This window comes from Microbacterium ginsengiterrae, assembly GCF_014205075.1.
Taxonomy (GTDB): Bacteria; Actinomycetota; Actinomycetes; order Actinomycetales; family Microbacteriaceae; genus Microbacterium; species Microbacterium ginsengiterrae.
This window is the reverse complement of sequence record NZ_JACHMU010000001.1, coordinates 1065788-1519652: the sequence shown is the minus strand read 5'-3', so window position 1 is coordinate 1519652 and position 453865 is coordinate 1065788. Positions and strand designations below refer to the sequence as shown.

Annotated in this window: 454 protein-coding genes, 3 tRNA genes, 2 pseudogenes and 1 riboswitch (2 of these 460 cut by a window edge); of the genes and pseudogenes, 249 read left to right on the top strand and 210 right to left on the bottom strand. The window is 68.5% G+C overall.

Annotated features, from left to right (window positions below):
• The 4 genes in view from HD600_RS07585 to purD are tightly spaced (at most 31 nt apart) and all read left to right on the top strand, a layout consistent with a single transcriptional unit that may run on beyond the window.
• Positions 1-508, top strand: the 3' portion of a protein-coding gene (locus tag HD600_RS07585; RefSeq protein ID WP_184282699.1) for a carbohydrate ABC transporter permease. 449 nt of this gene lie to the left of the window's left edge; 508 of the gene's 957 nt are visible here — the last part of the coding sequence; the start codon falls outside the window, past its left edge; it ends in the stop codon at positions 506-508.
• A 31-nt stretch (positions 509-539) separates the two neighbouring features.
• The gene (locus HD600_RS07580) at positions 540-1421 is read left to right on the top strand and encodes a carbohydrate ABC transporter permease (protein WP_338402180.1); all 882 of its coding nucleotides are present in this window, start codon (positions 540-542) and stop codon (positions 1419-1421) included.
• Between the two features lie 21 nt (positions 1422-1442).
• A complete protein-coding gene (locus tag HD600_RS07575; RefSeq protein WP_184284778.1) occupies positions 1443-2120 on the top strand; it encodes an NUDIX hydrolase in 678 nt (225 codons plus the stop codon).
• Positions 2121-2141: 21 nt separating this feature from the next.
• Positions 2142-3419, top strand: coding sequence for a phosphoribosylamine--glycine ligase (purD, locus tag HD600_RS07570; RefSeq protein ID WP_184282697.1), 1278 nt, complete (start codon positions 2142-2144; stop codon positions 3417-3419).
• A gap of 34 nt (positions 3420-3453) precedes the next feature.
• Here purD and HD600_RS07565 read toward each other — a convergent pair whose 3' ends face one another.
• The 3 genes from HD600_RS07565 to HD600_RS07555 all read right to left on the bottom strand — a co-directional run bounded on the left by HD600_RS07565 (position 3454) and on the right by HD600_RS07555 (position 7292).
• Positions 3454-4632: an ROK family transcriptional regulator gene (locus HD600_RS07565; protein WP_184282695.1), complete on the bottom strand. Its 1179-nt coding sequence runs from the start codon at positions 4630-4632 to the stop codon at positions 3454-3456.
• A 75-nt stretch (positions 4633-4707) separates the two neighbouring features.
• A complete protein-coding gene (locus HD600_RS07560) occupies positions 4708-5811 on the bottom strand; it encodes an ABC transporter permease (protein ID WP_338402179.1) in 1104 nt (367 codons plus the stop codon).
• Positions 5808-7292 (bottom strand): sugar ABC transporter ATP-binding protein, encoded by a 1485-nt coding sequence (locus HD600_RS07555; RefSeq protein WP_184284777.1) that lies wholly within the window; start codon positions 7290-7292, stop codon positions 5808-5810. Before HD600_RS07555 ends, HD600_RS07560 begins: the two co-directional genes overlap by 4 nt.
• Before the next feature lie 294 nt (positions 7293-7586).
• On the opposite strand from HD600_RS07555, the gene HD600_RS07550 reads away from it, so the two are divergent.
• The 3 genes from HD600_RS07550 to HD600_RS07540 all read left to right on the top strand — a co-directional run bounded on the left by HD600_RS07550 (position 7587) and on the right by HD600_RS07540 (position 10892).
• Positions 7587-8627 (top strand): substrate-binding domain-containing protein, encoded by a 1041-nt coding sequence (locus HD600_RS07550; RefSeq protein ID WP_184282693.1) that lies wholly within the window; start codon positions 7587-7589, stop codon positions 8625-8627.
• A 61-nt stretch (positions 8628-8688) separates the two neighbouring features.
• Complete coding sequence (locus HD600_RS07545) at positions 8689-9852, top strand: Gfo/Idh/MocA family protein (RefSeq protein WP_241731644.1); 1164 nt, start codon at positions 8689-8691, stop codon at positions 9850-9852.
• A 35-nt stretch (positions 9853-9887) separates the two neighbouring features.
• Positions 9888-10892 (top strand): sugar phosphate isomerase/epimerase family protein, encoded by a 1005-nt coding sequence (locus HD600_RS07540; protein ID WP_184282691.1) that lies wholly within the window; start codon positions 9888-9890, stop codon positions 10890-10892.
• 109 nt (positions 10893-11001) lie between these two features.
• Here HD600_RS07540 and HD600_RS07535 read toward each other — a convergent pair whose 3' ends face one another.
• From HD600_RS07535 to HD600_RS07520, 4 genes are read right to left on the bottom strand one after another with little or no spacing between them, the layout of a single operon-like run.
• The gene (locus tag HD600_RS07535) at positions 11002-12642 is read right to left on the bottom strand and encodes an ATP-binding cassette domain-containing protein (RefSeq protein WP_184282689.1); all 1641 of its coding nucleotides are present in this window, start codon (positions 12640-12642) and stop codon (positions 11002-11004) included.
• Positions 12639-13511 (bottom strand): ABC transporter permease, encoded by an 873-nt coding sequence (locus HD600_RS07530; RefSeq protein ID WP_184282687.1) that lies wholly within the window; start codon positions 13509-13511, stop codon positions 12639-12641. Before HD600_RS07530 ends, HD600_RS07535 begins: the two co-directional genes overlap by 4 nt.
• The gene (locus HD600_RS07525) at positions 13508-14488 is read right to left on the bottom strand and encodes an ABC transporter permease (RefSeq protein ID WP_184282685.1); all 981 of its coding nucleotides are present in this window, start codon (positions 14486-14488) and stop codon (positions 13508-13510) included. Before HD600_RS07525 ends, HD600_RS07530 begins: the two co-directional genes overlap by 4 nt.
• Before the next feature lie 6 nt (positions 14489-14494).
• Positions 14495-16183, bottom strand: coding sequence for an ABC transporter substrate-binding protein (locus tag HD600_RS07520; protein WP_144794454.1), 1689 nt, complete (start codon positions 16181-16183; stop codon positions 14495-14497).
• A 206-nt stretch (positions 16184-16389) separates the two neighbouring features.
• On the opposite strand from HD600_RS07520, the gene HD600_RS07515 reads away from it, so the two are divergent.
• Together HD600_RS07515 and HD600_RS07510 are read left to right on the top strand one after the other, a co-directional pair.
• Positions 16390-17670, top strand: coding sequence for an acyl-CoA dehydrogenase family protein (locus tag HD600_RS07515; RefSeq protein ID WP_184282683.1), 1281 nt, complete (start codon positions 16390-16392; stop codon positions 17668-17670).
• A 2-nt stretch (positions 17671-17672) separates the two neighbouring features.
• The gene (locus HD600_RS07510) at positions 17673-19085 is read left to right on the top strand and encodes an LLM class flavin-dependent oxidoreductase (protein ID WP_184282681.1); all 1413 of its coding nucleotides are present in this window, start codon (positions 17673-17675) and stop codon (positions 19083-19085) included.
• Between the two features lie 36 nt (positions 19086-19121).
• Here HD600_RS07510 and HD600_RS07505 read toward each other — a convergent pair whose 3' ends face one another.
• A complete protein-coding gene (locus HD600_RS07505) occupies positions 19122-20615 on the bottom strand; it encodes a DHA2 family efflux MFS transporter permease subunit (RefSeq protein ID WP_184282679.1) in 1494 nt (497 codons plus the stop codon).
• Between the two features lie 55 nt (positions 20616-20670).
• On the opposite strand from HD600_RS07505, the gene HD600_RS07500 reads away from it, so the two are divergent.
• The 3 genes from HD600_RS07500 (at position 20671) to HD600_RS07490 (ending at position 24227) form a co-directional block, all read left to right on the top strand.
• Complete coding sequence (locus tag HD600_RS07500) at positions 20671-21534, top strand: phosphoribosylaminoimidazolesuccinocarboxamide synthase (RefSeq protein WP_184282677.1); 864 nt, start codon at positions 20671-20673, stop codon at positions 21532-21534.
• A gap of 109 nt (positions 21535-21643) precedes the next feature.
• Positions 21644-22984 carry a uracil-xanthine permease family protein gene (locus HD600_RS07495; RefSeq protein WP_184282675.1) on the top strand — a complete coding sequence of 447 codons (1341 nt, stop codon included), beginning with the start codon at positions 21644-21646 and terminating at the stop codon, positions 22982-22984.
• Positions 22985-23177: 193 nt separating this feature from the next.
• The gene (locus tag HD600_RS07490) at positions 23178-24227 is read left to right on the top strand and encodes a LacI family DNA-binding transcriptional regulator (protein WP_184282673.1); all 1050 of its coding nucleotides are present in this window, start codon (positions 23178-23180) and stop codon (positions 24225-24227) included.
• Positions 24228-24246: 19 nt separating this feature from the next.
• Here the strand turns inward: HD600_RS07490 and HD600_RS07485 are convergent, their stop codons facing one another.
• From HD600_RS07485 to HD600_RS07455, 7 genes are read right to left on the bottom strand one after another with little or no spacing between them, the layout of a single operon-like run.
• Entirely contained in the window at positions 24247-26352 is a 2106-nt protein-coding gene (locus HD600_RS07485; protein WP_184282671.1) for an alpha-amylase family protein, read from the bottom strand.
• Entirely contained in the window at positions 26349-27275 is a 927-nt protein-coding gene (locus HD600_RS07480; RefSeq protein WP_206705706.1) for a carbohydrate ABC transporter permease, read from the bottom strand. Before HD600_RS07480 ends, HD600_RS07485 begins: the two co-directional genes overlap by 4 nt.
• Positions 27272-28210: a carbohydrate ABC transporter permease gene (locus tag HD600_RS07475; protein ID WP_338402178.1), complete on the bottom strand. Its 939-nt coding sequence runs from the start codon at positions 28208-28210 to the stop codon at positions 27272-27274. Before HD600_RS07475 ends, HD600_RS07480 begins: the two co-directional genes overlap by 4 nt.
• Before the next feature lies 1 nt (position 28211).
• Positions 28212-29519, bottom strand: coding sequence for an ABC transporter substrate-binding protein (locus HD600_RS07470; protein WP_241731643.1), 1308 nt, complete (start codon positions 29517-29519; stop codon positions 28212-28214).
• Between the two features lie 53 nt (positions 29520-29572).
• Positions 29573-30511 (bottom strand): D-2-hydroxyacid dehydrogenase, encoded by a 939-nt coding sequence (locus HD600_RS07465; protein ID WP_184282669.1) that lies wholly within the window; start codon positions 30509-30511, stop codon positions 29573-29575.
• A complete protein-coding gene (locus tag HD600_RS07460; RefSeq protein ID WP_184282666.1) occupies positions 30501-32537 on the bottom strand; it encodes an alpha-amylase family protein in 2037 nt (678 codons plus the stop codon). Before HD600_RS07460 ends, HD600_RS07465 begins: the two co-directional genes overlap by 11 nt.
• Complete coding sequence (locus HD600_RS07455; RefSeq protein WP_277816226.1) at positions 32534-33478, bottom strand: NAD(P)-dependent oxidoreductase; 945 nt, start codon at positions 33476-33478, stop codon at positions 32534-32536. The genes HD600_RS07460 and HD600_RS07455 overlap by 4 nt, the downstream gene beginning before the upstream one ends.
• 49 nt (positions 33479-33527) lie before the next feature.
• Between HD600_RS07455 and HD600_RS07450 the strand changes: the two genes are divergently transcribed.
• The gene (locus tag HD600_RS07450) at positions 33528-34301 is read left to right on the top strand and encodes a TIM barrel protein (RefSeq protein WP_184282662.1); all 774 of its coding nucleotides are present in this window, start codon (positions 33528-33530) and stop codon (positions 34299-34301) included.
• Between the two features lie 143 nt (positions 34302-34444).
• On the opposite strand, the gene HD600_RS07445 is transcribed toward HD600_RS07450, so the two are convergent.
• Genes HD600_RS07445 through HD600_RS07425 form a run of 5 tightly spaced genes read right to left on the bottom strand, consistent with a single transcriptional unit; the run spans position 34445 to position 40625 of the window.
• The gene (locus HD600_RS07445; protein WP_184282660.1) at positions 34445-36166 is read right to left on the bottom strand and encodes an ATP-binding protein; all 1722 of its coding nucleotides are present in this window, start codon (positions 36164-36166) and stop codon (positions 34445-34447) included.
• On the bottom strand, positions 36163-37797 hold the full coding sequence (locus tag HD600_RS07440) for a 5-oxoprolinase subunit B/C family protein (protein ID WP_184282658.1): 1635 nt from the start codon (positions 37795-37797) through the stop codon (positions 36163-36165). Before HD600_RS07440 ends, HD600_RS07445 begins: the two co-directional genes overlap by 4 nt.
• The gene (locus tag HD600_RS07435) at positions 37797-38597 is read right to left on the bottom strand and encodes a putative hydro-lyase (RefSeq protein ID WP_144794439.1); all 801 of its coding nucleotides are present in this window, start codon (positions 38595-38597) and stop codon (positions 37797-37799) included. Before HD600_RS07435 ends, HD600_RS07440 begins: the two co-directional genes overlap by 1 nt.
• Position 38598: 1 nt before the next feature.
• Entirely contained in the window at positions 38599-39363 is a 765-nt protein-coding gene (locus HD600_RS07430; RefSeq protein WP_184282656.1) for a LamB/YcsF family protein, read from the bottom strand.
• A gap of 2 nt (positions 39364-39365) precedes the next feature.
• Positions 39366-40625, bottom strand: coding sequence for an NRAMP family divalent metal transporter (locus tag HD600_RS07425; RefSeq protein WP_184282654.1), 1260 nt, complete (start codon positions 40623-40625; stop codon positions 39366-39368).
• A 129-nt stretch (positions 40626-40754) separates the two neighbouring features.
• Between HD600_RS07425 and HD600_RS07420 the strand changes: the two genes are divergently transcribed.
• Together HD600_RS07420 and HD600_RS07415 are read left to right on the top strand one after the other, a co-directional pair.
• A complete protein-coding gene (locus HD600_RS07420) occupies positions 40755-41393 on the top strand; it encodes an FCD domain-containing protein (RefSeq protein ID WP_184282651.1) in 639 nt (212 codons plus the stop codon).
• Between the two features lie 35 nt (positions 41394-41428).
• Positions 41429-42280: a VOC family protein gene (locus tag HD600_RS07415; protein ID WP_184282649.1), complete on the top strand. Its 852-nt coding sequence runs from the start codon at positions 41429-41431 to the stop codon at positions 42278-42280.
• A 7-nt stretch (positions 42281-42287) separates the two neighbouring features.
• Here the strand turns inward: HD600_RS07415 and HD600_RS07410 are convergent, their stop codons facing one another.
• The 5 genes from HD600_RS07410 to HD600_RS07390 form a co-directional block, all read right to left on the bottom strand.
• Complete coding sequence (locus tag HD600_RS07410; RefSeq protein WP_144794432.1) at positions 42288-43283, bottom strand: LacI family DNA-binding transcriptional regulator; 996 nt, start codon at positions 43281-43283, stop codon at positions 42288-42290.
• Between the two features lie 31 nt (positions 43284-43314).
• The gene (locus HD600_RS07405; protein WP_184282647.1) at positions 43315-44739 is read right to left on the bottom strand and encodes a GH1 family beta-glucosidase; all 1425 of its coding nucleotides are present in this window, start codon (positions 44737-44739) and stop codon (positions 43315-43317) included.
• A 5-nt stretch (positions 44740-44744) separates the two neighbouring features.
• Positions 44745-45635, bottom strand: a complete 891-nt coding sequence (locus HD600_RS07400) for a carbohydrate ABC transporter permease (protein WP_144794428.1) — start codon at positions 45633-45635, stop codon at positions 44745-44747.
• Entirely contained in the window at positions 45632-46672 is a 1041-nt protein-coding gene (locus HD600_RS07395; protein ID WP_144794426.1) for a carbohydrate ABC transporter permease, read from the bottom strand. The genes HD600_RS07400 and HD600_RS07395 overlap by 4 nt, the downstream gene beginning before the upstream one ends.
• 86 nt (positions 46673-46758) lie before the next feature.
• On the bottom strand, positions 46759-48069 hold the full coding sequence (locus HD600_RS07390; RefSeq protein WP_338402177.1) for an ABC transporter substrate-binding protein: 1311 nt from the start codon (positions 48067-48069) through the stop codon (positions 46759-46761).
• Between the two features lie 244 nt (positions 48070-48313).
• Here HD600_RS07390 and HD600_RS07385 point away from each other — a divergent pair, with 244 nt between their 5' ends.
• Positions 48314-48844 (top strand): adenine phosphoribosyltransferase, encoded by a 531-nt coding sequence (locus HD600_RS07385; RefSeq protein WP_184282645.1) that lies wholly within the window; start codon positions 48314-48316, stop codon positions 48842-48844.
• Positions 48845-48850: 6 nt separating this feature from the next.
• Here the strand turns inward: HD600_RS07385 and HD600_RS07380 are convergent, their stop codons facing one another.
• Positions 48851-49849, bottom strand: a complete 999-nt coding sequence (locus tag HD600_RS07380) for a cation diffusion facilitator family transporter (protein WP_144794420.1) — start codon at positions 49847-49849, stop codon at positions 48851-48853.
• Positions 49846-50322: a transporter substrate-binding domain-containing protein gene (locus HD600_RS07375; RefSeq protein WP_144794418.1), complete on the bottom strand. Its 477-nt coding sequence runs from the start codon at positions 50320-50322 to the stop codon at positions 49846-49848. The genes HD600_RS07380 and HD600_RS07375 overlap by 4 nt, the downstream gene beginning before the upstream one ends.
• A 168-nt stretch (positions 50323-50490) precedes the next feature.
• Here HD600_RS07375 and purS point away from each other — a divergent pair, with 168 nt between their 5' ends.
• Positions 50491-50739: a phosphoribosylformylglycinamidine synthase subunit PurS gene (purS, locus tag HD600_RS07370; protein ID WP_144794416.1), complete on the top strand. Its 249-nt coding sequence runs from the start codon at positions 50491-50493 to the stop codon at positions 50737-50739.
• On the top strand, positions 50736-51443 hold the full coding sequence (purQ, locus tag HD600_RS07365; RefSeq protein ID WP_184282643.1) for a phosphoribosylformylglycinamidine synthase subunit PurQ: 708 nt from the start codon (positions 50736-50738) through the stop codon (positions 51441-51443). Before purS ends, purQ begins: the two co-directional genes overlap by 4 nt.
• A 260-nt stretch (positions 51444-51703) precedes the next feature.
• Here the strand turns inward: purQ and HD600_RS07360 are convergent, their stop codons facing one another.
• Positions 51704-52144, bottom strand: coding sequence for a DUF1761 domain-containing protein (locus HD600_RS07360; protein ID WP_184282641.1), 441 nt, complete (start codon positions 52142-52144; stop codon positions 51704-51706).
• A gap of 75 nt (positions 52145-52219) precedes the next feature.
• On the opposite strand from HD600_RS07360, the gene HD600_RS07355 reads away from it, so the two are divergent.
• The 4 genes from HD600_RS07355 (at position 52220) to nhaA (ending at position 57376) form a co-directional block, all read left to right on the top strand.
• A complete protein-coding gene (locus tag HD600_RS07355) occupies positions 52220-53146 on the top strand; it encodes a 2-hydroxyacid dehydrogenase (RefSeq protein ID WP_338402176.1) in 927 nt (308 codons plus the stop codon).
• Positions 53147-53318: 172 nt separating this feature from the next.
• Positions 53319-54980 carry a glycoside hydrolase family 13 protein gene (locus tag HD600_RS07350; protein ID WP_184282639.1) on the top strand — a complete coding sequence of 554 codons (1662 nt, stop codon included), beginning with the start codon at positions 53319-53321 and terminating at the stop codon, positions 54978-54980.
• A gap of 9 nt (positions 54981-54989) precedes the next feature.
• Entirely contained in the window at positions 54990-56009 is a 1020-nt protein-coding gene (locus HD600_RS07345) for a LacI family DNA-binding transcriptional regulator (protein WP_184282637.1), read from the top strand.
• Between the two features lie 92 nt (positions 56010-56101).
• Positions 56102-57376 (top strand): Na+/H+ antiporter NhaA, encoded by a 1275-nt coding sequence (gene nhaA / locus HD600_RS07340; protein WP_184282635.1) that lies wholly within the window; start codon positions 56102-56104, stop codon positions 57374-57376.
• Between the two features lie 6 nt (positions 57377-57382).
• On the opposite strand, the gene HD600_RS07335 is transcribed toward nhaA, so the two are convergent.
• The 7 genes from HD600_RS07335 to HD600_RS07305 all read right to left on the bottom strand — a co-directional run bounded on the left by HD600_RS07335 (position 57383) and on the right by HD600_RS07305 (position 66996).
• Positions 57383-58879, bottom strand: a complete 1497-nt coding sequence (locus HD600_RS07335) for a SulP family inorganic anion transporter (RefSeq protein ID WP_184282633.1) — start codon at positions 58877-58879, stop codon at positions 57383-57385.
• 219 nt (positions 58880-59098) lie between these two features.
• The gene (locus HD600_RS07330; RefSeq protein WP_184282631.1) at positions 59099-61342 is read right to left on the bottom strand and encodes an exo-beta-d-1,3/1,6-glucosidase; all 2244 of its coding nucleotides are present in this window, start codon (positions 61340-61342) and stop codon (positions 59099-59101) included.
• Positions 61335-62396 carry an ABC transporter permease gene (locus tag HD600_RS07325; RefSeq protein WP_184282629.1) on the bottom strand — a complete coding sequence of 354 codons (1062 nt, stop codon included), beginning with the start codon at positions 62394-62396 and terminating at the stop codon, positions 61335-61337. Before HD600_RS07325 ends, HD600_RS07330 begins: the two co-directional genes overlap by 8 nt.
• A 2-nt stretch (positions 62397-62398) precedes the next feature.
• Positions 62399-63481 (bottom strand): ABC transporter permease, encoded by a 1083-nt coding sequence (locus HD600_RS07320; protein ID WP_184282627.1) that lies wholly within the window; start codon positions 63479-63481, stop codon positions 62399-62401.
• Positions 63478-64284 (bottom strand): ABC transporter ATP-binding protein, encoded by an 807-nt coding sequence (locus tag HD600_RS07315; protein ID WP_184282625.1) that lies wholly within the window; start codon positions 64282-64284, stop codon positions 63478-63480. Before HD600_RS07315 ends, HD600_RS07320 begins: the two co-directional genes overlap by 4 nt.
• Positions 64281-65105 carry an ABC transporter ATP-binding protein gene (locus HD600_RS07310; RefSeq protein WP_184282623.1) on the bottom strand — a complete coding sequence of 275 codons (825 nt, stop codon included), beginning with the start codon at positions 65103-65105 and terminating at the stop codon, positions 64281-64283. The genes HD600_RS07315 and HD600_RS07310 overlap by 4 nt, the downstream gene beginning before the upstream one ends.
• A 223-nt stretch (positions 65106-65328) precedes the next feature.
• On the bottom strand, positions 65329-66996 hold the full coding sequence (locus HD600_RS07305) for an ABC transporter substrate-binding protein (protein ID WP_184282621.1): 1668 nt from the start codon (positions 66994-66996) through the stop codon (positions 65329-65331).
• A 161-nt stretch (positions 66997-67157) separates the two neighbouring features.
• On the opposite strand from HD600_RS07305, the gene HD600_RS07300 reads away from it, so the two are divergent.
• Entirely contained in the window at positions 67158-67814 is a 657-nt protein-coding gene (locus HD600_RS07300; RefSeq protein ID WP_338402175.1) for a TetR/AcrR family transcriptional regulator, read from the top strand.
• Positions 67815-67850: 36 nt separating this feature from the next.
• Positions 67851-69065, top strand: coding sequence for an amidohydrolase (locus HD600_RS07295; RefSeq protein WP_184282619.1), 1215 nt, complete (start codon positions 67851-67853; stop codon positions 69063-69065).
• Positions 69066-69237: 172 nt separating this feature from the next.
• Here the strand turns inward: HD600_RS07295 and HD600_RS07290 are convergent, their stop codons facing one another.
• Positions 69238-69930 carry a GTP pyrophosphokinase gene (locus HD600_RS07290; protein WP_184282616.1) on the bottom strand — a complete coding sequence of 231 codons (693 nt, stop codon included), beginning with the start codon at positions 69928-69930 and terminating at the stop codon, positions 69238-69240.
• 86 nt (positions 69931-70016) lie between these two features.
• On the opposite strand from HD600_RS07290, the gene HD600_RS07285 reads away from it, so the two are divergent.
• Positions 70017-70592 (top strand): GNAT family N-acetyltransferase, encoded by a 576-nt coding sequence (locus HD600_RS07285; RefSeq protein ID WP_184282614.1) that lies wholly within the window; start codon positions 70017-70019, stop codon positions 70590-70592.
• On the opposite strand, the gene HD600_RS07280 is transcribed toward HD600_RS07285, so the two are convergent.
• The 8 genes from HD600_RS07280 to HD600_RS07245 form a co-directional block, all read right to left on the bottom strand.
• Positions 70559-73570 (bottom strand): AAA family ATPase, encoded by a 3012-nt coding sequence (locus HD600_RS07280; RefSeq protein WP_184282613.1) that lies wholly within the window; start codon positions 73568-73570, stop codon positions 70559-70561. The two genes, HD600_RS07285 and HD600_RS07280, sit on opposite strands and share 34 nt — an antisense overlap.
• Positions 73567-73818 carry a hypothetical protein gene (locus HD600_RS07275; protein ID WP_184282611.1) on the bottom strand — a complete coding sequence of 84 codons (252 nt, stop codon included), beginning with the start codon at positions 73816-73818 and terminating at the stop codon, positions 73567-73569. The genes HD600_RS07280 and HD600_RS07275 overlap by 4 nt, the downstream gene beginning before the upstream one ends.
• A gap of 114 nt (positions 73819-73932) precedes the next feature.
• On the bottom strand, positions 73933-74679 hold the full coding sequence (locus tag HD600_RS07270; protein ID WP_184282609.1) for an anti-sigma factor: 747 nt from the start codon (positions 74677-74679) through the stop codon (positions 73933-73935).
• A complete protein-coding gene (locus tag HD600_RS07265; RefSeq protein ID WP_241731642.1) occupies positions 74666-75262 on the bottom strand; it encodes an RNA polymerase sigma factor in 597 nt (198 codons plus the stop codon). The genes HD600_RS07270 and HD600_RS07265 overlap by 14 nt, the downstream gene beginning before the upstream one ends.
• Complete coding sequence (locus HD600_RS07260) at positions 75259-75927, bottom strand: class F sortase (protein ID WP_241731641.1); 669 nt, start codon at positions 75925-75927, stop codon at positions 75259-75261. Before HD600_RS07260 ends, HD600_RS07265 begins: the two co-directional genes overlap by 4 nt.
• Positions 75927-76754 (bottom strand): DUF4397 domain-containing protein, encoded by an 828-nt coding sequence (locus HD600_RS07255; protein WP_144794362.1) that lies wholly within the window; start codon positions 76752-76754, stop codon positions 75927-75929. Before HD600_RS07255 ends, HD600_RS07260 begins: the two co-directional genes overlap by 1 nt.
• Before the next feature lie 107 nt (positions 76755-76861).
• Positions 76862-77674, bottom strand: coding sequence for a tryptophan-rich sensory protein (locus tag HD600_RS07250; RefSeq protein ID WP_184282607.1), 813 nt, complete (start codon positions 77672-77674; stop codon positions 76862-76864).
• An 87-nt stretch (positions 77675-77761) separates the two neighbouring features.
• Positions 77762-78349, bottom strand: coding sequence for a TetR/AcrR family transcriptional regulator (locus tag HD600_RS07245; protein WP_184282605.1), 588 nt, complete (start codon positions 78347-78349; stop codon positions 77762-77764).
• Positions 78350-78464: 115 nt separating this feature from the next.
• On the opposite strand from HD600_RS07245, the gene HD600_RS07240 reads away from it, so the two are divergent.
• A complete protein-coding gene (locus tag HD600_RS07240; protein ID WP_144794353.1) occupies positions 78465-79307 on the top strand; it encodes an alpha/beta fold hydrolase in 843 nt (280 codons plus the stop codon).
• Between the two features lie 49 nt (positions 79308-79356).
• On the opposite strand, the gene putP is transcribed toward HD600_RS07240, so the two are convergent.
• From putP to HD600_RS07205, 7 genes are all read right to left on the bottom strand, one after another.
• The gene (gene putP / locus HD600_RS07235; RefSeq protein ID WP_144794352.1) at positions 79357-80889 is read right to left on the bottom strand and encodes a sodium/proline symporter PutP; all 1533 of its coding nucleotides are present in this window, start codon (positions 80887-80889) and stop codon (positions 79357-79359) included.
• 84 nt (positions 80890-80973) lie between these two features.
• Positions 80974-82026 (bottom strand): DUF998 domain-containing protein, encoded by a 1053-nt coding sequence (locus tag HD600_RS07230; protein ID WP_241731640.1) that lies wholly within the window; start codon positions 82024-82026, stop codon positions 80974-80976.
• Between the two features lie 55 nt (positions 82027-82081).
• A complete protein-coding gene (locus HD600_RS07225) occupies positions 82082-83023 on the bottom strand; it encodes a siderophore-interacting protein (RefSeq protein ID WP_184282603.1) in 942 nt (313 codons plus the stop codon).
• Entirely contained in the window at positions 83013-83813 is an 801-nt protein-coding gene (locus HD600_RS07220) for an ABC transporter ATP-binding protein (RefSeq protein ID WP_144794346.1), read from the bottom strand. Before HD600_RS07220 ends, HD600_RS07225 begins: the two co-directional genes overlap by 11 nt.
• Complete coding sequence (locus HD600_RS07215; RefSeq protein ID WP_144794343.1) at positions 83810-84856, bottom strand: FecCD family ABC transporter permease; 1047 nt, start codon at positions 84854-84856, stop codon at positions 83810-83812. Before HD600_RS07215 ends, HD600_RS07220 begins: the two co-directional genes overlap by 4 nt.
• The gene (locus tag HD600_RS07210) at positions 84853-85899 is read right to left on the bottom strand and encodes an iron chelate uptake ABC transporter family permease subunit (protein WP_184282601.1); all 1047 of its coding nucleotides are present in this window, start codon (positions 85897-85899) and stop codon (positions 84853-84855) included. The genes HD600_RS07215 and HD600_RS07210 overlap by 4 nt, the downstream gene beginning before the upstream one ends.
• Entirely contained in the window at positions 85896-86924 is a 1029-nt protein-coding gene (locus HD600_RS07205) for an ABC transporter substrate-binding protein (protein ID WP_184282600.1), read from the bottom strand. The genes HD600_RS07210 and HD600_RS07205 overlap by 4 nt, the downstream gene beginning before the upstream one ends.
• 150 nt (positions 86925-87074) lie before the next feature.
• On the opposite strand from HD600_RS07205, the gene HD600_RS07200 reads away from it, so the two are divergent.
• From HD600_RS07200 to HD600_RS07190, 3 genes are read left to right on the top strand one after another with little or no spacing between them, the layout of a single operon-like run.
• Positions 87075-88103 carry an FUSC family protein gene (locus HD600_RS07200; RefSeq protein ID WP_184282598.1) on the top strand — a complete coding sequence of 343 codons (1029 nt, stop codon included), beginning with the start codon at positions 87075-87077 and terminating at the stop codon, positions 88101-88103.
• A 31-nt stretch (positions 88104-88134) separates the two neighbouring features.
• Positions 88135-88806 carry a DNA alkylation repair protein gene (locus HD600_RS07195; RefSeq protein WP_184282596.1) on the top strand — a complete coding sequence of 224 codons (672 nt, stop codon included), beginning with the start codon at positions 88135-88137 and terminating at the stop codon, positions 88804-88806.
• Between the two features lie 53 nt (positions 88807-88859).
• Positions 88860-91388: a DEAD/DEAH box helicase gene (locus tag HD600_RS07190; RefSeq protein ID WP_184282593.1), complete on the top strand. Its 2529-nt coding sequence runs from the start codon at positions 88860-88862 to the stop codon at positions 91386-91388.
• An 11-nt stretch (positions 91389-91399) separates the two neighbouring features.
• On the opposite strand, the gene HD600_RS07185 is transcribed toward HD600_RS07190, so the two are convergent.
• The 3 genes from HD600_RS07185 to HD600_RS07175 all read right to left on the bottom strand — a co-directional run bounded on the left by HD600_RS07185 (position 91400) and on the right by HD600_RS07175 (position 93488).
• The gene (locus tag HD600_RS07185) at positions 91400-91792 is read right to left on the bottom strand and encodes a VOC family protein (RefSeq protein ID WP_184282591.1); all 393 of its coding nucleotides are present in this window, start codon (positions 91790-91792) and stop codon (positions 91400-91402) included.
• 198 nt (positions 91793-91990) lie between these two features.
• Complete coding sequence (locus tag HD600_RS07180) at positions 91991-92752, bottom strand: SDR family oxidoreductase (protein ID WP_184282589.1); 762 nt, start codon at positions 92750-92752, stop codon at positions 91991-91993.
• Between the two features lie 79 nt (positions 92753-92831).
• On the bottom strand, positions 92832-93488 hold the full coding sequence (locus HD600_RS07175; protein ID WP_184282587.1) for an FMN-dependent NADH-azoreductase: 657 nt from the start codon (positions 93486-93488) through the stop codon (positions 92832-92834).
• A 76-nt stretch (positions 93489-93564) separates the two neighbouring features.
• Here HD600_RS07175 and HD600_RS07170 point away from each other — a divergent pair, with 76 nt between their 5' ends.
• On the top strand, positions 93565-93903 hold the full coding sequence (locus HD600_RS07170; RefSeq protein WP_184282585.1) for a winged helix-turn-helix transcriptional regulator: 339 nt from the start codon (positions 93565-93567) through the stop codon (positions 93901-93903).
• Positions 93904-93915: 12 nt separating this feature from the next.
• Here HD600_RS07170 and HD600_RS07165 read toward each other — a convergent pair whose 3' ends face one another.
• Genes HD600_RS07165 through HD600_RS07140 form a run of 6 tightly spaced genes read right to left on the bottom strand, consistent with a single transcriptional unit; the run spans position 93916 to position 97973 of the window.
• Complete coding sequence (locus tag HD600_RS07165; RefSeq protein ID WP_184282583.1) at positions 93916-95433, bottom strand: SDR family NAD(P)-dependent oxidoreductase; 1518 nt, start codon at positions 95431-95433, stop codon at positions 93916-93918.
• Positions 95434-95443: 10 nt separating this feature from the next.
• Positions 95444-95821 carry a hypothetical protein gene (locus HD600_RS07160; RefSeq protein WP_184282580.1) on the bottom strand — a complete coding sequence of 126 codons (378 nt, stop codon included), beginning with the start codon at positions 95819-95821 and terminating at the stop codon, positions 95444-95446.
• On the bottom strand, positions 95821-96414 hold the full coding sequence (locus HD600_RS07155) for an Asp23/Gls24 family envelope stress response protein (RefSeq protein ID WP_241731639.1): 594 nt from the start codon (positions 96412-96414) through the stop codon (positions 95821-95823). Before HD600_RS07155 ends, HD600_RS07160 begins: the two co-directional genes overlap by 1 nt.
• Complete coding sequence (locus HD600_RS07150) at positions 96411-96995, bottom strand: RNA polymerase sigma factor (RefSeq protein WP_184282577.1); 585 nt, start codon at positions 96993-96995, stop codon at positions 96411-96413. Before HD600_RS07150 ends, HD600_RS07155 begins: the two co-directional genes overlap by 4 nt.
• Positions 96996-97029: 34 nt before the next feature.
• Complete coding sequence (locus tag HD600_RS07145) at positions 97030-97533, bottom strand: hypothetical protein (protein ID WP_184282575.1); 504 nt, start codon at positions 97531-97533, stop codon at positions 97030-97032.
• Positions 97530-97973 (bottom strand): Asp23/Gls24 family envelope stress response protein, encoded by a 444-nt coding sequence (locus HD600_RS07140; protein WP_184282573.1) that lies wholly within the window; start codon positions 97971-97973, stop codon positions 97530-97532. Before HD600_RS07140 ends, HD600_RS07145 begins: the two co-directional genes overlap by 4 nt.
• Positions 97974-98137: 164 nt before the next feature.
• Here HD600_RS07140 and HD600_RS07135 point away from each other — a divergent pair, with 164 nt between their 5' ends.
• Both HD600_RS07135 and HD600_RS07130 read left to right on the top strand, forming a co-directional pair.
• Positions 98138-99199, top strand: a complete 1062-nt coding sequence (locus HD600_RS07135; RefSeq protein WP_184282571.1) for a M4 family metallopeptidase — start codon at positions 98138-98140, stop codon at positions 99197-99199.
• Entirely contained in the window at positions 99171-99539 is a 369-nt protein-coding gene (locus HD600_RS07130) for a protealysin inhibitor emfourin (protein WP_144794310.1), read from the top strand. Before HD600_RS07135 ends, HD600_RS07130 begins: the two co-directional genes overlap by 29 nt.
• Here HD600_RS07130 and HD600_RS07125 read toward each other — a convergent pair.
• A complete protein-coding gene (locus HD600_RS07125; RefSeq protein WP_184282569.1) occupies positions 99508-100569 on the bottom strand; it encodes a mechanosensitive ion channel family protein in 1062 nt (353 codons plus the stop codon). The genes HD600_RS07130 and HD600_RS07125 overlap by 32 nt on opposite strands.
• A 134-nt stretch (positions 100570-100703) precedes the next feature.
• On the opposite strand from HD600_RS07125, the gene HD600_RS07120 reads away from it, so the two are divergent.
• The 4 genes from HD600_RS07120 (at position 100704) to HD600_RS07105 (ending at position 103531) form a co-directional block, all read left to right on the top strand.
• Complete coding sequence (locus HD600_RS07120; RefSeq protein ID WP_184282567.1) at positions 100704-101606, top strand: VOC family protein; 903 nt, start codon at positions 100704-100706, stop codon at positions 101604-101606.
• Between the two features lie 22 nt (positions 101607-101628).
• Positions 101629-102321 (top strand): hypothetical protein, encoded by a 693-nt coding sequence (locus tag HD600_RS07115; RefSeq protein ID WP_241731638.1) that lies wholly within the window; start codon positions 101629-101631, stop codon positions 102319-102321.
• 75 nt (positions 102322-102396) lie between these two features.
• Positions 102397-103125: a ribonuclease H family protein gene (locus HD600_RS07110; protein ID WP_184282565.1), complete on the top strand. Its 729-nt coding sequence runs from the start codon at positions 102397-102399 to the stop codon at positions 103123-103125.
• Positions 103126-103150: 25 nt separating this feature from the next.
• Complete coding sequence (locus HD600_RS07105) at positions 103151-103531, top strand: DoxX family protein (RefSeq protein ID WP_184282563.1); 381 nt, start codon at positions 103151-103153, stop codon at positions 103529-103531.
• Positions 103532-103663: 132 nt separating this feature from the next.
• On the opposite strand, the gene HD600_RS07100 is transcribed toward HD600_RS07105, so the two are convergent.
• Positions 103664-104854: a serine hydrolase domain-containing protein gene (locus HD600_RS07100; RefSeq protein WP_184282561.1), complete on the bottom strand. Its 1191-nt coding sequence runs from the start codon at positions 104852-104854 to the stop codon at positions 103664-103666.
• Between the two features lie 137 nt (positions 104855-104991).
• Here HD600_RS07100 and HD600_RS07095 point away from each other — a divergent pair, with 137 nt between their 5' ends.
• Together HD600_RS07095 and HD600_RS07090 are read left to right on the top strand one after the other, a co-directional pair.
• Positions 104992-106554 (top strand): FAD-binding oxidoreductase, encoded by a 1563-nt coding sequence (locus tag HD600_RS07095; RefSeq protein ID WP_184282559.1) that lies wholly within the window; start codon positions 104992-104994, stop codon positions 106552-106554.
• Positions 106555-106579: 25 nt separating this feature from the next.
• Positions 106580-107392 carry an SDR family NAD(P)-dependent oxidoreductase gene (locus HD600_RS07090; RefSeq protein ID WP_184282557.1) on the top strand — a complete coding sequence of 271 codons (813 nt, stop codon included), beginning with the start codon at positions 106580-106582 and terminating at the stop codon, positions 107390-107392.
• Between the two features lie 80 nt (positions 107393-107472).
• Here HD600_RS07090 and HD600_RS07085 read toward each other — a convergent pair whose 3' ends face one another.
• The 12 genes from HD600_RS07085 to HD600_RS07030 all read right to left on the bottom strand — a co-directional run bounded on the left by HD600_RS07085 (position 107473) and on the right by HD600_RS07030 (position 117164).
• Positions 107473-108261 carry an SDR family oxidoreductase gene (locus HD600_RS07085; protein WP_206705703.1) on the bottom strand — a complete coding sequence of 263 codons (789 nt, stop codon included), beginning with the start codon at positions 108259-108261 and terminating at the stop codon, positions 107473-107475.
• Positions 108258-109106, bottom strand: a complete 849-nt coding sequence (locus tag HD600_RS07080) for an ABC transporter ATP-binding protein (RefSeq protein ID WP_184282555.1) — start codon at positions 109104-109106, stop codon at positions 108258-108260. The genes HD600_RS07085 and HD600_RS07080 overlap by 4 nt, the downstream gene beginning before the upstream one ends.
• Positions 109103-109894 carry an ABC transporter permease gene (locus tag HD600_RS07075; RefSeq protein WP_184282553.1) on the bottom strand — a complete coding sequence of 264 codons (792 nt, stop codon included), beginning with the start codon at positions 109892-109894 and terminating at the stop codon, positions 109103-109105. The genes HD600_RS07080 and HD600_RS07075 overlap by 4 nt, the downstream gene beginning before the upstream one ends.
• Entirely contained in the window at positions 109894-110712 is an 819-nt protein-coding gene (locus tag HD600_RS07070; protein ID WP_184282551.1) for an ABC transporter permease, read from the bottom strand. Before HD600_RS07070 ends, HD600_RS07075 begins: the two co-directional genes overlap by 1 nt.
• 46 nt (positions 110713-110758) lie before the next feature.
• A complete protein-coding gene (locus tag HD600_RS07065; RefSeq protein WP_184282549.1) occupies positions 110759-111754 on the bottom strand; it encodes an ABC transporter substrate-binding protein in 996 nt (331 codons plus the stop codon).
• Between the two features lie 154 nt (positions 111755-111908).
• Positions 111909-112640 (bottom strand): carboxymuconolactone decarboxylase family protein, encoded by a 732-nt coding sequence (locus tag HD600_RS07060; protein WP_184282547.1) that lies wholly within the window; start codon positions 112638-112640, stop codon positions 111909-111911.
• Positions 112637-113533, bottom strand: coding sequence for an NAD(P)-binding domain-containing protein (locus HD600_RS07055; protein ID WP_206705702.1), 897 nt, complete (start codon positions 113531-113533; stop codon positions 112637-112639). The genes HD600_RS07060 and HD600_RS07055 overlap by 4 nt, the downstream gene beginning before the upstream one ends.
• Positions 113526-113960: a 4-carboxymuconolactone decarboxylase gene (gene pcaC / locus HD600_RS07050; RefSeq protein ID WP_338402172.1), complete on the bottom strand. Its 435-nt coding sequence runs from the start codon at positions 113958-113960 to the stop codon at positions 113526-113528. The genes HD600_RS07055 and pcaC overlap by 8 nt, the downstream gene beginning before the upstream one ends.
• A complete protein-coding gene (locus HD600_RS07045; RefSeq protein WP_184282543.1) occupies positions 113957-114766 on the bottom strand; it encodes an MBL fold metallo-hydrolase in 810 nt (269 codons plus the stop codon). Before HD600_RS07045 ends, pcaC begins: the two co-directional genes overlap by 4 nt.
• Before the next feature lie 118 nt (positions 114767-114884).
• The gene (locus HD600_RS07040; protein ID WP_184282541.1) at positions 114885-115583 is read right to left on the bottom strand and encodes a GntR family transcriptional regulator; all 699 of its coding nucleotides are present in this window, start codon (positions 115581-115583) and stop codon (positions 114885-114887) included.
• Positions 115584-115815: 232 nt separating this feature from the next.
• The gene (locus HD600_RS07035; protein ID WP_184282539.1) at positions 115816-116802 is read right to left on the bottom strand and encodes an SRPBCC family protein; all 987 of its coding nucleotides are present in this window, start codon (positions 116800-116802) and stop codon (positions 115816-115818) included.
• A 2-nt stretch (positions 116803-116804) separates the two neighbouring features.
• Positions 116805-117164, bottom strand: coding sequence for an ArsR/SmtB family transcription factor (locus HD600_RS07030; protein ID WP_184282537.1), 360 nt, complete (start codon positions 117162-117164; stop codon positions 116805-116807).
• Positions 117165-117308: 144 nt separating this feature from the next.
• Here HD600_RS07030 and HD600_RS07025 point away from each other — a divergent pair, with 144 nt between their 5' ends.
• Entirely contained in the window at positions 117309-118043 is a 735-nt protein-coding gene (locus tag HD600_RS07025; RefSeq protein ID WP_184282535.1) for a MerR family transcriptional regulator, read from the top strand.
• Between the two features lie 99 nt (positions 118044-118142).
• Positions 118143-118709 carry a cysteine hydrolase family protein gene (locus tag HD600_RS07020; RefSeq protein ID WP_184282532.1) on the top strand — a complete coding sequence of 189 codons (567 nt, stop codon included), beginning with the start codon at positions 118143-118145 and terminating at the stop codon, positions 118707-118709.
• Between the two features lie 12 nt (positions 118710-118721).
• On the opposite strand, the gene HD600_RS07015 is transcribed toward HD600_RS07020, so the two are convergent.
• From HD600_RS07015 to HD600_RS07000, 4 genes are all read right to left on the bottom strand, one after another.
• Positions 118722-120407, bottom strand: a complete 1686-nt coding sequence (locus tag HD600_RS07015) for an ABC1 kinase family protein (RefSeq protein WP_184282530.1) — start codon at positions 120405-120407, stop codon at positions 118722-118724.
• A 13-nt stretch (positions 120408-120420) separates the two neighbouring features.
• Positions 120421-120996, bottom strand: a complete 576-nt coding sequence (locus HD600_RS07010; protein WP_144794283.1) for a PadR family transcriptional regulator — start codon at positions 120994-120996, stop codon at positions 120421-120423.
• A 169-nt stretch (positions 120997-121165) separates the two neighbouring features.
• Positions 121166-122509: an HNH endonuclease signature motif containing protein gene (locus HD600_RS07005; RefSeq protein WP_241731636.1), complete on the bottom strand. Its 1344-nt coding sequence runs from the start codon at positions 122507-122509 to the stop codon at positions 121166-121168.
• A gap of 113 nt (positions 122510-122622) precedes the next feature.
• Positions 122623-123075, bottom strand: a complete 453-nt coding sequence (locus tag HD600_RS07000) for a MarR family winged helix-turn-helix transcriptional regulator (RefSeq protein ID WP_184282528.1) — start codon at positions 123073-123075, stop codon at positions 122623-122625.
• 61 nt (positions 123076-123136) lie between these two features.
• On the opposite strand from HD600_RS07000, the gene HD600_RS06995 reads away from it, so the two are divergent.
• Complete coding sequence (locus HD600_RS06995; protein WP_184282526.1) at positions 123137-123502, top strand: VOC family protein; 366 nt, start codon at positions 123137-123139, stop codon at positions 123500-123502.
• 103 nt (positions 123503-123605) lie between these two features.
• Positions 123606-124358 (top strand): SDR family NAD(P)-dependent oxidoreductase, encoded by a 753-nt coding sequence (locus HD600_RS06990; protein ID WP_184282524.1) that lies wholly within the window; start codon positions 123606-123608, stop codon positions 124356-124358.
• Here the strand turns inward: HD600_RS06990 and HD600_RS06985 are convergent.
• Entirely contained in the window at positions 124343-124687 is a 345-nt protein-coding gene (locus HD600_RS06985; RefSeq protein ID WP_241731635.1) for an ArsR/SmtB family transcription factor, read from the bottom strand. The genes HD600_RS06990 and HD600_RS06985 overlap by 16 nt on opposite strands.
• Before the next feature lie 91 nt (positions 124688-124778).
• On the opposite strand from HD600_RS06985, the gene HD600_RS06980 reads away from it, so the two are divergent.
• On the top strand, positions 124779-125465 hold the full coding sequence (locus HD600_RS06980) for an MFS transporter (protein ID WP_184282522.1): 687 nt from the start codon (positions 124779-124781) through the stop codon (positions 125463-125465).
• 25 nt (positions 125466-125490) lie between these two features.
• Here the strand turns inward: HD600_RS06980 and HD600_RS06975 are convergent, their stop codons facing one another.
• The gene (locus tag HD600_RS06975; RefSeq protein ID WP_206705701.1) at positions 125491-126501 is read right to left on the bottom strand and encodes a LacI family DNA-binding transcriptional regulator; all 1011 of its coding nucleotides are present in this window, start codon (positions 126499-126501) and stop codon (positions 125491-125493) included.
• 31 nt (positions 126502-126532) lie between these two features.
• On the opposite strand from HD600_RS06975, the gene HD600_RS06970 reads away from it, so the two are divergent.
• Positions 126533-127702 carry an MFS transporter gene (locus HD600_RS06970; protein ID WP_184282520.1) on the top strand — a complete coding sequence of 390 codons (1170 nt, stop codon included), beginning with the start codon at positions 126533-126535 and terminating at the stop codon, positions 127700-127702.
• Here HD600_RS06970 and HD600_RS06965 read toward each other — a convergent pair.
• The 6 genes from HD600_RS06965 to HD600_RS14880 all read right to left on the bottom strand — a co-directional run bounded on the left by HD600_RS06965 (position 127668) and on the right by HD600_RS14880 (position 133137).
• Complete coding sequence (locus HD600_RS06965; RefSeq protein WP_144794263.1) at positions 127668-128333, bottom strand: SDR family oxidoreductase; 666 nt, start codon at positions 128331-128333, stop codon at positions 127668-127670. The two genes, HD600_RS06970 and HD600_RS06965, sit on opposite strands and share 35 nt — an antisense overlap.
• 112 nt (positions 128334-128445) lie before the next feature.
• Complete coding sequence (locus HD600_RS06960) at positions 128446-129360, bottom strand: ROK family protein (protein ID WP_184282518.1); 915 nt, start codon at positions 129358-129360, stop codon at positions 128446-128448.
• Positions 129357-130043: an N-acetylmannosamine-6-phosphate 2-epimerase gene (locus HD600_RS06955; protein WP_184282516.1), complete on the bottom strand. Its 687-nt coding sequence runs from the start codon at positions 130041-130043 to the stop codon at positions 129357-129359. Before HD600_RS06955 ends, HD600_RS06960 begins: the two co-directional genes overlap by 4 nt.
• Positions 130040-130894: a carbohydrate ABC transporter permease gene (locus HD600_RS06950; protein ID WP_184282514.1), complete on the bottom strand. Its 855-nt coding sequence runs from the start codon at positions 130892-130894 to the stop codon at positions 130040-130042. Before HD600_RS06950 ends, HD600_RS06955 begins: the two co-directional genes overlap by 4 nt.
• The gene (locus HD600_RS14885; RefSeq protein ID WP_260980407.1) at positions 130881-131846 is read right to left on the bottom strand and encodes a carbohydrate ABC transporter permease; all 966 of its coding nucleotides are present in this window, start codon (positions 131844-131846) and stop codon (positions 130881-130883) included. The genes HD600_RS06950 and HD600_RS14885 overlap by 14 nt, the downstream gene beginning before the upstream one ends.
• A gap of 4 nt (positions 131847-131850) precedes the next feature.
• Positions 131851-133137: an ABC transporter substrate-binding protein gene (locus HD600_RS14880; protein WP_241731634.1), complete on the bottom strand. Its 1287-nt coding sequence runs from the start codon at positions 133135-133137 to the stop codon at positions 131851-131853.
• A gap of 124 nt (positions 133138-133261) precedes the next feature.
• On the opposite strand from HD600_RS14880, the gene HD600_RS15185 reads away from it, so the two are divergent.
• Both HD600_RS15185 and HD600_RS06935 read left to right on the top strand, forming a co-directional pair.
• Positions 133262-133978, top strand: a complete 717-nt coding sequence (locus tag HD600_RS15185; protein ID WP_144794246.1) for a GntR family transcriptional regulator — start codon at positions 133262-133264, stop codon at positions 133976-133978.
• Between the two features lie 16 nt (positions 133979-133994).
• On the top strand, positions 133995-135497 hold the full coding sequence (locus HD600_RS06935) for a DUF4127 family protein (RefSeq protein ID WP_184282512.1): 1503 nt from the start codon (positions 133995-133997) through the stop codon (positions 135495-135497).
• 26 nt (positions 135498-135523) lie between these two features.
• Here the strand turns inward: HD600_RS06935 and HD600_RS06930 are convergent, their stop codons facing one another.
• The 3 genes from HD600_RS06930 to HD600_RS06920 are packed head-to-tail and all read right to left on the bottom strand — an operon-like array spanning position 135524 to position 138514.
• A complete protein-coding gene (locus tag HD600_RS06930; protein WP_184282510.1) occupies positions 135524-136519 on the bottom strand; it encodes a PfkB family carbohydrate kinase in 996 nt (331 codons plus the stop codon).
• 48 nt (positions 136520-136567) lie between these two features.
• On the bottom strand, positions 136568-137407 hold the full coding sequence (locus tag HD600_RS06925) for a hypothetical protein (RefSeq protein ID WP_184282508.1): 840 nt from the start codon (positions 137405-137407) through the stop codon (positions 136568-136570).
• A gap of 21 nt (positions 137408-137428) precedes the next feature.
• Positions 137429-138514, bottom strand: coding sequence for a type I restriction endonuclease (locus HD600_RS06920; RefSeq protein WP_184282506.1), 1086 nt, complete (start codon positions 138512-138514; stop codon positions 137429-137431).
• A 156-nt stretch (positions 138515-138670) separates the two neighbouring features.
• Here HD600_RS06920 and HD600_RS06915 point away from each other — a divergent pair, with 156 nt between their 5' ends.
• Both HD600_RS06915 and HD600_RS06910 read left to right on the top strand, forming a co-directional pair.
• Positions 138671-139006 carry a nucleotide pyrophosphohydrolase gene (locus HD600_RS06915; protein WP_184282504.1) on the top strand — a complete coding sequence of 112 codons (336 nt, stop codon included), beginning with the start codon at positions 138671-138673 and terminating at the stop codon, positions 139004-139006.
• Positions 139003-140739: a DUF2075 domain-containing protein gene (locus HD600_RS06910; protein WP_184282502.1), complete on the top strand. Its 1737-nt coding sequence runs from the start codon at positions 139003-139005 to the stop codon at positions 140737-140739. Before HD600_RS06915 ends, HD600_RS06910 begins: the two co-directional genes overlap by 4 nt.
• Here the strand turns inward: HD600_RS06910 and HD600_RS06905 are convergent, their stop codons facing one another.
• Positions 140740-141312: a TetR/AcrR family transcriptional regulator gene (locus HD600_RS06905; RefSeq protein ID WP_338402171.1), complete on the bottom strand. Its 573-nt coding sequence runs from the start codon at positions 141310-141312 to the stop codon at positions 140740-140742.
• A gap of 68 nt (positions 141313-141380) precedes the next feature.
• Here HD600_RS06905 and HD600_RS06900 point away from each other — a divergent pair, with 68 nt between their 5' ends.
• Complete coding sequence (locus HD600_RS06900) at positions 141381-142382, top strand: SDR family NAD(P)-dependent oxidoreductase (protein ID WP_184282500.1); 1002 nt, start codon at positions 141381-141383, stop codon at positions 142380-142382.
• A gap of 247 nt (positions 142383-142629) precedes the next feature.
• Complete coding sequence (locus tag HD600_RS06895; RefSeq protein ID WP_184282498.1) at positions 142630-143574, top strand: zinc-binding dehydrogenase; 945 nt, start codon at positions 142630-142632, stop codon at positions 143572-143574.
• A 77-nt stretch (positions 143575-143651) separates the two neighbouring features.
• Here the strand turns inward: HD600_RS06895 and HD600_RS06890 are convergent, their stop codons facing one another.
• Positions 143652-144383, bottom strand: coding sequence for a 3-keto-5-aminohexanoate cleavage protein (locus tag HD600_RS06890; protein ID WP_184282496.1), 732 nt, complete (start codon positions 144381-144383; stop codon positions 143652-143654).
• A gap of 214 nt (positions 144384-144597) precedes the next feature.
• Here HD600_RS06890 and HD600_RS06885 point away from each other — a divergent pair, with 214 nt between their 5' ends.
• Positions 144598-146121, top strand: a complete 1524-nt coding sequence (locus tag HD600_RS06885; RefSeq protein ID WP_184282494.1) for an ATP-dependent DNA ligase — start codon at positions 144598-144600, stop codon at positions 146119-146121.
• A 63-nt stretch (positions 146122-146184) separates the two neighbouring features.
• Here the strand turns inward: HD600_RS06885 and HD600_RS06880 are convergent, their stop codons facing one another.
• Both HD600_RS06880 and HD600_RS06875 read right to left on the bottom strand, forming a co-directional pair.
• Positions 146185-146412: a DUF2188 domain-containing protein gene (locus tag HD600_RS06880; RefSeq protein WP_184282492.1), complete on the bottom strand. Its 228-nt coding sequence runs from the start codon at positions 146410-146412 to the stop codon at positions 146185-146187.
• A 199-nt stretch (positions 146413-146611) separates the two neighbouring features.
• Positions 146612-147127: a nucleoside deaminase gene (locus tag HD600_RS06875; protein WP_184282490.1), complete on the bottom strand. Its 516-nt coding sequence runs from the start codon at positions 147125-147127 to the stop codon at positions 146612-146614.
• A gap of 128 nt (positions 147128-147255) precedes the next feature.
• Between HD600_RS06875 and HD600_RS06870 the strand changes: the two genes are divergently transcribed.
• From HD600_RS06870 to HD600_RS06830, 9 genes are all read left to right on the top strand, one after another.
• On the top strand, positions 147256-148281 hold the full coding sequence (locus HD600_RS06870; RefSeq protein WP_184282488.1) for a LacI family DNA-binding transcriptional regulator: 1026 nt from the start codon (positions 147256-147258) through the stop codon (positions 148279-148281).
• Positions 148282-148387: 106 nt separating this feature from the next.
• Complete coding sequence (locus HD600_RS06865) at positions 148388-149314, top strand: ROK family protein (RefSeq protein WP_184282486.1); 927 nt, start codon at positions 148388-148390, stop codon at positions 149312-149314.
• Positions 149311-151119: a class I mannose-6-phosphate isomerase gene (locus tag HD600_RS06860; protein ID WP_184282484.1), complete on the top strand. Its 1809-nt coding sequence runs from the start codon at positions 149311-149313 to the stop codon at positions 151117-151119. Before HD600_RS06865 ends, HD600_RS06860 begins: the two co-directional genes overlap by 4 nt.
• A gap of 47 nt (positions 151120-151166) precedes the next feature.
• Positions 151167-152438, top strand: a complete 1272-nt coding sequence (locus HD600_RS06855) for an ABC transporter substrate-binding protein (protein WP_184282482.1) — start codon at positions 151167-151169, stop codon at positions 152436-152438.
• Between the two features lie 7 nt (positions 152439-152445).
• Positions 152446-153321 carry a carbohydrate ABC transporter permease gene (locus tag HD600_RS06850; protein WP_184282480.1) on the top strand — a complete coding sequence of 292 codons (876 nt, stop codon included), beginning with the start codon at positions 152446-152448 and terminating at the stop codon, positions 153319-153321.
• 1 nt (position 153322) lies between these two features.
• Positions 153323-154132 carry a carbohydrate ABC transporter permease gene (locus HD600_RS06845; protein WP_184282478.1) on the top strand — a complete coding sequence of 270 codons (810 nt, stop codon included), beginning with the start codon at positions 153323-153325 and terminating at the stop codon, positions 154130-154132.
• A gap of 8 nt (positions 154133-154140) precedes the next feature.
• Positions 154141-156264 carry a glucosidase family protein gene (locus HD600_RS06840; RefSeq protein WP_206705699.1) on the top strand — a complete coding sequence of 708 codons (2124 nt, stop codon included), beginning with the start codon at positions 154141-154143 and terminating at the stop codon, positions 156262-156264.
• Positions 156265-156355: 91 nt separating this feature from the next.
• Positions 156356-157513, top strand: coding sequence for a glycoside hydrolase family 183 protein (locus HD600_RS06835; RefSeq protein WP_206705698.1), 1158 nt, complete (start codon positions 156356-156358; stop codon positions 157511-157513).
• Positions 157510-158235: an SGNH/GDSL hydrolase family protein gene (locus tag HD600_RS06830; protein ID WP_338402170.1), complete on the top strand. Its 726-nt coding sequence runs from the start codon at positions 157510-157512 to the stop codon at positions 158233-158235. Before HD600_RS06835 ends, HD600_RS06830 begins: the two co-directional genes overlap by 4 nt.
• Before the next feature lie 12 nt (positions 158236-158247).
• On the opposite strand, the gene HD600_RS06825 is transcribed toward HD600_RS06830, so the two are convergent.
• Together HD600_RS06825 and HD600_RS06820 are read right to left on the bottom strand one after the other, a co-directional pair.
• The gene (locus HD600_RS06825) at positions 158248-159111 is read right to left on the bottom strand and encodes a CPBP family intramembrane glutamic endopeptidase (RefSeq protein WP_184282475.1); all 864 of its coding nucleotides are present in this window, start codon (positions 159109-159111) and stop codon (positions 158248-158250) included.
• 161 nt (positions 159112-159272) lie between these two features.
• Entirely contained in the window at positions 159273-160946 is a 1674-nt protein-coding gene (locus HD600_RS06820) for a hypothetical protein (protein WP_184282473.1), read from the bottom strand.
• 95 nt (positions 160947-161041) lie between these two features.
• Between HD600_RS06820 and HD600_RS06815 the strand changes: the two genes are divergently transcribed.
• The 10 genes from HD600_RS06815 to HD600_RS06770 all read left to right on the top strand — a co-directional run bounded on the left by HD600_RS06815 (position 161042) and on the right by HD600_RS06770 (position 169720).
• Positions 161042-161611, top strand: coding sequence for a helix-turn-helix domain-containing protein (locus HD600_RS06815; RefSeq protein ID WP_184282471.1), 570 nt, complete (start codon positions 161042-161044; stop codon positions 161609-161611).
• A gap of 132 nt (positions 161612-161743) precedes the next feature.
• A complete protein-coding gene (locus tag HD600_RS06810; RefSeq protein ID WP_144794162.1) occupies positions 161744-162538 on the top strand; it encodes an ATP-binding cassette domain-containing protein in 795 nt (264 codons plus the stop codon).
• A complete protein-coding gene (locus tag HD600_RS06805; protein WP_184282469.1) occupies positions 162538-163614 on the top strand; it encodes an ABC transporter permease in 1077 nt (358 codons plus the stop codon). Before HD600_RS06810 ends, HD600_RS06805 begins: the two co-directional genes overlap by 1 nt.
• Positions 163615-163681: 67 nt before the next feature.
• Entirely contained in the window at positions 163682-164692 is a 1011-nt protein-coding gene (locus HD600_RS06800) for a substrate-binding domain-containing protein (protein WP_184282467.1), read from the top strand.
• Between the two features lie 30 nt (positions 164693-164722).
• The gene (locus HD600_RS06795; RefSeq protein WP_184282465.1) at positions 164723-165727 is read left to right on the top strand and encodes a Gfo/Idh/MocA family protein; all 1005 of its coding nucleotides are present in this window, start codon (positions 164723-164725) and stop codon (positions 165725-165727) included.
• Positions 165715-166521, top strand: a complete 807-nt coding sequence (locus HD600_RS06790) for an amidohydrolase family protein (protein ID WP_184282463.1) — start codon at positions 165715-165717, stop codon at positions 166519-166521. Before HD600_RS06795 ends, HD600_RS06790 begins: the two co-directional genes overlap by 13 nt.
• Before the next feature lies 1 nt (position 166522).
• Positions 166523-166837: an L-rhamnose mutarotase gene (locus HD600_RS06785; protein ID WP_184282461.1), complete on the top strand. Its 315-nt coding sequence runs from the start codon at positions 166523-166525 to the stop codon at positions 166835-166837.
• A gap of 59 nt (positions 166838-166896) precedes the next feature.
• Complete coding sequence (locus HD600_RS06780; protein ID WP_184282459.1) at positions 166897-168063, top strand: aminotransferase class V-fold PLP-dependent enzyme; 1167 nt, start codon at positions 166897-166899, stop codon at positions 168061-168063.
• Positions 168060-169331, top strand: coding sequence for a M20 family metallopeptidase (locus HD600_RS06775; RefSeq protein ID WP_184282458.1), 1272 nt, complete (start codon positions 168060-168062; stop codon positions 169329-169331). The genes HD600_RS06780 and HD600_RS06775 overlap by 4 nt, the downstream gene beginning before the upstream one ends.
• 11 nt (positions 169332-169342) lie before the next feature.
• A complete protein-coding gene (locus tag HD600_RS06770; RefSeq protein ID WP_184282456.1) occupies positions 169343-169720 on the top strand; it encodes a RidA family protein in 378 nt (125 codons plus the stop codon).
• Between the two features lie 14 nt (positions 169721-169734).
• Here the strand turns inward: HD600_RS06770 and HD600_RS06765 are convergent, their stop codons facing one another.
• Complete coding sequence (locus HD600_RS06765; RefSeq protein ID WP_184282453.1) at positions 169735-170340, bottom strand: TetR family transcriptional regulator; 606 nt, start codon at positions 170338-170340, stop codon at positions 169735-169737.
• 58 nt (positions 170341-170398) lie between these two features.
• Between HD600_RS06765 and HD600_RS06760 the strand changes: the two genes are divergently transcribed.
• Positions 170399-170989 (top strand): biotin transporter BioY, encoded by a 591-nt coding sequence (locus tag HD600_RS06760; RefSeq protein ID WP_184282451.1) that lies wholly within the window; start codon positions 170399-170401, stop codon positions 170987-170989.
• A 41-nt stretch (positions 170990-171030) separates the two neighbouring features.
• Here HD600_RS06760 and HD600_RS06755 read toward each other — a convergent pair whose 3' ends face one another.
• Positions 171031-171645: a MerR family transcriptional regulator gene (locus HD600_RS06755; protein ID WP_184282449.1), complete on the bottom strand. Its 615-nt coding sequence runs from the start codon at positions 171643-171645 to the stop codon at positions 171031-171033.
• 69 nt (positions 171646-171714) lie between these two features.
• On the opposite strand from HD600_RS06755, the gene HD600_RS06750 reads away from it, so the two are divergent.
• Positions 171715-172203 carry a DUF4188 domain-containing protein gene (locus tag HD600_RS06750; protein ID WP_184282447.1) on the top strand — a complete coding sequence of 163 codons (489 nt, stop codon included), beginning with the start codon at positions 171715-171717 and terminating at the stop codon, positions 172201-172203.
• Between the two features lie 10 nt (positions 172204-172213).
• On the opposite strand, the gene HD600_RS06745 is transcribed toward HD600_RS06750, so the two are convergent.
• The gene (locus HD600_RS06745; protein ID WP_184282446.1) at positions 172214-172426 is read right to left on the bottom strand and encodes a hypothetical protein; all 213 of its coding nucleotides are present in this window, start codon (positions 172424-172426) and stop codon (positions 172214-172216) included.
• A gap of 243 nt (positions 172427-172669) precedes the next feature.
• Here HD600_RS06745 and HD600_RS06740 point away from each other — a divergent pair, with 243 nt between their 5' ends.
• Positions 172670-175087 (top strand): M1 family metallopeptidase, encoded by a 2418-nt coding sequence (locus HD600_RS06740; protein WP_184282444.1) that lies wholly within the window; start codon positions 172670-172672, stop codon positions 175085-175087.
• A gap of 73 nt (positions 175088-175160) precedes the next feature.
• On the opposite strand, the gene HD600_RS06735 is transcribed toward HD600_RS06740, so the two are convergent.
• On the bottom strand, positions 175161-176387 hold the full coding sequence (locus tag HD600_RS06735) for a cobalamin-independent methionine synthase II family protein (protein ID WP_184282443.1): 1227 nt from the start codon (positions 176385-176387) through the stop codon (positions 175161-175163).
• Between the two features lie 193 nt (positions 176388-176580).
• On the opposite strand from HD600_RS06735, the gene purL reads away from it, so the two are divergent.
• From purL to HD600_RS06705, 6 genes are all read left to right on the top strand, one after another.
• Positions 176581-178902, top strand: a complete 2322-nt coding sequence (gene purL / locus HD600_RS06730) for a phosphoribosylformylglycinamidine synthase subunit PurL (RefSeq protein ID WP_184282441.1) — start codon at positions 176581-176583, stop codon at positions 178900-178902.
• Positions 178899-179039, top strand: coding sequence for a hypothetical protein (locus HD600_RS06725; protein ID WP_184282439.1), 141 nt, complete (start codon positions 178899-178901; stop codon positions 179037-179039). The genes purL and HD600_RS06725 overlap by 4 nt, the downstream gene beginning before the upstream one ends.
• A 91-nt stretch (positions 179040-179130) precedes the next feature.
• Positions 179131-179499, top strand: coding sequence for an ArsR/SmtB family transcription factor (locus HD600_RS06720; RefSeq protein ID WP_144794111.1), 369 nt, complete (start codon positions 179131-179133; stop codon positions 179497-179499).
• Positions 179500-179525: 26 nt separating this feature from the next.
• Positions 179526-181163 (top strand): SulP family inorganic anion transporter, encoded by a 1638-nt coding sequence (locus HD600_RS06715; RefSeq protein ID WP_184284757.1) that lies wholly within the window; start codon positions 179526-179528, stop codon positions 181161-181163.
• 44 nt (positions 181164-181207) lie between these two features.
• Complete coding sequence (locus HD600_RS06710) at positions 181208-181561, top strand: TraR/DksA family transcriptional regulator (RefSeq protein WP_147039147.1); 354 nt, start codon at positions 181208-181210, stop codon at positions 181559-181561.
• 254 nt (positions 181562-181815) lie between these two features.
• Positions 181816-181986, top strand: coding sequence for a hypothetical protein (locus HD600_RS06705; protein WP_184282437.1), 171 nt, complete (start codon positions 181816-181818; stop codon positions 181984-181986).
• Between the two features lie 14 nt (positions 181987-182000).
• Here HD600_RS06705 and gnd read toward each other — a convergent pair whose 3' ends face one another.
• A complete protein-coding gene (gnd, locus tag HD600_RS06700; protein ID WP_184282434.1) occupies positions 182001-183056 on the bottom strand; it encodes a phosphogluconate dehydrogenase (NAD(+)-dependent, decarboxylating) in 1056 nt (351 codons plus the stop codon).
• 131 nt (positions 183057-183187) lie between these two features.
• Between gnd and HD600_RS06695 the strand changes: the two genes are divergently transcribed.
• On the top strand, positions 183188-184024 hold the full coding sequence (locus HD600_RS06695; RefSeq protein WP_184282432.1) for a hypothetical protein: 837 nt from the start codon (positions 183188-183190) through the stop codon (positions 184022-184024).
• A gap of 39 nt (positions 184025-184063) precedes the next feature.
• Here HD600_RS06695 and HD600_RS06690 read toward each other — a convergent pair whose 3' ends face one another.
• The 8 genes from HD600_RS06690 to HD600_RS06655 form a co-directional block, all read right to left on the bottom strand.
• Positions 184064-185512 (bottom strand): lipase maturation factor family protein, encoded by a 1449-nt coding sequence (locus tag HD600_RS06690; RefSeq protein WP_184282430.1) that lies wholly within the window; start codon positions 185510-185512, stop codon positions 184064-184066.
• A 98-nt stretch (positions 185513-185610) separates the two neighbouring features.
• The gene (locus HD600_RS06685; protein ID WP_184282428.1) at positions 185611-186528 is read right to left on the bottom strand and encodes a glycine betaine ABC transporter substrate-binding protein; all 918 of its coding nucleotides are present in this window, start codon (positions 186526-186528) and stop codon (positions 185611-185613) included.
• 47 nt (positions 186529-186575) lie between these two features.
• Positions 186576-187541, bottom strand: coding sequence for an ABC transporter permease (locus HD600_RS06680; protein WP_184282426.1), 966 nt, complete (start codon positions 187539-187541; stop codon positions 186576-186578).
• Complete coding sequence (locus HD600_RS06675; RefSeq protein ID WP_184282424.1) at positions 187541-188866, bottom strand: betaine/proline/choline family ABC transporter ATP-binding protein; 1326 nt, start codon at positions 188864-188866, stop codon at positions 187541-187543. Before HD600_RS06675 ends, HD600_RS06680 begins: the two co-directional genes overlap by 1 nt.
• 279 nt (positions 188867-189145) lie before the next feature.
• Positions 189146-190420 carry a class I SAM-dependent methyltransferase gene (locus HD600_RS06670; protein ID WP_338402169.1) on the bottom strand — a complete coding sequence of 425 codons (1275 nt, stop codon included), beginning with the start codon at positions 190418-190420 and terminating at the stop codon, positions 189146-189148.
• Positions 190421-190430: 10 nt separating this feature from the next.
• The gene (locus tag HD600_RS06665) at positions 190431-191261 is read right to left on the bottom strand and encodes an endonuclease/exonuclease/phosphatase family protein (RefSeq protein ID WP_206705697.1); all 831 of its coding nucleotides are present in this window, start codon (positions 191259-191261) and stop codon (positions 190431-190433) included.
• A 30-nt stretch (positions 191262-191291) separates the two neighbouring features.
• Entirely contained in the window at positions 191292-191474 is a 183-nt protein-coding gene (locus HD600_RS14875; protein ID WP_338402168.1) for a CDGSH iron-sulfur domain-containing protein, read from the bottom strand.
• A gap of 11 nt (positions 191475-191485) precedes the next feature.
• Positions 191486-192580, bottom strand: coding sequence for an iron-containing redox enzyme family protein (locus HD600_RS06655; RefSeq protein WP_184282421.1), 1095 nt, complete (start codon positions 192578-192580; stop codon positions 191486-191488).
• Between the two features lie 281 nt (positions 192581-192861).
• Between HD600_RS06655 and HD600_RS06650 the strand changes: the two genes are divergently transcribed.
• From HD600_RS06650 to HD600_RS06640, 3 genes are read left to right on the top strand one after another with little or no spacing between them, the layout of a single operon-like run.
• Positions 192862-193251, top strand: coding sequence for a GntR family transcriptional regulator (locus HD600_RS06650; protein WP_184282419.1), 390 nt, complete (start codon positions 192862-192864; stop codon positions 193249-193251).
• Positions 193248-194153, top strand: coding sequence for an ABC transporter ATP-binding protein (locus tag HD600_RS06645; protein ID WP_184282417.1), 906 nt, complete (start codon positions 193248-193250; stop codon positions 194151-194153). The genes HD600_RS06650 and HD600_RS06645 overlap by 4 nt, the downstream gene beginning before the upstream one ends.
• Positions 194153-194839, top strand: coding sequence for a hypothetical protein (locus HD600_RS06640; protein WP_184282415.1), 687 nt, complete (start codon positions 194153-194155; stop codon positions 194837-194839). Before HD600_RS06645 ends, HD600_RS06640 begins: the two co-directional genes overlap by 1 nt.
• Positions 194840-194939: 100 nt before the next feature.
• Here HD600_RS06640 and HD600_RS06635 read toward each other — a convergent pair whose 3' ends face one another.
• Complete coding sequence (locus tag HD600_RS06635) at positions 194940-195527, bottom strand: ArsR/SmtB family transcription factor (protein ID WP_144794082.1); 588 nt, start codon at positions 195525-195527, stop codon at positions 194940-194942.
• A gap of 89 nt (positions 195528-195616) precedes the next feature.
• On the opposite strand from HD600_RS06635, the gene HD600_RS06630 reads away from it, so the two are divergent.
• A complete protein-coding gene (locus HD600_RS06630) occupies positions 195617-196942 on the top strand; it encodes an MFS transporter (protein ID WP_184282413.1) in 1326 nt (441 codons plus the stop codon).
• A 51-nt stretch (positions 196943-196993) separates the two neighbouring features.
• On the top strand, positions 196994-197587 hold the full coding sequence (locus tag HD600_RS06625) for a short chain dehydrogenase (RefSeq protein ID WP_184282411.1): 594 nt from the start codon (positions 196994-196996) through the stop codon (positions 197585-197587).
• Between the two features lie 6 nt (positions 197588-197593).
• Here HD600_RS06625 and HD600_RS06620 read toward each other — a convergent pair whose 3' ends face one another.
• Complete coding sequence (locus HD600_RS06620) at positions 197594-198580, bottom strand: N-acetylglucosamine kinase (protein ID WP_184282409.1); 987 nt, start codon at positions 198578-198580, stop codon at positions 197594-197596.
• An 86-nt stretch (positions 198581-198666) separates the two neighbouring features.
• Between HD600_RS06620 and HD600_RS06615 the strand changes: the two genes are divergently transcribed.
• The 5 genes from HD600_RS06615 (at position 198667) to HD600_RS06595 (ending at position 203744) form a co-directional block, all read left to right on the top strand.
• Positions 198667-199602, top strand: a complete 936-nt coding sequence (locus HD600_RS06615; RefSeq protein WP_184282406.1) for a MurR/RpiR family transcriptional regulator — start codon at positions 198667-198669, stop codon at positions 199600-199602.
• A complete protein-coding gene (locus HD600_RS06610; RefSeq protein WP_206705696.1) occupies positions 199599-200351 on the top strand; it encodes a sugar isomerase domain-containing protein in 753 nt (250 codons plus the stop codon). Before HD600_RS06615 ends, HD600_RS06610 begins: the two co-directional genes overlap by 4 nt.
• A 53-nt stretch (positions 200352-200404) precedes the next feature.
• A complete protein-coding gene (ngcE, locus tag HD600_RS06605; RefSeq protein ID WP_144794067.1) occupies positions 200405-201823 on the top strand; it encodes an N-acetylglucosamine/diacetylchitobiose ABC transporter substrate-binding protein in 1419 nt (472 codons plus the stop codon).
• Positions 201820-202833 (top strand): carbohydrate ABC transporter permease, encoded by a 1014-nt coding sequence (locus HD600_RS06600; protein ID WP_338402167.1) that lies wholly within the window; start codon positions 201820-201822, stop codon positions 202831-202833. The genes ngcE and HD600_RS06600 overlap by 4 nt, the downstream gene beginning before the upstream one ends.
• Positions 202834-202895: 62 nt before the next feature.
• Positions 202896-203744 (top strand): carbohydrate ABC transporter permease, encoded by an 849-nt coding sequence (locus tag HD600_RS06595; RefSeq protein ID WP_206705835.1) that lies wholly within the window; start codon positions 202896-202898, stop codon positions 203742-203744.
• A 7-nt stretch (positions 203745-203751) separates the two neighbouring features.
• Here the strand turns inward: HD600_RS06595 and HD600_RS06590 are convergent, their stop codons facing one another.
• Together HD600_RS06590 and HD600_RS06585 are read right to left on the bottom strand one after the other, a co-directional pair.
• Positions 203752-204813 (bottom strand): Gfo/Idh/MocA family protein, encoded by a 1062-nt coding sequence (locus tag HD600_RS06590; RefSeq protein WP_184282404.1) that lies wholly within the window; start codon positions 204811-204813, stop codon positions 203752-203754.
• A gap of 4 nt (positions 204814-204817) precedes the next feature.
• Positions 204818-205117, bottom strand: a complete 300-nt coding sequence (locus HD600_RS06585) for a chorismate mutase (RefSeq protein WP_184282402.1) — start codon at positions 205115-205117, stop codon at positions 204818-204820.
• A gap of 61 nt (positions 205118-205178) precedes the next feature.
• Here HD600_RS06585 and HD600_RS06580 point away from each other — a divergent pair, with 61 nt between their 5' ends.
• Positions 205179-206453, top strand: a complete 1275-nt coding sequence (locus HD600_RS06580; protein WP_241731633.1) for an AI-2E family transporter — start codon at positions 205179-205181, stop codon at positions 206451-206453.
• A 66-nt stretch (positions 206454-206519) separates the two neighbouring features.
• Here the strand turns inward: HD600_RS06580 and HD600_RS06575 are convergent, their stop codons facing one another.
• The 8 genes from HD600_RS06575 to HD600_RS06540 form a co-directional block, all read right to left on the bottom strand.
• Positions 206520-207440: an ABC transporter substrate-binding protein gene (locus HD600_RS06575; RefSeq protein WP_184282400.1), complete on the bottom strand. Its 921-nt coding sequence runs from the start codon at positions 207438-207440 to the stop codon at positions 206520-206522.
• 22 nt (positions 207441-207462) lie between these two features.
• Positions 207463-208203: an ABC transporter permease gene (locus tag HD600_RS06570; protein WP_184282398.1), complete on the bottom strand. Its 741-nt coding sequence runs from the start codon at positions 208201-208203 to the stop codon at positions 207463-207465.
• Entirely contained in the window at positions 208200-208883 is a 684-nt protein-coding gene (locus tag HD600_RS06565) for an ABC transporter permease subunit (RefSeq protein ID WP_184282397.1), read from the bottom strand. The genes HD600_RS06570 and HD600_RS06565 overlap by 4 nt, the downstream gene beginning before the upstream one ends.
• Position 208884: 1 nt before the next feature.
• Positions 208885-209727: an ABC transporter ATP-binding protein gene (locus tag HD600_RS06560; protein ID WP_184282395.1), complete on the bottom strand. Its 843-nt coding sequence runs from the start codon at positions 209725-209727 to the stop codon at positions 208885-208887.
• A 25-nt stretch (positions 209728-209752) separates the two neighbouring features.
• Positions 209753-210055 (bottom strand): DUF427 domain-containing protein, encoded by a 303-nt coding sequence (locus tag HD600_RS06555; RefSeq protein ID WP_184282393.1) that lies wholly within the window; start codon positions 210053-210055, stop codon positions 209753-209755.
• 96 nt (positions 210056-210151) lie between these two features.
• Positions 210152-211576, bottom strand: a complete 1425-nt coding sequence (locus HD600_RS06550; RefSeq protein WP_184282391.1) for a dihydrolipoyl dehydrogenase family protein — start codon at positions 211574-211576, stop codon at positions 210152-210154.
• Positions 211577-211855: 279 nt separating this feature from the next.
• Positions 211856-213091, bottom strand: a complete 1236-nt coding sequence (locus tag HD600_RS06545; RefSeq protein WP_184282389.1) for a lactonase family protein — start codon at positions 213089-213091, stop codon at positions 211856-211858.
• A 102-nt stretch (positions 213092-213193) separates the two neighbouring features.
• Positions 213194-214477, bottom strand: coding sequence for an adenylosuccinate synthase (locus tag HD600_RS06540; protein ID WP_184282387.1), 1284 nt, complete (start codon positions 214475-214477; stop codon positions 213194-213196).
• Between the two features lie 210 nt (positions 214478-214687).
• Between HD600_RS06540 and HD600_RS06535 the strand changes: the two genes are divergently transcribed.
• The 8 genes from HD600_RS06535 (at position 214688) to HD600_RS06500 (ending at position 221800) form a co-directional block, all read left to right on the top strand.
• Complete coding sequence (locus tag HD600_RS06535; RefSeq protein WP_184282385.1) at positions 214688-215389, top strand: Pr6Pr family membrane protein; 702 nt, start codon at positions 214688-214690, stop codon at positions 215387-215389.
• A gap of 265 nt (positions 215390-215654) precedes the next feature.
• Positions 215655-216620: an AAA family ATPase gene (locus HD600_RS06530; protein ID WP_241731632.1), complete on the top strand. Its 966-nt coding sequence runs from the start codon at positions 215655-215657 to the stop codon at positions 216618-216620.
• Positions 216621-216622: 2 nt separating this feature from the next.
• Positions 216623-217510, top strand: a complete 888-nt coding sequence (locus HD600_RS06525) for a DUF58 domain-containing protein (protein WP_184282381.1) — start codon at positions 216623-216625, stop codon at positions 217508-217510.
• On the top strand, positions 217497-217988 hold the full coding sequence (locus tag HD600_RS06520) for a hypothetical protein (RefSeq protein WP_184282379.1): 492 nt from the start codon (positions 217497-217499) through the stop codon (positions 217986-217988). The genes HD600_RS06525 and HD600_RS06520 overlap by 14 nt, the downstream gene beginning before the upstream one ends.
• Positions 217979-218965 carry a vWA domain-containing protein gene (locus HD600_RS06515; RefSeq protein WP_260980396.1) on the top strand — a complete coding sequence of 329 codons (987 nt, stop codon included), beginning with the start codon at positions 217979-217981 and terminating at the stop codon, positions 218963-218965. The genes HD600_RS06520 and HD600_RS06515 overlap by 10 nt, the downstream gene beginning before the upstream one ends.
• Positions 218962-219951: a VWA domain-containing protein gene (locus HD600_RS06510; protein WP_184282377.1), complete on the top strand. Its 990-nt coding sequence runs from the start codon at positions 218962-218964 to the stop codon at positions 219949-219951. Before HD600_RS06515 ends, HD600_RS06510 begins: the two co-directional genes overlap by 4 nt.
• A complete protein-coding gene (locus tag HD600_RS06505; RefSeq protein ID WP_184282375.1) occupies positions 219948-220712 on the top strand; it encodes a hypothetical protein in 765 nt (254 codons plus the stop codon). The genes HD600_RS06510 and HD600_RS06505 overlap by 4 nt, the downstream gene beginning before the upstream one ends.
• A complete protein-coding gene (locus HD600_RS06500) occupies positions 220706-221800 on the top strand; it encodes a hypothetical protein (protein WP_184282373.1) in 1095 nt (364 codons plus the stop codon). The genes HD600_RS06505 and HD600_RS06500 overlap by 7 nt, the downstream gene beginning before the upstream one ends.
• 31 nt (positions 221801-221831) lie before the next feature.
• On the opposite strand, the gene HD600_RS06495 is transcribed toward HD600_RS06500, so the two are convergent.
• Genes HD600_RS06495 through idi form a run of 9 tightly spaced genes read right to left on the bottom strand, consistent with a single transcriptional unit; the run spans position 221832 to position 230153 of the window.
• Positions 221832-223043: a ferrochelatase gene (locus HD600_RS06495; protein ID WP_184282371.1), complete on the bottom strand. Its 1212-nt coding sequence runs from the start codon at positions 223041-223043 to the stop codon at positions 221832-221834.
• A complete protein-coding gene (locus tag HD600_RS06490) occupies positions 223040-224539 on the bottom strand; it encodes an SDR family oxidoreductase (protein ID WP_184282369.1) in 1500 nt (499 codons plus the stop codon). Before HD600_RS06490 ends, HD600_RS06495 begins: the two co-directional genes overlap by 4 nt.
• Positions 224536-225432, bottom strand: coding sequence for a prenyltransferase (locus tag HD600_RS06485; protein ID WP_184282367.1), 897 nt, complete (start codon positions 225430-225432; stop codon positions 224536-224538). Before HD600_RS06485 ends, HD600_RS06490 begins: the two co-directional genes overlap by 4 nt.
• Positions 225429-225791, bottom strand: a complete 363-nt coding sequence (locus tag HD600_RS06480; RefSeq protein WP_184282365.1) for a lycopene cyclase domain-containing protein — start codon at positions 225789-225791, stop codon at positions 225429-225431. The genes HD600_RS06485 and HD600_RS06480 overlap by 4 nt, the downstream gene beginning before the upstream one ends.
• Positions 225788-226111 (bottom strand): lycopene cyclase domain-containing protein, encoded by a 324-nt coding sequence (locus HD600_RS06475; protein WP_144794010.1) that lies wholly within the window; start codon positions 226109-226111, stop codon positions 225788-225790. Before HD600_RS06475 ends, HD600_RS06480 begins: the two co-directional genes overlap by 4 nt.
• The gene (gene crtI, locus HD600_RS14870) at positions 226108-227664 is read right to left on the bottom strand and encodes a phytoene desaturase family protein (RefSeq protein WP_184282364.1); all 1557 of its coding nucleotides are present in this window, start codon (positions 227662-227664) and stop codon (positions 226108-226110) included. Before crtI ends, HD600_RS06475 begins: the two co-directional genes overlap by 4 nt.
• Complete coding sequence (locus tag HD600_RS14865; RefSeq protein WP_184282362.1) at positions 227661-228527, bottom strand: phytoene/squalene synthase family protein; 867 nt, start codon at positions 228525-228527, stop codon at positions 227661-227663. Before HD600_RS14865 ends, crtI begins: the two co-directional genes overlap by 4 nt.
• Positions 228524-229591: a polyprenyl synthetase family protein gene (locus HD600_RS06460; RefSeq protein WP_184282359.1), complete on the bottom strand. Its 1068-nt coding sequence runs from the start codon at positions 229589-229591 to the stop codon at positions 228524-228526. Before HD600_RS06460 ends, HD600_RS14865 begins: the two co-directional genes overlap by 4 nt.
• Positions 229584-230153, bottom strand: coding sequence for an isopentenyl-diphosphate Delta-isomerase (gene idi, locus HD600_RS06455; protein WP_241731631.1), 570 nt, complete (start codon positions 230151-230153; stop codon positions 229584-229586). Before idi ends, HD600_RS06460 begins: the two co-directional genes overlap by 8 nt.
• Before the next feature lie 127 nt (positions 230154-230280).
• Between idi and HD600_RS06450 the strand changes: the two genes are divergently transcribed.
• The 3 genes from HD600_RS06450 (at position 230281) to HD600_RS06440 (ending at position 235076) form a co-directional block, all read left to right on the top strand.
• Entirely contained in the window at positions 230281-230838 is a 558-nt protein-coding gene (locus tag HD600_RS06450) for a MarR family transcriptional regulator (RefSeq protein ID WP_184282357.1), read from the top strand.
• Between the two features lie 9 nt (positions 230839-230847).
• Positions 230848-232293 carry an argininosuccinate synthase gene (gene argG / locus HD600_RS06445; protein WP_184282355.1) on the top strand — a complete coding sequence of 482 codons (1446 nt, stop codon included), beginning with the start codon at positions 230848-230850 and terminating at the stop codon, positions 232291-232293.
• Positions 232294-232430: 137 nt separating this feature from the next.
• Positions 232431-235076: a penicillin acylase family protein gene (locus tag HD600_RS06440; protein WP_241731630.1), complete on the top strand. Its 2646-nt coding sequence runs from the start codon at positions 232431-232433 to the stop codon at positions 235074-235076.
• A 3-nt stretch (positions 235077-235079) separates the two neighbouring features.
• On the opposite strand, the gene HD600_RS06435 is transcribed toward HD600_RS06440, so the two are convergent.
• Positions 235080-235841 carry a GntR family transcriptional regulator gene (locus HD600_RS06435; protein WP_184282353.1) on the bottom strand — a complete coding sequence of 254 codons (762 nt, stop codon included), beginning with the start codon at positions 235839-235841 and terminating at the stop codon, positions 235080-235082.
• Between the two features lie 235 nt (positions 235842-236076).
• On the opposite strand from HD600_RS06435, the gene ehuB reads away from it, so the two are divergent.
• The 5 genes from ehuB (at position 236077) to HD600_RS06410 (ending at position 240003) form a co-directional block, all read left to right on the top strand.
• Entirely contained in the window at positions 236077-236967 is an 891-nt protein-coding gene (gene ehuB, locus HD600_RS06430) for an ectoine/hydroxyectoine ABC transporter substrate-binding protein EhuB (RefSeq protein WP_184282351.1), read from the top strand.
• A 19-nt stretch (positions 236968-236986) separates the two neighbouring features.
• Entirely contained in the window at positions 236987-237721 is a 735-nt protein-coding gene (gene ehuC, locus HD600_RS06425) for an ectoine/hydroxyectoine ABC transporter permease subunit EhuC (protein ID WP_184282349.1), read from the top strand.
• Positions 237718-238374, top strand: a complete 657-nt coding sequence (gene ehuD, locus HD600_RS06420) for an ectoine/hydroxyectoine ABC transporter permease subunit EhuD (protein ID WP_144793984.1) — start codon at positions 237718-237720, stop codon at positions 238372-238374. Before ehuC ends, ehuD begins: the two co-directional genes overlap by 4 nt.
• Positions 238375-238396: 22 nt before the next feature.
• Positions 238397-239173: an ectoine/hydroxyectoine ABC transporter ATP-binding protein EhuA gene (gene ehuA, locus HD600_RS06415; protein ID WP_206705828.1), complete on the top strand. Its 777-nt coding sequence runs from the start codon at positions 238397-238399 to the stop codon at positions 239171-239173.
• A 65-nt stretch (positions 239174-239238) separates the two neighbouring features.
• The gene (locus tag HD600_RS06410) at positions 239239-240003 is read left to right on the top strand and encodes an alpha/beta fold hydrolase (RefSeq protein WP_184282347.1); all 765 of its coding nucleotides are present in this window, start codon (positions 239239-239241) and stop codon (positions 240001-240003) included.
• Between the two features lie 105 nt (positions 240004-240108).
• On the opposite strand, the gene HD600_RS06405 is transcribed toward HD600_RS06410, so the two are convergent.
• From HD600_RS06405 to HD600_RS06375, 7 genes are all read right to left on the bottom strand, one after another.
• Positions 240109-240984 (bottom strand): DUF559 domain-containing protein, encoded by an 876-nt coding sequence (locus tag HD600_RS06405; RefSeq protein ID WP_184282345.1) that lies wholly within the window; start codon positions 240982-240984, stop codon positions 240109-240111.
• Positions 240985-241223: 239 nt separating this feature from the next.
• Complete coding sequence (gene mnhG / locus HD600_RS06400; protein WP_144793977.1) at positions 241224-241613, bottom strand: monovalent cation/H(+) antiporter subunit G; 390 nt, start codon at positions 241611-241613, stop codon at positions 241224-241226.
• Positions 241610-241879, bottom strand: coding sequence for an MrpF/PhaF family protein (locus tag HD600_RS06395; protein WP_184282343.1), 270 nt, complete (start codon positions 241877-241879; stop codon positions 241610-241612). Before HD600_RS06395 ends, mnhG begins: the two co-directional genes overlap by 4 nt.
• The gene (locus HD600_RS06390) at positions 241876-242448 is read right to left on the bottom strand and encodes a Na+/H+ antiporter subunit E (protein ID WP_184282341.1); all 573 of its coding nucleotides are present in this window, start codon (positions 242446-242448) and stop codon (positions 241876-241878) included. Before HD600_RS06390 ends, HD600_RS06395 begins: the two co-directional genes overlap by 4 nt.
• Entirely contained in the window at positions 242445-243998 is a 1554-nt protein-coding gene (locus tag HD600_RS06385) for a Na+/H+ antiporter subunit D (RefSeq protein ID WP_144793968.1), read from the bottom strand. Before HD600_RS06385 ends, HD600_RS06390 begins: the two co-directional genes overlap by 4 nt.
• Entirely contained in the window at positions 243995-244582 is a 588-nt protein-coding gene (locus HD600_RS06380; protein WP_184282339.1) for a Na(+)/H(+) antiporter subunit C, read from the bottom strand. The genes HD600_RS06385 and HD600_RS06380 overlap by 4 nt, the downstream gene beginning before the upstream one ends.
• On the bottom strand, positions 244582-247527 hold the full coding sequence (locus tag HD600_RS06375; RefSeq protein WP_184282337.1) for a Na+/H+ antiporter subunit A: 2946 nt from the start codon (positions 247525-247527) through the stop codon (positions 244582-244584). The genes HD600_RS06380 and HD600_RS06375 overlap by 1 nt, the downstream gene beginning before the upstream one ends.
• A gap of 130 nt (positions 247528-247657) precedes the next feature.
• Here HD600_RS06375 and HD600_RS06370 point away from each other — a divergent pair, with 130 nt between their 5' ends.
• Complete coding sequence (locus tag HD600_RS06370) at positions 247658-249163, top strand: hypothetical protein (RefSeq protein ID WP_184282335.1); 1506 nt, start codon at positions 247658-247660, stop codon at positions 249161-249163.
• Between the two features lie 23 nt (positions 249164-249186).
• Here HD600_RS06370 and HD600_RS06365 read toward each other — a convergent pair whose 3' ends face one another.
• Positions 249187-250248, bottom strand: coding sequence for a LacI family DNA-binding transcriptional regulator (locus HD600_RS06365; protein ID WP_184282333.1), 1062 nt, complete (start codon positions 250246-250248; stop codon positions 249187-249189).
• 59 nt (positions 250249-250307) lie between these two features.
• Here HD600_RS06365 and HD600_RS06360 point away from each other — a divergent pair, with 59 nt between their 5' ends.
• Genes HD600_RS06360 through HD600_RS06350 form a run of 3 tightly spaced genes read left to right on the top strand, consistent with a single transcriptional unit; the run spans position 250308 to position 252969 of the window.
• Positions 250308-251537: an MFS transporter gene (locus tag HD600_RS06360; protein ID WP_184282331.1), complete on the top strand. Its 1230-nt coding sequence runs from the start codon at positions 250308-250310 to the stop codon at positions 251535-251537.
• Between the two features lie 9 nt (positions 251538-251546).
• Positions 251547-252242 (top strand): endonuclease NucS, encoded by a 696-nt coding sequence (gene nucS, locus HD600_RS06355; protein WP_184282329.1) that lies wholly within the window; start codon positions 251547-251549, stop codon positions 252240-252242.
• Between the two features lie 46 nt (positions 252243-252288).
• Complete coding sequence (locus tag HD600_RS06350; RefSeq protein WP_184282327.1) at positions 252289-252969, top strand: HAD hydrolase-like protein; 681 nt, start codon at positions 252289-252291, stop codon at positions 252967-252969.
• A gap of 82 nt (positions 252970-253051) precedes the next feature.
• On the opposite strand, the gene HD600_RS06345 is transcribed toward HD600_RS06350, so the two are convergent.
• Positions 253052-253258, bottom strand: a complete 207-nt coding sequence (locus HD600_RS06345) for a cold-shock protein (RefSeq protein WP_144793946.1) — start codon at positions 253256-253258, stop codon at positions 253052-253054.
• 366 nt (positions 253259-253624) lie between these two features.
• Between HD600_RS06345 and HD600_RS06340 the strand changes: the two genes are divergently transcribed.
• Positions 253625-253798: a CsbD family protein gene (locus HD600_RS06340; RefSeq protein WP_184282325.1), complete on the top strand. Its 174-nt coding sequence runs from the start codon at positions 253625-253627 to the stop codon at positions 253796-253798.
• A gap of 33 nt (positions 253799-253831) precedes the next feature.
• Positions 253832-254917, top strand: coding sequence for a YbdK family carboxylate-amine ligase (locus tag HD600_RS06335; RefSeq protein ID WP_184282323.1), 1086 nt, complete (start codon positions 253832-253834; stop codon positions 254915-254917).
• Here the strand turns inward: HD600_RS06335 and HD600_RS06330 are convergent.
• The gene (locus HD600_RS06330; protein WP_184284748.1) at positions 254879-255433 is read right to left on the bottom strand and encodes a small multidrug efflux protein; all 555 of its coding nucleotides are present in this window, start codon (positions 255431-255433) and stop codon (positions 254879-254881) included. The genes HD600_RS06335 and HD600_RS06330 overlap by 39 nt on opposite strands.
• A 111-nt stretch (positions 255434-255544) precedes the next feature.
• Between HD600_RS06330 and HD600_RS06325 the strand changes: the two genes are divergently transcribed.
• Both HD600_RS06325 and HD600_RS06320 read left to right on the top strand, forming a co-directional pair.
• A complete protein-coding gene (locus HD600_RS06325) occupies positions 255545-256747 on the top strand; it encodes a sensor histidine kinase (protein ID WP_184282322.1) in 1203 nt (400 codons plus the stop codon).
• Positions 256744-257346 carry a response regulator transcription factor gene (locus tag HD600_RS06320; RefSeq protein ID WP_184282320.1) on the top strand — a complete coding sequence of 201 codons (603 nt, stop codon included), beginning with the start codon at positions 256744-256746 and terminating at the stop codon, positions 257344-257346. Before HD600_RS06325 ends, HD600_RS06320 begins: the two co-directional genes overlap by 4 nt.
• 3 nt (positions 257347-257349) lie before the next feature.
• Here HD600_RS06320 and HD600_RS06315 read toward each other — a convergent pair whose 3' ends face one another.
• A complete protein-coding gene (locus HD600_RS06315) occupies positions 257350-258246 on the bottom strand; it encodes an EamA family transporter (protein WP_184282318.1) in 897 nt (298 codons plus the stop codon).
• An 84-nt stretch (positions 258247-258330) separates the two neighbouring features.
• Here HD600_RS06315 and HD600_RS06310 point away from each other — a divergent pair, with 84 nt between their 5' ends.
• From HD600_RS06310 to HD600_RS06295, 4 genes are all read left to right on the top strand, one after another.
• Entirely contained in the window at positions 258331-260088 is a 1758-nt protein-coding gene (locus HD600_RS06310; protein WP_184282316.1) for an alkaline phosphatase family protein, read from the top strand.
• 78 nt (positions 260089-260166) lie between these two features.
• The gene (locus HD600_RS06305; RefSeq protein ID WP_184282314.1) at positions 260167-261033 is read left to right on the top strand and encodes a GyrI-like domain-containing protein; all 867 of its coding nucleotides are present in this window, start codon (positions 260167-260169) and stop codon (positions 261031-261033) included.
• A gap of 134 nt (positions 261034-261167) precedes the next feature.
• Positions 261168-262406: an MFS transporter gene (locus HD600_RS06300; RefSeq protein WP_184282312.1), complete on the top strand. Its 1239-nt coding sequence runs from the start codon at positions 261168-261170 to the stop codon at positions 262404-262406.
• Complete coding sequence (locus tag HD600_RS06295) at positions 262403-263404, top strand: DUF2804 domain-containing protein (protein WP_184282309.1); 1002 nt, start codon at positions 262403-262405, stop codon at positions 263402-263404. Before HD600_RS06300 ends, HD600_RS06295 begins: the two co-directional genes overlap by 4 nt.
• 89 nt (positions 263405-263493) lie before the next feature.
• On the opposite strand, the gene HD600_RS06290 is transcribed toward HD600_RS06295, so the two are convergent.
• Positions 263494-263576: transfer RNA gene (locus HD600_RS06290), tRNA-Leu, on the bottom strand.
• A gap of 144 nt (positions 263577-263720) precedes the next feature.
• Here HD600_RS06290 and HD600_RS06285 point away from each other — a divergent pair.
• From HD600_RS06285 to pknB, 7 genes are read left to right on the top strand one after another with little or no spacing between them, the layout of a single operon-like run.
• Positions 263721-264413, top strand: a complete 693-nt coding sequence (locus tag HD600_RS06285; protein WP_184282307.1) for an FhaA domain-containing protein — start codon at positions 263721-263723, stop codon at positions 264411-264413.
• Complete coding sequence (locus tag HD600_RS06280) at positions 264410-264922, top strand: FHA domain-containing protein FhaB/FipA (protein WP_184282305.1); 513 nt, start codon at positions 264410-264412, stop codon at positions 264920-264922. Before HD600_RS06285 ends, HD600_RS06280 begins: the two co-directional genes overlap by 4 nt.
• 7 nt (positions 264923-264929) lie before the next feature.
• Positions 264930-266261 (top strand): PP2C family protein-serine/threonine phosphatase, encoded by a 1332-nt coding sequence (locus HD600_RS06275; RefSeq protein WP_184282303.1) that lies wholly within the window; start codon positions 264930-264932, stop codon positions 266259-266261.
• Entirely contained in the window at positions 266258-267643 is a 1386-nt protein-coding gene (locus tag HD600_RS06270) for an FtsW/RodA/SpoVE family cell cycle protein (protein WP_144793912.1), read from the top strand. The genes HD600_RS06275 and HD600_RS06270 overlap by 4 nt, the downstream gene beginning before the upstream one ends.
• Positions 267643-269097, top strand: coding sequence for a peptidoglycan D,D-transpeptidase FtsI family protein (locus tag HD600_RS06265; RefSeq protein ID WP_184282301.1), 1455 nt, complete (start codon positions 267643-267645; stop codon positions 269095-269097). The genes HD600_RS06270 and HD600_RS06265 overlap by 1 nt, the downstream gene beginning before the upstream one ends.
• The gene (locus HD600_RS06260) at positions 269094-270827 is read left to right on the top strand and encodes a protein kinase domain-containing protein (RefSeq protein WP_184282299.1); all 1734 of its coding nucleotides are present in this window, start codon (positions 269094-269096) and stop codon (positions 270825-270827) included. The genes HD600_RS06265 and HD600_RS06260 overlap by 4 nt, the downstream gene beginning before the upstream one ends.
• A gap of 49 nt (positions 270828-270876) precedes the next feature.
• Positions 270877-272574 carry a Stk1 family PASTA domain-containing Ser/Thr kinase gene (gene pknB, locus HD600_RS06255; RefSeq protein ID WP_184282297.1) on the top strand — a complete coding sequence of 566 codons (1698 nt, stop codon included), beginning with the start codon at positions 270877-270879 and terminating at the stop codon, positions 272572-272574.
• On the opposite strand, the gene HD600_RS06250 is transcribed toward pknB, so the two are convergent.
• The 3 genes from HD600_RS06250 to HD600_RS06240 are packed head-to-tail and all read right to left on the bottom strand — an operon-like array spanning position 272556 to position 274173.
• On the bottom strand, positions 272556-273221 hold the full coding sequence (locus HD600_RS06250) for an anthranilate synthase component II (RefSeq protein ID WP_338402164.1): 666 nt from the start codon (positions 273219-273221) through the stop codon (positions 272556-272558). The two genes, pknB and HD600_RS06250, sit on opposite strands and share 19 nt — an antisense overlap.
• Positions 273218-273373, bottom strand: coding sequence for a hypothetical protein (locus HD600_RS06245; RefSeq protein WP_184282295.1), 156 nt, complete (start codon positions 273371-273373; stop codon positions 273218-273220). Before HD600_RS06245 ends, HD600_RS06250 begins: the two co-directional genes overlap by 4 nt.
• Positions 273374-273381: 8 nt before the next feature.
• Positions 273382-274173, bottom strand: a complete 792-nt coding sequence (locus HD600_RS06240) for a class E sortase (protein WP_184282293.1) — start codon at positions 274171-274173, stop codon at positions 273382-273384.
• A 78-nt stretch (positions 274174-274251) separates the two neighbouring features.
• Between HD600_RS06240 and HD600_RS06235 the strand changes: the two genes are divergently transcribed.
• Complete coding sequence (locus HD600_RS06235; RefSeq protein WP_144793897.1) at positions 274252-274491, top strand: cell division protein CrgA; 240 nt, start codon at positions 274252-274254, stop codon at positions 274489-274491.
• Positions 274492-274636: 145 nt separating this feature from the next.
• Here HD600_RS06235 and HD600_RS06230 read toward each other — a convergent pair whose 3' ends face one another.
• Positions 274637-275527: a rhomboid family intramembrane serine protease gene (locus HD600_RS06230; RefSeq protein WP_144793894.1), complete on the bottom strand. Its 891-nt coding sequence runs from the start codon at positions 275525-275527 to the stop codon at positions 274637-274639.
• Positions 275528-275545: 18 nt separating this feature from the next.
• Entirely contained in the window at positions 275546-276103 is a 558-nt protein-coding gene (locus HD600_RS06225; protein ID WP_144793892.1) for a peptidylprolyl isomerase, read from the bottom strand.
• A gap of 160 nt (positions 276104-276263) precedes the next feature.
• Here HD600_RS06225 and HD600_RS06220 point away from each other — a divergent pair, with 160 nt between their 5' ends.
• Together HD600_RS06220 and HD600_RS06215 are read left to right on the top strand one after the other, a co-directional pair.
• Positions 276264-276761 (top strand): DNA helicase, encoded by a 498-nt coding sequence (locus tag HD600_RS06220; protein ID WP_144793889.1) that lies wholly within the window; start codon positions 276264-276266, stop codon positions 276759-276761.
• Positions 276758-277231 (top strand): YbaK/EbsC family protein, encoded by a 474-nt coding sequence (locus HD600_RS06215; RefSeq protein ID WP_184282291.1) that lies wholly within the window; start codon positions 276758-276760, stop codon positions 277229-277231. The genes HD600_RS06220 and HD600_RS06215 overlap by 4 nt, the downstream gene beginning before the upstream one ends.
• Positions 277232-277250: 19 nt before the next feature.
• Here HD600_RS06215 and HD600_RS06210 read toward each other — a convergent pair whose 3' ends face one another.
• Positions 277251-277673, bottom strand: coding sequence for an NUDIX hydrolase (locus tag HD600_RS06210; protein WP_184282289.1), 423 nt, complete (start codon positions 277671-277673; stop codon positions 277251-277253).
• Between the two features lie 114 nt (positions 277674-277787).
• Here HD600_RS06210 and HD600_RS06205 point away from each other — a divergent pair, with 114 nt between their 5' ends.
• The 4 genes from HD600_RS06205 (at position 277788) to HD600_RS06190 (ending at position 280932) form a co-directional block, all read left to right on the top strand.
• On the top strand, positions 277788-278231 hold the full coding sequence (locus HD600_RS06205) for a hypothetical protein (RefSeq protein ID WP_184282287.1): 444 nt from the start codon (positions 277788-277790) through the stop codon (positions 278229-278231).
• Positions 278232-278432: 201 nt separating this feature from the next.
• Complete coding sequence (locus HD600_RS06200) at positions 278433-279509, top strand: 3-deoxy-7-phosphoheptulonate synthase (protein ID WP_184282285.1); 1077 nt, start codon at positions 278433-278435, stop codon at positions 279507-279509.
• A gap of 56 nt (positions 279510-279565) precedes the next feature.
• Complete coding sequence (locus HD600_RS06195) at positions 279566-280465, top strand: alpha/beta fold hydrolase (RefSeq protein ID WP_184282283.1); 900 nt, start codon at positions 279566-279568, stop codon at positions 280463-280465.
• Positions 280462-280932 carry a GbsR/MarR family transcriptional regulator gene (locus HD600_RS06190; protein ID WP_184282280.1) on the top strand — a complete coding sequence of 157 codons (471 nt, stop codon included), beginning with the start codon at positions 280462-280464 and terminating at the stop codon, positions 280930-280932. Before HD600_RS06195 ends, HD600_RS06190 begins: the two co-directional genes overlap by 4 nt.
• 29 nt (positions 280933-280961) lie before the next feature.
• Here HD600_RS06190 and HD600_RS06185 read toward each other — a convergent pair whose 3' ends face one another.
• Complete coding sequence (locus tag HD600_RS06185) at positions 280962-281912, bottom strand: sugar phosphate isomerase/epimerase family protein (RefSeq protein WP_241731629.1); 951 nt, start codon at positions 281910-281912, stop codon at positions 280962-280964.
• Positions 281913-282035: 123 nt separating this feature from the next.
• Here HD600_RS06185 and HD600_RS06180 point away from each other — a divergent pair, with 123 nt between their 5' ends.
• Positions 282036-282740, top strand: a complete 705-nt coding sequence (locus HD600_RS06180) for a GntR family transcriptional regulator (RefSeq protein ID WP_338402163.1) — start codon at positions 282036-282038, stop codon at positions 282738-282740.
• A gap of 70 nt (positions 282741-282810) precedes the next feature.
• On the opposite strand, the gene HD600_RS06175 is transcribed toward HD600_RS06180, so the two are convergent.
• The 12 genes from HD600_RS06175 to dnaA form a co-directional block, all read right to left on the bottom strand.
• A tRNA-Ala gene (locus tag HD600_RS06175) sits at positions 282811-282883 on the bottom strand.
• Positions 282884-282912: 29 nt separating this feature from the next.
• A tRNA-Ile gene (locus HD600_RS06170) sits at positions 282913-282986 on the bottom strand.
• A gap of 53 nt (positions 282987-283039) precedes the next feature.
• Complete coding sequence (locus HD600_RS06165; protein ID WP_184282278.1) at positions 283040-283987, bottom strand: DUF4097 family beta strand repeat-containing protein; 948 nt, start codon at positions 283985-283987, stop codon at positions 283040-283042.
• A gap of 29 nt (positions 283988-284016) precedes the next feature.
• Positions 284017-284694, bottom strand: a complete 678-nt coding sequence (locus HD600_RS06160) for a response regulator (RefSeq protein WP_184282276.1) — start codon at positions 284692-284694, stop codon at positions 284017-284019.
• The gene (locus HD600_RS06155) at positions 284682-285950 is read right to left on the bottom strand and encodes a sensor histidine kinase (protein ID WP_184282274.1); all 1269 of its coding nucleotides are present in this window, start codon (positions 285948-285950) and stop codon (positions 284682-284684) included. Before HD600_RS06155 ends, HD600_RS06160 begins: the two co-directional genes overlap by 13 nt.
• Before the next feature lie 141 nt (positions 285951-286091).
• Positions 286092-286496 carry a DUF3566 domain-containing protein gene (locus HD600_RS06150; RefSeq protein ID WP_144793865.1) on the bottom strand — a complete coding sequence of 135 codons (405 nt, stop codon included), beginning with the start codon at positions 286494-286496 and terminating at the stop codon, positions 286092-286094.
• The gene (gene gyrA, locus HD600_RS06145) at positions 286493-289066 is read right to left on the bottom strand and encodes a DNA gyrase subunit A (RefSeq protein WP_184282272.1); all 2574 of its coding nucleotides are present in this window, start codon (positions 289064-289066) and stop codon (positions 286493-286495) included. The genes HD600_RS06150 and gyrA overlap by 4 nt, the downstream gene beginning before the upstream one ends.
• Positions 289067-289092: 26 nt before the next feature.
• A complete protein-coding gene (gene gyrB / locus HD600_RS06140; RefSeq protein WP_184282270.1) occupies positions 289093-291138 on the bottom strand; it encodes a DNA topoisomerase (ATP-hydrolyzing) subunit B in 2046 nt (681 codons plus the stop codon).
• A gap of 119 nt (positions 291139-291257) precedes the next feature.
• A complete protein-coding gene (locus HD600_RS06135; protein WP_184282268.1) occupies positions 291258-291743 on the bottom strand; it encodes a DciA family protein in 486 nt (161 codons plus the stop codon).
• On the bottom strand, positions 291740-292975 hold the full coding sequence (recF, locus tag HD600_RS06130) for a DNA replication/repair protein RecF (RefSeq protein WP_184282266.1): 1236 nt from the start codon (positions 292973-292975) through the stop codon (positions 291740-291742). Before recF ends, HD600_RS06135 begins: the two co-directional genes overlap by 4 nt.
• Before the next feature lie 60 nt (positions 292976-293035).
• Positions 293036-294178, bottom strand: a complete 1143-nt coding sequence (gene dnaN / locus HD600_RS06125) for a DNA polymerase III subunit beta (protein WP_184282264.1) — start codon at positions 294176-294178, stop codon at positions 293036-293038.
• Between the two features lie 421 nt (positions 294179-294599).
• Positions 294600-295985: a chromosomal replication initiator protein DnaA gene (dnaA, locus tag HD600_RS06120; RefSeq protein ID WP_144793847.1), complete on the bottom strand. Its 1386-nt coding sequence runs from the start codon at positions 295983-295985 to the stop codon at positions 294600-294602.
• Between the two features lie 321 nt (positions 295986-296306).
• On the opposite strand from dnaA, the gene rpmH reads away from it, so the two are divergent.
• The 10 genes from rpmH (at position 296307) to HD600_RS06070 (ending at position 304553) form a co-directional block, all read left to right on the top strand.
• On the top strand, positions 296307-296444 hold the full coding sequence (gene rpmH / locus HD600_RS06115) for a 50S ribosomal protein L34 (protein WP_055952712.1): 138 nt from the start codon (positions 296307-296309) through the stop codon (positions 296442-296444).
• 5 nt (positions 296445-296449) lie between these two features.
• Positions 296450-296800, top strand: coding sequence for a ribonuclease P protein component (rnpA, locus tag HD600_RS06110; RefSeq protein WP_184282262.1), 351 nt, complete (start codon positions 296450-296452; stop codon positions 296798-296800).
• Complete coding sequence (gene yidD, locus HD600_RS06105) at positions 296797-297147, top strand: membrane protein insertion efficiency factor YidD (protein WP_144793840.1); 351 nt, start codon at positions 296797-296799, stop codon at positions 297145-297147. The genes rnpA and yidD overlap by 4 nt, the downstream gene beginning before the upstream one ends.
• Before the next feature lie 3 nt (positions 297148-297150).
• On the top strand, positions 297151-298218 hold the full coding sequence (yidC, locus tag HD600_RS06100; protein WP_184282260.1) for a membrane protein insertase YidC: 1068 nt from the start codon (positions 297151-297153) through the stop codon (positions 298216-298218).
• Positions 298218-298712 (top strand): Jag family protein, encoded by a 495-nt coding sequence (locus HD600_RS06095; RefSeq protein WP_184282258.1) that lies wholly within the window; start codon positions 298218-298220, stop codon positions 298710-298712. The genes yidC and HD600_RS06095 overlap by 1 nt, the downstream gene beginning before the upstream one ends.
• Positions 298713-298737: 25 nt before the next feature.
• Positions 298738-299358 (top strand): 16S rRNA (guanine(527)-N(7))-methyltransferase RsmG, encoded by a 621-nt coding sequence (gene rsmG / locus HD600_RS06090; protein WP_338402162.1) that lies wholly within the window; start codon positions 298738-298740, stop codon positions 299356-299358.
• Between the two features lie 1442 nt (positions 299359-300800).
• Positions 300801-301724 carry a ParA family protein gene (locus HD600_RS06085; RefSeq protein ID WP_184282256.1) on the top strand — a complete coding sequence of 308 codons (924 nt, stop codon included), beginning with the start codon at positions 300801-300803 and terminating at the stop codon, positions 301722-301724.
• Positions 301724-302695, top strand: coding sequence for a ParB/RepB/Spo0J family partition protein (locus HD600_RS06080; protein ID WP_184282254.1), 972 nt, complete (start codon positions 301724-301726; stop codon positions 302693-302695). The genes HD600_RS06085 and HD600_RS06080 overlap by 1 nt, the downstream gene beginning before the upstream one ends.
• Positions 302696-302762: 67 nt before the next feature.
• A complete protein-coding gene (locus tag HD600_RS06075) occupies positions 302763-304205 on the top strand; it encodes a sugar porter family MFS transporter (RefSeq protein WP_144793825.1) in 1443 nt (480 codons plus the stop codon).
• 9 nt (positions 304206-304214) lie between these two features.
• On the top strand, positions 304215-304553 hold the full coding sequence (locus tag HD600_RS06070; protein ID WP_144793823.1) for a tryptophan synthase subunit alpha: 339 nt from the start codon (positions 304215-304217) through the stop codon (positions 304551-304553).
• Between the two features lie 97 nt (positions 304554-304650).
• On the opposite strand, the gene trxA is transcribed toward HD600_RS06070, so the two are convergent.
• From trxA to HD600_RS06055, 3 genes are all read right to left on the bottom strand, one after another.
• Entirely contained in the window at positions 304651-304974 is a 324-nt protein-coding gene (trxA, locus tag HD600_RS06065) for a thioredoxin (RefSeq protein ID WP_144793820.1), read from the bottom strand.
• 59 nt (positions 304975-305033) lie between these two features.
• The gene (gene trxB / locus HD600_RS06060) at positions 305034-306005 is read right to left on the bottom strand and encodes a thioredoxin-disulfide reductase (RefSeq protein ID WP_184282252.1); all 972 of its coding nucleotides are present in this window, start codon (positions 306003-306005) and stop codon (positions 305034-305036) included.
• Between the two features lie 89 nt (positions 306006-306094).
• Complete coding sequence (locus HD600_RS06055) at positions 306095-308179, bottom strand: DUF6049 family protein (protein ID WP_184282250.1); 2085 nt, start codon at positions 308177-308179, stop codon at positions 306095-306097.
• 94 nt (positions 308180-308273) lie between these two features.
• Here HD600_RS06055 and HD600_RS06050 point away from each other — a divergent pair, with 94 nt between their 5' ends.
• The 3 genes from HD600_RS06050 to HD600_RS06040 all read left to right on the top strand — a co-directional run bounded on the left by HD600_RS06050 (position 308274) and on the right by HD600_RS06040 (position 311234).
• Positions 308274-309800, top strand: a complete 1527-nt coding sequence (locus tag HD600_RS06050; RefSeq protein ID WP_338402161.1) for a DUF7059 domain-containing protein — start codon at positions 308274-308276, stop codon at positions 309798-309800.
• A 29-nt stretch (positions 309801-309829) separates the two neighbouring features.
• On the top strand, positions 309830-310882 hold the full coding sequence (locus HD600_RS06045) for an LLM class flavin-dependent oxidoreductase (protein ID WP_184282246.1): 1053 nt from the start codon (positions 309830-309832) through the stop codon (positions 310880-310882).
• A 67-nt stretch (positions 310883-310949) separates the two neighbouring features.
• Positions 310950-311234, top strand: coding sequence for a hypothetical protein (locus HD600_RS06040; protein ID WP_184282244.1), 285 nt, complete (start codon positions 310950-310952; stop codon positions 311232-311234).
• A gap of 70 nt (positions 311235-311304) precedes the next feature.
• Here HD600_RS06040 and HD600_RS06035 read toward each other — a convergent pair whose 3' ends face one another.
• Positions 311305-313869: a purple acid phosphatase family protein gene (locus HD600_RS06035; protein WP_184282242.1), complete on the bottom strand. Its 2565-nt coding sequence runs from the start codon at positions 313867-313869 to the stop codon at positions 311305-311307.
• Positions 313870-314063: 194 nt separating this feature from the next.
• Here HD600_RS06035 and HD600_RS06030 point away from each other — a divergent pair, with 194 nt between their 5' ends.
• The gene (locus HD600_RS06030) at positions 314064-315491 is read left to right on the top strand and encodes a CCA tRNA nucleotidyltransferase (RefSeq protein WP_184282240.1); all 1428 of its coding nucleotides are present in this window, start codon (positions 314064-314066) and stop codon (positions 315489-315491) included.
• A gap of 18 nt (positions 315492-315509) precedes the next feature.
• Here the strand turns inward: HD600_RS06030 and HD600_RS06025 are convergent, their stop codons facing one another.
• Complete coding sequence (locus HD600_RS06025; protein ID WP_184282238.1) at positions 315510-316148, bottom strand: TetR/AcrR family transcriptional regulator; 639 nt, start codon at positions 316146-316148, stop codon at positions 315510-315512.
• A gap of 64 nt (positions 316149-316212) precedes the next feature.
• On the opposite strand from HD600_RS06025, the gene HD600_RS06020 reads away from it, so the two are divergent.
• The gene (locus HD600_RS06020; RefSeq protein WP_184282236.1) at positions 316213-317511 is read left to right on the top strand and encodes a glycosyltransferase; all 1299 of its coding nucleotides are present in this window, start codon (positions 316213-316215) and stop codon (positions 317509-317511) included.
• A gap of 19 nt (positions 317512-317530) precedes the next feature.
• On the opposite strand, the gene HD600_RS06015 is transcribed toward HD600_RS06020, so the two are convergent.
• Positions 317531-318646 carry a hypothetical protein gene (locus HD600_RS06015; protein ID WP_338402160.1) on the bottom strand — a complete coding sequence of 372 codons (1116 nt, stop codon included), beginning with the start codon at positions 318644-318646 and terminating at the stop codon, positions 317531-317533.
• Between the two features lie 26 nt (positions 318647-318672).
• Between HD600_RS06015 and HD600_RS06010 the strand changes: the two genes are divergently transcribed.
• On the top strand, positions 318673-319026 hold the full coding sequence (locus HD600_RS06010; protein WP_338402159.1) for an avidin-fold protein: 354 nt from the start codon (positions 318673-318675) through the stop codon (positions 319024-319026).
• Positions 319027-319050: 24 nt separating this feature from the next.
• On the opposite strand, the gene HD600_RS06005 is transcribed toward HD600_RS06010, so the two are convergent.
• Positions 319051-319650 (bottom strand): Lrp/AsnC family transcriptional regulator, encoded by a 600-nt coding sequence (locus HD600_RS06005; RefSeq protein WP_144793790.1) that lies wholly within the window; start codon positions 319648-319650, stop codon positions 319051-319053.
• 135 nt (positions 319651-319785) lie between these two features.
• Here HD600_RS06005 and HD600_RS06000 point away from each other — a divergent pair, with 135 nt between their 5' ends.
• The 10 genes from HD600_RS06000 to dnaB all read left to right on the top strand — a co-directional run bounded on the left by HD600_RS06000 (position 319786) and on the right by dnaB (position 328719).
• A complete protein-coding gene (locus HD600_RS06000; protein WP_144793787.1) occupies positions 319786-321369 on the top strand; it encodes an ABC transporter substrate-binding protein in 1584 nt (527 codons plus the stop codon).
• An 8-nt stretch (positions 321370-321377) separates the two neighbouring features.
• Positions 321378-322436 carry an ABC transporter permease gene (locus HD600_RS05995; protein ID WP_144793784.1) on the top strand — a complete coding sequence of 353 codons (1059 nt, stop codon included), beginning with the start codon at positions 321378-321380 and terminating at the stop codon, positions 322434-322436.
• Positions 322433-323353: an ABC transporter permease gene (locus HD600_RS05990; protein ID WP_184282235.1), complete on the top strand. Its 921-nt coding sequence runs from the start codon at positions 322433-322435 to the stop codon at positions 323351-323353. The genes HD600_RS05995 and HD600_RS05990 overlap by 4 nt, the downstream gene beginning before the upstream one ends.
• Positions 323350-324177: an ABC transporter ATP-binding protein gene (locus tag HD600_RS05985; protein ID WP_144793779.1), complete on the top strand. Its 828-nt coding sequence runs from the start codon at positions 323350-323352 to the stop codon at positions 324175-324177. Before HD600_RS05990 ends, HD600_RS05985 begins: the two co-directional genes overlap by 4 nt.
• Positions 324170-325003 carry an ABC transporter ATP-binding protein gene (locus HD600_RS05980; protein ID WP_184282233.1) on the top strand — a complete coding sequence of 278 codons (834 nt, stop codon included), beginning with the start codon at positions 324170-324172 and terminating at the stop codon, positions 325001-325003. The genes HD600_RS05985 and HD600_RS05980 overlap by 8 nt, the downstream gene beginning before the upstream one ends.
• Before the next feature lie 165 nt (positions 325004-325168).
• Complete coding sequence (gene rpsF, locus HD600_RS05975; protein WP_144793773.1) at positions 325169-325537, top strand: 30S ribosomal protein S6; 369 nt, start codon at positions 325169-325171, stop codon at positions 325535-325537.
• A 5-nt stretch (positions 325538-325542) separates the two neighbouring features.
• On the top strand, positions 325543-326049 hold the full coding sequence (locus tag HD600_RS05970; RefSeq protein WP_144793770.1) for a single-stranded DNA-binding protein: 507 nt from the start codon (positions 325543-325545) through the stop codon (positions 326047-326049).
• A gap of 67 nt (positions 326050-326116) precedes the next feature.
• Positions 326117-326371 (top strand): 30S ribosomal protein S18, encoded by a 255-nt coding sequence (rpsR, locus tag HD600_RS05965; RefSeq protein WP_071641238.1) that lies wholly within the window; start codon positions 326117-326119, stop codon positions 326369-326371.
• Between the two features lie 12 nt (positions 326372-326383).
• A complete protein-coding gene (rplI, locus tag HD600_RS05960) occupies positions 326384-326836 on the top strand; it encodes a 50S ribosomal protein L9 (RefSeq protein ID WP_144793767.1) in 453 nt (150 codons plus the stop codon).
• A 506-nt stretch (positions 326837-327342) separates the two neighbouring features.
• Positions 327343-328719, top strand: coding sequence for a replicative DNA helicase (gene dnaB, locus HD600_RS05955; RefSeq protein WP_144793764.1), 1377 nt, complete (start codon positions 327343-327345; stop codon positions 328717-328719).
• A gap of 34 nt (positions 328720-328753) precedes the next feature.
• Here dnaB and HD600_RS05950 read toward each other — a convergent pair whose 3' ends face one another.
• Positions 328754-329236 carry a MarR family winged helix-turn-helix transcriptional regulator gene (locus tag HD600_RS05950; protein WP_184282231.1) on the bottom strand — a complete coding sequence of 161 codons (483 nt, stop codon included), beginning with the start codon at positions 329234-329236 and terminating at the stop codon, positions 328754-328756.
• A gap of 95 nt (positions 329237-329331) precedes the next feature.
• Between HD600_RS05950 and HD600_RS05945 the strand changes: the two genes are divergently transcribed.
• The 3 genes from HD600_RS05945 to HD600_RS05935 are packed head-to-tail and all read left to right on the top strand — an operon-like array spanning position 329332 to position 332225.
• Positions 329332-330453, top strand: coding sequence for an LLM class flavin-dependent oxidoreductase (locus tag HD600_RS05945; RefSeq protein WP_338402158.1), 1122 nt, complete (start codon positions 329332-329334; stop codon positions 330451-330453).
• A gap of 45 nt (positions 330454-330498) precedes the next feature.
• Positions 330499-331569 (top strand): LLM class flavin-dependent oxidoreductase, encoded by a 1071-nt coding sequence (locus tag HD600_RS05940; protein ID WP_184282229.1) that lies wholly within the window; start codon positions 330499-330501, stop codon positions 331567-331569.
• Complete coding sequence (locus HD600_RS05935; protein ID WP_184282227.1) at positions 331566-332225, top strand: NADPH-dependent F420 reductase; 660 nt, start codon at positions 331566-331568, stop codon at positions 332223-332225. Before HD600_RS05940 ends, HD600_RS05935 begins: the two co-directional genes overlap by 4 nt.
• 15 nt (positions 332226-332240) lie before the next feature.
• On the opposite strand, the gene HD600_RS05930 is transcribed toward HD600_RS05935, so the two are convergent.
• The gene (locus HD600_RS05930; protein WP_241731628.1) at positions 332241-332951 is read right to left on the bottom strand and encodes a histidine phosphatase family protein; all 711 of its coding nucleotides are present in this window, start codon (positions 332949-332951) and stop codon (positions 332241-332243) included.
• Between HD600_RS05930 and HD600_RS05925 the strand changes: the two genes are divergently transcribed.
• Positions 332944-333534 carry a protein-L-isoaspartate O-methyltransferase family protein gene (locus HD600_RS05925; RefSeq protein ID WP_260980386.1) on the top strand — a complete coding sequence of 197 codons (591 nt, stop codon included), beginning with the start codon at positions 332944-332946 and terminating at the stop codon, positions 333532-333534. The two genes, HD600_RS05930 and HD600_RS05925, sit on opposite strands and share 8 nt — an antisense overlap.
• Positions 333535-333543: 9 nt before the next feature.
• Here HD600_RS05925 and HD600_RS05920 read toward each other — a convergent pair whose 3' ends face one another.
• Positions 333544-333771: an RNA-binding S4 domain-containing protein gene (locus HD600_RS05920; RefSeq protein ID WP_184282225.1), complete on the bottom strand. Its 228-nt coding sequence runs from the start codon at positions 333769-333771 to the stop codon at positions 333544-333546.
• Between the two features lie 116 nt (positions 333772-333887).
• On the opposite strand from HD600_RS05920, the gene HD600_RS05915 reads away from it, so the two are divergent.
• Positions 333888-334067 carry a hypothetical protein gene (locus tag HD600_RS05915; RefSeq protein WP_184282223.1) on the top strand — a complete coding sequence of 60 codons (180 nt, stop codon included), beginning with the start codon at positions 333888-333890 and terminating at the stop codon, positions 334065-334067.
• A 59-nt stretch (positions 334068-334126) separates the two neighbouring features.
• On the opposite strand, the gene HD600_RS05910 is transcribed toward HD600_RS05915, so the two are convergent.
• The 6 genes from HD600_RS05910 to HD600_RS05885 form a co-directional block, all read right to left on the bottom strand.
• Positions 334127-335062 (bottom strand): J domain-containing protein, encoded by a 936-nt coding sequence (locus tag HD600_RS05910; RefSeq protein WP_184284732.1) that lies wholly within the window; start codon positions 335060-335062, stop codon positions 334127-334129.
• The gene (gene pnuC, locus HD600_RS05905) at positions 335062-335778 is read right to left on the bottom strand and encodes a nicotinamide riboside transporter PnuC (RefSeq protein WP_144793729.1); all 717 of its coding nucleotides are present in this window, start codon (positions 335776-335778) and stop codon (positions 335062-335064) included. The genes HD600_RS05910 and pnuC overlap by 1 nt, the downstream gene beginning before the upstream one ends.
• A gap of 9 nt (positions 335779-335787) precedes the next feature.
• Positions 335788-335918: riboswitch (FMN riboswitch) on the bottom strand.
• 15 nt (positions 335919-335933) lie between these two features.
• On the bottom strand, positions 335934-337508 hold the full coding sequence (locus HD600_RS05900) for an HNH endonuclease signature motif containing protein (RefSeq protein WP_184282221.1): 1575 nt from the start codon (positions 337506-337508) through the stop codon (positions 335934-335936).
• Positions 337509-337626: 118 nt separating this feature from the next.
• Complete coding sequence (locus tag HD600_RS05895; protein WP_184282219.1) at positions 337627-338544, bottom strand: DUF808 family protein; 918 nt, start codon at positions 338542-338544, stop codon at positions 337627-337629.
• Between the two features lie 102 nt (positions 338545-338646).
• A complete protein-coding gene (locus tag HD600_RS05890) occupies positions 338647-339477 on the bottom strand; it encodes an SDR family NAD(P)-dependent oxidoreductase (protein ID WP_144793721.1) in 831 nt (276 codons plus the stop codon).
• Between the two features lie 103 nt (positions 339478-339580).
• Positions 339581-339955, bottom strand: a complete 375-nt coding sequence (locus tag HD600_RS05885; protein WP_206705692.1) for a cupin domain-containing protein — start codon at positions 339953-339955, stop codon at positions 339581-339583.
• 143 nt (positions 339956-340098) lie between these two features.
• On the opposite strand from HD600_RS05885, the gene msrB reads away from it, so the two are divergent.
• Positions 340099-340566: a peptide-methionine (R)-S-oxide reductase MsrB gene (gene msrB / locus HD600_RS05880; protein WP_144793718.1), complete on the top strand. Its 468-nt coding sequence runs from the start codon at positions 340099-340101 to the stop codon at positions 340564-340566.
• Positions 340563-341105: a peptide-methionine (S)-S-oxide reductase MsrA gene (gene msrA, locus HD600_RS05875; protein ID WP_144793715.1), complete on the top strand. Its 543-nt coding sequence runs from the start codon at positions 340563-340565 to the stop codon at positions 341103-341105. Before msrB ends, msrA begins: the two co-directional genes overlap by 4 nt.
• A gap of 104 nt (positions 341106-341209) precedes the next feature.
• Here the strand turns inward: msrA and HD600_RS05870 are convergent, their stop codons facing one another.
• Positions 341210-342256, bottom strand: coding sequence for an NAD(P)-dependent alcohol dehydrogenase (locus tag HD600_RS05870; RefSeq protein WP_144793712.1), 1047 nt, complete (start codon positions 342254-342256; stop codon positions 341210-341212).
• Between the two features lie 43 nt (positions 342257-342299).
• On the bottom strand, positions 342300-343103 hold the full coding sequence (locus tag HD600_RS05865) for an alpha/beta fold hydrolase (protein ID WP_184282217.1): 804 nt from the start codon (positions 343101-343103) through the stop codon (positions 342300-342302).
• Positions 343104-343270: 167 nt separating this feature from the next.
• Here HD600_RS05865 and HD600_RS05860 point away from each other — a divergent pair, with 167 nt between their 5' ends.
• Positions 343271-343699: a hypothetical protein gene (locus tag HD600_RS05860; protein WP_144793709.1), complete on the top strand. Its 429-nt coding sequence runs from the start codon at positions 343271-343273 to the stop codon at positions 343697-343699.
• A gap of 63 nt (positions 343700-343762) precedes the next feature.
• Entirely contained in the window at positions 343763-345235 is a 1473-nt protein-coding gene (locus tag HD600_RS05855) for an MATE family efflux transporter (protein WP_144793706.1), read from the top strand.
• Positions 345236-345301: 66 nt separating this feature from the next.
• Here HD600_RS05855 and HD600_RS05850 read toward each other — a convergent pair whose 3' ends face one another.
• The gene (locus tag HD600_RS05850; protein ID WP_144795031.1) at positions 345302-345766 is read right to left on the bottom strand and encodes an Lrp/AsnC family transcriptional regulator; all 465 of its coding nucleotides are present in this window, start codon (positions 345764-345766) and stop codon (positions 345302-345304) included.
• Between the two features lie 112 nt (positions 345767-345878).
• Here HD600_RS05850 and HD600_RS05845 point away from each other — a divergent pair, with 112 nt between their 5' ends.
• Complete coding sequence (locus tag HD600_RS05845; RefSeq protein ID WP_184282215.1) at positions 345879-347108, top strand: trans-sulfuration enzyme family protein; 1230 nt, start codon at positions 345879-345881, stop codon at positions 347106-347108.
• On the opposite strand, the gene HD600_RS05840 is transcribed toward HD600_RS05845, so the two are convergent.
• From HD600_RS05840 to HD600_RS05830, 3 genes are read right to left on the bottom strand one after another with little or no spacing between them, the layout of a single operon-like run.
• Complete coding sequence (locus HD600_RS05840) at positions 347099-347914, bottom strand: metal ABC transporter permease (RefSeq protein WP_144795029.1); 816 nt, start codon at positions 347912-347914, stop codon at positions 347099-347101. The two genes, HD600_RS05845 and HD600_RS05840, sit on opposite strands and share 10 nt — an antisense overlap.
• Positions 347915-347952: 38 nt before the next feature.
• Positions 347953-348672, bottom strand: coding sequence for an ATP-binding cassette domain-containing protein (locus HD600_RS05835; protein WP_184282213.1), 720 nt, complete (start codon positions 348670-348672; stop codon positions 347953-347955).
• Positions 348669-349559, bottom strand: coding sequence for a metal ABC transporter substrate-binding protein (locus tag HD600_RS05830; protein WP_206705807.1), 891 nt, complete (start codon positions 349557-349559; stop codon positions 348669-348671). The genes HD600_RS05835 and HD600_RS05830 overlap by 4 nt, the downstream gene beginning before the upstream one ends.
• Before the next feature lie 227 nt (positions 349560-349786).
• Between HD600_RS05830 and HD600_RS05825 the strand changes: the two genes are divergently transcribed.
• The gene (locus HD600_RS05825) at positions 349787-351304 is read left to right on the top strand and encodes a TrbL/VirB6 family protein (RefSeq protein WP_184282209.1); all 1518 of its coding nucleotides are present in this window, start codon (positions 349787-349789) and stop codon (positions 351302-351304) included.
• Positions 351305-351405: 101 nt separating this feature from the next.
• Here the strand turns inward: HD600_RS05825 and HD600_RS05820 are convergent, their stop codons facing one another.
• Positions 351406-352377 carry an acetylxylan esterase gene (locus HD600_RS05820; protein ID WP_184282207.1) on the bottom strand — a complete coding sequence of 324 codons (972 nt, stop codon included), beginning with the start codon at positions 352375-352377 and terminating at the stop codon, positions 351406-351408.
• A 128-nt stretch (positions 352378-352505) separates the two neighbouring features.
• Here HD600_RS05820 and HD600_RS05815 point away from each other — a divergent pair, with 128 nt between their 5' ends.
• From HD600_RS05815 to HD600_RS05795, 5 genes are all read left to right on the top strand, one after another.
• A complete protein-coding gene (locus HD600_RS05815) occupies positions 352506-353981 on the top strand; it encodes a coiled-coil domain-containing protein (RefSeq protein WP_338402156.1) in 1476 nt (491 codons plus the stop codon).
• 41 nt (positions 353982-354022) lie between these two features.
• Positions 354023-354865 carry a sulfurtransferase gene (locus tag HD600_RS05810; protein ID WP_144793686.1) on the top strand — a complete coding sequence of 281 codons (843 nt, stop codon included), beginning with the start codon at positions 354023-354025 and terminating at the stop codon, positions 354863-354865.
• A gap of 107 nt (positions 354866-354972) precedes the next feature.
• A complete protein-coding gene (locus tag HD600_RS05805) occupies positions 354973-355815 on the top strand; it encodes a universal stress protein (RefSeq protein ID WP_184282205.1) in 843 nt (280 codons plus the stop codon).
• 64 nt (positions 355816-355879) lie between these two features.
• A complete protein-coding gene (locus HD600_RS05800; protein WP_184282203.1) occupies positions 355880-356533 on the top strand; it encodes an acyl-CoA synthetase in 654 nt (217 codons plus the stop codon).
• Positions 356530-356919 (top strand): hypothetical protein, encoded by a 390-nt coding sequence (locus HD600_RS05795; protein WP_184282201.1) that lies wholly within the window; start codon positions 356530-356532, stop codon positions 356917-356919. The genes HD600_RS05800 and HD600_RS05795 overlap by 4 nt, the downstream gene beginning before the upstream one ends.
• Positions 356920-357035: 116 nt before the next feature.
• On the opposite strand, the gene purB is transcribed toward HD600_RS05795, so the two are convergent.
• Entirely contained in the window at positions 357036-358418 is a 1383-nt protein-coding gene (gene purB, locus HD600_RS05790) for an adenylosuccinate lyase (RefSeq protein WP_184284728.1), read from the bottom strand.
• A gap of 24 nt (positions 358419-358442) precedes the next feature.
• Positions 358443-358904: a low molecular weight protein-tyrosine-phosphatase gene (locus tag HD600_RS05785; RefSeq protein WP_241731736.1), complete on the bottom strand. Its 462-nt coding sequence runs from the start codon at positions 358902-358904 to the stop codon at positions 358443-358445.
• A gap of 212 nt (positions 358905-359116) precedes the next feature.
• Between HD600_RS05785 and HD600_RS05780 the strand changes: the two genes are divergently transcribed.
• Positions 359117-359380 carry a hypothetical protein gene (locus HD600_RS05780; RefSeq protein WP_184282199.1) on the top strand — a complete coding sequence of 88 codons (264 nt, stop codon included), beginning with the start codon at positions 359117-359119 and terminating at the stop codon, positions 359378-359380.
• Positions 359377-360681: a hypothetical protein gene (locus tag HD600_RS05775; protein WP_184282197.1), complete on the top strand. Its 1305-nt coding sequence runs from the start codon at positions 359377-359379 to the stop codon at positions 360679-360681. The genes HD600_RS05780 and HD600_RS05775 overlap by 4 nt, the downstream gene beginning before the upstream one ends.
• Before the next feature lie 5 nt (positions 360682-360686).
• On the opposite strand, the gene HD600_RS05770 is transcribed toward HD600_RS05775, so the two are convergent.
• Complete coding sequence (locus HD600_RS05770) at positions 360687-361085, bottom strand: phage holin family protein (RefSeq protein WP_144793669.1); 399 nt, start codon at positions 361083-361085, stop codon at positions 360687-360689.
• Positions 361086-361154: 69 nt separating this feature from the next.
• On the opposite strand from HD600_RS05770, the gene HD600_RS05765 reads away from it, so the two are divergent.
• From HD600_RS05765 to HD600_RS05750, 4 genes are all read left to right on the top strand, one after another.
• Positions 361155-362273, top strand: coding sequence for a histidinol-phosphate transaminase (locus HD600_RS05765; RefSeq protein ID WP_184282195.1), 1119 nt, complete (start codon positions 361155-361157; stop codon positions 362271-362273).
• Positions 362274-362282: 9 nt separating this feature from the next.
• Complete coding sequence (locus HD600_RS05760) at positions 362283-363410, top strand: thiamine pyrophosphate-dependent enzyme (RefSeq protein ID WP_184282193.1); 1128 nt, start codon at positions 362283-362285, stop codon at positions 363408-363410.
• Positions 363411-363421: 11 nt separating this feature from the next.
• Positions 363422-364387, top strand: coding sequence for an alpha-ketoacid dehydrogenase subunit beta (locus tag HD600_RS05755; protein WP_184284726.1), 966 nt, complete (start codon positions 363422-363424; stop codon positions 364385-364387).
• Between the two features lie 127 nt (positions 364388-364514).
• Positions 364515-365858: a dihydrolipoamide acetyltransferase family protein gene (locus HD600_RS05750; RefSeq protein ID WP_184282191.1), complete on the top strand. Its 1344-nt coding sequence runs from the start codon at positions 364515-364517 to the stop codon at positions 365856-365858.
• 105 nt (positions 365859-365963) lie between these two features.
• On the opposite strand, the gene HD600_RS05745 is transcribed toward HD600_RS05750, so the two are convergent.
• On the bottom strand, positions 365964-367133 hold the full coding sequence (locus HD600_RS05745; RefSeq protein ID WP_184282189.1) for an ROK family protein: 1170 nt from the start codon (positions 367131-367133) through the stop codon (positions 365964-365966).
• Between the two features lie 11 nt (positions 367134-367144).
• On the opposite strand from HD600_RS05745, the pseudogene HD600_RS05740 reads away from it, so the two are divergent.
• Positions 367145-368488, top strand: a pseudogene (locus HD600_RS05740) (alpha-amylase family glycosyl hydrolase); the annotation flags it as partial.
• A 98-nt stretch (positions 368489-368586) separates the two neighbouring features.
• On the opposite strand, the gene HD600_RS05735 reads toward HD600_RS05740, so the two are convergent.
• Positions 368587-369198, bottom strand: coding sequence for a hypothetical protein (locus tag HD600_RS05735; protein WP_184282187.1), 612 nt, complete (start codon positions 369196-369198; stop codon positions 368587-368589).
• Positions 369199-369269: 71 nt separating this feature from the next.
• Here HD600_RS05735 and HD600_RS05730 point away from each other — a divergent pair, with 71 nt between their 5' ends.
• From HD600_RS05730 to HD600_RS05670, 13 genes are all read left to right on the top strand, one after another.
• Positions 369270-370259, top strand: coding sequence for a metal ABC transporter solute-binding protein, Zn/Mn family (locus HD600_RS05730; RefSeq protein ID WP_184282185.1), 990 nt, complete (start codon positions 369270-369272; stop codon positions 370257-370259).
• On the top strand, positions 370256-371107 hold the full coding sequence (locus tag HD600_RS05725) for an ATP-binding cassette domain-containing protein (protein WP_184282183.1): 852 nt from the start codon (positions 370256-370258) through the stop codon (positions 371105-371107). The genes HD600_RS05730 and HD600_RS05725 overlap by 4 nt, the downstream gene beginning before the upstream one ends.
• A gap of 11 nt (positions 371108-371118) precedes the next feature.
• Complete coding sequence (locus HD600_RS05720) at positions 371119-371994, top strand: metal ABC transporter permease (RefSeq protein WP_422120170.1); 876 nt, start codon at positions 371119-371121, stop codon at positions 371992-371994.
• A gap of 9 nt (positions 371995-372003) precedes the next feature.
• Complete coding sequence (locus HD600_RS05715; RefSeq protein ID WP_144793652.1) at positions 372004-372414, top strand: Fur family transcriptional regulator; 411 nt, start codon at positions 372004-372006, stop codon at positions 372412-372414.
• A complete protein-coding gene (locus HD600_RS05710) occupies positions 372411-373448 on the top strand; it encodes a permease (RefSeq protein WP_184282181.1) in 1038 nt (345 codons plus the stop codon). The genes HD600_RS05715 and HD600_RS05710 overlap by 4 nt, the downstream gene beginning before the upstream one ends.
• Positions 373441-374244 carry a TIGR03943 family putative permease subunit gene (locus tag HD600_RS05705; protein WP_184282179.1) on the top strand — a complete coding sequence of 268 codons (804 nt, stop codon included), beginning with the start codon at positions 373441-373443 and terminating at the stop codon, positions 374242-374244. The genes HD600_RS05710 and HD600_RS05705 overlap by 8 nt, the downstream gene beginning before the upstream one ends.
• Positions 374234-375802 carry an Ig-like domain-containing domain gene (locus tag HD600_RS05700; RefSeq protein WP_184282177.1) on the top strand — a complete coding sequence of 523 codons (1569 nt, stop codon included), beginning with the start codon at positions 374234-374236 and terminating at the stop codon, positions 375800-375802. The genes HD600_RS05705 and HD600_RS05700 overlap by 11 nt, the downstream gene beginning before the upstream one ends.
• A gap of 1 nt (position 375803) precedes the next feature.
• Entirely contained in the window at positions 375804-376460 is a 657-nt protein-coding gene (locus HD600_RS05695; protein ID WP_184282175.1) for a DNA-3-methyladenine glycosylase, read from the top strand.
• Between the two features lie 125 nt (positions 376461-376585).
• Entirely contained in the window at positions 376586-376822 is a 237-nt protein-coding gene (gene rpmB / locus HD600_RS05690; protein WP_144793641.1) for a 50S ribosomal protein L28, read from the top strand.
• Positions 376822-376992, top strand: a complete 171-nt coding sequence (rpmG, locus tag HD600_RS05685) for a 50S ribosomal protein L33 (RefSeq protein WP_046014935.1) — start codon at positions 376822-376824, stop codon at positions 376990-376992. The genes rpmB and rpmG overlap by 1 nt, the downstream gene beginning before the upstream one ends.
• A gap of 3 nt (positions 376993-376995) precedes the next feature.
• Positions 376996-377301 (top strand): 30S ribosomal protein S14, encoded by a 306-nt coding sequence (gene rpsN, locus HD600_RS05680; protein WP_144793638.1) that lies wholly within the window; start codon positions 376996-376998, stop codon positions 377299-377301.
• Positions 377302-377577: 276 nt separating this feature from the next.
• Complete coding sequence (locus HD600_RS05675) at positions 377578-377865, top strand: HU family DNA-binding protein (protein WP_017203554.1); 288 nt, start codon at positions 377578-377580, stop codon at positions 377863-377865.
• A gap of 132 nt (positions 377866-377997) precedes the next feature.
• Positions 377998-379980 carry a bifunctional copper resistance protein CopD/cytochrome c oxidase assembly protein gene (locus HD600_RS05670; RefSeq protein WP_206705690.1) on the top strand — a complete coding sequence of 661 codons (1983 nt, stop codon included), beginning with the start codon at positions 377998-378000 and terminating at the stop codon, positions 379978-379980.
• Between the two features lies 1 nt (position 379981).
• On the opposite strand, the gene HD600_RS05665 is transcribed toward HD600_RS05670, so the two are convergent.
• On the bottom strand, positions 379982-381037 hold the full coding sequence (locus HD600_RS05665) for a hypothetical protein (RefSeq protein WP_184282173.1): 1056 nt from the start codon (positions 381035-381037) through the stop codon (positions 379982-379984).
• Positions 381038-381113: 76 nt separating this feature from the next.
• Between HD600_RS05665 and HD600_RS05660 the strand changes: the two genes are divergently transcribed.
• Complete coding sequence (locus HD600_RS05660) at positions 381114-382514, top strand: ATP-dependent DNA helicase (RefSeq protein WP_206705689.1); 1401 nt, start codon at positions 381114-381116, stop codon at positions 382512-382514.
• Between the two features lie 12 nt (positions 382515-382526).
• Here HD600_RS05660 and HD600_RS05655 read toward each other — a convergent pair whose 3' ends face one another.
• Complete coding sequence (locus HD600_RS05655) at positions 382527-383174, bottom strand: biliverdin-producing heme oxygenase (RefSeq protein ID WP_144793629.1); 648 nt, start codon at positions 383172-383174, stop codon at positions 382527-382529.
• 58 nt (positions 383175-383232) lie between these two features.
• Entirely contained in the window at positions 383233-383547 is a 315-nt protein-coding gene (locus tag HD600_RS05650) for a DUF2470 domain-containing protein (protein WP_144793626.1), read from the bottom strand.
• 98 nt (positions 383548-383645) lie between these two features.
• On the opposite strand from HD600_RS05650, the gene HD600_RS05645 reads away from it, so the two are divergent.
• The 6 genes and pseudogenes from HD600_RS05645 (at position 383646) to HD600_RS15175 (ending at position 388084) form a co-directional block, all read left to right on the top strand.
• Complete coding sequence (locus tag HD600_RS05645) at positions 383646-384926, top strand: serine hydrolase domain-containing protein (protein ID WP_144793624.1); 1281 nt, start codon at positions 383646-383648, stop codon at positions 384924-384926.
• A 102-nt stretch (positions 384927-385028) separates the two neighbouring features.
• A complete protein-coding gene (locus tag HD600_RS05640; RefSeq protein ID WP_144793621.1) occupies positions 385029-385880 on the top strand; it encodes a tryptophan-rich sensory protein in 852 nt (283 codons plus the stop codon).
• Positions 385880-386431, top strand: a complete 552-nt coding sequence (locus HD600_RS05635) for a Dps family protein (protein ID WP_144793618.1) — start codon at positions 385880-385882, stop codon at positions 386429-386431. Before HD600_RS05640 ends, HD600_RS05635 begins: the two co-directional genes overlap by 1 nt.
• A 2-nt stretch (positions 386432-386433) precedes the next feature.
• Complete coding sequence (locus HD600_RS05630) at positions 386434-387237, top strand: SDR family oxidoreductase (protein ID WP_338402154.1); 804 nt, start codon at positions 386434-386436, stop codon at positions 387235-387237.
• Between the two features lie 110 nt (positions 387238-387347).
• A pseudogene (locus HD600_RS15180) lies at positions 387348-387695 on the top strand (DUF72 domain-containing protein); the annotation flags it as partial.
• Positions 387696-387799: 104 nt separating this feature from the next.
• A complete protein-coding gene (locus HD600_RS15175; RefSeq protein WP_338402153.1) occupies positions 387800-388084 on the top strand; it encodes a DUF72 domain-containing protein in 285 nt (94 codons plus the stop codon).
• Here HD600_RS15175 and HD600_RS05620 read toward each other — a convergent pair.
• Together HD600_RS05620 and HD600_RS05615 are read right to left on the bottom strand one after the other, a co-directional pair.
• Complete coding sequence (locus tag HD600_RS05620) at positions 388060-389244, bottom strand: 4-hydroxybenzoate 3-monooxygenase (RefSeq protein WP_338402152.1); 1185 nt, start codon at positions 389242-389244, stop codon at positions 388060-388062. The two genes, HD600_RS15175 and HD600_RS05620, sit on opposite strands and share 25 nt — an antisense overlap.
• A 91-nt stretch (positions 389245-389335) precedes the next feature.
• Positions 389336-390085: an IclR family transcriptional regulator gene (locus HD600_RS05615; RefSeq protein ID WP_184282168.1), complete on the bottom strand. Its 750-nt coding sequence runs from the start codon at positions 390083-390085 to the stop codon at positions 389336-389338.
• 57 nt (positions 390086-390142) lie between these two features.
• On the opposite strand from HD600_RS05615, the gene HD600_RS05610 reads away from it, so the two are divergent.
• The 3 genes from HD600_RS05610 (at position 390143) to HD600_RS05600 (ending at position 393357) form a co-directional block, all read left to right on the top strand.
• Positions 390143-392068, top strand: coding sequence for an FAD-dependent monooxygenase (locus tag HD600_RS05610; RefSeq protein WP_338402151.1), 1926 nt, complete (start codon positions 390143-390145; stop codon positions 392066-392068).
• Between the two features lie 47 nt (positions 392069-392115).
• Complete coding sequence (locus HD600_RS05605; protein WP_184282166.1) at positions 392116-392601, top strand: MarR family winged helix-turn-helix transcriptional regulator; 486 nt, start codon at positions 392116-392118, stop codon at positions 392599-392601.
• Positions 392602-392703: 102 nt separating this feature from the next.
• Positions 392704-393357, top strand: coding sequence for a nucleotidyltransferase domain-containing protein (locus tag HD600_RS05600; RefSeq protein WP_184282165.1), 654 nt, complete (start codon positions 392704-392706; stop codon positions 393355-393357).
• On the opposite strand, the gene HD600_RS05595 is transcribed toward HD600_RS05600, so the two are convergent.
• Complete coding sequence (locus HD600_RS05595) at positions 393354-394268, bottom strand: LysR family transcriptional regulator (RefSeq protein ID WP_184282163.1); 915 nt, start codon at positions 394266-394268, stop codon at positions 393354-393356. The genes HD600_RS05600 and HD600_RS05595 overlap by 4 nt on opposite strands.
• A gap of 105 nt (positions 394269-394373) precedes the next feature.
• Between HD600_RS05595 and HD600_RS05590 the strand changes: the two genes are divergently transcribed.
• From HD600_RS05590 to HD600_RS05495, 20 genes are all read left to right on the top strand, one after another.
• Complete coding sequence (locus tag HD600_RS05590) at positions 394374-395405, top strand: amidohydrolase family protein (RefSeq protein ID WP_184282161.1); 1032 nt, start codon at positions 394374-394376, stop codon at positions 395403-395405.
• Positions 395406-395415: 10 nt separating this feature from the next.
• The gene (gene ligK, locus HD600_RS05585; protein WP_194398761.1) at positions 395416-396108 is read left to right on the top strand and encodes a 4-carboxy-4-hydroxy-2-oxoadipate aldolase/oxaloacetate decarboxylase; all 693 of its coding nucleotides are present in this window, start codon (positions 395416-395418) and stop codon (positions 396106-396108) included.
• 3 nt (positions 396109-396111) lie between these two features.
• Positions 396112-397041, top strand: coding sequence for an amidohydrolase family protein (locus HD600_RS05580; RefSeq protein ID WP_184282159.1), 930 nt, complete (start codon positions 396112-396114; stop codon positions 397039-397041).
• Positions 397042-397059: 18 nt separating this feature from the next.
• Positions 397060-398433, top strand: coding sequence for a protocatechuate 4,5-dioxygenase subunit alpha/beta (locus tag HD600_RS05575; protein WP_184282157.1), 1374 nt, complete (start codon positions 397060-397062; stop codon positions 398431-398433).
• Positions 398434-398458: 25 nt separating this feature from the next.
• Positions 398459-399412 (top strand): Gfo/Idh/MocA family oxidoreductase, encoded by a 954-nt coding sequence (locus tag HD600_RS05570; RefSeq protein ID WP_184282155.1) that lies wholly within the window; start codon positions 398459-398461, stop codon positions 399410-399412.
• On the top strand, positions 399409-400383 hold the full coding sequence (locus tag HD600_RS05565) for an aldo/keto reductase (protein ID WP_184282152.1): 975 nt from the start codon (positions 399409-399411) through the stop codon (positions 400381-400383). The genes HD600_RS05570 and HD600_RS05565 overlap by 4 nt, the downstream gene beginning before the upstream one ends.
• Positions 400380-401081, top strand: coding sequence for a substrate-binding domain-containing protein (locus HD600_RS05560; RefSeq protein ID WP_184282150.1), 702 nt, complete (start codon positions 400380-400382; stop codon positions 401079-401081). Before HD600_RS05565 ends, HD600_RS05560 begins: the two co-directional genes overlap by 4 nt.
• A 67-nt stretch (positions 401082-401148) precedes the next feature.
• On the top strand, positions 401149-401973 hold the full coding sequence (locus tag HD600_RS05555; protein WP_184282147.1) for an IclR family transcriptional regulator: 825 nt from the start codon (positions 401149-401151) through the stop codon (positions 401971-401973).
• Between the two features lie 72 nt (positions 401974-402045).
• Positions 402046-403350 carry a cytochrome P450 gene (locus HD600_RS05550; protein ID WP_184282145.1) on the top strand — a complete coding sequence of 435 codons (1305 nt, stop codon included), beginning with the start codon at positions 402046-402048 and terminating at the stop codon, positions 403348-403350.
• A gap of 1 nt (position 403351) precedes the next feature.
• Entirely contained in the window at positions 403352-404425 is a 1074-nt protein-coding gene (locus tag HD600_RS05545) for a PEP/pyruvate-binding domain-containing protein (protein ID WP_184282143.1), read from the top strand.
• Positions 404426-404458: 33 nt separating this feature from the next.
• Positions 404459-406309, top strand: coding sequence for a PEP-utilizing enzyme (locus tag HD600_RS05540; RefSeq protein WP_184282141.1), 1851 nt, complete (start codon positions 404459-404461; stop codon positions 406307-406309).
• 16 nt (positions 406310-406325) lie between these two features.
• The gene (locus tag HD600_RS05535; RefSeq protein ID WP_184282139.1) at positions 406326-407063 is read left to right on the top strand and encodes an SDR family NAD(P)-dependent oxidoreductase; all 738 of its coding nucleotides are present in this window, start codon (positions 406326-406328) and stop codon (positions 407061-407063) included.
• 13 nt (positions 407064-407076) lie between these two features.
• Positions 407077-407397, top strand: coding sequence for a 2Fe-2S iron-sulfur cluster-binding protein (locus tag HD600_RS05530; RefSeq protein WP_184282137.1), 321 nt, complete (start codon positions 407077-407079; stop codon positions 407395-407397).
• A gap of 13 nt (positions 407398-407410) precedes the next feature.
• Complete coding sequence (locus tag HD600_RS05525; protein ID WP_184282135.1) at positions 407411-408694, top strand: NAD(P)/FAD-dependent oxidoreductase; 1284 nt, start codon at positions 407411-407413, stop codon at positions 408692-408694.
• Between the two features lie 13 nt (positions 408695-408707).
• Positions 408708-409352, top strand: a complete 645-nt coding sequence (locus HD600_RS05520; protein ID WP_241731627.1) for an HD domain-containing protein — start codon at positions 408708-408710, stop codon at positions 409350-409352.
• A gap of 2 nt (positions 409353-409354) precedes the next feature.
• Positions 409355-410857 carry an aldehyde dehydrogenase family protein gene (locus HD600_RS05515; RefSeq protein ID WP_241731732.1) on the top strand — a complete coding sequence of 501 codons (1503 nt, stop codon included), beginning with the start codon at positions 409355-409357 and terminating at the stop codon, positions 410855-410857.
• Positions 410858-410933: 76 nt separating this feature from the next.
• Positions 410934-413762 carry an Ig-like domain repeat protein gene (locus HD600_RS15170; protein ID WP_184282132.1) on the top strand — a complete coding sequence of 943 codons (2829 nt, stop codon included), beginning with the start codon at positions 410934-410936 and terminating at the stop codon, positions 413760-413762.
• Positions 413763-413853: 91 nt separating this feature from the next.
• A complete protein-coding gene (locus HD600_RS05505; protein ID WP_184282130.1) occupies positions 413854-414567 on the top strand; it encodes a TetR family transcriptional regulator in 714 nt (237 codons plus the stop codon).
• Between the two features lie 16 nt (positions 414568-414583).
• Positions 414584-415753, top strand: a complete 1170-nt coding sequence (locus HD600_RS05500; RefSeq protein ID WP_184282127.1) for a thiolase family protein — start codon at positions 414584-414586, stop codon at positions 415751-415753.
• Between the two features lie 18 nt (positions 415754-415771).
• Positions 415772-417484, top strand: a complete 1713-nt coding sequence (locus tag HD600_RS05495) for a long-chain-fatty-acid--CoA ligase (protein ID WP_184282126.1) — start codon at positions 415772-415774, stop codon at positions 417482-417484.
• A 16-nt stretch (positions 417485-417500) separates the two neighbouring features.
• Here HD600_RS05495 and HD600_RS05490 read toward each other — a convergent pair whose 3' ends face one another.
• The 4 genes from HD600_RS05490 to HD600_RS05475 form a co-directional block, all read right to left on the bottom strand.
• Positions 417501-418697 (bottom strand): acyl-CoA dehydrogenase family protein, encoded by a 1197-nt coding sequence (locus HD600_RS05490; protein WP_184282124.1) that lies wholly within the window; start codon positions 418695-418697, stop codon positions 417501-417503.
• Complete coding sequence (locus HD600_RS05485; protein WP_184282122.1) at positions 418694-419848, bottom strand: CaiB/BaiF CoA transferase family protein; 1155 nt, start codon at positions 419846-419848, stop codon at positions 418694-418696. Before HD600_RS05485 ends, HD600_RS05490 begins: the two co-directional genes overlap by 4 nt.
• An 89-nt stretch (positions 419849-419937) precedes the next feature.
• Complete coding sequence (locus HD600_RS05480) at positions 419938-420840, bottom strand: LysR substrate-binding domain-containing protein (protein WP_184282120.1); 903 nt, start codon at positions 420838-420840, stop codon at positions 419938-419940.
• 30 nt (positions 420841-420870) lie between these two features.
• Entirely contained in the window at positions 420871-421695 is an 825-nt protein-coding gene (locus HD600_RS05475) for an IclR family transcriptional regulator (RefSeq protein ID WP_184282118.1), read from the bottom strand.
• A gap of 131 nt (positions 421696-421826) precedes the next feature.
• Here HD600_RS05475 and HD600_RS15165 point away from each other — a divergent pair, with 131 nt between their 5' ends.
• The 10 genes from HD600_RS15165 to HD600_RS05425 all read left to right on the top strand — a co-directional run bounded on the left by HD600_RS15165 (position 421827) and on the right by HD600_RS05425 (position 431071).
• Positions 421827-422621, top strand: coding sequence for a carboxymuconolactone decarboxylase family protein (locus HD600_RS15165; RefSeq protein WP_184282116.1), 795 nt, complete (start codon positions 421827-421829; stop codon positions 422619-422621).
• 105 nt (positions 422622-422726) lie between these two features.
• Positions 422727-423728, top strand: a complete 1002-nt coding sequence (locus tag HD600_RS05465; protein ID WP_184282114.1) for an ABC transporter substrate-binding protein — start codon at positions 422727-422729, stop codon at positions 423726-423728.
• 18 nt (positions 423729-423746) lie between these two features.
• Positions 423747-424649, top strand: coding sequence for an ABC transporter permease (locus HD600_RS05460; RefSeq protein ID WP_184282112.1), 903 nt, complete (start codon positions 423747-423749; stop codon positions 424647-424649).
• Positions 424646-425428, top strand: a complete 783-nt coding sequence (locus HD600_RS05455; RefSeq protein ID WP_184282110.1) for an ABC transporter permease — start codon at positions 424646-424648, stop codon at positions 425426-425428. Before HD600_RS05460 ends, HD600_RS05455 begins: the two co-directional genes overlap by 4 nt.
• A complete protein-coding gene (locus HD600_RS05450; RefSeq protein ID WP_184282108.1) occupies positions 425418-426191 on the top strand; it encodes an ABC transporter ATP-binding protein in 774 nt (257 codons plus the stop codon). The genes HD600_RS05455 and HD600_RS05450 overlap by 11 nt, the downstream gene beginning before the upstream one ends.
• Entirely contained in the window at positions 426191-426943 is a 753-nt protein-coding gene (locus HD600_RS05445; protein ID WP_184282106.1) for a class I SAM-dependent methyltransferase, read from the top strand. The genes HD600_RS05450 and HD600_RS05445 overlap by 1 nt, the downstream gene beginning before the upstream one ends.
• Positions 426944-426988: 45 nt before the next feature.
• Positions 426989-428695: a flavin-containing monooxygenase gene (locus HD600_RS05440; protein WP_184282104.1), complete on the top strand. Its 1707-nt coding sequence runs from the start codon at positions 426989-426991 to the stop codon at positions 428693-428695.
• Between the two features lie 47 nt (positions 428696-428742).
• Positions 428743-429222 (top strand): cupin domain-containing protein, encoded by a 480-nt coding sequence (locus HD600_RS05435; RefSeq protein WP_184282102.1) that lies wholly within the window; start codon positions 428743-428745, stop codon positions 429220-429222.
• 25 nt (positions 429223-429247) lie between these two features.
• Positions 429248-430057, top strand: coding sequence for an SDR family NAD(P)-dependent oxidoreductase (locus tag HD600_RS05430; RefSeq protein WP_184282100.1), 810 nt, complete (start codon positions 429248-429250; stop codon positions 430055-430057).
• A gap of 21 nt (positions 430058-430078) precedes the next feature.
• The gene (locus HD600_RS05425) at positions 430079-431071 is read left to right on the top strand and encodes a VOC family protein (RefSeq protein WP_184282098.1); all 993 of its coding nucleotides are present in this window, start codon (positions 430079-430081) and stop codon (positions 431069-431071) included.
• A 66-nt stretch (positions 431072-431137) separates the two neighbouring features.
• Here the strand turns inward: HD600_RS05425 and HD600_RS05420 are convergent, their stop codons facing one another.
• A complete protein-coding gene (locus tag HD600_RS05420) occupies positions 431138-431305 on the bottom strand; it encodes a hypothetical protein (protein WP_184282096.1) in 168 nt (55 codons plus the stop codon).
• A gap of 225 nt (positions 431306-431530) precedes the next feature.
• On the opposite strand from HD600_RS05420, the gene HD600_RS05415 reads away from it, so the two are divergent.
• Complete coding sequence (locus tag HD600_RS05415) at positions 431531-433033, top strand: MFS transporter (protein WP_184282094.1); 1503 nt, start codon at positions 431531-431533, stop codon at positions 433031-433033.
• A 24-nt stretch (positions 433034-433057) separates the two neighbouring features.
• On the opposite strand, the gene HD600_RS05410 is transcribed toward HD600_RS05415, so the two are convergent.
• Positions 433058-434389 carry an MFS transporter gene (locus HD600_RS05410; RefSeq protein WP_184282092.1) on the bottom strand — a complete coding sequence of 444 codons (1332 nt, stop codon included), beginning with the start codon at positions 434387-434389 and terminating at the stop codon, positions 433058-433060.
• Positions 434390-434598: 209 nt separating this feature from the next.
• On the opposite strand from HD600_RS05410, the gene HD600_RS05405 reads away from it, so the two are divergent.
• Positions 434599-435762 carry a MalY/PatB family protein gene (locus HD600_RS05405; protein WP_184282090.1) on the top strand — a complete coding sequence of 388 codons (1164 nt, stop codon included), beginning with the start codon at positions 434599-434601 and terminating at the stop codon, positions 435760-435762.
• 118 nt (positions 435763-435880) lie between these two features.
• Complete coding sequence (locus tag HD600_RS05400; protein WP_184282088.1) at positions 435881-436033, top strand: hypothetical protein; 153 nt, start codon at positions 435881-435883, stop codon at positions 436031-436033.
• A 19-nt stretch (positions 436034-436052) separates the two neighbouring features.
• Here the strand turns inward: HD600_RS05400 and HD600_RS05395 are convergent, their stop codons facing one another.
• The 4 genes from HD600_RS05395 to HD600_RS05380 form a co-directional block, all read right to left on the bottom strand.
• Entirely contained in the window at positions 436053-437693 is a 1641-nt protein-coding gene (locus tag HD600_RS05395; RefSeq protein ID WP_184282086.1) for a thiamine pyrophosphate-binding protein, read from the bottom strand.
• Positions 437690-438937, bottom strand: a complete 1248-nt coding sequence (locus HD600_RS05390; protein ID WP_184282084.1) for a M20 family metallo-hydrolase — start codon at positions 438935-438937, stop codon at positions 437690-437692. Before HD600_RS05390 ends, HD600_RS05395 begins: the two co-directional genes overlap by 4 nt.
• Before the next feature lie 2 nt (positions 438938-438939).
• A complete protein-coding gene (locus tag HD600_RS05385) occupies positions 438940-439938 on the bottom strand; it encodes a dimethylarginine dimethylaminohydrolase family protein (RefSeq protein ID WP_184282082.1) in 999 nt (332 codons plus the stop codon).
• Between the two features lie 96 nt (positions 439939-440034).
• Entirely contained in the window at positions 440035-440637 is a 603-nt protein-coding gene (locus tag HD600_RS05380; protein ID WP_184282080.1) for a helix-turn-helix domain-containing protein, read from the bottom strand.
• Between the two features lie 166 nt (positions 440638-440803).
• Here HD600_RS05380 and HD600_RS05375 point away from each other — a divergent pair, with 166 nt between their 5' ends.
• The 9 genes from HD600_RS05375 (at position 440804) to menC (ending at position 449791) form a co-directional block, all read left to right on the top strand.
• Positions 440804-441700 carry an amino acid ABC transporter permease gene (locus tag HD600_RS05375; protein WP_184282078.1) on the top strand — a complete coding sequence of 299 codons (897 nt, stop codon included), beginning with the start codon at positions 440804-440806 and terminating at the stop codon, positions 441698-441700.
• Positions 441697-442488 carry an amino acid ABC transporter ATP-binding protein gene (locus HD600_RS05370; RefSeq protein ID WP_241731626.1) on the top strand — a complete coding sequence of 264 codons (792 nt, stop codon included), beginning with the start codon at positions 441697-441699 and terminating at the stop codon, positions 442486-442488. The genes HD600_RS05375 and HD600_RS05370 overlap by 4 nt, the downstream gene beginning before the upstream one ends.
• A gap of 76 nt (positions 442489-442564) precedes the next feature.
• Positions 442565-443467 carry a transporter substrate-binding domain-containing protein gene (locus HD600_RS05365; RefSeq protein ID WP_184282076.1) on the top strand — a complete coding sequence of 301 codons (903 nt, stop codon included), beginning with the start codon at positions 442565-442567 and terminating at the stop codon, positions 443465-443467.
• A 14-nt stretch (positions 443468-443481) separates the two neighbouring features.
• Positions 443482-444276, top strand: coding sequence for an SDR family NAD(P)-dependent oxidoreductase (locus HD600_RS05360; RefSeq protein WP_184282074.1), 795 nt, complete (start codon positions 443482-443484; stop codon positions 444274-444276).
• On the top strand, positions 444273-445121 hold the full coding sequence (locus HD600_RS05355; RefSeq protein ID WP_184282072.1) for a polysaccharide deacetylase family protein: 849 nt from the start codon (positions 444273-444275) through the stop codon (positions 445119-445121). Before HD600_RS05360 ends, HD600_RS05355 begins: the two co-directional genes overlap by 4 nt.
• Positions 445118-445573 (top strand): GlcG/HbpS family heme-binding protein, encoded by a 456-nt coding sequence (locus HD600_RS05350; RefSeq protein WP_184282070.1) that lies wholly within the window; start codon positions 445118-445120, stop codon positions 445571-445573. Before HD600_RS05355 ends, HD600_RS05350 begins: the two co-directional genes overlap by 4 nt.
• Positions 445570-447732, top strand: a complete 2163-nt coding sequence (locus HD600_RS05345; protein WP_184282068.1) for a malate synthase G — start codon at positions 445570-445572, stop codon at positions 447730-447732. The genes HD600_RS05350 and HD600_RS05345 overlap by 4 nt, the downstream gene beginning before the upstream one ends.
• Positions 447733-447896: 164 nt before the next feature.
• On the top strand, positions 447897-448682 hold the full coding sequence (locus HD600_RS05340; protein WP_184282066.1) for a GNAT family N-acetyltransferase: 786 nt from the start codon (positions 447897-447899) through the stop codon (positions 448680-448682).
• The gene (gene menC, locus HD600_RS05335) at positions 448679-449791 is read left to right on the top strand and encodes an o-succinylbenzoate synthase (RefSeq protein WP_184282064.1); all 1113 of its coding nucleotides are present in this window, start codon (positions 448679-448681) and stop codon (positions 449789-449791) included. The genes HD600_RS05340 and menC overlap by 4 nt, the downstream gene beginning before the upstream one ends.
• Positions 449792-449843: 52 nt before the next feature.
• Here the strand turns inward: menC and HD600_RS05330 are convergent, their stop codons facing one another.
• A complete protein-coding gene (locus HD600_RS05330) occupies positions 449844-450554 on the bottom strand; it encodes an alpha/beta fold hydrolase (protein WP_184282062.1) in 711 nt (236 codons plus the stop codon).
• Between the two features lie 149 nt (positions 450555-450703).
• Here HD600_RS05330 and HD600_RS05325 point away from each other — a divergent pair, with 149 nt between their 5' ends.
• Complete coding sequence (locus HD600_RS05325) at positions 450704-451363, top strand: GntR family transcriptional regulator (protein WP_184282060.1); 660 nt, start codon at positions 450704-450706, stop codon at positions 451361-451363.
• On the opposite strand, the gene HD600_RS05320 is transcribed toward HD600_RS05325, so the two are convergent.
• The 4 genes in view from HD600_RS05320 to HD600_RS05305 are tightly spaced (at most 58 nt apart) and all read right to left on the bottom strand, a layout consistent with a single transcriptional unit that may run on beyond the window.
• On the bottom strand, positions 451352-451807 hold the full coding sequence (locus HD600_RS05320; protein WP_184282058.1) for a GNAT family N-acetyltransferase: 456 nt from the start codon (positions 451805-451807) through the stop codon (positions 451352-451354). The genes HD600_RS05325 and HD600_RS05320 overlap by 12 nt on opposite strands.
• A gap of 21 nt (positions 451808-451828) precedes the next feature.
• Complete coding sequence (locus tag HD600_RS05315; protein ID WP_184282056.1) at positions 451829-452335, bottom strand: DUF3253 domain-containing protein; 507 nt, start codon at positions 452333-452335, stop codon at positions 451829-451831.
• 53 nt (positions 452336-452388) lie between these two features.
• The gene (locus tag HD600_RS05310; protein WP_184282054.1) at positions 452389-452763 is read right to left on the bottom strand and encodes a hypothetical protein; all 375 of its coding nucleotides are present in this window, start codon (positions 452761-452763) and stop codon (positions 452389-452391) included.
• Between the two features lie 58 nt (positions 452764-452821).
• Positions 452822-453865 carry the 3' end of a glycoside hydrolase family 65 protein gene (locus HD600_RS05305; RefSeq protein ID WP_184282052.1) on the bottom strand. The gene runs 1311 nt beyond the window's last position, so 1044 of the gene's 2355 nt are visible here — the last part of the coding sequence; the start codon falls outside the window, past its right edge — the gene reads right to left on this strand; the stop codon is at positions 452822-452824.

Below are 453865 nucleotides of genomic sequence, written 5' to 3'. Positions count from 1 at the left end.
CGGCGACTTCGGCCTGGTGAACTACGTGCTCGGATTCTTCGGCATCGAGGGGCCGTATTGGGTCAGCACGCCCGGTTTCGCCATTCTCGCCGTCGCGATCGTCGGGCTGTGGTCCTCGCTGGGCTTCTCGATGATCATCCTCGCGGCCGGGCTCAAGACGATCCCGCCCGAGCTGTACGAGGCGGCATCGCTGGATGGCGCGAGCCGTTGGCGTCAGTTCCGCTCGATCACGGTGCCCCTGCTCACTCCGAGCATCTTCTTCGTGACGATCATCACCGTGATCGCGGGCTTCCAGCTCTTCGACCTGCTCTACGCGATCCTCGGTACGACCGCGACCAACGCCTCGCTGCCCAAGAGCATGTCGCTCGTCTACTACTTCTACCAAGCCGGATTCGTGACCAACGAGAAGGGCTTCGCGGCCGCTGTGGCGATGATCATCTTCGTCATCATCGGCTTCGTCACCTTCCTCCAGTTCCGCTTCCAGCGCAGATGGGTGCACAGTGACTGACTCTCTCCGAATCGATGGTCGCGTCCACAGCGTGACGACCGAAGCCGTCGTGACCGGTCGCGGCGGGAGCGTTCGCGCCCCACGGCGTCGTACCGGCGGCGAACGCAGATCCTACGTCGCCGCGCACATCGTGCTCGGCGTGGGCGCGCTGATCATGGCGTTCCCATTCCTCTGGCAGATCATCATGTCGCTGTCGACCAATGCACAGGTGCAGAGCGTCACACCCGTGTTCTGGCCAGGTGAGCTCCAGTGGGACAACTACGCCGAGGTCTTCCAGCGGCTGCCGTTTCTGCAGCAGTTCGGCAACTCGGTACTGATCACCGTCATCCGCACCGTCGCCCAGCTGATCCTGTGCACCATGGCCGGCTACGCCTTCGCGCGTCTTCGGTTCCGCGGCCGCGGCATCCTTCTGGCCGTGGTGCTGTCGATCCTGATGGTTCCCTCGCAGGTCTACCTGCTGTCGCAGTACCAGATCATCCAGAACATCGGACTCCTCAACAGCATCGGCGGGCTCGTGCTCCCCGGGCTCTTCAGCGCCTTCGGCACGTTCCTCATGCGCACGGCATTCCTGGCCATGCCGGCCGAGCTCGAAGAGGCCGCGCGTCTGGACGGCGCCAACACGTTCCAGATCTTCTGGCGGATCATGCTTCCGCTTGCCACCCCGACCATGAGTGTGCTCGCCATCACGACGGTGCTGTGGTCGTGGAACGAACTGCTCTGGCCGCTGGTGGTCTCCAGCTACAGCACGCAGATGCCGCTGTCGGCGGGTCTTGCGACACTGCTGAGCGACCGCACGACCGACTATCCGGTTGCGATGGCGGCCAGCATCCTGGCGATGGCTCCCGTGCTGATCATGTTCATCATCCTGCAGCGGCGGGTGATCGACGGGCTGGCATCCTCGGGTCTGAAGTAGGCATACGCTCGAAGGGTGAGCATGTCGCAGCATCCGGAGGGCGCCCGAGCGCAATTGCTTGCAGCAGCGCAGACCGGGGACTGGAATCCGGGTGTGCTGCCGCAGCTGCCGGAGGGCGTCGAGGCACGACGGTCGGCCGTTCTCATCCTGTTCGGGGTGCTCGACAGCATCCCCGCCCCCACGCCCGATGCCGCAGTAGCGAAGGATCTCGATGTCCTGCTGCAGCGGCGCGCGCCGACGCTGTCGTCGCATCCCGGCCAGGTCTCGTTCCCTGGTGGGGGACGCGAACCCGCCGACCGCGATGACGTCGACACCGCGCTGCGCGAAGCCGAGGAGGAGACGGGGCTGGACCCGACCGGTGTGGAGATTCTCGCGGCGCTGCCGGCCCTCCCGCTTGCGGTGAGCAATCACCACGTCACACCCGTGCTCGGCTGGTGGACCAAGCCGTCGAAGGTCGCCGCCGTCGATCACGCGGAGACCGTCGAGGTGTTCCGGGCTCCGGTGGCGCAGCTGCTGGATCCGGCGACGCGGTACACGTCGACGATCACCCGCGGGGGCGTGACGTACAAGGGCCCGGCGTTCGACGTGGACGGCACGATCGTCTGGGGGTTCACCGCCATGGTCCTCGACCGCCTGTTCGACGAATGCGGCTGGACCATCCCGTGGGATCGGACGGACGAACGGCCTGTCACCGTCTGAACGGCTCGGTAGTCTGGACGGGTGAAGATCCTCGTCCTCGGTTCCGGTGCACGTGAGCACGCGATCATCCTCGCGCTGAAGGCGGAGGGACGCGGTCATGAGTTGTACGCATCCCCCGGCAACGCGGGGATCGCCGACGACGCCACGCTCGTGACGGTGGACCAGCTCGACGGCGGCGCGGTCGCGGCGTTCGCCAACGAGCACGCGATCGACCTCGTCGTCATCGGCCCGGAAGCCCCGCTCGTCGCCGGCGTCGCCGACGCGCTGCGCGAGCGCGGCATCCCCGTGTTCGGACCCGGCAGAGCCGCCGCGCAGCTCGAGGGCTCCAAGGCGTTCGCGAAGCGGGTGATGGATGCCGCGGGCGTGCCGACCGGACGAGCGGTGCGCGCCGCCTCCGCCGCTGAGGTCGAGAGCGCCTTCGACGACCTCGGCGCCCCGTACGTCGTCAAGGCCGACGGCCTCGCCGCAGGCAAGGGCGTCATCGTCACCTCCGACCGCGACGAGGCACTCGCCCACGCCGCGCAGTACCTGCCGTCGGGGCCCGTGCTCGTCGAGGAGTTCCTCTCCGGCCCCGAGGTCTCACTGTTCTTCCTCTCCGACGGCGACACGGTCAGGGCCCTCAGCCCGGCACAGGACTTCAAGCGCGCCTTCGACGGCGACGCCGGCCCGAACACCGGTGGGATGGGCGCGTACTCGCCGCTGCCGTGGCTCGACGAGCAGTTCGGCAGCGAGGACGACTTCGTCTCGCTCGTCACGGAGCAGGTCGCCATGCCGGTCATCCGCCAGCTGGATGCCGAGGGGACACCGTTCATCGGTCTCCTCTACGCCGGCCTCATCCTCACCCCCGCCGGGGTGAAGGTCATCGAGTTCAACGCCCGCTTCGGCGACCCGGAGACCCAGGTCGTGCTGCCCCGCCTGCAGACGCCGCTGTCCGAGCTGCTCCTGGCCGCGGCATCCGGGAATCTCGAGGCCCAGCCGGCGCCCGCCTTCTCGGACGACGTCGCGATCACCGTCGTGCTCGCGAGCGAGGGGTACCCCGAGGCACCGCAGACCGGGCGCCAGATCTCCGGCCTCGCGGATGCCGCCTCCGTCGACGGTGTGCGCATCGTGCACGCCGCGACCGCCGGACCCGACGCGCCGGGAGGAGACCTCGTCGCCACCGGAGGACGCGTGCTCAACGTCGTCGCCGTCGGCCCGGACTTCGCCGCCGCGCGACAGAAGGCGTACGAGGCGATCGGGCGCATCGCGCTCGACGGCGCGCACTACCGCCGCGACATCGCCGCCGCCGTCGCGGGCTGAAGCCTGCTGCGGGCCGTGTCGGCGAAGCGCCGGATCAGCGGGTGAATCCGAAGCTCTGCGGCAGGATCTCCGGCGACAGGGCGTGCTCGATCGCGAGCATGCTCGCCCCGCGCACCGCCGCCTCCCCCGCGGCGCCCGACTGGACGATCACGAGATGCTCGGTCGCCAGCGGCATCGAGCGGGTGTAGACCACCTCGCGGACGCCGGCGATGAGGTGCTCCCCGACCCTGGCCATCGACCCGCCGATCGCGATGACGGACGGGTTGAGCAGACTCACGGATGCCATGAGCACCTCGCCGAGGTCCCTTCCGGCCTGCCGCACGGCCTGGATGGCCTCCAGGCTGCCGCCCGTGACGAGGTCGACGACATCGTCACCGCCCGCCGCCTCGATCCCCTGCGCGGTGAGCGACCGTGCGATCGCAGGTCCCGAGGCGATCGCCTCGAGGCAGCCGGTGTTGCCGCAGTGGCACGGGACATCGGCTCCACGGGGCACACGGACGTGGCCGAGGTCCCCGGCGATGCCCTGCGCGCCGCGCAGGAGTCTGCCGTCGGAGATGATCCCCGCGCCGATGCCGGTCGCGACCTTCACGAAGATGAAGTGATCGGTGTGCGCCCACACGGCCGCCCGCTCGCCCAGCGCGGAGATGTTGACGTCGTTGTCGACGAGTACCGGCACCTCGAGATGCTGCTGCACCCAGCCGGGAACATCGAAGTCGTCCCAGCCCGGCATGATCGGCGGCTTGGCGGGCCGCCCGGTCGAATGGGCCACGGGTCCCGGCACCCCCACGCCGACCGCCGCGACCTGGTCGCGGGTCAGCCCCGCCTCGGCGATGAGCTCGGTGGCGACGTCGACCATCCAGCTCAGCACCGGCTCCGGGCCGAGGGCGACCGCGATCCGCTCGGCACGCTGCGCGAGGATCGTCCCCGCGAGGTCGGTGATGGCGACCGTGGTGTGCGAGGCGCCGATGTCGGCGGCCACGACGACCTTCGCCGCGGGGTTCAGGGCGAACTGGGACGGCGGACGGCCTCCGGTCGACGTGGCGTCGGCCACCGGGGTGATCAGGCCGAGCCGCATGAGTTCGTCGACCCTCGTGGCGACGGTCGAACGCGCGAGCCCGGAGGACTTGGCAAGTTCCGCCCGCGTCCGAGGGACTCCGTCACGGAGCATCTGGAAGATCTGACCGACGCCGCCGGCGTTGAGATTGCTTGGCATTCTTCCCCTGTGTCCTCGACGTCACATCAGGCCTGCGACACGAGCCGCTCTGTTCTCTTCTCGTCGGCGTCGAGTCTACGCGCCCGTCGCCGCTTGGCCCTCGGGCGCCGGTCCGCCGGCCTCGCCGCCGGTCACCGAGCCGCGGGGCCCCGTCCGCACCTTGCCCGCTCGGCCGACGGCGAACTGCTGCTGCAGCAGGACGGCGACGACGATGATGACGCCCTTGGCGATGGCCTGCACCGAGGAGGACATGTTGTTCTGCACGAACACGTTGTTCAGGGTCGCGAAGATCAGCACCCCGAACACGGTGCCCGTGATCGTGCCCCGCCCTCCGATGAGCAGCGTGCCGCCGACCACGACCGCGGCGATCGCATCCAGTTCGTAGAGGTTGCCGTGCGTCGAGGTCCCCGCCGTCGTGCGGGCGAGGATCATGATCGCCGCGATCCCGGCGGTCAGACCCGACAACGCGTACAGCCACATGATGTGCTGCTTCACCTTGATACCGGCCAGCCGTGCGGCCTCACGGTTGCCGCCGATCGCCACCGTGCGCCGACCGAACGTCGTGCGGTTGAGCAGAAGCCAGCCGCCGACGGCGACGACGACGAAGATCCAGATGAGGATGTCGACGCCGAGGATGTCCACGTTCATCGCCTTGAGGAAGTCACGGTCGGACACCACCAGCGTGCGGTTGTTGGCCAGCACCTCGGCGAGACCTCGCGCACCGACGAGCATGGCGAGAGTCGCCATGAACGCCGCGACCTTGCCGTACGCGATGACGACGCCGTTGATGAGCCCGGCCCCGACGCCGACCGCCAATGCGACGACGACCGTGACGATCCAGTGCGAGGACTTCGCGATGTCCTGGATGGCCGCAAGGGACCCGACGACGGATGCCAGCGCGAGCACCGCACCGACGGAGAGGTCGATGCCGCCGGAGATGATGACGAAGGTCATCCCGACGCTGATCACGCCGATGATCGACGCCTGACGCAGGATGACCAGCGCGTTGCCGAAGTTCGTGAAGCTGTCGAACGCCGTGATCATGCCGACGGCGACGATCGCCAGCAGCGCGAGCACGAGTCCGAGGTTGCGCCCGGCCGAACCGGAGAACAAGGACCTGCGAGGTGTCGACGGTGCCGCCTGCGGCGGGGCTGCGGAAGTCTGAGTCTGCTCGCTCACGCGGCCGCTCCTTTCATGACGAGATCGAGCACGCCGTGCTCGTCGATCTCGGAGGCGGGGAGTGTGGTCAGCACGCGCCCGTCCCCCACGACGAGCACGGTGTCGGCGAGACCGAGCACTTCCTCGATCTCACTGGAGACGATGACGATCGCATGCCCGTCGGCCGCCAGTCCCCTGATGAGCGCGTAGATCTCCGCGCGGGCGCCGACGTCGACGCCGCGGGTGGGTTCGTCGAGGAGCAGGATCCTGCTGCCGTGCACCAGCCATCGCGAGAGCAGGATCTTCTGCTGGTTCCCACCGGACAGCGTGCCAGCGGGGGCATCGGGGTCGGACGGACGCAGCTCCATCGCGGAGATCTGGTCACGGGCGATCCGACGCTCGGCCCGCTCGTCGAGCCACCCCGCCTTCGCCTCGCGGCTGAACGAGGAGAGCGTGATGTTGCGGAAGACGGGTTCGCCGAGCACGAGTCCCTGCGACTTCCGCTCCTCCGGGCTGAGGCCGAGTCCCGAACGGACGGCCGCCGACACCGCCCCTCGAGGCAGCACCCGACCTTCGACGCGCACGGTTCCGGCAGTCGATGAGCGCGCGCCGTAGACGGTTTCGAGGATCTCGCTCCGTCCCGAGCCGACGAGGCCGGCGAGCCCCACGATCTCGCCGGCCCGTACGGAGAACGACACGTCCTCGAAGACGCCGTCCAGACTGAGTCCCTCGACCTCCAGCAGCACGGGCGCCGAGGTGGCGACGGGTGCGGCGGCGGGGAAGACGTTCTCCACGACCCGCCCCGTCATGTGCTTGATGAGCGTCGGTGTCGGGGTCTCCGCGACCGGGAGGTTGCTCGCCGTGCTGGCGCCGTCCTTGAGCACGGTGATCCGATCGCCGATGGTCCGGATCTCCTCCAGCCGATGCGTGATGTAGATCACCGCGATGCCCTGCGCGGTGAGCTCGGTGACGATGTGGAAGAGGTTGCGCACCTCTTCCGAGTCGAGCACGGCGGACGGTTCGTCCATCACGATCAGCCGGATGTCGTGCGAGAGCGCTCTGGCCATGCTCACGATCTGCTTCTCGGCTGCGCTGAGAGTCCCCACTTCAGCGTGCGGCGACAGCTGCTCGTGACCGAGGCGCCTCAGCAACGCGCGCGCCTTCGCCGTCGTCTCCTTGCGCCTGGTGAACCCCGCCATGGCGATCTCGTGGCCGAGGAAGATGTTCTCCGCCACCGTGAGATCGTCGACGACATCGAGCTCCTGGTACATCGTGGCGATGCCGAGATCGATCGCCGCCTGCGGGGTGTCGATCGTCACGGGCTCGCCGTTCCACCGCATCTCCCCCGCATCGGGCTGGTACACGCCGGCGAGGATCTTGATCAGGGTGGATTTGCCCGCACCGTTCTGACCGAGGAGGCAGTGCACCTCGCCGGCCCTGATCTCCAGATCCACCCCGCGCAGCGCCCTGACAGCCCCGAAGGATTTCTCCACCGCATGCATCTCCAGTAATGCATCGGCATGGTCATCTTTGATCACAGCAGGAACATAACATGACGGCATCTGGAAAACGAGAGCGTCATGAACCCACCCGAGCACGTCACGGGGTATTTGGTATACCGCGCCATCACTGCGATCTCACCCGATCTGCGACTTTTGTCGATGAACCGACAAAACCTGGTCATCGTCCGCACACTCTGATAGCTTGACGATCACCGGTGACCCCGCGAATCCGTTCCGCCGCGTCGACACCGTACGCATCTGCATCACATTTCAAGGAGGAAAGAAATGCACCGTATGCGCTCACGGGGACTTCGCCCGCTCATGGCAGGCGCCGCCGCCATCTTCGCCATCGGCTTGCTGGCCGGCTGCACGAGTTCCGGAGACGAAGGGGAACCGGACACCAATCAGGGCACCACCAGCGACGAGAACGCGGCCAGCGGTGACACCGTCACCATCGGCTGGTCCGGTCCGGAGGCCGACCACGGCTGGCTCGGCGCCATCAACACGGGAGCCATCAACGCCGCCGAGAGCTTCGACGACGTCGAGCTGCTCCAGGCGGAGGGCACCAACGACGCCAACCAACAGATCGCCGCTGTCGAGAAGTTCATCAACGACGGTGTCGACGCGATCGTCCTGCTCCCCACCGACGGGGCCGCCCTCACGCAGGTCGCGCAGAAGGCCATGGATGCCGGGATCCCCGTCATCAACGTCGACCGGGAGTTCTCGAGCACGTTCGCATCGCGCGCGACGATCCTCGGGGACAACTACGGCATGGGAGTCAGCGCCGGCACCTACATCTGCGAGGAGCTCGGAGGGCAGAGCGACGCCGTCGTCGCCGAGATCGCCGGTATCGATTCCCTGCCGCTGACGCAGGACCGCTCGCAGGGCTTCGCGGACGCGCTGGAAGGCTGCGGACTCGAGGTCGGCCCCCGTGTCGCCGCGGACTTCACGGTCGCCGGCGGAGAGAGCGCCGCATCGCAGCTGCTCTCGGCCAACCCGCAGATCGACGCCATCTGGAACCATGACGACGACCAGGGCGTCGGCGTCATGGCGGCGATCGACGCCGCCGGTCGCGACGAGTTCTTCATGGTCGGAGGCGCCGGCAGCGTCAACATGATGGACCGCATCGCCGCCGACGACAGCGTCATGAAGGCGACGGTCATCTACCCCTCGACGCAGGCCGCCGACGGCATCGCCCTCGCGCGACTGATCGCCCAGGACAAGACGATGAGCGACCTCATCACGCCGAGCGTGCCGTTCCGCATCGTGCTGGACGCACCGGTGGTGACCAAGGACAACGTCGACGAGTTCATCGATCTCGCCTTCGAGTCCTGACAAATCGACCGCGGGGCGGGCGCACGCGCGCCCGCCCCGCACCGTTCCCGGGAGGAATGAGATGACAACCCCACTGCGAGTGGCCATGATCGGCCACGGTTTCATGGGAGCGGCCCACTCGGTCGGCTGGCGCCAGGCACCGGCCGCCTTCGACCTTCCGCTCTCCCCGCAGATGGCCGTCCTGGTCGGGCGCGACGCCGCCAAGACCTCCGCCGCCGCGGAGCGGTGGGGCTGGACCGAGACGTCGACCGACTGGCGGAGCGTCGTCGCGCGCGACGACATCGATCTCGTCGACATCGTCACACCGGGCGACTCCCATGCTGAGATCGCCCTCGCGGCCCTCGCCGCCGGCAAGCACGTGCTCTGCGAGAAACCGCTCGCGAACTCGGTGGCGGAGGCCGAGGAGATGGAGCGCGCCGCACGGGATGCCGCAGCGCACGGCGTCCGCGCGATGGTGGGCTTCACCTACCGGCGGGTCCCCGCTGTGACGCTCATGCGCGACATGGTCGCCGCAGGACGCGTCGGCACGATCCGACAGGTGCGTGCCTCCTACCGACAGGACTGGCTCGCCGACCCCGAGTCGCCGATGACCTGGCGGCTCGACAAGGATCGCGCGGGCTCCGGCGCCCTCGGCGACATCGGCGCCCACATCGTCGACATGGCGCAGTTCGTCACAAGGCAGGACATCTCGGCCGTCTCCGGCGTGCTGGAGACACTCGTCTCCGAGCGGCCCGTCCTGGCCGAGTCCGTCGGCCTCAGCGGTACGGCCGGCACCGAACGCGGCACGGTGACCGTCGACGACGTCGCGGTGTTCACCGGGCGGCTGACGTCGGGGGCACTGGCGAGCTTCGAGGCGACGCGCTTCGCGACCGGACGCAAGAACGCGCTCGACATCGAGATCTCGGGTGACGCCGGCTCGCTGCACTGGAACCTCGAGGACATGAACGTGCTCGACTTCTACGACGCCACGCGACCCGCGGCGGAGCAGGGTTTCGCGCGGATCCTCGTCACCGAACCGGAGCATCCGTACCTCTCCGGCTGGTGGCCGGCCGGGCATATGCTCGGCTACGAACACGGCTTCTCCCACCAGGTGAAGGACCTCATCGAGGCCCTCGCCGCCGGAGCGCAGCCGTCGCCCTCCTTCGAGGACGGCCTGCGCGTCCAGCGCGTCCTCGATGCCGTCGAGCGCAGCTCGCGAGACGGCTCCGCCTGGACGAACATCTGAACCCGACCACTGACACCAACGAGAGAAGGACGACGATGTCACGACCTGTCACCCTGTTCACCGGCCAGTGGGCCGATCTGCCGTTCGAGGAGGTGTGCCGCCTCGCCGGGGAATGGGGCTACGACGGCCTCGAGATCGCGTGCTGGGGCGACCACCTCGACCCGTGGCGATGGGACGACGACGCGTACATCGAGGACCGTCTGGCGATCCTCGAGCGCAACGGCCTGAAGGTCTGGACCATCTCCAATCATCTCAAGGGCCAGGCGGTCTGCGACGATCCGATCGACGAGCGGCACCGCAACATCCTCTCCGACCACGTGTGGGGCGACGGTGACCCGGAGGGCGTCCGTCAGCGCGCCGCCGAGGAGATGAAGAACACCGCACGACTGGCCGCGAAGCTCGGCGTGAGGACCGTCACGGGATTCACCGGGTCGTCCATCTGGAAGTACGTCGCGATGTTCCCGCCGGCCACCGACGAGATGGTCGAGGCGGGCTATCAGGACTTCGCCGACCGGTGGAACCCGATCCTCGACGTGTTCGACGAGGTCGGCGTGCGCTTCGCCCACGAGGTGCACCCGTCCGAGATCGCCTACGACTACTGGACGACCACGCGCACGCTCGAGGCGATCGGGCACCGCGAGGCGTTCGGCCTGAACTGGGATCCCTCGCACATGGTGTGGCAGGACCTCGACCCCGTCGCTTTCCTGTGGGACTTCCAGGATCGGATCTACCACGTGCACTGCAAGGACACGAAGAAGCGGCTGGGCAACGGGCGCAACGGACGCCTTTCGTCGCACCTGCCGTGGGCTGATCCGCGTCGCGGGTGGGACTTCATCTCGACCGGCCACGGCGATGTGCCGTGGGAGGACGCCTTCCGGATGCTCAACGCGATCGGATACGACGGCCCGCTGTCGGTCGAGTGGGAGGATGCCGGAATGGACCGACTCGTCGGGGCCCCGGAGGCGCTGGAGTTCGTGCGGCGCCTGTCGTCGTACCGCCCGTCGGACGCCGCCTTCGACTCGGCCTTCTCGACCCGCTGAGCGGGTCGGGATGGGGCGTTCGCGACCGGGGGGCGCGGACGATGCATGCGGTCCGGGGGCGGTCCGGGGGGCGCCCCCGGACCGCGATGCCCTGGCGCAGCGGGGCCGCTCACCCGACGGCGAGGATCTCCTCGCGTCGCCCGGGGATCGATTCGATGAGGCGGATCGTGTATTCCTCCTGCGGCGCGTCGAGCACATCCGACGCCGTCCCCGTCTCGACCAGCCGCCCGCGCTCGAGGACGGTGATCTCATCGGCGATCTGGCGGACGAGGCTCAGGTCGTGCGAGATGAACAGGTACGTCAGGCCGTACCGCTCCCGCAGATCGAGGAGCAGATCGACGATCTGCGACTGCACCGTGACGTCGAGCGCGGAGGTCGGCTCGTCCAGGAGCAGCACCCGCGGCTGGAGCAGCAGTGCCCTCGCGATCGACGCGCGCTGCCGCTGCCCACCGGACAGTTCGGCCGCGCGCCGCGCGCCTGCGGCGTGCGGAAGTCCGACGGCGGTGAGCGCGTCTGCGACGAGCTCCCTCCGCTCGCCCCGGCCGAGGTCCGCCCGGTTGATCCTCAGCGGTTCCTCGAGGGCCTGTGCGATGGTCCACCGCGGATCGAGCACCGCCAGGGCGTTCTGATAGACCAACTGCAGCCCGCTCGGATCCTGGTTGGTCCTGTCCGGGCGCTGCGGCAGCGTACGACCCGCGACCTCCACGTGTCCGCTGTCGAATCCCGTCAGCCCGGCGATCACCCGTGCGGCCGTCGTCTTGCCCGACCCCGATTCGCCCACCAGCGCATGCACAGCCCCCTCCGAGACCCGGAAGCCGACGGCATCCAGGGCCCGCACGTCGGCTCCGCCGGAGAGCGATGAGAAGGTCTTCGTCAGGTGCTCGACGGAGACGATGGGCTCCGCCCGATCGATCGTGGCGCGGCGGTGGGCGTATTTGTCCGGCGAGAGGGCCGGCGCATCGGCGAACAGCCGTGCGGTGTAGCCGTCGACGGGGTTCGCGATGACCTCGTGCGTGCGACCGGCCTCCCGGATGCGGCCGCCGTTGAGCACGACGAGGCTGTCGCTCCTCTCCTCCGCGATGGACAGGTCGTGGGTGATGAGGACCACGGACAGGCCGAGGTCGCGCGTGAGCTCGTCGAGGAGATCGAGGATGGTCCGCTGCACGGTGACATCGAGACCCGAAGTGGGCTCGTCCGCGATGAGGATGCGGGGCTCACCGGAGATGGCGATCGCGATGAGGACGCGCTGCAGCTGCCCACCCGACAGCTGATGCGGATAGGCCATCGCGCGCTCGGCAGGCCGGTGGATGCCGACCCGCGCGAGGAGGTCGATCGCCGCCTGCCGCGCCTCCGCCGTGGAGACGGCGCGGTACTGCCGGATCGCATCGGCGACCTGCTCCCCGACGCGCTGGAGCGGATCGAGGGAACTCAGCGGATCCTGCGGCACGTAGCCGATCGTCCTGCCCCGCAGCGGACGCCAGCGTCGCGCATCGAAGCCCACGACATCTTCACCGAAGATCTCGATCGTGCCTGCGTCGACCAGGCCGTTCTCCGGGAGGAGCCCGGCGATCGCCGCGGCGACCGTGCTCTTGCCCGAGCCCGACTCCCCGACGATCGCGACGGTCTCCCCCGCGGCGAGCGCGAGCGAGAAGTCCTCCACGACGCGCGTCGCCCACCGCCCGCGCACATACGAGATGTCGAGCCCCGTGACGACGACCGGCGCCCACCGGTCCGATCCGATGCTGCTCATGAGCGACCCTCCCTGGCGCGCTGCGCCAATGTGCTCAGCCGGGCGACCGACAGCACGGTCGCGGCGATGACGAGACCGGGGATGAGCGACATCCACGGCGATGAGGTGATGTACTGCCGGCCTTCCGAGACGAGCAGGCCCCACTCCGGCTGCGGGGGGACCGCGCCGAACCCGAGGAAGCTCAGGGCCGAGATCGACAGGATCGCCCCGCCGAACTCCAGCGGGACGAGCGCGAGGACCGAGCCGTAGGAGTTCGGGAGGATGTGCCGCAGGAGCGTGTACCTGCGGGTTCCCCCCAGGTGCGCACTGGCCTCGACGAAGGGATGCTCCTTCACGGTGAGCACCTCGGAGCGCACGAGGCGGGTAAAGCCGGCGACCGACGACAGTCCGACCGCGATCGCCGCGTTGACGGCGCCGAACCCGAGCGAGACGACGATGACCATGGCCAGCAGGAGACCGGGGATGGCCAGGAGCACATCGACGACGCGGCTGAGGAGGCTGTCGACCCAGCCGCCGAGGTAGCCGGCGAGCGATCCCAGAGTGAGACCGATCGCGAGCCCGATCAGCACCGCGATCCCGGAGGTGGAAAGGGTCAGGGCCGTGCCATGGACGACCCGCGTGTAGAGATCCCTGCCGAGGTAGTCGGTGCCGAAGATGTGCGCGAGGCTCGGCGCGGACAGCGTGTCGCCGGGGCTGACCTCGAGCGGGTCGTACGGGGTGAGCACGGACGGGAAGGCGACGGCGATGAGGAGGAACGCGACGAAGGCGATCGCCGCGAGGTCGGGAACGTTGAGCCATGCCGGACGGCCGGCCGGTGTCGGCGGCGCCGCGAAGGCGGGCGGTGTCTCGAGCGCGGGTGCGACGGTCATGCGGGGGTCTCCTCGAGCTCTGTCGCCTTCGAAGGGCGGGTGTCATGGATGCGGATGCGCGGGTCGATGAGCGGGTAGACCAGGTCGGTGAGGAGGTTGAAGGCCGTGACGATCACGGCGACGAGCAGGACGACGCCGAGGACCACCGGTCCGTCCTGAGCACGGACGGCCTGCTCGGTGACGAATCCGAGGCCGGCGCGGGAGAAGACGGTCTCGGTGATGACGGATCCGGCCAGCAGCGCCCCTGCGGTGAGGCCGAACAGGGTCACCGCGGGGATCGATCCGTTCTTCAGCACGTGGCGGAAGATGATCGCGCTCTCCGACATCCCCTTCGCTCTGAGCACGCCGACGAACGGCTCTGCTCTGGCGGCGCTCAACCCCTGGATCAGCACACGGGTGATGGGCGGGCTGGCCACGATGCCGAGCGTGAGAGCCGGCAGCAGGAGGGACTTGACCCCCTCGTCCCTGATCGACGAGAACCAGCCGAGCTGATAGGCGAACACCTGCAGGAGCAGGAGTCCGACGAGGAACGTGGGCGCCGAGAGAGACAGCAGCGGCAGCGCCTGCGCCGCGCGCCGCACCGCCTCCGACCGGGGGAAGACGGCGAGGAGCGCCACGACCAGCGAGATCACCAGGGTCAGCAGTAACCCGAGCACGGCGAGCAGCGCGGTCGACGAGAGCCCCTGCGCGATGAGCTCGACCACAGGGCGACCCGTCGCCAACGAGTATCCGAGGTCGCCCCTCAGCAGGCGCCCGACCGCGAGGGCGAACTGCTCGAGTGGCGATCGGTCGAGTTCGTAGTAGCCGATGATCCGCGCTGCGACGTCCGGGGGCACGGGGTTCTGCGGGTTGTCGAGCCGGTTCTTCACCGGGTCGCCGGGGAGGGCGAACAGGATGATCCAGACGAACACGTAGGCGAGGATCACCACGGCGACAGCGTGGGCCACGCGTCGGAGGACGTACCGTGCCGAGACCATGTCGACTCAGTCCTCCGCGATCCAGGTGTTGTGGAACACGGGCCGAGCCTCCGGCGTCCACTCGAATCCGCGCACGTGCGGCTGGAGCGCGAACACCTGCGTGTCGGTGAGGATGGGGAAGGCGTACGCGTTGTCGATCAGGTAGTCCTGCAGTTCGGCGAGGATCTCCGCCCGCTCGTCCCCGTCGACCGTCGTCTGTCGGTTGAGCAGGTCGTTGAGCACCTCATCGGTCTCGGGCAGCGCCAGGGTGTTGGTCTTCTCGGTGTCGAAGGCGTTGCGAATGGTGACCCACGGGTCGGCCTGCGGCCACCCGGTGCGGAGCACCCCGACCTCGGGGTCGGCGTATGCGGTGGAGACGTTGGCGTAGTCGACCTCTGTGAGCTCGAGTTCGATCCCGACCTGCTGCAGCTGCCAGGCGATGAGCTGGAAGAGCGGGGCCGATGTGGCATCGAACACATCGATCACGGTCTTGATGTGCAGGCGCTCGCCGTCCTTGACGCGGTAGCCCTCGGCATCCCGTTCGGTCCACCCGGCCTCGTCGAGCAATGCGTCGGCACGGTCCCGATCGAACTCGAGCTTGTCCGACTGATCCGTGAAGCCGAAGGCGTCCTCGGTGACGAGACTCGATGCCGTCGTCCAGTTGTCGGTGTAGAGGTCGTCGATGATCTGGTCGCGGTCGATGGCGGCCGAGATCGCCTGCCGTACACGGACGTCGCGGAGGGCGGGGATCTGCTGCTTGAGGATCCACGTGTTCGTCTGACCAGTGCCCTGCAGTCCGAGCACCTGGAACCCGTCGGCGGCGAGCGCGTCCTCCTCGCTGGGCTGCACGTAGCGGATCAGGTCGCCCTCGCCGGCACGGAGACTGCCGAGTCGTGTGCTGTCCTCGAGCACAGGGATCCAGATGATCTTCTCGAGGTAGGCCGCCCCCTGGTTCTCCGATCCGGCCGGCGCCCACGCGTAGTCGTCCCGCCGCACGAGCACGATCTCCTCGCCGTACACCTCGGACTCCACGACGAACGGCCCCGTGCCGATGACGTTGGTCGCCTGCTGCAGCTCCTCTGCGCTCAACGCGAGGGTCTCATCCGCCACGAGCGAGCTGGCCCAGTTCGAGAGGATCTTGATGTACGGGCTGAACGGCTCGACGAGCCGGACGGTGACAGTGCGCTCCGTCTCATCGCTGGTGACGGTGTCCACGATGGGATAGGTGGTGTTGGGCACGACGCCGAGGTCGGGGTTACCGAACGCCTGGAACTCGATGTTGCGCTGGACCGCACCGGCATCCAGTTCCTGCCCGTTGCTGAAGGTCACGCCGTCCCGGATGCGGAAGACGTATTCGAGCCCGTCCTCGCTGATGTCCCAGCTCTCGGCCAGCCACGGTTCGAGCTCGCCCGTGTCAGGATTCGCGAAGACCAGTCGGTCGGTGATGTTGTGCGTGAGGGCCGTCGACTGCCAGGTGCCGTTCTGGATGCTGGCCGACGCGATCACCTCGGCGTCGAGGTAGGTGAGGGTGCCGCCGGACTGCGGGGTCTGACCGGCGCTGTCGACGGATGCCGCGGAGGCACCTGCGGGGCCTCCGCCGAGCAGCCGCGGCAGGAACACGATGCCGAGGATCACGGCGGCGACCGCGGCGATTCCGACGACGACCCAGACGGGTCTGCGGTTCTTGCGGACGATGCGGACGTGCGGCTGCGACATGATCTCTCCGGGATGGTGGTGGGGCGTCGGACGGTGAAGGCAACGTTGGCGGCCGCTCCGGCGCTCTGGCAAGCGCGATCCGCCTGTGTGTCGAAGAGTTTCGGGACGTGAACGTATGTTGCACGCCGCCCCCGCCGGCCCGACCGACGTGCCATCGTGACGGACGAACCGCACGAGGAATCCATGCACGAAGGAACTGGAGCACCATGTCTGCCGTCACTGCCGCCGAGACCGTCGCACCGACATTCGAGCACCTGCGCGCCCGTTTCGCGCCGATCTTCGAGGAGATCGGCGCCGGCGTGCTCGAGCGCGAAGCCGATCGGCGCCTGCCGTACGAGCAGATCGACCGTCTGCGGCGCGAGGGGTTCGGCGCGCTGCGCGTGCCGGTGGAGTACGGCGGGTTCGGCCTCACGCTCGTCGAGCAGTTCCGCCTGCTCATCGACCTGGCGGTGCACGACTCCAACAGCGCGCACGTGTGGCGAGGGCACATCGCCTTCGTCGAGGAGATCCTCATCGAGAAGGACGCGCAGCGCCGCGATCGCTGGCTGACGCGGATCGGGCGGGACAGGGACCTCATCGGCAACGCCTGGAGCGAGGTCGGCAACCGTTCCTGGGAGGACAGCTCGACCGTGCTCTCCTCGGACGGCGATGGTGGGTACACGCTCGACGGGGAGAAGTACTACACGACGGGGACGATCTTCGCGCAGTGGACGAGCGTCGCCGCCCAGCTCGACGGCGAACGCGTCTTCGTCGCGGCCCGTCTCGACGACCCGGGGGTGACGATCGTGGACGACTGGAACGGATTCGGGCAGCGTCTCACCGGCACCGGCACGACGCGCTTCGTCAAGGTTCCCGTTGCCGCCGATGAGATCCGCCGTTCGGCGGAGCACGACACGTGGCGCTCCTCTCTCGTGCCGCTGTTCCAACTCGTCCTGCTCGCCGCGCTCGCCGGCATCGCCCGCGCGGCGGTCGATGACATCGTCCGCTACGTGCTCGGGCGCAACCGGAGGGCGCTCGACGGCGACGAGGACTCCAGCCCGCGTGACGACGTCCTCGTCCAGCGCGCGGTGGGAGAGGTGAGTGCAGCCGCCGAGGCGGCGGAGGCGATCGTGCTCTCCGCTGCTCGCGCCCTGGATGACGCGCACGACGTGCACGATGCCGAGGAGGCCGATGCGCGCCCGGTGTTCGACCGCGCCCGCCTGGCGGCGTTCCGCGGCCAGACGGCTCTCATCCCCCTCGTCCTGTCCGCCACCGAGCGGATCTTCGAGGTGGGTGGCTCGTCCGCGGTCGCGGCCCCCCGCGCGCTCGACCGGCACTGGCGCAACGCCAGGACGGTCGCCTCGCACAACCCCGTGGACCACCGTGCCAGGGCGATCGGGTACTACGAGCTGTTCGGCGAGTTCCCCGAGCGCCGCAGGGCGGGCACGACCGCACCGACATCCGCCGCCGCGTCCTCGGACGCGGCGTCCGCGAAGAAGGAGAGCTGATCATGACCGACCGCAAGCAGCTGATCCTCAACCTGTTCGAGATGAACTGCGTGAGCCACATCACGCACGGGCTCTGGCGGCTCCCCGGCAACAACCGGACGCGTTTCAACGAGATCGGATATTGGCAGGAGCTCGCCGAGCGCGCCGAGGACGGCGGGTTCGACGCGATCTTCCTCGCCGACGTGGTCGGTGCGTACGACACCTACCGCGACGGGTTGGAGACGTCGCTGGCCGAGGCCGTGCAGATCCCGAGCAACGACCCCCTGCTGGTCGTCCCCGTCATGGCCGCAGCCAGTCGCCGGCTCGGATTCGGGGTGACGTTCTCGACGACGTACGAGCCGCCGTTCTCGTTCGCCCGACGAATGGGCACGCTCGATCACCTCACTGCGGGACGGGTCGGCTGGAACATCGTCACCTCTTACCTTCCGAACGCCGCACGCAACTTCGGTCTGGCCGATCAGATCGAGCACGACCAGCGCTATCGCATCGCGGACGAGTACCTCGACGTCCTGTACAAGCTGTGGGAGGGCTCCTGGGACGACGGTGCGGTCGTGGCCGACCGCGAGCGCGGCGTCTATGCGCGTCCAGAGGGCGTGCGCTACATCGACCACAGGGGCGAGCACTTCCAGGTCGCCGGCCCGCACCTCGTCGAGCCGTCACGACAGCGCACGCCGGTGCTCTTCCAGGCCACGGGGTCCCCGGCGGGAACGGCCTTCGCCGGTCGCCATGCCGAGGCCGTCTTCACCGGTGGACGCGACGTGGCGGAGTTCCGGCGCAACAAGCGGAACATCCAGGACGCCCTCGTCCGCAACGGACGACTGCCGAACGACGCGAAGTTCCTCGTCCAGGCGGGCGTGGTCGTCGGGCGGACGGACGAGGAGGCGGCCGAGAAACTGGAGCTCTATCGGCGCTACAGCAGCGTCGAGGGCATCCTCGCGCACTCCTCACTGCCGTTCGATCCGCTCGCGCACGCGCCGGAGACCCCGCTGTCGGAGGTACTGACCCGCGCGGGCCTCGACCCGACGTCTGGTCCATGGGCGGCCGGTGCCGACGGCACGGTCGGTCAGTTCCTGGATCGGATCACGGCCGGACGGGAGGGTCGCTTCTTCGTCGCCGGTTCGCCGACCACGGTGGCCGACGAGATCGAGCGCTGGCTCGACGAGGACGGCATCGACGGGATCAACCTCCGGCAGTACCACACGTTCGGGACGCTGACAGATTTCGCCGAGCTCGTCGTGCCCGAGCTGCGCCGCCGCGGCCGGCTGCCCTCGGCGGACGAGGTCCGCGACGATCGTCGGACGCTCCGCGAGCGGCTGCTGGGCGAGGGCCCGCGGCTCCCCGACCGGCATCCCGGTGCGCAGTACCGCGGAGGCAGGAATCTCGTTTCGGAGACGGTCGGCGTCGCGTCGGCGTGAGGGTCGGCGCGCACCTGCGGGCGTACCGGCCGACGGTCAGCGCGCCCGCAGGTGCGCCGGACGACGGAGGAACAGCACGGCGGCGACACCGAGCAGGATCACGGCGGCCGGCAGGAGCATGGTCTGCGACATGGCGGCGGCGAACGGCGCGGCGACGGCCGCGGGCATGGCCCCCTCGCCGAATCCGCCAGCGTCCTCCGCACCGGGGACGTTCGCGACGAGCCTGCTCTGCATGAACACCGCGATCGCCGCGGAGCCGAGCACGGACCCGATCGTGCGCATCGTGTTGTAGATGCCGGAGCCCGCGCCCGCCTGGTGCATCGGCAGATCGCGGGTGGCGGTGGTCGCCAGCGGCCCCCACATGCCGGCGTTTCCGAGACCGAGGATCGCGGAGGGCACGAGCAACCACCCGATCGCGATGTCGGTGTTCATCATGGCGGCGAACAGGAACAGCGAGATCGACACGCACAGCAGGCCCGGCACGAGCATGACGCGGGGATCGATCCGGTCGAGCACCCGCCCCGCGAAGGGCGAGATGATCCCTGCGGCGAGCGCCATCGGGATCAGCAGGAGAGCCGATTCGGTCGGCGTGAGGCCGCGGGCGAGCTGGAGGAAGAACATCAGCGGCAGTCCCTGGGCCGTCACCGTGAAGCCGACGATGACGATCGTGATGTTCGACCACGTGAAGTTCCGGTTGCGGAACAGCTCCATCGGCACCAGCGGTTCGCTCTTCGTCCTCGCCTGCTGCCAGAGGAACAGCGCGAGCACGAACAGACCGACGACGATGAGACCCCACACCGAGATCGGCCCCCAGATCACTCCCCAGTCGTAGGCCTCCGCCTCCTGAAGCCCGAAGACGATGAGGAACATGGCGACCGCGCTGAGGAAGACGCCGAGGATGTCGAACCGATGCCGGTGGGTCTCGAGCTTCGGCACGAGGATGAGGGCGGCGACGAAACCGACGACTCCGACGGGCAGGTTGATGAAGAAGATCCACTCCCAGCCGAGACCGTCCACGAGGAACCCTCCGGCGAGCGGTCCGACGAGCATCGCGACGCCGGATGTCGCACCCCACAGCCCCATCGCCGCGCCTCGACGCTCCGGCGGGAATGTGCGCGTGATCACCGCCATCGTCTGCGGCGTGAGCAGTGCGGCACCGAGCCCCTGCGCCGCCCTCGCCCAGATGAGTCCGTCGAGGGTGGTGGACAGCCCGCACCACAGCGAGGAGAGCGTGAAGACGGCGAGGCCGATGAGATAGACGTTCTTCGGACCGAACCGGTCGCCGAGCCGTCCCGTGATGAGCAGAGGCACCGCGTACGCGAGCAGGTAGGCACTGGTGACCCACACGACCCGGTCGAGGTTGCTCGAGGCGGGGTCGAGGGCCTCCTTGATCGCGGGGTTGGCGACACTGACGATCGTCGTGTCGACGAGGATCATGAAGAAGCCGATGACGAGGGCCCACAGCGCCGGCCACGGCCCGCGATCGGACGTACGCGCGGCGGTCGTGCGGGTGGGGGAGGCGTCGGTCACCCGGCAACGCTACACCCGGGCGCCGACGAGCAGCGCGGACCGGGATAATGGGCGGATGAGCACTCCCCCGAGCATCCCCGGCTGGCGTCATCTCTACTCCGGCAAGGTCCGCGATCTCTACGCCTCCGAGGATCCTGCGGACACCCGCATCCTCGTCGTCGCGTCGGACCGCGTCAGCGCGTTCGATCACGTCCTCTCCCCCGGCATCACGGACAAGGGTGCGCTTCTGACCGAGCTCAGCCGCTGGTGGTTCGCACAGCTCGACGACGTGCCCAACCACCTCGTCGACGGCGATCTGCCGGAGGAGGTCGCCGACCGCGCGATGCTGGCGCAGTCGCTGGAGATGCTGCCGATCGAGTGCGTCGTCCGCGGGTACATCACCGGATCCGGCTGGGCCGAGTACCAGCAGAGCGGGACGATCTGCGGCATCCCGCTGCCGGCGGGCCTGGAGAACGGCGACCGTCTGCCGGAGCCGCTGTTCACCCCGGCCTACAAGGCCCCGATGGGCGAGCACGACGAGAACATCACGTTCGACAAGACCGTGGAGCTGGTGGGCGCCGAGCGCGCGACCGAGCTCCGCGACGCCTCCCTGGCGATCTACCGTCGCGCGGCGGCCATCGCCGAGGAGCATGGTCTCATCCTCGCCGACTCGAAGTTCGAGTTCGGGACGGATGCCGACGGCGTCCTGCGACTGGCGGATGAGGTCCTCACGAGCGACTCGTCTCGGTACTGGGATGCCGAGGCGTGGCAGTCCGGGACCACGCCGGCAGAGCGGATGGCGAGCTTCGACAAGCAGATCGTCCGCGACTGGCTCGCCGCCAACTGGGACAAGCAGGGCGAACCGCCCGTGCTCCCTGACGAGATCGTCACCCGCACGGCGGATCGCTACCGTGAGCTCATCACGCGGCTGACGGCATAGTCTCGGCGGCCGACAGCGGCGGCGCGGGGCGCGGGAGCGCACAGGCAATACTCAGGAATCGATAGTGTTGCTCCAGCACTCCCACCCCCGAAAACCGAGGAGCATCCGCATGCCCGTGTGGAAGATTCATGGCGATGGCCGCAACGTCGCCCCCAACCAGGTCGTCAAGCCCGAAGAACGACTGAACTGGCCCGCGACGTTCGCGATCGGCGCGCAGCACGTCGTCGCCATGTTCGGCGCCACCTTCCTCGTCCCGATCATCACCGGGTTCCCGGTGTCGACCACGCTGCTGTTCTCCGGCGTCGGCACCCTGCTGTTCCTCCTGCTGACCCGCAACCGTCTGCCCAGTTACCTCGGCTCGTCCTTCGCGTTCCTCGCGCCGATCACCGCGATCAACGCCGGCCAGTCGCTCGAGACGGCGCAGCAGATCACGCAGGCCCTCGTCGGCATCGTCGTGGTCGGTCTGCTCCTCGCCGGGATCGGCTTCCTCGTGCAGGCCGTCGGCATCGGCTGGATCGACCGCTTCATGCCGCCGGTGGTCGCCGGATCCATCGTCGCCCTCATCGGCTTCAACCTCGCCCCCGCCGCATGGAACAACTTCACCCTGCAGCCGGAACTCGCCACCGTCACCCTGGTCGCCGTGGTGCTCTTCAGCGTGCTGTTCCGCGGATTCCTCGGGCGCATCTCGATCTTCCTCGGCGTCATCGTCGGCTACATCGTGGCGATCTTCACCGGACAGGTGGCCTTCGACGGCGTCGCCGAGGCCGCGTGGATCGGCCTGCCCGACTTCCACCTCGCGGCGGTCACCGACCCGATGGCATGGGCGTACGTGCCGATGTTCCTGCCCGTCGTGCTCGTGCTGATCGCGGAGAACGTGGGGCACGTGCGCGGTGTCGCGACCATGACGAACGACCCGTCGATCAACAAGCACACCGGCCGCGCGCTCGTCGCCGACGGCCTCGCCACCACGCTCGCCGGCGGCTTCGGCGGCTCGGCGACCACCACCTACGGCGAGAACATCGGCGTCATGGCCGCCACCCGCGTGTACTCCACCGCCGCATATTGGGTCGCCGGTGTCGCCGCCATCCTGCTGGCGTTCTCGCCGAAGATCGGCGTCATCTTCAACACCATCCCGCCCGGGGTCCTCGGCGGCGTGACGACGGCGCTGTACGGCCTCATCGGTGTCATCGGCATCAAGATCTGGGTCGACAACCGCGTGGACTTCTCACGTCCGGTGAACCAGTACACCGTCGCGGTGTCGTTCGTCATCGCCGTCGGCGGCTTCGCGATGTCGTGGGGCGAGTTCCAGCTCGGTGCGATCGTCCTCGGCACGGTCGCGGCCATCGCCATCTATCACCTCGGCAACGCCATCGCCCGTGCGCGCAAGACCGGCGCGGACGACGGAGGGCCCATCCCCGCGGTCGGTCCGCTCGGCGGCGACCCGGAGTAACCCGCGGCCGCGCGGTCGGGCCGCGAGCGCCGCGCGGTCGGGCGGAGTTCGCTGCGTCGGGCGGAGAGATTCAGCCGGATCCTCCTCCCACGCGCGGGTTCTCCGCCCGTCCTTGCGCCGCGCGAGCGGCCGGAACCGCCTCCGGGCAGCGCGTCCGCCCCTGTTCACCGTGCGGATGCGGGAAACTGCTGAGATGACGACTCGGGGGCGCAGGGACGGGCGGGTGACCATCGCCGAGGTCGCCGCACTCGCCGGCGTCTCCCCCGGCGCGGTGTCGATGGTCTTCAACGGCACCGGCCGCATCTCCGAGGCCACCAAGGCCCGTGTGCGCGAAGCCGCCCGCACGCTCAACTGGCGGCCCAACGCCGCAGCCACGGCGCTGCGCACGTCGCGCACGAGGACGATCGGGCTGGTCCTGTCGAGCTCGGGACCGCTCCCGGAGATCGGCGCGGGCAACGTCGAGTTCATCTCGGGGATCGAGTCCATCCTCAGCCCCCGCCGCTACGGTCTGCTGCTGAACTTCCAACTCGCGCATCAGGACGAGACGGAGTTCTACCGGACGCTCACCGAGCAGCAGCGCATGGACGGGGTCATCCTCACCAACTCCGTCATCGAGGACACCCGTTTCGCGCTGCTGCGGGAGCTTGGCCTGCCCGCCGTCCTCGTCGGCACACCGTGGCGCGAAGGCGAAGTGGACTTCATCGACGCGGATCCGCCGGGCGCCGGCATCCCGGAGGCGGTCGAGCACCTCGTCGCGCTCGGGCACCGCCGCATCGCCTATCTCAGCGGCCCCGAACGGTTCGTCCTGCCCCGCATCCGCCGGCAGGCGTTCACGGAGACCCTGACGGCCCACGGAATCGAGCCCCGCGCGATCCTCGAGTTGCCGTACTCGCCGCAGGCCGCGGCAGAGGCGACCAGGGCGCTGGTGAAGGAGGACGACCGTCCCACCGCCTTCATCTACGGCACCGACCACATGGCCATCGCCGGCATCCGCACCCTGCAATCCATGGGAATGTCCGTGCCGCGCGACGCCTCGGTGATCGGCCACGAGGGACTGAGTATCGGCGAGTGGATCGACCCGCAGCTGACCACCGTGCAGCGGTACGGTTGGCAGCGCGGTCGCGCCGCCGCGGCCAAGCTTCTCGAGGTTCTCGGCGAGGAGATCGGGGAGGACGTCCCGCTCGAGCGTCCGGCGCTCCTCATCCGCGCCTCGACCGGACCCGCTCCGGCGGAGGACGCCTGAGCATCCCCCGCCGACGGACTCACCACTCCAGGCGCAGCAGCCCGAGCTCCTTGACCGCCGGAAGATCGACGACGAGCGAGCCGGCGTCCGTGACCGCGTCGAGGGTGACCACGCGGTCGTCGCGCAGACCGAGAACACGGAGCAGGCCCGCCTGAGCTGCGGCGACGGCATCCGCACCGACGCGCTCGAGGTCGACCATCGCGCGCAGGTCCGTCAGAGGGGTGACCTCCCGCTGCTGCCCCTTCATCGCCATGACGCTGGTGAGGTTCGCGAAAGCGAACGTGTACCCCTCGGGGTGTCGCCACGCAGCCGCATCCACGAGCCCGGCGCCCTGCAGCACCACCGCCGCCGGCGGCCGGCCGTTCTCAGCCAGGAGGTCCGCGAACAGCGCGAGGTGGTCGTCCATCAACACCTCGTCGTACAGCTCTGCGAGGTTGAACGCGACGATGCGGACGAGTCCTCGACCCACCGGCACCTCGGCGACGGCGGGGTCGTGCGCCGCGGAGCGCGGGTACACCTCCTCCATCGGGAGGTCGGGGTGGTCCGGGGTGAAGCGCCAGGTCACGCGCGCACCGTCCGGCACCGTGATCGTCGCGAGACGCGTGCCTCCCACGATCCGCGTGGTCTCGTCGAGCGGTCCACCCGTGACCACCTGGCGCTCGATGTAGTTGTTCCGCACGATCCCGTCACGCCACTGCGCGACCTCGATCCCGGCGAGCTCGGTCACCAGCCGGGTGCCGCCGTCGATCGTCGGTCCTGCACCTGTGACCGCGAGGATGCCGCCGCCCTCGACGAATGCGCGCAGTCGGGCCGCGGCATCCGCCGTGATCCGACTCGTCTCCGGCAGCAGGACGACCGCGGCGTCCTCCTCGCCGACCGGCCCGGTGCCGCGATCACCGACGAACTCGAAGGGGACACGGAGCTCGACCAGCGCCTGCGCCGCACCATCGGCGGCATGCCGCTCCCGTCCCGGCGCGAGCCCGGCCGTCTCCCACACGAGTGTGCGTGCAGCCGGTCGTGCGCCGGACAGGAACGGTGCGGCCGTGCGGTGCAACCCGAAGGCACGCTCCACGGCCGGCACCCACCGGGGGTCGTGGATGCGCCCGGCGAACTTCGTGAACCACGGGAACGCCCCCTGCACGAAGCCGTCCACGATCCAGGAGACGGTCTCCGCCGAGGCGTTCACGGAGTCCTTCCAGCGATAGCCGTGCTGCTCCGGACCGACCGAGGTGATCAGGCCGGTGCGCTTGTGCGGGTACAGCGCGCGGGTGCGTTTGGCGTCCCGCCCTGCCGCCCACTGCTTCTCGTCCTCGTTGCGTGCCTGATGGTCGACGAGGAAGAACGGCACGTGCCGACGGACGACCTCCGCATCGAGCTCCGACGCCGCGAACGACCCGAGGTTGGGGACGAAGCGCACATTCGGGTCCACCGCGCGCACGGCGTCGTCCCAGTGCGAGACGAGCGCGCTCAAGCGATTGCGGCGCCAGGATGTGTACGCGCGCCACGCCTCACCGTCGGCCGGATCCGCGCTCGTGGGAAGAGCGCGTCCGGTTGCCGCGCGGAACAGCGCCTGCGCCTCATCCGTGTAGCCGGGCCCGTGCCCCTGCCAGCGGTTGGCGAAGATCGCATCGACGTCGTACTCCGAGACGATCTCGCGGGCGACGTCGGTCATGAACTCCCAGTTGTACGCACCGTACGCGCACGTGACCCACGCTTCGGGGAACGCCCAATGCCGACGGAGCGAGCCGTCCTCGTTGCGCGCGATCCACTCCGGATGCGCCTCACGGACGTCTTCGTGCACGGCATGCGGGTCGATACGCGCCATCACCGCGAGTCCGCGCTGCTTCGCCGCCGCGACGACCTCGCCGAACAGGTCGCGCTCACCGAGGTGCCTGCTGGCGTAGTGCAGCGGGATGCGCGTGGGGTAGAACGCCATGTATCCGCCGGCGCTCAGGCAGATCGCGGTCGAATCGGTGCGCTCGAGCACATCGATCCAGGCATCCAGATCGAAGTGCAGCGGGTCGTCCTCGACGAACGTCAGCTGAGTCCATCGCTGCTCGTCCTCGTTCCACAGGCGCGCCGCCGCGGGGTCCAGGGCGGTCAAGGTGTCGGCGTCGTGTGTCATTTGATCCCTGTCGTCGAAATGCCTTTGATGATGTGCTTCTGCGCGAAGATGAAGAACAGCAGGATCGGGATCAGCGAGATCAGTGACATCGCGAACATGATTCCCATCCCGCTCTGCGTCTCGGTGTCCACGAGCGACTTCAGCGCGACCGGTGTGGTGTACAACGGCGTCTTCGTGAGATACAGCAATGGACCGAAGTAGTCGTTCCACGTCCAGATGAACGTGAAGATCGTCGTGGTGATCAGTGCCGGCTGCATGAGGGGGAGGATGACCGCCCAGAAGATGCGGAAGGGTCCTGCGCCGTCGATCATCGCCGCCTGATCCAGCTCGCGCGGGATCGACCGGATGAACTGCACCATGAGGAAGATGAACACCGCGTCAGTGGCGAGGAACTTCGGCACCAGCAGGGGCGCGTAGGTGTTGATCCAGCCGAACTCCGCGAACATGATGTACTGCGGGATGATCAGCACGTGGAACGGCAGCATGATCGTCATCAGCGCCAGCCCGAAGTACAGCTTGTTGCCCCGGAAGTTCAGCCTCGCCAGCGCGTATGCCGTCAGGGAGCAGGAGAACAGGTTTCCGATGATCGACCCGACCGCGATGATCCCCGAGTTGACGAGGAACACCGTGAACGGGACCCCGAGGGCCGTCCACCCGTCGGTGTAGTTGTCCACCGTCACCTCGGTCGGGATGAGTCCGACCTGGGACAGGATGAGGTTGCTCGGCTTGAACGAGCTCACGATCATCCACAGCAGCGGGTAGAGCATGAGCAGCGCGAACAGGGTGAGCAGGATGTGGCGGAGCGCGATGCGTCCGCGTCCCCTTCCCCGCCTGCGTCGGGGTGGGCGCTTCGCGGGCGCGGGCGGCTTCGGCGGCATGGCGTCGTCCGACGCGGTCCGCGGGGCTCTGGTGGTGATGGTCATGATCCGTCTCCGTAATGCACCCAGCGCTTGGCGCCGATGAAGTTCAGGGCGGTGGCCAGCGCGATGACGCCCAGGAGCACCCAAGCCATGGCGGCGGCGTAGCCCATGTCGAAACGCACGAATCCCTGCTGATAGATGTACAGCGTGTAGAAGAGCGTCGAATCCAGGGGGCCACCTGTGCCGCCGCTGACGACGTGCGCCTGCGTGAAGGCCTGGAAGGCGCCGATCATCTGCAGGATGAGGTTGAGGAAGATGATCGGGGTCAGCAACGGGATCGTCACCGACCAGAAGCGCCGGAACCTCCCCGCGCCGTCGACGGATGCCGCCTCCAGCAGCTCCTGCGGAACCTGGCGGAGACCGGCGAGGAAGATCACCATCGGAGACCCGAAGGTCCAGATGTTGAGGATGATCAGGGTCGACAGTGCTGTGTCGGGGTTCTGCAGCCAGCTGTCCGCCTCGATCCCGAAGAAGCCCAGCACGAGGTTGACGAGGCCGCGGTCGCCGAAGATCTGCTTCCAGAGCACCGCGATGGCGACGCTGCCGCCCAGGAGCGACGGGAGGTAGAAGGCGCCGCGGTAGATCGGCAGTCCGCGGAGTCCCTTGTCGAGGATCACCGCGAGGAAGAGGGCGAACGCGAGTTGCAGGGGCACCGAGATCACGACGTACATCAGAGTGACCCTGACGGATGCCCAGAACCGCTCATCCCCCGCCATGCGGACGAAGTTGTCGAACCCGATGAACTCGGGGGCTGTGAGCAGATCGTAATCCGTGAACGCGAGGACGGCGGAGGCGATCAGGGGTCCCGCCGTCACCGCGAGCATGCCGATGATCCACGGCAGCAGGAAGACGTGCGCGACCCATCCCTGCCGTTCGGAGGGAGGGCGTCGCCGCCGCGCCGGAGGCGAGGCGGCGGGCGCAGGGAGGGTGGAGGTCACGTCACTTTCCGATCTCGACGGAGACGGCGTCCACGAAGTTCTGCGCGGCGTCCGAGACCGATGTGTCGCCGATCGTGACCTTCTCGAGTTCGCGCACCATGATGTTGCGCCAGTCGCCGGACCCTGCCGGCGCCTCGAAGCGGTCCCGCTTCTTCTTGCCGTCGATCTCCCTCGTGATGGCGATCACCTTCTGCTCGTCTGGCGTCGCATCCGGCTCGTACTCATCCAGCAGCGCGAGGTTCGGCGGCGCACCGGCGGAGAGACCGACCTCTCGGAGCAGATCCAGGCTGGTGAGGTTGAACTGCATCAGCCTCCCTGCAGCCTCGACGGCGTCATCGTCCACGCCGGAGTACATCGCGAACCGGCTGTAGTAGACGAAGTGATATCCGTCCGCTGCCCCGTCGAGCATCGGCATGTCGCGCTGGTCGAAGGTGTAATCCGGGTACGACATCGCCTCGTCGACGATGTGGTTGGAGTTGGCGAACGTGGCGAGCACCTTGTCGCCGACCATCGACCACGAGGGCGAGACTCCGTCCTGCTCGCTGATGGTCGTGGTGGCGCCGGCGAGGCGAAGGTCCTCCCACCATCCGATCCACTCCGCGACGGCGTCCGCGCTGGCGCCCAGGCGTCCGTCCTCGGTCCACAGGTCCTCTCCCCGCTGACGGAGGAACAGTTCGAACGGCATGTCATGGTAGGCGCCGTACGTCGTGCCCTTGCGCCCTTCGGGATTGTCCGCCGCGTAGTCCTTGAGGAACTGCGCCAACTGCTCCCACGTCGGCGACTCCGGCATCGTCGCACCGGCCTCGTCGAGGAACGTCTGGTTGAAGCGCGTGACAGGGCTGAAGAGGGACTTGGGCAGGGTGTCCAGATCGCCGCCGAGGCGGAAGAGGTCGAGGTCCTCCTTGCTGAAGATGCTGAGATCGAGACCGGGAGCATCCTCGAGCGACCGGTAGATCCCGGCGTCCTTGTACGTGAGCACGGCCGCGGACGGGATCCAGAAGACGTGCGGCACGTCACGTGCCGCCATCTGAGTCGTCATCCGCTCCTGGAACGCGTCGTAATCGCCGAACTCCGGCTCCACCTCGATGCCCGTCTCGGCGCTGAACGCCTCCAGGCCCGACAGGTAGGCGCGCTGGCGTTCGGCACCGCCCCACCAGGCGAAGCGGACGGGGCCGGTCGAGCCTCCGCCCCCTCCGCCTCCGCTGCTGCCGGTGCTCGCGAACGGCGAGCACGCGGCGAGCATCACCGTGCCGGCACCGAGGGTGCCGAGTCCGGCGAGGGTGAGGAATGATCGGCGGTCCATGTTCATCGTTTTTCTCCTTGCGTACGTCGTTGTCGCTGAAGTCGGGTGCATGCGCCCTGTCAGCCGAGAGCGGTCACATCGACGAGGTTCACCATCGGCTTACCGGATGTTCTGCGCCGAAGGTTCTCGACGAAGATCTCACGTCCGCGGCGTGCGGTCGCGAGTGTCGTCGCGCCGTTGTGCGGCGTGACGATGACAGACGGCTCGCCCCAGTACGGCGAGTCGGCGGGAAGGGGTTCGTGTGCGTGGGCGTCCAGGCCTGCTCTGATGCGACCCGCCCGCAGTGCGCGCAGGAGGGCGTCGTCGTCGACGATGCCTCCGCGCGAGACGACGATGACGGATGCCCCGGCCGGAAGCGCCGAGATCTCGCGCTCTCCGATCGCCCCGCGTGTGCCGGCGGTCAGCGGCGCTGCCACGACGAGCACGTCGCACCGGGCGGCGAAATCGAGGATCTCCTCCGGCTGATAGAACCGTGCGACGTGCGGGTCGTCGGTGCCGGTGCGACGACGCAGGGCGATCACGCGCATGCCGAATGCGGCGGCCCGCACCGCGAGCTCGCGTCCGACGTTGCCGTAGCCGTAGATCCCCAGCGTCCGTCCGAGGAGTTCACCGTGGGTACGGCGCTCCCAGCGCCGTGCGCGTTGCGCCTGCGCCCATCGCGGTGCGTCGCGGTCGAGCATGAGAGCGAGCATCATGGCGTGCTCGGCGAGCGGAACCGCACCGTTGCCGGCGGACGACGTCACCACGGTGTGTCCATCGCGCACCTGCGCGCGCATCCGAGGTCCGAGGTCACCCTCGACGCCGGCCGCCCAGGAGTGCACCCACGACAGCCCCGTCAGGTCGTCGAGCTCGGCGTCGTGCACGCGCCCCGCGACAACGGTCACGTCCGCACCGACGTCGTCATCGGTCACGAACCGGACGTCGGGGAAGTCCGCTGTCCACCGCCGCGCGTCCGCAGCGGCATCATCGGAGCGCACGAGGACGGTCTCAACCGGCATCCGGACCTCCGATGACGATGGCTTCGACCTCGCCGACCCCGGCGAGGATGACGAGCAGGTCATCGCCGTGCGTCTCGGCGTGCGCGGCCTCCGGCTGGACGATCGCGCGGACGTGATGTCGGGCATGGCCTGCGATCCGCAGGCGGACCTCGCCCGTGCGGATGACGGGACCGAACGAGTTGCGGCGCTGTCCCGATCCGTTGAGGAGGTGGATCACCAGGCCGGCGTCGGACCGCCCGATCACCACCTCGACGACCTCCGGGCCGCTGAACTCGACGAGCTGCGGTCCGCTCACCGTACGCACGGTCTCGGCGATGACGTCGCGGATCGCGGTGAGCCCGAGCTCGACATACGATCGCCCCGGCGTCCACGACAGCGCCATCACCTCACCGGAGCCGCGTCGCCACCGGCCCCGCGCGCGCCCGGGGCCCTGGCGGTGGCCGTATGCCCTCTCGGGGGGTCCGTACGCGGCCTGCGCGATCAGCGGCAGATCCTGCGCCGCCTGATCACGCCACTCGAGCTCGTACGCCGTGCCGTGCAGCGGGAGGACGTCAGTGCCCTCGACAGGCGCGGACGGCCCTCGCTGCACGTAAGACGACTTCAGCGCATTCGGGTCGGACACCGCGTCCACGACCCGACGGGCGGGATGCCATGTGGCCGTCGAACCATCCTCCGCGATGCCGCTGGCGCCCGTCGCGACGATCCGGCCACCAGCCTCGACGTGCCGTTCGAGCCACGCGTCGTCCACTCCGGTGAGATCCGGAAGCACGACGGTCGTGAAGCGCGCCGGGTCGATCGCGGCCAGGCGATCCTGAGCGACCGACTCGAAGGGGACATGCGCCTCTCTCAGCGCAACGCACACGCCCTGGTACTCCCGACGCGCCTGGGCTGCGCGCTCCGCGGACGCGCTGAGCGGATCGGGGATCACGACGGCCACGTCTGCGGCCGGCCGGAGCCCTGCGTACACGTCACGGTGGTCGCGGTGCAGCCGCGTCACCTCGGCGGCGGCGTCGACACTGGGATAGCGGATGCCGCGGGTCGGCCCCATGATGTACGTCGACGGGTTCGCGCCTCTGGAGATCGCCTGCAGCAGATACTGCGCCATCATCTCGGGCTGTTCACCCGCCAGACGGTACGGCATGTCGACGAACGCGACGGCGTTGACCATCACTGGTTTGTCCGGTTGCGAGACGCGCAGCGCGCTGACGGCGTCCGCGGTCGTCCACGGCCACAGTACGCGGCCGACGGCGTTGTTGGCCTCATGGAACAGCACATCGGCCGCGCGTCCGAGGATGAGCGCGGCGTCCGGTCGGCGGGCACCGATGTGAGCGGAGATCCGCGAGGTGAGATCGTCGATCGCGGCCGATGCCAGACGCTTCCAGTCCGCGTAGCCGTCATCTCCGACGCGGGCGGGCAGCGGCCGATCGCCCTGAGCATCCACCCACGCGCGGCGGCATGCGTCGCAGTGGCAGACGCCGTGGACCACGCCTGCGTAGTCGACCTCGTTGAACCCGAACCAGTTGAAGAAGAACCCGTCGACGGCGTAGCGATCGAGCACTTCGTCGACGATGTCGAGCAGCCGGTGCTGGTAGTACTCACCCCGGGGACACACGCTGACGAGGCCTTCGTAGACCTGAAGTTCCCCCGACGGCGAACGGTACGCCCACTCCGGATGCTCGGCGATGATCCGCGGGTGCACCTTCGAGAAATCCATCCGACCGAGCAGTCGCATCCCCCGGCGGCGGGTGGCGGCGAGGGCGTCGGCGATGAGGTCGCCGCCGGGTCGCTCCCGCAGATGCGGGTTGCGCGTCTGGAACCGCAGGTCGGTGGGGTAGTGCGCGAGAATGCCTCCGACGTTGAGCAGCCAGACGTCCGCTCCGTGTGCCTGGATGTCGTCGAGGGTCGCCTCGACGTCCAGCGTCACATCGATCTCGCGGAGGTTCGTCTGGAACACCGCGAACGGGGCATCCCACCAACCGGTGCGCGCGGCGGCATCCGACCGCTCGGTCTGCACCGCCGTGCTCATCGGCCCTCGCCGTTCAGGGTGCGAGCAAGACCGACGAGCGCCGAATGGTCGAGTCCTCCGTCGCCCCGTGCGACGAGAGCGCGCATCAGTTGCGCGACCGTGGCGGTGAGGGGCAGCGAGAGCCGCTGTTCCCGCGCGGATTCGGCGACGATGGCGAGGTCCTTGTCGTGGAGTTCGATGCGGAAGCCGGGGTCGAAGGATCCGGCGACGGCGGAGGCGGACTTCCGGTCGATGACCGTGCTTCCGCCCAGGCCACCGGCGATGGCCGTCAGCCCTGTCGTCGCATCGATGCCGTGTCCCTCGAGGAACACGATCACCTCGGCGAGCGCCTGCAGATGCGCGGCGACCGCGATCTGGTTGGCGGCTTTCACCACCTGACCTGCACCGGCCTCTCCCATGTGCACGATCGTCCGCCCCATGGCCTCCAGCAGCGGCCGTTGGGCTTCGAGCACCGCGGCCGAGCCACCGACCATGATGGACAGCGTGCCCTCCTCCGCTCCGCTCTGCCCTCCGGAGACCGGCGCGTCGAGGACGTCGACGCCCCGCTCGCCGAACACCGCGGAGATCTCACGTGACACCGACGGCGCGATCGTGCTCATGTCGATGAAGGTGGCATCGGGTCCGATGTGGGAGAGCACTCCCCCGTCGCCGAGCGCCACCTCGCGCACATCCGGGGAGTCCGGGAGCATTGTGATGACCGTGTCCGCCCCGCGCACCGCTTCCGCGACGGACTCGGCCTCGACGACACCGCGGTCTGCGGCGCGCCGACGCGTCTGCGGTGTGCGGCTGTACCCGCGCACCTCGTGGCCTGCCGCGGCGAGATGCTCCGCCATGGGCAGGCCCATCACGCCGAGACCGATGAATCCGACGGTCGCCATCAAGAACTCCCTTGTCCTGAACCTGAGTTGGTATAACGATATATCTATCGGACTCCGACGCAAGAGGCAAGACCTTCCCGCTTCTTCTCAATGACGAAAGACAGGCCCTGACATGCGCTTCTCCGCCAACATCTCGCTGATGTACGCCGACATTCCCTTCGCCGATCGGGCGGCCCGCGCCCGCGACGACGGCTTCACTGCGGTGGAGTGCTGGTGGCCGTTCCCGGATGCCGCCCCCGCCGCGAACGAGATCTCCGCGTTCCTCACGAGCCTCGACCGGCTCGGTCTCGGGCTCACCGCGATGAACCTCTACGCCGGCGACATGCCGGCCGGCGATCGCGGCATCCTCTCGCATCCCGATGCGTCAGCGGACTTCTCCACGAGCCTCGCCACCCTCGTCGACATCACCCGGGACTCCGGGTGCCGCACCGTCAACGCGCTGTACGGTCAGCGCCTCGAGGGCGTCGACCCGAGCGTGCAGGACGGCGTGGCGCTCGACCGGCTGCGCCGGGCGGCGGACGACCTGGGTCCGGTGGGTGCCCAGGTCGTCGTCGAAGCCCTCACGCGAGGGCAGAACGGCGCCTACCCCCTCAGCACCCTGCAGGAGACCCTTCAGGTCACCGAGGCCACCGGTCGAGCGAACGTCCGACCGCTCTTCGACGCGTTCCACCTCCACAACAACGGCGCCGACGTCGTCGCGGAGTACGCGGCGCACGCCACCGCCATCGGGCACATCCAGGTCGCCGACTCCCCCGGGCGCGGGCGCCCCGGCACCGGCGGCATCGACTTCGCCGGACTCTTCGCGACGATCGAGGCCGCGGACTACGACGGCTGGATCGGATGCGAGTACCGCGAGACCGAGCTGCACGGCGTGCCGAGCGTATAGCCCACCCGCGAAGGGCGGAGTTCGCCGCGTCGGGCGGAGAGATTCAGGCGGATCCTCCGCCCATGCGCGAGTTCTCCGCCTGTCCCGGCGAGGCCGGGCCGGCGAGGCCGAGCCGGCAGGTCATGGGCGCGGCCGGCTGTCGGTCAGCCGATCCGGCCGATCACGGCGTTCGCGGCGATCATGTCGCCGACTGCGGCCGCCTGCGAGATCGTGCCGGCGCGATGCGCGGTGATCTGCGTCTCCATCTTCATCGCGTCGAGCACGGCGACGGCATCCCCCGCCGCGACCTGTGCGCCATCGTCGACGAGCCAGCGCACGAGAGTCCCCGGCGCGGGGGCGGTGAGGTCGGCGGGATCGGATGCCGCAGCGTCCGTCTGCCCGGATGATGACCCGGACGACGCCGCGAATCCGCGCAGCAGCGCGGCGGGGACGCCGAGCACGACCCGACGCCCGTCGATCTCGACGCCGAAGCGCTGCAGGCCGGTGTCTTCGAGCGGGTCGGGGCGCAGCTGCGGCTCGAGGCGCGGCAGCAGCGTGCTCTCGATCCACTGCGTGTGGACGGCGAACGTGTCCGTGGCGAAGTCCGGCGCATCCACCGCGAGACGGTCGAACCCGACCACCGTCGCCGGACCGTCGATCGACAGCTCCCGCAGGGCGCGGCGCGCGCGCACGAGCGCGGCATCCCTGGTCTCCGCGTGGACGATGAGCTTCGCGATCATGGAGTCGAACGCGGGCTGGACGGCATCCCCTGCCTCGATCCCGCTGTCCCAGCGGACGCCCGGCCCGCCGGGGATCCTCAGCGCGTCGACGCGCCCAGGGCTCGGCAGGAATCCTCGGCCGGGGTCCTCCGCGTTGATGCGGAACTCGAACGCATGCCCCTGCGGCTCGGGGGTCGCATCGAACGAGACGCCCTCCCCCGATGCGATGCGGAACTGCTCGCGCACGAGGTCGACACCGGTGACCTCTTCGGTGACCGGGTGCTCGACCTGCAGCCGCGTGTTCACCTCCAGGAACGAGATCGTGCCGTCGGCGGCGAGGAGGAACTCGACGGTGCCCGCCCCGCGGTAGGAGACCTCGGCGCAGATCCGGCGGGCGGCCTCGTGGATCTCGGAGCGCTGCTGCACGGTCAGCCCGGGCGCCGGCGCCTCCTCGATGAGCTTCTGGTTGCGGCGCTGCATGGAGCAGTCGCGATCGCCGACGACGACCACTGCACCTTCGCCGTCACCGAGCACCTGCACCTCGATGTGGCGCGGGCTCTCCAGGAAGCGCTCGACGAAGCACTCACCGCGTCCGAACGCGACGATCGCCTCGCGGGTCGCGGCGTCGAACGCCTCGGCCACCTCGGACAGTTCCCTGACGACCTTAAGACCGCGTCCACCGCCGCCGAACGCGGCCTTGATCGCGATCGGCAGGCCGTGCTCCTCGGCGAAGGCGACCGCCTCAGCCGGTCCGGACAGCGGCTCGTCGGTGCCGGCGGCGAGCGGTGCGCCGACCTTCTGCGCGATCCGGCGCGCGGTCATCTTGTCGCCGAGCGCGTCGATGCTGTCGGGCGACGGGCCGATCCAGGTGAGGCCGGCCCCTTCCACCGCGCGCGCGAACGCCGCGCTCTCGGAGAGGAACCCGTATCCGGGGTGCACGGCATCCGCACCCGAGCGCTCTGCGGCGGCGAGCAGCGCGTCGACCGACAGGTAGGTGTCCGCGGCGGTCGCACCGCCGAGGCCGACGGCCTCATCCGCGAGACGCACGTGCAGCGCCTCGGCATCCTGGTCCGCGTACACGGCGACAGAGGCGATGCCCGCCTCCGCGCACGCCCTGATGACCCGCACCGCGATCTCGCCGCGGTTGGCGATGAGTACCTTCTTCATGATTGTCCTTCGTCGATGCGGAAGCGGATGCGGGTGCCGGGCGGCAGCTGGGCGGCGAGGTCCAGGCAGCGGTCGGTGAGCGCACCGATGATCGGGTAGCCGCCCGTGAGGGGGTGGTCGGGGAGGAACAGCACCGGCTGCCCGTCGGCGGGCACCTGGATCGCTCCGGTGACCGCGCCCTCACTGGGGAGTTCCCCGGCGGTGGCGCGCTCGAGCGGCGTCTCGCCGTGCAGGCGGATGCCGACCCGGTCGGAGCGAGGGGTGACCTCCCACTCCTGCGTCGTCAGCGTCTCGATGGCGGATGCCGTGAACCAGTCGTCGCGCGGACCGAGCGTGATCTCCAGCTCCACGAGGTCGCCGGGCGCGGGGAGGTCGCGGGGCTGCGGCACGGGGTCGACGGCGCGGTCGGCCAGATCCCCGATTCGCATGACGTCGCCCGCGACGAGTGGATCGGGCCCGAGACCGGCGAGGGTGTCGCCGGCGCGACTGCCGAGAGCGGATGCCGCGTCCACACCGCCGCGCACACCGATGATGTAGCGCAGGCCGCGGGCGGGGTGCGCGACGGAGAGCTCGTCGCCGTCCGCGGTGGCGAACGGGGCGCCGTGCAGGATGCCGCGGGTGCGGCCTTCCGCGTCGGTCAGCGAGATGTCACCGATCGCTCCGGTGACGACCGCGACACCGTCGCCATGGAAGCGCAGCGTCACGGCGCCGACGCTCTCGAGGACCGCTGCGTCGCGCGCGTTGCCGACGGCCTGATTGGCGGCGCGCATCGCGGTGCGGTCGGCCGCCCCGGACTCGGAGACGCCGAGGGCCGCGTGGCCGGGGCGTCCGGCATCCTGGACGAGGAGCTGGAGGGAAGGAGTGAGGACCTCGATGGCGGGCGGTTTCGACTCGTCGCTCCGCTCCTCGCTCAACCCGTTTCGTCTCGCCTTCGGCTCGCTCAACGACCCGCGGGGGGCGTTCGGGTCGCCCGACGACCCGCGGGTGGGGCTCGGGTCGGCGTGCGTGGGGAGGAGGAGCCGCTCGGTGTCGGCGCGCTCGAACCGCACGGACGTGCCAGGGGAAAGCAGCGCCGGCGGGTCGCGGTCGATGTCCCACATCACGGCATCCGTGCGTCCGATGAGCTGCCATCCGCCGGGGCTCTCCCGCGGATACACACCGGTGAACGCGCCGGCGAGCGCGACCGATCCCGCCGGCACGCGCGTGCGCGGTGACGAACGGCGCGGCACGTCGAACAGCGGATCACCGCTGACCATGTACCCGAACCCCGGGGCGAATCCGGAGAACGCGACCCGCCAGTCCGCGGCCAAGTGGCGGTTCACGAGCTCATCGGCGGAGATCTCCAGCAGGGCGGCGGCCTCGTCGAGATCTTCACCGTCGTACCGCACCGGGATGGTCACATCCCGCAGGTGCGGCACGTGGTCGGCGTCCACGGTCGTCTGCGCGAGCCGTTCGCGGAGGGCGGCGGCCGTCGTCCGTGCCGGGTCGAAGCGCACGAGCACGGTGCGGGCCCCTGGGATGCGCTCGACGATGCCGGGCACGTCGCCCCACGCGAGGTTGAGGCGCATGGCCTCGTCGAGATCGGCCGTCTCGACGAGGAGTGATCGGTCGGATGCCGTGAGGATGCGCATCAGACGATGTACTCCGCATCCGGAACGTCGGTGATGAACATGTAGCCGGGGGCGTGCGTCACCGCGAACGGCGGCCTCGACGCCATGATGGCCGCCTGCGGCGTGACACCGCAGGCCCAGAACACCGGGATCTCGCCGTCGCGGACGTCGGGGGCATCGCCGAAGTCCGGGCGCCCGAGGTCCGCGATGCCGAGCGATGCGGGGTCGCCGATGTGCACGGGTGCGCCGTGGACGGCGGGCGTACGGCCGGAGATCTGCACGGCATCCGCCACGCGCCCCGCGGGGATCGGGCGCATCGACACGACCATCTCGCCGCGCAGGCGTCCCGCCGGAGTGCAGTCGATGTTCGTCCGGTACATCGGCACGTTGCGACCGATCTCCTGGTGTCGGATCGGGATGCCGGCCTGGGCCAGTCCCGTCTCGAATGTGAAGCTGCAGCCGATGAGGAACGCCACCAGATCAGGGTGCTCGTCCCACGCCGCCGTCGCGTCGGGGACCTCCTCGGTCAGCTCGCCGTCGCGCCAGATCCGATACCGGCCGATGTCGGTGCGGATGTCGCTGCCGGGGGCGAGGGCGGACTCGACCGCCCCCGCCTCGATGACCTCGAGCACCGGGCAGGGCTTCGGGTTGCGCTGCGTGTACAGCAGGGTCTCGAAGGCCCAGTCCGCCGGTACGGCGATGAGGTTCGCCTGCGTGAGTCCCGCCGCCACGCCACTGGTGGGCTCGGCGGATCCGCTGCGGTAGCGCGATCGCGCCGTGCGGGCGGCGACGAGCTGGTCGGCACTGGCGAGGACGGTCATCTCAGGCCGCCGCGAACGGGGCGATGGTGATGCCGGCGTCCTGCAGCATCCGCTTGGTCTCCGCGGCCATCGCCACGGAGCCGGGGCTGTCGCCGTGCACGCAGATCGACTGTGCCTCGACGCGCACATCAGTGCCGTCGATCGCACGGATGACCCCCTCACCCGCGAGCCGCACCATTCGTTCAGCGACCGCTGCGGGGTCGTGCAGCACGGCGCCCTCCTCGGCACGAGAGACGAGCTGTCCGTCCGGCTGGTACGCGCGGTCCGCGAACGCCTCGGCTGCCACGGTGAGACCGGCGTCCTTCGCGATCTCCAGGACGGTGCCGCCGGCGAGGCCGAGGAGCACGAGGTTCGGGTCGATCGCCTTGATGGCCGCGACGACGGCCTTCGACTGCCGCTCGTCCCTGGCGATCGTGTTGTACAGCGCGCCGTGCGGCTTGACGTAGGCGACCTTCCCTCCGACGGCCGAGGCCAGCCCCATGAGCGCGCCGAGCTGGTACTCGACATGCGCCTGCAACGTGGCCGAATCGATGTCCACCTTGGTGCGACCGAAGTTCTCGTAGTCGCGGTAGCCGGGGTGGGCGCCGATGACGACACCGCCGCGGACGGCATCCGCCAGCGTCTGCCGGATGCCCTCGGGGCTGCCGGCGTGGAAGCCGCTCGACACGTTCGCGCTGGAGACGATCTCGAGCATCGCTGCGTCGTCGCTCACCACCCGGTCGGCGACGTTCTCACCGAGGTCGGAGTTCAGGTCGATCGTCGGCATTGTCAGGCTCCGATTCCGAGGAAGGCGAAGATGGGTCCGACCGAGACGATACCCATGTACCAGGTCAGCAGCGTGACGAGCGTCCCGGCGATGAGCAGCCACATCGGGTACTTGCGCGTGCCGAGCAGGTCGCGGCGGAACCAACCGATGTACATGAAGACGGTCAGTCCGATCGGGAGGATCAGGCCGTTGAATCCGCCGACGAAGACGAGGATCGCCGCGGGGGCCGTGCCGATGGACAGGTACACGAGCAGCGAGACGACGATGAACGCCACGGTGCCCAGCTGCAGCGGCCAACCGCCGCGCATCTTCTTGCTGAACGTGGAGAGGAACGTCGCCGACGTGTACGCGGCGCCGATCACGGAGCTGAGAGCGGCCGCCCAGAAGATCGCACCGAAGATGCGAAGACCGGCGTCACCGAGGATGACTCCGAACGCCTGGCCGGCGGGGTTCGCCGCCTGGCTCGAGAGGTCGAGGGCCACACCGGATGCGACGACGCCGAGGATGGCGAGGAACAGCACGTAGCGCATGATGCCGGTGATGACGATGCCGTTGGCCGCCGCGCGCATGACCGGGCCCGCGTGCTTCGGGCCGACGTGCCCGGAATCGAGGTAGCGGTGCGCGCCGGAGTAGGTGATGTACCCGCCGACGGTGCCGCCGACGATCGTCGTGATCGTGGCGAAGTTCAGCTCGTCCGGGACGAACGTCTGGCGGAGGGCGTCGCCGATGGGAGGCTGCGACACGACCGCGACGATGACCGTCATCACGATCATCGCGACGCCGAGGACGATGAGGACGATGTCCATCACCTTCCCGGCCTTCTTGATGAGGAAGATGATGATCGCCAGCGCTGCGGTGAGGAGCCCGCCGATCTTCGGGTCGATGCCGAGCAGGGCGTTCAGACCGAGGCCGCCACCGGCGATGTTGCCGATGTTGAAGGCGAGGCCGCCGATGACGACGAGGATCGCGATGACGTGGCCGGAGAAGGGAATGGCGGCGTTGGCGAGCTCGCCGGCGCGCTTGCCGGACGAGGTGATCATGCGCCAGATGTTCAATTGGACGGCGATGTCGATGAGCACGGAGACGAGGATGGCGAACGCGAAGGCCGCACCCATCTGTGCGGTGAACGTCGCGGTCTGCGTGATGAAGCCGGGGCCGATGGCGCTGGTGGCCATCAGGAAGATCGCGCCGATGACGGCACTGCGGCCGGCGCGCTTCTTCACCGCCGCGAGTTTCGCATCAGTCTGAGTCTGCTCTGACATTGGAGGAGGGTCCCATCGTCGTTGTTGGGTGTCGGGTGACACCGAGTGTAGAACACTTACGGGTCAGATTGTTCTACACAATTGTTTCCAGGATGCTACGAAGCCGACATGCACCCCTAACATGAAGGCGTGATCCAACAGGGTGTACTGGCAGACGCATTGCGGCAGAGCATCATCGACGGAGAGTTCGCGCCGGGCTCGAAACTCTCGGAGGCGATGCTCTCCGAGAGATTCGCCGTCTCGCGCAACACCGTCCGGGAGGCCTACCGCGTCCTCGCGGAGCAGGGGCTCGTCGAGCACACCCCTCATCGCGGGGTCTCCGTGGCCGCACCCGCCATCGCGGACGTGATCGACATCTACCGCGCTCGGCGCACCATCGAATGCACGATCCTCCGAGAGTGCGAGCCGCAGCATCCTGCCGTCCGCCGGATGGAGGACGCACTGGAGGAGGCCGAGCGGCTCCTCCCCCAGCAGGCCTGGCGCGAGGTGGGCAGCGCGAACATGGCCTTCCACGTGGCGATCATCGATCTCGCGGACAGCCCGCGCCTCGCCCGCACCTATCGCAACCTCGCCGCCGAGCTGCGACTGGTGTTCCTCGAGATCGACGATCCGCGCGCCCTGCACGAGCCGTTCGTCCGCAAGAACCGCGCGGTGCTCGATGCGCTGCGCCACGACGGTCCGGACGCTGCCGCCACGGTGCTCGAGACCTACCTGCTGCAGTCCGAACGCCTCGTCCTCGGCGCGTTCGCACGCATGGGCCGGAGCTAGGGAATAGATCGAAGCGGAAGGCGTTGTCACCTGACATGAACGAAAAACTTGCCGCGGCAACAACAATGGGGGCCGTCACCCTGTTCGTCGCCGACCGGGATGCCATGACGGCCTTCTACCGCGACGTCATCACACTCCGGGTGCTCAGTGCGGAGGGCGATGCCGTCGTCCTCGGTCGCGGCTCCACGCCCATCGTGATCCTGCAGCACTCGCCGTCGCTGCGGCACGCCGCCCATGGCTCTGCCGGTCTGTTCCACACGGCGATCCTGTTCGAGTCGCAGGCGGCGCTGGCATCCGCCCTCGCCTCGGTCGCGCAGCGCGCTCCGCACACCTTCACCGGCAGCGCCGACCACCTCGTCAGTCAGGCGTTCTATCTGACGGACCCGGAGGGCAACGGCGTCGAGCTCTACTGGGACCGCGACCGCTCGGAGTGGTCGTGGACCCACGGACAGGTCGAGATGGCCACGCTCTACCTCGACCCGAACCTCTTCCTCCGAGAGCACCTCGTCGAGGAACCGACGGACACCGCGCTCGCGCAGGTCGGGCACGTGCACCTCTCCGTCGGAGACGTCGAGACCGCGCGGGACTTCTACGTCCGCCGCCTCGGGTTCGACGCGACGCTGTCGATGGGGGATCAGGCACTGTTCGTCAGCGCAGGCGGATACCACCACCACATGGCGATGAACGTGTGGAACTCGCGGGGCGCGGGTCCGCGGATGCCCGCCCTCGGCCTCGGCCAGGTCGACCTCGCCCTACCGGACGCGGACGCCCTCGGCGAGCTGAACGAGCGTCTCACCCACTTCGGCACCCAGGTCGCCGACGACGGTCGGACGATCACGTTCGCCGACCCGTGGAACAACACCCTCAAGGCGCAGGTCGCGGCCTAGTCCCGATCTACGCCGAGGCGCGCACGACCAGTTCGGTCGGGAGCATCGTCACCTTCGGGGGCTCCTCCCCCGCGAGCCGCGACAGCAGGACGCCCGCCATCGTCTCACCCATGGCGTACATCGGCTGACGCACCGTGGTCAGCGGCGGGTCCGCGGTGAGGGCGACCGGCGAATCGTCGAAGCCGACGACCGCGACGTCCTCCGGGACACGAAGGCCCGCTGAACGCAGAGCGGTGATGGCGCCGCGCGCCATGAGGTCGCTCGCCACGAAGATCGCATCGGGCCGCCCCTCGGCGAGCAGCAACCGCGTGGCCTCCGCTCCGCTGGACTCGCTGTAGTCGCCCTCGAGCTCGGCGAAGGGCGCGAGCCCTGCGTCCGCCAACGCGGCACGGAACCCCTGCAACCGGTCGACAGACGCGAGCATCGTGACCGGCCCGGTGATCGTCGCGATACGGCGGCGACCGAGATCGACGAGATGCTGTGCCGCCGTGCGGGCGGCGGCGATGTTGTCGACGTCGACGACGTACTCGCTCGAGCGCTGATGCAGCGGACGACCACCCCAGACGACGGGCACGGCATCCGCGATGCGCTCGACGAACGCGTCGCTGGTGTGATGCGACACGATCAGTGCCCCGTCGACACCGCCGTTGCGCACGAAGCTCGTCATCTTCTCACCGGGGTCGTCGCTGGCGATCAGCAGGTTGAGGAGGTAGTCGGACCCGCCGAGGGCGCCGGTGATCCCCGCGACGATGGAGGCGAAGAACGGGTCGCCGAAGAACCGCGTCGTGTCCTCGGGGACGATGAGGGCGATCGCGTTCGTCTGCCGGGATGCCAGGGAACGCGCAGCCCGGTTGGGCACGTAGTTCAGCTGTGCGATCGCGGACTGGACGGCGGTGAGCGCCTCAGGGCTCACCGCCGTCGAACCGTTGACCACCCGGGACACCGTCGAGCGGGAGACGCCTGCGGCTGCTGCCACCTCTTCAATGGTCGCGCGCGTCGACACGGTGCTCCCTTCTGCCGACCCGGCGAGGCGATCAGAGGGCGCGGGCGGCGATGATCCGAGCGTACTCGCGGCCACTGTCCTTCACCGTGCGCTTCTGGGTGTCGTAGTCCACCCGCACGATGCCGAACCGCTTGTCGTAGCCCCAGGCCCACTCGAAGTTGTCCATGAGCGACCAGTAGAAGAAGCCCCGCACGTCGACACCGGCATCCACGGCATCCAGAACCGCCCCGAGGTGCGCGCGCACGTACGCGACGCGGTCCGCGTCGTGCACCTGGCCGTCGGCGTCGACGACGTCATCGAAGGCCGCCCCGTTCTCCGTGACGTAGAGCGTGACACCGCGCTCGGCGGTGTACTCGTCCGACAGGCGGCGCAGCAGTCGGGTGAGGCCCTCCGGCTGGATCTCCCAGTTCTGCGCCGTGCGCTCGAGGCCGCGCTCGACCGCGTGGATGCCGGCATCCGACGGATACGGGCTGCGTCCCTTGCGCTCGGTCCTCGGACCACCGGAGACCGGCGGGTTCTCCGGCGCCTCGCCGGCGAGGAAGTCGCCGTGGTAGTAGTTCACGCCCTGCGTGTCGATGGGCTGCGAGATCGTCTCGAGGTCGCCGTCGCGGACGGCGGCCTCGAACCGGGCCACGGCCTCCGCGTCGACCGCACGGAAGTCCTCGACGATGTCCGCCGGGTACTGGCCGCGGTAGATGGGGTCGAGGAACCAGCGGTTGAACTGCCCGTCGACGCGACGCGCGGCATCGACGTCGGCGGGGTTGCTCGGGTCCGCGGCATCCGCGACCGTGTGGTTCAGTGTGATCCCGAGGTTCAGATCGGCGTCGCGACCTCGGAGCTCGCGGATGACCTCACCGTGCGCGAGCAGCTGGTGGTGCGCCGCGAGAAGACCCTCGGCGATGCTCGTGTGGCCGGGCGCGTGCTCGCCACCGGTGTACGACAGGAACGACGAGCACCACGGCTCGTTCAGGGTGGTCCACACGTTGACGCGGTCACCCAGCGCGTCGTGCATCGTGCCCGCGTACTCGACGAAGCGCTCGACGACGTCACGGTTCGTCCAGCCGCCGTTCTCCTGCAGCGCCTGCGGCATGTCCCAGTGGTACAGCGTCAGCCAGGGCAGGATGTCGGCGCCGAGCAGTTCGTCGACGAGCCTGCTGTAGAAGTCGACACCCTTCGGGTTCACCGCACCGCCGTCCGGCCGCACGCGCGACCAGGAGGTGGAGAACCGATAGGTCTGCAGCCCGAGATCGCGCATCATGGCGACGTCATCGCGGTAGCGGTGGTAGTGATCACACGCCACATCGCCGTTGTCGCCCTCGATGACCGCGCCGGGGACACGGGTGAAGGCATCCCAGATCGAGGCTGTGCGCCCGTCTTCGAGAGCCGCGCCCTCGATCTGGTACGCGGCGGTCGCCGCACCGAAGAGGAACTGGTCCGGGAACCGCCTGGTCGTCATATGGGTCATCCTTTCACCGCGCCCGCCATGATGCCACTGACCAGCTGCTTGCCCGCCACCACGAACAGGACGAGCAGGGGCAGGGTCGCCAGCACGGCACCGGTGAGCACGATCGAGTAGTCGATGTAATACCCGGACTGCAGCTGGCTCAGCGCCGTCTGCAGGGTCGGGTTCTGGGGGGAGAGAACGATGAGGGGCCACAGGTAGTCGGTCCACGCCGTCATGAACGTGAACAGACCGAGGATGGCCATCGCCGGGCGTGCGGCGGGGACGCCGACGGTGAGGAAGGTGCGGAACTGGTTCGCCCCGTCCATCCTCGCGGCCTCGATGAGCTCGTCGGGGATGACGTCGACGAGGTACTGGCGCATGAAGAACACCCCGAACGCGGTGACGAGCGTGGGGACGATGACCGCGCCGATCGACCCCGTCCAGCCGAGCTCGCGCATGACCATGAACAACGGGATGATGCCCAGCTGCGTGGGAATCGCCATGGTCGCGATGACGAAGATCATCATCCCGTCGCGGCCCTTGAACCGCAGCTTCGCGAAGGCGTACCCGGCGAGGGTGGAGAAGCTGACGACGGAGATCGTGATGATCGACGACACGAGCAGCGAGTTGCCCAGGGCCAGCCAGAACGGGATCGCATCGAACACCTTCGCGGCGTTCGCGAAGAAGTTGCCGCCGGGGATCAGCGGCAGGGTCTCGCCGCGGGTGGCGTTCGTGCCGCTGGCGACGACGACCGACCACCACAGCGGGTACACGCTGCCGATGATGAACGCGGCCAGCAGTCCGTAGGTGAGGAAGCCCGGGCGGCTGCCGATGCCCGCGGTGCCCGTCGATGCGCCGCGGCGGCGACGGATGCGCTCCGGGACACTCAATGCCTGCGTGGCGGTCATCGCGCCACCTCCTGATTCTTGCGTGCGCGACGGCGTGCAGCGCGGTTCGGCGTCGGCCCCGCCCCCGTGGCGATGCGCCGGGAGAGCAGGAAGTTGATCACGCCGATCGCCACGATGAGCAGGAACAGCAGGATCGCGACGGCGGATGCCTCTCCGAGGTTCCGCCGGAAGAACGCCATCTCCCACAGGAACAGCACGGTCGTCTGGAACTGGCGGTCGCTGCCGCCGATGCCGCCGGCCGTGGAGACGTCGAACAGTCGCGGCTCGGCGAAGATCTGCAGACCGCCGATCGTCGCGGTGATGATGACGAAGATGAGCGTCGGCCGGATCGTGGGGATCGTGATCGAGAAGAACCGGCGAGCGGGGCCGGCGCCGTCGATCGCGGCGGACTCGTACAGGTCCCGCGGCACGGCCTGCATCGCGGCGAGCAGGATCAGGGCGTTGTAGCCCGTCCAGCGGAAGTTCACCATCGTCGCGATGGCGATGTGGGAGAGGAACGTGTTGTGCTTCCACTCCTGGTCGACGATGCCGATGAGGTTGAGCAGGTTGTTGGCGAGGCCGTCGGCCTCATTGAAGATGCTCGAGAAGATGATGGCGACGGCGACCGGCGTGACGACGAACGGGATGAGGACGCTCATGCGCCAGAACGTCGGAGCGCGAAGGCCCCTGTCGAGGAGATAGGCGATGAGGAGGGCGACGGACAGCTGCGGGATCGCCGAGAGCAGGAAGATGCTCAGCGTGTTGAAGATCGAGTTCCAGAACATCCCGTCGCCGAGGATCTCGACGAAGTTGCCCAGTCCGACGAACTCCCCCTGGCCCTTGAGGAGGTCCCACTCGAACACCGCGACGTAGATCGTGTACAGCAGCGGGAACAGTCCGACCAGTCCGAACAGCAGGAAGAACGGCGACACGTAGAAGTACGGGGAGGCGTTCTGGTCGAACCGCGACAGGCGGTGGCGCAGGGAGCGCTTCGCGGCGGGCGTCGCCGCAGAGGCTGTGCCCTCTGTGCGCTGCTCCGGTGGGGCGGTGAGAGTCATGAGGAGTCCTTGACGTCGTCGGGATGCATCGACGGGCCCGGCAGCCGCGGCGCGAACGCCGGGCCCGTCGATGCGAGTGCGTCGGGTCAGCCGACCAGCTCGTTGAGGAGCTTGACGGCCTGGTCCCAGGCGCCCTGCGTGTCGGTCTCGCCGCGGTCGAGCGCGCTCAGCGCCGGCCCGAAGACGTTCTCCTGGATGATCGAGTCGTCGGCACCCTTGAACTGCGCCACGACGCCCTTCGCGCGCTCAGCGAGGATCGATCCGGTCGGTGCGTCATTGAAGAACGCGTTCGGCGCGGCATCCGCGGCGAGGGTCTCCTGCGCCTCGGTGGTCGAGGGGAAGTTGCCGGCTGCGGTGGACTGCTTCACCTGCTGCTCGGGCTGGGTCAGCCAGTCGGCGAGCTCAGCGGCCGCCTCCTTGTGCGCGGACGACTCCGGGATCGACAGCCAGGCGCCACCCCAGTTGGCCGCACCACCGGGGAAGACATCGGCGAAGTCCCAGCCGGTCTCGGCGTCGCCGCCACCGGCTTCGACCTGCCCCTGCACGACACCGAGCATCCAGCCGGGGCAGACGAACGTGGCGAAGGTGCCGTCGACGAACGACTTGCCGCCGTTCCAGTCCCATGCCGCCTGCGCGGCGGACTGGCCGCCCTCGGTGGCGGCGCCGAGCAGCTCGAAGCGCTCCTGCAGTTCGGCGTTGCCCTCGACGTTCAGCTCGCCGTCCGAGGTGTAGTAGCCCTCGTCGAGCTGGTTGACCATGGCGTTCCAGACGAAGCCGGAGTGGTCGTACCAGGCCTTGCCGGTCTTGGCCGTGTAGTCGGCGCCGACCTCGAAGTACGTCTCCCAGCCTCCGTCGAGCAGCTCGGCGACGGACTCGCGGTCGCTCGGCAGGCCGGCGGCCTCGAATGCGGCGCCGTTGTAGCAGATGCCGCTGGGGCCGATGTCGGTGCCGTAGCCGATGACGCGGCCCTCGGCGTCGGCGCCCTGCTCGTACTTCCAGTCGACCCAGTCGCCCTTGCGGTCCTCGATGCCGTAGTCGCGGAGGTCGACGAAGGTGTCGGAGACGTCCATGATGGCGCCGAGCCAGCCCTCCTCGATCGCGACGATGTCGCTGAGGCCGGAGCCGGCGGCGATCTTCGTGAAGGCGTCGGTGCGGGCGTTGCCACCGGTGTCGATGTTCGTGGCCTCGATGGTCACGTTCGGGTGCAGTTCCTCGTACTCCTCGTAGAGGTCGTCGTAGCCGAACGTGCCGAAGGTGGTGATCGTCAGGGTGACGTTCTCGTCGCCACTGGACTCGGATCCGCTGCCGCCGTCGGCGGCACAGCCGGCGAGGGCGAGGGCGGAGACGGATGCGACGGCTGCTGTGGTCAGCATCCGTCGGCGCGTGGATGTGTTCACGGTTCACTCCTTTGTGTGCGGTGGTGTTGCAGAGGTGGTTCGGGGCTTGCCAGCGTATGGGAGCGCTCCCACAAGCTGTCGGATCACTGTATGGGAGCGCTCCCATGGTTGTCAAGCATCCGCGTGCCTCCTCGCCGCACGGGCACAACTCCGGAACTTTTCGCGGATTCAGGTGCCGACGGCAGCCGCTCAGCCCGATCCGGCCGAATTCTCCGGAGTTGTGCACCGCGAGTACCCTTGCCAGGTGCCCACCACCGAACAAACCCCCGCCCTCGCCCGCGCCGAGGCGCTGATCCGGAGCATCCCGGACTACCCGGAACCGGGCATCCTGTTCCGCGACATCACCCCGCTGCTCGCCGATGCCGAGGCGCTGCGTGCGACCACGGATGCGATCATCGAGCCGTTCGCCGGCCAGTTCGACGTCATCGCGGGCATCGAAGCGCGGGGATTCCTCATCGCCGGCGCAGCGGCGATCGCCGCAGGAACCGGGCTCATCCCCATCCGCAAGGCCGGCAAGCTCCCCCGGCCCGCCGCGTCAGTGGACTACGCGCTCGAGTACGGCACAGCGACGATCGAGATGCACGACGACCTGCCTGCCGGGTCGCGAGTGCTGCTCATCGATGACGTCCTCGCGACGGGCGGCACGCTCGCCGCCGGTCGCCAGCTGATCGAGCGTCTCGGATCCCACGTCGTCGGGATCTCGGTGCTCTTCGAGATCGACGGCCTCGGCGGCCGCGACCTCATCGGCGACCTGCACACGGTGTTCCACTCCTGAGGCCGATCACCGGTTGCGCTCGGACTGACGGTCGCCGCTGTCGCCACCCACTTCCTCCGGCAGCTCGTCGATGGGGATGAGGACGATGTCCTCGATCTTCCAGTCCAGGGCGATGCAGTCATCGCGCGCCTTCGTGAGGCGCCGCAGCGACGGCATCCTGCCCTTCCGCGGAACGATGAACGACTCCACATGGAGAACGTGTCCCTGATCGCGGACGCGTGATCCGGCCTCCTCCACCCAGTGCAGTCCGCGCAGGTGATCGTCGATCTTCGCCCTCAGCGGGTGCGGCTCGCTGTCGTCGAAGGTCGTCGCCGCCGTGTCCATGAGATCCGTGATGGCGCCGCGCAGGTTCTTCACGCCGTCCCAGAGGATGCTCGCGGCGATGAGGAGAGCCGCAGCGGAGTCCGCCCACCACAGGCCGAAGCCGATGCCGGTCACACCGGCGATCGTCCCCACCGCCGTCATCCAGTCGGCCTTGTTCATGTCGGCATCCGCGTACAGGACCTTGTCGTGCAGCTCCTTCGCCAGCCGCATCTTCACCCGGCCGAAGTAGATCGGCAGCGGGATCGTCAGCGCCATCACACCGATCATCAGCCACCCGAGCCAGATGGACTGCCCGAACAGCACGATCGTCCCGATCGGCGGATGCTCCGCGCTGATGAGCCCCGTGACGGAATCGATGATGAGGAAGGCCCCCATCGCGAACAGCGCGACCCCGGCGACGAGGTGCGCGACACCGGCGGAGCGGTGGAAGCCGTACGGGTACTTGCGCGTCGGCGGCCGGTTCACGATGCGCATCGCGACGAGGAACGCGATGGGCGGAGCGAGCGAGAGCAGGTCCTCGATCCAGGCCGCCTTCATGGCCTGCGAACTGCCCATGACCACGAAGACCGCGGTGATCGTGACGGCGAGATACCCGATGGTGAGCCACTCGATCCGCACGGCAGCGTGGGCGAGGCCCTCCTGGCGTTCGGGCAGCTCCGTCCGGCCGAACCGGCGGGTCATGATCCCACCTCCTCGAGCAGGTACGACTCGAGGGTGGACAACAGGCGGTTCTCGCCCATGCGCACGATCATCACGTGCTTCTCCGGACCGTCCTCCCCGCTGACCTCGGTGTAGACGCGGGTCATGCCGCCCCGGTCGGACCATGGGGTGTCGTCGAGGAAGCCGCCGACGACCATGTCGATCCTGCCGCGCTCCAGGTCCTGGAGAAGCCGCGCTTCACTGCCCTCCGTCCACTCGACCTCGGCGTCCAGCCGGCCGGCGAAGCCCGAGACGAGGTCGACCTCGGTGCCCGCCGGGTCTCCCGGGCCGTCGAGGACGACCCAGGGCGGATTGTCCGTCACGCCGACCCGCAGCACGCCGCCCTCGACCCGCTCGGTGGTCCCGTGCGGATCCGCCGGGACCTGGATGCCGCAGCCCGTCAGCGCGAGGACGAGGACGACCGCCGCGCCGAGCACACCTCGAAATCTCCTCATGAGCGCGACCATAGTCACCCCGGCTCGCGTCCGCCGGGGGCCTTGACTTCCCGCGACGAGCGAGGGCGGGTCCGGTCCCGTCGAGGGCGCCCCCGAAGGCGCCGCGCAGCGCATCAGGTGGCCAGTAGACTGAACCTGCCCGCCTTCCCGCGACTTCCGGAGCCGTTCATGCCCACCATCGTCGTCGACGTCATGCCCAAGTCCGAACTGCTCGACCCGCAGGGGAAGGCCGTCTCCGGCGCGTTCGAGCGCCTCGGCGTCACCGGTTTCGGCGACGTGCGCATCGGAAAGCGCTTCGAGCTCACCGTCGACGGCGAGGTCACCGATGAGGTGCTCGCCCAGGCGAAGAAGCTCGCGGAGGACGTGCTGTCCAACTCGGTCATCGAGGATGTCGTCGGCATCGAGGTCGTCGAGTGAGCGTCCGCATCGGCGTCATCACCTGGCCGGGGTCTCTCGACGATCGCGACGCGCAGCGCGCCGTCCGCCTGGCCGGCGGCGAGGCCGTCGCGCTGTGGCACGGCTCCCACGATCTCGAGGGCGTCGACGCACTCGTCCTCCCCGGCGGCTTCAGCTACGGCGACTATCTGCGCTCCGGTGCGATCGCCGCGCTGTCGCCGATCATGGCCGAGGTGAAGGATGCCGCGGCGAAGGGCATGCCCGTCCTCGGCATCTGCAACGGATTCCAGATGCTCGTCGAAGCCCACCTGCTGCCCGGTGGACTGATCCGCAACGACCACCAGCACTTCGTCCGGCGCGACCAGAAGCTGGTCGTCGAGAACTCCGACACCGCGTGGACGAACACATTCCGCCGCGGCCAGGAGATCGTCATCCCATTGAAGAACGGTGAGGGCGGATACATCGCCGATGACGAGACACTCGACCGTCTCGAGGGTGAGGGCCAGGTGGCGTTCCGCTACACCGGCGTGAACCCGAACGGGTCGCTGCGCGACATCGCCGGCGTCACGAACGAGGCGGGGAACGTCGTCGGCCTCATGCCGCACCCGGAGCACGCCACCGAGCCGGGCTTCGGACCGGACACCTCGGCCGCCATGCGCTCCGGCGTCGACGGGCTGGGGTTCTTCGCCAGCGCGATCGCCGCCGTCACGCGCGTCGCCGCCTGAGTCGGGACGCCTTCCCCGCTCCTCATTCCCGCACGCCTGCAGGATCACGGGTCCCGCACGCCTTCACCGGCCTCCTCGCGCGCACGCTTGCAGGGCCGAGACACGAATGCAGGAGCATCCTGCGGCGTGTCGCCCTGCGTGCGTGCTCTCACCCTGCATCCGTGGGGTGAAGCAGGCGGGCGGCGGATGCCTGCGGGGCAGGCGGGCGCACGGGCGGACACCGACGGACGGATGCTGCGGACGAGGGAACGCCGGGCCGGTCAGACCGTTCCGGCGGGCGGCCACAGTCCGATCACGGCGCCCATGACGAGGAACGTCACGAGTTCGTGCGCGATGTTGAGGACCGTGAGTGTGGTCGGGCGCCGCTCGAAGCCGTCGTGCGTGATGAACCGCGCGGCGGTGAAGCCGGCCCACAGCAGGATCGCGGTCACGATCGCCGCGCCGAAGAACGACCCGTCGTAGAAGTGCCACGAGATGGCGGATGCTCCGGCGAGCACCCATGCCGACGCGAACCCCATGACGGCACCGATGACGAGCGGCATCCAGGCCTGGGCCGCCGTCATGTTCGGGTCGTTCAGGTCGACGCGGGCGAGCTTGGCCCACCGTCTGCCGAACACCTTGGGCGTGTACCAGATGGAGCCGACGATCATGCTCCCCACTGTGGCGATCAGCACGGCCCAGTAATTGATCTCGGGAATCATGCGTCCTCCTCCTCGAGGTGCCCGTTGCAGGCCGAGCGTACTCCGCGGCCGGCGACCGGTCGATAGGCTCGTCGTGTGAGCCTCTTCGTCACCGTTCCCACACCGCAACTCGCCGACCGCCTCGGCTCGCTCCCTGAGGGGGTCGAGCTCGCCGTCTGGGACATGCAGTCCCCCGCGCCGCGCGAGCGGATCGACCTCGCCGTCCAGCCCTACATGGGAGGAACGCAGGCGCTCCGCAATCTGGAGGGCCTCGACATCGGCCTCGTCCAGAGCCAGTCGATCGGATACGACGGCGTCTCGGAGCTGCTTCCGGACGGCATCCCGTTCGCGAACGCCGCGAGCGTGCACGAGACCTCCACCGCCGAGATCACCCTCGCGCTGACGCTCGCCGCGCAGCGTCAGCTGCCCCGATTCGTCCTCGCGCAGCAGCACGGCGAGTGGTCGCCGGTGTTCGCCGAGAGCCTCGCCGACCGCCGGGTGCTGCTGGTCGGCTTCGGCGGCGTGGGCGAGGCGATCGCGATGCGCCTCGAGCCGTTCGAGATCGACCTGACAGTGGTGGCGCGCACCGCCCGCCCGGTCTGGCATGAGCGGCTCGGACGCGTGCAGGTGCACGCGATCGACGAGCTGCCCTCCCTCGTCCCCGACGCCGAGATCATCATCCTCGCCCTCCCCGGCGGCGACGAGACCCACCACCTCTTCGACGACGAGCTCCTCGGCGCGATGGCCGACGGCGCCCTGCTCGTCAACGTCGGGCGAGGCACGCTCATCGACACCGACGCGCTCGTACGCCAGGAGGGTCGCATCCGTGCGGCCCTCGATGTGCTCGATCCCGAGCCGCTTCCCGCGGAGCATCCGCTCTGGAAGACCGACGGCGTCCTCATCTCGCCGCACGTCGGCGGCGCGTCGACGGCCATGAATCCGCGCATCACGAAGCTCATCCGCGGCCAGATCGAGCGGATGCTGCGCGGCGAGACCCCGACGAACATCGTCCTCGGCGACTGATCTCCACACGGTGCCCGCTGATCCCCGCACGGATGCAGGGCGCTCGCACGCCTGCAGGGTCATCCGGCGGCGTGTCGCCCTGCATCCGTGCCCGGCCCCTGCATCCGTGCGAACGACTCCCCGCCGAGCGGCACCCTAGAGGCCCTGTAAGCGTTTGCAGTATGCTCGACGCATGACAGAGATCGAACAGTTCGCAGCGCCCGGTTCCGAGTGGTGGCGGAGCGCCGTGATCTACCAGATCTACCCGCGCTCCTTCGCCGACGCCTCCGGTGACGGCATCGGTGACCTCCCCGGCATCACCAGCCGCCTCGACTCGCTGCAGGAGCTCGGCGTCGACGCGATCTGGCTGAGCCCGTTCATGACGAGCCCGCAGAAGGATGCCGGTTATGACGTCGCCGACTACCGCGACGTCGACCCGATCTTCGGCACCCTCGCCGACTTCGACGAGATGCTCGAGGCGGCGCACTCCCGCGGCATCCGCGTCATCGTCGACCTCGTCCCCAACCACTCCTCCGACCAGCACGTCTGGTTCCAGCAGGCGCTGAAGGCGGCGCCGGGCAGCCCCGAGCGCGCCCGCTACGTGTTCCGCGACGGACGCGGTGAGAACGGCGAACTGCCCCCAAACAACTGGGAGAGCGTCTTCGGCGGCGGGATGTGGGAGCGCATCACTGAGCCCGACGGCACGCCGGGCCAGTGGTACCTGCACATCTTCGACGCCACCCAGCCCGACTTCGACTGGACCAACGAAGAGGTCCGCGAGGAGTTCCGTTCGATCCTGCGCTTCTGGCTCGACCGCGGTGTCGACGGCTTCCGCGTCGATGTCGCCCACGGCATGGTCAAGGAGGCCGGCCTGCCCGACTACGCTCCGGTCGAGGATGCCGACTCGATGGGCGGCGGCGAGGAGAACGTCCCGTACTGGGGCCAGGACGCCGTGCACGACATCTACCGCGACTGGCACAAGGTGCTCGCCGAGTACGACGGCGACCGCGCCCTGTGCGGTGAGGCCTGGCTGCCGACGCTGAAGAAGACGGCACTGTGGGTGCGTCCGGATGAGATGCACCAGACCTTCAACTTCCCGTATCTCATGACGCCGTGGGATGCCACGCAGCTGCGTGACATCATCCGTGAGTCGCTGAACGAGTTCGGGGCCGTCGGCGCCCCCAGCACCTGGGTGCTGTCGAACCACGACGTCGTCCGTCACGCGTCGCGCCTGGCGCTGACCGCGGAGAACCCGCAGGGCGAGGGCATCGGTCCGAAGTCGGAGGGCAAGCCCGACCCCGAGATCGGTCTCGCCCGCGGACGCGCAGCCACCACGCTCATGCTCGCCCTCCCCGGGTCGTCGTACCTGTACCAGGGCGAGGAGCTCGGGCTGCCGGAGGCGATGGAGATCCCCGACGAGTTCCGTCAGGACCCGACCTGGTTCCGCACCGAGGGCGAGCGCTACGGTCGCGACGGATGCCGCGTCCCGATCCCGTGGGAGGCGCAGGCTCCGGCCTTCGGATTCAACGACACCGGCGACTCCTGGCTGCCGCAGCCGGCCGAGTGGGCGTCGTTCGCCCGCGACGTTGAGCAGGCGGATGCCGATTCCACGCTGAACCTCTACAAGACCCTGCTGCAGGAGCGGCGCGAGCGCGAGCTCGGCGTCGGTTCTCTCGTGTGGGAGGACCTCGGTGACGCGGCAGTGGCGTTCCGCCGCGGCGACCTGCATGTCGTGGCGAACATGGGCGACGAGCCGCTGGAGCTCGGCGATGGCGTCACGTTCGTCGTCCGCAGCCGCCCGTTCGACGGCACGGCCGTCCCTGCCGACACCGCCGCCTGGTACATCAGGAGCTGATCGGGCCGCATGGTCAGCATCGATGAGGTCGCGCGACTGGCCGGGGTGTCGACAGCCACGGTCTCGCGCGCCCTCAGCGGCCGCGGATACGTCTCCGAGGCATCGCGCGAGCGCGTGCGGACGGCCGCGCAGCAGCTCGGCTACGTCGTCTCGTCGCGCGCGTCGAGCCTGGCGTCGGGCCGCACGAAGAACATCGGCGTCATCGTCCCGTTCCTCGACCGGTGGTTCTTCAGCACGGTGCTCTCCGGGGTCTCCAGCGCACTGATGCGCCGCGGCTACGACATCACGCTCTACAACATCACCGCGGACGAGGATGTGCGACGGAGCGTGTTCGAGACGGCGCTGCGCCGCCAGAGGGTGGATGCCGTGATCGCCGTCGCGATCGAGCTCGACGCCCACGAGACCGACCTGCTGGTCGCGCTCGGTCTCCCCGTCATCGCGATCGGCGGCCCCAACCCCGGACTCGACACCCTCACGGTGGACGACTTCGCCGTGGCACGACTCGCCACCGAGCACCTCTTGGGGCTCGGCCACACCGCGATCGCGCACATCGGGGCGAACCCGGAGTTCGACATGGACTTCCACATCCCCACGAACCGTCGTCTGGGATTCGAGAGCGCACTGGCCGATGCCGGTGTCATTCCCGATCCCGCCTATCTCGAGCCGGCGGACTTCACGGTCGACGGCGGCTACCGCGCGGCGAAACAGTTGCTCGGGCGGCCTGGACCCCGTCCGACGGCGGTGTTCGCGGCATCCGACGAGATGGCCATCGGCGCCGTCCTCGCCGCCCGCGACCTGGGCTTCCGCGTTCCGGAGGATCTGTCGGTCATCGGCATCGACGGCCATGAGCTCGGCGAGTTCTTCCGGCTCACCACCGTCGATCAGTTCCCGCTGGCGCAGGGCGAACGGGCCGCGGATGCCGTGCTCGCCAAGCTCGAGACGAACGCGGAGCCCCACTCCGAGGAGCAGGCCGCCCTTCCGTTCGAACTCATCGTGCGCGGGACGACGGCGCGGCTGAGGGACTCCTGAGCGCGCGCACGGAGGGCGGCGCCCGCTAGGCTGTCTCGAGGAGTGTCGGGAAGCCTGGTCGACGTCATCTGTCGTCGACCCGAAAGACGCCCATGCCGTCCGAAGCACCCCGCACACGCTCCCTCTTCCCCTCCTCCTCCGCCACCGAATCCCTGCGCATCGGTGAGATCCTCCGCAAGGAGACGGTCGGGGGCATGCTCCTCGTCGTCCTCGCCGTCGTGGCGATCCTGTGGGCCAACTCCCCCTGGGCGGAGACGTACTTCGCGATTCGGGACTTCGAGATCGGATACGAGCCCTGGCACCTGCGGCTGTCCGTCGGGGAGTGGGCGGCCGACGGGCTCCTCGCGATCTTCTTCTTCCTCGTCGGCCTCGAGCTCAAGCGCGAGTTCGTCAGCGGCGACCTCCGGCGCTTCAGCACGGCGATCGTGCCGATCGTCGCGGCGGTCGGCGGAGTCGCCGTCCCCGCGCTGATCTACGTCACCGTCGTCGCCGGTTCTGCGGAGGCATCCCGGGGGTGGGCGATCCCCACCGCCACCGACATCGCGTTCGCCGTCGCGGTGCTCGCCGTGATCGGATCGCACCTTCCTGCCGCGCTGCGGATCTTCCTGCTCACACTGGCCGTCGTCGACGACCTCATCGCGATCGGCATCATCGCGGTGTTCTACACCGAGACGGTCGAGGTCATCCCGCTACTGCTCGCCCTCGCCGTGATCGCGGTCTACGGGGCCATCGCGCAGGTGTACCGCCGCTTCTTCCGCATGCGCCCGAGCGCCGCGTGGCTGATCCTGCTGCCGATCGGCGTCGTCGCATGGGCGCTGCTGCACGCCTCCGGCATCCACGCCACGATCGCCGGCGTCCTGCTCGGGTTCACGGTTCCCGTGCTGCACCGCAGGGCGGAGCGCGCGGACGAGACCGGCCTCGGTCTCGCCGAGGAGTTCGAACACCGCTTCCGTCCGCTGTCGGCGGGGTTCGCGGTTCCGGTCTTCGCCTTCTTCTCGGCAGGTGTCGCGATCGGCGGAGCCGAGGGCATCGCATCGGCGGTCTCCGATCCGATCGTCATCGGGATCGTCCTCGCCCTCGTCCTCGGCAAGCCGCTCGGGATCACGGCCGCGACGTGGATCATCACCCGGGTGCGGCGGATCGACCTCGACCCTGACCTGCGCTGGACGGACATCGCCGGGGTGGGCATGCTCGCCGGAATCGGGTTCACCGTGTCGCTGCTCGTGGCCGAACTCAGCTTCGCTCCGGGGACGGCGGCGCACGACCATGCGAAGGTGGCGATCCTCGCCGCATCCGTCCTGGCCGCGGCGGCGGCATCCGTGCTTCTCACCATCCGGAATCGGCGCTACCGCCGCGAGGCGGACTGACCGCGCTCAGGCGGGCGGGAACCCGCCGGTCAACCGGTCACGGAAGGTGCCGCTCGCCTCGTTGAGCCCTCGAAGCTCGACGGTCTTGCCGTGCTGGGCGTACTTCGTCTCGATCGCGTCGAGGGCGGCGACCGTCGACGCATCCCAGATGTGCGAACGCGACATGTCGATGACGACGAGCTCGGGGTCGTCCGCGTACTCGAACTGGGTCGTGAGGTCGTTGCTCGACGCGAAGAACAACTCCCCATCGACGACGTAGTGCGCCACCCCGTCGGTCAGCGTGCGCGTCACCGTCGCGAAGTGCGCGACACGCCTGACGAACAGGACGGATGCCGCGATCACCCCGACGATGACGCCGACGGCGAGGTTGTGCGTGATGACGACCGCGAGCACGGTGAGGAGCATCACTGCGGTCTCGCTCTTCGGCATCCGCCGCAGCGTCGACGGACGGATGCTGTGCCAGTCGAAGGCGCCGATCGCGACGATGATCATCACGGCCACCAGCGCCGCCATCGGGATGGTGGCGACGAAGTCTCCGAAGACGACGACGAGCAGGAACAGGAACACACCGGCGAAGAACGTCGAGATGCGGGTGCGCGCACCGGACCCCTTGACGTTGATCATCGTCTGGCCGATGACCGCGCAGCCGCCCATCCCGCCGAAGATCCCCGACAGCATGTTGGCGACGCCCTGCCCCCAGGCCTCACGGGTCTTGCGCGAGCGGGTGTCGGTGATCTCGTCGACGAGCTTCGCCGTCAGGAGCGTCTCCATGAGACCGACGACCGCGACACCGAGCGCGAAGGGCGCGATGATCGTGAAGGTCTCCCACGTGAGGGGCACGTTCGGGATGAACAGTTCGGGCAGGCTCCGCGGCAGCTCGCCCTGGTCGCCGACGGTCGGCACCCGGATCGCGAACACGATGACCACCGCTGTGACGATGACGACGGAGATCAGCGGCGCGGGGATCACCTTCGTGATGCGGGGCATGAAGACCATCACGACGATGCCGAGGGCGACCAGCGGGTACACCAGCCACGGGACGTTCAACAGATGAGGCACCTGCGAGCTGAACACGAAGATCGCGAGCGCGTTGACGAATCCCGTCATCACACTGCGCGGGATGAAGCGCATGAGCTTGGCGACGCCGAGCACGGCGAGGAGCACCTGGAAGGCGCCGGCGAGCAGCACCGTGGCGATGAAGTAGTCCATGCCGTAGAGCGGAGCGACCGGGGCGATGACGAGGGCCACGGCCCCCGTCGCCGCTGTGACCATCGCCGGGCGGCCACCGAGGAACGCGATGGAGACGGCCATGATGAACGACGAGAACAGCCCGACCTTCGGGTCGACGCCGGCGATGACGGAGAACGCGATCGCCTCGGGGATCAGCGCGAGGCCGACCACGAGGCCCGCGAGGACCTCACGGGTGAGGATCCTCGGCGACCTCAGGGCGGTGAGGACGGAAGGCTGGGGCCGGTAACGCGCGCGGTCGTCGACGGATGACATGCGGAACTCCAGGGGTGAACGCCCCGAGCGGGGCAGATCAACTGTAGCCCCGGCCCGCGGCGCCGGTCGCCCGGCGGCGGAGCCCGGCCGCGGAGGCGGGCACAACTCCGGAGAATCCGCACGCTTCGCGCCCGCACGAGCCGCGAACACAGGGATCTGCGAAGAATCTCCGGAGTTGTGCCCCGTACAGGCGGCGGGCGGCCGGGCCGGACGAGCGGCTCAGCTCACCCTGAACGGCGCGGACAGCAGCACGTCGTCGCGTGACGACGGCCCGACGAGCAGCGCGAACTCCCCCGGCTCCACGACGCGCGCGCCGGCGGCATCGACGATGGTGCACTCCGCGACGGGGAAGTCGATACGAACCCGCTCGGTCTGCCCGGGGGCGAGCGCCACCTGCCGGAAGGTCTTCAGCTCCTTCTCGGCCCAGCTCACGCTGGTGACCTCGTCGCGCACGTACACCTGCACGGTCTCGACGGTCGGCCGGGAACCCGTGTTCGTCACGGTCACGTGCGCCGTGATCGTGGCGGATGCCGTGAGCTCCGGCTCCTCGATCATGAGGTCGGTGTAGCTCACGGTCGTGTACGAACGTCCTTCCCCGAACGCCCACGCCGGCGCCTGGGTGAGGTCGGCGTAGCGGTCGCCGTGCTGCCCGCGGATCTGGTTGTAGTACGTCGGCTGCTGCCCGGCGTGCCGGGCGAACGAGATCGGCAGGCGACCGGTCGGCTCGATCGCCCCAGTGAGCAGTTCGGCGATCGCCCGCCCGCCCTGCATGCCGGGGTTGGCGACCCACAGCACGGCTGCTGCGCGCTGCACGGACGGCGGCAGCACGAGCGGCTTCGACGCCATGAGCACGACGATCACCGGGGTACCCGACTCGACGAGCGCGTCGAGCAGGGCGGCCTGCCCGCCGAGGAGCTCGAGCGTGGCCGTCGAGCGGCCCTCGCCGTAGAGACCCCGGGCGTCGCCGACGACGGTGATGACGGCATCCGCGGACGACGCGGCGTCGACGGCTTCGGCGATCTGCGCGGCGTCCGCCGGCACCGACCGCACCACCGGCGGCCGCGGCTGCCCGTCGGGCCAGGTGGCCCCTGCGGGGTCGGGCTCCAGAGTGAGGATGTCCGCCCCGCGGGCATGCACGACCTCCCATGGCGCGATCTCACGCAGCCCGTCCAGCACCGTCGTGATCATCTCCCGCGGCTGCCCGTCCAGCCAGCCGGCCTGCCCTGAGCCGCCGGCCCAGTCGCCGAGCTGCTCCTGCGCGTCGTTGGCCAGCGGTCCGACCACCGCGATGCGCCGCGTGGCGGACGGCGCGAGCGGAAGCGTTCCGTCGTTCTCGAGCAGCACGAGCGAACGCCGTGTGACGTCGAGGTTGAGTCCGGCGTGCGCTGGCGTGCCGACGACGGCATCGAGGTCGGCACGCGGCGTCCGCGGATCCTCGAAGAGCCCGAGTTCGAACTTCAGGGTGAGGATGCGGGCGACCGCAGCATCGAAGGCGTCCTCGGCGAGCAGACCACGCGCGACGGCATCCAGCGCTCCCTCGAAGAACGTCGGCGTCGTCATGATCATGTCGTTGCCCGCGCGGACCGCGGCCGCCGCGGCGCGCGTGATGTCCGGCTGCACGCGCTGCTCCCACACCATGCGTCCGACGTTGTCCCAGTCCGTGATGAGCGTGCCGGTGTACCCCCACTCGCCGCGCAGCACGTCGCTGAGCAGCCAGTCGTTCAGCGTGATCGGCACACCGTCGGTGGTCTGGTAGCCGAGCATGAAGGTGCGGCATCCCTCCCGCGCGACGCGTTCGAACGGCGGGAGGAACCAGGAGCGGAGCTTGCGCCGCGAGATGTCGGCCTCCGAGGCGTCCCGGCCGCCCTGCGTCTCGGAGTAGCCGGCGAAGTGCTTGGCCGTGGCGAGGATTGCTGTCGGATCGTCGAGCCCGTCGCCCTGATACCCGCGCACCATGGCGCTCGCGAGTTCGCCGATGAGGTGCGGGTCCTCACCGAAGGTCTCGTTCACCCGCCCCCAGCGCAGGTCCCTGGCGATGCAGAGCACGGGCGAGAAGGTCCAGTGGATGCCGGTCGCGGCCACCTCCACGGCTGTCGCGCGTGCGACCTTCTCGACGAGGGAGGGATCCCAGGATGCCGCCATGCCGAGCTGTGTCGGATAGATCGTCGCCCCCGGCCAGAACGAGTGACCGTGGATGCAGTCCTCCCCGACGATGAGCGGGATCTGCAGACGCGTGCGAAGAGTCAGTTCGCGGGCGGCGACGATGCGCTCCGGCGACGTGTGCAGGATGGAACCCGCTCCACGGCGGAGCACATGGTCCTCGAGGTCGTCCCTGGCGTCGAGCTGCAGCATCTGCCCGACCTTCTCCTCCAGGGTCATGCGTCCGAGCAGGTCGGCGACTCGCTCCTCGACGGGCAGGGCGGCGTTGCGGTACGGGTGGAGGTCGAGCAGCGTCTCAGTCATTTCCTGTGTTCTCTTGCGTGCGACCCGCCTCGCGGACGGGTTCCGAGCGGACGGTGGTCACGGCGTCGTTGACGTCGAGACCCTTCTTCTTCATGGCGCGAGCACGCTCTCCGGCCGAGCGCAGTCGCGGGTTGACGTACTCGTCGATCCCGAAGTTGATCAGCGACAGCGCGACCCCGATCGCGGCGATGCAGAGCCCAGGGGGCAGGTACCACCGCCACTGGTTCTGACCGAAAGCGCCCTGCGCCGAGGCCCAGTTGAGGATCGTGCCCCAGTTGTAGGTCGTCACCGGGATGACGCCGATGTAGGACAGCGTGGTGAGACCGAGGATCGCGGCGGTGACCGTTCCGACGAAGCTCGCGGCGATGAGCGCCATGAGGTTCGGGAGCATCTCGACCGTGATGATCCGGGCCAGCGGCTCCCCGTTGGCCCGCGCAGCCTGGATGAAGTCCCTGTTGCGCAGCGACATCGTCTGCGCGCGCAGCACACGCGCGCCCCACGCCCAACCGGTGAGGCCGAGCACGGCGGCGATGAGGACGAGCGGAGGCTCCTCGAACATCGCCGAGACGATGATGATCAGCGGCAGTCCGGGGATCACGAGGAACACGTTGGTCAGTGCGGAGAGCGATTCGCTCTTCCACCCCGAGACGTATCCGGCGATGACGCCGACGGTGATGGCGATGACCGTCGCGATCACCGCGGCGAGGAAGCCGACGACGATGACGCCTCTCGTGCCGTGGATCACCTGGCTGAGGACGTCCTCGCCGATATGGGTCGTCCCCAGCCAGTGCGCGGCGGACGGCGGCTGCAGGCGTGCGGAGTTGTCGACCTTGGTCGGCGAATACGGAGCGAGCACGTCGGCGAAGATCGCGATCAGCACGAAGAACCCCAGGATCGCCAGGCCGGTGAGCGACTTGCCGTTGCGGAACATCGCGAACGCGCCGGCCAACCGGGCCCGCAGGTTCTGCTCAGGACGCCTGCCGTCGCCGGTCGTCGTGCGGATGAGGAAGGTGTCGGGGGTGCCCGCCCTGCGGGCGGCGTCTGTGGTGGTCATGTTCAGCTCTCCGTCTGACGCGTGCGCGGGTCGAGGAACGCGTAGGCGACGTCGGCGAGGATGTTCGCGACGAGCACCGACAGCGTGATGACGAGGAACACGCCCTGCATCAGCGCATAGTCCTTCGCGTTGGTGGCATCCAGCAGCAACTTGCCGACGCCCGGATAGCTGAAGACCATCTCCATGACGATCGTGCCGCCGACGATGAACCCGATCGACAGCGCGAAGCTCTGGATCTGCGGGAGCACGGCGTTGCGTGCCGCGTATCCCCACAGCACCCGGCGATTGGGCATGCCCTTGGCCTGGGCGACGGTGATGTAGTCCTCGTCGAGGACCGTCAGCATCATGTTGCGCATGCCGAGCATCCATCCGCCCAGCGACGCGATGACGATGGTCAGCAGCGGCAGCGTGCCGTGGTGGATGACCTGCCCGACGAACTCGAGGTTCCAACCGGGCACCGTCCCGACGCCGTAGGCCTTGCCGATCGGGAACCAGCCGAGGTTCACCGAGAACACCGCGATCGCGAGGAGACCGAGCCAGAAGTACGGGATCGTGCTGAGGAATGTCGTGATCGGGATGAAGACATCGAGGCGGCTGCCCCTGCGCCAGCCGATGAACGCACCGCCGATCGTGCCGACGGCGAAGGACACGATCGTGGCGAGTCCGACGAGTCCGATCGTCCACGGGAGCGCCTGTCCGATGACCTCGGTGACGGGGCGCAGTCCGTGCAGGAGCGAGACGCCGAGGTCGCCCTGCAGCAGCAGCCCCCAGTAGTCGAGGTACTGCTGCCAGAGGCTCTTGTCGGTGTCGAGTCCGAGCAGCGCGCGCAGGGCGTCGGCCGCCTCCGGCGAGACGTTGCGATTGCGCGCGAGGTACTGGCTGACCGCGTCGCCCTTCATCATGCGCGGCAGGAAGAAGTTGATCGTCAGGGCCGCCCACAGGGTGAACAGGTAGAAGGCGGCGCGACCGCCGAGGAAGCGCCACGGGATCCGGGAGCGGCCGGCCACGGCACGCGTCGCCGTCGTGCCGACCTCGACCGCGTCGACGTGCTCATCGACGGGCAGCTGGGGTTCCACCGCGGTCATCGCGCACCTCCACGCTCACCGGCGGCGGCGAAATGTCGTTCCGGGTCGGGAGAGGCCGCGCGCAGCTCCTGTGTGTACGGGTTCTGTGGGCGCAGGATGACGTCGTCCGCCGTGCCGTGCTCGACGATGCGGCCCTGGTTGAGGACGATGATCTCATCGCTGAAATGACGAGCGGTGGCCAGGTCATGGGTGATGTACAGCACACCGAGTCCTTCCTCGCGCTGCAGGTCGGCGAGCAGGTTCAGCACGCCGAGACGGATGGAGACGTCGAGCATCGAGACGGGCTCGTCGGCCACGAGGATCGCGGGTCGGGATGCGAGCGCGCGGGCGATCGCGACGCGCTGGCGCTGCCCGCCGGAGAGCTCATGCGGACGGCGGTCGATCACGGCATCCGGGTCCAGACGCACCCGCTCGAGGAGGCGTCGCACCTCGGCCTCCGTCTCGTCCTTCGGCACGACGTCGTCCAGGCGCAGAGGGCGCTCCAGGTGGTATCGGATCGAGTGGTACGGGTTGAGGGAGGCGAACGGATCCTGGAACACCATCCGCAGCTGCTGCCGGTACGTCCGAAGACCGCGACCTCGACGCGGGATCGGGCGGCCGTCGAGCAGCACCTCGCCGGTGGTGGGGCGCTCGAGCTGGGTGAGGATCTTCGCGATCGTCGACTTTCCGCTGCCGGACTGACCGACCAGGCCGATCGTCCGCCCGGATTCGAGCGTGAAGCTCACGTCGTCGAGCGCTGTGAGCTGGCCCGCACCTCGCACGCTGTAGACCTTGGTGATGCGACGCAGTTCGAGGGTGCTCATCTGGTCACCACCCCTCGCTCGCCGGTGAGCCGCGGGAACGATGACAGCAGGGTCTTCGTGTAGTCGTCCTGCGGGTCCCGCCAGATGCGCTCCGCCGTGTCGAGCTCGACGATCTCGCCCTCGCGCATGATCGCGATGCGGTCGCTGATCTCCAGCAGCAGCGGCAGGTCGTGGGTGATGAAGATCACCGAGAAGCCGAACTCCGCGCGCAGCTGCGAGATCTGACGGAGGATCTCGCGCTGCACGAGGACGTCCAGTGCGGTGGTCGGTTCGTCCATGACCATCAGTTGCGGGCGCAGGGCCAGCGCCATGGCGATCATCACGCGCTGGCGCATGCCGCCGGAGAGCTCGTGCGGGAAGGACCGGGCCCGCTGGGATCCGACCTTGACGATCTCGAGGAGCTCGGCGACGGCCTCCCTTCGCTCCTTCCGGCGCATCCCTGGGCGGTGGACCTCGAAGACGTCCTCCAGTTGCGAGCCGACCGTGGCGACGGGGTTGAGCGCGTTCATCGCGCCCTGGAACACCATCGACACCCTGTCCCAGCGGAATCGGCGCATCTGCTCCGTGTCGAGCGCGTTCACATCGACGTCGATGCCGTTCGCGTCGTGGAACACGACGGTCCCGTCGGTGATGACGGCCGGCGCCTTGAGGAGCCGCTGGATGCCGTAGGCGAGCGTGGTCTTGCCGCATCCGGATTCACCGGCGAGTCCGAGGATCTCGCCGCGCTCCAGCTCGAGGGTCACATTCCTCACCGCCCGGACGGGCGGATCGACGTCGTACACGACCGAGAAGTCGCGCACGGAAAGCAGGGGATCGGGCATGGGGTTCCTTTTCTGGGCAGGCGGCGGTTTCGACTCGCTGCGCGCTCAACCCGTTTCGTCTGCGGCCTTCGGCCTCCGCTCAACGACCCGCGGAGACCTCCGTAAGGGGCGTCGAGCGACCGGCGGCCTCCCGCGCGGGTCGTTGAGCGAGCGCAGCGAGACGAAACGCGTCGAGCGAGGAGCGGAGCGACGAGTCGAGACGTCGCCCCGCTCGGCATCCGCCCTACTTGGCCTCGAGGTTCGTCAGGATCTGGACGATCGCCGGCTGCGTCGGGTCGGCGGAGGCGTACTGGTCGTCCTCGGTGGGCCAGCCGACGTAGTTGCGGGTGTTGTACTCCCCGAGGAGCGGGTGCGCGCCCAGCGGGATGGCCGGGACGTTCTCGGCGAACGCCGTCTGCAGCACGGCGGATGCCTCGGCGCGCTCCTCGTCGGACGAGGCGTTGGCGTACGTGTTCAGTGCCTCGGTGACGGCCGGGTCATCGAAGCGGCCGAAGTTGAACTGGGCCTTGTCGTCGACGATCCACTTCGGGTCCATCGTCGAGGTGTACAGGCCGTACACGTTCCCGGTGTCCTCGAGCCAGTGGATGATCGCCTGGAAGGTGCCCTCCTGGCGCGCGGCATCCCAGCCGCCCCAGTCGGGCTGGTCGACCTTGACCTCGATGCCGAGGGCCTCGTCGAGCTCCTCGGCGATGAGGGCCTGCTCGGTGTTCCAGTCGCTCCACCCGGAGGGGACGGAGATGGAGAAGGAGACCGCTTCGCCGTCGGGGTCGATGAGAGCGTCGCCCTTCCACGTGTAGCCCGCGTCTGTGAGGATCTGCCTGGCGCGATCGACGTCGACGGAGTACTCGGCATCCTGATACTCGGGGACGATCTCGTCCGCGAGCACCGATCCGAGTCCCGTGACGTTCCACACCGCCTCGCTCGCGCCTTCCCTCGCGATGTCGACGTACGCGTCGCGGTCGATCGTCCACGCGAGCGCCTCGCGCAGCGCCGGGTCGTCGAAGGGCTTGGTCTGCAGGTTGAAGAACAGGGTTCCGGCGCCCGCCGTCGGCGAGACGAGGAACTGGTTGTCCGGATCGACGGACAGATAGCTGTCCTCGATCTGCGGCAGGAACGCCTGCGCCCAGTCGGCCTCGCCGGAGGCCAGTGCGGTGGTGAGGGCGGCGTTGTCGCCGTACGAGACGTAGTGCAGCTCGGGGACGGCGAGCTCCCCGCCCCAGTAGTCCTCGTTCGCGGCGAGGGTGACCGACTCGGTGGTCCAGCTGGAGAGCACGTAGGGCCCCGTGCCGACGGCGAGGCCGTCCGCGGTGAGCGGGTCGGTGTTGGGGTCCTCGATGTCCTCCCAGATGTGCTGGGGGACGATCGGGGTGTGCAGCACGCGGGACTGCGCAGTGAACTTCGAATCGCCGAACGTGAGCGTGATGCGGTCGCCGTCGACCGTCGCGCCCTGGTAGTTCAGACCAGAGGAGTCGGCGAGTCTTCCGTCGAGGTACTGGTCGAACGTGAAGACGATGTCGTCGCCGGTGAACGGTTCGCCGTCGCTCCAGTTCACTCCGCTGCGGGGAACCACGGTGAGCTCTGTGTAGTCGTCGTTCCATTCGACGGATTCGGCGAGCCAGGGTGTCGTGCCGAGGTCGCCCGTGGGGTTGACGAGGGCGAGCGGCTCGAAGATCACCTTCGCGTAGCCGTACTTCGATGCGGAGGAGTCGCCGAGGAAGGGGTTGTGGGACTCGGTGGTGATCGCGCCGTCCGGCTTGGCGATCGTGAGTGCGGCGCCGGATGAGCCGGAGCCGCCGTCGGCGGAGGACTCCGACGACGAGCACCCGGCGAGCGCGCCGACACCGAGGGCGGTGATCGCGCTGATCGCGATCAGAGATCTGCTGAGCTTCATTGCTTCTTCTCCTTGGACACGGTCTTTGTGCGGGGCGGGAGTGCCCTGTCGTACATCGCTTACTCGTGAGAAAGTAAACTGAGGGTGAGGTTACCGACAAGTAAGTAAGCGTGCAAGCACCAGAGATCGGACCGTTACACTCACGAGTGAAAGGGGATGCTGTGGCCACTGAAGCGAACGGTTCCACGCGCATTGCGACGCGACCGGCCACCCGGCAGAAGCGCGCCGACATCGTCAAGGCCGCCGTCGAGATCTTCGGCAACAAGGGATCGACCAACGGCACGCTCGCGGATGTCGCCGAGCGCGTCGGCATGACGCACGCCGGCGTGCTGCATCATTTCGGGTCGAAGCAGAACCTGCTGCTCGCGGTGCTCGCGTACCGGGACCAGGCCGACGTCGCAGAACTCGACGACAAGCACATCCCCGGCGGCGCCGACCTGTTCCTGCACCTCGTCCGCACTGCGTTCGTGAACGCACAGCGCCCGGGGATCGTGCAGTCGTACACGGTGCTGTCTGCGGAGTCGATCACCGACGGTCACCCTGCACGCGGATTCTTCGAGGAGCGCTACACGACGCTTCGGCGGGAGATCACGGATGCCTTCGGCCGGCTCTGCGCCGACGAGGGGGTGACCGATCCGGAGAGGGTGGCCGCCGCATCCGCCGCGATCCTCGCCGTCATGGACGGCCTGCAACTGCAGTGGCTGCTGCATCCGGACGTCGTCGAGCTCGGCCCGACGACCGAATTCGCCATCCGCGCGATCGTGAACGGTGTGCTGCATCCGGGTCCTGAGCTCTCCTCCTACGCCGGACACGACTGAGTCGGCTCCCGACGCCCCGCGGCTAGGCTCGAGGCCATGACGATCGACCTCGAAGCGCTGTACATCGACCTGCACCGGCATCCGGAACTGTCGTTCCAGGAGACCAGGACGGCCGGCATCGCGGCGCAGCACCTGCGCGATCTCGGCCTCGAGGTCGAAGAGGAAGTCGGGGTCACGGGCGTCGTCGGCGTGCTCCGCAATGGCGAAGGGCCGGTGGTCTGGGCTCGCGCCGACATGGACGCGCTGCCCGTCGAGGAGCTCAGCGGGCTCCCCTACGCGAGCACGGCGACGGGTGTCGATCCGGCCGGCAACACGGTGCCCATCATGCACGCCTGCGGTCACGACATGCACGTGACCGCGATGATCGGCGCGGTCGAGCGGCTCGTCGCCGAGCGCGCCGAATGGTCGGGGACGCTCGTGGTCCTCATCCAGCCGGCGGAGGAGTACGGCGCCGGCTCCAGGGCGATGCTGGATGCCGGCCTCCTCGATCGCTACCCGAAGCCCGACGTGGTCCTCGGTCAGCACGTCACCCCACTGCCGGCCGGAGTGATCGGCGTTCGTCCAGGCCCGCAGATGGCCGCGGCCGACGGCATCACCGTCACCATGCACGGCCGCGGAGGGCACGGCTCCCGCCCGCACACCACCATCGACCCCGTCGTGATGGCGGCCGCGACCGTGATGCGACTGCAGACCATCGCCTCCCGCGAGCTCGACCCCCGGGAGGTCGGAGTGGTCACGGTCGGCTCGATCCATGCGGGGACCAAAAGCAACATCATCCCTGCCGTCGCGAAGCTCGAGCTGAGCCTGCGCTACCCGGATGACGCCGCACGCGCGAAGGTGCTGGCGAGCGTGGAGCGGATCGTGCGCGCCGAGGCAGTTGCGTCGGGGGCGGAGCGCGAGCCCGAGTTCCACACCGAGCACACCCTCCCCCCGACCATCAACGACGCGGCGGCCACCGCCCGCGTCGTCGCGGCACTGCGCCGCACGCTCGGGGAGGGAGCCGTCGTCGACCCCGGCATGTTCACCGGCAGCGAGGACGTGTCCTGGTTCGCCAGGGACTCCGGCGCGCCGCTGGTGTTCTGGTTCTTCGGTGGGGTCGATCCTGCCGTCTACGCCGCGGCCGAGGCCGCTGGAACGGTCGCGAGCACCATTCCCACCAACCACTCCGCCTACTTCGCGCCGGTCCCCCACCCGACCATCGAGGTCGGCGTGACCGCGATGGCGACCGCCGTGCGGGAGTTCCTCGGCTGAGCCGGGCAGTTCCGGCCCCAGCCGCGAGTAGCCGCGCCGCAGCCGCGGCGTCGCCGGCCGGGCACAACTCCGGACAATCCGGCCTCAGCGGCCGCCGCTCCGCCGAGACGACAGCGTTCTGCGAAAGATCTCCGGAGTTATGAACGGCGACGGCCGGCGACGGTCGCCCGGATCACACTTCGACGACGCGCGGCGGGGTGGGCAACTCGCCGTTCGGGGTGCCGTGCGCCTCGCGGTGCAGGCGTTCCATGCGCTCGTCCAGCTCGGATGCCGCGGCGGCGGCCTCGGTGAGGCTCTCCACGAGGTGAGAGGGCACCTGGTGGGAGAACTTGTAGTAGATCTTGTGCTCGAGGCTCGCCCAGAAGTCCATCGCGATCGTGCGGAACTGCACCTCCACGGGCACGGCGATCGGCCCCGTCGACAGGAACACCGGCACCTCGATGATCACGTGCAGACTCTTGTACCCGTTCGCCTTGGGCTCTGCGATGTAATCCTTGACGATGCGGACCGTGACGTCATCCTGCTGCGTGAGCAGGTCGAACAGCCGGTAGACGTCGGTCACGAAGCTGCAGGTCACCCTGACACCGGCGATGTCGGTGATCTCCTCGCGGATGCGGGCGAAGTCCGGCTCCTCGATCCCCCGCCGCGCGATCTTCTCGACGATGCTGTCCGGAGTCTTCAACCGGCTCTTGACGTGCTCGATCGGGTTGTAGGCGTGATCATGGAGGAACTCGTCCCGAAGGATCGAGATCTTCGTCTCGACCTCTCGCATGCCGAACTCGTACTCCCGGAGGAAACGCTGGAACTCGTCGCGGAGTTCACGGGTCTGACGGATGGCCTCTTCGCTGACCTCGATGGTCGTCATGCTCTCGACGTTACGGGTTCGTGATCGGAACGGGCTGTGCGTTCGTCACGAGCGGAAGTCGCCGTACGCGCTCCTACAATCGAACGATGAGCGACGCGCACCGCAGCGACCCGTGGCCGATCCGGACGGAGCGACTGGAGATCCGCAAGTGCACCCCCGATGATCTCGGGGCACTGTGGGACTACCGGCGACTGCGCGAGGTGTATGAGTGGCTGGGCGCCGTGCCGACCACGCGGGAGGCGTTCGACGAGCTCTACCTCCGGCCCGACCGCCTGGCGACGACGTTCATCATCATCCGGCTCTCGGACGGACAGATCATCGGCGACCTCATGGTGAAGGTGGGCGACGGCTGGGCGCAGAGCGCGATGGTCGAGCAGGCCAAAGGCGTCGAGGCGGAACTGGGGTGGGTGCTCGCCCCGGAGTACACCGGTCAGGGCTATGCGATCGAGGCCGTGCGCGCCGCCATCGAAGTCTGCTTCGGGTCCCTGGGCCTTCGCCGTGTCAACGCGGGATGCTTCGCGGCGAACGAGCCGTCGTGGCGGCTGATGGAGAAGCTCGGGATGCGGCGTGAGGAGTTCAGCCGCAAGACCGGGCTGCACATCTCGGGCGAGTGGATGGACGGGATGAACTACGGCCTGCTCGCCGAGGAATGGCCCCGCTGAAGCGATCGATCGTCGCTGCCGACGGCGCGAGCGGCGACCAGAGCCGCCTCGGTGCGGGAGGAGACGCCGAGCTTGCGGAGGATGGCCGAGACGTGGACGCTCGCCGTCTTCGCGCTGATGAAGAGCCGCTCGCCGATCTGCCGATTGCTCAGCCCCTCGGCGATGAGCTCGACCACCTGGCGCTCACGAGCGGTGAGCTCGAGCTCGTCGTGCGAGGCGCCTGCTGACAGCACGCCGCTGGCCGAGCCGACGTCGGCGATCCGCCGCTGCAGTGGCACGTGCCCGATCTCCTGCGCGACCGTCGCGGCCTCTGTCAGCGCCGTCCGTGCCTCATTCCTCGCGCCGTCGGCGAGAAGCGCGCGCGCGAGTTCGAGACGGACGACAGCGCGCATGACCGCCGGCACATCCGGGCGCTCGGTGAGAGCGACGGCCGAACGCAACCGCCCGGTCGACGGTTCGAGGAGCGCATCGAGGATGCCTGCCCAGTCGTCGGAGCGCACGGACTCGGGGATCTCGAGCCACAGCCGACGGATCGCGGCCACGGCCTGCACCACAGAAGCGCCTGACGCGCGGACCTCGGCGACGACCCACCCGGCCTCGAGCAGCATCCGATACGCATGCAGCAGCACGAATCCGGGGTCCTCGGTCATCGCGACCACGGCCTGCAACGCGGCCGTCCAGTCGCCTCGGGCGGCGGCGAGCGCGATCTCGTTCTCGACGAGCCGGTACCAGGCCTGCCGTTCGAGCCGTCCCGTGCGCTGGAGCGTCGGCATCCACTCGTCCTGCAGGCGATCCGCCTCGTCGACATCGCCCTGCCAGGCGAGAGCCCGGATGCGGGTGATGGTGACGTACTGATCGCTGACGACCTGCGGGCGTCCGGCGGGCACGGCGGACAACCACCTCGTGGCCGCCTCGAGGTCGCCGAGCGTGAGCAGCGGCTCGACGAGGTTCTGCACCATCAGCACCCCGGCGGTGCGCTCGACGCCGAGCTCTCGCGCACGTGCGATGCCGGCCTCCGCCACCTCGACGGCTTCGCGATTCCTGCCGATGAGGCCGAGCAGATCGGAGTAGTTGACGTGATAGCGCAGCTCGGCGCCGCCGTTGCTGCCCGGCGCGAACCGGGCCGCCTCGCCGAAGTCGGCGAACGCCTCCTCCAATTGACCGACGTACATGCGGCACGTGCCGCGCAGATTGTGGGCGACCGAGATCTCCCGCGCCGTGCCGGCGCGGGTCGCGATCTCCAGCGCCTGCGTCGCGGTGATGATCGCCTCCCTCGGCTTCGACCCGAGCATGTACCGCCCGGCGAGCGCATTGAGCAGCGTCGCGTGCAGCACGTCGTCGTCGACGGAGCGGTCGACGATCTCCAGGGCGGCGAGGAACAGCTCGGCGGCCCCCTCGCGCCCGAGGTTCGCCAGGTAGAAGCCTCTGTCGCGCAGCAACCGCGCGTGGTCGCTCGGGTCCGTGCACTCATCCACCTCGGCGAGTGCGCGTTCGGCGACCGCAAGGGCTCGTTCGGCCTCACCCGCGTTGCGCAGGATCGACCCCAGCTGACGCATCAGGCGGATGTGCGGCATGCCCGCCACCGACTCGGCGTCGGGCACCTGCTCCCAGAGTTCGAGCGCGAGCTCACCGAATCGGGCGGCCGTCGCGAACGCGAAGCGGTTCTTGGCCTCCTGCATCGCCTGCACAGCGGCGACGAGCGCGCGATCGGGCACCTGGGCGAGGCTCCAATGGTGGGCGAGCGACGAGCCGTCGCAACGATCGGCTCCGGGGGCGCGGCGCTCGAGCGCCTCGGCGTACGCGCGGTGCAGCCTCGCGCGCTCTCCCGGCAGCAGGTCGTCGTGGACGGCCTCGCGCAGCAGAGCGTGTCGGAACCCGTACTGGCCGTCGTCCACGGAGAGGATGCCACCGGCTGCGGCGGCCCGGATCGCCTCATCGAGACGGTCGTCCGGCAGGTCGGCGAGCTCCGCGAGCAGGGAGTGCGACAGCATCCCCTCGGCACCGGAGGCGAGGCGCACGACGCGGCGGGCGTCGTCGTCGAGCTGGTCGAAGCGGACCAGGAGCATCTCGCGAAGGGTGTCCGGCAGTCTTCCCGCCGCGCAGCAGGCGACCTCTTCGATGAAGAACGGCACACCCTCGGCGCGCTCCATGAGCCGTGCGAGCACGGCGTCGCTCACGGGACGGCCGGAGAGCTGCTCGACGAGATCACGGGTGGCCGACTCGTCCAGCCGCTCCAGGCGGAGCCGCTCCATCACCCGCGCGCGCGTGTTCTCGGCGATGAACCGGCTTGCCGCGTCTCCGCGGCGCACATCGTCGCTGCGGCATGTCATGAGCAGGAGGACGCGCCCTTCCTGAAGGGTGCGCATGAGGAAGGAGAGCATGACGAGTGTCGAATCGTCGGCCCAGTGCAGGTCTTCGATCACGAGGACCTGCGGCGAGCGCTCCGCGGCGTGCTCGATCAGTGCGGCCACCGCGTTCCGCAACGCATCGGGACTCGTGCTCTCGCGGGCGACCACCCCCTCGCCGAGTTCGGGGACGAGCATGCGCAACGCCTCCGCACCGACGCCGACAGCGGCCCGCGCCTCGTCGATCCCCAGCGCCCGGACGACCGAACGAAGGATCGGTATGAGCGGACCGTACGCCGATCGCGCGGTGCCGAGGTCGAGACAGCGGCCGATGTGCACGTCGGCGCGCGCGCTGAGCTCAGCGCAGGCCTCTCGCAGCAACCGGGTCTTGCCGATCCCCGCCTCCCCCTCGATGAGGACGGCGCCCGGCCTGCCGGCGAGGGCCCGGTCGAACGCACCGCGCAGCTCGGCGAGATCCGCATCTCGCCCGACCATCGTGGAGTTGTCCGTGGGAACGGTCACCTCACCATGGTGCCACTCGGCACCGACATCGGGGTCGGCGCCGCGGTCGGCTCCGCGGTCGGCTCCGCGGTCGGCGCCGCGGTCGGCACCGAGGGCCGCGAGGACGTTCACCGCGCAGGGGCGGGACGCGCAGCGACCTCGCCGTCCACGCCGCAGGCCTCGCACACCGCGGCCGCTGAGGCCGCGGCATCCCGTCTCGCCGCACGGAACCAGCCGCGCAGCGTTCCGGCGATCCGGCTCGGACGCGGGACCACGCGCTCCGGATGCTCGATGATCGAGCGGTGCAGCTCGTTGGCGCGGTCGAGCCGCTCCTGGTCCGCCTTGATGGTGTCGAAGATGTAGGACGGGTGATCGTACATGTCTGGACTCCTCTGATGTTCTGAGTCCACACTCCGCTCTAAGGCACCCCCACGACATCGGGCAGATGCCTTATCTTCGGCGTCTGCTTCTGACGGCGGCGTCTGAGGCGGCACCTATGCGAAATCGAGCGCCCCTCGCACGATCGAATCCCCCGAGTGCGCGGGGTCGCCGTCGATCGGCTCGAACGAGATGTCCACCAGGTCGTAGTCGTTCAGGTCGACGCCGTCGGGGATCCGGAACGTGCCGGAGGTGCCGCTGAGGACGCCGAGGCTGATGAGCGCCTGTCCGTCGTTGCGGATGAGCCAGACCTCGCGATACGTGTCGGCGGTCTCCTCCACGTTCACCGTCACGGTCAGTTCGCGGGTTCCGTCGGGTTGCTCGTCGACCTCGGCTTCGCCGGCGGCCTCGGGGTAGGACGGGAAGGCGTCCAGGGTCGCGCTGGCCACGGACACCGGAGCCAGGCTCGCCGTCGTCCCCGCCCACATCGCTCCGCCGATCCCGGCCAGGACGGCGACGGATGCCGCGAGCGTCCACAGGGCGCGACTTCTTCCCCCGCCGCGGCGCGGGCTCGACGCGGGCTCCGACGCGACGGCCTCCTGCGGCGCGGATGCCGCGAGCGGATCGGTTCGCAGACCCTCGCCGAGGCCGAGCTGCGCGTGGATCCCGGTCCACACACGCGCCGGCGGAGCCTCGATCTCGTGATCGGTCATGCTTGCTCGTCCGACGATGACCGCATGGGTCATCTCTGCCAGTTCGTGCGTGCACTGCGGGCACTGCTGCAGGTGCTTCTCCGCCGCTGCGGAGCCGACCGGTTCGCCGAGAGCGACCAGTGCCAGCTCTTCCTGGTCAATGTGCGACATCGACGACCTCCAATCGGGCGCGCATACGGGAAAGACTTCGTCGGATGTGACTCTTCACTGTTCCCAGCGGCATGTCCAACCGACGTGCGATCTCATCGTGGGTGAGATCGTCGTAGAACGCCAGCCGCATGATCTCCCTGGCCTTCGGGGCCAGCTGCTGCATCTCGTTGGCCACCAGCAGCGTCTCGGAGAGATCGACGCCGGGTGCGATCGCCGCACTCGGGTCGGTCATGCGCTCCATCTGCTCCTGGAGTTCGCGCACCTTCCTTCGGGCCTCGTGCGTGTCGGCGATGCGGCGGCGGGCGATCGTGATGAGCCACGTCGACAGCCGCGCCTTCGCCGGGTCGTACCCGGTCCGCGACGACCAGACCGAGACGAACGTGCGCTGGGTCACATCCTCCGCGTCTCCCCGGTCACCCAGTGAACGAAGCGCGAGGGTGAAGACGACGGGTGACCACCGTCGGTAGATCTCCGCGAGTGCGGTCTCGTCTCCGGCGATGAAGCGCTCGTTGAGACGCGCCTCGGCCTCCGCCTCATCGGTGTCGTCCACCATGTCGCCCCTTGCCTCGTCCATCTCGGTCATTGCGGCCGTGCCACGGCCACCACGTTGTCGCGGTAGTGCCCGGTCGAGCTGTCGAACGGCCCGCCGCAGGTGATCACGATCAGTGCCGGGTCGCCGCTCCTTCGGAAGATCTCGTCCGTGGGGAGCGCCGTCTTCTCGTAGAAGGTGACGGACTCGATGACGTATCCCCGGTCCGTGCCGTCGGCCCCGGTCACCGTGACGGTCTCGCCGGCCGCGGCATCGCGCAGGTCGGCGAGCGGGCCGATCGGGTAGTCCACTGAATCGACGTGGGCGGCGATGACGATGTTCCCCTCACCGCTCGCGGCATCCGGTCCGAAGCGGTACCAGCCGGCGATCGCCGGGTCCTCGGGGAGCTCCATCTGCCCCTCGTCCGCGATGCCGACGGGGGTGACGGCCATGTCGACGCCGAGCGAGGGGATGCTCAGCGCCTGCGGGGGGACGGTCTCGGCCGGTGCGCCGATGGCGCTGGAGCGGATCTCCGGCCGCAGATCGGAAGTGGGAGCGGGAGACGGCGTCGACGCGGGTGAGGGGCTGCTCTCCGCGGACTGCCGGTCCCCCGCTCCCACAGGGGAGCAGGCGATGAGGCATGCCGCGACGCCGATGGAGGCGAGCGCTGCGCCCACCGCTCGCACCCCCATCCGGTGTCGCGACATGCCCTCGTCCATCAGCGCTGCTGCTTTGCGCGACGCAGGGCGAAGACGCTGCCGCCGGCGACGGCTGCGACGGCTGCGACAGCTGCACCGAGGTACAGCATGTTTCCTGCGGCATCCCGCTGCGCGAGGTAGCCGGCGTTACCGGAGGGAACGCCCTCGGGGTTCGAGTGCAGACCCTCGATCGTCTGGACGGCGAGGTCGAGCGTGCCGTCCTCCGCGCTGCCCCACGCGTACGCGATGGTCAGCGTGCCCTCTGCGAGGTCGACATCCACCGGTCCGAGCACGGGGTCGGTCGTGCCGGCGAGTGCGACGGCGGCCGAGACGGTGCCGGCCGGGAGGTCCAGCGTCGCCTCGTCCGGGTTCGCGAGGCCTTCGACGACGGGCGAGCCGCCGGCGAGGATGTCGACGGCCGGGGCCGCGGCGACGTGGCGGACGGTCAGGCGGGCCTCACCGGCTGCTGTGGCGGACGTGTCGTTGGTGAAGACGTTGAGACCCGGTTCGCCGGCCTCGGTGAGGTGCGCGACGGCGGTGTAGTTCGCGCCGGCTTCGAGGCTGACCGTCGCCGGGCCGAGGATCGGGTCGCTGGCGTCAGCGGCGTCGGGTGCGGTGAGTGCCACCTCGTAGTCGCCGGCGGGGAGGTCGAGCGGTCCGGCGAGGTCGCCGGGCTGGAAGTCATCGAGCGTGAGCTCGCCGTCGACGTACACGTCGACCGGGGTGTCAGGGATTCCGTGCAGGACGGAGAGTTGGGCGTCGTCCGACGTGGCGGCGGATGCCGGCAGGACCAGACCGAGGGCTGAGATCATTCCGACGGCGATGCCGGCGGCGAGTTGCTTGCGCACTGTATTCCTCCTAGAACGGGGGCTGCCTTTCGCTGCCCTGTGAATGTGTATTCCGAGGAACACCGGCATTTGGATGCAGACGAATATAAATTTTTTGAAATCGATCGTCAGCGGCGCTTCTGCACGGCCGGGTGAGAGCGCCCGCGAAGCCGCCGGACGGACGAGATGACGGCGGCGATCAGCAGGATCACGGCGACGATGATGGCCGCCACGGCGATCGGCGTGCTTCGGGGCTCGTCGGTCAGACGGCCGATCGCGACCCAGGCGAGTCCCCACGCCGACGCGAGAGCCGGCGCGATGCGTCCCGTCGCCCACGCACTGCTCACCGCGATGACGAGCACCGCGGCGAGGACGAGGATCCCCCAGAGATCAGCCTGCTGCCCCCACGCCTCCGGCGCGACGTCGGTGAGCAGCGCCGTGATGTTCACCACGGTGGCGATGGTGACCCACCCGAAGTGCAGGCCGTTGGCGCCGTCGACGACGGTGCGTTCGACCCATCCACGCGCCGATGACCGGCCGAGGAGCACGATCACCCTCGCGAGCACGATGAGCAGCAGCACGATCACGAGCACCGTGGACCACAGCGGGCCGAAGCTCGCCGCGACGAGCCACAGTCCGTTGAGCACCATCGACAGGGCCACCCACCACCCGGTCGCACGCTGACGGTCGTCGTGGCGCTGCGCGGGGAGCGCCTGCCAGATCGTGTAGGCGATGAGCCCGAGGTAGATGACGGACCAGATCGCGAACGCCGGCCCTGATGGGGCGAGGTACGTCGACTGATCCGTCAGCGCTCCGTCCTGCTGATCGGCGACGCCTTCGCCGCCGAACGCTCCCCCGACCGCGACGGACGAGATGAGCATGAAGGACGCCGCGGCGATGACGGAGACCTGCCGGGCGATGCCGTTGTCCTGCTTTTCCATGCCCCGACCATACGTGCGGCACCCCGCGGAACAGGTCGTCTTGACAAGGCACGACACCCGCTCTATGCGGGGTCGCCCGAAGCCACCTCAGGCGGGCGCCGGACTCGCCACGAGGTTGCCGGTCGCCGCATCGATGAGGACCTCGGCCGCAGCGCGGGCCTGTGCGGCTGCTGCGGGGTCGGCGGAGATCGCGGCCGTGCTCTGCGCCCCCTCGGCGAGGATCGACAGCTGCGCCGCCAGCGACGCCGGGGCGCCGGCCTCGGTCACCAGACGCGCCATGTACTCCTGGAACGAGGCCTTGTGCTCCCGCACGATCCGGGCGATCTCGGGAGAGGTGCCCCCCAGTTCGCCGAACGCGTTCATGAAGGCGCAGCCGCGGAAGTCGTCGGCACCGAACCACCGCTCGAGGACGCGGTAGACCGCCAGCAGGCGTGCACGCACATCCTCGCCGGCGTCGGCGACGCCGCCGGCGACCATGCGCTCCCACTCTTCGTGCTTGCGCTCGAGCACGGCGCGGATGATGTCGTCCTTGGACGGGAAGAGCGTGTACAGCCGCTTCAGCGAGACCCCGGCCGCTGAGCGCAGCTCGTCCATCCCGACCGCCGCGTATCCCTTGGCGTAGTACAGCTCCTCCGCGGCATCGAGGACCGCCTGCCGTGCCTCTTCCGAATTCATGTCTCCATAGTACTTGACACGAGAACGAACGTTCTCTACATTGGAATCATTCACGGAGAACGAGCGTTCTCCCCTTTCAACCGCACAACGGACATCACGATCACAAGGAGTCATCATGGGTTACATCACCGTCGCAGAAGAGAACACCACCCCCGTCGAGCTCTACTACGAGGACCAGGGTGCCGGGCAGCCGGTCGTGCTCATCCACGGCTATCCGCTCAACGGCCACAGCTGGGAGCGCCAGACCAGGGAGCTGCTCGCGAACGGCTACCGCGTCATCACGTACGACCGTCGCGGGTTCGGTCAGTCGTCGAAGGTCGGCGCCGGATACGACTACGACACGTTCGCGGCCGATCTGAACACCGTGCTCGAGACGCTCGACCTGCGCGACGTCATCCTCGTCGGATTCTCGATGGGCACCGGTGAGCTCGCCCGCTACGTGTCGCGCTACGGTCACGAGCGTGTCGCGAAGCTCGCCTTCCTCGCCTCGCTCGAGCCGTTCCTCGTGGCACGCGACGACAACCCCGGCGGCGTCCCGCAGGACGTCTTCGACGGCATCGCCGCCGCGGCGAAGGGCGACCGCTACGCCTGGTACACGCAGTTCTACAAGGACTTCTACAACCTCGACGAGACCCTGGGCTCCCGCATCAGCCAGGAGGCCGTCACGGCGAGCTGGAACGTCGCGATCTCCAGCGCCCCCGTCGCCGCCTACGCGGTCGTCCCGGCATGGATCGAGGACTTCCGTGAAGATGTGAAGGCCGTCCGCGCCAGCGGCAAGCCGAGCCTCATCCTGCACGGCACCGCGGACAACATCCTGCCGATCGACGCCACGGCGCGCCGCTTCCACGAGGTCTTCCCGGAGGCGGACTACGTCGAGATCGACGGCGCTCCGCACGGGCTGCTGTGGACCCACGCCGACGAGGTCAACGCCGCGCTGGCGGAGTTCCTCGGAAAGTGAACATCGGGAAGGGGCGGATGCTTCGGCATCCGCCCCTTCCGTGTGTCCGCTACGGGGTCATCCGGTCGGTGCGCGCGCCGCGCCCGATGCCGTTGACCGTGAGGAGTGTGCCGGTGTCGCTGAACTCCTGCAGGATCTCGTTCTGCCGCTCAGATCCTTCGCGGTGCGTGATGAGGCTGACGACGACGGCGACGATCATGGCCGTGACGAATCCGGGCAGCAGCTCGTACATCTCCGGCCAGACGGCCTTCCAGACGAACACTCCGGCTGCACCGACGAACATGCCGGCCAGCGCGCCCCAGCTGGTGAGCTTCCGCCAGAACAGGCTCAGCAGGATGATGGGGCCGAACGCGGCGCCGAACCCCGCCCACGCGAACGAGACGAGACCGAGGATCGTGTCGTTCGGGATGATCGCGAGGAGTGCCGCGATGATGCCGACGACGAGCACCGTCAGACGCCCGAGGAGGACGAGCAGCTTCGGCGACGGCTCCTTCTTCACAACCTTGAACAGGTCCTCGACGAGGGCCGACGATGCGACGATGAGCTGACTGGAGATCGTGCTCATGATCGCCGCGAGCACGGCGGCGAGGACGAGACCGGCCACGAACGGGTGCAGCAGCGTCTGCGACATCACGAGCACCACGGTCTCGGGGTTGCTCAGGTCGATGCCCCTCGACGCCATGTACGCGATGCCGATGATGCCGGAGAACACCGCTCCCACGAGGGAGATGATCATCCAGCTCATGCCGATGCGACGCGCGGTCTTCGCCTCACGAGGACTGCGCAGCGCCATGAACCGCACGATGATGTGCGGCTGCCCGAAGTACCCGAGGCCCCACGCGAGCGCGGATACGATCGCCAGCACCGTGCCGCCGGTGAGCGCAGCTCCGCCGGTGAGCGACAGGTGGTTCGGCGCCAGCTCGTCGACGTAGGCGCCCACCTCGCCGAATCCGCCGACCGCGATCACGGCGGCCACCGGCACGACGATGAGCGCGATCACCATCATCAGCCCCTGCACGACATCCGTGAAGGACGCGCCGAGGAACCCGCCGAACAGCGTGTACAGCAGCGTGACGCCGGCCACGAGGGCCATGCCGAGCAGGTAGTCGGAGTTGAACGAGCTCTCGAAGAACACGCCTCCGGCGACCATGCCGCTGGAGATGTAGAGCGTGAAGAACACGAGGATCACGACACCGGCGAGGATCCGGAGGAGGCGGGAGGAGTCCCGCAGGCGGTTCTCGAAGAAGCTCGGGACGGTGATCGAGTTGCGCGAGACCTGCGTGTATGCGCGCAGGCGCGGCGCCACGAGCAACCAGTTGAGGTACGCGCCGATCGTCAGCCCGACGGCGATCCACGCCTCGATGAGACCGGAGAGGTAGATCGCACCGGGCAGACCCATGACGAGCCAGCCGGACATGTCGGATGCGCCGGCGCTGAGCGCCGCCACCCAGGAGGGCAGATTGCGCCCGCCGAGCATGTAGTCCTCGTGGTCGGTCGTCCGGCGGAAGGCCAGATACCCGATGAGCAGCATGGCGGCGAAGTACAGCGCCAATGCGATGAAGATGAACACCTGATCGGACATCGTCGTCCCTTCCTGCGAAGATCGTGTCCTTCGATCCTGTCAGGGGCGGATGCCGGAGGCCAGTGCGTCTGCGTCCCGCGCGCGTCAGCGCGGCAGCAGCGTCGCGCGCCGCGAGGGCCTGGTCACCGTCGGCGCCAGCACGGCGAGGACGCGGACGAGCGTCGTCATCCACAGTAGGGCGAGACCGATGACGATCGCCTCGAGCACCGTCACGGAGTACGCACCGAGGATGCTCGCCACCACGGCGATGACGAGGACCGCGGCGATGAGGACGGTGGCGATCACGAGGGGACGGGGCGGGCCAGGCATGACGGCGGTCGTGACGGCAGCCGCCGCGACGAAGAGGACGAGGGCGGCGAAGGCGATGATGTTGTGCGGGATGACCGCGTCTTCGAGCGACACCACGCCGATGCCGGCGAGTGCGATCCCCGCGGAAGCCCAGAGCGCCACGACCCGGGCGATCCGGGTGAGTTCCCGATCGCCGAGGGCGCGGTGCAGGTCGCGGCCGATGTACGACCCGACCGTGGCGACGAGGATTCCGGAGACGACCAGGGTGCCGTTGAAGGCCCATGCCCCGGCACCGATGCCGAGCTGCGAGAAGTTCGTCTCCCACCACCGCGGGTCCGCGGCCGTGAGCATGGCGAACAGCGTGCCGATGAGCAGGTAACTGAACAGGAGCGTCGCGAGGTCGGACGTGCGCAGGTCGATGCCGGCGCTGAAGGTGAGGCGACCGGCGACGGCGCTCGCGACTCCGGTGACGATGCCGCCACCCAGCGGTGGGATCTCCGCTCCCTGCAGGCCGGCGCCGAACACCTCGCCGGCGAGCAGCACGCCGAGAGCGGTCACGCCGGCGAACGCGACGGTGAGGGCGATCGCGGACAGCGTCGAGACGCGGACCTGCCATCGGGGCATCTCGGCGTGATCGTCCCGTCGGTGCCCCCTGCTGCTCACGACGAAGGATGCCGCGGCGATCACCCCGGCGATAATGCCGGCCGGAAGCCCGACCGAGCCGCCACCGGCGACGGGGCGGGGATTCCCCCAGAGCGCGAGGGTCCCCGCTGCGGAGCCGAGGAGGAAGCAGACCACCGTGGCCCAGACGGCTCTGGTCTCGCGCGTCATCCGCTCCTCGATGCCCATGCCCCCATGCAACCACGCCGCCCGGACGTCGCCGGCGCGGACCGCGCTGATCGGGTCAGCCGCGCATCGAGACGCCGCGGCGCCAGTACCCCATGAACGCGACCTGCGATCGGTCGATGCCGAGGTCCTTCACGAGGTGGCGGCGCAGCGTCGTGACGACCCCGCTCTCCCCCGCGATCCAGAAGTAACGGTCGGCGTGAGCGGCCGACGGCGCGATCTTCTCGCCGCTGCCCGAGTACACCGGGGTCTCCCAGACGAGGTCCTCGCCCTCGGCATCCTGCACCGTGATCTCGGAGTGACCGGTGTCGCCGAGGTAGTCGAGCACGGTGGGGAGCAGCCGGAGGCCGTGCGCTGCCCCTCCGCGCGGCAGCCAGTGCACCTCGACACCCGCCGGCGCGTCGATCGGCAGGACGTCCTCGGCGACGGGGACCTCGATGAAGGCCACCCCGCCCAGGTCGCGCGGCGCGTCCTCGAGGATGCGGGCGATCGCCGGAGCCGCGGTCTCATCACCGACGAGGCACACGCGGGACGCGGCGCCCGGCGCGTACTCGATGCCGCTGCGGTCCTCGCGTCCGCGCCGCGGGCCGACGATCCACAGCTCATCCCCGACGGACGCCGTGCTCGCCCACAGGGATGCCGGACCGGTGAGCCCTGGAGCCAGGTGCAGCACGAAGTCCACGACGACCTCTGTGCCGGCATCCGTCACCCGCAGGTCGCGGACGGAGTAGGTCCGCATGGAGCCGCGCTCGGCCTCCGGGACGGCGAGGTAGGCGCCCCACCAGTCGTCGGTGTCCCGGTCGATGTCGGGGAGGATGCCCGTCGCCGGAGGGAAGGCGAGTTTGATGCGCGCGTCCTGGGTGTCCCCCGGCGTGCCGAAGTCGTCCAGCTCGACGCCGCCGAAGGTGATGCGGACGAAGTTCGGCGACACCCGGTCGACCGCACGCACCTCGGCGCGCGCGAGGATGTACGGGGAGCGGGTGCGGGTGTCAGCGGACATGATGCCTTCCGATCGGAGTCACCATCGGCTTCCCGGAGACCGGGTCGGTGGTGATCTGGTTCGCCATGCCGAAGACCTCTTCGACGAGCGTGTGCGTGAGGACCTCTTCGGGTGCGCCGATGGCGTGCACCTTCCCGTGGCGCATGGCCACGAGCTCGTCGCTGTACCTGGCGGCGAGATTGAGGTCGTGCAGCACCATCACGATGGTGGTGCCGCGGGCGTGCGAGAGGTCGGTGAGCAGATCGAGGACCTCGACCTGATGGGCGACGTCGAGGAACGTGGTCGGCTCGTCGAGCAGAAGGATGTCGGTCTCCTGCGCGAGCGCCATCGCGATCCAGACGCGCTGCCGCTGCCCGCCGGAGAGTTCGTCGACGCTCCGGTCGGCGAGGTCGCTGATCCCGGTCGCCTCGAGGGCGTCGGCGACGACCTCGTAGTCGTGCGCCGTCCAGCGCGCGAGCACCTTCTGATGCGGATGCCGCCCCCGGCCGACGAGGTCGGCCACGGCGATCCCCTCCGGGGCGATCGGCGCCTGCGGGAGAAGGCCCAGCACGCGGGCGACCTCCTTCGTCGGGCGGGAGTGCACCGACGCGCCGTCCAGGAGCACCTCACCGGACACCGGCGTCAGCAGCCGGGCCAGCGCACGCAGCAGCGTCGACTTGCCGCATCCGTTCGCTCCGACGATCGAGGTGATCCTGCCGGGGGCGATGGAGAGGTCGAGTCCTTCGACGACGATGCGGTCGCCGTACCCGAGGGTGACGCCATCGGCCACCAGTGTGTGCGCGTCGGTCACAGCGACCCCCCAGAACGGTTCGTGCGGATGAGCAGGTAGATGAGGTACGGGGCACCGAGCACGCCGGAGATCACGCCGACCGGGTAGCGCGCCTCGAACAGGAACTGTCCGACGAGGTCGCTGCCGAGGACGAGCAGCGCGCCGACGAGCGCCGAGGGCAGCAGCAGGCTCGCGCCGCGGCCCGTGATGCGGGCGGCGATGGGACCCGACATGAAGGCGACGAACGCGATGGGCCCCGTCGCCGAGGTGGCGACGGCGAGCAGGGCGACGGCGCCGATGATGAACATCACCCTGGTCCTCGTCACGCGGACGCCGAGGCCGGTGGCCGAGTCGTCGCCGAGCTGCAGCATCCCGAGGCCCTTCACCTGGGCGAACAGGAACGGCAGGATGACGAGGCTCGTCAGCGCGAGCGGGGCGATGTCGGCCCACGACGCGTTGTTGAGGCTGCCGGCGATCCAGCGCATGGCGGTCTGGATGTCCCACTGCGCCGCCCTGGACAGCACGTACGCCACGACGCTCTGCAGCATCGCGCCGACGCCGATGCCAATGAGGATCAGACGGATGCCGGCGAAGCCGCCCTTGTTCGACAGCAGATAGATCGCCATCGCGGTGATGAGTGCGCCGCACACCGCGAACAGCGACACGGCGGGCCCGCTGAGCCCGAGCACGATGATGGCGACGACCGCCGCCGCGCTGGCCCCCTGCGTGATGCCGATGATGTCGGGAGAGGCGAGCGGGTTGCGCAGCAGCGTCTGGAAGGAGATGCCGGCGATGCCGAAGGCGAAGCCGGCGAGGATCGCGAGCACCGTCCGCGGCAGGCGCAGCTCGCCGACGGTGAACGACGCTCCTGGCACGGTCTCGCCGAGGATCACGCGGAGGACCTCGCCCGGCGTGTAGAACGTGTTGCCGACCATGAGGGCGACCGCGGCGAGGGCGACGAGCACGACGCCGAGCACGATCGTCGCCACGGCGTGGCGGCGGTGGCGCGCCCTGCGCCCTGCGGCGACGGTGTCGGCCGTCGTACGGTTGGTCGTGATCGTCACAGCTCGCGCACCTTCTGCCTGCGGACGATCCAGATGAAGAACGGCGCCCCGATGAGCGCGGTGATGATGCCGACCTGGATCTCCTCCTGCGCGGGCGAGATGACGCGGCCGACGATGTCCGCGGCCAGCAGGAGGGCGGCCCCCGTCACGGCGGAGAACGGCAGCAGCCACCGGTGATCCGTGCCGATCAGCAGGCGGCAGACGTGGGGGACGATGAGGCCGACGAACCCGATGGGCCCGGCGATCGCGGTCGCCGCCCCCGCGAGGATGACCGATCCGACGCCGGAGATGAGCCGGGTGCGGAAGACGTTCTCGCCGAGACCCGCCGCCATGTCGTCGCCGAGCGCGAGGGAGTTCATGCCGCGCGAGCATGCGACGCAGATGAGTGCGCCCACCGCGAGTGCCGGTGCGGTGATCGCGATGCGCGGCCACTCGGCACCACCGACCCCGCCGATCTGCCACGCCTGGAACGTCTGCAGCAGGTCGACCCGCGGCAGCATGATGGCGCTGATGAGCGAGGCGAGTGCGGCCGTGGTGGCGGCTCCCGCGAGCGCGAGCTTCAGCGGCGTCGCCCCACCGCGGCCGAGCGAGCCGACGGCGTAGACGAAGACGGCGGCTGCGGCGGCGCCGCAGATCGCGAACAGCATCTGGCCGTAGGCGTCGGAGAGGCCGAAGAAGGCGATGCCGATGACGACGGCGAGCGATGCGCCGTTGGAGATGCCGAGGATCCCCGGCTCCGCGATCGGGTTGCGGGTGATCGCCTGCATGGTCGCACCGGAGAGGGCGAGGGCGGCGCCGACGAGGATCGCGAGGACGGTACGGGGGATGCGCTTGATGATGGCGGCCTGGGCGATGGTCTCGTCCTGACCGCCGAGGGCGGCGACGATGTCGGCGATCGAGACCGCCCTGACGCCGAACGACACCGACAGCACGCACAGGACGAGGATGACCCCGACCCCGATGAGCAGCCACGACGTGCGCGCCGACGCCGGGCGCCGCAGATGCGCGGCGCCCGGCGTGACGGTCGTGGCTGCGGTGGTCACTTCTCGAGCAGCGGAGCCTCGAGCAGTGCGAAGTAGTCGCCGATGCCCCAGCCGATCGACAGCGGAGAGGGGTTGGCGGATGCCGCGAGCGGCGTCGCGTCGGGGAGGATCGCGATGCGCCCGTCGGCGATGGCGGGGATCTTCGAAAGCAGCGGGTCGGCCTGCAGCGTCTCGATGAGGGAGGCGTCGCCGTACGTGATGAAGAGGTCGACATCCTCGAACACGTCGGCCTGCTCCGCGCTCACGGTCAGGTAGAAGTCGGTGCTCTCGGTGTCGGCGAGCACCTGGGGTTCCGGCAGACCCAGCGAGGTGAGGAATCCGGGACGGGTGTCCACGGGGGTGTAGTACATGATCTGGCTGAGGTCGCTCGGGTCGAGGTAGGCGAAGAGCACCTTCGCGTCCTTGAGGGCGGCGTGCTCGTCGAGCGCGGCCTCGGTGTCGGCGTGCAGCTGGTCGATCAGCTCCTGCCCCTCGTCGGCGAGGCCGAGGGCTGCGGAGTTCATCTCGATCATCGTCTCGACGGGGGTGCCCCAGGCGACCTCGGGGTAGGCCACGACGGGAGCGATCTTGGAGAGCGTGTCGTACTCCTCCTGCGTGATGCCGGAGTAGGAGGCGAGGATGACGTCGGGGTCCGTGTCGGCGACGGCCTCGAAGTCGATGCCGTCGGTCTCGTCGAACAGCACCGGCGTCTCGGCGCCCAGCTCGTCGAGCTGGTCCTCGACCCACGGCAGCACGCCGTTGTCGTCGTCGTCGCCCCAGGTCGCCTTGCTCATGCCGACCGGCACGACGCCGAGGGCGAGGGGGACCTCGTGATTGGCCCACGCCACCGTCGCCACGCGCTCGGGCTTCTCGGTGATGGTGGTCTCGCCGTAGACGTGCTCGATCGTGACGGGGAACGCGCCGTCGGATGCCGGGGCGCCGCCGGCCGTGCTGTCATCGGTGCTGGACGGCGCGGAGGAGCAGGCGGCGAGGCCGACGGTGAGGACGGCTGCAGCGCCGAGCGCGAGGAGTCGGGAGGTACGCACGGGCGTTCCCTTCGGGATGGGGTGATCGGGATGGGGTCGGGATGACCGAAAGGCTTTGGTAAGCCTGCCCTAATGTAACACGAGGTTAGGGTGACCTCAGTACGGGGTCGACCGCCCGGGCTCCGCCTCTGGCGGGTCTAACGTGGTCCCATGAGAGTGACGGCGGCTGTGCGCAGCGCGAAGCGCATCCCGCTGCTGCAGGTCGTGAAATCCGCCGTCGCGACGATCGCCGCCTGGCTCATCGCCGGCTGGCTCATCCCCGGACCGTTGCCGGTGTTCGCCGCGATCGCGGCTCTGCTCGTCGTGCAGCCGAGCGTGAACCAGACCTTCTCGAAGGCGCTCGAGCGCAGCACCGGCGTCATCGTCGGCGTCGTGATCGCCGTCGGCCTGAGCCTGCTGCTCGGCCCGTACAGCTGGGTCGCTCTCGTCGCCGTCGCGATCGCCCTGCTGGTGGCATGGGCCTTCCGCGCGTCGCCGGGGACGACCAATCAGGTCGCGATCTCCGCACTGCTCGTGCTCGCCCTCGGCCCTTCGAGCCCGACGTACGGGCTCGACCGGATCCTCGAGACGCTCATCGGCGCCGCCATCGGCATCGTCGTCAACGCGCTCGTCGTCCCGCCGGTGCTCACGGCCCCCGCTCGGCGAGACCTCGGGATGCTCGGCGCCGAGCTCGCCGCGACGCTGGACCGCCTCGCCGACGCGCTCCCGGCCACGCAGGAGCCGTCGCAGCTGCAGGGCCTCATGGTCGAGGCCCGCCTGCTGCGTCCGATGCAGGCGGCCGCCGAGGCATCCGTCAGTGCCGGCGAGGACTCGCTGACGCTCAACCCGCGCCGTGCCGCGCGCGGTGAGATCGCCGAGATGCGCGCCCTCCTCACGATGCTGTCTCCGATCGTCACCCAGGTGATCGGCATGACGCGGGCGTACTTCGACCACTACGACGACACACTGTGCGACGAGCCGACCGTCCACGCGATCGCCGATCAGTTGCGCAGAGCAGGGCACGACGTGCGGCTGGCGGTGGAGATCGCCGACGTCGCCCCTGAGCCGGTGCTCACCTCGGCCATCCCCGCGCTGACGGCTCCGCTGCAGGTGCGGCCACCGGCATCCGGCCACTGGATCCTCATCGGATCCCTCATGGAGGACCTGCGGCGCATCCACGCCGCGCTCGTGGAGGAGTGACCGGACACCGCGACGTGCGTACGCTGAACGGATGACGTCGACGACCACCCTGGCTGATGCGCTCGCGCAGCTCGCAGCGCTGGAGGACCCGAAGATGCGCGCCGCCAACGAGAAGCGCGGTGATGACCACGGCATCAATCTGTCGAAGATGCGCGCACTGGCGAAGCGGATCAAGACCGATCACACCCTGGCGCAACAGCTGTGGGAGACCGGCGAGACCGCACCGCGTCTTCTCGCGCTGCTGATCTGCAGACCGCAGGAGTTCACCGCCGACGAGCTCGATGCCATGCTGCGCGAGACGCAGCCGCCCAAGGTCAACGACTGGTTCGTCAACTACATCGCCAAGAAGTCGCCGCGGGCCGAGGAGATGCGCGTGCGGTGGTTCGACGACGCCGATCCGACCGTGAACGCGGCGGCATGGTCACTGACGTCGCAGCGGGTGGTGAAGAACCCGGACGGCCTCGACCTCTCGCACCTCCTCGATCTCATCGAGCGGGACATGAAGGATGCCCCGGCGCGGCCGCAGTGGGCCATGAACGAGACGCTGGCGAACATCGGCATCCACCACCCCGAGCTCCGTGCGCGGGCGCTGGCGATCGGCAACGACCTGCAGGTGCTGGCCGACTATCCGACCGCGCCGGGGTGCACATCCCCGTTCGCGCCGATCTGGATCGAGGAGATCGTCCGGCGCCGCGAGGGGTAGCGCAATGCCGCGGATGCGACGACCGCGCGCACATGAGGGATGATCGAAGGATCATGTCTGCGCTTCTCGATCCCGGCACTCTTCCCGAGGGGTCCGACGCGGACGCCGTCTACCTCGCCTTCGTCGAGTGGGCGGAGGCGACCGGCATCCAGCTGTACCCGGCGCAGGACGAGGCGATCATCGAGATCGTGTCGGGACAGAACCTCATCCTGTCCACCCCGACCGGGACGGGCAAGTCCCTCGTCGCGGTTGGTGCCCACTTCGCCGCACTGGCGGACGGACGGCGCAGCTACTACACCGCCCCCATCAAAGCGCTGGTCAGCGAGAAGTTCTTCGCGCTCGTCGACATCTTCGGTCCTGAGCGGGTCGGCATGGTCACGGGGGACTCCTCCGTCAACGCCGACGCCCCCATCATCTGCTGCACCGCCGAGATCCTCGCGAACATCGCGCTGCGACAGGGTACGACGGCGGACGTCGGTCAGGTCGTGATGGACGAGTTCCACTTCTACGCGGACCCCGACCGCGGGTGGGCATGGCAGGTGCCGCTGCTGACGCTCCCGCAGGCGCAGTTCGTGCTCATGTCCGCCACCCTGGGGGATGTCACCGAGCTCGCCGCGGATCTCACCCGGCGCACGGGCCGCGAGACATCCACCGTCACCGGTGTCGAGCGCCCCGTCCCGCTGCATCACTACTACGAGCTCACGCCCATCCACGAGACGATCGAGCAGCTCCTCGCCACGGGGCAGGCGCCGATCTACGTCGTGCACTTCTCGCAGGCGGCCGCGATGGAGCGCGCGCAGGCGCTGTCGAGCACGAAGATCGCCACCCGCGAGCAGCGCGACGAGATCGCCGAGCTGATCTCGCAGTTCCGGTTCACGACGGCGTTCGGCAAGACGCTGTCGCGGTTCCTTCGGGCCGGCATCGGCGTGCATCACGCGGGGATGCTGCCGAAGTACCGGAGGCTGGTCGAGCAGCTCGCCCAGCGGGGGCTCCTCCGCGTCATCTGCGGCACGGACACCCTCGGCGTCGGGATCAACGTGCCGATCCGCACGGTGCTGCTCACGGCGCTGACGAAGTTCGACGGCACGCGCATGCGCCAGCTGAACGCGCGCGAGTTCCACCAGGTCGCCGGCCGCGCAGGCCGCGCCGGATTCGACACCGCCGGGACCGTCGTCGTGCAGGCGCCGGAGCACGAGTCCGAGAACGCCGCGGCGATCCGCAAGGCCGGCGACGATCCGAAGAAGAAGCGCAAGCTGATCCGCAAGAAGGCGCCGGACGGATTCGTGTCGTGGGGCGAGCCGTCGTTCCGCAAGCTCGTGGCCGCGGAGCCGGAGACGCTGACCTCGCACATGCAGATCACCAGCGCGATGATGCTCGGCGTGATCGCCCGCGGCGGGGACGTGTTCGGGAATATGCGCGCGCTCGTATATGACAACCACGAGCCGCGGGCGCGGCAGCGCATGCTCGCTCTGCGCGCTCTGGGGATCTATCGGACCCTGCGCGAATCAGGAGTCGTGGAGCAGCGCTTCGACGAGGTGAGCGGGCGCACAGAGATCCGTCTCACCGTCGACCTGCAGCCGAACTTCGCGCTGAACCAGCCGCTGTCTCCGTTCGCCCTCGCGGCGTTCGAACTGCTGGATCCGGATGCCCCCACCTACGCCCTGGACATGATCTCCATCGTGGAGGCGACACTCGACGACCCGCGTGCGGTGCTCAGTCAGCAGGAGTTCCTCGCGCGAGGGGATGCCGTCGCGCAGATGAAGCGGGACGGCATCGAATACGACGAGCGGATGGAGCTGCTGGAGCAGATCACCTACCCGAAGCCGCTCGAGGAGTTGCTGGCGCAGGCGTTCGAGACGTACAGCGCAGCGCAGCCGTGGATCAAGGACTTCGAGTTGCATCCGAAGTCGGTCGTCCGCGACATGTACGAGCGGGCCATGTCCTTCGGGGAATATGTCGCGTTCTACAAGATCGCCCGCTCCGAGGGCGTCGTGCTCCGGTACCTCTCCGACGCGTATCGTGCGGCCTCGCAGACGACGCCGGAGGAGATGCGCAACGACGACCTGCGCGACCTCATCGAGTGGCTCGGCGAGCTCGTGCGACAGGTCGACTCGAGCCTGCTGGACGAGTGGGAGGAGCTGCGGGCGGGCACCGACAACGGCATCGTCGACATGCACCGCCCGGACGACGAACCCATCGTGCCGCCGGCGCCCAAGCGGCTCACCTCGAACGTCCGCGCATTCCGGGTCCTCGTGCGCAACGAGCTCTTCCGGCGCGTGCAGCTCGCGGCACTCGAGGACGTCGACACGCTCGCGGAACTGGACCAGGAGTTCGGTGCCGACGGGTGGAACAGCGCGCTGGATGCCTATTTCGACGAGCACGACGAGATCCTCACCGGACCGGATGCCCGCAGCTCGGCGTTGCTCATCCTCACCGAGGGGGCGACGCAGTGGACCGCGCGGCAGATCTTCGACGACCCCGCCGGTGACCACGACTGGGGGATCACCGCCACCGTCGATCTCGCGGCATCCGATGAGGCCGGCGAAGCCGTCGTCACGGTGACGGGCGTCGACCGGCTCTAGCGGCCCTGTTCTCAGCCCGTCTGCATGACGGCGAGCACGTTGCCGGCCGGGTCGCGGAACCACGCGATGTCCGGGCCCTCGCCGCCGCCACGGACGATGCCGCGATGATCGGAGGGGAACTCCTCGTCGCTGTAGATCTTCGTCTCCACGCCGCGGGCGATGAGCTCGTCGACAGCGGATTCGATGTCCGCCACGTCGAAGTTCAGGATCGTGAACGTCGCCGGCTCATGGTTCGGCTTGCTGTAGATGAGCACCGATCCGCCGCCGGGGAGCCGGAGGTCGAGGAACCCCATCGGGTTGGGTTGGACATCGAGCCCCAAGGTCGTGCCGTAGAACTCCCGGGCCGCGTCGATGTCGTCGACGCTGAAGCCGCTGAACGCGTGATCCACTGTGAAATCCGCCATGAGGCCATGATCCGCCCGTGTCGTGCGGTTGTCGAGGGCTTCTCGGCGCGCGGCTCGCGACCGCGGGGCGTCCTGTCGGGCGACACCTGCACGACTCGGCGACGCCTGCACGCCGGTCTCGCCGGATTCGGCGTGCAGGTGTCCGAAGCTCGTGCACCCGTCGCCCCTCCGACCAGGCGCGGCTCGCGGCCGCGGGACTCAGGGACGAAGGTGCGACGCGCCGTTGAAGTCGATGACGGCGCCGGATGACCACGTCGCGGCGGGCGAGCTGAGGAAGAGGACGGCCTCGGCGACCTCTTCCGGCGTGCCGACCCGGCCGAACGGGCTCTGGGCCCGCAGTGCGTCCCCCGCGGCGCCTTCGAGCTTGGGCGCCTGGCGGTCGGAGCTGATGAACCCGGGGGCGATCGACGTCACGACGATCCCGTGCGGGGCGAGCGCCACGGCCATCGACTGGCCGAAGGCGTGCAGTCCGGCCTTCGCCGCGCCGTATGCCGGGTAGTCCGGCTCCCCCTTGAACGCGCCGCGTGAGCCGACGTTGACGACGAAGCCGGGCGCCTTCCGATCGATCAGGCGCCGCGCGAAGAGGTAGGTCAGTTCGGCGGCGGCGATGAGATTGACGTCGACCATCTGCCGCCACGCGGACTGCCAGGCGTCGAGGTCCGTCTCGTCCGGACGGTGCCGATTGCTCTCGAGGGGCGCGATCCCGGCGTTGTTGACGAGGATGTCGAGGCCTCCCATCGCGGCATCCGCCCGCTCGATGATGCGGGATGGGGCGTCCGAGTCTCGCAGATCGCCGCCGATGACGACGTGGCCGTCGCCGGCGAGCGAGCGCAGGGTCTCCTCCGCCGCGTCCCGGTCGGATGCGTAGTGGACGGCGACGCGATCACCGCGCGCAGCGAGCGCCTGTGCGACGGCACGGCCGATGCCGCGCGATCCTCCGGTCACCAGCGCAGTGGACACATCGACTCCGTTCGTCTGCGGACACCGGACAGGCTACCTGCCGGGGAACCGGCGCCCGACGCGCCGGCTCCCCTCCCGCTCAGGCGGCGTTGCCGTTGCGGGACGCGGCGAGCTCCTGCCCATAGGTGCGCGCCGACGCCTCCGCCTTGTCCTTCAGCTCCTGGGCGACCTCGGTGAAGGCATCCATCGCCGGGTTCACGCCGACGAGCGTGAACGGACGCTGCACGACACGGAGGTCGAGGCCCCAGACGTCCTCGAGCACGCGGCGGAGCCAGCCGGTCGAGTGGTCCCACCCCGCTTTGGGGGACCCTTCCGAGTAGTTGCCGCCGAGCACCGTGACGAGTGTGGCGGGCTTGCCGTTCAGCGCGGTACCCGTCGGGTCGATGCGCGGGTCGGTGTAGGCGAGGTCGAACCAGGTCTTGAAGTGCTGGGAGGGACCGTAGTTGTACAGCGGCACCGCGAACAGCAGCGCGTCCGCGCCGATGAGCTCGTCGGCGAAGGTGGTCGCGAGAGCTCGCGCCTCGTTCTGGCGCTCGGTGCGCTCCTCCGCGGCGACGAAGCTGCCGGTCACAGCGTCGGCCCACGCCGTCGCGGGCACCGGGTCGGCGGCGAGATCACGGCGGGTCACGACGGAGTCGGGGTGGGAGCTCGTCCACTCGGCTTCGACCAGGTCCGCGAGCGAGCGGCTGGCGGACGTGGCGGGCAGGATGCTGGCATCCAGGCGGAACAGGGACATGGCTGACCTTTCGTTTTCGGAGTCACTCTGTTTTTATTAGTGACTCGCGTTAACGTAGCACAGGTATGATGGGGGCATGGCGGGCACCGACACAGAGGTTCACATGTGTGACGCCGCCGTCACACTGGCGTTCAGCGTGCTCGGGAAGCGCTGGAACGGCATGATCGTCGCCACGCTCGGCAGCGGTCCTGCCCCCTTCGTCGCCCTGCGCAGAGCCGTCACCGGCATCAGCGACACCGTGCTCTCTGACCGCCTCGCCGAACTCGGTCAGGCAGGGCTCGTCGCGCGGACGGTCGACGCAGGACCACCGATCACCGTGACGTACTCGCTCACCGAGAGCGGCGAGGGGCTGGTGCCCATCCTCAGCCGGCTCGGCGAGTGGGCATCGGCGAACCTGCAGGTGCCGGCGCACTGAGGATTCTTCGGCTCACCAGGGGCTGGGCTTGTAGTCCTTGAGGAACACGCCGTGCACATCGACCCCTGCCTCGCCCTGCACGATCGGGTCGTACACGCGGGCCGCGCCGTCGACGAGATCGAGCGGGGCATGGAACCCCTCCTCGGCGAGGCGCACCTTGGTGTGGTGCGGACGCTCGTCGGTGATCCACCCGGTGTCCACGGCCGTCATGAGGATGCCGTCCGTAGCGAGCATCTCGCCGGCACTCGTGCGGGTGAGCATGTTCAGCGCCGCCTTCGCCATGTTGGTGTGCGGATGCCCCGGGCCCTTGTACCGGCGGGAGAACTGCCCCTCCATCGCCGAGACGTTCACGACGTACTTGCGGTGCGCCGATGACGCCGCCATCGAGGCGCGGAGACGGCTGATCAGCAGGAACGGCGCCGTCGTGTTCGCCAGCTGCACCTCGAGCATCTCGAGCGGGTCGACCTGCTCGATCGACTGCACCCAGCTGTTGACGTGGTCGATGTCCGGCACGAGCCCGCCCGCGTCGATGGCGGAGCCGTCGGCATGCTTCGCGAGGGACGACGACCCAGGGGCCATCGCGAGCCGCGCGAGGTCCTCTGCCGTGAGTGCCTGCCCGCCCTGCTCGGCGACCGTGCCGCCGAGGGCCGCGACCGACAGCAGCGGGTTCGCATCCACCGAGGCCTGCAGCGCCTGAGGGTGCGGGTCGACCGTGTGCCCGAACGTCTCCATCTCGGGGAGAGGTCCGTCCGGAAGCGGCTGCATCTCGGCATCCGCCAGGAGCGAGTACGCACCCGGCGAGCGCCGGACGGTCTGCGCGGCGTTGTTGATGAGGATGTCCAGGGGTCCCTGCGCGGCGACCGAGTCGGCGAGCGAGATGACCTGGGCGGGGTCACGGAGGTCGATTCCGACGATCCGCAGCCGGTGCAGCCAGTCCGACGCGTCGGGGAGCGACGAGAACCGGCGGACGGCATCCCGCGGGAACCGCGTCGTGATCGTCAGATGCGCACCGTCGCGCAGCAGTCGGAGGGCGATGTGCATGCCGATCTTCGCGCGTCCGCCGGTGAGGAGCGCCCGGCGTCCGGTGAGATCCGTCCGCGCGTTGCGCTTGCCGTGGCTGAAGCGGGCACAGTCGGGGCACAGCTGGTGGTAGAACGCGTCGACGAGCGTGTAGGGCTGCTTGCAGATGTAGCAGTTGCGGGGTTTGAGCAGCTCGCCGGCGCTCGGCGCATCGACGCTGGTGGCGAGGTCGATACCGCGGGTCTCGTCGTCGATGCGGTCCGGTGCTCCCGTTGCGGTCTTGGCGACCACGGCCTTGTCGGCCTCCGCGATCGCATCGCGGATCTCCTTGCGGCGAGCGCGCTTGACCGCCTTGAACATCGTCGCCGTCGCGCGACGCACCGCGATGTAGTCCGGATGCTGCTCGCTCATCGAATCCAGCGATGCGAGCACGCGGAGGGTGGTGGCGAGATCGTCGGGGTCGATGCCGTCGCCGAGGTCTGCGGGGCGGTCGGCGGGCGCGTCGGTCATTAGGCCGATTTTACGCGAGCGACCTGGGAGCCTCCGCCGTCGCCGGTGCACCGTCCGCGATGCGCACGACGGTGATCCGCAGCCGCGCGGTGTGCTCGCCCCGCGCCGCCAACAGCCCGGTGACGGCATCGCGCACCGTCTGCGTCGTCGCCACGGCTCCGGCATCCGCTGCGATCCCGATCGCGATGTCGACGGTGAGGTCGTCGCCGTCGCGGCCGACGACGATGCGGCGAGGGGTCTCGGCCGCACCCGTCCTGTCCACCGCGCCGGCGAGGGCCTCGACGGCGGCGCCGACCGCGTTGCGCACCACGGACCCGGTGCGGTAGAGACCGAGCACGCCGGGGGTGGCGAGGACGACGTCCTCGATCTGTGGGATGAGATCCGTCATCATTCGACCTTCCCGCTCGAGATGTCCTGCACCGTGATGTCGATCGCGGTGACCCGCAACGCCGTGTGCGCGTCGATGCGCGCCGCGATCTCTGCGCGGAGCTCGTCGGCGAACTGCCGGATGCGCGTGCCGAACGGCACGCTCACCTCCACCGCGAGTGCCACCTCCGCATCGTGCACCGTCAGGTCGCCGTCGATGCGGCAGCGGCCGATGAGGATGCCGGGGAACGCGTTCTCCGCCGCGCGGACGATGCCCCGCAGCGCGCCCTCCGTGAGGGCGAGATCCGCATGCTCGTCCGGTGGCGTGAGCGGGATGCGGCGCCCCGCACGCGCGTCCATCGCGATGCCGTCCAGGATCGACTGCACCCAGCTCGCGTCCGGTTCGGGCTCCTCCTCCGTGTCACGGGCGATGAGATCCGGGGTGAGGGACCGGAGCCGCTCGAGCGCGTCGAGGGCGAGAGCGCAGCCCGGCGAGCCGTCGATCGAGGGGTCGGCGGGGACGCGGCCGGCGTCGAGGTAGTCCGTGAGCTCCTCGATCGTGTGCCCGTCCAGGTCCTCGGGGTCGAGCCCGAGTGGCGTTCCGCCGTCGGTCATCGCCATTCCTCCATCCGCACAATGATGTGCTTTCTGGCCCGGGCGAGCAACCCGCGCACTGTGGTGACCGGGACCCCCAGCTCCGCGGCCACCTCCTCATAGCTGAGACCACCCATCTCCCTGAGCACCCAGCTCTGTCGCTGGGCGTCGGGGAGCTCCCCCAGTGCGGCGCTGAGCGCCTCGACACCGGCGCGCGCCTCGACGGTGCGCGCGGGCGAGGCGTCCGTCGAGACGGGGTGGTCGATGTCGTCGATGGGCACCTGCGGGCGACGCGCGCGCACCCGATCCATCGCCTTGCGTCCGACGATCCTCATCAACCAGCTCTTGACCGCGGACAGGTCCTCGAGGTCGGACAGTCGCTGCCACGCCGTGACGAAGGCCTCCTGGACCACGTCGTCGACATCCGCGCCGCTGACGAGCACCCGGCGCGCGTACGCCCGCATCATGGGCGTGTATCGGCGCACGAGCACCTCGAACGCGGCGATGTCGCCGTCGGCCGCCCGTCCGGCCACGAGCCGGTCGCCGGCAGCATCCAATCGCGGGTTCTCGGGCGCCCCGTCGGCCGTCGCGTCCGGTGTCATGACGAACGCCCACACATGCGGTGCGGAACCGTGGTCACGCGCTCACCCCGCTTCGGACGACCTCGACCTGGATCTCGCGGTGGACGCCCGCAGCATCGAGGACGAGCGCGGCAGCGCCGGCCACCCGATCCCGATCGACGACGCCCTCGCCGACCGGCCCGACCCGGACGGTCAATGCGCGCCTGCCCGCGGTGACGGAGACGAGGTCGCGCTCCAGTCCGCACCGGGCGGCGACGGCATCCGTGGTCGCGTCGGCGAGCACCTGGTCGTCCACGACGAGAGTGACATGGCGAAGCGCCCGGCGCCGGTCGGCGGCCGCGCGCACGACCAACCAACCGGCGACGACCATGACCAGGGTCGCTCCGACGAAGACGAGCATGCGGATGCCACGAGCGCCCGGCTCGTCGATGAAGAGGCCCTGTGACGCGCTCGCACCGGAGCCTGCGGTCACCCAGCCGGCGATGCCGACGGCGAGGAGCACCGACGCGGTGACCGCGACGGCGAGCACGCCTCTCGTCCCTGACACTGCGGTGCTCACTGGACCCTGGCGTCCTGCTGCTCCGCGTCGTCCTCGGTGGGGATGTGGACGTCGTTGATCGTCACGTTCACCTCCACGACCTCCATGCCGACGAGGTCGCTCATGGCGCGGTGCACCGCGGAGCGCACGTCGGCGGCGACCTTCTGCAACGAGACGGGGTACTCGGCGACGACGGTGACGTCGACCGCCACCTGCGTCTCGCCGACCTCGACACTGATCCCCTGCGCGAGATCGGTGGTGTTCAGGGCATCGCGGATCGCGCCCATCATCCTGGCGGCTCCGCCGCCCAGCGCGTGCACACCCTCCACCTCGCGGGCGGCGATGCCCGCGATCTTCGCGACGACGCCGTCCTCGATCGTGGTCCTGCCAGACGCCAGAGCGTCTTCCCCCGCCACGACAGCCTGCACCTGAGGCTGAGAGCCACCCGTCACGTTCGCCATATCCCGGTCCTTCTCTCGGTGCGGCACCCGGGTGCGGATGCCGGGACGCGGTGGTCGCGTCACTGATGAGACGCACCGACACCCCGATTCGTCACGGAGAACCGTGAAAAAGTTTCGAACGTGGTCGCCATGACAGTGTCGGCAGGCGCGCGTAAGGTCGCAGCATGGATCACAGCGCACACGGTTTCGTCCCCGCATACCTGCTCGCGCGCCTCGCGCAGTCGGGCCGATTCACCAAGGCGGCGGATGCGGCGCGACAGACGCTGCTCGCCGGGCGCCCGCAGTTCCGCGCCCGCATCAACCTCTCGATCGACGAGAACGGTGACCTCGTCGCCGAGCTCGGCGACGCACCGAACCGGACGATCAGCGATGCGAACAATTCCGAGACGCTTCCCGGGATCGTCGTCCGCAGCGAGGACGACCCGCCCGTCGACGACGCCACCGTGAACGAGGCGTTCGACGGCCTCGGGGCGACGTTCGAGATGCTGCTCTCGGGGTTCCGACGCAACTCCCTCGACGGCCTGGGCGGCGGTCTCGACGCCACCGTGCACTACGGCGTCGACTACGACAACGCCTTCTGGGACGGCGAGCGCATGGTCTTCGGCGACGGAGACGGCGAGGTGTTCCGCGGTTTCACCGGCTCGCTCACCGTCATCGGGCACGAACTCGCCCATGGCGTGATTCAGCACACGGCCAACCTCGAGTACCAGGGGCAGCCAGGCGCACTGAACGAGTCGATCGCCGACGTGCTCGGTGCGCTGACCGAGCAGTACACCCTCGGTCAGACGGCCGACGACGCCTCCTGGCTCATCGGCGCGGAGATCTTCACCGACGAGGTCGAGGGCGTCGCGCTGCGGTCCATGCTGGAGCCCGGGACGGCGTACGACGACGACGAGCTCGGGAAGGATCCGCAGCCGGCGCACATGAGCGACTTCGTCCGCACGACCGAGGACAACGGCGGCGTGCACATCAACTCCGGCATCCCCAACCGCGCCTTCGCGCTGACGGCCCGCGCGATCGGCGGCAACGCGTGGGAGCGCGCCGGCACCGTCTGGTATCGCGCGCTCACCGGCGGGCTGTCGTCGACGGCGAGCTTCCAGGATTTCGCCGATGCCACCGTCGCAGCCGCCGAAGCCGAGTACGGTGGGGAGGTGACCGCCGCAGTGCGCGACGCGTGGCAGACCGTGGGAGTGCTGGATGCAGAGCGAGCCCGACGCTCAGGGTGACGATGACGACCGTCTGACCGTCGCCGTCGTCCGCTCGGGCGGTGTCGCCGGCCTCCGACGCCGGTGGCGCGTCGAGCCCCCGCGCCCGGAGAAGACGGTGTGGATCGCCCTCATCGAGCGCTGCCCGTGGGACGCGCCGCGCGAGACGGATGCCGGCGCGGACCGCTTCGTCTGGAGCATCCAGGTGCGCACGGCCGGCGAGGAGCGCGAACGCGAACTCGCCGACTCTGAACTGCGCGGAGCGTGGCGCGAACTCGTCGACGCCGTGCGCGAGGCGGATGCCGGTCGCCGCGGCGGCGGCCCGGACGCTACTGCGGACGATCCAGAACGACGCGGCTGACCGGCAGCGCCTCGGGGTGCTCCTGTTGCAACCAGGTCACGATCTGCTCGCGGACCAGGCAGCGCAGGTCCCACTGGTCGTCGGAGTTCTTCGACGACATGAGGAACCGCAGCGTGACATGGCCGCCCTCCGACCCGGTGACCAGGACGCTCGCCGCGCGCCGGTCCCAGGTGTCGGCGCCTTCGATGATCGACATGAACTTCTCGCGCACGGCATCCACGGGCACCCGCCAGTCGAGGTCCATGTAGACGGTGCCGAGGATCTTGTCCGACCTGCGCGTCCAGCTCTCCACCGGCTGGGAGGTGAAGTACGTGCACGGCAGGATGAGGCGCCGCTCGTCCCAGATGTAGACGACGACATACGACAGGTTGATCTCGCCGATGCGCCCCCACTCATCCTCGATGACGACCACGTCGCCGACGCGGATGGCATCCGTGAAGGCGATCTGCACCCCGGCGATGAGGTTCCCGAGGGTCGACTGCGCCGCGAGTCCGGCGATGATGCTGACCACACCGGCCGACGCGAGGATGCTGGTGCCCACCGCGCGGACCTCGGGGAAGGAGAACAGCACGACGCCGACGGCGATCACCCCGAGAAGGACGACGGCGAGTCGGTTGAGCACCGTGAGCTGCGTCTGCCTGCGGCGCGCCTCAGGGCTCGTGGCATCCTTCCGGAGGTCGTGCTGCATGAGCCGTTCCATGCCGAACGTCACGAGCGTCGACAGCAACCATGCGCCGACGACGACCGTCACGATGAGCAGCGCGCGCTCGAGCACCGGCCACCAGGACAGGGTGCTCGGGGTGTACGCGGCGCACACGACCCAGGCGGCGATCACGAAGGCGAGGGCCATGCCGGGGAGGCGGATGCGGCGCTCGAGGTCGGCGATCCAGGCCGACCTGCCCCTCGCCTGGCCGGCGACGAACCGCACCGCGATCACGATGGCCGCGACGATGATCGCGGCGACGACGGCGGCGATGAGGGTCTCGACCCAGGAGACCACTTCGGCCTCGAGCTCCACAAGCGATGACATCACCCCAGACTAGGCATGCATCTTGGGGGTCACCCCCCTTGCCTCCGCGCGCCTCCTCGGAGCAATCTGTACTCACGCGCATGCGCGGACCCCAGCGCGCACGTGCACAGCCGCAGATCGACGAAGGAGTCGAGATGTCTCAGAAGATCGTGCCGAACATCTGGTTCGACAAGAACGCCGACGAGGCCGGCGATTTCTACGCGGGCCTCCTGCCGCACACCACGGCCGCGGTCGCCGCGACCTACCCCGAGCTGGTCGCCGACTGGCAGGCCGAGTTCGCCGGGAAGACGCTCACGGTGGATCTCGACGTGGACGGTTACCGGCTCACGCTCATCAATGCCGGTCCAGAGTTCCGTCCCAACCCGTCGGTGTCGTTCATGCTCGATTTCGACCCGACCCGCTTCGGCGACGATCGCGACGCGGCACGCGAGAGCCTGGATGCCGTGTGGGCCGGCCTCTCGGAAGGCGGGCGCGTGCGCATGGAGCTCGACGAGTACTCGTTCAGCCCCCGGTACGGGTGGGTGGAGGACCGCTACGGCGTGAACTGGCAGTTGGTGCTGGCGAACCCGGAGGGCGACACGCGGCCCTTCCTCATCCCTCACCTGAGCTTCACCAGGGACGTCGACGGGAAGGCGCGTGAGGCGGCGGACTTCTACACGTCGCTGTTCCCCGATTCCGAGGTCGGGTACATCGCGCTGCATTCGTCGCAGGCCGTGCACGCACGGCCGGGGACGGTCATGTTCGGGGAGCTCCGCCTGGCCGATCAGTGGTTCTCGATGATGGATGCCGGACCCGATCACGATTTCGCGTTCGACAGCGGCGTCTCGCTCGAGGTGCGCGTCGCCGACCAGGAGGAGCTCGACCGCTACTGGGATGCGTTGACGACCGACCCGGAGGCGGAGGTGTGCGGATGGCTCGTGGATCGGTACGGTCTCAGCTGGCAGATCGTTCCGGAGAACATGGGCGAGCTCATGGCGCGTCCGGGGGCGTACGAGAAGATGATGAAGATGAAGAAGCTCATCATCGACGATTTCTGAGGGACGGAGCGCCGAGGCACGCATGGGACTTTTCTCGCAGCGCAAGGAAGAGGAGAACACCTGGGCGGCGCTGCCCGGTGAACCGCGCGGCGCGCAGGATGCCGCCGAGGTGCTCGACGCGTCGACGGCGGTGGACCCGCTCGAGATCGGGTTGGGTGCGAAGTACACCTCGATCGTCTTCCCGGTCGCCCCGCCGGCGCCGGAGGCCGCCGACGCCTCGGATGCCGCGCCCAAGGATCCCGACGCGCACGTGCTGGGCCCCGGTCTCCTCCCGACCCCGTTCACCGCCGATGAGATCAGGGACGCCGCCCGCGGCGGGAAGACGATCCGGATGCTCGACGAGGAAGCCGACGGGACGCGGACTCTGCGCGTCAACCGGTTCCGTGAGGTCGACGACGACGGTGCGCTGCTCGAACGCTGGACGTCCGGCCCCACCGGCATCGTGGACGGCGAGATCGAGCGTTCCCGAGTGACCTGGCGGGAGCTTCAGGCGCATGCGGCGTTCCCGGAGGACCGGACGACGCTGTCATCGGAGACTCTGGAGCTGCCGATCGGACGGGTGGAGTGCCTGCGCTACGAGGTGCGAGGACCGGCGGATGCCGCATCCGAGACGTTCTGGTTCGCCACCGCGCACCCCGGGATGCAGGTGCGCGTCGAGACGATCTCGGACGAGGGCGTCACTCGCACGACGGTCATCGCGATCGAGCGTCCATAGCGGCGGCGCTCACGCACGGTCGCGGACGTGGTCGGCCCGGCGTGAGGGGTCGCCGACCCCCGTTACGGTGGAAGGATGACGATCACCGCCGCGGCAGACGGCTCCGCCCTCGGCAATCCCGGTCCGAACGGGTGGGCCTGGTACATCGATGACGACAACTGGGCGGCGGGCGGATCCCCGCACGGCACGAACAACCAGGGCGAGCTGCAGGCCGTCCTCGAGCTGCTGCGCGCCACGGCAGGGGCGGACGACTCTCTGCTGATCATGTGCGACAGCAAGTACGTCATCGACTCGATCACGAAGTGGATGCCGGGGTGGAAGCGCCGCGGATGGCGCAAGGCCGACGGCGCACCGGTGCTCAACCGTGACCTCATGGAGTCGCTGGACGAGGCGATGCAGGGTCGGGATGTGAAGTTCGCCTGGGTGAAGGGGCACGCCGGCCACGACCTCAACGAGGCGGCGGACGAGCGTGCGAACGCGGCAGCGAAGGCGTATCAGGCGGGGCGCGAGCCGCAGCGCGGTCCCGGCTTCACGATGGGTGAGGTCATGCCCGAGCACGCGATGACCGTCGCGACGCCGGCGCCGGTCGCGCCGGCGTCTGCCGGTACTGGGCGGCCTGTCGCCGAGCCCGCATCGCAACCGCTGTGGGCCGAGGCATCCGATCTCCTCGACGGATTGGCGCAGGAGCCGGCCACGGCGATCGAGCTGCACCTCACCCTCACGCCGGAGGAGCACGCGCGGCTGAAGGACAGGGCCGACGCGCAGGGTGTCTCCCTCGAGCAGGCGCTGCGCCGCCTGATCTGACCGCCGCGGGGCGTACGCTCCTGTCATGGCCTCACGCGCACGCACCGTCACTCGTATCTTCCTCGGAGCATCGCTGGTGTTCGCCGGGGTGTCGCATCTCACGTTCGCGCGTGACGAGTTCCAGGCCCAGGTACCAGAGTCGTTGCCGCTCGACCCCGACACGACCGTGCTCGCATCGGGCGCGGTGGAGATCGGTCTGGGGTCCGCCCTGCTGTTCGCGCGGAAGCGCCGCCGCACCGTGGGAACCCTCGCCGCGCTGTTCTTCGTCGCCGTCTTCCCGGGCAACGTCGCGCAGTGGATGCATCAGCGCGACGGCTTCGGGCTCGACACCGACATGAAGCGCTTCGTGCGGCTGTTCTTCCAGCCCGTGCTCGTCTGGGCCGCGGCCTGGTCGACGCGCCGCTGAGTCGAGCGGCGAAGCCGCGGTACGGGACGAGCCCGGGGCACAACTCCGGAGCTTTTCGGCGGATCCGCATGTTTCGGGCGGCGTGCCCGGCGGAATCGGCGGTTTCTCCGGAGTTATGCCCCGGCAGCCGTGTCAGAGGCAGGCGTAGACGGCGTCAATGAGTCGACGTGCGCGCGGCCCGTTCGTGCCGACGTCGTGCATCTGGTTGACCGAGTATGAGAATCCGATCCGCGCATCGCGGTCGGCGAACCCGATGGAACCGCCGATTCCGTGGTGGCCGAATGCCGCGGGGTTCGGGCCCATGTACACGGCATCGGGCGAATTCAGCAACACCCCGAGCCCCTGGCGGTAGTGGCGATCCTGGAGCAACTCGATCTGGTCGTGCTGCATCGTCGTCATGGTGTCGAGCGCGTCCTCGCTGAGCAAGCGGATGCCGTCGACCGCGCCGGCGGCGAGCGCGCCGTAGATGCGCGCGACGGAGCGGGCGTTTCCGTGCCCGCTGCCGCTGGGCATCTCCATCTCCCGCCACTCCGGCGAATTCACCATCTCACCCCAGGTGCCAGGCGGGTTCTGGGCGAACGCGCGGCGCCGCAGCGAGTCCTCCGGCTCGACCTCCTGAGCGGCGAGGATCTTCGCCCCCATGCTCGGCACGAGCGGGCTCACACGGGCGTGCTCGGATGCCGGCAGCCCGAGCCAGTAGTCGGCCCCCAGGGGACCGGCGATCTCATTGCGCACGAACTCACCGACGAGCTTGCCGGTGGTCCTCCTCATGATCTCGCCGAGCAGATACCCCTGTGTGTGCACGTGGTACGCAGCGACGGTGCCCGGTTCCCACAGCGGCGCCTGTCGCGCGAGTGCCGCCACCATGGCCTCACGGTCGTACATCGCGCCGCGCCACAGCGGCTCCTCGAGGGCGGGCAGTCCTGCCCGGTGGTCGAGCAGGTAGCGCACGGGGAGCTCGGCTTTGCCGTTGGCGGCGAACTCCGGCCAGTACGTGGCGACAGGCTCGTCGAGGTCGACGATGCCCCGGTCGATGAGCATGTTGAACGCGATCGCCGTGATGCCCTTGGCCACGGACATCATGCAGACGAGAGTGTCCTGCTCCCACTCGCGCTCGCGTCCGACATCGAACCACCCGCCCCAGACGTCCACGACCTTCTTGCCGTCGACGACGAGGCTCACAGCAGATCCGAGCTCGTTCTCCTGCCGGTAATTGTCGATGAACGCCTCGACGACGGGGGCGAATCGCTTCTCGTGGTGGCCGGCCACGGGGAGGTGTCGCCCGTCGATCTCTGCGCTGGTGTCGACGGAAATGGTGGTCATCTTTGCTCCACTCATCGGTATGGGTCCTGAGCATGCAATGCAGCGTGCCAGATAACTACTATAGTGTCGTCTGACAAATGACAAATAGCCAGGTGGATGCTCCACTGCGCTGATGACCCGACTGAGTAGGACTCTCAATGGTGAATGCCGCTCCCTATCAGCTTGACCCTCAGATCGCCGATCTGCTTGTCGCCGTCGTGGGCGACGAGCACGCTCTCCGTTCGCAGGAAGAGCGTGACAACTATCGCGACCCGTTCTGGAACATCGAGGACCGCACATACGACTCCTCGCTCGTGTTGTTCCCGCACTCGACGGAGCAGATCCAGGCCATCGTCCGCATCGCCAACGAGCACGGCGTGCCGCTGTGGACCTCATCGCAGGGCCGCAACAACGGATACGGCGGCCCCTCGCCCCGTGTCCGCGGCTCAGTCCTCATCAGCCTTCGCGAGATGAACCGCGTTCTCGAGATCAACGAGGAGCTCGCCTACGCGGTCGTCGAGCCCGGTGTCTCATGGTTCGAACTGCGCGAGGCACTCGATCGCGCCGGTCACGAGGATCTCTGGTTCTCGATCCCGGACCTCGGTTGGGGCAGCGTGATCGGCAACTCGCTCGACAACGGCATGACGTATGCCCCTTACGGGTCCGACTTCCAGAAGATCTGCGGCCTCGAGGTCGTGCTCGCAGACGGTGAGATCCTCCGCACCGGGCTCGGCGCCCAGCCGGGCAACGACTCCTGGCACCTGTACACCCGCGGATACGGTCCGGTCCTCGATCAGCTGTTCTTCCAGTCGAACTACGGCATCGTCACGCGCGCAGGCATCTGGCTCATGCGCCGCCCCGAGGCGTTCGCTCCATTGTTCCTCACCATCCCGCGCCACGAGCAGCTCGCCCAGGCGATCGACATCTTCCGAGAGCTCCGCCTCGACGGCGTTGTCCGCGGCGTTCCCAGCATCCAGAACCTCGTCACGATGTCCGCACAGTTCGACGAGACGCGTGACATGTACCTTCGCGCTGATGCTGCGATGAGTGACGAGAAACTCAACGAGCTCGGGGACAGCACCGGGCTCGGACGCTGGGGCGCGCGCACGGCGCTCTGGGGAGACCGCGTCGTCGTCGACCACCACCTCGAGCGGATCCGGACCGCGTGGGAGGCGATCGAGGGTGGTCGTGTCATCTCCGATCGGATCTTCGCGCGCGACGAGTGGGGCGAGATCACGAAGTTCGTCGACAAGGTCCAGGCCGGAATCCCGAACATGGACATCATCCAGGCCACGCCCGCCAACGTCGGCCACATCGCCTTCGCCCCCGTGCTCCCGCTGAAGGGCGACACCGTCGTCGAGAGCATCGACATGATCCGCGACGTCATCGTCGACGCGGTCGGTCTGAACCACGTATGCGCACTGTACTTCCCGAACGACCGCACCTGCGTCGCCGTGAACAGCATCACGTTCGACGTGACGGATGAGGAGCTCTTCCGCAACTCGTACACCACGATGAAGAAACTCGTCGTCGAGGCGGGCAAGCGCGGCTTCACCGAGTACCGGGCACACGTGGACCTCATGGACCTCGTGTCCGACCAGCTCTCCTTCAACGACCACGCGTACCGCCGATTCGTCGAGAAGATCAAGGATGCCGTCGACCCGAAGGGCATCCTCGCCGCCGGACGTCACGGCGTGTGGCCGGGAAGCTACCGCGCGTGATGACCCGAGTCTCCGGAGGCGTCGCGTGACCCGCGTGCATGGCGCCTCCGCGGTGGTCACGGGCGGTGCATCCGGCATCGGTCGTGGCATCGCGGAGGCGCTCATCACCGAAGGTGCGCACGTGATGATCTCAGACGTCGACGCAGCGGCCGCTGAACAGACCGCCGCCGAGATCGGTGCGCTCTGGGTCGCCACCGACGTCAGCCGTCTGGAGAGCGTGGAAGAGCTCGCAGCCACCGCGGTCGCCGAGTTCGGCAGCATCGAGATCGTCGTCAACAACGCCGGCGTCGGGCCGTTCGCCCCGATCGCCGAGCTGACGATGGCCGACTGGCGCTGGATGCTCGACGTGAACCTCTACGGCGTGATCCATGGAGTGCACACCTTCCTGCCGATCCTCGAAGCCAACCCGCACGGCGGCCACATCGTCAACACGACGTCGATGTCGACCCTGACGCCGTTCGCCCGGCTGGGCGCCTATGCGGTGTCGAAGTTCGGCGTCGCGGCGCTCACCGAGGTTCTGCAACTCGAACTCGAGGAAGCCGGCAGCCGCGTGCACGTCACGCAGCTGGTGCCCGGATCGGTGCGCACGAACATCGCGCAGAGCACTCGTCACCGCCCGGACGGCGATAAGGGCGCGCTGCAGGATGCCGCGATCGACCTGTCGTTCTCGTCGAGCACGCATTGGCTCGAGCCGTCGGAAGTAGGGCGCATCACGGTGCGCGCGATCGAGAACGACGACCCGTATGCGATCACCCATCCCGACCGGTGGTCCGCCGTCGCGAAGAGGTTCAGTCGGATCGAGCAGGCCTTCCACCAGTACCAGGACGACGTGGACTGAGCGACAGACGGAAGGGGAGGAGCGGACAACGAATCCGCTCCTCCCCTTCCTAATTCTTCGCGCCCGGAGAGAGGGCCTCTTCAGAACGCGAAGCGTCGCTTCCCGCCGTCGACACTGATGATCTCGCCGGTGATGTACTCGGCGAGATCCGACGCCAGGAAGGCGATGGTGTGCGCGAGTTCGATCGGGGCTCCGAATCGGCCGGCGGGGATGCCCATCTCCTCGACGTGCCGGCGGCGGTCCTCCTCAGTGGGGAAGATGCGCGCCAGTTGTTCGGTGAGGATCGTGCCAGGTGCCACGCAATTGACGGTGATGCCGTCGACCCCGAGCTCACGAGACAGGCCCTTGCTCCATGCGTGCGCCGCAGCCTTCGCCGAGTTCGACGCATTCAGTGCCGAGGCGCGCGACGCGTCCGCGAAGACGGGGTTGGTGGCAGGTTCGGACGAGCCGGTGACCGTGATGATGCGGCCGTGTTCACTGCACCGAAGGAACGGTATCAGCGCCTGGGAGAGACGCCGACCTCCACTGAAATTGAGCTCCATCGCCTCGTCCCAGGCCGAGTCCGGTGCGTCGACGGCGACCGTGCGAGACCCGCCCGCGGCGTTGACCAGGATGTCGAGACGGCCTCCGGCCGCCTCGACGGCGTCGACCACCCATGCCGCAGCATCCGGTTCGGTGATGTCGAGCGGCAGCGGAATCACGGCACCGGAAGGCAGCGTTTCAGCGAGTTCGCGGAGGTTCTCCTCCCGGCGGGCGACCGCGAGCACGGTGGCACCCGCCTCGACGAGCACCCCGACCGTGGCCCGACCGATTCCCGCGCTCGCTCCGGTGACGACCGCCACGCGGTCGCGGAGATCCAGCGCGATCACGGCACGTCCACCACGCGCGCCGTACCCGTCGACGGCGAGACCGCGGCAGCGGCGCGCACAAGGTTGTGCACGTGGGCACGGGTCGTGGCGAAGGCCGGGTCGCTCTTGGTCCCGATCTGATCGCGTTCCGCACCCAGGGGCACGTCGACGATCTCGGCGACATGAGCGGGCGACCCCGCGAGCACCACGATGCGGTCGGAGAGGTACACCGACTCATCGATGTCGTGGGTGACGAGGATGACGGTGAGCCCGAGCCGTCGCTGCAGACGCAGCACGAGGTCCTCGAGGTCTGAGCGGGTCTGCGCGTCCACCGACGCGAACGGCTCGTCCATGAGGAGGACCGTCGGGTCGTAGGCGAGAGCACGCGCGATCGCCACGCGCTGCTGCATCCCGCCGGAGAGCTGCCAGGGGTACTGGTCCCCCACCGCGGCGGCGAGGCCGACCTGCTCGAGGGCCTCATAGGCACGGGCGTTCGCGTCCTTCTTGGATACCCGGTTGGCGCGCAGCGGCAGTGTCACGTTCTCCAGCACCGACGCCCACGGCATGAGCGAGCGGCTGTAGTCCTGGAACACGAGGGCGACACCGGGCTGGGGCTCCTTGACCACGGAGCCGAGCACGTGCAGCTCACCCGCGGTCGACACCTGCAACCCGGACAGGCATCGCAGGAGGGTGGTCTTGCCGACGCCGGACGGTCCGACGATGCACACGAACTCGCCCTGCTCGACCGAGAAGTCGATGCCTCCGAGGATCTGGCGCGGACCGTAGGAGTGGCCGAGCCCTCGCGCCTCGAGCGCGGCGACGGTGGTGGATGCTGCGCCCTGCGCGGGCGTGGAGTTCGAGGTCATGACGTCCTCTCCAATCGGGCTTGCTGAAGTCGGTGCCAGCGCAGGACGTAGCGCTCTGCGATGCGGAAGATGATGTTGAGGATGTAGCCGAGGATGCCGAGGGCGACCATGGCGCTCCACATCGCGGAGATGCGGAACTCGCTCTTGGCCGTCATCAGGAAGTAGCCGACGCCGCCGTCGGCACCCACGGTCTCGGCGACCACCATGATGATCAGGGTCACCGCGAGCGAGATCCGCGCGCCGGCGAAGATCTGAGGGCCGGCAGATTTCAGGATGACCTGGAAAAGGCGGCGCACGCGCCCGACGCGGTACGAGCGGGTCATGTCGAGCAGAGTCGGCTCGACGCCTCGCACACCGTCGAGGGTGTTGAGCAGCACCGGCCACATCGCGCCGAACGCGACGAGCAGGATCCGCATCGGCTGATCGATGCCGAACAGCACGATGAACAGGGGTAGGAGAGCGACGCCGGGCACGGCGCGCATGGCCTCGACGATCGGGCGGACCGCGCGCTCAAGGGGGCGCACCAGGCCCAGCGTGGTGCCGAAGACGATACCGGCGACCACCGCCAGCGAGTACGCCACGATGATCAGCTGAAGGCTGGGCACCAGGTTCGACAGCGCCTTGTCCGGCACGAGCCAGTTCTCGGCGAACGCCTCCATGATCACCCGCAGCGGCGGGAAGTACAGCGAGTTCACGTACTCGCTCACGGTCCACCACAGGACCACGAGCAGCAGCGGCAGCCAGATCTCGATCGCGAGGAGCGAGACCCCGTTACGGAACGCCTTCATCAGCGGGACTCCCCTCGGACGGACGGATGCCAGCGCAGCAGGCGGCGTTGCGCCGCCCATACGCCCGCGTTCACGATGAGGCCGAGTATCGCGGCCACCAGGACATAGGCGTACATGCGCGGGGTGTCGTACCAGGCTTGGGCTGCGGCGATCTCGTGGCCGAGACCGGGGGCCGCTCCGAGGAGCTGCCCGGAGATCGTCAGCAGCAGACAGATCGTCGTGCCCAGTCGAACTCCGGTCATCACGAACGGGAGTGCGCCGGGGACGAAGATGTGCCGGATGAACCACCCGCGCGGGATGCGATACGCAGCGGACATGTCGACCAGGAGCGCCTCCCCTTGCCGGGCGGCGTAGATCGACTGGATGAGGATCGGCCAGATGGCCCCGAGGACCGCGAGGCCGAAGACCATCTCGAAGTCGGCTCCGAGTACCAGCAGCAGCAGCGGCAGCAATGCGATCGGCGGGATGGTGCGGAGGAAATCGAAGAGCAACCGGGTGCTCTGGGTCCAGAACGTGCTGGCGCCGATCACGAGGCCGAGCGGGACGGCCACGACGATGCTGACGGTCAGAGCAAGCGCGAAGGTACCGACGGTGATACCGATCGCGGACCAGAACTCTCCGGTCAGCACCAGCTGCCCCAGCCGGCCCAGCACCTCCGGCGGGGTGGGGATCGCCCCGGCGGGGAAGAATCCGGAGGCGAGCCACCAGATTCCCCCCGCCAGGACGACCGCACCGGTCTGGATGAGGAGCCAGCCGAATGTGCTCGGCCCGCGTCGGTCAGCGCGCGGCGCGCGCGTGACCTCAGTTGACGCGTTCATCAGCGATCTCCTGCTCTCGTTGATCTTGACTCCTCATCACTGTCGGTCAGCCGTTCCAGATCATCTGGTCGGCGATCGAGGCGTCGCTCTCGTCGAGCTGACCGGCGTTGACCAGGACATCGATGAACTTCTGGAGGTCCTCCGTCGTCAGCGGCTTGGAGCCCCACATCGGAAGGCCGGTGACCTTGTCGAGGACGGCCGGGTCCACCGTGGTGGACTTCTTCGCGGTTTCGATGGCGAGCTCGTGATCTCCGTTGGCGATCTCACCGGACGCGTTCAGCGACTCCTGGAACGCGGCGACCACCTCGGGGTTCTTCTCGGCGTACTCTCGCGTCGTCACGTACAGGAACGTGGGGACACCACCGACCGTGAGCTGCTCGGGGTTGCCGACCTGTTCGAAGCCCGCCTCCTCGGCAGCCGTCAGCAGAGGCTGAGCGAGGTTGGCCGCGTCGAGCTGCCCGGCCTGCAGTGCAGGGATGGTCTCCGGCTGTGCGATCTGCACCCACTGCACCGTGCTGGGGTCGGCGCCGACGGCTTCCATGGATGCGCTGATGAGGGCGACCGGAGTGCTGCCGAGCGCATTCACACCGACCTTCTTGCCCTCGAGGTCGGCCCAGTCCTCGATGCCCTTGTCCGGGGCGGCGACGACGCCGACGTATCCGCGGTCGACGTCGACGCCGACCATCATCGCGCCGACGGCCACGAGGCCGACGTCTTCCTTGGTGGCGTTGATGAGGGTGGGGACGTCGATCGAGGTGAAGGTGAGGTCACCGCTGAGCAGGGTCGGGACGGAGTCCGGACCCGAGGTGATCGTCTCGAGAGTGACGTCCAGCCCGTTGTCGGCGAAGATGCCCTCCTCGACCCCGATGTAGACGGCGGCGTTGGACATCACCGGGTAGGTGGCGACGGTGATCGCCGTGGGGCCCTCGCTGGGCTCCGAGGCGTCGCCGCCGGCGTCACTGGAGCCGGAGCACGCCACGAGCGACGTGGCGAGAGCCGCGGCGGCGCTGACGGCGAGGATGCGGCGGAAGCGGGAGTTCATTCAAAACCCTCCTTTGGGTTCATGCAGCTGTGTGGGTCTTTCTCGACAGAGGCGATGCGGGTGTCCCTCGTCGACCTGAGCGCCGGTTGGGCGCACAAGATTATGGAAAACTTATCTAGACATTGCAGACGAGTCAATATCAGCTAACACATTGTCAGTCAGATACAAACTCTTCAGAGAGAATGGGCATCGCGAGGTCGAGCGACTGGAGCCCCATACCCGCTGCGATGGTCATCACCTCGACGATCTCCTCCGGCGTCGCACCGTGGTCCAGCGCGTTGTGCATGTGGATACGCAGACCGGTCATGTGCAGGTGCGTGGCCGAGGTGTCGAACGCCAGGTAGAGGAACTCCCGCACCTTCGGTTCGAGGACGCCGTGCTCCCAAGGGGCACCGGAGAAGGCGAGATAGGCGTCGAGGAAGTCGGGCGCGAGTTCGAGGGTGAGATCGAGGAAGTCGCGCCAGTATCCACGCGTCGCGGCGAAATCGGCCCTGATCCGCTCCTGGGCCTCGGAGAGCGGCGCAGGACCGGTGCGCTCACCCCGCTCTTCGAGCACCTCTGCGAGGACATCCGCGTTCATCGCGTGCACGGAGATCGTGCACGCGACGAAGAGCACCTCGACGATCTCCTCATGGGTCGCGCCGGCGGCGACGGCATCCCGGATCGCGCACCGCGTGGCGTGCGGGGCGAGATGGGTCATCGTCGCGTTCAATGCGATCCGGACGAAGGCGCGGGTCTTCGGGTCGAGATGCCCGCTTCGCTCTGCGGCGCTGTCCAGCCCGAGTGCTGCGGAGACGTACTCCGGGCGTCGGGTCAGCGTCTGGTCCCACGCGGCGTTCCAGGCGAACCGCGCAGTAGCGGCCGCGCGCAGATCGAAGTCGGTCACCGGCGCTCCCCCTCGGCATCAAGGCGTCCGCGGATCCACTGCGCGATGGCCGTGTGGTCCGCGCTCGGCTCCATCTCCGCGACAGCCTCGCGCCAGAGTTCTGCCACCTGCACACCCATGAGAGGAGGAAGGCCCAGTTCGGCGGCGAGCCCGGTGGCCACGCTCGCATCCTTGCTCAGCAGCCGGGCGAAGAAACCGGAGTCGTAGGCTTCGTTGAGGATGAACTTGGGCCACTTCACCTCGCTGGACACGCTGCGACCGGTCGAGGCGTTCAGAACTTCGACCATGGTGGACGGTTCGATGCCGAATCGCTCGGCGACGAGCACCGCTTCCGACGTCATCCACAGGTGACTGGCCGACACGAGGTTGTTCAAGGCCTTCGCCGCGTGCCCCGCCCCCACCGGACCCACGTGCGTCACGGATCCCAGGTGCTCAAGGATCGGCTTGGCGCGTCCGACGAGCCTGTCGTCGCCTCCGGCCATGATCGCGAGCGTCCCGGCGACGACTCCGCGCACGCCGCCCGACACGGGGGCGTCGATGAAGTCGACTCCGACGTCGGCCAGTCGGTCGGCATTGACCCGGGAGCTCATCGGCTCCGACGAACTCATGTCGATGACGAGAGCGCCGGGGGCCAGCGCATCCTGTGCGAGCAGGTCGGCGAGGACGGCGTCGACGATCCTGCTGTCAGGGAGCATGAGGACGCACACGGTGGAGGCACGCGCGGCGTCCGCGGCAGTCGGGTACGCCGTTCCACCGGTCTGCTCGAGGGCGGCACGCGCCCCCTCCGACACGTCGAATCCATGCACGGCAACGCCGCCGTCCACCCAACGCGCGGCCATCGCCGCTCCCATGTTTCCGAGGCCGACCAGGCTGAGCGCCGGAGCCTCAGTCACGCGCATCCTCCTCGGTGAACACGGCCTGAGCGACCTTGAACGACTCGATGGCCGCGGGGATGCCGGCGTAGATCGCGGTCTGGAGGAAGACCTCGCGGATCTCCTCGCGCGAGAGACCGTTGTTCAGGGCGCCGCGCACGTGCAGGGCGAGCTCGTGCGGGCGGTTCAGGGCCGTCATCATGGCGAGGTTGAGCAGGCTCCGGTCCCGCCGCTCCAGGCCGTCCCGGGTCCAGACCGCACCCCAGCAGTATTCCGTGACGAGGTCCTGCAGCGCCGAGTTGAAGTCCGTCGCGTTCGACAGTGATGCGTCGACGTACTCGCTGCCGAGGACCGCGCGGCGCACCGCGAGGCCTGCGTCGTAGGTGGCCTCGTGCGAGGGCTCTTTCGTGAAGGTCACGTTCAGTTCTCCGATTCCGATGGGTGTCACGCCGCGCTGCTGCCCAGCACGATGGTGTGCTCGGGCAAGGCGGGATGGGTGGGGAACCGCTCCATGAGAGACGGTTCATGACCGGCGATCACATGCGTGACGGCGCCGGAAGTTCTCAGGTGGTCGACGATCTCGTAGCTGTCGGCGGCCGCGACGATGTCGCACATGTGCCGGAAGGGCATGCGCCGGTCCAGTTCTTCATCGACGTGGATCGCGTCGGCGGCGAGCAGGACGCCTCCCTCCGCGGTCTGCACGTGAAGCATGAGCTGGCCGGGGGTGTGTCCCGGCGCAAGGAGCAGGTCGATTCCCGGCACGAGCTCCTGCGAGTCCTCGATCAACGTGAGGCGGCCGGAGGCGCGCAGCTCGGCGAGGACGGCGAGTTCGTCCTCTTCGATCACCTGACGGGTGATCCGCTGTTGCCGCGGACGGGAGATCCAGAAGTCGTACTCGGCGGCGGCCATGACGAAGCGCGCCCGCTTCAGGCGGCGCACATTGCCGATGTGGTCGTAGTGTGCGTGGGTCAGGACGACCGTGGTGTCCTCCTCATCGGGCACGCCGAGTGCCGTCCACGCATCGAACGGGTCGATGAGGGTGGTACGGCCGCGCCGAGCCCCTACCGCGGGGTCGAAGCCGGTGTCGACGAGGACGACGCGATCGCCGTTGCGCACGACCCAGAAGTAGTACGACAGCCCCGTCGGCTCATCCGATTCCCGGTAGTCGGCGTAGTTGAGGAACACGTCGGAGCGCATGGTCGCGAGAGCCCCGTACTTTACGGCGGCGATGTCGTAGGTGGAGTGGGCGAGCACGAGCTTCCAATCTGTCTGACAAATGTATATCGGACATTTGCGCAGCAGGCAAGTTGGTCGTGGAGACGACGAAGGCGGACGACTCCCGTCGCCCGCCTTGTCTCGTGTGCGTCCGGAATCAGGTACCGCGCACGAACGACAGCGCCGTTCGTGCGGCCATCTCCACGTGGGTCGTCGCCGCGCGGCGAGCCGCGCCGGCATCCTTCCGCTCGACCGCTTCCACGATCGTGCGGATCTCCTCGAGGCTCGCCTGGAGTCTGCCGGGATTGGTCATCGTCAGCGCGCGCAGCTGCGTGACGCGGCGTTGCAATCCGCCCACCATCTCACTGAGGATCTCGTTGCCGGCCCCCTCGATGAAGATGCCGTAGATCCGGTCCTTCGCGGCGAGCATCTCTGCCGCCACACCCGCCTCCACATCGCCGTACGGCCGCGATTTCACGGCGCGTTCGAGAGCGTCGAAGGCTTCCCGCAATTGCGCGCGCTGCGCATCATCTGCCCGAGTGGTGAACAACTCGACAGCCATACCCTCGAGTTCGGCGCGCACTTGGTACAACTGCTCGGCCTGATCTCGAGACGGTGCGGCGACGACGGTTCCCCGGCCGGTCCTCGACTCGACGAGCCCTTCCGACTCGAGCTGCCGCAGCGCCTCGCGCACCGACGGCCGACTTGCCGAGGTCATCTCGCACAGTTCCCGCTCGATGAGGACCTGCCCGGGACGAAGCTCCATCTGGACGATCGCGTCCCGCAGGATGGCGGCGACCTGTTCTCGGATCGGAGCATGACGCTGAACGCGCCGATCTCCCAAGGTGTTCGTCATTGACGCCCTTCCTTCTAGGCTGTGAAGTCTAGCTGACATTAGACAAATCCTGCCCGACAACTGCCTTTCGACAATCAGCCCACTGACTGTGCGCCTCACACATGAACGCCGCACAACTCCGGAGAATTTCCGCGGATCCGCGACGTTCGGGCGGCGTGCCCGGCGGAAGCAGCGGTTTCTCCGGAGTTATGCGGCGACGGTAGCAGTAGCGGCGGCGCAGGGCCACCCCCTGTCAGGGACGGGCGGCGGTGAGCACCTCGCGCTCCAGGCGCTGGAACGACGACTCCATGCCGTCGGCCATGCCGGTGGCGAGGATCATGTCGCGCGTCTCCTTGTCGGGGTACTCGATGAGCACCGTGACGAGGGTGGCGCCGTCCTCCTCATAAAGGTTGAGGTCGTTGAGGGTCTCGGTGGGCATGCCCTGCATCCGCTCGGTGGTGACCGCGCGGCGCGGGGCATCGACGAGCAGCACCTCGCCCTCGAAGCCGAACGGCTCCCCCTCGGCGTCGCCGACCGGAGCCCACGAGTTGCGGTAGCTCTCGCCGACGGTCGTGGTCGCGACGCACTCGGTCATCTCCCATCCGTCCGGTCCGAGCATCCACTGCCGGATCAGATCCGGTTCGTGGTGCGCGCGCCACACGAGCTCGCGCGGACCGTTGACGAGCCGCGTGATGCGCACGTGCGTGTCGTCGAGCAGCTCGACGCGCGTCCCCTTGCCCTCCGCGTATTCGCGGAGGTCCTGCAGGACGGCATCCAGCTGGGCCATCGCCATCCGCGAACCCTCGATCGCACCCATCGCGACCACCTGCTCGAGCGCATCGGCGTTGTCGAAGTACGTCGTGTTCACGAGTCGCGCCCCCTCAGGGGTCTCGTGGAACTCGAACGTCATGCGCATCGCCGGGAACCCGTCGAGGGGCTCGCCGTCGTCCGTGACGAACGAATCGATGACCTCGAACGACCGCGGCTCGTCGATGGAGAGGAACTCCCACGACCCGCTGGAGCGCTCGCCCCTCGGGCTCGTCATGCGGTACTGGACGCGCGCGCCGACGGTGAGGTCGATGTCGCCGAACGTCGCCGGCCATCCTGGCGGGCCCCAGAACCGCTCGAGCTGGCTGGGGTCGGTGAACGCCTTCCAGACCCGTTCGACGGGCGCGGGGAACTCGGCGGTCAGCGTCATCGTGAGACTCTGCGGATCGGTGGTGATGTCGGTGACAGGCATGGTCAAACTCCTTCGTTCGCGTGCTGTGCATCCGTGGTGAGCAGGTCGTCCAGGCGGGAGATGCGAGCCCGCCACAGCTCTTCGTATCGGGCGAGCAGCGCCCGTGCGCGCGCGATCATCTCGGGATTCGCACGGACGAGCCGCTCGCGTCCCTCGGCGCGCTTGATGATGAGGCCCGCGACCTCGAGTACGGCGACATGCTTCTGCACCGCCGCGAAGGACATGTCGTAGTCGCCCGCGAGGGTCGACACGGACTGCTCTTCGGTGATCGTCCGGCGCAGGATGTCACGCCGTGTCGCCGTCGCCAATGCGTGGAAGACACGGTCGATCTCCGTTTCGCTCAGTTCCGTTTGTGCAACCATTTGGTTGTACGTTACGACCGAGAGGATGCCGTGTCAAGAGGTTCTTCCCGCGCTCCATGTCGACGACTCCGCGGAGCCCGCGGCATAAACACGAGGTTGCCGGTGTTGAACGTCTCAACTCGATCGCGGTGGGAAGGAAGACTCATGCCGTGGAGTACGAACGAACTCGCGGAGCTCGCGGGGACGACCCTCAACACCGTCCGGCACTACCACCGGGTGGGGCTGCTGGATGAGCCCGACCGCCGATACAACGGGTACAAGCAGTACGACATCTCGCACCTGGTGCGGCTGCTGCGCATCCGGCGACTCGTCGCACTCGGCATCCCGCTGGGAGAGATTCCGGGCATCCTCTCCTCCGACCAGCTGCCGGCCGAGGTTCTTGAGACGGTCGACGACACCCTCAGGACGAAGATCGAGCATCTGACCCAGGCGAGGGAGGAGATCGCGTCGATCCTCCGCAATCAGGCGCCGGCGGATGCGCCGGCCGGGTTCGCCCCGGTCGCCTCGCGTCTCTCCGACGCCGACCGGTCGATGGTTCATCTCTATTCGCAGGTGTACGACGAGGCCACCCTGACCGACATCCGGGACATGACAGAGGCGGATGACCTCGACCTCGCGGCGGAGATCGACAACCTGCCGGCGGATGCCGATGAGGAGACCAGGCAGCGCCTCATCGACGGCCTCGCTCCTGTGCTCGCGCAGAACCTCGCTGCCTACCCGTGGCTCCGCGATCCCGGCTCGCGACTTCCGCAGGGCCGTGAGTCCGGCTCGGCCGAGGTCTTCGTCGAGGCGCTGGTCGAGCTCTACAACCCGGCTCAGCTGGACGTGTTCGTCCGGGCGAGCGCGCTTGCGCAGGAGCGCGTGCTCACGCTCCAGTGATCAGGGGCGATGCCCCGACGCCGGGCATCGGCACGAATCCGACGATCGTTGTCGGGAAGGCTTCTTGTCGCGCCGCGGCGCCTGACGCAGGATGAGCAGATGACGCATGCAGGCACCACAGCTCTTCTCGTGATCGACGCGCAGGAGTCGTTCCGTCAGCGCACGCAGGAATGGGCGCAGACGGCGAACCCCCGCGTGCTCGAGAACATCGCCCGCCTCGTCGACCGCGCGCGGGTGCTCGGCGAGACGGTGGCGTGGGTGACCCATTCGGAACCGGGGTCGGGTGGGGTGTTCGATCCCGCGCAGGGGTTCGTGAGAGTGGTGTCCGATCTCGATCCGCTCCCCACTGAAATGGCCGTGACCAAGACGTCCGTCAACGCGTTCACCTCGACCGACCTCGAGGAACGGCTGCGGGATGCCGGCGTGACGCGCGTCGTGATCTGCGGCATCCGCACGGATCAGTGCTGCGAGACGACCGCACGCGTCGCCGCCGACCTGGGGTTCGATGTCGTCTTCGTCACCGACGCGACGACGACCTCGCCGATCGAGGCCGACGGAGGGCTCGCCGCGGTGTCGGGCGAGGACATCATGCGCCGGACCGAGGCCATTCTCGCCGCACGCGGGTTCGCGACGATCTCGTCCACCGAACGCCTCGTCGAGTCGTGAGCGACGCCGGTCTCAGCGCTTGCCGACCCCGGAGAACACGGCATAGAGCAGCGGCAGCGCGGAGACCGCGATCAGCGTCGTGCCGAGTCCGGGGTTCGGATCGAGTAGGAGCGCGCCACCGACCACGAGTCCCGCGAACAGGACCGCGGCGACCGCCCGGCGGCCGATGCGGATGAGCGAGTCGAGACGTCGTTCGAGGCGTGACGTGTCGATGGAGACCGTGCCGTCGTCGATCCGCGTGATCACGTCGTCGATGCGCTGCGGGAGTCCCATGGTGGTGTTCGCGGTCGCCATCGCCTGACGCGCGAAGTCCTGCATGAGGTTGCCGCTCTCGTCACGCAGCAGTCGCCCGGTGTACGGCTCTGCGGCATCCCAGACGTTGAAGGAGGGGTCCAGGGCGCTGCACATTCCGCTCGTCAGTGACACCGCCCGGATGAGCAGCAGCATGTTCTCGGGGAGCTGCAGGGGCAGCGCGCGGACCATGTCGCCGAACTCGTCCGCGAAGTCCTTGAAGTCGCGGGGGTCGACCTTGGCGAGTTCGGCGAAGCCCATGCCACCGAATCGCGCGAACAGGGCGCTGAGGGCACGCTCGAGTTCGACGGTGTCCGCCGTCGGCAGCAGCACTCCGATCTCCTGGGCGGCGGCGACGAGGCCTTTGCTGTCGCGGGCGGTGACGGCGATGAGCAGGGTGCGCAGTCCGCCGCGCAGCGACGCGGGCACCTCGGCCATCATGCCGAAGTCGACGAAGGTGAACTTCCACCCGCGGTCCGTTCCCGGTGTCGGGGTGACGAAGATGTTGCCGGGGTGCGGGTCGGCGTGCACGAATCCATGCGTGAAGACCTGGTCGAACATCACCTCGGCGAAGGCGTCGGCGACCTCGGACGGATCGATGCCTGCGCGGCGGAGGGCGGCGGTGTCGTTGATCTTGATCGCCGTGACGTCAGACAGGGTGAGCACGCGTCGGGTGGTGCGCTCCCAGACGATCTCCGGTGTGTCGACGCGGGGATTGTCGGCGAAGGCATCCCGGAACCGTTCGCCGTTCGCCGCCTCGTGCAGGTAGTCGATCTCCTCGAGGCTCGTCTGCGCGAACTCCTCGACGAGTGCCGGTGCGTCGACGCGGTCCGACACGATGCGGACGCGGCGCAGCCACCCGCCGACGCGGCGGAGCGCGGCGAGGTCGACGGCGACGATCTCGTCGATGCCGGGGCGCTGCACCTTGACGACGACGTCGAGGAGCCCGGTGTCGGCGGCGTCGAGTTCGGAGAGGCGCGCACGGTGGACCTGGCCGAGGGATGCCGCGGCGAGCGCGTTCTCGTCGACCCAGGCGAACGCGCGATCGAGCGGCACCCCGAGTTCAGCCTCGGCGAGCTTCTTGATGGCTGAATACGGCACGGCGGGCACTTCGTCCTGCAGCCCGGCGAGCTCGTCGGTGATCTCAGGCGGGAGCACATCGAGGCGCGACGACATGAACTGGCCGACCTTGATCATGAGCCCGCCGAGTTCGACCGCGAGGGTGTGGAACCGGCGGGCGAACCGCAGCATGCGCGGTCCTCGGGTGCGTTCGGAGATCGACGACAGCCAGAACTTCGGCAGGACGAGCTCGAACCACCAGATCTTGATGAACTCGCGGGCGGCGAACGCGACGATGCGGCGATACCGGGCTCGGTGGGCGGTGCGTCCGACGTCCGCAGAGTCCATGGCGCCCCTCGGGTCAGCTTTCGGCAAGGATCGCGTACAGCCTACGTCGCGCCTCCTCGAGCACGGTGACCGCTTCCTGTACCTGGGCGGGCGTTCCGGTGCGCGCGACCTGAGCGGCGGCACCGGCGAGGTCCATCCCGGCCTTCGGCAGCGCGGTGAGGTGGCTGCCCTCGCGGGAGGAGAACGCCTCCCACGGTGCCGGCTTCTCCGCGGCGATCTCCGCCTCTTCGCGGCCGGCGCCGGTGAGCGAGTACGTCTTGCGGCCGTTCTGCTCCTCGGCCGTGATGAGCCCCTCGTCCGCCAGGAGCTGCAGGGTCGGGTAGACGGAACCGGCGCTGGGCTTCCAGGAGCCGCCCGACCGCTCGGCGATCTCGTTGATGATCTGGTAGCCGTGCATGGGCTGCTCGGCGAGGAGCGTGATCACCGCAGCGCGGACGTCGCCGCGCGCCATGCGCGAAGGGCCGCCGGTGCGCTGCTCGAACGACTTGCGGAACTGGTCCATGGCATCGAAGATCGCGGCGCCGGGGCCGCCTGGACCTCCGAAGAGCGACTCGATGTTGAAGCCGCCGGTGGGGAACGAGCTGTTCATGATGTCCTCCTCGATCGTGGGTCATTCAGGAGCGTTAACGATATATCGTTCAGTGTCGTTATGGAAGGCGGTTCCGAGCACGGCGAACCTCGCCATGGCGCACGCTCGCGGTGACGCACGCTCGCGGTGACGCACGCTCGCGGTGACGCGCGCACACCTCCGCAACGCCTCATGCCGCGATGTCGAAGCGTGCCCTGCCGCCCAGCCTCGGAGTGCGGTCTCGGTCAACGTACGGCGGTGGGATGAACCAGACCCTCGCTCCCACTCCTGCGCCGTCGATCCGGATATCCCATCCGTTGTCGTGAATGCGATGGTGACACGTCTCGCACAGCAGCACTCCGTTGGAGAGGTCGGTCTTGCCGCGATGTCGCTGCCACCAACGGATGTGATGAGCCCTGGTCATCTCGGGTGGGAGTCCGCACATCGCGCACCCTCCGTCGCGTTCGACCAGAGCCAGGCGCTGCGCCCGCGTGAACAGCCGCTTCTCGCGACCCCAGTCGAGGATCTCGCTGCCCCCGCCGAGGACGCAGGGGATCACTCCGCCTCCGGCGGCCATCCGCCGGACGACACCGGCCCCGACCGGTTGGTCGACGCCGTCGATGAGGGCGGAACCCGTACCGGCCTGCAAGTCTTCGAGGTTCATGCGGACGACGACGGTCGCACCGGCGAGCGGCAGACCCTTCGCCGTGCAGCCAAGCGCGTGCGCGCAGAACATGCTCAGCGCATCCGCCTGGATCATGGGGACCGTGCGGCGGTCGGCATCCGGAGCATCGGGATCGACCGCATCCTTGCGCGCCGCGAACGCTGCCGTCACGTAGCCGCGCAAAGCGGCGACCACCGGCGCACCCGATTCGGCGTCGAGCTTCGCGTTGAGATGGATCATGCCGCCGCGCTCGAAGATCGTCACGGTTCGCTGGGACCGCAGCTCCTCATCACGCGGTTCGACGCCGTCGGGGTCGAGCCACGCCTCCGCCCGCGTGATGAGCTTGCGCACCTCGTCGAGCCCGAGCCCGACGGCGGAGTCGGCCAGCACACGCTCACCCTCGGCGATCCGCTCCGCACCCGCCGCGATGCGGCACCGGTCGAGGAGGGCGATGATCATCGCCGCTGCCTGCGCACTGAGCCTCCCCGCCTCGAGCGAGCTACGGATGACGGGATACTTCGCCGGCAGCCGCGCCCCGATGAGGTCGCGGCGCGGCTCGACGCCCTCGCCGACCGCGATGAGGCGGCGCGCATCCCCCGTCGAGACCCCCATCGTCGCGGCCAGCATCGTGGCGGGGTTCCGGAAGCCGTGCTGCTTCGCGAGGCTCTCAGCTCCGAGCTCCGGCCGGGACTCCCTGGCCACGCCCGCGGCCACCTCGACGTGCACGGCATCCAGCCGTCTCTGTACGAGCGCGATGCGCTCACTGACTGCGACGAGTTGCTCCCGCGAAAGATCGTTCGGGTCGTCGACTCCCGCCCACGCCTCATCGAGGCGGGTCATCGCCTCGTGCAACGCGGTCAACTTCGACATGCTCACAGACTACCGAGGGCCTCCGACATTCTTCGAAGAAAAATACGAACAGACGCGAGATCGCCGATATGAAACGAGGCGAGCGGATCGTGTGGACCTCACCAAATTCGAAGCTATATACGAGGCGCGGCCTCACGCAGCGCCGCCACACAACTTCGCAGATGCTCCCGCAACTCCCCCCGCGCCTCACTCGAGAGCCCGCTGAGCATCGCGTCCTCCACGCTCCGCACCGCCGCACTCGCCTCCGCCAGTTGCCTCCTGCCCCGGTCGGTGAGCTTCGTCGGGAGCGCGCGACCCGACGGCGCAGCATCCGGGCGCGTGACGACGCCCTCCCGCTCGAGCCGCTGCAGCAGCACGTTCATCGACTGACGCGTGACGAACGTCCCGCGCGCGAGCTCCGAGTTCGACAATCCGGGGCGCTGCGCGAGGAGTTCCAGGCATGAGTAATGAGTGATCGTCATCCCCAGCGGTCGCAGGACCGCCTCCATCGCCTCGCGAAGCGCACTGGACGTCTCCTTGATGAGATATCCCAACGAGGTCTCGAGTTCGATGCCACTGGCGCTCATGTCAGTAGTCTGACATAGTCTTTACGTGTCAGGAATCTGACACTCAGATCAAGGAGGAATCATGACCGTCACCGGACCCGACTTCATCTCGCTGCAGGTGAGCGATCTCGCCCGCTCCGCGGAGTTCTATGAGACCCGTCTCGGGCTGACCAGACAGGCCGGTCCGCCGAGCGCCGTGGTGTTCGCGACGACGCCGATCGCGTTCGCCGTGCGCGCGGCATCTCCCGAGTTCGACGTGGCCGCCACCGATCACCCCGGCGCCGGCGTCGCCCTGTGGCTCCACGCAACCGACAGCCAAGCCCTGCATGACGAGCTCGTGGCATCCGGCGTGCCGATCGCCACCGCACCGGTCGACGGACCCTTCGGCCGCACGTTCACGTTCATCGACCCCGACGGGTACCGCGTGACGGTCCACGACAAGGCCTGAGGCTGTCAACCCCCGCCGCCACAGCCCGCAGGCGCCGTACGGTCGAAGAGGACGGACCGACCGGGAAGCGCTCCCGGCGCCGGGACGCCCGGATTGGAAGCTCATGGCTCAGTACGATGTCTCAGACCGTTCGGCGATCGTCACCGGAGCAGGCAGCGGGATCGGCAAGGCCGTCGCGCTGCTCCTCGCGAAGAACGGCGCCTCCGTCGTCGTGAACGACCTCGACCCCGACGCCGCGCAGGCGGTGACCGACGAGATCCGCTCCGCGGGCGGCGTCGCCGAGGCCTCCCCGGGCGATGCGACGGATGCCGCGTGGATCGCGTCTTCGGTCGAACTGGCGGGCACCCTCGCTCCGCTGCGAATCGGCGTGAACAACGCCGGTATCGGAGGGGCGACCGCACCGACCGCCGAGTACGACGACGCGGACTGGGACAAGGTCATCGCCCTCAACCTCAACGCGGTGTTCCGCAACATGAAGGCGCAGATCCCCGCGATCCTCGCCGCAGGCGGCGGCTCGGTGGTCAACATCGCGTCGATTCTCGGCAGTGTCGGGTTCGCCGGCTCCCCCGCCTACGTCACCGCCAAGCACGGCGTGGTCGGCATGACGAAGTCGGCGGCGCTGGAGTATTCCGCGCAGGGCGTGCGCGTGAACTCCGTCGGGCCCGGGTTCATCGACACGCCCCTGCTCGCGCAGATGGATGCCGAGGCGAAGGAGTTCCTCGTCTCGAAGCATCCGATCGGCCGCCTCGGCAAAGCCGACGAGGTCGCGAACCTCGTGGCCTTCCTCGCCAGTGACGCCGCGAGCTTCATCACGGGCAGCTACCACCTGGTCGACGGCGGCTACACCGCTCCCTGATCGCCGAGCACGGCATCCACCAACCCGGGAAACCGGGCCTCGAGGTCGTCTTCGCGAAGGCTGAGGGTGCGGCGACGGCCGTTCGGGTCGTTGCGGATCACCCCGGCCTCGCGGAGCACCTTCATCAGATGCGAGCGCGTCGACTTGGGAAGGTCGGGGTCGGTCGTGTGGCAGACGGCCATGTCGAGTGGTCCACCGCGCAACTGTCGCGCGATCGTCAGGCGATCGGGGTCACTGAGGGCGAAGAGGACCTCGGTGAGTTGAATGTCCTCCCGATCCGGGTGCGGGAGCTCTCCTGGCATGGTTCGATAGACCGGACGCCCCGGCATCGCCGGACTCTGGAACGCCCTGAGCCCCGGCATCGGCCTGGCCGCCGGCGCCCTCGCCTCCGGACTCATCCTGGATGCGACCGGCGAACCGATGCTCGATGTGTTCGCCCCACTGGCGACCGTCTACATCGTGCTCGCCGTCCTCTTCTTCTTCGCCCCCGAGACTGCGCCGCTGCGCAGCGGCGCATGGCAGTCGCTGCGGTTCCGCCTGGCCATCCCTGCGCCGATCCGCGGAGACCTGTGGCGTTCGGCGCCCGCGATCCTCGCCGGGTGGGCCACCGGTGGCCTCTTCCTGTCGCTCGGCTCGACGATCGTCCGCACCGAGCTCGGCGGCGTCGCACACCTCTGGCAGGGGCTGGCGGTCACGCTGCTCGCCGGCTCCGGCGCGCTGGCCGCGTTCACGCTGCGCCGACTGAAGCCGCGGGCGACCGTGCTGTTCGGCACCGCGGCCCTGGCCACGGGAACGGCGCTCTCCCTCATCGCCCTCGGCGTGACGTCGCTGCCGTTCTACCTCGTCGCGGCGGCCGTGACGGGGACCGGCTTCGGCACCACCTTCTCCGGTGTCATCGCGTCGCTCGCACCCCGCATCCCCGCCGCCGAGCGCGCGGACACCTTCGCGGTCATCTACGTGCTGGCGTACCTCGCGTTCGGCATCCCGGCTGTGGCCGCCGGGCTACTCGTCGGACTCGTCGGGCTCACGGCAGTGACCGTCGGATACGGGATCGCCGTGATCGTGTTCGCCCTCGTCGCCCTGGGGCTGCGCCTCCGACGGGCATGAAACAGGATGCCGGCAGCAGCGCCGCCTATCCGCGTTGCACGAGCGACCAGGCGGGCACCCCGACCGTCGTCATCAGGCCCGCGGCGATGGACGCGCACGCCACGCCCTGGTCGTAGAGCGACTGGCGGATGCTGGAGAACCCGAGCGCCTGCGCGGTCTCGCTGTCATCCCACCCGCTGATCCGCACGCCCGCGCCCTGCGCATCCCGTGCTCCCGCGGCGAGCTGATCGCTCATCGCGATGACGACATCCGGTTGCTCGTCGGCGTCGAAGCCCGAGAGCGCCGCCTCGGTCGTGCGCCTGCCGTCCTCGCGGGTGTTGCGGGCGGCGACGGCCACGGGGGTCTCCGCCCAGTCGCCGCCGGTCTGCTCGACGGCATCCCGGAATCCCGCGAGGCGCTCCCGAGTGACGGGGAAGGCCACGTCCGTGCTCGGGCCGCGGGTGAGCCCGGTCCATCGCTCGCGATCGAACGGATGCGACAGGATCAGCGGTGACACGGCGCCGGCGAGCATGTGCCCGGCGACGGCCCGTGCCGCCTCGCGGTCATCCGCGGCGACGACCTGGATGCCGTCGACATCGGGCCCGCCCTGGATCGCGGCCGGTCGGCCGGTGGCGACCACGGCGTCGAGGACCGGGTCCGCTGCGTCCGTCGTCCAGAGCACGAACCCGTCGACCGCCGCCTCGCGCACGCGTTCGGCATCGTCGGCGTCGCCGGTGCTGGGGATGAGCACGAGACCGAGGCGGTTGTCGACGCAGACCTGCGAGACGCCGGCGAGGAAGCGCGCGGCCTGCGGGTCCTCGAAGGCGTAGTTCAGCCGCTCTCCGAGGATCACGCCGAGGTTACGCGTCGCCCCGTTGCGCAACGATCTCGCCACGGGATCGGGCCCCGCGTATCCGAGGCGGGCGGCCGCGGCGAGGACCCGATCGCGGGTGGCCGCGGCGACACGGGTGGGGCGGGTGTACGTGTAGCTGACGGTCATCGGGGCGACGCCGGCCTCCGCCGCGACGTCACGCATCGTCACCCGCTTACTGTTCACATCGCCAGTCTAGATGTGTATCGTTACACAGATGCGTTTCCGACTCGGACCACATGTCGCATTCGCCGCCTTCGGGATCTTCTGGGGCGCGTGGGGAGCGTCACTCCCCGCCCTCCGCGACGCAGCAGGTCTGACCGAGGCGCAGCTCGGCACCGCGCTCCTCTGTGTCGGGGCCGGCGCCCTCCCCGCCATGCTCTTCACCGGCAGGGCCGTCGACCGCTTTGGCGTGCGGGTGGCCGGCCTGTTCCTCCTCGCGCTCGGGGCCGCCGGCATCCTGCTCTCCTGGTGGGCGAGGGATCCGGTCTCGATCTCGGTCGGGATGCTGCTGGTCGGGGCGGCCTCGGGCGCCTCCGATGTCTCGGCCAACGCGCTCGCGGCGCTCGGCGAGGCGAGAAGCGGTCGACGGGTCATCACCGTGAGCCACGGCGTCTTCTCGTCGTTCGTCGTCGTCGGCAGCCTCGGCGCCGGTGCGCTGCGCGCGAGCGGGCAGGAAGCGGTCGCCGTCTTCGCGGCCGCCGGTGCGCTCATCGGTGTCGCAGGCGCGACGGTGTTGATCCGCAGCAACGGGCGGCCGGTCACCGCCCCCGCCGCGGTCACCGCGCCTTCCGCACGAACGCTCGCACGGTTCTGGCCGTTCGTCGTCGTCGGGCTCATCGGTGCGCTCGGGTTCGCGGCGGAGAACGGTCATCAGAGTTGGGGGGCGATCCTCCTCGAGGACGAGCTGCAGGCAGGCGTCGGCGTCGCCTCCCTCGCGCCGGCGACCTTCGCCGCTGCCGCGGCTGTGACGCGCTTCGCGGTCGGAGCATCCACCCGCATCCCCGAGTCTGTGCTGCTCATCGTCGGTGGGGTGGTCGCGTCCGCCGGTGCCGTCGTCGTCGCAGTGGCTCCCGGCATCCTCGTCGCTCTGTGCGGGGTGACGCTCGCAGCGATCGGCACGTCGGTGCTGTTCCCCACGCTGCTCAGCACGGCGCTCCGAGGAGTCGCGGACGACCGACGCGGCCGGGCGACCTCGGCGGTCGGCACGACGGCGTACCTCGGCTTCGTCGTCGGGCCGGTCTACGTCGGACTGCTCGCCGGACTCGTCGGGCTTCGCGGTGCGATGCTCGGGATCGCAGCGCTCACGGTCGTGTTCGCCGTGGCGGCGCCGGCGGGGCGACGACTGGTCGCTAGAACCGCGCCGAGAACCCTCCGTCGACGTTGAGCAGCTGCCCCGACACCCAGCGCCCCTCGTCGGAGATGAGGAACGAGACGACGGCGGCGATGTCGGCAGGGGTGCCGAGTCGGCCGAGCGGATGCGCCGGCACGAGCGCGGCGGGCAGGTCGTCGCCCATCCATCCGGTGTCGATGGGGCCGGGGTTGACGACGTTCGCCGAGATGCCGATCGGTCCGAGCTCGCGCGCCGCGGAGATCACGATGCGATCGAGCGCGCCCTTGGATGCCCCGTAGGGCAGGTTCCCCGTCGTGTGATCGCTCGTGAGGGCGACGATCGCGCCGCCGGTCGGCGGGATCTGTCGCGCGAACGCCGCGATGAGCAGCAGGCTCGCTCGTGCGTTGACGGCGACGTGCGCATCGAAGCTCGCCGCTGTCGTCGTGAGGATGCCGGACTCGACGTCGTGCGCGTGACTGAGCACGAGCGCGCTCACCGGCCCGTGGTCCGCCGTGACGGCATCCATGAGATCGTCCGGAGCGGTCGGGGAGGACAGGTCGCAGGGGTAGTCGACATCCGCGAGGTCGCTGGTGACGACATCCCAGCCGTCCACGATGAGGCGCGGCACGATCTCCGCCGCGATGCTGTTGGCGCGGGCGGCGCCGGTGACGAGAGCGAGAGCCATGCCTCCACCATGCCGGAGCGGCGCGGCGGGAGACAAGGAGTGGGCGGGGCAGAGTCCGGTGACCTGCTGCGGTGGAAGCCCGAGGAGTAGTGGCGGGAGCAGTAGCGGGGTGTCAGCGCTGGGCCGCGGTGATCGCCGCGCCCGTCAGTGTGGCATTCACACCCAGTGCCGCGGCCACGATCCGCGCACGGGCCGGCCCTGGCATCGCGGCATCCCGATAACTCTCCGCGACCGCGCCGAGGTAACGCTCGCCGATCTCGGCGACCCCGCCGCCGATCACGATCGTCCCGACGTCGAGCAGGGCGTTGGCCGACGCCAGCGCCCTGCCGAGCAGGCGAGCGCCTTCCTCGATCACCTCGACGGCGACCGCGTCACCGTGCGCGGCTGCCTCGGCGATGTCACGCAGGCCGCGTCGCGCGCCCGTCCGCTCGAGATACGTCTGCTCCATCGCCGGGCCGGATGCCACCGCCTCCACATGTCCGCGACCGCCGCACGGGCATCGACGGTCTGCCAGGGCATCCCGCATCGACACCTCGACATGGCCGAGAGAGCCGGCGGTGCCCGTCTCGCCCCGGCGCAGGATCTCGTCGAATACGACCGCGCCCCCGATCCCGGTTCCGACCGTCACCATCAGCACGTCGCGGGACCCGGCACCCGCTCCCTGAGCGGCTTCGGCGACAGCCGCGGCATGCACGTCGTTGAGCACCGAGACCTCGATGCCGACGGCATCCTCAAGGGCCGCGCGCAGCGGCAGCCCGGCCCAACCGGTGATCGCATCCGTCGACGATGCGATCGCGCCGTCGGAACCGACGACTCCGGCCGTCCCCACGCCGACAGCCGTGACGGCATCCGCATCACCGAAGCCCGAGACGAGCTCGGCCACCGCACGGACGACGGCGGCGCCACCGGCCGTCGCCGGAGTGGGCACGACACGGGTCGGCGAGGCCATGCGCAGTCGACCGCCGTCGCCCTGGGCGAACACCGCGGCGGCGATCTTCGTGCCGCCGATGTCGACTCCGACGATCATTCGCGTGCGCCGGGGGTGACGTCGACGAATCGTCGGGTGATCGCGATCGGGTCCGTGATGGCGCCGCCCACCACGACCGCGAACGCACCCGCATCGAACGCCGCCGCGACCTGCTCCGGCGTCCGGTAGCGGCCTTCGGCGATGGTGGGGATGCCTGCGCCGACGAGTTCGGCGATGAGCTGCACATCGGGCTCCTCACCGCGGCGGGACTCGGGGGTGTAGCCCGACAGGGTCGTTCCGACGATGGATGCGCCGTTGTCCCGCGCCCGCAGGCCGTCGTCGAGGGTCGAGACGTCTGCCATCACCGGTCGGCCTGTGGCGGCGACGATCTCCCCCAGCAGCCCGAAGTCCGTCCCGAGATGTTCAGCCGTGGCATCCACCGCGATGATGTCCGCACCGGCTTCCGCGAGGCTGACGGCCAGGCCGACCTCGGGAGTGATGATGTTGCGGGTGCCGTTGTGCACCTTGTGCAGGCCGATGATCGGAACGTCGGTGACCGCCCGAACGCGGCGCACGTCCTCCGGCCCGTTCAGTCGTAGCGCGCGTGCACCACCGAGCAGAGCCGACTCGGCGAGCGCGGCGATGACCGCGACGTCGCGCACCGGCGTTCCGTCGTTCGCCTGCACGGAGACGACGAGGCCGCCGGCGAGCGATGCGAGGACGGCGGGAAGAGGATGTGTCATTTGAGAGCTCCTGCGGCTGCGCCGCCGATGAAGAATTTCTGACCGATGAGGAAGATGACCACGGCCGGCAGGGTGAACAAGACGCATGCGGCCATGAGCGGGCCCCAGGCGACGTCATTCTCCCCGAAGAAGGCGTACAGCCCGAGGGACAGCGTGTAGGTCGACTCGTCGTTCAGATAGATGAGGGGATTGAGGAAATCGGTCCATGCCCACACGAACTGGAAGATCGCTGCAGTGACGATGGCGGGGCGCGCGAGCGGCAGGACGATGGTGGCGTAGGTGCGGAACTCGGATGCTCCGTCCAGTCGCGCCGCCTCGATGAGCTCGTCGGGGACGGCGAGTAGGAACTGCCGGATCATGAAGATGAAGAACGGCGTCCCGAGAAAGGCGGGCACGATGAGCGGCAGGTAGGTGTTCGTCGCGCCGAGTCCGTTCCAGACGAGGAACAGAGGAATCAGCGTGACCTGCGGCGGCAGCATCATCGTCGCGAGGACGAGGATGAGCAGCGGGCGCGCTCCGCGCCAGCGCACCTTGGCCAGTGAGTACGCGACCAGGGGGCAGGCGATGATCGTGCCGAGGATGCTCATCCCCGAGACGAACAGCGTGTTGGCGAGGTACCGCCAGATCGGTATCTGCGCGAACGCCTCGGCGAAGTTGTCCAGCGTCCATTCCGTCGGCAGGAGCGTCGGCGGCGAGGAGAAGACGTCGTTCGGCGTCTTGAACGCCGTCGAGACCATCACCAGGAGCGGGAACAGGAACACCAGCGCGAGCAGCGCGACGGAGATCTGCTGACGGATGCTGCGGGTCAGCCGGCGGCGCGGGGAGCGCACCGGGCGTTCAGTTGTTGCCATCGTGCACCCACTTCTTCGACGTGGCCAGGACGATGAGGCTCACGACCAGCGTGACGATGAACAGCGTCCACGCCATCGCCGAGGCGTAGCCCATCTTCAGGAACACGAACGCGTTCTGGTACAGGTACATCGCATACGAGAGCATCGACTGACCCGGCCCCGCGCTGGCCTGATTCAGCCGCTCCTGGGCCATGATGTACGGCTGGGCGAAGATCTGCAGGAATCCGATGATGCTCACGATCACCTGGAAGAGCGTGACCGGCGAGACCGTGGGCCACGTGACATTGGCGAACCTGCGCCATACCCCCGCACCGTCGAGCTCGGCGGCTTCGTAGAGCTCCTTGGGGACCTCCTGCAGTGCCGCGAGGTAGATGATCATGGTGCCGCCGACCGTCCACAGCGACAGGAAGATGATCGACGGTTTGGTGAAGTCCGGATTCTGCAGCCAGGCCGGCCCCTCGATGCCGAACCAGGAGAGGAAGTAGTTGATGAAGCCGTACTCGGCGTTGAGCATCCACCGCCAGAGGTAACCGCCGACGACGACAGGCACGATCGAAGGCAGATAGATGAGCGCACGGTACAGGGGCTGCCCGCGCACCGGAGAGTTCAACAGGTGGGCGCCGGCCAGGGCGATGCCGATCGCAAGAGGAACGCCGAAGACGGTGAGGATCGCGGTGTTGGCGAGCGACTTCCAGAACACCCCGTCGTTGAACATCTGGACGTAGTTGGCCACGCCCACCCATTCGGGCGACTGGAACAGGTTGAAGTCCGTGAAGCTGTAGTACGCCGAGGCCGCGATCGGATAGGCGAACAGGAACAGGAACCCGACGATGAACGGCGCGGCGAAGGCGAGGCCGATGAGCGTCGAGCGCCGTCGCCGAGGACGGCGGCCGCCGGGGGCAGCAGAACGCGCGGTCTGCTGCCCCCGGCTCGGAGCGGTCGTCGTTGTCACGTGATCACTTGCTGGAGTAGCTCGACATGCGCGACTCGACCGTGGCGATCGCCTCCTCCGGAGTGGAGGTGAGGCGGACGATCTCGTCGAAGGCCGCCTTGAGGTCGGCGGCGTACTCGGCGCTGTACGGCGCGCTGGCCAGCGACTTCGCGTTCGGGGAGGTCGCGGCATCCGCCCACACCTCGAAGTTCTCCAGTTCGGAGAACACCTCACTGCCGGCGAGGGACGTGCGGCCGGGCAGGTTGCCCAGAGCGAGGCTGAACTTCTCCATCGGCTCGTCGCTGACGAGGTACGCGAGGAAGGTCGCCGCCTCTTCCTTGTGCGTGGAGTTCGCCGGGATGAACAGCGTGCTCGCCGTCACCTGCGTGCTGTTCTCGAGCTCGGGCGATGCGGCGGGGATCGCCGTCACACCCCAGTCGAGCTCGGGGGCCACGTTGGCGGCGCTGGCCGAACGCCATTCGCCGTCGATGATCATGGCGACCTTGCCGCTGAAGAACGGATCCTGCGCCGAGAGGTACTCGCCCTGCCCGGAGACGAACGCGGCCATCTTCTCCGCGCCGACCGGCTCGATGATGTTCTCCTGGTACCACTCGAGGGCCTCGAGATTGCCGGCATCCGCCGGCGTGGGGCCGTCGGCGTCGTCCCAGCTGCCACCGAACGCGAACCCGAGGGTCGTCAGCGTCGTGCTGTCGTTGGCCGATCCGAGACCGAGCCGGGTGATCTTGCCATCCTCCTCGACGGTGAGCGCCTGGGCCGCGGCCGCGAGTTCGTCCATCGTGGTCGGCGGGGTGATGCCCGCCTCATCGAGCAGAGTCTTGTTGTAGAGCAGCTGGAAGCTGTGGATCGCGATGGGCAGCGCGTACGTCGTCCCGTCGTAGATCATCTGCTCCATCGCGCTGGGGATGAAGTCGTCGATGTCGATCCCCTCCGCCGCGATCGCCTCGTCGAGCGGGGCGAGCACGCCCTTCGACGCCCACGCGCCGACGTTGTTGCCGAAGTTGTCGGAGATGTCGAAGGACCCGTTCGACGACGACATCGAGGTGAGCTGCTTCTGCTGGTCGGGGCTCGAGACGCCCTTGACGACGATCTCGTCCTGGCTGTCGTTGAAGTCCGCGATGATCTCCTCGAGGGCCTCCGCTTCAGCGCCGCCCCACAGGTAGGAGAACGTGATCTCGGTCTTGCCGTCCGCGTCCGCGCCGCCGGACGCGCATCCCGCGAGCCCGGCGACGGTCACGGCCGCCATTGCTGCGGCGCCGACAACCCGCCATGTCTTCTGGTGCTGCAACTGCATCGAAGTTCTCCACTCATCTGTGAGGTCTCGCGATTGGTGTAGTCCAATTACGAAGGGTTGGTCAGACATTGACACACAACTGCGGAAGTCGTCAAGATTGGGTTAGTCCAAAAAGGAGGCGACGGTGACTTCACCCGAAGGCGGGACCAAGCGCGATCTCGTTCGGCGGCACGTCGAAGACATGATCGGCGCCGGCCTGTCCCCCCATGAGCGTCTCCCCACCGAACGAGAACTCGCCGAGACCCTCGAGGTCAACCGCCAGACCGTTCGCGGCGCCCTCGACGAGCTCGAGCGCGAGGGCGTCGTCTACCGCCTGCAGGGCGCCGGCACCTTCGTCAGCGAGGCGAGGATCAGCAAGAGTTTCGAACTGACGTCGTTCTCCGAGGACATGCGGGCGCGAAACATGCGGCCGGGTTCGCAGTCGATCGACCTGCAGGTCGGCGCAGCCGGCCAGACCGTCGGATACGCTCTGGGGCTCTCCCCGCGCGAGGACGTCGTTCGGGTGCGCCGAGTGCGGACGGCGGACGACATCCCCATCTGCCTGGAGGAGTCGACGTTCGCCGCGGCATCCGTCCCCGGTCTCGAAGGAGGGATCGAGGGCGATTCGCTCTACGACGACATCCGCCAGCGCTTCGGGCTCGTGGCCGTGCGCGCCGACCAGGAGATCCACGCTGTGGTCCTCGACGAGGAGCAGGCGGCTGCGCTGCAGACGCCACCGTTCTCCCCGGCGTTCCTCGTCCGCCGCACCACCTACGACGCGCGCAGCCGTCCCATCGAGTACGCGGAGTCCGTCTACCGCGGCGACCGCTACTCGTACCAGCTCTCCATCACCCGCCCCTGATGAAAGGCACCACCCCGTGACCTCCTCCCCCGCGCGCCGGCGCATCGCCCTGCTCCCCCTGGACGACCGGCCGGTGAACGTCCTGCTGCCCGGCGACGTCGCTGCGGTCGCTGGTGTGACCCTGGATGTGCCGCCGCAGGAGATCCTTCCCGACTATCGGACGGCCGGCGACGCCGATGCGCTCGGCGCCTGGCTGCTGGAGCGGGCCGCCGATCCGGAAACCGTGCACATCGTCGTCTCGGTGGACATGCTGCTGTACGGCGGCCTCATCGCCAGCCGCACGAGCGACGACGACACCCGCGCCGTGCTCGCCCGTCTCGACACGCTCCGTGAGGTGCATCGCCGCCGACCGGAGCTGCCGATCTCGGCCGTGTCACTGGTGATGCGGGCGAGCAACTCGTACTCGGCGGCGGAGGAACCGCTGTACTGGACCGAGCACGGCAAGGAGTTGCACGCGCTCGGAGGCGACGCCCACCGGTTGCTCGGCGAGACGGAGATCATCGAGCTGGGCGACCTGACCGCCGTCCCGGCCGAGGTCGTGTCGGACTATTCGACCAGGCGTCTGCGGAACCACATCGCGAACCTGTCGACGATCGGGCTCGTCGAGGACGGCACGCTCGACTTCCTCGCCATCACGGCCGACGACACGGCGCCGTTCGCGGCCGGCAGCGCCGAGCAGGTCTGGATGCGGCACTGGATGCGGATGCTCCCCCGCGGCCGGGAGGTGCTGATGTACCCCGGAGCCGATGAGGTCGGCGCAGTGCTCGTCGCTCGCGCGCTGGCCGCCGATGCCGGGGTGCGCCCGTCGTTCTCGGTCGCCTGTGCGACGGAGGAGGGCATGACGCGTATCCCGCCCTACGAGAACATGCCGCTGACGGCGTCGGTGAGCCGACAGATCCGTGCGGCCGGGGCGACCGAGGTGCCGGAGGGCGGCGACGTGACGCTCGTGATGCACGCGCCCGACCCCGACCGTCACGACATGTTCCGCGGGCGGCCTGATGCCGTCGACGAGGATGCCGTGGCCGAGACGACCGCGCTCGTGCGTGCACGGTTGGATGCCGGGGAGCGGGTGGCTCTGGCGGATGTGCGCTACCCGAACGGCGCGGACGAGGCGCTCGTGCGGGCGCTCGCCGATGAGGGTCTGCTCGGGCGGCTCGAGGCGTTCGGCGGATGGAACACCGCGGGCAACACGATCGGCAGTGTCGTCGCGATCTCGGCCGCCGGCGTCGTGGGACGCGCCGGGGGAACGTTCGACGAGCGCGCAGCGCGGATCGCACTGCTCACGCGGTTGCTCGATGACTTCGCGTACCAGTCCGTCGTGCGCACGGACAGCGGCCCCTCACTGTTCCCCGATCGCTTCCCGATGAACGACCGCGCGCGCGTCGACGAGGCCCGCCGGGTGATCCGCGAGGAGCTCGGCGCCCTTCTCGAGTCGATGCTCCCCGCCGACGGCATCGAGATCGAGGATCTGACGCTGCCCTGGCGACGCTCGTTCGAGATCGGGCTCACGCTGCGCTGAGCGGGAGACGGGGGCTCCCCCGCTCCTCACCTCGCGCGGAGGAACGCCTCGACTTCGTCCTCGGTCGGAGCCGTCGTCGGCCCGCGCCGGGTGACCTTGATCGCGGCTGCGGCGTTGGCGCGTCGGCACGCATCGACCCAGGTGGCGCCGTCGGCGATGCCGGCCAGGAGCGCGCCGGTGTGCGTGTCGCCTGCGCCGTTGGTGTCGACGGGCGTCTGCGGGAAGCCGGGCACGTAGGTGCTCTCTCCGTGCGCGTGCGCCGCGCAGCCTTCTGCGCCGTCGCGAACGATGGTGATCGCGCCGGACCGCATGAAGGGGGCCAGCGCGCGGGCCTGGGCGACGATCTCACGCTCGGAGGCGTCGACCGAGGCGGACAGCGCGTCCAGCAGGTCCGTCGCCTCTTCGGCGTTGCCGGTCCACACGTCGGTGCGCGCGAGCATCATGTCGCGGATGTCGGCGGGCAGCGCGGCGAAGGCCGCCCCTGGGTCGAGAACCACAACCGCTTCGTCAGGAAGGGATGCCAGCCAGGTGAGGAGCGGGTCGCTGGTCTTCGCGACGGCGAGGGAGTATCCGGTGATGCAGACAAGGTCGCCTGGTTGCACGTGGGCGGTCGAGAGGGACTCGACCGTGATCTCGCGCTCGGCGCCGAGCGTCGTGACGAAGGTGCGCTCCGCGGTCGGTTCGACGAGGACGACGCACACGCCGGTGTCCTGAGTGGTCACCGGCGGCGCGGATGCGGCGATGCCCTCGGCTTCCAGCGCATGGCGGATGAGATCGCCGTGCGGGCCCGTGCCGATCGCGCCGGCATGCAAGCAGTGTGCGCCGAGGCGAGCCGCGGCGAGCAGGACCGTGACGGCGCCGCCCGCGTACTGGGCGACGGAGTCGGCCATGAGGTTCTGCCCCCGCGCGGGGAGGTCGGCGACCTCGATGACCAGGTCGACGAGCGCCTGACCGGTGTGGATCACGCGTGGTCGGTGCGCATCCTGTGCGGCTCGGGCGTCGACGTCGGCACTGGTGCGCATTCGGAAAGACTATCGATCGGCGTCGGCGGAGATCGGCAGCGCGTCGAGTCAGCCGTCGAAGAGCGGGCGCACCTCGGCGATGGGCCGCCCGAACACCAGCCTCGCGACGTCGGCGGCGAAGTCGGATTCGACCTGGACGACGGTCGCCCCGTGCGACATCCATCGATTGCCGCGGCGCTCGAGTTCGAGGCCGGGGTGAAAGTCGGCGTCGGGCAGATCAGGACGGCCTTCGGCGACACGAGCGGATGCCGCGAGCATGCCGACAACCCACGCCTCGCCGAGGCCGTGCGGACGGATCGATGCGTGCGTGGCCCCGTCGCGGGTGAACATCTGGAGCATGGTGTCCGCACGCCGCACCGTCCACTGCTCGCCCGCGTAGGTGAAGCGGCAGGCGATGTCGGCGTGCAGGGTGATCTTGGCGCCGTAGTGCGCGATGGCGTCGATGCATTCGGCGCCGAGCAGCTTTGCTTTTATCGTGCGCTCACGGCGCCGCAGCTCGGCTTCTCGCTTCTCGCGCGCGATCGCCGCGTATTCCGCCTCGAGGTCGAGCAGGCGCGCGGGCGCACCCGCCGCGAGGCGGTCGAACAGCCAAGCCGGGTCGATCTGGAGGAAGTACCGGAAGAGGATGTCGACCGGCCCGCCGGTCAGCCTGCGGTTCTCGACGAGCAAGCGGATGCCGTGATCCACCGACCACACGGCGGAGACCTCGCCGTCGACGACAGCGACCCACGACCAGCCCTTGGCTCTGATATCGGGAAGGCTGCTCTGCAACGCGGTCTTCAGTCTGGTTCCTTCGCGGACGGTCACCACTTTCGCGTGCGAGACCATGTCGTCGCCCATCGCGACGCTGTCGCGGTCGACGTGGAGCTCGATGCGCGACTGGGGCATGTTGTCGACGCTATCGGCTACCTACCCTCGGTAGCGCCGCACTGCGTCACGAATCGAGTCAGCATGGTCGTAGATCTCGTCCAGGTCATTGATGGGATGCCGTGTTTCGGTTTTGTCCTCGTCCAACAGCCCGAGGTACTTCTGCCTTCCGTTGAAGTGCAAACGGGCAACAGGCTTGCGATTGTTATCGTCGATGAGGACGGCGAAGTAGCTCTTTGCGTCACGGTGTGTGACTCGCTGTGGTTTTACTTCGCCACATGCGATCGCTTTGACGATCTGATACCCCTCTAGTTCTTCAAGAGTCGTCTCGATTTCGGTGTCGCGATCAAGATCCGCCTCGGCCACTTCGGCGCTCGGCATCGCGGTCGGTTCCACTACCTGCGTGATTCCACTCACCCCCAAAGCCGTCTTGAGCCTGTCGTTCACGCGCTCTGTGAGGAACTGCAGGGCCGCTTTTCGCACCAAGCCGGTGAACTGCTGGCGAACTTTCTGCGTAAAGGCACCTTCATAGACGCGCGAGGTGAAGAACTTGATCCAGTCGTCCGTAGGCTCCCGGAACTGACCTGCGATCTCACGCTTCAAGGCGCCGATGTACTTCAGTTCCTCAGCTGCACTGATGATCGAATCCAGGTCGAAACTCTCTTTGCTGAGCTTCTGGATCTCGGGAATCAGCGTCTCGTCGATGTCAAGGAGGTCCAGCACGAGGAAGGGCTTCGCGTCCATGCGGTTCGGCGCATCAAGATCAGTGTAGAAGTGCCAGGCGACACCGTTAGTGAGTACAGCTATACGCGCGTTCGTAACCGAAAAATATCGGAAGAGCTGGGAAGCGTGCTCTATCTTCAGAGGCCCCATGGATGGCTTGCATTCGATCAAGATCTGGACCTCGCCGTCACGCATGATGGCGTAGTCGATCTTCTCGCCCTTCTTCGTCCCCACATCGGCCGTGAATTCCGGAACTACTTCCAGCGGGTCAAACACGTCATAGCCAAGAATCGTAGAGATGAAAGGCATGACGAATGCGTTCTTGGTCGCTTCCTCGGTGCCGATGGCAGTGGCCTGGTTCTTGACTTTGGTCGCCAGGGCGTCAAGCCGCTCTGAGAATTCCATTTACGCTTCCGCTCCTCTTTGAACTGATGGGTAGCCCCGACAGTAGCGGAGGGCGAGTTCGATGCTGGCGATCCGCGGCAGTGTCGCGGCACCCGCCGCTCCGTGTCGACGTTGAACCCATCAGTGACCCCAGACCAAGCTGATAGCGTCACGGTCATGCCGTCCGCAGCCACCCTCGCAGCCCTCCGCGCCTTCGTTGCAGAGCGCGATTGGGACCAGTTTCACTCCCCGGAGAACCTCGCAAAAAGCATCTCTATTGAGGCCTCAGAGCTTCTCGAGTGCTTCCAGTGGTCGTCAGATTTCGACCAAACACGTGTCGAGGAGGAACTCGCCGACGTAGTCACATACTGCGTTCATCTCGCGAACAAGCTCGGGGTCGACCTCGATGACATCGTGATACGCAAACTCCAGTCCACCGCTGCGAAATATCCGGTCCACCTCGCTAAAGGACGGATGACGAAGTACACGAAGCTCGCCGAGGAAGAAGAATGACGGGCTTCACTATTCAGCGACTTCCCTTCGAGCGATCAGCGGTCGACGCATGGGCACAAGACGACGCGCGCCACACGAACTGGCCCGTCGTCTACGTCATCGATGGCGCCGAGAGGCGAAAAGTGCCTGCTCTATACGTGGGCGAGACCGTGAGGACCGCGACGCGCATGCGCCAGCATCTCGCGGGTTCCAAAAGGCATGAGGGTCTCGAGTCAATCCGAGTGGTCGTAGACGAGCGATTCAACAAGTCCGTGTGCCTCGACCTCGAGTCACACCTCATTCGGTGGTTTCACGGCGATGGCCAGTACGAGCTTCTTAACGGCAACGACGGACTCACCGATGCACGATACTTCGATCGCGACATGTATCGGGAGTCCTTCCGCGATGTCTTCGAGGCATTGCGCGCTGAAGGGCTGTTTTCGCGCAGCATCCCTCAGATCGAGAACTCCGACCTGTTCAAACTGTCGCCATTCAAGGCCCTCAACGACGATCAGGCCGTTGCTGTCACCGACATCGTCGAGGGGTTACTTGAAGACTTGCAGCATCCAGACAGGCAATCGACGCTCGTCGTGCAGGGTAGCCCGGGGACGGGCAAGACCATCATTGCGATTTTCCTTCTGAAACTCCTTGCCGATATTCGCGACTATCAGGATCATGACGATATCCAGCCGGACTCGATGTTCGCGGAGTTTTTCGTGTCCGAGAATCGTGATCTCCTGGCCGATATTCGTATGGCGCTCGTTGTTCCTCAGCAGTCACTGCGCGAATCGGTCAAGAAGGTCTTCAAGAAGACGCCGCGACTCGATCCGACTATGGTTCTGACACCGTTTCAGGTCGGGGAGTCTGAGCGCGCTTTTGATCTCATCCTCGTCGATGAGACGCACAGGCTGGGCCAGCGAGCGAACCAGGCGTCGGGGGTACAGAACAAGAAGTTCCGTGACATCAACGTCGCGTTGTTTGGCAAGGACGACACTCGATACACGCAGCTTGATTGGATCAAGGCGCGAAGTAGACATCAGCTCCTTCTGGTTGACAGCGAACAAAGCGTCCGGCCGCATGACCTCTCACCGACCGTGCTTTCGGCGGAGGTTCGCTCTGCGCGGGATCTCCATCGCCACTATCGACTGACCACTCAAATGCGCGTCCAGGCCGGTGCGGACTACGTCGAGTTCGTTCGCGCCGTCTTGCGCAACGAGTTTCCACCTCGACCGGACCTGGGGTCTTATGACCTCAGACTCTTTGACGATCTTGGCGATATGGTCACCGCGATCCGCGCGCGCGATGAGGAAGTCGGCCTTTCACGCCTCGTCGCTGGCTATGCGTGGGATTGGGTATCTCGCCGTGACCCGCAAGCCTTCGACATCCATCTCGACGGAATCTCCCTGCGGTGGAACAGTGCAGATAAGGACTGGATCAATTCTCCAGGCTCACTCGACGAGGTGGGATCTATTCACACAGTCCAGGGCTACGACCTCAACTATGCAGGAGTAATCATCGGGCCCGACCTGTCCGTCTCCTCGGATACGGGGGCGATTGTGGCCAACTGGGACGCGTATCGCGACAAGAAGGGCAAGGAACGCACGGGCCACCTCGCCGCCTCCTTCGACGACGAAGACCTCCTAATATTCATCCGCAACATCTACGGCGTTCTGCTCACCCGCGGAATGCTCGGAACCTACGTATATGTGTGCGACCCGGAACTGCGGGAGCGGTTGAGAAGTTTGCTCGCCTGATCAGGCGCAGGAGTTCCCAATCCCCCGCATCAACACATCCACCACGGCATCCACGCGCTCCTCATCCAACCCGCGCCCCAGCAGCGCCGAGTACGACGACACCGCGATGAACTGATCCGCCACGGCCGCGGCATCCACGTCCTCGCGAACATCGCCGGCCTCCTGAGCAACCGCAAGGCGTGCGACGATCTGTTCCGCGATCGGACCGGCGAGCCGCGCATTCAACGCAGCGCCGAGCTCGGGATCCGTCGCGGTCACGGCGATCAGCGCACGCGCGACCTCGACGCTCGCCGCGTGCCCGGCCTCGGCGGACATCGTTGAGAACCACGACCGAAGATCGGCGGCCAGGTCGTCCGTCACGGGCAGCGCAGGCGTCGGCAGCGAGCCCTCCAGCAGCGCCTCGCCGAGGATCGCCGCCTTCGACGGCCACCACCGGTAGATCGTCTGCTTCGAGACCTCCGCCTCCGCGGCGAGCCCCTCGATTGTCACGGTCTCGTACCCGCCGGATGCGAGGGCAGCGCGCATCGACTCGAGCACGGCCCTGCGGGCTTTTTCACTGCGAGGACGAGGCACCCTTCGAGGGTATCGAGGCGTAGACTGAAACATAACGAGACGCACCGTTGCGAAATGAGGAGATCGATATGGCACTGACCGCACACTCCACCATCGGCGAATGGCTTGACGACCCGACGGGCGGCGAACTCGTCCGCGGCCTGCTCGCCCAGTCCGGCGCCGACCCCGCATCCCTCACCCCCGTCCTCGGCCTCCCGCTGCAGCAGCTCGTCACCCTCAGCCAGGGGCAGATGCCGCAGTCCGTCGTCGACGACCTCGTCCGCGCCGCGAACGGCGGAGAGATCCCCGCCGACGAGACCCCGGCCGGCTGGGCCGAGCAGACCACCCCCGGCCGCTTCGCCGGCAAGACCGTGATCGTCACGGGTGCGGCATCCGGGATCGGCAAGGCCACGGCATCCCGCATCGCCCGCGAAGGCGGACGCGTCATCGCCTGCGACATCGCCGCCGAGAAGCTCGAGGCCTTCAGGGCTGAGCTCCCGGATGCCGACATCATCACCGTCGCCGGCGACCTCACCCAGCAGGACGCCATCGATGCTGTGATCGCCGCCGCCGGCGAGCGCATCGACGGCCTCGCCAACATCGCCGGGATCAACGACGACTTCTCGCCCGCAGGCGAGACGACGGATGCCGTCTGGGACCGCGTCATCGCGATCAACCTCACCGCGCCCTTCAAGCTCATGCGCGCCGTCCTCCCCGTCATGGAGAAGGCCGGTCGCGGCGCGATCCTCAACGTCGCCAGCGAAGCCGGCCTCCGCGGCAACGCCTCGGGCAACGCCTACACCGCGAGCAAGCACGGCAGCATCGGCGTGACCAAGTCCGCAGCGTTCATGTACGGGCCCAAGGGCATCCGCGTGAACTCCGTCGCACCGGGCGGTGTCGCCACCGGCATCCCGATGCCCCCGCACATGTCCGAAGCCGGCTCCGCGCGCCTCGCACCGTTCCAGCAGGCGATCCCCTCGCTCGCCACGGCCGAGCACCTCGCCGCCTCGATCACGTTCCTCCTCTCGGATGACGGCGTGAACATCAACGGCGCGATCCTCGCCTCCGACGGCGGATGGTCCGTGCAGTAACCACACCATCGCGCTGAGAAACCACGCGAGGCCTGAGACACCTCGCCGTGCGTGGTTTCTCACGCCAAGAGTGCTGCCTCACCCGAGAACGGCGACCACCCCGCCCAGTAGCACTCGAATTTGTATTCAGACGAATATTCCGCTCGGGGCGAAAGTCCCACCGGATCCGAGTGCGACGTGCCTACCCTGAGAAGACAGGGGAGCCCCGAACCCCCGGCTCCCGAACCGCAGTACGAAGGAGATCCCCATGCGCGCATGGCATTTCGTCGGCACACACAAGCCGTTCGAACGAGTCGACATCGAGGAACCCACCGCCGGCCCCGGCAACGTCGTCATCGACGTCAAGGCTGCGGGGCTCTGCCACTCCGACGTCGGCATCCTCGAAGACGAGAAGTGGCTCGCCAACATGAAGGAGCTCCCCGTCGTCCCCGGTCACGAGACCGCCGGCGTGATCAGCGAGGTCGGCGAGGGCGTCACCGACTGGAAGGTCGGCGACCGCGTCGCCGTCTGGCCCATGCTCGGCCAGGGCTACTCCGTCAACGGCGCCTGGGAAGACCGCTCCGAGGTCAGCACCGAGACCCTCGTCGCCATCCCTGACGACGTCTCCTTCGCACAGGCCGCCGCCGCGACCGACGCCGGAATGACCTCCGTCGGCGCCCTGACGACCGCCGGCGTCGAGAAGGGCATGAAGGTCGGCATCATCGGCTTCGGCGGCCTCGGCCAGATCGGCGCACGCGTCGCCCACCTGCGCGGCGCCGAGGTCTACGTCGCCGAGATCAACGAGTCGGCCTGGGACCGCGCCCGTGAAGCCGGCGCCGTGAAGGTCGCGAAGTCGATCACCGAGTTCGCCGACGTCGAACTCGACGTCATCATCGACTACGCGGGCTTCGGCGTCACCACCTCGGACGCCCTCGACACCGTGAAGTCCTCGGGCGGCGGCCGCGTCGTCCAGGTCGGCATGGGCAAGCTCGAGACGACCATCGACACCTACGGCCTCATCCTCGGCCGCAAGCAGCTGCACGGCTCGGCGGGCGGCAGCAAGGAGGACATCGAGGAGACCATGCGCTACATGGCATCCGGTGACCTCACGCCCGTCCTCTCGGAGATCGACTTCGAACAGATCCCCGACGGCATCCAGCAGCTCATCGACGGCACCGCCGTCGGCCGCCTTGTCGCGAAGGTCACTGACTGACCGACCACCCCGCTGAGAAACCACGCACGGCCTGAGACATCTCGCCGCGCGTGGTTTCTCACGTCAGGAGTGGTGTCTCACCCGAGATGTGAAGGTGGGAGACGCTCCATCGCGGCACGCACGAGGGCGGCGTTGTCGCGCGCGGGAGAGCCGTCGGGCAGCGTGAGGCAGTCCTCCAGGCCGATGCGGGTCGCCAGGCCGCGCGCCACCGCGAGGTCCAGCACCGCCCACGTCGACTGCCCCTCCCCGTGCAGCAGGATCCGGGCTTCCGGCGCCATCGCCTCGACCCGCGCGACGAGATCCTCCGCCAGGACGCGCGCCTCCGCCTCCGCCACATCGGGCACCTCGACGAGCACCCGCACGCACTCATCACGTACGGGCGAGCGCGACCAAGCCGTCGCTCCCTCGTCGTTCCAGATCCCCGCCTCCACCGCGACGCCGCGGTTCACGAGAGCGGATGCCACGACATCCGCGCCATCCTCATGCCAGTTCACGGACGCGAAGTCGGGCAGCTCCACCCACCCGGCGACCGCGTCGAGGCGGTCCTCGACCCCGCTCGCCGCCCACGCACCCGTCGTCACGCCGACCGGCACCCCCGGGCACGCCACGCGCACCGCTCGCACCCACCGCGCGACATCCTCGGCCGCGAGGCTGTCGAGCCCCGCCGCATCCTTCGGGTGCACGTGGATCGCCTCGGCACCGGCCGCGACCGCCCCCGCCGCCTCGGCCGCGACCTGATGCTCGTCGGCGCTGAGCCGCGGATGCTCCGCCACCTCACGCGCGCCGTTCACGCACACCTGGATCAGCATGCGCGCACTCCCCGGCCCCGCCCGCAGCGGGAGACCTCAGAACCTCGGACCATGTCGCTCTCCCGTCTCGTGATCCATTTCTACGGGAAAGCTCCCGCCGACGCAGACCCTTGCTCACCAGGGATTCTCGGAGTAGCACCACAGGCCGCTACCACACGGCCCGCGCCCGCGGAAGGCAGGACAGAAGGTCGGATGCCGGTGCGATGATCTCCTCATGAAGCTCTCGGAGCTCGTGGACACCACGCAGCAGGTCGCCGCCACCTCGTCACGCCTTGCGAAGATCGACGCGCTCGCGACCCTGCTCGCACGCGCCGAGCCCGACGAGACCCCTGCGCTCATCGGGCTCCTCCTCGCCGCACCGCGACAGGGGCGCCTCGGCGTCGGGTGGCGCAGCCTCCGCAGCCTCCCCGTCGAGCGCGCCGAGGAGACCGGGCTGTCCATCACCGACGTCGACGACGCCCTCGACGAGCTCGCCGGTGCGTCGGGCGCCGGCTCCGCTGCCCGCCGCACCGCGATCCTCACCGACCTCGCCTCGCGGAGCACCGCCGACGAATGGGACTTCCTCACCCGCGCGATGCTCGGCGAGCTGCGCACGGGCGCGCTCGGCGGCGTTCTGCTCGACGCCATCGCCCGCGCCGCCGACCGCCCCGCAGCCGCCGTGCGGCGCGCGGCCATGCTCTCGGGAGACCTCGGCGAGACCGCGGTGCTCGCCCTCACCGGCACGGCAGAAGACCTCGAAGCGGTCGGGCTGCAGGTCGGCCGTCCCGTCCTCCCGATGCTCGCCGCCACCGCCACGACCCCGACGGCAGCGCTCGAGATCACCGGCAAGGCGTCGGTCGAGTACAAGCTCGACGGCGCCCGCATCCAGATCCACCGCCACGGCGACGAGGTCGGCGTCTACACGCGCAGTCTCGCCGACATCACCCACCGGGTGCCCGAGATCGTCGAGATCGTCCGCGCCCTCCCCGCGCAGGACCTCATCCTCGACGGCGAGACCCTCGCACTCGACGAGGACGGCGGGCCGCGCCCGTTCCAGGAGACGATGTCGCGCTTCGGTGCGGATGTCGCCCGCGACATCGCCCTTCGACCCTGGTTCTTCGACCTGCTGCACGTCGATGGGCGCGACCTACTCGACGACCCCCTCGAGACGCGCATCGCCGAGCTCGACCGTGTGGCCGGCGAATGGCGGATGCCGGGCATCATCACCGACGACCCCGAAGCCGCCGAGCAGCTGTCCCGCGAGGCTCTCGCCGCCGGCCACGAGGGCGTGCTGGTGAAGGGAATCGACTCCGCCTACTCGGCGGGCCGGCGCGGCAAGTCATGGGTGAAGGTCAAGCCCGTGCTCACGTACGACCTCGTCGTGCTCGGCGCGGAGTGGGGCTCAGGGCGCCGGACGGGCAAGCTCTCGAACCTGCACCTCGGCGCCCGCGACCCCGAGGGCGAGTTCGGCGAGCCAGGCGACTTCGTCATGGTCGGCAAGACCTTCAAGGGCCTCACGGATGCGCTGCTGACGTGGCAGACCGAGACCTTCCCGGAGTACGAGACGCATCGCGACGGATACGCGGTGTTCCTGCGCCCCGAGCTCGTCGTCGAGGTCGCGATCGACGGGGTGCAGCGGTCACCCCGCTATCCCGGTGGGCTCGCGCTGCGCTTCGCTCGGGTCAAGGGATATCGGCCCGACAAGACCGCGGCCGAGGCCGACACGATCCAGTCGCTGCGAGGACTGCTGCGGGAGTGATTCCGTCGCCGGCGAGTGGGGCGCCCCGCCGGCGACGGAAGCGTCGACGGGTGTGAGGGCGGTTCAGCCGATCAGGTCGCGAGGGTGGGTGCCGAAGAGGTTGCGGTCATCGGACGGACCCTCTTCGGTCCGGACGCTGTGCTCGACCTGCCGTGCGGTCGCCGCCGAGCGGCCGGCGGCGATGGCATCCTCACGATCGTTGAACCCGGGGCCCAGTGTGCTCGCCTCGCCCTGGATGCGGTTGAACCACGTTCCGTTGCGGTGAAAAGTCTCGATGTCTCCTGCGGCCACGGCGCACCTCCCTGTCGTCGACTTCCTTTCTACGTCGGAAGTCGTGCGAGCAGCACGCCCTTGCAACGGCATCCCGATGCGTGTAACGGAGCGCGCTTCCGTTGCGCGCAGCGGGTATGGATCGTGCCGGTTCTGAGCGCCGATAACCGGCGAGATCCATACCCGCTCGAGGCCGCCGCGAGGGGTCGCGAGCGCGCGCTCAGTACTCGGTGCGTCCCGCGGCGCTCATCCAGTGCTCGAACGGCGCGGCGGCATCGTTGATGCGGAGCGATTCCACCGGCACCGACCATTCGGATCGGTCCGTCTCGAAGAGGCGATAGAACTCGAGGTCGTCGAAGCCGCCCTCTGCCGCATCGTGACGGTCCGCCGCATAGACGACGCGGTCCACGCGCGCCCACAGCGAGGCGGCCATGCACATCGGGCACGGCTCGCACGAGGAGTACAGCGTCGTGCCCTCCAGCGAGAAGTCGCCGATGTTCCGGCCCGCCGCGCGGATCGCGACCACTTCGGCGTGCGCGCTGGGGTCGTGGTCGCGGGTCACCCTGTTCTGTCCGACGCTGACGATCTCGCCATCGCGGACCACCACGGCGCCGAAGGGGCCGCCGCCGTCCGCGACGTTGTCGACGGCGAGCTTGACCGCCTCGGCGAGGAACTCTCTGTCCGTCCGGTCGAGCGACTCTCGGTCACGGTCGCCCGTCGGGGAGTCGATATTCATGCTGACAGGCTAACCCGGCATCCGGGCAGGGGCTCGGGGCGATGACCGCCCACGTCTCCGGGCGTCACGCCACTCTGCGCGACGATCACCCCTGGTAACGTTCCCTACGTGGCAGACGGAGGCTCGAGATGACCGCACGCTCCCATCGCCCGACCATCAAAGAGGTCGCGCTGCGCGCGGGCGTGAGCCCCATGACCGTCTCGCGCACGCTGTCCGGAGGACTCAACGTCAAGCCCGACGTGCAGGAGCGCGTCCTCGCCGCCGTCGCAGAACTCGGCTATCACCGCAATGAGAATGCGCGCAGCATCCGACCAGGCCACTCCAGCGGACTCATCGGCGTCGCCATCACGAACATCGCCAACCCGTACTACAGCACCTTCGCGCTGGGCGTCGAGGAGGAGGCGGCACTCACCGGGCGCCGCATCCTGCTCGGCAACACATCGGAGGACGCCGCCCGCGAGAACGCTCTCGTCAGCGACTTCCTCGGTCGACGAGTCGAGGGCCTCATCGTCGTCCCGGCGAGCGCCGAGCCCGATCATCTCGCCGCCTCACAGAAACAGGGCGTGCCCGTCGTCCTCGCCTCCCGCCGCGTCGAAGGATTGGATGCCGACAGCGTCGTCCTCGCAGACGACGAGGGCGCGCACCGTGGGACGATCGCCCTCATCGACGGCGGCCACACCCGGATCGGCTACCTCGGCAACACACTCGCGATCTTCACCGGTCGGCGCCGGCATGCCGGATTCGTCCGCGCACTCGAGGAACGCGGACTCCGCCTCGACGCATCACTCGTCGCGGCCGGCCCCCAGACCGTCGAGCAGGCGCGTGAAGCCACCCGAGCCCTGCTGCGGATGAAGAATCCGCCCACCGCGATCTTCTGCGCCAACAACCGCAACGCGATCGGCGCCATCAAAGAGATCAGCACGCAGATCGGCGCAGGCCTCAAGCCCGCCACGGCGTATCCCGAGATCATGAGCTTCGACGACTTCGAGCTCGCTGAGCTCTCGCCCGTGCCGATCAGCGTGATCGACCATGACCCTCGGGAGCTCGGACGCACTGCTGCACGCCTGCTGCTGGACCGGTTGGATGCCGACGGCGACGGCGGTCCGATGCGCGAGATCGAATTGCCCGTCGAACTGCGGACACACCTGCGCTGACCGAGCACGGAAGCCGTCCCCTCCCCTGCAGCATCGGGTCTCGAGTGAGTGTTGACACCTTCGATCTGGATTGGTAACGTTACCAATTAATCAGGGAGGACACGCGATGGAGCTGTGCATCGACTTCGGCGGAACCGAGATCAAGCTCGCTGCCATCGACGGCGTGCGCGTCCTCGCCACCGACCGCCTCCCCGTCACCGGCGATGCCCGCGACCTGAACGCTGCGGTCACGGCGTCTCGTGCTCTGCTCTCGAGCTGCGGCGCGATGCCGACCGCGGTCGGCATCGCGGTGCCCGGCGTCGTGGACCCGGCATCCGCTCGGATGCTGCACGCCAACGACAAGTACGCCTTCCTCAACGAGTTCGACCTCAGTGCCTGGGCTTACGACCAGCTCGGTGTTCCCGCCGTCGTCGAGAACGACGCCCGTGCCGCCCTCATCGGCGAGACGTCCACCGGTTCGGCTGCCGGAACGCGCGACGCCGTGCTCGTCACCCTCGGCACCGGAATCGGAACGGCGGCCATGATCGACGGCGTACCGCTGCGCGGCGTCAGCGGTCACGCCGGCATCCTCGGCGGCCACGTCACGACCGACATCTACGGCCCACTGTGCCCGTGCGGGAACGTGGGGTGCGCAGAGGCCCTGGCGAGCACCTGGGCGTTGCGGAATGGGGGCTCGGAGGCCGCGTCTTCTTCGCTCGACGACCCGCAGGAAGCGGCGACCATGCGCGAGGTGTTCGCGGGGGAAGCCCACGCTGACGTCCGCGCGGGCTTCCTGCACGTCTGGGGCGCCACGGTCGTCACTCTCATCCACATGTACGACCCGCGGGCGGTGATCCTCTCCGGCGGCATTCTCCGCGCCGGAGCCGCGGTCAGCGGGCCGATCGAGACCCACGTCCGCGAACATCTCTGGCCGTCGATGACTGCCCCGCGCTTCATTATTCCGCCGGAGCCCGAGTACTCCGTCGCGCGCGGGCTGAGCACGCTCGCCCGCCGCACGCAGACCCCCACCGAGAAAGACCAGGAGAATCAGTGACCACGCCGATCAGCGACATGCACGAGGGACACACCGAACGCGGCCGCTACGACACCCAGCCCACGGTGCCGCTCCCCAGCGGCGAGCGCATCCTCCGCGGAGCGGCCGCCTGGCAAGCCGCCGCCGAAACCGCGACGACTCTGCTGGTCGACACGTACCCGGGCGTCGACATCCCCGCGCTCACCGCGCAGATCCGCGCCGCTCTGCCGGAGTGGACGATCGTGGACGTCGAGGAGGCAGCGCGGCCCGTCGCCGAGGTCGAGCAGCTCATCGCGCCGAACCTCACCGACGACCGAGTCTTCGGCATCATGAGCCACTTCACCCTCGCCGACTTCTACGACCAGGAGCGCCTCGCCGAGACGGCCGACCGGATCGGGGAGCACACCGTCGTGGTCGGCTGGGGCGCCGCCCTCCTCGCCGATCACCTCGCCGACACCGCCACCATTCTCGTCGACATGGCCCGCTGGGAGATCCAGCTGCGCCTTCGGGCCGGGGCGACGAACTGGCGCGCCGACAACGCCGGGGAGGACATCCTCCGCAAGTACAAGCGGGGCTTCTTCGTCGAATGGCGCGTCGCCGACCGCCACAAGCGCGCTCTCTTCGACACCGTCGACTTCGTCGTCGACGGCAACGCGATCGCCCCCGCCGAGCCGCACGCCGAATCCCCCGAGGCCGGGATGATCTCCGGCGATGCGTTCCGTTCCGCGCTCCGAGGTGCCGCCACCCGACCCTTCCGCGTCGTGCCGTTCTTCGACCCCGGAGTCTGGGGCGGCCAGTGGATGAAGAACCGCATCGGCCTCGACCCGTCCAAGGACAACTACGCGTGGTGCTTCGACTGCGTGCCGGAGGAGAACTCGCTCCTGCTGGAGGGCGACGGCGGCGTCATCGAGATCCCCTCCCTCGACCTCGTCTTCTCGCAGCCCGTCGAGCTGCTCGGCGCGAAGACGTTCGCCCGCTTCGGGGCCGAGTTCCCGATCCGATTCGACTTCCTCGACACCATGGACGGCGGCAACCTCAGCCTGCAGGTACACCCGCTCACCGATTACATCCGCGACACGTTCGGGATGCCCTACACGCAGGACGAGAGCTATTACCTGCTGGATGCCGGTGACGACGCGGTCGTCTACCTCGGCACCAAGAACGGCACCGACCGTGACGCGATGCTCGCCGATCTCACCACCGCACAGCAGGGCGAGGTGCCCTTCCCTGCCGAGAAGTACGTCAACGCATACCCCGCCCGCGCACACGACCATTTTGCGATCCCTGCGGGTACGGTGCACGCGTCCGGCGCGAACTCGATGGTGCTCGAGATCTCGGCCACCCCGTTCATCTTCACGTTCAAGCTGTGGGACTGGGGTCGCGTCGGGCTCGACGGCATCCCGCGTCCCGTCCACCTCGCCCACGGCTCCCGCAACATCCAGTGGGATCGCGACACCGACTGGGTCGAGGAGAACCTCATCGATCAGGTCGAGACCCTCCACGTCGACGATGTGACCGGTGTCACCGAGGAACGCACCGGGCTGCATGCGCTCGAGTTCATCGAGACCCGTCGGCACTGGTTCACCCAGGGCGCCGATCACGACACCGACGGCACCGTCAACGTGCTCAACCTCGTGGAGGGGGATGAAGCACGGGTGGTGAGCCCGACCGGAGCGTTCGAGCCGTACGTCGTCCACTATGCCGAGACGTTCATCGTCCCCGCCGCCGTCGGCGCCTACCGCATCGAGCGCACGGAGAACACCCGCAGTCCTCGCCTCGCCACCATCAAGGCGTACGTCCGCGGCTCCCGCGCATCCGACAACTGAACACACAGCACACCCCGACACCGCACCACCTGAACGAAGGAGTTCTCATGATCTCGCGCCGCAAGATCGCCATCGCCGTCACCGGCCTCGTCGTGGCCGGAGCAGCCCTGGCCGGCTGCTCCGGCGGATCCGGATCAGGAGGAGGCGGCGGCGAAACCACCGGCACGTTGAACTTCTACACGGACAAGGCCGCATGGAAACCCGACTTCGAATCGCTCAACGACACCAGCGGTGCGGACGTCGACATCACCCTGAAGACGACCGGATATTCGGACGCGAACCAATACGACGCGTTCATCAAGCAGTCTTTCCGCACGAACAAGTCCCCCGGTCTGTTCACCTGGCACACAGGCGAATCGCTCAAGGAACTCGTCGACGAGGGGCTCATCGCCGAGACGAGCGACATCTGGGCGAACGCGATCGATGAGGGCTGGGTGAGCGAGGACCTCGCCGAGGGCTATACGTTCGACGGCAAGCAGTACTGCGTGCCGATGAACATCGCCTACTGGGTCATGTTCTACAACAAGGCCGCCTTCGCCGACAACGGCATCGAAGTGCCGACCACGTGGGACGAGCTCGACGACGCGGCCGCCACCCTCAAGGCCGCCGGCGTCACCCCGTACCAGCAGAGCAGCGTGCTGTTCACGTTCCAGTGGTTCCAGCATCTCGTCGCGTCCAGCGACCCGGATCTGTACGCCGGGCTCACCACGGGTGACGTCAAGTACACCGACCCCGAGATCGTCGACATCATGAACCTCTGGCTCGAGGAGCACGAGAACGGCTGGTTCAGCGACGCCGGCAGCAGCACTGACCCCGCCGTCGGCCTCAAGCAGGGCGACTTCGCCATGATCAACTTCGGCACCTTCTTCGCCGGCAACCTCGCCGGGGCCGGCATGACGGAGGACGACTACGGCATGTTCGCCATCCCCGCCGTCAACGACGACCTGGACAAGACCCCCGTCGCCGTCGAGTCGGGTCCCATCTGCGTCGCGGAGAACTCCTCGCAGCGCGACCTCGGGCTCGCCTACTCCGAGTGGTGGATGTCGGAGAGCGCGCAGACCGCATGGAACGCCGCCCACGGTGACGTCGCATTCAACCCGAAGACGACCGTCGCCGACCCGGTGCTCGCGGAGATCGGCTCGCAGATCGCCGGCGACGACTACCAGCTCTACGACCGCTTCTTCGAGGCGATGCCCACCGCGATCGTGACCACCGCGATCGAGCAGTTCGGCGCGTTCAACGCCAACCCTGGCGACCCCGTGCCGTTCCTGGAGAAGATCCAGGCCACGGCCGACAAGTACTGGGCAGAGCAGGAGTAAGGCCCGGATGGCGCATCAGAAGACGCCGTATCAGTGGTCCGCCCGGGGCTTCATCGCCCCGGGCGTGCTGCTCATCGCGGTGCTGCTCTACCTGCCGCTGCTGTGGACGATCTACCTCAGCTTCACCGACTACAACGGTCTCGGCAGCCCCGACTGGATCGGGATCGACAATTACGTCGAGATGTTCACCGACGCGGACTTCGTCACCTCGTCGCTGAACACCCTGCTCTGGGTGGTCGGGACCCTGATCATCCCCGTGGGCATCGGCCTGGGCGTGGCTCTGCTCACCTGGAACCTCGGTGGCGGCATCTGGCTGCGTCTTCCCTTCCTCATCCCGTACGCGCTCTCCGGCATCGGTGTCGGCGTGGTGTGGTCGTTCATACTCTCCTCCGGCGGGGCGCTCGACCAGGCTCTCGCTGCGTTCGGCATCCTGGATCCGCCGCGATGGCTGCTGGATGCTCCGCTCAACACCGTCGTCATGATCTTCGCCGCTGCCTGGCAGGGCGTCGGCGTGAACGCGCTGCTGTTCACGATCGGTTTGCAGGCGATCCCCAAGGAACCACTCGAAGCGGCTCGCATCGACGGGGCCAACGGCGTGCGTCTGTTCGCCAGCATCCTCTGGCCGATGCTGCGTCCGCTCACGGCCGTGGTCGTCGGCCTCTCGATCGTCGCGAGCCTGAAGACGTTCGACATCGTCTGGGGCATGACCAAGGGCGGGCCGGGGACCGTCTCGGAGACGCTCGCGCTGACGATGTACAAGGAGACCTTCGTCAACAGCGATTACGGGCTGGGTTCTGCGATCGCCGTGTTCCTCACCGTCATCACCCTGGTCGCCTCCGTGACCTACCTGCGCCAGCAGCTCTCTCCCAAGAAGGAGATCTGACATGAAGTCACTCCGCTACGGCATCCTCATCGTCCTCGGTCTGGTCTGGCTCATGCCCGCGTATCTGCTGATCGTCAATGCCGCCAAGGATCCGCTCACCTTCACCTCGAAGGAGTCCTGGATCCCCACCGACTTCCACCTGCTCGAGAACTTCGCCGCCGCCTTTGAACTGTCCGGACTCGGCGACAGCATCGTCAGCACACTGATTTACTCCATCGTGTCGCCGACGATCGCCGTGCTTGTCGGTGCGGCGGCGGGCTTCGCCATCGTCGCGCTTCGGCTCAGGCACGGATTCACGTGGTTCGTCGTCATCTTCGGCGGGTCCGTGTTCCCGCTGCAGATGATCCTGCTGCCTCTGTTCGATGCGTACTCCCGTACCGGGATGTTCGACACCCGGTTCGGCATGGTGATCATCTACACCGTCATCTCGATCCCGTTCTCGGCGTTCGTCATGCGCAACTTCTTCACCGGGGTCGCGCACTCGACGTTCGAGGCCGCGGTGCTCGACGGCGCGACGACCTGGAAGATCTTCACGCGCATGTACCTGCCGATGGCATCCAGTGCGCTCGTGGCGATCTTCATCCTGCAGGCGACCTTCGTCTGGAACGACCTGCTGCTGGGTCTGACCCTCAGCCAGTCCGACGACGTACGCCCCATCATCACGACGCTCTCCGGCATGCAGAGCACGTACGGCGGCGCACAGATGTCGACGGTGCTCGCGGCAGCAGTGATCGTCTCCCTGCCGACCGTCGTGCTGTTCCTGTGCACGCAGAGATTCTTCAACAAGGGCTTGGCCCTCGGCCAGTACTGAAAGGCATCATGACCTCGCTGATCCCCACCGTCGACGACCTCGCCGCCGACCCTGTCACCCATCTGTACGACGACATGATCGCCCCGGCCGGGTTGACGAACATGCTCGGCACGGTGCGCGTCGACCACGATCTCACCGCGCTTTCGGCGGTGCAGTTCCCGCCGGTGTCGCAGGGCCTCACCCAGACCGCGGCGCTCTTCGTCGACGGGCGCCTGTTCGCCTCATACGGCGTGCCCGTCACGCACGAATGGCGACCGGATCGGGTCGTGCGTCGTGCGGTGCTCGGCGACCTGACGATCGAGACGACAACGGTCTGCGTCCCCGGCCGCACGGCCGTGGCGATCGACATCGCCGTCTCGAACGCGGGACCCGCGCGCTCGGTGGCCATCGGCCTGTCCGCCGCGGCCCGCGTGACGAGGTCGGCGGACGCCTGGCTGGACGCCGAGTCGCCCTCCCAGACGGATGCCGCGACCGTCGCCGACGGCACGATCGAGTTCTCCTCCCCCGACTCCGCGGCCTGGAGCATCCAGGGGATCGTAGGCGGCGAGGCGGCTCTCAGCGGCGTGGCTGCATTGCCTGCGGAATTGGAGGTCGGCATCGGCGGAAACGGCCGCGGCGGCGATCTCACCGTCGTGCTCGACCTGCCCGCAGGCGGCACGACGCGGACCGGGTACGTGCAGGCAATCGGTACGGCAGAGGACGCCGCGCGCCGCACCTTCACAGAGCTCGCCGCCGACGTACCGGGCACAGTCGTCGCTGCCGAGGAATTCTGGAACAGGCAACTCGAGGCCGCCTTCACCCCGGGCAGTGGCGAGTTCTCCGGCGCGCTGCCCGTGCTGGAGACGGCATCGGAACCGCTGCGGAAGATCTACTGGTGGGCGGCACTCGGCGTCATCTGGTTCCGCCGCGACTGGGAGGGCAACATCCTCGGCCGCTCCTACGACACACTCATGCCCAACTACTGGGGCACGACGACGTTCATCTGGGACTACAGCCTGAGCTCCCTCAGCCACGCTCTGCTCGACCCCGCCGAGATGCGCCGCCAACTCCTGCACTGGATCTCGCTCGATATCCACTCGCACTTCGGCACCTCGTCGGTCACCGGCGGACCGGTCGGCCGGTGGTACTCCGTCAACGATTACGCGATGATCCGACTCGTCCACGACTACGTGCGTCTCACCGGCGACATCGCGTTCCTCTCCGAACGGGTCGCCGACACGACGGTGGGCGCGTCGGTGCGCGAGTGGGCGACCGCCTGGAAGGCGCTGAGGAACGACACGGAGCTGGCGGACTACGGCGAGATCGACAACCTGCTGGAATGCGTCAGCTCGTACACGCACGAGGTGGCCGGCCTCAACGCCGCGAACGTGTGGAACATGCGCACCGCTGCCTCGATCGTCGAGCTCGAGGGCGACGAGTCCACGGCAGCGGAGCTTCGGCGGTCGGCGGAGGAACTCCTCCCATCGGTGATCGCGCGCTACCTGCCCGGCGAGGGCATCTTCGCCGCCGGCCAGCCGGACGGCACCCTCCTTCCGGTGCGGCACTGCTACGACTTCAGCGTCGTCGGCACGACGATCGCCGACGACCTCGCCCCCGAGGTCCGCGCCGAGATGGTCGATTTCTTCCAGCGCGAGCTGCAGACCGAGAACTGGCTGCGCGCACTGTCGCCGTGGGACCCGGACGCCAGTTACAGCGTGCGCCCCGACCACCAGTGGAACGGCGCGTACCCCGCATGGCCGGCGGATGCCGGTCGCGCCCTCGCCGCACTCGGCGCACCAGAGGTGCTCACGGACTGGATCGAAGGGCTTGCGAAGACAGCGAACCAGGGCCCGATGGGCCAGGCGCACTTCGTGGAGGAAGCGGTACCCGGCATCAACGGCGGCGCACGGAAGGCCCCACCGCAACTGCCCTACATCATCGATTGGGCCTGCTCGTCCGCCGGGGCGTGGACCGAGCTCGTCATCGAGGCGCTGTTCGGCGTCTCGGTCGCACTCGACGGCACCGTGACCGCCGCAGGATCCGTCGCCGCGCTCGATCCGACCGCCGTGTTGCGCGGCCTCCGGGTGGGCGACGCGTCCTACGACATCCACGCCGACGGACGAGTCGCCCCGGCCGCGACGCAGCCGGTATGAGTTCCGTCGGTTGTCGTCACGCATGACCGACGAGATCCATACCGCACAGCATCCGAGACCGAGATCCGACACCGAACACGAGGGAGTGCTCATGAGGAACAGAAAACACATCGCGGCGATCGCGACGGCGGCATCCGTCCTGGCGGGAGGCCTGCTGGCCGCACCGGCGAGCGCGGTCGCACCGGCGGGACACGGCGACGGCCAGTGCTCGCTGGCAGGCGCCACGCTCACGGCGACGGCATCGGTCAACGGACCGCTGACGGAGCAGTTCACGACGTACGCCGAGACCGGCGGCGCGTGGACCGGAGGCGACAGCACCTACACGCTGCCGCTGAAGGGCGGCAGGACAGGGTGGTTCTTCTCCGACTCGTTCCTCGGCACTGTGAACCCGGACGGCTCGCGCCCGGCTGGCTCGCCGTTCGTCAACAACTCGGTCGTCGTGCAGACGAGCAAGGGGCTGAGCACCGTCACGGGCGGCACCCCCGATGCCCCGGTGGGCATCATTCCGCCGGAGCCGGACGGCCGCTGGTACTGGATCGGCGACCCCGCCGACGGTCCGCGCGGCACGGTACAGGTGCCGTTGCTGCAGTTCGAGAGGACAGGGACGGGGAGCTTCGACTTCCAGTGGACCGCCAACCGTCTCGCCACTCTCGACGGCGATTCGCTCCAACTGGAGTCGATCGTCGATCTGCCGTCGGCGACCGGCATCAACTGGGGCTCGTGGACTCTCGAGGAGGGGAACCACACGTACATCTACGGGATCGCCGATCCGGAGGGCGTGCGGTCGTCGTACGTCGCGCGGACGACGGGCATGGATCGCCTCGCCGGCGAATGGACGTTCTGGAACGGCGCGGACTGGGTGGCGGACGAGACGGATGCCGTGCCGGTCGTCCCCTACGTCGCCAATGAGTTCAGCGTGGCGAAGTACCGAGATGGTTATCTGCTCATCACGCAGGACACCTCCGAGCTGTTCAGCACGCGGATCGTCGCACGCACCGGGTGCTCGCCGACGGGCCCGTTCTCCGAGCCGGTCGAGCTGTACCGCACGCCGGAGACGGGGCTTGCGGGGAGCTACGGCGACGCCGATGTGTTCACGTACAACGCCCACGAGCATCCGAATCTGCGGACGGGTAACCGCCTCCTCGTCACCTACAACGTCAACACCTTCGACAACGTCGGCGACGTCTACGACGACGCATCGATCTACCGGCCGCGGTTCATCGATGTGGAGCTGCAGGTGCGGCGGTGACCGATGCCGAACGGCTGCGGGATGCGCTGGGCTCTGGCCGACCGCTGATGTGGGTGATGACGGGCGATTCGATCACGCACGGCCTCATCCACACCCGCGGAGCTCGAAACTACGTCGACCACCTGCATGAGCTGATCCGTGGAGATCTCGGGCGGGTGCAGGATGTCGTCGTCAACACCGCCATCACCGGCTGGCGCATCCCGTTGATCCTCGAGGACTTCGAGCGGCGCGTGGCCCGGTGGCGTCCGGACGTCGTCACGCTCATGATCGGAACCAACGACTGCTCGACCGAGTGGGTCTCGCCCGTCGTGGAGCCGGCGGAGTTCGACGGGGACATCGCGCGCTTCGTGGCGCGGGTGCGTGAGCTCGGTGCGATCCCGGTGCTGCAGACGCCACCGGCGGCCGACCTCGCCCACGCGCCCGATCGGGCACGGCTGGGCGAGTTCGCCTCGGCGATGCGGGACGTCGCAGTGCGCGAACAGGTGCTGCTGGTGGACCAGTTCGCCGTGTTCGCGGAGTTCTCCGCAGGTACCGGCCCCGGAAACGAGGGGATGCCGTGGGGTCTGCTCGACGACGCGTTCCACCCGAGCGCGGCCGGCCACGCCGTGCTCGCGCTGGAACTCGCTCGCGCTCTGGGGCTGGATGCGCCGGGGTCACGCGTGATGGCCGACCTCACCGCGCGCGCTGCTGTCGCCCGGCATCCGCACTGGCCTCCGGCCTGAGCGCACCGCCCTCTATCGCGCCGTCGTCGCGGCCGTTCTGGCACGCGCCCGGACAGCCGCGACGATCATCAGGGTCGAGATCACGATGCTCAGGCCGACGGAGATGACGGATGCCTCGACACCGAAGTCGCCACCGGTGAGCCAGGCGTCACCGTGCACCGTCGTCACGAAAAGTCCGGGGCTGCGCTCACCCGACACCGGGATGCCGAACAGACCCTGGATCGCGTTCCACGCGAAGTGGAGTCCGATCGCGAACCACAGATTGCGGCGCCACACGAAAGCCGCGCCGAGCAGCACGCCGGCCTCGATCGCGATGGCGATGCTGCTCCACAGCGTGGCGCCGGGGTTCATGATGTGCATGCCGCCGAACAGCAATGCGGTGATCGCGATCGCCACCCATGGCCCGAAGAGCGCCTCCATCGCCTGCAGCGCGAGACCGCGGAACACCAGCTCCTCCGCGACGGCAGCACCCAGGCTCACGACGATCCCGAGCACCACGGTGTTGACGACATCGACCGGTTCCCACGTCACCGTGTAGCCGCCGAGCGCTGCCACGATCATCACCGACGCCAGGATGAAGCCGGCGCCGACCGCGCCGCCGAGCAGGAACTCTCGTCCGCCCACCCACCGCAGCTCCGGCGTGCGGCGACGTGCGAGCTTTCGCATCGTCAACACGTACAACCCGATGACCGCCGCGATGCCCGCGAACGTCACGATGACACGGACCGGCGTGATCAGGTCGTGCGCGAGACCGTTGAGCAGCCCGAAGAAGAGGAAGATCACCGGCCCGCCGATGAGAAGCCAGACCAGCGGGAACGCGAAGAAGCGCCGGGCGAGACCGGGCTTCTCGGGTGTGGACGTGGTGGTCGAGGTCATTCAGGAACTCCGCTCTGGAACGCGTTTTCGGCCGACTCCGACACTAGAGGCTCCACCGAGCGACGATTTCCAGATGTCGCCGCGTCAATCGAGCACGGCGTCCGCCTCGATCCTGACCGCGGGTCGGGCCTTCTCGCCCGAAGACCCGACCCGCGTCGGCGTCAGTAACCCATGTAGACGCGCTGGTTGGCGCGGTCCGCGAGCCAAAGCCAGCGGCGCACGCCGTCGCCGGTCTGGCTTTGCGCACCGTCCAGCGCCTCATCGCGGATCGCGCGCAGACGAGCGTCGTCCAGCTCGGGACTGCTGTCGAGCTCCTGCATGAGTGCGACGAAGCTCTCGGCGGCTGCGGCACCGCCGACCCGCGCACCGATGTCCTGGGAAACGAACTCCTCCCACGTCAGCGATGGGTCGTAGCCGAAGCGTCCGAAGGCCATGTAGCTGAACTCCGCCGACGCGTGGAAGGGCGACGGCTCACCCCACACCGTCACCCCCTGCATCCCCACCTCGTCGGCCTTCTTCGACAACTCGGCGAAATCCAGAGCATTGAAGGCGTACCGCTCAGTGCGGTCATCGCCGTTCCATTGACACGCATACTGCGCGCGGATCACGTTGCTTGACGTGGGCAGCGCGTCGACGTGCGCCGGAGTGAGCTCCGTGCGTGCCCGATTCCAATAGGAGCGGTTGAACGTGTGCTGATAGATCGCGCCGTCCGGGAGCGTGCTGAGCGGGTCATGCGCCGACGGGTCGAGCAGGTTGTCCCACTGCAACTCGCAATAGATCCACCGGTCGTCGCGACCGGCTCGGGCCGCCTCGTACAGGCCGGGGAAGTTGTCGGCCATGTCGGCATGCGACCAGAACTCGGCATCGTGATCGCGACGGCTTGCGGCCTCGCGCTCCCCTCTGCGCGCGACGCATCGTTCACAACCACACACGCCGTAATCGCCGCCCTCGATGTTCACGCCTCCGACGTCGACCGTCTCCACCAGCCACGACAACGCGTCCTTCATCCACGCGATGTTGTCGGGTTCCGAGGGGCAGGCCACGCGCGTGTAGTCGCTGCGGGGGAAGCTGAGCGGGAACGACAGGTCGGCGAGCTGAAAGCCGACTCCGCGCTCCATCGCTGCCTCGTAACCCGGATTCGCATCGAGCCAGGTGGCGAGGTTGTATTTGTGATCGCCCTCCCAGTAGACGCCTCCGTAGGCGCCGATCGCGACACCGGGAAGGATGCGCACCCCACGCTCGTTCGCGTACCGGCACAGCTCCTGCGCCGCAGGCACCCCGCCGTGGCTGTCACGGAAGAACCCGTAGATCACGATCGCGGCGATCTGGTTCATGCTGCAGAAATCGACCATGCGCTTGTAGTCGCGCAGGAAGCCCTGCGGCGGCTTTCCGTAGGAGTTGAACACCCCGATCTCCTGGTGCCCCACCTGGTTGAGTTCCCAGTTGCTGGAGTGATCCCACGTCCAGAACGTGCGGTACGCCATTTTCGGCGCCCGACGGACGCTGTCGGCGGCCACCGCAACGGCAGATCCCGCGGACTCGGAACGCCGCTGGATCAGCTCCTCGACTCCGTAAATCACTCCCGAGAAGGGACCGCCGGTGATCGTGACTGTTGGCACATCGGCCGTCTCCACATCGATGTGGAACGCGCCCTCCGCCAGCAGCGAGGACTCTCGCAGGCGCACCGCCGGCATCGACGCCGGCAACCCTTCGCCCTCCTCGGCGGTCAACCACTCCAGCGCGGACCACGCCTTACGAAGGCGGGCCGCGGCATGCGGATGCTTCGCGGCGCCGGCGAGTGCGATGCGGCCGGTGATCCGGGTCTGAGAACCCATATTCATCAATCGTCTCCCTAGTGATGCCGCTGAGCGGCCGGTACGGAACGATCGGTAGAGCGAACGATGGGTTGGTATGTAACATAGCCCACACCATGAACCAGAGCCAGCCCCTCCCCCCGCTCGCACATAACCTTCGGATGTGGCGGGAGCGTCGCGGGCTGAGCGCATCCGCCCTGGCCCGCGAAGCGGGAATCTCGAAATCCACGGTGTCCGAGTTGGAGCGCGGCAACGGTAATCCGTCACTCGACACCCTGTGGGCATTGGCGAAGACCCTCACCATTCCGCTCGGCTCGCTGTTCACCGCGTCGACAACCCACGCCGACACCGAGATCCGGCGGCTCATCGACGCCCCAGTCATCGCGCGCGACGGCTCGAAGGTGATCGCGCAACTGCTCGCCGGCTGGCGCACGTCCGGCGAAGTCGAGGTCGCTGTCGTCACGCTGGCGCCGAACGCCACCCGCAGCTCGCGCGGCAACGCCGTGGGGGTCGTCGAACGCGCGATCTGCATGAGCGGCCTGATCGAAGTAGGACCCGAGGGCTCCAGCAGCCTGCTGGAGCCAGGTGACATGCTCACCTTCCGCGCCGACCAGCCGCACATCTATCGTGCGCGCGCCGACGGTGGTCGGCTGCTCGTCGTGCAGCAGTACCCCTCCGCCGTCTGACTTTTCACACGGTTGAAACATTTCACTCCCAAATGTCTTGATTCCGTAACATCCTTCTGATTGACTGACGCCGTTCGGTAGAGCGAACGACGGATTACACATCGAACGTTTCGATGAGTCAATGGAGGACAGATGGAAACCGACATCGGAGTGGAGCGCGGCGCGCCGGCGACGGAGCCGGTCATCGAGACACGCTCGATCACCAAGAGCTTCGGTCACGTGCAAGCACTGCGCGGAGCTTCGTTCCGGGCGTACCCGGGCGAGGTTCTCGCACTGATCGGCGACAACGGCGCCGGCAAGTCGACCATCGCGAACGTGATCGCCGGAGTCCACCCCGCCGACGGCGGCGAGCTGCTGCTGCGCGGCAACAAGGTCGAGGTCGGCTCCGTCCGGCAGGCGCGCGAGTTGGGCATCGAGATCGTGTACCAGGATCTCGCTCAAGCGCCCGATCTCACCGTCGCGCAGAACTTCTTCTTCGGTCGCGAGTTGCTCGTGAAGGGCCCTGGTCGGTTCATCGGCCGGGTCGACGAGCCTGCCATGCGCCAGCGCACGAAGGAGGCCATGACCCTGCTCGGTGCGCAGGTGCCGTCCCTCACGGTTCCCGTCAGCGCCCTCTCCGGCGGCCAACGGCAGGCGATTGCCGTCGCGCGAGCCGTGATGTGGGCCAAAGCCGCCATCATCATGGACGAGCCGACCGCCGCCCTCGGCGCAAAGCAGACCGCGATGGTCTACGACGCCGTCCGCGCCGCCGCGGACCGCGGGCTCGCCGTCATCCTCGTGAGCCACGACATCCCGAAGATGATCGAATTCGCCGACCGCATGGCGATCATGCGCCACGGTTCGGTCGTCGCGCAGATGCCCACCGAAGGACTCGAGCTCATGGACGTGCTCACCACCATGCTGACCGCGCCGAAAGAGGCTGCCTGATGATCAACAAGCTCTCAACGAAGCCCGCCGCCGCCACCCCCGCGGAGCCCGCCACCTTCTCGAGCACCGAGCCCTCGTTCTTCCGCACGGTCTTCACGTCCACGGCATTCATGATCATGCTCGTCGTGGTGGCGCTGATCCTCCTGTTCGGCGTGCTCTCCCCGAACGGCGTCTTCCTCGGTGCGGCGAACTTCCGGAACCTCGCCCTGGATTCAGCTCAGCTCATCCTCCTCGCGGTGGGCATGACCTTCCTTGTCGGTGCCGGCGAGCTCGACCTGTCCATCGGCGCGAACGTCATCCTCTCCTCCGTCGTCGCGGCGAAGGTCATCACGATGCTGGGTGGGACTCCGGAAGAGGTCCTTGCCGGCAACTACCAGAACGTCGGTGTCGCGATCGTCATGGGACTGCTCGCCGCGCTCGTGACCGGAACCCTGTTCGGGGTGGTCAATGCGCTGCTCGTGAACATCCTCCGGGTGAACTCCTTCATCGTCACGCTCGCGATGATGAGCGTCGGCAGCGGGATCGCCTACATCGTCACCGGCGGCGTGAACGTCAGTGCCCTGCCGCGTGACCTGCAGCGCAACTTCGGGTCCGCCGACCTGCTGGGCGTCGTCCCCGTCCCCGCCGTGATCGCGATCGTCGTCGGGATCGTGGGCTGGTACATGATGACCAAGCTCCGCTTCGGTACCCACACGCTCGGCATGGGCTCATCGATCCGGGCCGCCCAGCGTGCAGGCATCAACGTCAAATTGCAGCGCATCCGTCTCTTCGCCCTAATGGGACTCATCGCCGGCATGGTCGGGTTCATCGACATCTCTCGGTTCCTCACCACGAACATCCAGGGGCACCAGGGCGATGCCCTCGCCGCGATCGCCGCGGTCGTCATCGGCGGCACGAGCCTGTTCGGTGGCCGCGCCTCGGTCCTCGGCTCGATGATCGCGGCGATCATCCCCGCGATCCTCATCAACGGCCTCGTCATCATGCGCGTCGGCTCGTTCTATCAGCTCGTCGTCACCGGCCTGATCCTGCTGATCGCCGTCGGTATCGACCAGCGCCGACGCGCGCACTCGTCCTGACCCCAGACGCAACACCCGAAACACCCACCACCTCATACATCCGAAGCACGAACATGGAGGAATCCTCGTGACCACACGATCCACCCCGTGGCGCCACGTACGCGTCATCGGCGGCGTCGCCGCCATCGCCCTCGCACTCAGCGGCTGCACCACCGCCGCTGACGCGGAGACGGACGAGCCCGCCGCCAACGACAGCCGCACCGTCTCGTTCGTCGCCGCGCAGATGACGGCGACGTACTTCCAGGTCATGCAGTGCGGCGCCGAGGCCGCAGCCGAGAAGTACGATGTCGATCTCGACTGGCAGGGCGACGCCAACTGGGACCTCGCGACCCAGACGCCGCTCATCAACGCCGCCGTCCAGTCCAAGCCCGGCGGACTCGTCCTCGTACCGACCGACCCGGTGGGCCTCATCGAGACGGTCGACAACATCGTCGCCGACGGCATCCCCGTCATCACCGTCGACGGAAGCCTCGACGAGCCGGTCGAGGCGCAGAACATCCGCACCGACAACATCAGCGCCGGCGCCCTCGCGGCCGACGCGCTGGCGAAGTCCATCGATGAGGAGGGCACCGTACTGGTCATCGCCTCATTCCCCGGCGTCGCCGCCAACGCGGAGCGCGTAGACGGGTTCGCCGAGCGCATGGCGGAGGCGTACCCGAACATCACGGTGCTGCCGACCGAGTACTCCGAGGCGGACCAGGCCACCGCGGCGCAGATTGCCGCCGCGGCGATCACCGACCCGAACCTCAAGGGCATCTACACGACGCTCGCACCGGCATCCGCCGGCGCCGCCTCCGCCATCCAGGCCGCTGGCCGCACCGGTGAGGTCAAGCTCGTCGCGTACGACTCCGACCCCTCGCAGGTGGAGGACCTCAAGGCCGGCGTGTATGAGGCTCTCGTCGCGCAGGACCCGTACGGGCTCGGGTACGACTCCGTCGAGCGCATCGCGAAGATGATCGACGGCGACATCACCGCGGATGACCTGGAGTACCAGGAGTACGTCACCGCGTACATCATCGACAAGGACAACGCGGACAGCGAAGAGACGCAGCGCTACATCTACAACCCGACCTGCTGACACCGCTGAATCACGATCGAAGGAACCGATATGACCACGCACGGCCACTCGTCCGCCACCGCTCTCGAGCGACCGGTGCGAGTGGCCGTCGTGGGCGCCGGAGCCTTCGGCACTCTGCATGCCCGTGCCTTTGCAGCGAATCGGGACTGCACCCTCGTCTCGATCGTCGATCACGACGAGAAGCGCGCGGCGGCGCTGGCCGAATCGGTCGGCGCCACCGCGTCCCACCAGAGCATCGACGACGCGCTGTCGTCGGGCGGCATCGACGCCGTCTCCGTCGTCACCGCCGGCGCCTTCCACCTCGCACCCACCCTGGCGGCATTGGACGCCGGCGCCAGTGTGCTCATCGAGAAGCCGGTCGTGCTCACGTCGAGCGACGGCCGGATCCTCCGTGAAGCCGACGCGCGCGCCGAAGGATTCGTCATGCCGGCGCACATCCTGCGCTTCGCCGGCGCCTACCAGGAGCTGCGTCACCGCGTGCGGCACGGCGCGGTCGGCGCGCCGCGCGCCCTGTCCTTCCGCCGCCACCGCACCGCGGATCACGACACGCTCTTCCCCGACATCCACCCCGTCCTCATGACGATGATCCACGACATCGATCTCGCCCTCTGGCTGACCGGCGCGACGGCGCGCACAGTCTCCGCTCGACAGGTGGAGGCGCCCGGTCGCAACCAGCCGCTCGCCGTCTGGGCCGAGGTGGAGACGACCGACGGCGCCTCGCTGTCCTTCCAGGTCTCGTGGTCTCTCCCCAGCGGCTCGTTGCCCGACGCGCTGGAGGTGATCGGCGACGCCGGCGCCCTGTCGCTCAGCCTGTCCCCTCGGTTGCACGACTTCGATGCCGCCACGCCCGCCATCGACGACACCCTCACTCCTGACGCCGCCCACGGAGCTCTTCGCGAGGAGATCCGCACGTTCGTCGACGCCGTTCGCTTCCACACCCCGCCCGCAGCGGTCACGTTGGACGACGCGCTGAACGGGCTCACCCTGGCCGAACAGATCATCCGCAGCGCCGAGCAGAACCGGTGCGTTTCGTGATGCGGTTCGACGCCCACATCCACCTGTTCGAGCACGGCTTCTCCGGCGAGCGCGAGAGCGGCGCGGAACTGGCCGATTATCTGCGCCTGCGCGCCAGGCACAGCGTCGGACGCGCCATCGTCGTCGGATACGAGGGAGACGAGCAGTTCGCGGGAAACAACGACTACATCCTTTCGCTCGCCGCTGAGCACGAGTGGATCGTGCCCTTCTGGTTCATCGACCCCTCACATGTCACCGTCGCCGAGGTGCAGGACGCCGCGGACCGCGGGGCGCGCGGATTCTCGCTCTACCTCGGCGCGGATGCCACGATTGCCGGGCGGGTGCCGACGGCGGTCTGGGCCGCACTCGCATCCCGCCGCGCGCCGCTCAGCGTCAACGCGACTCCCGACGCCCTGGACTCTCTCGGACACGTAGCCGAGGCGCTCGGTGACGCGCCGCTGCTCATCAGCCACCTCGGGCTACCAGGCCGCGTGGACACCGATGTTCCCCGGGAGGTACGCACCGCCGCTCTCGCCCGTCTGGCCGCTCACCCCCACGTGCTCGTGAAGCTCTCGGCTCTCTACGCCATCGACCCCGCGTATCCGCACCTCACAGCGATGGACGATGTTCGCGCCGCGGTCGACGCCTTCGGCCCGGACCGGATCATCTGGGGATCCGACTTCTCACCGGGACTCGACGTCGTCGACGAGGACGAGTTGTTCGCCCTGCCGCCTTGGGTCGAGGCGCTGTTCCCCGCACCGCACAGGGAACGCCTGCTGCGCACCACCCTGCTCCGCGCAATCGAGGAGGACTGAGATGCCGAGGTTCTGTTACACATTCGTGCTGCTCCCCGGAACGATCAAGCAGTACGAGCAGGAGCACGCCGAGATCTGGCCCGGCGTCGTTGCCGCCATGAGGCGCGTAGGCGTCACCGAGTTCTCACTCTTTCGCCGAGACCACACCGTCACCGCGTACGGCGAGTGCACTGAGCCGATCGACGCGACCTTCGCCGCACTCGATGCGGATCCGGAGAACGTTCGCTGGAGTGGGCACATCCGCTCGCTGATGCACGACCCGCTCGATGAGAACGGTGAGTTGCTCTTCGCACAGGAAATCTGGCGCATGCCGTGATCAGCTCCAACACCCTCCATCGTCCCCACACCCGACCGCACCACAACCAGGGATCACATATGTCGCTTATCGGGGCCGCTCCCCTGCTCGACGCGAGCAACTTTCTCAACCTCGGCGACGAGGCCTATCTGTACTGGGGCGCGCACTCGCCCGCCGTGAAGCGTGTCGAGGACGCCATCGTCCAGTCGTACCGCGCGAAGAGCCTGGGCGAGGGCGGTCGGGACTTCCTTTACGCCGCAGAAAGCCACACCCGTGCCGGCATCGCGCGCCTCACCGGCCGAGACGCGGCCGAGGTCGGCCTGCTCGGCGACGCGTCCACTGCCTGGAGTGCGATCGCCAACGGCTGGTCGTGGAAGCCCGGCGACAACATCGTGATCAATGAATACGAGCACCCCGCTGTCTTCGCGCCGTTCCTACGACTGCGCAGATACGGACTCGAGGTGCGCGTCGTGCCGCGCCAGGAGGACTGGGAGATGCCGGCTTCCTCCATCATCGAGGCCTGCGATGAGCGCACGGTCGCCATCGCCGTCAGCCACGTCGGCTACGTCAGCGGCCTCCGCCACGATCTCAATGAGCTCGGCGCCTTCGCCGAGCAGCAGGGTATCCCGTTCCTCGTCGACGTGTCCCACTCGCTCGGGGTCATCGACGTCGACGTCGAGTACGCGGCACTGACGGTGACCGCTTCCTACAAGTGGACACTCGGCCCCTACGGCGTCGGGGCGGTCGTCTGGAATCGCGATCGCCTGCCGGACTTCGAGCCGGGTTCGGTCGGATGGCGATCGCTGGAGAACATGTTCACCGACCGTCGATTCGACGAGATCAATTGGAACGCGGACGGAACGCGCTTCCAGATGGGCGCCCCCGCTCTCGCCGACATCGCTGGACTGGGCGCGGGCATCGACACGATTCTCGACCTCGGGATCGACCGGGTTGAGGCCCACTCCAGCGTCCTCGCCGGCGCGGCGATCGACGGGCTGGAGAGGCGGGGGCTCGAGGTCATCACCCCCCGCGACCCTGACCGACGTGCGGGCAACGTCGCGTTCCTGCATCCCGCCGGCGAACGCTTCGCCCGTGCGTTGGCGGACGAGGGCGTGCTCGTATGGGGCGGCGATGGGCGCGTGCGCGCCTCGTTCCACGTGCTCAACACTCACTCCGACGTCGAGCGATTGCTCGCAGGCGTCGACGCCGTACTCGAGACCTTCCCCCTGGAGAGGATCAGCGCATGACCACGCACACCACACCCGTCGATGTCCGCAGCATCGATGAGTTCCTCGACGCCCACGCCGACGAGCTGATCGATCTCGTACACGATCTCATCGCCATCAACAGCCAGATCCCGCCGTATGGCGACGAGCGCGAGATCGTTGCGTTTCTGCGTTCGACGCTCACCCGGATGGGCCTCGACGAGGACATCACAATCATCGGACCGACCGAGGACCGCCCGAGCATGATCGCCCGGATGCGTGGCACCGGCGGCGGTGCGAACCTCATGCTGAACGGTCACGTCGACACCAAGCCCATCGGAGAGGCCCGCGAACTGTGGCGCAAGCCGCCGCTTGAGGCGATTGTCGAGGACGGCATCCTGTATGGACTCGGGGCCACCGACATGAAAGGCGCCGTCGCCGCCATGATCTTCGCCGCCTACGCGCTGCGGGCGTCCGGAGCAGCGCTCGCCGGCGACCTCGTGCTCGGACTGATCGCCGATGAGGAGGCCGGTGCGCAACTCGGCGCCAAGTTCGTCGCCCCGCACGTCTCCGACGTCGACGCGATTCTCATCGGTGAGCCGAGCGGCTGGGAACACGACTGGCAGGGGATCCACCTCGTCTCCCGCGGCGTCTGCGGCTTCCGCGTGATCGTGCAGGGTACCCAGATGCACTCGAGCCTCTCGGATCGCATGCCGTCTGTGAATGCCTCCCTGAAACTCGCTGACCTCATGCTCCGCATCGGGGCGGAACTCGATCTGCCGTTCACGCCGCACCCGCTCGGTCAGGTGGGCCCGACGCTGAACACCGGTGTCATGATCGACGGCGGCACCTTCTTCGGCGTGGTCCCCGGTCGCGCCGAGTTCGCGTGCGACCTGCGCACGGTCCCCGGTCAGACGCGCGAGGAGGTCGCCGAGGCACTGGATCGCTGGCTGGACGCGTGCCGCACCGCGGACCCCGAACTCCAGGTCGAGTACCACTTCGAAGAGGGACTCGACTGGATCCCGTGGAGCGAGCTCGACGCGGAGCATCCACTCGTGGCCGCGACGCAGCGCGCAGCGGCCGACGTGCTCGGCGAAGCCCCACCGCTGTCGGTGTTTCCCGGGGGCACCGACGCGCCCTGGTACTCACAGCTGGGCATCCCGACGCTTCCTTCCTTCGGCCCCGGCGTTCTCACCTGCGCGCACGGCCCCAACGAGTACGTGAGCGTGGACAGCATTCACCAGGCGGCAAAGATGTATGCCCGCATCGCGCTCGACTTCTGCTCCAGCCCCATCGACACCGACAACTGAGAGGACCTCCCATGCAACTTCTTCACACCTCCGACGCCCCGGCCCCCGGCGGGCACTACTCCCAGGCCGTTCGGACCGGCGACTACATCCACACTGCGGGACAGGTCGGACTGAACGCCGCCACCGGAGTGACACCAAGCGACTTCCGCGAACAGACGCGGCAGGCTCTCGCCAATCTCAGGGCAGTCCTCGCCGAGGGTGGCGCCGAGATCACTGATGTCGTCCGCACCATGTGCCTGCTCACCGACATCGACAACTTCGCCATCTTCAACGAGGAATACGCGGCGTTCTTCGGCGATCACCGCCCCGCACGCAGCACCTTCGGCATCGCACTCGCGGGCGGATTCACCGTCGAGGTCGAGGCGATCGCGTACGTCGGCGACCGCTGACAAGAACCTCGGGCTCAGCTGACCCCGGCGGTGGCGCGGATGCCGGCGACGATCATCCGGAGGCCGGCATCGAACGATCCGCCGCGCTCATCGACCTGCCCCGGCGCGAGGTCGACCGAGGCATCAGCGGCGCCCACGACGGCCGCGTACAGCCGTTGCTGCTCGTGGAAGGTGTACCCGATCACGTAGTGCACCACGGTGTCGGCGGCGGTCTCGGCCGCCGCATCGTCCAGCCCGAGCTCGCGGCCCGCGCGCGCGAGGTCCACATGCGCCGGCAGCGAGAGAAGCCCGAGCGCGAGCGAGCTCGACACGATCTCCGCGCCGTCCCGGTGGGCGAGCAGCCGGTCGCGCAGCCGCGCGGCGACGACCTCGGCGTCGGCGGCCGCGATCCCCTCGGAACCCGAGGTCGCGTCCGCATCCCCGACGATCCGGTCGCTCACGGCGGCGAGAAGGGCCTGCTTGTTCGGGAAGTGCCAGTACAACGCGCTGACCTGCACATCGAGCTCATCGGCGATCCTGCGCATCGACAGGCCGGGCAAGCCGTTCTCGCTCAGCACGCGCATGGCGGCATCGACGACGGCGCTCTTGTCATTGCGGGCAGGTGCGGGCGCGGCGTTCATCCTGCTATCGTACAGAACGCTGTTCAGGTGAACAGTGTTCAGGATGCCAGGAGGAACCATGTCCGCCATCGCCACCCACCCCGACCGCTCACCGGTGCTCGCCGATCTCATCCCCGGCGCCGCGGCGCGCGACGTGCTCCTCACGTTGGCGGGCACGGCTTTCATCGCCGTCGCGGGATTCATCGTCATCCCCTTGCCCTTCACGCCGGTGCCGCTGTCGCTTGCGACCTTCGCCGTCCTGCTCACCGGCGCGACCCTCGGTCCGCTCCGCGGCACCGCGAGCGCCGGCCTCTACCTGGCACTCGGGGCGATCGGGGTCCCCCTGTTCGCCGGCGGCTCGTTCGGCTGGGCCTTCTCGTCGTTCGGCTACATCGTCGGATACGTCGCGGCCGCCGCCCTGGTCGGCACCCTCGCCCGTCGCCGCTCCGACCGCAACGCCTGGTCGACCATCGGCCTCGCCACGCTCGGTTCACTCACGATCTACGCATGCGGAGTGCCGTGGCTCGCCGGGTTCCTCGGCGTCGACCTCGCGACGGCACTCACCCTCGGCGTCCTGCCGTTCCTCATCGGCGACGCCCTCAAGATCCTCGCCATGTCCGCCCTTCTGCCGACGACGTGGCGGATCATCGACCGCGCCGGGCGGCGCTGACCCGCCCGTCGGTTCGGGGGCGCTGACCCGAGCCCGTCGGTTCAGAGCCCCTCGGCGCCGAACCGCTCGGCGGAGGCGACCTGCTGCGCCACCCGCCGCAGAGCCAGCAGCAACGGCTCCACGAGCGCCGAACCGAGAACGACGTACTGCACCGCCACCTCGGGCGATGAGCTCGGAACGCCGGCGATCTCCGCGTCCGCGATCGCGCGGACGCTCGCCAGGTACGTCGCCATGACGTCGCGCGGCACCTCGAACCCGGCCGACGACAGACCGTTCAATGCCCGTGCGACGGCACGCAGCACGGCCGGGTCGGTCATCCCCGGCTTCCATCCGAGTCCCGCCACCAGCTCCTCGGCTGCGGTGAGGTCGGGAGTGTCGTCCTCGGTCGGGGTGATCGCCGCGTGCGCGGCCCCGAGCAGTTCATGGGCGCTCTCGGGCGGACTGTCGAGCGTCGCCACGACGCGCCTGATCTCGGCGATACTGACGCCCGCCGCGATGAGCGCACGGATCACACCGAGGCGCTGCACGTGGGCGTCGTCATACGAGGCCTGCGTCGGTGCGCTGCGCTCACCCTCGGGCAGCAACCGCTCGCGCAGGTAGTACTTGATCGTCGGCACGGCGACGCCGCTCCTCGCCGACAGTTCTGAGATCTTCATGGCCACCTCTTGACTTCGATAGTACCGCTATCCATTATGGATAGTCCCACTATCCGATCGGAAGATACCATGACGAAGATCAACGCGGGCCGCATGACCCATCACCACGAAGGCGAGCTCGTCGTCTTCCACATCGGGATGCAGATCAACCGCTGGTGGCGCCCCGACCTGTGGCTCCCGGCGTTCTTCGCCATGCCCCGGATGCTGCGAGAGCTGTCCCGCGACGAGGATTCCGGCTTCCTCGGCTACGAGCTGCTGTTCGGCCGCGGCGGACCGTATGTCGTGCAGTACTGGTCGTCGGTCCCGAAGCTCTACGCCTACGCCTCCGCGCCGGCTCAGGAGCATCGGCCGGCGTGGACGGCGTTCAACAAGGCCGCCCGCAAGGCGCCGGGCGCCGTCGGCGTCTGGCACGAGACGTTCCTCGTCGAACGCGCCGAGAGCATCTACGTCGCCACGCGGGAGATGGGGCTCGCGAAGGCCACCGCGCTCGCGGACGCCGGCCGTCGCGGCGATCGGGCACAGGCCCGGTTCGAGCAGGGCCGAACGATCGCCGGGTGACGCCACCGTCTCATCGCGTCAGGTCACCCGCGCACGGACCGTCGCTCGCCATCGCCGCGTACAGCGCGTCAGCGTCGAACAGCTCGCCGACGCCGACCGATGCCGACGCGAGTGCGCTGCGCAGAGTCGCCTGCTCCGCGTCGGAGTACTCGGTGGTGAACACGTCGAACGGCGGCAGACGCACCTCGGCCTGGCCGTCGGCCGCATCGGTCTCGCGCGGCATCGCCTCGCGCAGTGCGACGGGATCGGCGAGTCGTCATCCGGTCCTCCTCGACTGTCGTGCGCCGAGTCTAGGCCAGGGCCCCGAGGCGCGATGCGGCGCGATGCCGCCGCCGCGATATATGCCGGAAACACAGCACCCCTATGGTGAGCGTGCGCACCACCCGCGCGGGTCACGAGCCCGTGCGCCGCGCCATGCCGACGTGACCCTGTCGCCTTCGCCCCCACGGACTACCCGAAAGCATTCATGACACGCCTACCCTCCTCCCCGCGCCGACGGCTGCTCGCGACCTCCCTGGTCTCGACGCTGGTCGCCGGCGCCCTCCTCGCCACCGCCGCCCCCGCCGTCGCGCACGGTGACCCGATCGACGGACCGCAAACGGCCGGCGACGCGGTGTTCCCGAACGTCGGCAACGGCGGATACGACGCACTCGACTACGACATCGACATCGCCTGGAGCCCGACGGGCGTCGCCGGCGGTGTCATCACCGGAGAGTTCGACGCGGCATCCATGACGATGACCGCTCGCGCCCTCACGCCTCTTCGTTCTTTCTCGCTCGACTTCGAGGGCCTGAACATCGACAGCGTCTTCGTCGACGGGCAGCCGGCGACGTGGACCCGCATCGTCGAGCCTACGGCGATCAAGTACAAGCTTGTCATCACCCCGGCGACGCCCGTGGAGGACGAGTTCACCGTCACGGTCAACTACAGCGGTGTCCCGCAGCACCACATCGACGCGGACGGCAGCCAGGAAGGCTGGAGCGGCACGAACGACGGCGCGATGCTGCTCGGGCAGCCGATCGGCATGATGACCGCCTTCCCCCACAACAACACCCCCGGCGACAAGGCCACCTACACGATCACCGTCGATGCGCCCAGCGTCCTCGCCGACGTGAACGGCGTCGAGGGGCCCGGAGCCGTAGCCAGCAACGGTGAGCTGGTCATGAAGGAGTCTTCCGCCGGCACGGGGCGCACCACGTGGACCTGGCGCCAGGACGAGCAGATGGCCTCGGAGCTCGTCGTCATCGGCATCGGCCGCTACGAAGTCGTCGAGGGATCCATCACCCTCACCGACGGCCGCGTCATCCCGTCGTGGTCGTTCATCGACTCCGGCCTGACCACCTCCGACAAGAACAGGGTCCGCGACCGCATCGCCCTGCTGGAGCCCATGACGCAGAACCTGGAGTCGATCTACGGTCCGTACCCTGGCAACAGCACCGGCGTGATCGTCAAGACCGTCCCCCGGGCCATCAACTACGCGCTCGAGACGCAGGACCGCTCGTTCTTCCCGAGCGTCAACTCCGTCGCCGGCAACACGCTCATCCACGAGCTCGCGCACCAGTGGTACGGCAACAACGTCGCCCCTTCCACCTGGACCGACATCTGGATGGGCGAGGGAATGGCGAGCTGGGCGCCGACCTACTACAACTCCGCTGAGGGCTTCGGCACCAGCGCCACCACGGTCGAGGAGTCGTACTTCAGCACGTGGAACCGCACCGCCGCGACCAGCGGCAACTGGGCGATCGCACCGGGCGCGCAGACCGACTCCGCCGACCTCTACGGCTACCAGACCTACACGCGCAGCGGCATGTTCTGGTCGGTTCTCCGCGTCGCCATGGGTGACGAGGCGTTCTTCGCCCTGATCGAGCAGTGGCAGATCGACAACGCCGGCCAGAGCCGTTCCGGTTCCGACCTGCTCGCCCTCGCCACGGAGATCTCCGGCCGCGACCTCGACGCACTGTGGACCGACTGGATCCTCGAGCCGGGCAAGCCCGCCTGGCCCGACAAGTCCCTCTTCGCCCTGACGTCGGATGCCTCTGCTCCCCTGAACGTGGGCGAGAGCGTGCAGTTCGATCTGACCGCGGAGAACACCGGCCGCGTGGCGCTCGCCTCGACGTCGGTCTCGGTCGATGTCGCACAGCTGCTCGAGAGCGCCGTGCTCGACGTCCCCGCCGAGGCGACGCTCGACGGCACGACCCTCACCTGGGTCGTGCCGCAGACCGCGGTCGGCGCGACTGCCACTCTGTCGTTCACCGCGACGATCACCGAGTCCGCCCCGGGCGGTACCGTCGCGGCGACCGCGTCGTCCACGAGCCCCGGAGCGAGCTGCGCTGACTGCGTCGCCGAACTGGATGTCGTGGAGAAGGTGCTCCCGTCGCAGGCGCCCGCCATCTCCGGTGACGCCGTCGTCGGCGAAACCCTCACCGTCTCCTCCGAGGGGTGGCCGGAGGGAACCAGCCTGTCCTACGAGTGGGCACTCGACGGCGTCGTCGTCGACCCCGCGGATGGGAACTCCGTGCAGCGCGCCGCCCGACCGGCAGGCTCCGACACCTTCGTCATCCCCGCGGATGCCGTCGGTGCACGCGTGAGCGTCACGGTCACCGGCTCGCTCGACGGCTACCGCGACGGCTCGGTCACGAGCGAGAGCACGGTCGCCGTCCGCGAGGCATCCGACAGCACCCCCGGCGGCGGCACGGGCGGCACGCCCGCTGACGGCGCCGGCTCCGGCAGCGACAGCGGCAGTGGCACGTCGACGCCCGACGAGCTGAGTCAGACCGGTGCGGAGCTGCCCACTGCGGCCGCTCTGCTCGGGTTCATGATGCTCGTCGCCGGTGGTCTCTTCGCCGCCGCGCGCCGTCGCCGCCGCATCGACGCCGAGGTCTGAGCGATCCTCTGACCACGAGCGAGAACGCCCGTCCCCTCACCACGGGGACGGGCGTTCTTCGCGTGCGTCGAACTCAGCCGATGACTGCGTCCGGGCGAGCCGCCCGCCGGGCACCCTCGCCGAGCGCCTCGAGCTTGGCCCAGGCGATGTCGGGGTGCACGCGGCCTCCGAGGCCGCAGTCGGTCGACGCGATCACGCGGTCCGCGCCGACGATGTCGGTGTAGCGGGCGATCCGCTGCGCGACGAGATCGGGGTGCTCGATGAGGTTCGTGGAGTGCCCGACGACGCCGGGGACGAGCACGAGGTCGTCGGGGATGAGGCCCTGAGCCGCGGCATCCGCCCAGTGCGCCCATTCGTGCTCGTGACGGGCGTTCGCCGCCTCGAAGGAGATCGAGCCGACCTTCGCCTGCAGGACGACGGGCAGGATGTGGCGCACCTCGATGTCGGTGGAGTGCGGTCCGTGCCACGATCCCCAACAGAGGTGGAGGCGGATCTGCTCCTTGGGCAGCCCCTCTATCGCCCGGTTGATGGCCTCGACGCGGATGCGGGTGAAGTCCTGATACTCCGCCACGGTCGGCTCGGGGTTGATCTGATCCCAGTTCTCGGCGAGGGACGGATCATCGAGCTGGAGCGTGAGCCCCGCGTCGACGATCGCGCGGTACTCCTCGCGCAGGGCATCCGCCCATGCGTCGATGTGCGCCTCATCGGACGGGTAGTACTCGTTGCGCACGCGGGCGGCGGACCCCGGCGCGATCGCCGTGAGGAACCCCTCCTCGCCCTCGCGCAGCGCGCCGCGCAGGTGCGCGATGTCGGCGGCGACGGCATCCTGACCCCGGTACGAGATCGGCGCCGTCGTCGTGGGGAACGCCGTCGCCGTCCGGCCGGTGCCGATACCGGCCTCGCGGTCGGCGTACGCGTCGGCGAACTCCTGCCGGTCGCGGCGGTCGAGGAAGCTCGTCAGGACGACCTTGCCGGGAGCGGACCGGCGCGGCGGTTCGTTGAACGCGTTGACCTCGGTGAGGGACAGTCCGTTCACGCGCTGAAACGAGTACCCCCACCACGCGCCGTAGTCCACGGGGCTCGACGAGGCCTTGCCGAACTCGCCGTCTCCCGGCTGCGTGATCCCGGCCCGGCGCTGACGCTCGACGACATCGGCGACCGCGGCACCGATGAGCTCCTCGTACTCCGGCGTGGACTGCAGCGTGAAGCCGTCATCGGCGAACGGGCGGGCCGCGTTCGCCTCCAGCAGGGCCTGCGTGCGGGGAAGGCTGCCGGCGGTGGTCGTCCGGATCTCGGTCATGGCGTACTCCTTACGGCGGAAGACCTCAATGTACGACTGCCCGCGCCCCGTCCGCACGTCATGTTTCCGCCGGTGACGACAGCGCGGATGCCGCGGCGCTCCCCCGCCACCGGGGTGCCGCGATGGGCGAAGATTCCACGGCGCCCCGCCGATAGACTGGGAGCGCCCGCCTCCCCCGTCTTCAGGAGTCTGCGTGACCACCCCCACAGCATCCGTTCATGTCCCCGACTCCGTCGCCAATGCCGCGGCGACCCCCGAGAAGGAGCAGCCGTACGGCGCCCTCGGGCTGAAGGACGACGAGTACGCGCGCATCCGCGAGATCCTCGGCCGTCGCCCCACTTCGGGTGAGCTGGCGATGTACTCCGTGATGTGGTCGGAGCACTGCTCCTACAAGTCGTCGAAGAACTACCTGCGCCGCTTCGGCCAGAAGGTCTCCGACGAGATGAAGAAGCGCCTCATGGTCGGCATGGGCCAGAACGCCGGCGTCATCGACGTCGGCGAGGGCTGGGCGGTCACCTTCAAGGCCGAGAGCCACAACCACCCGAGCTTCATCGAGCCGTTCCAGGGCGCGGCCACCGGCGTCGGCGGGATCGTCCGCGACATCATCTCGATGGGTGCGCGCCCGGTCGCCGTCATGGATGCCCTCCGCTTCGGCGCGATCGACCACCCGGACACCGCTCGCGTCGTGCACGGCGTCACGGCCGGCATCTCGTTCTACGGCAACTGCCTCGGTCTGCCGAACATCGGCGGCGAGACGGTGTTCGACTCCGTCTACCAGGCCAACCCGCTCGTCAACGCACTCGCGGTCGGCGTGCTCCGCCACGAGGACCTCAAGCTCGCCAACGCCACCGGCGTCGGCAACAAGGTCGTCCTGTTCGGTGCCCGCACGGGTGGCGACGGCATCGGCGGGGCGAGCATCCTCGCCTCGGACTCGTTCGACTCCACCGGTCCGACCAAGCGCCCGGCCGTCCAGGTCGGCGACCCGTTCGCCGAGAAGGTGCTCATCGAGTGCTGCCTCGAGCTGTACCGCGACGAGCTCGTCGAGGCGATCCAGGACCTCGGCGCCGCCGGCATCTCCTGCGCGACCAGCGAGCTCGCCGCCAACGGCAACTCCGGCATGCACGTCTCGCTCGACAACGTCCTGCTGCGCGACCCCACCCTGACCGCTGAGGAGATCCTCATGTCGGAGTCGCAGGAGCGCATGATGGCGATCGTCGCCCCCGAGAAGCTCGACGCGTTCCTCGCCGTCGTGAACAAGTGGGACGTGGAGACGAGCGTGCTCGGCGAGGTCACCGGCGACGGCCGCCTCGTCATCGACTGGCAGGGCGAGCGCATCGTCGACGTCGACCCGTCGACCGTCGCCGTCGACGGCCCGGTCTACGACCGTCCGGTCGCGTATCCGACGTGGATCGACGCGCTGCAGGCGGATGCCGCGGAGCTCCTGCCCCGCTCGAACGACCCCGAGGTGCTGCGCGAGCAGTTCCTCCGCCTCGTCGGCTCGCCGAACCTCGCCGACACCCGCTGGATCACCAACCAGTACGACTACTACGTGCTCGGCAACACCGCCCTGGCCTTCCCCGACGACGCCGGGATGATCCGCGTCGACGAGGAGTCCGGCCTCGGCTTCGCGATCTCCACGGACGCGAACGGCCGCTACTGCCAGCTCGACCCGTACGCGGGTGCGCAGCTCGCCCTGGCCGAGGCGTACCGCAACGTCGCCGTCACCGGCGCGGAGCCCACCGCCATCACCGACTGCCTGAACTTCGGCTCCCCCGAGAACCCCGAGGTCATGTGGCAGTTCGGCCAGACCGTCGACGGCCTCGCAGACGGATGCTTCGAGCTGGGCACCCCCGTCACCGGCGGCAACGTCTCGTTCTACAACCAGACCGGTGACACCCCGATCCACCCGACCCCGCTGGTCGGCGTCCTCGGGATCATCGACGACGTCTCGCGTCGTATCCCTTCGGGGTGGCAGGACGAGGGACAGAACATCTACCTGCTCGGCACCACCTCGACCGAGCTGTCGGGCTCGGCGTGGGCCGACGTCGTGCACGATCACCTCGGCGGCCTGCCGCCGAAGGTCGACCTCGCCGGCGAGAAGACCCTGGCCGGTCTCATCGCCGCCGCCCGCGACGAGTGGCTGATCTCGTCCGCCCACGACGTGTCCGAGGGCGGCCTGGCCCAGGCCCTCGCCGAGGGCGTCATGCGCTTCGGCGTCGGCGCCCGCGTCTGGCTGACCGAACTCATGGACCGCGACGGTGTGGATGCGGCATCCGCCCTGTTCTCGGAGTCGACCGGCCGCGTCATCGTCACCGTTCCCCGTGAGGACGACGTGAAGTTCCGCGGACTGTGCGAGGGGCGCGACTACCCGGTGCTGCGCATCGGCGTGACCGACACGGTCCCCGACCTCGAGGTGACCGGACTGTTCACCGTGTCGGCAGCCGAGCTGCGCGAGACGTCGCAGGCGACCCTGCCTGCGGCCTTCGGCCCGACGGTCGCCGAGCCCACCGCATGAGCGACGAGCTCAGCGAGGACTACGGCGACCTCGGCGAACGGCGCAACCGGCGCATCCGCGTGATCGCGTGGGTGACGATCGTCGCAATGATCCTCGTCGGTGGCGGCTCGACCGTGCTGAGCCTGCTGTTCGGCTGAGCCGCCTGGCGCGCTCGGCGCGACACCTGTCAGTCGATCTGCACGCCCGTCGGCCGAAGCACCCCCGTTTCCGCGATATGATCATTTCATCATGTCACTAAGTGAGGCCCATCGTCCGCTCTACGAGGTGAAGGCCAACCTCTTCAAGGGGCTCGCGCACCCTTTCCGCATCCGCATTCTCGAGCTCCTCTCGGACGCCGACGAGGTGAGCGTCGCCCGACTGGGCGAGGAGACCGGGCTGGAGGCATCACACCTCTCGCAGCACCTCTCCGTGCTGCGCCGGCATCGCCTGGTGACATCCGAACGCCGCGCCAGCCACGTCTACTACCGCCTGGCCGACCGGCGCACCGCAGAGATGCTCGCGGTCGCCCGCGCACTGCTGCTCGAGATCGTCCGAACCGACGGCGAGCGCATCGAACACGCCAACGCGCTGCCCGCGCTCACACAGGGCCCGCTGTGAGCACCTCAGCTCGCGTACGCGGCCTGATGCCGTCGCTCGACGATTACCGTGATCTCCGGCGCACCTGGAAGCGCGATGTAGTGGCGGGGCTGACCGTCGGAATCGTCGCGCTTCCCCTCGCGCTCGGGTTCGGAGTCAGCTCGGGCGTGAGCGCCGAGGCCGGACTCATCACCGCGATCATCGCGGGCGTCCTGGCCGCGATCTTCGGCGGTTCGAACGTGCAGATCTCCGGCCCGACCGGGGCGATGGTCGTCGTGCTGCTGCCGATCGTCGCCGAGCACGGAGTCGGCGCTGTCGCCCTCGTCAGCATCATGGCCGGCGTCATCGTGCTCGCCGCCGGTGCACTACGGCTGGGCAAGGCGGTGGGCGTGATCCCGTGGCCGGTGATCGAGGGGTTCACGCTCGGCATCGCCGCGATCATCTTCTTGCAGCAGGTGCCGTCGCTCACGGTCGGCGGGGAGGCGGATGCCGCGAGCCACAGCTCCAACGCACTCATCGCAGCTGTGCAGGCGATCTCCGAGGCCGACTGGACCTACGTCCCCTGGGCAGTGGGCGCCGCCCTCATCGTGATCGGATTCATGCTGCTCGCGCAGCGCCTGCACCCCGGCATCCCGGGCTCCCTCATCGGGATCGCGGTCGTGACGCTCCTCTGCCTGATGATCGACAGTCCGCTCGCCGTCATCGGTGCACTGCCCGCCGGCCTCCCGATGCCCGCCCTCCCGACCATCACCCTCAGCGGGACGGCCGCCCTGCTGGCCCCGGCGTTCACGATCGCCGCGCTGGCCGCCATCGAGTCGCTGCTCTCTGCGCGCGTGGCCGCCTCCCTCGGCGACACGGGTTCGTACGACCCGGACCGCGAGCTGGTCGGCCAGGGGATCGCGTCCATCGGCTCCGGCCTGTTCGGCGGGATGCCGGCGACCGGAGCGATCGCACGCACCGCCGTCAACGTGCGCTCGGGCGGTCGCACTCGCCTCGCGTCGATCGTGCACGCCGTCGTACTGCTGCTGTTCGTGCTCGTGCTGTCGGGGCCGGTCGGGATGATCCCGCTCGCGGGTCTCGCCGGCGTGCTCATGCTCACCGCCGTCCGCATGGTTCGCGCAGCGACGATGCGCTCGATCCTGAAGTCGGCGCGGTCGGATGCCGCGGCGTTCATCGTGACCGCGATCATCACCGTCTCGTTCGACCTCATCGTCGCCGTCGTCATCGGCATCGTGTTCGCCGGCGTCTTCGCGATCCGCAACCTCTCGCGCAGCACGGGCGTGCAGCGCGAGGAGATCGCCGGGCCGCCCCAGCCCGGCGATGAGCGCATCGCGGTCGTGCGGATCGACGGGCCGCTGATCTTCGCCTCGGCAGAGCGGGTGTTCGAGGAGATCACGCGGATGCAGGGTGCGACCGTCGTCGTCCTGCGCATGTCGAAGCTCGAGCACGTCGACGCGAGCGGGGCGCACGCTCTGCAGGACATCGTGCAGTCCCTCGAGCGGCGCGGCGTGACCGTGCTCATCAAGGGGGTGCAGCCGGTGCACGAGGACCTCTTCCGCACCGTCGGCGTGCTGAACTCCCTCCGCCACCACCGTCACCTCTTCACGTCCCTCGACGACGCCGTCAGCCATGCACGCAGCCATATCGCACGTGGATCCGGCCGACCGGCATCCGCTCTCGCCTGATCTTGCAGACACCGGACGGACGCCGTCGGGCCTAAGGTGTGGGCATGAGCGACAACGAGCTGCGTCCTCTTCTCGACGCCCTGCGGCGCGAGGCGAACGATCGCACCGAGGCACTGACGGCAACACTGAACCAGCTCACTCACGACCGCAGCAGCCAGAGCGACGATGACGAGCACGACCCGGAGGGCGTTCCCCTGTCGGCCGAGTGGTCGCGGCTCAGCGGGCTGCTCGAGGGCGCCCGCGAGGAACTGCGGCAGGTCGACGAGGCGCTGGCGCGCATGGATGTCGGCACCTACGGGGTCTGCGCGAACTGCGGTCGCGGCATCCCGGTCGCCCGCCTGCGCGTGCGTCCGTTCGCCGAACTGTGCGTGCCGTGTGCGGAGAAGCTCGGGCGCTGAGAACCTGGGAAGCTGGGACGCTGGGCGCACGGATTGTCAAGCCTCTGGCATCCGGTTCGGCGAACCATGATTCTTGACGGACCATGGCACTTCCATCGTTCGCGGCGTCGGACACGCATGAGTCGCCGCTCATGCCGGTTGCCGAAGCGCGTCTCCTCGAATGCGAGACGCTCGAAGATGCCGAACGGTACCACCGTGTTTTCGACGCCGGCTTCGGGCCGGAAGACTGATCCACCTAACAGAAGGAGCATGCCATGAGCGATCCGCGCACCGACGACCCGACCGAGTCCGGACTCGACAAGGGCACAGGCGACCCGAACGACGACCGCGCGTTCCTCGACGACTTGCCGCCGGCGCAGGTCGAGGATGATCTGGGCGAAGGCGCCGAAGACATCGATTCCGACGAGGCGGATGCCGACGCCTGAGCCCGGCGCCCCGCTCAAGCCGAGTCGGACTTGCGGCCCCCCGCCTCGAGCACGTCGCCGGCCGGAAGCTCCTTGTGCCCGCCGAACTGCAGTCGCATCGCCGAGAGCACCTGGTTGGCGAACTGGTCCTCGTCACGGGACGCGAACCGCTCGAACAGGGATGCCGCGAGCACGGGCACCGGCACCCCGACGTCGACCGCGGCCTTGACCGTCCAGCGACCCTCGCCGGAGTCCGAGACTCGGCCGGCGAGGCCGTCGAGCCTGGGGTTCTCGTGCAGCGCGGCCGCAGTGAGGTCGAGCAGCCACGACGAGATCACCGATCCGCGACGCCAGAGCTCTGAGACTGCAGCCGTGTCGATCGGGAACTGGTAGAACTCCGGCTCCTCCAGCGGGGCGATCTCGGCGGAGTGCTCTGCCTCGCGCACTCCGGCATCCGCGTTGTGCAACAGGTTGAGGCCCTCGGCGAGCGCGGCCATGATGCCGTACTCGATGCCGTTGTGCACCATCTTGACGAAGTGTCCTGCGCCCGACGGTCCGCAGTGCAGGAAACCCTGCTCCTCGGGAGTCAGGTCGCCGCTGCGACCCGGCGTGCGCTCCACCTCGCCGACACCGGGCGCAACCGTGCGGAGGATCGGCTCGATGTGCGCGAACGCGGAATCCGACCCGCCGACCATGAGGCAGTAGCCCCGCTCGAGTCCGAAGACTCCGCCGCTCGTGCCGATGTCGACGTACTCGATGCCGCGCTCGCGCAGCGTCTTCGCGCGTCGCACGTCGTCGCGGTAGTTCGAGTTGCCGCCGTCGATGAGGATGTCGCCCTCGTCGAGGACGGCGGCGACCTCCTCCGCCACGGAGCCGGTGAGCGATGCCGGCACCATCATCCACACGACCCTTGTGGGGGTGAGCTTCGCGGCGAGGTCGGCCATGCTCTCGGCGCCGGTGGCGCCCTCCGCGACGAGGGAGGCCACGGCATCCTGATTCACGTCGTAGACGACGCAGTCGTGGCCGTCGCGCATGAGGCGGCGCACGATGTTCGCGCCCATCCTGCCGAGTCCGATCATCGCCAGTTGCATGTCCGCTCCTCACATCGTCGCTCGTCGAGCCGAGTCGTGGTCATCCTGACACGGCAGCGGTCACGGCGCCACCCGGCCCACTGCACGAGACTGACCGTCGCGGACCGCCCCGCACTAGGCTGAACCGCATCATGGAACAGTTCATCCAGGGGTTCTGGGAGTTCGCCGGCCACTACTGGTGGCTCGTCTTCCCCATCATGGGGATGGCGGGCGGAGCCGCCAAGGCGTGGGAGCGTTCGTCCAAGCGTCGGCATGAGCGCCGCCTGGAGACGATCCGCGTGAAGGGCGAGATCAAGGCCGCCCAGCTCGCCGCGCGCGGGAGGGTGACGGCATCCACACCGAAGGATGCCCCCTCCGATGCTTCGCTCCCCTCGAACGAGCTGCTCGCCCGGCTGTTCGCCGAGCACGACGAGATCACCGCCCGCTGGCTGGACTACGAACTCGACGTGGCGAAGCTCATCGCGTACCCCGCCATGAGCGACGGCCGCCAACCCCTCACCGCCGCGTTCCTCCGCGCGAAGAAGACCGCGGACACCCTGCGCCCCTCGTCCCAGAACGCGAAGGTGTCGGAGCAGCAGGTCAGCGAGTACCTGGATGCCGTCGGCAACATGGCCGTCGCGTTCGAGATCGCCGAGAAGGAGGCCAGGCGGCTTCGGACGTCGACCTTCAGCGAGGCGGAGCGGAAGAAGCTCGACCGTGCGCAGCAGCTGCTCCGCGTCGCGGTGGACGAATCCGCCACCCAGGCCGAGCGCAACGTCGCGTACAAGCGCGTGCGTGAAGAGCTCGACGGGCTCATCGTGCTGAGCGATCAGGCCGTCCACAACCTCGAGAAACAGGTCGCCGGCGAGATCACGGCGAGCGCACGGCCCGAGTCCGCCCCGGAACCGCGGCCGGAATCACAGCGGATGCCGCAGCCGATGCCGGAGCCGATGCCCCGTCGCACGGATCGCCCCGTCACCGACGCCTGAGCCCGGCCGCCCGCCGTCTCGCGCGCCGTTCGCGGCGAGTCACCGCAGACCGACGGGACCCAGCACGATCCGCCGCCGCTCACGCACCCACACGTCCCCGGTGGCGCGCTTCTCCGCGCGGGTCGAGAAGCGGTAGCGGTACGACACGGCGCGCACCCAGCGCGGCCGCGCGCCGTCGAAGGGGTCCCGATGCAGCAGCGCGAGCGTCGGCGGGTCCGCCTCCAGCAGCCGGACGACGAACGCCGTGAACCAGTCGTCCAGCGAGCGGCCGAGCGGCAGGAACCACATCAGCCAGTCCAGCCGCAGGTGGTACGGCGCGAACTGCCGCGGCACGCGGCGTACGTCTCCGGGCTTTCCTTTGAAGGCGTACTCCCGCCAGTCCGCCGCATCCGGGTCCTCCTCCGTCGTCCCCTCCACGACGATCTCGATCCGCTCCTTGGTGACGGTGCCGAACGCGCCGTAGGCGTTCGCGAGCTGCCATCGGTTGAAGCTCGCGTTCATCAGCTGTCGGTGCGCGAACAGATTGCGCAGCGCCGGCCAGCTCAGAGCGACGTACAGGATGCCGACGAACGAGGTGATCACGACCCAGGGGATCGGCAGCTCGACGGGAACGGCGGATGCCGCCGGCACCCCGATCCCCGAGAAGGCGATGACGATCGTGGCCCAGTTCAGCCATGCGAAGTTTCCGGTCAGGACGAGCCACAGCTGCGTGGCGATGACGATCGCCGCCGCCACCGCGCCGACGACGGCGGGCACCGGCCCCGGCAGGAACAGCCCGAGGATCGGTGCGAACAGGAAGAACGGGACCACCAGCTGCGCGAAGTGGTTCCCCAGGACCTCGCCCTTGTGGAACCAGCGCGGCAAGAGGTGGGCCTGTCTGCTGAGCGGCCCCGGCATCGGCTGCGTCTCGTGATGATAAGTGAGGGCGGTGAGGTCTCGCCACTCCCGTCCACCGCGGATCTTGATCATCCCCGCGCCGAACTCCAGGCGGAACAGCAGCCACCAGAACAGCACGATGACCACGGTGGGCGGCGGCTGATCGTTCGAGCCGAGGAACGCCGCGAGGAACCCGGCCTCGAGCAGGAGCATCTCCCACCCGAAACCGTAGAAGGTCTGGCCGATGCTCGAGATCGACATGTAGCCCAGCCACAGCAACAGGAAGCAGGCCATCGGCACCCACGGTGGGGCGAGCTGCGGGATGCCGGCGATGAGTGCCGCGGAGACGATGATGCCCGCCCAGCAGAGGGCGACGAGGCGCCGGTCGGTGTAGCGGATCCGCGTGAACACGGTGGGGCGCAGCATCCGCCCCCGCGATGAGGAGGACGCAGCCCACTCGAGCAGCTCGAGTGCGGGGAGCAGGCCTCGCTCCCCCAGCAGCGGCCGGAACTGATTCAGGCTCGACACGAACGCGACGAGGAACAGCGCCGCGATGCCCCGCTGGAGCACCTCGCGCGCGAAGCCGAAGTCGACAGCTGCGAACCCGTCCATGGCATCCATGATCCCCCCGCGTCCGCGCGCACGCGACACCCGCAGGACGACGAAGGGGGCGCCGCGAGCCGCGACACCCCCTCATCAGCTGAGTGAGATCAGTCGGTGACGACCCAGTCGAACTGGTCGGCGTTGTCCTCGAGCCACTTGTCGATGGCCTCGGACTCCTGGCCCTCGCCGAACTCGTTCACGACGAGGTCTTCGAGCGAACCGTACTGGTCGTCGTCGAGCTTGATCTGCTTGACAAGCTCGGCCGCCTCGGGGAACTGCTCGGCGAAGCCCTTGTGACCGATGAAGTTCAGCGTCTCCGCGTCGCCCATGGCACCCTTCGGGTCCTCGAGGTCCTTCACGTCGTACGTGCTGTTGGCCCAGAACGGACGCCACAGCGTGACGACGACGTCCTCCTCCTTGTCGATGGCCTCACCGAGCACGGTGAGCATCGCGGCGGTCGACGAGGTCTCCAGCGTGTACTCGCCTTCGAGGTCGTACTCGGGGAGCATCGACTCCTGCGTCTGGCGGGTGAGACCGGCACCGGGCTCGATGCCGATGATCTTGCCGTCGAAGCGGTCTGCCGAGCCCTTGAGGTCCTCGATCGAGTCGATGTCCATGTAGCTGGGCACCGCGATGGTGAGCTTGGCGTTCTCGTAGTAGGCGCCGAGGTCCTCGAGGTCGTCGCCGTACTCCTCCATGTACTGCACGTGCGTGACCTCGGGCCATGCGGAGGGGTACATGTCGACGTCGCCCTGTGCGAGACCCGTGTACAGCGGGCCCGCCTCGGTGAGGGTCTGCATCTCGACCGTGTAGCCGAGCTTCTCGAACTGGTCCTGGAGCAGGTACGCCATGCTCAGGCCGTCGGTCCAGGAGGGGAGGAAGCCGAGGGTGATGGTGCCCTTGTCTCCGTCGCCGGCCTCGCTGTCGCCGCCTGCGGTGTCGTTGCCGGTCGCGCACCCCGCGAGGGCGAGGGATGCGGTGAGACCGAGGGCTGTGATGGCTGTGATGTGCCGGAACTTCTTCATGGTGCTTCCTTTCGTATGTTCTGCTGCGTTTCGTATGGGTTCGGGGATCAGTGCGCGGTCATTCGACGCGGAGTGGATGCCGTCTCGAGCTCGGCCTGCAGCTTCGCGTCCGCCGCGGCATCCGCCTTCTCGTCCCGCTGCGCCGCGCGCCGACGGGACAGCATCCCGAGCAGCGACGACGGGTACTCGCCCGGCGCGCCGAGCGCCGCGGTGACACGGTCGAGGAAGACCGCGAGCAGGACGACACCGAGGCCGGCCTCGACGCCCTTGCCGATGTTCACGGTCGAGATCGCCTCGACGACGAGCTTCCCGAGTCCGTCCGCACCGGCCATACCGGCGATGACGGCCATCGAGAGCGCGAGCATGATGACCTGGTTGACGCCGGCCATGATGGTCGGCATCGCGAGGGGGAGCTGGATGCCGCGCAGGATCTGCGACGGCGTCGCACCGAACGCCTGCCCCGCCTCGACCGTCTCCGAGTCGACACCGCGGATGCCGAGCTCGGTCATGCGGACGCCCGGGGGAAGGGCGAAGATGACCGTCGCGACGAGACCCGGCACGACGCCGATGCTGAAGAACACGATCGCGGGGATGAGGTACACGAACGCCGGCATCGTCTGCATGAAGTCGAGCACCGGCTTGAGGATCGCCCGGACGGTGTCACTGCGCGCGGACCAGATACCCAGCGGAATCGCGATGACGATGGCGACGAGCGCCGCGACGATCACGAGCGACAGCGTCTGCATAGCCGCGACCCACAGGCCCATGCTGAGGATCAGCACGAACGACACGACGGTGCCGATCGCCATCCAGATCGAGCGAACGGCCCACGCGATGAGCGCCGCGATGATGATCACGACGACGAGCGGCGTGCCGGTGAGGATGTCGGTCAGTCCGCCCACAAGGAAGCGGACGACGAAGGCGATGACGTCCAGCAGACCCTCGAGGTTGTCCTTGATCCAGTCGACGCCGGCCCCTACCCATTCGCCGAGGGGAAGTCGGAATCCGTCCATCAGCGCACCTCCCCTTCCGTCGTTCCTGCTGCCGTCGGCGCATCACCGGCAGCGGCGGTGGTGGCGGCATCCGCCTCGCTGAGCACCGCGTCGATCTCGGCCTGCGGCACCGGCTGGTGCGGCAGGGTGATCTCCTCGGTGGCGTTCGGGCCCGGGCCCAGCGCCGCGAGCAGGGTGACGCGCGGGATGACACCGGTGAGGCGTCCTTCCGCGTCGATGACGGCGAGGGGCAGCGGCGACTCGACGGCCGGGACGAACAGGTTCATCAGGACGTCGTCCTCGGAGACCGCCTGCGGCACCGGCCGGAGGATCGAACTCAGCGACGCCTCGCCCTTGCGGATGAGCTTCACGGCATCCCGATCCGTGACCATGCCGAGGAGCTTGCGATCGCGACCGGTGACGTACGCGGCGGACATGTACGCATCGCGCATCTGGCGCAGCGCCGTGCGCGGACCCGCCGTGTCGGCGACGACGGGTCGAGGGCGCTCCATGACATTGGATGCCGTGAGCACGCGGGCGCGGTCGACATCCTGCACGAACTGCGCGACGTAGTCGTTGGCGGGGTCGGTGAGGATGTCCTCCGGCGTGCCGATCTGCACGATCCGCCCGTCGCGCATGACCGCGATCCGGTCACCGAGGAACATCGCCTCGTTGAGGTCGTGGGTGATGAAGACGATGGTCTTCTGCAGCTTCTCCTGCAGCTCGACCAGCTGCTCCTGCATCTCGCGGCGGATGAGAGGGTCGAGCGCACTGAACGCCTCGTCCATGAGCAGGATCTCGGTGTCGGCGGCGAGCGCGCGGGCGATGCCGACGCGCTGCTGCATCCCGCCGGACAACTCGCTGGGCAGCTTGTCACCCCAGCCCTCGAGGCCCACCATGGCGAGGACCTCCTCGGCCTTCGCGAGGCGCTCGGCGCGGCCGACGCCCTTCAGCTCGAGCGGGTAGGCGACGTTCGCGGCCACCGTGCGGTGCGGCAGCAGTGCGAAGTGCTGGAACACCATCGACACGTTCTCGCGGCGGATCTCGCGCAGGCGCGCCGCCGGGATGCCGGTGATCTGGTCCCCGCCGATCACGACGGTGCCGTCGGTGATGTCGTGCAGGCCGTTCAGCATGCGGATGATCGTGGACTTGCCCGATCCGGACAGGCCCATGATGACGAAGATCTCGCCTTTGTTGACGGTGAAGCTCGCGTCGATGACGGCGGCGGTCCCGGCATCCTGCACCTCGGCGCGGGACGCGCCGGACTTCAGTCGCTGGACTGCCTGCTTCGGATTCCGTCCGAACACCTTGAAAAGATTGCGCGCTTCAAGAGCGGTTTCGGTCACGTTTCCCCCAGCACTCACCGTGATTCGGGCTCGGTGAGCCTGCTTCGGTTACGCCCGGGTGATGTTCGCAAGGCCGTATCGACACGCTGCTCAGCGGCACAGACGGCGGGTTTCGGACCCGCCGCAAGAACACCGACCATACGTCCACGCCTCTTCGCAGCCTGGTGCGTCGAATGAAGGACGTGGCCGCGGACTGGTCTCAGACCAAAGGTCTACATTTCAACGTAACAAAAGTCTGCGTACCTGTCGAATGTCGACAATGTGCGGATCGTCCTGCATTCAGCGCCGCACGCTGCGCGTCACCGTGAATTTCGGCGTGCGCAGCACCTGCTCGGTGGCGCCGATCGTCGCGCTCAGCTCGCGGCGGTAGCCGAGGGACGAGTTGAAGACCGTGAGCAGCTCCCCGCCCGGCCTCAGCATTCGTGCGGCGGCCGCGAACAGGCGGGAGGCCGCGCCGGTGTGGACGCTCGCGCCGAGGTGGAACGGCGGGTTTAGGAGGACGAGGTCGGCTGCGGCATCCGGGATCTCGGAGCCCGCGTCATCGTGAGTGACGGTGACGCGGTCGTCGACGCCGTTCGCCCGCATCGTCGCGCGGGCGGACGCGACGGCCGCGGCGGACCGATCCGTCGCGATGATGCGGGCGTCGGGGTGCGTCAGGGCGTAGGTCGCCGCAAGCACACCGGTGCCGCATCCGAGGTCGACCACGGTTCCCGGCGTCGTCGAGGCGGCGGTCGGTGAGGTCGAGGTGTGGCGCGGTGCGGTCGAGGCGCCGGGCACAACTCCGGAGGAATTGTGCGGATCGGCGTCGTTCCGGCGGGGCGAGGGCGGAATCTGCCCGTTTCTCCGGAGTTGCGACCCGAGGCCCGAGGTCCGTTCGGCCGCGAGAGCCTCGAGCAGGACACGGGTGCCGATGTCGAGCCGGGCTCCGGCGAAGGCGCCGCCGTGCGCGACGACGGTCAGCGGCTGCGAAAGCCCTGGCACCTCGACCTCCGCCGCCACGGGGAACGGCGGCTGTGCGGGAGCGTCACGGCGACCGGTCGCGACGATGAGCCGGGACTTCCGCTCCGCGCGCTGCGGCTGCACGACCTCGAAGGAGCGGCCGATCACCTCGTTCTGCGTCAGAGTCATGTGCTTGACGCGTCCACCGGCGATCAGCGTCACATCCGGCGCCGCCCACCGCGCCACCGCATCAACGATCTCCTCGAGTTCGGCGAGTGCCTTGGGCAGCTGCAGCAGGACGAGCCGGGCCCCGCCGAGCAGCGACGCATCGAGCTCGTGCGACGAGAACCCGCCCAGGCTGAGCGCGGCGGCATTGTGCGCGAGGGCCCGCCGTCCGGTCGCGAGATCCTGATGGACGCGGATGCCGCGGAGCCCGGCATCCGTCAGCGCCAGCGTGATGGCGCCGTACTCGTCCCCGATGACAGCGATCTCGTCGCCGCTGACGCCTGCCGCGAGCGCACGCTGCACGAGGAGCTCATCCGTGGCATCCCAGGCCTGCAGATTCGGCGCCTCCACATCGGGAAAGCGCCGCAGCGCCGAGAAGGAGAAGTCCACGCTCGCCAGGCTACTCACCCACGAGGATCTCCGCCTGCACGGGGAGGTGATCGGAGCCCCAGCCGCCGCCGTACCGGCGATCGTTGACGGCGGCCCTGGTGACCTGCACCCCGTCGGAGACGAGGATCCAGTCGATGCGGCGTCCGCCCTCGCGGGGCGGGCGGTAGTTCGACCACGTGCCCCACTGTGGTCCGCGTCGCGTGCGGGGATCGGCCGACGCATCGACGAGCAGGTCATCACGGAGCAGCGCGGCGACCGCCGCTCCGCTCACACCCTCATTGAGATCGCCCATCACGACCGCGGGGAGAGCGCGGGCGATGACCGCGCGGCGGATCGCCTCAGCGGAGCGCAGTCGGGACCGGCGGGAGAGGTGATCGAGATGGGTGTTGATGACGCAGAAGCGCCGGCTCGTCATCCGGTCCTGGAAGACCGCGACCACCATGATCCGGGGCAGAAGATTCCCCCAGGACCGGGACCCTGGAGCATCCGGCCGGTCGGACAGCGCCTCCTGCTGCGCCTCGACGAGGTCCAGCCGCTCCGCATCGTAGAAGATCGGGCATCCCTCGTCGCTCCCGTCGCGCGCTCGCCCTCGGCCGACGTGGCGATACCCACCGCCGAGTGCGTCTTCGATGACCTGCACCTGCGAGGGCAGGGCTTCCTGCACGCCGAGCGCGGTCGGGCGCTCGGCACGCAGCAGCGCGGCGAGGCGTGGCGCACGTCGCGTCCACCGGTCGGCGGCACGCAGCGTGAAGGGGAGCGGGCGCCGCACGTTCCACGTCATCAGATGCACACCCGGTGGAGCGGCGGGTCCGATGAGGGGGCCCTGGCCCGCCCCGTTCACCGTGTCTGCTTCCGCATACGGGAATCCTCCCTACTCCGTGCGGAAGTCGATCGCCTTGTGCGTCCCGTCGCAGTACGGCTTGATGGTGGAGACGCCGCAGCGGCACAACGCCACCGTCCTCCGCGTCCGAGGCACCGGGTTGCCGTCCTCGTCGAGGATCTCCATGTCGCCGCGCACGAGCAACGGCCCGTTCGCGCACGGGGTGATGGTCACCGGCGCGCCGCTCACAGGGCACCTCCGCCGGTGATGTCGCGCGCGATCCGCGACTCCCGAAGGGCGGAATCGCCCGCCTCCCACCGCTCGAGGGTCAGGTCGCTCGCCCATCCCTCCACCGCGAGGCACGCAGCGGCGCCGAAGACGATGTCATCCACGAGCGCGGGATCGTCTTCGGCGAGCGAACCGGCAAGGTCCCGTCCGGCGATCTGTTCGTGCACAGCGTCGGCCTCGACGTGCTCGTCGTAGTACGCCGCGACATCGTCATCGAACCTGAGGCGGCGCAGGCCCTCGGCGACGAGGCGGCAAGGGATCGATGAGGTCATCTCGAATGCGGCGAGGTGTCCCACCGATGCACCGCGCAGTCGTCGGTTCATCCCGAACATCGTCATGAGGTTGAACCCCGCGAGCGTGATCGCCGGCGCGGCATCCACGTAGCGCCCATAGGTGTCGTCGAGCCCTGCGGAGCGGAGCGTGCGCGCATACATCACCTGATGCACCCCGTGGTGCTCACCGCCGCCGTACTCGTCAGCCTGGATCTCGACGAGAGCGGCCTTCGCGCGCCCCGTCAGCCGAGGGATCGTCCATGAGTGCGCATCCGCCTCGCGCAGCGTGTAGATGCTGTGCAGCGCGAGATACTCGCGCGCCTGTGACTCATCGGCGCGCCGGGCGACGTAGCGCGACAGGCTCGGTCCCGGCGTCGGCTTGGTCATCTCGAACAGCGCTTCCGCAACGGCAGGGCCACGCGGGGCCGGCGACTCGATCGGTCCCACCTGACGGCGCACCTCCGCCTCGAACATCCGCTCCAGCGCCACCCGCGCCTCGATCAGCCGCGTGTCCCACTCCCACTGCGCCCCGATCTGGTCGAGTGAACCGTAGCTGACGGCGTAGATGAGGAACAGCGACAGCTGCACGTCATCGTCGCGGATCGCATCCTCGACGGCATCCATACTGCCGACGGTGGGGACGAGATCGTCGATGCGACGCTCGTCGCCGGACAGAAGGCCGAGGATCGCGTCGCTCAGCGGTCCGCGCGCCTCGATCGTCACATCTCCGATCTCGTATCCGACGGTGGGTGCCTGCGACATCACGTTCGTCACGGTCATCTCCTTCTCCGGGCGCGCCCCGCGGCGCCCCCGTCCGATCACGCTATGGGGCGGCGACGTATTGCGGAGGGGTCTTGACGCCGATCCCGCGGCATGCGTAGACGGATGCCCGGACGACACCTGCACGACGCGGCGACAGCTGCACGCTCGAATGCGCAGGAGCGTCGTGCATCCGTCGCTTGCCCGTGCAGGTGCCGCGCGCGGACGAGGGTTGACACCTGCCGAGTTCGGTGGTTAGTTAGTCAAGTAAGTAACCAACTGACCGACAACCCGGAGGCATCGTGATCGAAGAAGGCAAGGCGCTCTTCCTCCAGATCGCCGAGCAGATCGAGGACCAGATCCTCGACGGCTCACTGGAAGAGGAGTCCAAGGCGCCCTCGACGAACGAGCTCGCCGCCTTCTACCGGATCAACCCCGCCACCGCAGCCAAGGGAGTCGCCATGCTCACCGACAAGGGTGTGCTGTACAAGCAGCGCGGCATCGGAATGTTCGTCGCCGCAGGCGCCCGCGCCGCACTGCTCACGGAGCGGCGCTCCGCATTCGCCGACCGCTACATCGATCCGCTCCTCGCCGAGGCCCGCACACTCGGGCTCGGAGCCGAGGACCTCGCCGCCCTCCTGCGCGAACGCGCCGCCGCGGCATCCACCACCACGGAAGGGAACTCCGCATGACCGCCGTCATCGAGGTGCGCAACCTCACCAAGCACTACAAGGACAAGAACGCCCTGGACGACGTCTCGCTCACGATCGACGGAGGCGCGATCTACGGACTCCTCGGGCGCAACGGCGCAGGCAAGACCACGCTGATGTCGATCCTCACCGCACAGAACTTCGCCTCCTCCGGCGACGTGCGGGTCTTCGGAGAGCATCCATACGAGAACTCCAGGGTCCTGAGCCGGGTGTGCTTCGTCCGGGAGAGCCAGAAGTATCCGGATGACGCCACACCTCGCCACGCGCTCAAGGCGGCGAGCCTGTTCTTCGAGAACTGGGACCAGCCGCTCGCGGACCGTCTCATCGAGGACTTCCAACTCCCGATGAAGACGACGATCAAGAAGCTGTCCCGTGGACAGCTGTCGGCGGTCGGCGTCATCATCGGACTCGCCTCCCGCGCCGAGCTCACCTTCTTCGACGAGCCGTACCTCGGCCTCGACGCCGTGGCGCGGCAGATCTTCTACGACCGCCTCATCGAGGACTACGCGGAGCACCCGAGGACGATCATCCTGTCGTCGCACCTCATCGACGAGGTGTCGAACCTCATCGAGCGCGTCATCGTCATCGACAACGGCCGGATCCTCCTCGACGAGGACACGGATGCCGTGCGCGATCGCGCCGTCACCGTCGTCGGCGATGCGGCGAAGGTCGACGCCTGGGCCCAGGGGCGCGAGGTGCTGCACCGCGAATCCCTCGGTCGGGTGGCCTCGGTGACGGTGCTCGGAGCCCTGTCCCCCGACGAGCGCGCAGAGGTCGCCGCATCCGGCATGGACCTCGCCCCCGTATCCCTGCAGCAGCTCATCGTCCGCCTCACCCAGAAGGCCGGCGCCGTCGCCGGCGCGGAAAGCCAGGAGGTCCACTGATGTCCCGCACTCTCAACGTCATCCGTCTGCAACTGATCAACAAGCAGACCTTCATCTGGGTGCCGCTGATCGTCCTCGCCTCGGCCACGGTCGTGTCGATCCTCATCTACGCGATGATCCCGGGCGGAGGTCCGAACTACGGCGGCGGAGGACAGGCACCGCTGTGGGTGTTCTTCGCGGTCGGCCTGTCGGCCATGACCATGACATTCCCGTTCTCGCAGGCCATGAGCATCACCCGCCGCGAGTTCTTCACCGGAACACTCATCACCGCAGCCCTCGCCAGCGCGTTCATGGGTGTGCTGTTCCTCATCGGCGGTGGACTCGAGCTGCTCACGAACGGCTGGGGCGTGAACGGCTACGTCTTCCACCTGCCGTGGCTGTGGGAGTCGGGCCCCGGCGGCGCCTTCGTCGTCTACTTCACCCTCGCGCTGTTCTTCTTCGTCGTCGGCTTCACCGGCGCGACGATCTACAAGAGCTGGGGACCGGTGGTCATCACGCTCGTCAGCATCGCCCTCGCACTCGTCCTCGTCGGGCTGGCGTTCCTCGTCACCCGGCTGGAGCTGTGGGGGAACGTCGGCGCGACCATCATGGATCTCGGCGCCCTCGGCCTGGCTCTGTGGGGCCTGGTCGTGGTGGCGCTGCTCGCGCTGGTGTCGTTCCTCGCCTTCCGGAGAGCGAAGCCGTAGTCCGCACGCATCGCAGAGGCCTGCTCGCGCCTGCCGCACCGGCGGCGCGGGCAGGCCTCCGTCGTGCCGGGACGTCAGGCGTCCCGGATGGGCGGGCGATTCAGATCCGGTCGTCGGCGGCGACGATCTCGAAGGACCACGCACGGATGTCCGGGTCGTCGGGGTCCTGCGCGTCCTCGACCTCCTTGAGGACCTCCTGGATGCGCCGCTCGAGTTCGCGGAAGTTCGCCTCGGACAGCCGCAGGATCGCCTGACTGAAGGTCCCGTGCACCTCAGTGGTCCGCCCGGCGACGTACTCGGGCGCCCAGGTCATGACGCGACGCACGACCTCGATGTGGTCGTCGGCGAGGGCGGCCATGACGGCGTTGCCGAGCACCTCGTCGGCGATCGGATGCTCAGGAGAGCCGATGTTCCACGCGGCGGGAGAGGCCTTCCACACCCGGTCACGACGATCCCTCGCGTGCTCGGGCGCCTCCTCGATGAGGCCCGCGTCGGCAAGGACACGCAGGTGGAAGCTCACGCTGTTCGCCGGCACACCAAGATCGGCGGCGACGTCGGCGGCGCGAGCGAATCCCCGCGCGACCAGGACCTTCGCGATGCGGCGGCGCAACGGATGCGCGTACGCCTTGAGCATCTCGGTCGTCGCCGGCCGCGCGTCGTCGTGCACAGGTCGCCGTTCGTCCGCCATGCGCCGAGTCTAACCGCACGCATCCTTGCGCACGATTCATTGCGCAAGAACACTTGCGCAACTGTCCTTGCGTATTTATGCTCAGTGGCATGACCTCGACGACGACCCCCGCGCACAGCCTGGCCCACAACGGTCGCTACATCACCTGGCTGGTGAGCGACACGGCCAAAGGTCTCGCCAGCGCGCTGTTCTCGTTCGCGATCCCGCTCATCGCCCTGTTCGCCACCGACGACCCCGCGCAGGCAGGAGTGATCAGCGCGGTCGGCATGACGATCCGCACCCTGACGACGCTCTACGGCGGGGTCCTCGCCGATCGCCATGCGCGCATCCGCATGATGGTGACCGGATCGGTCGTCGGCGTCGCACTCTCCGTCGCCTTCACCGCGCTCGCACTCACCGACGCACTGACCTTCGTCGCCCTGCTCGTCATCGAGATCCTCCTCGCTGCGAGAACAGGGCTCTTCGACGTCGCCGGTGAGAGCGCCCTGAAGGAGATCGTCCCGGGAGACGCGATGGGCAGGGCGCAGGGCGCCAACCAGGGCCGTGACGCCGTGCTGCAGCTCGCCGGCGGACCGCTCGGCGGCGCGCTGCTCGCCGCCGGCGCGTGGGCGATCGGCGCCGCCATGGCCGTGTGCCACGTGGTGGCGGCCGCCACGGCGTGGATGCTGCAGCGCTCCGCCCCGCACGAGGCTGCCCCGTCGGCGGAGACGGAACCGGATGCCGCGATCCCCGAGACGGGTGTCGCCGCCGCGGCGACCACCGCCGCCACGCCGAACGCGCGCCGCGAGATCGCGGAGGGTTTCCGATGGCTGTTCTCGAGGGCCGATCTGCGCGGTGTGCTCTTCGTCGCGACCATCATCAACCTCGGCTTCAGCGCGGCCCTCACCACCGTCATGTACGCCCTGCAGCAGCAGGGCCACTCCCCCCTGACGATCGGGCTGCTCGGGACCGGCGCGGGCGTCGCCATGCTTCTCGGGGCTCTCGTCGCACCGCTACTCGTCTCCCGGATCAGGGCAGGGGCCGTCATCATCGGCGGACTCGCGGTCTCCACCATCGCGATCTTCGGCCTCATCCCCTTCCGCTCGCCCCTGCTGCTCGGGCTCATCCTCGCTGCCGCCGTGGTCTTCATCCCCGCCGTCAACGCCGCTCTCATGGGGTACTTCATGGTCGCGACACCCACCGAGATGCTCGGCAGGGCCAACAGCGCCGCCGCCGTGCTCGGCATGGGGGCGATGCCGTTGGCACCCCTCGTCGCCGGGATCGGCCTGTCGTTCATCGGCCGGGAGACCACCCTCGTGGTCGGTGCCGCCCTCTGCGCCATCGCCGTTCTGCTCGCCGTGTCGAACGCGGGCCTGCGCGCACTGCCGGCGGAGTCGGCCTGGGCCGCGCACGCCGCACAGTTCGCGCGTCGCTGAGCCGCCCCCGCACAGGCGACCGCCGGGACCGGCCCGCATAGGATCGAGGGCATGAGGATCCTCGTCATCGGAGCGACCGGAAAGATCGGCGGCATCGTCGCCTCGACCTTCGAATCCCGAGGTCACGAGGTGCTGCGCGCCTCACGGAGCAGCGAATGGTCCGTCGACCTCACCGACCCGGCATCCGTGCTCGCCCTGTTCGAACGCGTCGGCCAGGTGGATGCCGTGGTCATGGCGGCCGGCTCCGTGCCGTTCGCGCACCTCACCGAGCTCACGAGAGACGACTATCTCGCCGCATTCACGTCCAAGGCGCTCCCGCAGATGGACACCGCGCGCGTCGCACTCGACCATGTCACCGATGGCGGGTCGATCACCCTCACCACCGGCGTCCTCGCCCGGGAACCGATCGCCACCGGGGCGGCGGCCGCCGCCGCGAACGGCGCGGTGGAGTCGTTCGTGATCACCGCGGCGGCGGAGGCACCGCGCGGCATCCGCATCAATGCCGTCTCACCGAACGTGCTGCAGAACTCGCCGACGCATCACGCGCTGTTCGCCGGCCAGCGTCCGGTCCAGGACGAGGAGATCGGCCGCGTCTACACGCTCGCCGTCGAGGGTCTCGTGCGCGGTCGGATCCTCACGGCCTGAGCGGACTCACCGCATCCCTGCCAGTGACCCGCTGAGCCGCGCGAGCGTCTCCGGCGACACCGCGACCCCGGCGGCCCGCAGGGCGAGGAGACCGGCGCCGACTGCACCGTCGACGACCGGACGCATGTCGAGGCCGTCCGCTGCCGCACCGAGGCGCCGGACGAACGCGTCGCGGACCGGGCTGTCGCGGCAGAGCACGCTGCCACCGAGCACGACGGGACCGGGGCCGTCCAGCACCGCGGCGAGGGTGTCGGCGAGGTGCGCACCCGCACGGTGCAGGATCCGCTCCGCGACGGCATCCGCTGCCGTGAACGCGAGCGGCGCGAGCGCGGCGAGTTCGATCGGGCGCAGGGCGTACAGCGCCTCGACGACCTGATCCAGGACCTGAAGACGTCCCTCCCTCCGCGCGGTCTCCGCGGTGATCCCGAGGTGTGCGAGCAGGGCGGGCGTCAGCGCCGTCCGCGGCCCGGCGTGATCGAGCTCTCGTACGACGGCCCTGGCGACACGGTGCCCGATCCAGTAACCGCTGCCCCGGTCGCCCAGCAACCACCCCAGCCCATCGGCGGTAGCGGCGATGCTCCCGTCCTCGATGCGCACCGCACAGGCGCCAGTCCCGGCGACGATCGCGTATCCGAACGGCTCGGCCGAGCCGGTGAAGTAGGTCGCCGCCAGGTCGGACTCGAAAACGAGTCGCCCGGCGAACCCCTCGGCCGACAGTCGGGCCATCAGCCACGCGCCCTCCTCGTCCCCGATCCGCTGACCGGCCATGGCGGTGGCGATGACCGACACGTCGGCCAGCGTCGCGGACGATGCGGCGAGCGCGGCCGCGATCGACGCCATCACCCCGTCGCCGGCGATCTCGACCCCGGAGGAGGTGGGGTTGCCGCGCCCGCCGACACCGAAGCCGACGCACTCCCCTGTCCCGGTCGTCAGCACGGCGCGCGTCGAGGTGCCACCGGCATCCAGACCGATCGTCAGCGTGTCGTAACCCATTTGTAACTCGTCCTTACTTGACCTTCTCGGGCCGTGAGAATAGTTTTCACCGCAACGGAGAATTCCCGAGTCGAGTTCTGGGGGCAATGGTGCCACGCAGTCCGAAGACCGGCAATGGCGCCATCGTCAGCCGGATCGCCGAACATCGCGACGCGATGCCGGTCGCGCTGTCGCGGATCGCCGACCACGTCATCTCGCACCCCGACACGCCGGTGGCATCGACCATCACCGAGCTCGCCGAACAGGCGGGCAGTTCTCCCGCCAGCGTGACCCGGTTCTGCCGCTGGCTCGGCTTCGCCGGATACACGCAGTTCCGCGTCGCGATCGCCACCGAGCTCGGCCACCTCGAAGCCGACCGCGCGTGGCGGATGGACATCGGCGCGGAGTTCGAGCCGAGCGATACGCCCGAGAAGGTCCTGCGGACGCTGCTGAACGTCCACGTGCGCGGGCTCGAGTCGACGAGGGAGGGCATCGACCTGGATGCCGTCGTCGAGGTCGCCCACGCGATCGCCACGAGCCACCACGTGGACATCTACGGCCTCGGCGGCAGCGGGGGCATCGCACAGGAGCTGCAGCGGCGCCTCCACCGCATCGGGATCAGCGCGCACGCATGGTCGGACGTGCACGACGGCCTCGCCAGTGCGGTCCTCCAGGACGAGCACTCCGTGGCCATCGGCGTCTCCAGCACCGGTCAGACCAACGAGACGGTGCAGATGCTCACGCAGGCGGCCGAGGTCGGCGCGCACACGGTCGCGATCACCCACGACGACGAGAGCTGGATCGCCACCGTCGCCGACGTGTCGATCACCACCGCAGCCCCGATCGGGTACCTGCGCCCCGACGACATGTCGGTCAAGCACTCGCAGCTGCTCGTGGTCGATCTGCTCTACCTGCTCGTGGCGCAGCAGATCTTCGACTCCGCCACGAAGCGCCTGGCCGCCACGGCGACAGCGGTGTCGAGCCATCGCCGACCACGGACGCCGCACGCGCGCCCGCAGCACACACAGGAGGCCCGCCGTTGACCGCAACACCATCGGATCTGTTCCGCGAAGCCAGCGAGCGTCTGGCCCGCCTCACCGCCGATGCGGAGGCGGGAGCGCTCGATGAGGCGATCGCGATGATCGTCGCGGCGCTGGATGCCGGCGGGGTGATCCATGCGTTCGGCACCGGCCATTCCGAGGCGTTCGCGATGGAGATCTCCGGCCGGGCCGGCGGTCTCATCCCCACAAACAAGTTCGCCCTGCGCGACCTCGTCCTCTACGGCGACCGTGAGGTGGACGTGCTCACCAGCGCCCTGGAGCGCGAGCCATGGCTCGTGGACGAACTGATGGCGACCGTCCCCGTCGGCGACGACGACATCTTCATGATCGCGTCGAACTCCGGCGTGAACGGCTCCATCGTCGGTGCGGCGCTGTGGGCGAAGGAGCGCGGCCACCGGGTGATCGCCGTGACGAGTCTCGAGCACACGATGCGCGTCGAGCCGAAGCATCCGTCCGGCAAGCGCCTCTCCGAGGTGGCCGACGTGACGATCGACAACCTCGCCCCGTACGGCGACACGACCCTCGAGATCGGGGACGGGATCGGGGCAGGGGCGATCTCGTCCATCACCGGCGCCTTCATCGCCCAACTCCTCACCCTCGGCGTCGCGCGCCGCATCGCCGAGCGCGGAGACACTCCGCCGATGTACATCTCCGCCAACATCCCCGGCGGCGACGAGCACAACTCCGCCCTCGAGGCCCGCTACCTCGGCCGCATGAGACGCGGAGACTGACCGGCTCTCCTCCCGCACGTACCCCGACACAGATCACAACGAAAGGTATGAAGATGGAACTCAAAGAAACCTCCATCACCCGCCGCAACCTGCTGCGAGGCGCGACAGCGACGGCGCTGCTGCTGCCGTTCGGCATGTCGCTGGCGTCCTGCGCCGCCCCGAGCGGCGGAGGAGGGGACGCCGGCCCGCAGGGCGAGGTCACCTCCGACAACCCCTTCGGTGTCGCCGCGAACGCGACCGTCGACGCGGTCATCTTCAACGGCGGTTACGGCGTCGACTACGTCGAGAACGCCGGGAAGATCATGGAGAAGAATCCCGGTCTCGAGGGCGTGACCGTCACGGTGTCCCCATCGACGAAGATCGCCACCGAGCTGCAGCCGCGGTTCGTCGGCGGTAACCCGCCGGACCTCGTCGACAACTCCGGAGCCAACTCGATCGGCTGGAACACGATCATCGACCAGCTCGAGGACCTGACCGAGGTCATCGACGCCGACAACCTCGAAGGCGTGAAGATCCGCGACACGCTCTTCGCCGGTGTCGAGGCCCCCGGAACGTTCGACGGCAAGTTCATCGCGCTGAACTACGTCATGACCGTCTACGGCATCTGGTACTCCTCGAGCCTGTTCGAGGAGAACGGCTGGGAGGTCCCCACCTCGTGGCAGGACCTCAAGGCGCTCGGCGAGGCCGCGAAGGCGCAGGGCAAGTACCTGTTCCTGTGGGGCAAGGAGGCGGCGACGTACTACCAGACGATGGTCGTCGACTCCGCTGTGATCCAGGGAGGCGACGAGGTGCGTCTGCCACTGGAGAACCTCGAGGAGGGCTGCTGGTCGAACCCCATCATCCAGGACATCCTCACGATCCTCCATGACCTCATCGCCTCCGGCTACGTCAAGCCGGGCGGCTCCGGCACGCAGTTCACGGAGGCGCAGGCGCAGTGGAGCAGCAAGCAGGAGGCGCTGCTCTACCCGTCGGGTTCCTGGATCGAGAACGAGATGAAGTCGCAGACCGCCGAGGGCTTCGACATGATGGGCATCGCCGAACTGCCGCTGAACGACGACCAGTCGACACCTGCGGGGTACATGCGGGCGGAAGCCGGTGAGCCGTTCATCGTGCCGAGTAAGGCGAAGAACCCTGCCGGTGGCAAGGAGCTCCTGCGCACCATGCTCTCGAAGGAGTCGGCTGTCGAGTTCGCCAAGACGAAGCTCGCCCCCACGATCGTCAAGGACACCGTCCCCGAGGACGGGTTCGGATCGACGGCGCTGCAGTCGCAGGGGAAGCTGCTCGCCGCGGCCGGCGACAACGTCTTCACGATCAAGTCGTTCAACCTGTACGGGATGAACAGCGACCAGTTGCCGATCTGGAACTCGTTCCTCGACGGCAAGATGAGCGTCGCCGACATCACCAAGCAGTTGCAGGATCTCACGGACAAGATCCGCAACGACGACTCCATCACCAAGATCGAGATCAAGTGACCACTGTCCGTTCCCGCGGCGAGGTGGACACCGCCACCGTCGCTCCCGGGGCGGGGCGGCGCCGGCCGCCTCGTCTCGGGAAGCGCCCGCTCACCTTCGACTACATCTCGTTCCTGCTGGTCTTCCTCGTCCTGCCCGTCGCGATCTTCCTGATCTTCGTGATCTCGCCGTTCGTGCAGGCGGTGTACTACTCGATGACCAACTGGACCGGGTTCTCGCCGGAGATGGACTTCGTCGGGCTGACGAACTTCGTCCGCCTGTTCACGGACGCGACCTTCCTCCAGGCGATGGGCAACAACATCGTCCTGGCGATCTTCGTGCCGCTCATCACCCTCACCATCGCACTCGTGTTCGCCAGCATGATCACCGTCGGCGGGCCGAGCACCGGACAGGTCAGGGGCCTGACCGGCTCGAGCTTCTACCGGGTGGTGTCGTTCTTCCCGTACGTGATCCCCGCGATCGTCATCGGCATCCTCTGGGCGTTGATCTACTCCCCGGAGGGTCTGCTCAACGGCATGCTCGACGCGGTCGGACTCGACGTGAACGGGTTCGCCTGGCTCGGTGACGAGCGCACGGCGATGGGCGCATCGATCTTCGTGATCGTCTGGGGCATGGTCGGGTTCTACATGGTGCTGTTCATCGCCGCCATCAAAGGTGTGCCGGCCGAGGTCTACGAGGCCGCCCGCATCGACGGCGCCGGTCGCTTCCGCACCACCGTCTCGATCACGCTGCCGCTGATCCGCGACAATGTGCAGACCGCCGTCATCTACATCGGCATCCTCGCCCTCGACGCGTTCGTGTACATGGCCGCGTTGAACGCGACGGGCGGGCCGGGGAACACCACCCTCGTGATGTCGCAGTACCTGTACCGCACCGCGTTCGAGAAGAGCCAGTTCGGTCTCGCGAGCGCGATGGGCGTCGTGCTCGCCGTGGTGACGCTGGTGTTCGCCGCGATCGTGTTCCTCGTGAACAGGTTCACCGGCGGCAAGGAAGACGGAGGCCGACTGTGAGCGACAAGACCGCGAACCTCATCACGATCGACCGCAGACGCGCGCGCAAGGATGCCGCTCGGCTGCGTCCGCGGCGCGGCACCACGAGCGATCGGGTGATCGGCACCACCTCGCACATCATCCTCGCGATCTGGTCGATCGTCGTGATCCTCCCGCTGCTGTGGACCCTGTTCAGCTCGTTCAAGACCACCGGCGAGATCTTCGATTCCCCGTTCACGCTGCCGGCCTCGTGGGCTCCGACGAACTACGTCAACGCCTGGACGAAGTACAACTTCGGGCAGATGTTCCTCAACACCGTCATCGTCGTCGGTGTCGCGCTGGTGCTGGTGATGCTGCTGGGCGCGATGTGCGCCTATGTGCTCGCGCGCTTCTCCGTCCCGGGGAGCAGGGTCATCTACTACCTCATGCTCGCGGGCCTCACCTTCCCGGTGTTCCTCGCGATCGTGCCGCTGTTCTTCATCCTGCAGGGCATCGGACTCCTCGGCACCCTGCCCGGCCTCATCATCACCTACGTGGCGTTCGCGCTGCCGTTCACGGTGTTCTTCCTGTACTCGTTCTTCAAATCCCTGCCCTACGAGATCCAGGAAGCGGCCTACGTGGACGGTGCGAGCGAATGGCGCACGTTCTTCCAGGTGATGCTCCCGATGGCCAAGCCGGGTCTCGCCGCGGTCGGGATCCTCAACTTCCTCGGCCTGTGGAACCAGTTCCTGCTGCCGGTGGCGTTGAACCCGAACGCCTCGCAGTACGTGCTCTCCCAGGGGATGGCGGCGTTCGCATCGGCGGCCGGATACGAAGTCGATCAGGGCGCGCTGTTCGCGGCGGTGATCATCACGATCGTCCCGGTGCTCATCGTGTACATCTTCTTCCAGCGGCAGCTGCAGGGGTCGGTGTCGCAGGGGACGTCGAGGTAGGGCGCACTCAGGACACGACGGAGGCGGCGCCCGCCTCGAGCGACCGGGCGATGGCCTCGATCACGAGCTGGGCGCGCAGGCCGTCCTCGATCGTGGGCGACTCCGCCGGGGGCGCTCCCCTGGCGGAGTCGACGAAGTCCCTGATCTCGTCGCCCGCCCCGTCGAGGATCGACGTCACCGGCACCGGTCGACGCCGCGTGCCGGAGGCGTCGCCGATGAGCACGTCCTCGTCGACGGAACTCGCCCTGATCCACCCCGTCTCCCCGTGCACCTCGACCGTGATGGACCCGGGTGCCCCGGTGTCGGGGGCGACGCGGCTGAGGGTGAGCGAGGCCGTCACCCCGCTCGCGGCCGTCACCTGCACGTCCGCGTCGTCGATGTTCGTCACCGCGCGGGCGGCCCCGCCTTCGGCATCCGCCCTGAACGGTATCGTCGTCCGCGCGAAGGCCGTGACCTCGCGGACGTCGCCCACGATCCAGCGCACGAGGTCGATCGCATGCGGGCCGAGATCCGAGACGACGCCGAGCGGCTCGGTCGCGGCGTCGAAGTGCCATCCCCAGGGCCGCGCTGTCGTGGCTCCACTGGACTGCAGGTACCGGATGCGCACGTGTCGCACCCTCCCCACCTCCCCGCCGCGGACGGCCCGGACGAGGGTGCGGAAGAGCGGATGCCACCGGAGCGTGAACCCCGTCATGCCGGGGCGATCCGAGAGAAGGTCGCGGATGCGCCGTGCGCCGTCGCCGTCCAGCGCGAGGGGCTTCTCGCACAGCACGGCGACGCGGTGTCGGGCGACCGCGCGAACGGCCGCCTCGTGTTCGTGCGGAGGCGAGGCGATGATCACCCCGTCGAGGCGCTCTGCCTCGAGCATCCGCTCGATCGACCCGTAGGCGCTCGGGATGCCGTGCTCCTGCGCGAACACCGACGCCCGCCCTGCGTCACGGCCGCACACGGCCACGACGTCGACGTCGCTCACCCACCGGGAACCGGGCAGGAAGTACGTCGACGCCCACCGGCCGTGACCGACGAGACCGAGCCGGAACCGGTCGTGAGCACCGCCGGCAGTGGTCATCTCCTCAGCGACCCTCTGCGGTCTCGGTGTGGTGGCGGATGACCTCGGCGACGACGAAGTTGAACCATTTCTCGGCGAACTCGGGGTCGAGGTGCGCCTCCTCGGCGAGCGCCCGCAGCCGCGCCACCTGCTGCTCCTCGCGTGCGGGGTCCGACGGGGGCATGGCGTGGTCGGCCTTGAGGACTCCGACCTGCTGCGTCGCCCGGAATCGCTCGGCGAGCATGAAGATCAGAGCGGCGTCGATGTTGTCGATCGTGCCGCGCAGGCGCTGCAGTTCAGCGCGGGCGTCCTCGGCGTCTGTCATGGCTCTCCTTGTTCGTGGGCGCTTAAGACGATATCGCGCGCGCGCACTCTAGAGTTGGCCCATGAGCATGGATCAGCCCGAGGCATCCGAGAATCCCCGCACCCCGAGCGATCAACGAGTGGACGCCGACGACTCCACCCCGACGCGCGCCTCTCGTGCGAAGTCCGAGACGACGGTGACGCACAAGACGAAGACGAAGCGGATCTCGAAGGCGAACACCGTCGAGCCTCCCCTCGAAGCGGTGACCCCGAAGCCGGTGATCGAACCCGAGCCCTCGTCGCGCTCCATCTGGACGCGCATCGAGCGCCCGTTCGTGTTCGGCTTCCTCGTCACCCTCGGGGCGCTGTCCGCGATCCTGCTCGGACTCGCCCTGTCGAACCTGTCGACGGTGATCATCTACATCGCGCTGGCACTGTTCGCGGCGCTCGGTCTCGACCCCGCGGTGCGGTTCCTCGGTCGACGGGGGATCGGACGGGGCTGGAGCGTGCTCATCGTCCTGTTCGGCCTCATCGCCGTGCTCGCCCTCGTGCTGTGGACCATCATCCCCGTCGTGGTCGAGCAGATCACGATGTTCGTCAAGAGCGTGCCGGATCTCATCCGCGACTTCATGTCGAGCGACATCTACAAGACGCTCGAGGCGCAGTTCGGCGACCAGTTCCAGGACCTCGTCGACGACGTGCAGAAATTCCTCACCGACCCGGGCAACATCGCCACGATCGGCGGCGGCGCCCTCCAGGTCGGTGCGGGCATCGCCAGCGCCATCTCCGGAATCGTCATCGTGCTCGTCCTCGTCATCTACTTCGTCGCGACGCTGCCCACGATCAAGAAGTCGCTGCTGCGCCTCGTCCCGGCGCGCGACCGCGCGAACACCGCGATCATCACGGAGCAGATCACCGACTCGGTCGGCGGCTACGTCATGGGCATGGTGACGCTCGCATTCATCAACGCGCTCGTCGTGCTGACCCTCTACACGGTGATGGGCCTGCCGTTCCCGCTGCTGCTCGCGGTCGTGGCCTTCCTCATCACGCTGATCCCGCTCGTCGGATCCCTCATCTTCTGGGTGATCGGAACCGGGATCGCGCTGTTCGTCGACCCGCTGTTCGCGCTGATCTTCGCCGTGGTCTACCTGGTGTACATGCAGATCGAGTCGTACTTCCTCACGCCCCGCGTGATGAACAAGGCGATCTCGATCCCCGGCTCCCTCGTCGTCATCGGCGCCCTCGTCGGCGGCACGCTGCTCGGGCTGCTCGGCGCCCTCGTCGCCGTCCCCGTCACGGCGTCCATCCTCATCATCATCAACCAGGTGTGGGTGCCCCGCCAGGACTCGCGGATCTAGCACCGGTGTACACATTGAGGAAGGCCCCCTCGACGCATCGAGGGGGCCTTCTTCATCGGGCTGGGATCAGATCAGGCCCTTGTCCTTGAGCCACTGCGCGGCGATGTCCTTCGACGACATCTGGTCCTCCGTGCTCTGGACGCCCAGGGCGACGAGGTCGTCGACGCCGAGCTCTGCACTGACGGCGTTGATCACGTCGGCGATTTCGTCCGCGACGTCACTGGAGGCGATCGGCACGACGTTCGAGGCGAGGATGAGACTCTCGGGGTCCTCGAGCGCGACGATGTCCTCGGTCTGGAAGCGCGGGTCGGCCGAGTAGATGTCGGCGATCTGGATCTCGCCGGCGAGCAGCGACTCGAAGGTGGTGTCGCCCGTGGCCGAGAATGCCAGGTCGAGCCCGTAGACCTCCTTCGCTCCGTTCGGGCCGTACGGGCGCTGCTCGAGCTCCGGCGCCCCGCCGAGGGTGACCGTGCCGTCGACGTTCGCGAGGTCGGCGATCGTGGTGAGGTCGTTCGCGTCGGCGAACTCCTGGGTCACCGTGTAGGTGTCCTGATCGCTGGCCTCCGCGTAGTCGAGCGCAGTGAGCCCGTCGGGGAGGGCGTCCTGCAGCGCGGAGTACACGTCTTCGGGGCTCGTCACGTCGGCCGTGTCGTCGAAGTACTGCAGCAGGTTGCCGGTGTACTCCGGGAAGAGGCTGATCGCACCGGACTCGACATCGGGCATGTACGCGTCGCGCTGACCGATGTTGAACTCGCGCTCGACGGTGAACCCGGCGTCCTCCAGCGCCTGTGCGTAGATCTCGGCGATGATCTCGTTCGAGTAGTAGGCCTGCGAGCCGATGACGATCGTGTCGGAACCGACGTCGCCGGAGGAGTCGTCGGTCGGCGCGTCCAGCGGGTTGCTGCTGGCGCAACCGGCGAGGACGACCGCTGCCGTCAGCGCGACACCGGCGGCGACGGCAAGACGTGATCTGCGTGGGGTGAACATGATGTTCCTCTCTGGTGGGGAGTCAGGCGGATGCTGTGGTCGTGGTGGCGGCGACCGCACGGCGCGCCGCTCTAGGCGAGACGGCGCCCGGCTGGGAGACGCGGATGCCGGCGGGCACTGCGGCGCGCTGGGCGAGGGCGAGCAGCAGATCGGCGACGAGTGCGAGGACGGCGACGAGGATCGCCCCGCCGAGCACCTGGTCGAAGCGGCGCAGCGGGATTCCCTGGATGATCGGCCAACCGAGCCCCCCGAGGTTGACGTAGGCGGCGATCGTGACCGTCGCGATCACCTGCAGCGTCGCCGAGCGAAGGCCGCCGATGAGGAGCGGAAGACCGAGGGGTACCTCGACCTTCCAGAACACCTGCCACTGCGTCATGCCCGTCGCGCGGGCCGCGTCGATGATGCGCCGGTCGATCGCCTCGAGCCCGGTGTAAGCGCCGGCCAGCAGTGACGGGATGGCGAGGAGGACGAACGTGAAGGTCGCCGCCTCGGGGATGTGCAGCACCCCCATCAGCAGCACGAGCAGCACGAGGAGTCCGAACGACGGCACCGCGCGGGCGGCACCGGAGACGGCGACGGCGATCTCGCGTCCGCGGCCGGTGTGCCCGATCAGCCACCCGATGGGCACGGCGATGACGGCGGCGATGAGGACGGAGATCACGGTGAAGAACAGGTGCTGACCGAGCAGCACAGGCAGCGCGTACTGACCCTCCAGCCGTTCCGGCGAGAACAACCAGGCGAGCGCCTCGGCGAACAGGTTCATGCGGCGGCCCTCACGGGGAGGGCGACGCGCCGGCTGCTGCCCACCGTCGCCGTCCGCGTCCACGGCATGACGAGGCGGCCGACCAGGACGAGCATCAGGTCGATGAGGAGGGCGATGACCACAACGGCCAGCACCCCGGCGAAGACCTCTTCGACGATCCGCCGCTGCAGTCCGTTGGTGAACAGGTAGCCGAGGTTCTGCACACCGACGAGGATGCCTACCGTCGCGAGGGAGATCGTGCTGACGGCGGCGACGCGGAGCCCCGCGAGGATGACGGGACCGGCCAGGGGCAGATCGACCGTCCAGAAGCGGCGGGCACCGCCGTACCCGACCGCGACGGCAGCCTGACGGATGTCCTGATCCACGGAGTCGAGTCCGTCGGCGACCGAGCGGACGAGGATCGCCACGGCGTAGATCGTCAGCCCGACGATGAGGTTCTCCTGGCTGCGGGCGGAGTAGCCGAGGACGGACGGCAGGAGGATCAGCAGGGCGAGTGAGGGGATCGTGTACAGCAATCCCGTGAGCACGATGATCGGCCCGCGGACCAGCCGGTACCGCCAGGCGAGCCAGCCCAGCGGGACGGAGAACACGAATCCGAGCACGATGGCGATCGCGCTCTGCCGCAGGTGCGTGAGCGTCAATTCGACGATGAGGCCGATGTTGTCGACGACCCAGGTCACGTCATCCGCCGTCCGGTCCGGTGCCGACCGATTCGCCGACGAGGGCACCCTGCGTCCGTCCTTCCGAGTCGACCACGACGGGCCCGCGCGGCGTCTGCTTGATCCGCAGGGCACGGCGCCCCCGCTCGGCGCCGATGAAGGCGGAGACGAAGTCGTTGGCCGGGTTCTCGATGATCTCGCTCGGACTGCCGACCTGGACGATGCGCGCGCCCCTGTCGAGGATCACGACCTGATCGCCGAGCAGGAACGCCTCATCGATGTCGTGCGTGACGAAGACCACCGTCTTGTCGAGATCGCGCTGCAGTCGGATGAGCTCCTGCTGCAGATCCGCCCTGACGATCGGGTCGACCGCGCCGAAGGGCTCGTCCATGAGAAGGATGTTGGGGTCGGCGGCCAGTCCTCGCGCGACGCCGACACGCTGCTGCTGCCCGCCCGAGAGCTGGCTGGGGTAGCGGTCGGCGAGCGCGCGGTCGAGTCCGACCGTGTCGAGCAGCACTCTCGCGCGCTCATGCGCCTGCTTCTTGGCCATGCCGTCGAGCCGGAGGACCGTGGAGACGTTGTCGATGACGGAGAAGTGCGGCATGAGCCCGGAGTTCTGCATGACGTACCCGATGCTGCGGCGCAGGGCCACCGGATTCTTCGACAGCACGCTCTCGCCGTCGATCTCGACGTCCCCACCGGTCGGTTCGACCATGCGATTGATCATGCGCAGCAGGGTGGTCTTGCCGCATCCGGACGATCCGACGAACACCGTCGTCTTCCTGGAGGGCAGCACGAGATTGAAGTCCTCGACCGCGAGCGTGCCGTCGGGGAAGACCTTCGACACCGATGTGAATTCGATCATGCGCGAGCGCTCCCTCGCCTCCGGCCTACGGCCCGACCTCGACGCTCGGCGCGAATGCGATGTGACCCGAGATGTCCTTGCCGACGCGCTCCTGCGCGCTCGGGTACGGGCGCGGGTAGCCCCACGCGGCGTCCTTGTACTGCTCACCGTCGACGACGGCGGAGTAGTACTGCGCCTCGCCCTTCCAGGGGCAGGTGTACGGAGTGGGGCTCTCGACCAGCACGCCGGGGGCGACAGAGGTCAACGGGAAGTACCAGTTGCCCTCGATGGAGATGAGATCGGCGTCGTCGGCTTCTGCGATGACGGTTCCTGCGAGTACAGCCTTCATTCGGCTCCTCCTCGTGTCGTTTTCGAGCGTATGGGATGGCACCGACATGCGGCGCGGATTCCCGGGGTGTTCGGAGCGACCCCGGGAACGGATGGGTCAGGCGGATTCGCGCCCGTAGGTCTCCAGCAGGCGGAGCCAGATCTCGCTCACCGTGGGGTAGGAGGGCACGGCGTGCCAGAGTCTGCTGATCGGCACCTCGCCGACGATCGCCACGGTCGCGGCGTGGAGCAGGTCGGCGAGGTCGGGGCCGACGAAGGTGACGCCGAGGATGACGTCGCGGTCCGTGTCTACGACCATGCGCGCCTGTCCGCTGTAGCCGTCCTCGCGGAGGCTCGCTCCCGCGACTCCGCCGAGGTCGTAGTCGACCACGCGGATCGAGTGTCCGGCATCCTCCGCCGCCTTCGCGGTGAGGCCGACAGAGGCGACCTCCGGCTCGCCGAACACGACCTGCGGGACGGCGGCGTGGTCCGCTGTCGCGACATGACGGCCCCACGCGGCGTCGTCGACGTCCTCACCGTTCGCGCGGGCGGCGATGACGTCCCCCGCGGCGCGGGCCTGGTACTTGCCCTCATGCGTCAGCAGCACGCGGCCGTTGATGTCGCCGACCGCGTACAACCAGTCGCTGCCGGGCACCCGCAACGTGTCATCGGTCGCGATGTAGCGACCGGGTTCGAGGCCGACCGTCTCCAGACCGATGTCGGCGCTGCGCGGGGTGCGGCCGGTCGCCGCCAGCACCTCGGCCGCGTGGATCTCCTCCCCGTCGCCGACGACGATCGTCACGCCGTCAGCGCCGCGGCTCACCTTCGTGGTGCTCACGCCGGTGCGCACGTCGACGCCCAGGTCGCGAAGCCCTGCCGCGACGCGTTCCCCGGCGAACGGCTCCATGCCGGTGAGCAGTTCGCCGCGGGCGATGAGCGTCACCGCCGCGCCGAGGCCGGCATAGGCCGTCGCCATCTCGACACCGACGACGCCCCCGCCGATGATCGCGAGGGACTCGGGGATCTCCTGCGCGCTCGTCGCGTCACGGCTCGTCCACGGCCGCGCGTCGGCGAGCCCGGGGATCGGCGCGATCGCGGCATCCGTACCCGTGCTGACCGCGACCGCGTGGCGGGCCGTGAGCACTCGCGTCGTGCCGTCGGCATCCGTCACGGTGACCTCGCGTTCTCCGCTGAGACGGCCGTGGCCGCGCACGAGGTCGATGCCGGCGGACTGCAGCCAGGCGACCTGGCCGTCGTCGGACCAGTCGCTGGTGAAGGAGTTGCGGCGGGCGAGCACGGCACGCACGTCCAGTGGTCCGGAGACCGCCTCGGCCGCACCGCCGACGTGCTGGGCTGCGCGCAGCGCCTGGGCGGACCGGAGCAGCGCCTTGGACGGCATGCACGCCCAGTACGAGCACTCACCGCCGACGAGTTCGCTCTCGACGATGATCGCGGACAGCCCGCCCTGCACGGCGCGGTCGGCGACGTTCTCGCCCACCGGTCCTCCGCCCAGCACGATGAGGTCGTATTCATCCTGCGTCATGGCCCTGCCTTCCCTGCGTCCGCGGTCGTCTCGCGGCTCCGCTCAGTCTCGTGCATGCGCAAACCGTTGTCACGGCCGTGTTGTTCCCGCCGGTTTCTGCTATAGGTCCCCGATCCGTTGCGTACCGCTCGGATGCCGGGGACGCATCACCGCACGGATGCAGGGGCCGCGCACGCCTGCAGGGCCGTTTCGGCTGATTCGTCCTGCATCCGTGCCTCGGCCCTGCATCCTTGCGGGTGGGTGGCGGGACAGGCGGGGCCGGCAGTCGGGCGACCCGGGTCAGCGGGCGAGGAGGATGCGGGTGGGTGCGGGTGCCGACGTGCGGTGGCGGATGCCGCGGGGCGCGCCCGTGCGCTCGTCGAGGTCGAGCACGCTGATCTCATCCGACCGCTGGCCGGCCACGAGCAGCGCCCCGTCGTGCACGAGGTGGTGCCGCGGCCATTCGACGCCCGACTCGGCGAGCGCGAACGACTCGACCTGCGAACCGTCCCCTCGGACGCGCAGGGCGGCGATCGTGTCGCTGCCGCGGACGCCGGCGTACAGCGTCTGCCCGTCCCGCGAGCGCGACAGCTCGGACGGGAAGTCCTCCCCGACCCGCACGGCCGGGCTCACGGTCGTCGCCGCAGCGAGCGTCCACCGTCCATCCGGGCCTGCGGCGAGCGTGAAGACCTCGCACGAGTACTCGGTGACCACATGCAGGTGGCCGCTCGGATGCACGACCATGTGCCGGGGCCCCACCCCTTGCGGCAGGACGACGCGGTGATCCTCGACGAGGCCGGTGCGCCCTGCGCGCCAGATCCGCACGAGGTCGAACCCGAGATCGGTGGTGGCGATGCGGCCATCAGGCAGGAATGCCGCCGCATGCGCGTGCGACGCGCGGGATGCCGAATCCTCCTCGACGGCGGGATCGGGAGCCTGCTCCGGAGCCGCGTTCAGCCCGAGCATCTCGTCGAACAGCAGCAGACCGGACCGCGGCGGCTCGGCGACCGGCTCGTCGAGCTTCTCCTCGTCGACGACCATGGAGCCGCGGCGCAGCATGGCGGCGGCGATCTCCTGCGCCGACGGACGCGCGGAGTCCTCGGCATCCTGTGCGTCGCGGTCATAGGGGTCGCTCGCCGAAGCGGCGACCGTGGCGGACGTCGGGGAGCCGTCGGCGGCGAGGTCGATCCGCACGACCCGGCCGTCCCCGTAACAGCTCGCGACGAGGTGCCCTCCGCTCGGGGCGACGGCGACGTGGCACACACCGGAACCCGCCTCGACAGGGCCACCCAGAGCGGTGAGCGACACCTCGCCGGTACGGCGGAAGGCCTGCACGGTCCCCTCGCCCTCCAGCGCGGCGTACACGACGTCGAGCGTCGGATGCGCGGCGAGCCAGGAGGGCGACGCGGCCGACGCGGCGCCGCCGCGGTACGCGAGGGTCGTCGGTTCGCGCCCCTCGTCTCCGGCGAGCACACCGATGCCCACGGCATCCCCGCCCATGTCGGCGCCGTAACCGCCGAGCCAGAACTGCGTCATCGGTTCCCCTCACCGCCCATCTGTCTGCGGCTCATGCTCGCTTCTCGGGCCTGAAAGTGCGCGTCCGGCAGAAACAGACGGGCAGAACAGACGGGACGGAGATCACACGAGGTCGTGACGGACGATGACCTGATCGCGCTCCGGACCGACGCCGATGACCGAGATGCGGGTCTTGCTCATCTTCTCCAGCGCGAGCACGTAGTCCTGTGCCGTCTGCGGCAGGTCCTCGAAGGTGCGGGCCGAGGAGATGTCCTCGCTCCACCCCGGGTAGTAGTCGTAGATCGGCTTCGCGTGGTGGAAGTCCGTCTGGTTGACCGGCACGTCGTCGAACCGGACCCCGTCGACGTCGTAGGCGACGCACACCGGGATCTGCTCGAGCCCGGTGAGGATGTCGAGCTTGGTGAGGACGAGGTCGGTGATGCCGTTGATGCGGGTCGCGTACCGGGTGATCGGTGCGTCGTACCAGCCGACGCGACGCGGACGCCCCGTCGTCGTGCCGAACTCGAAGCCGGCCGACCGCAGCCAGTCGCCCTTCTCGTCGAACAGTTCGGTGGGGAAGGGTCCGGAGCCCACGCGCGTGGTGTACGCCTTCACGATGCCGACGATGCGGTCGAGGCGCCCCGGCCCCACGCCGGAACCGGATGCCGCGCCGGCAGCGGTCGCGGTCGACGAGGTGACGAACGGGTAGGTGCCGTGGTCGATGTCGAGCATCGTCGCCTGGCCGCCCTCGAACACGACGACCTCGCCACGATCGAGCGCCTCGTCGAGCAGGTGCCCGGTGTCGGCGACCATCGGACGCAGCCGCTCCGCGTACGACAGCAGGTCCTCGACGACCTCGTCGACGGTCACGGCGCGGCGGTTGAACACCTTCACGAGCAGGTGGTTCTTCTGGTCGAGCGCACCCTCGACCTTCTGACGGAGGATGTTCTCGTCGAAGAGGTCCTGCACACGGATGCCGACGCGGTTGATCTTGTCCGCATACGCCGGACCGATGCCGCGGCCGGTGGTTCCGATGTTGCGCTTGCCGAGGAAGCGCTCGGTGACCTTGTCGAGCGTGCGGTGGTACTGCGTGATGATGTGCGCGTTGGCGCTCACGCGGAGCTTGGAGACGTCGATCCCGCGCGCCGAGAGCGCAGTCAGCTCGTCGAAGAGGACCTCGAGGTCGACGACGACGCCGTTGCCGATCACCGGCATGACACCGGGCGACAGGATGCCGGATGGCAGCAGGTGCAGTGCGTACTTCTCGTTGCCCACCACGACCGTGTGCCCGGCGTTGTTGCCGCCGTTGAACTTCACCACCCAGTCGGTGCGGTCCCCGAGCAGGTCGGTGGCCTTGCCCTTGCCCTCGTCGCCCCACTGGACGCCGACGATCACGATTCCTGGCATGGGTCTTCCCCCTGGATAGTGCTTCTCGCCGGGCTTGCACCGGCAGATGAGCTGGCCCGAACGGGCCCTTCCATCCTATCGAACGGCGTCCGCGCGCCCCCGGCAGGCGCTAATCTCGTGGAAACCGGGCGCCTGGACCGCCCGCGACACCGCAGAGACGGCCACGATGGAGCGACCGCGCAGAGCCGTCGCCGTGACCACGGAGGAACGATGAAGACCTGGTGGCCCTACCTCCGTCTGGCCGCTGCCGCCCTCGGCGCCGCGGCGATCGTCCGACAGCTCGCGCTCGCGATCACCAACGCGATGGCTGCGGAGACGCCGTGGGGATCCCATCTGCCCACCGTCATCGCGAACTTCTTCAGCTACTTCACGATCCTCTCGAACCTCCTCGCGGTCATCGCCCTCGTCATCGGCGGGGTGTGGATGCTGCGCACCCGCCGCTCGGCGACGGCGGAACCCGCGTGGATGGGAACGCTGCTCGCGTGCGCGTCGACGTACATGATCGTCACCGGCATCGTCTACAACCTGTTGCTGCGCGGCATCTCGATCGCGGGGATCTCGGATGTGTGGACGAACGAGACGCTGCACGTGGTGATCCCGCTCGTCATGCTGGCCGACGTCCTCCTCGCCCCGCGGCGGAGGGCGCTTCCGTGGGGTGCCCTGCTCGTCGCCGTCACCTTCCCGATCGTCTGGGCGGTCTACACGCTCCTGCGGGCGAACCTCATCACCGGGCCGGCGACGGGGAACCCGTGGTGGTATCCGTACCCGTTCCTCGATCCGCACCTGCAGGGCGGCTACCTCGGTGTCATCGGCTACATCGTCGGCATCGCCGCCGCGATCGTCGCGGTGGCCGCCGGCGTCGTGTGGGTGGGGCGCCGCCGCGGAGCCAGGGTGTACCGCAACACGGTCTGACCCGATGGGCAGTTCTTCCCACAGATCCCGACCGAGCGGACGGAGCACGACGATTACGCTGTGACGGGGGAATGCGCACCGCTGCCCCTGCGCACGCGAGGAGTCAGAGATGAACGAGTCGAACGCCGCACCCGCGGGGATGTTTGCCCCCCCGCCGCCACCGCGCCCGCCGGCTCCCCGCGCGCCGGCCGCACCGGCAGCCCCCGCATCCCGGCCGGCCGCCGCGACGACGGCGGGAAGCTCCGGTGCTCCGACGGATGCCGAGATGTCACACGCCTCGAACATCCTCACGGTCATCTCCGACGCCTATTCGGCCAAGATGGTCGGCCAGGAGCGCCTGCGCACGAGCCTGCTGGTGTCGCTGATCGCGGGCGGTCACATTCTGCTGGAATCCGTCCCCGGACTCGCGAAGACCACCGCGGCCTCCACACTCGCCGACACGGTCAAGGCGAGCTTCAAGCGCATCCAGTGCACGCCGGACCTGCTCCCCAGCGACATCACCGGCAACCAGATCTACGACGCCACCACCGGCTCGTTCCGCACCGTGCTTGGCCCCGTGCATGCGAACTTCGTCCTGCTCGACGAGATCAACCGCTCCAGCGCCAAGGCCCAGTCGGCGATGCTCGAGGCGATGCAGGAACATCAGACCACGATCGGCGGCGAGGTGCACCACCTCCCCCACCCGTTCCTCGTGATCGCGACCCAGAACCCCATCGAGCAGGAGGGCACGTACGAGCTCCCCGAGGCGCAGATGGACCGCTTCCTCCTCAAGGAGATCGTCGAGTATCCGAGCCCGGCCGACGAGTTCGAGATCCTGTCCCGCATCGACTCGGGCGTGCTCGACCCCGAACGGCACGTCGCCAGCGCCGTGACCCTCGACGACATCAGGGCCCTGCAGCAGACCGCATCCAAGATCTACGTGGACGCGACGATCCGCAACTACATCGTCTCGATCGCGTACGTCACGAGGAACCCCGGCCCGTACATCGGCGATGACCGTGCGCGGTACATCAAGTACGGGGCGAGCCCGCGGGCGAGCATCGCCTTCCTGCAGGCCTCGCGCGCGCTCGCGCTGCTCAACGGACGCAATCACGTGCTGCCGGAGGACATCCGCACGCTCCGTCACCTCGTGCTGCGTCACCGCGTGCTGCTCACCTTCGAGGCCGACGCCGAGGGGATCCGCAGCGAGGAGATCATCGACCAGATCTTCGCCTCGGTCCCGACCCCCTGACCGTGTCCAGCCTGATCACCCAGGTGAAGAGCAAGCTCTTCATCCACTCGTCGCAGAAGTCGATGCACGCGCTCGACGGCGCCTACGCGTCGCTGCTGCACGGGCGCAGCCTCGACTTCGAGGATCTGCGCAAGTACGAGTACGGCGATCAGGTGCGCGACATCGACTGGCGGGCGACGGCCCGCATGGGGACGCCACTGGTCAAGCGGCACAGGGCCAACCGCATGCACACCGTGCTGTTCGTCGTCGACACGGGGCTGTCGATGACCGCGCTCGCGCACGACGAGCGCCCGAAGAAGGACCTCGCGGTCCTCGCCACAGGGGCGCTGGGTGTCCTCGCCCTCCGGCACGGCGATGACTTCAGCGTGGTGCACGGAGACGCCGGCGGCATCCGTCGTCGCGCGCCAGGACGCAGCGAGGGAGCTCTCGAGCACGCGCTGCGGACGATCGACGGCGCCATCGCGACGGCCGGCGCTCCGAGCGACCGTGACGCACTGCTCGCCTATGTCGCTCGGACGATCGCCCGCCGCTGCATCGTGGTCATCATCACCGACGAGGCCCCGGTCACCGAACACACGGAACGGATGCTGCGGCGCCTGCGCGTGCAGCACGACGTCCTGTGGATCACGATCCGCGACGCCGACCCCGTGCTCGCATACGCGTCCCACGCCCAGCGGGCCGATGTGAGCACCCGATGGGCGATCCCGGACTTCGTGCACGGCGACGCCGAGGTGGTCCTCGAGGCAACAGCCCAGGCACAGGCCGACGCCGTCCGCCGTGACGACCTGCTCGACCGGCTGGAGATCAGCCGGGCCGCCCTCGAGACGCAGGATGCCGCAGTGGGAGAGCTGCTGCGCATGCTGAACCGGAGGGCGAATGTCCGGAACTGATGAACTTTATCCGCCGGCCCAGTACGGCTGGGGCTGGCTCGTCCTGGCGTTGGGAATCCTCGCCGCTCTCGCCCTCGCCGGCTGGCTGGTGGTCTTCCTCACCCGTCCGCGCCGCCGCATGACGGTCCAGGGCCAGGATTCGCAGAGCCCGAGCGGCACAAGCGACGTCCTGTCCATGCTTCGAACGGAATACTACGTCGCGATCGATCGGATCGAGTCCGAGCTGCGCGATGGCACGATCGATGCGCGCACGGCGAACGTCCGGCTCAGTCGCACGGTGCGCAGCTTCGTCAACGAGTACAGCGGACTCGAGGCGCCCGTCCTCGCCCTCGACGATCTCATCCGACTCGGCGTGCACCCGACCCTCATCGAGGCCGTGCACCGCCACTACTATCCGGGCATCTTCCGTCGGGACGCCGCCGCGAACCCCGACGACGGCATCGAGGCCGCCCGCAAGGTGGTGGCGATGTGGCACTAGAGAACGGGTGGATCGTCATCGCCGCCGTCGCGGTCGTCCTCGCGGCGATCGCGGTCGGGATCACGATCGGGCTGCGGCGCAGCGCGCGAGAGAGGGCGGCGGCCAGCGCGCCCATCGCGCGGGCCGAGCGTCTTCGTGCGCTGCCGTCCTTCCGCCGTGCGGTGAACCGACGGACGACCGCGCTCGCCGGCATCCTCGCGCTCGGACTCGCTGCGGCGGTCGTGAGCGGCATCGTCGCGGCCCGCCCCATGTCGTCCCAGACGATCCAGCCCGTCACCACGAGCCGGGACATCATGCTGTGCCTCGACGTCTCCGGTTCCATGAGCGACGTCGATGTCGAAGTCCTCACCGTGTTCGAGGAGCTCCTCGACGGCTTCAAGGGCGAGCGCATCGGGCTCACCATCTTCAACAGCTCCCCCGTGCAGGTCTTCCCCCTCACCGACGACTACGAGTTCATCCGCACGCACCTGGAGAGCATCCGCTCGAGCTTCGACTACCTCGACGACATCCCAGAGCACTGGGTGGGAACGCTCAACGGACCTGGGGCGTCCCTCATCGGCGACGGGCTCGCCTCGTGCGCCATGCGCTTCGACCACGTGGACGACGAACGCAGCCGCTCGATCATCCTCGCCACGGACAACGAGCTCGCCGGCGCATCGATCGTGACCCTCGAGGAGGCCGCCGCGTTCGCCGCTTCGGCGGGCATCCGCGTGTTCGCCCTCAACCCCGTGCAGGGCGTCGACACCGCGATCAGCGAAGAGCTCATCGCGGCGGCGCGGTCGACCGGCGGCGAGGCGTACGGACTGCGCGACACGACGACCGTCGGCGACATCATCGCCGACGTGCAGAAGCAGGACGCCACCGAGCTCCGCGGGCAGGCGCAGGTGGTGCGCACCGACGCACCGAACGTGTGGATCGCCGTGCTCCTCGTGCTCATCCTCGGGTTCGTCGCCCTGATGTGGAGGGTGCGACTGTGATCTTCCAACCCGTGCTGAACGTCTTCCTGCTCCTCCTGCTCTTCGCACCCTTCGCCGCCCTCGCGGTGTGGATGCTCGTCCGCGGCCGGGGCGCCCTGTGGGCGCTCCGGCTCGGCATGCTCCTGGCGTGCTTCCTCATGCTCCTGCGCCCCGGCATCCCCGGCGGCGCCACCCAGACGCTCGCGACGGACACCGACATCGTCATCCTGCTCGACACGACGGCGAGCATCGTGGCGGAGGACTGGAACGGCGATCAGCCGCGGCTCGACGGCGCGCGGTCGGACGTCGCGGCGATCGTCGACGAGTACCCCGGGGCACGCTTCGCGCTCATCACCTTCGACGCCTCCGCCGAGCAGCGGCTGCCACTGACCACGGATACGACCGCGTTGATGTCGTCGCTCGAGATCCTCAGGCCGGAGGTCACGTCCCAGTCGCGGGGCAGTTCCATCGGCATCGCCGCGACCATGCTGCGCGAGACGCTGGCCTCCGCGGCGGAGGCCTCCCCCGACCGCTCACGGATGGTGTTCTACCTCGGCGACGGGGAGCAGACCGCGTCGAGCGCCCCGGAGTCGTTCGCCGACAGCGCGGGATACGTCGACGGCGGTGCGGTGCTCGGCTACGGAACGACCGACGGCGGGCCGATGCGGATCACCTCCGGTGCGCTCGGCGGCGACGCCGCATCCGGCGAGTACATCGAGTATCAGGGGGAACCCGCTCTGTCCGTGATCGACGACACCAACCTGCAGGCGATCGCTGAAGAGCTCGGCGTCCCGTTCCAGCTGCGGGACGCCGAGCTGCCCGTCGATCTGCCCGAGGCGCCCATCACCACGACGAACTACGCCGAATCCGGCTCCGTCGGAAACGTCATCGAACTGTACTGGGTGTTCGCACTCGTGATCGTGCTCCTGCTCGCGGTCGAACTCGCCAGGGCCGCGATGCTCACCTCGCAGCTGCGCGGTCTGGCCCTGCGAGGAGGTGGATCATGACGCCGGAGAATGACGACGCGGATGCCGCGACCGCCCTGCTCGCCGCGAATCGCCGGCGCCGACGCGTCCGCCGTTGGATCACGATCGGTACATTGCCCCTCACGCTGGCGGCCCTGGTGCTCGCCGGGAAACTGTTGAGCATGTACGGCTTCGCCCACCAGGCGATCTCGACGTACGTCGTCGGGGACTACGCCGGGTCGACATCTGCGGCCTCGTGGCAGGAACCGCTGAACTGGTTCGAGCCGTTCCTCGCACCGTACAACGTCGGAACGGCTCTCGCGGGCGCCGAAGAGCTCGACGAGGCCCGTGCCGAACTCGAACAGGCCCTCCCGCTCGCCATCGGCCTCGAGGTCTGCGCCGTGCACGTCAATCTCGCGATCGTCATCGAACGCCAGGGCGACGCCGCCAGGACCGAGGGGGACGGCGAGACCGCGGCACAGCTCTACGGCGAGGCGCTGCTGGTCACCGCTCAGACGCCGGAGGAGTGCCGCAGCGATGAGGCCGATCAGCAGTCCCCTGACCCCGACCGCAGCATGAGCGACACGCTCGAGGATCTGGAGGATCGTCTGCAGGAGAAGCAGCAGCAGAGCGAGCCTCAGGAACCGGATGACTCCGAGACCGAGCAGGAGCCGCAGCAGCCGCAGCCGGATCAGGACAAGCTCGACCGGCTGCAGGAGAAGCTCGAGAAGGGTGCGGAGGAGCGGCAGCAGCAACAGGGCGAAGAGGACGGACCAGGCGGGGGAACGGACAGGCCATGGTAGATCCGCAGCGTGCCCGATACATCGCCGGCAGCGAAGGGGCGCCGCCGATCCCGCCACCGGGCGGGTACCACGGAGCGCGCAGGAGCCAGCAGGGGCCGGCCTCGCCGGCGACGCCGATCGTCAGCGCCGCCGAGCTCCCCGTCGAGAAGCAGCCGGCCGGTGTCCTCGGCTGGATCGCGCTCGTGACGGCCATCCTCTTCGCGCTGGTGCTGCTGGGCGCGCTGCTCGCCGGAGCCACCGATCTCCTGTACGGCGTGACCATGCTGACCCTGCAGCTCCTCGTGGTCGGCGTGGTCGTCGCCTCGCTGTTCTCGGCGCGAGGGCGAGCGCTCGGAGCGTCCGCCCTCATCATCACGCTGATGCTGAACGTCGCCACCGTCGGCGCGGCGAGCGCGCTGCAGACCTCGGCATCCGGCACCTATGACGGCCAGAAGAGCGACGAACAGAAGCACGCGGAGGCCTACCCCGGCATCAAGGGCGTCTCCCCGGCGGACATCCTCGCCCAGCCGTCGCTGGAGGAGATCCGCGCGCAGAGCGAGGCCGCGCTGGCCGAGATCCGACGGCGCCTCAGCGACCGGTACGGGTACACCTGGACGGAGGTCGGTCAGGAGAACCTGCGCCCTGAGCGCAACGGCTACGGCGGCGAGTCGATGCTCGTGCAGTACGTGTCCGTGCCGTGGATGACCAACGAGCCGATCCAGGACTACGACCGCAAACTCGCGGTGATGGGCGTCATCGAGGATGTGCTCGTCGAACGCGGGATGTACGGCATGTACGCGTTCAACGATCCGGCATCGACACTCGACGACACGATCCTGCAGAAGTTCTACGGCACGACCGATCCCCGCACGCAGCACACATGGGAGTGGTACACCGACGACTACCCCGACCCGCTGCGGTTCTACGCCGTGATGTTCGACCTGTCCAACGACCCGGCGGGGGAGCTGCGCACGGAACGAGAGGCGGAGGCGGCGAGCACCGGGGCACCGCTGGAGGGCCTGCAGATCTACTTCCTCGCCCCCGAGGTGCTCAGCGAGGCCGACGCCGAGGAGTTCGCACAGCGCATGCAGGAGTATCCCGGCTTCTGAGCGCGAACCCTCGGCGTGACCTCGCCGCCGTTCAGGGCTGCAGACCCGCGATGGCCGGCTTGAATCCGAGGCGCGGGTTCTCGCAGCATCCGCCGCGGCACACGTCGAACCAGGGCCCGATCTCCGTGGCGTTGAGGCGCTGCTCGACGGGGAGACCGGCGATCCGCTCCTTGACGAGGTCGACCAGCGCGCTGACGAACGCCGGGTGCGTGCCGGGGGTCGCGGTCCTGGTGAACCACATCCCGCGCTCCTGCGCGGTCTCGCGCGCCTCGGTGTCGAGGTCCCACATGACCTCCATGTGGTCGCTCACGAACCCGAGCGGGACGACGATGACCGCGGTGCGCTCCTCGAGCGCCTCGATCGCGTCGTTGATGTCGGGCTCGAGCCACGGCTGGGAGGCGGGGCCGGAACGCGACTGGAACACCAGCTGCCACGAGATCCCCGGGGCGGTCTTGGCGATGACCTCACGGGCGACGGCGAGGTGCTCTGCGACATACCCGCCGCCCTCGACGCCGTCGAAGGTCTTCCCGCCGGATCGTGCGGCATCCGCCGTCGGGATGCTGTGCGTGGAGAACAGCACCTCGATCTGCGCATCCCGGTGGCCGGCCTGACGGGCGGCGTCGAGCCCGTCGCGCAGTCCGTCGACGAACGGGCGGATGAACCCGGGGTGCGAGAAGTACTGCCGGACCTTGTCCACCTGCAGCGTCTTCTGCAGGTCCGCCGCCTCGAGCGCATCGGCCCAGTCCTCGCGGTACTGACGGCACGACGAGTACGAGGAGTAGGCGCTCGTCGGGATCGCGATCATCGTGCGCACGCCGTCCTGTGCGGCCTGCGCCATGGCCTCGTCGAGGTACGGCGCCCAGTTGCGGTTGCCCCAGTAGACGGGCAGGTCGAGACCCGCCTCTCCCAGAGCCCTGCGCAGCGCGGCGAGCAGTTCGCGGTTCTGATCGTTGATGGGGCTCACCCCGTCGAAGTGCCGGTAGTGGTGCGCCACCTCCTCCAGCCGCTCATCGGGGATGCCGCGGCCGCGGGTGACGTTCCGGAGGAACGGCAGCACGTCGTCCTGACCCTCGGGGCCGCCGAAGCCGGACAGGAGGATCGCGTCGTACGCCATCGGCTGCGTGGCGTGCTCGGCCCCGTCGCGCGTGGCCTCGGTCGCCGATGGGACGGCGGCGCCGTCCTCCAGGTACACGCCGGTGGCCGCCGGCGGCTTGGTCTGCCGCTGTGGGGTGTCCGTGCTCATCGTGATCGCTCCTCTTTCTCGCTGTGGTTCGCGCCGCGCTCGTTCTGCTCCGCCTCGCGCAGGATGCTGGCGGCCATGCCGTTGAAAATGATGCCGTGGAAGGGCAGCAGCACGAGCCAGTACATCCTGCCACTGAGACCTTTGGGGAAGTAGACAGCCCGTTGGCGGTACCTGCTTCCATCATCTGCCGGTTCCACACCGAGTTCCAGCCAGCCGCGCCCCGGCATCCGCATCTCGGCACGCAGGCGCAGCATCCGCCCCCGGTCGATCGACTCCACGCGCCAGACGTCGATGACGTCGCCGCTGTTCACGCGAGACGGGTGACGGCGGCCGCGGCGCATGCCGACCCCGCCGACGAGCCGGTCGATCCATCCCCGCGCGGCCCACGCGAGGGGGAAGGAGTGCCACCCCTTCTCGCCGCCGATCGCCTCGATCACTTCCCACACCGACCGGGGGCTCGCGGTGCTGCGGCGTTCCCGGACATCGGTGAAGACCGTGTGGCCCGCCCACTCGGGGTCGCTCGGCAGGGGGTCGCTCGGCGCCCCTGGGACGGTCGCGCTCTGCCAGCTGGTCTCGACCTCGCCGTCCGCCTCCCGGCGCAGGGCGAGGCGCACCGCGGTGCGGTAGGGCACCAGGCCCTCCGCGGGTGCGGGGATGTACCGGTCGATGTCGCTCTCCCTGACGACGCAGTCGTTCTGGAGAGAGGCGATGATCGGCACGGCGATCTGGCGGGGGATGGGACTGACCAGACTCACCCATTGCGATGCCAGCCACGGCGTGAGCACGGGCAGCGCGGCGATGCGGCGCTGGGGCAGCCCTGCCTCCACGGCGTAGCCGTTCATCATCTGGCCATAGCGGAGGACGTCGGGCCCTCCGATGTCGAACGCCCGGTTGAGGTCCTCCTCGACGTCGACCGACGTCACGAGGTAGTGCAGGACGTCGCGAACGGCGATGGGCTGCACGTGGTTGCGCACCCACCGCGGCGCCGGCATGTACGGCAGCACCTCGGTGAGGTGCCGGATCATCTCGAAGGACGCGGAACCCGAGCCGATGACGATTCCGGCCTGGAACACGATGCTCGGGACGGGACAGTCGAGGAACACCTGCCCGACCGCCGCCCGCGAGGCGAGATGCTCGGACAGGTTCCCGGTGTCGGGGTGCAACCCGCCGAGGTAGACGATGCGCCGCACGCCCGTCGCGGTCGCGGCAGCGGCGAAGGTCTCCGCTGTGGCCGCCTCCGCCGTTCGGAAGTCCCCGCCGGCGCTCATGGAGTGGACGAGGTAGAACGCCGTGTCCACGCCGTTCATCGCCCTGCGGGTCGCGACGGGGTCGGACAGATCCCCGGAGAACACCTTCACCCGGCTCCGCCACGGCACGTCGCGCAGCTTCCACGCGGAGCGCACATAGACGCTGACCTCATGACCCGCATCCAGCAGTTGCGGGACGAGCCGTCCGCCGATGTACCCGGTGGCCCCGGTCACCAGCACCCGCGTCATGAGAACAGCCCCATGGCGGCGCAGAGGATGAGCAGCATCGTCACGGCGAACCCGACGACGTAGTTGATCGCGAGGAACCGGCGCCACGCGCGGTTGGCATCCGCCGAGTGCGCGTCGTCGACGTTGAGATACGGCGCGACACTGACGATGTAGGGGAGCGCGGCCAGTGCGGCGAGGTTCGCCGGCCACGGCGCGAACAGCATGAGCACGCCGGCGAGCGCCCAGAGACCCGCCGCGAGGCGCACCGTTGCGGCAGCCCCGAACACCGTGGCGATCGACCCGATGCCCGCCTCCCGGTCCGGCACGATGTCCTGCACGGCGCCGAAGGCGTGGCTGGCCATCCCCCAGCAGAAGAAGGCGATCATCGTCAGGGTGATCGCGGGGGTCACGGTGGTGCCTGCGAGGGCGATCGCGTACAGCGCCGGACTGACGAAATGGAAGCTCGAGGTGATCGAGTCGAGGATCGGGATCTCTTTGAACCTCAGCCCCTTGGCCGAGTAGGCGAGGACCGCGAACAGGCTGGCGGCGAGGACGAGCCACGACGACGGGCGATCCGCTCCGAGGACCACCAGCGCGATCACGAAGGGCGCGGAGAGGGCGGCGGCGACGACGAGGGTCGTCCGGTGCAGCGCGGGCGGCAGCTTCGCGCCCTCTGCTCCGCCCTTGCGCGGATTGGCGAGGTCGGACTCGTAGTCGTAGACGTCGTTGACGCCGTACATCGCGAGGTTGTACGGCACGAGGAAGAACAGCGTGCCGACGACGAGCGCGACATCGATCGTCCCGACCGTGAGGAAGTAGACCGCCGCGAACGGGAAGGCGGTGTTGATCCAGCTCAGCGGCCGAGAAGCGAGCAGGAGGGTGCGGATCGTCGAGCGGTTCTCCGTCATCGTCATTCGCCGCCCTCTCTCGTCGCGCCACTGCTGCCGATCCGCTCGGCACGCACCGGCTCACCGCCGAGCAGTTGCCACAGGCCCGCCAGCAGAAGACCGCCGGCGAGCGGGTAGAGCAGGTCCTCGATCGGGATGAGACCGAGCCGGACGCCGGAGATCTGCTCCGTGCCGTAGTCGAAGAACTCCGCCGCCATCATCACATTGTCGAACACGACCGTCAGCACGAGCAGCGCGACCGTGGCCGCAGCCCAGGCGGTCAGGTAGCCGCGCAGATCGCTCTGCCGACGGGCGCGCAACGCACCGACGCCGAACACCACGAGGCCGACGACGAGGAAGGGCAGGGAGAACACCAGATAGGTCATCGCGGACTCCTGACCTCTCTCCACCGCCGCCACCCGCTGAGCAGGATGAGCGTGAGATAGCAGAGGAAGGCGAGGAACAGCAGCTCCTCGATGGGGAACTCCGGCGCGAGCAGGATCCCGCTGGCCCATCGCGAGTCGACGTGGCGGAACACCCCGAGGGCGATCCCTGCCGCATCCCACACGATGAAGAACGCGAGACCGATCACGAGCGCGATCGCCGCGACGAGGGGCCGACGGCGGAACACGAGGCGGAACCGCACGTCGAGGAGGACCAGGCAGCCGGTGCTGACGAGGAGGGCTGCGGCGTAGACACCGCTCACGAGATCTCCGACGGGCCGGGCGAGTGGTCGCCCCGTACGTGCTTGAGCACGAGTTCCGCGCTGATCAGGCACATCGGCAGGCCGACGCCCGGGACGGTCGTCGCGCCGGCGTAGAACAGTCCCTTCACGCGGCGGGAGCGGGTCACGCCGCGCATGAACGCACTCTGGCGGAGCGTGTGGGCGGGCCCGAGCACGCTCCCCCGGAAGGTGTGGAAGTCGGTCTCGAAGTCCTCGGGGCCCACGGTGCGGCGGACGACGATGCGGTCCGTGAGATCGGGGATGCCCGCCCAGTCCGCGATCTGCGCGATGGCGCGATCGGCGATGGCCTCCACCTGCGGCGAACCGGCGGAATCCACCCCGCCGTGTCCGACCGAGACGTCGGAGGGGATGGGGATGAGGACGAAGAGGTTCTCCCGTCCGGCCGGCGCCACGTCGTCGTCCGTCGCGCTCGGCTTGCAGATGTACAGCGACGGGGCATCCGGGATCCGCGTCGGGGTGCCGAAGATCGCGTCGAAGTTGTCGTGCCAGTCCTCTGAGAACAGCAGCGTGTGGTGGAGCAGCTCGGGCAGCTCGCCGTCGACGCCGAGCATGACCAGCACGGCACCAGGTCCGGTGATCTGCGTGTCCCAGCGCTTCGGTCGATAGGTCCGGTCGGCCGGCGCCAGCAGCGCGGTCTCGGCGTGATGTTCGTCGATGGCGGAGACGACGATGTCGGCCTCCAGCCGGTGGACGCGTCCCGCCGTGCGGTACTCGACCGCCTGTACGGCGCCCCCGGCGCTGGAGATCCCGACGACCTCACTGTCGGTGCGGATGTCGACACCGGCATCCCGCGCGATGTCGACGAGCGTCGTGACGAAGCGGCGGAACCCGCCCCGCGGGTAGGTCACACCCTCGACGAGGTCCATGTGGCTCATGAGCTGGTACAGCGCCGGCGCGTCGAACGGCGACGTGCCGAGGAACACCGCGGGGTAGCCGAGGATCTGCCGCAGACGCGTGTCGGCGAAGCGGCGGGCGATGTACGACCACAGGGAGCGGACCAGAAGCGGGACGACCGCGGGCACCGCAGCGAGGACCTTCGGGGACGTGAAGGCGCGCCACGAGGAGAACGGGTTGTAGAGGAAGGCCCCGACAGCCGCGTGGTACGCCTTCGTCGCCGAGGCGAGATAGGTGCGGATCCGCTTTCCGGCGCCCTTCTCCCGGCTCTCGAACAGGGCGGATGCCTCGTCCACCCCTGCGCGGACGTCGATGGGCGCGTGCTCGCCGTGGCCGGGTTCTCCGTAGACGCGGTAGCCCGGCTGCAGCGGGACGAGGTCGAGCTGCTCCGCGGTAGAGGTGCCCATCATCCGGTAGAAGTGATCGAACACCTCGGGCATGAGGTACCAGGAGGGGCCGGTGTCGAAGACGAAACCGTCCTGCTCCCATGAGCCGGCGCGTCCCCCGAGCTGATCGTTCTTCTCGAGGAGCGTGACCTCGTGTCCGTCCCGCGCCAGGAGGGCGGCGGTGGCGAGGCCGCTCACGCCGCCGCCGATGACGACCGCCCGCGACCGCGTCACCTGGCGGCCTTCATTCCGACGGCGCGGGCGAGGATGGCGGCCTTGACCGGGGTGGGAACGCTGACGCGCTCGCGCATGAGCGTGGTCACCGGAGTCCTCTCGATGCGGTCGGTGAGTGCGCCGAAGATCGCTCTGGCGGCCCACACCGCCGGCCGTGCGCCGGGGTGGAGAAGGGGGATGGAGAGGTCCGCGATACGCAGATCCTCACGGATGGATTCGACGACGTCCTCCTTGGATGCCTCGGTGAGCGCGATCTCGGTGCCGGGGAAGTAGGCCCGGCCGAGGTCGTCGTGATCGTCGGCGAAGTCCCGCAGGAAGTTCACCTTCTGGAAAGCCGCTCCCAGGTGTCGAGCGCCGTCCTCGACGCGCGTCTTCTCGTCAGCCGTTCGCGTCATGCCGGATTCGAAGACGGCGAGGCACATGAGCCCGACCACCTCGGCTGAGCCGTGGATGTACTCCCCCAGCTGCGCCTCGTCGAACGTCCCCGGCGAGAGGTCCCGGCGCATGGAGGCGAAGAAGGGACGGCACAGGTCCATGCCGATCCCGTGTTCACGGGCGGTCAGGGCGAAGGCGTGCACGATGAGGTTGGTGCTGAAGCCGCGGGAGATGGCGCGCGCGGTCTCCTGCTCGAGCTCGTCGAGAAGGGTCCCCCGCTCCGCAGCGTCGACGCCAGCCTTCTCCGCCGGACCGTCCACGAGTTCGTCCGCCACGCGCACCAGCGCATAGATGTTCGCGATGTGCGGACGCATCGACCGGGTCAGCAGTGCGCTCGCGCGGCCGAAAGACGTGGAGTACCGACCGATGACGACGGCAGCACTGGCCGTGGCGGTCGCGTTGTACAGGTCGAGGTCGTCGGTGTTCATGAAACCCTGGTGCGGCAAGTGACGGTCAGTTCGGTGAGCTGGGTGTGCAGTGACGGCGGAAGCGAGGCGGCACGGATGGCCTCGTCGATGGCGGTGCAGCGCTCGGCGATGACGGACTCGACGAACACCAGCGCGCCGGATTCCTCGATCACGCGACGGAGGCGGGCGCCGTCGGCCGCGGTGAGCGACGGGTCGCCAAACAGGTGCTCGACACCGGTCCACGCGACGTCGGATCGCGCGTAGGTGACCAGCAGCGTCTCCTTGCCCTCGCGGAGGTCGCTGAGGGTGGACTTCCCGGTCTGGTGCTCATCGCCGAACAGGCCGAGCACGTCGTCACGGAGCTGATACACGACGCCGATCTGGCGGGCGATGCTCTCCAGCTCGGTGATCAGCGCCGTCGTCGCCCCAGCGAGGACCGCTGCGGTGACCAGTGGCGCGCGGAACGAATAGGCGGCGGTCTTCTGATCGACCATCGCCAGGACGTCCTCGGGCGAGGACTGCTCGAGGCGCATGCTGAGCCAGACGTCGTGGTGCTCGCCCGCCGCGCTTTCGAAGACGGTGTCGTCGAAGACGTCCAGGACCGCCTGGCGCCGATCCTCCGGCACCTCGAGACGGGCGAGGAGGGAGTGCGAGAGCGTGAGGACGAGGTCCCCGGCGAGGAGGGAGGATGCCTCTCCCCACGCCGTCGCCTCGCTCCGACCGGCGCCGCGGACCATCGCCTCCGACGCGAACGAGCCGGTGATGTTCATCTCCCCCCGACGCGTCACGTCCTTGTCGATGACGTCGTCGTGGATGACGAGGGCGAGGTGCAGCAACTCCATGGCGCACGCCGCGTCGATCGCCGAGCGTTCGTCGATGCCTCCGAGCGCCTCATAGGCACCCAGCAGGAGCCGTGGCCGGATCTTCTTGCCCCCCGTGGCCATGCGCTCCACGGTCTCCCACAGCTGGGAGTACGGAGCGGGAAAGGCGTACGCACGCTCGCGCATGCGGGTGAGGACCTCGCCGAGGCGGGTCTCGAACGCATCGGTCGACGTGCCGGTGCGGGGCAGGGCGGCGTCAGACACCACTCGCTCCCTCGTGCGCGACGTGCCGGGGGAAGTGCTCGACGAGTTCGGGGAGGTGGAGCGTGAGCCACGGGCTGAACGCCCACGGCGCGGCATCCGTCGCCGCCCTCAGGTCGGCGATCGTCGCCCACCTCGTCTCGGAGACCTCATCAGGGTTGGGTTCCGGGACGGACGCTGCGGTGGCGATGAACACCGGGCAGTACTCGTTCTCCTCGACGCCTGAGGCGTCGCGTGCGGTGTAACCGAAGTCCGGGAGGGCGCAGGTGATCTCGTCCAGCTCCATGCCGAGCTCGAACGCGGCACGGCGACGCACGGCATCCTCGAGGGATTCCCCCGGAGCGGGGTGTCCGCAGAAGGAGTTCGTCCACACGCCGGGCCATGTCTTCTTGGCGAGCGCGCGACGCGTCATGAGCACCCGGCCCTGCGCATCCAGCACGTGGCAGGAGAACGCGAGATGGCGCGGGGTCGTCTCGCCGTGGACGGTCGCCTTGCTCTGCTCCCCCACGGGGCGGCCGAGGTCGTCGACGAGGACGACCATCTCTGTGGCGTCTGCCGTCTTCATCGCGAGCTCCTCGTCTTCACCCGGTGGGAGGACGGTTTCTCCGATTTCCCTAGCCGGGCGAGATTTCACGTTAGCATAAGAAAAGTTCACTGTCAGGGCAAGAATCTCACACGACGAGGGTGCTATTGTGCGCTACTTCACGATCGACTCCGATCTCATCGACCGCTCCGCGCTGTCGGATGAGGAGTTCGCCCAGTGCGCCAGGGTCATGGGCGCACTGCAGCAGTGGCAGCGCGCCTCGCGCGCCCTCTCCGACGCCTCCCGCCGGTACATGCACCTCAACGAGAGCGACATGCGCGCCATCCGCATGATCCTCCGTGCGCAGCGGGACGGTCAGGTCGTCACCCCCAAGGACATCGCGCACGAAGTGGGCATCTCCAGCGCGTCGACGACCAAGCTCGTCGACCGCCTCGAGGCGGCGGGACATCTCGTCAGGGTGCCTCACCCCACCGACCGGCGCACGACGTGCATCGAGGTGACCGAGAGCACCCGGCGCTCCGCACGCGACACGATCGGCCGCCAGCACGCACGCCGCTTCGATGTCGTCGCCGCCATGAGCCCCCGCGAGCGCGAGGTCGCGATCCGGTTCCTCTCCGCCCTCGCCGACGCCGACGTCCCGCAGGGCGAGCTCGGGGACCCGGAGGACGAACTCGACGAGCCACAGGGCGACACGCCGCGCCGATAGACTGGAGGCATGTCCAAGGTCCTCCAGTCCCTCCCCGTCGGCGAGCGCGTCGGCATCGCCTTCTCCGGAGGTCTCGACACCTCCGTCGCCGTCGCCTGGATGCGCGCCAAGGGCGCGGTGCCCTACACCTACACGGGCGACCTGGGTCAGTACGACGAGGACGACATCGAGTCGATCCCCGGGCGCGCACTCGAGTACGGCGCCGAGGCCTCGCGACTCGTCGACGCGAAGACCGCTCTGGTGGAGGAGGGATTCGTCGCCCTGCAGTGCGGCGCGTTCCACATCCGCTCCGGTGGCAAGACCTACTTCAACACCACTCCGCTCGGCAGGGCCGTGACCGGCACCATGCTCGTGCGGGCCATGAAGGAGGACGGCGTCGACATCTGGGGCGACGGCTCCACCTACAAGGGCAACGACATCGAGCGGTTCTACCGCTACGGCCTGCTCGCCAACCCGCGCCTTCGCGTCTACAAGCCGTGGCTCGACGCCGACTTCGTCACCGAACTCGGCGGGCGCCAGGAGATGAGCGAATGGCTCGTCGCGCACGGATTCCCGTACCGCGACTCCGCCGAGAAGGCGTACTCGACCGACGCCAACATCTGGGGAGCCACGCACGAGGCGAAGACCCTCGAGCACCTGGACGTCTCGCTCGAGACGGTCGACCCGATCATGGGCGTGAAGTTCTGGGACCCGTCCGTGTCGATCGAGTCCGAGGACATCACCGTCACATTCGAGGCCGGCCGTCCCGTCGCCATCGACGGCGTGGAGTACAGCGACCCGGTGGCGCTCGTGAAGGCCGCCAACACGATCGGCGGTCGCCACGGCCTCGGCATGAGCGACCAGATCGAGAACCGCATCATCGAGGCGAAGTCCCGCGGCATCTACGAGGCCCCCGGTATGGCGCTGCTGTTCATCGCCTACGAGCGGCTCGTCAACGGCATCCTCAACGAGGACACCCTCGCGACGTACCACGAGCAGGGGCGCCGCCTCGGTCGACTGATGTACGAGGGCCGCTGGCTCGAGCCGCAGTCGCTCATGCTCCGCGAGTCCATCCAGCGCTGGGTCGGATCGACCATCTCCGGCTCGGTCACCATCCGCCTCCGCCGGGGCGACGACTGGACCATCCTCGACACGGTCAGCCCGAACCTCTCCTACGGCCCGGAGAAGCTGTCGATGGAGCGGGTGGGCGACGCCGCGTTCGGCCCCGTCGACCGCATCGGCCAGCTCACCATGCGCAACCTCGACATCGCCGATTCGCGTGCACGCCTCGAGCAGTACGCATCCCTCGGCCTCGTCGGCGGTGCGACGGGCGAGCTCGTCGGCCGCGTGACTGCAGGCGAGGCATCCGAGATCACCGATCGCGTCGAGGGGTCCGTGTCGGACGCCGACGAGAAGTACTCGGAGGCCATGGACCTCGCCTCGGAGCGCGCGGCGTTCGACTCCGGCACGGACTGACCCCTTTGCAGCACGCCCCGATGGCCCGTCCTCCCCGTCGGACACGGGCCATCGGTTAGGCTTCCAGAGCGCGTACCCGACACGCGCTCTGGGGATCGGTGAGACCGAGTCCCACTGTCGATCCCTGAGAGATGCCGATGACGCCCGAGACTCACGAACCCGCACCGCGCCGACTGGCCACCAGGATCTGGCGGATCGCCTTCCTCGTCGTGGCCGGCCTCATGGTCATCGCGGTCGCCGCCGCGTTCTTCGTCGTCTGGACGATCCAGCGATCGTTCCCGCAGACGTCCGGCGAGCTCACCGCCGCCGGATTGCAGAGCGAGGTCACCGTCCAGCGCGACGCCCTCGGAGTCCCCACCATCACCGCCGACTCCTCCCACGATCTGTTCTACGCGCAGGGATACGTCCACGCGCAGGACCGCTTCTTCGAGATGGACTTCCGCCGCCACGTGACCAGTGGCCGGGTCGCGGAGATGTTCGGTGAGTCGCAGGCCGGCACGGACATGTTCCTGCGCACCCTCGGTTGGCGCGACGTCGCGGAGCAGGAGGTCGAAGCGCTCGACGACACGAGCAGGTCGTACTACGAGGCGTACGCCGACGGCGTCAACGCCTACCTCGCGGAGAATGACGGCGCCGCCGCGTCCTTGGAATATGCCGTCCTGGGTATACAGAATCCCGACTACGAGATCGAACCGTGGGAGCCGGCGGATTCCGTGGCCTGGCTGAAGGCGATGGCCTGGGATCTGCGCAGCAACCTCGAGGATGAGACCGAGCGCGCCCTCCTCATCGCCGACACCGGCGATGAGGACGCCCCGCAGGACAGCCTGGACCTGCTCGAGCAGCTCTACCCCGCCTACCCGTTCGACGAGAACCCGGTGATCGTCCCGAAGATCTCCACTGTGCCGCCGATCGACTCGGACACCGATGCCGCCACCGCGTCGACGGGCACCACCGGCGCGACCGACGTCCGCGAGGCGATCACGACCGTCGAGTGGGAGTCCGCCGACAGCGTCATCGAAGCGGTCGGCATCCTCGTCGGAGACACCGGTGAGGGGATCGGCTCGAACTCCTGGGTGGTCTCCGGCGCCCTCACCGCCAGCGGCGCCCCGCTCCTCGCCAACGACCCGCACCTCGGCGCTGCCCTTCCCAGTGTCTGGTACCAGGTGCAGCTGCGCTGCTCGACGGTCAGCGACGAGTGCCCGTTCGATGTGGGCGGCTTCTCGTTCTCCGGACTCCCCGGCGTCGTCATCGGACACAACGACACCGTCGCATGGGGGTTCACCAACCTCACCACCGACGTCGCAGACCTGTACATCGAGAAGATCGACGGCGACGAGTACTGGCGCGACGGCGCACTCGAACCGCTCGAGGTGCGGGAGGAGACGATCAGGGTCGCCGACGGCGACGACATCGCGCTGACCATCCGCTCCACGGCGCACGGCCCGATCATCTCCGGCCTCACCGACGACTTCACCGCCGTCGCCGACGGACTCGTGATGGCGGACGGCGACGCCCTCAGCCAGGGCGAGACGGATGCCGACGACGGCATGTCGGGCGAGTACGCCGTGAGTCTGCGGTGGACGGCGCTGGACCCCGGCACGACGGGGCAGGCCCTGTTCGCCCTGAACACCGCCCGCGACTTCGAGAGCTTCCGCTACGCGGCCTCCCTCTTCGACGTACCCGCGCAGAACCTCGTCTACGCCGACACCGACGGAAACATCGGCTACCAGGCGCCGGGGCGTCTGCCCATCCGCGGCGCGGGCGACGGATGGCTGCCGCAGCCGGGATGGGACAGCTCCTACGACTGGAGCGGGTTCATCCCGTTCGAGGACCTGCCGGTGTCGTACAACCCGTCGTCCGGGTACATCGTGACGGCGAACAACGCCATCGTGACCGATGACTACGACTACTTCCTCTCGCGCGACTGGGACTACGGGTACCGCGCCGCGCGGATCGCCCACCTCATCGAGCGCAAGGCGGCAGCGGGACCGCTCACTCCGCAGGACATGCGCGACATCCAGAACGACAACGAGATGTGGATCGGCAAGAAGCTCGCCACGGTGATGGGTCAGGTCGACGTCGAGGGGGCGGGGACGCAGGATGCCGTGGCCCTGCTGCGCACCTGGGACGCGCAGAACAACGCCGGATCCGGTGCCGCCGCGTACGCGAACGTGCTGTGGTCGAACCTCGTGCTGAACATCTTCGACAATCGCGCAGAGCCCCTGCCGCACGGCGGGCAGGGACGACTGTTCACCGTCGTGGACGCGATGCTGGACGATCCGTCCGACCCGCTGTGGGTCAACGAGCAACTCGGCGTCGACACGATGGAGGACATGCTCGCGCTCTCGGCCGAGCAGGCGTACGAGGAGATCGTCGCCCTGCAGGGCGACGTGCCGGCGCGGTGGAACTGGGGCGGCCTGCACGCCATCACGCTCCGCAGCGACACGCTCGGCTCCTCGGGGATCGCCCCCATCGAAGCGCTGTTCAACCGCGGACCGTATCCGGTCGGCGGCGGCGCGTCCGTCGTCAACGCGACGGGCTGGATGCTCGGGGAGTCCTACGCCACGACCACCGTGCCGTCCATGCGGATGGTGATCGACCTCGCCGACTTCGACGGATCCTCCTGGAACCATCTCACCGGCGCCTCAGGCCACGCCTTCCACCCGAACTACGTCGACCAGACGGAGAACTGGGCGAGGGGCGTGCAGACGCCGTGGATGTTCTCGAAGGATGCCGTCGACGAGACGACGCTCGACACCCTTGTGCTCGTCCCGGCGGAGTGACGCTCAGCTCTCGTCGGTGAACTCGATCGGCGTCATCGTCGGGATCGCCTCGGTCACGGGGCGCTCGACGGTGTCGACGTCGGCGTCCTGCCCGGTGAGCCGGGCCACCGCCTCGGCGAACTGGCGCTCGAGGGCGGCGAAGGCCGACGCGGTGTCGCCCGCGGCGAGCGCGTCGAGCAGCTGACGGTAGGTCTCGGAGATCGAGCGCCGCACGGTGTACCCGTTCGGGTCGCTGAAGCTGGCGATGCGCGTCTCGATCGCGAGGGTCGCCATGTAGTGGGACAGACGGCGGCTGCCGGCGGAGTCCACGAGCAGCCGGTGGAACGCGATGTCCGCGTCGCCGATCGCGACCGCATCCTCCTGCTCGCTCGCCGCGACGAGGTCGGCGTACGCGCGCTCGAGGATCTCGAGGATCGGCGCGGCCCCCGCCTTGATGATCAGGCGCGCAGCCTGCGCCTCGACCGCGAGACGGGCGTCGTAGACGTCGGCGACATGCTCCGGTCCGATCACGCTCACGCGCATGCCGCGACCGGGGGATGCCGTGAGCAGCCCTTCCTGGACGAGGCGCTGCGTCGACTCCCGCAGGGGGCTGCGGGAGACCCCGAGCTGCGACGACATCTCGACCTCTCCGATCGGACTGCCGACCGGCAGTGCACCGGTGAAGATCGCCTTGCGCAACTCGGCGGTGATGAGGTCGACGGTCGACGGACGCGCCACGCGAACCATCGAGATCGGCGACACCGAACGCGGAGTGTGTGCGGCCATGTTCATCCCTTCAGCCCGTCGCGACAACCGCGAACATCTCATTGTCGATCCTCCGCGAGCAGATGCGAAGTCCGATCGGCAACTCAGTCTGCCGCAAGATCACGGTTTTGCATACTTGTCGACAATCTGCGCGTCTGACTGTACATCCGCCGACACATTCCTTAGTCTGGGGCACGGTCAACGGCCGCCTTCCGTGCGCCCGCGAACCACACCCGATACGGAACCAGAGGACATCATGACGAAGAGAACGACACGAATCGGCGTCGCCGCCGCGACGATCGGCACCCTGGCCGTCGGCCTGCTCGCGGGCTGCAGCGCGAACGACGGCGCGGACACCGAGGGCATGAGCACACTCGAGAAGGCGCAGGAGCAGGGCTCGATCACTCTGGCGATCGCGTCGGAGCAGCCGTACTCCTGGGTCGAGGACGGCGAGGCGACCGGTGCGACCATCGCCATGCACGAGCAGATCTTCACGAACCTCGGCATCGACGAGATCAAGATCGAGGAAGTCGACTGGAACTCCCTCATCCCCGGCCTCAACGCCGGTCGGTGGGATGCCGTGAGCGCGGGGATGTCGATCCTCCCCGAGCGCTGCGCCGAGGCCGCCTTCAGCGACCCGGAGATCATGTACACGACCGCACTGGTCGTCCCCAAGGGCAATCCCAAGAACCTCAGCGACCTCGACGCCGTCGCCGCCTCCGACGACGTGACGCTCGCGGTGCAGTCCGGTGCCATCGAAGAGGGATACGCGACCGAGCTCGGCATCTCGAACACCATCCAGGTCGACAGCGCCACGGCCGGCATCGAGATCGTGCAGTCCGGTCGCGCCGACGCCTTCGCCCTCACCGCCGTCTCCATGAACTGGATGACCGAGGGGATGGACGACGTCGAGACCACCGGCGCGTTCGTGCAGGAGATCGACGGTGTCGAGCAGATCGGCGCCGGCGCGACCGTGTTCCGCCAGGAGGACACCGACCTCCTGGAGGCCTACAACGAGGAACTCGCCAAGATCACTGCCGACGAGAGCACTTACCTCTCGCTCGTCGAGCCGTTCGGCTTCACCGCGGAGAACCTGCCGCCGTCCGACCTGACCACCGAGCAGCTGTGCTCGGGTGAGCTCGGCTGAGGCGCCAGCACACTCTGACGTGACTGAGAATTTCGAGGCGCTTTGGAGGGCGCTGCCCTATCTCGCCGACGGGGTGCTGATCACCCTGGAGTTGACAGCGGGCGGCGCCCTCCTCGCCATCATCGTCGCCATCGGTCTCGGACTGCTGGCGCGGTTCGAGAACATCATCCTCCGCGGCATCGCACGCACGATCATCGAACTGTTCCGCGGGACCTCGCTCCTCGTGCAGCTGTTCTTCTTCTTCTTCGTGCTGCCGCTGCCGCCGTTCAACCTCGAACTGTCGCCCCTCGTGACCGGCATCCTCGCCCTCGGCCTGAACTACGGCGCCTACGGCGCCGAGGTCGTGCGCGGGTCCATCAACGCCGTCGCACCCGGTCAGTGGGAGGCCACCACCGCCCTGAGCATGTCGCGCACGCAGCGCATGTGGCGGATCATCTTCCCGCAGGCGTGGGCGCTCATGCTCCCCTCCCTGAACAACCTGCTGATCCAGCTGCTCAAGGGAACCGCGGTGGTGTATCTGATCACGATCGTCGACTTCACTGCGGAGTTGAACAGGCTCCGCGTGCAGACCGACGTCTTCTTCGCCTACTCACTGGGACTGCTCATCTACTTCGGCATCGCCTACCTGCTCACCCTCGGCATGAACGCCCTGGAGACCCGCGCCAAGCACCGCCTCGGATACGGGGGCAAGTGGTCGGAGGCCATCACGGCCGCGCCGGTTCCTGACGCGAAGGGGGCGGGCCAGTTCGGATGAACGATTTCTGGAGTTGGGACCACGCCACAGCGGTCCTCCCCGATCTGCTGATCAAGTTCTTCACGGTCACGCTCGTCGTGACGATCATCGGCAGCGCCATCGCCGCAGTCCTCGGACTGATCATCGCGCTCGGCCGGCGCTCCGCGCCGCGTCCCATCGCCGCCGTGATCTCCCTGCTGATGAACTTCATCCGCATGACGCCGCTGGTCGTCCAGCTGCTGTTCGCCTACTACGTGTTCACCTCGGTGCCGCCGATCGTGCTGGGGACGATCATCATCGGCATCCACTACGCCACCTACATGGCCGAGGTGTATCGCGCGGGGATCGACGCGGTGCCACCGGGCCAGTGGGAGGCGACGACCGCGCTGTCGATGTCGCCGCGGCGCACCTGGACGGCCGTCATCATCCCCCAGGCGTTGCGATCCACGCTGCCGTCCCTGGCGAACTACGTGATCTCCATGTTCAAGGACACCCCGTTCCTCATGGTGATCACCGTCACCGAGCTCGTCCGTCAGGCGCAGCTGTACGGCGGCAAGAACTTCCGTTACGTCGAGGCGATCATCCTCGCCGGGCTCATCTACCTGGTCGCGAGCTATCTGAGCTCCCTGCTGGCCAGGCGATTGGAGAAACGTCTTGAATACACCACCGCTTGACACCCACACCGGCGCCATCGCGCTGCAGGACGGTGCCATTCCCGCCATCCGGTTCGACAAGGTCGAGAAGCGCTTCGGCGACCACGTCGTCCTGCACGATCTCGACTTCACCGTGCGCCGCGGCGACCGCGTGACCCTCATCGGACCCAGCGGCTCGGGGAAGACGACGATCCTTCGTCTGGTGATGACCCTCGAGGAGGCCGACGAGGGATATATCCTCATCGACGGCAACCCGCTCACCCACTACGAACGGGACGGCAAGCGGGTCGAGCTCAAGGAGAAGCACAAGAACGAGATGCGCAAGCGGATCGGGATGGTCTTCCAGCAGTTCAACCTGTTCCCGAACATGACGGTGATCGAGAACATCATCGAGGCGCCCGTGCACGTCCTCGGACTGTCCAAGAAGGTCGCGATGGAGCGGGGACGCGCGCTGCTCGAGAAGGTCGGGCTGCCCGACAAGGAGAACGCGCATCCGACCCAGCTCTCCGGCGGTCAGCAGCAGCGCGTCGCGATCGCACGCGCGCTCGCGATGGAGCCGGAGATCCTGTTGCTCGACGAGGTCACCAGCGCCCTGGACCCCGAGGTCGTCGGCGAGGTGCTGAACATCCTCCGCGACATCGCGAGGGAGACCGACGTGACGATGCTCATCGTCACGCACGAGATGCAGTTCGCGCGCGATGTGTCCAACCGCGTGCTCATGTTCGACAACGGACGCATCGTCGAGGAGGGCACGCCGGAGGACATCTTCAGCAACCCGCAGGAGCAGCGGACGAGGGACTTCCTCTCGGCCGTGCTGTGACGCGCACCGGGGCGAGGTGGGGCGCCGGGGCGGGGTGCGGCGCCGGCCCGGGATAGGCTCGAAGGGTGCCGGAACGACTCCTCGCCCCAGAAGGTGCCGCGGCATCGGTCACCGAGTTCACCTATGGCGGAGCGACACTCGTCGCCGAGGATCTGGGCTCCGGCCCGCATCCGTATGTGCTCATCCACGGGATCGGCATGGGGCGCAGCGTGTACGTCGACCTCGTCGAGCGGCTCCCCGGCCGGGTCATCGGCCTCGACCTCCCCGGCTTCGGCGAGGCACCGGAGCCCGAGCGCACACTGACGATGGCGCGGCATGCCGACCTCATCGCCGCGTTCCTGCGCGGCCGCGACATCTCCGACGCGGTCCTCATCGGTCATTCGATGGGGAGCCAGATCGCCGCGGAGCTCGCCTCACGGCATCCACAGCTCGTCGACGGGATCGTGCTCGCGGGCCCCACGGTCAACAGCGCGGCGCGCAGCGTCTGGGAACAGGCGCGCTACCTGCTGATCGACCTCATCGGAGAGCGTCCGACCGTGATCCTGCGCGGTGCCCGCGAGTACCTGCGGGGCGGGCCGCACCTCATCAGGAAGATTCGGGCGACGGTCGTGCACGAGCCGGAGAAGGCCTACGCGAAGGTGCAATGCCCCGTGCTGGTGCTCCGCGGAGAGGACGATCCCCTCGCACCGCAGTCCTGGTGCCGCGAGATCGTGTCGCTCATCCCCGGCCGCGCCGAGATGCACGAGATCCCCGACCACGGGCACGGCACGCTGATCAGTCACGCCGAGCCCGCGGCGAAGCTCATCACGGAGTTCACCGCGTCCCTCTGACGGGTGGTCAACCCGGCGCCCTGCCCAGGGCATAACTCCGGAACTTCTGCGCCGATCGCCGGAATCTGGCCGCACCACTTGCCCGGTTGCGCGATTTCTCCGGAGTTATGACCGCCGACGGCGACGCCCCCGACGGCCGAAGGCACCGATGATGTCGACGATCTGCTCCCGAACGCCGGCCGAGTCGAAAAGGATGTCCGACGCGAGAGGTCTGATCGTGGTGTACCCGAGTCGCGCCGCCGCGATGTCGCGCGCCCGATCCGCCGCCTGGGCGGTCCAGCCTTCATGGAACTTCCTGCTGTCACACTCGATGATGAGCCACCCCTCGACGACGAAATCGACCCGCCCGACGCCGGAGACGGCGACCTGCGTCTGAAAGCGAACGCCGAGCGTGCGAAGGATCAGCCGCATGTAGGTCTCGGGCCCTGATTCGGCCGAACCGTCCACCAGCCGCAGTATCGGGTGCAGTCGGCGTGGAAGCTCGGCGAACAGCTCCTCGAGTTGCGCGCACGTGACGAGGCGGAGGTGCAGGAGGCTGTCGAGGGTGGCGATGACGGCCCTCGGCTCCTGACAGGTCACGGACTGGCGCACCGCTTCCCGCAAGGACACGATGTGCCGCGCGGTCGCCTCGCCTGCGCGACTCGTCCAGTGCATGACCGTCGTGGGCGCCAGCCGAGGACGGATTCGGGACATGTGCGGGTGCAGGTGCATGTGGATCCCCGCAGCCCTCAGCACGAACACCCCGAGCATCTGCAGGACGGTGACGCACGCCACGCGTCCCCCCACGCGCACGGCCTCCGCCACCGCCGGGTCGATGTCGGGATGCGCGTAGTGGTCTCGCCGCAGCCGCACGAGCGCACCGGCGCGCACGGCCCGAGTGATGTCGCGTGTGGAGCTCCCGTTCTCCAGCAACTCCGCTCGGCTATGCACCACGGGAGCGTAGGTGGCCGCGATCCGCTCTGCCATCGCCTGTGTGTCCATCCACCGCATGGTGGCCGCGCGTCCAGCGCGGCTCGGCGCGGATGCCGTGAACCGTGGACAACCGGCGGCTTCTGCCCGGAGTGCAGAAGCATCAGCCGCCGGCGCCGCCCGGGCATAACTCCGGAGTTTTTCGCAGGAACCCCGTGATCCCGGCTACACCTGACGCACTCAGGCCGGATTCTCCGGAGTTATGACCCGTGGGCTCGGGGAGGGGCGGGCGCCGGGCTCAGCCGCGCGGGTCAGCCGGCGCCGGGCGGGGTCTGCGTGGAGTCGGCGAGCTCGTCGACGACGAGCGTGCGCTCCTCCGAGGTGCCGTTGCGGTAGGCCTGGCGCCCCACGATGTGCGCGGAGAGCGGCGCCGTCGCGAACTGCATCAGCACGACGGGGGCCACGAGCGCCAGCCCCAACAGCACGCCGGTGACCGACCGCTGCGACAGCGCGATCGCCAGGCAGATGAAGATGAGCCCGAGCACCTGCGGCTTGGTGGCCGCGTGGAGCCGCGACGGCACGGCGCGGAAGCGCAGCAGTCCCACCGAGGCGGACAGGCAGAGGATCGCTCCGAGCAGGATGAGCACGAGCACGGCGACGTCGATCACGGCGTCGGGGATGACGAAATCGAACACGTTCATGATGTCGTGTTGTCCCTTCGTGCGACGTACCGCGCCACGGAGATCGACCCGAACACCCCGACCGCGGCGATGATGAGGAGCACCGGGATGCTGCGGGTGTGGCCGTTGATCGCCATCTCCGCGCCGAGCACGCACATCACCTCGGTGAGGAGGACGTCGGATGCCACGGCCCTGTCGAGGATGGACGGTCCGCGGATGATGCGGACCACTGCGAGCACGGCGGCGATGCTGAACACCGCGATGATGATCATGAGGAGGACGTTCATCGCGCTCCTCCCGCCCGCTGGTTGGCCTTGAGTGCACGATACTGCGCCGGCGTGCCGAGCGCGCGGACGATCCGCCGCTCCCACTGCAGCACGCCCTGTCGCTGCTTCTCGACGTCGTCCATGTTCCTGACTCCGATGATGTGCAGGTACAGGATGCCGCGGTCGCGGTCGGCCTCGACGACGAGCGACCCGGGGATCAGTGACGACGTGACGGCGACGTGGGTCATGATCAGGTCGTCCGGGTACTGCAGCGGCACCGCGATGATGGCGGCGCCGGGCTGCCGGCGGAAGTCGAACACCTGCGCGGAGACGGCCACGGCGCCGCGCACGACGGCCCAGAGGAACCGGATGATGAACGTGGCCAGGTACCAGAGGTTGATGCGGGCGGTCAGTTCGATCGTCGGCAGGCGGAAGACGCGGGTGACGAACACCGCGACGATGAGGCCCGTGATCGCCGACAGCAGTGTGAACTGGTTCCACACCAGCATCCACAGCACGATGAGCCAGGCGAGGAAGGGCAGTTGCAGCGCGATGTCGCGCAGCACGATCTTGCGGGTCTCGGCTCTCACGGTCCCACCTCCTCTTCCAGCTGGATGAGGTTGACCGGTTCGAGGAGGGACTCACCGATGCTCGTGCACAGTGCGTACAGCGGTCCGGCGAAGACGGTCAGAGCGAGGGTGATGGTGACCATGCCCCCGGTGGCGACGGTCATGATCTTCGGGATCCGGCGACGCTCCTGGTACTCGTCGGCCGCCGGCGCGTTGCCGAGGTAGGAGACGCGTCCGTCCGTCTCGGTGGAGTCCTCCTCCTCGCGCCAGAAGGCGAGGTTCCATGCGCGCATCAGCGCGTACAGGGTCAGCAGGGATGTGAGGATGCCGCCGAAGATCAGCACCATCATGATCGGGGTTCCGACGGATGCCGCCGCCTCGAACAGCGCGTACTTCCCGATGAACCCGGAGAAAGGTGGCAGGCCGCCGAGGTTGATGGCAGGGACGAAGTAGAGCACCGCGAGGAGAGGTGCGGCTTTCAGCAGCCCCTTCACCCGGAGGATGGAGGTGCTGCCGGCTCTGCGCTCGATCAACCCGACCGCGAGGAACAGGGTCGTCTGCACGACGATGTGGTGGACGATGTAGTACACGGTGGCGCCGATGGCCGCCGGTGTCGCGATCGCGAGACCGAAGATCATGTAACCAACGTGACTGACGAGGGTGAACGACAGGATCCGTTTGAGCTCGGCCTGCGCCACGGCGCCGAGCACGCCGACGATCATGGTCGCCAGGGCGATGATCAGCAGGAGCAGGTTGATGTCATTGCTCGCGAAGAGCTGCGTCTCGGTGCGGATGAGCGCGTAGACGCCGACCTTCGTGAGCAGACCGGCGAACACCGCCGTGACCGGTGCCGGCGCGGTCGGGTAGGAGTCCGGGAGCCAGAACGAGACGGGGAAGATCGCCGCTTTGATGCCGAACGCCGCCACGAGCATGAGGTGGAGGACGAGCTGCGTGTCCTGCGGCAGCTCGCTCATCCGCTCGGCGATCTGGGCCATGTTCACGGTGCCCAGCGCCCCGTAGATCATGGCGATCGCGGCGAGGAACAGGATCGACGAGACCAGGGAGACGACGATGTACACGGCCCCGGTGCGGATGCGGGATTCCGTGCTGCCCAGCGTGATCAGCACGTACGACGCCACGAGCAGGATCTCGAACCCGACGTAGAGGTTGAACAGGTCGCCGGCGATGAACGCGTTGAAGATTCCGGCGGCGAGGATGAGGTACGACGGGTTGAAGATCGAGATCGGCGTCTCGTCCGTGCCGTCTGCGGCACCCTGACCGATCGAGAAGAGGAGGACGGCGACGAGCACGATGCTCGAGATGAGCACGAGCAGGGCGGCCAGGCGATCGACGTAGAGGATGATGCCGAACGGCACCGGCCATCCACCGACCGACACGGCGATGGGCGTTCCCCCGTCGACGACGACGAGCAGCACGGCCGCGATGATGGCGACCGCGGTGAGAGTGGCGACCGTCACGAAGACCTGCAGACGCGGGCTGCGACCGAACACCAGCGTGATCGCGGCGCCCAGCAGCGGGAGGGCGACGAGAAGCGGGACGAGCGCGCTCACGAGCGGCCCTCGCCCTCATCGGAACCGCGACCGGTCTCTCCGGTGGAGTCGGGGTCTGCGGGTCCGGCGGCCGCGGGGTTGGTGCCCCATGCCCGGTCGGTCGGGGCGTCGTCGTGTATCGAGGGGTGATCCTTCATGTGCAGAACGGTGATCGGAGCGGTGCGCACGTCGACGAAGTCGGTCGTCGCATCCTCGTCGCCGGCGTCGTCCTCGTCGTCCATGACGTCCTCATCGGCATCCGTGCGCTCGCGCAGGGCGATGTCGGCCTCGTCGTCCTCGACGGTGTCGGCCTGGCCGAGCTGCCAGGAGCGGTAGATGAGGGCGAGCAGGAACGCCGTGACGGCGAACGTGATGACGATGGCGGTCAGGGTGAGCGCCTGAGGCAGCGGATCGCTGACATCGCTGTACCCGAAGAAGGGAGCGTTGCCTGGCACGCCCATGACGATGAGCAGCAGGAGGTTGGTCGCGTTGCCGAGCAGCATGAACCCGATGAGGACGCGCGTGAGGCTGCGTTCGAGCATCGCGTAGACGCCGGCGGCGAAGAGCACGGCCATGACGATGATGAGGGTCAGGGAGACATCCATCAGATGCTCACCCCCCTGGCGTGCATCTGCTGAGCCTGCCGGTCGACCTCGGCGCCGAGGCTGCGCAGCACGTCGAGCACGAGGCCGATCACGACGAGGTACACGCCGATGTCGAAGATGGTCGAGGTGACGAACTCGATGTGGCCGATACCGGGGATCTCCCACTCCCAGAATGCGCTGGTCAGCGGTGCGAGCCCGAACAGCAGCGGGACGACCGCCGTGCCTGCGGCGAGGATGAGACCGGCACCGAGCAGGCGACCGGCATCCGCCGGTGCTGCGGCCCCCAGCTCCCAGCGGCCGCCGGCGATGTAGCGCATGACCAGTGCCATGCCGGCGACGAGGCCGCCGGCGAAACCGCCGCCCGGTTGGTTGTGACCGGCGAACAGGAGGTAGATCGACACGACGATGATCGTGTGGAAGAGGATGCGCACGATGACCTCGAGCAGGATCGAGCGGTCCTCCGGCTTCATCCGCTGGCCTCCGACGAGCCAGGCGATCGGGTTGCTGCTGTTCTCCGCCGTCTGGAACCGCACGCCGTCGGTGGTCTCGACCAGGGGTGCGATGCGCGCCTTGCGGCGGATGCGCTTGGGAAGCGCCGGACGCTGGGCGAGCATGTCGGAGCGGTGCGTGACGAAGACGAGGGAGGCGACACCGGTCGCGGCGAGCACGAGGACGGAGAGCTCGCCCATCGTGTCCCATCCGCGCAGGTCGACCAGTGCCACGTTCACCACGTTCTGGCCGTGGCCGAGCTTGTATGCCAGATCGGGGAAGGCGACGGAGATCGGCTCCGCGACCCTCGCCTGAGTGGCGACGATCACGACGAAGGCCATCGTCAGCCCCGTGCCGATCGCCAGCAGAGCGCGCGGGATGCGCGAGACGGAGGCATTGTGCTCGCCCATGCGAGCCGGGAGGCGACGGAGCACGAGGGCGAAGGTCACGAGCGTGACGGTCTCGACGAGGATCTGCGTGAGGGCGAGGTCGGGCGCACCGCTGGTCGCGAACAGCGCGACCATGCCGATTCCGGTGACCGAGACGAGCACGACGCCCGTGTACCGCTTGCGCGCCTGCACGGCATACACCGCGGCGATCGCCATGATGGGCGCCACGGCGATCTGGGTGGGCGTGTGCCAAGCCGAGAGGTTCAGGCGGTCGACGTCGCTGGCGAGCAGCGCGGTGACCTCGGCGGCGACGACGACGACGAAGATCGTCCCGACGTAGACCGGCAGTGAACCACGCTGCGTCAGCGTCGTGGTGAGGACGGACAGGCGGTCGACACCGCGCATGACGAGCGCGTAGACATCGGCGGCCGTGAATGGGAGCAGACGCGGTCGCGCGTCCCAGCCGGTGCGGCGGGTGAGGAGGAACAGCCCGATGCCGAGCAGGATCGACAGGATCGAGATCCCCAGCGCCGGCTCGAATCCGTGCCACAGCGCCAGGTGTCCCGGGCCCTCGAGCGGCAGGCCTTCCGGGTCGAGGCCGGGGACGGCCGTGATCGCGTACCCGTGCAGCGCGACATCCAGCGCCGGGGCACCGAGGCCGGCGGCGAGCGTGAGCCCGGCGAGGATGATGGGGGCGGAGAGGAAGCCGACCGGCGGGTCAGGCCACTCGGTCTCCGGAAGCCTCTCTCCCGCGGCATCCTTCTTGCGCCAGAACGCGCCCCACACGAACCGCACGCCGTATGCCGTGGTGAGCATGGAGCCGAGGATGACGCCGATCAGGGCGACGAGGCCCCATGCGGATCCACCGATCGCGTCGTCGAGGAGTGCGGTGAGCGCCGACTCCTTGCCGACGAATCCGAGGGTGGGGGCGACGCCGGCCATGGATGCGACGGCGATGAACGCCGCAGTCGCCATGACGGGAGCCTGCCTGCCGACTCCGGAGAGCTCTCGGATGTCTCGTGTGGAGAGCTGACGGTCGATGACGCCGACGATGAGGAACAGCGCCGACTTGAACAGCGCGTGCGCGAGCACGAGTGCGACACCCGCCAACGCGGCGGCCTGCGTGCCGTAGCCGACCATGACGGTGAAGAAGCCGAGCTGGCTCACCGTGCCGAAGGCGAGCACACGCTTGAGGTCGGTCTCGCGCAGCGCCTGGATCCCACCGAGCAGCATCGTGAAGACACCGAGCGAGACGACGATGGGCCGCCACGGCTCGGACAGGGCGAACACGGGGGCGAAGCGGGCGATGAGGTAGATGCCCGCCTTGACCATGGCCGCGGCGTGCAGGTAGGCGCTGACCGGCGTCGGAGCCGCCATGGCGCCTGGCAGCCAGAAGTGGAACGGGAAGATCGCGGACTTGCTGATCGCGCCGATAAGCAGCATGACGACGGCGGCGTTCACGATCGGACCGGACGGTGCCAGAGCGAGGATCTCGACGATGCTCGTCGTGCCTGCCGCCACGGCCAGCAGCACGACCCCGACGAACATCACCAGGCCGCCGAGCGTGGTCACCAGGAGCGCCTGCAGGGCGGCACGACGGCTGGCGGCGCGGCGTCGGTAGTGGCCGATGAGGAGGTAGGAGAGGATGCTCGTGACTTCCCAGAACATCACGAGCATGATGATGTCGTCGGTGAGGACGAGTCCGTACATCGCACCGGCGAAGCCGAGCAGCACGCCGGCGAACTGACCGAGGCCCGTCGTCTCGTCGTAGAAGTACCACCGGCAGTACAGCAGGACGAGCGCGCCGACCCCCGTGACGATGAGCGTGAGCAGCCACCCGAGCACGTCCATGCGCATCGAGAGATTCAGTCCGAGCTGAGGAATCCAGGAGATGGACTCGAACGGCGCCGGATCATCCGCCAGGACCATCGGGGTCATCATCAGCGCGTGGACGAATGCCGCAGCGGGAATGAGTGCGGCGATCGCGAACGCCTGCGCTCCCAGCCAACGTACCAACGCAGGAAGGATGAGGGCCCCTGCGAGGAACACAGCAAGGAGCACTATCATCGGCGGCTCCTCGGATGGCTCGTCGTCCGTACAGGCACAGGCGGGCAGGCTTTCGGACAGTTTACCCGCCAGGCGGGACGGTCGTCGCCGTGAACGCCGTCGGATCCCGCACTCGTGCGAGAGTGGAGCGATGCGAGGAACCTGGTGGCGCGAGGCCGGCGGCTGGGCGCTCGCGGCGCTCATCGCCGCCGTCACGACGGCCCAGCTCGCCTCCACCGCTCGTTCCGAGCTGCTGCTGCGCGACGGCGACTCGCTCGTGGTGGCGCTGCTCGTGCGCTCGGTCGGGGACGGCGAGCCGTTCGATTGGGCGATGTCCACCGTGCTCTTCATCCCGGAGATCGTCGTCTTCGCGGTGCTCTGGCTCGTCGGCACCGCGCTCTCCCTCGAGGTGAACGCCCTCCTCGTCCTGAACGGGATCGTCAACATCGTCGCCCTGTACGGCGCGATCCGCTTCGCCGCGGGACGGCGACGTACCGGCCGCGCGCCGGTCGGGTGGTCCGTCGTCGCGCTCCTGGCGATCTGTCTGATCGCGACGACCGAGACCTCGGCGTCGCGCGATGCGCTCGAGCTCGCATCTCTCATCACCACCACCACGTATTACGCGGGGACTGTGATCGCCGTCCTCCTCAGCGCCGGCCTGGTGCGCCGTGCATTCGACCACGACTCGGCGGGCCGTCGCCTGCCGATCTGGCTCGGCATCGTCGCGCTGGTCTCGGTGCTGTCCAATCCGCTCTACATCGGCTGGGCGGCGGTGCCCCTGGGCGCGATCCTGCTCGTCGCCGCCGTGTACCCCGGAGCGCGGCGTCGCGCCCTGCCCCTGCTGTGGGCGCTCTCGGCCGGTTCCGTGCTCGGGCTCCTCGCTCGCATTCCGCTTTCGGCATGGATCGCGAACGACGGCACAGGGTACGCGCAGCCGGCGATGTGGCCGGAGTCCGTGCGTTACTACGGCGACCTCCTCGCCCTGAGGCTCTCGACACCGCTCGGCTGGGCGGGCTGCCTCCTGCTGGTGGCGCTGTTCGTGTTCGCGGTCCTCCGGTCGGTGCGCGCTGACGACGCCGGTGCCCGGGTCCTGGCGATCTCGGCGTGGGTCGTCCCCCTCGTCGTCGTCATCGGGATGGTCGTGCTCGGCACCCATGCCGCCCGCTATCTGCAGCCCGTCGTCTTCCTGCCCGCCCTCGCGCTCGTCGCATCGCCCCGTGCCCTGCGTGTCCCGCGCCGAGCCGCGCTGTGGGCGACCGCCGCGGCATCCGTCGCCCTCGTCGTCGCCGCGGGACTCAGCGTGCCGCGGATGGTGCCCGCCACACGTCCCAGCGCTGACCTGCGCTGCGTGGACGACTGGGTGAGCGCATCCGGTCGCGTCGGCGCCGGGCAGTTCTGGACGGTCCGCCTTCCGAAGCTCCACCTCTCCGATGCATCGCAGCTCGTCCAGGTCGACCATCAGCTGAACGCGTACGCGTGGTTGACGAACCGCGCGGACTTCCGCACCCGCGAGGTCACGTTCCTCATCGAGGACGCTCAGAGCACGCCCTGGTCGCTGGGTGTGGACGATCTCCCGATCGATGCGATCGCGTGCGGGCAGTACACGATCCACGACTTCGGCACCCGGGCGCTGCCGCTGGGCCCGCCACGCAGCTGACCCTCCTCCGACGCCCGCCGGGCTCAGGCGATGGGCGCCGTCGTCGTCCCGGCGCGGAACCGGCAGGTGAGGTGCAGGGACGTCGGCGTCTCGCCGCGCAGCATCCGGGCCACCTGCTCCCCCGCCGCGCGTCCCTTCTCCTCCGCCGGTTGGACCATGGTCGTCAGGACGTGGTCGCCGATGCCGTCGACGCGGACTCCGTCGAACCCGGCGACGCTGAGATCCTCCGGCACGCGAAGACCGAGCTCCTCCGCCGCGCGGATCACGCCGACGGCGAGAAGGTCGCTCTGCGCGAGCACCGCTGTCGGCCTGTTCACCTCATCGGCGAGCAGAGCCCGCCCTGCGATGAGCCCCTCGTCGATGGAACTCGCCGCCGCGGAGACGGCTCGCGCGCCGGGGTAGACCGAGCGGACCCCGCTGAGCCGGTCGACGGTGACCTCGACGGTCGCTGCGGCAAGGCGCTCCTGCGTGACCTCGCCGCGTTCGCGGAGGGAGTCCGGCGGCAGGGTGACCGAGACGACATCGGTGTGGCCGAGCGCGCGGACGTGACGGGCGAGTTCGGCGGCCGCCTCCCTGTTGTCGAGCGTGATCTGCGGGATGCCCTCGCCGGCGTCGCCTTCGATGACGACGACCGGCAGCCCTCGGCTGCGCAGGACCTCCAGGGACGCGCGCGTGCGTCCCGAGCAGCCGACGAGCACTGCCGCATCGACCGGCGCCGTCGTCAGTGGCGAGACGCCGCCTTCCCCCGGCTCGTCACGCAGGAGCAGGAGGCCGGCGCCGAGTGAGGCGATGCCGTCGGTCAGTCCGTCCATCATCGGGATGGTGGCCGGGTCGAGGAAGGCCGCGCGCAGCTGTCCCTCGAGGACGACGGCGATGATGCCGCTCCGCCCCCGCCGCAGCGATGCGGCCATCGGATCAGGACCGGTGTACCCCAGGTCTGCCGCGGCGGCGAGGACGCGCTCGCGCGTGCTGTCGGAGACCTTCGTCTTGCCGCTGAAGACGACGGATGCCGTCGATATCGCCACGCCGGCTTCCCGAGCGACGTCGGCGAGCGTCGCTCGGTGCGACTCGGGAACGGCGGCCATGATCCGAGGATAGCCGCTCCGTGTTTCCCAAGATCGAATCGATTCGATACGCTGTTCGCATGGATTCCCCCCTCACACGCGCGCAGTACGTCCGCTGGCGCAACGCGGTCTTCGCGATCTTCCTCGCCAGCGGCGTCTCGATCGCGACGTGGGCCGCACGCGTCCCGGACATCAAACTCGCCCTCGACATCCACAACGCGCAGATCGGGCTGCTGCTGCTCGGCATGGGGATCGCGTCGATCATCGGCATCTCGACGGGCCCTGCGGTCATGGCCCGCACGGGTGCGCGCCGCGGGATGCTGACGATGATGATCACTCTGGCGGTCGGGCTCGCCCTCATCGGAGTGGGAACGACGCTGCTCGCATCGTTCCCGGTCGTCGTCATCGGGCTCGTGCTGTTCGGGCTCGGCAACGGCAGCCTCGACGTCATGATGAACGTCGAGGCCACGGCCATCGAGCAGGAGGCCGGCCGGACGATCCTGCCGCTGTTCCACGCATTCTTCAGCTTCGGCACCGTGATCGGCGCCGGCGTCGGCTGGGCGGCGACCACCTGGCACGTGTCCGTCGTCCTCCACACGTCGGTGATGGCACTCGCGATCCTCATCGCCGCCTTCGTGTGCATCGCGAACGTGCCCGATCGCGAGGCCGTCCTCGACCCCGAGGCGTCGGGGGAGAAGCCGCACTGGCGCGAGCGGATGCACGTCGCCCTGTCCGCCTGGCGGGAGCCGCGGACCTATGCGCTCGGCGTCGTGATGCTCGGCATGGCCTTCGCCGAGGGCGGAGCCAATGACTGGTTGGCCCTCGGCACCGCGGAGGACCATGGCGGTGGCACGGCCATGGGCGCCGCCGCACTGACGGTGTTCTCCGTGTGCATGACGGCGGTGCGCATCTTCGGAGGCCCGCTCGTCGATCGTTTCGGCCGCGTCGTCGTGCTGCGCGTGCTCGCGGCGGCCGCCGCATCGGGAATCCTGCTGTTCATCCTCGCGCCGAGCCTGCCCTTCGTGTTCGTCGGAGCCGCCCTCTGGGGGATCGGCGCGTCGCTGGGCTTCCCGCTGGGCATGTCCGCCGCAGCAGACGACCCGACCAAGGCGGCGGCGCGGGTGAGCGCCGCCGCGACGATCGGCTACGTCGCCTTCCTCGGCGGTCCCCCGATCCTCGGCGTCATCAGCGAGCAGATCGGCCTGCTCAACACCCTGTTCATCCTCGTCGCCCTCGTCGTCGCATCCGGGCTCTTCTCGGGAGCCGCGCGACCGCTGAAGGAGGAGCCGGAGACCGTCGCGACGAAGTAGGCTCGTCGGGTGCGTCTCGTCATCGCCCGCTGCTCCGTGGACTACACCGGACGGCTCAACGCCCACCTGCCCCTCGCCACCCGCCTGCTCGTCCACAAGGGCGACGGCAGTCTTCTGGTGCACTCCGACGGCGGCAGCTACAAGCCGCTGAACTGGATGAGCCCGCCGTGCACCCTCGTCACCGAGGAGCCGGGCGAGGAGGAGGCGAGCGCCGGTGTCATCGACGTGTGGCGCGTGACGCACAAGAAGACCGGCGACGCGCTGCGCGTGCAGATCTACGAGGTGCTGCACGACTCGTCCCACGAACTCGGCATCGACCCCGGTCTGCAGAAGGACGGCGTCGAAGCGGATCTGCAGCGTCTGCTCGCCGAGCAGGTCTCGCTCGTCGCCGAGGGGGCGACGCTCGTGCGTCGCGAGTACCCGACGGCCATCGGGCCCGTCGACCTCCTCGTGCGGGACGCGTCCGGTGCGGCGATCGCGGTCGAGATCAAGCGCCGCGGTGACATCGACGGCGTCGAACAGCTCACGCGCTACCTCGAGCTCCTCGGACGGGATCCGCACCTCGCGCCCGTTCAGGGCGTCTTCGCCGCCCAGGAGATCAAGCCGCAGGCGCGCGTGCTCGCCGAGGATCGCGGCATCCGCTGCCTCGTCCTGGACTACGACGAGATGAAGGGCATCGAGTCGGGGATCCCTCGGCTGTTCTGACGGCCACCGGACCCGGGCACGTCGGAAGCGGCCATAGGCTGGAGCCATGCCCCACTCCCCTTATACCTGCGTGCTGTGGGACGTCGACGGCACGATCGCGGATGCCACACCGGGAATCTTCCCGCGACTGATCGAGGTTCTCGCCTCCTTCGACCTGCCCGCTCCTGACCCCGCATCCATGGGACGCTGGGTCGGCCCCCCGATGTACGAGTCCTTCCAGCAGCTGGCCGGGCTCTCCCCCGACGACGCCGCCGAGGCGCTCACCCGTTACCGCGCACTCGCCGCTCGTGACGGATACGCGGCATCCGTCGACATCTATCCGGGCGTCCCGGACGTGATCCGTGCCGTGGCCGCAGCCGGCATCCCCCAGGCGACGGCGAGCACCAAGCCGGAGAACCAGGTGCGGGCCATCCTCGAGCACAACGGCCTCGTCGACCTCTTCACCGCACTCTCCGGTGCGCGCACCGGCGCGATCGGCCGCAGCGACAGCAAGTCGGACGTCATCGGCTGGGCGCTGGAGCGCCTCGAAGCCGCGGGGGTCGACACGTCCCGGCCGGTCCTGATCGGCGACCGTCACCACGATGTGGACGGGGCTGCGGAATTCGGCATCCCTGTCATCTTCTCGGAATGGGGATTCGGGGAGGATGCCGAAGGCGATCCCGCGACGTTCCGCGCCGCCGACGCCGCCGCCCTGCAGGCGCTGCTCCTTCAGGACGACGCCGCCTGACCCGCGCCTCAACGCACAGCACTCCCCGCCGGAGGACACGCGGGTGAGGTGCCTCCGGGCGAGGAGTGCGGCGGATCAGCCCTCAGATGGGGCGGATGTTCTCGGCCTGCAGGCCCTTGGGGCCCTGCGCCACATCGAACTCGACGCGCTGATTCTCGTCGAGCGAGCGGTAGCCGCTTGCGTCGATGGCGGAGTAGTGCGCGAAGACGTCGGCGCCGCCGTCATCGGGGGAGATGAAGCCGAAGCCCTTCTCCGAGTTGAACCACTTGACCGTGCCTTGGGTACTCATGTACTGCCGTTCTGCTGGACCATCGCCGACGCAGGTGCCCCGGCGATGCCCACATTATCCATGCACGCGGGGAGCGGAACAGCTCCGGCCAGATGTTAATCCAAATGTTGCACGGGCCGCGAAATGTGAGCGGCCCTCACCGCGGGGGGGAAGCGGTGAGGGCCTAGACGACCGGAGGGTACGTCCGTTACAGCCTATCCCGACAATCGCGTCCTTGTCCCCCATTTGGGGGACAAGGGCCGTCGCAACCTCGAATTATTACGCGCCTAACTCTCCGGTCGGCAATCGTCAACCCCATCGTTCGATCGGACCGCTCGTGGGAGCGTTGTCCATGGATCGACTGATCCCCGACGAAAGGAACGGATCATGGCTATCGGAGACAAGGCAAAGCACACCGCCGAGGACGTGGCTGGCCACATGAAGGAAGCCGCGGGCAAGGCGACCGACAACGAGAAGCTCGAGGCCGAGGGCAAGACCGATCAGGTCAAGGCCGACTTCAAGAAGGCCGGCGACGACGTCAAGGACGCCTTCGACAAGTGACGTCGACCCGTCCCCTCATCCGAGACGAGCATCGTGACGCGTTTCGGCATGGAGGAGGAGTTCCAGCTCCTCGATGAGGACACACTCATCCCCATCCCGCTGGGCGCCGCCGCATCTGCGGCACTGCCCGGCGGGATGGGTCGTGTCACGACGGAGTTCCTGACCTCACAGGTCGAGTTCTCCACTTCTCCCGCCGCGACTCTCGCGGACGCGGCGGTCGAGATCGGCGCGATGCGCACAGATCTGCAGGCGTTCGCCCAGCGCCACCGTTCGGTGGCCGCCGCGACCGGGACGCCGTTCGGGCCGGGCCCGGCGGCATCCGTCGTGTCGACCGCACGTTACGCCGCGATCGCCGGCTGGCTCGGCCACATCGTCGACGGCCACCACGTCAACGGGCTGCACCTGCATGTCGAGATCATCGATGTGGAGGAGCGCGTCCGCGCCCTCAACGCGGTACGCCCCTGGCTTGCGACCCTGCTGGCGCTGAGCGGCAACTCGCCGTTCGCCGACGGGCAGGACACCGGTCACCACAGCTGGCGGACCATCCTTCTTCGTCGCCTCCCGCTCGCGGGGTGCCCTCCGCACTTCCACGACAGCACGCACTACCACCAGGTCATTGGCGCGCTCGTCGAGCAGGACATCCTCCCCGACGTCGCTTCGGTCTCGTGGGCGGCGCGGATGTCGGACCTGTACCCCACGCTCGAGCTGCGGATCTTCGATGCGCAGCTCACCGCGGAAGACGCGCTCCTGTGCGCGGCGATCGGGAGGGCGCTCGCCCTGTCCGCACCACCCGCCGGCGTGCTCGACGATGCGGCTCTCCAGGCGTCCGTGTGGGCCGCCGCACGCAGTGGCCTCGACGCGATGCTGCTGCATCCGGACTCCGGTGAACCCGCCCCTGCGAGAGCCATGGTCGGCCTGTTGCGTGAACGCATCACGGAAGCGCTCGAGGAGAGCGGCGATGCGGCGTTCGTCGAGGAGGGACTCGACCGCGTGCTGCGTGAGGGAACAGGCGCGAGCAGGCAACGCGCCGCGTACGCCGAGGGCGGGACGGCCGCTCTCAGCGCGCTGTACCGCTCGGCGTCAGGCGGCGAAGCGCACGATGCCGGTGATGAACAGTGAGAACAGCGTCGTCCACCCGGTGATCGCGACGAGTTGCCAGATCAGGATGCGCGCCTTGCCGACGCCGACCGCCGCGAGCATGGTCGCGGTGAACTGGGTGGGCAGCAGGAGGGGTCCGAGGAGGCTGACACCCGGCACGCCGTAGCGCTCGAATGCCCGCTGGAACTTCTGCCGACGCGCAGTGCTGCGATCATCGTCCTCTGCGGGGCGGGCGGTGCCGGCGGCGATGCCGTCGATCGTCCGTCCGTCCGTGTCGACGAACGCCTTCGCACGCCGGCGGTTCACGACCGCGCTGCGGGCCGTCGCCCCGATGAGCACGACGAGGACGACGCAGAGGAAGTTGCCCGCGATCGCGGCGATGGCGACGATGACGGGATGGATGCCGCCGAGGATGCCGATCGTGGCCGCACCCTCGCCCTCGATGAACGGGACGGCTGCGGCCAGCGCCACGATGAGCGGCTGGACGAGTTCAGGCACCTGTGCGACGAGGTTCTGGAATGTCTCGATGAGGTTCATGATGACAGTCCAGCCGAGGACGCAGGGCGCGAGAAGTGTCCTGCCGTCATCGTCCACCGGGCGCTGTGCACGGCCGAGGGGTGACATCTGTCACGCCCCTAGGCTGAGGGCATGATCACGACCCCGCCAGATGCACTGCCCGACGCGGTCGGGTCACGCCGACTGGTGCAGAACGTCATCGCCACATGGTGGTACACGGTCTCGGGCGTGCTCGCCCTCGAAGTGATGGTCGTGTTCCTCTGGTTGACGGCCTTCATCGGCCTCGGTGCGAGCACGTGGGTGACGACGGCCGCCGCCGTCGGTGGGCTCGCGTGGTGCGCGACGAGCCTGGTCCTGTTGCTGCAATACCGGCACCGCGACGACACCGCCGGCCCGATGGTGGGTTGGCGGCACCTCCTGCTGCCGCTCGCCACGGCCGTCGTCTTCGGCATCTTCTCCGGGGTCGTGAGCGGCATCTGGGTGATCGGTGCTCTCCCGATCGTGCAGTCGCTGATGCTGTTGAACTGGCCCGCCGGCGTCCACCTGCGCATGATGCTCACCTCGATGGCGCTTCTCGCCGGCCTGTGGTTCATCGACTGGCGAGTGGTGTTCACCGATCAGGACGCGGATGCCAGCCGCAGCTGGTGGGTGTTCGGCTTCTTCACCGTGGCGCTTCCCGCCATGACGGTGATGTCGCTGTGGTGGTGGGACGTGCTCATGACGCTGGATCGCGCACGAGCCGCCGAAGCCCGGCTCGGCGCCACACAGGAGAGGCTGCGCGTCGCAACGGACGTGCACGACCTGCAGGGACATCACCTTCAGGTGATCGCGCTGCAGCTGGAGCTCGCCGAGCGGCTGCTCGCGAACGATCCCGAGGCCGCACGGGATCAGCTGCGTCTGGCGAGGACGAGCGTCGCCGAGGCGCGGCAGGGCACGCGCGACCTCGCGATGCGCTTTCGCGGCGTCCCCCTGCCGGACGAGATCGCCAACGCGGTCGATCTGCTCCGCGCATCCGGGACGACCGCCGACGCCTCCCTGTCCTCCGGTGCGGATCAGGCACCCGCATCGGTGTTGGGGCCCGTCATCCGTGAGACCACGACGAACGTGCTCCGCCACGGCGGCGGCAAGTGGGCGCGGCTATCCCTCGTCGAGGAGACCGCGGCCTGGCGATACGAGATCGCGAACGACCGATCGGCCGATCCATCCGACGAGGACCAGGGCTCCGGCCTCGACGGGATCGTCCGTCGCGTGGAGGAGGCAGGCGGAGACGTGCGCATCGAGCGCGGAAAGGGCGAGTTCCACGTGATCGTCACCGTTCCGAAGGGTTCCTCATGATCCGCGTCCTTCTCGCCGACGACGAGGCGATGATCCGTTCCGCGCTCGCGGCGCTGCTGCGCCTCGAGGATGACATCGACGTCGTCGCCGAATGCGCCGACGGCCTGCAGGCGGTGGAGGTCGCACAGCAGCTGCAGCCCGACATCTGCCTGCTCGATCTGGAGATGCCCGGTCTGGACGGTGTCGAGGTGGCCGAGCGTCTGAACAGGTCGATCTCGACGCGGTGCATCGTGGTGACGCGGCACGCGCGCCCCGGTGTCCTGCGGCGAGCGCTCGCCTCCGGCGTCGCCGGGTTCCTACCGAAGTCCCGCAGCGCGGACGAGGTGGCCGCGGTCATCCGCCGAGTGGCGGCTGGCGCACGGTACGTCGACCCCGAGATCGCCGCCGACGCGCTCAGCGACGAGCGCAGTCCTCTCACCGATCGTGAGCTCGACGTCCTGCGCGCCGGACGTCGAGGGGAGACGACGGGCCAGATCGCCAAGTCCCTGTCGCTCGCACCGGGGACGGTGCGCAATCATGTCTCGGTCGTGCTGTCGAAGCTGCACGTGTCCACACGGCAGCAGGCGGTGATGATGGCCGAGGAGCGCGGCTGGATCTGACGATCAGAGCGGCGGCTCTTCGAGGTGCTCGCGGCGACGGCGTCCACTGAGCCCGAGGAGCACGAGCGCGACGACGATCGGGAGGTACACGAACGTGTCGACGACCGTGAGGACTTCCCCGAGCAGGAGCGACGCGCCGAGCACGAGCACCGGCTCCAGATACGACAGCAGCCCGAACAACGACAGCGGCAGCAGTCGGGACGCGAGGATGTAGCAGATCATCGCGACCGCGCTGAGGGCCGCCATGACCAGCAGCGCCGGCCAGGTCGCAGGGATGCCGCGTGAGGGGTCGGCCGCGTACGGGACGATGATGACGATGATCGCCGGGACGACGAGCAGGGCGATCTCGATGAGGAACACCTGTATGGAGTCGATCCCCGCCCACCGACGCAGCGCGAAGTACACCGGGTAGAGGCCGGCGATGATGAGCACCGGCCAGTTCACTCCCCCGGCGATGAGCGCCTGGGCGCCGACGCCGACGGCGGCAGCGGCCACGGCGCCCCACTGCAGCATCTGCAGGCGGTCGCGGAAGAACACCCGCCCGACGACGACCATGACGAGCGGGAGCAGGAAGTAACCGAAGGCGATGTCCTGCGCGTGGCCGTTCGCCGGACCCCACATGAACACCCACAGCTGCACCCACATGATCGCCGTGTTCACGAGGACGATGACGATCAGACGAGGGCTCCGCGCGATGCGCACGACCACTGCGATGAGGGCTGCGCGGCGCGGCCCAGAGGCATGCAGAGCGCCGAGGGCGGCGAGGATGAACAGCACGCGCCAGGCGGTCGTCTCCTCCGAGGTGAAGCCGTCGAGATGACCGCCGAGCAGGCTGATCGCTCCGAAGAGGACGGATGCCAGGATGGATGCCGCGACGCCGCGCCCGGCGGTCGATGACAAGGCAGAAGTTCCGATGGGTTCAATCTACCGCCGAACCACCGCCGCCCCCGTCGGTGACCCCGCCGCTGTCGGTAGCATCTGAACGTGACGCACGACAGCGGACCCGTTCCCGCCTCTCCTGAACCGGACGACGACCGACGGCGTTCGCGCCGCAGTTTCCTCCGCGCGTCGAGCGTCGGCGCCCTCGGCGTCGCGGCCGGAGCGATCGGGGCGGCCGCGATCAGCGCCGGCATCCGGGACCAGGACGACCCGGATGCGACCTACGGGTTCACGCCGCTGCCCGCCCGCCCGGAGCCGGGATTCGACCACGTCGTGGTGCTCATGTTCGAGAACCGCAGCTTCGACCACATCCTCGGCAGGCTCTACACGAGGGACACCGTACCCGCGGGGCAGAGGTTCGAGGGGGTGCAGTCCGGCGACCACAGCAACACCGCCCCCGACGGCACGGTCATCCCCGCTCACGTGTACGAGGGATCCACCGACGAGATCATGAGTCAGCCCGACCCGGACCCCGGCGAGTTCTACTCGCATGTGAACACCCAGCTGTTCGGCGTCGTCGACCCCGCCACCAACGCCGACCTCGCCGCCAACGAGCTCTCCGCGCCATGGAACGCCCCGAAGAAGGGGCAGAAGCCGGACATGAGCGGCTTCGTGCGCGACTACATCATCAACTACCGCCTCGAACGCGGCACCGACCCCACGCCCGCGGAATACGCCAGGGTCATGGGCGGATTCGACCCGGAGATGCTGCCGGTGCTGTCCACCCTCGCCCGCGGATTCGGTGTGTACGACCACTGGTTCTGCGCCGTCCCGTCGCAGACGTTCTGCAACCGTTCGTTCTTCCACGCCAGCACCTCGCACGGATTCGTCACGAACGTCCGCAACGGCGGACTGGACAAGTGGTTGAACGCCCCCGCCGTCCCGACGATCTTCAACCGGCTCGAGGAGGCCGGCAAGACCTGGCGCGTCTACTACGACGCCGACCAGGTGGTGTCCCTGACGGGGATGCTGCATGCGCCCTCGATCGAGAAGTACTGGAAGACGAACTTCCGCAGCATGGAGCAGTTCCACGACGACGCCGCGAACGGCAACCTCCCCGACTACGCGTTCATCGAGCCGCGCATGGTCTTCGATCACAACGACATGCACCCTCCCGTGAGCAGACCGAAGGTCGTGCACGAGGCGGACGGGTCGACGTACGACAGCGCCGTCTCTGACATCCGCGCCGCCGAGGCGCTTCTCGCCGAGGTGTACACGTCGATCCGCGGCGGGACGAGCGCCAAGGGGTCGAACGCCATGAACACGATGGCGTTGGTCGTGTTCGACGAGCACGGCGGGATCTACGATCACGTGCCGCCTCCGGCAGCGACGCCGCCCACGGAGGGCGCTGAACCGGGGGAGATGGACTTCACCTTCGACCGTCTGGGGGCGCGCGTGCCGGCGATCGTCATCTCGGCGCACACCGCGGCCGGCAGCGTGATCAACGACGAGATGCACCACGGGTCCGTCATCAAGACCCTCTGCGAGCAGCACGGGTTGACCCCGCTCACGCGACGGGATGCCGACGCGCCGAGCCTGCACAACGCCGTGACGACCCGGACACCGCGCCAACCCGCGCTCTGGCCGGACGTGCACAAGCCGTTCGTGCCGAAGAACCCGGAATCCGGTCGCAAGAAGCCCGACGAGAAGAGCGGCAAGCGCCCTCTGACCGCACCGGCGCTCGGGCTCATCGGCATCCTGCTGGCCCGCTACGAACCGGACGCGAAGATGCCGGAGACGTATGCCGACGCGTACGAAGTGCTGACCACGCACGGGAAGGGCCTGTTCGGCGTGAGGGACTGAGATCCGACCCGATCGGACCGGAACTGTCGGGTGTTCGGCGCGCGAAGACCGCAGGGTGGAGAGCGAAGGGAGATCACCGTGATCGCAGAGCTCAACCGGTTGATCGACGCTGTCGAGGCCCGACTGACCGAGGACGTCGACATCGCCGGGCTCGCGGCGGCGGCCGGGACGACCGAGTACCACCTGCGCCGGATGTTCTCGTCGCTCGCCGGTATGCCGCTGTCGGAATACATCCGCAGGCGACGCATGACTGTCGCCGCGGCGGATGTCGCCGGCGAGGACAGGATGCTGGACATCGCGGTGCGCCACGGATACGGCTCGACCGAGGCGTTCGGCCGGGCGTTCCGTGCGGTGCACGGGTCGAGCCCGGCGGACGTCCGCGCACACGGCGGTCCCCTTCGATCGCAACCGAAACTCAGGTTCCGCCTGACCGTCGAAGGGAACACGTCCATGGACACCCGCATCACACACCGCCCCGAATTCCGGCTCATCGGCCACGCCGCCCGCGTGCCGCTCATCCACCGCGGCGTAAACCCGCACATCCAGGCCCACATCGCTTCGATCCCGGCCGCTGAGCACGAGCGGTTGAAGGCACTGTCGAACACGGAACCGTCCGGGCTTCTGCAGGTGAGCGCCGATGTCGACCCCGACGCCGTCGAGGGCACTGAGCTCACCTATATGCACGGCGTCGCCGTGGATGCGCAGTCCCCCGTACCGGAGGGACTCGACGCGATCGAGGTGCCGGAGGGGGACTGGGTCGTCTTCCGCACGTCGGGGGACCATCCGACCGCGCTGCAGGAGGCCTATGCGGCGTCGGCGACGGACTGGTTCCCGTCGAACCCGTGGCGTCTGCGCCCCGGCCCGTCGATCGTCGCCGTGCTCGAGCGCGCCGGAGACTTCCGCACTGCGACCTGCGAGCTGTGGATGCCGATCGAACGCGCATGAGCCGGTGTGGCGGCACCGACGACGGGTGATTGCGCCGTCGGAGGCCGTCGAACCATTACAGTGAGGGTGCGCCGCACCCGAGCGGCGCGTGGATCGATTCATCCGCGGCACTGGCGCCGCGAAGAAGGAGCCCCGTGAGCACGCTCGCGCCTGCCCTGCCCCGCACGTCCGATCGACGTCTGCTGACGTGGCTGTTCGTCATGAACGCTGCGCTGCTCACCTGCTACGCGGGATTCATGGTCATCTTCATCCCCGATCAGGTGCAGCAGATCGACCCGGTCAACAAGGTCGGGAACCTCGCGATCGTGATGACCGCGTCCTCCGTCGGCGCGATCATCATCCACCCTCTGATCGGGGCGTTCTCCGACCGGACCCGCAGCCGGTTCGGGCGCCGCGCGCCCTGGATGGTCATCAGCGCTGCCACCGCGGCCCTGTTCATGGTGCTGCTCTCCGGAGCCGCCGAACTGTGGTCCTTGGGCGTCTACTGGGTGCTGGTGATGCTCGCCCTGAACGCGGTGGGCACCGCGCAGGCGGCGATCGTGCCCGACCGGATCCCCCGGCAGCGGTTCGGCGTGGCATCCGGGGTGCTCGCCATGGGCACCTTCCTCGGCATGGGTCTCGGCGTCGCCGGCGCGGGCTTCTTCGCCGACAGCATCGGAATCGGCTACGCCACCTTCGGCGGGATCATCCTCGTGGCCAGCCTGCTGTTCACTATCTTCAACCGCGACTTCTCCTCGCGCGACATGGCAGTGAAGCCCTTCCGCTGGCGTACCTTCTTCGCGAGCTTCTGGGTGAGCCCGCGGGCCTTCCCCGACTTCTGGTGGGCGTTCGCAGGGCGCTTCATGCTGATCCTGGCCTACCAGAGCGTGCAGTCCTATCTGCTGTACATCCTGCGCGACTACGTGGGAGTGTCGGATGCCGAGTCCACGGCGCTGAGCACCCCGTTGACCGCGGTGATGCTCGTCGGCGCCCTGGCGACGGCGTTCGCGGTCGGCAAGCTCAGCGACCGAGCCGGCAAGCGGAAGATCTTCGTGATCGTCGCCTCGCTCATCATGGGCGCCTCGCTGGCGATACCGCTGGTGTCTCCGACGATCGGCGGGATGTTCGCCCTCGCCGTGACCTTCGGCCTCGGCTACGGCATCTACATGAGCGTGGATGCCGCCCTCATGACCGAGGTGCTCCCCACGGCGGAAGCGGCCGCGAAGGATCTCGGCATCCTCAACATCGCCACGACGCTCCCGCAGGCCCTCACCCCGGTGATCGTCTGGGCGCTGATCGCGCTCACCGGCAGCTACACCGCCGTCTTCACCGCCGGCATCGTGTTCGCGATCGTCGGCGCACTGTCGGTGCTGCCCATTCGGAGTGTGCGATGACGGCCAGGGAGATCACCGCGCCGGTGCGCCTGGTCGGCCCGGACGGACGCCTCGACCCGGCATCCATCGGGTGGGCGCGACGCCAGCTGCACGACACCGACCGCATCGGACGCGGCTGGTACGGCTGGGGGCGCAACAAGCGCTGGGAGTACTGGGGCATCGTCACCCCGACGCACATCATCGCCCTGACGATCGGTGCGCTCGACTTCGCCAACGTCCGCCAGCTGTGGGTGCTCGACCGCGCCACTCTCACAGACATCGACACCTTCGAGATCTCGCCGGGCAATCGCGGCGTGGTCCTCACCGGCACGCACGGCACCGGAGTGAACGCGTCGCGCGGGAAGCGGTTGCACCTGCGATTCGAGGACACGGATGCCGGTACCCGTCTGCGGGCGCGGAGTGATCGCGTCCGTGTGGATCTCCTCGCCGAGACCTGGCCGGGGCACGAGGCGATGGGCATCGCCTCTCCGCACTCGCGTCGACTCGTCGATTACACGGTGAAGGACGTCGACCGGCCCACCCGCGGCATCCTCACGATCGACGGGGTCGAGCACGAGATCGCCGGCTTCGGCGTGCTCGACCATGCTCGATCCCGTGGTCGGTACCGCACCGACTGGAACTGGGGCGCGGCCGTGGGAGAGGTGGACGGGCGCCGCGTCGGCGTCAATCTGGGCGGCGGTGGCGCCGACGGCATCCGCAACGGCATCTCGCACACCGGGTTCACGGTGGACGGACGCGTGCACAAGATCCCCACTGCGCTGGAATGGGACTTCGACCCGTCCGACTGGATGAAGCCGTGGCGGATGTCCACCGATCGCGTCGAACTGGAGTTCACCCCGTTCTACGACCGCTATGCGCACACGGACTTCCTCATCATCCGATCGACCACGCACCAGTGCTTCGGCACGTTCTCCGGGCGAGTGCAGACCGACGAGGGCGAATGGATCCGTGTCGACGGGCTGGAGGGATGGGCGGAGGACGTCCACAACCGCTGGTGACCAGCAGGTCCCTGAAAGAAGAAGAGCCGGTCAGATGTGATTCTGACCGGCTCTATCATCTACGCACAGCGTGTCCTGAGGACATTCTGTGCGCGAGGGGGGACTTGAACCCCCACGTCCATAAGGACACTGGCACCTGAAGCCAGCGCGTCTACCATTCCGCCACTCGCGCGAGCGTCTCGTTCCGAAGAACTCAACTTCACGAGGATATCACGCAGTTCGGACGACTCAGAACGCGCGTCGAAGCCCCGCCAGCGGGGGTTATTCAGAACACCTGGCTACGATGTTGCTACCGCCGCCATGCCAGAGGAGCCCAGTGGGACTACTTGACAGCTTTGAGAAAGGTCTGGAGCGCGCCGTCAACGGCGCGTTCGCCAAGACCTTCCGCAGCGGCATCCAGCCGGTGGAGATCGCCTCGGCGATCCGCCGTGAAGCCGACATCAAAGCCGCCGTCGTCAGCCGTGATCGCATCATCGCGCCCAACAGCTACGTCGTGCGGCTGAGCGTCGACGACCACGACCGGATGCGCGCGCTCGGCGGCGCCCTCACGGACGAGCTGCACGCCCTGCTCACGGCGCATGCCACCGCGCAGGGGTACAGCTTCGCCGGTCCGCTCTTCATCGCCCTGGAGTCCGACGAGAAGGTCGCCACCGGCACGGTCCGGGTGAACTCGGGCACGATCGAGGGCAGGGTCAGCTGGCAGGCCGTCGTCGATGTCGACGGCCGCCGTCATCCGATCACGCGTGCGCGCACCGTGATCGGTCGCGGAAGCGATGCCGACATCACCATCGGGGATGCCGGCTCCAGCCGCAAGCACGTCGAGATCCTCTGGGACGGCGAGCGCGCGATGATGCGCGACCTCGGTTCCACCAACGGCACGAAGGTGAACGGCGAGAAGGTGCGCGAATCGCCGCTGCCGACGGACACCACGATCACGATCGGACGCACCGACCTCGTGTTCCGCGTGGTCCCGATCGCCGCGGAGAACCCGAGCGGAGTGCACAGATGAGTGAACTGGTCCTCCTGCTGCTGCGCATCGGCTTCCTCGTGCTGCTGTGGTTCTTCGTGTTCGGCGTCGTGTACTCCCTGCGCGCCGACCTGTTCGGCGTGAAGGTGCGCAAGCTCCCCGCCGAGGCCGCCACCGGTGCACCGGCCGCCGCGCCGGCCCCCGCGCCGAAGGCCGCTCCCCGCAGCGGCCAGAGCGGCGGTGCGGCCACCACCCGCTCCGTGTCGAAGCTCGTCATCACCTCGGGCCCCAAGGCCGGCCTCGAGCTGCCGCTGGGCACCGAACCGATGACGATCGGCCGCTCGAGCGAGTCCGGCCTCGTCATCCGCGACGACTACACCTCCAGCCACCACGCCCGGCTGCTGCTGCGCGGCGACACCTGGGCGATCCAGGACCTCGACTCGACGAACGGGACCTTCCTGTCCGGCAAGCGCCTCGGCACGTCCCCCGTCTCGATCGGCATCGGCGACACCGTCAAGGTCGGCGCCACGACATTCGAGCTGCGAGCCTGACCCCGGCATGGTGTTCGAAGGCTCCAGCGCCGCGATCTCCCATACGGGAAAGGTCCGGTCCAACAACCAGGACTCCGGCTACGCCGGGGCGAATCTCTTCGCCGTGGCCGACGGCATGGGCGGACACGCAGGAGGCGACGTCGCCTCCACGCTCGCCATCCAACAGCTCGAGCAGCTCGACCAGGTCTACTCGTCCACCGACGACGCGCAGGCCTCCCTGCAGGCGGCGACGACCACGGCGGCGGGCGACCTCATCCGCGCGGCCAAGGAGCGCCCGGAGCTCGCCGGTCTCGGCACCACGGTCAGCGCGATCATCATGGTCGACGATCACGCCGTCATCGGCCACATCGGCGACTCGCGCATCTACCTGTTCCGCGACGACGAACTGACCCAGATCACGGCGGATCACACCTTCGTGCAGCGGCTCGTCGACTCCGGCCGCATCACGCCGGAAGAGGCCAGGTACCATCCGAGGCGCTCCGTCCTCATGCGCGTGCTCAGCGACATGGACAACGATCCGGAGCTCGACATGTTCGTCATGCCGACGCTCCCAGGGGACCGTTGGCTGCTGTGCTCCGACGGCCTCTCCGGCGTCGTCGACGAGCCCCACATCCTCAAGGCCATGCGCCTCGGACTCCCGCCAGGGCGCACAGCGGACAACCTGCTCAAGCAGGCGCTCGACGGCGGCGCCCCGGACAACGTCACCATCGTCCTCGTGGACGTCGGCGGGCAGCATCCGCTCTCCTCCGGCACCCCCACCATCGTCGGCGCGGCCTCCACGCCCTCCGGCGTGCTCATCCCCGCCGCCCGCGTGAACCGTCCGAGCTGGCTGCACCCCGTCCGCCAGGCCGCGAACGAGCCGTCGCACTTCGAGCCGGCAGCCGACTACCTCGAAGAGCTCATCGAGGAGGATCGCCGCCGCGCCAGGCGCCGCCGGATCGGCTGGATCGCTGCACTCGTCATCGTCATCCTCGCCCTCACCGGCGGAGGTTTCCTCGCATACAGCTGGACGCAGACCCGCTACTTCGTCGGCGCCGACGAGGACAGCGTCGTGATCTTCCAGGGCGTGCAGCAGAGCATCGGACCGATCACGCTGTCCACCGAGATCGAGGACACCGGCATCCTGCTGGCGAACCTGCCGCCGTACCAGCGCTCCTCCGTCGAACGCACGATCAACGCCCGTTCCCTCGCAGACGCCATGGCGATCGTCGATCGGCTCCGCGCGGGCGAGCAGGCCGTGACCGGGGAGACCCCGCCGCCGACGATCGCACCGACACCCACTCCGACGAGCACCCCTGAGGGCGCCGCGCACACGACGGACAGCGAGGTGATCGGATGAGCACCGACGTCGCCGCCGACACTTCCGTCATCAAGGCCCTCAAGCGGATGCGCCTGCCGCAGACGCAGCGCAACCGCGAGTTCTGGCTGCTGCTGTTCGCCTGCGCGATCAGCGGTGCCGCCCTCGCCCTCGTGCAGCTCGGGGCGCTCGGGCTCATCGACCCGTTCATCCTCTTCATCGGCGGCGGCCTGGCGATCCTCGCCTTCGCGCTCCACTTCGTGCTGCGCGTCGTCGCCTCGGATGCCGACCCCTTCGTCCTGCCCATCGCGACCCTCCTCACCGGACTCGGCATCGCGATGATCTACCGGATCGACATCGCCAACGGATACACGGGCTGGGCCGCGTTCTCGACGAAGCAGCTCGCCTGGACGGCCATCTCGCTGGCCGGCGCGATCGCCGTCGTCATCCTGCTGCGCAACTACCGCGTCCTCTTCCGGTACACCTACCTGTTCGGCCTCGCGGGAATCGTCCTGCTGCTGCTGCCGTTCATCCCCGGCCTCGGCGCCACGGGCGCCAACGCCGACGTCTGGGTGTCGATCGGCGGGATCTTCTCCTTCCAGCCGGGCGAGATCGCGAAGATCTGCCTCGCGATCTTCTTCGCCGGGTACCTCGTCCGCACGAGGGAGAGCCTCACCTCGGTCGGCAAGCGCTTCCTGTGGATGACATGGCCCCGGATGCGCGAGCTCGGTCCCGTCATCGTCGTCTGGCTGATCTCGCTGGGAATCATCGTCATCCAGCGCGACCTCGGCACCGGAATGCTCATCTTCGGTCTGTTCATCGCGATGCTCTACGTCGCCACCGGCAAGACGAGCTGGGTGCTCATCGGACTGGCGATGGTCGCCGTCGGCGTCTTCGCCGCCACCCAGGTGCTCGCCTACGTCCGCGGCCGCTTCACCAACTGGCTGTTCGCGTTCGACTTCGACGTCGTCGACCCGCTGGATGCCGGTCACCAGCTCGTGCAGGGCATCTTCGGCCTCGCCCACGGCGGGCTGATCGGCACCGGTCTCGGCCAGGGACGCCCGCAGATCACCCCGCTCGCGCAGAGCGACTACATCATCCCCAGCCTCGGCGAGGAGCTCGGCCTCATCGGCCTGTTCGCGATTCTCTGCCTGTACATGGTCTTCGTCAGCCGCGGCATCCGGATCGGCATCACCGGGCAGGATGACTTCGGCAAGCTCCTCGCGACAGGGCTGTCCTTCACGATCGCCCTGCAGGTGTTCATCATGGTCGGCGGTGTGACGCGGGTGATCCCGCTCACCGGCCTCACCACGCCCTTCCTCGCCGCCGGCGGCTCCTCCCTCGTGGCGAACTGGCTGATCGTCGCGCTGCTGCTGCGCATATCCGACGGCGTCCGCCGTCAGCCGAGGGTGGTGATCGGCTGATGACCAAGGAGATCCGCCGGCTCAGCATCGTGATGCTGTTCATGTTCCTGTCCCTGCTGGTGGCCACCAGCTGGATCCAGGTGGTCCAGGCCGATCAGCTCGCGCAGACCGACCACAACACGCGATCCCTCATGGACAGCTACGAGATCCAGCGCGGCGCGATCATCGCCGGCGGCACACCGATCGCGTCATCCGTCGCCGCGGATGACGAGTTCCGCTACCAGCGCGTGTACGAGGACTCGCCCATGTGGTCCGACATCACCGGGTTCTTCAACCCCGCGCTGCAGTCGTCCACCGGCATCGAGAACGCCCTGAACGCCGACCTGTCCGGCACCGGCGCCAGTGCCTTCCTCTCAGAGATCGAGCGCATCGTCTCCGGGCAGCCGCAGCGCGGTTTCAGCGTCGAGGTGACGGTGGATCCGGTCGCGCAGCGAGCCGCGTACGAGGCACTGGACGGCCTCGAAGGCGCGGTGGTCGCGCTCGAGCCGTCCACCGGTCGCATCCTCGCGATGGTCGCGACCCCCGGCTACGACGCCAACGCCATCGCCGTCCACAGCGCGACCCAGGCCGAGGAGGCGTACAACGCCTTCGACGCGCAGAAGCCGAACCCGCTCATCAACGCCGCCACGAACGAGATCCACCCCCCTGGTTCGACGTTCAAGATCCTCGTCGCGGCCGCGGCGTACGCCAGCGGCGACTGGACCCCGCAGTCGACGCTCCCGAACCCCGCGCGGTACACACTTCCCGGTTCATCGGCGCAGATCTCCAACGCCTCCGGCGGCACATGCGGACCGGGGGCCACGGTCACGATCGCCGACGCGGTCAAGCTCAGCTGCAACATCCCGATGGCGGAGCTCGCCGTCGAACTCGGCAGCCAGACCATCTTCGAGATGGCCGAGAAGTTCGGCTTCAACCAGGAGTTCACGACGCCCCTGGCGGTCACCGCGTCCAGCTACCCCCGAGCCCTCGACGACGCGCAGACCGCGCTGACCGGGTTCGGCCAGGGACAGGTCACCGCGACGGCCATGCAGGTCGCGATGATCTCGGCCGGACTCGCCAACGACGGCATCGTGATGAAGCCCCGTCTGGTGGATGCCGTGATCGGAAACGACCTGTCGACGGTCCGCGAGTACGCGGACGAGGAGCTGGGTCGCGCGGTCGAGGCCGAGGACGCCGACGACGTGACCGCCGCCATGGTCGCGAGCGTCGCGGACGGCGCAGCGCAGGGTGCAAGAATAGACGGAGTCGCCGTTGCCGGTAAGACGGGAACGGCGGAGAACGACGGCGACGAACCGTACACACTGTGGTTCACCGGCTTCGCGCCGGCGGACGATCCGCAGATCGCTGTGGCGGTCGTCGTCGACAACGGCGGCGGTATTGGACAGTCGGGATCCGGTGACACGCTCGCCGCCCCGATCGCGAAGAAGATCATTGAGGCGGTGCTTAACAGATGAGGCCGACGCAGGGTGTGTCGTTCGGTGGGCGATACGAGCTTCAGTCGCGGATCGCGATCGGTGGCATGGGTGAGGTCTGGGAGGCCACAGACCATGTCATCGGGCGGACCGTCGCGATCAAGATCCTCAAAGACGAGTACATGGGCGACCCCGGGTTCCTCGAGCGCTTCCGCGCAGAGGCCCGTCACGCCGCACTCGTCAACCACGAGGGCATCGCCAGCGTGTTCGACTACGGCGAGGAGAACGGCAGCGCCTTCCTCGTCATGGAACTCGTCCCCGGCGAGGCGCTGTCGACGATCCTCGAGCGCGACGGCGCGCTGAGCTCCGACAAGACGCTCGACATCGTCGCTCAGACGGCGTCCGCACTGCAGGCGGCACACGCCGCCGGTCTCGTGCACCGCGACATCAAGCCGGGCAACCTTCTCATCACCCCCGACGGCCGGGTGAAGATCACCGACTTCGGCATCGCCCGCATCGCCGACCAGGTGCCGCTGACGGCCACCGGTCAGGTCATGGGCACGGTGCAGTACCTCTCCCCCGAGCAGGCCTCGGGGCACCCGGCATCGCCGGCGACCGACACCTACTCGCTGGGAATCGTCGCGTACGAGAGCCTCGCGGGCAAGCGCCCCTTCACCGGCGAGTCCCAGGTCGCGATCGCCATGGCGCAGATCAACGAGCAGCCCCCTCCGCTGCCGCCCACCGTGCCGATCCCGGTGCAGAACCTCGTCATGGCGATGATCGCGAAGAAGCCGGCCGACCGGCCGTCATCCTCGGCGACCGTCGCCCGCGCCGCGCAGGCGCTGCGCCGCGGCGACCTGAACTCCGCCGCGATCGCGGTGCCGGCCATCGCGACCGGCGGTGTCGCCGGTGATGACGCCACGCGCATCCTCACCACGGGCGACGACGGTACGACGCGCATCCTGCCGACCACCGCGCAGGTGCCGACCGAAGAGCCCGTCGAGGGCGAGGCGGCCAAGAAGAAGCGCAGCCCGTGGACGTGGCCGCTCATCGCCCTGATCGCTCTCCTCGTCATCGTGCTCGGTGGCACCCTGTTCACACTGCTGAACCCGGGTGAGCCCGAGCCTGCTCCGACCACGGCGAGCGCGACGCCGACACCGACGCCGACGCCCACGCCCGAGCCGACTCCCGAGCCGACGCGCATCAGCGTCGACTCCCTCGGTCTCGTCGGCCTGAGCTGCGATGACGCCATGGCCAGGGCGACCGAGGCCGGGCTCTCGCCCGTGTGCCAGACCGGTTCGACCGCCGCCCCCTCCGATGAGCAGGTCGGCACCGTCGAGTCCGTCAACCCGCGCGGCGACCTCGAGCAGGGTGCATCGATCACGCTGACCCTGTACGCCGACCGCGTGCAGATCGGCGCCCCACAGAACGCTCCGACCATCACCGGCGACCCCGTCACCGGAACGACCGTCACGCTGAACTGGACGAACTTCACCTGCCCGAGCGGCACGGGGAACCTCAGCGGCTACAACGTGAACATCACGAACGCGACCTTCAGCGACGGCAGCACGACCCGGACCTTCGACCCCGGCACCCGCAGCGCGGACATCACGCTGGGCGGCGAGGGCCTCACGGCGACGGCGACGTACACCGCGATGTGCTCCGGCGGCGGCAGCGACCAGCGCGAGTCCGGCCCGTCTCCGCAGATGTCCGTGCCGATCGTCGCGGCCGAGAACCAGGACGAGACCCCGCCGGAGGACGGCGAGGGCTGAAGTAGCCTTGACCACAGCCGCACCGTAGCCGAATCAGAGGGATCAAGAAGTGACATCAGAGCCGCGCATCATCGCTGAGCGATACCGCGTGGACGACCTCATCGGCCACGGTGGCATGGCCAAGGTGTACCGCGGCTACGACCTCACCCTCGGACGCGACGTCGCCATCAAGATCCTCGATCCCGACCTCGCCCGCGACACCGCATTCCGCACCCGGTTCCGCCTCGAGGCACAGTCGGCCTCGCGCATGTCGCATCCTTCGATCGTGCGCGTGTTCGACGCGGGTGACCCGGCCTCCACGGAGGCAGGGCCCGGCGGTGCGCGCGAACCGTACATCGTCATGGAGCTCGTCACAGGGCGCGTGCTCAAGGACATCATCGCCGAGGGCCCTGTGCCGGTGGACGACGCGATCCGCTACGTCGACGGCATCCTCGAGGCACTCGACTACTCGCACCGGGCCGGTGTCGTGCACAGGGACATCAAACCCGGCAACGTCATGATCACCGACAAGGGCCAGGTCAAGGTCATGGATTTCGGGATCGCGCGCGCGGTGTCGGACTCCTCGTCGACGGTCGCCGAGACGACGCAGATCCTCGGAACGGCCGCGTACTTCTCGCCGGAGCAGGCCAAGGGCGAACCGGTCGACGCCAGAGCCGACCTGTACTCCACGGGTGTGGTGCTCTACGAACTGCTCACCGGGCGTCAGCCGTTCCGCGGCGAGTCGCCCGTCGCGGTGGCCTACCAGCACGTCAGCGAGGCACCGGTCGCGCCGACCGAGGTGAACGAGAACGCCCCCGGTGCTCTGGACCCCGTCGTGCTGCGTGCGCTGGCGAAGGACCCGTATCAGCGGTACCCGGATGCCGCGAGCTTCCGCCTCGCGCTCGACACCGCCGTCTCCGGCAAGGCACCGACCAAGAGACAGCTGGGTGCGCTGACGAGCGAGTTGTACGGGGCGAGCCCCCGTCAGGCGCAGGAGACGGCGCGGTCGCTGCGCCAGCTCAGCACGGACACGACCATGACCCGCACGCAGGCCGGCCCACCGGTGGCCTGGATCTGGGCGGGTGTGGCGCTCCTCGCCGTCCTGCTGATCTCCGTGCTGCTGTGGGTGATCCTCATGCCGCGTGGCGAACAGGCACCGGCATCCGCCCGTGAGGTCCCCGACCTCGTGGACGTGTCGTACGAACGCGCCCAGGCCGACCTGCTGGAACTCGATCTGCAGTCGACGATCGTGTACGAGTCCAGCGCCGACATCACCGAGGACAACGTCATCCGCACCGACCCCGAGGCCGGACAGTCTGTGAAGGTCGGCGAGCGGGTCACGTTGTACGTGTCGACCGGTGCGGAGACCGTCGCCGTCCCCGATCTCGTCGGTCTCTCCCAGTCCGCCGCGAAGGACGCGCTCAACGCCGTCGGGTTGGAACTGGGCAGCGTGATCCAGCGCAACGACCCTGACAGCGCCGCCGACACGGTCCTCGAGGTCTCCAACGTCCGCGAGGGCGATGAGGTCGCCCCCAAGACCGTGGTGAACGTCGTGGTCGCCAGCGGACGGGTGACGCTGCCCGACGTCACCGGCTGGACGCTGGATGCCGCGATGGCGAAGCTCGACGAGCTCGGCCTGAACGGGATCCAGACGGAGACCGCCGACTGCCCGGCCACCACGCCGGCGACCGTCTCGTCGATGTCCGCGGCTCCCGGCGATGTCGGCGTGCACTCCGACGTCGAGCTGCGTTACTGCACGGGCGAATAGCCGCCCTCAGCCGGCACATCGAGGGGATGACGCCCCGCGGCCGCTGCCACCGCACGCTCGTCGCCGACGCCGGCGAGCCAGTTCGCCAGGAGGCGGTAGCCGTGCGGCGTCAGCACGCTCTCCGGATGGAACTGCACGCCGTGGATCGGAAGCGAACGATGCGCGATCGCCATGACCGTCCCTGATTCCGTGCGCGCCGTGACCCCGACCTCCTCCGGGAGATCCGACTCCGCCAGCGCGAGGGAGTGATAGCGCCCGACCTCGAACCGGGAGGGGATGCCGTCGAACAGGGCCGATCCGTCATGTTCGACCACCGACACCATCCCGTGCATGAGCTCCGGCGCCTCGGAGACCTCGGCCCCGAACGCGGCGCCGATGGCCTGATGCCCGAGGCAGACTCCCAGCAGCGGTGTGCCGAGTTCGGCGCACAGCAAGGCGACGTCCACGGATGCCCCGGCATCCCTCGGCCGTCCAGGGCCGGGGGAGAGCATGACCGCGTCGTGTGCCGGGATCATCCGGCCCAAGCCCGCCGCGTCCGCGGCATCGGCCTCGATCAGCTCCACCCGCGCCCCGAGCTCCCGGAGGTACCCGGTCAGCGTGTGCACGAAGCTGTCGTGGTTGTCGACCACGAGCACGCGCGTGCTCACTCCAGGTCGACCTCGTCCGGCGTGATGATCGGGCTGATCCACGGGAAGACGTAGAAGAACAGCCCGTAGAGGATCGCGGCCACGGCGATGAGCAGGATCAACGTCCGCAGCCACCACGGGCCGGGAAGGATGCGCCACAGCGCTGCGTACATGAGGACTCCTACCAGGACGGGGAAGCGACGTCGTCGACGGGGGCGAGGGACTCCGGCGGGCCTTCGGCGCGGGGCTGGAAGCCCTCGAACACCGAGTACCCGACGATACGCTCTGCGAGCGAGTACAGCGGCGAGCAGGCGGTGAGGGTCATGTAGCGCTCCCCGGTTGCGGCCCCCGGCACCTGCGGCACGTCGAGCAGCACGTCGACGGAGTCCGGTGTGACGTACTCGAGGGTCCGGAACCGATACGTGTACCAGCCCTCAGGGGTCTCCACGACGATCGCGTCGTTCAGCCGCAGCTTGTCGATGCGGTTGAGCGGGAAGCCCCACGTGGTGCGGTGGCCGGCCATGGAGAAGTTGCCCACCTGACCCGGCATGACGGACTGGTCGTAGACGCCGATCCAGCCGTTGTCGAGCGTGGCGGGGCGGGTCGTGCCACCGGCGATGGCGACGTTGTAGTCGGAGCCGAAGCGGGGGATGAGCATCTGCGCGAACTTCATGCCGTTCTCCGGATGCTCGAGGAGCGGCGGCTCGTACCAGACCACTCCGTCCTCCTCTTCGACGGCGGGCGGCGGCGGGGGCGCGGGAAGCTGCGCCCACTCCCTGGACACCGCCTGACCCTCGCTGTTGCTCTGCGCGCTGATGATGATGTCGCCGATCCACATCTGCCACGCCACGAACAGCATGACCAGCACGCCGGCGGTCAGCAGGAGCTCTCCGAGCACGCTGAAGAACGTCGCTCGGGAACGGGGGCGCCGGCGACGTTCGCGCCGGGTCGGCTGCGTGGCGGATGCAGTCATATGCGCGATCCTATCCGGCGCACTTCACGGTGAGCCGAGAAATGAAGGGAACAGAGCCCTCATGGGTAGAATGACGGCATGGCACGAGACCGTAAGAGCGAAGAGCCCCTCGTCGAACGCGCAGAGGGCGAAGCGGCCCCGAACCCGGTGTGGTTCAAGCCGGTCATGCTCGGCTTCATGCTCCTGGGTCTCGTGTGGATCCTCGTCTTCTACATCTCCGGTATGCAGTTCCCGATCCCCGGCATCGAGTCGTGGAACCTCGCCATCGGTCTCGGCATCGCGCTCATCGGCTTCCTCATGACGACGCGCTGGCGTTAGACACCGGGCGCTCACGTCCTCGAAGGCTCCTCGCTCAGCGAGGGGCCTTCTTTGTTATCCACAGGCTTGTCCACAGGGTGGGGAGAATTACACCGGTGTTATTCACAGGGGTGGAGAACCCTGTTAACAAGTCCTGACCGGGTGATCAGGCGAGCAGCAGGAGCGGCGGCACCACGAAGGCCGCGGTGAGCAGGACCGCGGCGAGCGCGACGAGGAGGAGGATCTGCCATGTGCGGCGGGACCGCCCGCGGGTCCGGAGGATGATGAGTCCGACCAGGGCACCGACAGCGGCACCGCCGATGTGCGCCTGCCACGCGATGTTGAAGCCGGGGATGAACCCGACGACGAGGTTGACGCCCAGCAGGACGAACAGGCCCGTCATGTTGGCGCCCATGTGCAGGCCGATCACCAGCAGGGCACCGAAGAGCCCGAACACGGCACCGGAGGCCCCCACCGTGGGGGTGCCGGGGGAGATGATCGCCACCGCCACCGAGCCCCCGACCGCACCGAACAGGTACAGCGCGAGGAAGCGCCAGCGGCCGAGCATCGGTTCGAGGCTTCTGCCCAGCATCCACAGGGCGAGCATGTTCAGACCGAGATGCCAGATGCCGCCGTGGACGAGCGCCGCGGTGAGCAGGCGCCACGGCTGGAACGGCAACCCTGACAGGTCGGGGAACAGGTACGCCGCGGCGAACAGGAACATCCGTGTGATGTCGAGACCGGGGACGAGCTGCAACAGGCCGACGAATCCGGTGACGGCCATGATGCCGTAGGTGACCACGGGCTTACCGGACTGCACGGGTGCGGCGACCGCGGTGGAGCGGCGACCCCATCGGCGCTCGGCCCGCTTCTGCGCGGGGGTGCGGTTCTTGCGCTCCGCCGCCATGCACTCGGGGCAGATGACGCCGACCGCGGCCTGGGTCTGGCACTCGGGGCAGATGGTGCGCATGCACCGTTGACAGAGCACGAAGCTCTGCCGATCCGGATGGCGATAGCAGAAGTTGTCGCGGTTGCTCGCGAACTCAGGAGACGTCATCCGGATCGGCGAGGCGCGTCAGACGGCGGCGATGTCGACCGAGTGCAGGATCACGGGGTCGATCGGGCGGTCGCCGGCTCCGGTGGGAACGGCGCCGATCTCGTCGACGACCTTCTTCGAGGCGTCATCGGCGACGACACCGAAGATGGTGTGCTTGCCCATGAGCCACGGCGTCGGGTCGGTGGTGATGAAGAACTGCGAACCGTTGGTGCCCTCGGCCTGGCCGGTGATCGCGTTGCGGCGCAGACCGGCGTTGGCCATCGCGAGCACGTAGGGCTCGTTGAAGTTCAGCTCGGGGTGGATCTCGTCGTTGAAGTTGTAACCGGGACCGCCGACGCCCTGACCGAGCGGGTCGCCGCCCTGGATCATGAAGTTGGGGATGATGCGGTGGAAGATGACGTCGGAGTAGAGCGCGCCCTCGCCGGGCTTTCCGGTGGCGGGGTCGGTCCACGCCTTGGAGCCGTCGGAGAGACCGACGAAGTTCTCCACCGTCTTGGGGGCGTGGTCGCCGAAGAGGTTGACGACGATGTCGCCGTGGTTGGTGTGCAGGGTCGCGACATGAGAGTGCTGAGGCATACACCTATTCTCGCAGAGCCTGACGCCGCCGGCCTGGAAGCGGCATCCGCACGGTAGCGGCCAAGTCGCCCGATGACAAGGGTCAGTGCAATCAGTGCCGCGATCCAGGCTCGTCTGGCAAGATGGGGAACCCGTACTCCACTTCGACAGGAGAACAATCGTGAGCCTCACCCGCAAGCGCAAGAAAGAACTGCGCCGTCTGCAGAACGACGCCACCGAGCTCTGGGAGCACCAGCAGCAGCTCGTCGGTCATGCCGCCGGCATCGCTCGTGAGGCGAGCCGCCAGCTCGGCAACGTCGGGCGCGAGCAGGTCCTTCCTGTGGTGCAGGACGCGTACGAGCGCAACGTCGCCCCGACCGTGAACCGTGGTCTGAAGTTCGGCCGCCACGTCGTGGACGACAAGGTCGTCCCGATCGTCGGCGGTGTCGTCGGCAGTGCACTGACCGCCTGGGACGTGGCGAACGCCAAGCGTCAGGGCCTGACGGTCTCCAACGGGCGCATCGTGAAGAAGAAGCAGGGCCCCGGTCTCGGCTCGATCGTCGCGATCATCCTCGGCGCAGCGGCAGCAGCCGGTGTCCTCTACGCCGCATGGCAGGCGCTGCGCACGGACGACGAGCTCTGGGTCGCGGACGACCCGCTGGCCGCGCCCGACGCGTGAGCGATCCGCTCGATCGGGTCCGGGAGGCTGCCGCCTCCCGCGGCCTGTCCGTCGAGCTCCGTGAGCGCCCTGCGGCGCGCAGCCTTCACGAGGCCGCGGAGAAACTCGGCATCCCGGCATCAGGGATCGTGAAGACGCTCGTCGTCAAGCGCTCGGACGACACCTATCTGTTCGCGCTCATCCCGGGCGGTCGGTCCATCTCCTGGCCGAAGCTGCGCGCGGTCGTCGGCGTGAACCGGCTCCGCTTGCCCGAGGCCGAGCTCGCCCTTGCCGCGACGGGCTACGAACGCGGGACGATCGTGCCGATCGGGAGCACAACGGACTGGCCCGTATACGCCGATGAGTCGATCGTCGGTCAGCGCATCGCGATGGGCGCCGGTGCGCACGGATACAGCCTCTTCGTCGACGCCGACGACCTCATCGCGGCCTATGGTGCGACGGTCGCCGACATCTCCGTGCCTGAGGCCTGACCGCCGTCCGGGTCTGGCGTCAGATGATCTTCGCCATGCGCAGCGCGATGTCGACGAGTTTGACCCGTTGCAGTTCGGCCGCATCGCCGATCGTGAACCAGCCGGCCATGTCGGTGGAGCCGTTCTCCTCGAAGCGGAGCCTGCCGCCGGTGATCTCGGCGCGATAGAGGATGCGCAGCGTGTGCAGCGGCGCGTCCGCGTGGTGTGTGCGCCGGGTCGCCGGGATCACACGGGAGTGGATGCCGAGCAGCTCTCCGACGCGGACGACGTAACCGGTCTCCTCGCGGACCTCCCTGCGCACCGCGTCCTCCGGGTCCTCCCCCGCCTCGAGGCCGCCGCCGGGCATCGTCCATGCGGCGCGTCGGCCCTCGGTCCAGCGCGCCAACAGCACCCGGTCGTCTTCATCGGTGATGACCGCGTACGCCGCGACCCGCAGATCCATGCCTTCACCTTACTGGGCGGGTTCGGGCCGGAGTTCTCCGGCGGATCCGTCAGAAATCGAGAAGCACCGCGCGCCGATGCGTTCGTACGCTGTGAGGACGAGGAAGGAATCCCCATGTCAGACAAGAATTTCACGGCAGAAGAGCGCGAGGCGATGAAGGCCAAGCTCACCGAGAGCAGGACGAGCCGCTCACGGGCGAAGAAGAGCCCCGAGCAGGCGCGCGCAGAGGGTGAGGCCGAGGTGAACGGCAAGATCGCCGAGATGCCGGATGACGATCGGGCGCTCGCGGAGAGGATCGCCGCGATGGTCACCGAGAACGCCCCTCAGCTCATGCCACGCACGTACTACGGCATGCCGGCATGGGCGAACGAGGCGGGAAAGGTCGTGTGCTTCTTCAAGCCGAAGTCCAAGTTCAAGGTGCGGTACGCGACCTTCGAGTTCGAAGCCCCCGCGGCCCTCGACGACGGGAACGTGTGGCCGGTGTCCTACGCCGTCGCCGCGCTCACCGAGGCAGACCTCGCCTTCCTCGCAGAGCGCGTACGTCGCTCCGTCACATGACGCCCGGTGCTCCGGCGATGCGGTATGGTCGATCCCATGACATCCCGTTGGTATGCGTATTTCGAGTCGGCTCTGGAGGGGCCGGCGCCGATCTAGCGCGTACCGACACCTTCAGAGCCGACAAGCCAGAGCATTCGCTCTGGCTTTCGCCGTTTCGGCGGGCTCTGCATCCGGGGTCCGCCCTCACCCAGGACAGGACCCATGAGCACCATCACCGCAGCAGAGACCACCGCCGACCTGCACGTCGCACGGTTCACCACGCTCCCCTCCCCCGGCGACGTCGCCGCTGAGCTTCCGATCGGTGACGAGCGCGCCGCACTCGTCGCCCGCACAAGGGACGAGGTGCGGACGATCATGGCCGGCGAGGACGACCGACTGCTCGTCGTCGTCGGACCGTGCTCGATCCACGACACCGCGGCCGGTCTGGAGTACGCCGGACGCCTCGTGCGCGAGGCCCAGGTGCACCGGGACGACCTGCTGGTCGTCATGCGCACGTACTTCGAGAAGCCGCGAACGACCGTCGGATGGAAGGGCCTCATCAACGATCCGCACCTCGACGGCAGCCACGACATCGAGACCGGACTGCGCCGAGCACGCGGCTTCCTCCGCGACGTCACCGCTCTCGGGATGCCGTGCGCGACCGAATTCCTGGAGCCCATCAGCCCGCAGTACACCGCCGACCTCATCACCTGGGGCGCGATCGGTGCACGGACGACGGAGAGCCAGATCCACCGGCAGCTCGCCTCCGGGCTGTCGATGCCGATCGGCTTCAAGAACGGCACGGACGGCGGTCTGCAGGTCGCCCTCGACGCCGTCGCGGCGTCGTCGGCACCGCAGGCATTCCTCGGCATCGGAACCGACGGTCGCGCCAGCCTCGTGACCACCACCGGGAACCCCGACACCTCGATCATCCTCCGCGGCGGCGCTGACGGTCCGAACTACGGCCCGTCGCACGTCCGCGACGCCGCGCAGCGCCTGGATGCCGCCATGCTCACCCCCCGCGTGATCCTCGACGCCAGCCACGCCAACAGCGGCAAGGATCATGTGCGACAGGCAGAGGTCGCGGCCGAGATCGGTGCGCAGATCGCAGAGGACGGGGCGGCGATCGCGGGTGTGATGCTGGAGAGCAACCTCGAGGCCGGTGCGCAGAAGCTCGATGTGAGCGTCCGCACCCGCCTCGTCTACGGACAGAGCGTGACGGACGCGTGCATGGGCTGGGACGCGACGACGGCGGCTCTCGAGGCACTCGCGCAGGGCGTGCGCGCCCGCCGAGCCTGAGGCGACGGCCGTTACAGCTATTGCAGTGATGACTGTAATAGCTGTAACGTCGCGGCATGTCCCGATCTCCGGACGCGGCCGCCGACCTCGGTCGATCCGTCCTCATCCCTCAGCCAGAGGGTGCGCTGCGGGTCATCACCCGCGGCGAGAAGGGCACGCCGGTCCTCCTCCTCAGCGGCGCAGGCGATGACAACGTCTCGCTGAGCTGGCGACGGGCCATCCCGGTGCTGGCCGAGGAGCATCGCGTGTTCGCGCTCGACTGGCCGAAGCAGGGCGCGAGCACGCCATGGGACGGCGTCGCCGACCATGAGCGGATGCTCGCATGCATCGATGCCGTGCTCGATCACTTCTCGCTCGAGGCCGCTTCGATCGTCGGGCTCTCCCAGGGCGGCGCGCTGGCGCTGGCGTACGCGATCGAGCGGCCGGAGCGCGTGGAGCGGCTGGTCGCGCTGGCTCCTGCCGGCATCCTGTCGTTCCCGCCGGTCATCCACCAGATGCTCTGGCTGACGGCGAAGTCGCGTCTGCTCAACAGGACGCTGCCGTCGTGGATCTTCCGAAGCCGAGCCGCGTGCGCGTGGGTGGCGCGCAATTCGCTGTTCGGCGGACCGGTCGACGACTTCGACGAGATCGTGGACGAATACCACGCGGACGTCGTCGCCCACGGCTCCGGCTCATCGGACTGGCAGAACGCCTCGATCGGCTTCCTGCGGATGCGTGTGGACCTGCGCCCTCGCCTTTCCGAGATCCGGCATCCGACCCTCATCATCCAGGGCAGTGCCGACAAGGCGGTGCCGCCCGCGCAGTCCCGTGCAGCGGCGGCACTGATCCCCGGGGCACGGTTCGAGCTGATCGAGGGAGGAGGGCACTGGTCGAACAGGCAGTGTCCCCAGCGCGTCAACGATCTCATCGCCGACTTCCTGCGTCCGGCGGACTCGTCACGTGAAGGAGAAGGATGACAGTTCCCGATGAGAGCGAACTCGACTACGTCGACGAGATCGCCGCCTTCTTCGCTGCGGAGGGCATGCCCCTCATCCCTGGACGCGTGATCGGGTGGCTGCTCATCAGCGATCCGCCCGAGCAGAGCGCGGCCGACCTCGCGAGGGTGCTCGACGTCAGCCGGAGCTCGATCAGCTCGGCGGTGCGCCTGCTCATTCCCAGCGGCCTCGTCGAGACGGTGCGTCGGCGCGGCGAGCGGCAGGAGTATCTGCGCATCCATCCGGACGGCTGGAGCCGCATGCTCGCCGGGCGGTACGCCAAGACCACGGCGTTCCGCCGGATCACGGAGCGCGGGCTCGAACTCCTCGACGACACGGACCCCGCACGACGCACGCGCCTCGAGCACGTCACCGAGCTGTATCGGTTCCTCGAGGCGGAGCTTCCGGCGATGTGGGCTCGGTGGGAGCAGCGCATCGCCGAACGCTGAGGCGCGACGGCGCCTCCGTCATGCCGCGGTCAGCGGCTGATCGTCGGGTCGTTCAGCGCGGACCCGAGCACCTGGCGCACGTACTGGACGTTCTCGGCGACCACCCCGAGCGAATCAGAGCCGTAGTGCTCGCAGCAGAACGGACCGTCGTACCCGAGCTCGACTGCTCGGCGGATGACCTTGCGGTAGTTGACGTAGCCGTACTTCAGCGGCATGGGGGCGGTGGCGTACGCCCCGGTGGCCGGATCGAAGTCGCGCGTGTAGTTCTTGATGTGCCAGAAGTTCGCGTGCGGGAGCACCTTCTCGAACATGTCCTCCCACGGCTCGATCTCCCGATGGAGCCGGATGAGGTTCCCGATGTCGGGGTTCAGTCCGACGCTCGCGTGGTCGACGTCCTGGAGGAACGCCACGGCCTCGTCCGCCGTTCCCACATAGGTGTCCTCGTACATCTCGAGGCTCACCTGGATCCCCAGCCGGGCGGCATGGTCGCCGAGCTCACGGATGCGGTCGATCGCGAGGTCGCGCAGGGCCGGGTCATCGCGGTGGCCCTCCGCCAACCAGAACCATGTCGCCGTGGCCTGCTCCGGGGTGAGGTCCTGCATGAAGCCGGTGTTCACGACCCCGACGCCGAAACTCGGAGCGATGTCGATGAAGCGGTGCGCATCGCGGAGGTTCTCCTCGCCCCGCCCGCGATCGACCACGGAATTGCGCGTGAGGGAGATCGACGACAGGCTCATGCCCTCACCGTCGAGGACGCCGCGGAACTCCTCGAGCCGGTCGTCCGAGAGCTTGGCCAGGCACAGCCAGGCGTCGGTCGGATCGACCTGATCGACGCCGAGCTCCTTCACCTGCCGCAGCTGCGCCGCCCACACGAGTGAGGAGGCGTCCACCAGAGGGGAACCGTCCGGCGCTCGGTTTCCGAACGCCAGCATGTTCGCGCCGACCGGCCAGGTCTCGGCGGTGAGGGTTGTGGACATCATTGCTCCATATCACTCGACTGGCCGCGAAGGCCTCTAGTCGTAGATCCTATAGGAAGATGGAGATCAGGCGCTCGACGTCTGACCCGATAATCTGAACGCACCCGACGTCTGAGGATCGCCCAAGTGAACAGTCTCACCTTCAACACCACGACCATCGCGCGGCGCGGGCTGCGCGACGATGTCCACGACAGCATCCTCGAGCTGCTCCTGCGCGGCGACCCGGAACCGGGGACACGACTGTCGATCGACACGATCGCACGACAGCTCGGAGTGTCCCCGACGCCGGTCCGTGAAGCGCTCGTGCAGTTGGAGCGCACGGGGCTCGTGACGCGTGAGGCGTTGAAGGGTTATCGTGTGGCCCCTCCGCTCGGTGCGGAGCAGATCACCGAACTCGTCCGCGCCAGAGAGATGCTCGAGGGCACGGCGGCGCTCCTCGCCGGCTCATCGACCACCGAGCTGTTGCCGGAGCTGCGCGCCGCGCATGAAAGACATCGCGCCGCCGGCGAGGCCATCATGTCCGCCATGGACGACGACCATGACGACGTCGCGCTGTCGGCGGAATACTATGCGCGCGACCAGGACTTCCACCGGGTGATCTTCCGTCACTGCGGGAACCGGTACCTCTCGGAGATGAAGGACAACCTCGGCGCGCAGTTGCACCGCCTCCGCCAGATCGTGAACCGCGGTGTCACGGACGTGCAGGAGGCGATCGGCGAGCACGAGGCGATCATCGCAGCCTTCGAGACCGGCGATCCGCAGCAGGCGCAGCGCGCGATGGAGCAGCACATCCGGAACGTGCTCGTCCGGTCCCTACGCGACGAGCAGTGACCGCCGGGGAATCCGGAGACGAGAAAGCCCCGCACGAGGCGGGGCTTTCTCGAACTGTCTCAACACAGTGTGGAGCCTAGGAGATTCGAACTCCTGACATCCTGCTTGCAAAGCAGGCGCTCTACCAACTGAGCTAAGGCCCCTGACGGGTGATCCCTCGAGGAGGGATGTGTGGGGCTACCAGGACTTGAACCTGGGACCTCTTCATTATCAGTGAAGCGCTCTAACCGCCTGAGCTATAGCCCCGTCAACCTCCGAAACTTTACCTGAGATTTGCGGAAAATCCGAATCGGCGCCGTTCAGTCCCGGCTGCGGAGGACGACCTCCCCCGCAGAGACGGATGCGACGATCTTGAACCTCGAATCGTTCGACGTGTCGAGACGGTTCTCGAGGTCCCCGGCGCTGACGTCCTGGGACAGATCGTAGGTCTCATCGGGGAGTGTGAGATCCAGCGATCCCGCACTGACGTCGATCATGACCGAGCTCGGCGCGGCGTCGGTGAGGGTGGCGACGAGCTTGCCCGCCGCGACGCGGAAGTCGGCCTCCGACACGTTCTGCAGCGCGAGGTCGGCGCGACCGGCACTGACATCCGCGTCGACCGACGTGGCGGCGCCGTCCATCCGGAGCGCGCCGGCTCCGACGTCGAGGTCGACCTCCCCGTACACGCCCTCGATGTCGAGGCTTCCCGCGCTGAGCGCGAAGTCCGCATCCAGGCGCCCGCCGTCGAGGCTGTCCGGCAGCGTGAGGACGGCCTTCTCGTCATCCCCGAACCAGTCACCTCCGAACCAGTCGCCTCCGAACCACCATCCGAAGGAGCGCTCCGGGCTGCGGACGACGAGCTCGTCATCGTCCCGTTCGAGCGTCCAGTTGCGGGAGCGGTCACCGGTGACGACGAGGGTCGCCTCGTCGACGTCACCGAACCGCAGCGTCACCTCGCTGGCTGCCACATCAACCGTGAGACTCTCGAGTCCGGCCGCACTCACGGTCTGGGTCTCACCACGCCCCGTGTTCGAGGCGGCGGCGACGTCATGTGCAGCAGCGAACGCGGCGTTGCCGCCGGCGCCCAGCAGCACGACTCCGCCGAACGCCGCGATCGCGATGGCCGCTCCCTTGCCCGGTCGACGGCGCGGCCCGCTCGAGGTCGGACCGGACGGGGCTTCGGGTGCGGAACCGAGCTTCTGCGGTGCGGGCGGGGGAGTGGTGGGGACGCCGCCTGTGCTCCCCTGGTCGTGCGTCTCGCTGTTCATCGCGTTTCTCCTGTCATCGCTTTCAAGACTCATGGCTGGTTTCCGAGCGGTGTCTGACCGCCGGTGTTCTCGATGTGGGCGAGCGCGGCCAGCACTCGCCGGTTGCCGGATTCGTCCTGCTCGAAGCCCAGCTTCTGGAAGATGGAGGTGATGTTCTTCTCCACACTGGCGGGGGAGAGGAACAGCAGCCCGGCGATCGCCTGGTTCGACTTGCCCTCGGCGATCAGGGCGAGCACCGTGCGCTCGCGTTCTGTGAGCTGCAGCATCCGATCGTCACGGTTCCGCCGGGTGAGCAGCTGGGCGACGACCTCGGGGTCGAGCACCGAGCCGCCCTCAGCGATCCGCGTCACCGAGGCGAGGAAGTCGGAGACATCCGCGACCCGGTCCTTCAGCAGGTAGCCGAGCGGGCCGCCCTGCGCGGCGATGAGGTCGCTGGCGTAGCGCTCCTCGACGTACTGGGACAGCACGAGCAGCGGCAGGGAGGGGTGCGTCCTGCGCAACCCGAGCGCCGCCCGGATCCCCTCGTCCGTGAACGTCGGCGGCAGCCGGACGTCCAGGATGCACAGCTCGGGGTCCGTGTTCTCGACGGTGTCGGTGAGGCCCTCGGTGTCGGCGAGCGCGGCGACCACTTCGTGGCCGGCGTCCTCGAGCAGACGGATCAGGCCCTCGCGCAGCAGGACGGAGTCCTCACAGATCAGGATGCGCACGGCACGCTCGCCTCCAGCGATGTCGGCCCGCCCTGCGGGCTGTCGATGCGGAACGTTCCTCCGGCCGCGAGCACCCGGTTCGAGATGCCGTCGAGCCCGCCGCCGGGCTGCACCTGCGCGCCCCCGATGCCGTTGTCCTCGACTCTGGCCCACAGAGTGCCACCGTCGCGCACCCTGACGACGACCCGGCATTCGCTGGCGCGGGAGTGCTTGGCGGCGTTGGTGAGCGACTCGGCGATCGAGAAGTACACGGCGGCCTCCGCATCCCGGCTGCACCTGCCGTTCATCCGCACATCGAGATGGACGGGGATGTGCGACCTGCTCGCCAGAGCGGACAGTGCCGCGTCGAGTCCGCGGTCGTCGAGCACAGAGGCGTGGATGCCGCGGGCGAGCTGTCGCAGCTCGGTGATGGCCGCCTTCGTGGAGGTGTGCGCCTCGGAGATCAGCTCCTTGGCGGCGGCGGGGTCGTCGTCGATCTTCTGCTGGGCGAGCCCGAGGGTCATGCCGACTGACACCAGTCGCGGCTGGACGCCGTCGTGCAGGTCGCGCTCGATCCGCGTACGCTCCACGTCGGCTGCTCGGACGGCGCCCTCGCGCTGCGCCGAGGTGGTCCGCACCTTCTCGGTGAGCTCCGCCGCGCGGCTGGGGACGATGAGACCGCGGGCGATGACGCGGTGCAGGAGCGCGAGTCCGATCATCCCGGCCAGCGATGCCGCGACTCCGACGATGCCGAGGACGGGAGCCCACCCCGCCGCGATCGTGGTGCCGAACGGCGCATCGATCTCACCGGAGGTGAACAGGGGAGTGAACGCGTAGATCGCCGAGCGCACCAGGCCCCAGAAGAGCCGGATGACGACGGCACCGAGCACGCAGGCGATCGCGAAATTCGCGAGGGCGCGCCACATGCGCCCGTCGATGCTCTGCCGCCCGATCTGACGGATCCAGCCACCGAACCCCGGCGCGAGCCGGCGGCGCAGCGTGAGGTCGGGGACGTCGAGGTCGTACAGCCCGCGGACGCGGACGACCTCGAACCATGCGATCCCGAACAGCGCGTAGACGAGGCCGACGAGGAACACCACGCCGATACCGAACGCGAACAGGAGGCCGACGCCGGTCCCGAACAGGGCCGCGACGACACCGATCACCAGTGCGCCGATCACTCCGAGTGCCGCGAGGTGGAGGATCGTCAGGAACACCCTCGGTCGGGTCGCGGTGCGTGCGACGCTCGGTGGCGGGGAGGCAGTCTGAGTGGTCATGCCTCAACGGTAGGCCGACCCCGCCCGCGTCGACACCGAGTCATCCGGAGAGCTCTGTTCGGGTTTTCCCTACCCGCTGCGATGGCCCGCCGGAACGACGAAGGGCGGATGCCGAAGCATCCGCCCTTCGTCAGCAGATCGTCAGTTCGACATGAAGCCGACCAGCAGCCCGCCGGTCACCTTCACGGCGAGGTTGTAGATACCCGCCACGACCGCACCGAGCACCGTGAAGACGATGAGGTTGAGGATCGAGACGACGGCGGCGAACGCCATCACCTGCGGCAGTCCGAGCAGCGAGGCCAGCGAGACCCCGCCGTCGGTGACGTTGCCGACGAACTCGTCCGCCTGCGCGATGAGGTTGGTCGCCTGCAGCACGAGGTAGATGAGGAAGAACGACACCATCGTCACGATGGCCATCGCCACTGCTGCCAGGAAGGACAGCTTCACGGCCGACCAGAAGTCGATGTACACCAGGCGCAGCCGGACCTGCTTGCCGCCGGTCTTGCGCGTGGACTTCTTCGCCAGCTTGTCGGCTACTGTGCTCATGCGTCTGTTTCCTCAGGGCTCGGGTCAGTTTCGGGGGCCGGTGCCGATTCGGGTGCGGCTCCGTCGGATGCCGTCTCCGCCTCGACCTCGTCGAGGCCCCGCTCTCCGTTGCGGGCGATTGCGAGGATGCGATCCTTCTCGGACGTCCGGGCGAACACCACTCCCATGGTGTCTCGACCCTTCGCAGGCACCTCGGCCACGGCAGAGCGTACCACCTTGCCGCTGGACAGAACCACCAAGACCTCGTCGTCCTCACTGACGATCAGACCGCCTGCGAGGACGCCCCTGTCGTCGTTGAGCTTGGCGACCTTGATGCCGATGCCGCCGCGTCCCTGCACCCGATATTCGCTGATCGCGGTGCGCTTGGCGTAGCCGCCGTCGGTCACGACGAACACGTACCCGTCCTCGTCGGCGACGGATGCCGAAAGGAGCGTGTCCTCACCGCGGAAGCTCATGCCCTTCACACCGGCGGTCGCGCGTCCCATCGGACGCAGCGCCTCGTCGGTCGCATTGAAGCGCAGGGACATGCCGTGCCGGGAGATGAGGAGGATGTCGTCGGTGGCGTCGACGATCATCGCGCTGACGAGTTCGTCGTCCTCACGGAGGCGGATGGCGATCACGCCGCCCTGACGATTGGTGTCGTACTCGCTCAGACGCGTCTTCTTCACCAGTCCGTCGCGGGTGGCGAGCACGAGGTACTCCGCCTCGTCGTAGTCCGCCAGCGCGAGGATCTGCGCGATGTTCTCGTCCGGCTGCAGGGCGAGGAGATTCGCGACGTGACTGCCCTTGGCGTCACGGCCGGCCTCGGGGATCTCGTAGGTCTTCGTCCGGTAGACGCGACCCTTGTCCGTGAACACCAGCAGCCAGTGGTGCGTGGTGGTGACGAAGAAGTGCTCGACGATGTCGTCGGCGCGCAGCTGCGCACCCTTGACTCCCTTGCCGCCGCGGTGCTGCGACCGGTAGTTGTCGCTGCGCGTGCGCTTGATGTAACCGTCGCGAGTGACGGTGACGACCATCTCCTCCTCGGCGATGAGGTCTTCCATCGACACGTCGCCGTCGAAGCCGTGCAGGATGTGCGTGCGGCGCTCGTCGCCGAAGCGTTCGACGATCTCCGTGAGCTCCTCGCGGATGATCGCACGCTGACGGGCCTCGTCGGCGAGGATCGCCTTGAAGTCGGCGATCTTGGCCTCGAGCTCGGTTGCCTCGTCGACGATCTTCTGGCGCTCGAGGGCGGCCAGGCGACGCAGCTGCATCGCGAGGATGGCATCCGCCTGGATGTCGTCGATCTCGAGGAGTCGCTGCAGACCTTCGTTCGCCTCCTGCGGCGTGGGGGAGCGGCGGATCAACGCGATGACCTCGTCGAGCGCGTCGAGCGCCTTCAGGTAGGCGCGCAGGATGTGCATCCGCTCCTCGGCCTTGCGAAGGCGGAAGATCGTGCGCCGGACGATCACGTCGATCTGGTGGGTGATCCAGTTCGCGATGAAGCCGTCGAGCGCGAGCGTGCGCGGCACGCCTTCGACGATCGCCAGCATGTTCGCGCCGAAGTTGTCCTGCAGCTGCGTGTGCTTGTACAGGTTGTTCAGCACGACCTTGGCGACGGCATCCCGCTTGAGGACGACGACGAGTCGCTGGCCGGTACGGTCACTGGTCTCATCGCGGATGTCCGCGATGCCCGTCACCTTGCCGTCGCGGGCGAGGTCGCCGATCTTGACGGCGAGGTTGTCGGGGTTGACCTGGTAGGGGAGCTCGGTGATCACGAGGCAGGTGCGGCCCTGGATCTCCTCGACGTCCACGACTGCGCGCATCGTGATGGATCCGCGGCCGGTCCGGTAGGCCTCCTGGATGCCCTTGGTGCCGAGGATCTGCGCACCCGTCGGGAAGTCGGGACCGGGGATCCGCTTGATCAGCCCTTCCAGGAGCTCCTCGCGCGGAAGCTCCGGGTTCTCCAGCGCCCACAGCGCGGCATCGGCCACCTCGCGGAGGTTGTGCGGCGGGATGTTCGTGGCCATGCCGACCGCGATGCCGACCGAGCCGTTGACGAGCAGGTTCGGGAAGCGCGACGGCAGGACGACGGGCTCCTGGGTCTGGCCGTCGTAGTTGTCCTGGAAGTCGACGGTCTCCTCTTCGATGTCGCGCACCATCTCGAGCGCGAGCGGAGCCATCTTCGTCTCGGTGTACCGGGGGGCGGCCGCGCCCATGTTGCCGGGGGAGCCGAAGTTCCCCTGGCCGAGAGCCAGCGGGTAACGCAGCGCCCACGGCTGCACGAGTCGGACGAGGGTGTCGTAGATCGCGGTGTCACCGTGCGGGTGATACTGACCCATCACCTCGCCGACGACGCGGGCGCACTTGGAGAACGACTTGTCGGGGCGGTATCCGCCGTCGTACATGCCGTAGATCACGCGGCGGTGGACGGGCTTGAGTCCGTCCCGCACGTCGGGCAGGGCGCGCCCGACGATGACGGCCATCGCGTAGTCGAGGTAGCTGCGCTGCATCTCCGACTGCAGGTCGACCTGGTCGATCTTGCCGTGTTCGTGCGCCTCGTTGATGTCAGGGCGTTCTTCGTCAGTCATGTGCTTCTCTCAGATCCGGATGCGCGTCAGATGTCCAGGAACCGGACGTCCTTGGCGTTGCGCTGGATGAACGTGCGGCGGGACTCGACGTCCTCGCCCATCAGCACGCTGAAGATCTCGTCGGCGCTGGCGGCATCCTCGATCGTCACCTGGCGCAGGGTGCGGGTGGTGTGGTCCATCGTGGTCTCCCACAGCTCCTTGGCGTTCATCTCGCCGAGACCCTTGTAGCGCTGCACGCCGGAGTCCTTGGGGATGCGCTTGCCGTTGTCGAGTCCGTGCTTGAGCAGGGCATCGCGCTCGGCGTCGGAGTACACGTACTCGTGCGGAGAGTTCGACCACTTCAGCCGGTACAGCGGCGGCATCGCGAGGTAGACGAAACCGGCCTCGATCAGACCGCGCATGTAGCGGAACAGCAGCGTCAGCAGCAGCGTCGTGATGTGCTGGCCGTCGACGTCGGCATCCGCCATGAGCACGATCTTGTGATAGCGCGCCTTCTCGATCGAGAAGTCCTCGCCGATGCCGGTGCCGAAGGCCTGGATCATGGCCTGGACCTCTTTGTTCGCGAGCGCCTTGTCGAGGCGGGCCCGCTCGACGTTGAGGATCTTGCCGCGGAGGGCGAGGATCGCCTGCGTGTGCGGGTCACGACCCTGCACCGCGGAGCCGCCGGCGGAGTCTCCCTCGACGAGGAAGATCTCACTGATCGACGGGTCCTTGCTCGTGCAGTCCTTGAGCTTGTCGGGCATCGCCGCAGACTCGAAGACGCTCTTGCGCCGAGCGGTCTCGCGCGCCTTCCGAGCCGCCATCCGAGCGGTCGCGGCATCGATCGCCTTGCGGATGACGTTCTTCGCCTGGGCGGGGTTGCGCTCGAACCAGTCCCCGAGCTGGTCGCCGACGATCTTCTGGACGAACGCCTTCGCCTCGGTGTTGCCGAGCTTGGTCTTCGTCTGACCCTCGAACTGCGGCTCGCCGAGCTTGATCGAGATCACGGCGGTCAGACCTTCGCGCACGTCATCACCGGAGAGGTTGTCGTCCTTCTCCTTGAGGAGGTTGTTGGCGCGGGCGTAGCGGTTCACGAGGGTGGTCAGTGCCGCGCGGAAACCCTCCTCGTGCGTGCCGCCCTCGTGGGTGTTGATCGTGTTCGCGTACGTGTAGACGTTCTCGGAGTATCCGGTCGTCCACTGCATCGCGATCTCGAGCGAGATCTTCCGATCGGTGTCCTCGGCCTCGAAGTCGATGATCTCCTCGGTCACCGCCTCGGCGTGGCGCACCTTGTTCAGATACTCGACGTAGTCGACGAGGCCGCGCTCGTAGAGGAACACGTCCTCTCGGCGCTTCGTGACCGTCGTGCCCTCCTCCTCGACCTCATAGGTCGAGTTCTCGCGCTCATCGTGCAGCTCGATGCGCAGTCCCTTGTTGAGGAACGCCATCTGCTGGAAACGGGTGCGCAGCACGTCGTAATCGAACTCCACCGACTCCGTGAAGATCTCAGGGTCCGGCCAGAACGTGATGTCGGTGCCGGTCTCATCGCTCGGCTCACCCTTGACGAGCTGCTGCTGGGGAGCGCCGCCGTTCGCGAAGCTGTGATGCCACGCGAAGCCCTTCTGCTTGACAGTGACGTCGAACCGTGTCGAAAGGGCGTTCACGACGGACGATCCGACGCCGTGCAGACCACCGGAGACGGCGTAGGCTCCGCCGCCGAACTTTCCGCCCGCGTGCAGGATCGTGAGGACGACCTCGACGGTGGACTTCGTCGGATCGGAGGAGTGCGGGTCGACAGGGATGCCTCGGCCGTTGTCGACGACGCGCACACCGCCGTCGGCGAGGAGCGTCACGACGATCGTGTCGGCGTAGCCGGCGAGAGCTTCGTCGACGGAGTTGTCGACGATCTCGTACACCAGGTGGTGCAGACCGCGGGGACCTGTCGATCCGATGTACATGCCCGGACGCTTGCGCACGGCCTCGAGACCCTCGAGGATCTGAATCTGGTCTGCGCCGTAATCCAACGATGGCTTCTTCGCCGGCGTGTCACCGGATGTGGATTCAGGCTCGTCAACAGGATTTTCAGGCGTCATCAGAGGGGATTCTCCACATCGATATCTCGAATGTCCAGTCTAGCCTCCTCCGGAGGTGATTCCGTCGCTGAACGCCCGTGTGTGGCCCTGAAATCGATCCGGACCCCTTTCGTGGTGTCCTACCCGTAGGTATCGCGCGGACCCCGCCCTGGGACGGCTCTGGGCCCCCATTTCCAAGAAGGGACGTCCGGTCCGATGAAGCGGAGGTTCTCCACACCGGCATGCGGGTAGCGCCGCCCGATCTCGGTGAGAATGGTCGCTCGCATGAACTGCAGGTTCTTCGCCCATGCCGTCGAATCGCACTTCACCGTCAGCATCCCGTTCTCGAGAGAGACCGGCTCGGAGTGCTTCGCCGTGTCGTGACCGGCGAGTTCCGCCCACTGTCTGACGAGATCCTCGCGGGCGAGCGTGATCTCCCAGCCCGCCTCGCGGCTGAGCGAATCGAGGATGGATCCGAGCGCACCGGGGTCGCGTCCTGGCGTGAACGGTGCATTGTCGTCATCATCGACGATGCGGCGCCGACGCTTCCAGCTCTTCGAGCTCGGCTTCAGCCCGCGCAGGCGCAGGTACGTCGCGACGGTCTCAGGGGCGTCCGCGTCGGTCACGGCTGCTCCTCCTGATCGTCGGATTCTTCCGGTGCATCGTTCTCGGCAGGCGTCGCGGCCTCTCCGGATGTCTCCGTCTGTGCCGGGCCCCGCTCATCGCTGATCGTACCCGCGTGGATCCGGACGACGTGACGGTGAAGGGGCTCCGGGATGTCCTCCTCGACGGCCGCCGTGACGATGACCTGCTCGTATCCGGCGGTGAGCGACGCGAGGCGCTGACGTCGATCCGCGTCGAGCTCCGCGAACACGTCGTCGAGGATGAGGACGGGGTCGCCGGCGGGGGACTCGGCACGCAGCAGTTCCGCCGAGGCCAGTCGCAGCGCCAGCGCGACGGACCAGGATTCGCCGTGCGATGCGTAGCCCTTGACGGGAAGATCGCGCACCCGGAGAAGAAGGTCGTCCCGGTGCGGTCCGACGAGGGTGAGCCCTCGGTCGATCTCCTGCGTGCGCTTGGCGAGAAGGGCGGTCCGGAACATGTCGGCCAGTGCACCACGCGAATCAGTGGGGGAGAGGTCGCCCTCCTCCGGGTCGCCACCGGTCACCGACAGCGCCCATTCCAGCTGCGGTCGGTGGTCTGCGCCGGCGATCGCGGTGTAAGCCGCGGCCAGCGGCTGCTGCATGTCGGTCGCGAGCCGCATCCGGGCGTCGATGATCTCGGATCCGAGCGCGACGAGCTTGTCATCCCACACGTCCAGCGTGCTGAGTCCTTCGCCGCGGACACCGCGGGCCCTCGCCGATTTCAACAGGGCGGTGCGCTGTTTCAGCACGCGATCGTAGTCAGCGAGGACTCCGGCCATGCGCGGTGTGCGCTGAATGAGCAGTTGATCGGCAAAGCGACGTCGCGATGACGGATCGCCGCGGACGATCTGCAGATCCTCCGGTGCGAAGAGGACGACATGGGCGTACCTCGGCAGCTCGCTCGTCTTCGACGGCGACCCGTTGATGCGCGCCTTGTTCGACCCCTGGCGATTGATCTGCACCTCGGTGAGCACCCGCCGTTCGCCGACGGACAGCCGTGCACGGACGACGGCGAAATCCTTTCCGTCCCGCACCATCGGCGCATCCGCCGACACCCGGTGCGAGCCGAGCGTGGCGAGGAAGACGACGGCCTCTGCGAGGTTGGTCTTGCCCTGCCCGTTCCGGCCGACCAGGACGTTCGGCCCAGGGAGGAGCTGCAGGTCGGCGGCCTCGTAGTTGCGGAAGTCGACCAGGTTCAGGTGCTCCACGATCACGACGTCACCCTATCCTCGGGCGCTGACACCGGCGGGGCCGGCTCATCCGGCGCCCGCCGGTCAACGCAGGAGCAGATTGGGCTGCAGCAGGTACTTGAACGAGTCGGAACCTGCCTGGTCGACCGACGTCTGGCTCGTGATGAGAACAGGGCTGAGCTTGTTGGCGTTGTCGCTCGAGGTGAACGTCACCCGCACGAACTCGCTCTTGACCGCACTCAGCGCCTCGGTGAGGTACTGCGGGTTGAGCCCGAGCGTGACATCGGCGCCGCCGGAGAGGTGCGCGTCGACGGATTCGGATGCCCTGGCCTGCTCGCTCCCCGACGCGTCCATCGTGACACTGTCCGACGTGAAGGTGAACCGCAGCGGTGCGGCGCGATCGAGCACGAGCGCGACGCGGCGCACGGCTTCGATGAGGTCGGCGGTGTTGACGACCGCGTAGTGGTCGGTCTGCTCGGGGAACAGGCGCCGGACGGGAGGGAAGTTTCCCTTGATGAGCAGCGACGTGACGGTCTTGTTGCCCGCGGTGAAGGCGATGATCTCACGATCGCCGCTGCCGGAGAACGCGACCTGGATGGTACCGGCGTGACCGAACGTCTTCCCGACCTCGGTCAGAGTCCTGGCTGGTACGAGCGCCGTCTGCTCGGACGCCTCGCCGTCCCACGGGACGTCTCGGAGCGAGACGCGGTAGCGGTCGGTGGCGACGAGGCTGAGGTTCTGGCCGGACACCTCGAGCTGCACACCCGTGAGCACGGGGGTCACATCGTCGCGGGATGCGGCGAACCCGACCTGTGCGATCGCGGTGCCGAAGTCATCGGCCGGCACGACGCCGGACGACCCTGTGACCTCGGGGATCGACGGATATTCCTCCACCGGCATGGCTGCGAGCGTGAATCGAGCCGATCCGCAGGTGACGGCGATGCCACCGTCCTCCTCGACGGCGATCTCGATCGGCGCGTTCGGAAGGCGGCTGGCGATGTCGGAGAGCAGTCGACCGTGGACGAGGATCGTGCCAGGAGTGTCCACCGTGGCATCGATGGTCGTCCGTGCGGATGCCTCGTAGTCGAAGGCGGAGAGCGTCAGTCCGTCATCGCCGGCTTCGATCAGCACACCGGCCAGGATCGGCTGGGGGTTGCGCTGCGGAAGCAGCTTGACGACGAACGACACTGCTTCGCTGAAGACATCGCGGTTGACCTGGAACCTCACTGGCGCTCCCTCGTCGTGAATTACAAGACCTGCGTGGGTTCGGCCACCTCAGGGGGTTCCCATCGTATCCCCACAGCGACAGTGCGCCATACGCCGGGTTTCCGCACCTTCGAGGTGATCGGATCGCGCTTCCAGAGGATTAACTTCTTAACGGTGTTAACACCTGTGGATACTGTGGATAACTCGGTGGATAGCAAGCGGCCGTAAGGAACTACACGGGTGTGACATGTGGAATCGATGAGGAATCCGCGTGAAAACAGGGTGCCGCTGAAATCCGCTCTCCCCGGAGTTATCCACAGTATGCCGGGATTCGCACACATTCGTCCCGAGGAACTTCGGATTCATCCACAAGTTATCCACATGTGCAAAGCCGCATCTAACGGGATGCGGCGTACCGCTGTCAACTCCGGATCCGGCGTGTTCAGCGACGGCCGAGCTGAGTGGTGATCTCGGTGACCTGGTTGTAGATGGAGCGGCGCTCCTTCATGAGGTCGCTGATCTTCTTGTACGCGTACATGACGGTGGTGTGGTCGCGGTTGCCGAACAGCTGGCCGATCTTCGGCAGCGACAGGTTGGTCCGCTCACGGCAGAGGTACATGGCGATCTGTCGGGCCGTGGCGATCTGCTGAGAACGGCTCGATCCGTACAGGTCGTCGACCGTGAGCTTGAAGTATTGGGCGGTGGCCGTGATGATGTCGGTCGGCGAGATGATGTTGTCCTCGGCCGTGTCGACGATGTCGCGCAGCACGGACTGGGCGAGGGAGATGTCCAGCGGGGAGCGGTTCAGGCTCGCGAACGCCGAGACGCGGATGAGCGCACCCTCCAGCTCACGGATGTTCGACGAGACGATGGTCGCGATGTACTCGAGGACCTCGTCGGGGATGTGCAGAGCCTCGCTCTGTGCCTTCTTACGGAGGATCGCGATGCGCGTCTCGAGGTCGGGCGCCTGCACGTCGGTGATGAGACCCCATTCGAAGCGGCTGCGCATGCGGTCCTCGAAACCGGTGAGGTGCTTGGGAGCGACGTCACTCGTGATCACGATCTGCTTGTTGTGATCGTGGAGCGTGTTGAACGTGTGGAAGAACGTCTCCTGGGTCTCGGCGCGACCCTGCAGGAACTGGATGTCGTCGATGAGAAGGATGTCGACATCGCGGTACCGCGCCTGGAACGCCGAGCCGCGGTTGTTCGCGATCGAGTTGATGAAGTCGTTCGTGAACTCCTCGCTCGAGACGTAACGGACCTTGACTCCGGTGTAGAGCGACTGCGCGTAGTCGCCGATGGCGTGCAGGAGGTGCGTCTTGCCGAGACCGGAGTCGCCGTAGATGAACAGCGGGTTGTACGCCTTCGCCGGCGCTTCCGCGACAGCGACCGCCGCGGCGTGGGCGAATCGGTTGGACTGGCCGATGACGAAGTTGTCGAAGGTGTACTTCGGGTTCAGGCGTGACTCGTGCCGAGCCGGCTGCTCGAGGGGGAGGTCTGTGCGAGGTGCCTCCGGACGTCCGAAGTCCGCCACCGCGATGGGCGTGGTCTGCTGCTCGGCGAGCTCGTGGTTCACGACCACCCGGAACGAGGTGACCTCCTGCCCGAGCCGGGCGAGACCTTCCATCAGGGGAACGCGCAGACGCTTGTTGATCTGCGCTGCGGTGAGATCGTTCGGCACATCGAGATAGAGCGTCCCGCTCATGACGCCGGCGGGCACGGCGAGGCTGAGGAAGCCCTGCAGCTGTGGGGTGACGCGGTCGTCCTGCTCCAGCAGGTCCAGCACCTGGGCCCAGATCGGTACGTCGGGCTGGGCGGAAGAGGACATCTGGGCTCCGGACGGGTTGTGGAGGAACGGGCTCGTGGCCCCGGCTTCTCCCTGTGGATAACTTCGTCTGCAACGGTAGTCATCCGCGCTGTTCTGGGCAAGCTGCCTGTGGAGAACCCGGGGTGTGTCCCGCGCACGGTCCATGGCCTCCCTGTGGATAATTGATCAGTACCTCGACGGGGTCGGGATGCGCCGGCGCGGGCAATTTGCTCTCCGCGCCGCCAAGACGTACCCTTAATCGGTTGACTTATGCCCGGTTCTGGGCAGTTCCCTATGTCTCCGGTCGTACTCATCCGGTGACAACATTTCCGGAGTGATTCCATGAGCAAGCGCACGTTCCAGCCCAACAACCGTCGTCGCGCCAAGAAGCACGGCTTCCGCGCCCGCATGCGCACCCGCGCCGGCCGCGGCATCCTGTCGGCCCGCCGCGCGAAGGGCCGCACCGAGCTCTCGGCGTAAGCCTCGTGCTCGCCCGTCCGTTCCGACTGACGCGAGGCACTGACTACAGGTCGGTCGTCCGTCGCGGTGTCCGGTGCGGGGGCGGCCGTGTCGTCACCTCGATGTTGACGACCGGCGAAGCGCGCGAACCCCGATTCGGGTTCATCATCAGCAAGCAGGTGGGTACAGCTGTGATCCGCAACACCGTGCGTCGGCGACTGAAAGCCGTGTGCGCGGAGGCGATCGCAGACGTCCCAGAGGGCACGGATGTCGTCATCCGTGCCCTTCCTGCATCTGCGACCGCGACATTCGGTGAGCTCAAGGCCGACGTCACGCGGTGTCTCGCCAGGCTCGATCGAGCGGCGACCCGCTCATGAGCGCCCTGCCTTCCTATGCGATGGGCACAGGGCACCTGCATGCCACTGACCTCGTGCGCAGCATCCCGCTGATCCCTCGCAACCTCGTCCTGGCGTTCCTCACCGCATATCGCGCGGTGATCTCCCCGATCTACGGGGACGTGTGCGCGTACTACCCCTCCTGCTCGGCTTACGCTGTAGGAGCGGTGCAGCAGCACGGTGCCATCAAGGGAGCGGCCCTCTCCGGATGGCGCATCCTGCGGTGCAACCCCTGGACTCAGGGCGGCGTCGACGACGTCCGTCCGCACGACCATTTCCGATACGACCTGACCGCACGAGGTTTCGTCGTCCCCTCTCGAAAGGACTGAACAGTGGGTCTTGACCTTCTGCTCGCGTCTGCGACGCCCGCTCCGGATTCCGGCGGAGGTGGTTTCGATCTGCTCGGCACGATCCTGTGGCCGCTGAAGTGGGCCGTCGAGCTCATCCTCGTGGCATGGCATTGGCTGTTCACCGCGGTGGGTCTGCCCGCGGCATCCGGCATCACCTGGATCCTGTCGATCGTCGGTCTGGTCATCGTCGTCCGTGCTTCGGTATTTCCCCTGTTCGTGCGGCAGATCAAGAGCCAGCGCAAGATGATGGAGATCGCGCCGGAGATGAAGAAGATCCAGGCGAAGTACAAGGGCAAGAAGGACCAGCTCTCTCGCGAGGCGATGAGCCGCGAGACCATGGCGCTGTACAAGAAGCACGGCACGTCGCCGATGTCGAGCTGTCTGCCGCTCATCGTGCAGATGCCGATCTTCTTCGCGCTGTTCAGTGTGCTCAACGACGTCACCAAGCACGCGCAGGCGGGGCTCGGTGGAGTCGGCTTCCTCAGCGCCGAGCTCACGCAGGAGTTCTACGACGCGACGATCTTCGGAACCGTCTCACTGCACGGCACGCTCGGCAACGCCGTCGAGACGCAGAACACCGTCGCGATCGTCCTGCTGGTGATCCTCGTCGTGCTCATGATCGCGTCGCAGTTCTTCACGCAGCTGCAGATCATCTCGAAGAACCTCTCGCCCGAGGCGAAGACCGGCCAGGCCTACCAGATGCAGAAGATCATGCTCTACGTGCTGCCGCTGGGCTTCATCTTCTCCGGTGTCTTCTTCCCGCTCGGTGTCGTCGTCTACTGGTTCATCTCGAACCTGTGGACCATGGCTCAGCAGTTCCTCGTCATCCGTGAGATGCCCACCCCCGGTTCTGAGGCGGCGAAGGCTCGCGAGGAGCGCCTGGCTCGCAAGGGCAAGGCGATCGATTCCTCGGGCAAGGTCGTTCCGATGGCTGCGTACGAGGCCGAGCAGCGCCGTCTGCTGGAAGAAGCGGAGAAGGCCAAGCAGGCCGCCCCGAAGCGTCAGCAGCCGGTGAGCAAGAAGCGTGCGAAGAAGAAGGGGTCGAACTGATGGCCGCAGAGAACACTGTCGAGCGTGCTGAGCCGACCGTCGAGCAGTTGGAGCTCGAGGGTGATGTGGCCGCCGACTTCATCGAGGAGTTGCTCGACATCGCCGACATCGACGGTGATCTGAACCTCGACGTCCGTCAGGGACGTGCGTACGTCTCCGTGGAGTCCGAGGATCAGAGCATCGCCGTGCTGTCGGAGCCCGACACCGTGCAGGCGCTGCAGGAGATCACGCGTCTGGCCGTGCAGAGCAAGACCGGTTCGTTCTCGCGCCTGATCCTCGACGTCGGCGGGTCGCGCGATGCGCGCCGCCGCCAGCTGGAGAAGCTCGTGGATGCTGCGGTGCTGAAGCTCGACGAGGGGGCATCTCAGGCCTCGCTTCCGTCGATGTCCAGCTACGAGCGCAAGCTCGTGCACGACATCGTCGCCGACCGGAACCTCGTCTCCGAGTCGTACGGCGAGGGTGCGGATCGCCACACCGTCATCCGTCGTCGGTGATGTTTCACGTGAAACATGGTGCGGTGTGACCGTCGAAGCTGAGCCGGCAGTCGCCGCGGGACTCTTCGGAGACCGGATTGATGTTGCCCGTGCATTCACGGCCAGCCTTGCCGCTCAGGGTGAGGAGCGGGGCCTGATCGGCCCACTCGAGCTTCCGCGCCTGTGGACGCGACACGTGCTGAACAGCGCGATCGCAGCGCCGCTGTTCCACGGTTCCGCGGCCGATGTCGGCTCAGGTGCGGGGCTCCCCGGGCTCGTGCTCGCGATCGCCCGCCCGGATGTGACGTGGACGCTCATCGAACCGATGGAGCGTCGGGTGGCCTGGCTCTCCGAGCAGGTCGATGAACTCGGACTCGACAACGTCACCGTGCTGCGCTCCCGCGCCGAAGATGTCGAACGGGCCCAGTTCGACGTCGTCACCGCCCGAGCCGTCAGCGCGCTGCGTACGCTGCTGCCGTTCACCGCCCCGCTCGTGCGCGATGGGGGAGAGCTCGCTCTACTCAAGGGCAAGAACGCGGAGCTCGAGATCGATGCGGCCGCGAAGCAGCTCAAGAAGTACCGCGTCGCGGATGTCCGCGTCGAAGTCCTCGGCGAGGGCGTGCTGATGGAGACGACTCGCGTCGTACGGGCCACAGTTCGGGGCTGAGCAGCCGTCGAACGCGATGTTTCACGTGCAACATGACGACAGGACAGCGTAGCCATGCGTCGTCTGTAACCGTCGCTGCTGGCGGTAGGTCCCGCCGCAGACCGCGCTCTTCCGCGCCACGGCACCGATGAGACCTCGCGGCGGTCAGTCTGTTGGTGGCGGTGATTCCTTCATATCCGCCGCGAGTTGGGCGTGCCGTGTCCCGTTGCAGCGTTCCTGCACCCGAGCCCTGAGCGAGTACGGTCTCGGCGGTGGTGGCCGGGGTGTGGTCGTCCGAACTGGTTCCGAGCGACCATGGTTGCCGGCCGGCGACACAGTCTTTTCCGCAGCTGGACCCCAGGGCGTACGGCGGTGTGTTGGACTACGCGTGCACGGTATGGCGCGTAACGGAGGTAGCTTGCGCGCCGGTCCGGACCGCTCGCGGGCGGGACGCGGGCCTCTCAGAGGATCGGGTCTGACCGAGACAGCTCAGCGATCACCGGTGGGCACCTCTCGTCGTCGCGGGACGTGGCTGTTTGAGCCGCCCTCACCCCTGCTACAGCGCAGTGCTCTTTGTACGATCAATGTTTCACGTGAAACATGCACAAGGAACGGGTGTCTGCGCGACTGCGCTGCAACGTTCCACGTTTGTACAACAGGAGGAGACCGCCCATTGCACGGCGGCGAGACGTGGTCCTGCAGCTGATGTTTCACGTGAAACGTCCGCGGATGGACCCTCAAGCACAACTATGGAGAAGGTCCCGAGCGGGAGCCCCTCGGATCTCACTGGTCGCTGACGTGGGAGCAGTACTCGGACGGATTCACTGAATGCGCACGCTGAGGAGTTCATCGGTGAGAGTGATGCGCGGATGCGGCGCATGAATGCGCGCGATGACCGTGAGCGTTAGGTGCTGCTTCGCGCAGACCCTCACCGTCTTGCCGCCGCACGATCCGGCAGAGGCGAGCGCAAAACACGATGTTTCACGTGAAACACTCCCGCAGAGCGAGCTGTATGGACCGCAGATGGCAAGGAGGCTCAGCGAGGGGTGTGCCAGCCGGGCGTGAGACGGATCGCGCCAGCATCCGCGCGAGTAGCTACGGTGGGGAGTAGGACCCGGCACGGCACTCAGCGTGATGGGCGGCACCAGCGGTCGCAGCGCAATCGGGCGAAGAGCCGATCCATGAAAAGGGTGGTACAACGTGACGCAGTTCATTCGTACCGCTGCCCGACGTCGTTTCTGTGGAAGGAGAGCGATCGCCGACGACATCTGAGACATTGTCGGGGGTCCCGCCCGAGTTCAGCGGCCGCGACGACCCCGTTCTACTCTGCCGGATCGCTCGCCGGCACCTCGCGAAGCTCCGCCCATCGATCCCGTCGGCACGAGAAAGCAGCCGACCGCCGCTCCGTGACAGGAACGTCGGTACGAGCGATTAGAGTGGAACGCGGCCATCGAGAGGAGTGGATGTTTCACGTGAAACAGTCCGAGAAGACATCGCCGAACGAGGCTTTCGGGATTGACACCCCTCTGGCTCGCGAGATCGCAGATCTGAGCGCCCGCCGTCGCCAATTGGAACGCGTGGAACTCCAGTTCAGCGGACAGACCCGGGTGCTCACCGTGTCGAATCAGAAGGGCGGCGTCGGCAAGACGACCAGCGCGGTGAACATCGCCTCCGCTCTCGCGTCGTTCGGTGCCAAGGTGCTCGTGATCGACCTCGACCCGCAGGGCAACGCGTCCACCGCGCTCGGTGTGCCGCACAATGCGGAGACCCAGAGCATCTACGACGTCCTCATCGATGATGTCCCGCTGGCCGATGTCGTGCAGCAGAGCCCCGAGTCGGAGAACCTCCTCTGCGCCCCGAGCACGATCCACCTCGCCGGAGCCGAGATCGAGCTCGTCTCGCAGGTGGCACGCGAACACCGTCTCCGTCGCTCCGTGGATCAGTACCTCGCCGACCACGTCGTCGACTTCGTGATCATCGACTGCCCTCCCTCGCTCGGTCTGCTGACGATCAACGCATTCACCGCGGCATCCGAGGTCTTCATCCCGATCCAGTGCGAGTACTACGCGCTGGAAGGGCTGAGCCAACTCCTCGGCAGCATCCAGATGATCCAGAAGCATCTGAACCCCGATCTCCACCTCTCGACGATCCTCCTGACGATGTACGACGGCCGTACCCGTCTCGCGCAGCAGGTCGCCGATGAGGTGCGCAATCACTTCCCCGGACAGGTGCTGAACGCCGTCATCCCGCGTTCAGTCCGTGTCTCGGAGGCCCCCAGCTTCGGCCAGACGGTCATCGCATACGACGGATCTTCCGCCGGAGCGATCGCGTACCGCGAGGCCGCTGTCGAGATCGCGTCTCAGAAGACGCAGAGCAAGGAGAAGTGATGGCGAAGCGCGCTGGACTGGGCCGAGGAATCGGTGCCCTGATACCCACAGCAGACCAGGCGGAGCGTCCGGTTGACGTGTTCTTCCCTGGAGCGTCGATCCGGCCGGCAGTGCAGGATGCGGCACCGGCGGCCGAGGACGCGGCTGAGCAGGAGCTCGCAGCGGTTCCCGGCATCCACCTGATCCAGATCGATCCGAACAAGATCGTCCCGAACCCGCGGCAGCCCCGCACGCACTTCGATCCCAGCGACCTCGCCGAGCTCGTCCACAGCGTGCGCGAGTTCGGTGTGCTCCAGCCGGTCGTCGTGCGCAAGAACTCCGATGGTGACTACGAACTGATCATGGGGGAGCGGCGTACCCGCGCCGCCCGTGAGGCCAAGCTCGAGTCGATCCCCGCCATCGTGCGCGACACGGCTGATGAGGATCTGCTTCGCGACGCACTCCTCGAAAACCTGCACCGATCCGAGCTCAACCCGCTGGAAGAGGCATCCGCCTACCAGCAGCTGCTGGACGACTTCGGTATCACACAGGAGGAGCTCGCCACCCGTATCGGCCGCTCCCGCCCGCAGATCAGCAACACGATCCGCCTGTTGAAGCTTCCCGTCCCCGTGCAGCAGCGCGTCGCCGCCGGTGTGCTCTCCGCCGGTCACGCCCGTGCCCTGCTGTCTCTCGACGATCCTGCGCAGATGCAGAAGCTCGCAGACAAGGTCGTCAACGAGGATCTCTCGGTGCGAGCCACGGAGGAGGCTGCGAAGTCGACTCCCGCCGCGGGCGGGAAGAGCCCGAAGCCCCAGCCCGGGGCGCGCCGCGCCTACCTCGACGAGGTCGCCGGCTCCCTCGGGGACCGCCTCAACACCCGGGTGAAGATCACCCTCGGCGCACGAAAAGGCCAGGTCGCGATTGAATTCTCCTCCATCCAGGACCTCAATCGCATCCTTGCCGAGCTCGGCGAAGAGAAGTACGGATCGTGATTCACTGAACGTTTCTGTGGCCCCAGGGCCGTCCGGAATCTAGAGTGACACGAACAGGGGAGAGCACATGTCTCAGAACAAGAGCACGGCCGGACGCTTCAACGCCCGGGTCATCGGCATCAGCATCGCGGCCGCACTCGGAGGATTCCTCTTCGGTTTCGACACCGCCGTCATCAACGGCGCGGTCGACGCGCTGGCGGGGGCCTTCGATCTCGGGTCAGGGCTGCAGGGCTTCGCGGTCTCCTCGGCACTGCTCGGCTGCGCCGTCGGTGCATGGTTCGCCGGGAGCCTCGCGAACAAGCTGGGCCGCATCCCGGTCATGGTCATCGCCGCGGTCCTCTTCCTCGTCTCCGCGATCGGGTCGGGTCTTGCCTTCGGCGTGATCGACCTCATCGTCTGGCGTGTGATCGGCGGACTCGGTGTCGGTGCGGCATCCGTCATCGCACCGGCGTACATCGCCGAGGTGTCGCCGGCCAAGGTCCGCGGACGACTCGGGTCTCTCCAGCAGTTGGCGATCGTCACCGGTATCTTCACCGCCCTCCTCTCGAACGCTCTGCTGGCCAATATCGCGGGTTCCGCCGCCAACGTGCTGTGGTTCGGCATCGAGGCGTGGCGCTGGATGTTCATGGTCGAGGCGATCCCCGCCATCATCTACGGGCTCATGTCGCTCCGCCTGCCGGAGTCCCCGCGATTCCTCGTCGCCAGAGGCAAGATCGACAAGGCGTCGCAGGTGCTCCTGGACTTCACCGGCGAGACGGACGTGAACCTCAAGATCGAGGAGATCCGCAAGACCCTGAACGCCGAGCAGAAGGAGTCCCTCAAGGACCTGCGGGGTGACCGATTCGGTCTGAAGCCGATCGTCTGGGTAGGGATCCTGCTCAGCGTCTTCCAGCAGTTCGTCGGCATCAACGTCATCTTCTATTACTCCACGACGCTCTGGCTCTCGGTCGGTTTCGACGAATCCAGTGCTCTGCTGACGTCCGTGATCACCTCGATCACCAACATCGTCGTCACGATCGTCGCGATCCTGCTCGTGGACAAGGTCGGGCGCCGTCCGATGCTGCTGATCGGGTCCGTCGGCATGGCCGTCACCCTCGGCATGATGGCGCTGGCGTTCTCGTTCGGCACGCTCGAGGGCGACGCTGTCACACTCCCGCAGCCGTGGTCGCTCATCGCTCTCATCTGCGCGAACGGTTTCGTGGTGTTCTTCGGCGCCACGTGGGGTCCGCTGGTCTGGGTCCTCCTTGGTGAGATGTTCCCCAACAGCATCCGTGCCGGCGCCCTCGCGGTCGCTGCGGCCGCCCAGTGGATCGCGAACTTCTTCATCTCCACGACGTTCCCGTCCTTCGCCGACATCGGGCTCACGTTCGCGTACGGTTTCTACGCCTTCTTCGCGCTCCTGTCGTTCTTCTTCGTGTTCTTCCAGGTGCCCGAGACGAAGGGTAGGGAACTCGAGACGATGACGGATGTCGTCGAGCTGCCGCGCCGCGGGGGGAAGAAGCGCGCGTAGGCTGGATGCATGTCAGAAGCCGTCCCGCGTCGCGCGAGTCTCGAGCTGCTGCGCGCAGAGGCGGCAGATGAATTGGCCGTCCTCATCCAGGAGCGTCTGCTCAGTGGAGAGGATCCGTGGGAGTTCATGGAGGACCTGCCGAGCGTCGATGAGCTCGTGGTGTTCCTTCTGCGAGCGGACAACATCGCCGCGAACGACGGCGTGCGCCCCAACAAGGCACGCAACTACCGAGTGATGCGTCAGATCGCCCTCGAGTATCCGGAGCTCACTCCGGCGGTCTGGGGGCTGCTCGGCGAGGGGCCGCGACACCGTCGCTGGGACGCCACGATCGCCGCCGACGCATCCTGACCCGCGCGGAGGAGTCGTGACCGGCTCCGCAAGGCCGACATAGACGAAGAAGCCCGCCCTTCCGCAAGGAAGGACGGGCTCTCGGTGTCTGAGGGGATCAGCCGATGAAAGCGGCCAGATCCTTCTCGAGCGCGGGCTTCGGCTTCGCGCCGATGATCGTCGTCTTGACCTCGCCGCCCTGGAAGACCTTCATCGCCGGGATCGACGTGATCTGGTACTTCATGGCCAGCTCGGGGTTCTCGTCGACATTGAGCTTGACGATCGTGATCTTGTCCGGGTTCTCCGCCTGGATCTGGTCGAGCACGGGGGCGACCATACGACACGGTCCGCACCACTCGGCCCAGAAGTCGACGAGCACGGGACCGTCGGCCTGGAGCACGTCCTGCTCGAACGTGGCCTGGCTCGTTACCTTGGCAGTCATCTGTTCTCCTTGATTGAGGTTCACTCTCTGCAACAGCAGAGGCGTCGGAAGTGTTCCCGTCAGGCGATGATCTCGGCGGCCTCGGCAGCCGGGACCTCGACCGAGGCGTCATCGAGATCCGCGAGGAAGTGCTCGGCGTCGAGGGCTGCCACCGTCCCCGAGCCGGCGGCGGTGATCGCCTGGCGGTAGGTCGGGTCGATGACGTCGCCGGCGGCGAACACGCCGGGCACCGAGGTCTTCGACGAACGGCCGTCGACCCAGATGGTGCCCTCAGGGGTGAGGGTGAGCTTGTCGTGCACGAGGTGGGTGCGGGGGTCGTTGCCGATGGCGATGAACAGACCGTCCAACGCGAGCTCGCTCGTGGAGCCGTCGACCGTCGACCGCAGCGTGACGCCGTTCACGGCATCCCCACCGTTGATCTCGGTGACCTCGCTGTTCCAGATGAACTCGATCTTCTCGTTCGCGTAGGCGCGCTCCTGCATGATCTTCGATGCCCGCAGGGTGTCCTTGCGGTGGATCACGTAGACCTTGTCGGCGAAGCGCGTGAGGAAGGTGGCCTCCTCCATCGCGGAGTCGCCGCCGCCGACGACGGCGATCGTCTTCTCGCGGAAGAAGAACCCGTCGCACGTGGCGCACCAGGAGACACCGTACCCGGAGAGGCGCTCTTCGCCCTCGATCCCGAGCTTCCGGTACGCCGAACCCGTCGCGTAGATGAGCGCCTGCGCCGCGTGGACGGCCCCGCTGCCGAGCGTGACCTTCTTGACGGTGCCGTCGAGATCGAGCGAGGTGACGTCGTCGTAGACGACCTCGGTGCCGAAGCGCTCGGCCTGGGCCTGGAACTTCGCCATGAGCTCGGGTCCCTGGATGCCCTCGGGGAACCCGGGGAAGTTCTCCACCTCGGTGGTGTTCATCAGCTCTCCGCCGACCTCGACGGAGCTCGCGATGAGAAGCGGCTCCAGGTTCGCGCGGGCCGCGTAGATGGCGGCGGTGAATCCGGCAGGGCCGGAGCCGATGATGATGACCTTGCGCATGTGCTCTCTCTTCTTCGCGTGCAGATCCGCGTGCGGACGCGTCCCTGGGTGAAACCCATCGTAACCGCGCGGCATTCCCGCGCGGAGGTTCATGTGCCGGTGCTGTGACCCTCGTCCGCTGAGGCGGTCGCCGCCTCGTCCGTCGCGCGTTCCTTGCGGCGTCGGATGACGGTCCTGACGACACCGAGCACCAGCAGGAGACCGATGATCCCGCCGAGGATGCCGAGGCCGATGCCCTCCCATTCCGCGCGGACGGTGACGGTCGCCGTCTGGTCGGTGCCGATGTGCACGCCGGTGGGCGAGGTCAGCGCGAAGCGCACGTCGAGGACGCCGCTGCCGACGCGGGCCTCGACCGGAACCTTCACGCGGGTGTTGCTCGCCGGCTGCGCCTCGACCTCGGTGTGCGGCCGGACGTCCAGACGGGCGTCGGACGGCCGGGAGGTGAGCGTGACGTTCACCGGCCACGGGAGGTCGTTGCGCACCCACACCGGAAGGGGGGCGGCCGAGGTGAACAGCTGGATGGGGCTGGGCTGCTGCACGCTCACGGCGTTCAGGGTCGCCGCGGTGTCGGTGCCGTGTGCGGCTGCTCCCGCCGCGAGCTCCTCGGCGGTGCCGACGCCCATGAGACGCATGATCTCGATGCGCTCGGGTGACAGCAGGGCGAGAGGGTCGTCGAGGATCGACGAGAACTCGGTGAGCTGCTCCTCACCCTTCAGGAGGGTGCGCAGCATGTCGGCGCGCGCTTCGGAGGTCTCACCGAGCAGCGTGCCGGAGACCGCGTCGGCCTCCTCGAGCACGGACAGGGGTGTGAGGTCCCCGATCGTGGACAGGGAGGTGATCGTCTCTCTCAGCGCCTGTGCCGATCGGGTCTCGTCACGCTCCAGCCCGATCACGAGAGACGGCATCGCATCGGCGAACGCGAGTTGGGCGATCCCCGTGGTGATCACCTGCTCCCTCAGCGCGCTGTCGTCGGACGCGGCGGCGGCGGACAGCGTCGCCGACGCGTCAGCGGCCACGGCCAGCACCCGGTGTCCGTCGACGTCGACGACGGACGAACCCAGAGCGGAGAACGAGGTGGAGGGCAGGATGGTCGTCGCGTCCGTGGCCAGATAGTCGTCGAACACCGACAGATCGGCGGTCTGCACATCACCGAGCGGCCACAGGATGCCGGTCTCGCTGTTGCGGATCTCGGTGAGCTCCTCGAGCGAGGGGATCTCCGGCTCCACCGCGGTCGGCGCGGGGGAGGGTGTCGGCGTCGCCGTCGGGTCGGCGAAGTTCGCCGGGATGAGGAACGGCGTGAGCGGAAGCGGTTCGAGCAGGCGGGGGAGGCCGGCGCGTGCCTGCACCGTGGCGTCCGCGTCACCGGCCTGCAGCGCGAAACGCTCGTTGGAGAGGGACTCGAGCCGGTTCAACCAGCTGAGGGCCGCCTCCGGTGCGGTGGTGCCGAGGGCGCGGATCGCGGCGGGGATGAGAGGGTCGACGGCGAGCACGGCCGACGACCCGGCGACGCCGTCGAGCTGCTCGGTGAGCGCGCCGTCGGGCGCGGTGAGGACGGCGAGTTCATCGGCCGTGAGCAGCCCGCCATCGGCGGGGGTCGCGGTGATCGGGACGAGCACGGTGACCGGACGATCGCTGTCCGCTTTCACGATCAGCACGCTGGAGGCGTCGAGGACGGCCGATCCCGCCTCCGTCGACAACCGGCTCCTGATCGGGTAGACGCCGGGATCGACGTCGTCCAGCGCCGTGGCCGGCGCACTGACGGATGTCGTGGCGGACCCCGATCCGGCGACCTCGTCGGACTCCTCCGAACCGATGGCGGTGAACGTCCCCGCCGCGTCGCCGGTGTCCAGCCAGGTGGTGAGCGCGTCGACGTCGGCGAGCGGGGTCCTGTTGATCTCGACCGTGACCTGTCCGGCGGGCACGGGTTCTCCGCTGTCGTTGTCGATCGTGACCGTGGCGATCATGGAGCTGTCAGGGCTGACGACGCCGTGGCGACCGGCGCTGAGCGTGAGCCGAGCCGCCCCCTCGTCGTCCGGGGCGGCCACATCGGCGACTGCTGGAGGAGCCGCCGACACGTCAGCGCCGGCGAAGAACCCGAGGGCGAGGGCCGACGCGAGAGCACCGCAGGTGATGCGGTGCGCGCGGGCGCGCGTGCCGGTTCGGGGGCTGATCAACGTCTCCGGTCTTCCTCGGGCGATGGGGACACCCGTGAGCTCTGACCAGGCAATTCTAGGCGGGTGCGTTCTGGGAACGCTGAAGGCGCGTAGAGTGACGGCCGTGTCCGACGCCCTTCCGCCTGTGCCCGATCCCGCTCTCGTCTCGGCGCTGGCCGCTGATCTGGATGCCGTGGACTTCCGTTCCGAGCCCCTCCGGCGCCTGTGGGGTGAGGAAGCGGACGACGCCCTCGGACGCGGTCTGAGCGAGCCGCTGCTGCGCGCGATCGCGGGCGATGACGGGCCCCTCGCGACGCTGGGGCGTCTGTTCGTGCTCGGGATGCCGCAGCCGGTCGCCCCTGTCGCCGGCGCCCTGCCTCGGCTCGGTGTCGAGGGTCTCGAGGCTCTGGGACTCGCGCGTGTGGACGCGGACCTCGTCAGCCCCGAGGTGCTCGTGCGACCGCAGTCGTTCGTGGACGCGGACGGCGTCGGGGAATGGTGGATCGCCAGCGACCTCGACGAGACGGCGCTCGGCAGCGCACTGCCGGCGGATCACGTGCTCGGTGTGGGCGGGGCATCCCGGACGCTCGCCGAACTCGTCGTGCCGATGTCGGTGGGACGGGCACTCGATCTCGGCACCGGGTGCGGCATCCAGGCCCTGCTGGTGTCCCGCCACGCGGGGGAGGTCGTGGCGACCGACGTCTCCGCGAGGGCACTCGCCTTCGCCGCGCTGAACGCGCGGCTGAACGGTGTGGGGAACATCACGTTCCGGCAGGGCAGCATGTTCGAACCCGTCGCCGGTGAGGCCTTCGATCTCATCGTCTCGAACCCCCCGTTCGTCATCACCCCTCGCGTCGACGGCGTCACGGCGTACGAGTACCGCGACGGGGGCCTCGTCGGCGACGCGCTCGTGGAGCAGTTCGTGCGCGACGCACCGGCGCATCTCCGCCCCGGCGGCATCGCACAGTTGCTCGGCAACTGGGAGTCGCGTCGTTCCGGTGGCGCGGTGACCGCCGGCCTCCGCCGCCTCGAGGGCTGGATCGACCCCGCGCTGGACGCGTGGGTCATCGAGCGCGAGGAGCTCACTCCGCTCGAATACGCGGAACTGTGGATCAGGGACGGCGGGACGACCCCTCGCGATCCGGCGTTCGAGCGGATGCTGCGCGCCTGGCTGGACGACTTCGGCGTGCGCGGCGTCACCGCTGTCGGCTTCGGTTACGTGCTGCTTCGTCGTCCGGATGCCGGGAGCGACCCGATGCGGCGGTTCGAGCGGCTGTCGCAGTCGCTGCCCGCCCCTGGCCGGGCCCTCCGCGACGGGTTGGCCGCACACGACGTGCTCCGCGGCGGCATCCCGCAGACCCTCATCACCGCGCCGGATGTCACCGAGGCGCGGCACTACATGCCGGGCAACGACGATCCCAGCGTCATCGAGCTGCGGCAGGGCAGCGGGTTCGGCCGGACGGTGTCCGTGGACCCCGCGCTCGCCGGATTCGTCGGCGCCTGCGACGGAGAGCTCACCGTCGCGCAGATCGCCGGCGCGCTCGCCGACCTGTTCGAGGTCCCGTTGGACGAGCTGTGGGGTGAGCTCGAGCCGCGCATCCGTGAACTCGTGCGCGACGGAATCCTCGTCGCAGCGGAATAGCCACCGGCATCCATTCGTTCGAATACAGCATGAAGGCTTTCGGATTCCTCTCGTTCGGCCACTACGCGCCGGTTCCCGGGTCGGGCACGCGTACCGCCGGTGACATGCTGCACCAGACGATCGACCTCGCCGTCGGCGCGGACGAGATCGGTGTCAACGGCGCCTACGTCCGGGTGCACCACTTCGCGCCGCAGGCCGCATCGCCCATGCCGCTGCTGGCCGCGATGGCCGCCAAGACGCAGCGCATCGAGGTCGGCACCGGGGTCATCGACATGCGCTACGAGAACCCGCTGCAGTTCGCTGAGGAGGCGGCCTCGCTGGATCTCATCGCCCGAGGACGCATCGCGCTCGGTGTCAGCCGCGGTTCACCCGAGACGGCACTGCGCGGCTACGAGGCGTTCGGTTACGTCGGGTCACAGGACCCGCGCGGTGGCGACCTCGCCCGTGACAAGTTCGACTTCTTCCTCGAGGCCATCGACGGCGCGGGCGTCGTGCAGGGCGACCCCGCACAGGTCGGCGAGGGGCGCTACCTGGCGATCGAACCCCGATCCGCGACGCTGCGCGACCACATCTGGTGGGGCTCCGGGTCACGGGCGACGGCCGAGGAGACCGGCCGCAAGGGCCTGAACCTCATGAGCTCGACTCTGCTCACCGAGGCCCCCGGCGTGCCGTTCCACGAGCTGCAGCGTGAGCAGATCGATCAGTACCGCGCCGCGTACAAGGCGGCAGGCCACACCGGGACGCCGCGCGTGTCCGTCAGTCGCAGCATCTTCCCCCTCGTCAACGACATGGATCGGGCGTACTTCGGTCTGCGGAGCGAGGACAGCGGCGACCAGATCGGCGTGATCGACGGCTTCCGCTCCACCTTCGGCAAGACCTATGCGGCCGAGCCGGACGTGCTGATCTCGCAGCTGAAGCAGGACTCGGCGGTCATGGCCGCCGACACCGTCATGCTCACGATCCCGAACCAGTTGGGTGTCGACTACAACCTGCACGTGCTGCAGGCCTTCGCCGAGCACGTCGCGCCGGCGCTGGGGTGGAAGCCGAACACGGAGGGACCCGTCGAGGGCTACCCGCTCTGAGCCGGGTTCGTCCGCGGTCGCCTCGCCCGCGTGGCCGGCTGACCGTCGGTGTGAGTAACCTTCCGGGATGAGCTATTCGCTGAACTCCAGTTCGAACGACCCCCGCGTGGACGAGTTGCAGCGACGGCACAGGCAGCGCCAGAGCCGTTTCATCATGGTGTTCGCCCTCATCGAGGGGCTGGTGATCGTCGCCGCCCTCCTCGCGGTCTACGTGCTCCGCCTCGTGGACCCGGACATGGGGATCTGGATCATCGTCGCCATCGCGGTGATCGGAGGCGGCATCCTCAGCGCGAGCCTCGTCTCGTCCAACACCCGGCATGCCAGGGACCTCCGCGACATCACCGGTCACTGACCGACAGCACGATGCCCCGCCGAATCCGAGGATCCGGCGGGGCATCGGTGTGCACGGCGGCCGTGCGCGCTCAGTCGTGCGTGCGCAGTCGGCGACGCATCGCGAACAGGCCGAGTCCGAGCGCCAGCAGCACGAGGGCGCCGGTGATGAGCGCGGTGCTGTCGGCGCCCGTGATGGCGAGATCGCCCTCGGCGACCGAACCGCCGGAGCCTGCGCCGTCCGCTGCCCCGCCGTCGGCGCCGCCGCCCTGGCCCGGGCCGGCGTTCTCGTCCGCCGCGGTCACGGTGATCTCTGCGGTCACCTCCGAACCGTCCGGCAGAATGACCGCCAGCGTGTGCGCGCCGGTCACGGTGTCCGCAGGGATCGTGACCGCCTGCGCGAACGCGCCGTCCTCATCCACGGTGACCGAGCCGAGCGAGACCGGCGTGGAACGCAGCTCGAGGGCGAGTTCCGCTCCCGCAGGGAACCCCGAGCCGGACACCATGAGCTCGCCGCCCACGGCGATCGTGCGTGCGCTGAGCGCGATCTCACCGGGGCTCTCGGGCTCGGGGTCGGTGGGCGGCGTGATCCCCGCCTCGGTGACCCACTTGCGACCGGCGTCGTCCTTCGTGACGGTGAACTCGTCGTACACCGCTCCGACCGGAAGCTCGGTCGTCGCATCCGCCGTCTTCTCCGCCAGGTAGGAGCGGTAGACGAGCTGATCCTCGGACACGTCGATGACCTGGTACGTCGTCACCCCCGCGCCGCGGATGACCTGCGTGGCGCCGTTGTTCGTCCAGACGTTCTTCTCGTCGCTCTCGAGCTCGTAGTGCTTGGCGCCGGAGTTCGACACGACGTAGACCGGCCCGGTGGTGATGCCGGCGGTCTCGGTGGCGTCCGTGTCCACGTAGCCGCGCGCATAGGTGTGGTCGTGTCCCATGAGCACGAGGTCGATGTCGTTGTCCTGGAACACCGGGACCCACTCTGCGCGGAGGATCGGTTCATCCCGGCCCGCCGAGGTGGAGAAGACCGGCTGGTGGAAGGTGACGACGTTCCACTTCGACGGGCTGTTCTCGAGTACGCCGTCGAGCCACGCCGCCTGGAACTTCGTCCACAGCTCGGCGACCCGCGCTGAGGGGCATTCGTCGCCGGAGCAGCCCGGCAGACCGTTCGGGGTGAGGAACGTGGTGTCGCGGGTCGCGTTGAGCGTGATGAACCGCACGTCCTGGTAGTCCGTGTAGTAGACGGTCTCGGTGGCGAACTCGGCCCAGTGCGCGAAGTACGCGGCGTATTGGCGAGCGACGTCCGACTCTCCCTTCGCGAGGTCGGCGAGCTCGCCGATCGACTCCACCGAGGGGTTGTTGCGCGGGTACTCGAAGTTCGCCTTCCACGTGGAGAGCGTCTTGTCACCGGAGTACTCGTGGTTGCCCGGCGCCGCCATCACATTCGTGCTGACCGCGGAGCCCTGCATGCCGAGGAACCAGTTCATCCACTCGGTGTCGTTCCCGGAGGTGTTGATGAGATCGCCTGCATGCACAGAGCCGATGGATCGCGGGGCGGTGGCCTCGGCCTGGGCCACCACGCTCGGCCACGTCGAGTCGAGTCCGATCTGCGCGTCGCCGTAGTAGACGAACTGGAAGTCGGTCGCGTTCGGATCCTCGGTGCGGAACGTGAACCAGTCGCTCCAACTGCCCTCCAGCCCGACGCGATAGTCGTATTCGGTCGCCGGCGCGAGCGCGTCGACCGTCGCCGAGAAGTGCTGGTTCGGGTTGCTCCCGGCCACGCCGGCCGAATACGCGTCCACCGTGCGCGTCTCGCCACCGGACGACGGGACGATCTGCACCTGTCCCGTCGTGTGCGAGGCGTCACCCGCCAGCCAGGAGAACGACTGCGAGGTCGACGGCGTCTCGGTGGGCGTCAGCACGATCCGGGTCGGGGGCGCGACCACCGGCTGCCCTGGTTCGGATGCCGGGATGAGGGCGAGCGAGGACATGTCGAAGTAGATGTCCGAGCTGTTGTCACGGTCCTGGTGGAGCGCGACCGCGACGGTGTTGCGGCCGTCGCGCAGGACATCCGCATCGGCCGAGAACGTGCTGCTGACCGGATCCCCGTTGCTGTCACCGGCGTACTCGACATTCGTCGTCTCGGAGATGCGACCGTCGACGTAGCTGGCGACCTTGACTCCGTTCACCCAGACGACGATCGCGTCGTCGTATGTGATGGTGCTGCGCAGCGACGCGACCTGATCGGCCACGCCCTCGGCGAGATCGAAGCTCGTGCGGAAGAAGTAGGTCGGAACGGTCGGAGCGCTCACACCGTCCAGGTAATGATTCAGCAGGGTCGTGGGCGTGTGCGGGCCGACCCTGTCGAGACGGCCGTTCTTCGCGCCGAAGCTGCCTGGTGCGCTCGGCCACGCCGAGTCGTCGAACTCCGGCGCGGTCCAGTCGCGGATGCCGGCGGGGGCAGGGGACGGGTCGCTCCCGTCGTCCAAGTAGTGCCAGGTCGACGTGGTCGTGATGAGCGGCTCGACGGGCACCTCCGGTGCGGGCGGAGCGGCCACGGCCGGCGCGGCCATCGAGCCGCCGAGGACGGCCAGCAGCGCAGCGGACGCGAGTCCGGCACGCCGCCGTCTGAGGGCGGGGGACTGGGTTGTCATGAGTGTCCTTCGGATGGTGGGGGTGCGTGCGGCTGCACGGACCACGACCACCAGACCGGAGCCAGGTGGCCGCCGGTGGTCGCTTCGGAGACGCCCCGGTAAACGCGGGGTTGCCGGTTGCGGTCCGGCACACGCCGCCGACGCCGAGGCTCTTCCCACAGAGAGCGGCGACGCCGCCCGGTACGCTGGAACCCATGCTGAACATGGCCGAAGGGCTCGCACGACTGCGCGCGCTCGCTGAGGGATCGGTCGTCTCGGCGGTCGCGGAGGCGTTCGCTGACGCCGGATTCGAACTCGCCGTCGTCGGCGGACCGGTGCGCGACGCGCTGCTGGGCCGCGAGGTGAACGACCTCGACTTCACGACCAACGCGTCGCCCGATGAGATCCTGCGCATCGTCACGCCGATCTCCTCCGCCCAGTGGGACATCGGCCGGGCGTTCGGGACCATCGGCGCACGCGTCCGCGGCGAGCAGGTCGAGATCACGACCTACCGCGCCGACAGCTACGACGGCGTCACCCGCAAGCCCACCGTCGAGTTCGGCGACACGATCGACGGCGACCTCGTCCGCCGCGACTTCCGGGTGAACGCCATGGCGCTGCAGGTGCCGGAGATCAAGCTCGTGGACCCGACCGGCGGCGTCGAGGATCTCGTCGCCGGGATCCTGCGCACTCCGACCGACCCCGGCGTCAGCTTCGGCGACGACCCGCTGCGGATGCTCCGCGCGGCGCGCTTCAGTGCGCAGCTGGGTTTCGAGATCTCGGAGGACACGCGCGACGCCATCACGCGGCTGCGTGAGACCGTCGAGATCGTCAGCCCAGAGCGGATCCAGGGTGAGCTCGTGCGCCTCATGCAGACGGACGACCCCGTGCGCGGCATCCGTGTCCTCGTCGACACCGGGCTCGTCGAGGAGTTCCTGCCGGAGGTGAGCGCCCTCCGCCTGGAGGTGGACGAGCACCACCACCACAAGGACGTCTACGAGCACTCGCTCACCGTGCTGCGGCAGGCGATCGAGCTCGAGCACTCCCGGCACCCCGGCGAGGCTCCCGATGTGCCGCTGCGCATCGCCGCGCTGCTGCATGACATCGGCAAGCCGCGCACCCGCAAGCTCGAACCAGGTGGCGCGGTGACGTTCCATCACCACGACGTGGTCGGGTCGCGCATGGCGCGCAAGCGCCTGCAGGCGCTGCGCTTCGACGGTGAGACGACGGATGCCGTGACCACGCTGATCGAGCTCCATCTGCGCTTCTTCGGCTACGCGGAGGGGACGTGGACCGACGCCGCCGTCCGCCGGTACGTCCGCGACGCCGGCGATCTGCTCGAGCGCCTGCACATCCTCACCCGCGCCGATGTCACCACGCGCAACCGTCGCAAGGCCCAGCGTCTCGCGTCGGCGTACGACGACATCGAGAAGCGCATCGCCGACCTCCGTGAGCAGGAGGAGCTCGATGCCATGCGGCCGGAGCTCGACGGAAACCGGATCCAGGAGATACTCGGCATCTCTCCCGGTCGAGAGGTCGGCGAGGCGTACCGATTCCTTCTCGACCTGCGCCTCGACGAGGGTGTGCTCGGCCCCGATGTCGCCGAGCAGCGCCTGCGCGACTGGTGGGCCGCCCGGGGCTGAGACGGCGCTTCGTCGGCCTCACCCCTTGCCGAGCTCCTCGGCGACGGCGTCCCGCAGCCAGCGTCCGTAGCGCGCGGGGGACCATCCGGACTGCGCGACCAATTGCTGGTACGCCTCGGGTGAGAGCAGGAAGGACAGCACCGCGGCGCGCCCCTCCACGTCGGCGGTCGGCGCGGCGATGCCGCGGTCGACCAGTACGGTCACGAGCTGGGTGAGGTCCGCCGCGCGCCGCTGCAGCATCCCCTGGAGAGCGTCGTCGACGACGGCATCCGACAGCGCCGCACCGAGGAGCACGGTCCACAGTGCGTGCGCGCGCGCATTGGCCGCGGCGACCTGGGTCAACACCGTGTCGAGGAACGTATCGTCCGGCAGGTCGAGAACGCCGGCGATGACCTCGGTCTCCGTGAGGGACGCGGCGCCCTCGGACCCCGAGAACGTCACTTCGAAGGCGGAGATGAGCAGCTCGGCCTTGGACGCCGCCGCCTTCACGGTCTCGGCGGAGACCCCGGCGCTGCGAGCGATCGCGGCGATCGTCGTCGCCTGGTACCCCTTCGTCGCGAACAGCGCGGCGGATGCCTCGATGATCCGTCGACGCGTGCCCTGAGCCTGCTGTGCGCGGAGTTCGGAACGATAGGTGCGGGTCGAGACAGAACTCATTGACTTTCCTTACGGGGTGATGAATACTTCACGAGTACATCCAACTCTACGGAAAGCGGCGTCCATGTCCACTTACGTCATCACCTGCACCCCGGCGCACGGACACGTCCTGCCCCTCCTGCAGATCGCTCGGCACCTCGTCGACCGCGGCGACGAGGTGCGCTTCCTGACCAGTCCTCGGTATGCGGAGCGCGTCGAGGCGTCGGGGGCGCAGTTCGTGCCGCTCCCGGCGGACGCGGACGTCGATCTCGACCATGCGGATGCCGCGTTCCCGGACCGGGCCGGCCTCACCGGCCCCGCCGCCCTCCGCTTCGACATGAGCAATCTCTTCATCCGGCCTGGTGCCGCGCAGCTCGAGGCCGTTCGTGCGGAGCTCGCCGACCGTCATATCGACGCCATCCTGTCGGAGCCGCTGTTCGTCGGATGCGCTCTGCTGCAGCGCGTGCCGACGAACGAGCGGCCGCCGATCGTGGTGCTGGGGATCTTCCCGCTGGGGGCGCGCAGTCGCGACACCGCACCGTTCGGCCTCGGTGTCACGCCGCTGTCCGGACCGGTGGGGCGGCTGCGCAACGCGGTCCTGCGCACGGTCGCCGAACGGGTGATCTTCGGGAGCGTCCAGAAGGAGGCCGACGCGCTCGCGCGGCGCACGACGGGGCGGGCCCTCGGCGGGTTCGTGCTGGACTGGGCGGGTCTCGCCGACGCGTATGTGCAGTTCACTGTTCCGGAGTTCGAGTATCCGCGTTCGGACCTCCCGGCGAGCGTGCGATTCGCCGGGCCCCTCACGCCCGCGGCGAGCGATCCGGCTCTTCCGGAGTGGTGGTCGGATCTGGACGGCTCGCGTCCGGTCGTCCATGTCACACAGGGGACCATCGCGAACGCGGACGTCTCGCAACTGGTCGAACCGACCATCGCTGCGCTCGCCGGGTCCGACGTGCTGCTGGTCGTCTCGACGGGCGGACGTCCCGTGGACTCGTTGCCGGCCGACCTGCCCGCCAACGTGCGAGTCAGTCCATACCTGCCCTACGACCGGCTGCTGCCGCTCACCGACGTGCTCGTCACCAACGGCGGCTACGGAGGAGTGCAGCAGGCACTCGCGCACGGAGTGCCGATCGTGGTCGCAGGACAGACGGAGGACAAGGTCGAAGTGTCGGCGCGGGTCGGGTGGTCGGGGGCCGGGATCAATCTCCGGGCGACGACCGTTCCGCCCGAGCGCGTGCGGCGCGCGGTCGAGGAGGTCCTCCGGGACGGCCGCTACCGCGGGAACGCCGAGCGGATCGGCGCCGCGATGCGTCGAGCGGATGCGAAGACCGCGCTGACGAGTTTGCTCGACGAACTCACGCAGGGGTGGGCGCGGGTCAGCTGAGCTCTGCCGCACACCGAGTTCAGTTCCACCGCTCCCACACGAGCAGTATCAAGATCACCACGGTGATCACGACCGCGACCCATGAGCCGTTGCGCTTCAGCCGCCTTCCCTGCCTGGCGACGCCGGGAGGAGGAGTGAGCATGCCCGCCGGGGCCGCGAAGGGAAGGTCGTGCGAGCCGGGCACGGGGTGACCGAGGCTCCGGGCGGACGACACCCCCGCGAGTCGGTCATCCCGCCACCTGGCCCACTGGTCGAGCTTGGTGATGAGTGCGCCCACGACGCCGAACAGCCACGCCCAGGTGGCGGGGTCCAGGGAGGAGACCGGCCGGCGGGTGTAGAGCAGCAGCCAGTCGTCCACGATCTCCACGTCGAGCTCGGCGGCGTTGTCGATGAAGCGCGCCATGATGTCCGGCGTGAACAGGTACAGGGCGTCCTGCTCGTAGCCATCGGGGCAGTACAGCGTGAAGTGGCGGTCGAAGTCACCCTCCAGCGACAACTGCTGATCCTTGCGGAACGACGTCGGCAGGTTCGACCCGAACACCGAGTTGTTCCCCTTCGCGTCCAGAACGATGTGAGGGAGCGGGACGTCGAGCCGGATCGCGACGTAGCCCCACCGGTACGTGGTCGAGTTCTTCCCGGTCTTCACGGTGTACTGGTAGTTGCCGAATTCGACGAAGCGCGGGCTGCTCCCGCGGACCAGGTCCGTGGACAGACGCGAGTTGCCGATCCGGAAGATCATCCCGGGGAGGGGCGGATTCTCGACCCGGTCGAGATAGTCCATGTGGTTCGCGGCGGCGAACCTGCTCAGTCGATAGCGCCTCTCCTTCGCGCGGCGCACGCCGGTGACGATGAGGAATGCGATGAGTGCCACCAGGGCCAGGATGCCGCCGAGCACGAGCAGTGTCACCGGGGTCGGCGCATGAGAGAGCGCCGTCACCAGAAGCGGGCCGAAGAACGACACGGCGATCACGAGGGCGAACCCGCCGATGATCCACGCGAGCACCGTGCTGGCCGAGGTCTTCCGACCAGCGGTGAGCTCCTGCGCGAACGCGCGGACGGCGCGCGGATCCACCGGATCCGTGAGGGCACTCGCGTCGAAAGAGGGCGGCAGCGTTCCGGGGGTGGGCGTCGTCACTCCTCCACGTTGCCATAATCGGACGTGTGAACTCGCAGACCGCGCTGCCGTCGTTGGACGGACGTACCTTCCGGATGACCTCCTCCACGACCTCGGTCGTCGACCCCGACGCCCCGAGCGTCTTCCACTACTTCGAGCAGGACGGCGCCGTGTGGGGCGACTACTCCGGCGACACCGTGACCTTCGGCCGGTTCATCGGCACGCGCAGCGGTGACACCATCAGCATCCACTTCGTGCACGTCCTCGCCGACGGCGGCGCCGTCGTCACGGGATCCGGGGACAGCGAGATCGAGCAGGACGAGAACGGTCTCCGCCTCGTGGAGCACTACGAGATGCACGGGGCTCCGCAGCTCAGCGTGTGCGTGGAGGTCGTCGACTGATCTTCGCGCTTCCTCCCCGGTGAGTCACCGAGGAGGAAGCGGCTCCCGTGCACCCGGCGCCGGCGTCCAGCGGGTCATGCCGATGGCATCCGCCGGTGCACGATGGGGCACGTCCGTCGGCAGGATGAAGGGTCGGCGGACGACCTCGTCGAGGATCACGACGCTGACCACGGTGCGCACCTCGGGCAGTTGCGCGATCACCCCCGTCGAGAAGTGGTGCACCCCGCCGACGTCGGTCGCGCGGATCATGAGCATCGCGTCGTGCTCGCCCGTCGTGACGGCGCAGTACTCGACCTCTGGCATCTCGATGACGCGCTCGCGGAACGACGGCCAGGACTGCGGGTGCACGGTGACGAACACATGCGCCCCGATGGAGAGACCGGCTCGCGCGGGGTCGACGGATGCGCTGAACCCGGTGATCACGCCACTCGACACCAGGGCCTCCACGCGGGAGTACGCCCCGGCGCGCGAGATGCCGACGCGCTCGGCCAGCGCCGCCATGGAGAGACGCCCGTTCTCACGCAGCGCGGCGAGGATGCGGTAGCCGACATCGTCGAGCGTGGGAGCACTTCGTCCAGCGGATGCCGAATCAGTCGATGCATCCTTGGACGAATTGGTAGCCATGCCGGGATTCTAGGGCGATATGTGTCCGACTGTGCACGCATATTGGACATATCGCTCGCGACCGTGCCAATCTGAACACGGCCGTCCACAGTCGTCCGACCATTCCCTGATTCGCTCCCTTCCCTAGGAGTATCTGTGTCCTCGTCGTTCCGCACACCTCTCATCGCCTTCGGCGCTGTCGCCCTGCTCGCCGTCACCGGGTGCTCCGGAGGCAACTCCGCGAACGGAGGCGGGGGAGACTCCGCCGAATCCCTCGTCATCGACACCGCCTTCTCGATCGAGACCGCCGACCCGGGGCACAGCTACGACCCCACAGGCAACATGCTCGCCAAGGCCCTCTACGAGACCCTCGTGGACTTCGAGGGATCCGATGTCTCGACCCCCGTTCCCGGCCTGGCGTCGTGGGAGCAGAATGACGACGCCACCGAGTTCACCTTCACGCTCGAGGACGGACGGGTCTTCTCCGACGGATCGCCGATCGAGGCGAAGGACGTCGTCTTCTCCCTCCAGCGCATCCAGGGCATGGTCGAGGCCAAGCCGAACTTCCTCCTGACCGGCGTGACCATCGAAGAGGTCGACGACAAGACGATCCTCTTCACCACCGAGGCGCCGATGCTCCAGCTCCCCGCGATCCTCGCGAACCCGGCGCTGGGCATCCTCAACTCCGACGTCGTGATCGAGAACGGCGGGACGACCGACGGGACCGACACCGCGCAGGCGTTCCTCGACAGCGAGTCCGCCGGTTCCGGACCGTTCGTCCTCGACACGCTGGACCTCTCGTCGCAGATCGTGCTGAGCCGCAGCGACGAGTACAACGGCGACGAGGAGAGCGCGTACGGCCGCGTCGTCATCCGCAACGTCACCGAGTCGGCGACCCAGCTGGCGAACCTCAAGGGCGGCGACACCATGGTCGCGCTCGACCTCAACGGTGACCAGGTCGCCACCCTCGGCGACGATGTGAACGTCGACTCCGTCGCGTCGGCGCAGACGATCTTCCTGCTGCTGAACCAGAGCACGGAGGTCGCCGGCGACCTGGCGAACGTCAAGCTGGCCGAGGCGATCCGCTACGCGATCGACTACGACTCGCTGCTGGAACTGGCCGGTGCCGGCTCCGTCGAGGCCACCGGTGTCATCCCGCCGGCATTCGAGGGTGCACTCGATGCCGGTGTCGAGCAGGACCTCGACCGCTCGGCGGCCGCGCTCGCCGAGGCCGGGTACGACGGACAGACCCTGAAGCTGCAGTTCCCCAACGACTACCCGGTCGGCGGTGTGGAGTTCACCCCGCTCGCCGAGCGCGTGCAGGCCCAGCTCGAGGATGCCGGGATCGCCGTGGAGCTGGCCCCCGCGCCGTTCGCGACCGAGCTGGACTCCTACGTCAACGGCACCGAGGGCTTCGGTCTGTGGTTCTGGGGCCCCGACTACGCCGACTCGGCGAACTTCCTCCCCTTCGCACCCGGGCTGAAGGTCGGTCTGCGCGCAGGCTGGGTCGCCGAGGCGAACCCTGAGATCGCCGCGCTCGCCGCCGATGCCGCCCAGGCCACCGACACCGACGAGCGCACGGCCGCGTTCACGGCGTTCGCCGAGGCCATGCAGGCGGACGGGCCCTTCGTTCCGCTCATCGTCCCCGGCCGCAACATCGCCTCCGCCGGCGATGTCACCGGCGCTGTCTACAACTCGGTGTGGGAGATCGACCTCGCCGAGATCGCACCCGCGAGCTGAAACACTCGATGACGACGGAGACCGTCTCGCGCAGGTACCCGACCCGCTCACCGCTGGTCGGGTACCTGCTGCGTCGACTGGGCACATCGGTGCTCCTTCTGATCGGCGTCACGATCGTGACGTTCCTGCTCACCAACCTCGTCCCCGGCGACCCCGTGTCCGCCGCACTCGGCGAAGGAGCGGCGCAGAACCCGGCGACACGAGAGGCGTTCATCAGAGCGCACGGGCTGGATCAGCCCCTGGTCGTGCAGTACTTCATCTACATGGGCAATCTCCTGCGCGGAGACCTCGGCGTCTCGCTCGTCACGGGACGCCCCGTCACGCTCGACCTGGCCACCGCGGTGCCGGCGACGATCGAGATCGCGGTGTGCGCGATCGTCGTCAGCCTCGCCGTCAGCGTCGTCCTCGGCACCCTCGCCGCCTACCGCCGGGGGCTGGTCACCGACCAGGTCGTCCGCGTCGTCACCCTCGTCGGGCTGAGCGTCCCCACCTTCTGGCTCGCGCTGGTCAGCTATTACTTCTTCTTCCTGCAGTTGGGCGTCGCACCAGGGTCGGGTCGCATCTCGCCGTCGATCACACCGCCGCCGCGCATCACGGGCTTCTACACGGTGGACTATCTGCTCAACGGAGACGGCGTCGGCTTCTTCGACGCCGCCTCGCACCTCGCGCTGCCCGTGATGGTCCTGTCGCTCGTCACGATCGGGTTGCTCACCCGGTTCGTGCGCACCTCGGTCCTCGAGGTCCTCGACAGCGATTACGTCCGCGCCGCTCGCGCGAAGGGTCTTCCCGGTACGCGCATCGTGCTCGACTACGTGCTCCGCGGTGCGGCCCTCCCGATCCTCACGGTCGTCGGCGTCGCGTTCGGGGCGCTGCTCAGCGGCACCGTGCTCGTCGAGTCCGTGTTCGCCTGGCCGGGTCTCGGGACGTACGCCTACAACGCGGCGGCGAACCTCGACCTGACCGGCATCATGGGCGTCGGCCTCGTGGTCGGTGTGATCTACCTCGTCATCAATCTCGTCGTCGATCTGCTGTACGGCGTCCTGGATCCGAGAGTGAGGATCGCATGAGCGCCCTCGACGACGACACGCGCGTCGCGGCCCGCTGGAAGGTCCGCTTCCGCCGGCCCCGCGCCCTGCGCACACCGCTCGGCATCATCGGTGCGGTCATCGCGCTGGCATGGGTGGTCATCGCGTTCACCGCGCAGTGGTGGGTGCCGTACGCCCCCAACGCCCAGGTGCTGCCGAGACTGCAGGCGCCGGGCATCGAGACCCTGATGGGAACCGACGGCAACGGCCGCGACATCTTCTCGCGCCTGATGACGGGCGCGACCGTGACGATCCCCCTCGCGCTCACCCTCGTCGTGGCCGCCCTCGTCATCGGCACGATCATCGGGGCCACGGCGGGATACTTCGGCCGGTGGGTCGACGAGACGCTGATGCGCGTGACCGACCTGTTCATGGCGTTCCCGACCGTGATCCTCGCGATGGTGGTCACGGCATCCCTCGGCCCGTCCCTGTTCAACGCGGTCATCGCAGCGGTGATCGTGTCGTGGCCGCAGTACGCCCGCGTCACCCGCAGCATCGTCCTCAGCCTCCGCGGGCAGAACTACGTCGTCGCCGGGCGCCTGCTGGGATACTCGCCGCTGCGCAGTCTCTGGGTCGACATCCTGCCGAACATCGCGGGGCCCGTGCTCGTGCTCGCCACGCTCGACATCGGCACGGCGATCCTGCTGCTGTCCGGACTGTCGTTCCTCGGCCTCGGTGCACAGCCGCCGACGGCGGAGTGGGGTTCGATGATCTCCGCCGCCATGTCGAACTTCGACGCCTGGTGGTTGGGGGTCTTCCCCGGCCTCGCGATCCTCACCGTCGTGGTGGCGTTCAACTTCCTCGGCGATGCGATGCGCGATGTGCTCGACCCGACCGCGGAGATCGCGCACGAGAACCAGGCCGACCTCGTCGGATCCGCGAAGGGAGCGGGCGCATGACCTCGACGGCGCTGAGCATCCGTGATCTGCACATCTCCATCGGGCGCCCGCTCGTGCACGGGGTGTCCCTCGATCTGGAACGCGGCAGGATCCACGGTCTCGCCGGCGAATCCGGCTCGGGGAAGACCCTCACGTCCCTCGCCGTCCTCGGACTGTTGCCGCGCACGGCGACGACGTCCGGATCGATCCTCCTCGGCGAGGACGAGCTCCTCGGGATGCCGCGGCGTGCACTGAACCGTGTGCGCGGGGCCCGCATCGCGATGATCTTCCAGGACCCGTCGTCGTCCCTGCATCCGCAGCTGACCGTCGGTCGGCAGCTCACCGACCACATGCGGGTGCACCTCGGGCTCAAGGGCAAGGCGGCCGAGGCGCGGGCCGTCGAACTCCTCGAGATCGTGCAGGTGCCGCGGGCGGAAGAGTCGCTCGGCCGGTATCCGCACCAGTTCTCCGGTGGACAGCGGCAGCGCATCGCGATCGCCTGCGCGCTGGCCTGCGACCCGGAGGTGCTGCTCGCCGATGAACCCACCACGGCTCTCGACGTCACCGTGCAGGCCGGCATCCTCCGGCTGCTGCGCGATCTCGCGCTCGAGCGTCACCTCGCGGTGCTGCTGGTCACGCACGACCTCGGGGTCATGAGCGCGATCGCCGACGACGTCGCGGTGATGAAGGACGGCCGGATCGTGGAACGCGCGGATCGGGAGACGCTGTTCGCCCAACCGCAGCACGAGTACACCCGGTCGCTGCTCGCGGCGCTGCCGGGGTCGCGGATCGGCTCTGACGATGAGACCGCCTCCGGCCGGATCGAAGGGGCAGGCGATGAGTGACGCGATGGTGCTGGACGCGCAGGGCGTCACGGTGCGATACCCCGGCAATCCGCCCGTCACCGCGGTCGACGACGTCTCCGTGCAGGTCGCGTCCGGCGAGACGGTCGCCTTGGTGGGGGAGTCGGGCAGCGGCAAGTCGAGCCTGGCGCGCGCGGTCGCCGGCATCGAGCGGACCGCGGGGGGCCTGATCACCTTCGACGGGATGCCGGTGGCCCCGATGGGTGTCCGCCGCAGACCCGTCGCGCTGACGGGCATCCAGATGGTCTTCCAGGATCCCTCGACCTCACTGAACCCGCGTCGGCGGATCGGGGATCAGATCGGTGACGGCATCCAGACCGCGCTGGCCAGGGGCGACCAGGGCTCGCGCGTCGAGGAGTGGCTCGAGCGGGTCGGCCTCGATCCGTCGTGGACGCGGCGCTACCCGCATCAGTTCTCCGGCGGACAGAAGCAGCGCATCGCGATCGCGCGCGCGCTCGCCGCACGCCCGAAACTGCTCATCGCCGACGAGCCCATATCCGCGCTCGATGCGTCGACGCAGACGAGCGTCGCAGCCCTCATGCGTGACCTGGTCGCCGAGGTCGGCGCGGGAATGCTGTTCATCTCGCACGATCTCGCGGTCGTGCGTCGCATCGCGGATCGCACCCTCGTCATGTACGCCGGGCGGATGCTGGAGTCCCGACCGACGGCCGAACTGTGGGCGGATCCGCGTCATCCCTACACGCGCTCCCTGCTCGCGGCGATCCCGGAACCCGACGGTCGAGGGCGGATCCCCGCAGCGCCGACCGCGGAGGACCGGGCGGCGTGGGCGGCCACACCTGCCGTCTGACGGGACGCCGGGGGCCGTGGTCGCGGGGCGAGGGGATCTCCAGTAGACTGTTGTGGTTGTCTGCCCATCGGCCCGCACTCCGCGATCCGCGGGCGGACACGTGCACACACCCTCCTGCTTCCGGGAAAGTCCCGGAAGCCGTTCTAGTCCGAAGGAGGTGGGTAAGTGACGCACCAGTACGAACTCATGGTCATTCTGAACCCTGAGGTCGACGAGCGCCAGGTCGCTCCCACGCTCGACAAGTTCCTGAAGGTCATCACCAACGATGGCGGTTCTGTGGACAACGTCGACGTCTGGGGTAAGCGCCGGCTCGCATACGAGATCCAGAAGAAGAACGAGGGCATCTACGCCGTCGTCAACTTCACCGCTACCAGCGAGGCCACCCAGGAGCTCGACCGTCAGCTCAAGCTGAACGAGCAGATCATGCGCACCAAGGTCCTGCGGGCCGAAGAGGCGCAGGCGATGATCGCATCCGAGGCCAAGCGCTCCGAAGAGAAGGCTGCCCGCAAGGCTGCCAAGGCTGCGAAGGCCTGATCCTCATGGCCGGCGAAACCGTCATCACCGTGGTGGGCAACCTCACGGCCGACCCCGAGCTGCGTTACACGCAGAACGGGCTGCCGGTGGCGAACTTCACCATCGCATCCACTCCGCGCACCTTCGACCGTCAGGCGAACGAGTGGAAGGACGGCGAAGCGCTGTTCCTCCGCGCGTCCGTGTGGCGCGAGTTCGCCGAGCACGTGGCAGGTTCGCTGACCAAGGGCATGCGCGTCGTGGCCCAGGGTCGTCTCCGCCAGCGCTCGTACCAGGACCGTGAGGGCAACAACCGCACGTCCATCGAGCTCGAGGTCGACGAGATCGGCCCGTCGCTGCGATACGCGACGGCGCAGGTCACCCGTGCCGCGTCCGGTGGCGGCGGCGGTGGCGGACAGTCTCGTCCGGCACAGCAGCAGCAGGTGTCGGAGGAGCCGTGGTCCACGCCCGGTTCCTCGACGAGCGCTGATGCCTGGAGCACTCCGGGTAGCTTCGGCGACGACACCCCGTTCTAAACAACTTCTGGATCCGATCCCGCGCACGTCTGCGGGAACGGCATCCGCTCATCAATAAGGAAGAACCATGGCTGGAAAGTCGAGCGGCGATCGCCGCAAGCCGCGGAAGGGTGGCAAGCCCACCGCTCCCGCGAAGTCGATCCGGGTCGGCGTCATTGACTACAAGGACGTCGCAACGCTTCGCAAGTTCATCTCCGAGCGCGGGAAGATCCGCGCCCGTCGTATCACCGGAGTCTCGGTGCAGGAGCAGCGTCTGATCGCCAAGGCGATCAAGAACGCGCGCGAAATGGCGCTCCTGCCCTACGCCGGCGCTGGCCGCTAAGGGGTACCGACAATGGCAAAGCTGATTCTCACGAACGAGGTCGCCGGGCTCGGAAGCGCCGGTGACGTGGTCGAGGTCAAGAACGGGTACGCCCGTAACTTCCTCATCCCCCAGGGCTTCGCTACGGCGTGGACCCGTGGCGGTGCAAAGCAGGTCGAGTCCATCCAGGCCGCCCGCAAGGCACGCGCCATCCACGACCGCGAAGAGGCCGTGGCACTCAAGGACGCGATCGAGGGCCAGAAGGTCCGCCTGACCGTCAAGGCCGGAAACGGTGGCCGTCTGTTCGGCTCGGTCAAGACCGAGCACGTTGCCGACGCCGTCGCGACCGCCGGTCTCGGATCCATCGACAAGCGCAAGGTGACCATCACCTCGCCGATCAAGTCGACGGGTGACCACGAGGCGACCGTGCGTCTGCACGAGGACGTCGTGGCCGTCATCACCCTTCAGGTCGTCGCCGCCAAGTAAGCAGCGACGCGCCTTCGAAGCGCCCCCTGTCCTCCGGGTCAGGGGGCGCTTCGTCGTGTCCGGACGGGCAGATGAGGCTCCGCTCGCCGAGGCGCCGGCGATACGCGCCCGGGAAAAATCAAGACTTGACTTTCCCCAAGTTGTACACACGCGATACGCGTCTCGTAAACCTTCAATGTAGTGTTTAAACAGATTCTCATCCACAGGTTGGGGATTCTGAAAACACCAGTTCACACTGCATATACTGCTCCTGAATCTCCTTCGACCACAGACTTATCCACATCTGTTGTGCACAGACTCTCCGGCGTTCTCCGCATTCTCTCCACAGAGTTATCCACAGGTGCTGTTGCAGGTGGTTCCCGCCGCTCCTAGCGTGAGAGAGCGACCCGATGTCGGTGGTACCTGATTGTCTGTTCAGGACCGCAGCGCACACCGCGGTCGTCGGCCGGGGCCTCTGGATCCCCGAGCCGCACGCACCACCAGCGATCACATCCGAGGGGAGCACAGTGTCGATTGCGGACATCTCCGAGCAGCGTCTTGGTGGGGGACAGCGTCCCCCGGAGCGCACGCCTCCGCACGACCTCCTCGCCGAACAGAGTGCTCTGGGCGGCATGCTCCTGTCGAAGGATGCCGTCGCCGATGTGATCGAGACGCTCAAGGGCGCCGACTTCTACATCCCCAAGCACGAGCTCATCTTCGAGGCGATCCTGTCGCTGTACTCGCACGGCGAGCCGACCGACGTCGTCGCCGTCACCGACGAGCTCATCAAGACCGGTGAGCTCGGTCGCGCCGGTGGTGCGGACTACCTGCACACCCTGACCTCGATCGTCCCGACCGCTGCGAACGCCGGCTACTACGCGAGCATCGTCGCCGAGCGGTCGATCCTGCGCCGCCTCGTCGATGCGGGTACCCGCATCGTGCAGCTCGGCTACGACGGCCAGGGCGATGCCACCGACCTCGTGAACAACGCCCAGGCGGAGATCTACGCCGTGACCGGCACCGAGACGGCCGAGGACTACGTGCCGCTGACCGTCGCGGTCGACGCGGCTGTCGAGGAGATCGAGGCTGCGAGCGGCCGCGACGGGTCCATGACGGGCGTGCCGACCGGCTTCAAGGAGCTCGACGAGCTCACGAACGGTCTGCACGGTGGCCAGATGATCGTCGTCGCCGCCCGCCCCGCGATGGGTAAGTCGACGCTCGCGCTCGACTTCGCGCGCGCCGCGGCGATCGGCCACAACCAGCCGGCGATCTTCTTCTCCCTCGAGATGGGCAAGAGCGAGATCGCCATGCGTCTGCTCAGCGCCGAGGGTGCGATCCCGCTGCAGCACATGCGCAAGGGAACGCTCGACCCGCGCGACTGGACGACCGTCGCCGCCACCCGCGGTCGCATCAACGACGCTCCGCTGTACATCGATGACAGCCCGAACATGACCCTCGTCGAGATTCGGGCGAAGTGCCGTCGGCTCAAGCAGCGTGCGGGCCTTCGGATGGTCGTCATCGACTACCTGCAGCTGATGACCAGCGGTAAGCGCGTCGAGTCCCGTCAGCAAGAGGTCTCGGAGTTCTCCCGTGCGCTGAAGCTGCTCGCCAAGGAGCTCCAGGTCCCCGTCATCGCGCTCTCGCAGCTGAACCGTGGGTCAGAGGCCCGTCAGGACAAGAAGCCGCAGATCAGCGACCTCCGCGAGTCCGGCTCGATCGAGCAGGACGCCGACATGGTGATCCTGCTGCACCGCGACTCGGTCTACGACAAGGACGTGCGTCCCGGCGAAGCCGACCTCATCGTGGCCAAGCACCGTAACGGTCCGACCGCGACGATCAACGTGGCCTTCCAGGGGCACTACTCCCGCTTCGCCGACATGGCTCCCGGCGGCGACTTCAACTGATCGTGACCGCGCGCGCCGACCGCGAGGCTCAACGTCAGCGACGGCTTTCGTCGCCGGAGTCCAGGTGCCCACGCAGGTCGGCGGCGGCCTGACCGAGATCCGCGATCTGCTGCGGAGAGAACGCGTCCAGGAAGATCTCCTTGACCGCCTGCAGGTGGGGGAGAGTGCTGCCGCGGAAGGCGCGGGCGCCCTCATCGGTGAGGCACACCCGTGAGCCGCGTGCGTCCTCCGCGCAGGGCTCGCGCCGGATGAGACCGCGCTTCTCCATGCGGCCGAGGTGGCCGGACAGGCGACTGCGCTCCCAGCCGATCTGCGCGGCGAGCTCGGAGGATCGCAGCGCCTTCTCGTCGGCCTCGCTGAGCGCGAGCAGCACGCGATAGTCGCCACCGGAGAGCTGTGTGTCCTGGTGGAGGCGCGCTTCGATGCGTGCCCGCGCCGTCTCGAACGTCTCGAGATACTCCCGCCAGACCGCGAACTCCTCGCTCGTCGGGAGCTGTCCGCGCTTCACCTTCGCCATCGCGTCTCCTCGGTAGTTGACACGTGAACGATATCAGTGCATAATTCACACGTCAACTAAATTATTCACATATCAACTAAATACGGAGGTGCGCGGTGGCCGAATCGACCGAGAGCCCGCGTCTGCAGTTCGGATTGAACTCCTTCGGCGATGTCGCCACTGACGTCGGCAGGCCCATGGATGACGCGCAGTCGGTGCGCCTCCTCATCGAGGAGGCACAGCTGGCCGAAGCGGTCGGCCTCGACGTGTTCAGCGTGGGCGAGCACTACCGCGAGGATCAGGTCGACTCCGCGACGCCGGTCCTGCTCGCCGCCATCGCCCAGGCCACGCGCAGCATCCGGGTCGGCACATCGGTGACGGTGCTCTCGACGCAGGACCCCGTTCGCCTCTACCAGGAGTTCGCGACCGTCGATGCGATCGCCCGCGGGCGCACCGAGCTGGTGCTCGGACGGGCCTCGGCGACGGAGTCGTTCGGTCTGTTCGGGTACGACATCCGAGAGTACGAGGCCCTCTTCGAGGAGAAGCTCGACCTGTTCGTCCGGCTCATGCGGGAGGACAGGGTGACCTGGTCAGGGCGGTACCGGACGGCACTGGAGGACGTGCGCCTGCACCCGCGCATGCCCGAGGGTGGCGTTCCCGCCTGGATCGGCATCGGAGGAAGCCCCGACTCCGTCGTGCGCGCCGCCCGATACGGGATGCCGCTGATGATGGCGATCATCGGAGGAAAGCCAGAGCGGTTCGCCGGTCACGCCGAGCTCTATCTGCGCGCTCTGCGGCAGTTCGGGCACGCGGAGCAGCCGATCGCGCAGCACTCGCTGGGCCTGATCGCCGAGACGGACGAGCAGGCCGCAGAGATCCACTGGAAGTACTGGGAACCGGTCGTCACCGACCTCAGCCGGGAGCGCGGCTTCTACGCACCCACGCGAGAGCGGTACCTGCAGGAGCTCGATGAAGGCGCCCTGTTCGTCGGCGGCGTCGAGACGGTGGCCCGCAAGATCGCTCGGATGGTCCGCGTCAATCACCTGTCCCGGTTCGACCTCAAGTACGACCTGCGGCACCTGCCGCGCGAGGTGCGGGAGACCAGCATCCGCCTGTTCGGCGAGGAGGTGGCCCCCCGGGTGCGGGAGATCCTCGCGGATGACGACGCCGACTGGTCGCTGACCGGAAGACCGGTCGCGCAGATCACCGCCGACGGCGGACCAGCCCGCGCATCCTGACGCGGGCACCATGAACACGACAAGACCCTGAAGGAGTCGCAGAAGATGGACATTTCGCAGATCGAGTTCGGCATCGCCACCTTCGGGGACCTGCCCCGAGACGACCGTGGCGAGATCGTCTCGCACGCCCAGGCGATCCGGGCCACCGTCGACGAGGTGGTCCTCGCGGATCAGATCGGCATCGATGCTGTCGCCCTGGGCGAGCACCACCGAGCCGAGTACTCCATCTCCACACCGGAGACGGTGCTCGCGGGCATCGCGACGGCCACCAAGCGCATCAAGCTCGGCTCCGGGGTGACCGTCCTCTCGTCCGACGACCCCGTGCGGGTGTTCCAGCGATTCGCCACGCTCGACGCGCTCTCGAACGGACGGGCCGAGGTCATCCTCGGACGCGGATCCTTCACCGAGTCGTTCCCCCTGTTCGGGTACGACCTGGCGGACTACGAGGTGCTGTTCGACGAGAAGATCGAACTGTTCCACCGGCTGCTCGACGAGAAGCCGGTGACCTGGGAGGGGACGACGCGGCCGGCCCTGCAGAATGCCGACGTGTTCCCGAAGACCGATTCGGGGCGGCTGACCACCTGGGTGGGCGTCGGCGGGTCGCCGCAGTCCGTCCTGCGCACCGCACACTACGGATTCGGTCTGATCCTCGGGATCATCGGCGGCGCCCCCGCCCGGTTCGCGCCCTACGTGGACCTCTACCGGCGTGCGCACGATCAGCTCGGCACCACCCCGAAGCCCGTTGGCATGCATTCCCCCGGCTTCATCGCCGAGACCGACGAGGAGGCTCGGGGAGTGTTCTACCCCGGCTACCAGGTGATCCGGAACCGGATCGGCGCACAGCGCGGCTGGCCGCCGCTTCGGCGCGAGGAGTTCCTCTCGGACATCGAGCACGGGTCGCTCTACGTGGGATCGGTGGAGACCGTCGCCGCGAAGATCGCCGCCGCGATCCGTACCCTCGACGTGGGTCGCTTCGACCTCACCTACGCCGCGGGTGGCGCGATGTCGGCGTCGGCGCGGATGCGCTCGGTCGAACTGTACGGCACGAAGGTCATCCCTCGGGTTCGGGAGCTGCTCGCTGAGCGCCCAGTGACCATGTCGGGGGTGGCGCGATGACCGCCGTGGCCACGGTCGGCATCCTCGGCGCGGGAAAGGTCGGCACGGCATTGGCCAGGCTGGCCGTCGGCGCCGGGTACCGCGTCGTCATCTCCGGCTCCGGCGATCCTGTGCGCATCGCGTTGACGACCGAGGTCCTCACTCCGGGGGCGACCCCGGCCTGGCCCGAAGACGTGGTGACGCAGGCCGACATCGTGATCCTCGCGCTGCCTCTGGGCAAGCACCGCAACCTCCCGGCCGAGCTCCTGCGCGGCAGGCTCGTCGTCGACGCGATGAACCACTGGTGGGAGGTCGACGGCCCCCGCCGCGATCTCATGCCCGATGATGTCTCGTCGAGCGTGTGGGTGCAGCGGTTCCTCTCCGGCTCCCGCCTGGTCAAGGCCCTCAACCACATGGGCTATCACGACCTCGAGGAAGAAGCCCGTCCGGCCGGCGAGGCCGGTCGCAAGGCGATCGCGATCGCGGGTGATGATGCCGACGACGTCGACGTCGTGGCGGATCTCGTCGACGCGCTCGGCTTCGACCCCGTCGTGATCGGCGATCTCGAGGAGGGTCGGCGACTCGAACCCGGTCAGGCCGCGTTCGGTGCCGACGTCGAAGCCGAACAGCTGCGCGACCTCGTCGGTGTGCCGGATGCCGTGGACGTCACGGGCTGACGGTCGGCGCGGCACTCACGACTGCGGCGGTTCCATCGGCAGGTGCGGGCCGTGGTTCCAGGCGAGGATCGCGGGCTGCTCTCGGTCGTAGCCGAGCACGGAGACCGATCCGGCCCCGAACGTGATGGATGCTCCGAACCGCGGCGCCTGCCGCAGGAACACCGCGGCGAGGATGCGCAGGTAGTGACCGTGCGCGACGATGGCGACGTCGCCGTCGACCATCGCGGGGAGGACGCGGGTGAGGACGCGCGACGCGCGCGCGGCGACCTCTTCGACGGTCTCGCCCGGGGTCTCGCCGGCGATGACCCCGTGGGTGAACGCCGACCAGTTGTACCCGAGCTCCGCGCGGATCACCTTGGTGGTCCTGCCCTCGTAGCCGCCGTAGTCCCACTCGATGAGCCGGGGATCGACCTCCGCCTGCAGGCCGGCGAGTTCGGCGGTGCGCCTGGCGCGCTGCAGCGGAGAGGTGAGCACGAGGCGGAAGTCGTACTCCCGCACCAGCTCGCCGGCGGCGCGGGCGAGCTCCTCGCCGCGCGGGGTCAGCGGTACATCGGTGCGGCCGGTGTGCCGGCCGGTGCGCGACCACTCCGTCTCACCGTGCCTGAGCAGCACGAGTTTCCCCTGCGGGTTGTCCGGAGCAGGGCGGTCGGGCAGCGCGTCGACGGCATCCACATGCCCACCGTAGCGACCGGGCGCCTCGTCCGGCATCATCTGTTCCGTGGGCATCAGGGCGACTGACCAGACGCGGGCGCGCGTGCGCGCGGCCTTCGACGCGACGCCGCGCGCCGACTTTCTCCCGGATGCGGTCCGCCACCTCGCGGACGGGGATCGCCCGATCGGGATCGGGTGGGATGCGACGAACTCGCAGCCGTCGACGGTGGCTCGGATGCTCGAGCTGCTCGACGTGCGGAGCGGCCACCGCGTGTTGGACGTCGGGAGCGGGTCCGGATGGACGACCGCGCTGCTCGCACATCTCGCCGGCGCCGCGGGGGAGGTGATCGGCGTCGAACGCGTCCCCGAGCTCGTGTCCTTCGCCCGCGCCCGGCTGCGGGCGGCAGGAGTGCACGCGCGAATCGAGTATGCGGTCGCCGGGGTGCTCGGGCTCCCGGCGCATGCACCGTTCGATCGGATCCTCGTGTCGGCAGACTTCGGTCGAATGCCAGAGACGATCGCGGCTCAGCTCGCCGACGGAGGACGCATGGTGGCTCCGGTCGCGGGGATCATGACCGTCGTCGACATGCACGTCGGGACTCTGCACCGACGAGAGGATGACGGTCGCTACAGCTTCGTGCCTCTTCGAGAGGACTGACGCGGCTTCTCAGGGGCGCACGCGCACCGTGCGACCGTCGACCGTGACGAGGTCGCCGTCGCGGAGTTGGCGGCCACGACGCCGCTCGATATCGCCGTTGACCTGGACATAACCGTCGATGATCATCTCCTTGGCGTCACCGCCGGAGTCGAGCAGACCCGCGTACTTCAGGAACTGTCCGAGTCGGATGACCTCTCCGCCGATGGGGACGTCGTCGACCTGATCGGAGTGCGTCATGCCTGAAATGCTAACCGACCGTCCCATGCGCGCCGTGCAGCATCGCCCGCCTTGCAGCTGCGCCTGATCCACGCAAGAGGCTCCGCGCCACGGGAGGCGCTCCCTAAGCTGGGGTCATGACCAAGAACTCCCTCTGGACCATCCTCGGCGTCATCCTCGCGGTCGTCATCGCGTGGTGGCTGGTCAGCGTGCTCTTCTCCGTGCTCTGGTTCATCGCGAAGCTGGCGATCGTCCTGGTCGTCGCCATCGTGGTGTTCTTCATGCTCAGAGGGCTGTTCCGCTCCGGCGACAGGTGATGCGCGCCGCGTGGTGATGCGCGCCGCATGACGTGATGCGCGCCGCGTGAGGCGGGGCCTCAGACGAAGCGGACGGTCTGCTGCAGCCGCGTGCGCACGTCGAACAGCTCGTTCCCGCCGATGTCGCGCGCACCGGGCACGCCCTGCCGCAGCACCATGCTCAGCGCGCTGCGACGCACGACGACGACGGGGACTCCCCGGACCTTGCCGAGCGGTGTCACGGCCTGATCGAGGTCATCATCAGGCAGCACGATGATCGCACCGCCGAACCGGACCTTCGCGGCGCGCGCGATCGCCCGCATGCGGGCGAGCAGGGTCGCCACCGGGGCGAGTCCGTCGACGTTCCTGCCGATGATCTCCCCGCGGCGGAAGCGCGCGAGCTCGGCGAAGTCCTCGGACATCACGCCGTACAGACCGGACGGGCTGAGGATGACGTGGTCGAGCTTCTCGCCGGCGCCGGGACCGGCCGCGACGTCGTGCCACACCGTGAACCCCATCCCGAGGTCGGAGACGGTCGCCGCGGTGGCCTCTTCGGCGAGGGCGTCGGCGAGGAGGCGCCGGATCTCGAGGGGCGCCGAGCGCACGAGCGCAGGATCGTAGGGGTCGGGGACCTCGACACCGTGACCGGCCCATTCCCGCATCAGGGTGAGGAAGCGTTCGCGCCGCCATCCTCCCGGATGCCCGTACGCGCGCGCCTTGGGCCGGCTGTCCGCGCGCGCGGTCGGTGCGCGCCAGACGCTCCAGTCCTGCTCGGACGTCTCGGTGCTCGACGCCGTCGCGAATCCGTGGCCGCGGTCGTACGCGACGCGCGCCTCCGCTGTGCCGATGAGCTCCCATGCCCGCTGCACCTGGATGAACGCACCGGCGTCGCCCCCGGCATCCGGGTGGGTCTGCCGCAACCGCAACCGGAACGCCCGCTTGATCTCCTCCGCGGTCGCGTCGGGGTCGACGCCGAGCACGTCGTAGGCGGAGGCGGAGAGCGGGCTGTCGAACATCACTCCCTATTCTCGTCGCCCCCGCCTATGCGCGGGTCGGGCATGACGGTCTCGATCTGAGGTTTGGCGCCCGCCTGGGCCCGCCACCACACGACGAAGCCCACCGCGGTGAAGACGCCGTAGAACACGTACATGAAACCGGTGGCGTAATACCCGGCGCTGAACAGCAGCGGCACGCCGACGACGTCGACGGCGATCCAGATGAGCCAGAACTCCGTCCAGCCCTTCGCCATCCCGTACGTGGCCAGCAGCGATCCGACGAACGTCCATGCATCAGCCCAGACCGGTTCGTACGAGCCGAGCAGACGGAAGAGCGGAGTGAGGGCGACGGTTCCGACGATGAGGACGAGGACGAGTCCGATTCGCGCGCGACCCGAGGCCCAGCGCGGCGTCACTCTGCCCGCGCCGGAGACAGCCTGGCGCCAGCGGATCCAACCGTAGATCGCCACCGCGATGAACATCACCTGACGCCCGGCCTGACCGAGCAGGTTCGGCAACGAGTGCTCAGGGCTGAGGATCGAGCCGAGGAAGACCGTGAGCAGGAGCAGGTTGCCGACGATCCCCACCGGCCACGCCCACACCCTGCGGCGCATGCCTCCGAGCGCGCTGGCAAGACCGAAGACGTTCCCGACCACCTCGCGGACGAGCAGCGACTGCCCGCCAGGCAGCACCCACTGCGAATTGAAGGCGTCGACGATCCATCGCAGGACGTCCATGATCTCCCCCTGTGTGCTTCTCCCATCCAGACTCTGACTGTCGGTACCGGAATTCCACCGGTTCAATCGCAGACCGGAAAGCCTGCGAGTCGCGGACTGTCACCGCCGGTTCGGACTTTCACCGATCCCGGAGCACATGTGTGTTCGGGGGAACTCTACCCGCTGAGCGCGGCGCCGATCACCGCATCGATCGCGGTGTCGACGGCGCGGTAGTCATGATGAGGTGCTCGCCACAGGCCGTACGGGTCCCACCAGTGCGGTCCGCGGATCTGCGGCGTCCCGTCGCGCATGCGGATCTGCCACGCACCGGTGTCGAGCGTGCGATGGTGATGCCAGCAAAGAGGTACACCGTTGCTCGTATGGGTCGGTCCGCCGAGCGCGTGGTCGTGCACGTGGTGGATCTCGCACCATTCGGCGCGGATCTCACACCCCGGGATCACGCATTTCTTGTCGCGGAGGATGATGGCGCGACGCTGATGGGCGTTGAAGATGCGCCCCGTCGTACCGATGGCGACGATCGCTCCGTCTTCGTCGAACAGCACCCGCTGGACGAGGCCTGCGCAGGCGGCGTGGTCGGCCACGCCGAGAGGGACGTCGTACCCCGGTCCGTCGATCGTGGCTCGCCCCGCGCGGCCAACGAAATCGTCTGCGCGGACCGAGACGACGAGGGTGGGAGCCGCGCCGCCGAGCGCGGGCAGGTCGCCGGAGGCCGCGGCGATCGTCAGCACCGTCGCCAGGGCATCGTGTCGCCGCTGCGCGTGATTGCGCAGGTCAGCTGTCTCCGCCGGAGGAGCCTCTGCGCGGTGCGACGGGATCCCGTCGGCGCGCGCCTCACCGTCGGCGTCCTTGCCCGCCTCGACGCCGTCGTAGATGCCGGGCTCGGACGGGCGGAAGTGCACGAGACCGCCGGGCCCGCTCTCCTTGTCGACCCGTGGGTTGGTCAGGCTGTCGATGAGCTTCTGGAGCTGGGCGGCCACCTCGGGCAACAACTCGCCACGCACGGGGACCGTCCCCGCTCGCAGCGCACCGATCGTGAGATGGCGGCGGCGGAGGCCGGCGCGGTCGTCGGGTTCTGCGCCGTCGGGGTCGATCCGGGCGAGGATGTGTGCCGTCACCCCTGACAGCTCGTCCGTGGTCGGCGCCGGGCCCGGTCGAGCATCGGACGCGTCGAGGTCGGGGTGGTTGGCGATGTCGGTGTCTGCGATGGTGTCGTCGAGCTCGAGACCGCGCGCGAACCGTGCCAGCAGCGCGTCGGCGGCGAGGCGGTCGGCGGCACCGATCCTCACCGACTTCTGCAACGGCACGGCGCAGGCGAGGAATCCTTCCACCGACAACTCGCCGTCCTCCAGCGCGCCCGCCAGCGCGGGGAATGCGCTCGGCAGCAGGCCTCCTGAGGTGACGTCGAGCTCCTGCCGGATCGCCGCGCCGGCGGTCGCGTATCGGCGCGCCGTATGCCCGTCGACCCGGAGCGCTCGCCGCAGCAGGTCGACGGCATCCCGGCATCCGGCCCGCGATGAGAACCGGGCCGCGCGCTCGAGGGGGCGATCCCGCTCGGCGACGCGGCCGGCAGCCGCGGAGACGGCGCCGTCGAGGCGTCGGCGGATACGACCGAGGACCTGCACCGCCGCGAGCAGATCGGCATCGGCCTCGCCCCGCGCATCGTCGCTCGCGCCGAGCACGTCGGCGAGACGCCGATCGATACTCTCGAGCTGCTCTGCGAGTGATGTCATGACACCATCCAACAGGGGGCCACAGACATTCAAATCCCAGGTCAGCGGTGATTCAGGAACGGTGGGGAAGTGGGCAACGAGCTCCGCCTGTGGAGAAGAAGTCCCGCACCAGCATCCTTCAGTGGCGCGCGCCGACCGGGGACTCGCCGCCCTCGCTGAACGTCGGGTTCTTGCCGAGCAGGCGCGCGATGAGCAGCACGACCCCCACGACGATGAGACCCGCTGCAAGCCCGGCGATCGCGGCGACGATCGTCTCGCCGACCCAGGCGATCACCCCACCCAGCGGAGCCAGGAGGTCGTGGGTGCCGTGCAGCATGTCACTGAAGAAGTGCAGCCCGACCTCACCGAGGTTCCCGAGCAGCAGATGTCCGCCGACCCAGAGCATCGCGACCGTCCCGACGACGCTGATCACCCGGAACACCGCAGGCATGGACCGGACGATGCGCGCGCCGGTGTGCCGCACACGGCGCGAGTCGTTCTTGGCCATCTTCAGGCCGATGTCGTCGATCTTCACGAGGAGGGCGACGGCGCCGTACACGACGAACGTCATCAGCAGGGCGATCACGGCGAGGACGCCGAGCGTCATCCAGATGCTGAGACTGGCGTCGAGGTTCGACAGCGAGATGAGCATGATCTCGGTCGAGAGGATCAGGTCCGTGCGGATCGCGCCGAACACGAGCTTGTTCTCGTTGCGCGCGCCCTCGTCGGCATGCTCGTGATGGAACCCGAACCACTCGAGCACCTTCTCCGCACCCTCGAAGCACAGGTACGTCCCGCCGATGATGAGCAGGAACGGCAGCACCCACGGCGCGAAGGCGGTGAGCACCAGCGCGATCGGGATGATGATGATGAACTTGTTCACCAGCGACCCGAGCGTGATCTTCAGCACCACGGGGAGCTCGCGCGCCGGTGTGATGCCCTGAACGTACTGCGGCGTGACGGCCGCGTCGTCGATCACGACTCCGGCGGACTTCGCCGACGCCTTCAGCGCCGCGCTGAGGATGTCGTCGACGACAGCGAGCAGACCGACCGACATGCATCCCCCTGTGAGGTGTTCACGAGCTTCAGGAGAGCAAGACTACTGCCCGGATGCCGCCGTTCCGCTCACCCCGTCCCGCGCAGTGCGACCGCGCGCCGTTCACCCTCGCCCCGTGAACTCGTCCATCGACGAGTACACCCGGAACACGCGATCGGCGACGAAGTCCCACACGGCGGTGGGAAGGATGCCGCGCAGGGCCATCGAGAGCTTCACCGTCCAGGGGCGCAGCACCATGGGTGTTCCGCGCAGCATCCCGTTCCACGCGGCCGCCGTCGCGGTGCGCGGAGTCATGATCGGCGTGAGCAGCGGTCCGCGTGCACCCTCGAACATCCCGGTGGACACGTAGCTCGGGCAGAACGTCGTCACGCCGATGTGCCGGTGTCCGTGCGCGGCCAGTTCCAGACGGACCGATTCTCCCCAGCCGATCATCGCCCACTTGGATGCCGCGTACACGCTCATGTTCGGATTGGCCAGGGTGCCGGCGGCCGAGGCGATGTTCAGCACACGCTTGGGGCGGGACGTGTCCGCGATCATGTCCGGCAGGACCTCGCGGGTCAGCCACATGGCTGCGAGCGTGTTGATGCGCATCGTCGCCTCGATGTCGCGCTCGGGGTCGTGCTCCCAGAACGGGGCGCCGCGGACGATGCCGGCGTTGTTGATCACGACGTCCGGTGCGCCGAGATCCTCGCGCACCTCCGCCAGGCCGGCGACGATCTGCTCGCGCCGCGACACGTCGACGCGGTAGCCGCGCACATCGACCCCCGAGCGGGAGAGGTCGGCGGCGAGGGCGGTCACGGCATCCTCGTCGATGTCCCACAGTGCGACCGCACGCGCACCGGCGGCGACCGACCGGCGGGCGTACAGCTCACCCATGCCGCGCGCGGCACCGGTGATGAGGACGAGGGCATCGGCGACGGGATTCTGCTGCATGATCACACGGTATGTCATCCCACCGACCGTGCTGCGCGCCGGCCGGTATGGATGCCGTCGGTTCTCAGCCGCCGGAACCGACACGATCCATACCGGTGCCGGCTCACTCGCCCCTGCGACGGATGCCGAGGCCGGGCTTGCGCTGATGCACGGAGAAGTAGCGCAGGCCATCCGCCCCGGCGACGAACCGCCGACGCGACCTCGCCGGCAACCAGACGATCTCCCCAGGGGCGAGCGCCACGGGCTCCGCCGCCGTCTCCAATACCCCTGACCCCGCGAGCACCACGATGAGGACGTCGAGCTCCGGTCCGTCGTGCGCACGGATCTCGTCGCCGGGCGGGAGCACGATGATGTTCGCATCGAGGCCCCGCTCGGCCGGGTCGAGCGTCCACACCGAACCGGGCGCGCCCGTCGCACGGAGGGCATCACCCACGTGGCGCGGTACTTGCGGATCGGTCGGTGTCGTCCCGGCATCCATCGTCGTCCTCCTCCATGACTGCATCCAGCCTCGCACCCGCGGCAAACTCACAGCACGCTCATAGTCCCATCGGGACCAAATCGGCTCTGTTCGCGGTTCTCTACAGTGACGCCGCAGCCAGCGGCGATCAGAGAGGACCGATCGTGTCACAGGAATACCGCAAGACGCCGGAGTCGCTGAGCCGGCTCACCGAGGCGCAGTACCGCGTCACCCAGGAGGACGGGACCGAGCCCGCGTTCCGCAACCGCTACTGGGACAACCACGAACCGGGGATCTACGTGGACGTGGTCTCCGGGCAGCCGCTGTTCTCCTCCACCGACAAGTTCGACAGCGGAACAGGATGGCCGAGCTTCACGAAGCCCATCGACGTGGACGCCGTCTCGACCAAGACAGACAGGAAGCTCTGGATGCCGCGCACCGAGGTCCGCTCGACCGGCGCCGACAGCCACCTCGGACATCTCTTCCCCGACGGGCCGGAGGAGGCGGGAGGCATGCGCTACTGCATGAACTCCGCCGCGCTCCGATTCGTCCCCGCAGACCGCCTCGTCGAAGAGGGGTACGGTCAGTACCGCAGCCTCTTCGACGCCACCACCAAGGAGAACGCATCATGACCGACAACGGATCCATCACCCGCACCCCCGGCACGGAGACGGCCGTCCTCGCAGGCGGATGCTTCTGGGGCATGGAAGACCTGATCCGCCGGCAGCCCGGCGTGATCGACACGCGCGTCGGATACACCGGCGGTGAGAACGACCACGCGACCTACCGCAACCACCCCGGTCACGCCGAGGCCGTGGAGATCGTGTTCGACCCGACTCAGACGACGTACCGCGACATCCTCGCGTTCTTCTTCCAGATCCACGACCCGTCGACCCTCAACCGTCAGGGCAACGACATCGGAACGAGCTACCGCTCGGCGATCTTCCCGCTCACGCCGGAGCAGGAGAAGGTCGCCCGCGACACGATCGCTGACGTCGACGCCTCCGGGCTGTGGCCGGCACCGGCCGTGACCACGATCGAGCCGGTCGGCCCGTTCTGGGAGGCGGAGCCGGAGCATCAGGACTACCTGATCAAGTACCCGAACGGCTACACCTGCCACTTCCCGCGCGCAGGATGGGTGCTGCCCAAGCGCGACGCCGTGGCGAGCTAGTCGCGCTCAATCTTTGAGACACCACCTGCGCCGCGAGACACCACGTCGCAGGTGGTGTCTCGCGTGCAGCGTGGTGTCTCACACGGCAGCGCGGCGCAGCGCGCTCAGCGCAGCGTGTCGATGTCGATGACGAAGCGGTAGCGGACGTCGGATGCCAGCACCCGCGCCCACGCCTCGTTGATGTCATCGGCTGAGGTGATCTCGACCTCTGGGGCGATGTCGTGCTCGGCGCAGAAGTCGAGCATCTCCTGGGTCTCGGCGATGCCGCCGATGTTGGACCCGGCGAACGAGCGGCGGTTGCTGATCAGCGTGCCGGCACCGACCGGCATCGGCTCGGACGGGGCTCCGACGTTCACGAGCGTGCCGTCGAGCGCGAGCAGCTTCAGGTACGCGTTGATGTCGATCGCAGCCGAGACGGAGTTGATGATGAGGTCGAAGCTCGCGCGCAGCGTGCGGAACGTCTCGTCGTCCTCGGTGGCGAAGTAGTGGTCGGCGCCGAGCTTCAGCGCGTCGTCGCGCTTGGCCTCTGAGCGCGAGAGCACGGTGACCTCTGCGCCCATGGCGTGCGCGATCTTGACGGCCATGTGACCGAGCCCGCCGAGGCCGATGACGGCGACCTTCTTGCCGGGGCCCGCGTTCCAGTGCCGCAGCGGCGAGTAGGTGGTGATCCCGGCGCACAGCAGCGGGGCGGCCTTCTCGTAGGGGATGGCCTCGGGGACGCGCAGCACGAACTTCTCGGTCACGACGACCGAGGTGGAGTAACCGCCCTGCGTGACCGTTCCGTCGACGTCGGTGGCGGCGTAGGTGCCGATCGCACCGTTCTCGCAGTACTGCTCCTGGCCGGCGGCGCAGTTCGCGCACTCGCCGCAGGAGTTGACCAGGCATCCGACACCGACGCGGTCGCCGACGGCGAAGCCCGTGACGTCGGAGCCGATCTCGGCGACGGTGCCGACGATCTCGTGGCCGACCGTCAGCGGGTATGGCTGCGGACCCCAGTCGCCCTGCACGGTGTGGATGTCGGAGTGGCAGACGCCGGCCCAACGGATGTCGATGCGCACGTCGGACGGGCCGACATCGCGGCGCTCGACGGTGCCGGTGAACAGGGGATCGGTGGCGGACGGGGCGACGATGGCGGGGATCACTGCGGGCATGGTCCCAGGGTAGACCGGATGCCGCGGATCGCGGCCGCCCCGATCACGCGTCGGCGCGGAGGAACTCCAGCGCGGCGTCCTTGAACGCGCGCGACCCCGGGGCGTTGAAGTGGTGCCGTCCGGGGATGACGAAGAAGGTCCCGTTCGGCGCGGCGTTCGCCAGCGTCCGTGAACCCTCGATGATCGCGTCCTGCTCACCCGTGGCGAACAGGATGGGGCGCACGGGGGCATCCGCGGCATCGGGGTCGACGGTGCGTGTGGTGCGCAGGCCTTCGGCGAGGGCGAGAAGGGAGCGGAGGTCGTTGCCCGGCACGCGTTCGGTGAGGGCGATGTAGTTCTGCGTCGCCCTGTCGGTGACCGGCGTGCCGTCGCTGATGTACGCGCGCACCTCGTCGAGTTGCAGCCGCTCCAGGGGGATGCCGTCCGGGACGCCCCCGAGCACCGCACGGTCGATGCGCTGCGGGAGGTCACGGACGACCTCCCAGCCCACTCTCGCGCCGAGCGAGTAGCCCACGTAATAGGCCTCTTCGACCAGGTACGTGTCCATGACGGTCTCGACGTCGCTGACGAGGGTGCGCACGGCGTAGGCCGCCGGCTCGTGCGGCTTGTCGCTGTTGCCGTGTCCGCGTTGATCGAGCGCGAGCACCCGGTACCCGGCGGAGGTGAGGGCGCGCACCCACCCGGTGGAGACCCAGTTGTCGCGTGCGCTCGAGGCGAAACCGTGAACGATCACGACCACCGGGGCGTCGAGATCACCCCAGCTGTATGTCGCCAGTCTCGTCCCGTCCGCGGCGTAGACGAGCTGAGGGTCGGGCATCTGCATGAGGTCTGAGAGAGGGACAACCACCCTTCCATCTTGGCCCTCCGAGAGGGCGGGCGGGCCGGGATGACGGGATGGGATCCCGTCCCCGCGCGCACCGGTTGCGTAACATCATCCTTGCGATGGATGCGGGCGCGGAGCGCCGGACGTACCGTGGAGAACACGGAGGAGACCGGGGGGTCGAGATGTCATCGTTGGGTGTTGTTCGAGAGCTGGGGGAGTTCTTCCTCTGGGTCGGTGTCGTCGGTGCGGCGATCGCGGTGCTGTGCGCCGTCGTCGTCCTCATCGCGTTGGCGAGGGGAGCCGCCGGAGCGGCCGGCGGTGCGGGCGCGGTATGGATCGGCGGCGGGCTGCTCAGCCTCGCGTCCGGGTTCTCCGGGCAGTGGATGCCGGCACTCGCCGCGGCCGGTGCGATGGTGGCCGCCCTCGTGCTCGGAGGCGTCGCCCGCTCCGCGGTGAAGGCTTTCGCGCGGCGACCGCGACCGGAGCCCGTCGACGCCCCTGCTGCCGCGACGCCGGCCACGGGTACCGCGACGCCGTCCACGGGGACGGCGTCGACGCCGATCGTCAAGACCCCGCGGATCGTCGGAATCCGCACGGTCACATCCGAATCGATTCGATAGACTGAGGCGCTCGCCGCCGCCGGCGGCGGATCCCCCTGACCTCCGTTCGGAAGCTCCTCCCGCATGGCCACCACCCTCACCACGGGTCGTCCGTGGCGCGTCATCCTCGCCTTCTGCGTGCCCCTGCTCATCGGCAACATCGTCCAGCAGCTCTATCAGGTCGTCGACACGATCGTCGTCGGGCGCGAGCTTGGCGTGAACTCGCTGGCGGCCGTGGGTGCGACCGGAAGCCTGCTCTTCCTGCTGCTCGGGTTCGCATGGGGCATGACGAGCGGTTTCGCCATCCCCACCGCGCAGGCGTACGGCGCGAAGGATCACGCCGCCGTCCGACGTTCCGTCGCGACGGGCACCGTCCTGTCCGCCATCGCGAGCATCATCATCACGATCGCCGGTCCCCTGCTCGCCGGTCCCGTGCTCGTCCTCATGCAGACACCGCCCGAGCTGCTCGCCGAGGCGACCCTCTTCACGCAGGTGAGCTTCCTCGGCGGCGGGGCGACGATGTTCTTCAACTATCTCGCCGCCATCATCCGAGCGATCGGCGACTCGAAGACGCCCCTGGTGTTCCTCACCGTCGCGTGCGCCCTGAACGTCGCGCTCGTCATCGTGCTCGTCGGACCCATCGGCTGGGGCGTCGCGGGAGCGGCGCTGGCCACCGTCGTCTCCCAGGCGGTGTCCGTGCTGCTGTGCCTCGACTTCATCCGGCGTCGGATCCCCGTGCTGCACGTGCGTCGCGCCGACTGGCGCATCACCCGCGACGACGTCGCCGATCACCTGCGGCTGGGCCTGCCGATGGGGTTCCAGGCCTCGATCATCGCGATCGGCACGCTCGTCGTGCAGGTCGCGCTCAACGTCCTCGGTGCCGACGCCGTCGCCGCGTACACGACGGCGAGCCGCGTCGACAGCCTCGCGACGGCGCTCCTGGCCTCGCTGGGCCTCGCCGTCTCGATGTACGTCGCGCAGAACTTCGGCGGGCGGCGCCCCGACCGCATCCGCGCCGGCGTGAAGCAGGCCGTCTGGATGGCGCTGGTCGCCTCGGTCGTGCTCGGTGGCGTCCTCATCGCCTTCGGCACGCACCTCGTCCGGCTGTTCGTCGGTGACGGAGTGGACGAGGTGGTGGAACTCGCGCACCTGATGCTCATCATCAACGGCTCGACCTACGCGCTTCTCGGCGTGCTGTTCGTGCTGCGTGGCGCGCTGCAGGGACTCGGCCAGGCGATGATCCCGACCGTCACCGGCGTCGTCGAACTGTTCATGCGCGTCACCGCCGCGGTCGCCCTCGGCGCCGTGTTCGGTTTCGCCGGCGTCGCCATGAGCAACCCGCTCGCCTGGATCGGTGCGGTGGTGATCCTCATCCCCGCCTACGTGCGCGCGCACCGCGCCCTGGCGAAGATGCCCGTCGACCCCGCCGAACCGACGCTCACCACTCCCATCGCGCTGGTGGGTCCGGACAACAGCTCGCTCAACGTCGACGCCGTCGTCACCCAGTCCGTGCCGGTCGTCGTTCAGAAGCGCTGGAAGAAGCTCCTTCGGCGCTGACCGCAGCGCGCCGGCCGCGGCCGTCTGAGCCACCGCGTCGCGGTCACCCGGGCCGGCGCGTCGCGGTCACCCGAGCACGCCGCGGCCGTCGCGCATCTCGAAGACGAGCTGGGTCTCGGTCCCTCGGACGACGGGATGCACCGTGATGTGCTCGAGCACGATGTCCCGCAGGGCCGCCGCGTCCTGCACGGCGACGTGGACGAGGAAGTCGTCCACACCAGCGACGTGGAACACCTGCAGTACGCGCGGCGTGGCGGCGAGGGCGTCGAAGAGTGCAGTGACCTTCTCGCCGGTGTGATTGGCCAGACGCACCTTGATGATGGCTTCGAGCGGGAAGCCGAGCGCCGCGGCATCCAGCCGGACTCTCGTGTCCCGCACGACCCCGCGGTCGCGCAGGCTCCGCACGCGGTGGGCGCAGGTCGACTCCGCGAGCCCCAGCTGCTGCGCCAGCGCCTTGTTCGTGACATCGGCCCGTGTGCTGAGCGCTGCGAGGATCTCCAGGTCCAGCTCATCGAGTTGGGGTTTCGGCAACGTGGGCTCCTCTTCACGGCGGTTCATTGCCGGAAATCGTGATCTGATGCGATCTGTCGGCTGATTCTGCGGATCCCTCCCATCTTGCTTGGGATTCGGACAATCTGGAAGCATGACCGACCAGCGTCCCCTGCATCCCGACACCGTTGCCGTGCACAGCGGGCGAGGCGACCTCGCCGACCTCGGGGTCCATGCCCTGCCGATCGACCTGTCGACGACGAACCCGCTGCCCGACATCGAGCGCGGTGGTGATTCATACGAGGCGATGGCCGGGGGTGGGCGGCCCATCGCCGACGGAAGCCTCGTGTACGCCCGGCTGTGGAATCCCACCGTCGCGCGATTCGAGGACGCCCTCGCCGAGATGGAGCACGCCGAGGCCGCCGTGGCGTTCTCGTCGGGGATGGCCGCGATGACGGCCGTCATCCTCGCGCACACCGGTGCGACGGGGAAGCACCACGTGGTGGCGGTCCGTCCGCTGTACGGCGGCACGGATCACCTGCTCGGCTCGGGGCTGCTCGGTACGGAGACGACCTTCTGCCACCCGTCGGAAGTCGGTGTCAGCATCCGGCAGGACACGGCCCTTGTCATCGTCGAGACACCGGCGAACCCCACGCTCGAGCTCGTCGACATCGCCGAGGTCGTCGCCGCGGCCGGGGACGTCCCGGTGGTCGTCGACAACACCTTCGCCACGCCCATCCTGCAGAACCCGCTCGACCACGGTGCGGCGATGTCGCTGCACAGCGCCACGAAGTACCTCGGAGGGCATGGCGACGTGATCGCCGGTGTCGTGGCGTGCAGCGAGACGACCGCCGAGGCACTGCGACGCGTCAGGGCCGTCACCGGAGGACTGCTGCATCCGCTCGGCGCCTACCTCCTGCACCGCGGGCTCACCACCCTGCCGGTGCGGATGCGCCAGCAGCAGGAGAACGCGCAGCGGATCGTGCAGTGGCTCATCGACCAGCCGGAGGTCGATGAGGTCTTCTTCCCCGGTCTCGACGGCGACCCGCAGGGGATAGTGAAGCGGCAGATGCACGGCACGGGGGCCATGATCGCGATGCGGATGCGCGGCGGATACTCCGCTGCCGGCGCGGTCGCCTCAGCGGTGAGTCTGTTCACGCACGCCGTCTCGCTCGGGGGAGTGGATTCGCTGATCCAGCACCCTGCTGCGCTCACCCATCGTCCCGTCCCCGCCGACGCGCGCCCGGATGCCGACGTCCTCCGCCTGTCGATCGGGCTGGAGAACGCCGACGACCTCATCGCCGATCTCGCTCAGGCCTTCACGCGGGTCGGGTCAGGTGCGCAGGCCTCCGGTGCCGCGACCGCCAGCCCGGCTCAGGGCTGAACGACCCGACGGGCCCGCAGCCGCCGGCCGATCACGCCCTGGCGGGGTGAGAAGAGGTACACGAGGGTGAACACGCAGCCCTGCACGACGACGACGAGCCCTCCGGATGCCGCGTCGATCCAGTAGCTGAGGTAGATGCCGATCACGCTGCACGCCGCCGAGAGCGTCGGTGCGATCACCAGCATCCGTCCAAAGCGGTCGGTGAGCAGATACGCGGTGGCACCGGGGATGATGAGCATCGCGACCACCAGCACGACACCGACCACCTGAAGGGCCACGACGCAGGTCAGGGCGAGCACGCCGAGCAGGAGTGCGCCGAGGAGACGCGGTGACAGGCCGATCGCGAATGCGTGCGTGGGGTCGAAGGCGTACAGCGTGAGGTCGCGGCGCTTCACGACGAGGACGGTGAACGCCACGACGGCGAGCACGGCGATCTGCAGGAGGTCGATGTCCGAGACGCCGAGGATGTTCCCGAAGATGATGTGATTCAGGTCGGTCTGACTCGGCGTCATCGAGATCATCACGAGCCCCAGGGCGAACAGGGTTGTGAAGACGATGCCGATCGCGGCGTCCTCCTTCACTCTGCTCGTCCCACGGATGAGGCCGATCAACGCGACGGCGAGGAGTCCGAAGACGAGCGCCCCGAGCGCGAACGGCGCCCCGAGCACGTAGGCGATGACGACGCCGGGGAGGACGGCGTGCGAGACGGCGTCCCCCATCAGCGACCAGCCGACCAGCACCAGCCAGCAGGACAGCAGCGCACAGACGACGGCGGCGATCATGGTCGTGACGAGTGCGCGCACCATGAAGTCGTACTGGAGGGGTTCCAGGATCCAGTCGAGGATCACGGCGACTCCAATCCGAACGCCCGCGACAGGGTGGCGGGTTCCAGCGCGTCGGCCACGGAGCCGTGGAACAGCACGCGCCGCAGCAGCAGTACTGCTTCGTCCGCCAGCTCAGGCAGCGCGTGCAGGTCGTGGGTCGACACGATCACGGTCCGGTCGTCCGCGGCGAGCTCCCGGAGCAGGCGGACGATCGTCGCCTCACTGCGCTTGTCGACTCCGGCGAACGGTTCGTCGAGCAGCAGGATTCCGGCATCCTGCGCGATGCAGCGTGCGACGAATGCGCGCTTTCGCTGCCCGCCGGAGAGCTGTCCGATCTGCCGATCGGCGAGGTCTTGCAGTTCCACGCGCTCGAGGGCCTCCGCGACGGCATCGCGATCCGCGGTCCGTTCCCGTCGGAGGAGGTTCTGCCGGGCGTATCGCCCCATCATGACGACGTCGCGGACCGAGACGGGGAAGGCCCAGTCGACGTCCTCGCTCTGGGGGACGTAGCCCACGAGGCCGCGCCTGCGTGCGGATGCCGGGGCCTTGCCGCCGATCGTCACGGACCCGTCGGTGGGGGCGACGAGGCCGAGGATCGTCTTGAACAGCGTCGACTTCCCCGACCCGTTCATCCCGATCAGACCGGTGACCCTCCCCGCCGCCACGGAGAGCGACACCCCCTCGAGAGCGAGCACGTCGCCGTATCGGACGGTGACGTCGGTGACCTCGACGGCGCTCACGGCGCATCCTCCTCGGCGATCCGGCCGGTGAGCGCGGCCGTGATGGTGTCCGCGTCGTGTCGGATGAGGTCGAGATAGGTGGGCACGGGGCCGTCCGCGGCGGAGAGCGAATCGACGTAGAGCGTCCCGCCGAATTCCGCTCCCGTCGCCTCGACGACCTGCCGCATCGCCCGATCGGACACCGTCGACTCGCAGAACACCGCGGGGACGTCGTTGTCCTTCACGAACTCGATCGTCGCAGCGATCTGTCTCGGCGTCGCCTGCTGCTCGGCGTTGACGGGCCAGATGTACGCCTCCGAGAGACCGGCGTCCCTGGCGAGGTAGGAGAACGCCCCCTCGCATGTCACCAGGGCCCGCTGTCGCTCCGGCAGCTCGGCGAGGTCGGCGATGAGATCGTCGTGCACCTGCTGAAGGTCGGCCTTGTACGCCTCGGCGTGAGCGGCGAAGTCCGCGGCGTGCGCCGGATCGAGGTCGCTGAACGCCGCGGCGATGGTGTCGACATACGACTGCACGTTGAGCGGACTCATCCAGGCGTGCGGGTTGGGGAGACCTGCGTAGGCGTCCTCGCTGATGTCGATGATCTCCACCCCGTCGGAGAGGACGACGTGCGGGACGTGCACCGAATCGACGAACTGTGCGAACCAGGCTTCGAGGTTCAGGCCGTTGTCGAGGATCAGCTGCGCCTGAGCGGCCTGGCGGACGTCGCCCGGTGTCGGTTCGTACCCGTGGATCTCGGCGCCCGGCTTCGTGATCGATTCGACCCGCAGATGGTCGCCGGCGACGTTCTGCGCGATGTCGGCGAGGACGGTGAAGGTGGTGAGCACGAGAGGCCGGTCATCGTCGACGTCCGCCGTCGGCGCACAGGCGGTGAGGATGCCGCCGAGCAGGCCGAGCACCGCGATGGAGGCGGCGTATCGGACACTTTTAGGCACACCGAAAAAATACCGCTTCGTCGCATGGGGGACAACACCTTCGGGCACTTCCCGTGCACGCCTTGTTGACCTCGAGTCAACTCCTTTTGTCGACAGGGTACATAAGACCGAGGTTCACCGATGGCGAAACTTGGTACCAAGCGGCAAGTTCGAGTCCCACCACACACGCGCACGGCAACGGCATGCGCATCACCGTCATCGTTCTCAGCGTGATGCTGGCCACGATGGTGATCCTGTTCTTCGCGATGATGGGGAAGGTCGCCGCCGGTGCGGCCGAACTCTCCGGCGGTACCCAGACGGCCAAGGGCGGCTCGGCGCAGATCGCCGCCGGAGCCGGCGATCTCTCTGCCGGTGCGGGAACGCTGGCCGACGGGACCGCTGAGCTGGCCGAGGGCGCAGCGAGCGCTCACGCCGGTTCGCAGAAGCTCGTCGCGGGCGCGCAGAAGGCGTCGACGGGCGCGACGACTCTCATGGAGGGCGCCGACAGCCTCGCCGCCGGCACGTCGAGCGCGCTCTCCGGCGCGGAGCGGGTCGCCGGCGGTGCGCAGAGTGCCCTCGACGGCGCGAACGATCTGTCCTACGGCCTCGCACAGGCGGATGCGGGTGCACAGCGCGCGGTCGACGGGGCGCGCGGCGTCGCCGACGGGGCGGTCGCCGCGGACAAGGGCGCGAAGGACGTGCTCGAGGGCATGACGAACCTTGCGAAGGGCGTCGCCGGAGCACACATGGTCGCCACCGAACTCCAGATCGGCGCGGATGACCTGAGCGGGCGTCTCTCGGCCGCCGTCTCGCCGCAGCTGCAGATGCTGGCCTCTGTCGAGACGAAGGCGGCGATCCAGGGGGCGGCCGCCGGTGCCCCTGGAAACGCACAGTACGTCGCTGAGGAGCTCGGCAAGCTCGCCGCCGCCGATCCGGAGAACGCCGACCTGAGGATCCTCGCGATGACGGCCGCCGGCCTCAAGCAGCAGGTGGACGGAATCGTCGGCGCAGCCGGCGCAGCACCCGACCTCGCCGCAGGGACACTGGCCGCCGCTGACGGCGCCGCACGAGTCGCGGGCGGTGTGAACGGTCTGGTCAACGGGATCCCGACAGAGGGATGGCCCGGCACCGTCGCGCTCGTGAACGAGCAGAAGGGTGCGCCCGCTCTCCTGAAGGGGACGCAGAAGCTCAAGGGCGGCACGGCCCAGCTCGCCGCGGGAGCCCAGCAGCTCTCCGCCGGGATGCAGCCCTTGAAGGACGGCACCGCACAGCTCGCCGCCGGGGCAGGCCGCCTGTCCGGAGGCCTGGACACGCTCTCCGGTGGTGCCGCCTCTCTGCAGTCGGGTGTCGCACAGCTCGACGCCGGGGCGTCGCGTCTGAACGCCGGCGCGGCCACTCTCGCCGACGGGACCGGCACGCTCCACGCCGGAGTGAAGACCCTCGACGGCGGGATGCGAGAGCTCGCCGAGGGCGCGGACACGATCTCCGCCGGTGCGGGCGAACTCGCCGACGGGGGCCGCACCCTCGCCACCGGCGCCTCGGAGCTCGCGGACGGCAACGGACGCATCGCCGACGGATCGGATCAACTGGCGACGGCGACGGCGAGTGCCGCCCCTTCGCTGCTGCCCTGGATGCTCGGCATCGGGCTGCTCGGCCTCATTGCGATCGGCTTCTGGATCGGGCATCGCATCAACCACCGCCGGAGCACGTCCGCCGGCTGACACCAGAACACCCCCGGTCCGCGCTCATCGCGACGGACCGGGGGTGTTGTTGTGCTCGGCGTGACCGCGCGGCGACGCGGGCGCGTGCGCGGTGGTGCGGTTCAGCCGGCGAGCTGCTCCGCGAGGAACGCCGCCTGCTTCTGCCACTGCAGCCCGAGTCCGCCCTCGTGCTCGTTGAACGCGTACTCGACGATGTCCGCAGAGCCGCCCCAGTGGTTGCGCGCCGCGTACACGGTCGACGGAGGGCACACCGGATCCATCAGGGCGACGGAGAACAGCGCGGGTGCTGTGGCGCGACGGGCGAGGTTCACGCCGTCGAAGTAGGACAGCGTGGCGAAGGTGCGCTCTGCGGCGTCTCGGTGGACGGAGAGGTAGCGGACGATCTCGTTGTACGGATCGCGGTCGGTGAGGCCGACGGAGCGTTCGAAGTGGCACAGGAACGGCACGTCCGGCATGGCGGCGATGAGACCGCTCGACAGTGCGGCCGCGGCGATCGCGATCCCACCGCCCTGGCTGCCACCGCAGACGGCGACGCGGGCGGAGTCGATCCGGTCCAGCGTGCGGACGGCGTCGATCGCGAGCACTGCGTCGGTGTACACGCGTCGGTAGTAGTAGTCGTGCGGGTCCTCGATGCCGCGGGTCATGTAGCCCGGCGTGGCAGGGCCGGAGCCGTGCGGGTCGGCGGTCACCCCGCCGGTTCCCCATCCGCTGCCCTGGCCTCGCGTGTCCATGAAGAAGTGCGCGTAGCCGGCGGCCGCCCAGCCGAGTCGCTCGTGGGGCAGGCCGCGCCCTCCGCCGTATCCGTTGAACTCCACGACCGTCGGCAGGGGGCCCTCGGCGCCGGTCGGCAGCAGCAGCCATCCGCCGATGGGGTCTCCGCCGAATCCGCTGAAGGTGACGTCGTAGACCTCGACCGCCTGCAACGGCGAGTCGATGCGTCGCAACTGGATCGGCTGGGCCAGCGCGCGGGACTCGGCGAGCGTCTGCTCCCAGAAGTCGTCGAAGTCGGCCGGTTCGGCCACCTCGGGTCGGTAGGAGCGCAGTTCGGGGGCGGGCAGATCGAAACGCGGCATCGCGGGAGTCCTTCTCTCGGGGTCGACGGCAGTTTATCGTCGCCGGTTCCCGTCGACGCACCCACTGGTTAGGCTGGTCGGCGAGTGCCGACGCTCATCCTCCCTCGATCTGAAAAGGTGTCACTGCTGTGAACGATTCCGCCCAGAACCGAACCGACGAGCAGGACACGGACTTCTTCGATCAGCTTGCGCAGGGGCCGTCACGAGAGCAGGACAGCTTCACCGTCGGTTTCCGCGGGTACGACCGCGGAGAGGTGGATGCCGCCATCGCCGGCCTGCGGATGCAGGTGCAGCGGGCGGAGACCGAGCTCGCCGAGGCGCGCTCCGGTGTGAACCGCGACGTCGAGGCCGTGCGAGCCGAGGTCGAAGCGGTACGTGCGGAGAGCGAAGAGCGGATCGCGGAGAGCGACGCACGCATCGCCGAGATCGAGAAGCAGCAGGAGGAGCGGCTCGCCGAGGCGCGCGAGGCCGACGAGAAGCGCATCGCCGCCCTCGAGGCCGACCTGGCCGCCGCGCGTGCGCAGGCCGCTGAGGCAGAGCAGCAGGTCAGCGCACTGTCGAACGAGTTGATCGACGCTCCCAAGGACGACGCCGACACCGAGGGCTCGCGGCTGCAGTTCGAGGCGGTGCTCCGGGTCGCCGAGGAGCAGGCGTCCGTCCTCATCCAGAACGCGGCAGTGCAGGCCGAGCGGCTGCTCCAGGCGGCACGCGAAGAGGCCGACGGCCGCCGTGCCGAGCTCGCCGCCGAGGTCGATCGCGTCACCGCGCAGGCGCAGCACGACGCCGACCAGGTGCGGCTGCGCATCGAGACCGAGTACACCGCGCACGAGGCCCGCATCCAGCGCGAGGCCGCTCATGCCGCCGAGAAGGTGAACCAGGCAGAGCAGGAGGCGGCCACCATCCGCACCGAAGCGGAGAAGGGCGCCGCGGCTCTGCGGTCGATGGTCACCCGTGAGACCACCCAGCAGCGCGCGGATGCCGAACGGGAGGTGCGCGAGATGAACGCACGCGTGCTGGAGTTCGAGGAGACCCTCACCCGCCGACAGGACGACGCCCAGCAGGAGTTCCTGCTGCTGCACAACCAGGCCGTCGCGCACGCGGAGCGGATCACCGCCGACGCCAACGAGCAGGTCGCATCGTCGCTCGAGCACGCCAAGCGCATCTCGGCCAAGGCGGACGACTACGAGCGCCTCATGCGCTCTCAGGCCCAGTCGATCGAGGCCGACGCTCAGGTGCGCGCCCGCGACACGCTGGAGCGCGCACAGGTGAAGGCGCAGAAGATCGTCAGCACCGTCACGGGGCACACCGCCGACGTGCTCCGCGACGCGGAGGACCGTACCCGGCAGCTGCGCTGGCAGCAGCAGCAGTTGAACAGCTTCATGGCCGAGGTGCGCGAGCTCATCCGTCCTGAGGGCGTGTTCGCGTCCGACGCCGAGGAGAGCGAGGATGCCGACGACGTCGACGTCCTCGAGGAGGGCGACGAGGTCATCGAGCTGGCACCAGAGGTCGAGGCCGACGAGACGGACGCCGACGACACGGATGAGAGCTCGGATGCCGACGCCCAGGACGCCGATGACGCCGACGAGAAGTCCGACGAGGACTGAAACACCGGCCGACCGGATCGAGAAAGGCGCAGCCGGAGATCATGTCCCACCTTGTGAGCGCGACCGAACTGGCCGATCTGCTGCGCGAGGACGCCGTGCGCGTGATCGATGTGCGGTGGCGTCTGAGTGCCCCCGGTGGAGGCGAGATGTTCGACGGGCGTGCGGAGTACCTGCAGGGGCACATTCCCGGCGCCGTCTTCGCCGATCTCGAAGAGGAGCTGACCAGGCACGGCCTACCGGAGGAGGGCAGGCACCCGCTGCCGACCACGGCACAGGTGCAGGATGCCGCGCGCCGATGGGGCGTGAACGACGGCGACCTCGTCGTCGCCTATGACGATGCCGGCGGACTGCCCGCGGCGCGCGCATGGTGGCTGCTGCGGCAGGGCGGGGTCGACGTGCGGGTCCTCGACGGCGGATGGCGCGCGTGGCAGGCGGCCGGCGGCGACATCGAGAGCGGCTCGGTGGAGTACGCACCGGGGGCGGTGACGCTGCACGACGTCACCGGCGACAGCCTGACCATCGACGAGGCGGCCGCCTTCCCCCAGACGGGTGTGCTGCTCGACGTGCGCGCGCCGGAGCGCTTCCGCGGTGAGACGGAGCCGCTCGATCCGATCGCCGGTCACATCCCCGGGGCGGTGAACCTCCCCACGACGCGGCACGTCGCAGAGGACGGCACCCTGCTCGACCTCGAGACGCTGCGGCGGAGCTTCGCCGAGGTCGGTGTCAGCGACGGCACACCCGTCGCGGCCTACTGCGGCTCCGGCATCACGGCAGCGCACACCGCGCTCGTGCTCGCCGAGGCCGGTATCGACGCGAAGATCTTCCACGGCTCGTGGAGTCAGTGGTCGAATACCCCCGGCCACCCCGTCGCCGTCGGGGACTGACCGGGCGCGCTCGCCGCATCGCCGCGCCGGGGGGGGGCGATAATCACGGCCGCGGAGGTTGGCATGCCACCGAACCCCGCGGTAGCCTCGGCGCAGGAGGCACGACCATGAACGCACGGATCGTCGTCGGTATCGAGCAGACCTCAGCGGGGGAGCGGGCACTGGCCTGGGCCGCGCGGCGCGCGGCGCAGTTCCACCGTGGACTGCTCATCGTCTCCGTCGTTGGCGGGGCCCTGGGTGTGGTCGGTGAGAAGCAGGTGCTCGCCGACACCGAGCGGCTGACGGAGGACTGGCTCAGCGCCGAGGCCGAACGCCTGCGCGCCACCGGTCTCTCGGTCGAGCACGCCGTGTTCCACGGCGACCCGGTCTCCCAGCTCACGGCCGCCTCCGCCGACGAGGAGATGCTCGTCATCGGCAGCGACTACCGCGGCCCGGACGAGGGCCCTGCGCGCGGTGTGCACGGCATCCGCATCGCCTCAGCGGCGAAGGTCCCCGTCGTCGTCGTGCCGGACCGCGATGTCGCCGAAGGGACCGGCGTCGTCGTCGGCGTCGACGGATCGCCGGTGTCCGAAGCCGCCATCAGATTCGCCGCAGCCGAGGCGGACCGGCTCGGCGAACCGCTCATCGCCGTCACGGTGTGGACCCCGATCACCACACACCACCGCAACTCCATCGTCTACCCGGAGCTGTACATCGAGAGCCTGGAGAAGGCCGCCCAGGAGACCCTCGCCGTGTCCCTCGCCGGCCTGAGCCAGGACTACCCCGACCTCGAGATCCGCAGAGAGGTGCGCCGTGGCTATCCCTCCGCAGTCATCAACGGTCTCGCCGCCGACGCCCGTCTCGCGGTCGTCGGTTCGCGCGGCCGAGGAGCGTTCGCCCGCTTCCTCCTCGGCTCGATCAGCCATGAGGTGCTGACCCATCTGCGGACGGCGACCGCCGTCGTGCGATGAGGGCGGCGCGTGGCCCGCGAGGCCCCGCGTAGACTGGAGGCACAACTCCGAACGAGGAACCGTCATGTCTGCCCCTGCCCGCGCGTTCACCGTGCGCCACGTCCAGCTGCTGCGCGCGCTGTTCGCCGCCGCCGCCGCACTCATGATCACGTTCTCTCCCGATCACTCTGCGGCCATCGGCTTCTCCGTGTTCGGAGGATTCACCGCCGCCAGCGGCTTCATCCTCATCGTCGGCGCATGGGTGGTCGCATCGGCCGGCACGCGCTGGCCGTACATCCTGCTTGCCACGCTCGACCTGGCGGCGGCGATCGTCAGCGGCATCCCCACCTGGCGCACCGACGCGGCGTTCTTCATCGTCGTGATCGTCTGGGCGGCGGTGTCCGGTCTCGTCGAACTCATCGCGGGCCTGCGTGCCCGCCGCACCGACCCTGCGGGGAAGGACGCGATCGTCGTCGGCGCCTTCGGCCTCCTCCTCGCGGTCATCCTGCTCCTCATCCCCTTCGACTTCACCCTGCAGTACTCGGTCGACGGTCCTGGAGCGCTGACGCTCTCGGGGATCATCCTCGCCGTCGGCATGTTCGGCGGATACGCCGCCATCGTCGCGGTCTTCCTCGCGATCGCGGGGCTCTCGCCGCGTCTGACCGGACAGAAGGATGCGACGACCACCGGAGCCGCCGATGCTGCGGACGAGTCGACGACGACGGGAGGCACAGCGTGAGCGAAGAGAAGAAGTCCACCCGCCGGGAGCTGCTGCGTCCGCTGCACCTGCTCGGCATCGCCCTCGCAGCCGGTGTGTTCGCCGCGGTCGTGACGCTGGTCACCACCGGAGCGTTCACCGCCCGTGTCAACAACGCGATCGCGACCGGGACCTACCAGGGTCTGACGCCGATCGGCCTCGGCCTCGTCATCGGCGGAGGAGCGTTCATCGTGACGCTGCTGATCATGTCGATGCTCATCCTCGCCGTCGACCCCCGGCAGTACGAGGACAAGACCATGGGTCGCCCCGTGCTCTACGACGGCGAGCCGGACGAGCAGACCGGTGCCGCGGCGAGCGACGACGTGCAGCAGAAGGGTCCCGCGGGCGGCGAGCCCACGGCGTCCTGAGTCCGCGCGCCTCCGCGCCGGCGGCCCCTGGCCCCGCGCGTTCCTGACCACGCCCCGGCATCCGGGACTCACGATCCCCGTCCGCGCGCCCTTGGCGACGCGAACGGGGAACGGGATCACTTCGCGAGGCGCTCCGCGATGCCGGTGTACGTCGCCGGCGTGAGGGCCAGCAGGCGCTGCTTGGCGGCATCGCCGATCTCGAGCCCTTCGACGAAGGCTGCGAGGTCGGCTGCACCGACGCGGTGACCGCGGGTGAGCTCCTTCAGCAATGCGTACGGGTCGCTGATCGTCGAACGACCGGCGACGACCTCGGCGCGGATCACGGTCTGGATGGCCTCGCCGAGGACCTCCCAGTTCACATCGAGGTCCGCGAGCAGCACATCGCGCGACAGGGAGATCTCGCCCAGGCCGCGGCGCAGGTTGTCCAGGGCGAGCAGCGAGTGCCCGAACGCCACACCGATGTTGCGCTGCGTCGTCGAGTCGGTGAGATCCCGCTGCAGGCGCGAGGTGACGAGCGTCTGCGACAGCGAGCCGAGCAGCGCGGCCGACAGCTCGAGGTTCGCCTCGGCGTTCTCGAACCGGATCGGGTTGATCTTGTGCGGCATGGTCGACGAGCCGGTGGCGCCGGCGACGGGGATCTGCGCGAAGTAGCCGAGCGAGATGTAGGTCCAGATGTCGGTCGCGAGGTTGTGCAGGATGCCGCCGGCGTGACGGATGCCGTCGTACAGCTCGACCTGCCAGTCGTGCGACTCGATCTGCGTGGTGAGGATGTTGAAGCCCAGCCCCAGCCCCTCGACGTAATCCTTGGCGATCTGCGGCCAGTCGGCGTCCGGGTCCGCCGCGAGGTGCGCCGACCAGGTCCCGGTCGCACCGGAGAACTTCGCGAGGTAGTCGGCTCCGGCGATGCGCGCGCGGACGCGCTCGAGACGCCACGCGAACACCGCGAGCTCCTTGCCCATGGTCGAGGGCGTCGCGGGCTGTCCGTGCGTGCGGGAGAGCATCGCGGCATCCGCGTGCTCGACCGCCAGCTCACGCAGCCGGGCGATGACGCCGTCGAGGGCCGGCAGCCACACGTTCTCGACCGCGCGCTTGACGGTGAGGGCGTACGAGACGGAGTTGATGTCCTCGCTCGTGCACGCGAAGTGCGTGAGCTCGGCGATCGCATCCAGCCCGAGCGTGGACAGGCGGTCGCGCACGAGGTACTCGACGGCCTTGACGTCGTGACGGGTCACGGCCTCCTTCTCGGCGAGCCAGTCGATCTCGGCCTGGCCGAAGTCGCGGTAGAGCGCGCGCAGACGGTCCTTGACGTCCTCCGCCAGCGGCGAGGTGCCGAACATCGAGCGGTCGGTGAGGGCGATCAGCCACTCGATCTCCACCTCGACGCGGGCCCGGTTCAGTCCCGCCTCCGACAGGTACTCGCCGAGCGGCGCCACGGCCGGACGGTAGCGGCCGTCGAGGGGGCTCAGCGGCTGGACGGGGAAGTCATTCGACGAAGTCAGGGGAGTCCTCCTGATCGGGCCCCGTCAGATCCGGGGCGTGCGGGGTGTCCTGCGGCCCTGACGCAGAGCCGGTTCGAGCTGTCGGAACAGGCCTCGGGTCGCGGTCTCAATCATAGCCAGCACGGCGTCGAACATCGCGGTGTCGGCGTAGTACGGGTCCGGGACGTCCAGGCCCTCGGCGAACCGGTCGAAGGCGAGGAGCAGAGTCACCTTGCCCTCGTCGTCCTCGTCGCGAGCCCACTGACGGAGGATCCGTTCGTGCGTGCGATCCAGTGCCACGATGAGGTCGTTCTCGGCGAAGGACGCCGCGGTGAACTGTTTCGCGCGATGCGCCGTCCCGTCGTAGCCGCGTCGCTCCAGCGCCTCGAGCGTGCGCACGTCCGCGCGCTCGCCGACGTGCCATTCGCCCGTACCGGCGCTGCGCGAGACGATGAGCGGACCGACCCCCTGATGCTCGGCGAGGTCGCGGAACACCACCTCGGCCATCGGTGAGCGGCAGATGTTGCCCGTGCACACGAACATGACGCGGAACGGATCTGTCGGGGACACGCGTCCATTCTGCCGTTCGATGCCGTCGCTGCACAGCCGGATGCGCGTCGGAGGCGTCGCGTTCTGCACACCGGTACATCGATACGCGCCGTGCACACGTCCTGCGTTCGCACGATCGGTGCGATGCCGCCCCCTGGCACCCTGGCTGCATGCTCGACATCACCGCCGCCGACGGGTGGACCTCGGAGGCGCTCTGGACCCTCTACGCGGCGCGGCGAGCTCTCACGGATGCGATCGCCGCAGCGGAAAGTGCCGGTGCCGCCCTGCTGCCGCTGATCGGGGCGACCGAGTGGCAGGCCGACGGAGTGCGCGCGCTGCACGAGCTCATCGTGGCGCTGCGCGCGCGGACGGCCGCGGAGATCGGCGAACTCAACACCCGGATGTGGGAGATCGATGCGGCGGCGGCGTCATGACCGATGACCTCGAGATCACGCACGGGGGCGCGATCGCCGTCGACCCGCAGGCGCTGCGCGCCGTCGCCGACGCTCTGTGCGCACTCGCGCCTCGCATCGCGGATGCCGCGACGGACGCACGCCGTGCGCACGCGCTCCTCGTCGGCTTGCCTGGCGCGTCGGAGCGGGTGGACACCGTCGCGCTGTGGGCCAGTGCGGCGCGCTGCGAGGCGCTGCACGAGGAGTGCCGCACGGCGGGTGAGAACACGCGTCTCGCGTCCGACGCTTATGAACTCGTCGAACGCCGGGCGGAGCTCGCGGGGCTCGCCCTGCAGGATGACGCGCGGGCAGCGGCGGTGCGGGACCGGATCGCCGAACTCGAGGAGTCCGACCCGCGCATCGTCGAGATGGAGGCCTGGCTCGTCGCCGGATGGGAGAAGCGGCGCTTCGACGGCCTCCGGGAGCAGTACGACCTCGGATGGCCGGGCACGGTCGACGGGCCGGGCCTCGACCTGGGGGTGTTCTTCGCCATGGCCGCGACGGTGGGCGGAAGTGGAGCCGGCACGCTGCCGCCTGGAGCATCGCTGACCGGCAGCGGCGGACCGGTGTCGGTGAGACCGGTGAGGACGGAGTCGCCGATCGCTCCTCCGACGAGCCTCGCCGAGGCCTTCCGGCGGTTCCCCGCCTCGGACGGGGCGCAGATCAAGGTCGAGAAGTACACGATGGCCGACGGCTCGCGGCGCTATGCGCTGTACGAGAAGGGGACGCAGGCGCTCGGGGTCTTCGGGCGCGAGGAGCCGTTCGACATGGTGTCGAACCTCGAGCTGTACAGGGGACAGGAGTCGGCATCGTATGCCGCGACCGTCGCCGCACTGGAGGCGGCCGGCGCCCAGCCGGGCGACCAGGTGGACGTCTACGCGCACTCGCAGGCCGCGATGAACGCCGCATACCTGTCATCGCAGAGCGAATTCGACGTACGGGTCCAGGTCACGGCGGGAAGCCCGGTGCACCCGGCCGTCGCCGACGATCAGCTGCTCATCGAGCTGCGCCACACCGACGACGTGGTCAGCGCACTCGCCGGCGGCGGTTCCCCTGCGGGCACAGGGTCGCAGGACAGCATCGTCGTCACACGCGTCGGCGACCCCGTACGCGGCCCGCAGGACCTCATCGGATACACCCACTTCGAAGGCCGGTACATCGAGACCGCCGAGCTCGTCGACGCGTCAGCGGACGTGCGCCTCGAGGCCATCCGGGACCGCTGGCGCGAGCTCAACGAGGCGGTGTCCATCGAATCGACGGAGTTCGTCGCGCGCCGCGGGTGAACGCTTCAGTCGCGGCGCTTCTTCTGCGGCCGGAGGATCGCGCCGAACACGGCGTTGATGATCGCGATGATGATCGCCGCCAGCACGCCCCACCAGAAGGAGCCGAGCGACAGTCCCCAGCCGAAGCTCGAAGTGATCCACGCCGTCAGCCACAGCAGGAAGCCGTTGATGATGAGCCCGATGAGACCGAGGGTGAGGATGTAGAGGGGGAAGGCGACGATCTTGATGATCGTGCCGATGATCGTGTTCACCAGGGCGAAGATCGCCGCGACAGCCAGCAGCGTCAGCACGAGCTGCAGTGTCTCGCCGGGCGCGAACGGGCGGACCTCGACCTGCAGGGCCGGGATCAGCGTCACCACCCAGATGGCGAAGGCGTTGATGATGACTCGGATGAGGAAGCGCATGGTGGACTCAGTCTCGCACGATCGTGTCGCCCTGTCAGCGGTGAGGTGTCGCGCTCGTAGACTGACCTCGTGACCGAGCCGATCCTTCCCCGCCTCCGCCCAGAGATCGCCGCCCTCGCCCCGTACCGGCAGGGCAAGCAGGCGGGTCCGGACGCCTTCAAGCTCTCCAGCAACGAGAACCCCTTCGAGCCGCTGCCCTCCGTGCTCGAGGCACTGCAGGGGACGACGCCGATCAACCGGTATCCGGATGCGACGGCCACCCGGTTGCGCGAGCGCCTCGCCGCCCGTCACGGCGTCGCCGTGGACGAGGTGCACGTCGCCAGCGGCAGCGTCGCGATCCTCTACCAGCTCGTGCAGGCCGCGGCATCCGCGGGCGACGAGGTCGTCTACGCGTGGCGCTCCTTCGAGGCGTACCCCGGACTCGTGCTCGTCGCCGGCGCGACCGGCGTCGAGGTGCCCCTCATCGAGTCGGACGACCTCGCGCAGACCGGTAGGCACGACCTCGGCGCGATGGCGGATGCGATCACCGACCGCACGAGGGCCGTGATCGTGTGCACCCCGAACAACCCCACCGGCCCGATCGTGACGAGCGCGGAGTTCGCCGCGTTCGTCGAGCGCGTTCCCTCGGACGTCCTCATCATCCTCGACGAGGCGTACGCCGAGTTCGTGACCGACGACCGTGCGGTCGACGGGCTCGGTGAGCGGGTGTTCGACGCGCACCCCAATGTCGTCGTGCTCCGCACGTTCTCCAAGGCATACGGTCTGGCCGGCCTGCGGGTCGGGTACGCCATCGGACATGCCAAGGTCCTCGACGCCGCCCGCTCCACCGGCATCCCGCTCTCGGTGACCTCGGCCGCCGAGATCGCCGCGATCGCCAGCCTGGATGCCGAGGCGGAGCTGCTCGAACGGGTGAACGTCCTCGTCGGTCGCCGCGCATCTCTCGTCGACGGGCTCCGCGCCCAGGGGTGGGCGGTGCCGGAGAGCCAGTCGAACTTCGTGTGGCTGCCGACCGGCGACCGTACCGACGAGGTCGCACAGGTGTTCCGCGACGCCGACATCATCGTCCGACCGTTCTCCGGCGACGGCATCCGCATATCCGTCGGAGAGCATGAATCGGTGGAGAAGGTCCTACAGGTCACCCGATCCGTTGTCGCACCTCTCCAGAGCCAGGGGCGGGAGAGCCGCTAGCGTAGAACTGTGACCTCCTCAGAGACCGAATTCGTCCGCGTCCTGGAGGCGGACGGACGATACGCGCCGAACGCTGCCGCCGAGCAGTATCTGCCGCTGATCGAGGCGATCAGCGACGCCGAACTCGAGCAGTTCTACCGCGACATGGTCATCATCCGCACCATCGACAACCAGGCCACCAACCTGCAGCGTCAGGGACAGCTCGCGCTGTGGCCGCCGAGCCGTGGTCAGGAGGCGGCGCAGGTCGGTTCGGCCAGGGCCGCCCGCGCGCAGGACACCCTGTTCCCGTCCTACCGCGAGCACGCCGTCACGCGCATCCGCGGGGTCGACACGCTCGGCATCATCAAGCTCATGCGCGGCGTCTCGCACGGCGGGTGGGACCCGACCGATCCGGTCAACGGCAACACCCGGCTGTACACGCTCGTGCTCGGCTCGCAGACTCTCCACGCCACCGGATACGCCATGGGGCTCACCTTCGACGGCCGCTCCGGCACCGGTGATCCAGACAAGGACGAGGCGGTGATCGTCTACTACGGCGACGGCGCATCCAGTCAGGGCGACGTGCACGAGGCGATGGTCTTCGCTGCGAGCTACCAGGCGCCGACGGTGTTCTTCCTGCAGAACAACCAGTGGGCGATCTCCGTGCCCGTCGCGACCCAGACGCGCGTGCCGTTCGCGCAGCGCAGCAGCGGCTACGGCATCCCGAGCGTCCGTGTCGACGGCAACGACGTCCTCGCCAGTTACGCCGTCTCCCGTGTCGCCCTCGACGAGGCGCGCGCCGGCAAGGGCCCGCGCGCGATCGAAGCCGAGACGTACCGCCTCGGGGCGCACACCACCAGTGACGACCCCACCAAGTACCGCACCAGCGACGAGGAGCAGTCGTGGGAGCAGCGTGACCCGATCGCGCGCATGCACGCGTTCCTGACGAACAAGGGGGCATCGGCGGCGTTCTTCGCCGACGTGGAGGCCGAGGCCGCAGCGGCGGCCGACGACCTGCGCACCCGCACCCTCGAGCTCGGGCCACCGCCGGCGAACACGATCTTCGACCACGTCTACAGCGAGCCGCATCCGCTGATCGACGAGCAGCGCGCCTGGCGCGAGCGCTACGAGGCCTCGTACGAAGGAGACGCCAAGTGACCCTCGAGACGATGCCGTTCGCCAAGGCGCTCAACGCCGGACTGCGTGCCGCGATGGAGCAGGACCAGAAGGTCCTGCTCATGGGGGAGGACATCGGAAAACTCGGCGGCGTCTTCCGCATCACCGAGCACCTGCAGCGCGACTTCGGCGAGCAGCGCGTGCTCGACACTCCCTTGGCCGAGTCCGGGATCGTCGGCACGGCGATCGGCCTGGCCATGGCGGGCTTCCGCCCTGTCATCGAGATCCAGTTCGACGGATTCGTGTTCCCGGCGTTCGACCAGATCACCACGCAGCTGGCGAAGCTCACCAACCGGCACGAGGGTGCCATCTCGATGCCCATCGTCATCCGCATCCCCTACGGCGGGCACATCGGCGCCGTCGAGCACCACCAGGAGAGCCCCGAGGCGTACTTCGCGCACACCCCAGGGCTGCGGGTCGTGTCGCCGTCGACGCCGAACGACGCGTACTGGATGATCCAGGAGGCGATCGCCTCGAACGACCCAGTGATCTTCATGGAGCCCAAGAGCCGCTACTGGCAGAAGGGTGAGGTCGACATCGCGGCATCCGCTGTCCCCCTGCACGCGTCGCGCGTCGTGCGCACCGGCACCGACATCACCCTCGTCGGTCACGGAGCGATGGTCACGGTGCTGCTGCAGGCCGCCGCGATCGCCGAGGGGGAGGGCACGAGCTGCGAGGTCGTCGACGTCCGCTCGCTGTCCCCGGTCGACTACGGCCCCATCCTCGACTCCGCCCGCAAGACGGGGCGCATGGTCTACGCGCAGGAGGCCGCCGGCTTCTCCAGCATCGGCAGCGAGATCGCCGCGACCGTCATGGAGCGGGCGTTCTACGCGCTCGAGGCTCCGGTCCTGCGGGTCTCCGGGTACGACACCCCGTTCCCTCCGGCCAAGCTCGAGGGCACCTTCCTCCCCGATGCCGACCGCATCCTCGAGGCCGTCGACCGATCGATGGCCTACTGAGAAATGGCCGACCCATGGGCGTGACTCCGGAGAATCTGGCAGATTCGGGCCTCGGCGTACGCCGAATCCGCGGATCCGTACAGAATCTCCGGAGTTGTGCCCGGATCGTCCGTCGAAAGGACTCGCAATGAGCACGCAGAACTTCCACCTGCCGGACGTCGGTGAGGGCCTCACCGAGGCCGAGATCGTCACCTGGAAGGTCGCGCCGGGCGACACGGTCGCCATCAACGACGTGATCGTGGAGATCGAGACGGCGAAATCGCTCGTCGAGCTCCCGTCGCCCTACGAGGGCGTCGTCGGCGAGCTCCTCGTCTCCGAGGGGACGACGGTCGAGGTCGGCGCACCCATCATCCGTTTCGAATCGGATGCCGCGGCCCCCGCTGCAGCTTCGTCTCCCGCCCCCGCGGCGGAAGAGGCCGGTGGCTCGGTGCTGGTCGGATACGGCACGGGCGCCGGAGCCACCTCCCGGCGCACCCGGCCCGCCGTGCGACCCGTCCGGTCGTCGGTCGGGGTGATCGCCAAGCCGCCGATCCGCAAGCTCGCCCGTGACCTCGATGTCGACCTGTCCTCGGTGACGCCGACCGGTGCCGACGGCGAGGTCACCAGGGACGACGTGATCAAGCACGCCTCGCAGGCGAGCGTCTTCCGCAACATCGAGACGCCCGAGTGGGGAGACGTCCGAGACGAGGTCGTGCCGGCTCCCGCCGGTGCCCAGGCGGGACTGGCGCGCGGCATCGCCCCCACGCAGAGCCAGATCGGTGCGGACGCCGACCGCACGGAGTCCATCCCGGTCAAGGGCGTGCGCAAGGTCAGCGCCTCGGCGATGGTGCAGAGCGCCTACAGCGCCCCGCACGTGACGGTCTGGAAAGAGGTGGACGCCACCCGCACGATGGAGCTCGTCAAGCGCCTCAAGGCCTCGCCGGACTACGCCGACATCAGGGTGTCGCCGCTGCTCATCGTGGCCAGGGCCGTCATCTGGGCGGTCCGCCGCAACCCGATGGTGAACGCCGCGTGGGTGGAGACCGAGAACGGCGCCGAGATCGCCGTGCGGCACTACGTCAACCTCGGCATCGCCGCGGCGACGCCGCGCGGACTGCTCGTGCCGAACATCAAGGACGCGCAGGAGCTGAGCATGAAGGACCTCGCCCGCGCGCTCAACCGCCTCACGCTCACGGCGCGCGACGGCAAGACGCCGCCGGCCGACCAGCAGGGCGGCACGTTCACGATCACGAACATCGGTGTGTTCGGCATGGATGCCGGGACCCCGATCATCAACCCCGGTGAGGCCGGCATCCTCGCGATGGGGACGATCAGCCAGAAGCCCTGGGTCGTGGACGGCGAGGTCCGCCCTCGTTGGGTGACGACGGTCGCCGGCTCGTTCGACCACCGCGTCGTGGACGGCGACGGCATGAGCCGGTTCATCGCCGACGTCGCCGCGATCCTCGAGGAGCCGGCGCTGCTCGTCGACTGACGCGCTCGGTGCGTGAGGCACCACGCGCGGCGTGAGACATCACGTACGGCGTGGTGTCTCACCGAGGACGTGGTGTCTCGACCCCGACGCGGCGTCGCACCGGTCTCAGGCGGAGAGGGTCAGGCGCTCCTCGGCGAGACGCGGCACCGCGCGCTCGCGGGCGGCGCGCCGGGCAGTGGCGAGCGCTCCGACGGAAACGACCTCCGCGCCGAGCGTCGAGGCGAGGATCTCGGGGGCCGGCAGGTGCAGCTCGGCGGGGAGAATCCGCCGCGCGGCGTCGAGCACCGGCTCGATGCTCTCCGCGACGGCGCCGCACACGATCACCCGAGCCGGGTCGTACATGCTGCCGAGGACCCCGACGACGCAGGCGACGACCGTACCGACGCGGTCCGTCACTTCGAGCGCATCCGCATCACCGGATGCGGCGAGCGTGAGCACCGACCGCGCGTCGAGGTGGTCGTTGGCGACGAGTCGTCCGAGGGGGCCGTCCGCAGCGATGTCTCCATCGGCCAGCGCCTTCCGCGTCTGATCCTGCAGCGCATGCGGGAGGCCGACGGCGGATCCGACACCGACGATGTGGTCGAAGACGACGCCCTCGCCGACTCCGCCGTGTGCGCCGTGCAACACGTGTCCGTCGACGACCACGCCCCCGCCGAAGCGCTCGCTCGAAAGGAGCGCGACATAGTCGCGGCAGCCGACGGCCGCGCCGTCGCTCCCCTCAGCGATGGCGGCCAGCTGGGCGTCGTTCTTGATCTCCACGACGGCCGCCCAGTCCCGCAGAGCATCGGTGAGGCCGGGATTGGTGCGCTCCCAGAAGCCGTCGGGATGGGGAGGCGAGACGCCGTCCCTGTCGACGGGGGCCGCGACGCCGACGCACAGCGCGAGGACCTGGTCCCGCGTGACGCCGGCCTCGTCGAGAGCCGCGCCGAGCCGGTCGAGGATGGTGTCTCGACGGTCCGGCGCGGACTGGTGCTGATCGACGTCCGTCCGGTGGTGCACGAGGGTCCGGTCGAAGAGGTCGGCGACGGTCACGGCGAGATGGGTGTCTCCGGCGTCGATCCCGACCACGACACCGAGGTCTGCCGACAGTGCGAAACGGCGAGCGGGCCGGCCGGACCGGTAGGCGCCCACGGCCCGGGCGTTGGGCAGCTCCTGCAGTACGCCGGCTCCGACGAGGGTGTCGATCGCGTCGATCGCGGTGGACCGGGTGAGGGAGGTCGCGGCCATGACGTCGGTCGCCGTGAACTCTCCGGCGGCCCAGGAGAAATCGAGCACGGCTCCGAGGCTCGCGCGACCAGCACGAGTGGTTCCAGGAGGCGCTCGCCGCCGGTCGTGGTTCCGTAGCGAGGGAGCGCTACATCTTCCGCGACGGCAAGGGCCCGGACGGTGCGGAGCCGCCGACCGACTGGGTGTCGGTGTTCGGCGGCCCGGCCTGGCAGCGCGTGGAGGACGGGCAGTGGTACTTCCACAACTTCGCCACAGAGCAGCCCGACTTCAACTGGGACCACCCCGACGTGCGCGCCGACTTCCTCACGACGCTCCGGTTCTGGTCGGACCGCGGCGTCGACGGCTTCCGCATCGACGTCGCCCACATGCTCACCAAGGATCTCAGCGAGCCGCTGCCCTCACGGGCTGAACTCGACGCGATCGACCGGTCGACGGGCACCCACCCCCTGATCGACCGCGACGAGGTCCACGAGATCTACGCCGAGTGGCGCGAGGTGTTCAACGAGTACGACCCGCCGCGCACCGCTGTCGCCGAGGCCTGGGTCGACACCCCGGAGCGCCGTGCCCGGTACGCGTCGGCGGAGGGGCTCGGGCAGGCGTTCAACTTCGATCTGCTCGAGGCGGACTTCGATCCGGCGCAGTTCCAGGCCATCATCGACGACAACCTCGCGCAGGCGAAGTCCAGCGGCTCGTCCACCACGTGGGTGCTGTCGAACCACGACGTGACCCGGCATGCGACCCGCTACGGTCTTCCGCCGCTGCGCGGCCGTGCCGTGAAGCAGGGGACGGAGTGGGTCGCCGCAGGCGGGCCCGCAGACCAGCTCGATCGCGAGCGCGGCGGACGACGGGCGAGGGCGGCGACGCTTCTCCTCCTCGGACTGCCCGGCAGCGCATACCTGTACCAGGGCGAGGAGCTCGGACTCCACGAGGTCGCGCAGATCCCGGCCGACCACCGCCAGGACCCGTCCTTCTTCCGCGGGGCGGAGTTCGACGGGCTCGGGCGCGACGGATGCCGCGTGCCGCTGCCGTGGGAGCCGGACGGGGCGTCCTTCGGCTTCGGCAGTGCGCCGGCGCACCTGCCGCAGCCGCAGTGGTTCGACCAGTACGCCGTGTCCCTGCAGGATCGGGATCCCTCGTCGACGCTCTCGCTGTACCGCGAGGCCCTGCGGTTGCGGCATCCGCTGCAGACGGGCGAGGAGCTGGAGTGGATCGAGACGGGGCGCCCGGACGTGCTGCGCTTCGCCCGTCCGAACGGCTGGGAGGTCGTGACGACCTTCGGCGACGAGCCCTTCGATCTGGGCGACGCCGCCACCGACGTCGTGCTGGCGGCTGCCCCGTTGGACCACTCGCGCATGCCCGGCGAGTCGACGGTGTGGATCGCGCCGCAGTCGCTCCTCGACTGACCCCCGCCCTCCGTCCGCGAGACACCATCCGCCCCGCGAGACATCACGCCACGCGTGGTTTCTCGCGGGGCGCGTGGTGTTTCAGGCCCTGACGGCGGTCAGCCCAACAGGGACGAGACCACCTGCACCGCAGCGGGGCCGTCGAGGGGCGGGTGATCGCCCCACTTCCCGCCGGAGACCGTCACCTCTGCGTACGGCAGCCAGACGGTGGTGACGATCGCCGCGGCAACGGAGGTCTCCATCGTCAACGTGTAGGCGACACCTCCCTGCTGGGCGACCCAGGCGTCATCCAGCGCGGTGAGGGAATCGGACGCGTCGGCCAGCAGCGCGACGTCGGGCTTCTCGGTCGGTTCCGCGGCGATGCCGACGCCCACGGAGCGGTTGTTATCCCAGTCGGTCTCGCCCTCAGCCATCTCCCACCGGCAGGAGACGCCCCACTCGTCGACGACGTTGCCCTCCATGGGCACGAGGCTCTGGATGTACGGGGCGACCGCTGCTTCCACGACGTCGCAGTTCGCGATGCGGGCGAGCGCCCCGCCGCCGTCGTTCCCGCCGGGGCCGTCGCTCCCGGCGGCGTCGGCAGTGGCCGTGTCATCGGTGGTGTCGGCCGCCGCGTCCGACGCCCCGATATCGGTCGTCGCGGGGGCGGCCGTGCATCCTGTCAAAAGTAGGAGAGTCAAAGATGCGGCGAGGAGGGGGAAGCGGGTCACCTTCGAAACGATAGCGGGAGGAGTCCGCCGCGTGTTGAGAATGGTTATCATTAGCGTGTACAGTGAGGGACATGCAGAAGCTCCGTGCCGCCGCCCTCCTCGCCGCATCCGCCGTCGTCCTCGCCGGGTGCTCCTCGACCGCGAGCGGTTCGGATGACGGCGACGGCACGATCCGCATCGTCGCGAGCACCAACGTCTACGGCGACATCGCCGCGCAGATCGGCGGAGACCGCGTCGAGGTCACCACGATCATCGACTCCGCCTCGCAGGACCCTCATTCTTACGAGGCCACCGCCCGCGACCGCCTCGCCGTGCAGGACGCGGACCTCGTGGCCTGGAACGGCGGCGGTTACGACGCGTTCATCGAGACCCTGCTCGACGGGTCGGACGCTCATGTGTTCACCGCGGCCGAGTTCTCGCACGACCACCCGGACAACGGCGGTCACGATGCCGGCGACGACCACGCCGACGAGGATGCCGAGGCCGGGCACGACCACGAAGAAGACGGCGATCACTCCGGCCATGACCACATCGAGGGGTTCAACGAGCACGTGTGGTTCGACCCGCACACCATGATCCACGTCGTCGAGGGCATGGCGGAGGAACTCGGCGAGCTCGACGAGGACGGCGCCGCGGACTTCACCGCCGCCGCGGCCGACATCATCGCCGATCTCGAAGCCGCCGAGGCCGAGCTTGAGACGATCAAGGCCGATGCCGACGGCGCGGGGATCTTCATGACCGAACCGCTGCCCGGATACATCGCCGCGTCCGCCGGGCTCACCGACCTGACCCCTGCCGGGTTCGCAGAGGCCGTGGAGGAGGGCACCGATGTGTCACCGGCCACGCTGCTCGACGCGCTGGAGATCATCGACAGCGGCGACGTGAAGGTCGTCCTCACCAACGCGCAGACCGGTGGCGCCGAGACGCAGCGCATCGAAGAGGCGGCGGAGGCGGCCGGCATCCCCGTCGTGGCCTTCACGGAACTGCTGGCGGACGGATCGTCGTACTCTGAGTGGATGCACGACGCGATCCAGAGCCTCGCCGACGCACTCCGTTCGTGAGCGCGGGCGCCGCCGCATCCGGTTCGCTCCTCGAGATCGAGGGTGCGGCCCTCCGCCGCGGCGATCGCGACCTGTGGTCCGGGCTGGATCTGACGGTCGACCCCGGCGAGTTCATCGCCGTGCTCGGACCGTCCGGATCGGGGAAGACGACCCTCCTGCGAGCGATCCTCGGACTCCAGCCGCTCAGCGCCGGCAGCATCCGCGTCGCCGGGCAGCCCGTCCACCGCGGCAACCCGCGCATCGGGTACATCCCGCAGCAGCGGCCGCTGCCGAGGGAGACGAGCATGCGCGCCCGCGACGTCGTCGCGCTCGGCGTCAACGGCACTCGGTTCGGACTCCCCTTCCCGCGCCGCGGTGACAGAGCACGCGTCGATGCCCTCCTCGAGGGCGTCGGTGCCTCGCACTTCGCCGACCGCCGCGTCGGCCTGCTCTCCGGCGGCGAGCAGCAGCGCCTGCGTGTCGGGCAGGCGCTCGCCGATGAGCCGACCCTGCTGCTGTGCGACGAGCCGTTGTCGAACCTCGACCTCGCCAATCAGGTCGGGGTGACGGAGATCATCGACCGGCAGCGGCGGAAGCGCGGCGCCGCCGTGCTGTTCGTCACGCACGACATCAACCCGATCCTCGGCCGCGTCGACCGCATCCTGTACATCGCCGGCGGACGGTTCGTCCTCGGCACGCCGGACGAGGTGCTCCAGAGCAGGGTGCTCACCGACCTCTACGGCACCCCGGTGTTCGTCCTGCGCGCGGGGGACCGCCTCGTCGTCGTCGGCGTCCCCGACGCCGAGCCGCACCACGACCACGACGACGGGTCCTCGCACGGCGCGCTCGGCGAGGGAGGCGTCGCGTGATCGCACCGCTGATCGACTGGAGCGATGTCTTCTCCTTCCAGGACTACGGCGCGCTCGTCGCCCTCCTGGCGAACTCGATCCTCGCCGGAGCCGTGCTCGGCATCGTCGGAGGTCTCATCGGCGTCTTCGTCATGCAGCGCGATCTCGCCTTCGCCGTGCACGGCGTCAGCGAACTGTCCTTCGCCGGTGCCGCCGCGGCGCTGCTGTTCGGCGGCAGCGTGGTGGTGGGGTCGCTCGGCGGCGCGATCGTCGCCGCCATGCTCATCGGCATCCTCGGCTCGAGGGCGCGCGACCGCAACTCCATCGTCGGCGTCCTCATGCCGTTCGGGCTCGGCCTCGGCATCCTGTTCCTCTCGCTCTACGACGGCCGAAGTGCCAATCGCTTCAGTCTTCTCACCGGGCAGATCGTGTCCGTCTCGAGCCCCGACCTCGGCTGGCTGATCGGCATCAGCGCCGTCGTGCTCGTCGGGCTCCTGCTGATGTGGAACCCGCTGCGATTCGACTCCCTCGATCCCGTCGCCGCATCCGCCCGTGGCATCCCCACCCGGTTCATCAGCCTGGTGTTCATGGTGCTGCTCGGGCTGATCGTCGCCGTCAGCGTGCACATCATCGGCGCCCTCCTCGTCATGGCGCTGCTGGTCACCCCCGCCGCGGCCGCCATGCGCGTCGCATCCGGCCCGTTGAGCGTGCCCCTGCTCGCGGCGCTGTTCGGGTTCGTCTCGGCGGTCGGGGGGATCCTTCTCGCTCTCGCCGGCACCCTGCCGGTGAGCCCGTACATCACGACCATCTCCTTCCTCATCTACGCGGGATGCTGGATCGTCCAGCGCAGCCGGGAGCGGGTGCGGCGTCCAGGGTCCTCCAGGGCGCGCTCGACCCGTCCGGCCTAGAATCAGGGCATGGCTCAGCGGAACACCTGGCAGCGCGAACGCGTGCGCGAAGCGCTCGCCGACGCGCGCGGTTTCGTGAGCGCGCAGACGCTGCACGCCACCCTCCGCGGCGAGAACACCGGCATCGGGTTGGCGACGGTCTACCGTGCGCTCTCCGGCCTCGCCGCATCCGGTGACGCCGACTCGCTGCAGAGTCCGGAGGGCGAGGCCCTCTACCGCGCGTGTACGAGCGCGGGTCATCATCACCACCTCATCTGCCGATCCTGCGGGCAGACCGTGGAGATCGAGGCCAAGGACGTCGAGGCCTGGGCGCAGCGCACCGCTGCACTCCACGGCTTCAGCGAGGCCGAGCACGTCGTCGACATCTTCGGACTGTGCACACCCTGCGCGAATCGACGGGCCGCCGAGAGGTCGGCTTGAGCACCGCCACGACCCCCCGGCGACCGCCGGCGCGCGGCGCAGCCGGTGCACGGCGCCGCCCCGCGTGGGTCGGCGTCTCGGTCGGCGTCGTCGTCCTCGCCGTTCTGTTCCTCATCGACCGGTTCGCCCCAGCGTTCTTCACCGACCCGCTTCCCTCACGGGCTCAGGACGGCCTCACACTCGCGCTGAGCGTCCTCATCGAGGCGTTGCCGTTCGTCGTCCTCGGCGTCGTGCTCTCGATCGTGGTGCAGGTGTGGCTGCCCCCCGACCTCATCCAGCGATGGCTGCCGCGCAGCGGCTGGGCGCGCCGCGCCGTGCTGTCGCTGCTCGGCATGCTCATCCCGGTGTGCGAATGCGGCAACGTCCCCTTCGCCCGCGGGCTGATGATGCGCGGGCTCGCCCCCGCCGAGGCGATGACCTTCCTCATCGCCGCTCCGATCGTGAACCCGATCGTCATCATCACCACGCATGCGGCCTTCGGCTTCGACGGGGGCATCCTCGTCATCCGTCTCGTCGGCGGCTACCTCATCGCCAACCTCATCGGCTGGATCTACAGCAGGCATCCGTCTCCGGACGCCATGCTCACGCGCCGGTTCACCGCGACGTGCGAACGGGTGACCCATGAGCACGGCACGCCGACGCGCCGCAGCCTCACCCAGTTCCTCATCGAGCTGCGCGCGGTGATGCCGGCCCTCGTGATCGGCTCGGCCCTCGCCGGCGCCGTGCAGGTGCTCGTGCCGCGCGACGCGCTCCTGGCGATCGGCTCGAACCCCGTCCTGTCCATCGTCGCGATGATGGCGCTGGCGATGACCGTCGCGATCTGCTCGAACGTCGATGCCTTCTTCGCGCTGTCGTTCGCATCGACGTTCTCCTCCGGAGCGCTCATCGCGTTCCTCCTCGTCGGCCCGCTCGTCGACATCAAGATGCTCGCCCTGCTGCGGACGACCTTCACCGCCAGGACGCTCGCTGGCGTCGTCGCCGTCGTGCTGCTCAGTGCGTTCGCGATCGGGATCGGGGTGAACGTCTTTGGCTGAGTCGCACTCCTCCTCGCGTCGCTCCGCGCTCGCCGTCCGCTGGCTCGGCGTCGGGCTCGCGACCGTCATCGCCGTCGTCACGCTCGGGCTCGGCCTGACCGGCCGGCTCACGCTGTACATCAGCCCTGGGTCGATCTGGTTCGCGTGCGCCGGCGCCGTCGTGGTGCTCATCGGCGCCGTGCTGTCGTTCGCGCTGCCCCTCGGCGCCGAGTCCGACCACGGCCACGGCCACGGCCACGAGCATGGTGCCGACACGGACGAGGACGCAACGTCGTCTCGCCGCACGCTCACGGCGCTCGGAACGATCTCCGCCGGCGTCGTCGCCAGCGCGGTCGTCGTCGGTGCTCTCGTCCTGCCCCCGGCGTCGCTCTCCGTCGAGTTGGCGATGTCCCGTGCGGACGCGACGGGGCCGCTGTTCGCCGGTGCGGACACCCCGACCCTCGGCGTCGCGGACACGACGACCTTCGGGATCGGGGAGTGGTCGAGCGTCTTCGCGACGGCGTCGCGTCCCGAGGCGTACGACGGATCACCGGTGACCCTCGTCGGTTTCGTGACGCCGTCGGACGAGGGCGACATCAGCCTGACCCGGATGATCATCACGCACTGCGTCATCGACGCCCAGCCCGCCGCGGTGCCGGTGGCGATGGATGCCGGCGACTACAGCGCCGACCAGTTCGGGACCGGCCAGTGGGTCGAGGTCACCGGAACCGTCAAGGCGGATGCCGACGGGTCCCTCCGTGTGCTGCCGACCTCAGTGGTGGAGATCGACGAGCCGAAGGATCCGTATGAGTACTGAGGATCCGTCCGCCGGGGCACCGCGGACGCGCGCTGAGGCGCGCGCCGCGCGGGAAGCCGCGGAGCGCGATGCCGCCCGTGAGGCGGCGCAGGTTCCGGAGATCCCTGCAGCGCCTGAGGAGGGGCGGCTTCGACTCCCCGCGGTCGCTCAGCCCGCTTCGCCTTCGGAGCCCGCGCCTCCTGCCCAGGAACCGGACACCCGCCGTTTCCTCTGGACGATCCTCGCCGTCGTAGGCATCCTCGCGATCGTCGTCGCCGGTCTCAGCATCGTGAGCCTGCTGCAGGGGCCGCGGATCGACCAGGTGCAGGCGGACCCTGCGGAGGCGATCCAGGTCTCCGGAAGTCGCGTCATCCTCACCGCGAACCAGTCCCTCGACGACGTGGACGCCTCGGAGGTGACGGTCGAGCCCGCCGTGCCGTTCACTGTCGACGCGGCCGGCCGGAGCATCGGCATCCGCTTCACCGTGCCGCTCGACGACGCCACCGAGTACACCGTGAAGGTGGCGGACGTGACGGGTGCCGGGGGCGGTCCGTCGTCGGACCTGACGACGCGCTTCACGACGCCGTCCTCGCAGATCTTCCTGCTCAACCGGTCGGAGGAGGACGACACGATCTTCCGCACCGACCTCAGCGGTGAGCGGGCCGTGCCGATCTTCACCCACCCGCGCATCAACGACTACCGTGCCACCTCGACATCCCTGGTCGTCGCGGTCGAGAACACTGACGGTTCGCGCATCCTCGTGATGGACCTCGACGGCAAGAACATGACCGAGCTTCCGCTGCCGGGGGACGGATACGTCAGTTCGGTGCAAGTGTCCGAACGCGGCGGGCTGGTCGGCTACACGTACTCCGACAAGGAGATCACCGCCGACAGCGGCCGAGCGAGTGTGCTGGTGACGCAACCGCTCAGCGGGGAGGGCGAACCGGAGATCATCGAGGTCGGCGGTGAGCAGGCCAGCATCGCCGAATGGCAGTTCGTGCCGGACTCCGCCGCCGTGCTGTTCATCGACTTCTCCGGCGCCCTGTCCCTGGACGACCGCGCCGGCGACGCCGGATCGCAGAACCTCGGCCTCGCCATGCGGCTGCTGGGCGTCTCCCGCGGCACCTACACCGCCATCGTGGAGCGGGGCGATCAGAGCATCGTCGAGCTCGACCTCGCCGACGGCTCTGAGACCCCGCTGGCGGCCTCCGACCCCGACTACGGTGCCGCGACGTCGATCTCGCCGTATCCGGGCGGCACCCTGCGGCACATCGTGGCGCGGGACGACGCCGGCCTCCCCACGGGGCAGGCGATCATCCGCGTCGACGACGACGGTGCGGCGACTCCGCTGCTGGAGGTGGAGTCGGGAAACGCGATCCTGCAGGCGTGCGCATCGCCGAGTGGACAGTACGCCGCCGTCACCGTCGCACCGAAGCTCACCGAGAACCCCTACGACGACATGCTGGTCCCGCTGCCCACGACGCTCGAGACGCATCTGTTCGACCTGCGCAACGGCGACGAGCTCGTCGCGCTGACGGGCTTCGACGTGTCCTGGTGCCCGACGGCGCCCGGTTTCTGAGATGCGCCGCGTCACGAGGGACGAGCTCGCCGACCTGCCGCTCGCGGTGGCGCCGCGGCTGCTCGGCGCGCACCTGCGCACGGTCGTCGACGGTGCGCAGGTGCGCCTGCGCATCACCGAGGTGGAGGCGTACCACGGGCAGGGGACCGGTGACCTCGCCGACCCCGGCTCCCACGCGAGGATGGGGCGCACGGCGCGCAACGCCACCATGTGGGGCGAGCCCGGTCACCTGTACGTGTACCTCAGCCACGGCATCCACTCCTGCGTGAACGTCGTCTGCGGTCCGGAGGGCGTCGCGGGCGGGATCCTGCTGCGCGCAGCATCCGTCGAGGACGGGGCGGATGCCGCACAGGCCCGATCCGGTCGCCTCGGGCGCGACCTTGCCCGGGGTCCTGGCCGGCTCGGGCAGGTGTCGGGGTTGCGGCATGCGCTGCACGACGGGATCGACGCGGTGACGGCCACGCCGTCGAACGGGGCTGTGGCGGAGCTGTGGTGGGGTGACGAGCCGGTCACCGTCGCATCGGGCCCGCGGGTCGGCGTCGCCGGCGTCGCGGGGACGGCCGCCTACCCGTGGCGCTTCTGGATCGAGGGCGATCCGACCGTGTCGGCGTTCCGCTGGGGGCGCGGCGCAGCGGACGCGCAGGCCATGCTAGACTGACTCTTTGTCTGCGCACACTCCTGTGCGTAGTTCGTGTGCTGTTCGATTCCCGCGGGAACGGCGGCGCGCAGACAAGGGATCTTGGGTGAGGCCGTCCGGTCTCACGGTAATGAAGGAGTAATCACATGGCAGCAGTGTGCCAGGTGACAGGAGCTGTTCCCGGCTTCGGTCACAACATCTCGCACTCGCACCGCCGGACGAAGCGTCGCTTCGACCCGAACGTGCAGAAGAAGACGTACTTCGTCCCCTCGCTGGGTCGTAAGATCACGCTCAACGTGTCCGCCAAGGGCATCAAGGTGATCGACGCGCGCGGCATCGAGAACGTGGTCAAGGACCTCCAGGCGAAGGGTGTGAAGCTCTAATGGCCAAGAAGGCTCAGGACGTTCGTCCGATCATCAAGCTCCGCTCGACGGCGGGCACCGGTTACACCTACGTGACCAAGAAGAACCGTCGCAACACCCCCGACCGCCTCGTGCTGAAGAAGTACGACCCGGTCGTCCGCAAGCACGTCGAATTCCGAGAGGAGCGTTGATCCATGGCTAAGAAGAGCAAGATCGCTCGCAACGAGCAGCGCAAGGTCATCGTCGAGCGCTACGCCGAGCGTCGTCTCGAGCTGAAGAAGACGCTCGTCGACCCGAACGCCACCGACGAGGCCCGCGAGGCCGCTCGCGTCGGCCTGCAGAAGCTTCCGCGCAACGCGTCGCCCGTGCGCGTGCGTTCGCGTGACGCCATCGACGGGCGCCCCCGTGGAATGCTGACCAAGTTCGGCATCTCGCGTGTGCGCTTCCGCGACATGGCCCACCGTGGCGAGCTGCCCGGTGTGACCAAGTCGAGCTGGTAAGCATCGCTTGAGAAGGGGCGGGGTTCTTCGGAACCCCGCCCCTTTCGCGTACCCGGGGACCGCCGCCGGGGCGCGCCCCGGCCTCCACACGCCCTGAAATCTGTGACTGGAGTGACGAAAGTGGTGCGACACGCGCAAGAAAACGTCAAAACCCGCGAAATGACGCGGAAACACAGGCGTCGGTTGATACATTCGAGGCGGTCGATCGACCAACGGGGGGCATTCGTCACCCGAAACACGAACAATGCGACGTGAACTTCGTCGCTGGAGGATGACATGGCTGACAAGTCCATCACCAAGACCGAGCTCGTCGCGAGCATCGCTTCCGCCACCGGCCAGAGCCAGGCCACCGTCTCGGGCGTCCTCGACTCGCTCTTCGCCACGGTCTCCGACGCCGTCGCCAAGGGCAGCAAGGTCTCCATCCCCGGCTGGATCTCGTTCGAGCAGGTCGACACCGCAGCCCGCACCGGCCGCAACCCGCAGACCGGCGCCGAGATCAAGATCCCGGCCGGCAAGCGCGTCAAGGTGACCGCCGGTTCCAAGCTCAAGGCAGCCGTCAAGTAAGACCGCTCCTGGAAAGGCCGTCCCGTCAGGGGCGGCCTTTCTGCGTCCCCGGCGGCGATCACCCAGGCTGCACGAGCTTAGGCTTGAGGGGTGAGCTCCTCCGGCACCGCGCGTGCGACCAGTCAAGGCACCATGCCTGCATCGTCGTACCGTGCCGCCGGTCTTCTCATCCTCGTCGTGACCGCAGCGATCGCCGTGGTCGTCGGCCTCGTGTTCGGCGGCGGCGCCGCACCGCTGCTCATCGGGGACCCGGGTGACGCCATCCGCTGGGGCCTGCCGATCGCGCGCCTCGTGAACAACCTCAGCGCCGCGGTGATGATCGGACCCATGGTGCTGGCGCTGTTCGCCCTCCGCGCCGGGACCAGGCCGTTCGAGACGGCGATGGACACGGCATCCATCGGAGCGGCCGTGTTCACGATCTCGTCCGCCACCACGGGATTCCTCACCTTCCTCGGGGCCTTCACGCCCGAGCTCAGCCTCGGACGGCAGTTCGGCGAGGACCTCGGCCGCTTCCTGCTCGCCCTGCCGCTCGGGCAGGCGTGGCTCATCACGACGATCATGGGCGCGGTCGTCACGATCCTCGCGTTCGCCTGGCGCAGCTGGACGCCCACGCTCATCACGGCGATCATCGCGATCGCCGCACTCCTGCCGATGGCGCAGCAGGGACACTCCGGGGAACTGTCGGGGCACGTCATCGCCGTGAACTCGATCCTGCTGCACACCATCGGCGCGGCCGTCTGGCTCGGCGGCCTCATCCTGCTCGTCGTCCTCCACCTCACGAAGGGCGTCGACGCGCAGGCGCTCGTGCGCCGGTACTCGACGCTGGCGATCGCCGCGTTCTTCGTCGTCGCCGTCTCCGGCGTCGTCCGGTCCACGGTCGGGCTCGGAAGCTGGGAGGGGCTGTGGTCGCCCTACGGCCTGATCATCATCGCCAAGGCCGTCCTGCTGACCGGGATGGGACTGCTCGGAGCCTGGTATCGCGCACGCCTCATCCCCCGTCTCGCGGGGGAGCGCGCTTCGCGCTGGTTCTGGATGCTCGTGCTGTGCGAGGTCGCGCTGATGGGCCTCGCCTCCGGTGCGGCCGCCGCCCTCGCCCGCACACCACCCCCGACGGGTGAGACGGCAGCGGTGAGGCAGACCCCGGCCGAGATCCTCACCCGCTCGCCGCTGCCCCCCGAGTTCACCCTCGACAAGTGGTTCACCGGCTGGGACATCGACATCCTCTGGGCGCTCGCGGCGGCCCTCGGGGTGTTCTTCTACGCCGCGGGCGTGTGGCGGCTCCACCGCCGGGGCGACCGCTGGCCGATCCACCGCACCGTGTTCTGGATGCTGGGACTGGTGCTGCTGTTCTGGGTGACCTGCGGTCCGCTGAACCTCTACCAGGACTACCTGTTCAGCGTGCACATGCTCGGCCACATGATGCTCTCGATGGCCATCCCGCTGCTGCTGGTGTCCGGCGCGCCGATCACGCTCGCGCTTCGCAGCATCCACAAGCGCGACGACGGCACCCGCGGCGGGCGCGAATGGATCATGTGGGCCGTCCACTCGCCGTTCTCCCGCGTCGTGACCCATCCGTTCGTCGCCGCCGGGATCTTCGTCGGCTCGCTGTGGGCGTTCTACTTCACCGACCTCGTCCGGTGGTCGATGTACGAGCACCTCGGCCACGAGTGGATGATCATCCACTTCCTCATCTCGGGCTACCTGTTCGTGATGAGCCTGGTGGGGGTCGACCCGGTGCCGTACCGGCTGCCGTACCCCGGGCGTCTGATCACCCTCATCGCCGTGATGGCCATCCACGCGTTCTTCGGTATGGCGATCATGATGCAGGAGGGGCTCATGGTCGCGGAGTGGTTCGGCTCCATGGGGCGCACGTGGGGCCCGACGCCGCTCGAGGACCAGTACATCGGCGGAGGTGTGGCCTGGTCGGTCGGAGAGATCCCGACTCTCATCCTCGCGGTCACCGTGGCCATCCAGTGGAGCCGCGACGACACCAAGGTGCAGCGGCGCCGGGACCGGCATGCCGACCGCACGGGGGATGCGGAACTCGACGAGTACAACGCCAGGCTCGCGGCGCTCGCCGAGAAGGACGAACGAGAGGCGGCACGCGGCCGCTGAGTCAGGCGCCGGGGCTGCCGACGCGGATCGATGCCGAGCCGTCCGGGAGGATCGTGATCGTGCCGTCCACACGGAACGGCACGTCCTCCGAGACGTGTTCGACCGATCCGTCGAACAGCGAGCGGATGTCGACCTCGATGTGGGCGACGGCCTCGGTCGGCGGGATCTTCCACTGCGCGCCGTCCGGGTGGACCGTCACCTCGGGCTGCTGGGAGATCGACCACACGGGCGGGTCGAGGATGCGGTTGCGGACCTCGAGGCCGAACGGGCACGCGGTGGGCTGCAGCACCTGCTGCGTCGTGCACTCCGTGAGGAACTCCTCGACGCGGGTCTGCACGACCGAGACGAACTCCTCCGTCGGTTCGGTCTGCAGTTCGACCGACGTCTGCGCGAGCGGGGAGTCGGCCAGGACGCTGACCCCGGGGGAGGTGGCGATCGCCGTGTCGACCGTCACCGAGTACAGCCCGGGGGTGAACACGAGCATCGGCAGCGGGTCCGCTCCTTCGGCGGCCACTCCTGCCGCCGACACCTGGGCGCGGTGGACCTCGAAGCCGTTCACGGCGAAGCGGTCTGCGCCGAGCACGCTGAGCGAGACGGCGGCGAGCGGAGACTGCGCGAAGCGCCAGTTCGGTGTGACCCCGGCCCATCCGTCCTGCTGCACCTGGAAGGTCGTCGATCCTCGATGGCCGCCGGCGAGATATGCGACGGTCACCGAGAAGATCTCGCCGTCGGCCTCCTCCGAGACGACGTCGATCTCGGTCAGCGGGGCGAGGGCCGCCTCGCGCAGCAGCGCCTCCGACGCGGTCTCGTCGATGTCGGACTCTTCGAGGACCGTGCGGTCGATCGACACACCGGGGACGTGCAGCGCATCCGCGGCGCGGCCGGTGGCGAGGAGGTCGAGGTAGCGGGTGACGAACGCGGAGGGCCCGTAGAACTCCGTGTACAGGACGGAAACGCTCGCACCGAGCGCGCCGATCAGAAGAACCCCGACGACCGCGAGCGCGGTCAGGTCGAATCGCAATCGCCGGCGCGCACGCGTCGTCGAGGGCTGCTTCATGCGCGCAAGTCTAGGAGCGCGGGCTGTGACAGTGCCGAGCGCGCCCGGCCGCGCGACATACCCGTCCCGACGTACCATGAATGTCGTGTCCTTTCCCGCCCTCTCCGACGAACAGCAGCAGCTGTTCCGGCTGATCGAGGACACCAGTGAGCACGTGTTCATCACCGGCCGCGCCGGGACGGGGAAGTCCACGCTCCTGCAGTACTTCGCCTGGAACACGAAGAAGCAGATCGCCATCTGCGCCCCCACCGGGGTCGCCGCGCTCAACGTCGAGGGCCAGACGATCCACTCGCTCTTCCGCCTCCCGATCGGTCTCATCGCCGAGAGCGAGATCGAGCAGAACGATGCCACCCGCCGCATCCTCAACGCCATCGACACCCTGGTGATCGACGAGGTCTCGATGGTGAACGCGGACCTCATGGACGGCATGGATCGTGCGCTGCGTCAGGCGCGCGGCCGTCGGGCGGAACCGTTCGGCGGCGTGCAGATCGTCATGTTCGGCGACCCGTATCAGCTCGCTCCGGTGCCACCGCGCGGCGACGAGCTGCGATACGTGCAGGATCACTACCGTTCCTTCTGGTTCTTCGACGCGAAGGTGTGGGCCGGTGCCACCATGGGGGAGGCGGACGGCCTCATGGATCTCGGCCGACACGGCGCACCCCTGCACGTGCGCGAGCTCGTGCAGATCCATCGCCAGTCCGACGACGGCTTCAAGGCGATGCTCAACGCCGTGCGGTACGGGCGGGTGACGGCCGAGATCGCCGAGGTCCTCAACAGGCAGGGCACCCGAACGCCGCCCGATCCCGAACCGGGTGAGATCCCGATCATCACGCTCGCCACTCGCAACGACATCGTCAACAACATCAACCGACGCCACCTCGCGGCGCTCCCCGGCAAGGAGCAGACGGCCAGAGCCGAGATCAACGGCGACTTCGGGCGAGGCGAGGGGAACTACCCCGCGGATGCCGACCTGAAGCTCAAGGTCGGCGCGCAGGTCATGTTCCTGCGCAACGACGTCTCCATGACGGGCGAACCGCCCCGCTGGGTCAACGGCACCATCGGCACGGTGAAGAGGATCCTCGGCGGATCGGTCCGCGTGGAGATCGACGGCGAGGACGTCGATGTCGAGCCGGCCGTCTGGGAGAGGTTCCGCTACTCGTACGACGCGAACTCGAAGACGCTGAGCCGCGATGTCATCGCCGAGTTCACCCAGTTCCCCCTCCGTCTCGCGTGGGCGGTCACGATCCACAAGTCCCAGGGCAAGACCTACGACAGGGCGATCGTCGACCTCGGCAGCGGCGCGTTCGCGCCCGGACAGACCTACGTCGCGTTGTCGCGACTGACCTCTCTGGACGGCCTGTACCTCTCGCGGCCGCTGCGTCCGAGCGACATCAGGGTCGACCAGGACGTCCGGCGGTTCATGCGCGAGGCATGGGAGGCGCGCCACTCGTCCACGCCGGAGGTCGCCGGCGGCTGAGGTCGGGCGGGGTCACGCCGCGATACGGGCGCGGGCGAGGTCCTCGAAAAGCTCGGTGTTGTAACGGTACGCGCGCAGCACCTCGTCGATGACGCGCTCCCGCTCCGCGTCGTCCCACGGCGCGGCATCCAGCTGCTCCCGATAGACATCCTTGAACGCCGACGGGTCGGCGATGTCGTCGAACAGGTAGAACCCGATCCCGTTCGTCTCGAATCCGAAGCGGCGCTGCATCACGCGACCGATGAAGATGCCGCCGGAGAGATCGCCGAGATAGCGGGTGTAGTGGTGCGCGATGTAGCCGCCGGGCCAGGACGCCCCGACCTCTCGGATGCGGGCCACATAGCGTTCTGTCGTCGGCAGGGGAGCGATGACATCGCGCCAGCGGGGACCGAGCAGGAAGGCGAGGTCGGCCTCCAGCGCGGGGAGCCGCGTGAGCTTGTCGCTGAGGAAGACGGCCGCCACCGGATCCTGCCGCATGCGCTCGGCGGCGGACTCGAGTGCCTCGTAGATGAAGTAGTGCTGGGCGACGAGCGAGATGTAGTCGTCGCGCGAACCGTCACCCTTGAGGAGGTCCGCCATGAAACCGGCGTGCTCGCTGCGCGAGTGCGAGCTCGACGAACGCTCGCGCAGTGCGTCGGAGAAGGTCAGGGGTTCGGGCATGGCACCAGTGTAAGGCGGACCTAACTTCGACCGGAAGCCCCGGTGACCGGGTCTCGGTTCAGGAGTGCGGGCGCGGTGCGACGCCGAGCTTCGCGCATGCGGCGTCGTACACCGCGACGACCTCTCGGCGCACCGCAGGGCGGTCGTCGATGGGGCCACCGGGCCACGGTACGCGGAGCTCCTCCGGAACGCCGGCCCGAGTGATCTGCCAGACGCCGCCGTCGCCGTCCAGGTCGGTCATCACCGCGTGCGTGATCGGAAGGTCGGACTCCGACGCGAACGCCCGCCCGATGAGGAGGTTGTCGTCGGCGTGGTCGCCGTTCATGTGGCGCAGGATCGCCGCGACCACGTCGCTGTCGAAGATGTGAGACATGACATCACTGTACGTCCGTCGAAGGCGGACGCAGCACAGGGTCTTTCCTGGGATGCACCCTAGAATCAGGGAGACAATTCACCTCGGGGGTCTCCTTCATGCACCTTGTTTCGTGGCGCCGCGTGCGCGCCGCCGCCGCGGGAGCCGTCGCGCTCACACTCGTGTTGACCGGATGCTCCGCGGAGGAGTCGTTCTCGTACACCGCTCCGGACCAGGTGGATCAGGCTCTCGCCGAGGAGACCACGACACAGTTGCAGGGTGCCGTCGAGCATGCGATGGCCAAGACCGGTGCGACCGGTGCGATCGTCGGCGTCTGGGTGCCCTGGAGTGGCACCTGGGTCGCCGGTCTCGGGACGCAGTCGGTCGAGGACGAGACCGCCGTGACCTCCGACATGTCCTTCCGCATCGGTGATGTCACCCGTCTGATGACCTGCGACGTGCTGTACGCGCTCGCGGATGAGGACATCGTCGAGCTGGACGGCGCCGTCCCCGACTACGTGTCCGGCGTCGCGCAGTTGAAGGACGTCACGCTCCTGGACCTGTGCAACGGCACGGCGGGGATCGGTTCGTCGGAGCCGGCGGTGCGCGGTGCATGGCTCACCACCCCCGAGCGTGTGTGGGCGCCGCTCGAGATGGCCTCCTTCGGGCTCGGAAAGGGGCTGTCGGAGCCCGGCACGACGTACCGCAACTCTGACGCGTCGTACCTGCTGCTGGGTCTGGCACTGGAGCGCGCGTCCGGGATGAGCGCATCCGAGCTCATCGCCCGCTACATCTCCCGCCCCCTCGACCTCACGGTGACGAACCTTCCCCGCCCGGCCGGGGCGACGCCCGGCGACAACTCGCTCAGCGGGAACTACCTCAACCCGGTCGAGGGCGGGTATGACTGCACCGCCCCCGTCGACATCACGACGCTGTCCTCCAGCACGGGCTTCACGGACTCCGGCGTGGTCTCGACGATCGACGAGCTCGGCCGCTTCGTGCAGGCCGCTGCACGCCAGGGGCTGCGCGCGGATGACGCGGAGCCGGATCAGTTCGCCACCCCTCTGCCCGCGTACAAGGATGCGCCCTCCTGGTATCAGGCGACGGGCGGGGCGTACCTCGTCGGACCCCTCGTCGGTCAGCACGGGTGGACGCCCGGCTATGCGACGGGGGCGTATGCGGATCCGGAGACGGGCTTCACCGTCGCGGTCGTCCTCAACAACTCCACCGCCGGAGGGAGCGTCGCAGGCGATCTCGCGTTCGAACTCGCCGCCATCGCCTCCAAGGCACCGGCGGCGAGCGGTCAGACCGCCCCCGAGTTCGGACTGCCCTTCACCGCGGAGCAGTACCACGACGCCATCGAGGGCCTGACCACCTGCGCCGCTCCGCCCGCCGAGTGAGGATGCGCCGGCCCGCGACGCACTGACAGGCCGCGGCTCCGAGCTGCGCGCCACGCCGTGCGGGGCCGGGCACCACAGCGCCGACGCCTCTATCGTGGGGCCATGCTCCAGGCGGAGAAGTCTGATCGTGTCCGTCGGATCGTCGTCGCGCTGACGGTCGCCGGGTCAGTCATCGCCGCGCTCTTCGGCTCAGGACTCCTCGGCGGCGCCGGTGTGGCGGATGCCGCCGGGGGCGCGTTCGCCGCAGACGCCACGGTACTGGCTCCCTCCGGCATCGCCTTCGCGATCTGGACGGTGATCTACGCGGGGCTCGTGCTCTATGCGCTCTGGCAACTGGCGCCGGGGCAGGCGGCGAAACCCCGCCATCGTGCGGTCGGCTACGGCGTCGCGGCGTCCGCGCTCCTCAACGCCGTGTGGATCATGTGCGTGCTGGCCTGGCGCATCGCCGAGTCCTTCGTCATCATCCTCATCCTGCTCGGCGTGCTGCTCATGACGTTCGTGCGGGCGTGCCGTCGTCCGAGGCGGGGCACAGTCGCCGAGATCGTCCTCATCGACGGCGTGATCGGCCTGTACCTGGGATGGGTCACGGTCGCCGCGGCGGCCAACCTCGCGGCATGGCTGGCCGCCGTCGGGGTCGCGGCCTGGACGCAGGCGCCTGGCGTGCCGGGCACGGTCAGCCTCATCGGCGCCGGAGGCATCGCGGTGTTCACCGCCTGGCGCGGTGGCCGATGGGCACCAGGGCTGGCGACAGCGTGGGGACTGGTCTGGATCGCCTCCGGGCGATGGGCAGACGACCCGTCGGCACCCGTCGTCGCCACGACGGCGATCCTGCTCGCCGCGCTCGTGATCTGCGTGTCGGCCGTGCGGTTCCGAATTCGCACGCGCGCTGAGAGAAGTCAAGCCCCTGCAGGCGTGCCAGGACCGGCGGATACCGTCGTGTCCAGGAGGTCATGATGGCTACGAAGAACACCACGAAGGCGACCAAGACGGCACGAGGCGGCTCGGGAGAGAAACAGACCCGACGGCAGAATGCCGAGAAGGGCTTCGTCGCATCCAAGGAGCTCGGCGAGAAGCTGCAGGCCGTTCTCGTCGACCTGCTCGAGTTGGCGATGCAGGGCAAGCAGGCGCACTGGAACGTCGTCGGACGCAACTTCCGCGACACCCACCGTCAGCTCGACGAGATCATCGAGGCCGCTCGCGAGTTCAGCGACACCGTCGCGGAGCGCATGCGTGCGCTGCATGCAGTCCCCGACGGCCGCAGCGACACGGTGGCCGCCACCACGACGCTGCCGGAGTTCCCGCAGGGCGAGATCGACACCAAGGAGACCGTCGATCTGGTCACGATCCGCCTGGAGGCGACCGTCGGAACGATGCGCGACGTGCACGACGCCGTCGACGAGGAGGACCCGACCAGCGCGGACATCCTGCACGCGATCATCGAGAAGCTCGAGCAGTTCGCGTGGATGGTGAGCGCGGAGAACCGCAAGCCCGCCAAGGAGAGCTGATCGTGAGCGCCGCCGCACGCGGAGGAAGGGCGATCGTCACCGGCGCTGATTCCGGGATCGGCCGTGCGACCGCCGTCGCCCTGGCGGCGGACGGTTTCGACGTCGGGATCACGTGGCTCTCAGACCTGGAGGGTGCAGAGGCCACGGCTGCCGAGGTGCGCGAGCACGGCGCCAGAGCTGTGCTCGCGCAGCTCGACGTCGCCGAGATCCCCGCGTGCGGCGATGCCGTCGACGGACTCATCGAGCAGCTCGGCGGCGTTGACGTCTTCGTCAACAACGCGGGATCGGGTCTTCGGACCCCGTTCGTCGACGTCGAACTCGATGAGTGGCAGCACGTGATCGACGTCAATCTCACCGGCGCGTTCCTCTGCCTGCAGCGCGCGGCGCGGCACATGGTCGCGGCAGGAGGGGGCGGACGGCTGATCGCCGTGACGAGTGTGCACGCCCACCAGGCGATGGTCGGGTCGAGCGCGTACGACGCCGCGAAGCACGGTCTCACCGGCCTCATGAAGAACATCGCCCTCGAGCTCGGCGCGCACGGGATCTCCGCGGTGAGCGTCGCGCCGGGCGAGATCGCGACACCCATGACCGGCCACGCCGACAAGGATCCACACGGCATCCACCGGCCCGGCATCCCGATGGGGCGACCGGGGGACGCGCGCGAGGTCGCGGCCCTCATCGCCTTCCTCGCCTCGCCACGCGGGGCGTACATCTCCGGGAGCACGGTCGCCGTGGACGGCGGGATGCTGCAGATGGGACCTCAGGCGGGGGCTGCGCTGACGAGCGACTCGTGGCGGACTCTCTGACAGACCGCGATGCCGGTGCCGTGCGCATCGGCACCTCCGGGTGGCGATATGCGAGTTGGCGCGGAGACTTCTACCCGCGCGGGCTGGTGCAGCGCCGGGAACTGGAGTTCATGGGGACGAAGTTCCCGACCGTCGAGCTCAACGGGTCCTTCTACTCGCTGCAGCGCCCGGAGAGCTACCGGCGATGGCGCGACGCCGTGCCGGAGGGCTTCGTCTTCGCGGTCAAAGGGTCGCGATACGTGACGCACATGCTGCGCATGCGGGATGCCGAGACGGGCCTTGCGAACTTCTTCGCCTCCGGTGTCCTCGCGCTCGGTGCCGCACTCGGTCCCATCCTCTGGCAGCTCCCGGAACGACAGGAGTTCGAAGCGGACGTCCTCGATGCGTTCCTGGCGATGCTGCCCCGCTCGACCGCCGACGCGCTTCGCCTGGCGCGGCGCCACGACCGACGACTCGACGGGCGCGCGTGGCTCGAGATCGACGAGGATCGTCCGATCCGCCATGCGCTGGAGCCGAGAGCTTCCGCGAGGCCGGTCCTCTGCTCAGACACCATGATGTGGCGATGGTGTGCGCGGACACCGCAGGCCGATTCCCCCGTTTCTACGAGGCGACGGCCGGTTTCTCGTACATCCGGCTCCACGGTGCCGAGGAGCTCTACAGCAGCGGATACACCGCCGAACAGCTCGACGAATGGGCGCGCGCGATCGATGCCATGGCGGTGGGCGCGGAGGGGCGGGCTCCGCGAGACGTCTACGTGTACTTCGACAACGATGCCCGCGGGCACGCCCCGCATGACGCGGAGTCGCTGCGCCGCCGATGCGCCTACGCCAGCGGCCAGCCGGTGTAGGCCTCCGCGAGATAGGTGCGCCCCGCCTCGGATTCGACCACCGAGCGCAGTTCTCCGAGCTGGCGACGTCGATCGAAGGCATCCGCCCCCGGCTGCACGTGCAGCATGCTCGTCATCCACCAGGAGAAGTGCTGCGCCTTCCAGATGCGGGAGGACGCGGTCTCCGCATAGCCGTCGATAAGACGCTCATCGCCCCTGGTGAGCAGGTCGTCGAGCGCGCGGGCGAGCAGCACGACGTCGGCGACGGCGAGGTTCATCCCCTTGGCGCCGGTCGGCGGCACGGTGTGAGCGGCGTCTCCGACCAGGGCCGCTCGGCCGCCGCGCAGCTCCTGAGCGACGAAGCTGCGGAACCGCAGGACGTCGCGCTGGAAGATGGGGCCCTCCTGAAGCGTCGTACCGGGCACGCGCGCCTGCAACGTCTCCCAGATCTCCGCCTCGCTCATGGCGTTCGGGTCGGCGTCGGGGTCGCACTGGAAGTACATCCGCTGCACCTCGGGGCTGCGCTGGCTGATCAGCGCGAAGCCGTTCTCCGAGTTGCTGTAGATGAGCTCGTCCGCGCTGGGCGGCGCCTCGCAGAGGATTCCGAACCAGGCGAAGGGGTATTCGCGGAAGTAGCCGTTCCGCGCGTCGCCGGTGATGGCGGGGCGCACCACGGAGCGCGATCCGTCCGCACCCACGACGAAGTCCGCGTCGATCACGAGCTGTTCGCCCGTCTCCGTGGTCGCGAGGACGCGGGGGCGGTCGGTGTCGATGCCGTCGACGCTCGACGCCGTCACGCCGAAGCGCAGGTCCTGTCCCGCACTCAGACGCAGGGCGAGCATGTCCTTGAGCACCTCGTGCTGCGGGTACAGCCAGACGCTGCGACCGACGAGCCCGGGGAAATCGATGCGGTGACCCTCGCCCTGGAAGCGCAGTTCGATGCCGTCGTGTCGGTGGCCGACGGTGTGGACACGCGTGTGCGGATCGATGGCGGAGAGCAGGTCGACCGTCCCCTGCTCGAGGATGCCGGCTCGGATGGTGGACTCGATCTCCTCGCGCGAGCGCTGATCGATGATGATCGATTCGATCCCCGCGTCGGCGAGCAGGTGGGAGAGGATGAGCCCGGCGGGGCCCGCTCCGACGATCGCGACCTGGGTGCGCAGTGACGTTGACGTGCTCACGGTGTCTCCTTCGACGACTGAGGGATGCCGGGGCATCCGCGTTCCTGGATCAGTGTGACCCGTGTGCGGAAGACGCGGCGAAGATTCCCGTTCAACGGGAATCGCGCAGATCCCTCTCGATGTCCTTCGCCGCCGCGGTGAGCACGGGGATCACGGGCGCCGCGTCGGCGTCACGGGGGAGGACGGCCGACAGTGCGGCGACGACCTCGCCGCGATCGCGGATCGGCACCGCGACGCCGGTGGAGACGCTCTCGATCGATCCGGTTGCCACGACGTGCCCGCGTCGCCGGATGCCGGCCAGCAGGGAGCGCAGCGCGGCAGGATCGGTCACCGTCTCACGAGACACCGCTCGCAGAGGGGCGGACAGGACGCGCTCGCGCACCACGGGGTCGGCGAAGGCGAGCAGCACGAGTCCGGAGGAGGAGGCGTGCACCGGCAGCCGGCCGGCGACCCTCGTGATGTTCGCGCCGGCTTCCGGATGCGAGAGCCGTTCGAGGAACAGTGCCTCGTCATGCTCGAGGACCGCGAGCTGCGTGTGTTCGCGGACGACGGTCTGCACCTTCTCCATGTGCGGCAGGGCGGTCTGGCGCAGCCGCAGGGCGCTGGATCCCCGCAGGGCCAGCTCCCACAGGCGCATTCCGAGCCGGACGCGGCCCTCGTCGTCGCGCTCGAGCAGCCCGGCGTCGATGAGGTCTCCGATGATGCGATGCGCGCTGGAGGAGGGCAGTCCAGCGCGTCGGGCGATCTCGCTCGCGGTCTGCGTCGTCCGGTCGTTCGCGAACGTGTCGAGCACGCGGACGATGCGCGTGGTCATCGAGTCGCCGGAGCGCGAGTTCGCCATGGGGCTACTCTGCCACGCGGCATCCGTGTATGATCGTTGGCACCCCAACGAATGGGCATGATCGAAGGAGATCTCATGCAGTTCTACCGCGACGGCTACCGCCCAGGAGATCCCGACCTGCAGCCGGCATCGGCGCAGGCGGAGGCCCGCGGTGCGGACTTCCCCGAGACCGTGGACGTCCTCATCGTCGGTACCGGCCCCGCAGGAACCGTGCTCGCCGCACAGCTGGCCGCGTTCCCCGACATCACCACGCGCGTGATCGAGCGACGCACCGAGCCACTTCAGCTCGGGCACGCCGACGGGGTCGCCTGCCGGACGGTCGAACTGTTCCAGACGTTCGGACTCGCCGACGCCCTGCTCCGGGAGGCCTACTGGGTCAACGAGGTGCGCTTCTGGGGTCCCTCCGAGGAGGACCGCTCGAAGATCGCACGGAGCGGATGGGTGGAGGACACCCCCGAGGGACTCAGCGAGTTCCCCCATGTGATCGTCAACCAGGCGCGCATGCAGCAGTTCCTGTTGGACCACGCCGCTCGTTCCTCCAGCCGGCTCGAGGCGGACTACGGCATCGAGTTCGTCGGGTACGAGATGAACGACGGCGATCACCCCGTCACCGCTCTGCTGCGCCGCGCGGACGGCACGGATCTCACGGTCCGCGCCAAGTACGTCGTCGGCTGCGACGGTGCCCGCAGCAACGTGCGCCGCGCGCTCGGAATCCGCCTGGAGGGCGATGCCGCCAACCACGCCTGGGGCGTCATGGACGTGCTCGCGACGACCGACTTCCCCGACTGGCGCACCAAGAACGTCGTCCAGTCGGCGGGCAAGGGAAGCCTGCTGATGATCCCGCGTGAGGGCGGGAACATGGTGCGCTGCTACGTCGACCTCGGTGAGGTGGAGGCCGGTGACTCGGAGATCCGCAAGACCACCGCGGCGCAGCTCGCCGACGTCGCCAACGCGATCCTGCACCCGTACTCGATCGATGTGCGACAGGTCGCCTGGTCGAGCGTCTACGAGGTGGGGCAGCGCGTCGCCGATCGTTTCGACGACCTGACGGCGGACTCCCCGGCGGATGCCACTCCGCGGCTGTTCGTCGCGGGCGATGCCTGCCACACCCACAGTGCGAAGGCCGGTCAGGGCATGAACGTGTCCATGCAGGACGCCTTCAACCTCGGATGGAAGCTCGCCGCCGTGCTGCAGGGGCGTTCGGACGAGGCGCTGCTGCGCACCTACTCGGAGGAGCGGCAGGCCATCGCCGCCGACCTCATCGCGTTCGACAAGCACTGGTCCGCGTTCATCGCGCAGCCCGCCCGCGACCCCGAGCACCCGGAGCGCGGTGGTGTGACGCCGGCCGAGATGCAGGCGGAGTTCGCTCAGCAGGGTCGCTACACCGCGGGTGTCGCGACGAGATACACGCCGTCGACCCTCACCTCGGGCGCCGCGCGGCAGGATCTCGCGACGGGCTTCGAACTCGGCACCCGCTTCCACTCCGCCCCGGTGCGCCGCATCGCTGACGCCCGCCGCATGGAGCTCGGCCACGCCCATCGCGCCGACGGTCGGTGGCGCATCTACGCATTCGGCGACATGGACGGCCGGCAGCTGCGGGAATTCGCGACCTGGCTGTCGGAGGGCGGGGACTCGCCGATCCGGGTGTTCACGCACGCCGAAGCCGACATCGACAGTGTGATCGACGTGCACGGTGTGTTCCGCGGGTCGCACCACGCCGTCGATGTCACATCGCTCCCCGAGATCCTGCTTCCCAAGTCGGGACCGCTCGGACTGCAGGACTGGGAGAAGGCGTGGGCCGCCGACGCCGCAGACGACATCTTCGAGCGCCGAGGCATCGCCGCCGAGGGGGCGGTCGTGGTCGTTCGCCCCGACCAGCACGTCGCACACCTGCTTCCGCTGACGGCGCGTGAGGAACTCCGGGACTTCTTCGCCGGATTCCTGCGGCCCGTCGGCGCCCGTGTGCCGGTCGCGGTCGGCTGAGCAGGGGAAGCCGCCTGAGCACTGAGAAGATGGACGCCATGATCCCCATGGCCGACATCCCAGAGCCGCAGAGGCACGTCGGGAACCTCATCCGCCGCGCACAGCAGCTGCACCTGGCGACGTGGGCGAGGGTCGCCGACCCCGACGTCACGAGCACGCAGTACAGCATCCTCGCCGTGCTCGATCGTGTCGGCGAGGCGAGCCAGCGCGAGCTCGGCGACGAGGTCGACCTCGACCGTTCGACGGTCGCGGACCTCGTGCGGCGGATGGAGAAATCGGGCCTCATCGCGCGCCGACGGGCGACAGGGGATGCGCGTCGCAACGTGGTGACCCTCACCGAGCACGGGGAGGCGGAGCGCGCGCGCCTCGCGCCGAGGGTGGTCGACGTGCAGCGCGAGCTGGTCGGGCACCTCGACTCCGCCGAGTCCGCCGCGCTCTTCCGCGGACTGTGGTCGATGCTCGATCGCGCGTCGGCGGCATCCGGCTCGGCATCCGCGGCATCCGCGGCATCCGCGGCATCCGACCGCGCATGACTCCGGAGATTCTGCGCCGATCCGCATGACTCCGGCGCCCGCGCACCGCACACGCTCGTTTCTCCGGAGTTGTGCGCAGGGCGCGGGCGGTAGCCTCGACCTATGCCCGCCTCCTCTGCTGCCGCCACTGCCTGGGAGCCGCTCGACCCCTCAGCGGTCGCGGCCCTGCTCTCCGGCGCGCCCGTGCGGTGGTGGCTGTCCGGCGGAGCCGCGCTCGACCGATGGGTCGGCGCCCCGATACGCGACCGGGCGAACGTCGATGTCAGCGTCGTGGCGTCCGACCTCGCCGCGCTGGTGGCGGCTCTCCCCCCCGGCTTCAGCGCGTGGGCGCCCGACGGCGACGACGGCGACGTCGTGCCGTTCGTGGAGGCGCCGGAGGATGCCGACCTCCAGCCCGTGCTCATCCGCGATGACGCCCGCGGCGCGTGGGTGCTGCAGGTCAACGCCGAGGACGGGGCCCCGCGTGCCTGGGTGTACAAGCGCGATCCGCGGCTGCAGCTGCCGTGGGATCGCGCGGTGATCGACCTCGACGGCATCCCCACCGGTGCGCCGGAGGTGCAGCTGGTCTGGAAGGCGCTGCGTCCACGCGCGGAGGACACCGTCGACAAGGATGCCGTGCTCCCGACACTCTCCGAGGAGGCGGTGTCGTTCTACGAGACGGCGCTGCTGCGCATCCACCCGCATTCGACGTGGGCGATCCACGTCCGCAGCCCCTTCGCCCCGGCGAAGGCGAGCTGGAACCGCAAGAAGTCCTAGGCCGACCGTCGCCGGTACTCGCCGACGGCGACCGCGTCGAGCACGACGGAGCGGAACCATCGCTGCGCCGGCGACAGGCTCGCCTCTCGTCTGGTGTACAACGACACCGGCGTCGACTGCGCGGGCCACGGCAGGTCGGCGATCTCCAGTCCGCCGAACCACCCGCGGAACACCTCGGCGACGTGGCGGGGCAGCAGCACGACGAGGTCGGTCGCCTCGAGCACGGCGGGGACGGTCGAGTACTCCTCGACCGTCAACGCCACCTGCCCCATGAGGCCGTGCTCCGTGAGCACCTGCAGCGGGAACACGTGACCGCCGCGCGCACTGACGCGGACGAACCGGCGTCCGGAGAACATGTCCGGTGCGGTCGCGGGGAGCGGATGCCGGCCGGACGACAGCGCCACGTACTCGACGGCACGCACATGTGTGCGCCAGAGCCTCGGACTGCCGATCATGGACACGGTCATGGCGAGGTCGATCGACCCGCGGATGAGGCCGTCCTCGACCTGATCGGAGTCGAGCCTCGCGACCTGCAGATGCGGGTTCGCCGCCTCGCGTGCCAGCGCCCCCATGATCGGGGGGAGGAACGTCTGCTCTCCGATCGAGGTGAGCCCGAGCGCGAGCTCACCGCTGAATCCCGCCGGTTCGAAGGCGTCGGGATCGCTCACCGTCTCATCGATCTGCGCGAGCGCTTCGTGCAGCGGGGCGAACAGGGCGGTCGCCTTCGCGGTGGGGACCATGTCGTTGCCCTCCCGGCGGAACAGCTCGTCGCCGAACTTCTCCCTCAGCCGGCGGAGCGTGTAGCTCACGGTGGGCTGCGTGACGTGCAGTCGCTCGGCGGCGGCCGTGACGCTGCGCAACTCGTAGAGCACGACGAACGTCCGCAGTTGATTCAGATCCGCCAGCGCCATGTATAGAGAGTATCTATGGGAAACGGAATCAGCATCTATTGGACGGCGGCACATCGCCGACCTAGAGTCGGGATCACAGCATCCGAGTGACAAGGACGACACGCGTTGATCATCGACATCCACGGCCACTACACGACCGCCCCCGCACAGTTGGGCGCCTGGCGTGACCTGCAGATCGCCTTCACGAAGGCCGCCGGCGACGCCCCAGACCCCGCTGACCTCCGCATCAGCGACGACGACATCCGCGAGACGATCGAGGCCAACCAGCTTCGTCTGATGAATGATCGCGGCAGCGACGTCACCGTGTTCAGCCCCCGCGCCTCGTTCATGGCCCACCACATCGGCGACCTCGAGGTCAGCAAGACGTGGGCGCGTATCTGCAACGACCTCGTCGCACGGGTCAGCGGGCTGTTCCCCGACCGATTCCTCATGGGCGCGATGCTTCCGCAGTCGCCCGGCGAGGACCCGTCGACGACGATCGACGAGCTCACGCGCGCTGTCGAGGAGCTCGGTGCGGTCACCGTGAACCTCAACCCGGATCCGTCGGGCGGGACCTGGTCGGCGCCCGCGCTGACCGATCGCTCCTGGTACCCGATCTACGAGAAGCTCGTCGAGTACGAGATCCCCGCGATGGTGCACGTGAGCACCACCTGCCGCCCCGATGTCTTCCACACCACCGGCGATCACTACCTGGGCGCGGACACGACCGCGTTCATGCAGCTGCTCAAGGGCGACCTGTTCCGCGACTTCCCCGATCTCAAGCTCGTGATCCCGCACGGCGGAGGTGCCGTCCCGTACCACTGGGGCCGCTTCCGCGGACTCGCCATGGCGCTGGGCAAGCCAGAGCTCGAGGAGCACCTGCTGAACAACGTCTTCTTCGACACGTGCGTCTACCACCAGCCGGGCATCGATCTGCTGACCGACGTCATCCCCACCGACAACATCCTGTTCGCCAGCGAGATGATCGGCGCCGTGCGCGACGTCGACCCCCGCACCGGCCACTACTTCGACGACACCAAGCGCTACGTCGACGCCACCGCGAACCTCACCGACACCCAGCGGCAGCAGGTGTTCGAGGGGAACGCCCGCCGCGTCTACCCGCGTCTCGACCGCGCTCTGACCGCCCGCGGTCTGTGAGAGGAACACCATGCGACTGAACAACCTCGGCATCGTCCGTACGAACATCCAGCGCCCTGACCCCGACGACGTCGAGCGGCTGTCGAAGTTCGGCGTCGCCACGATCCATGAGGCCATGGGCCGCGTCGGCCTCATGCGCCCCTACATCCGGCCCGCGTACCACGGCGCGAAGCTGTGCGGCCCTGCGGTCACAGTCCTCCTTCAGCCGGGGGACAACTGGATGTTCCATGTCGCCGCAGAGCAGGTGCAGGAGGGCGATGTGATCGTCGCCGGCTGCACCACCGAGAGCGAGGACGGCTTCTTCGGAGAACTGCTGGCGACCTCGCTCACCGCTCGCGGGTGCAAGGGCCTCGTGATCGACGGCGGCGTCCGCGACGTCGCCGACCTCGAGAAGATGGACTTCCCCGTGTTCTCCCGCGCGATCAACTCCAAGGGCACCGTGAAGGCGACGCTCGGTTCGGTCAACGTCCCCGTCGTCGCCGCCAACGCGCTCGTCAACCCGGGTGACGTCGTCGTGGCCGACGTCGACGGGGTCGTGGTCGTCCCGCGCGAGCTCGTCGGCGCCGTCGCGGATGCCAGCCAGAAGCGCGAGGACAACGAGGAGGCCAAGCGCGAGAAGTTCCGCGATGGCGTCCTCGGTCTCGACATCTACGGGATGCGCGAGCCGCTGGCCGCCGCCGGCCTCGAGTACGTGGAGGACTGACCCATGGCACATGGCGACACCTCCGGCGACTTCGAGAAGAGCCCGGGCTGGCTGGACTGGTACGACGGCCCGACGATGCCGACCTTCGCCCTCCCCGCGGGCGCCGTCGACGCGCACTGCCACGTCTTCGGACCGGGGGCGGAATTCCCGTACGCCCCGGAGCGCAAGTACACCCCGTGCGACGCATCGGCCGAGCAGCTCTTCGCCCTGCGCGACCACCTGGGCTTCGACCGCAACGTCATCGTGCAGGCCACGTGCCACGGTGCGGACAACCGCGCACTCGTCGACGCCCTTCGCCGCAGCGATGGGCGTGCGCGTGGCGTCGCCACCGTGCGCCGTGACATCACCGACGAACAGTTGGCCGAACTGCACGCGGCGGGCGTCCGCGGTGTGCGCTTCAACTTCGTCAAGCGCCTCGTCGACCGGGTGCCCACCGACTCCCTCGAGGAGATCGTCGCGAAGATCGCCCCGCTGGGGTGGCACGTGGTGATCTACTTCGAGGCCGAGGACCTTCCGGAACTGTACGACTTCTTCTCCGGCATCCCCACCGACGTCGTCGTCGACCACATGGGTCGCCCTGACGTGACGAAGGACGTCGACGGAGAGGAGTTCGCGCTCTTCCTGCGCTTCATGCGCGAGAACCCCAACGTGTGGACGAAGGTGTCGTGCCCCGAGCGGCTCAGCGTCACCGGTCCGCGCGCGCTCGACGGCGAACAGCACGCCTACACCGACGTGGTGCCGTTCGCCCGACGCGTGGTCGAGGAGTTCCCCGACCGCGTGCTGTGGGGGACCGACTGGCCCCACCCCAACCTCAAGGACCACATGCCCGACGACGGGCTGCTGGTCGACTACATCCCGCAGATCGCGACGACCCCCGAGTTGCAGCAGAAGCTCCTCGTGGACAACCCCCGTCGCCTCTATTGGGCAGACTGACACCGAAGGAGAAAGACCGTGGCACTCGACAAGCCCTACAAGGACATTCCCGGCACGACGATCTACGACGCCGAGCAGGCGCGCAAGGGGTACCACCTCAACCAGTTCGCCATGTCGCTCATGAAGCCGGAGAACCGTGAGCGCTTCCTCGCCGACCAGGCGGCGTACCTCGACGACTGGCCGCTGAACCCCGTGCAGCGCCAGGCCGTGCTCGACATGGACCTGAACACCATGATCGCCGAGGGCGGCAACATCTACTTCCTCAGCAAGATCGGTGCCACCCACGGTCTGAGCTTCCAGCAGATGGCCGGGTCGATGACCGGCATGAGCGAGGCCGCGTACCGGGACATGATGGTCGGCGGAGGACGTCGCCCCGAGGGCAACCGCCTCAAGGACCTCGACGGCTGGACGCCGCCGGCGCCGGGCGAGAAGGCCGACACGTTCCGGCCGAACGCCCCGGCGAAGTACACCTCGGCGGTGTTCACCTCGCACGTGCCGGCGATCGGTGCGGCCATGGATCTCGGCAGGACCGAGGAGCCGTACTGGAAGAAGGTCTTCGACGGGTACCAGTGGACGAGGAAGTGGGCGAAGGAGAACACGCCCGACGTCGTCATCCTCGTCTACAACGACCACGCCACGGCCTTCGACGCCTCGATCATCCCGACGTTCGTCCTCGGCACCGGCGCGCAGTACCCTGTGGCGGACGAGGGCTACGGCCCCCGCCCGGTGCCGGATGTGCAGGGCTACCCGGAGTTCGCCGCGCACCTCGCGCAGTCGATCATCCAGGACGACTTCGACCTCACCCTCGTCAACGAGATGGTCGTGGACCACGGCCTCACCGTTCCGCTCTCGCTCGTCTACGGCGACGTGGAGCAGTGGCCGGTCAAGGTCATCCCGCTCGCGGTCAACGTCGTGCAGTACCCGGTGCCGTCCGGACGCCGCTGCTACGAGCTCGGCAAGGCGCTGCGCCGCGCGATCGACAAATGGGACGGCGAGGAGCTGAACGTGCAGATCTGGGGCACCGGCGGCATGAGCCACCAGCTGCAGGGGCCGCGTGCCGGACTCATCAACAAGGAGTGGGACAACGCCTTCCTCGACCACCTCATCGCCGACCCGCTCGGTCTCACCGAGTGGCCGCACATGGAGTACGTCGACGAGGCGGGCTCCGAGGGCATCGAGCTGGTGGACTGGCTGATCGCCCGCGGGGCGATGGACGACCAGTTCGGCGGAGAGGAGCCGACGACGCAGCACCGGTTCTATCACGTCCCCGCCTCCAACACCGCGGTGGGACATCTCGTCATCTCGAACCCGGTCGGCCTGACCGACACGGCCGCTGCGGACGCCGAGACGGGCGTCCCGGCTGCGGCAGACGCCCAGGCCGTCGTCGCCTGACCCCTTCCGACCTGAGGAGAAACGAATGACCGAGAAGATCCGCGTCGCGGTCGTCGGCGCCAACGGCGCCTTCGGCATGAAGCACCTCGACGGGCTGGCGAACATCGAGGACGCCGAGGTGACCGTCGTCGCCGCCACCTCCCAGGAGAAGGCGGATGCCGTCGCCGCACAGTACGGCGTGCCGACGGCGGTCGTCGGACTCGACGCCGTGCTCGAGCGCGACGACGTGGATGCCGTGATCCTCGCGACACCGACCGGGCTGCACGCCGCGCAGACCCAGGCCGTCATCGCGGCGGGCAAGCACGTGCAGGTCGAGATCCCGCTGGCCGACTCCCTCGCGGACGCCGAGGCGACGCTCGCGGCGGCCGAGGCCGCGGACCGCGTGGTGATGGTGGGGCACACCCGCCGCTTCAACCCCTCCCACCAGCTCGTTCACCGTCGCATCGTCGACGGTGAGTTCGCCGTGCAGCAGATGGACGTGCAGACGTACTTCTTCCGCCGCAGCAACACCAACGCCAAGGGCGAGCCGCGCTCATGGACTGACCACCTGCTGTGGCATCACGCGGCCCACACCGTCGATCTGTTCGCGTACCAGGCGGGCCGGATCGTGCAGGCCAACGCGATCCAGGGCCCGATCCATCCGGAGCTCGGCATCGCGATGGACATGTCGATCCAGCTGGGGAGCGAGTCGGGGGCGATCTGCACGCTGTCGCTGTCCTTCAACAACGAAGGGCCGTTCGGCACGTTCTTCCGCTACATCGGCGACACGGCGACCTACATCGCCCGGTACGACGACCTGTACACGGGCAAGGAGGAGCAGATCGACGTGTCAGACGTGGCCGTCAGCATGAACGGCATCGAACTGCAGGACCGCGAGTTCATCTCCGCGATCCGCGAGGGCCGCGAGCCGAACTCGTCCATCCGTCAGGTCATCGACTGCTACCGCGTCCTCGGCCAGCTGGAGGAGCAACTCGCGTGAGACTTCCCCGCATCGGCCTCGGCTGCATGAACCTCAGTCACGCCTACGGCAACCCGCCGTCGCCGGAGGAGGGCCTCGCGCTCCTGCGCACCGCGCTGGACGAAGGGGTGACCCACTTCGACACGGCCACCCTGTACGGCGGGGGCCGCAACGAGGAGCTCGTCGGGCGCGCGCTGCGCGGACGACGCGACGAGGTCGTGCTCGCCAGCAAGGGCGGAATGGCGATGGTCGACGGGGTGAAGGTCATCGACGGACGGCCGCAGACCCTGCACGCGCAGATCGACGCGTCGCTCGCGCGGCTGGGCGTGGACCACATCGACCTGTACTACCTGCACCGCTGGGACAAGACCGTACCGATCGGCGAGAGCGTCGGTGCGCTCGCCGAGGCTGTGGATGCCGGGAAGATCGGTGCGATCGGTCTCTCCGAGGTCTCCGTGGCCCGCCTGCGCGAAGCCCAGGCCGTCGCTCCCATCGCGGCGGTGCAGAACGAGTACTCGCTCTGGAGTCGGAACCCAGAGCTCGGGATGGTGGAGGCCACGAGGGATTCCGATGTGACCCTCGTGGCGTTCTCTCCCGTCGCCCGAGGATTCCTCGGCGGCGTGGTCGACAACCCCGACGCGCTCGCGCCCAAGGACATCCGCCGATCCATGCCGCGCTTCCAGCCCGAGAACTGGCCGGCGAACGCCGCGCTGCTGCCGGCATGGCGCGCGCTCGCCGCGGAGGCAGGCTGCACGCCCGCACAACTCGCCCTCGTCTGGCTGCTCTCGCGCGGAGACCATGTCGTGCCGATCCCGGGGACGACGAGCATCGACCACCTGCGCGAGAACATCGCCGCTCCCGGGATCAGCGTGGACGCCGCGCTGCTCGCCCGGGCAGGCGAACTCATCGACACCGGCACCGTGTCCGGGCCGCGCTACGCGCCGGGGCCGGCGGCCGAGGTGGACGCCGAGACGTTCGACGACGCCGCATGAAGGCCATCTCATCGATGGCCACGCGCCATCTGCTCTCCGACCTCGCCGATGCGGCCGTCGACGCCGGGCTGCCCGCCGTCGACATCGAGTCCGTCGGCGGTGTCGATGCCGAGACCCGCGTCTCGGCCGGTGAGCCCGTCGACCTGGTCTTCCTCGCGTCCGGAGCGCTGAAGCGCCTCGCGGACGCCGGGCAGGTGAACGCTGCGACGGTCGCCCCGGTCGTGCTGTCGCAGGTGGCTGTGGCCGTGCCGTCCGGTTCGGGGGAGCCGGCGGCGCGGTCCGATTCCTTCGCGTACGAGTCGGCGGAGGGCGTGCGCGCTGCGCTGCGAGCCGCCGAGAGGATCGGATACTCGACCGGTCCGAGCGGTACGGCTCTTGTGCGGATGATCGACGACTGGGGGATGACCGAGGAACTGGGCGATCGGCTCGTACAGGCGCGCCCAGGAGTACCGGTGGCGGCCTCTCTCGCCGACGGCGACGTCGATCTCGGCTTCCAGCAACTCAGCGAGCTCGTCGGCCAGCCCGGTGTGCGCATCCTCGGCGTCATGCCGGCGGATGCCGCGATCGACACCGTGTTCTCCGGCGCCGTGGCCGCGGCATCCACCGATCCGCAGCGCGCCGCCGAGGTCCTCGCGTTCTTCGCCTCGGACGCCGCGGCCCCGCTCGTACGTCGGCACGGGTTCCGCATCCCGGACTGATCCACACGCGGAGTCTGTTCGCGGTTAAGCTTCCACTGAGCGGAAGCAGACCACGAGGAGGTGGCTGATGGCCGGTGGCACATCGCAACCGGGGCAGACCGTCACAGGGCGGGTCCTGACGATCCTCGAGCTGTTCGAGAGATCGCTCGCGCCCCGCAGCCTCACCGAGATCAGCTCCGAGACGGGGCTGGCGCTCAGCACGACGCATCGGCTTGTCGGCGAGCTCGAGGCGTGGGGTGCGCTCCAGCGCGACGACAACGGTCGGTATCAGATCGGCCTGCGACTGTGGGAGCTCGGTCAGCATGCCGGGCGTCACGTGCGCGAGATCGCGCGACCGCTGCTGCAGGACCTGTTCACCCTCACGCAGGAGACCGTGCACCTCGCGGTGCGCGATCGCGCCGAGGCCCTGTACATCGACCGTGTCTACGGCACGAGGCGGGTACCGCAGGCGTCCCGCGTCGGCGGGCGGTTGCCCCTGCATGCGACCGCGGTCGGCAAGGTCCTTCTCGCGTTCGAGGAGCCGTGGGTGCGCGAGGCGATCCTCTCCCAGCCGCTCGAGCGGCGGACGCCCCAGACGCACGTCGACCCTGACGCGCTGAGGGCGGAGCTCGCCCTCGTCCGCACCCGCAGCTTCGCCACCTCGCTCGAGGAGACGAGAGTCGGCGCCACCTCGATCGCCGTCCCCGTGTTCCAGGGCGGACTCGTCGCCGCTGCCCTCGGGCTGGTGACGACGTCGGACGGCACGTCGACGATCGAACGGCACCTTCCCGCACTGAGAGGCATCGCGCGGCGCATCGAATCCAGCGTCGGGGGCTTCCCGCTCCAGTCGCTCCGACAAGACGTTTCCACTGGACGGAAGTCGTCGCGTCGGAACGCCGAGGGGGAGCGTTAGATGATCTCAGGTTCCGGCGATCCGGGGGATCGTCGGAACTCCCAAGCTCAGTGTGGACACGAAGGAGTCGTCATGGCACTCTCGCCGACAGAAGCCGCAGCGGCAGCCGCCGCCGGCTGTCCGGTCGACCACAGCGCGGCCGCCGGCGCCGCCACCGCCCGCGACCACCACGGTTACGAGCCCTTCGACATGAAGGACCCGTTCGGCGCATACGCCGAACTCCGTCGCAGCGAACCGGTCATGTACGACGAGCGCATCGACTGCTGGGTCGTCACCCGCTACGCCGACGTGAAGGCGACCTTCGAGAACTGGGAGACGTTCTCCAGTGAGAACGCCCAGGCTCCCGTGCGCGGGCGCGGCCCGCAGGCCACCCGCATCATGAAGGAGGGCGGCTTCACCGCGTACTCCGGCCTGTCCGCGCGCATCCCACCGGACCACACCCGGATCAGGGCCATCGCCCAGCGCGCGTTCACCCCGCGTCGGTTCAAGGCTCTCGAGCCGACGATCCGGGAGAACACCCGCGCAGCCCTTCAGGAGATGCTCGCCTCTCCCGACCGCACCGGCGACTTCTTCGCCCAGGTCGCCTACGACATCCCGACCATCACGATCCTCACGCTCCTCGGTGTGGACACGTCGCTCGTGCCCACCTACAAGCGCTGGTCCGACTCCCGGGCTGCCATGACGTGGGGCAACCTCGACGACGAGGCGCAGATCCCGCACGCCCACAACCTCGTCGAGTACTGGCAGGAGTGCATCGCTCTCGTAACGGCAACCCACGCCGACGGCGGCGACAGCCTCATCGCGGACCTCGTCACCGCGCAGGACGGCGGAGCGGAGATCACCGATCATGAGATCGCCTCGCTCTGCTACAGCCTGCTGTTCGCCGGCCACGAGACGACGACGACGCTCATCGCCAACTGCATCCGCGTTCTCCTGTCGCACCGTGAGCAGTGGGAGACGCTCATCGAGGACCCCGCCCGCATCGCCGCGGCCGTCGACGAGGTCCTGCGCTTCAGCGGATCCATCGTGGCCTGGCGTCGCAAGGCGCTGGCCGACACGGAGATCGGCGGCGTCGCGATCCCGAAGGACGCGAACGTGCTGCTCGTCATGGGATCGGCGAACCGCGACGAGGAAATGTTCGCCGACCCCGAGGTCTTCGACATCTCCCGTACCGATGCCCGAAACCACCTCTCCTTCGGCTTCGGCATCCACTACTGCCTCGGCAACATGCTCGCCAAGCTCCAGGCGAAGATCGTGCTCGAGGAGACCATCGCCGCCGTCCCGGGGCTCCGTCTCCAGGACGACGCCGACATCGACTTCCGCGAGAACCTCTCGTTCCGCGTCCCGGAATCCGTCCCCGTCACCTGGGAGGCCTGACATGAGCGACTACCTCTTCATCCGCTTCTTCGACGAGCAGGGCGCCACGAGCGTCGACGCCCTCGGGGGCAAGTGCGCGTCACTGGTGAACCTCACCGGTGCCGGCCTCCCCGTTCCCCCCGGCTTCGCCGTCACGACCGCCGCCTACGTCTCGTTCGTCGAACTCACCGGCCTCGCCGACGAGATCGATCGCCTGCTCGAGGGGCTGGACGTCGATGACGTCGCCGTCGTCGACGACGTGTCGGCACGGATCCGCGCGGAGTTCCTCGACCGCGAGATCCCCGCGGCCATCGCCGCCGAGTTCGACCGTGCATACGATGCCCTGCAGGCGCGCTTCTCCGAGGAGCAGCCGGTGGCCGTCCGCTCGTCCGCCACGGCAGAGGACCTCCCGGACGCGAGCTTCGCCGGGCAGCAGGACACCTACCTGTGGCTGCGAGGCAAGGACACCGTGGCCGAGCACGTGCGCCGCTGCTGGGCATCGCTGTACACCTCGCGCGCCATCGTCTACCGGCTCGCCAACGACATCCCCGACGAGGGCCTGTCGATGGCCGTCGCCGTGCAGAAGATGGTCGACGCGAAGACGGCAGGGGTGGCCATGACCATCGACCCCTCTAACGGAGACCGCTCCACCATCGTCATCGACGCGGCCTGGGGCCTCGGGGAGTCCGTCGTCTCCGGCACGGTCACGCCGGACAACCTGCACGTCGACAAGGTGCTGCTGACGATCTCCGAGGAGCAGATCGGCGCCAAGCACATCGAGATGGTCCCTGATGCCGACTCCCAGGGCGTCGTCGAGCGAGAGGTCGAGGCGGAGCGCCGCGGCATCCGCTGCCTCAACGACGACGAGGTGAAGGCCGTCGCGGCCATCGCCAAGCGCGCCGAGAAGCACTTCGGCAGCCCGCAGGACATCGAATGGGCCATCGACCGCACGCTGCCCGACGGGGAGAACCTCCTTCTTCTGCAGTCCCGCCCCGAGACCGTCTGGTCCAACAAGCAGGCCGATCGCACGCCGACCACCACCGGCTTCGGCATCTCCAGCATCACCCAGTCCCTCATGACCCAGATCGGCCGCTGAGCCGCCTACCCGAACCCCTCCGAGAGGACAGCCATGTCAGAGTCGACCGCTGTTGCCACCGCCACAGCCACCGCGCGCAACTCCTTCCCGAGCCCCTATGAGCAGGCCCCGCCCGCCGGAGCCGAGGGGTGGAAGGACCTGTACGCCTACAACCTCGTGTTCCAGGACGACCGCCGCGAGGTCGAGGAGAGCAAGTTCTGGTTCTGCGACAGCCAGCACTGGCCCACCGTGACCAAGCCCTTCGAGACGATCGGCTTCGAGTTCGCCGTCGGATGCCTCGGGCAGTACAACGCCCGCCAGCTGCTCATCCCGACCGCCAACGGCATCGAATACCGCATCCACAACGGCTACGTCTTCATGTCGCCGGTCGCGGTCGACCCCGAGCACATCGAAGCCCGCGTCCCGGAGTTCATGAAGCGGGCGGGGCACTACTTCGAGAACTGGGACAGCCTGCTGCAGAACTGGCACGGCAAGCTCCGCTCGACGATCGCCGAGATCGAGGCGCTCGACTTCACGGCGCTGCCGGACGCCATCCCGCTCGAAGACGTCCTCTCCGGGAAGGGGACGAGCCCGGCGACGGAGTTCCTCGAGAACTACGACCGGCTCATCTCGCTCGCCTACCGCGCCTGGCAGTACCACTTCGAGTTCCTCAACCTCGGCTACGTCGCGTACCTCGACCTGTTCATGTTCTGCAAGGAGCTGTTCCCCCGCATCCCCGACCAGGCCATCGCCACGATGGTGCAGGGCGTCGACATGGAACTGTTCCGCCCCGACGACGAGCTGAAGAAGCTCGCGAAGATCGCCGTCCGCGACGGCCTCACCGGCCTGTTCGAGGACACGTCGGATGCCGAGGGCACTCTCGCCGCCATCGCCGCGCACGCATCGGGGTCCGCATGGACGCAGGCGTGGAACGACGCACAGGACCCGTGGTTCAACTTCACCACCGGGAACGGGTTCTACGCCCACGACCAGTACTGGCGCGACGTGCCGGCGATCCCGCTCGGCTTCATCAAGGGATACATCCAGCGCCTCCAGGACGGTGCGGACATCGACCGTCACGTCGACGAGCTCGTCGCGGAGCGCGACCGGATCACCTCGGAGTACGCCGAGCTGCTCGATGGCGACGCGCTGGCGACCTTCCACGGCAAGCTCGGCCTCGCACGCGTCGTCTACCCGTACGTCGAGAACCACAACTTCTACATCGAGCACTGGACCATGGGCGTCTTCTGGCGCAAGGCACGGCAGCTGTCGGCCGTGCTGCACGAGGCCGGATTCTGGCCGGAGGCGAACGACATGTTCTACCTCCGCAGGGACGAGGTCCGCGAGGTGTTGTTCGACTACGTCAACGGCTGGATGGTCGGCGCGCCCGCCATCGGTCCTTCTCGCTGGCCCGCTGAGATCGAGCGTCGCCGCGGGATCATCGACGCGCTCTCGACCGCGCGGCCGCAGCCGGCACTGAACACGCCGCCCGAGGTGATCACCGAGCCGTTCACCCTCATGCTGTGGGGCATCACCGACGACCAGATCCAGAACTGGCTCGGCAAGGGCGACACCCCGGAGGGCACGCTCAAGGGCATGGCCGCGTCGCCCGGCATCGCCGAGGGGCGTGCGCGCGTGATCTCCAGTGCGGACCAGCTCTTCGAGGTGCAGGAGGGCGAGATCCTCGTCGCTCCGGTGACGGCACCGAGCTGGGGCCCGATCTTCGGCAAGATCCGTGCGACCGTGACCGACATCGGCGGCATGATGAGCCACGCCGCCATCGTGTGCCGCGAGTACGGGATGCCCGCCGTCACGGGAACCGGCACCGCATCGGTGCAGATCACCACCGGTCAGCGGCTGCGGGTCGACGGCAACACCGGCACCGTCCAGCTGCTGGACGACTGAGAGCAGGAGCACGCACATGACTCGCACAGTGGTCGTCACCGGCGCAGGCGGAGGGCTCGGCGCGGAGTTCGCCCGTGCCTTCGCCGCCGCCGGAGACCGCGTGATCGTCGCCGACATCGACGGGGATGCCGCCGCCAGGGTCGCGGCGTCCATCGAGGATGCCGGTGGCACCGCGCTCGCCGTGCGGGTCGATGTCACCGACCGTGCGTCGACGGATGCCCTCGCCGCAGCCGCCGTCGAGGCGGGTGGGTCCGTCGACGTCCTCATCAACAACGCCGCCGTCTACGCGACGGTGACCCGGTCGCCCTTCGAGGACATCGACGAGGGGGAGTGGGACCGCGTGATGGCCGTCAACCTGAAGGGGCCGTGGCAGGTCGCCCGCGCGCTGTCGCCGCATCTGGCCGCCGGCGGTCGGGTGATCAACATCTCCTCCGCGACGGTCTTCAGCGGGTCGGCGCAGTGGGCCCACTACGTCGCATCCAAGGCCGGGGTCATCGGGCTCACCCGCGTCCTCGCCAAGGAGCTCGGCACGCGAGACATCACCGTCAACACCGTCGCACCCGGCTTCACCCTCACCGAGGCCAGCCACGGCCTGATCGACAACGCCGCCGAATACGGCGTCGATCGCGGATCGATCCGCCGGGCCATCGCACCTCAGGACATCGTCGGGACCGTGCTGTACCTCGCCTCTCCCGCCGCCGCATTCGTCACTGGCCAGACCGTCGTCGTCGACGGCGGCCGCCAGTTCATCTGATCAAGGAGACATCATGAGCACCGTCACCTACACCGCCGACGACGGCACGGTCACCACGATCGACGGACGCCCCGGCGACTCCGTGATGGAGACCGCGGTCCGCAACGGCGTACCAGGCATCGTCGGCGAGTGCGGCGGGAGCCTGTCCTGCGCCACCTGTCACGTCTTCGTCGCTCCCGAGACCCGCGACCTCGTCGGAGGACCAGGGGACCTCGAGGACGAGATGCTCGACGGCACCGCCGTCGACCGTCGGGATGAGTCGCGGCTCTCGTGCCAGATCCGGCTCGAGGACGGCTGCGAGTACCACATCACCACACCGAGCGAACAGATCTGAGCCGGAGTCCATCATGAACGCCACACTCATCGTCGGCGCCTGCCAGGCCGGCGTGCAGATCGCCTCCATCATGCGTGAACGCGGCGACACCGCCCCCATCGTGCTCGTCGGAGAGGAAGCGCACCGGCCGTACCAGCGCCCGCCGCTGTCGAAGGGGTGGATCAAGGGCGAGCTGCAGCCGGACGACGTCATCCTGCGCAGCCGCGAATGGTTCGCCGAGCGCGACATCGAGCTCGTCACCGGCGACCGCGTCGTCACGGTGCATCGCGACGCGGACGGAACGGGTGTCGCGACCACGGAGGGCGGCCGCCGGATCCCCTTCGGACGGCTCGCGCTGACCACGGGGGCGTCCGCCAGACGGCTTCCCCTGGAGGGGACCGATTACCACGGTGTGCACTACCTCCGTGATGCGGACCAGGCCATCGCTCTGCAGCCGGCGCTCGCGGATGAGGATGCGAAGGACATCGTCGTCATCGGTGGCGGCTTCATCGGTCTGGAGACCGCAGCGGTCGCCCGTGGCCTCGGCAAGAACGTCACCGTCCTCGAGGCCGCGCCTCGGCTGGTCGGACGCGTCGTGTCCGAGGAGACCAGCGCCTTCTACCTCGATGCGCACCGTCGGCGCGGCATCCGGGTGATCCTCGACGCCCGCATCTCCCGGATCCTCGGTGGTGACGCGCGCGTCGCCGGCGCACACGGCTCGGTCACCGGCGTGGAACTCGCCGACGGCACCGTCATCCCCGCCGACCTCGTCCTCATCGGCGTCGGCGTCGTGCCGCGCACCGAACTCGCCGAGCAGCTCGGCCTGGAGGTCGACGGCGGCATGGTCGTCGACAGTGCGGCGCGGGCATCCGACGGTCTCACCGTCGCCGCAGGCGACTGCACCATGATGCCCAACCCCTACCCGCTCGGTGTCGGCGGCCGCATCCGCCTCGAGAGCGTGAACAACGCTCTCGAACAGGCCAAGATCGCCGCCGCGTCCCTGCTCGGGGAACCGGCCGAGTACCGCTCCGTCCCATGGTTCTGGTCGGATCAGGGCGACCTGAAGCTCCAGATCGCGGGTCTGTCGACGGGATACGACCGCGTCATCGTACGAGGTGAACCGGACACCGAACGGTTCGCGGTGCTGTACTACCGCGACGGCCGCCTCATCGCCGCCGACGTCGTGAACCATCCCGTCGAGTTCCTCGCGGTCAAGTCCGCGCTCGCGAAGGGCGGCACCATCCCACCCGAGGCCGCTGCGGACACCTCCGTGCCGCTGAAGTCCGCTGTCGTGCTGCCCGAAGCAGTCAATGCCTGAGAACGGAGCCCCCATGACTCTCCCCGCCGTCGCCCCCGTCGACACCAGCCCGATCTCCGCCTCGGATGACCGTGGCGACCTCGATCCGCTGTGGCGCGCCATCGTCAAGGAGTCGCGTTCGCGGCAGAACGACATCCACCTGCCGATCTCCTTCGCGTTCGCGGAGCGTCTCTGCGACGCCCACCCCGAGGCCGACGCACTGCTCGTCCGCGTGACGATCCTGCTGCACGACACCGGCTGGGCCCGCGTCGACCAGGACCGCATCCTCACCGAGGGCTTCTCCGGGGACTGGCGCCGCGCGGATGTGCGGTACGAGCACGAGCGGCACGGCTGCGACATCGCACGCGAGGTGCTTCCCGGGCTCGGGTACGACGATGCGTTCATCGAGCGCGTGACCGCGATCATCGACGGCCACGACACCCGCCCGGTCTCGTACTCGCTCGAGGACAGCCTCGTCCGCGACGCCGACCGGCTCTGGCGCTTCACCCCGACCGGGATCGCCCTGGCCTCGTCGTGGTTCGGCCGGACACCGGCGGACTACTGCGCTCGGCTGCGTGAGGAGATCGTGCCGGAGCTCCTCACGGACGCCGCCGTGCAGATGGCCGAGGCCGAGCTCACCAGGGCGGAACGGCTGCTGAAGGTCGAGCAGCTCTCGTGACCATGCTGACTGAAGACCTCGTGGCGGCGATGCGTGATCGCCACCGCGACGCCGCATCCGGCCTGCCGTACACCCACGTCTCCGGTCACCGCATCGACGGTGCCGAGACGACGGCCGCCGGAGCGGTGATCTCACCCGTCGTGGACCCCGCGACGGGAGATCACTGGGGGTCGGTGCCGGAGGCGGATGCCGCCGCCATCGACGCGGCCGTTGCCGCAGCCCGTGCCGCCCGTCCCCAGTGGGCGGCACGGACTCCCTCTGAACGCGCGCACCTGCTGCGCCGCATGGCGGATGCCGTCGAGCGGCGTGCGGACGTGCTGAGCGTCACCAACACGCTGGAGAACGGTTCGCCGGTGTCCGAGACCGCCGGCGCTGCGGCGAACGCGGCATCCATCCTCCGCGTCGTCGCGAGTCTCGCAGGGCACCTGGAGCAGGAGGACGTTCGGGCGTTCCCCGACGGGCGCAACGAGACGGTGGTCGCGCACGACCCGATCGGCGTGTGCGCGCTCATCGCCCCCTGGAACTTCCCGATCAACCTCGTCGTGATCAAACTCGCACCCGCCCTGCTGGCCGGTTGCACCGTCGTCATCAAGCCGGCCGGTCCCACGCCGCTGTCCGTCCGATTCCTGCTCGAGGCGGCCGATGAGGCGGGGATCCCCGCCGGCGTCATCAACATCGTCACGGGCGACGGCGTCGCCGGCGAGATGCTCGTGCGGCACCCGGGGATCGACAAGGTCGCCTTCACCGGATCGACCCCGGTCGGGCGCAGGATCGCCGCCGCGTGCGGTGAGCTGCTTCGACCGGTGACCCTCGAGCTCGGCGGCAAGTCGACGGCGCTCGTCCTCCCGGACGCCGACCTGGATGCCATGTCGTCTGTCCTGCTGCGCAGTTGCATGCGCAACACCGGGCAGACCTGCTACATCTCCACCCGCCTCGTCACCACGGCCGAGCGCTACGACGAGCTCGTCGACATGGTCACCGCAACAGTGGCTGCCGCTCCCGTCGGCGACCCGCTGGACCCGTCGACGGTGTTCGGACCCGTCGCGTCGTTCGCGCAGCGCGATCGTGTGCGCGGGTTCATCCGCGCCGGTGTCGCCGAGGGCGCCAGGGCGACGCTCGGCGGCGACGTGGCCGAACCCCTCCCGGGAGGAGCGTTCGTCGCCCCCACGGTGTTCGCCGATGTGACGCCGGGCATGACGATCGCCCGCGAGGAGATCTTCGGCCCGGTCATCACGATCCTGCGCGCCGACGACGTCGACGGCGCCGTCGACATCGCCAACGACACCGCGTTCGGTCTCGGGGGCATCGTCTTCGGCGGAGACGAGGATGCCGCGTTCCGCATCGCCCGCCGGATCGACACCGGCTCGGTCGGGGTGAACATGTTCGCCTCCAACCACTACGCGCCCTTCGGCGGACGGCACGACTCGGGGCTCGGAGTCGAGTACGGCATCGAGGGGCTGATGGCGTACCTCACTCCCCAGTCCGTGCACCGCCGGATGCGCTGAGCGCCTGACGCTCGCGTATCGGAATGAGATGCTGAGTACACTGGACAAAACATGCATTGCTGTCTAATATTGGATAGTGATCCAAGTTTATCGTCCCCGTGTTCCGCATCTGCGCCGAGACGCTCCTGCATCGACGGTCGTCTCCCGCCCCCGCCGGCACATCGCGCTGCTTACCGTGGCAGCGATCGCCCTCAGTGGCGTCGGCGTCGGGGTGGCGAGCCCCGCGCACGCGGCTCCCACCCCGCAGCAGGTCTTCGACTTCACGAGCCCGAGCGGCACGGACTGGGTCGTTCCGGCCGGCGTCACGGAGGTAGTGGTGGGCCTGCGCGGCGGCACAGGTGGGGCCGGTGACCGTGTCAACGGTGGCCGCGGTGCGGATTTCGGGGTGACGATCCCCGTGGCGACGGGGGACCGCCTCACGGTCTACGCCGGTCAGCGCGGGCGGGGCAAGGGTGACGAGCGCATGGGCGGCGCCGGGTTCATCTCCGGGGGCAACGGCGGCAAAGGCAGTCTTCTGGGGGCCAACGGTGGTGGTGGTGGCGGGGCATCCGCAGTCAAGCTCAACGGAGAGCTCATCGCGGTCGCCGCGGGCGGCGGTGGTGGTGGCGGGTACACCGGCAAGCCGAACGTGTCGCTCTCCCTGTGGGACCTCACGGCAGTCATCGCGGCCATGGGCGGCTACAAGGGGCATTCCGACGGAAGCGCCACCATCGGCTTCGTGCCAGGCGGCAAGGGCGGTGACAATGCCGGTTCGTCGTTCGATGGAAAGACCATCACGACGTACGCGCCGACCGCAGGGGCGGGCAAGACCCCGGGCGGGATGGGGAAGAACGGAGTCGACGACTCCTCCTTCCCGCGCTACAAGAAGTCCGGCGCAGGTGGCGGCACGGCGTCAACGAGCACCAGCGGAGGTGGCGGTGGTGGCGGCGGCGGTGGCTGGCCTGCCTCAGGCACCGGTGGCGGTGGCGGTCGCAAGTTCCTGGGATACTCCGCCGGGTCCGGCGGTGGAACCGGCGTGAGCTGGGTCACGGATGCCGTTCCTGGCGTGCACATCGATACTGAGGCGCGTCGGCCCGAGGACATGCACGACTACTTCGGCCCGCTCGCCGAGGTCGGGACAGTGCGCATCATGATCCCGATGCAGAGCACGACGACGTTGAGCGCGCCCGCGGACGTCGCCGCGGGCGAGCAGATCGCGCTGCGCGTGCGCGCTGCCGACACCCGCACGCCGAACACGCCGTTGGACGGCTGGGTGAATCTCTATCAGGGCACGACCCGCGTCGCCTACGCGTCGATCAGCGGGGACCACACGTTCACGGTCGCCGGGCTTGCAGCGGGCACCTATGAGTTCCGTGCGGAGTTCAGTCCCACCACATCGCAGCGGGACTACCGGTCCTCGTCGACCAACTCCACGGGGTCGACCACGGTGACGGTTGTCGAGGCTGCATCGCCGCAACCACGGCCGGATGATGTCGCGACGCAGACGCAACTCACCGTCCTGACGACGCCGGCGACGTTCGGCGAGCTCCTCATTGTCGGGGCGAGCATCGCGCTCGACGGTCCGGTCAATCTCTCCGGGCAACTCGTCGACTTCGAAGTCGACGGCAGCAACGTCGGATCCAGCGTGCTTCTCTACAGCGGCAACGGGCGGTTCAGCACGCTGTTCCCGGTGAGTGTCGCCCCTGGTGCGGGGGATCACGAAGTCGTCGCCCGGTTCGCAGGACTCCCGGACGGCGACCCCGCGACGCCCGATGCTCTGCCCTCCGTGAGCGATCCGGTCCAGTTCACCGTGGCGCAGGCTACGACGACGACGACCATCACCGCCGCTGCGTCGACCGTCCGCGCGTTCGAGCCGATCGACGTCGAGGCCGCCGTCACCTCGCCGGCTGTCGGGCTGAACGGGGACGTCGTGCTCCTCGCCGACGGATCGCCCCTGACGTACGCCTCACTCGACAGCGGCGGCACCGTCCTGTTCGACGACGTCGTCATGCCGTGGGGGACCGAGCAGCTCGCGGTGGCGTTCCTCGGGGACGTGAACGGGGACTTCGCCATGTCGACCTCGGGCGACCATTCGATCTCGGTCACAGCGGTGGAGACAGCGACCGCGCTCTCACTCTCCTCCTCAGGCATTCGAGCGGATGAGACCGTCACGCTCTCTGCGACGGTCACCGCCACCCAGCTGGGCGTGACCGCCGACCCGAGGGGCGCGGTCGAGTTCCTCCTCGATGGCGACGTCGTCCACACCGCACCGGCAGGAATGGACATCGACCCCGAGGCGGATGACGGCGAGGCGCGCTTCGAGATCGAAGCGGACTCTCTGCAGATCGGAACGCACATCGTGACAGCTCGCTTCGTCCCGGCGCCCGGATTCGCAGAATCGGCGTCCGACCCCGCAGAGCTGGAAGTGGCCGGGATCGCCACCGTCCTGACACCGAGTGCGGGTGCTGTCTCGGGTACGCCGGCGACCCCCGCATCGGTGGAGCTTACGGCGGCTGTCGCTGCTGAGCCGACCCGCCGGTCCGGCCCAGCAGGCCCGGTGGACGGGCACGTGGTGGCATTCTCGGGAACGGATCCCATCGAGGACCCGGCCGTCCTGGTCGACGGTACGGGAACCATGACCTTCGGGTCACTACCGGTCGGTGTGCACGAAGTGACACTGCGCTTCGTTCCTGAGGCAGCCACCATGCTCGAGAGCGAGACGACGGTGATGGTCACGGTTGCCGCCGAACCCCCGGCCGGCGGGGGTGATGACGAGCCCGCCGCGGGTGCCGATGGTGCCGGCGAGTTGCCGTCGACCGGCGGGGATTCCACGGCCGCACTGCTGCTCGCTCTCAGTCTGATGGTCGGCGCCGGCGCGATGCTCGGCCTCGCTCGGATGCGTCGTGCCGCAGCCGGGAGGGCCTAGGCGAAAGAGGAGCGGGATCGGCGCGTCCGACGAGTGCCGGTCCCACTCACGTATCGTGGACCTGTCCGATCTGCATTGAGGGGAGGATTCCATGGCTGACGGTCTGCGGGAGCGCAAGATGCTCCTGACGCGACGTCGCATGGAGCAGGCGGCGGTCGACCTCGCTTACGACGGGGGCATCGCGAGCGTCACTGTCGAGCGGATCTGCGAACGTGCGATGGTCTCGCGCAGCACGTTCTTCAACTATTTCCCCTCCCTTGAGGTGGCGATCTTCGGCCCGGCGCTCGAGTATGACCCGGCGCTAACCGAGCGGATCCTGACGACGCACGCCGACGACCTCGTGATCGCCGCCTCTCTGATCGTGACCGAATCGGTTCGGGGCCAGACTGACGATGCCGTCACCCGCCGCCGCCTCGCCCTGTTCTCTCGTGAGCCGGGCACGACCACCGCTGTCTCGTGGTCGAGCGATACGAGCCGGACGCGCCTCATCACGGTCATCGCGGACTGGCTGGATGCGCATCGCGAGCTCGCCCGCCTGCCGAGGGAGACCAGCGCGACCGAGGCCCGGATCATCGTCGCGATGTCGATCTCCGTCGGGGACGAGGCGATCCGGGAACTGCGTGAGGTCGACGGCGAACTCATCATCGACCTCGATGCCTATGTGCGCGCCCGGCGGAGGCTCTCGGCGGTACTTGCGGATCCGGCGGTACTTGCGGATCCGGCGGTACTTGCGGATCCGGCGGCACCACCGGGTGCGCCATCGTCTTCTGCGCAGCGCGCCGGCGCGCGGCACGGTCGCGGGTGACCGGAGGAGAGTCGAGATGTCAGCGACCCATGTGTACGACGCCGTCCGGACCCCGTTCGGTCGGGCCGGGGGAGCGCTCGCCGGAGTGCGCCCAGACGATCTCGCCGCGACCGTGATGCGCGCAACCGTCGACCGCCTCGGTCTCGAGGCGGTCCGCATCGACGATGTGATCTTCGGCGATGCCAATCAGGCCGGGGAGGACAACCGGAACGTCGCGCGGATGGGGGCGCTGCTCGCCGGGTTCCCGACCTCGGTCACCGGGGTGACGGTGAACCGGCTCTGCGCGTCCAGCCTCGAGGCCGTCGTGCAGGGATCGCGCGCCATCGAGGCGGGGGACGCCGAGGTAATCCTCGCCGGTGGTGTGGAGTCGATGAGCCGCGCCCCGTACGTGGTGGAGAAGGCCGCGCGGCCCTTCTCGGCGAACGGGAACCAGACGATGTGGAACACCGCCATCGGCTGGCGCATGACGAACCCCGTCCTGCCGACGGCATGGACCGTCTCGAACGGCGAGGCCGCCGAGGCGACGGCGCGGACATGGGGCATCAGCCGCGCCGATCAGGATGCCTTCGCCGTGCGCTCGCACGAGCTCGCCGCCGCAGCGTGGGCGGACGGCATGTACGCCGGGGAGATCGTGCAGGTGGAGGGCGCGGAACTGGCACGAGACGAAGGCATCCGTGACGGCACGTCCGTCGAGAAGCTCGCGACGCTGCCCGCACTGTTCGCGGAGGACGGCACCGTCACCGCCGGCAACTCCTCATCGATCAACGATGGCGCATCCGCCGTGCTGCTGGGGGCCGAGGGCGCGCTCGACGCGGAGCCGCTGGCGCGCATCACCGGCCGCGGCAGCCACGGCGTCGACCCGCACGAGTTCCCCACTGCGCCCATCGAGGCGGCGAACAAGGCGCTCGCGCGCGCAGGGCGCACGTGGGCCGATGTCGACTTCGTCGAGCTGAACGAGGCGTTCGCGTCGCAGTCGCTCGCCTGTCTGCGCGGGTGGCCCGAGCTCGACCCCGCGGCGCTCAACGTCCACGGCGGGGCGCTGGCGATCGGTCATCCGCTCGGCGCGTCAGGGGGCCGTGTCATCGGGCGCGCGGCGCACGAACTCGCGCGCCGCGGCGGTGGTGTCGCGGTCGTGGCGATCTGCATCGGTGTCGGGCAGGGCCTCGCCGTCATCCTCGAGCGGTAGCCCGCGTAGGATTTTTCCATGCACCTGAACGAGAAGCGCGCGTGGAACCGGTTCTACGCCCCCGGCACCCCGGTCGACATCGAGACCGTGACGGGGTCGCTGAGCGACATGCTGGACGAGCGCGTCTCGCAGTGGAGCGATCGACCCGCCATCACGTTCTTCGACGCGACGATCTCCTACCGCCAGCTCGGTGACCGCGTGTCCCGCGTGGCGAACGGACTGCGTGAGATGGGCGTGAAGGCGGGCGACCGCGTCGCTCTCATCATGCCGAACGCCCCTCAGCACGTCATCGCCTTCTACGCCGTGCTCCGCCTCGGCGCCGTCGTCGTCGAGCACAATCCGCTGTACACGAGGGACGAGCTCGCCGTGCAGTTCCAGGACCACCGCGCTGACGTCGTCGTCGCGTGGGACAAGATCGTGCCGACGCTGCGGGAGCTCCCCGCCGACGCCCGTCCTCAGCGGATCGTCTCCGTCGACGTCACCCGCGCCATGCCGTTCGCGATGCGACTTGCGCTTCGACTCCCGATCGCCAAGGCCCGTGCGTCGCGCGAGAAGCTGACCGCCCCGGTCGAGGGGACGACGCGGTTCGCGACGCTGGAGAAGAGCGCGCCGCTGCCGGCATCCCACCCCCGGCCCGCCGCCGGCGACCTCGCCGCGCTGCAGTACACCTCGGGGACCACCGGGACCCCGAAGGGGGCGATGATCTCGCACGCGAACCTCTGGTCCAACGCCCGCCAGGGGGCGGCATGGATGCCGGAGTTCGCCCGTGGAGAGGGCCGAATCTACGGTCTCCTGCCGATGTTCCACTCGTTCGGCGTACTGCTGTCGGTGATCTACTCGGTCGAGACGGGATCCAACGCGGTGCTGTTCCCCACCTTCGACCCCGAGCTCGTCTCCAAGGCGGCGAGGAAGTATCCGCCGACGTTCGTGCCTGCCGTTCCGCCGATGTTCGACCGGCTCGCGCGCGTCGCGAAGGAGGGCAAGCTCGACCTCTCCGGTGTGGTCTACGCGATCTCGGGCGCCATGACCCTCACGCCGGCGGTCGTGAAGCGGTGGGAGGACCGGGCGGGCAGCATGCTCAACGAGGGGTACGGGCTGACGGAGACGAGCCCCGTGGCGCTCGCGAACCCGTTCACCGACCACCGTCGCATCGGCGCGATCGGCATTCCGTTCCCGTCGACCGACATCAGGGTCGTCGACCCCAACGAGCCCACGCGTGAGGTCGAGCTCGGCGAGGCCGGTGAGCTGCTCATCCGTGGTCCTCAGGTCTTCCAGGGGTACTGGAACCGTCCGGAGGAGACGGCCGCGACACTGCTCGAGGGCGGATGGCTGCGCACCGGCGACCTCGTGGTCCAGGACGATGACGGGTTCGTCACGGTCGTCGATCGCAAGAAGGAGCTCATCATCACCGGCGGGTTCAACGTCTCGCCGTCCGAAGTGGAGCAGGTCGTGACCGCCGTCGACGGCGTCGCGGCCACCGCCGTCGTCGGCATCCCGCGCGGCAGCGGCGCGGAGGTCGTCACCGCCGTCGTCGTGCTCGAGGACGGTGCGACCTTCGACGAGGATGCCGCGCGCACGGCGGCCCGCGAGCACCTTGCGGAGTACAAGCGCCCGAGCGCCTACGTCGTCTGGGAGGAGCTGCCGACCTCGCTGATCGGCAAGGTGCTGCGCCGCAAGGTGCGCGACACGCTCATCGCGGACCGCAAGGCGACGCGCGCCAAGGAGGACTGACCGGGCCGGCCTGCGGTCAGCGGAATGCGGCCTCTCCCGTCAGTACCTGTCCGAGGACGAGGGTGTGCATCTCGACGGTTCCTTCATATGTGAGGACCGACTCCAGGTTGTTCGCGTGGCGGATCACCGGATATTCCAGCGAGATCCCGTTCGCTCCGAGGATGGTGCGCGCGGTACGGCAGATCTCGAGCGCCTCGCGGACGTTGTTGAGCTTGCCGATGCTCACCTGCTCCGGTCGAAGTGCCCCGGCGTCCTTGCGGCGCCCGAGATGCAGAGCGAGGAGGTACCCCTTGGTGTACTCCAGCGACATGTCCGCAAGCTTCTGCTGAGTCAGCTGGAATCCGCCGATGGGACGACCGAACTGTACGCGTTCCTTCGAGTAGCGGCGCGCGGACTCCAGGCTCGAGCGTGCGGCCCCCAGCGCACCCCACACGATCCCGTAACGTGCTTCGTTCAGACAGGACAGCGGACCCTTCAGCCCGCGGGCCTCCGGCAGCATCGCGGAGGCGGGGAGGCGGACTCCGTCAAGCACGAGTTCGCCCGTCGCTGAGGCCCGCAGCGACAGCTTGTGCTTGATCTCCGGCGCGGAGAAGCCGGGGCTGTCGGTGGGTACGACGAAGCCGCGGATGCCGTCATCGGTCTGAGCCCACACGACGGCAACGTCCGCGTATGGTGCGTTCGAGATCCACATCTTTCGTCCGTCGATGATCCAGTCGTCACCGTCGCGGCGCGCACGCGTCTTGAGATTCGCGGGGTCGGAGCCGACGTCGGGCTCGGTCAACCCGAAGCATCCGATCGCCTCACCCGCTGCCATACGGGGGAGCCACTCCTGCTTCTGCTCCTCGGAGCCCCAGCGCCAGATCGCGTACATAGCCAGCGAACCCTGCACCGAGACAAGCGAGCGCAGACCGGAGTCGGTGGCTTCGATCTCCAGGCAGGCGATGCCGTACTCGGTGGCGGACATCCCGGCGCAGCCGTACCCCTCGAGGTGCATTCCGAGGACGCCGAGCGAGCCGAGCTCCTTGGTCAGGCCGCGGATATCGGGGATGGCCCCGTTCTCGAACCATTCGGCGATGTGGGGTTCCACGGATGCATCCAACATCTGGCGAACAGCTGAGCGGATGCTCTTCTCATCGTCGGTGAGGAGGTCGTCCAGGCCGGCAGGATCGGTCGGGTCTGGGGCGGGAAGAGACATCGGATCGATGTGGCTCATGATTTCTTCTCCTTCTGGAGCCAGTGGCGGACCGCGTCGCTGTGCTGCCCCAGCCGCGGTGGCGCCGTGTATTCGGTGATGGGGGTGTGAGAGTAGGAGACCGGGTGACGCACCTGAGCGGGCACGCCGTCGCCGACGTCGACGAGCGGATCGAGCCCGAGTGTGTCGGCAAGGGCGAACCCGTCGGCGATGCTGCCGACCTTGCCCGCCGGTACGCCGGCGCGTGAGATGCGTTCCACCCACGACGCGGCGGTGTCCTCCGCGAGCAGTTTCGCCAGCGTCGACGCCAGCGCAGCGCGGTGGTGCACGCGGGCCGCGTTGGTGACGAAACGCTCATCCTCAGCCAGGGACTCGTCGCCGAGTTCCGTGACGAGTCTGCGGAACTGAGCGTCGTTCCCGCAGGCGATCGCGATCGGCGCGTCCGCGCAGGGGAGCAGCTCGTACGGGGCGATCGACGGGTGCGCGTTGCCGAGTCTCCCTGGGGGTCTGCCGGTGGTGAGGTAGGACGATGCCTGATTCACCATGGCGGCGAGCAGGCTTGTCAGCAGATTGACTTCGACATGCTGCCCTCGTCCGGTCCGGTCCCTGGCGTGCAGCCCGGCGAGGATGCCGACGGTCGCGTCCTTGGCTGTGAGGACATCGACCAGGGCGACACCCGCTTTCATCGGTGAGCCACCAGCGCTGTCCGGATCGCCCGTGATCGACATGAGGCCGCCGACCGCTTGGACGAGGAAGTCGTAGCCCGGGAGCTGCGCTCCGGCACCGCTGCCGAAGCCGGTGATGGAGCAGTAGACCGCGCCGGGGTTGCGCTCGCTGACCTGTGCGTAGCCCAGCCCGAAGCGGTCGAGGGCCCCGGGGCGAAAGTTCTCCACGATCACATCCGCGCGCAGTGCCAACTCCCGCGCCACCACCTGATCGGCGGAATCGGTGAGGTCGAGGACGACGGATTCCTTGTTGCGGTTGGCGCTCTCGAAGTAGGAGGCACTGTTCTCCGTCCATGGCGGTCCCCACGAGCGGGTGTCATCGCCGGCACCGGGGCGCTCCACCTTGATCACCCGTGCCCCGAGGTCCGCCAGTGTGGCGGTCGCGTAGGGGCCGGCGAGCACGCGGCTGAAATCAGCCACGAGGACTCCATCCAGGGGAAGCGTCATATGCCCAGTGTGCGGCGGCGAGACGATGATGTGAAGTACCGATGTCGGTACCGAGCGATACCTTCCCGGTATCGCACTTCGCTAGACCCTCAGTGGTGCTCCGGCTCCGCCTCGATCGACGGTGCGACGTCGATCAATGCGGCAAGTCCAGGGCTGACACGAGACCGGCGCCATGCGAGACGCACCTCGACCTTGCCGAGGGTCGGCCGCACAGGGCGGAAGGCGACCGAATGCACCGGGACGTTCTCGCGCACGCCGGAGAACGTCAGCGCGATGCCGACGCCGGCGTCGACCATCAGCAGTTGGGTGGCCGAATCGATCGCGGTGTCGACGATCCTTGGGACGAACCGCCCGCGCCTCGCGAGGTCGTTCAGGCGTGTCGAGAGCGTCGCCCCGTGACCGCCGGGCAAGACCACCCAGGGTTCGTCAGCCACGTCCTCCGCAGTGACCGCCTCCGCCTGTGCAAGCGGGTGATCGGCGGCGACGGCGACCAGCAGTTCCTCTTGTGCGATCACCCGGGAATCGACGTCGCGGGGAAGGGTGTCCCAGCGTCCGACGACGGCGTCCAGCTGACCGGATCGGAGCTGCTCCATCCCGGGTTGCGACAGCAGCGAACCGGACAGGTCGATTGCGAGATCGGGCCGGGCCAGCCGCACGCTGCGGGTGAGAGTGCTGACGAGCGCATTGACGGATGCGCCGGCGAAACCGAGGCGCACCAGCCCAGTCTCACCGCGCTGCACGCGACGGGCGAGCTCGGTGATGCGCTCGGACTGCATGACCAGCTCCCTCGCCGGTTCGATGAGGGCCGCCCCCACATCGGTCAGCGCGACATGACGCGGGCCGCGCTCGAACAGCGCCGCGCCCAGCTCATTCTCCACCGCGCGGATGAGCCGACTCAGCGGAGGCTGTGCCATGTGCAGCCGCTGCGCGGCTCGGCCGAAGTGCAGTTCCTCGGCCACGGCGAGGAACGCGCGTGCCCTGTAGACGTCCACGAGTCGAGCTTACGGTGACCGGCGTGGTGGTCAGCCGACGCTGTCCATGCGCTCACTGACGATCTCGGCGGTCTGCCGCACCCGGAGCACGTGCCGCTCGAGCACGATCGGATCGATCTGCGCGTCGACGACCACGATGCCGAGCGCGGCGGAGACGCGGCCGCCCTGCCACACCGGTGCGGCGATGCTGACGGTGTCGAGGTCGACCTCGTTCTCGCAGATGACGAGGCCCTCCTCGCGGATCGCCGCCAAGCGCTTCTTCATCTGCGGCACCGTGGTGAGGGTGTGTGAGGTGTACGCGGGGAGTTCGGCCCGCTCCAGGAGGTCCTCGACGATCTCGGGTGACTCCCAAGCGAGGAGCACCTGCGCCAACGGGCCCGCGTTGAGCGTCAGAGCTCGTCCGCGCTCATAGGACAACTGGAGATGGCGCTGGGGCGGCTCTGCCCGCTCGACGCAGTACACGCGGACTCCGGATCGGCGGGTGAGCAGCGCCGTGCCACCGGTGTCGCGGGCAAGGCGCTCCAGCGCGGGGCGGATGATCTCCTCGGGACTGTGCGCCTTTCGAGCGATGCGTGCCAGCTCGAACACGCGCAGGCCTAGCCGGTAACCGTTGCCGGTGTCCTCGAGGAAACCCGTGGATGTGAGCGTCTGCAGATATCGGTAACCGGTCGATCGCGCGACGCCGAGGCGTTCGATCACGTCCGCGGCTCGCACGACCGGGCGTTCGTCCGAGAACATCGTGAGGATGTTGAGCGTGCGGTCCGATGTGGAGTTCCTGTCGCGGTAGGCGCTCGTCCGCTCCGCTGCATCGCCGTCGACGAGTTCCATCTCGTCTCGGGTCGTCCGCTGAGGCATACCCTCCCCCTCCGTGGTAGGTGTGTTCAGTCTACTTGGTTGGAGGTCTGCAGTACAGGACAAACTGTCTGTATATCAGGACTAGACTCCGAGCACCTCGTACGCACGGGGTCCAACAGATTGGAGCAGTCGTGATCACCGACGACACCACCGCCCCCGCCCGCCCAACCGAAGACGTCGATGCCGAAGCCGTGGGGCACCGCCTCGAACGGATGGCGGGCGCTCTCGACGACTCATTGCGCGCCGCGCTGGACATCGATGCCGACTTTGTCGCGGCATATCTGGATCTCGCGGAGGTCCCCGGCCACGTCTGGCGCCTGGATGCCAAGACCAGGGCGCTCATCATGCTCGCGGTGACGTCGGCCGTCACGACGCTGGATGTTTCCGGCATCCGTACTGCGGCGGTGCAGGCGCATCGCGCCGGCGCCACCAGGGTCGAGGCGCTCGAGGCCGTCCATCTCGTGGCGGTGCTGGGCATCCATTCCTACGTGACCGGGATTCCGCCTCTTGTCGAAGTCGCCAAGGCGCAACTGCAGCAGGACCTCGTCGATGAGGAACCGCTGACGGGCGAGCGGGCTCGCGTCCGCGACGCGTTCACGGCTCAGCGGGGGTACTGGAGTCCAATGAACGAAACACTGCTGCGCGCGGATCCGGACTGGTTCAGCGCGTACACGGACTACTCGTCGCATCCCTGGGTGAGGGGCGTGCTGAGCCCCAAGGTCCGCGAGCTGATCTACATCGCCATCGATCTGTCGTGCACTCATCTCTTCGATGTCGGGGTGCGACCTCACATCGAGAACGCGATTCGGTACGGCGCGACGATCGAGGAGCTCGTCGAGGTCCTCGCGGTCATCGCTCCGCTGGGCTTCGCCAGCGTGAGGGCTGCCGCGCCCATCATCAAGGACGTGTTCTCAGGCGACGCTTGACCTGTCCTGATTTGTCGTGTTAGCGTCCTGTTTAACAGGACATAGATCCTGCTCTATGGAACGGTATCGACGCCGTGCTGGCGCTCAATGATGAGAGGCACTCCCATGAGGACCAAGATGATCCGCCGATCCGGGGCCGCGATGTTCGCGGCGACCGCGGCTGCGGCGCTCGTGCTCACCGGCTGCAGCGGCCCTTCGACCGCCGCGTCGACGTCGGACGATGCGCTGGAGGGGTACACGCTGAAGGTCGCCGACTTCCCGGTGATGGAACTGGCGGCGCTCTACGCCGGTCGCGACGGCGACGTCTTCGCCGCGCACGACGTGACTCTCGAGGCGACGCAGATCTCCGGCGCGGGCGCGGCGATGATCCCGGCGGCGGTCGAGGGCACCATCGACATCGCGCCGTCGAACGTCCTGTCCGTCATGGTCGCTCAACAGAACGGCCAGGACGTGCAGTGCTTCGCCCTTATCACCCGACGCCCGGCTGAGGGGCGTCCGCTGGCGCTTCTGACGCCGGGCGATTCCGCGATCAAGAACGCGAAGGACCTCGAGGGCGCGCAGGTCGCCGTGAACGCGCTCGGCGGCGCCAATGACCTGATCGTGCGGGCGTGGCTCGACTCCGAGGGTGTCGACCCCGAGAGTGTGACGTTGGTGCCGACCGAGTTCCCCAACATGGGTCAGGTGCTCGCCAACCGCAACGTGGATGCCGCGCTGACGGACGAGCCGTTCACGACCCAGGCGATCGCCGACGGTGCCAGCGTGCTCGAGGAGCGGCCGTACCAGGCCATCGCCGAGACGCCGGCGTTCAGTTGCTGGGCGGCGACCAGCAAGACCATCGAGGAGCGCGGCGATGCACTCGCGGCATTCGTGGCAGCGATGAACGACGCCAACGCCCTCGCCAACGGCGATCGCGATGTCGTGACGGCCACGCTCGTCGACACGATGGGCTTTGCGCAGGAGGTCGCCGAGGAGGCATCAGTGCCGCAGTTCGATGCGACCATCTCCGTGGAAGACCTCACCGTGTGGGCGGACCTCGCGAAGAAGTACGGCATGCTCGACGCGGACTTCGACGCGGCAAGCGCCGTCACGCCCGTCTCGGGCGACTGAGCGGCGACAGGAACGATCATGAACTCCGTCCACAGCACGGTCTCCGCCCCCGGGCAGCCCGTAGGCGCAGACCTGTCGACCACGACATTGCTCACGACCTGGCGGTCAGCGGATCGACGCCGCAAGGCCACGGCGAGGAGGCGCGTCGCGGTGAATACCGCGCTGACCGTCGCTTCCTTCGTGGGAGCAGCCGTGCTGTGGGACCTCCTCCGTGTCGTCGGAGTCCTACCGGTCCAGTTCTTTCCCGAGGCGCTCGAGATCATCGGGCGGCTCGGGGAGGAGCTGGCAGCCGGGTTCAGCGGCAAACTGCTGATCGCCACGGGGCAGACCGCGCTGACGTGGTTGCTCGGCTTCATCACCGCGGGCATTCTCGGAGTCATCATCGGGCTCGCGGTCGGCAATTCGGCCTATGCGTCGGCGACCCTTGGGCCGCTGCTGAGATTCGTGCGATCCACGCCGGCGGTGGCATTCGTCCCCGCGGCGATCCTGGTGGCGGGAATCGGCCTGGAGGCCAAGCTCCTCATCGTGGTCTTCGCGGGCATTTGGCCGATCCTGCTCAACACGGCGGCGGGCGTGCGTCACGTGCCCCCGCAGTACCGTGACGTGGCGAAATCCGTGCGACTGCCGAACCTCGAGGTCGCCCGCACCGTCCTGCTGCCGACGATCGCTCCGTCGATCGTCTCGGGCCTGAGGGTGTCGATGTCCCTCACGCTCGCCGTGACGGTCGGCGTCGATCTCCTCATCGGCGCCAGTGGCCTCGGAGCCCTCATCAACCAGTACCGCGGGGTGGGGAACATCACCAGCGCCTATGCAGGCATCCTCTGGGCCGGCCTGCTCGGGACGGTCCTGAACCTCATCCTTCTCGCTGTCGAACGCAAGGTGCTCTTCTGGAGCCCCGAGTACCGGAGGAAGAACGCATGAAGTCTCTGACCTCCTCCCGTCGGTTGCTCCTTGGCGCGGGTGGCGTCGCCGTCGCCCTGCTGATCTGGCAGCTCGTGCTTCCTCCGCTCCTGAACACGAAGGCACCCGTCGTCGCTCCGTTCACCCAGGCCGCCGGTGCAGCGATTCAGATCGTCACCACCGATTTCGGCGCCACCGTGTGGCCGTCGATCCTCCGGATCCTCGCCGGCTTCGGGATCAGCGCCGTCCTCGGGATTGGGATCGGCATCGTGCTGGGTTCCGTCCCCTGGTTGCAGCGCCTGGTCCGGCCCGTGTTCGACTTCCTCAGGGCGACCCCGGCGACGATCATCATTCCCGTCGCGATCGCCTTCCTCGGTTTGAACACCCCCCTCGTCATCGGAGTGATCGTGTTCGGGTCGATCTGGCCCGTTCTCATCAACACGACGGACGCGATCGCTCGCGTCGAGCCTCAATACCTGGACGTGGCGCGTGTGGCGAAAGTCGGGCGACTGCGGACGATCTTCACCGTGAAGCTCCCGTCCGGCCTCCCCCTGATCCTTCCCGGTCTCCGTCTGACCATGCAGCTCGCCCTCGTGCTGATGGTCACCGGCGAGATGCTCGGCGCCAGTTCCGGGCTCGGGTTCACCCTCGTCCAGGCGCAGCAGTCGTTCGACATCGCGCAGACGTACGGCGGCATCATCGTCCTTTCCGTCATCGGGTTCCTGCTCGATGTGATCCTGGTCAGTTTGGAGAAGAAATATGTCCGCTACGACTCCAGGGCAGGTGCCCATGCTCTCTGAAGCCCCCGGTTTGGAATGCGTCCAGCTGCGCAAGTCGTTCCCTGGTCCCGACGGCGGGATGGCGCAGATCATCGACGGCCTCTCGTTCACCATCGAACCGGGGCAGTTCGTCTCGGTCCTCGGCCCCTCCGGGGCAGGCAAGACCACGCTGCTCCGCTGCATCACGGGACTCGACACCGTCGACTCCGGCGAGGTCATCCTTGGCGGACGCACGACGAAGGGCGTCGCGCCCGAGACTGCGGTGGTGTTCCAGGACTACAGCAAGAGCCTCTTCCCATGGCTCACACTAGAACGCAACGTCATGTTCGGCCTGCGTCTGCCGAAGGCCGAGGCGCGAGAACGTGCTCGCGAGGCGCTGGAGCGCGTGGGCCTCATCGACTTCGTCGACCACTACCCGTGGCAGGTGTCCGGAGGGATGCAGCAGAGGACCGCGATCGCCAGGGCTCTCGCCCGCCAGTCCTCTCTCGTCGTGTTCGATGAGCCGTTCGCCGCGGTCGACGCCCTCACGCGCATCCAGCAGGAGGACGGCCTGCTGGGACTGTGGAGCGAGTTCGGGTTCACCGCGCTATTCGTGACGCACGACGTGGATGAGGCCGTCTACCTCTCGGATCGTGTCCTCATCCTCGCGCCCCGGCCGACTTTCGTCGCGAAGGAGATCGTGATCGACCTGCCGCGTCCACGGGACCAGGTTGAGACGCGCTCGCTGCCCGAGTTCCAGCAGTACCGCGCCGAGGCGCTGGAGATGCTCGGGGTGGCGCACTGATGTCCGCTTCCGAGAGCCGTCCGTCCGGGCAGTTCGGCGGGGGCAATCCGTGGGATCACGTGCAGGACTGGGACGTGGAGTTGCTCGGCGACGACGTCCGCGACCCCGCGCAACGCCGTACGTGGGAGCTCGCCACCCGGCTCGCCGGCGGGCTGCCGTACATCTGGAACGAGCTCGCGCGACCCGTCTCCCAGATCATCTACGGTCTGCTCGAGCTGCGCCCCGGCGATCGTGTCCTCCTCATCGGGGAGGGAATCGAGCCGTCCGGATGGCGCGAGGGCATCCGGGAGATCATCGGTCCGGACGGTGTGCTCGACGAGGTCGAGATCATCCGGGACGGCCGTCGTGCCGTGCACAGTCGGCTGCCGGGCCGCAACGGCCAGACCGGATGCTGGCGCTGGGCGTATGCGGACGACCTGGATGACGAGTCCTACGACTGCGTCGCCGTCCTCCAGTCCACGCAGCACGCCGACGACTGGAGCGAGACCGCGGGCGACCTGTTGCGCGTGATGCGATCGGGGCGGCGCATTGTTCTCGCCGAGGCGATCCTCGCCGGCCCCACCTTCTTCTCGCGGGTGGATGCGGACGTCCACCTGCGGCAGTGGGTCGACAAGCTCTATGAGCAGGTGCGCTTGTCAGACATACCGTACTGGTCGCCGCAACAGATCCTCGACGCCTTCGCGGGCAAGGTCGACGACCCGCAGATCTTCGAGTGGAAGGGCATCGAGATGTTCTGGGGCCGTAAGCCCTGACGCATCGTCGCCCGACCCTCTGACGTGGACATAAGGAAAGAAAGCATGAGCGATATCAAGCAATACGACGCCGTCGTCGTGGGAGCAGGTTTCTCCGGGCTGTACGCCCTCCACAGGCTGCGCAGTCTCGGACTGTCGGTGCAGACCTACGAGCGCGGCTCGGGCCTGGGCGGTACGTGGTTCTGGAACCGCTATCCCGGGCTTCAGTGCGACACGGAGGCGATGGCCTATACCTTCACATTCGATCCGGCGCTCTACCGACGCTGGAACTGGTCAAAGCGGTTCGCGCCGTGGCACGAGATCCTCGACTACGCGAACTTCGTCGCGGACGAGTTGGACCTTCGCCGCGACATCCAGTTCGACACGACCGTCGTCTCTGCGCAGTTCGACGAGGATCGCGCGCTGTGGCACATCGGTCTCGAAGGCGGTGAGCAGGTCGATGCGAGATACTTCGTTCCCGCACCAGGGCCGCTCAACGCCGCCAACATCCCGCCGATGCCCGGGCTGGAGAACTTCTCAGGCGAGTGGTACCACACGGGGGAATGGCCGATCGAGCAGCCCGACTTCGCCGGCAAGCGCGTGGCGGTCATCGGCACAGGCTCTTCGGGGGCGCAGTTGATCTGCGCACTGAACTCCGTCGTCTCGGAGCTGACCGTCTTCCAGCGCACGGCGCAGTACATCACCCCGGCGCGCCAGCGCCCCCTCGACGAGTCGGCGCGCGCCGCGTGGAAGGACAACATCGAGCGCCTGCATGAGGAGATGCGACAGTCCGCGTTCGGAGCGCCTGGCACGTCGACCGCACGATCCGCCCACGAGGACACCCCGGAGCAGCGCGATGCCGTCTTCCAGGCGGCATGGGACCACGGCGCGCAGGCCTTCGCGCTGGCGACGTACAACGACCTCAACACCGATGAGGAGGCGAACAGCTGGGCGGCGGACTTCGTGCGCCGCAAGATCGCCTCGATCGTTACGGACCCGGAGACGGCGCGCAAGCTCATGCCGTCCTACCACTTCGGCACCAAGCGTCCGGTCAAGGCCGACGGCTACTACGAGGCGTTCAACCGCGACAATGTGCACCTGGTCGCGTTGGGAGAAGAGCCGATCGTCGAGATCACCGAGAACGGCATCCGCACTTCCGAGCAGGAGTACGAGTTCGACGTCATCCTGTTCGCCACCGGATTCGACGCCGTCACGGGCCAGTTGTTCAAGATCGACATCCGCGGCCGCGATGGGCAGACCCTCAAGGACAAGTGGCGCAACGGCGTCGAGGTGCGCACGAACCTCGGTGTCACCACCAGCGGGTTCCCGAACATGTTCCTGCTGCAGGGGCCGCAGGCGCCATCGATCATGGCCAGCTATCTTTTCGGGATCCAGATCAACGTCGATTTCGTCGCTTCGATCATCGAGGAAGCGGAGAAGCGCGGCGCTGGGCTGGTCGAGTCGACGCGTGCCGCAGAACTCGCCTGGAGCGACTTCTGCCAGGCGCTCGCCGAGCGGACGTTCGTGCTGAAGACCGAATCGTTCTGGACTGGTGCCAACATCGCCTCCAAGCCGCGCCCGGAGATCATCACGATCTACATGGGTGGGATCAAGGTGTATGCCGACCGACTCGAGGACATCATCGCGCACGACTTCAAGGGATTCCGGTTCATTCCGGAACACGAAGGCGAGGCGGAGACCATCACGGACGCCGAACTCGAAGCCTGGGTGAGAGACAAGGTCGACGAGCTCGTCGCCACCACCCAGGGCTGACTCCGAAACCCACCCACCCCCTACAGAGACAGACAGGAACACCCACCATGCCGCACCTCAACGTTCGCCGTATCGTCACCGGGCACGACAGCGAAGGCAACGCGGTCATCCGCGAAGACAAGACAATGGAGACGAAGGTCCTCGGGGCGGAAGCCGAGATGGTCCTCGCATGGACGACCGCGGAGTTCCCCTCCGACAACTCCGACGAGTTCGACGGTGCGCTGCGCGAGGTGCGCCGGGTCTCTCCTGGTGGCTCGGTCCTGCAGTTCGTCACGATGCACCCGCACACCGCGTCGAAGCACCACCGTACGCACTCTCTCGACTACGGGATCGTGCTCGAGGGACACGTGACCCTTCAGTTGGACAACGGTGAGGAGACCGTCTGCGGTCCCGGTGACGTGGTGATCCAGCGCGGAACCATCCACACCTGGCGCAATGACACCGATGAGCCCACCAAGGTGGCGTTCATCCTGCTCGACGCGAAGCCGGTCGAGATCGCCGGCAAGGTTCTCGAGCCGGAGAACTGAGCCGAAGATGAGTGAGAGGACGCTGATGGAACTGTCGCCCGAATCCCGTGGTGTCGCCCCGGGCCGTGGTCGACTGAGCGGTCGGAAGATCCTCGTCGTCGGCGGCGGTCAGGCGCAGCATGGCGATGATGATGTTCCCGGCAACGGCCGGGCCGTCAGCATCCTCGCCGGCAGGGAGGGCGCGGCGGTCGTCGTCGCCGATCTCAGTCTGGAGCTCGCCGAGGAGACGGCGCGACTCGTGCGCGCGGAGGGCGTCGCGAGCTACGCCGTCTCCGGCGACGCGACCGACGAATCCTCCGTGCAGCGGATGCTGGAGGAGGCCTCGTCGCTCATGGGAGGCCTCGACGGGATCTTCATGAACGTCGGGATCGACGGTGGCGTACGTCTCGCGGGCACGGACGTGGACACCTGGGAGCGTGTGTTCGCGGTGAACGCGCGTTCTCACTTCCTCGCCGTCAAGCACGGAATGTCGTTGCTCCCGGACGGACTGGGGTCCGTGGTTCTCATGTCGTCGACCTCGGCGTTCAGCGCCGCCGGGGAGGTGCCGGCGATGAGTGCATCGAAGGCGTCGTTGACGGCACTGTGTCTTCATGCCGCGCGCGAGAATGCTCCAAGGCAGGTGCGGTGCAACGTCGTCGCCCCCGGTCTCATCGACACACCGCTCGGCCGAAGTGGGGGGCGCAAGCGCGCAGCGCGATCCGGTATCGGCATTCCGATGGGGCGTTTCGGCACCGCGTGGGAGACTGCCTACCTCGTCGTGTTCCTGTTGTCGAACGAATCTGCCTACATCACCGGGCAGACGATCGTGATGGATGGCGGCAGGCTCATCCCCTGACGCCGAGGAGACGAGGATCACATGGCTGTTCCGGAGAATTTCGACCTGGCGCATATGGGTGCGATCGAACTGCGCACGCCGAAGTTCGAGGAGAGCCTGCGCTTCTTCCGCGACGTCTGCGCCATGCGCGAGGTCGCTCGCATCGGCGACTCCGCGTACCTGCGCTGCTGGGACGAGTATCAGCTGTACTCGCTCAAGTTGACGGCGTTCGACACCAACGGCGCAGGGCGCACGCTCTACCGGGCGTCGTCCCAGGACGCGCTCGAGCGCCGGGTGGCGGCGATCGAACGGACCGGTCTCGGGCACGGGTGGCGAGATCCGGAGGTAGGCGTCGGCCGTTCGTACGAGTTCGAGGATCCTGACGGGCACCTGATGGCCCTCTATTACGACACCGAGCACTACGTGCCGGACGACGAAGATCGCCCCGCACTCAAGAACCAGGCGTCTGCGTTCCCTGGGCGGGGTATCAACGCGCGGCGGCTCGACCACATCAATTACCTGGCCTCGGACGTGAACGCCAGCGGCGAGTTCTGGCGCGATGTCATGATGGCGCGGGAGTCCGAGCGCGTCCGTCTGGACGACGGGCGATACGGCGCCTGGTGGTTCCGGTTCCATCAGAAGTCATACGACGTCGTGTATTCCGACGACTGGACGGGAGAGCGTGGGCGGTTCCACCACTTCGCCTTCGCCCCTGACTCGCGTGACGATATCCTTCGAGCGGCGGACATCTGCCTTGAGAACGGCATCCACATTGAATACGGACCGTACAAGCACGCGATCAACCAGACGTTCTTCCTCTATGTCTGGGAGCCGGGCGGTAATCGCATCGAGTTCGCGAACGCCCAGGCACGCCTCATCATGGATCCGGATTCACCCGTCGTGGAGTGGTCGCAGGCGGAGCGGGCCAGAGGGCAGGCCTGGGGGATGAAGACGGTTCCGACCTTCCACACCCATGGAACGCCGTACGTCGCCGACCAGGAGGAGGTCGACCGCCGAGCGATGGCGGGGCACTGACGGGAGACACGAGAAAGCCGGGCCGTGAACGATGTCACGGCCCGGCTTTCTCGATCTTGGTCTGGGTCAGACGCGGTTGCGTCCGCCACTGATCACCCTGAAGAGGAAGGCGATCAGCGCGATGACTCCGACAATGAGCGCGACCCACAGCAACCAGCCGAGAGCCTCGGTGAGGCCTCCGACGATCGCAAGGACGATAGCGACGACGATGATGACCACCAGTGCGATGTTCATGGGGAGTCTCCTTCGGTTGTGATGTTCCGATGGTGGCACACAGGTGACTTTCGGCAACGGGGGGTTGACGGCCGGGTTCAGGCGGTGGTAGCGCCTGTTCCGGAGCTGTTCGCCGCCCCTTGCCCGGGCCGGTCGTGCGTGTCAAGCCTGTCGGCGTCTTCGCGCACGGCCGGTAGCTTGGTCGGCGCTTCATCGGAACGCGTCCGATGCGCACAGGGGAGTGAGATGACCAGTCGGAGCAAGCCCGTCAGCCGCCGCAGGAGAAGACTCGCCGTGGATGATGTCCTCGTCGTGAAGAAGTCGAAGTTGCGCACCGCGATCTCGGGCACCGTCGTCGGCAACTTCATGGAATGGTTCGACTTCGGCATCTACGGGTACCTCGCCGTCACCCTCACGGCCGTCTTCACCTCCGACGCTCCCGGCGGCCTCGGGCTGCTGCTGACGCTGTTCGGGTTCGCGATCTCGTTCCTGGTCCGGCCGCTGGGCGGGTTCATCCTCGGCCCGCTCGGAGATCGGATCGGACGGCAGAAGGTGCTGTTCCTCACCATGACGATGATGGCGGTGGCGACGGCGCTCATCGGCGTGCTGCCCACGTCGGAGGCGATCGGCCTCTGGGCCGTCGTGCCGCTGTACTTCCTCAAGATGGTGCAGGGCTTCTCGACCGGTGGCGAGTACGCCGGGGCGACGACCTATGTGTCGGAGTTCTCGCCCGACCGCTCCCGTGGCTTCTGGTCGTCATTCCTCGACGTCGGGTCCTACGTCGGGTTCGCCGCCGGTGCCTCCACGGTCGCGGTGACGACGTGGATCACCCAGGGCATCTCCGGTCCGGATGCCATGACCGAGTACGGATGGCGCATCCCGTTCCTCGTCGCGATCCCGCTCGGAGCGGTGGCGATCTGGTTCCGGCTCAAGATCCCGGAGACGCCGGCGTTCGAGGCGGAGACCGACGACCTCCGCGCCGGTGCGGGCGATGACCCGCTCGGGCGGCTCGGCGTCGTGGGCATCTTCAAGCACCACTGGCGGGAGGTGCTCATCGGCATCGCCCTGGTGTCGGCGACGAACACGGCCGGATACGCGCTCACAAGCTACATGCCGACGTACCTGGAGACCGAGGTCGGGGTCTCGAACCTCATGGCGGCCGTCGCGACCGTCCCCGTACTCGTCCTGATGAGCGCGTGTCTGCCGCTGATCGGACGACTCTCGGACCGCATCGGGCGAAAGCCCGTGTACGGAATCGCGGTCGGCTCCACCATCGTGCTGATGATCCCCGCGTTCACCGTCATGCAGATCGGGCAGGAGTGGGCGGTGTTCATCGCCCTGGCGATGGTCGCCATCCCGGTGGCGTTCTACGTCGCGATCGCGGCATCCGCTCTTCCTGCCCTGTTCCCGACCGCGTCGCGGTTCGGAGCGATGGCGATCGCGTACAACCTCGCCGTCTCGCTCTTCGGAGGAACGACGCCGCTGTTCAGCCAGGCGCTCATCGACCTCACGGGCAACACCTACATGCCCGCGTTCTACATCATGTTCTTCGCCGCGCTCGGCGGCGTGGCCATGCTGACGATGAAGGAGACTGCGGGGCGGCCGCTGAAGGGGTCGTTCCCGACGGTCGAGACGAAAGCGGAGGCGACCGAGCTCGTCGCCGAGCAGGACGAGAACGAACTGCTCGACACGAGCACGATGCCGTTGGACATCGTGGCCGACGAGAACGTCGCGTCCGATCGAGGGTAGTGGCCGCGACCGCCGGGCGGTATGTCAGCGGCGAGGGCCGAGGTCTTCCAGTGCGACCCGATATGTCTCCCGCCCGCTGGCGATCGCAACGGAGGAGATCAGGCAGGCAAGCGTCGTGTATGCGGCCGCCGGCCACCAGGCGTCGCCATTGGCCGCGGAGATCGCTTGGATGATGACAGGGGAGAACCCGGTCAGTACCAGTCCGAGTTGCAGGCTGACGGCCATCCCCGTGACGCGATATCGGACGGGGAAGAGTTCTGCGAAATAACCGGGGTACACGGCGTTCGTGGCTGCCAACCCGACGGCGACGCACAAGATCATCCCGGTGAAGATCAACGGAACGTCCGCGGCGGCGACGGCGGAGAAGAACAGCCAGACGGAGGCCCCTCCGACGAGGTTGCCGCCGATCAGAACAGGCTTGCGTCCGACACGGTCGCTGAGGGCAGCGAGTAGCGGCTGCGTCACGAGTGCGACGGCATACCCGGATATCACCGCCCACAACGTCGTCGACGCGGGCACCCCTGCGACGTTCGTGGCGTACGTGAGTCCGTATACCGGAACGGTCGTGCTGATCACGAGGAGGAAGGCCGCGAAGATCAGACGTACGACGTCTCGTGGCTGATGGCGCAGGACTTCTGCGAGCGGTACCCGAGCTGTACCACCTTCCTCCTGTTCGGCGAGGAACGCCTCCGGGTCGCGCACCGTGCGCCGGATCACGAGCCCGACGACGAGGATGATCGCGCTGAACCAGAACGGTACGCGCCATCCCCAAGCCATGAGTTGGTCCTCGGGGAGTGCGGCAACACCGATGAAGGCGAACGTCGCGATGATGCACCCCACCCAGATGCCGTTGACGGCCCAGGATGTGTACAGACTGCGCCGGCCCGCGGGAGCGTGCTCGAGAGTCAGCGAGGTCGCGCCTGCGAGCTCGCCGCCGACGGAAAGTCCCTGACACAACCGGAGAAGGACGAGCATCGTCGGAGCCAGGATTCCCACCGTGTCGTACGCCGGCAGGCATCCGATCAGAAAGGTAGCCAGGCCCATCACGAGCAGGGTGAGGATCATGATGTTGCGCCGCCCGAAACGGTCGCCGAGGTGGCCGGATATGAAGCCGCCGAGAGGACGCGCGAGATACGCGACGCCGTAGAGACCGAGCGAGTACAACAGACCTGTCGATCCTGCGTCGGGGAAGAACACACGTGAGAAGACCAGTGCTGAGGCAGACGCATAGATGTACATGTCGTAGTACTCGAGAGCAGACCCGACGAAGCCGGCGAGGGACGCCCGCTTGCTCTGATTACCGGGAGAACCCGCCCCGGCGTCCGCGGGCGGCTCTCCTGTGATGTGCGACGCCATCGTCTGTCCTCATCGTCGAATGGCCGTGGCCGGATCGGACCGTCGGCGTGGTGATCTGATCACAGTTTCGCCGATGATCGAGGCTGTCGGTGACACCGTTTCACGGACGGAGCCCGGGGGGCGAAGACGGTCCGTGACGCGGGTTCCCGCGGATCGGGCCCCGCGTCGGTGAACTCCGAGACAATGGAGGGACGACGCGAAGGAGCAGCATGACCCGTCATCCGTTCGATGCGATCACCCAGAGCGACCTGCGCCGAGCGGGCAGCATGAAGTGGACGATGTTCCCCGACGCGATCGGCGCATTCGTCGCGGAGATGGATTTCGGGGTCGCCCCCGCCATCACCGAGGCGATCGATCGCTCGCTGGAGACCGGACTGACGGGCTACCTGCCGCAGCACGTGGCGACGACGCTCCAGGCTGCGACCGCGGACCGGTACACGCGGCGGCACGGCTGGGACATCACAGCCGACCAGGTGCGGCTCGTGCCCGACGTCATCGTCGCCTTCGAGTTCGCGATCGCCCAGTTCACCTCACCGGGCGGAGCGGTGATCGTGCCCACCCCGGCGTACATGCCGTTCCTCTCCGTGCCGCCGCGGCTGGGCCGACGCGTGATCGAGGTGCCGAGCATCCAGGTCGACGGCCGGTGGGCCATGGACCTCGACGGGGTGGCTACGGCGTTCGAGGACGGCGGGGAACTGCTCGTCCTGTGCAACCCGCACAACCCGCTCGGCACGGTCGCCACCCGCGATGAGCTGCTGCGGATCTCCGAGACCGTGGCGGCAGCAGGAGGACGGGTGTTCTCTGACGAGATCCACGCACCGCTCGTGTACGCGCCCGCGGAGCACGTGCCCTACGGCTCCGTCTCGCCGGTGGCGGCGGGTCACACGATGACGGCGGTGTCCGCCTCCAAGGCGTGGAACCTCGCCGGACTCAAGTGCGCGCAGATCATCTTCTCGAACGCGGAGACCCTGGATGCCTGGGAGGCGGACGGCGGCTGGACCGGACACGGCACTTCGACCACCGGAGCGTTGGCGAACATCGCCGCGTACGAGTCCGGCGACACGTGGCTGGACGATGTCGTCGACTACCTCGACGGCAACCGCCGCCTGCTCGCCGAACTCGTCGCGGAGCACCTGCCCGGGGTGCGGATGACCATGCCGGAGGGCACCTACATCGCCCTCCTCGACTTCCGTGAGACCGGACTGAGCGGCGACCTCGGCGCCTGGTTCCGCGAGCACGCCGACGTCGCGATGACCGATGGTGCGGCATGCGGGGCTGCCGCGGTCGGCTTCACCCGCTTCGTCTTCGCCACGCCACGGCCGATCATGCGGGAGGCCGTGGAGCGGATGGGTCAGGCGCTCGCCGCGCGCTGAGCGGCCCTGCTCTAGTGCCGCCCCGGCGTCCGGCGCGACGTCGAGCATGTGCGAGCATAGCCGCCGACACTCGAGAGGCGCACACGCGCCGGCAATGAGACTGGTGACGCGTCGCCCCATGGCCACCATCCGTTCCCGGCCCGCTCGCCGCGTCGCGGCGGCGGCAGCGGTGCTCCTCGCCGCCGGCGCGATCGCGGTCGCGGCATCGGTGACCATCGTCCTCGTCGCCCGCCGGCGGAAGTCGCAGCCTCCTGCGCCGCCCGCTCTCTGAGCGACCTGCGAGGCGCGCGCTACCCGGAGTGCTCCACGCGGACGTGGATCAGCGTGGGCAACAGATGCTGGAGTGCGTCGCGGACGGCATCGCCCACCGAGTCCGGCGTCGCGACGCAACCGCGTCCGCGCAGCGCCGATCCCAGGGCAGCCCAATCCGGCTGCACCAGGTCGACGCCGACCGGCGTCATGCCCGCGTCGGTCATGTTGTCGCGGATCTCTCCGTAACCGCCGTTGTCGACGCACACGATCGGAAGGCACAGCCGCTGCTCGACAGCCGTCACGAACTCCTGCACCGAGAACATCAGCGCGCCGTCTCCGATGAGCCCGACAACGGTGCGTTCCGGCGCGGCGATCTTCGCCCCCAGCGCCGCCGGCAGGCCGTAACCGAGCGTGGCGTAGGTGGGCATGTACAGGAGCTGGCCGGCCTGCACGCTGCGGAACAGAGTCGACGTCGCGAGGTAGGTGACCTGCGACGAATCGCCGGCGATGATCGCATCGACGGGGAGCACCGTCGCGACCTCGTCCACGATGCGCGACAACTCGGGGTGCGACCTGCGTGTCATCTGCGACACCTCATCGCGCAATGCGGCCACGTCGGTCCAGCATTCGCGCGCGGTCCCGGAGAGGCGTGCAGCGTCGGAAAGGGAGGAGTCCTGCAGGATCAGCGGGATGATGACCTCCGCATCGCCGACGAGGACCACCGCGGGGTCGAGAAGGCGTCGCGTCTGTGCCGGATCGATATCGACCCGGATGATCTTCTCGGGCGTGATCGATCCGCCCCACAGCTCGGCATCCCCGATGTCGGATCCGACGACAAGAAGGACGTCTGCACTGCTGAGCAGGCTCTGGACCGCCGGAAGGCGGATGTCGGAGCCGACGACGAGTGGATGCCGCTCCGAGATAACGCCCTTGCCGTTCACCGTGGTGACGACCGGCGCGCCCAGCCGCTCGGCGAGCGTCTGCAAGCTCGACCCCGCCGATGCCGAGCCCCCACCGGCGAGGATGGCGGGGCGTGCCGCCGCCGAGAGGATCTCGCTCGCGCGATGCACTTCCGGATGCGGGGGCAAGGGGGCGGCCTCGATCCGCCGGGGTTGCGGCAGCGCTGCCGACCACGCTTCGGTGAGCAGGTCGAGAGGCAGCTCGACGTGCACGGGGCCCGGTCGCGCGCAGCGGAAGAAGCGGAACGCGTCATGCACGGCGTCGATCGCTTCCGAGGCGCTCTCCGCCCGCCGGCTCCACGACAGCACGCTCGCCGTCGCGCCGAGAGGATCCTTCGTCTCGTGCAGGGCCCCGGAGCGCTCTATGGGCAGACCCCGTTCGCGCCCGGGGGAGAGCAGGAGCAGGGGGCGCGACTCCGCCCACGCCGTCCCTGCGGCGGACAGGGCGTTGAGCAGACCGGGTCCGGATGTCGTGATGACGACGCCGGGGATCCCGCGGGTCGAGGACCACCCGTCCGCCGCGAACACTGCCCCTTGCTCGTGTCGGGTGGTCACCGTGCGGAGGCCGAGCTCCTGGAGCGGTCGATACAGCTCGATGTTGTGCGTGCCGGGGATGCCGAAGACCGTGTCGACGCCGTACGCCGCGATGAGCGACATGACGGCGCGAGCCACGGTGACCCGGTGCTGGTGCGTGTGCCCTACGGGTCCGATATCGGTCATTCCGGCATACCGTTCGTGGAGAGCTCCCGGACGACGTCCTCGAACACCGAGAGACCTGCGAGCATGTCGGCGTCGGTGCTGAACTCGCGTTCGTTGTGCGATATCCCGTCGACGCTCGGGATGAAGGCGAGCAGGGTCGGGATCATGTCCTTCATGTTCGTCGCGTCGTGACCCGCGAGCGTCTTGACTCTCCCCTGGCTGAAGCCGTGCGCCGCAGCGGAGCGTTCGATGAGACGGATGCCGCCCTGCAGGAACGGTCCGCTCCGCCAGACAGATCGTGAGACGATCTCGATGCGCGTACGCGTGCGCTGCTCGATCTCGGCGATCCTCGACTCGAGATGCGCGAACGCCTCGTCCAGGAGCCCTGTCGTCTCCGCGCGAAGATCGGCAAGAAGTCGTACTTCACGTGCGATGGTGACGGGGGAGTTCGGAGCGACCGTGAACTCCCCGACGGAGGTGTGCAGCTCATCGACCTCGAAGTGCTCGATGAGGTCGTGGACCGCGGTGACGAGGTGTGCGGCACCGAGCAGAGCATCCCGCCGGTCACTCATGCGCGCCGATCCTGTGTGCCCCTGCTCGCCGTGCACGACGACCTCATACTTGTAGGCCGACCACGTGGCATCGACGGCACCGATGGTCACACCGGCGGCATCCATCGACCGGCCCTGCTCGATGTGGATCTCTCCGTACGCTGCGAGCGGCGGAGAGGTGAAGTCACCGTGCATCGCGGTGCTGCGGAGCGCGGACGCGACGCTCGTCCCCGCCGGATCCCGAGTCGCCAGCGCATCGGCGAGGGTGAGTTTGCCGGTGAACACGCCGGAACCCATCATGCTCGGCTTGAACCTCGCGCCCTCCTCGTTGAACCAGTCGACGATCGCGATGTTGTAGGTCGGAGCCGAGCCCGCCCGGCGGTGGTCGTCGACCACGCGCGACGCGGCATGCAGCGCCGTCAGCACCCCGTAGGCGCCGTCGAAGCGTCCTGCGAGTGGCTGGCTGTCGGTGTGTGAGCCGAACAGCACGAACGGGGCGCCGGGCACGAGCTCCGCGAGGCCGAACAGATTCCCGATCGCGTCGAAATGCGCGGTGAATCCGTGTGCGACGAAGCGACCAGCGAGCCACTCGCGTAGCTGTGCATGCTCCGGTGAACCGGCGAGCCGCTCGACGCCGCCTCCGGCGGTCGCGCCGAAGGACGAGAGTCGCGCGAAGTCGTCGAGGAAGGACTCCTGTGCTGTCCGATCGGTCATCGTCAGCTCCAGTCCCGCTGCAGTTCCATCGTCGAACAGTGGAGTCCTCCGCCGTTCTTGAGGATCTCGCGATACGGCACTGCGATGACCTCGACGCCCTTGGCCGCGAGGCGGTCGGCCGTGCGCGGGAGATGGTCCGGCATGATCACTCGTCGTCGATCGAGGACCAGGAGGTTGCTCGCCCACTCCTCCGAGGGGTGTACCTCGACGAGCTCGATGCCGAGGCCCTCCAGGGCACTGATGTAGTCGTACGGAGCGAGCCGGGGGTTGACGAGCGCCAGGTCGTCGTCGATCATCGAGGAGCACATGTCGAGGTGGATCAGATAACCGGGCAGTGAGACCCGGTGCAGGGTGATTCCGTGCGGCTCGAGCATGCGGGCGAGCTGCCGGTGCCCCTCGGGTGTGGTACGGACGGATGTGCCGAGGAAGGCCTGGTCGCGCCGCACTTTGACGAAGGTGCCGCCCTCGACGACGCCTTCGCCCGTGATCGTGCCCAGGATCGGCATCCCCGCGCCTGCGACGGCACGCGCGATAGATTGCTCCTCTCCACGGCGCATGCGAGCGGCCAGTCGTGTGATGATCGCTCCGCCGGGGACTGTGATCAGCGGGTCACGGGTGTACACGGCTTTGGTGAAGTCCGGCAGAGGGTCTGCGTACACGACCTCGACGCCGTTGGCTCGCAGCACGTCCGCGAAACCGTCGTGCTCCGCTGCGACCCTGTCGAGGTCGGGGGCATCCTTGCCGGTCCAGTACCAGCGCCGGGCGGGGTCCACGAGGGCGTCGAGTTCGCGGGAGTACGCCGCGGGGTCGATCTGTGCCAGCCCCGCCGCCGGTCGGCGCATAAGTACGGAACGCAGTCGACTCACCTCGTCAGCGGCGCCCCAGCGGCGCCCCCAGGTGGCCTCGAGCTCGGAGTGATCCGAGAAGCCGGGGGCTCCTTCCGGGCCCATGAGCGCGTGGAACTTCCCGTCGGAGACTTCCATCGTGGAATCGAATGTCATGATCGTCCTTCGTGCGGAGGGGTGGGTCGGATGTCAGGGCGCTCTGATGAGCGCGCACACCGAGGCGGTGTGCACGGGGAGGCTGCCCGAGGCCTCCTAGGGCGGGCTGAGCGCCTGACCGGCCCACGTCGCCGGTGCCAGCACCCAGATGAGGTCGCAACCGTCGTCCCCGACGACTTCCCAGCTGTGCGGTTCCCGCCCGTCGAGCGTGAGTGAGTCACCCGCCGCCATCGTCAGCGCATTGTTGGCGAAGAGGACACGGACGCTCCCCGCGACGACGTGGAGGAAGTCGATCTCGGCGTTAAGGGCGTACAGCTCGTTACCGCCGCCCCCGCTCTCGCCCGCGCGGACGCGTGAGCGGATGACCTGGATGCGACTCTCCCGGCGCGGGGAGAGCAGTCGCTCATCGACCGCCGTTCCCCCGAGATCGATCTCGGGTGCGTCGTCGGCAGCCACGAAGACGAGGTCGGGTTCGGTGAACAGCGTTCCCACGGAGATGTTGAGCACATCGCACAAGGAGACGAGGTTGCTCACGCTTGGTGAGGTCTGATCCCGCTCGACTCGGCTGAGGAAGCCTTTCGTGAGTCCGCTCGCGTGAGCGAGCTGTTCGATCGTCATCTGCTGCGCCGTTCGTGCCGCGCGCAGCCGAGCACCGATCGCCGAGGCAGAGTCCCGGGGCTCGACAGGGATCGCTCTCATGAAGCACCCTTCCGCCGTCGTTGAATATCCATCGAGGCGACACTATCCGCCCGGTTCGCGGGTTGTCTGCCGACTGGCGAATAGTTTACACACAGGAAATATTTGTTGCACGGATGAAACATTCTTCCCCTACGATCAACTCCAAGCCAGAGTCGAAAGGGATTCGATGAGCCGTGTAACCCCAGTCTCCGTCGCGGAATCGCCGCCCGGCGTCGTCCTCCGCGACCGCAGAGCGTTTGGTCGCGGTCTGATCTCCGCGGTCGTGATCATGTTCCTCGTGGGCGTCGGGTACGCCTTCGCCACGAGCAACATCCAGTGGTCGTTCGTGGCCGATTACTTCTTCAGCCCGCGCATCCTCGATGGACTCGCCGCCACGCTCATGCTTTGGGTGGTGTCCCTCATCCTGGGCGTCGGCATCGGGTTCATCGTCGCGATGATGCAGGTCGCGGGGCCGCGTGTGCTGCGAGCGGCCGCATCCGCGTTCGTCTGGTTCTTCCGCGGCGTCCCTGTGTACGTCCAGTTCCTCGTGTGGTTCAACATCGCCATCGTCTTCCCGATGATCTGGGTTCCCGGTCGCGGAGAGGTCTCCACCGTCGAGCTGGTCACGCCCTTCGTCGCCTCCACTCTCGCGCTGGCGCTCAGTGAAGCGGCGTATCTCGCCGAGATCTTCCGCGGCGGCATCATGTCGGTCGACAAGGGCCAGCGGGACGCGAGCAGGGCCCTCGGAATCCATGCGCCGCGCGCGATGATGTTCATCGTGCTGCCCCAGGCGATGCGCAGCATCCTCCCGCCTGCCGGGAACGAGGCGATCACCCTGCTGAAGACGACCTCGCTCGCTGCGGCGATCGGGTACACCGAGTTGCTGACGACCAGTCAGACCATCTACTACAACACCGGCCGGGTGATGGAGCTGCTCATTGTGGCCTCGATCTGGTACCTGGCGGTGACATCGGTGCTGAGCATCGGACAGCACTTCATCGAGGCGAAGTACTCGTTCACGGGCAAGGCTGGCAGGACGGTGGGGCGCCGCACGCCCGCCGCAGGCGCGATGGCAGGTGCATGATGAACGAGATCCTGCGCGATCACGACGGCGTCGTCCTCGAGGCCGTCGGAGTGAGCAAGTCCTTCCACGGGGCCCAGGTGCTCACAGAGGTCGATCTGCGCTGTCGTGCGGGTGAGACAGTCGCCATCATCGGCCCATCCGGGTCGGGGAAGAGCACGCTGCTTCGCTGCCTCAACCACCTCGAACAGCCCTCTGCCGGGTACGTCCGGTTCCATGACGAGATCGTCGGCTACGGCCGGCGTGGCGACGTATACGTCGAGCTGAGCGAGCGCAGGCTCGTCCTCCAGCGTCGAAAGCTCGGCATGGTCTTCCAGCGCTTCAACCTCTTCGGGAACATGACGGCGCTGGAGAACGTCGCCTTTGCCCTGCGCCATACCCAGCGCATCGGTGCGGCACGGGCCACGGCCGAGGCGCGCGACGCGCTCGCCGGAGTCGGGCTGTCCCACCGATTCGATCACTACCCCTCGCAGCTCTCCGGCGGAGAGCAGCAGCGCGTCGCGATCGCTCGCGCGCTGGTGCTCAAACCGGAGGTGATGCTCTTCGACGAGCCGACCTCGGCACTGGACCCCGAGCTCGTCGGTGAAGTACTCGCTGTCATCCGAGAGCTCTCCGAGTCCGGCATGACGATGGTTCTCGTCACGCACGAGATGGCGTTCGCCCGTCAGGTCGCCGACCGCATCGTCTTCATGGAGTCGGGCGCGGTCGTCGCCGAAGGTACGACCGAGGCCATCCTCGGCGCCGAGGCGCCCGAGCGCATCCGACGATTCGTCGGCCAACACGCCCTCTGACTCGCAGGCACGTCCCGCGAACACTCCGCCCTCACCCGAAAACCCGAACCGCTCACACCCCGAACCAAGGAGAATCATGACCCGTCACCACTCCCGCGCCCTCGCCGCCGTCGTGGGGATCGCTGCCCTCGCCCTCGCCGGCTGCGCATCCACCGACAGCGCCGCAGTGCCCGCCGGAGACGATCAGGAGATCGCCTACCCGGAGATCCACGCGCTCCTCCCCGACGAGATCGCCGAGCGCGGATACATCACGAACATGACCCAGATCCCCAACGCGCCCCTCGAGTTCGAGGATGCGGATGGCACCCTCAGCGGGATCGATCCCGAACTCATGGATGCGGTCAGCGAGGTGCTTGGCGTGGAGATCCGCACCGAGACGACCGCAGACTTCGCCGCGCTCCTCCCGTCGCTGGACAGTGGCCGAACGGACATCGTGTTCTCTGCTGTGCTCTCGACCGATGAGCGCCGTGCCGCGGGCTACTCGTTCGTCGACTACTTCCAGTCGTACACGACCTTCATGGTGCGAGCGGACGACGCCGAGGAGATCGCCTCGTTCGGAGACCTGTGCGGCCGTACCGTGACGGCCAACAAGGGGACCCAGTACCCCGAACTGGCGGAGAAGGTCTCGGAAGACCACTGCGTCGCGGAAGGCCTGGATCCGATCGACGTGCTGCCGCTGGACCAGATCCCCCAGCAGGTCACGCAGCTGCAGCAGGGCCGCTCGGACGCGCTCATCATGGGGGTCGAGTACGAGGCGTACGAGATGTCGAAGGCCGAAGGCGAGTTCGCCCTCCTCGATGAGCAGCTCGACCCAACAAAGTACGGGATCGTCGCGCTCGCCGAGAACGAGCAGCTCCTCCAGGCCATCGCCGCTGCGCTGACCGAGCTCGAGTCGCAGGGCGTCTACCAGGACATTCTCGAGGGCTGGAACCTTGGTGGCAGCGCGGTCGAGTCCTTCGAGCTCCGGGCCGCCGAGTGACCGAGGTTCCCCCGATGGCCGGTTCGCTCCCGGTGTACCCCGACCTGAGAGGGCGCGTCGTCGTCCTCTCAGGCGGGTCCACCGGGATCGGCCGGGCCGCCGCCGAACAATTCCTCGCTCAGGGATGCCGCGTCGTCAACATCGATGTCGCCGAGGCGGATGGCGCGGAATTCCCCACCATCCGGTGCGACGTGCGCGATGAGCACGCAGTCATGGATGCGCTCGATCAGGTGATCGCCGAGCACGGGGGTCTGGACGTCGTGTTCGCCAACGCCGGCATTACCTGGGCCAAGACGGTCTCGGAGACCTCGACGGCTGAACTTGAGGGCGTCCTCGCCGTCAATCTTGTCGGCGTCTACAACCTCGTCCGTCACGGGTACTTGCGCATGCGCGCCCGTGACATCCGTGGATCGATCGTGCTCACCGCCTCGCCGCACGCCTGGCGCACGACGGCCGATCTCAGCGCGTATGCGATCTCCAAAGCCGGCGTCCTCGCACTGTCGAACGCACTCGCGATCGAGGGCGGACCGCACGGAATTCGGGTCAATGCCGTCTCGCCCGGGGCTGTGGACACCCCGATCCTCCGCCGCGAGGCGCAGACGACCGGTGACGAAGAAGGCGCGCTGCGCCGCTGGGGAGCCGTTCGTCCCGCCGGTCGTGTCGGACTGCCGGGCGAGATCGCCGCGGCAGCGCTCTTCCTGGCCTCCGACGCCGCTTCCTTCGTGACGGGCTCCAACATGGTCGTCGACGGCGGCATGTCGGCGTATCTGGGTGGGGCGATGTCCGTGACCGAGGAGGAGGCATCGTGACCCTGCGACTGCCCGATGGGGCAGCGGTGGCCGTCGCGATCACGGTGGACTTCGACGGCGAATCGCTTTGGCTCGCCAAAGGCCGTGAACAGGACGAGACGACCATGTCGAAGGGGCGCTATTGCGGAGAGGTCGCAGCTCCGCGTCTTCTCGCGCTCTTCAACCGGCTGGGGATCTCCACGAGCTGGGGGATGCCGGTGCATACGTACCGGACCTGGCCGGAACTCGCACTGCGGATCGCCCGTGACCACGAGGTGTTCTGCCACGGGGTCTGCCACGAGTCGCTCGCCGGCCTCAGTCTGGAGGCCGAGCGGGATCTTCTCCGGCGCCAGGTCGATGCCTACGAGGGGATGTTCGGATCACGGCCCAAGGGCTACCGGGCGCCCGGTGGACCGACCACACCGCACACGCTTGACCTGCTCGACGAGTTCGGATTCGAGTGGGACAGCTCTCTGGCCGGCGGTGATGTGCACCCCTACCGCCCGCGCCGCGTTCTCGAACGGCACCCGGAGCGTGGCACCCGCTACGGGGCGCGCCACGATGTCCTCGAGTTCAGCACCACCGTCGACCAGGAGGACTGGTTCTCGTTCGAGTTCGAGTTCGGGGGCAATCCTGGCATGGCGGATCCCGATCTCGTCCTCAAACGTTGGCAGAGCATGATCGACTGGGCGGCCAGAGAGGAGCCGGGCGGGGCGGTCGCGATCACCCTGCACCCGCAGTCGATCGGGCGGCCGCACAGATTCGAGATGCTCGAGCGGTTCCTCGGCGCAATGCAGGCCCGTTCGGACATCTGGATCGCGTCGATGACGCAGATCGCAGCAACATGGCAAGGAGAGACGGAATGACCGGATCGTCACACAGCGGCGGCGCAGCCCCCCACTACGCTCAGCAGACCGTGTCCTACGACACCGCTGCGCGCGCGGTGGCAGCGGTGATCGCGGCTGGGCAGCTCGCCGGTCTGCGCCTCGTCGCGTATGTCGCGGATCCCGCCATGGAACCCGTGGCATACGGGCGCGCCGACGGTGCGACCCCGCACAGCCGCGAGACCAGCCGGCGCAAGGCGATGACGGCGGCCTCGACCCGGCGGCCGACCGCCCTGCTCGCACCGGAGCTGGCGACCGCGCTGGAGCACGGGAGCGGCGGCATTCTCACCAGCATCCACGGCGGAGTCCCGCTGGTCTTCGACGGGATGCACGTGGGTGGTCTCGGGGTGGCAGGCGGGCGCCCGGATCAGGATGCCGAGATCGCGGCGCAGGTGCTGACCGAGATCGGCGCCGACCCGGTGGCGACGGCATGAGCGGGCGGATCCGTGTCGAGGGCCTCGACATCGCAGCACCTCTGTTCGACTTCGTGACCGAGAGCCTGCCGGGGACCGGCATCGACGCGGACGCCTTCTGGCGAGGCGTGCGCGCGATCATCGAGGATCTGTCCGAGCGGAATCGCACACTGATCGCTCGACGCGTCGAACTGCAAGCGCAGATCGACGCGTACCACCGGTCTTCTCCGGGCCAGCCCGAGCCGGCGCACTACCGGAAATTCCTCGAAGAGATCGGGTACCTCGTGCCGGAGCCGGCGGAGTTCGAGGTCTCGACGCCGGACGTCGATCGCGAGATCGCGGAGATGGCCGGACCGCAACTCGTCGTCCCGCTGTTGAACGCACGGTTCGCCGTCAACGCGGTCAACGCACGATGGGGATCGCTCTACGACGCGCTCTACGGCACGGATGCGGTGTCGGAGCAAGGGGAGCTGCAGCGGGGTGCCCGATACAACGCTGCCAGGGGTGCGGAGGTCATACGGATCGGGCATGAGTTCCTCGATCGCACCGTGCCGCTTCTCTCGTCGTCGCACGCGGCCGTCGACGGGTACCTGGTGCGCGACGGCGCCGTGGTGGCGCGCAGCGGAGATGCTCGCGACGGTCTGGAGGACGTCGCGCAGTTCGTGGGATTCCGCGGAGCTGCAGAGGCTCCGGAGTCCCTTTTCTTCGTGCATCACGGCCTTCACGTCGAAGTCGTGATCGATGGGTCCCACCCCGTCGGGCGAACCCATCCGGCGGGCGTGCGGGACATCGTCCTCGAGTCTGCCGTGACGACCATCATGGATCTGGAGGACTCGGTCGCCGCGGTCGACGTGCACGACAAGGTGCTCGGCTACCGCAACTGGCGAGACCTCATGCGCGGCACGCTGACTGCCGAGGTGACCAAGGCAGGGCGGACCTTCACCCGTGCCGTGAATCCGGATCGAGAGTGCACCGCCCCGGACGGTGGCATGGTCCACCTACCCGGGAGGTCTTTGCTACTGGTGCGCAACGTCGGTCATCTGATGACCACGGATGCGGTGATCGATGCTCACGGAGCCCCGGTACCGGAGGGCATCCTCGATGCGGTGATGACCACACTCGGAGCTCTCGAGGATCTGCGGGATGACGGCCGGGCGCGCAATTCACGGACACGATCTCTGTACATCGTCAAGCCGAAGATGCACGGGCCGGAGGAAGTCGCGTTGTCCGTCGAGCTCTTCCGCAGCGTGGAGGAGCTATTCGGGCTGCCGGAGAACACGATCAAGATCGGCATCATGGACGAGGAACGGCGGACCTCGCTCAATCTCCGTGCCTGTCTCTGGGAGGCGCGTTCTCGCGTGGCCTTTATCAACACCGGATTCCTCGACCGCACCGGCGACGACATCCACACCTCCATGTGCGCCGGCCCTGTAGTGCCGAAGTCACGCATGAAGGAACAGCCCTTCATGCGTGCGTATGAGAAGTCAAACGTCCAGGCGGGACTGCGAGCGGGAATGTCCGGGCGGGCTCAGATCGGCAAGGGGATGTGGGCGATGCCCGATCTCATGATGGACATGCTCGAGCAGAAGTCCGCCCACGTGCGGTCCGGCGCCACCACGGCGTGGGTGCCGTCGCCGACGGCGGCGACGTTGCACGCGCTTCACTATCACGAGCTGGACGCGCATGAGATCCAAGCCCGACTGCGGTCGGCTGACCGCATCGATCGCAGCGAGATGCTGATCCTGCCGCTCGCCGAAGCACCCTTGAGCGCGGAGGCGGTGGCCACCGAGCTCGACAACAACGTCCAGTCGATCCTCGGCTACGTCGTGCGCTGGGTGGATCAGGGCGTCGGCTGCTCCAAGGTGCCCGACATCCACGGTGTCGCGCTGATGGAGGATCGCGCGACCCTGCGCATCTCCAGTCAGCTGCTCGCGAACTGGCTCCTCCACGGTGTGATCAGCGCGGACGATGTCGAAGCGAGCATGCGACGACTCTCGGCCGTGGTCGACAGGCAGAACGTCGGCGATCCGTCCTACGAGCCGTTGCTCGGCGCGGAGGGCGGCGGGCTGGCCTTCGAGGCTGCACGCCGGCTCATCCTCGAAGGTGCAGCGCAACCCAACGGGTACACGGAACCGATTCTTCACGAGATGCGGAGGAGGAAGAAGGAGGAGGCGGGCTGAGCGCCGCCGGCGGTCCATCCATCTCGCAGAATCACCTGAATCTCGCAGAGACTCCTGGTATCCCTGCGAGATCCGGGCAGATCTGCGAGGTGTGCGGCCCGCCGCGCGCTCTACAGTGGGCGCAGGGGCTCTGCCGCGGCCCCACGAAAGGGCAGGTGCAACGGATGCAGGATCCCATCGTCGAGCGTGCGATCCGCGACGCCGAACGTGCTGCGTCGGCGGCCGGGGTGCGGGTTCGAGAGCTCGATGACGTGGACGCCCAAGCGCAGGCCATCGCGCTGCTCGCCGACATCTGGGGGCGCGCCCCCGAGAACCCCGTCGTACCGCCGGAGCTGCTGCGCGCGCTCGGCAAGGCGGGCGGGTACGTGGGCGGGGCCTTCGCCGGTGCGGAGCCCGTCGGTGTCGGCATCGCCTTCCACGGCGATCCCGATCGACGTGCGTTGCACAGTCATGTCACCGGGGTCGCGTCGGGCATGATCGGCCGATCCGTGGGCTTCGCGCTGAAGCAGCATCAGCGCGCCTGGGCGCTGAGCCGCCGCCTCGACGTCATCGAGTGGACGTTCGACCCGCTGGTCGCGCGCAATGCCCGTTTCAACATCGAGAAGCTCGGCGCAGAGCCGACCGAGTACCTGACGAACTTCTACGGGGAGATCCGAGACGGCGTCAACGGCGGTGACGAGACGGACCGGCTGCTGGTGACCTGGCGCCTGCGGGATGAGACCGTCGTCGAGCGCGCGGGAGCGCCGACGCCGACCCCGCGGCGGGAGGACGACGTGTGCGTTCCCGTGCCGTCCGGCATCGCGCATATCCGTCGTGAGGATCCGTCCGCAGCGCGGGCGTGGCGCGAGCAGGTGCGCGAACGACTCGCCGCCCTGATGGGTTCGGGGCACCGCATCGTCGGATTCGATCGTGCGGACGGGTACGTGCTCCGCAGGGAGGAGAGACCATGAAGCTCGAAGGGATCGAACTGCGCAGGGTGGCCATGCCGCTCGTGTCTCCGTTCCGAACATCGTTCGGCACGCAGACGACGAAGGACATCCTCCTCGTCCGTGCGGTGGTGGACGGCGTGGACGGCTGGGGTGAGTGTGTCACCCTGCCCGACCCGGTGTATTCCGCGGAGTACACCGACGGTGCCGTCGACGTTCTGCGCGGTCACCTCGTTCCCGCGCTCTCCGGGGTCGATCTCGCCGGCGCGCACATGGTCTCGGAGGTCCTCGCGCCGATCAAGGGGCATCGGATGGCGAAGGCCGCAGTCGAGATGGCGGTGCTGGATGCGGAGCTGCGCGCGCAGGGGCGACCGTTCGCGCGTGAGCTGGGGGCCGTGCGCACCCGCGTGCCGTGCGGTGTCTCCGTCGGGATCATGGACGAGATCCCGCGGCTGCTCGACGCGGTGGACGCGTACCTCTCGGAGGGCTACGCGCGGATCAAGCTGAAGATCGAGCCGGGGTGGGACGTCGACGTGGTGCGCGCAGTGCGCGAGCGATTCGGCGATGACCTCGCTCTGCAGGTCGACGCCAACACCGCCTACACGCTCCGAGACGCGCAGCATCTCGCGCGACTCGACGAGTTCGGTCTGTTGCTCATCGAGCAGCCGCTGGACGAGGAGGACCTGTTGGGTCACGCCGACCTCGCACGGATGCTGTCCACTCCGATCTGTCTCGACGAATCGATCACGTCGGCGCACACCGCGGCGCAGGCGATCCGGCTCGGCGCGACGAGCGTCATCAACATCAAGCCGGGCCGCGTCGGGGGCTACCTGGAGGCGCGGCGGATCCATGACCTCGCGGCGGCGCAGGGAGTGCCGGTGTGGTGCGGCGGCATGGTCGAGTCGGGGCTGGGCAGGGCGGCGAACATCGCGCTCGCGGCTCTGCCGGGATTCGTCCTCCCCGGCGACGTGTCTGTCAGCGACCGCTTCTACCGCACCGACCTCACGGAGCCGTTCGTCATGCGCGACGGCCACCTCGACGTGCCGCAGGCTCCTGGGCTCGGCGTTGCGCCGCTGCCCGATGTCCTGCAGGAGGTCACGACCTGGACCGAGTGGATCCCGATGGGCGAGTAGACGACGCTGGCCCGCGCGAACGAACATGAGCGCGCGGGCCGACGGTCGGTGGTCAGGAGGCGTTGACGAGGGCCTTCTCCGCTGCTGTGACGATGACATCGGCGACGAGCGCCGACTGCGAGATGTACGCGGCGTGACTGCCGGGCACGGTGGTGATCGGCGCGCCCATGCGCTCTGCCATGGACCGCAGCATCTCAGGATCGAAAGCGTTGTCCGCGGTGCCGTACACGGCCCAGCTGGGCTTCGTCCGCCACGCCGCCTCGGAGACCGGGGCTCCGAACACGGACATGTTGATGGGTACCTGCGTGTCGCGCAGGAAGGCGGCATCCTCGTCCGAGAGGTCGTCGGCGAACGCGACCTTGAAGCCGTCACGGGTGAGGAATCCGTAGCCCTGCTCGTCGACGTCGATCACGAAGTCCGGCGTGGGGGCGAATCCCTCGTACTGCTTCGACGTCGTCTCGCCGGAGTCGGGGGAGATGCCGGCGACGTAGACGAGGCCGGCGACGTCGGGGTGAGTGCCGGCCTCGGTGATGACTGTGCCGCCCCAGGAGTGACCGACGAGGATCGTCGGGCCGTCCTGCTGGTCGAGCACGCGGGTCGTCGCCGCGACGTCGTCCTCGAGTGAGGTGAGCGGGTTCTGCACGATCGAGACGCGATACCCCCGGTCGGTGAGGTTGTCGTACACGCCGCGCCAGCCGGATCCGTCGGCGAAGGCGCCGTGGACGAGCACGACATTCTTGACTGTCTGGTCGGTGATGTTCATGATGCCCTTTCGTTCGTCCTCCGCCGGGAAGGTCCGGGAAGGTTCCTGGTCGACCGGTGTCGATTGTGATGTGCAACATATTGCATGCCACAATCTATTCCCACGCTCGGCGATTTGCCCGGAGGGGCTTTTCGTGCGCAACATGTTGCATGCCGATTCCCCGCGATGATGCCGCCCGCGTCGGGCGCTCGCTCCTCCGAGACGACGTGTACACGCGGCTCCGCGACGCGATCGTCGACTACACCTTCGAGCCGGGGGAGCAGTTGAGGGACGTCGAATTGGCAGAGTGGCTCGGCGTGAGCCGGACACCGATCCGGGAGGCTCTCCTGCGACTGGCGGCGAGTGGGCTCGTCGTCACGAAACCGGGGCGCTCGACGACGGTCGCCGAGATCGATGAGCAGGCGGCCGGCGATGCGCGTGATGTGATCGCCGCGATGCATGCACTGGCCGCTCGGACGGCGGCCGGCCGGCTTTCGCAGGAGCAGGTCGAGGGAATGAGGGATGCGAACCGTCGCTTCGCGGATGCGGTCGCCGCCGGCGATACGGATGACGCGAACGCGGCCGACGATGAGCTGCACCGCATCCCCATCGTCGCCTCAGGGAATCGCGCCGCCGCGGCCGTGATCGATCAGTACGACCCCCTCGTGCGTCGCATGGAGCGTCGCCGTTTCGGTGGTGACGGCACACGCTCCGTCGGGCTGCACGATCGCCTCATCGAGCACCTCGCCGCAGGTGAGTCCGAGCGGGCGGCAGAGGTGGCCTTCGAGATCTGGCACACGTTGCCGTCGGGTGACGGCTCAGAGGACTGACGTCTCCCGGACCATCGGGATGTGCGGGATGCCGTCCTCCTGGTACGACGCGCCGGCGCGGACGAAGCCGAATCTGCCGTACCAGTCCTCGAGGTGCAGTTGCGCGTCGAGGTGGATGGGCGCGCTCGGCGCCTGCTCGCGGCAGCGCTCGACGGCCGCATCCATCAGTCGAGCAGCATGACCCTGCCCCCTGGCCCATTCGGCCGTGGCCACACGACCGATGCGCATCGCCGAAACATCATCGCGGAGGACGCGCAGGGTCGCGGCCACCGCCCCGTCCTGCACGCTCCACATCAATTCCGCATCCGGTTCGATGTCCCGCCCGTCGAGTTCCGGATAGGCGGCCTGCTGTTCGACCACGAACACACTCACCCGCAGCCAGAGGATGCGGTACAGCGTGACCGGATCGATCTCGGAGACTCTGGCGCGGTGGATCTCTGGCATCCCTCGACCGTATCGCGCGGTCTACTCCGACGGATCCTCAGCCGGTGCCAGCGAGATCCGCACGGGGCCGCGAGCCTGCGCGATGTCGACGGCCTCACCCTTCTGCGTCACGACGACGACGCCATCGGCGGCCATCTGGGCCACCGTGGAGCGGACCGTCGGCATCGCCGATCTCCAGCGCTCACCGGAGCCGCCGACGACGCGTGCGACATCGCTCGGACAGATCGACCGCCCGGCGCGCTTGGAGAGCAGCGCGCGCGTCGTCGCGATGATCCGAGTGGCGAGTTCCTCATCGGTGGGGTCCTCCCACCACGGGTACCCGCGCTCGCCGAGGGCGTGCTTGGCGTCGCTCACGCGCGGCCGTGCGGTGTCGCCGTCCGTCCGCACCGCGCGTCGAGCGGCCATCAGCTCATCGACGAGTTCCTGCCGAAGGGTGTCGGGGATGTCAGGATCGGTCGCCCGCCAGCGGCGTCTGTCGACCACGATGTGATGACCGTCCGGGGTGCGTTCGGTGCTCTCGTCGCTCATCCCTCCACGCTATGGTCCGCTCTCGGCGGGCCCAAGGGGTTGACGAGCTGGTCTCATTCGGCATCCGACGCGCCGGTCAGAGCCGCCGCGATCCGGTCGCGCAGACCTTCCGGGTGGTCGACCGAGAGGTACAGGTGCGTGAACTCGAGTCCCGGCCTCAGCCTGATCGCGAGGACGGGGCCGGGGCCGCGGTAGTTCCAGAAGTTCACGTCCCCCTGCGATCGGAACGTCCCGCAGATCTTGAAACCGACGTCGGTCCCCAGAGTCCGGATGCCGCGCTTGAGGTCGCTCTTGGGTGTGAGTGCGACCGAATCGACCGCATCGATGGGCAGGGTGATCTCACGACGGAAGCACCAGAGCGCGTCGAGTCCCCGGGGGCGGACGGACAGGTGCTCAGCATCGACTTCGACATCGTTGCGGTTGGGCATGGACGGCGATTCTACCGGTGGCTGTGAGAGGCGAGGAGAGCATTCAGTCGCACGTCCCTCACGAACCATCGGTTTCGAACGCGGAGCGGGGAGCGCGGTGCCTGGGCTGTTGAGGCCGCGATCTCGGGACGGGCGGCGACGGTGTCTGCGCGGTGACTTCGTCGGTGCCCACGGTGATCGCCTGGTCGAAGTGCAGGAGTTTCAGCGGCTCATCGCCGCTGTATCGGTAGGTCGTCTCGGACGCCGACACGTCCAGCCGAAGGGTCTCTCCGTGGACGCGGATGCCGAATCCGAGCCGTGTGAGCCTGGGTGGGAGGCGCGGAGCGAATCGCAATCCGTCCGCCGTGTCGCGCATGCCGCCGAACCCGGCGACGATCACGGTCCACACGCCGGCGAGCGCGGCGACGTGAAGCCCCTCGTGCGTATTCCCGTGGGCGTCATCGAGGTCGATCGTGGCCACCTCGGCGAGGTAGTCGTAGGCCAGTTCGAGCTGGTGGACCTCGGCGGCGATCACGGCCTGAGGGGCGGCGGACAGAGAGGAGTCGCGGACGGTCAGCGCCTCGTAGTACTCGAAGTTCCGGATCTTCTGCTCCGGCGTGAATGCCTCATGCGCGAAGTGCATGGCGAGTACGAGGTCGGCCTGCTTCAGCACCTGCTTCCGATACAGGTCGAAGTACGGGAAATGGTCGTGAAGCAGGTACTGGTCGATCCCGGTCGCGTCGAAGTCCCATCGCTCGAGCTGCGTGTAGCCCGCGGACTGGGGGTGGATGCCGAGGTCCGCATCGAACGGGATGTGCATGGCCGCGGCGGTGGCCGTCCACTCGTCGATCTCGTCGGCGCCGACGCCGAGATCCTCGCACCGCTCCGGATGTCTGCGCGCCGCGTCGGCCGCGGCGCGCAGATTGAGCTGAGCCATCAGGTTGGTGAAGACGTTGTCGTTCGCGATGGCCGAGTACTCGTCCGGGCCGGTCACCCCGTCAATGTGGAAGGTGCCATCCGCATCCCGGCGCCCCAGCGACACCCAGAGTCGGGCTGTCTCGACGAGGATCTCGAGTCCGTACTCGCGCTCGAACTCGACGTCACCGGTCGCCCGCACATAGTG

Excerpts from the sequence above, each read along its gene's own strand:
- HD600_RS07575 (WP_184284778.1), top strand. The coding sequence starts at position 1,443 with ATGTCGCAGCATCCGGAGGGCGCCCGAGCGCAATTGCTTGCAGCAGCG.
- HD600_RS07565 (WP_184282695.1), bottom strand. The coding sequence starts at position 4,632 with ATGCCAAGCAATCTCAACGCCGGCGGCGTCGGTCAGATCTTCCAGATG.
- HD600_RS07555 (WP_184284777.1), bottom strand. The coding sequence starts at position 7,292 with ATGCATGCGGTGGAGAAATCCTTCGGGGCTGTCAGGGCGCTGCGCGGG.
- HD600_RS07550 (WP_184282693.1), top strand. The coding sequence starts at position 7,587 with ATGCGCTCACGGGGACTTCGCCCGCTCATGGCAGGCGCCGCCGCCATC.
- HD600_RS07545 (WP_241731644.1), top strand. The coding sequence starts at position 8,689 with ATGACAACCCCACTGCGAGTGGCCATGATCGGCCACGGTTTCATGGGA.
- HD600_RS07540 (WP_184282691.1), top strand. The coding sequence starts at position 9,888 with ATGTCACGACCTGTCACCCTGTTCACCGGCCAGTGGGCCGATCTGCCG.
- HD600_RS07535 (WP_184282689.1), bottom strand. The coding sequence starts at position 12,642 with ATGAGCAGCATCGGATCGGACCGGTGGGCGCCGGTCGTCGTCACGGGG.
- HD600_RS07530 (WP_184282687.1), bottom strand. The coding sequence starts at position 13,511 with ATGACCGTCGCACCCGCGCTCGAGACACCGCCCGCCTTCGCGGCGCCG.
- HD600_RS07525 (WP_184282685.1), bottom strand. The coding sequence starts at position 14,488 with ATGGTCTCGGCACGGTACGTCCTCCGACGCGTGGCCCACGCTGTCGCC.
- HD600_RS07520 (WP_144794454.1), bottom strand. The coding sequence starts at position 16,183 with ATGTCGCAGCCGCACGTCCGCATCGTCCGCAAGAACCGCAGACCCGTC.
- HD600_RS07515 (WP_184282683.1), top strand. The coding sequence starts at position 16,390 with ATGTCTGCCGTCACTGCCGCCGAGACCGTCGCACCGACATTCGAGCAC.
- HD600_RS07510 (WP_184282681.1), top strand. The coding sequence starts at position 17,673 with ATGACCGACCGCAAGCAGCTGATCCTCAACCTGTTCGAGATGAACTGC.
- HD600_RS07500 (WP_184282677.1), top strand. The coding sequence starts at position 20,671 with ATGAGCACTCCCCCGAGCATCCCCGGCTGGCGTCATCTCTACTCCGGC.
- HD600_RS07495 (WP_184282675.1), top strand. The coding sequence starts at position 21,644 with ATGCCCGTGTGGAAGATTCATGGCGATGGCCGCAACGTCGCCCCCAAC.
- HD600_RS07490 (WP_184282673.1), top strand. The coding sequence starts at position 23,178 with ATGACGACTCGGGGGCGCAGGGACGGGCGGGTGACCATCGCCGAGGTC.
- HD600_RS07485 (WP_184282671.1), bottom strand. The coding sequence starts at position 26,352 with ATGACACACGACGCCGACACCTTGACCGCCCTGGACCCCGCGGCGGCG.
- HD600_RS07480 (WP_206705706.1), bottom strand. The coding sequence starts at position 27,275 with ATGACCATCACCACCAGAGCCCCGCGGACCGCGTCGGACGACGCCATG.
- HD600_RS07470 (WP_241731643.1), bottom strand. The coding sequence starts at position 29,519 with ATGAACATGGACCGCCGATCATTCCTCACCCTCGCCGGACTCGGCACC.
- HD600_RS07465 (WP_184282669.1), bottom strand. The coding sequence starts at position 30,511 with ATGCCGGTTGAGACCGTCCTCGTGCGCTCCGATGATGCCGCTGCGGAC.
- HD600_RS07460 (WP_184282666.1), bottom strand. The coding sequence starts at position 32,537 with ATGAGCACGGCGGTGCAGACCGAGCGGTCGGATGCCGCCGCGCGCACC.
- HD600_RS07450 (WP_184282662.1), top strand. The coding sequence starts at position 33,528 with ATGCGCTTCTCCGCCAACATCTCGCTGATGTACGCCGACATTCCCTTC.
- HD600_RS07445 (WP_184282660.1), bottom strand. The coding sequence starts at position 36,166 with ATGAAGAAGGTACTCATCGCCAACCGCGGCGAGATCGCGGTGCGGGTC.
- HD600_RS07440 (WP_184282658.1), bottom strand. The coding sequence starts at position 37,797 with ATGCGCATCCTCACGGCATCCGACCGATCACTCCTCGTCGAGACGGCC.
- HD600_RS07435 (WP_144794439.1), bottom strand. The coding sequence starts at position 38,597 with ATGACCGTCCTCGCCAGTGCCGACCAGCTCGTCGCCGCCCGCACGGCG.
- HD600_RS07430 (WP_184282656.1), bottom strand. The coding sequence starts at position 39,363 with ATGCCGACGATCGACCTGAACTCCGACCTCGGTGAGAACGTCGCCGAC.
- HD600_RS07425 (WP_184282654.1), bottom strand. The coding sequence starts at position 40,625 with ATGTCAGAGCAGACTCAGACTGATGCGAAACTCGCGGCGGTGAAGAAG.
- HD600_RS07415 (WP_184282649.1), top strand. The coding sequence starts at position 41,429 with ATGAACGAAAAACTTGCCGCGGCAACAACAATGGGGGCCGTCACCCTG.
- HD600_RS07405 (WP_184282647.1), bottom strand. The coding sequence starts at position 44,739 with ATGACGACCAGGCGGTTCCCGGACCAGTTCCTCTTCGGTGCGGCGACC.
- HD600_RS07400 (WP_144794428.1), bottom strand. The coding sequence starts at position 45,635 with ATGACCGCCACGCAGGCATTGAGTGTCCCGGAGCGCATCCGTCGCCGC.
- HD600_RS07395 (WP_144794426.1), bottom strand. The coding sequence starts at position 46,672 with ATGACTCTCACCGCCCCACCGGAGCAGCGCACAGAGGGCACAGCCTCT.
- HD600_RS07380 (WP_144794420.1), bottom strand. The coding sequence starts at position 49,849 with ATGACCCGCCGGTTCGGCCGGACGGAGCTGCCCGAACGCCAGGAGGGC.
- HD600_RS07375 (WP_144794418.1), bottom strand. The coding sequence starts at position 50,322 with ATGAGGAGATTTCGAGGTGTGCTCGGCGCGGCGGTCGTCCTCGTCCTC.
- purS (WP_144794416.1), top strand. The coding sequence starts at position 50,491 with ATGCCCACCATCGTCGTCGACGTCATGCCCAAGTCCGAACTGCTCGAC.
- HD600_RS07360 (WP_184282641.1), bottom strand. The coding sequence starts at position 52,144 with ATGATTCCCGAGATCAATTACTGGGCCGTGCTGATCGCCACAGTGGGG.
- HD600_RS07350 (WP_184282639.1), top strand. The coding sequence starts at position 53,319 with ATGACAGAGATCGAACAGTTCGCAGCGCCCGGTTCCGAGTGGTGGCGG.
- HD600_RS07345 (WP_184282637.1), top strand. The coding sequence starts at position 54,990 with ATGGTCAGCATCGATGAGGTCGCGCGACTGGCCGGGGTGTCGACAGCC.
- nhaA (WP_184282635.1), top strand. The coding sequence starts at position 56,102 with ATGCCGTCCGAAGCACCCCGCACACGCTCCCTCTTCCCCTCCTCCTCC.
- HD600_RS07335 (WP_184282633.1), bottom strand. The coding sequence starts at position 58,879 with ATGTCATCCGTCGACGACCGCGCGCGTTACCGGCCCCAGCCTTCCGTC.
- HD600_RS07330 (WP_184282631.1), bottom strand. The coding sequence starts at position 61,342 with ATGACTGAGACGCTGCTCGACCTCCACCCGTACCGCAACGCCGCCCTG.
- HD600_RS07325 (WP_184282629.1), bottom strand. The coding sequence starts at position 62,396 with ATGACCACCACAGACGCCGCCCGCAGGGCGGGCACCCCCGACACCTTC.
- HD600_RS07320 (WP_184282627.1), bottom strand. The coding sequence starts at position 63,481 with ATGACCGCGGTGGAACCCCAGCTGCCCGTCGATGAGCACGTCGACGCG.
- HD600_RS07315 (WP_184282625.1), bottom strand. The coding sequence starts at position 64,284 with ATGAGCACCCTCGAACTGCGTCGCATCACCAAGGTCTACAGCGTGCGA.
- HD600_RS07310 (WP_184282623.1), bottom strand. The coding sequence starts at position 65,105 with ATGCCCGATCCCCTGCTTTCCGTGCGCGACTTCTCGGTCGTGTACGAC.
- HD600_RS07305 (WP_184282621.1), bottom strand. The coding sequence starts at position 66,996 with ATGAAGCTCAGCAGATCTCTGATCGCGATCAGCGCGATCACCGCCCTC.
- HD600_RS07295 (WP_184282619.1), top strand. The coding sequence starts at position 67,851 with ATGACGATCGACCTCGAAGCGCTGTACATCGACCTGCACCGGCATCCG.
- HD600_RS07290 (WP_184282616.1), bottom strand. The coding sequence starts at position 69,930 with ATGACGACCATCGAGGTCAGCGAAGAGGCCATCCGTCAGACCCGTGAA.
- HD600_RS07285 (WP_184282614.1), top strand. The coding sequence starts at position 70,017 with ATGAGCGACGCGCACCGCAGCGACCCGTGGCCGATCCGGACGGAGCGA.
- HD600_RS07275 (WP_184282611.1), bottom strand. The coding sequence starts at position 73,818 with ATGTACGATCACCCGTCCTACATCTTCGACACCATCAAGGCGGACCAG.
- HD600_RS07270 (WP_184282609.1), bottom strand. The coding sequence starts at position 74,679 with ATGTCGCACATTGACCAGGAAGAGCTGGCACTGGTCGCTCTCGGCGAA.
- HD600_RS07265 (WP_241731642.1), bottom strand. The coding sequence starts at position 75,262 with ATGACCGAGATGGACGAGGCAAGGGGCGACATGGTGGACGACACCGAT.
- HD600_RS07260 (WP_241731641.1), bottom strand. The coding sequence starts at position 75,927 with ATGGACGAGGGCATGTCGCGACACCGGATGGGGGTGCGAGCGGTGGGC.
- HD600_RS07250 (WP_184282607.1), bottom strand. The coding sequence starts at position 77,674 with ATGGAAAAGCAGGACAACGGCATCGCCCGGCAGGTCTCCGTCATCGCC.
- HD600_RS07245 (WP_184282605.1), bottom strand. The coding sequence starts at position 78,349 with ATGAATTCGGAAGAGGCACGGCAGGCGGTCCTCGATGCCGCGGAGGAG.
- HD600_RS07240 (WP_144794353.1), top strand. The coding sequence starts at position 78,465 with ATGGGTTACATCACCGTCGCAGAAGAGAACACCACCCCCGTCGAGCTC.
- putP (WP_144794352.1), bottom strand. The coding sequence starts at position 80,889 with ATGTCCGATCAGGTGTTCATCTTCATCGCATTGGCGCTGTACTTCGCC.
- HD600_RS07230 (WP_241731640.1), bottom strand. The coding sequence starts at position 82,026 with ATGGGCATCGAGGAGCGGATGACGCGCGAGACCAGAGCCGTCTGGGCC.
- HD600_RS07225 (WP_184282603.1), bottom strand. The coding sequence starts at position 83,023 with ATGTCCGCTGACACCCGCACCCGCTCCCCGTACATCCTCGCGCGCGCC.
- HD600_RS07200 (WP_184282598.1), top strand. The coding sequence starts at position 87,075 with ATGAGAGTGACGGCGGCTGTGCGCAGCGCGAAGCGCATCCCGCTGCTG.
- HD600_RS07195 (WP_184282596.1), top strand. The coding sequence starts at position 88,135 with ATGACGTCGACGACCACCCTGGCTGATGCGCTCGCGCAGCTCGCAGCG.
- HD600_RS07190 (WP_184282593.1), top strand. The coding sequence starts at position 88,860 with ATGTCTGCGCTTCTCGATCCCGGCACTCTTCCCGAGGGGTCCGACGCG.
- HD600_RS07185 (WP_184282591.1), bottom strand. The coding sequence starts at position 91,792 with ATGGCGGATTTCACAGTGGATCACGCGTTCAGCGGCTTCAGCGTCGAC.
- HD600_RS07175 (WP_184282587.1), bottom strand. The coding sequence starts at position 93,488 with ATGTCCCTGTTCCGCCTGGATGCCAGCATCCTGCCCGCCACGTCCGCC.
- HD600_RS07170 (WP_184282585.1), top strand. The coding sequence starts at position 93,565 with ATGGCGGGCACCGACACAGAGGTTCACATGTGTGACGCCGCCGTCACA.
- HD600_RS07165 (WP_184282583.1), bottom strand. The coding sequence starts at position 95,433 with ATGACCGACGCGCCCGCCGACCGCCCCGCAGACCTCGGCGACGGCATC.
- HD600_RS07160 (WP_184282580.1), bottom strand. The coding sequence starts at position 95,821 with ATGACGGATCTCATCCCACAGATCGAGGACGTCGTCCTCGCCACCCCC.
- HD600_RS07155 (WP_241731639.1), bottom strand. The coding sequence starts at position 96,414 with ATGACCGACGGCGGAACGCCACTCGGGCTCGACCCCGAGGACCTGGAC.
- HD600_RS07150 (WP_184282577.1), bottom strand. The coding sequence starts at position 96,995 with ATGACACCGGACGCGACGGCCGACGGGGCGCCCGAGAACCCGCGATTG.
- HD600_RS07140 (WP_184282573.1), bottom strand. The coding sequence starts at position 97,973 with ATGGCGAACGTGACGGGTGGCTCTCAGCCTCAGGTGCAGGCTGTCGTG.
- HD600_RS07135 (WP_184282571.1), top strand. The coding sequence starts at position 98,138 with ATGGATCACAGCGCACACGGTTTCGTCCCCGCATACCTGCTCGCGCGC.
- HD600_RS07130 (WP_144794310.1), top strand. The coding sequence starts at position 99,171 with ATGCAGAGCGAGCCCGACGCTCAGGGTGACGATGACGACCGTCTGACC.
- HD600_RS07125 (WP_184282569.1), bottom strand. The coding sequence starts at position 100,569 with ATGTCATCGCTTGTGGAGCTCGAGGCCGAAGTGGTCTCCTGGGTCGAG.
- HD600_RS07120 (WP_184282567.1), top strand. The coding sequence starts at position 100,704 with ATGTCTCAGAAGATCGTGCCGAACATCTGGTTCGACAAGAACGCCGAC.
- HD600_RS07115 (WP_241731638.1), top strand. The coding sequence starts at position 101,629 with ATGGGACTTTTCTCGCAGCGCAAGGAAGAGGAGAACACCTGGGCGGCG.
- HD600_RS07110 (WP_184282565.1), top strand. The coding sequence starts at position 102,397 with ATGACGATCACCGCCGCGGCAGACGGCTCCGCCCTCGGCAATCCCGGT.
- HD600_RS07105 (WP_184282563.1), top strand. The coding sequence starts at position 103,151 with ATGGCCTCACGCGCACGCACCGTCACTCGTATCTTCCTCGGAGCATCG.
- HD600_RS07100 (WP_184282561.1), bottom strand. The coding sequence starts at position 104,854 with ATGACCACCATTTCCGTCGACACCAGCGCAGAGATCGACGGGCGACAC.
- HD600_RS07095 (WP_184282559.1), top strand. The coding sequence starts at position 104,992 with ATGGTGAATGCCGCTCCCTATCAGCTTGACCCTCAGATCGCCGATCTG.
- HD600_RS07080 (WP_184282555.1), bottom strand. The coding sequence starts at position 109,106 with ATGACCTCGAACTCCACGCCCGCGCAGGGCGCAGCATCCACCACCGTC.
- HD600_RS07075 (WP_184282553.1), bottom strand. The coding sequence starts at position 109,894 with ATGAAGGCGTTCCGTAACGGGGTCTCGCTCCTCGCGATCGAGATCTGG.
- HD600_RS07070 (WP_184282551.1), bottom strand. The coding sequence starts at position 110,712 with ATGAACGCGTCAACTGAGGTCACGCGCGCGCCGCGCGCTGACCGACGC.
- HD600_RS07065 (WP_184282549.1), bottom strand. The coding sequence starts at position 111,754 with ATGAACTCCCGCTTCCGCCGCATCCTCGCCGTCAGCGCCGCCGCGGCT.
- HD600_RS07040 (WP_184282541.1), bottom strand. The coding sequence starts at position 115,583 with ATGACGAACACCTTGGGAGATCGGCGCGTTCAGCGTCATGCTCCGATC.
- HD600_RS07035 (WP_184282539.1), bottom strand. The coding sequence starts at position 116,802 with ATGCCTGTCACCGACATCACCACCGATCCGCAGAGTCTCACGATGACG.
- HD600_RS07030 (WP_184282537.1), bottom strand. The coding sequence starts at position 117,164 with ATGGTTGCACAAACGGAACTGAGCGAAACGGAGATCGACCGTGTCTTC.
- HD600_RS07025 (WP_184282535.1), top strand. The coding sequence starts at position 117,309 with ATGCCGTGGAGTACGAACGAACTCGCGGAGCTCGCGGGGACGACCCTC.
- HD600_RS07020 (WP_184282532.1), top strand. The coding sequence starts at position 118,143 with ATGACGCATGCAGGCACCACAGCTCTTCTCGTGATCGACGCGCAGGAG.
- HD600_RS07015 (WP_184282530.1), bottom strand. The coding sequence starts at position 120,407 with ATGGACTCTGCGGACGTCGGACGCACCGCCCACCGAGCCCGGTATCGC.
- HD600_RS07010 (WP_144794283.1), bottom strand. The coding sequence starts at position 120,996 with ATGAACAGCTCGTTCCCCACCGGCGGCTTCAACATCGAGTCGCTCTTC.
- HD600_RS07005 (WP_241731636.1), bottom strand. The coding sequence starts at position 122,509 with ATGTCGAAGTTGACCGCGTTGCACGAGGCGATGACCCGCCTCGATGAG.
- HD600_RS07000 (WP_184282528.1), bottom strand. The coding sequence starts at position 123,075 with ATGAGCGCCAGTGGCATCGAACTCGAGACCTCGTTGGGATATCTCATC.
- HD600_RS06995 (WP_184282526.1), top strand. The coding sequence starts at position 123,137 with ATGACCGTCACCGGACCCGACTTCATCTCGCTGCAGGTGAGCGATCTC.
- HD600_RS06990 (WP_184282524.1), top strand. The coding sequence starts at position 123,606 with ATGGCTCAGTACGATGTCTCAGACCGTTCGGCGATCGTCACCGGAGCA.
- HD600_RS06985 (WP_241731635.1), bottom strand. The coding sequence starts at position 124,687 with ATGCCGGGGCGTCCGGTCTATCGAACCATGCCAGGAGAGCTCCCGCAC.
- HD600_RS06980 (WP_184282522.1), top strand. The coding sequence starts at position 124,779 with ATGCTCGATGTGTTCGCCCCACTGGCGACCGTCTACATCGTGCTCGCC.
- HD600_RS06970 (WP_184282520.1), top strand. The coding sequence starts at position 126,533 with ATGCGTTTCCGACTCGGACCACATGTCGCATTCGCCGCCTTCGGGATC.
- HD600_RS06965 (WP_144794263.1), bottom strand. The coding sequence starts at position 128,333 with ATGGCTCTCGCTCTCGTCACCGGCGCCGCCCGCGCCAACAGCATCGCG.
- HD600_RS06960 (WP_184282518.1), bottom strand. The coding sequence starts at position 129,360 with ATGATCGTCGGAGTCGACATCGGCGGCACGAAGATCGCCGCCGCGGTG.
- HD600_RS06955 (WP_184282516.1), bottom strand. The coding sequence starts at position 130,043 with ATGACACATCCTCTTCCCGCCGTCCTCGCATCGCTCGCCGGCGGCCTC.
- HD600_RS06950 (WP_184282514.1), bottom strand. The coding sequence starts at position 130,894 with ATGGCAACAACTGAACGCCCGGTGCGCTCCCCGCGCCGCCGGCTGACC.
- HD600_RS14880 (WP_241731634.1), bottom strand. The coding sequence starts at position 133,137 with ATGCAGTTGCAGCACCAGAAGACATGGCGGGTTGTCGGCGCCGCAGCA.
- HD600_RS06930 (WP_184282510.1), bottom strand. The coding sequence starts at position 136,519 with ATGCGCACCAGTGCCGACGTCGACGCCCGAGCCGCACAGGATGCGCAC.
- HD600_RS06925 (WP_184282508.1), bottom strand. The coding sequence starts at position 137,407 with ATGCCCCAGTCGCGCATCGAGCTCCACGTCGACCGCGACAGCGTCGCG.
- HD600_RS06920 (WP_184282506.1), bottom strand. The coding sequence starts at position 138,514 with ATGGAATTCTCAGAGCGGCTTGACGCCCTGGCGACCAAAGTCAAGAAC.
- HD600_RS06915 (WP_184282504.1), top strand. The coding sequence starts at position 138,671 with ATGCCGTCCGCAGCCACCCTCGCAGCCCTCCGCGCCTTCGTTGCAGAG.
- HD600_RS06910 (WP_184282502.1), top strand. The coding sequence starts at position 139,003 with ATGACGGGCTTCACTATTCAGCGACTTCCCTTCGAGCGATCAGCGGTC.
- HD600_RS06900 (WP_184282500.1), top strand. The coding sequence starts at position 141,381 with ATGGCACTGACCGCACACTCCACCATCGGCGAATGGCTTGACGACCCG.
- HD600_RS06895 (WP_184282498.1), top strand. The coding sequence starts at position 142,630 with ATGCGCGCATGGCATTTCGTCGGCACACACAAGCCGTTCGAACGAGTC.
- HD600_RS06890 (WP_184282496.1), bottom strand. The coding sequence starts at position 144,383 with ATGCTGATCCAGGTGTGCGTGAACGGCGCGCGTGAGGTGGCGGAGCAT.
- HD600_RS06885 (WP_184282494.1), top strand. The coding sequence starts at position 144,598 with ATGAAGCTCTCGGAGCTCGTGGACACCACGCAGCAGGTCGCCGCCACC.
- HD600_RS06875 (WP_184282490.1), bottom strand. The coding sequence starts at position 147,127 with ATGAATATCGACTCCCCGACGGGCGACCGTGACCGAGAGTCGCTCGAC.
- HD600_RS06870 (WP_184282488.1), top strand. The coding sequence starts at position 147,256 with ATGACCGCACGCTCCCATCGCCCGACCATCAAAGAGGTCGCGCTGCGC.
- HD600_RS06865 (WP_184282486.1), top strand. The coding sequence starts at position 148,388 with ATGGAGCTGTGCATCGACTTCGGCGGAACCGAGATCAAGCTCGCTGCC.
- HD600_RS06855 (WP_184282482.1), top strand. The coding sequence starts at position 151,167 with ATGATCTCGCGCCGCAAGATCGCCATCGCCGTCACCGGCCTCGTCGTG.
- HD600_RS06850 (WP_184282480.1), top strand. The coding sequence starts at position 152,446 with ATGGCGCATCAGAAGACGCCGTATCAGTGGTCCGCCCGGGGCTTCATC.
- HD600_RS06845 (WP_184282478.1), top strand. The coding sequence starts at position 153,323 with ATGAAGTCACTCCGCTACGGCATCCTCATCGTCCTCGGTCTGGTCTGG.
- HD600_RS06840 (WP_206705699.1), top strand. The coding sequence starts at position 154,141 with ATGACCTCGCTGATCCCCACCGTCGACGACCTCGCCGCCGACCCTGTC.
- HD600_RS06835 (WP_206705698.1), top strand. The coding sequence starts at position 156,356 with ATGAGGAACAGAAAACACATCGCGGCGATCGCGACGGCGGCATCCGTC.
- HD600_RS06825 (WP_184282475.1), bottom strand. The coding sequence starts at position 159,111 with ATGACCTCGACCACCACGTCCACACCCGAGAAGCCCGGTCTCGCCCGG.
- HD600_RS06820 (WP_184282473.1), bottom strand. The coding sequence starts at position 160,946 with ATGGGTTCTCAGACCCGGATCACCGGCCGCATCGCACTCGCCGGCGCC.
- HD600_RS06815 (WP_184282471.1), top strand. The coding sequence starts at position 161,042 with ATGAACCAGAGCCAGCCCCTCCCCCCGCTCGCACATAACCTTCGGATG.
- HD600_RS06810 (WP_144794162.1), top strand. The coding sequence starts at position 161,744 with ATGGAAACCGACATCGGAGTGGAGCGCGGCGCGCCGGCGACGGAGCCG.
- HD600_RS06805 (WP_184282469.1), top strand. The coding sequence starts at position 162,538 with ATGATCAACAAGCTCTCAACGAAGCCCGCCGCCGCCACCCCCGCGGAG.
- HD600_RS06795 (WP_184282465.1), top strand. The coding sequence starts at position 164,723 with ATGACCACGCACGGCCACTCGTCCGCCACCGCTCTCGAGCGACCGGTG.
- HD600_RS06785 (WP_184282461.1), top strand. The coding sequence starts at position 166,523 with ATGCCGAGGTTCTGTTACACATTCGTGCTGCTCCCCGGAACGATCAAG.
- HD600_RS06780 (WP_184282459.1), top strand. The coding sequence starts at position 166,897 with ATGTCGCTTATCGGGGCCGCTCCCCTGCTCGACGCGAGCAACTTTCTC.
- HD600_RS06775 (WP_184282458.1), top strand. The coding sequence starts at position 168,060 with ATGACCACGCACACCACACCCGTCGATGTCCGCAGCATCGATGAGTTC.
- HD600_RS06770 (WP_184282456.1), top strand. The coding sequence starts at position 169,343 with ATGCAACTTCTTCACACCTCCGACGCCCCGGCCCCCGGCGGGCACTAC.
- HD600_RS06765 (WP_184282453.1), bottom strand. The coding sequence starts at position 170,340 with ATGAACGCCGCGCCCGCACCTGCCCGCAATGACAAGAGCGCCGTCGTC.
- HD600_RS06760 (WP_184282451.1), top strand. The coding sequence starts at position 170,399 with ATGTCCGCCATCGCCACCCACCCCGACCGCTCACCGGTGCTCGCCGAT.
- HD600_RS06755 (WP_184282449.1), bottom strand. The coding sequence starts at position 171,645 with ATGAAGATCTCAGAACTGTCGGCGAGGAGCGGCGTCGCCGTGCCGACG.
- HD600_RS06750 (WP_184282447.1), top strand. The coding sequence starts at position 171,715 with ATGACGAAGATCAACGCGGGCCGCATGACCCATCACCACGAAGGCGAG.
- HD600_RS06745 (WP_184282446.1), bottom strand. The coding sequence starts at position 172,426 with ATGCCGCGCGAGACCGATGCGGCCGACGGCCAGGCCGAGGTGCGTCTG.
- HD600_RS06740 (WP_184282444.1), top strand. The coding sequence starts at position 172,670 with ATGACACGCCTACCCTCCTCCCCGCGCCGACGGCTGCTCGCGACCTCC.
- HD600_RS06735 (WP_184282443.1), bottom strand. The coding sequence starts at position 176,387 with ATGACCGAGATCCGGACGACCACCGCCGGCAGCCTTCCCCGCACGCAG.
- HD600_RS06725 (WP_184282439.1), top strand. The coding sequence starts at position 178,899 with ATGAGCGACGAGCTCAGCGAGGACTACGGCGACCTCGGCGAACGGCGC.
- HD600_RS06720 (WP_144794111.1), top strand. The coding sequence starts at position 179,131 with ATGTCACTAAGTGAGGCCCATCGTCCGCTCTACGAGGTGAAGGCCAAC.
- HD600_RS06715 (WP_184284757.1), top strand. The coding sequence starts at position 179,526 with ATGCCGTCGCTCGACGATTACCGTGATCTCCGGCGCACCTGGAAGCGC.
- HD600_RS06710 (WP_147039147.1), top strand. The coding sequence starts at position 181,208 with ATGAGCGACAACGAGCTGCGTCCTCTTCTCGACGCCCTGCGGCGCGAG.
- HD600_RS06705 (WP_184282437.1), top strand. The coding sequence starts at position 181,816 with ATGAGCGATCCGCGCACCGACGACCCGACCGAGTCCGGACTCGACAAG.
- gnd (WP_184282434.1), bottom strand. The coding sequence starts at position 183,056 with ATGCAACTGGCGATGATCGGACTCGGCAGGATGGGCGCGAACATCGTG.
- HD600_RS06695 (WP_184282432.1), top strand. The coding sequence starts at position 183,188 with ATGGAACAGTTCATCCAGGGGTTCTGGGAGTTCGCCGGCCACTACTGG.
- HD600_RS06690 (WP_184282430.1), bottom strand. The coding sequence starts at position 185,512 with ATGGACGGGTTCGCAGCTGTCGACTTCGGCTTCGCGCGCGAGGTGCTC.
- HD600_RS06685 (WP_184282428.1), bottom strand. The coding sequence starts at position 186,528 with ATGAAGAAGTTCCGGCACATCACAGCCATCACAGCCCTCGGTCTCACC.
- HD600_RS06680 (WP_184282426.1), bottom strand. The coding sequence starts at position 187,541 with ATGGACGGATTCCGACTTCCCCTCGGCGAATGGGTAGGGGCCGGCGTC.
- HD600_RS06655 (WP_184282421.1), bottom strand. The coding sequence starts at position 192,580 with ATGACCGTGACGAACGTGATGTCGCAGGCACCCACCGTCGGATACGAG.
- HD600_RS06645 (WP_184282417.1), top strand. The coding sequence starts at position 193,248 with ATGACCGCCGTCATCGAGGTGCGCAACCTCACCAAGCACTACAAGGAC.
- HD600_RS06640 (WP_184282415.1), top strand. The coding sequence starts at position 194,153 with ATGTCCCGCACTCTCAACGTCATCCGTCTGCAACTGATCAACAAGCAG.
- HD600_RS06635 (WP_144794082.1), bottom strand. The coding sequence starts at position 195,527 with ATGGCGGACGAACGGCGACCTGTGCACGACGACGCGCGGCCGGCGACG.
- HD600_RS06630 (WP_184282413.1), top strand. The coding sequence starts at position 195,617 with ATGACCTCGACGACGACCCCCGCGCACAGCCTGGCCCACAACGGTCGC.
- HD600_RS06625 (WP_184282411.1), top strand. The coding sequence starts at position 196,994 with ATGAGGATCCTCGTCATCGGAGCGACCGGAAAGATCGGCGGCATCGTC.
- HD600_RS06620 (WP_184282409.1), bottom strand. The coding sequence starts at position 198,580 with ATGGGTTACGACACGCTGACGATCGGTCTGGATGCCGGTGGCACCTCG.
- HD600_RS06615 (WP_184282406.1), top strand. The coding sequence starts at position 198,667 with ATGGTGCCACGCAGTCCGAAGACCGGCAATGGCGCCATCGTCAGCCGG.
- ngcE (WP_144794067.1), top strand. The coding sequence starts at position 200,405 with ATGGAACTCAAAGAAACCTCCATCACCCGCCGCAACCTGCTGCGAGGC.
- HD600_RS06590 (WP_184282404.1), bottom strand. The coding sequence starts at position 204,813 with ATGACCACTGCCGGCGGTGCTCACGACCGGTTCCGGCTCGGTCTCGTC.
- HD600_RS06585 (WP_184282402.1), bottom strand. The coding sequence starts at position 205,117 with ATGACAGACGCCGAGGACGCCCGCGCTGAACTGCAGCGCCTGCGCGGC.
- HD600_RS06580 (WP_241731633.1), top strand. The coding sequence starts at position 205,179 with ATGAGCATGGATCAGCCCGAGGCATCCGAGAATCCCCGCACCCCGAGC.
- HD600_RS06575 (WP_184282400.1), bottom strand. The coding sequence starts at position 207,440 with ATGTTCACCCCACGCAGATCACGTCTTGCCGTCGCCGCCGGTGTCGCG.
- HD600_RS06570 (WP_184282398.1), bottom strand. The coding sequence starts at position 208,203 with ATGAACCTGTTCGCCGAGGCGCTCGCCTGGTTGTTCTCGCCGGAACGG.
- HD600_RS06560 (WP_184282395.1), bottom strand. The coding sequence starts at position 209,727 with ATGATCGAATTCACATCGGTGTCGAAGGTCTTCCCCGACGGCACGCTC.
- HD600_RS06555 (WP_184282393.1), bottom strand. The coding sequence starts at position 210,055 with ATGAAGGCTGTACTCGCAGGAACCGTCATCGCAGAAGCCGACGACGCC.
- HD600_RS06550 (WP_184282391.1), bottom strand. The coding sequence starts at position 211,576 with ATGACGCAGGATGAATACGACCTCATCGTGCTGGGCGGAGGACCGGTG.
- HD600_RS06545 (WP_184282389.1), bottom strand. The coding sequence starts at position 213,091 with ATGACGCAGTTCTGGCTCGGCGGTTACGGCGCCGACATGGGCGGGGAT.
- HD600_RS06540 (WP_184282387.1), bottom strand. The coding sequence starts at position 214,477 with ATGCCAGGAATCGTGATCGTCGGCGTCCAGTGGGGCGACGAGGGCAAG.
- HD600_RS06535 (WP_184282385.1), top strand. The coding sequence starts at position 214,688 with ATGAAGACCTGGTGGCCCTACCTCCGTCTGGCCGCTGCCGCCCTCGGC.
- HD600_RS06530 (WP_241731632.1), top strand. The coding sequence starts at position 215,655 with ATGTCACACGCCTCGAACATCCTCACGGTCATCTCCGACGCCTATTCG.
- HD600_RS06520 (WP_184282379.1), top strand. The coding sequence starts at position 217,497 with ATGTCCGGAACTGATGAACTTTATCCGCCGGCCCAGTACGGCTGGGGC.
- HD600_RS06505 (WP_184282375.1), top strand. The coding sequence starts at position 219,948 with ATGACGCCGGAGAATGACGACGCGGATGCCGCGACCGCCCTGCTCGCC.
- HD600_RS06500 (WP_184282373.1), top strand. The coding sequence starts at position 220,706 with ATGGTAGATCCGCAGCGTGCCCGATACATCGCCGGCAGCGAAGGGGCG.
- HD600_RS06495 (WP_184282371.1), bottom strand. The coding sequence starts at position 223,043 with ATGAGCACGGACACCCCACAGCGGCAGACCAAGCCGCCGGCGGCCACC.
- HD600_RS06490 (WP_184282369.1), bottom strand. The coding sequence starts at position 224,539 with ATGACGCGGGTGCTGGTGACCGGGGCCACCGGGTACATCGGCGGACGG.
- HD600_RS06485 (WP_184282367.1), bottom strand. The coding sequence starts at position 225,432 with ATGACGATGACGGAGAACCGCTCGACGATCCGCACCCTCCTGCTCGCT.
- HD600_RS06480 (WP_184282365.1), bottom strand. The coding sequence starts at position 225,791 with ATGACCTATCTGGTGTTCTCCCTGCCCTTCCTCGTCGTCGGCCTCGTG.
- HD600_RS14865 (WP_184282362.1), bottom strand. The coding sequence starts at position 228,527 with ATGAACACCGACGACCTCGACCTGTACAACGCGACCGCCACGGCCAGT.
- idi (WP_241731631.1), bottom strand. The coding sequence starts at position 230,153 with ATGAAGACGGCAGACGCCACAGAGATGGTCGTCCTCGTCGACGACCTC.
- argG (WP_184282355.1), top strand. The coding sequence starts at position 230,848 with ATGTCCAAGGTCCTCCAGTCCCTCCCCGTCGGCGAGCGCGTCGGCATC.
- HD600_RS06440 (WP_241731630.1), top strand. The coding sequence starts at position 232,431 with ATGACGCCCGAGACTCACGAACCCGCACCGCGCCGACTGGCCACCAGG.
- HD600_RS06435 (WP_184282353.1), bottom strand. The coding sequence starts at position 235,841 with ATGGCCGCACACACTCCGCGTTCGGTGTCGCCGATCTCGATGGTTCGC.
- ehuB (WP_184282351.1), top strand. The coding sequence starts at position 236,077 with ATGACGAAGAGAACGACACGAATCGGCGTCGCCGCCGCGACGATCGGC.
- ehuD (WP_144793984.1), top strand. The coding sequence starts at position 237,718 with ATGAACGATTTCTGGAGTTGGGACCACGCCACAGCGGTCCTCCCCGAT.
- HD600_RS06405 (WP_184282345.1), bottom strand. The coding sequence starts at position 240,984 with ATGGACACACAGGCGATGGCAGAGCGGATCGCGGCCACCTACGCTCCC.
- mnhG (WP_144793977.1), bottom strand. The coding sequence starts at position 241,613 with ATGAACGTGTTCGATTTCGTCATCCCCGACGCCGTGATCGACGTCGCC.
- HD600_RS06395 (WP_184282343.1), bottom strand. The coding sequence starts at position 241,879 with ATGAACGTCCTCCTCATGATCATCATCGCGGTGTTCAGCATCGCCGCC.
- HD600_RS06380 (WP_184282339.1), bottom strand. The coding sequence starts at position 244,582 with ATGGATGTCTCCCTGACCCTCATCATCGTCATGGCCGTGCTCTTCGCC.
- HD600_RS06375 (WP_184282337.1), bottom strand. The coding sequence starts at position 247,527 with ATGATAGTGCTCCTTGCTGTGTTCCTCGCAGGGGCCCTCATCCTTCCT.
- HD600_RS06370 (WP_184282335.1), top strand. The coding sequence starts at position 247,658 with ATGCGAGGAACCTGGTGGCGCGAGGCCGGCGGCTGGGCGCTCGCGGCG.
- HD600_RS06365 (WP_184282333.1), bottom strand. The coding sequence starts at position 250,248 with ATGGCCGCCGTTCCCGAGTCGCACCGAGCGACGCTCGCCGACGTCGCT.
- HD600_RS06360 (WP_184282331.1), top strand. The coding sequence starts at position 250,308 with ATGGATTCCCCCCTCACACGCGCGCAGTACGTCCGCTGGCGCAACGCG.
- HD600_RS06350 (WP_184282327.1), top strand. The coding sequence starts at position 252,289 with ATGCCCCACTCCCCTTATACCTGCGTGCTGTGGGACGTCGACGGCACG.
- HD600_RS06345 (WP_144793946.1), bottom strand. The coding sequence starts at position 253,258 with ATGAGTACCCAAGGCACGGTCAAGTGGTTCAACTCGGAGAAGGGCTTC.
- HD600_RS06340 (WP_184282325.1), top strand. The coding sequence starts at position 253,625 with ATGGCTATCGGAGACAAGGCAAAGCACACCGCCGAGGACGTGGCTGGC.
- HD600_RS06330 (WP_184284748.1), bottom strand. The coding sequence starts at position 255,433 with ATGAACCTCATCGAGACATTCCAGAACCTCGTCGCACAGGTGCCTGAA.
- HD600_RS06325 (WP_184282322.1), top strand. The coding sequence starts at position 255,545 with ATGATCACGACCCCGCCAGATGCACTGCCCGACGCGGTCGGGTCACGC.
- HD600_RS06320 (WP_184282320.1), top strand. The coding sequence starts at position 256,744 with ATGATCCGCGTCCTTCTCGCCGACGACGAGGCGATGATCCGTTCCGCG.
- HD600_RS06295 (WP_184282309.1), top strand. The coding sequence starts at position 262,403 with ATGACGGCCAGGGAGATCACCGCGCCGGTGCGCCTGGTCGGCCCGGAC.
- HD600_RS06280 (WP_184282305.1), top strand. The coding sequence starts at position 264,410 with ATGAGTGAACTGGTCCTCCTGCTGCTGCGCATCGGCTTCCTCGTGCTG.
- HD600_RS06275 (WP_184282303.1), top strand. The coding sequence starts at position 264,930 with ATGGTGTTCGAAGGCTCCAGCGCCGCGATCTCCCATACGGGAAAGGTC.
- HD600_RS06270 (WP_144793912.1), top strand. The coding sequence starts at position 266,258 with ATGAGCACCGACGTCGCCGCCGACACTTCCGTCATCAAGGCCCTCAAG.
- HD600_RS06265 (WP_184282301.1), top strand. The coding sequence starts at position 267,643 with ATGACCAAGGAGATCCGCCGGCTCAGCATCGTGATGCTGTTCATGTTC.
- HD600_RS06260 (WP_184282299.1), top strand. The coding sequence starts at position 269,094 with ATGAGGCCGACGCAGGGTGTGTCGTTCGGTGGGCGATACGAGCTTCAG.
- HD600_RS06245 (WP_184282295.1), bottom strand. The coding sequence starts at position 273,373 with ATGTACGCAGCGCTGTGGCGCATCCTTCCCGGCCCGTGGTGGCTGCGG.
- HD600_RS06240 (WP_184282293.1), bottom strand. The coding sequence starts at position 274,173 with ATGACTGCATCCGCCACGCAGCCGACCCGGCGCGAACGTCGCCGGCGC.
- HD600_RS06235 (WP_144793897.1), top strand. The coding sequence starts at position 274,252 with ATGGCACGAGACCGTAAGAGCGAAGAGCCCCTCGTCGAACGCGCAGAG.
- HD600_RS06230 (WP_144793894.1), bottom strand. The coding sequence starts at position 275,527 with ATGACGTCTCCTGAGTTCGCGAGCAACCGCGACAACTTCTGCTATCGC.
- HD600_RS06225 (WP_144793892.1), bottom strand. The coding sequence starts at position 276,103 with ATGCCTCAGCACTCTCATGTCGCGACCCTGCACACCAACCACGGCGAC.
- HD600_RS06210 (WP_184282289.1), bottom strand. The coding sequence starts at position 277,673 with ATGGATCTGCGGGTCGCGGCGTACGCGGTCATCACCGATGAAGACGAC.
- HD600_RS06205 (WP_184282287.1), top strand. The coding sequence starts at position 277,788 with ATGTCAGACAAGAATTTCACGGCAGAAGAGCGCGAGGCGATGAAGGCC.
- HD600_RS06200 (WP_184282285.1), top strand. The coding sequence starts at position 278,433 with ATGAGCACCATCACCGCAGCAGAGACCACCGCCGACCTGCACGTCGCA.
- HD600_RS06195 (WP_184282283.1), top strand. The coding sequence starts at position 279,566 with ATGTCCCGATCTCCGGACGCGGCCGCCGACCTCGGTCGATCCGTCCTC.
- HD600_RS06190 (WP_184282280.1), top strand. The coding sequence starts at position 280,462 with ATGACAGTTCCCGATGAGAGCGAACTCGACTACGTCGACGAGATCGCC.
- HD600_RS06185 (WP_241731629.1), bottom strand. The coding sequence starts at position 281,912 with ATGATGTCCACAACCCTCACCGCCGAGACCTGGCCGGTCGGCGCGAAC.
- HD600_RS06165 (WP_184282278.1), bottom strand. The coding sequence starts at position 283,987 with ATGAACAGCGAGACGCACGACCAGGGGAGCACAGGCGGCGTCCCCACC.
- HD600_RS06155 (WP_184282274.1), bottom strand. The coding sequence starts at position 285,950 with ATGACCACTCAGACTGCCTCCCCGCCACCGAGCGTCGCACGCACCGCG.
- HD600_RS06150 (WP_144793865.1), bottom strand. The coding sequence starts at position 286,496 with ATGAGCACAGTAGCCGACAAGCTGGCGAAGAAGTCCACGCGCAAGACC.
- gyrA (WP_184282272.1), bottom strand. The coding sequence starts at position 289,066 with ATGACTGACGAAGAACGCCCTGACATCAACGAGGCGCACGAACACGGC.
- gyrB (WP_184282270.1), bottom strand. The coding sequence starts at position 291,138 with ATGACGCCTGAAAATCCTGTTGACGAGCCTGAATCCACATCCGGTGAC.
- dnaA (WP_144793847.1), bottom strand. The coding sequence starts at position 295,985 with ATGTCCTCTTCCGCCCAGCCCGACGTACCGATCTGGGCCCAGGTGCTG.
- rpmH (WP_055952712.1), top strand. The coding sequence starts at position 296,307 with ATGAGCAAGCGCACGTTCCAGCCCAACAACCGTCGTCGCGCCAAGAAG.
- yidD (WP_144793840.1), top strand. The coding sequence starts at position 296,797 with ATGAGCGCCCTGCCTTCCTATGCGATGGGCACAGGGCACCTGCATGCC.
- HD600_RS06095 (WP_184282258.1), top strand. The coding sequence starts at position 298,218 with ATGGCCGCAGAGAACACTGTCGAGCGTGCTGAGCCGACCGTCGAGCAG.
- HD600_RS06085 (WP_184282256.1), top strand. The coding sequence starts at position 300,801 with ATGTTTCACGTGAAACAGTCCGAGAAGACATCGCCGAACGAGGCTTTC.
- HD600_RS06080 (WP_184282254.1), top strand. The coding sequence starts at position 301,724 with ATGGCGAAGCGCGCTGGACTGGGCCGAGGAATCGGTGCCCTGATACCC.
- HD600_RS06075 (WP_144793825.1), top strand. The coding sequence starts at position 302,763 with ATGTCTCAGAACAAGAGCACGGCCGGACGCTTCAACGCCCGGGTCATC.
- HD600_RS06070 (WP_144793823.1), top strand. The coding sequence starts at position 304,215 with ATGTCAGAAGCCGTCCCGCGTCGCGCGAGTCTCGAGCTGCTGCGCGCA.
- trxA (WP_144793820.1), bottom strand. The coding sequence starts at position 304,974 with ATGACTGCCAAGGTAACGAGCCAGGCCACGTTCGAGCAGGACGTGCTC.
- trxB (WP_184282252.1), bottom strand. The coding sequence starts at position 306,005 with ATGCGCAAGGTCATCATCATCGGCTCCGGCCCTGCCGGATTCACCGCC.
- HD600_RS06045 (WP_184282246.1), top strand. The coding sequence starts at position 309,830 with ATGAAGGCTTTCGGATTCCTCTCGTTCGGCCACTACGCGCCGGTTCCC.
- HD600_RS06040 (WP_184282244.1), top strand. The coding sequence starts at position 310,950 with ATGAGCTATTCGCTGAACTCCAGTTCGAACGACCCCCGCGTGGACGAG.
- HD600_RS06035 (WP_184282242.1), bottom strand. The coding sequence starts at position 313,869 with ATGACAACCCAGTCCCCCGCCCTCAGACGGCGGCGTGCCGGACTCGCG.
- HD600_RS06030 (WP_184282240.1), top strand. The coding sequence starts at position 314,064 with ATGCTGAACATGGCCGAAGGGCTCGCACGACTGCGCGCGCTCGCTGAG.
- HD600_RS06025 (WP_184282238.1), bottom strand. The coding sequence starts at position 316,148 with ATGAGTTCTGTCTCGACCCGCACCTATCGTTCCGAACTCCGCGCACAG.
- HD600_RS06020 (WP_184282236.1), top strand. The coding sequence starts at position 316,213 with ATGTCCACTTACGTCATCACCTGCACCCCGGCGCACGGACACGTCCTG.
- HD600_RS06005 (WP_144793790.1), bottom strand. The coding sequence starts at position 319,650 with ATGGCTACCAATTCGTCCAAGGATGCATCGACTGATTCGGCATCCGCT.
- HD600_RS05995 (WP_144793784.1), top strand. The coding sequence starts at position 321,378 with ATGACGACGGAGACCGTCTCGCGCAGGTACCCGACCCGCTCACCGCTG.
- HD600_RS05990 (WP_184282235.1), top strand. The coding sequence starts at position 322,433 with ATGAGCGCCCTCGACGACGACACGCGCGTCGCGGCCCGCTGGAAGGTC.
- HD600_RS05985 (WP_144793779.1), top strand. The coding sequence starts at position 323,350 with ATGACCTCGACGGCGCTGAGCATCCGTGATCTGCACATCTCCATCGGG.
- HD600_RS05980 (WP_184282233.1), top strand. The coding sequence starts at position 324,170 with ATGAGTGACGCGATGGTGCTGGACGCGCAGGGCGTCACGGTGCGATAC.
- HD600_RS05970 (WP_144793770.1), top strand. The coding sequence starts at position 325,543 with ATGGCCGGCGAAACCGTCATCACCGTGGTGGGCAACCTCACGGCCGAC.
- rpsR (WP_071641238.1), top strand. The coding sequence starts at position 326,117 with ATGGCTGGAAAGTCGAGCGGCGATCGCCGCAAGCCGCGGAAGGGTGGC.
- rplI (WP_144793767.1), top strand. The coding sequence starts at position 326,384 with ATGGCAAAGCTGATTCTCACGAACGAGGTCGCCGGGCTCGGAAGCGCC.
- HD600_RS05950 (WP_184282231.1), bottom strand. The coding sequence starts at position 329,236 with ATGGCGAAGGTGAAGCGCGGACAGCTCCCGACGAGCGAGGAGTTCGCG.
- HD600_RS05940 (WP_184282229.1), top strand. The coding sequence starts at position 330,499 with ATGGACATTTCGCAGATCGAGTTCGGCATCGCCACCTTCGGGGACCTG.
- HD600_RS05935 (WP_184282227.1), top strand. The coding sequence starts at position 331,566 with ATGACCGCCGTGGCCACGGTCGGCATCCTCGGCGCGGGAAAGGTCGGC.
- HD600_RS05930 (WP_241731628.1), bottom strand. The coding sequence starts at position 332,951 with ATGCCCACGGAACAGATGATGCCGGACGAGGCGCCCGGTCGCTACGGT.
- HD600_RS05920 (WP_184282225.1), bottom strand. The coding sequence starts at position 333,771 with ATGACGCACTCCGATCAGGTCGACGACGTCCCCATCGGCGGAGAGGTC.
- HD600_RS05915 (WP_184282223.1), top strand. The coding sequence starts at position 333,888 with ATGACCAAGAACTCCCTCTGGACCATCCTCGGCGTCATCCTCGCGGTC.
- HD600_RS05910 (WP_184284732.1), bottom strand. The coding sequence starts at position 335,062 with ATGTTCGACAGCCCGCTCTCCGCCTCCGCCTACGACGTGCTCGGCGTC.
- pnuC (WP_144793729.1), bottom strand. The coding sequence starts at position 335,778 with ATGGACGTCCTGCGATGGATCGTCGACGCCTTCAATTCGCAGTGGGTG.
- HD600_RS05900 (WP_184282221.1), bottom strand. The coding sequence starts at position 337,508 with ATGACATCACTCGCAGAGCAGCTCGAGAGTATCGATCGGCGTCTCGCC.
- HD600_RS05895 (WP_184282219.1), bottom strand. The coding sequence starts at position 338,544 with ATGTCGGTCGGTCTGCTCGCTGTCGTCGACGACATCCTCAGCGCGGCG.
- HD600_RS05890 (WP_144793721.1), bottom strand. The coding sequence starts at position 339,477 with ATGCAGCAGAATCCCGTCGCCGATGCCCTCGTCCTCATCACCGGTGCC.
- HD600_RS05885 (WP_206705692.1), bottom strand. The coding sequence starts at position 339,955 with ATGGATGCCGGGACGACACCGACCGATCCGCAAGTACCGCGCCACGTG.
- msrA (WP_144793715.1), top strand. The coding sequence starts at position 340,563 with ATGACCGACAACGGATCCATCACCCGCACCCCCGGCACGGAGACGGCC.
- HD600_RS05870 (WP_144793712.1), bottom strand. The coding sequence starts at position 342,256 with ATGCCCGCAGTGATCCCCGCCATCGTCGCCCCGTCCGCCACCGATCCC.
- HD600_RS05855 (WP_144793706.1), top strand. The coding sequence starts at position 343,763 with ATGGCCACCACCCTCACCACGGGTCGTCCGTGGCGCGTCATCCTCGCC.
- HD600_RS05845 (WP_184282215.1), top strand. The coding sequence starts at position 345,879 with ATGACCGACCAGCGTCCCCTGCATCCCGACACCGTTGCCGTGCACAGC.
- HD600_RS05840 (WP_144795029.1), bottom strand. The coding sequence starts at position 347,914 with ATGGTGCGCGCACTCGTCACGACCATGATCGCCGCCGTCGTCTGTGCG.
- HD600_RS05825 (WP_184282209.1), top strand. The coding sequence starts at position 349,787 with ATGCGCATCACCGTCATCGTTCTCAGCGTGATGCTGGCCACGATGGTG.
- HD600_RS05820 (WP_184282207.1), bottom strand. The coding sequence starts at position 352,377 with ATGCCGCGTTTCGATCTGCCCGCCCCCGAACTGCGCTCCTACCGACCC.
- HD600_RS05810 (WP_144793686.1), top strand. The coding sequence starts at position 354,023 with ATGTCCCACCTTGTGAGCGCGACCGAACTGGCCGATCTGCTGCGCGAG.
- HD600_RS05805 (WP_184282205.1), top strand. The coding sequence starts at position 354,973 with ATGAACGCACGGATCGTCGTCGGTATCGAGCAGACCTCAGCGGGGGAG.
- HD600_RS05800 (WP_184282203.1), top strand. The coding sequence starts at position 355,880 with ATGTCTGCCCCTGCCCGCGCGTTCACCGTGCGCCACGTCCAGCTGCTG.
- HD600_RS05785 (WP_241731736.1), bottom strand. The coding sequence starts at position 358,904 with ATGGCCGAGGTGGTGTTCCGCGACCTCGCCGAGCATCAGGGGGTCGGT.
- HD600_RS05780 (WP_184282199.1), top strand. The coding sequence starts at position 359,117 with ATGCTCGACATCACCGCCGCCGACGGGTGGACCTCGGAGGCGCTCTGG.
- HD600_RS05775 (WP_184282197.1), top strand. The coding sequence starts at position 359,377 with ATGACCGATGACCTCGAGATCACGCACGGGGGCGCGATCGCCGTCGAC.
- HD600_RS05770 (WP_144793669.1), bottom strand. The coding sequence starts at position 361,085 with ATGCGCTTCCTCATCCGAGTCATCATCAACGCCTTCGCCATCTGGGTG.
- HD600_RS05755 (WP_184284726.1), top strand. The coding sequence starts at position 363,422 with ATGCCGTTCGCCAAGGCGCTCAACGCCGGACTGCGTGCCGCGATGGAG.
- HD600_RS05750 (WP_184282191.1), top strand. The coding sequence starts at position 364,515 with ATGAGCACGCAGAACTTCCACCTGCCGGACGTCGGTGAGGGCCTCACC.
- HD600_RS05730 (WP_184282185.1), top strand. The coding sequence starts at position 369,270 with ATGCAGAAGCTCCGTGCCGCCGCCCTCCTCGCCGCATCCGCCGTCGTC.
- HD600_RS05715 (WP_144793652.1), top strand. The coding sequence starts at position 372,004 with ATGGCTCAGCGGAACACCTGGCAGCGCGAACGCGTGCGCGAAGCGCTC.
- HD600_RS05700 (WP_184282177.1), top strand. The coding sequence starts at position 374,234 with ATGAGTACTGAGGATCCGTCCGCCGGGGCACCGCGGACGCGCGCTGAG.
- HD600_RS05695 (WP_184282175.1), top strand. The coding sequence starts at position 375,804 with ATGCGCCGCGTCACGAGGGACGAGCTCGCCGACCTGCCGCTCGCGGTG.
- rpmB (WP_144793641.1), top strand. The coding sequence starts at position 376,586 with ATGGCAGCAGTGTGCCAGGTGACAGGAGCTGTTCCCGGCTTCGGTCAC.
- rpmG (WP_046014935.1), top strand. The coding sequence starts at position 376,822 with ATGGCCAAGAAGGCTCAGGACGTTCGTCCGATCATCAAGCTCCGCTCG.
- rpsN (WP_144793638.1), top strand. The coding sequence starts at position 376,996 with ATGGCTAAGAAGAGCAAGATCGCTCGCAACGAGCAGCGCAAGGTCATC.
- HD600_RS05675 (WP_017203554.1), top strand. The coding sequence starts at position 377,578 with ATGGCTGACAAGTCCATCACCAAGACCGAGCTCGTCGCGAGCATCGCT.
- HD600_RS05670 (WP_206705690.1), top strand. The coding sequence starts at position 377,998 with ATGCCTGCATCGTCGTACCGTGCCGCCGGTCTTCTCATCCTCGTCGTG.
- HD600_RS05665 (WP_184282173.1), bottom strand. The coding sequence starts at position 381,037 with ATGAAGCAGCCCTCGACGACGCGTGCGCGCCGGCGATTGCGATTCGAC.
- HD600_RS05660 (WP_206705689.1), top strand. The coding sequence starts at position 381,114 with ATGAATGTCGTGTCCTTTCCCGCCCTCTCCGACGAACAGCAGCAGCTG.
- HD600_RS05655 (WP_144793629.1), bottom strand. The coding sequence starts at position 383,174 with ATGCCCGAACCCCTGACCTTCTCCGACGCACTGCGCGAGCGTTCGTCG.
- HD600_RS05650 (WP_144793626.1), bottom strand. The coding sequence starts at position 383,547 with ATGTCTCACATCTTCGACAGCGACGTGGTCGCGGCGATCCTGCGCCAC.
- HD600_RS05645 (WP_144793624.1), top strand. The coding sequence starts at position 383,646 with ATGCACCTTGTTTCGTGGCGCCGCGTGCGCGCCGCCGCCGCGGGAGCC.
- HD600_RS05640 (WP_144793621.1), top strand. The coding sequence starts at position 385,029 with ATGCTCCAGGCGGAGAAGTCTGATCGTGTCCGTCGGATCGTCGTCGCG.
- HD600_RS05635 (WP_144793618.1), top strand. The coding sequence starts at position 385,880 with ATGGCTACGAAGAACACCACGAAGGCGACCAAGACGGCACGAGGCGGC.
- HD600_RS15175 (WP_338402153.1), top strand. The coding sequence starts at position 387,800 with ATGGTGTGCGCGGACACCGCAGGCCGATTCCCCCGTTTCTACGAGGCG.
- HD600_RS05615 (WP_184282168.1), bottom strand. The coding sequence starts at position 390,085 with ATGGCGAACTCGCGCTCCGGCGACTCGATGACCACGCGCATCGTCCGC.
- HD600_RS05610 (WP_338402151.1), top strand. The coding sequence starts at position 390,143 with ATGATCGAAGGAGATCTCATGCAGTTCTACCGCGACGGCTACCGCCCA.
- HD600_RS05605 (WP_184282166.1), top strand. The coding sequence starts at position 392,116 with ATGGCCGACATCCCAGAGCCGCAGAGGCACGTCGGGAACCTCATCCGC.
- HD600_RS05600 (WP_184282165.1), top strand. The coding sequence starts at position 392,704 with ATGCCCGCCTCCTCTGCTGCCGCCACTGCCTGGGAGCCGCTCGACCCC.
- HD600_RS05595 (WP_184282163.1), bottom strand. The coding sequence starts at position 394,268 with ATGGCGCTGGCGGATCTGAATCAACTGCGGACGTTCGTCGTGCTCTAC.
- ligK (WP_194398761.1), top strand. The coding sequence starts at position 395,416 with ATGCGACTGAACAACCTCGGCATCGTCCGTACGAACATCCAGCGCCCT.
- HD600_RS05580 (WP_184282159.1), top strand. The coding sequence starts at position 396,112 with ATGGCACATGGCGACACCTCCGGCGACTTCGAGAAGAGCCCGGGCTGG.
- HD600_RS05570 (WP_184282155.1), top strand. The coding sequence starts at position 398,459 with ATGACCGAGAAGATCCGCGTCGCGGTCGTCGGCGCCAACGGCGCCTTC.
- HD600_RS05560 (WP_184282150.1), top strand. The coding sequence starts at position 400,380 with ATGAAGGCCATCTCATCGATGGCCACGCGCCATCTGCTCTCCGACCTC.
- HD600_RS05555 (WP_184282147.1), top strand. The coding sequence starts at position 401,149 with ATGGCCGGTGGCACATCGCAACCGGGGCAGACCGTCACAGGGCGGGTC.
- HD600_RS05550 (WP_184282145.1), top strand. The coding sequence starts at position 402,046 with ATGGCACTCTCGCCGACAGAAGCCGCAGCGGCAGCCGCCGCCGGCTGT.
- HD600_RS05545 (WP_184282143.1), top strand. The coding sequence starts at position 403,352 with ATGAGCGACTACCTCTTCATCCGCTTCTTCGACGAGCAGGGCGCCACG.
- HD600_RS05540 (WP_184282141.1), top strand. The coding sequence starts at position 404,459 with ATGTCAGAGTCGACCGCTGTTGCCACCGCCACAGCCACCGCGCGCAAC.
- HD600_RS05535 (WP_184282139.1), top strand. The coding sequence starts at position 406,326 with ATGACTCGCACAGTGGTCGTCACCGGCGCAGGCGGAGGGCTCGGCGCG.
- HD600_RS05530 (WP_184282137.1), top strand. The coding sequence starts at position 407,077 with ATGAGCACCGTCACCTACACCGCCGACGACGGCACGGTCACCACGATC.
- HD600_RS05525 (WP_184282135.1), top strand. The coding sequence starts at position 407,411 with ATGAACGCCACACTCATCGTCGGCGCCTGCCAGGCCGGCGTGCAGATC.
- HD600_RS05520 (WP_241731627.1), top strand. The coding sequence starts at position 408,708 with ATGACTCTCCCCGCCGTCGCCCCCGTCGACACCAGCCCGATCTCCGCC.
- HD600_RS05515 (WP_241731732.1), top strand. The coding sequence starts at position 409,355 with ATGCTGACTGAAGACCTCGTGGCGGCGATGCGTGATCGCCACCGCGAC.
- HD600_RS05505 (WP_184282130.1), top strand. The coding sequence starts at position 413,854 with ATGGCTGACGGTCTGCGGGAGCGCAAGATGCTCCTGACGCGACGTCGC.
- HD600_RS05500 (WP_184282127.1), top strand. The coding sequence starts at position 414,584 with ATGTCAGCGACCCATGTGTACGACGCCGTCCGGACCCCGTTCGGTCGG.
- HD600_RS05495 (WP_184282126.1), top strand. The coding sequence starts at position 415,772 with ATGCACCTGAACGAGAAGCGCGCGTGGAACCGGTTCTACGCCCCCGGC.
- HD600_RS05490 (WP_184282124.1), bottom strand. The coding sequence starts at position 418,697 with ATGAGCCACATCGATCCGATGTCTCTTCCCGCCCCAGACCCGACCGAT.
- HD600_RS05485 (WP_184282122.1), bottom strand. The coding sequence starts at position 419,848 with ATGACGCTTCCCCTGGATGGAGTCCTCGTGGCTGATTTCAGCCGCGTG.
- HD600_RS05475 (WP_184282118.1), bottom strand. The coding sequence starts at position 421,695 with ATGCCTCAGCGGACGACCCGAGACGAGATGGAACTCGTCGACGGCGAT.
- HD600_RS05465 (WP_184282114.1), top strand. The coding sequence starts at position 422,727 with ATGAGGACCAAGATGATCCGCCGATCCGGGGCCGCGATGTTCGCGGCG.
- HD600_RS05460 (WP_184282112.1), top strand. The coding sequence starts at position 423,747 with ATGAACTCCGTCCACAGCACGGTCTCCGCCCCCGGGCAGCCCGTAGGC.
- HD600_RS05455 (WP_184282110.1), top strand. The coding sequence starts at position 424,646 with ATGAAGTCTCTGACCTCCTCCCGTCGGTTGCTCCTTGGCGCGGGTGGC.
- HD600_RS05450 (WP_184282108.1), top strand. The coding sequence starts at position 425,418 with ATGCTCTCTGAAGCCCCCGGTTTGGAATGCGTCCAGCTGCGCAAGTCG.
- HD600_RS05445 (WP_184282106.1), top strand. The coding sequence starts at position 426,191 with ATGTCCGCTTCCGAGAGCCGTCCGTCCGGGCAGTTCGGCGGGGGCAAT.
- HD600_RS05440 (WP_184282104.1), top strand. The coding sequence starts at position 426,989 with ATGAGCGATATCAAGCAATACGACGCCGTCGTCGTGGGAGCAGGTTTC.
- HD600_RS05435 (WP_184282102.1), top strand. The coding sequence starts at position 428,743 with ATGCCGCACCTCAACGTTCGCCGTATCGTCACCGGGCACGACAGCGAA.
- HD600_RS05430 (WP_184282100.1), top strand. The coding sequence starts at position 429,248 with ATGGAACTGTCGCCCGAATCCCGTGGTGTCGCCCCGGGCCGTGGTCGA.
- HD600_RS05425 (WP_184282098.1), top strand. The coding sequence starts at position 430,079 with ATGGCTGTTCCGGAGAATTTCGACCTGGCGCATATGGGTGCGATCGAA.
- HD600_RS05420 (WP_184282096.1), bottom strand. The coding sequence starts at position 431,305 with ATGAACATCGCACTGGTGGTCATCATCGTCGTCGCTATCGTCCTTGCG.
- HD600_RS05415 (WP_184282094.1), top strand. The coding sequence starts at position 431,531 with ATGACCAGTCGGAGCAAGCCCGTCAGCCGCCGCAGGAGAAGACTCGCC.
- HD600_RS05410 (WP_184282092.1), bottom strand. The coding sequence starts at position 434,389 with ATGGCGTCGCACATCACAGGAGAGCCGCCCGCGGACGCCGGGGCGGGT.
- HD600_RS05405 (WP_184282090.1), top strand. The coding sequence starts at position 434,599 with ATGACCCGTCATCCGTTCGATGCGATCACCCAGAGCGACCTGCGCCGA.
- HD600_RS05400 (WP_184282088.1), top strand. The coding sequence starts at position 435,881 with ATGGCCACCATCCGTTCCCGGCCCGCTCGCCGCGTCGCGGCGGCGGCA.
- HD600_RS05395 (WP_184282086.1), bottom strand. The coding sequence starts at position 437,693 with ATGACCGATATCGGACCCGTAGGGCACACGCACCAGCACCGGGTCACC.
- HD600_RS05390 (WP_184282084.1), bottom strand. The coding sequence starts at position 438,937 with ATGACCGATCGGACAGCACAGGAGTCCTTCCTCGACGACTTCGCGCGA.
- HD600_RS05385 (WP_184282082.1), bottom strand. The coding sequence starts at position 439,938 with ATGACATTCGATTCCACGATGGAAGTCTCCGACGGGAAGTTCCACGCG.
- HD600_RS05380 (WP_184282080.1), bottom strand. The coding sequence starts at position 440,637 with ATGAGAGCGATCCCTGTCGAGCCCCGGGACTCTGCCTCGGCGATCGGT.
- HD600_RS05375 (WP_184282078.1), top strand. The coding sequence starts at position 440,804 with ATGAGCCGTGTAACCCCAGTCTCCGTCGCGGAATCGCCGCCCGGCGTC.
- HD600_RS05370 (WP_241731626.1), top strand. The coding sequence starts at position 441,697 with ATGATGAACGAGATCCTGCGCGATCACGACGGCGTCGTCCTCGAGGCC.
- HD600_RS05365 (WP_184282076.1), top strand. The coding sequence starts at position 442,565 with ATGACCCGTCACCACTCCCGCGCCCTCGCCGCCGTCGTGGGGATCGCT.
- HD600_RS05360 (WP_184282074.1), top strand. The coding sequence starts at position 443,482 with ATGGCCGGTTCGCTCCCGGTGTACCCCGACCTGAGAGGGCGCGTCGTC.
- HD600_RS05350 (WP_184282070.1), top strand. The coding sequence starts at position 445,118 with ATGACCGGATCGTCACACAGCGGCGGCGCAGCCCCCCACTACGCTCAG.
- HD600_RS05345 (WP_184282068.1), top strand. The coding sequence starts at position 445,570 with ATGAGCGGGCGGATCCGTGTCGAGGGCCTCGACATCGCAGCACCTCTG.
- HD600_RS05340 (WP_184282066.1), top strand. The coding sequence starts at position 447,897 with ATGCAGGATCCCATCGTCGAGCGTGCGATCCGCGACGCCGAACGTGCT.
- menC (WP_184282064.1), top strand. The coding sequence starts at position 448,679 with ATGAAGCTCGAAGGGATCGAACTGCGCAGGGTGGCCATGCCGCTCGTG.
- HD600_RS05330 (WP_184282062.1), bottom strand. The coding sequence starts at position 450,554 with ATGAACATCACCGACCAGACAGTCAAGAATGTCGTGCTCGTCCACGGC.
- HD600_RS05325 (WP_184282060.1), top strand. The coding sequence starts at position 450,704 with ATGCCGATTCCCCGCGATGATGCCGCCCGCGTCGGGCGCTCGCTCCTC.
- HD600_RS05320 (WP_184282058.1), bottom strand. The coding sequence starts at position 451,807 with ATGCCAGAGATCCACCGCGCCAGAGTCTCCGAGATCGATCCGGTCACG.
- HD600_RS05315 (WP_184282056.1), bottom strand. The coding sequence starts at position 452,335 with ATGAGCGACGAGAGCACCGAACGCACCCCGGACGGTCATCACATCGTG.
- HD600_RS05310 (WP_184282054.1), bottom strand. The coding sequence starts at position 452,763 with ATGCCCAACCGCAACGATGTCGAAGTCGATGCTGAGCACCTGTCCGTC.